A 389,289-nucleotide genomic window follows, 5' to 3' on the forward strand; every position below is an offset into this window, starting at 1 on the left:
TGAGGCGGTATGTTGAGGCTTTGATTGAGTTGGATGGTAAGAATGGTTGGCGTGTTGTTAGGCGTTTGTCTAGGAATATTGGTTTGCCTAGTGAGGCTATTGCGGATCTCCGCGAGTTCCCGGAGCCTTTGACTGTTGAGGATATATTGTATATTGTTAAGGGTGTTATTTTGACTGCCGCGGTTGATCCTCATAGGCAGGTTTTTGGTTATACTATTGTTGATAGTATAAGGGGTATTTTGACTTTGTCGGGTATGGAGTTTTATTATTTGCTTGGTATGACTAGTGAGCGTGTCGTGGTGTTTACTAATGTTACTATTGGTAGGAGCCCTATGATCGCGGTCCGTGTTTCCCCGGTTAAGCCTAGTGTTATTGTTATCCACGGGCCTAGGGGTAGGGTTGACCCGCTGGCTCTTAAGCTTGCTGAGTTGGAGAGGATTCCGCTTATTCTTAGTATGGCTAGGGATTTGGATGAGCTTAGGTGTAGGTTGGCTAGCGCGGCTGAGGACTAGTTTGTTTACCTGGTTTTCCGTTGTTCTATTTTCATTATTGCTTCCGCTAGGTCTCCTTTCGCTTCTATGAGTGCTTGCCTTGCTTCCTCGGGGGTTACGCCAGTTTGCTGTGCTACTAACTGGACGTCCTCCTCGGACACCATTGCCTCTTCCTCCTCCGCCTCCTCCTCGGGCTGTTCTACTCGGAGGAGCCCGGTGGCGGAGAGCATTACTTGGCCTGCACCTCCTGGTTTTATTAGTGTTGCCTGTGGTGACTCTAGTATGCTCCTCCTTCCATCGCTGTGTACTATGATGATTTCAGTGGCGTCTGAGAGGTCTTCTATTTCCGCTTTAACTCCCATTCGCTTGAACATTTTCTTGAGATCCCGCGGGTTTAGGCCCATCAATACTTGTTCAGCCCCCGTTTATCCTATCATTATATAACCTCCCCGTTAAAAGTGTATGAAGCTTGGTATATTGGGGTTGAATGGACTTTGACTAGTGTTGAGATAACGATACTGGGTAGCGGCCGGGAAGTAGGGCGTGCTGCTATACTAGTTAGTGGTAAGGGAGAGAAGCCTTTGCTCCTGGATTACGGTGTGAACTTCGACGAGGAGGACTTGCCGGTTTTCCCGGGTCATGTTAGGCCTAGGGATATTGAGGCTGTAGCTATTACTCATAGCCACTTAGACCATGTTGGCGCGGCGCCCAGCCTCTTCGTGTCGACTGTGCCTCAGTTGATTGCTACACCTGTTACCATTGAGGTTTCAAGGCTCTTATTATATGACTTCATTAAGCTGAATGGGGCGAACCTGCCTTTCGATAATTATGCCGTGGATACGTTGGTTAAGACTGGGACGAGGCTCGGGTTTAACGAGGAGGTGAAGGTCGGATCGTATGGTGTTAACCTTGTCGACTCTGGCCACATACCGGGTAGTAGTGCTATATACGTGGATGTAGGTGGACGCAAGGTGTTGTATACTGGTGACTTGAATAATATTGAGACTAGGCTTGTGGGGCCTCATAAGCTTGGTGGCTTGAAGGTTGACACATTGATTATAGAGTCCACGTATGGGGACTCTAATCACCCGCCGCGTAGTTTGACTGAGGATCGCTTCACAAGGGCTGTGAGGGAGGTTGTCGAGGCTGGGGGTACTGTGCTTGTGCCTGCGTTCAGTGTTAGTAGGGGTCAGGAGCTTATGATGTTGCTGGCTGAGAACGAGTGCGGCGGGCCTGTGTATATTGATGGTATGATTAGGGAGGTTGCGTTGATCTACCATAATTATAGCGAGTATATCCGGAGGCATGATTTGCTGGATAGTGCTGTTAGGGATTATGTTATTGTTAATGGATGGAGGGATAGGAGGAAGGCCTCGAAGAAGCCTGGTGTTATTATTGCTAGTGCGGGCATGCTGAAGGGCGGTCCGAGCCTGTATTATTTCAAGAAGATGGCTGATAATGAGGCTAACGGTGTGTTCCTAGTTAGCTATCAGGCTCCGGGTACTCCTGGTAGGGAGATATTGGAGACTGGTAGGTATGCTGAGGAGGATATTGAGGTTAAGGCTAGGTTGGAGTGGTTTGACTTTTCGAGCCATATTGATCAGAATGGGATTATTGAGGCTGTTAAGGGTTTGGAGGGTTTGAAGAGGGTTGTACTGGTCCACGGCGAGTATAAGGTTCAGAAGGCTTTGGAGGAGAGGCTTGTTGAGGAGGCCGGTGTTGAGGAAATAATTATTCCTGAGAATGGTGATACGTTAACTTTTGGTTAACGTTCACTTTATTTCCACTAGGTTCTCGCATCCCAGCTCGTTCACCAGCTCGTCAGCCTTGTCTAGTGGGACTTTCACTGTGTAGAGGTAGCGTTTTGTCCTGGCTTTGATTTTGGCTATGCCTTTCTTCTCTTTTTTTACTAGTCTGCACTCCAGGGCTTTCCCTGCTTTTTCCTTGAACTTATCCCATTGATCAGGGTATTTCAGCTCTACCGGCATGTTTGTTCACCCGATTATTGTCCCTGGGACTAATGTTTCTCGTTGTTCCCGGGTTTTAAGTCTAACCGTCCCTGGAGCGGGTCAGGTGCGTCGGGCATTCGACACTTGGTATTCCGTGTCGGTGGTTTTCTTCATCCCCATTACTATAGCTATTGATGGATTCTCTGGGGGCACTATTTTATTTTTGAGTAATCTGAATATGGTTTGATGTGCGATATGGGGTTTTAGAAGGGGGGCATTTGGTGTCTAGGGTTGGCTGCAGCTAAGTACCTTAACTATGTTGGCTTGATGCTGGTTGTTATTTCTTCTACTATGATAGTCCCTGGTATTTATGGTACGGCGTATTCCTGGGTGACTGGTGCTAATGAGGCTCTTATAAGCCTCTACCTTCTTATTTGGGGTGGCTTCACTTTCCTTCTCGGGGTGCTTCTGGGTAAGATTAAGAGTCACGAGGAGTTGAAGCCGTATGAGAGCCTTGTGTTAACCGTAATAGTATGGCTAGTCATCCCTATATACGAGAGTATACCGTTTAAGGAGATAGTTAACATACCCTTCATAGACGCGTTATTCGAAGTAACGAGCGGTTGGACGACCACGGGGCTGACCATCTTCTCAGGCCAACCCAGCAGCTGGGGAGGCACTTTTGTACCTACCGTTGAGATGCTGCCTAAAACCATACTGTTATGGAGGAGTATGATACAGTGGGTAGGTGGACTGGGTATAGTCGTGTTTACAATAGCGTTCCTAGCGCATCCGGGTGTGAGTGTTGCACAGCTCTACTTGGCTGAGGGGAAGTATGAGAAGCTTGAGCCCTCTTTTAAGAGGACAGCGTATAAGATGGGGTTAATATATATCCTGATAACCCTGATATCGACTCTGGGTTTTATTGAGGCAGGCATGCCTGTATTCGATAGTATTAACCACGCCATGACGGGTGTGGCTACAGCTGGTTTCTCAGTTAAGAATAATAGTATCGGCGAGTATCATTCCATCCCGATTTACGCTGCTGCAGTGCTCTCAATGGTTCTAGGAGCTGTTAGCTTCAGCGACCTCCGTTATCTTTTCGAGTTTAAACTGAGGAGGCTGGTGAAGAGCGTTGAGCTTAGAACTCAAATACTCATCTGGTCCCTAGCGATTCTCACAGGTATCTACATATTCAAAGTTATGGGGATAAGGCATATGAGTGTGAACGCTATCTTCCAAGTTTTCAGTGCTTCAACGACTTGTGGTTTCCAGACGATGAATATAGGGCATAGCCCGTCTAGCTTCGTTTTCCTATTGACAGTGCTAATGCTATTAGGAGGATCTGCTTTCTCTACTGCCGGTGGAATAAAAATCTACCGTATCGTTATTGCAGCTAAGGTTACTGCCAACGAGGTCAAGAACGTTTTCTCCCCGATTGGAAGGCTTGATGTAATAAAGGTTGGAGGGAGGATTATTTCTGACGATATGATTAAGAAGAGTCTCGCGGTGATATTCTCTTATATAGCTGCATGGATGGTTTCCTCCATATTTCTAGCAATGTATTATTATAACATGGATTTCTCCGCTTCCGCTTTCGAGGTCGCTAGTGCACTAGCCAACACCGGGTTGACCTCCGGTATATCGAGCGCTGCAGCGCCTATTGGTGCTAAGGTTATACTGATTCTAGATATGCTTCTAGGACGTCTCGAGGTCATGTCATACTTAGTTATATTCTATATGATAGCTGAGAAGCTCAAGTGAATAGATATTCTTTTATAACCGCATACGGATCCCTTGTTCCTCGGTGCTATATGTATGGCAGCTAAGTATAAGACACTCGTGGTTCGGGCTGAGAGAGGCTCCAGCGCGGAGTCCCGATTGGTTGACGAGAGATTCTCAGTGGTAGTTAAGGATACGGCTAGAAGGGCTTTAGAGGAGTGGAATCCTCTTAAGAGCGATTTCACTGCAATAAGGGATGACCGGGATGTTGAGATAGATTTACCCCTGAAGAACCCCAAGCTTTATGATATTCTGAAGAACCTCAACTTGGCTAAGATATCAGAGGATAAGGCTGTTTTCACGCTACCAGTATATGTTATCAGCTATGACAGCGAGTGGCTCTCTACAGAGGATTACGTTGATAACAGGGTTTACATTGTTTCAATATATGTTGACGATGAAATTAAGAGGCTTGTAGAGCAGGTGGCTTTGGACCTAGTATCAAAGGAGCCTGGTGAGGAGGAAGAGCTGGAGGGTATAGAGGAATAAGATGTTTATATAAAACTAGTCTATCCAGTCCCCTGTCTCTATTTTCGTTGGAATATACTCGAATGCAAGGAATTTCAGTCCTCTACTGGCCATGGCTTCTATTTCCAGTTTGGCCTGTGTTAAGAAGAATATTCCTATTTCCTTTATCCACTTCGACGTCTGGAACCACTCGTAACCCCCATGCTCCTTTGACCTCTCACCCCTACTCGTCTTAATCTTAACAGGCTTCCCTAGGAATTGTTTCGCCGTCTTCGTTCCAATTAGTTCAGCTGCTCTCGCTAAGTCCTGAGGTTTCGCTTTGATTATATAGTTCCTCCTCTCAGCCGGTGTTAGAAACGGCTTCTTCCCATCAAGTATGTACCTGTATTTTGAGCCGAAGACTTTTGATAAAACATCTTTCCTATTCAAGAGAGGTTCCTCACCAAAAACATCAGTCATACTAACACCAAGAAACTTAGCAGCAGGAGTAGCAAGCCTCTCACTCTCATAACTAAGCGTAATACTACCAATCTTAAACACACTATAAATATACCACCCATAAGGGTCCGAGTTGTGATAAATTACACCATAACCTCCCACGAAGTTATTTCCTTTGGGAACTGCAAAGTCGTAGACATAACCTTCATATGTAGTGATTTTTATGCTCTTTACTTTCACTAAGGCAACGTCGCTATCTACAAAATAGTTATAGTCAGAAGGTAGTTTGTCTGAGAGATTCTTTATCTTCTTTAACTTAGCCTTAGATATCGTTTTCTGAGATGGTTTGAAGGATACTTTCCCATTGTTCGCAAGATGAATCAAGATCTTCCTGAGTTCATTATCTATCGGCATTCCGTAAGTAGGTTCGGTCTTCAGTCCCGGAGTGGAAGATGAATTAATTATTCGTCCAGCTAGGTACTCATATATTTCTGAAGGGGTTCTCTGGGTAGATTTACCAATTCTTATTATTATGTCCTCTTTATTTTCTACAACAGAAGGCTGTATGCCTAACATCAACAAAATATTTACTAATTGCTTAGAAAGAATGGTGCTTCTTGTTGATACGATAATGTCACCATACTCATCTATGTGCCCGTCTCCATCAATAAGCCCTTTTATATAACTGAGCATTACTCTCTTAGATGAATTTATGATTTCCTCAGGGATCTGTTTCATTCTTGTTAGGGTTGCTAGCTTAAGGCTCTTAAAGAGATCGTAGACTATTGAAGAACCTATCCATACCCTAATTTCTGGTTTATCCTTACGATAAAATAGGTAGGGTTTAAGCCCAAACATATCCTTGAGTATTTTTTGTACTTTTTCTACATAGTTAATTTCTTCTTTATTGAAGCTTAGGTTAATATACCTGGAATAGGCCGTTGAGCCCTCTGCTGTGTAGATCCCAAGCAACCAAGATAGTTCTTCATCTAAAACTACTTTGCCGGGAATGTAATTCCTTCCTTTACTTAAAGCAACAAGCTCCGACTTGCCGTTCATTACGGTCTTAAATTCCTTGGCTCCTACAGATTCCTTCACCTGAATTACGATAGGAGATTTTCTCTCTTCTGGACTAGGAAGTTTACTGGCAACAAGTATGTGGTCTCCTGGTCTGATGTCTTTGGCCGGTATGACTTGTATTTTCCCGTCCCTGAAGACGAATAGGCTGTGTGCTTTCGTTACTTTTACTGTTCCTCTTCCTCTGGTTTCTATTTCGAGTATTTCCTCGTTTATTTTGTGTCTGTAAGCGTAGCCTATTGGGGTCCACTCTATCTTTCCTGTTTGAGGGTTCCATGAGGGTGCCCCGATGGGTGGCGTGACTCTCTCCTTCTTTTCCCCTGGAGTGAAGTAATTCCCTATTAGTTCCTCTACGGGGCCAATCATTACTTTGCCTGTGAGACTGTTCCTAACGATAACCACTTCGTCTGCTGGTATGCTGTCTGTTAGTATGTATACTGGGAGGTCTAGTTCTTCGTGTATTCTCCTTACGAATCTTCTCGTCGCTCTGTCGGGTTGTCCAGCGCTGGTGACTAGGAGGGCTTTGTGTTTTTTCCAGTAGCCGACTCTGTGGAGCTGCTGGAATACAGCGTCTTTTTCTACCACTAGCACGTATTCCGCATCTACGTCTTTGAATTCTATGAGGTCAGGTGTTGATTCTATAGCGTATGCTCCGTGCCCCATTTTGGAGAGGTCGATTACATCGTCTCCGCTTTTGATCTTCATGTTCCCTACGATTTTGCCTTTCTCCTTTGAGAGTATGAGCATGTTCTCCCTTAGGAGGCCTGTTATTACTTCTATGTCCCTTATCACGCTGTCACTTTCTTTCTGCTCGCTCCACGTCTCCTCTTCTCTTAACCGTCCCTTGTAGTCCACGTATTTTATAGTGTGTTTCCCCCTGTAGTATAGGTCTCTTATTGTGGGGTACTCGTTCTCTACGAGGGCTTTGTATATTATCGACGCCATTAGCATTGTCTGCATGAATTTCTTTGCTTCACCCATATTGGTTAGTTCTCTCCTCAGTTTTTCTTCTCCTAGGAGTAGTAGTCTCCTAACATTGTCGTATACGGTGTTAGATAGTGTTCTTTTAGGTATAATCATTGCAGGCGTTTTCCCCTTCTCGACTTCTTTCACTATTTTGAGGAAGGATTTTCTAATTTGGTTAGCTGCTTTCTTCCTTGCCTCTACATCGACTTTGCTTATTTCGAAAGACACTCAAGTCACCCCTCGGTTAATCCATTTTAACTTTCTTTATCATTTCCACTAACTCTTCCTCCTCCACTCCCAAGTGATGGCTTATGGATGCAACCAGCTTACCGAGGAAAACATCTTCCTCACCGTTACTAGGCGGCTGCCATTTCGCCGGCGGTTTCGAGAGCATTGCTAGGCTTAAAGCTATTTCCGGGAGGTACTTTGCTATGCTTGTTATCCTCCTCTTAACCTCGTATTCCCTATGCTTCTTTCCTAGGTAAACCCTAAGCCTCCTCGCTAGATCCTGTACAGCATTCCTTATCTCAGACTCTATCTCGGGTACATCACTTATGCTTTCCTTACCTACTCCCTTGTAAGGTATTTTCGTGCTGGCTATGTGGACTAATACTACCATGGGTGCTGGGAAGTCTACTTTGTATAGTTTCCAGTTTATATTATCGACTACTTTCCTCGATACGTCAGCCCCCTCATCGTATAGGAGGGGTATTTTGTTAGCATACCTTAACAGGGCTGGCTGGGATGAGGAGGGGATCTTCCCCCCGTAGGCTATTCCAGCTTCAACTATGAACGCGTGTCCAGCGTATGCGGATGGTTTCCTCGTTATAGCTGTCGCGAATTCAGGTACATACATTGATTCAAGCCCTATTTTTATAAGGTCCTCCCCTATGGGGGAGAGGTGTACTGCGCTTGGCGCCCTGAACTTGTACCTCTTCATTTCCCTGTATATTATCTCGAATTCCTTTCCAGTAAGTTTCTTCGGGTTCTTACCGGGATCTACGCCTCTCCCCTTGAGTATTTCAACGAAATCGTCTGCTGTCTTACCCCCGATTACCTGGAACTCCCTCATTAAGAATGTGCGGACACTATCGCTTCTAGTTGCTTTTGCCAGCATTTTTAACTGTTCTATATCGACTCCTTGAGGGTGAGGTTTAGCCTCGGTCGGCGGTTTAGGCATTTTCACAGTTTTCCTCGGGATGTAAAGGATGCTCCCGTCAGGGTCTTCGAACACTATCTCAGAGTAGGGTGAGATAACCGCTGTCCTCAGTATGTACTCGAGGATTCTTGATTTGGCCCTTCCCCAGTCTCCTTCGAGGCTTATAGAGACTCTGGTTCCATGCCACTTACCTTTTTTCTTCCACTGCGCCGCCTCCATTATTTGAGGCTGGTTTTTCTTAACGTCTATCATTATTTTCCTCATATAGACATATTTCGAGTTCTTCGTTGAACTGAATACTACTACAGGCTGTCCAACAGTTGTCTGACCGTAGAGAATTGCCATCTTAGCTCCTAGACCATACATTCCCCTCGTCTGCCTTATCACATACTTTGAACTGAAGAAGACCCTCCCGAAAGCTTCGGGTATGACGTGTGGGGGAACACCGATCCCATTATCTTCCACTGTAACCATGTATTTCCCAGTCTCCTCCTTCTCACCGGTTCTCCCGAGTAACGGGTCCTTCAGTTCTTGGATAGCTATTCTTATAGTGGGTAGAATAAGGTGTGTGTCAGTTGCATCGAAAGCGTTCTCGACGAATTCCCTTACTGTCTGGTATATTGCTCGTGTAGGGTTTTGGAAGCCTGCTATTTCCTTGTTTTTGAAGAAGAATTCTGATGGGCTAATGCTTTCATATCTCTCTGGCGTCAATTGCTGTACTGAACTCAATACTGCTCCCTAACTTAGATTCTGATAATTGCTGTTTTTATATTTGATAATTCCATTTAGTTCCGGCTCCCCCATCTCTTCAAGAGGACATATGATAGTATTGGGATTATTATGGTAGCATCCCCGTAGATCACAGTTTTACTGGCGGTAGGCTTCACCTTCCCCCATGATACGGCTTCCCTGGGGCGCGCCCCACTTAAGCTACCATCATACTCCGCCGCTGTTGTAACATAGATTACATTATCTAAACCTTCCATGAACTGCGACCACCATATTGTATGGTGTTTACTTATTCCTCCCCCGATTATGAGTGCAAAACTCGATTGTTCTTGGAAGAATATTGATGCCAGGTTCTTCATATCCTCGAAGTAGCTGATGTTTATTTTATACCCTTTCTGCCTAGCCATGAAGACGCTTGTTCCGAAAGCACCGTCAGGCCATCCTGGGACGAATATAGGCGTCCTCCCTTCACTAGCTGCCTTGAGAATAGAGTTCTCATCATCTATTAGGGAGCCAGCTTCCCATAGGAACTCGTATAGAGGCCAGCTTTCTTTTTTCGCTGAAGCTTTACCAGCTAGGTTCATGACGAATTCCTCTACTTTCGGCCCGTAATCCTCTAAGGGGATGAATAAGTTTCCAAGCCTATGGTATCCTTTTTCATACAGCTCAGCATCATTAGCTTGGAATGATCCCTTCAAATATCTGCCGCCCATACTTCTAGCTATATCGTGGTCTAGAGTGCCACAAGTAGTGAATACCGCGTTGAATACCTGCTCCCGGATAAGCTGGGCAAATATGCTTCTCAGACCTGTTGAAACCAAGTTTGCTGTGAAGGAGAGAATCCTCAATCTAGGGGGGTTCAGGTTTTTAATCATTTGTATAGCATCATAGAGATGCCCGCTCACGAACCCGTATACTTCCCCGTAGAGGTCTACTAGTTCGTCTAAACTCATTTCCCGTTTTAATTTAGGGTTGCCCACCTCCTCGAAGTCACTCCCTGTTAAATGCTTTTCCACTGTCAAACACCTCTAACTACGACCTGACAGTATATAGGAATAGAACCAGCATAATAAGGTGATTTCGAGTGAAGAAAAGCGGGAAAGGACTCTCACCCCTTGTTTCAACAATGATACTGATCTCAGCAGCCATTATCGGAGGAATGTTCGTCTACAACTATTTCCAGACATCAGTTAACAAGATAACAGCTACATCTCAATCTCTCACTGTTAACGTGAAAACGATCCCGACAGAGAACGGCAGCCTTGTCTACCTATCAATTACGAATGTGGGAAGAGATCCCGTTCAACTGGAGAAAGCCGTGTTCCTCTATCCTAATGGTACCGCTATACAAAACCAGGGAAAAGACTTGAATACACTATTGAGGCCTGGAGGGAAGAACACGTTCATTTTGAATGCACCAACAGACGCGTCATTCATATATATAGACTATAAGAACGGGAAAACAGAGTTGCAGACAGATCCGATCCAACTATCATAACCAATCCTTCATGGAGGGTATGCAGTTGAAAAACAGCCTCCTCAAACTTTTTTCCCAAGAGAAACAGGGGGATACAGGTAAAGAGGAAACCGTCGAGGAAACCCGGGGATACTGCGAGGAAACTGTTCCTGTTTACAGGTATGAAAAGACCAACATAGAGTTCCTAATAGTTAGAAGCGAGTCCAGTTTCATGTACTGTGTACATGAGCCGGGTAGTGAAGAATACCTGGAGGAGAGGAGGAAAAGCGGTTACGGGCAGCTCTATCCTATTATACAAGATGATAATATTGAGGAGATATCTGTAAACGGTCCTAGCAGACCTGTTTTTGTGTTGAATAAGCTCCTACCTGGAATATGGCTTGAATCAAATATTATGCTAGATGGGAAAGAGGCGGATTCCATAGCCTACAACCTAGCGGTAAGGGCTAGGAGGGCTGTCAGCCTCTTAACCCCCATAGCAGAGGGGCTTACAAACGAAGGTTATAGGGTGTCAGTAACTTACTCCAGAGAGGTCTCCAGGTGGGGGAGTTCATTCGTTATAAGGAAATACCCGTCTAATCCTCCGAGTATAGTCCAGCTTATAGAGCAGAATGTGATTTCTAGTTTGATGGCGGCATACCTGTGGTTTGTAATAGATCATAAGAAGTTTATCTTGATAACGGGGGGAATGGGTGCAGGTAAAACTACGTTCCTCAATGCGTTGATAGAAATGATATCACCGTATAGTAGGGTTTTAACGTTAGAAGACACTCCTGAAATTAGAGTGGTAAATAAGAATTGGGATTCACTCATTACTAGACCGGTTTACCCCGGCTCTGAATACGCTGAGATCTCCTTGTTTGACCTTGTTAAATTCAGTCTAAGGAGAAGAGCAGATTATCTTATCATAGGTGAAGTCCGTGGCAAAGAAGCCCAAGGCCTAGCACAGGCAGTCGCTACAGGCCAAGGATCTATAGCTACATTCCACGCTGATTCCCCCTCGAATGCTTTGGAAAGGCTGAAAATGGAGCCTATCAATCTGTCACCAGCCTTTATTTCACTAGTATCAGTCATCGTCCACCTGAAAAAGTCCATGAAACGTGGGGTTGTCGTTTCAAGGAGGGCAGAGGTTGTAATGGAGCAAAGTGGAGGGGAATTGATTCCCGTTTTTAAGTGGGATCCAAGGCTGGACTACTTCTCGCCTGAGAATATTGAAGAATTACTGCATAGTAGCCGTGTAATCGAAGCTATAGCCGATAGAGAAGGGTATTCTGTGTCTGAGATACTTGGAAATATGCTGTCAAGAGCTAGGCTACTAGAGATGAATACAGGGGCTAGTAGGTCGAGGTTTAGGGAGGAAGTGGAAAAGTTCTATATGTCCAGGTTGTCCGAGAGAGAGGCATAAAGTTGCTCCGGGAAATATTAGAGGATAACGGTGGGAAGGAGGTACCTGTTCTTTTAACATATCTAATTCCATTCACATTCAACCCCATATACCTGGTAAACGCACTGAGACACCTTGATCGAAAACTCTTCCCCCGAATGTCAAAATCCATATCGGAATACCTGAACGAACTATTAGCCAAAGGCTTAGACCCGCTCACAGCGCTACTAAACACTTCAGAGAAAATTAGAAACGACATAGTCTCAAGATTACTTGCAAACTATGTGTACGTCGCGAGAAACGTTGGATCCGCCACCATGTTAACAGTAACTTTCCTCGAGAAAGCCCTTGAATCCATACAAAAGTCCTGGGAGGACTTCAGGAACTTCATGAACGTTATAATAGAAGTAGAGGTAGTCCTGGTGATGACGTCGATCATAGGAATGCTTTTAGCAATATTCAACCCTCAAGGAATAATGTACCTCGCCATAATTCCATTGTCACTGTTTTTCTTAGCAATAGCGAGTCTAACCGGCTACGTGCTCTTTTCACCTAGCATAGGAAATCCATACAATGAATTCGGCTCGAGAAAGGGTTATGTTGTTCTCTACTACTCCATCATTACCGCAGCACTAGCAGGGTACATCGAGGCATCAGAATACTCCCTGCAAATAACAATCACTACAATTCTAATAGGACTGATCCTAGAGTATAAGGTCCACATGATCGTGAAAACTTTTACAGGCTTCATTGACGAGCTATCAGCTATTCTAAATAACATAGAAATAGGTTACCCCGGTACACCCTCGATAAACAGGTTACTCGGAAAATACAGGTTAAAAGGGAGAATAGGTAGGCTGCTGAAAGCATTGAATAAAGGGGTTTCAATAGCTGGCGAAACAGGGTTAAGGGGATCCTTTAATAGAATAGTTAATGTTCTCAACAGCAGCTATAGATCATTCATAAAGTATAAAGTAACGGCAAATACGTATATTCTCCTAATAATAACCGCTTATGCCATACTAGTCTATACAGCCCATAGCATCACCGGGTTCTATGGGAACAGCGCGCTGATCAGGGAAACTATAAAGCCCAACACCCTTGATATAGGCCGGTTGAATGATCTTACAGTAGTATCCGCTTTCCTGACACCGATATCTATAGGCTTGTCTTACAGGCCTCGTATGCCACCTATACTAACCGCGGGATTGAGCGCTTTAGCTATCTATATGATAACCCATTTTCTGTAGGAAAAGAATGTTTGACCTAACACATTTGGGAATACCCCCCTTTTCAATGTTCTCAGGGCATCTTTCCATTATAGGATTCTTACCATTAATTAGTTCAGCAAGCGTCATAGGCTCTTGCCTTATCGCGTTTTCATATAAAATACACCTAGGACCTGCATACCTAAAGAGCTTGGGGTGAATCGACTGAAGCTTCTTCCAAAGAAGCCACGCGACGATCCTAATCTCCCATTGAGCTTTCGTGCACATTCTTAAGGGGAGGAAACTCTGAATAAGCTCACGTGCATTCATAGTTATCACGAGTTTCGTCTGGACACCCATAGGTACAATGAACCTAGCATCCTCTGGAGGTATACCTTTTGAAATCATCTTCCTATACGAAAGGAATAATCTGGATGTTTCCCTGATAAAATCCGAGGCAATACTGCTCCTGCTAGCTATTGAAGGAGGGATGACGAAATCTATCATCCTACAATACCTCCTGTAAACGTTCTCCAACGGTACTTTCAAACGGCCTAGACTCCGGGGAATTTCATTATCTATCATATCAAGGAACCAAGATTCAAGCAGTGCATCATCAAGGCTATCCCCAGATTCCCTATACCCGTCGATAAACGCGAAACCTTGTTTAACATGTAACCTCAACTGAGAGTCATTGCTGGAAACAGTAATCATATCATCATTCCAGCAAGCCTTTAGGCTTCTATTATCCATCACAGGCAGGTCAACGCATTTTCCCCTATAAAGATTAGGGTCCAGGCACTTCCCGTCGAAACCTAGTTTAGCATAGCGAAGGCTTAGTTGTGTGAAACTAGCGATTCTATGCCTAACAAGCTGGTGGCTGCACACTCTACTACATCCTTCAACAGTCCAGGTGTAAACACTATGCTCCCACGGACTGAAATGCTGTCTTTTAAGAGTCTCTCTAACCCAAATATCTACCTCTTCATCACTCATCTTGGCAAGCTGTACATTCAAGTCTCTCCTACTCAGCGACCTCTTCGCTGCAGCGGCGATTATTCTGTCTCCACCGTTCGTAAACCTGACGACTTCTACCCTCACTCCCACCATTAGCCCCTCAACACGATGTCAAGTGGATTCATATAAATAGAAGTAATCTCAATCATATATGAAAACCCAACGCTTTATAACAGCTAAACCGTACATTTCCTAACCTGGTGTCGTAAAACTTGGAATACGATAAACCCTTCATATTGTGGCTTGAGAACGTGGACTCCACAAAGCACGACTTAGCTGGAGGAAAGGCCGTAGGATTAGGGGAGAACATTAAAGCGGGAATACCTGTTCCACCAGGCTTCGTTGTCACCAGTGAAGCTTACAGATCCTTTATCCTTGAAACCGAGCTTACCCAGAGAATACAGTCCATCCTAAAGGAAGAGATAAAGAGTGGCCTACCAGATGAATATGAGAGAGCATCAGCTAGAATCCGTAGCCTGATTATGAGGAGCACCATTCCCCCAAGTATTGTAGCCGCGGTAAAACAGGCATACAGGAAACTAGGTAAGATTATTGGAATAGATAACCCGAGAGTAGCAGTGAGGAGTAGTGCAACAGTGGAGGATCTACCTGAAGCTAGCTTCGCTGGCCAACAAGAGACATACCTTAACGTCCAGGGAGAAGAAGAAGTCATGGAGCATGTTAAAATGGCATGGGCAAGTTTATGGACAGCACGAGTACTAAGTTATAGGGATTCCTTAAATATCGAACACGAGTCAGCCTTAATGGCTGTAGTTGTTGAAAAAATGGTAAACAGTAGAACTAGCGGAGTAATGTTTACAATACACCCTGTCTCAGGCGATCCCTCTCAAATAGTTATCGAGTCGATATGGGGGCTTGGAGAGTATATTGTAGAAGGTAAAGTAACACCAGACGAATTCGTTTTAGATAAGGATACGCTGGAAACTATAGAAGAGAGAATTAGTACAGAGAAAAGAATAGGACTCTTCTACGACCCAGATTCTAGGTCAAATGTAGAAGTAAAAATACCGTCAACACCCGAAGAACTAGAAGCATTAAAAAAACGGTATCCCAAAATAGCCAAGACAATAGAGGAGCTCGACATAAAACCTGATGAGCCTAGCCTAAAAGAAGATGAGATAAAACAACTAGGTGAACTAGGACTACGTATAGAAGAAGTGTTCGGCAGGCATATGGATGTAGAATGGGCTATTGATTTTGAGATGAAAGAGAATAACTTATTCATACTACAAGCAAGGCCGGAAACCTATTGGAGTCGAAGGAGAAAAGAACCCGTAGAAGAAGAGGAAATAGAGCCTGGAGCAGCTGAAGTCCTTGTCAGAGGGATACCTGCAAGTCCAGGTATAGCTATAGGTAAAGTGAAGGTAGCTTTTAAAGCGGATGATGCATCCAAACTAATGGAGAAGGGGGATATATTAGTAACGAGAATGACTGATCCAGACTGGGTTCCGTATATGAAGATCGCTGGAGCAATAGTGACAGATGAAGGTGGAATGACAGCGCATGCAGCAATAGTGTCGCGAGAATTAGGGATACCCGCCATTGTTGGTAGTGGGAATGCGACGGAAGCCCTTAAAACAGGGATGCTAGTTACTGTGGATGGAACGCAAGGAGTAGTCTATAAGGGCAAGGTGAAAGCTAGGAAAGAGGTAAGGCCGGGAGTAGAACATGGTGTAGAGGTAACTGGAACACTCAGCCCAGAGGTAATGAGGGAAATCTACCCTATAACGGCGACTAAAATTTACATGAACCTAGGTCAGCCCCAGGAGATTGATAGATACCTGCATCTACCATTCGATGGAATAGGGCTCATGAGGATAGAGTTCATAATATCAGACTGGATAGGTTATCATCCAATTTATCTAATAGACCAAGGGAGAGGAGTATACTTCGTAGACAAGCTGGCGGAGGGAATAGCAAAAGTGGCTAGACCCTTATACCCTAGGCCTGTGGTTGTGAGATTCAGCGACTTCAAGAGCAATGAATACAGGAAACTGAAGGGAGGAGAAAAATACGAGCCGGAAGACGAGAGGAACCCCATGCTAGGATGGAGAGGAGTATCGAGATATGCGTCAAAGGAATACGAACCAGCTTTCCGCTTGGAAGTCCGTGCAATAAAGAAAGTGAGAGATGAATGGGGGTTGAAGAATGTTTGGGTAATGTTCCCCTTCGTGAGAAACACCTGGGAGCTAAGGAAAGCATTAAAGATCATGGAGGATGAAGGGCTTGAGAGAAGGCATGACTTTAAAGTATGGATCATGAGCGAGGTACCGAGCACTGTAATTCTAGCAGAAGACTTCTCGAGAATGGTAGACGGATTCAGTGTAGGAAGCAACGATCTGACTCAGCTAATACTAGGAGTAGACAGAGATTCGGGTAGGCTGTTTAAAATGGGGTACTTCGACGAGAGAGACCCGGCTGTAATGAAGGCCATCGAGGCTTTGACCAACATTGCACATAAATACGGTAGAACTGTAAGCATCTGCGGTCAGGCGCCAAGTGTTTACCCAGAAGTAGTAGAATACCTTGTAAGAATAGGTGTAGACAGTATCAGCGTCAATCCAGATGCGGTGGTAAGAGTCAGACGCCACGTAGCAAGCTTGGAGAAGAAGATGGTGCTCGACCTCCTTAGAGGGAAAGCCTAAGATTAAACCTCCTTCAAATCAACATAATCTTCTTCTCTCACAATATATTCGCCTTTAGATAATACGCTCTTGACGACGTCTAATACTTCATTCACCGAGCCATTAACGTATAATACACCCACCTCCTTATCCCTGATAACGTCACCTAGAAATAAGTAGCACAAGGGACCTAACCTGCCTTTCCTCGAGTAAACTATTAAAAGAGCCTTCAGACTCTTCTCTTCCTTATAATCAACCACCTCATCCACAATTGGAGTTATATCCTTGGCGAGAACAACGAGGCTGTCACTGTACACAGCTATAAAAATGACTGTACCCCCCTTCTCAACTTTCAGCAAACCGGGATTACCTGCAGACGGTTCCTTAACCGCTTCCGGCGAATAATCCTTTAACAAACTGGAAAGCATCCTCAACCTCTCAGCTGCTATGCTAGGATCCAACCGCTTTACATTTAAGCTATCCTTATACTCTTCCTTCAACCCCTTCCATCCTGCCACCCTAACTTCAGCCATAATCTAAACCCATTACAAATTGAGTATGCTAGACCAAATATTATAATGCGTAACTATGAACCCTTGGTAGAGGGGAAAATAATTGTACGAAGGTGAAAGACCTAAGGGGTTTAGAGACATCCCGCCGCGACTCATGATAGTCAGGAAGAAAGTGATCTCAATAATAGAGAAAGTTTTCCAGTCATTCGGATTCGACCCTATAGAAACGCCTGCAATAGAATATTGGGAGACGCTGGCCGGTAAATACGGTGACGAAGCTGAAAACAGGCTAATATGGAGATTCCAAGACCCTCTTAGCAATAGATGGTATGCTCTAAGATACGATTTAACAGTCCCTCTGGCAAGGTACATAAAATCGCATCAGGACATCCCCATGCCATTCAAAAGGTATCACATAGCACCAGTATGGAGACATGAAGAACCTCAAAGGGGAAGGTTCAGAGAATTCTACCAGTGTGACGCAGACATAGTAGGAAGCCAATACCCTGAGGCCGATGCAGAAGTCATAGATCTAGCGATAAAAGCAATAGATTCTATAGGATTCGCTGAATACACTTTCAGGGTCAATGACAGAAGACTTCTCTCAGGCATATTCGAGGAAGATATAGGTGTAGATAACCCCCTACCGGTTTACAGGGTAATAGATAAACTGGATAAAATTGGTGAAGAAGAGGTTCGGAAAGAGCTTCATAACATTATGAGTGAATCTGTGGTCGAAAAGATTATGACAGCCATAAGCCTAAGGGGGAATCCCTCTGAAGTACTCCAAGAAATGAGGGTGAAATACGGTAGAAACGAGAGCATAGTGGAAACGCTGGATTATCTAGAAGAAATGTTTAACCTCGTCAAGGATCCGAGAGTAACTCTAGACTTAAGCTTAGTCAGGGGATTAGACTATTACACTGGACCCATCTTCGAAGTTTTCCTGGAGAAACCTAGGATAGGTGCTGTAGCAGGAGGAGGGAGATATGATAATCTTATTGGAATGTTTATGAAGAGAAGCATTCCCGCTACTGGGATAAGCCTAGGACTAGAACGGCTTATCGATGCCGTAATGGACTTGGGGTTCATAAAAGACGATAAAGAATCATATACAGAAGCCTATGTTGTATACCTGAAGCCTGAGTTAATATGGAAAGCATGGGAGATAGCAAATGAATTGAGAAATGCAGGGATACCTACAAGAGTTGACTTGATAAGGGGTTCTCCGAAAAAGCAGGCCAAAAGAGCGAACAGGCTTGGTGTTAGATATATAGTTTACATAGGAGAGAAAGAAATTAAGGAGAATACTATAACGGTATATGATACGGTTACAGGAGAACGTAGCGAGCATGCTTTAGAAGAATTTATAGGAGGGCCCGCCGGAGGCAGGTAACAATATTTTCCCTATCCTCGCGTCAAACAACGCGTATTCGTTTTTCTCCAAAGAGCCCTTACTCCCCTCCCCAGGGGGTCTGGGCCGCCCGCCCAGCAGTCGGGTTGGATAATATTACTGGAGTCCCATCATCCCTGGGCAGGCATTAAGACTTCCGGTATTCGACGTCTAGTTTCTAATACTGATACCTCCGGCGGACCCTTTATTATATTGGTATTTAACCTTTAAATTTTTTGTTCGATCCCCGGGTAATCCAGCCATATTATTCCTAGCTGTTCCACTGCTTATAGCGGCATGGCCCTTGTAAGATCACTGTCTTCTACAAGGTCGTCCAGCTAGACTCTCTTTGCTTCTTAAAAGAAGGGTTCTATAAGTTTAGTTTAACCTTGCAATTTCCTCGAGGATGGGGATCGTGAAACCTAGTCCTAGACGTTCAAGCGTCTCTTTGGTCGGGACGCCTCTGCTGTCCCAGCCTCTTATTTCATAGTAGTAGTTGAGTAGTTGGTTGTATTTCTCATAGTCCAGGTGGCTTCCAGCTAGTGGTCCCTTGGTATAGGGTTTCTTGAACCATTTGGCTGGAGGCATATCCATTTCTCTACTCCAGGTCTTGTATTCCCTTATCCATAGCGCTCTTATTAGAGCGTAAACTCTGTCAGCTATAGTGTAGAGGTCATCCCATGTATAGGTTATACCTGTTGATGCCTTTAGGAATTTAGGGTAATAGTTGATGTTTAATCCTACCTCTACCCAGGGCAGACGACAGGCTACGAAGCTCTCAAATAAGCCGCCCCTTATTCTCTGTAACTCTATAACTTTCGCTGCTTTCTCCCTGTTATAGCTCCATCTGTTTGTTTGCACTTCCCAGCTTATAGCCCAAGCGTCCTTGTGGTGTGCTCCGATGGGACTCGTACCATAGGCTAATGCCATACCTGGAGCTGCATGGCAGTCGTATGCAGAGGTTTCAAGTCCTTTCACCTGTATGGCGAATTCAATGCTATCCTTTCCGAGAATTTCAGCCGCTCTCCTTGTTCCCAATGAGAGTAACGCTCCGATGCCTTTCCTATAGATTATGTCATGTACGATCTGCTTGTACTTCTCATAGTCCCCCCATTCCAGTTTTTCATCAAGTAATCCCTTTTGACTTGCTTCTGTGGCGAATGCTAGTACACTACCTAAGCTTATGGTATCAACTCCGAGCTTGTCAGCTGTTTTATTCAGTACTGCAACCTTACTCAGATCACCTAGCCCTATGTTACTACCTAGCATTGCAACGTTTTCATAGTCCAGTTCACTCCACTCCTTCTCTTCATCCTCGACAACATTTCCACAAGGCATGTTACAGTTAGGACATCCTCTCTGGTATACTTTCAGTTTTTCCAACATGAATCCATCAATCCCTTTGTAATCATCGAATACTCCTTCAGTGAAGTTATATGTAGGAAGAACGCTTACCTCTTGAGCCCATTGGACAGTCATCATTGTACCTTGCCGCATCCAGAATTCATAGGCTTTTGCTTTCCTTATATCATTGAAAGCCTGTGCACCTAGCTTCCTAAGCTCCATAGAGTCTACTGCCGGTATTTTACCCGTACCTTTAACAACTACAGCCTTCAGCTTCTTGGATCCCATGACGGCGCCTATTCCCGGCCTTCCACCACTCCTGCCTTCCTGGCTTAGCACAGTTGCGAATCGGACAAGGTGCTCTCCTCCAGGACCAATCTGTAACACACCAACGTTCCTTCCATGCCGTTCTTTCAGCTTCTTCTCTGATTCGAATGTATCTATACCCCAGAGATTATCTGCAGGGAAAAGCTCTGCTTTACCGTCTTCCAAATATAAATACACTGGCTTCTCTGATTTGCCTTCGAATACTATGGCATCCCAGCCTGCCTTCCTGAGCTCTACGGAAGCCTGTGTTCCCACGTTTCCGTCACCATAACCCCCTGTCAACGGGCTTTTAGTAGCTATCTGAAGTTTACCACTGCTCGGTAAGGGTTGTCCAGTGAGTGGTCCCACAGCCATTATAAGGAGGTTGTAAGGTCCTAGTGGATCAGCTCCCGGGGGAAGATACTCCCATAGAATCCTGGCTGCTAGGCCTCTGCCTCCGAAATAGTTACGGGCCCAAAGACCCGGGTATTCCCATTTTTTAATCTCGCGTTTAGTTAGATTTATCCATAAGATCTTCCCATGCCATCCTGACATATGGCAATACACCTCTTTTGAAGAATGTTTTGCTCTCCTCCGTATTGAAAGGTTCCATGTAAACTACTATATATTTCATATACCCTAAACGCATTCGGTGAACGTGATTGCCGTAAGAGAGTGCGGGTGTAGCTAATGGGTAGTAAGAAGATTAAGCTTGTTTTATTTGACGTTGATGGTGTGCTTGTTGACTGTAAGAGTAGTTGGCAAGTAATACATGAGCTTTTAGGAGTTAGAGATGAAGCTGATATTGGCAGTAGGCTCTATATGGAAGGAATTATTGACTACTTAGGATGGATGCGGCATGATACAGGTTTATGGGTCAGGGGGAAGCGTGTTCATATAAGTGATCTAAGGAGGGCTTTCGAGAAAATTGAGGTTAAACATGAGGCCGTAGAGGCTTCCCGTCTTCTACATAGAATGGGTTTCATCATAGGTTTGGTAAGTGCTGGTATAGATCTTTTGGTTGGTAGAGTTGCTGAAGAAATCGGTGCTGATATCTGGGTTGCCAACAAGTTATCATACGATAAGAGGGGTTATTTAGTTGAGGGTGGTGCACCCTTGGTTCCTGCTGAACGGAAGGATGTTACTGTGAGGAGGATTATGGGCGAGCTCGACGTTAAGTCCTCTGAGACCGCTTTCATAGGGGATTCAGTATGGGATATCCCCGCATTCCTTGTAGTAGGGCTACCTATTGGTTACGGTAATGATGCCAAGATTAGATCTTATGTGAAATATGTTATCAGGGATCTTAGGGAGCTCCCCGGTATTCTAGCAAGTTATGATATGTGATTTTTATAGGATGATACTAGTCTAAAATTATGTTCTTGATAGTCTAGATGTGAGGTTTATTATCACTCAAACAGGTATAGTTTAACGGCGTTAAAGGTGGAGTATTGTGCTTGGCATTGAAAACTTAACCGTAGAAGTGGAGGGGAAAACAATACTTGAAAACCTAGACTTAAACCTAAACAAAGGAGAGTTACATGCAGTCATGGGCCCCAACGGATCGGGGAAATCCACACTAGCCTACACAATAGCGGGGAAAGAAGGATACAAAGTGAAGGATGGTAGAATACTATTAGGCGGAGAAGATATAACAGGGCTTGAACCCGAAGAAAGGGCTCTCAAGGGAATATTTCTAGGATTCCAGGAACCCCCTGCTCTGCCAGGAATTAAACTATCGGCTCTTGTAATAGCAGCATTAAACAAGAGAAGGGGGGGAAGAGATCTAACTAAACTAACCAATATGAGAGACTATAAGGCTATCCTCGAAGGCCTCGAGAAAGTGGGTCTTTCGAAATCTTATGCGCTGAGAGAGGCCAATGTAGGTTTCAGTGGGGGAGAGAAAAAGAGGGCAGAAATATTTCAGGCAACACTTCTTGATCCCAAAATCATTATTCTAGATGAGCCGGATTCAGGGTTAGACGTAGAGGGTGTAGCTACTATAGCAGAAATAATAGGAGAGCTCCGTAACCAAGGGAAAGGCCTTTTAGTTATAACCCACTATGCAAGAATATTCAAACACATCAAACCAGACAGGGTATCAATACTATATAATGGTAGAATAGTTGCAACAGGCGGAGGAGATTTAGCTCACAAAATAGATGACGAGGGGTATAAGAGCTTTGCAAATCAACGGTGATAACGATTGACGACAGATGAAACTAGAGATCTTCTATCCGCCTACTCGCCAGAAGATGTGCTTGGATACGCTAAGCCTGTTAAAACCTCTCTAGTTATAAAGGGAAAACTATCGAGAAGTACTGTGGAAGAGATTTCAAAAGCGAAAAAAGAACCCGGCTGGATGACCAGGCTGAGGCTTAAAGCACTAGAATTATTCGAGAAACTCCCCACTCCAAACTGGGTTATAGGAGTAGAAGAAATAGATATAGAGGAACTAGCTTATTATGTGAAGCCGGATATCAAGAAGCCAGCAGCATCGTATGAGGATCTTCCCCCGGAGATTAGGGATTACTATGAGAGACTGGGTATACCTGAGATGGAGGCAAAGTTCCTTTCAGGTGTGACATTCCAGTTTGAAAGCGAGACCGTTTACCATAAAGCTAGGGAGATTCTTGAGAAGAAAGGAGTCATAATGCTTCCTATGGAAGAGGCGGTTCACAAGTATCCCGAACTCGTGAAACAATATTTCAGTAAGGTCTATCCTATGGCTGATCACAAGTTTGCCGCTCTCCACTATGCTTTATGGAGCGGTGGAGCCTTCGTATACATACCGTTGGGAGTTAAGGTAAGAGAGCCTATTGAAGCGTTTTTCCTCATAGGCCAAAGCTTGGAAGGACAATTCGAGCATACCGTAATAGTCGCAGAGGAAAACAGTTTCCTACACTTTATAGAGGGATGCAGTGCTCCAATGCTGAAGCATTACAGTTTCCACGACGGTGCTGTAGAATTATACGCGCATAGAGGAAGTACAATAAAGTTTACTACAATACAGAACTGGAGTAAGAACGTAGTAAACTTCAATAATAAGAGAGGAATAACAGAAGAGAACGCGAGGATAGACTGGATAGAAGGTGGGTTAGGGAGTAAGATAACGTACACTTATCCCAGCACGGTATTAAAAGGAGCTAACAGTTCTTCTTCAAGTATAGTTATACAAATGTCCAAAGGCCCTTATGTGAAGGATAGCGGGTCTAAAATGTACCACTTGGCCTCGAATACGAGGAGTAAGATAATTAACAAGAGTATAAGCGTCGACGGAGGAGTAAACATTTACAGAGGGCTCGTAAAAATTAATAAAGGAGCGGTAAACTCTAAAAGCCACGTTGAGTGTCAGAGCCTTATACTAGATGACCACAGCTATGCCTATACATACCCTCATAACCAAGTAGAAGAACCGTCTGCTACTGTAACACACGAAGCTACAACTGGGCGAATAGGGGAGGAACAACTCTTCTACCTTAGGCAGCGTGGCCTAACCGAGGAAGAGGCAACCAGTCTCCTCGCTATAGGGTTCATAGAGGATGTAATGAAAGACATGCCCTTCGAATATGTAAATATTCTACGTAAGGTGATAGAAATTGAGTTCAGTAAAGTCGGAGGCCTCGGATAAACCTCTCGTTAACCTAAGAATAAGCGAGCTAAAATCTCTCGCTGATTCCATACAGGTGCAAAAGTACGGTGACTCTCCAACCATAAAACACTACACTAATTGGAACAAGTTGCTTAAGATAAGAGATGCAGAGAAAGCAACTAGGAGTGTTCAAGGGGTTCTCAATAGAGTTCTTAAAGCATCCATTATCCTTAAACCCGGGGATGTATCTATAGATAACGATGCTAATGCATACACTTCCCTTTTATCGAATAGCGGTGATTATGAGTGGAAAATCCCTGTCGAGAACAAGCTGCAGGCTATACACTCGTATAAATGGTATCAAGGGGCTTCCATTAGACTGAGCGATGAAAAAGAGGTTTCTATGTATCTTTCGCCAGGAGACGGTTATGTAGGATATCATGTTGAAATCAATGTTGAGGATAATTCCAATGCGAATATATTATTGGGGATAGATAACTCGGTAAAGTCGAGCCTTCATTCCTCAAGCATTCTATTAAATATAGGTTCAAACTCGCAAGTCTTCATTACCACAATAGAGAAAAGCGGAGGACCGACTTATCATTACAAGTACGTTAGAATAGGTAGAGGTAGTAAAGTCAACTCCAGAATCCTTTCAAGCGGCGGGAATATGACGAGGCTTAGGGAAGACTACTTGCTTGAAGGCTGTAAGGGTGTTGCACTAATTAGAGGATCAAGTGTTTCAAAAGTAAATGAAAGGCTTGATCTCATAATTAATACTATACACAGAGCTCCCTCTACGTTGAGTGAAGTGAAAACTAGGGGGATAGTGTCTGGAGAATCTATTGTAGCCCACAGAGGAGTAGCTAAAGTGCATAAAACAGCAGAATGGTCTAGTGTTGATGTTGAGAGCTTCCTCTACATCACGTCTAATAAAGCTAGAGCGTACAGCGTCCCAGTATTAGAGGTGGATACAGGTATTGTTGACTCCGCTAGACACTCCACAGCTGTAACGAATATTCCAAGTGATATAGAATTCTACCTCAGGCAAAGGGGGTTCTCTAGAAGCGATATTATTAGACTAATATCTCTGGGATTACTTGAAATCGTTACGGAAAAGCCGGAGTTAAGTGGATTAGAAAAAGTTTACCTGTAGAACTCCGATAAATCTATCTCTACTTTCTTGCACCAAGGCATTGTTATATAAACAGGAATCTTCCCCCCCTTCTTGTAGGGTGCTTCAACTATAGCCCATCCTCTAGATTTAATGTGGTATTTAGATCCAATAGTTATCTCTAATGCGAGAGAATTATTAATACTGACAGGCTTTACCATTTTTGATGTAACATTGAGAACTAGCCATGACGGATAATAGTTTCCCGAACTGAACTTGATCGCTGGTATAGGATATTCCTTAGTCGGACTGCAGGGGATTAGACTTTTGAATGTTACATTAGTATTAGACGGATTGTAAAGGTCACCATCCCTAATCACAAGTATGTATCCATTGTATGCGAACTCTATTTTGAGCGTCAAACCGTTATCGAGGTCTATCTTATACTGTCCTGCAACCCATTTTCCCGGAGTAGTGTCAGGCCAGGGTTTAGTGGAATACTCTTTCTTATACCCCTGTGCCTGTACACCATTAGTATTGAAGGAGTTGAACACTTCTATCGTATATGGCTCCCCTCTTATTTGACCTGCTGAAACTCCGAGAACCAGCAAACCATTGAAACTAAAAGACTTCTCAAAATATATAGGAGACTCGAGTAATTGAATAAGCACACCACGGTTATCGTATATAGACGCCCTATATACTGTACCATCATCTCCGGTAATATTAATAGTTGCCTGCTCACCGTTCGATTCTATATATGATTCAAAAACAGTTAAACCTTCCAATAGTGTAACCCACCTTTCAACGAGCACTGCCCCATCTAAATTCTCGGCATTCGACCCGCAGACACCTCTCAACTCATTGAAATTCTTCATCCAAGCACTCAACCTAATAGAGGCTCTAGGTATAACCAACATCGAGTACACAGGGTCTGTCACTGAAAGGTGAAGTTTAAACACAATAATAGAGCTTAACCCTGAGGCTACAATTCTAGACTCCTGCCTCACAATAAGAGGTTTCTGATCTATGAAGCCATATTTGTCAAAGACAACTACAATCATATCGCCTTTACTATTCTGATATGACCCTAGAATAGTATCTAGATTAAAAGCGGCTCTTCCATTATTGTGGAATATGACCTTTAGAACAAAGTCACCAAGCTCACTTACCTTTGTTAGCGAATATGCCACTGTTATTTGCGGGTAACCCGGTACTACCGATTGGTTTAGACTAGGAGGAGTCCACTTCCCGCACTCTAGGCCTGTTTGACCCGTTAAACCTCCTGTACGCCCTCTTGACCCCATAAAGAAGAACACAGCTAATTCTCCAATAATTATAGCTAGAAGGAATGCTCCAAATACCAGTACAATGAACCTTCTCTTATCTACCCGCAACAAGAACCACCATACACTCCGCTAGAGTAAGAATACCTAGTAAATAGTTTATTAACGAAACCCCCGCTTCAAATACCCTTTTTTCTATGAAAACAATCTTAGTAGATTTAAATTACTCGACATTAACCGTTCAAAGTGGAAAGCGTCCGAATGGACGCTAACAATTAGCTAGAGGTGAATATAATGTCTAAGATACCGTGTACACCGGAAGAGATTAAGTTACCTGCTGAGGGTGAACTGATAAAATTTGAAAATGGACACTACGTAGTTCCCGACAAACCAATAATAGCCTACATTGAAGGAGACGGCATAGGACCTGAAATCGTTAATCACAGCATTAATGTGATCAATGCAGCTGTAGAGAAAGCTTACGGAGGCAAAAGAAAGATTATATGGTATGAATTAGCGGCTGGTGAAAAAGCTAAACAACTCTGCGGCGAGCTACTGCCAAAGGGAACCCTTGAAGGGATTAAGGTAACGAAACTAGCTGCAAAAGGACCGCTGACCACACCAATCGGCGGAGGATACAGAAGCCTTAACGTCGCGATTAGAATGGCCCTCGATCTATATGCTAACATTAGGCCTGTAAGATTCTACGGGCAGCCTGCTCCTAGCAAGTACGCTGACAAGGTTGACTTTATCATATTCAGAGAAAACACAGAGGACCTCTATAGGGGGATAGAGTGGGAAATGGGAACCACTGAGGCACTTAAGATCATCGAGTTCGTAAAGAAAGAGTTCGGGGTAGAAATTAGGAATGACTCTGGAGTAGGTATAAAACCTATATCCGAGTTCGCGACAAAGAGGCTTATGAGAAAGGCTTTACAATGGGCTATTAAGAACAAGATCCCGACTGTAACGATCATGCACAAAGGTAACATAATGAAATATACTGAAGGCGCCTTCATGAGATGGGCCTATGAAGTCGCCGTCAACGAGTTCAGGGATCACATTGTAACAGAAGATGAATTGCGGGATAAGTATAACTGGCAAATGCCGGAAGGGAAAATCGTAGTTAACGATAGAATAGCTGACAACATGCTCCAGCAGATAATAACAAGGCCTTGGGACTATAAGATGATTGTAGCGCCAAACATTAACGGAGACTATATAAGCGATGAGGCAAACGCTTTGGTTGGAGGAATTGGAATGGCCGCCGGTCTCAACGCAGGAGACGAGCAAGCAGTAGCAGAGCCGGTTCACGGAACAGCCCCCAAATACGCTGGTAAAGACGTAGCGAACCCCACAGCGGAACTCCTATCAATGAGCCATATGATAAGCCAACTCATGGACTGGAAGGAAGTAGGGCACCTAGTAGAGGAAGCACTCAGAAAAGCCATTAAAGACAAGAAAGTCACCCAGGATCTAACGAGACATATGCCCGGCGTCACACCGTTAAAAGCGAGCGAGTATACAGACGTGTTAACCGGATATATAGAGGAAATGGAACTCTAACCTCTCCTCCTTTTTCCATTTTTAAGATAGTACTTTTAATACCCTTTTTAATACCCCATTCAATTCCCACTAATTATTTATCTACACGAAATATACGCATTTTACACTAGTGGGAAACGAAACACATATAAATACAGGAAAAACCAACATTAACCAACGCACACATAAAAATAAACCCTTAAGAGGGTGATTTAATCGTGAGAAGAAAGGAAAGAGCAATGTCAACTACGGCTATAGCGGCCATTATAGTCATACTCATAATAATTGGTGTAGTTGCTGCTTACTTCGCGACTAAAAGCGGAGGACCAGCCACTACAACCCAGACAAGCACAACTTCACCTATTGGAACGCAGACAACGACGTCAACTGCTCAAGCAAAGTTTAAGGACACACTGGTTATAGGCGTCACGGATAAAGTTACTGATCTTGATCCATCAAACGCTTACGACTTCTACACATGGGAAGTACTCTACAACGTTATGAGTGGACTAGTTAAATACAAGCCTGGAACTTCTCAAATAATCCCAGACCTCGCGACAAACTGGACTGTATCACAAGGTGGTAAAGTATGGACATTCAACCTAAGACACGACGCTAAATTCGCCGATGGAACACCATGCACTGCCCAGGATGTTGTGAGAAGCATTAAGAGGGTAATGACTATACAGGGCGATCCTTCATGGCTTGTAACGTCCTTCGTTCAGGACGTTAAAGCCCTAAACGATTATACAGTGCAGTTTACATTGAAGAAGCCCGTTAGCTACTTCCTCGCACTCCTAGCAACACCGCCATACTACCCTGTAAGCCCGCAATACCCGAATGATAAGATAGTCAGCGACGCTACATGGGGTGGCTGTGGACCGTATATGATTCAGAGTTGGGAGAGGGACGTACAACTAGTCCTTAAAGCGAATCCATACTATTATGGGCCCAAGCCTAAGACTGAGACTATTGTCATAAAGTTCTATAGTGATGCAAACAGCCTCGAACTAGCTCTAAGAAACCATGAGATAGATATAGCTTGGAGAACGTTAAACCCTGAACAAATACAGAACTTTAAGAAAGACCAGAACTTTAAGGTTATAGAAGTTCCTGGAAGCTTCATTAGATATGTTGTGGTTAACACTAAGATGAACCCGACGGATAATGTGCTTGTAAGGGAGGCACTAGCCGCAGCGATAAATAGAACAGATATAGCAAATACAGTATTTCTAGGAATGGTAGATCCTCTCTACAGCATGGTGCCTATGGGATTATGGAGTCACATTGATATCTTCAAAGACAAGTATGGAGACAACAATATACAACTAGCCAAACAATTACTTACGAAGGCAGGATATAGTGAACAGAACAAGCTTGATATAACCCTCTGGTACACGCCGACACATTATGGCGACACTGAAGCAGACCTAGCACAGGTTCTGGCAAGCCAGTGGGAAGCAACTGGTATGATAAAGGTGAACATAAAGAGTGCAGAGTGGAGCCAGTATGTCAGCCAGCTCAGAAACGGCACTCAAATGGTTAGCCTCCTAGGATGGTACCCGGACTACATAGATCCAGACGACTATTTGACACCCTTCCTACATACAGTAGATAACAAGTGGACTGGAACAGGATATAGTAATCCTCAAGTCGACAAACTCCTTGACCAAGCTTCAGTTCTAACAGATCTGAACCAGAGAACACAGTTATACGATCAAGTGCAACAAATACTAGCTAATGATGCACCCTTCATCCCACTGATTCAAGGAAAACTGTTTATGGTAACAACTCCTAACGTTGGTGGCATAACTCTAGGACCTACTATGCTACTCCCATACTATCTATTATACGCTACAGCCGGCTAACCTCATATGTAACCCGCTTTTTTACCAGTTAAACCTTACTTTGTTTTTCAGAGGAAACCGTTTCTTTTAATAACTCCAGATCGACTTGTGGTTAATTAGTTAAAGGGCTTACGGTGGGATCTCATGGCAAGAGGTATTGGGCAATACATTCTAGTTAGATCACTAATGATTATACCAACAGTCCTTATACTGTACACCATAGTATTCTTCATCCTCAGAGTACTACCAGGAGACCCCATCACTGCAATACTTGGAACGAAGAACATTCCACCTGAACAGCTTGCCGCCCTACGGAAACAGCTTGGTTTAGATCAAAGCTATGTTGCACAGTACTTCAACTACTTGTATAATGTAGTCTTCCACTTAAACTTCGGTACTAGTATGGCTATAAGAGGGAGGCCTATATGGGAGGATATAAAAACAAGGTTCCCTAGAACATTAGAATTAACCCTATACGGCTTCACCATAAGCGTTATCCTAGGTGTTCTTACAGGACTCGTCGCGGCTAAGAAGGGAGGTAAAATAGACCTTTCCATGAGGCTCTACAGTATAATAGCTTACACCCTATTCATACCATGGTTCGGACTTATGCTACAGTTAGTATTCGGTATATGGCTTGGTTGGCTACCTACTAGCGGTATACTAGATGCTGGAGTGCATATAAAGCACATTACCGGCATGAACACTGTAGACGCGTTACTAACAGGTAATTGGGTAGGATTCGTAAGCGCTATACGTCACATAATACTGCCTAGCTTAACCTTAGGCATTGTTTTAAGCGGTGCATATACCCGTCTTGTCAGAGCCAATGTTGCTGAAGCTCTTTCCATGGATTACATAAGAGCCTATAGAGTACACGGTATACCTGAGTATAAAGTAACGTACTACGCGTTGAAAAATGCGTTTGTTCCCATAGTTACATTGATGGGCCTCCAGTTCGCCATACTTCTAGGCGGTGCTGTTCTAACAGAGACAACATTCAGTTGGCCTGGAATGGGTAGGTATTTAGTTGAAGCTATTGAGAACAGGGATTACACTGCTATACAAGGGACGGTTATATTCTTCGCCTTCCTAGTGGGATTGATAAGCTTGATCGTGGACGTGGTGTACGCGCTGATAGATCCTAGGATAAAGTATTAGAGGTGATATTAGTGTTCTACGAATACCTCTTGAGACCATTCCGCAAGGCTCCAGCCAGAGCGTTGTTACTCACAGGGCTAGTGATAGTCACTATAGTAATTATTATGGCGATATTCGCTCCGTGGATAGCTCCGTACAATCCTGTTCAGAGGACCCCGGAAAGATTTTCTCCCCCCAGCTGGAAACATCTCATGGGAACCAATAAGCTGGGATACGATGTGTTTTCTAGAATAGTATACGGCTCCCGCGTAATTCTGGAGGTGGTTTTCATCGCAGCAATAATCTCGAGTTCGATTGGTATTCCAGTAGGACTAGTATCCGGTTATTATGGCGGAAAAGCTGATAGAGCACTATCAATGATAATGGACTCTATCTACGCGTTTCCCAGCCTGATACTAGCTATAACAGTGGCAGCCATACTAGGACCAAGCCCTATGAATACCGCTCTATCAATTTCAGTAGTGTACATCCCAACGTACTTCAGAATGGTTAGAGGTAAGGTGATAGCACTAAAAGGAACTCCTCTTATAGAAGCCCTCCAGAGTCTTGGCTTGAAAACGAAAAACATATTACTGAAGCATGTCACGCCGAATATTGCACCCACAATACTCGTGGTATTCAGCTTAAGCGTTGCTGATGCGATTCTTACTGAGGCAGGACTGAGCTTTCTAGGGCTTTCAGTCGTACCACCCACCCCTGACTGGGGTTACGATCTAAGAGTAGGTAAATCATTCCTCACCGGAGGCTATTGGTGGCTCGTATTCTTCCCAGGCTTGATGATAATCTTGCTAGCTATAGGCTTCGCATTGATCGGCGAAGCACTCTCAGAGAGATTTAACATTTCTAGGGAGGTGTAAGGAATGGATACTATTCTAAGCGTCAAAGACCTTTCAGTATACTATTACACATTATCGGGAGTAGTGAGAGCTGTAGACAATGTTAGCTTTGAGCTTGGAAAAGGGGAATGGATGAGTCTAGTAGGAGAATCCGGTTCGGGTAAAAGTACACTAGGGTTCGCCTTACTGAGACTGGTTCCTCCGCCAGGAAGAATAGTATCAGGCAAAATAATACTTGGAGGAACAGGGGTTACTAATCTTCCAGAAGGAGATATGAGGAAGATTCGTGGAAGTAAAATTAGCATGGTTCTCCAAGATCCCCTGACCAGTCTTGATCCTCTAAGGAAGATCGGCGAACAATTGGAGGAGATTTTAGAGGTACACGACATAAAAGATGACGCTGAGAAGGAGCATAGGATCAAGGAGGCCATGAGAAACGTTGGACTCCCCTATGATTATATTGAATATTACCCCCATCAACTCAGCGGCGGTCAAAGGCAGAGAATAGCAATTGCTTCCAGTATAATACTTAATCCCAGCATACTGGTTGCAGATGAACCTACGACAGCTCTCGACGTTATCGTCCAGAGCAAGATAATGGATTTACTCGATGACCTTAGGAGAAACCTTGGCATATCAATTATCCTCATTACACATGACCTGGCTTTGGCTTTAGAGCGTAGTGACAAAATAGCAGTAATGTATGCGGGTGAAATAGTTGAGGAAGCCTCTGGCAAAAGTATTGCCAGTGATCCCTTACATCCGTATACGAAGGGGTTAATTAACAGTATTCCCCGGCTTTATGGACCAAAGAATATCGAGGAGATCCCTGGTTTTCCTCCTGATCTGAGAGATCCTCCTCCTGGATGCAGGTTTCATCCAAGATGTAAGTATGCGATGGATGTTTGTAAGGAGAAGTCTCCGGATTATAGGATGATTGACGGTAGAAAGGTTCGTTGCTGGCTATATTCTAAGAGGGAGGATGGGGAGAATTGAGCCTGCTTGAAGTTAATGATCTAAAGAAATACTTCCCCGTAGAAGGAGGCGTCTTTGATAGAGTACTTGGAAGAGTGAGAGGTTATGTTAAAGCAGTGGATGGAATATCCTTCACCGTTGAAAGAGGAGAGACCTTGGGACTTATAGGCGAAAGCGGCTGCGGAAAGACTACTACCGGGAAAGTTGTTCTACGTCTTCTAGAGCCTACTGCTGGTAAGATAGTTTTTGACGATATGGATATCACTAGATTGAAGGGTGAGGGACTCAGGAGGCTCAGGCGGAGAATGCAAATGATATTCCAAGATCCGTTTGCCAACCTGGATCCGAGAATGCCTGTGGGAGATCAGATTGCTGAACCGCTTATAGAACATGGACTGACGAGTGAAGAGGAGGCTAAGGAGTTCGCGTATAAGATGCTTAGCAGGGTTGGTTTGACCCCGGTGGAAGATTTCTATGAACGTCTTCCTCTTAACTTAAGCGGTGGTCAGAGGCAGAGGGTTGTCATCGCAAGGGCAATGTCGTTAAAACCTGATTTCGTAGTAGCAGATGAAGCCGTTAGTATGATAGATGTATCGATGAGGGCAAGCATAGTGAAACTCCTATTGGAATTCAAAAGAGAACTAAACCAAGCAATGATATTTATAACACATGACATTAGCATAGGCAGGCTAGTTGCCGATAGAATAGCAGTAATGTATCTCGGGAAAATAGTGGAAATAGGTAGAACAGAGGACATCATTAATAATCCAGCCCACCCGTATACTCAAGCATTACTTGCAGCTGTCCCAACAATAGAGGATAAGAAGTTAAAGGTTAACATTAAGATAAAAGGAGAAGTAGCTGACCCGAAGAACGTTCCGCCAGGATGCAGGTTCCACCCGAGATGCCCTTTAGCCTCAGATATATGCATGAAAGAAGAGCCGAGGATGATTGAGATCGGAAAAGATCACTTCGTAGCTTGTCATCATCATATTTAAGGTTCTTTTACTCTCTTCAAATTCTCTGGGTACGGCGGATAAACTACTCCTTTTTCAGTTATGAAAGCTGTTACCAGGTCGGGAGGGGTAATATCAAATGCAAAATTATAGACCGGAACATCCTCCACTGTTATAAAGAGTTTACCCATAACTTTCCTAATTTCAACAGGGTTCCTTTCCTCTATTACAATACTCTCAGGATCCATTGTTGCCTGAATAGTGCTCGTAGGGAGAGCTACATAGAAAGGTTTCCCCGCTCTCTTTGCAGATAGGGCTACCATATAGGTACCTATCTTGTTGGCAGTATGCCCTGTATATATAACTCTATCAGCCCCGACTATTACTACATCAGCCAAGCCTTTCGAGAGAACTAGCCCAGCTGTGTTATCGGTGATTAATCTAACGGGTATTCCTTCCTTCCACAGTTCCCAGACCGTCAGTCTGGCTCCTTGCAGTAATGGTCTTGTTTCATCTGCTATCACACTAATCTTCTTACCGTCATACCATGCATATCTAATTACACCAAGGGCTGTCCCGAAACCGCTTGTTGCAACAGCACCTGCATTACAGTGAGTTAGGACAGTCATGCCTTCTTCTAGGAGTTTTGATCCATGCCTCCCCATCTCGATGTTAGAGGTTATATCTTCAACCATAAGGTTGATAGCTTCGTTTTCAACTGCAAATCTTATCTCATCGATATCGCCTTCTTCCGAGGCTTTCCTTGCAGCATTCCATATCTTGTCAAGTGCATAGAACAAGTTGTAGGCAGTAGGCCTTGTGTTTCTAAGTACGTTATATACTTCCCTAAACTTCGAAATGAAATCATCTATGCCTGTAGTTTTTAACCGATACGCTGCTGCGGCCATTCCGAATCCTGCCGTAACGCCTATAGCTGGTGCTCCTCTGACTTCCATGTCTTTGATTGCTATAGCTATTCTCCGATAATCCCCTGACTTATTGTAAACCTCTTCGTGTGGTAGAAGCCTCGTATCAAGCCATTCCAATTCCTTCTTATCCGAATGCCATATTAATGGCTTTATTTTTAGGAGCTCACCGTATTTATTGAATAAGTCATCTAGTGCCGACATTTTTTCCACCTTTAATCTAGGTATTGTATTTTTTATATTTGGTTTAATGGATATTATAACTGTGAATCTCATATCCTATGTAGTTAACAGTTCATAACAAGAAATGTCTAGAACCACAAGGGGGGGGTTAATTAATGGAAAACCATGTGGAAACCGTTCAGATCAAAGCTGAAATAGAATCAGATAAACTAAAGGTTATTGAATGCTTATCTGAAAGGCTATGTAGCAAACTAGAAGAGTACGGGAAAATTCAGGATAATGGTCTAGACGTATATGAGGCAGGATTCCTTGCCTATAAAGGCCTATTAGAGGTTAACGGTAAAACGGGAGAGGATGCTTTTGAAAAGATTCTTCCTCTAATCGATGACTTCCTCGTATTCCAGGTTTACCTAGACCTTAGAAAGAGAGGCAAGAGAGTCATAAGAGGTCCCATCAGGAGATCCCTTCTATTAATTGAAGGATCCCGTATCTATGAGATCCATGTACTAGGGGAAGGAGAGTTTACTACGCCGAAGGATATTGTAAAATTAGCTGAATATAGTAGCGTTAATGCAAGACATCCTGTTGTCGCAATAGTGGACTCCACTGGTATAATAACCTATTATACGATGAGAAAGAGTGATTCGATAAGATAGGTGTAAAATAAACTTCGGGTGGTAGAAGCAAGATTAGAGTTGACTCCGGAGAGAATAGGAGAATATAGGTATGGGCCAAGTAGACTTCCATTGCTCGCGATAGTTGATGCCCACAAGGGTGATACTATAATTGCCTAGGGATTAGAGAAGTTAATTCGATTCAGCATCGTTAAAGGTGTTCTAGAAGGAGAAGGTTTTTTATATTGAGGTTTTAGAAGTGGCTCTCCTTTCTATTTTGTGAAAGCGGTTAAAGTGTAGTAGACGCCGCTTCTCCTAGCAGATTCACAACTCCGTTAACACCGTACTCTCTCAGGAGCCAAGGGGTAATGGCTAACCGTAAACCTTTACTTTGCAGGCACTTGTATATATTGTAACCTGATTTACGCAGATTCCTGAATACCTTATTGATTTCACTGTGCAATAAACATACTATAGGTGTCTCTACATTATGGGGAACTGAATAATCATATTCAGATAATTGTTCAACTATGCTCTTAGAGGCGTCCATCAATTTAGAAGCTAGTGACTCGATCCCGCCCTTATCCTCAATTCTTGCAAGACTTAAAGCTCCAGCGATAATGGTCCAGCCTGGTCTGGTTCCCAGTAACCCGAACTGCCTACCACTTGGAATATATTCAGCTTCAAAGAAAAGATTCTCTAATAAGTCTGGGGTTGAAACGAATAAAAACCCTGAGGGTGAGGGTGCCTCTGGAATCTTATGTAAATCTACAGTGTATGTCCTAACACAGTCATCTAATACTCTTGGAATCTTATGAGGAGTAAGACGTTTTTGTATTACGCCGGCAAAGGCACCGTCAACGTGGACTTTGGCGCCTAACCTACACGCAGTACTTGCAGCTTCTAACACGGGATCTATAAATCCTGTTTCAGTAGTGCCTATGGTTAACACGAGTAGGGATTTATCGTCCAAAGCATCCTCGAGTAAGTCGATCCTAGGAATATATCCTTTCTCTACAGTCAACCTAACGGGTTTCATTCCAAGGATCTCGGCAGTTTTCCAAATACTATAGTGTGCTGTTTCAAATGCAACAATCTTGCTAGCTCCCTTGATCTTAGCGAGGAAAGCTGCGAGAAAGTTACCTTCGGTCCCACCACTAGTTGCCATTCCAGGATATTTACTGGAAAACATCCATTCTGAGAGTTTCTTAGATATGTATTCTATGGCCTTTCCGGTTGCTGGAAAGTCATTCAAGTCCCCTAGATTTTCATCGATAAACCCTATAGAGTCTCTGATTATCTGGGGGTCCGGATGGGGTATCATTCCTCCCAGAACCGTTGGACCATTGAGTTTCTCTTCTAATAGTGTTTCCAGTAGTTTCTTGTATTCTCCCAAACCCGGATCCCCCTATATATCGCACACCTGGATATAATCGGGGTGTATATAGTGTTATTAATAATAATGACCCATTCTAGTAAGAACCAGGTGAACATTAGTTTGGTTTATATGATCAGGACTATAACTGTTCATGTGTCCCAGAAAATTCTAGATAATACTGGTAAACTGAAGGATACTGTGGAGAGTATTGCTTTGAAATTAATGGAGGCGGCTGATAGAGTTCTTAGCGAGACCGGTTTGAAGACTGGAATGGTTAGAGTCACGCTTCCGGATCCGCCTCAAGATCGGGCTCTCGAAATTGCTAAACATGCCAACGTAGAAGAGGGGGATAATAGTTTCCTCGTGTCCATGGGTAATGTGCCTGTTTATCATCCCCTCCTAGAAGACATAGTGTTCGAAGCTGTTTCCAAAGGTTTGTTTATATCAATATTGAACCGGCCGCCGTTAGAGGATTCTGTTATAAAATTCTCTAAACTGATCCATAAACTCTCACATACCGATATAAACCTCCCTACTCGGGTGGGCTTCAACGTGTATGGGAGACCGGTTTATACGCCTTATTATCCATTAAGCAGCAGTCCTGGTGATAGAGACTTATTCTCTATAGCTCTAACGTATCCCAACTATCTAAGAGGAGTGATTGAAAGGAGGAATACGAAAGAAGCCGAAAAGGAGTTGTCTAATATAGTTGCTAGAGTGGAAAATGCTGCTAGAATCGTTAGAGAAGTAACAGGAATAGAGTATTTAGGAGTAGACCTCAGTCTTTCCCCTTGGATGGATGAAAGTGTCGCCAGGCTAGTTGAAGCAATTTCAGGTAGAAAAATCCCTGAAGCAGGAAGTGCTTATGGAGTATTCGTGCTAAATACACTGCTCTCCAACACAGCTGATAAGATTTTGTCTACAGGTTTTAATGAAGTTCAATTGCCTTTAGCAGAGGATAATATATTGAAGGAGAGGGGGCGGGAAGGATTACTTACAGCGTCAAGTATGGCCCGCTTGACAGGTGTCTGTTTAGCTGGTCTTGATTTGGTAGTTGTTCCTTCAGATATTGAGAAAGTCAGGGATTTGACTCTTGAAGTATTCAGTTATTCTCTGACGAAAAACCGTCCCCTAGGTGTTAGGATAGTTCCCGTGGAGCAAGAGCCTGGGAGTATTGTCAGGTTTGAAAAGTTCGGTGAAACTCCTGTTATACCTTTCTAAATATAGATAGAGCTAATGAGCTCTCCGGGAAACCTCTTCACTTACTTTCTTCATCGTCTTTATAGTCTTCCACAGTGTTGGCTGTACCCATAATATCCATGCAGGTACATTTCTAATGAACTCGTATCCCTCCCTCCAGTCCGATAATCCTAGCTCTTTTGCTAGATCTTCAAGGCTCATTTCCCTATGGACATATTCTCTTAGTACATTAAGCACCTCCTCGTCTATGACTATCTCTTTCTCTCCTACTTTGACAGCGTATACCTTTTCTTCACTCACCTTGTCACACCGGTGAAGGATAGAGTATGATAGAGAATATAAATACCACTCTCGGAGCGAGTAAAAGAAATAAATCGCCCTATCCAAAGTGTTGGTATGGGTAAGGGGCCGTCGTCTAGCATGGCCAGGATGCGAGGCTTGGGCCCTCGTGGTCCGGGGTTCAAATCCCCGCGGCCCCACCAGTAACTCTCATAAATATATTCTGGGTGGTATTCAGTGGCTAAGGTCAGAATCTCAATACTGGTGGATAACTCTATTCCATTACCAACGAAGATGCTAGGTGAATACGGGTTTTCCGCATTAGTAGAAGATCTTGAGCATGATAAAAGAATACTGTTTGACACAGGTAGCACTGGGAAGCCTTTGCTCTATAATTTAGGTGTTATTGGAGTAGACCCGGATGATATAGACTACGTAGTACTGAGTCACCGTCATTATGACCATACAGGTGGATTAAAAGAGCTTCTCCAGAAAAGATCATCGAGTATAACTATAATATCACATCCAGATCTATTCGTCCCAGCATATACTAATATCTTGGATGGAGTTCTAAGGGATATAGGCATACCATTTACGAGAGATCAGTTGGAGTCGTTAGGAGCTAAGTTTCTCTTCTCCCGGGAGTCTGTACAGATAACACCAAATGTTAAAACAATGGGTGAAATACCTAGGGATGCCGGCCCCAGTCATACTAGTGGTATGGCTAGGGTTATAGATGGTAATGTAGTTGAGGACAGCTTACCTGATGATACTGGTGTGGGGATAATTACTGGAAAAGGCGTTGTCGTCATGACGGGATGCGGGCACTCTGGTGTCGAAAATATTATGAGCCATGCTGATAAGCTGTTCGGGAATGTCTACGGCTTAGTTGGCGGTCTTCACTTGTTGGGCGCTAGCGAGTCGAGGCTAAGGGAGGTTTCATCGTATCTAGCTGGTAGAAATCTTGGTCTCCTAGTCGCTGGGCATTGCACGGGACCCTTAGCTCAATGGCTGCTCCTTAATGCTGCACCGAATGCATATAGGATTGGCGGAGTTGGTTTTTCAATTGAAATCTAATTATTTATTTTTTTAACTTTCTTTATTTGTATATAAAATAATATCATAAAATTTTTAACACTTCAACTTCATTAACATAATCAAATATAGGAACACTGTAAGGTGGTTAAAATGCCTCTAACCACATTCGAGGAAGAAATCTATCTGAGAGTCCTTACAGGAAGAATAGTGGGGAAAGCTGCCAGCGACCTAGGAGTGAATAAGTTAGCAGTAATTGCTCCAGGAAACATTATTTGCAGTAGTATAGCAGCAGCCACAGAAGCCTCCTTCATAGACTGCAGCGGAGGAGTCACTTATCACTTCCTTGTAAAACCAGGTGAGAACGAGGCGGAGTTAGCGGAGAAACTAGTATCATTCAACCCTCAGACTACACTCCTACAGTTCGGAGGAGAAACCCCGATCGAAGATAATGTGAAAAGCTTTGTAAATTTAATGAAGCAAATTGCGAAAAGGAACCTGCCAGGCGATATAATAGTACATGTCAGAATATTTGCTGCAGGAGGATTAATTGAAGCTGTGAAAGACGCTGATGTCAAAAAGTACCTATCTTCGAGAAACGTTTTCATATACACTGTCGACTTCGATAAAGGGAAAGTTATATTGAACAAAATCAAGTTAAACGACGAGATTAAATTAGTTGCGATCAGCGAGTACCATTTGACTCTAGAACACGCAGACCTACTTAATAGAAGCTTGAAAAACCGGGGAATACGTTTCCAGTAAACCACGAATCACTCCTTTCTCCCCTCCTATAGCCAGTAAATTACATCCCGTACCTAAACGAGAGAATCGCTAGTCAAAATAGATTGGTCTTCTACCCTTCAAATGTACCTGTATTGACACATTGATAGCCTACTGTTCAGCTAATTATAATAGTCTTTAAAAGGAGGCTCAAACATCTTTGTTAATCATTGAATGAGGTGTAAAGTTTGAAATATAACGTTCAAACAAGCAATGGCGGGTTTGTTGAAATAGAAGAAAAGAACTCCGTATTAATAACTATTGGAGCAATTATTTCCGGGTTAACTGCACTTATATTAATCATAGAGGGACTCCTCGTTTTCAACCAGAATACTGGAACAGGACTCTCCTTCTTTATAGCCGGTATAGTAGCAGGAATATACACTGCCGTTTTGTCTCACCTAAAACATAAAGCTGACATGAAGCCGAGTGAAGCCCTCATATCAACAGTATCCGGCAGCTCAGTTAGAGTTTGGAAAGATTCTAGTATATGGATATCCATACTTCTAGCATTCATATATCTCGGTATACTAGCGTCACTAGGACTACTAGGATACGGTTTCTACGCGTACAAAGTTAATCCCGTAGCAAGTGAATCGTTCATTACAATGGGCATTCTAGGCCTTATAACAGGCGTTATCTTCGCTAGAATCTTCGGATTTCTAAGGACAAAACTAGAATTCAAGGGTGAAAAAGTTATAACAGTTGCCAGTAGCGGAGATAATATAGAATTATATAAAGACCGGTCAGTTTGGCTGACAATAGGGTTTATAGTCACGCTCCTAGGTGGAATAGCCTTTATAATTATACCTATCCTATCACTATTAGGGTTCATGTCGTTCTCACCGATACCACTATTAACTAAGCCAGGTCATATACATAGTGCAGCGCACGATTATCTCACCGGATTTAGGGAATGGACGGGAATTCTAGGGTTGTTTATATATGGTATAGTATTGCTAGTTAATGCAGCAGTATTGAACTTCCTAAGAGTTCGAACCCAGATAAGGCTTTACAATAAAGTTTGAACTCATTCCACTTAAACCCTATCTTATGTCATTATTTTATATTGTACCCTGGAAATGTAGACCCGGTGAACTCCTTGGAAATTGCCTTTGGACCAGTCCCTAGTAGGAGGCTGGGGCGTAGTTTGGGTGTTAATAATATTCCGCCAAAACACTGCAGTTACTCTTGCATCTATTGCCAGCTTGGCAGGACTCGTTGGCTTGAGGCTACTAGGAGGAGTTTTTACGACTGGAGATCCATCTTTGATGCTGTGAAGAGTAAAGTGGAGAAAGTCAGTTTAGAGAATATTGACTATGTAACATTCGTACCGGACGGAGAGCCTACACTTGATATTAATCTAGGAAAAGAAATTCAACAAATAAAGGAAAATATCAATGCTAATATAGCAGTCATCACTAATGGCTCACTCCTATGGATGGAAGATGTGAGAAACGATTTATTTAACGCTGACTGGGTTTCTGTTAAAATAGATGCAGTATCCAATGAGATCTACAAGAAAATAGATAGACCCCATCCTAGCCTAGACTTGAATAGTGTCTTAAACGGCGTACTAGAATTTGCCTCTTCATACTCTGGCACCCTAGTCACTGAGACAATGTTAGTAGCTGGTGTAAATGACAGTGTTGAAGAGTTAGATAGTATAGCAGGGTTCATTGGAAAAGTGGATCCGACAATAGCTTACATAGCTGTCCCAACAAGACCTCCAGCTGAGCCTTGGGTATCACCTCCCAGCGAGAAAACAATTCTAATAGCATATAATATATTCACTGACCATCTAGGCGATAAAGTTGAGTTATTGATTGGCTTCGAAGGAGGGGAATTCAACATTGACCCGGAAAAACCTGTCGAAAGTATTCTAGGAATAATTAGTGTTCATCCTATGAGAATAGATGTTTTAGAGAAACTCTTAGAAGAGAAAAGCTTGAATCCAAAAACTATACTAGAGGAAATAGAATCCTGTGGAGACGCGTTAATAGTAGAGTACAGAGGAAAAGCATTTCTGGTTAGAAGGCTAAACCGGTAAGAAACCTTTATGTCATAGATACATCACTAATTGAAATACGGGCTCAGGGTGTTGAAACAAGCAACCAGTATAGGAATCCTTGCATTGCTAATGATTTTGCTGGCATCAAATTCAATAGACACATATTCTCAATCATCATTAACTCCCAATGAACTAGAACGTCACGCACCTTTACTGGGAAATATTACTGTGAGTATCGAGGAATTACAGAAAATACTAGCAACACTAAACACAACATCCTCTAATCCCGAGTTAAACCAAATACTGGAAGACATGAATAATAGTCTACAAACCAGGAACTATGAGAATTACGAGAAAGCAAGAGAAGCACTCAACTTGTACCTCCAAAACTTAACCCAACAGGAAAATGTTCCATTTGACATAAATACCATTGAGAAACTCGCCCTTCTAGCTTCTACATTTCTTAATGAGACTAATGGATCAGTTGACATGGCTAAATTCGCTCAACTATTATCGGATCTCTCAGAAAACAAAGGCAGGAATTCCATTAGCTATGGAACAGACCTTAATCGAATGCTAAACAGGACTGGTAGTGAACAGCAAGGAAGCCAGCAGTCGAGTACACCTAAAATACCTCAAGTACCGAGTTTTACAGGTAAACCTTCGATAAACTTCTCATACGGGATTAGCTTGTTGGATATCCTTAAGTACTCGATTTTAATCGGCCTACTTGCAAGTGGAGTATACCTACTTTACAGGTACAAACATTACATAAATGCAAAACTATCATTCTTAACTGGGAAAATTGTGAACAGATTCAAATACAGGATATATAATCCTCAGAATCCTAAAGAGGCTATAATGCTCTGCTTCCAACAACTCGTAAAAATATTTAGCTGGCTCGGATACCCTATGAACTCCTGGGAGACGCCTCGAGAATATCTTAGTAAAATAAGATTACCACCCCTAGTTGAGACGCGGGATACCATTGTAGAGTTGATTGAGAAGGCAAAGTACTCGCCACGGGAACCGACAGGAAGTGACGCAGAGAAGTGCAGAAACATTCTTATGAGGGTGGAGGAAAGTGAACTTTAAGACATTTATCCTTGGCCTCTTACTGGTTGCATTAGTGGCCTCTATATATTCCGCTCCCAAATCATTATTCATCAATATAGCATTTGAGGGAACCCCTTCTCCATACAATACCAATTGGCTTGGCACCAGCGATCTCTACAATCTACTTACAAGAGAAAACTACACTGTATACTCCCCAACTACATGGGGTCAACTCCTAGAGTCCATTAACAAGTCAGAAACTAATAATGTTATCCTAGTTTTCATATCGCCAGACTATCCCATCTCCACCAATGAAGCAACCGAACTATTCGGCAGTATCAGAAATCGAAACGTTTCACTTCTAGTAGGAGACGAAAATATAACTAGCAACCAGTTACTAAGCCCACTAGGAATAAAAGTAACGGGTAATCTTTTAAAAGGGCCAGATGGCTCACCATACGATCCTGCTGTACTGAATGTTCCATCCATCTATACATTCTCCTGGAAGGAGAATAGTATACAAAAATTCACATTAATGCTTAGCATAGCATCAAACATATCTCTCAACAAGTATTATAAAAACGCTATTCTATCCGTGGACTATAAAGGACGCCTGATCGGGGTATTCATACCCTCTAATACTGGAAGCGAATATAGGAGTATAGCTGTTTTCGGTGACGGCACCATTTTCCTCAACACGGCATTGAGATCCTCCACCAGAGAAATGAACTACACTCGTTTTGCATTAATCGTTTTCAAGGCATTATCCCATGGAGATGATCCTAAGAATGTAACTGTTATAATTGATTCATCCCATTACCACAAGTATATTCCCCAAATCCCCCAAAACGCTAATACTACAGAAGCAACAGAATCGTACTTGAAAGTGCCTCTACCAATAATGCTTCATCCTGCAATGTTGACATACTTCTTCCTCGTGCTTGAGAAGGGGGCGGAACGGGAGTTTCTGTCATATCTAGCTAAGATGCCCTTGCTAAGCGTCCCCATAGTAGGATTAGCATCCTATCTAGCTTACAGGCTTTTGAAGATGGGCTTCCCATACGAGTCGGTTGATGACGATAAAGACTATACTATATCAGAGGTAACAGTACTAACCCAATCAAGATATAGGCAGACAATTGTTTCAGCAAAGAAATTGAGCAAGGATGAAATCAGGAAGGCATTATACAACCTTAATTTCATATTAGACGAGGTGTTTAAAGAACATTTTGGGATTACTCTCAAAGAAATTTCTCAAGATCCCCCCAAAGCTGAAGCTGTTGGGAGGATCCTCAACCTTAGCCCGGTATACCTCCTTGATTTTTCTAGGTGGATGGTTTCTTATAGGGATAAATATGAAGGTAAAAGAAGGTTTACCCCACTAGTGTTAAGGTGGAGTAAGACGTTGGAGAACCGGGCTCGTGAGGCCGAGTTTATACTTGAGAAACTCGGCTACACGCTTGAAAGCAGCAAAAAAGGTTTTAAGGGTGTAGAATATGGCGTCAGGAAATACTAGTATTCCAGACCCGACCATAGGTAAAGAATTCTCTACAAAGGTACTAGGAGAAGTGGAAAAGGTTGTAGTAGGAAAGCGGGAGGATATAATGATAATGCTTTCCTCTCTAATCGCCCGCGGGCATATCTTACTAGAAGGTGTCCCTGGCATAGCTAAAACCACCATGGCTAAGGCAGTCTCATCTGCTCTAGACTTGTCTTTCAAGAGAATTCAGTTTACACCAGACCTTCTTCCCTCTGATATAGTGGGGACAATGGTCTACGACCCTAGAAGCGGTGATTTCCGCCTCCGGAAAGGCCCTATATTTACAAACATAATCTTGGCAGATGAGATAAATAGAGCTAGCCCCAGAACTCAATCCGCCTTACTTGAAGCAATGCAGGAAAAGCAGGTTACAATAGAAGGAAACACATTGCCTCTGCCTGAACCCTTCATGGTGATTGCAACGGAGAACCCTATAGAGTTAGAAGGAACTTTCCCCTTACCAGAAGCGCAAACTGATAGATTCCTAGTCAAACTCGAAATAACTTATCCTACGAGAAACGAGCTGATGGATGTCCTGAAAAGGCTTAGAGAAATCGAAGAATGGCCCATTAAACCTGTTGCGGGAAAAGAAGAACTCTCATCTCTAATGAATAATTTATGGAATATTCACGTCTCAGAAGAACTTCTAGAATATATCGTTGACATAATCGAAGAGACTAAGAAGCATCCCTCTGTAAAGCTAGGCGGTTCTCCTAGAGCAGCTATATCATTGCTCCAAGTATCAAGAAGCCTTGCCTTTTTAAATGGAAGGGAATATATCATACCGGATGACATTAAAAAGGCAGCCAAACCAGTCCTTGTTCACAGAGTCATACTTAAACCTGAAGCAGAAATAGAAGGACAAACATCTAGTCAAGTTATCGATGAGGTATTGAAAAAGGTTCCCGTGCCATGATGGGAAGTATTGGTAAATGGGGTCTAACTAGGAGAGGAAAAGGAATCCTCATAGCATCCGCCCTATTATATGGTATGGTATTCATTGTCCCCGATAGTGCTGTCTGGTCGACAACAGCTATTGCATCATTCCTCGTTATATTCCTCCTTACCTCCAAGATAGTTTTTGAATTCAAAATTAGAGCAGCATCGGATCTAAAACCACTAAGAATATTCAGTAGACCAGCTATTGAAAATAAGCTATTGGACGTATCGGTTAGACTAGTCAATGACTCGGTAACTCCTTTAGAATCTATCGAAATACACGATTCGTACCCCCCTATGTTCAAGCTTATTGACGGTTCCAGCATAGGTGTCATACTTGTACCCTCAAAAGGTTATGTTGAATTATCGTATAAGGTTAACCCGGTTCTTGGAAGACATTGCTTTAAGGGTCCCATAATTAGAGTTCGGGATCCTGCAGGCCTTTTTTCGGAGGATATAGAATTAAATGCTGAGAATTGTATCATGGTGCAACCACTCTATGAGCCGATCGTGAAAAAGACTATCCTTCCAGGAGCAATTTACATGCCTGGTGGAAGATCCGTCTCTAGACGAAGGGGAATTGGAACCCAATTCATTGAGACTAGAGAATATGTACCCGGAGACGATTATAGGCTGATAGAATGGAAAGCCACCGCAAGGACGGGAAGGCTTATGGTTAAGGAATTCGAGCAGGAAACTAGTTTAGAAGTCATCCTAGTATTAGACACGAGGAGTTCCATGGGATACGGTACTATTGGAAAAACTAAGTTCGAGTACATGGTCAGGGGTGCAGCAGCTATTGCCGATCATCTTATTAGAAGGGGAGATCTCATTGGACTTGCATATTCCTCGAAAGAAAGGGCAGTTATAGTAAGACCTGCTAGAGGTAGAACTCACATATTTTCTATAATAAGAACTTTATCCGCTGTTGACTGGCCGCATAATGATTGGTCACCTGACTTCCCGCGTCTTGTTAAACAAGTATTCACAAGCATAGGAAGTAGGGGGAGGAGGCTATACATTATTTTCAGTGATTTAGAGATGGGTGAAGAAGAGTTCGATGAACTTATAGATATTCTAGTTAAAATTCGAAGCCTAAGAAATGATATCATAATCATATCTCCCTTTACCCCTTATTTCGAGTTAGAGGGGTTGCGCGGAATACAAGGATTAGTCTACCGGCTATATGCGTCACGTTCTGTTAAAGAGAGAGAAGCCCTTGTAATGAAACTGATGAAGCTAGGTATAACTGTAGTGAATGTCGGTCCTGAAGATTTTGTCTCAAAAACATTATTGCGTATTGAAGCTTTGAGAACGGGTGTAACTGGCCTTGGTTCTTAGAACAAGGAAAGTGATTCCACTGGTCAGCATCGGGAACTTGAAAAGAAAATATATTAACAGACAGGTATTAATTATAGGAATAGGAATATTATTCCTCCTAGCAATAGTGAGTTATACCTCATATATTCTCTATATCGATATCAAAATAGGGTATACTCCACATACTCCTCCCTTAGATATGCTCTCAAATCAAGTGATTTTCCATGCTCCTCTTCTCGGAAGCATTTCCACTGCAAAATTATTCATTTTGACGATAAGAGCCCTCTCCCTCCTAGTAATTTTACTTGAACTAGTAGTCATTCTTAAAGGAGAAAACACTGGGCGAATAATAGTATTGTTATATGGTCTCCTGCTTTTAGCTCTAGGATCGGGTAGGGTGGGATTCCGGGAAGTATACCTTATCCTATTGACCACACTAATACTACTGTACCTTCACCCATTCACACGTGGTTGGAGGCAGATACTAAGAAAACGTGTACCTAGAATCGGAATGAAAGGATCTCTCCTACTCACAAGTTTCACTATAATTCTATACTATGTTTTACCTATTGCACTTTCTATAGGAACTGCCGGTGTAATTGTTGGATTATCTGAAGCGGTTAAAGCTAAGCAACTGAGTGTTCCTCCTCCACTACCTGATATTTGGAGCGTTTTCACGGAGTCCCGGCTTGCAATTCTAATAGTATCTCTCGTGGTTATAGGTATATTCTCCTGGTTCATAAGGGAGTTTGGTGAGACGCTAATTAATCTCCTACTATTAACTCCTGAGGAAGCTTTTAGGAGAATTAAGGGCATTATTAGAAGAGATATCCTAGAGTTGGAGATGGATAAAGCCTGGCACCAATCAATTCCAATAGGATTATTCGTAGCAGTCGCATCAATTTTTGCATATGGATATATAGTTATAATTTCAGATAGAATCAACTATGTTTTCCAGCAATGGTTTGGCAGCGCTCCCAGGTATATCCCTGAAATCTTAGGTTTAGGATTTCTAATATTTGCATGGGGCCTCATACGAAGAGAGTTCAGAAGAATGTTCACTCTGAAAGGAAAAGGAGGGTTCAGTGTGAAATCAATGGTAACACTCCTTGGACTCTTAGCTTTGATATTTTACTACTGGTACAAAGGCCAAACTACCTTGGATCCCATCTATTACGCACTCGGTCTCAAAGAACCTTCGGTTAATGGGGACATCATACGTAATTTGGGGTTATGGCCTAGTAACTTTTACGATAAACTTGAAGGTATGTTTAAAAGTTTCGAGTCCACAGCTAGATTGGTGGTTAGGTTCCTATGGGGGTAAAAATTAGTAGTGACATGATCAAGGAAGGAATACTAGCCACTATATCGGTATTTCTACTTGGGAGTAGCATTTACTTTTTCCTGTTAAGCATAAACCTCGCTGTGAGCCAGCCACCTAATATAACTGCATCACTATTAGCAGCCTTGATAGGCTTTTCAGTACTATCCGCTGGTGTAACGATACTTAAATCCTGGACTGTAGCAAGGGCAGCTGAGAAAATACAGGTATAGAATTCTATCATATTACCTTGCAAGATATGTGTATTAGACTGCCTCTTATATCATGGTAACCTCGACCAAGTTTTATCTCATGGAACACCTTTTCATGGTCAAGAATTATACTCGTTTCCAAATGAGTTAAACCTGTTGAGGCTAGGTATTTTGGTGGTAGCGATAAGCTGGGGCCTATCTCTATCCTGTATTCAGCATTTTTTGATAGATTTAATATTAGATCTACGTCTGGTCTAGAAAAAGCGGCACCTGTAATGTATACCACTTTTGCCTTTGGAAGAACTTTATAGGCATAGAAATCAGGAAGTATATATCTTCCTGACTGCCACCTGTCGAGTATGTATACCTTGTATCCTTCTGACTCATACAAGTTTGGTATTTTCTTTAGTGCACCTATAAAAACTACAATATCATTTCTACTTAAAGAACCAAAAATCCTATCAACAAGTTCCTTCTTACCACAATCCGTTTTACCCAGATAATATTGCCCAATAGCATTGAAGGCCGCCTGTCCTAGAGTTCTCTCCGCAATACAATCGGATGAAAGAAGTGGAATGAAATTCCATATCCTTGCAAAATCTCTCGCCGATGGAGTGCATTTTTCCTCCATCACATAACTATAGGCAATACCCACTTTACCGCTCGAGAGCTTAACAGCAGAATACCTAGCGCCAATAACATAGTCGTCTACAAACATATCCAAGGCTTCAGGAGTAGTTGATTTAATGTTATCAATTACCTTTCGCCAAAATATAGTGTCTAAAAAACCTATTACCCGAGGATTTTTTTCTCCCATTTTTGAAGCCTCTTTTTGAAAGACCGTTTAGTTTTATCTCTATATGCATACTCTCCCAGTGAGGCAACAATAAAGCTAGCAATCATCGTGTAGAAACTGGAGGCATTAGCAGTATACAGGCTATACAAGTATACGGTAAGTATTGATAGAACTATTAGTAAGCTTAGAATTATTATAATACTTTGAGAAGCGTTGATCCGATCTGATAGTTTATAGTGATAGAGAATGACACCCATGTTTCCACCCAGACCTATCAATGAAAATACGCTTGAGCCTATAATTATCCTGACAGCCATTGAAGTAGCTTCAATTAAACCCATTCTATCCTCTTTCCCTCATCTCCTCCTTCACCAGGTTATGATAGAGGTTTATGAGATACTGAATTTATAGATCCCGTTAAATTCGTCCAGCGATATTCTCCCTTTTCCCACGAGATATTTCAAGTGGCTGAGAGCCTCTCCTATAGCAAAATATTTCTGCGCTATTGGGAATTCACTCCATTTTTTGAATGCTACATCCCAGGTCATTTGGGATGCTACCTCATAAGCTGTTAACGGTTCCTTCGACTTGTCTAGGATTCCTAGTACCTCTCCGAGCCTATGATTATGATGAACCATTAATTCACTGATTCTCTTTTTTGGATCCTCTATTACTTCACGATGCCCTGGATAAAGCCTAACCGGATTTAGCTCTGAGAGCTTTCTTAGGGATTTAAGGTAATCGTTAAGGGGATTTGTTGACCAGTCTATTAGAGCTATATTCGGTGTTATATTAGAGAGTACTGTATCACCGATAATGTACTGGCGATCTCCTATGTGGATAGCCATGCTTCCTGGCGTATGGCCCGGTGTATGGATCACTTGGAATGTACAGTCTCCTATTGTGAACTCTTCGGGTACTGGTTGTGGTTCTAACGCTCTTAGGCTTCGGAAAACGTCTATTCTACTCATTGCAGGATGCTTCTTATCAAGGAGATCAACCTCTTCTCTTGGCATTCCTCCTTTACTAAAAACGTTCTTCATAACGTCTAGTACATGAGGCCATTCATCTACCATTCTTAGGATATGATTTCTATCATCTCTATGCATGTACACCTCATCTGGGTTAAGGTGTGGTGTAGCAGCTACGTGGTCTACGTGGAAATGTGTTAGAATAACGATTAGATGACGTGGGAAATTATTCCTTTCTAAGTAGCTCATTATGTTTGATGCTCCTTCCATGGTCATGCCTGGATCGAAAAGAACAGTCCTTGACCCGCAGTTTATTATATACGTATTGATCGTTTTTAATGCCGGGATAGGGATTTCATTGACTAATCTGTGCAAACGTATGGTCATTGATTCCACCAATTACGTTAAAACATAATGCCATCCTAAACAATATATTGTTACTATATTATTCATAAGACAGGATGCAATCGCTTATTTGTATCTGCTAGATGCCGGATATACGCCTCTTCGCCCAGCTAGTTGGTGGTAAGGGTTATGATTAGGAAGTCGACTTGCTGGAAAAGCTGCCATTATATGGGACTTGTAGAGCACTTCTAAGCAGCCATCTTAAAGCTATGGTGAACATAACGACAATTCTAATTTCTTATAGAATGGCGTAGAACTTCTAAAACGAATTGGCGTATTTGGCAGTTGCCTCTAACTTGTTTGTTAGACTAACACAGGATTAGCGCACCCCCAGATATCAAGAATCATTAATGAATAAGTGTATATCTGGAGGAGAGCCTGTTTATAACAGGATGTGGATAAAACCTATTTTCTTGTCATCCTATATAAATCGTAGCAAAGCACGCCTCTTATCCTACGCATGAAATAGAAGACAAACCAGATATATAGTGTTAAGAAAACTAACCAGAGTTGTGGTGCTCTGATTTGATATCACTCTTCGAGACTAATGAGAAGGTGAAGTTCATTAAGGATTTCTCTAAGATGACGATGGGGAATGATCCTTGCCATGGATGGCCTCATGTTGAGAGAGTCGCCGCCTATGCGTTAAAATTAATAGGAAACGATGACTCTATAGATTACGAAGCACTCGCTATTGCCGTTCTACTACATGACATAGGAAGATTCTACCAGAGTGACCTTCACCACGCCATTACTAGTTCGAAGATATCGGAAATACTATTACGGGGACTTGAATACCCTGATGACTTCATTGAAAACGTCTCGCACGCCATTATAGCACATAGTTTTTCTCTAGGAGTAACAGCTAAAACCAAGGAAGCCATGATTTTGAGCGATGCTGACAAACTAGATGCTATAGGAGCTATTGGAATATACCGTGTCATTTATACCAGTGGGTTATATCACAGGAGTTTCTCTGACTCCATTAATCACTTTGGAGAGAAGATAACAAGGCTCAAGGAGAAATTGTATTTGCCAGAATCAAAGCGGATTGCAGAGGAACTCCATAGAAGAGTGGAACTCTACGTGAAGTGGCTGAAAGAGGAACTCATACAAGTAGGATATTTCTCCTAGTTCCTTCTTCTAACGTTTATTGCCTCTATAATCAATCTATATATAACAAATAGCTATAAACCGCTCATTCCATATAGAGCGGAGGTGGTATTTTTGAATATAGAGGAATCAATTAAAGAAAAACCCATCCTGAAAATAAAGAGCAAATCGCTAACTGATACATTTACACTGGAAAAAGACCTACCTGTATTCAAAGCTTATATAAATGAAAGATGGGTAGAGTCCCCCAAGAAAAGGAATATATACTCACCAATAGATGACTCCGTGATTGCAGGAATTTACGAGCTAGATTATGATGAATCCCTAAAGGCTCTGAGGAATTTATATGAGAAGGGCAGGTGGAATGCTAGGAACACTCCTGGATCCAAGAGACTCGGAATCTTACAACGACTAGCAGATCTTATGGAGAAGCATAAACAAGAACTTATAGACGCTTTAGTGCTGAACTCTGGTAAGCCGATAAAAGCTGCAAAAGGAGAAGTTGAGGCTTCAATCGATAGACTAAGAAGGGCCCCTCTCGACCTTAGAAAACTCCTAGGAGACTATATCCCCGGCGACTGGGACGAGCATACTCTCGAAAGCGAGGGCATTGTTAGAAGAGAGCCCTTCGGTGTAGTTTTCGCTATTATCCCCTTCAACTACCCGCTATTCGACTCAGTCAACAAGATGGTTTACAGCTTCCTTCCAGGAAACGCTATAGCTGTAAAACCACCTAGTGCAGATCCTATTCCAATAATACTCATGGTAAGGCTAGCATTAGAAGCTGGCTTCCCTAAGGATGCAATAACTCTATTAACTGTGCCCGGGAGAGTTGCCGGAGAGCTCTCTTCCTCTAAATATGTAAATGTAATCAGCCTAACGGGAAGCACTAAAACAGGATTGAAGCTAATTCAGAAAGCTGGTATCAAGCAATACGTAATGGAACTTGGAGGCGGGGATCCAGCTATTGTTTTAGAGGATGCTGACCTAGAATTATCTGCTTCAAAGATAGCAACTGGAATAGCAAGCTATACCGGGCAAAGATGCGATTCTATCAAGCTTATACTAGCGGAGGAGCCTATCTACGATGGATTGAAGAAGAAACTAGCCTCTAAACTAGCTGACTTCAAAATAGGTGACCCTAGAGATCCTAGTATTGAATTAGGTCCTGTAATAGATAATGCAACCGTTGACGAGTGGGAGGAGGCTGTCAGAGAAGCACTCGCGAATGGAGGTAGTCTATTGGCTGGAGGTAGGAGACTTGGTGTGAGATATATAGAACCAGCTCTCATTGAGGTGCTAGATCACGAGAAACTCTCTAGGCTGAAGCTCTATAAGGGTGAAGTATTCGCAAGTGTAGCTCTCATAACATCAGTTAAGAATGTTGACGAAGCTCTAAGGCTGGCTAACAAGAGGAGATACGGGTTAGATGCAGCTATATTTGGAAAGGACCTTAATAAAATCAGAAAACTTATCCGTCTCTTGGAGGTTGGAGCAATATATATCAACGAGTATCCAAGGCATGGAGTAGGGTACTATCCTTTCGGGGGCAGAAAAGATTCAGGTATAGGAAGAGAAGGAATAGGATATAGTGTTGAACAGGTCACTGCCTTAAAATCAATTGTCTATAACTATAAAGGATACGGTATATGGGAGTACATGTAACCTTATTTTTCTAATCATACAATCATATTAATTGCGGGTGATTTTTTTGAGCTTACTCGAAGAAATCCGTGAATGGCTTGAGAAAGGCGTAGAAGAAGCCCAAGATATCTCTGAGATATCATGGGATGTAGGAGAAATAAAGGATCCAAAGATAAAAGGCCTCATTGCTGTTAACCCGAAACTTCCTGTAAAGCTTTATATAACCGATAACGAGGAATTTAACACGATAAGAATCACTGTTCCGACAGGTGTATTAACAGCCGATCTCCCCCCAGGGGATAAACTCAAAATCTATAGAGCCCTGCTTGTACTTAACAAAACCCCCCTAGCCAAGATATACATTGATGGTATCAATGGAGAAGTAGTTGTTGCATCCGATCTAAGCACTAAGACACTAGGAGAGGATGAGTTCCATGACTCCATAAGCTTCACAATAAGTACAGTTATATCACTCTATAATAGATTCGGGCTTCCGAAGGACGTTAGAGTTGAGATGCTTGAGAATCTAGTATGGCTTATTCAGAGAAGGCTGCAGAAAGGATGGAGTAGGGAGAAACTCGAAGAATTCCTCGTTAATAAAGTTGGTATGGGTAAACCGGAAGCTGAGCATCTACTTGAGACAATATTTCCGACCAAGAAAAAAGAAAAGAAACCCGGTGTTTCCGAACAAATGTACATGTAATATTCATATTACATCCCATCTTTTTTAGAGATGATCTCCATAAATAGACTCTTAGGAGTTGTTAGTGATTGAAATCAAGGAAAATAGGGTTCCCAGAGGCCTTCGCTATAGGAGTCGGTGGAATGATAGGTGGTGGCATCTTTGCAGTTTTAGGATTAAGTATATCAATTAGCAAATATGGCGCGCCAATCGCATTTATGGTTGCGGGACTCGTGGCTATAGCAACAGGGTACAGCTACGCCAAACTGTCAGTTAGATATCCCAGCAGAGGAGGAACTATAGAATTCGTTGTGAAAGGCTTTGGATCTGGGGTTTTTTCCGGAGGCCTAAACATCCTATTATATCTAAGCTATACAGTCATGATAGCATTATACAGCTTCGCCTTCGGACACTACGCTGCTGCAGCTTTCAACGCTGGTTACCCGTGGCCTCAGATCTTTTCAGTAATTGTCATACTAGCATTCACATCAGTAAATGCACTCGGCGCATATGTCAGCGGAAAAGTTGAGGATTTACTCGTATATATAAAACTGAGTATACTCCTCATAGTAGCTGGAGTAGGATTCCTATACGTAAACTATTCAAAGCTCTCTCCAGGTAACTGGCCTTCTAACATTAATATAATAGCCGGCGGAATGTTAATCTTCGTTGCATACGAAGGCTTCGAACTCATCGCAAATGCCTCACAAGACGTTTATGACCATAGAATTATTCCTAAAGCACTGTATTCATCCATTATCGTTACAACACTAATTTACATTGGAATAGCGATAGTCTCAGTTGGCGTTCTTCCATTAAGCGAAGTTATAAAAGCAAAAGACTATGCTCTTGCAATAGTAGCCAAACCCGTCCTCGGATCTGCTGGATTCTGGTTAGTTATAATAGGTGCGCTTCTATCCACTGCAAGCGCTATAAACGCTACTTTATATGGCACAGCTGGCATAACATACCTTATCTCAAAAATAGGATACCTTCCATCCGAACTAGAGAAAACATTATGGAAAAATGCGTCGGAAGGGCTGTTCTTCATTGCCATTATGTCGATAATACTCGCCGTTTATGCGCCACTCCAAACAATATCAGTAATTGGAAGCCTAGGCTTCCTTACAGTATTCACGAGTGTAAATATAACTGCATATCGCCTTAGGAAGGAGGCGAAGGCCAACCCATATATTGGCTTAGTAGCGATATTATTATCATCATTCTCACTGGGCGTACTAATATATAACCAAGCCCGTAGTAGTCTAGGTTCACTTCTCCTATTCCTAGGAGTGTTAAGCGGTGGTTTCCTATACGAATATTTATATAGAAATGTGACCGGTCGCAGAATACATGAATACGTTGATGAAAACCTAGAAAAAAGAATTAAGCTAATTGATGAATGGAGAATATGGGTGCCCCCATTCATTTCCGAGCTCAAGAAACTAACCGGTGAAGCTAAATTTTACCTGATCGGTAGTATAGCCAGGGGGGAGAAAGCTATATCCCATGATATTGATATACTTGTTGTAATGGAGAAGAAGCCTAGTGAGAAGAAGCAAAGGATCCTAGTAAACAACGCAATAAACAACGCCGGTCTCACATCTCTTCATCCCATTCATATTCACTTCGCTTCAAAAGAAGAGGAAGAAGAATACAAGTCTCGAAGCAAGAAGTATCGTAAGCTAGATTAAGTCATATTTGACCCATCTAACCTTACACTCTTCGATCAGTTTCCTGACTTCTTTTTCTCTAGACGAGAGCTTAGCGTTTTTACCCGCTTTAACCTCTACAAATAAAATCTCTCTCGGTTTCCCGTCATATAATCCTTTGAAAATAATATAATCAATAGGGCTGCCAATGAACCTCGCATCCTTAGGGTTTATACCCGTTTTAACGGCAAATTCTAGTGGTGCGAGTTGCTCAGCCACTTTACCCAGAACAACAGCGCTACTTTTCTCTACTGCATCCTTTCTTATCTTATTCTCCTCCATCTTTTTCCAAGAATCAAAAGCCAATCTATACTTCTCCTCTAGGATAATTCCAAGCTTAGACGCTTCGCTTTTTAGCTCCTTAGTCTTCCATTCCTCCAGAAGCTTCCTGTACTTTTCCTCCAGCGACAATTCTCTCTTTCTGATTCTAATATTCATAGTCAGTCTGTCATAGACGAGCAAAGCTACTAATAAAACTGTAATCACGAGTAATAATTCACTAGAAGTTATAGTCTATCCCCTCCCTCGATCATTTAAAAACGAATCCCTTTTATAGGGTCGGAGAAAGTATGGAACATTCATTCCTCTCACTCAAAAATATTATCTTGAACCTACAATATAGTTATCCAGTAACATTATACCCCTGTCAATCAAACCGTATCTTAGAGGTGTCAATATTGAGTAGTGTGTTCACAATAGTCTCTATGAGTCCTCTACCAGAGTCATTCATGGAGGGACTCTTCGCACCCGTCAAAGACAAGATACCTGGAGATGTGAAAATAGTAGGCGTCTTCGGCAAACCTAAAGACGAAATCAAAGCTGTTCTAAAAAACGCGGATATCATAATAGGCGACTATAGCTTCCAAATGAAAATAGATGCAGAGCTATGTGAAGCAATGGAAAAAGTAAAACTTATTCAACAACCAAGCACCGGATTTGACCATATAGACGTCGAGGCTTGTAGGAAGAAAGGGATACCTGTAGCGAATGCTGGCAAATCGAATAGTATTAGCGTAGCAGAGTATACTGTTATGGCAGCTTTAGCATTACTAAAGAGGCTCGTCTACGCCCACGAGTATACAAGGAGCGGAGTATGGCCTCAATGGAAACTCATGGACATGGGTACCTTCGATTTATACGGTAAAACCTGGGGAGTAATTGGAATAGGTAGAATAGGTAGAGAAGTCGCTAAAAGAGCCAGAACCTTTGATGCTGAAGTAATCTACTATGATATCAGGAAACTTTCAACTGAAGATGAGGAGAAACTAGGTATTAAATACTCAAGATTCTCAAAACTGCTCAGGAACAGTGATGTAGTAAGTATCCATATACCATTAACACCCGAAACTGAAAAGTTCATAGGAGAACAGGAACTTAGAAGCATGAAACCAGGGGCCGTTCTAATAAATCCATCGAGAGGAAAACTTATTGATGAAGAAGCTCTAGCCAAAGCGATTAGAGAAGGATGGATAAGCGGTGCAGCTGTCGACGTGTATAATAAAGAACCTCCCAGCCCAGATCACCCGTTACTCAGACTAGCAAGGGAAGGAGACTATAACATTGTGTTAACTCCCCATATAGCTGGAGCGAACTCTGATGCCAGAACTAGGATCATAATGCATAGTATAGAGAATATTGTAAGAGTCCTAGCCGGCGGCAAGCCTATCGCCGTTGTAAACATGTAAAACCAGGGTGCACTAAATTGAAAATGAGTATAGGTGATCTACTTGCAAGAACGTTAATTGAGCTTGATGTACAACATGTCTACGGTATAATAGGTACAAGTGTAGTAGATTTCTATGATAAGCTATATAATTACCAAGACAAACTAAATATTCATACAACAAGACACGAACAAGCAGCTGTATCTGCAGCCGATTCTGTTTATAGAGTATCTAAAAAGCCTGCTGCAGCAATAGTACATGCTGGTCCCGGTTTTCTAAACTCCATGATAGCCCTAGGCATAGCCTCCAAGGATAGAGTACCATTAATTCTAATAAGCGGAGGAGTCAGGAGAAGACTTAGAGATACAGATTCTTGGTTAGAAGTCGATCAAACCACTATAGCAGATCGTCTAAGCCGATCCTACCAGGTAATAGTTAATCCCAGAAATGCACCAGATCAAATTATACATGCAGTTAAATCCATATATAACCCTCCTATGGGACCGATCATTATTGAAGTAGCTGAAGACCTCTGGAAAGCAGATACCGATGTTCCACAAGATTTCTTCAGTAACATTAGAAGCATAAGATATAACAGAGGGGAAGTTGAAGAAGCTGATATTAGAGACGTGATTGATCTTCTCGGTGAAGCCAGGAAACCGTTAATACTTGTAAGCGGAGAAGCTGTCTATCCTCCAGGGTTCAAACAAGAGAAGTTATCATTAATTGCGGAAAGGTTCAATGCCTATATCATTACGAGTGGGAATGGGAGAGGTTCCTGTAACGAGTCTGAAGATAGATATTGTTTAGGACGAGTAGGATTCGGAGGCGGAAGCCTTCCAGCTGACAAGGCGCTTGAGGAGACAGACGCTCTCCTCGTATTAGGCAACGAGTTCGATGATATTTCAACCTATGGATACACCCTTCTACCTAAGGGAGATATACTTGTTGTTAGCAGAGATCCATGGGTTAAGAAGAGGCCTAGATACTATGATATAATAGAAGCAGACCCTAATACGCTATTGAGCAAACTATTGGCCATCTCGGAAGGTGTCAATAACGATAGAAGCAAATGGATAGAGGGGATAGAAAGGTACAAGGGTGAATGGAGAAGCATTCTAAAGACCTCCATAGAGAAAGACACTGAGCTGGTAAATCCTAATCTATTCTTCCATTTAGCGGATCAAGTAATAGGTAAAAACAGGATAATTACAGCGGGTCAAGGCACACACATAGTGTACACATACAATCATATGACCATAACTAAACCCGGTACATATCTAGCTGCCACGAATCTGGGGGCAATGGGCTATGCTCTTCCCGCAGCATTAGGAGCCTGCCATGCGAGTCCCTCATCTGACATTGTGGCGGTTACAGGTGATGGTGAGATCCTTATGGTTGTACAAGAGCTTGAAACCATGGTTAGAACTGGATGTAAAACCAAAATAATAGTTGTAAATGATAATAGTTATAGAGTCCTTTACCTGAGACAGATTCTTCAAAAGCAGGGAAGAATAATTGAAACCATCCTCGGGAATCCTGATTTCAAGGCACTAGCGGAATCCTTTGGCTTAACAGCTTATTCTGCAGGTAACAACGATGAGGCCCGAAAGGCACTGAGGCTTCTCGAGGAAGAAGGGCCGGTTTTAATTGAAATAAAGGTTGACAGAAACGAAATTCCACCGCTTAACCTAGACTATACATTGAAAATGAACGCGGTATAAAACTTCAATTCTTTTTTTCATTCTTAACTAAATCATATTTCCATAAAGTCAGCGGAGAGAGCCCGTTCTCTTTCATAGGGCAGATCTTACCCTCCTTGACTCTCAACAAAGCAGTTGAATATCTCTCCGCGTCCAGGAGAACAGTTAAGAAAAAGACAGCTAAACCAGCATCGGAACCGAACCTTTTCAAAAACTCCTCTTCTACACTATCAGGTTTAGGCGGGACTCTATAAGCATAGGATGCCAATCTAATCGTCCATCTGTCAAGGGGGGGAAATCTAAATCTCCCATATGCAAGGAGGGTTGCTAATCTAGAAGAATACTGGCCAAAGCCTTTCACTTGTTTTAAGGTATAATAGAACTTATCTGGGCTCGAGGTATCCACTTGACCGGAAGCGAAACTATATGCAAGTACTAGGAGAGTATTGGCACGATAACCTAATCCCGTTATCCCCCTCAGCTCCTTGATTTGTTTCTCTATTTCTCTTTTCACTAAAGGAAGCCTGTTCATCATCTCATATCTTCTTATGCATTCATCTGGACCATGGAAAAGCCCCCTGTAACCAGTAAGTTTACAGAGCATTCGGGCGGGATCGTAAAGGATATATATATCCCTCCCGAGGAGCCTCTGAATATCGCTGTAGTGTGCTATTAGCTTAGCCAGAGATCTCCATGCTAGTGCAAAGCTATTGTTCTGTTGTGCTAAAGCTACAATCGCCGCGTTCCAGTGTGATAATCTCCTTATCCTGAGGCTCCCATATTCCTCAGCACATCCGAGGAGAGGATCACCTCTCGTTGCCTCAACAAATTTTTGTATATTATCAAAGTAACCTAGCGCTATCTTTATTCTCCGGACGACATTGTCACTGCATACGAATCTTTTAATTACAGCATTCCCCTTATTCGATATTCTGATTACAGTCGTATCTTCATGCATGGAGTCGGTTCGTTCTACTAGAAAAGCAGTATTCCCAGTATAATAGAAGTTAAAATTGTAAGTAGACAATATCCTTGGCGGACTATAATTCGCCGACGCCTTTATGGAGCCGCATGTCGTTAGTAGCAAAGACCAATCACAAGTTTGATGTATTGCCTTGCTGTAATATTATAATCTAATCTCATGGTAAAGTATAGGAGTAATGTTTTTAATCACTATATCGAATATCGATATAGTTTGGATAGAGATATAACAAGGTGACCAGCTTGGGTGCATCACACTTTATAGCAAGGAAACCCTTGCTAATTATCGCAATATGGTTCATAATAGCCGCCGCATCAGCACCATTATTCATGAAGCTGGACAATGTTCTAGTAACGCAGGAACAAGGGCTACTCCCACCTAATACAGAGAGCCAACAGGCAGAGAAGTTGCTTAAAAATATAACTGGAAGTACTGGGGAAAGCTCTGCTATTATCCTAGTAGATAACGTTAATGTATCGTCTCCCGATACAGCGTTGAAAATGGGCTTATGGTACATGAATGAAAAGCAGGAACTATCCAAGTATGCAGAGAAAACTATGGGTTATCCTGTAATAATTGCAGAAGTCTACAACAGTATTAGAAACCAATCACACAAGGGGCTCAACCAGTCCGTCTTTACGGTCACGAAAAGCATTGAGGCAGCAGAAATTGTGAATAAAACAATACAGAACGCCTGGCATTTAGATTATGCTCTATTCGATGGAACGAAAGATACTCAGAAACAATTATTACAAGCAGATAGAGCGTATGTTAATGTTTACGGAAACCTAACCCTTCTCAGGCAATCCTATCTAAATCTCAATAATACTGTATACGCGCTATCATACGCTTGGAATACTATACCCGACTTATACAGTAAAACGTGGTTTGATATTAGTAGAACTAATTACTTCCTTATGACGAATACCACTGCTTATCAAACGGGCAACTTGACACCTAGCGATATAGCTTTAGTAGCAAAGCTAACTAACACCACCGGAATAGGTTCCGTTAACCCTGAAGCAGTTGCATTATACTATAAGCTGATAATGAATATGACTCAAGGCAATCCGCTGAATGCTGATTATAAAATTATATCTCAAGCTACAATGCTAGTATGCCTTCAGAAAATGCAGCAGCAAGGGAATGCTCGAAACATTCAAATGATTGAGGGCGCATTAAAGGCCTATGATACTGTGTGGGAGAAATCTCTCGAGATAGCAAATCTTACTAATCTACCTTACCTATATCAATTCATAAGCCAGCAAAACATATACAATGTCATAAAGGACGTTGAATCTAAGTCGACACCATATGCGATTAAGGCGTTCTCAGCAGTCATGGCCGAGGGAATGGCCGTAAAAACAAGGATCAACTCTACTCTCCTAGTAAAATTCATAGAAAACGCCAGCAACCTCAAATACCCCCCAGACCCCTCAGATGCCGACAAACTGATTTCAGGTCTGCTTATCTCCAATGCTGGCACGGAGGAGGAAAAATCGTTCCTAGCACAAGCTCTTACACTGGTTTCTAAACGAGATCCTGCGCCTCAGGACGCACTCAAAATGATAATGTATACTATAGAAAAGGAAACCGAGAATCCAGGGATAGCTGCAAATATGGGTTCAATACTAGCACATTATGACCCACAAGCCAACGGGGCGATTTTAACTAACAATGAGACATTAGCCAATGGTGTAGCTGACTTGTTTACAGTGATGGCTCCCGCTAATCTGACGTCGATACTAAATACGACCATGATACACGAGATTGTTTACTCATTTGCCCGTATTATAGGTGGAAAGAATATTACAGAGAATGAGGCTTTATCAGCTATTAACCAGACATATAATATTATTATCAAAGAATTCAGCAAAGAAGTATTAAACAAAACACCGGAAAATTCTAGGCCTTTTATGTTATATTTATTCAATGCAGCTGGAAACTCCGGTATCTACAGTTACAATATAAGGCAAATACTAATGAGTTTTCTGGTAAAACAAGTTGGAAACTTGCCTGCTGAAGAAGTAAATGGTAATGTACCGGTAGAACTTATTAAAGCAAATCTATGGGAGGCGTTCAACGTCGCATACTATCATAATGAAACATTCGATGTAGCCGTTGAGAAGCTCAGTAAACAAACATTCTATAATACTTATGGAGAACTGCTCGATTCGTTGAAAGGAAATGCTATATCGAATGATGCCATGGCCTTTATAGTAACACTAAAGCCGTATGCTAAACCAAGCGAGGAGGATCCCACGTATTATTATCAGGCTGAGAACTTTACTCAAATAGTAAACAATTCCCTGAAGAATTATGTTAAGAATTATAAGGTATATCTGACTGGTTCTGGAATAATAGAATACGAAACACACCAGCTTACAGGTAAGGATATGAAACGGGTTGATATCCTTAGCAACACGATGGTTGTGATATTCCTGTTCCTAGTCTTAGAGAGTATTGCCGCGGTAATTATACCGTTTATAGGTATTTTAGTTGCTATTCTTATTGCAGGGGCATTGGCATATCTAATTGTGACAGGCGGAATCATTGACTTGTCTTCTTGGGCTAGAGTTGTGATGATAACTACAAGCCTGGGGTTGGGAGCAGACTATGCTGGATTCATATCGTATAGGTTTAGAGAGGAATTCCATAATATTAAGGACTCCAAGCTGGCTGCAGAGAAAGCGCTATCAAGAACATACACAGCAATATTAACCAGTGCTACAACAGCCATCATCGGCTTCGGTAGCCTATCCCTTGCCCATGACTTCCCATTCCTGTTAAGCTTCGGAGTAGCAATACCACTGGCAATATTCGTAACAATGCTAGCTGGAGTCACTCTTATCCCAGCCCTACTATCTCTGCTAGGAGGCCACAGTAAGTTCTGGTGGCCTAAAACTCCAGAGAAACTATCTGTGAGAGCTAGGAGTTGGCTAGGAGGAAAAGTAGTTAAATACGCTAAGATAGTAATCATAGTATGGATACTGGTTTCAATTCCATCGGCATACGCATATGCGACATTTAAGGGAAGCAATAACATGCAAATATTCCTACCTGAGAATAGTGAAGCTGTAAAAAACTTCAACATAGTATCCGAGAAATTCGGTGCTGGAATTATATACCAAACATACATTGTCGTTGAATTGAATGAACCATGGAATACTACTAATTCCATTAACTCTTTGAAGATTATGGATCATATACTGAAGTCTAAAGACTACGTAGCCGGTGTCTCAGGACCACTTGAGTATGTCAACTCAACGAAAATACTAGGCTCATGTGAAGCTAATCCGTATGTTAATAAGGATGGTACACTACTGTATATTTCGGTTTTCCAAAAAGATAATCCACTCAGTAACAAAGGAATTAACGAGGTTAAGGAACTGAGAGAAACGCTCCACGCCATCAATCTAGGAACTAGTGTAAAGAAGGTTCTCGTAGGAGGTACCGCTGCATCTATGCTAGAAATGGAAAGCCTGTTAAACGAAAGATTCTACCATAGGGTTCTACCAGTAGCAGTTATATTAATGATTATAGCTTTTGCAATAGCTTTCAACAGCATAGTAGCGGCATTAGCCGCCATAACGGTCATTGTGACATCCGCTATGATAGCTATAGCTAGTACCGAGATAATATTCCAAGACTGGATAGGTAAACCTGTCTTATGGTTCTTACCGATAATGGTTCTAACCGCAATTCTAGGAGTCGGTATGGACTACAACAGCTTCTATCTAAGTAGAGCAAAAGAAGAATGCCTTAAGAAATGCAGTGACAATAGTATAATACTAGCTACAGCCAGGGTGGGATTGCTCGTATTCGGGCTCTCCCTAATACTCGGTAGCGCATATTTATCAATGATATCATCCCATACATGGGGCATGAGGGAGCTGGGGTTCACACTGGGTATAGGGATCCTACTAGCGGGGGCTATGGCAAGTTACCTAGTTAATCCATCAATTATAGCTATTCTCAAGGATAGAATGTGGAGGAAGATAAGGTGAACTAAGCGTGAATACTAGTCCATCAGCTTCCAATCCTTTTTATCTTAGAACAAGGTTCACCGTGTTACTACTCCTTGCAAATGGAGAGATGCATGGCTATCAGATAATTAAGTTCCTCAAGACTATTAAGCTAGGGGAAAGGAACCCTGGTCCATCTACTATATATCCCATACTACACCGGTTAGAAAGAGACGGTTTAATTCAGTCCTTATATAAGGAAGGAGAAAAGAGGAAGGCTTATATGATAACAGATAAGGGAATGGCGTTCCTGAAATCTAGGATTAAGATCGCTAGAGAGTTCCTGTCTTATTTTCAGGGCATACTAGATTTAGTTGAAGCAAAAATTGACAGTTACAAACCCAGAAAAGCTAACTATGGGAAAATGCTGAGAGAAGCATATGATTCCATGTACGTGTTATGTGAAAGAATTAAGATTACCTTAGAAGAGATCAATAGGGAGATTCCTGAGGAGAAAGCCGGGGGGGAAATCAAGCCAGTATGTTAACGTCTCCTCTTCATAGTACTATACCTGTATTTTTTCTCTTCACCCTCATAGACTGGTTTTCTCATAATATACAATTTCTCGTGTTTAATCATGAGGAAATCTCTACTATACCTCTCCCAATACACTTGCGTATCCTTAATCTTATGCTGTATCTTTACAATTTCCTCCATAAGAATAAAGCCAGGCTCAAGTATCTTCTTAAGAGCATAGATTGAAACAGGAACATAGTGCCGTTTCCTCCTCGAGTCCCCGAGAAGAATGGCGAAAACTCCTCCAGGTACTAGTACCCTGTATATCTCATTTGAGATTATACCTAATGCATCGAGGTATCTTTTCAAGCTTTTTTCGTTCGATAAGTCTCCATTTATATTGGTTGAATATTTAAGTGACCTCCAATAAGGAGGGTGAGTGGCAACTAGTTTTACTTCATTCTCCTGGACTTTATCTAGGTCCCTAGCATCCCCAGCGTATAGTTCTATAGCTTCCAGAGGTTTCATAGGATTATCTGGGCTGAGTTTCTCAGAGAGTGCATAGAGGCGATGCCATGCAAGAACCAATGATTGCACATTTATATCTACACCTATACATCTACGTTTGAGGAGTAATGCCTCGATACACGTAGTCCCTGATCCCACCATGGGATCTAGAACTGAATCTCCTTGTTGAGTATATGATTCTATTAGAATCCTTGGTAGTTGAGGAGGCCAATTACCTCTATAATCGCTTCTATGGGAAGCCCATCTCCCCCTCTTAGGGAAACTCCAAACACTCCCATATACCAAGCCAAGCTCCTCTTTTCTAGGTTCAAGCCTGGAGACCTTAATTCGTTTGAGAGGAATTTCTCTGCCTCCTACTATCACCTTATTATTTTTCTTAATAAACTCAAAGTATCTGGTTACTTCAATCTTTTCCAACTAAACCTCCCTTAAACCTCTCGTTGTAATATTCAGTATATAATAGATTCAACCTAAAACAATCACTATTATCGGTGGAGGACAATGACAGGGAACTGTTTTGTTGAAAAAACAATTGAAACAACCTATGGGAATGTCTATGTGAAATTATCCCAAGATTCCAGCCTTAATATTCCAATTATTCTCCTACATGGATTTAGTTTCACAAGCGACGTTTGGAGTGAAATAGGATTACTTGAAGTCTTATGTAAAGAGGGCATCCCCTTTATCGCCCCGGATATGCCTTACGGCATGAAGGTTAATAGATCCTTTAAATCAAGAGACCCCGATAAGAATGTATACTTGATAGGGGAAATCATAAGTGCCTCTGGATTCGATAAAAACTATATGGTTGGCGCAAGTATAGGTGGATATATTTCTTTGAAGTATGCAGTGGAGAAGAACAACGTAGTAGGCATGACACTAGTTGCTCCAGTTAATCCCCTAGAACATAATATCATACTCTATCTTAGAGAGAATGCCTTACCTATCCTGCTCATTTATGGTGAAAACGATAACGTAGTCGATTTATCAGAAATGAAGAGGTTCGCAGATGAAACCATGAAAACCAGACTGCTCGTATATAAAGAAGCTCCCCATCCCGCGTACTTGAAGTCCCCGAATAGGTTCGCAGCAAACGTAGTAGGTCACTACAAGGAAGTAATAGGATTATTTTAGTGGAATACAAGATATATATGTAGGTGTGCAATACATTGTTTGACGTAGGAAGAGTGAGATCAGATTTTCCTGAGCTCCAAGAGGGCTTGGTTTATTTAGACAATGCTGCAAGTACTCTCAAACCCGTAAGTGTAATTGAGGCAATGAAATTATTTTCCCTACATGAATACGCTAATGTCCACAGAGGAGCATACAAGCTGAGTATAGAAGCATCAATCAAATATGATAAAGCTAGAGAAAAAGCTGCAGATTTTATAAAAGCTGAACCCAGCGAAGTAGTCCTTACATATAATTCAACTGATAGTCTGAGGAGAATAGCACTTATCCTACTAGGAAACAGAATAGTTTCAAAGGGAGATGAAATACTAATAACAGAGGCAGAACATCATAGTAATATACTACCTTGGAGAGGACTGGCTAATTTAACAGGTGCAACTCTAAGACTCCTACCCGTTAATAATGAAGGAGTCCCTCGATGGGATCTTCTAGATGATTATCTTACAGAAAAAACTAAGGTATTCTCATTCGGCCATGTCTCTAATGTGACTGGAAGCATAGCTCCTGTTCGAGAAGTTTCGAGGAAAGCCAAAGAAAAGGGTGTAATCGTAGTTCTTGATTCTGCACAGGGAGCTCCTCATCTCAGTATTAATGTGAGGGAAATGGGGATAGATTTCCTTGTTTTCAGCGGGCATAAAATGCTCGGTCCCACAGGTATAGGAGTTCTGTGGATGAAAAAAGAGTTCTCCGAAAAATTTGATCCTGTTTTCGGTGGAGGAGGAACCATCAGAGATGTAATCAAAGATAATGGTAACTTGAATGTAGAATGGGGTAGACCGCCACTGAAATGGGAAGCCGGTACTCCGCCTATTATTGAAGCGATAGGGCTAGGTAAGGCAATTGAATACTTAGAAAAACTTGGTATGCATGAGATTACCAAGTATGAGGAAGAATTAACTGGTTTTCTGTTCGATTCACTAGAGGATTCTATCGGTGATAAGATAAGGATACTAGGACCGTTGGATCCTAGGAAAAGGCTTGGTATTATTAGCTTCACAGTGAAAGGCTATACAGTGGATGCCGTAGCTCTCTATCTATCGAGAAAAGGAATTGCAGTGAGAATAGGGAAACATTGTGCACATCCACTACACTATGCGTTAGAAGCGAATGATGGTAGTGTTCGAGTGAGCCTTTACTTGTATAATACGAGAGAGGAAGTGGAGAAATTCATAGATACTCTTAAATCACTGATAAAATGATTCACGGTATTCTCATTACCTTGAATCTCCCGTTTTTGAAAGCCACGTGGAAACCATCCCCCTTAGGGGAAAGATCCTGGACTGTCCATTCATAGGACTCTAGCTTATCTGCAATTGTACTTGATACAACAGCCTGTAAATCTTCTTTCATGGCGTAGCTCATTCTATAATAATTTAAAACTTTAGTATCGCCTCTCTTATCATCTGCAAGGAAGGTGTAAGTATAAAGATCCGAATTTGATTCATCGTTTACTTCATTCAATATCAGTACAGAGATATTTAAAGCGGTTTTAGTATAGTCTTCCAAGTCTCTGATAGCCTGGACTATACCACCTTTATTTCTAGCTAGATAAACAGCTATAAGGTAACTATCTGGGTAGAGTTTACCGTAACCAGGGATTCCTCCCATCTCTTTGTTTAACTCGTCTCCACGGATAGAGCCGTTATGTCCTACTGCTAGTATACTACCGTCTTTGCATGTGGAGATGAATGGATGGACAGCCAATAGGCCTTTAGGCATGTTTTTGCTTGCATGCCTTGAGTGCATGAAACCGAAGGAATATTCGGAATCCATTATTAGTTTGGTCAGTCCTGTGAGTCGAGTATACTCTATTGTATTATAGATAGGGTTGAGTGTTTTTGAATGTATAAAGCTCCCTTTATCTCTGTGGGTGTATAAGGCATAACCCCATCCATCACTGTGGCTTACATTACCATATAGCTCCTCTAGGTACATATCCATTCGACTAGAGTCTATTAGCGCATCTACTAATTCAGGCATAGCCTGTGATCCTTCTCTCGTCCAGAAAGCAGCCATTCTACACATATCTTCTTCCACCGTCTTAGCTAAATTCTAGTTCTCTAATTTCAAGACAGTTATAATAGAAATATAAGATAGTTGCGTAATACATTTTATGCTTGAGTTTATAAAGTAAACGATGGGTATTATCGTTGATCACATGTAGTTTTCCTAGCGAAATACGGTTGATCAAAGTAATACTGGAAAATAAGAAATAGAAGGATTATTATAGACCTAGCTTCTTAACCGCATAATACACTGTCGAGACAGGACGGCCTAGTTTCTTGCTAATAGCATAAAGACTCGTTCCTTGTTTATACATTCTCTTTATCTTGTTTAATTCATCTTTAGAAAGGTAACCTCTGTGATTATAGTTCCTTCTTCTCCTCTTTATTCTACCTTGCTTTTCCAGCCTATTTATTGCTTTATATACCACGCTCATACTGTTATGGCAATGTTTCACTATTTCTTTAATAGGCTTGTCTTCCTTGTATAATTTCTCTACGATATCCACACATTCATCAACTAGCGACATAACTTACACCCTTCCATAAATCTTAGAAATGATAATTCAAGGTAATATAGGTTTTCCAATACAATTACTCCTAGAAAAGGACAAAACGATTGTTAACCTATTTATTTCCACACATTAAACAGTCACATATAATGTGAGGTGTTTAATTTATAAGTATAAATAATATAGCCCAAGATATACGTATGAGAAATGAAACTGATTATATAATGCCTCCCTGGCTGCCATTCCTACCAGTATTATTCTCCTTCCTAGTATTCGTCTCCATAATTATAACAGGAGAACGCGGAATCATAGGTATGGCTGGCGTTGGAGTCCTATATCTAGTTGGAGCAATAATAGGATTGTACGTTATGTATGAGTGGATTGACAGGCGGAATAAGCATTTTAAAAGAACTCGAATGTTATATCAGGATCAAGCTGGTCATTTTGAATTGAGAGGAACGAGTGAAGAAACTGACTCGATTAAAAGGACATTAAGATAAATGAATATTAACTTTCCTGAGAGAAGCCCTGTACTCTGGACGGTTCTATCAGTAATAACAGGAGGACTACTAGCATTATATGTTCTCCATTTCCTGAACAAGGACTTCTATCACCACGACCAAAGAGAGTTCTATATATGGGAGGACCTGGGCAAAGCTATGGAGAAACTCGGTCAGCCGCTATCGACGAGGACCTTCTTCAGAATACCAGATAGGAACACTGTAATTTACATAGTGCTAACTCTAGTCACTGCAGGGCTCTTTGGATTCTACTGGGTATACGTAACAACAGTTGATCCTAATGAACATTTTAAGCAACACAGGTTACTAGAGGGCGAACTATTAGATAAGATTGAGAAGCTTGAAACATAACCATCCTTTTTAATGAAACTTTAACCACTTTTTTATTCCACGAGAACATCAATATCCAGTGGGATTACTTGGTGTACCACCTATGAGTACAATCGAAAGATTAAAACAAGATATACGTATGAGAAATGAAACTGATTATATAATGCCTCCCTGGCTGCCATTCATTTCTATACTACTCTTACTAATCGGGGCTATGCTATTAATAGCAGCCTTAGCCCTTTCTGATATGAACAATATCTCATCGCTCCAAGAAACCACTATAACGATAACAAGAAACAAAAATATTGTAGGCCTAAACTTAGAGGCTGCTACCGGCTCAAGTATCCTCGGTGCAAGCACGGCATTAATGGTTCTAGGCGGTCTCATTCAGCTATATGTTATATATAAATGGGTTGACAGAATGAACAAACACTTCAAACGCACCACATTATTCTACAAAGATCTAGCAGAATATTTCAATGAGAAGGGGCTTACAAAGAGGGCGGAATCTTTGAGAAACATCATCAGGCAGATGGAATTAGATCAAACTGAGCACGGGCCATTCCTATGGGTTATACTCGTCTTGATAATTAACATTCTAATATACTATGTCTACCATTTTCTAACCAAGGATTTCTATATACATAACAGGAGAGAGCTATATCTATGGGAGGAAACGTCAAAAGCTATGGAAGAATTAGGGTATCCGCTAATCTTTAGATCAATATACAGTATACCAAATAGAAATACTGTTCTATACTTCATTCTCTCATTGATCACTATGGGACTATTCCAGTTATACTGGGTTTATACCTTAACAGTCGATCCAAATAACCACTTTAAAGAGCATATTAGATTAGAGGATGAACTTATTGATAAGATTGAGAAGTTTGAGGAAAACTTGGCTTAAATCTCAAACATACAAACCCCTCCCCCCCTATACATTTTCTTGGCCCTTCTCTGAACGGAGTATCTTCAGGATGAAAACTTAGTGTACCCATACATTTTTCTAACTCTAAATTCATCCGAGATGCAATTCGTATCAACTCGTTTATCGTGTAGAACCTAGCTACCCTGTAGAATAAATGACCTGCTTTTGAGAGTTTAGTATAGTATTTCCCCCAAGGGCTATCACGTGGAACTATGCAAAGGATAATTCTCCCATCTCCCTTTACGACCCTCACTGCTTCTTTAAGAACGAGGTTAGAGTTATCAACGAAGCATATAGTCACTATAATCAAAACCGTCTTAAATACCCTTGATCTTGATGGAAGGGATTCGCCTAATCCCTGTATAACCTCGATTCTCCTTTTCTTCGCTTTCAAAAGCATGTTATAACTAGGATCCAATCCTATGTCGCATACTACTTTACTGGCGAACCATCCTGAACCTACTCCCACCTCAAGGCAAGGATGGTATGGATAGTCCAGGGCTTGTTTAACTGTTTTTAATTCATTGAGGGCTATTATTGTGTTCTCTGAATACCAGTTATCATATTTTTCATGGTATTTGTCAAAAATACCTGCAGTCGACAACGATCGTCTACCTAGGAATCTATTTTAAACGGGGGGTTTATTTTACCTATACAAGTAAGCCTTTCGCTACCGTACTTAAATGAAGATTACCGCTTCTGTCTAGGTAGCTAAGCTCTGAGTCTAGGAGGACCTGTATTGCCCTGTCAATAATAGGGCTCCATGACCCGTCTACTGCGTAGAGATCACTGCATTCATTGAGTTTTCTAATTAGAATGTAATGCAGCTCCTCGGGTGGTACTCCTTCCGGCTCTTTCTCTGATATCTCCTTAACAGTCTCCACTATAATGTCCCTAGTAGGGTCCAACATGCAATTAGTCATCTCAGCATCCCTGCCATAATATTCTATCGTGATAACAATTCAATAGTTAAACCCTGATACTACTACGGTATGCCTAGAGTAATCCGCTAGTAATATTGTGGAATTACACGTTTGTTTAGTAAGGATAGGTTAAATAGGCTTTTATACGAGGCGATAATGCAAATTATATATGCAAATCCATTATGGGGTGAATCATGATATGGCACAACAACAATATATCCGTGCACCTAAAGGGTTAGCCGGAGTAATTGTAGACCAAACGCATCTAAGTGGGGTTGACCCATCTGGACAAGCAACTATCTATAGAGGATATACCATTGATGACATAGGAGAACACGCTAGCTTCTACGAAGCAGCCCACCTATTCCTCTACGGCCATCTGCCATGCGAGGATGAACTGAAGGAGATAAAGAAGAAAATAGACTATGAGAGGGGGAATATTCCGGAGAAACTCTTCGACGCATTGAAATTGTCTCCAGCAACACATCCAATGTACTATGGTTCCTATGGTGTGACGCTTCTCGGGCAGTACTTAGCACCTGAATGGGACTTCTCCGATGAAACATTATTTGATCATGCAATAAAACTAATAGCTAAACTGCCTGTAGTATTCACTGCAGGATGGAGTTTAGCTAGAAGTGGAACCCTAATCAGACCTGATTCAAGCCTCGACCACGCGACAGACGTACTGAGGATGATAACGGGAAGAATGCCAAATAAAGTAGAAGCAAGGGCATTCGAATCCAGCCTAGTCCTCTACATGGATCACGGTTTCAACGCTAGCACATTTACTGTAAGAGTCATAGCTAGTACACTAAGCGACATATATAGTGCAGTAGCTGGTGGCGTCGGAGCACTTAAAGGCCCATTACACGGGGGAGCAAACGAGAAGGCCATGACAATGTTCCTCGAAGCAGAGAAGGAGGCCAAAGCAAAGGGTGTACCGCTCAAGGAATACATTGCTGAGTACATTAAAGACAAGCTGGCTAAAAAAGAGAAAATCATGGGGTTCGGCCATAGAGTCTATAAAGTCCACGACCCGAGAACTGATGTACTAAGAAAATACATTGAACAACTAGAAGGTGGACACTACTGGATAGAAGTTCTAGAAGCCTCTGAGAAAGTTGTGAAGCAAGAGAAGAATCTACCGGCAAACGTTGACCTATACACTGCGCCACTATACTATCTACTTGGAATACCTATACCCATGTACACACCTATATTTGCTATGGGAAGAATAGTTGGATGGACAAGCCATTACATAGAGCAAGTCAAGAACAACAGGATAATAAGACCAACTGAAGAGTTCGTAGGTCCAACGGGATTAAAGTACAAGCCTATTGAAGAAAGGAAGTGCGGGCAGTAAAACCTCCATATTCTTTTTATTTTATAATTAAGCCACACAATTCCTTTATGGTGGATAGTCTTCGGAGAATGGCTTCTCTACACGCTCATCGTCTTCTTAGGATTCGGCATAGGCAACAGTACCGTAAAAGAAGCCACGATCAGAGGATTAAACGCCTCACTCTTCTTAGCTGCATCCTACATGCTTGCTACACTCCTACTCGTACCTTTCTCCCTAAAAGAAGGTATTACACTAATAGATATATCATATGGAGTTATCGGTGGATTACTGGTTGCACTAGGCAGTTACGGTGCATATAAGGCCGTAGAAGAGCTTGGCGGAGTAGCTGCATTTCCCTTAGTTAACCTTTCATATATCATTCCAATGACATACGGTACCTTAGTATTAGGTGAATCATTGTCAACCTATAACTCAATAGGCCTTATCCTTGCCGCAGTATCAATCCTTTTCTTTGCAGGTAAACCAGGCAGTCTCAACTGGAAAGGAGTCCTGTGGCTTATTATAGGTTTCGTGGGGTTCGGATTTACGGATGTTGCCTTAAAAATGTATGGATCCCATGGCGGGGCTCACATAGCTTCACTTAGCTTTATAGTAAATATGTTTGTAGCTATTTATCTAGCGGTGAGCCTAAGGAAAGAGAGTTTGCCTTTAGAGAGGAAATCGAACACTATTTTCCTATTTTTATCTCTACTAAACGGTATACTTCTGGGCATTTCAACATTTTCACTGATCAAAGCCTTTAGTATGGGGCCTGTCAATAAGATTTCGCCAATTGTGAAGCTCAATACCGTTATACCTGTATGTTATAGTATTGTTAGAGGAGAGCAGCCTAGCACTTCCATACTGACTGGCTCTGTTTTGGCTATCATCGCTGTTTTCCTACTATCATTATAGTCTGATTACATTCATTTTATAATCATATAGGCGATATATGTTCTAATTCAAGTAGTTAAAATAGGTGCCATCAGTTGGGGCCAGCAAACTTTCTGAGAGGAAAGTATGCGAAGGAAGCAATAAGAATAGGCTGGCCCCTTGTTATAGTAGAATCACTCGATAGTATAGTCTCAATAACCGACACCTTCTTTGTCTCCCGGTTAGGCGATGATGCGATAGCTGGGGTCGGATTAGCCTCGTATATAGGGTGGTTACTATCTGTTTTCGGATCACTCTACTACGTAGGAGTAATGGTACTTGTTGCCCAAGCAGTTGGGTCGAAACAGATTAAAAAAGCCAGTAAAATAGTTGGTGAATCACTATCGGCATCAGCGCTCATAGCTATACCTATAGTTCTCCTGGGTTATACATATGCAAGCCAGCTTATAGGCTTGATAGGTGGAACAGGAACCGTTCAATACTTAGGTTCTAGTTATATGAGTCTTAGAGTCGTAGGCTTAGAGTTTTGGTTCATACTCTTGGTGTTAGACGCGTCGTTCAGAGGTTCAGGTGTGACAAAACCGCTCATCTACTCGTCTGTAACAACAGCAACAGTAAACACTATACTAGACCCCCTTCTTATATACGGTTATCTGGGCTTCCCTCGCATGGGTGTTCGCGGCGCCGCTTTCGCATCTGTAATAAGCATAGCACTGGGAGCATTACTTGATTTCTTATTAACTACTAGATTTCTTGAATTCTCAGCTAAACCCCGAATACCTTCATTCTACGCGGTGCATGCGGCGAGAGTAGGATTCCCCGCATTTGTTGAAAGAGTAGTTTTCGCTGGTGGAAATAATCTCTATATGAAATCTATTAGTACCTGTGGGGCGATCACTATAGCAGCCCACACAATAGGTGTGCGAATAGAATCGATAGCATACATGCCAGCATTTGCTGTTAGCACCGCAGCATCAAGTATAATTGGACAACTAGTCGGAGCAGGAGAAGAGAGTGAAGCACGTAAAGCGGGATTCGAGATTGCAGGGATAACGGCACTACTTATGCTAGTGGTGGGTATGCTTCTAGTTGGAATATCACCGTTCGCCCCTGAAGCCTTTACCAGCAATCCTGAGACAAGGAGACTAGCAATGATCTACCTTATCCTAGCAGGTGTCTCAGAACCCGGACTAGGAGTGATAATGACCATAGGAGGATCCATTCGTGGAGCGGGAGAGACTAGAGTTCCGACTATTATAAATCTAGCAAGCCTATATGCTGCCCGCATACTACCAGCATACATTATTGCATCAAACCATATAGCACTCATGGGCATATGCCCACTAGGACAATGGCTTTCAATGGATCTTGACATAGGGGTCAGAACCGTAATTTTCATATATGTATACTATAGGTTTATACATAGATTGACCAAGAAACTTGTATAATGTTTATCAATAAGACAAAGTTAAAAAAATAATGTACTTGGTGACCATCTATGAACCTTTATGACCTCAAAGGAAAAACCGCTCTTGTAACAGGCTCATCCAGAGGTATTGGAGCTGCCACAGTTTTAGCATTTGCTAAACGAGGAGCCAACATTGTCATAAACTATAATACAAGCAAGGAAAAGGCTCTTGAAACTGCTGCCAAAGCCAAAGAGTATGGTGTTGAGGCAATAGTTGTAAAAGCTGATGTAGGTGACTGGGAGGAAGCTGGGAAGCTTGTAGATGAAGCTGTAAACGCGTTTGAAGGTATAGATTACCTAGTCAATAATGCCGGTATATTTGAATTGAAACCATTCATTGAAACTAGACCAGATGACTGGTATAGAATGCTTAAAACCCACGTTCTCGGAGCCATGAATGTTACAAGGAGAGCACTACCATATATGAGGAAAGGGGGTGGAATCGTCAATATTTCAAGTATTGTTGGTGTAAAACCCTCTCCTGGCCCAGGTAGAGTAAGCTATTCTACCGCAAAAGCTGCATTGGTAGGTTTTACGATTAGTCTAGCTGTAGAGCTAGCTGATAAAGGAATTAGAGTTAATGCCGTTGCACCGGGACTTACATTAACTGAAATGGTGGTTAAAGGAATACCTAATCTAGATGAAAGAGCAAAGAAGATACCTGTTAAACGTATAGGTACTCCTGGAGAGATAGCTGAGGCTATAGTCTTTATGGCAATTCACCCATATATAACTGGAGAGGTACTAGTAGTTTCGGGTGGAGAGTAAATCTACCTATTCACCAATTTTTATTCTAGAGACAAAAGAATAACACCTGTTAATGCTAACAGTATCCCTGCAATTTTCTTGGGATCCGCTTGTTCTCCGAGAAATATGTATGACAATATGAATGTGACTGCTGGATAAATACTTGTCATAGCAATAATTGTCCCTGCTGATGCTTTTTCAAGGGCTTTTATGACGAATAGATAACCCAGTGTTCCGAATACACCTGCAGTTAAAATAACTAACAATGATATACCTATTAGTATTTTTGGTTTGTATGCTAGGTATATCCATGGAATAACTAGGAAGGGAGCTAATGATGCAACAATGTAAACAGCTACTCCTGTCATACCTCTCATAGTTGCATATTTGATTAGGACCCCCCATAAACCCCAAGCAAGTATTGCCATTATGCCGTAGAATAGTGTTCTAGAGTCCAAAAGGCCCCCCTCTAATACTTTGGACTGATATGTTGTTTATACTTGATTTCTTACTATAAAGTTGTAATTATCTTTCTAGGTGCTTGAAATAGTATAGGTAGAGTTTAGCGGATGAAAATCTAGTTCATATTACTGCAATACATATAGTAAGGGAAGATTATTTAAAAAGTTGAAAAAGAATGATTTGGCTGATTAGGCTAGGCCTAGATCTTTAAGTGTCTTCTCGCTTACAAATTTGTAGGTTATGCCACAGTCACCGGGACATACGGCTTTTATGGCTTTCCTGCCGTTCTTGAGTGTAACAACCTCATAGTTGTTTGTCTTCATTTTCTTCCTGCACTTAACACAAAATACTTCTATTTCAGGCTTTTTCTTGGCCATGGGTTTTCACCCATTATTTTTAGTATATAATTTTTACATTAAAAGCGTTATGGTGAATATCACCATTATTAATAAAAAATTTTAACTCATTTACATCTTTACCTATCAAAAATTTTTCAAAAGGTAATACCCCCCGCAAAGAGCTCGCCGTTTCCGGCTCTCCTCACAGCCAAACAATCCTGTAAGGCTCTGGAGACCCTCTTCACTTCAACGCTCTCCGCGGGGGTTAGTTAAGAGATATAAACTTGGAGAAAGATAAAATTATGGAATAATAGGTAGGTTGATACTTAATATACGCTTAAATCTATGTCTGAAAGACTAACCACACCAACTAGTTGGCTATTCTCGTCTATTACAGGTAAATGCCGTGCCTTTATCTTAGCCATAACCTCTTTCGCTTCTTCCACCGACGCTTCAGGAGATACTGTCACAGGATCTTTGGTCATGACCTCCTTTATCTTAGTCTCATAGGAGAGTTCTCTTACCACAACTCGCTTAAGAAGGTCACGTTCAGAAAATATACCAACAACCCTGCCCTCCTTATTAACGACTGGTATAGCGCCTATATTCAATTCAGCCATCTTTTTAACAGCATCAAAAACAGTCTCATCTTCTCTTACTGTAACAGGGTTTTTCAACATTACATCTTTGACTTTGTACTCCTGACTCAACCTCTCTCACCCATATCTTTCTTATGAGCCTTTTCCACTTTCTATATTCTTTTAAACAGATAATTATATACATGCGTGGAGGCTTACCTAAATAAGGATGGATGTAATATGTATACTAGCGTGATAGAAAAGTTTTTGAGGTGTGTTTGAATGGAAGATAACCGAGAGGTTTCTAAGACAAAAGCAATCTTTGAGGGAGAAGCTAAGATAGGTGAGATTATGGGTGGATTCCAAGCTATTAACCTCTCGCCCGAGGATATAAGCTCTCCTCTATCCTTTCAGATGGCTCTAACTAGAATCTACGAAACTCTGATGAAGAACATAGAAGAAGGCCCTAAGAAGAAATACTTTGCAGAGGTAAGATTTAAGGATGATATGGGGAATCCCGTAGTGATTAGTATTGATCTGGGCAATAAACCTCCTCTGTTCTCGAATAATAAGGTTAAAGCTAGAGTTCTAGTGGAGATATACGAGGAAGATTGAACCAGCTTTCACTTCCTCTTCTTAGGAGGTAACGGTTCTTCTACCTTGACTCCCACACCTATCAACCTTCTTAATGAGTCTTCGAGAAATTTAGCATAGAATCCTTTCTGCCCTATGAAAGCTCCAATACCGTCCCTTGCAATGACAAACACTATATCAGACCCTACTAAATCAGCCTTCCTCACATGTTTATGAACCCAACCTACAGGATGTATAGCTCTTACCACTTCGGTAAAATCTAAAGTCAATTCTAAACCTCTTATTCTAGCGTTTAACTCCTCTTCAAGTCTACTTATTCTCTCACCACCTGATCCTATCAAGCGAGGTAAGTGCCCTTCCTTGACTATAAGGACTATATCAGGAGTATGCTCACTAGAAATTTTCCATTTCTCCTTCAAAGATTCAAGGTCTAATGCTGTGATGACAGCTGCATCCGGTGCGATTCTTGAAGCACCATTTAACGCGTCCTCCTCTGCTTTTGATAGCTTCCTTCCTCTCATCCTAGCCTCGAATAGTAACTTGATACCCAGCTTGGCTCCTGGCCTTACAATATCTCTTATTCCTAGGTCGACAACTTCAGTTCCATCCAGTTCTCCTAGAAGTAAGCTCCTAGCAATTTTCGCTGAATTAACCTTTCTAGCTTGAAGTATAGGATCACCTATAATTATTAACCTGGAATTCTCACCTAGCCGTAAAACTATTTCAGAAACTACATCCGGTGGAACATTCTGAATATCATCCATAATTATGAGGGAATCATCAAAACTCCTTCCTCTAAGTAGGTGCGGGTGAACATAGAGGATTTTACCTTTAGACTCCAAGTCTTCGAGAACCCTAGTATCAACAAACCTGTATACAAGATCTCGAAGATAGGCCCTTACGGACTCCTTCCATACCTCATGGTTCTTCAATAATGGGAGTTCGCTACTGGTTTCAATATCGATTAACGGTTTTGAAATTACAACTCTCTTGTATACACTATTTAATATTGAGTCAATCGCGTATAGTAAGCTTATCATGCTCTTACCCGTCCCGCTTGGACCGAATACGCCAACTATCTTGCTTTTGTTAGTCTTAAGTACTTTAAACAGCCTTTTCTGACCGGTCGTTTTAGGGGTTACTTTTCCCATCAAACTCACAATCATCACCATAATATTGAGTTTAAAAAGCAGATTTTAATAAAGACAAGGAAACTTTCAGGCATTCTCTTTTTAATATGCCAAGCTTTTCACTCCAAACATGGAGGGATATGGTTTGGTTAGAGTCAAAATAGGTGTTCTACAATTTCCTAGGGATGATGAAGTTCTAGAGAAAAATGTTGAGAAAGCTAGAGAACTAATTCAATCGTCAACTGCTGATCTAATATTCATGTCTGAGAACTGGTTATCGAAAAAACCTGTTGACATTGTTGAGTACATGAATATCGTTGAGAACCTCTCTATGACAAGGGAGGACGCGTATGTTTTCTCAGGATGCCAATACGTAAAGCTTGGTAATACTATTAGAAGCGTCGGATTAGCAGCAATAACCGGTGAGAGTAGGATTTCATGCGAAAAAATATATCCATCTAATGCTGTAGGGGAAAGAGGTAAGATTTCTCCGGGAGTTTACATAGATCCTGTTCCTACTAAAGCGGGGCTTGTTGGTTGTGTAGCATGTGTAGATATAATGTACCCTGAAATTGCCAGGCTCCACGCACTGAGTGGAGCGGTATTGATATATAATCCTGCCAGCATGCCGTATGATAGGCTAAATCTGTGGCACAGTATAGGTGTAGCTAGGGCCGCTGAGAACCAAGTCTTTTATGTAGGGGTAAACACTTTGGGCACTACTTACGTTGACGGGCGGCCTACGGTAGGCGGTAGCTTCGTAGTTGATCCCACAGGGAACATAGTCTTCAGTGTTACAGAAGAAGAGGGATTGTTCGAGGTCGATTTAGATCTATCAATGATAGATGAGATTAGGGAAAGAAGACGCTATATTGACGATGTGAAGGAGACTGTTTCATCTTTCTATGATAGATTTAGGTTTATGATGACTCATAGATGAAGGAGACTTCATTATAATATAATGTGTTGAGAAGAGAGTTTTTCAGAAAAACTGTTGCTGTTATTCAGTTCCTTCCATTAGAATGTTTTTTAGAACCTGTTTAGACCTTGGCAAGTACTATCTCTACTGTTGAGACCCTGCTGGTTCTTCCGTCGGGATTGGTTACTTGCTGGCTGCCGATGGTGACTGATTTAACGTCAAGGTTCTTGAGGAACCTGTTCCTTACTATCTCTGCTGTATCGACTGCCTTGCATATGCTCCTGCCGCGTGCCTTGATTATTACTTCATTGGCATCTGTGTTGCTGAGCAGGGTTAGTGTCGCTAATACATAGTTCATTACAGGTTTCTTACCTATTAGAATTACGTTTGCAGGTGTGGGTGTTTCTTCTTCCATGTTTTCTCACCTTTTCCCTTTATATATGTATTTATGCCTCTACGGCATGTTGTTTAGTTGCTATTTGTTTGTAGTCGTCCTTATATTCTATAAAAACCTTTCTTCATCTATTACGCTCTTCTGCTAGGATGCGTCTTATTCTACAGAAACTACATACCTTCCCTGAAGTAGGCATACCGCATATTTTGCACTCGTTAAGCTTTTTAGGCTTCGCTTTTATTGAAGGTATAAGTTTACTCCAAAGATTTGTAATGTACATTGATTTGAAGCCGGGTATAATACTTTCTATTTCCTCTATTTTACCAGCTAACATAGCTGCCAGTTTTTTCTCTGGAGGCTTATATGGACAGGGCTTTTTTACTATAGGTAATCTGTTGGCTACAATGTAATTACTGGCTTCCTTATTAGAGATCAAGCATAACGGCCGTATTTTCATCACGAGTTTAGGGTGAGTAGACTCTTCTCCTGGAAGTTGTTTAGCTAGTTCTAAAATTTGACCAGTAACTATATTTGTTGTTGCAAACCGTAAGATATCATCTAGATTATGTCCTGTTGCTATAGCATTGAATCCGTTCTCTAGTGCATACTTGTTCAGGATATATCTTTTAACTGTACCACACACGCTGCACGGTGGTCTATTAATCTTCTTGCTGAAGTAGTAGTCTGCTGCTTTCTTTATTGAAAAGCCATACTCCCTTCTTAGATCCACATATGTAACATTTATGCCTATGAGATAGCTTAGCTTATATACTATCTCCCTTGATTCTTTACTGTATTCAGGAATACCTAGGTCGATGTGTATGCCCTCCATCTCTATTTTGTCTCCATACAACTTGTGCAATACATAGGAAAGTGTAGTACTGTCTTTTCCACCAGATAATCCTATTAGAAGTCTCTTAACTCCCCCGAGTAGGGCATAGCGTTTAACGCATCTGTCTACTTTCGATTCTATAAACCTTGAATAATGCTCCTTACACAAATACCCCTTATACTCATCAACGTAAACGTATCCTGGTTTACCGCAGATCCTACATCTAGCCATATGATGACACCTGAATACTCTAGTGCTCGTTAATTCTCAGTACTTCCATTGAGGATACATCCATTAGAACTGAAACCCCTATATTACCTCTTCTGGATACCCATAATACCTTGATCTTATCCTTCACAGGGCTTTCAACAACTACTGCACTAGCTTTAGGTTCTTCCTCAAGGAATCTACGTACTTCTTCGAGGTTCAAAGTTTTCTCAATATGCTCTCTGTATTTATTAATCAATCTCTTCGTGGCTAATACAGATCTAGCCATTACAATTACTATTATTATTGTCAGTATCACTGCAAGCCAAAAGGCTAGGCCTATCTCTATTATCATTATCCATCATCCTAACCTTTCTGTCTGTATGCAAGTGTATTTATCTGGTTTCCTATGTAAAAGATGATAGGTGCAATATGTATGTGTGATTGCAAGGGCCTTGAAGGCTGGAGCCTAGTAAAGTGTTTAGCCCCTCCTAGAGGGGAGTATGAGGTTATTGTTAAGCTTAAAATTGGGAGTGTATTAGCGGTAAATAACGAAGGATTCTTTCTGCGAGTAAAGAGGCCCGAGGGCGGCCTCCCGTTTATATCAACGGATGACACTCCGGTTAATCCGAAGGAACTTGATGCAAAAGGACTTGTATCATGGGATGAAGTGCTATGTGATACAGTGAATATGCTCCTTAAAGCATCTACCTATGGATCGAGTTATGCTAAGAAGAAAATAGAGGATTGCAAATACATTGTTAAAATAATACTGGAGAACTGTGTTTAGAACTTCAAGCCCAGATCATCTGCCTTTACACCTACCTCATAGTTGATGTTTAATTTGTACCAATCTTCGCCTAACTTTCTCACAGCATCCTTAAGTTCTAGTGTTACTTTGTGCCTGAACACCTTGAGCTCAGATGACACATCCTCCCATTTTCTGCCTTGGAGAACTTTTCCAATGAGAATCTTCTCTTTTAACTCATCTAAAACCGGCTGAGGATTTGGTGTTGTATAGAAATAATGCTTGGTTAGTTCTAGTACTATATCTGTAGCCGCCTCATAAGTCATAGGTCCGTAACTATATACCCATAGTCTGTCAAGGTTCACGGGGGATAATGTAGGTGGGTGTTTATTGGTTTCAATCTGGGGGTTCATATAGAGCATCTGGTGTGCTATATCTATCTCAAGGTCCTTATATGTGTCATAAAGACTGTTTAACAGTTTAGACTTGTATAGTGCGGTACTATAAGTAACTAATTCGGATGATATCTTGGTTATAGGCTTCAAAACCAGTATAGTGTACTCGCCGCTAACCGGGTTTCTATCAGGACTTATGTGTAGAACGTAAAAGCCGTTTTTAATCCAAAACCTTAGTAATTTTTCGTTGACACCGAACCCTGAGCCAAGCCAATCCAAACCTGTATCTACGGATTCCATATATATTTTTGACAACATGAAACTTCCTATACCTCTATCTTGAACTTCCGGGTGAGTTGCTATTCTAACTATTCTTAGACCCTTCATAAATCCATATTCTTTAACTCTATGATGCTTTAGCATTCTATCTGGAATTATATTTCCAGGGATCTTATCGCCCCTGAGAAGACTGTTTATTACCTCATCGTCTAAATCCCCCTCATACGCAGCTTGAATAGCTCCTACTATTTTCCCTCCTCTTACTGTTTTGGTTATCCTAATAATGTGGTGCGGTGCATCGGCTAATATGGCGAGATCGTCTGGCTCGTTCCTATAATGTGCAAGTACATATATCGAGAAGAGCCTTCTAAGCGTTTCCTCACCCTCTAGAGAGAATAGCCAGTATGGGTCGATTTTTTCATATAACAGTCTCCCTAAAGTTATATCTTCCTGGTCGATATCATCCAGCATGTCAACTTCAGCGTCCAATATTAACGCGTCAAAAAGCCATTTCTCGACAGGGTCCTCTTTACCATACCTGATAGGCTCATTCATATCGACGTGTTTGACTACTGTAGACGGATCTTCTTTAATTGTTTTAAGGAACCTTATTGAGAACCCCCTGCCAGCACCTTCATATCCATGTATAGTAGAGGCAAAAACTATACGTCGATGACGTCTCCAGATCTTATGGAGCAGTGGAACGTGTATACCAGAAGCCTCATCAACCGCTACTATGTCGCCTGATAGCTTGGGTATCATTAAAGGCTCCCAATATTCTAGGCTAAACCCGTCTCCCTGAATTTCAATTATTTTTCCATTCTTCTCTTTCGGCTTGGGATTTAATCCGAGTAATTCTGAACCTTTTATCGCTAATTGAAACAGGCTTTGGATGCTATCCAGGCTTGGTGCTGTGACTAGTACTCTAACCCTGTGTTTATGCTTTCTGAGAGTATATGCAAACCCTATTAATCCCAAGCCTACGGCACAGCTTTTTCCCCTCCCTCTATCTGCTGTAACTACTAGAATCTTCTTTCTACTTTTATGGGGTTTTTCATAGAACCATTCCATTGTTTTTATAACATCAATTTGATCCTGAGTTAGAGATAACTTGTATATTCCCTTTGGATACATGGTCTCTTCTGGTATCCTTATAACTCTCTTGGTTATGCATGCCGTTAGTTCCGGTTTTCCGGAGAGTAGCCTTCCCTTATCTACGTTATATACGAATAAACCTGTATTATGCTCACGTAGTTTCCTCTTGAACCAGGAAATGAAAATATGCCGTGTATTACTGTACCCCGGTGCAAGGAGATTCTGCTTGAAAATAGTTAAGAAAGTATCCCATTCCTCCCATGGAGGGGTCTGAAGTATTATCATCCCTCCACCTTGGACTATACCTATTAGCCTTCCAACATCATTCGGCTTCAAATCATTTGAAAGGTCAAGGACTAGAGCTTGAAAAGTTGTTCCAAGATATTTCTCTGAGACCTCATATACCGCTGTTGTTTGCCTGATTATCTTAGAGCGGTTCTTGATTGTTTTTCTAACAATCTCCTTCCTAAGAAGCGCGTCCTTATACTCGTCATGGAAGACATATAACAGGTTTATTTCCTCTTTGAGCTTCTTCCTAGCAACCTTTTCATAGTATAGCAAGAGCCTCGCTGTTAACGATCCTATTGCTGATGGATTCCTACCTGAAAAAACAACTAGGACACGGTGATTGTTATCTATCGCAATGGACAATGCTTTCCCTATCTTTGTTTGTACTCTCGGGAACCCGCTAGGTATATGGCCAGCTAGGTTGCCAGAGATTTCAATAGCCTTCTCTTCGATTTCTCTTCTTACCAAACTGATTCCTCCCATAAGGATAATACTAGGTAGGATAAAGGCTTAAAACGTGAAGCAAAAAACTCGATCGAATGCTAATAGGAAATAGTTAAAGTTAGATATATTAACCTTAAAAATATTGGCAAAAATAATATAAAACTCGCTTTATACAACGTAAATACAGGTCAGGTGACCTAACCGGTGATATAATTGCCTAGAGCACCTTATAGAGATAGCTTGAAAATGCTAGTTCTCCGGCTCCTAGCGGAAGAGCCTATGCACGGCTACAAAATTTTGAAAAGAGTAAGTGCCCTGACAGGAGACAAATGGAAACCTGCTCCAGGTACGCTCTATCCACTACTTGACCATATGGAAAAAGAAGGACTGATTGAGACATACACCATAGAGAGGGGGAGAGTTAAGAGTGGTGAGAGAATTCTCTATAGACTAACTCATAAAGGCTGGGATGAGTTTATAAATAAATTGAGGATGAAAACTGACGCGTTAATCAATATGTACTCATTCATTCTATGTGGAGGATTAAAGACTCTATATAATAATGGTTTCAATGGAGAAGCAATCGAAATCTATAAGACAGTAAAAGACTCGCTGAGTAAATTAGTAGAATCCTGCAAATACTTAGATGAGTCCTAGACCTTGTAAAGATACGTATACAAGTATGGATATGCTTTGACCATATCCTCGATATCAACGTATTTATTGGTTTTTAGTAGACTAACAATATACCCTTTATCCATTAAGTAGAGTAGTCCCCTTCTAGCAAAACCTTTCCTCAAATTACTATACTTTAGAACTGTGGGTGGCTTTCTTAGCCCACTTTTTAGGAGTATACTTAACACCCTCTTAGCGTCATCCTCCCTTTCTATTACAAGTACTACTCGTCTAGTGTTGAATCCCGTGTTATATAGGAGTAATCCTAGTTCATTAGCAACAGGAAGTATGCATTCTTCTTTTCTATTGCAGGTTTTTATGAAACCATTCCTAAAGTTGAATTCTTCACCTATGCTTGCCGGGGCTTTGCTGAAATACGATTTTATGCCTTCCTTCACGATTCTGTCTACTAACTTACCTTGTATCTTCGCATCTACTGCTTTTGCTAACAACTCATCAAGGTATTCAATCCTCTCAAAATCTTCTTCCTCTCTTATAAATAGATAGTTCAGGATGGTGTGGGGCAATACATTAAGGAACTTATATTCGTATTCTGGGTTCAGGCGTATAACAACATAGCTTCGCTTGCCCCTATCTAGTGAGACTTTCTTATATGATTCTTCGAACGATGCCGTTCTGAATATCACATTACCGCAGCACTCTAAACTTAGGGGAATTACCGCAGTGTCTTCTTTTATTTTACCTAAGTAATATGTAATCTTGCCCGGACTTAATCCCCGGGGAAGTCTACCTGTCACTAAATAGAGTTTTGGTGCCACTGGATAAAGAGACTCAGCGAAAGGCTCAACCTCCTTGTAGTCCGCTTTGATGGGGATGAGGTTTGTTGTAAATGACTCGTAGGTCAACATTTCGTGTTCAGCTAGTATATCCAGTATCTTCTGGGCCGCCCTGAGTGGAGCTGTCCTATCTCTTCTGACCCTTACCGGTGTGACTGGAATAAAAGCTTCTGAAGGCAATATTAGTGTATATGGATCTACCTCTATATTCATTGAATGCTTCTTAAGCCAGTTATGCATTTCAACTAGTAAATTATATGTTCTTAGAAGACTTGAAGGCTGAATGGTCTCTAATTCCATAAGCCGTTTCCTAAGATTCTTGTCTCTGTTCGAGTATAGTGATATTATATGTGCTATCTTGCCGTCTCTCCCTGCTCTACCAGCTTCCTGGTAGTAATCTTCAATGCTTTCACTCAGCATATAGTGAATTACATACCTAATATTCGGTATATCCACGCCCATACCGAATGCCTTTGTGGCGACTACTATTCTTGGCTTACTACCAGTTTCACTGGAATTGTAAATTACTCTTTCAATACCTAGTCTCTCCTTGTCAGATAGCGATCCATGGTAACCTATGGAGTATCCATCACCGAATTTCTTATTTACCAGGTCAACAACGAAATCAACATTCGCCCATGGAGCTTCTTCACTTTCAACAAACCCGGTAAATACTATTCCCACATAAGGAGCTCTCTTCGAGTTAAGCCGTCGGGAAAGCTCGGACAAAGTATACAGGAGCTTCTCCTTACGTTGATTGGTAGAAGTTACTGGTTCAACATCGAACCTTAATTCTTTCCTAATAACAGGTCCTTTCAATATCAAAGGTCTTGATTGATGCCACCCGAATTCCTCACGTTTTCTGTGGGGATCATTCAAGTCTATGTTAATTACAACAGGATCAACGCGTCCTCCTACTAGTATTTGAACTACATCCTTGTCTATACCAGGTGGAAGGGTTGCTGTGAAACCCAGTATAGGTATCTTAGGGTTAACCTTGTTTCTTTCTACCAGGATTCTAGCCATATGCAGGTAGCTTGGCCTGAATGTTCTACCCCACTTTGAAAGTGTATGGACCTCATCTAGAGCTATGAATAGCGGTCTCCGTGGCGGATTAATTATGTCCTGTACAATTGGATCTTCGAATCTTTCAGGCGTAATGTATAGAAAATCCAGTAACCCGTTTTCATACAAGCTAAGTATTATTCTCCTTTTCTTAGGAGTGATTCCCGCATCTATATATTCAGCAATGAATCCTTTGTTGTTAAGGCTTCTTACCTGATCGTGTATAAGAGTCCGGAGAGGAGAGACTATTATTGCTGGGAGCCCCATCATCGATTCTCCTAGTACTCTACCCAAAACTTGGTAGATTGCACTCTTACCAGCACCAGTCGGTAAGACTGTTACAAGTACAGAAGGCGACCCTGTTGTATACATGGATAAGGCATATGCTATTCCTCTTTTCTGATAGCCCCGGATCGATAGCTCTCCTCCGTTCTTCGACCAGTATTCTTGGAATACTTCCACACCTCTCTTCAAGAGGTTCATATGCATCTCTTTTATTGTAGAAGAGGATACTACTGCTGGAAGGCCTTTTGATTCAACTACGTGGACATGAACTCTATCCTCAAGCAATTCAGGTCTTACTCTAGTTATCAGCGTTATTATACTACCGTGAGAAATCCTTGATACCTTAAGTGCAATATTCCTAATTAGTTCCTTGAAAGCTTCGGGAAGTTCATATGTGGAATAGTACGATAATGGCAATTGTCTAGCAAGTATTTTCTCGGGATTAACTATGATAACATGCTGTTTTTCTTCCAACACGGAAGGCGATACTAATAATTCACTCCAAGTTACCACAGTTAATTCAGGGTTAACGCTTTCAAGCATTTTCCTAATCGCATTGTTAGGCGCTATTACCAGAGTATCTCCTTCGATAAGAGATGAAATTGCTGTTGCCAATTCGTGAAAACTTGTTATATAATCGGTTAAGCCGAATACTCTGACTATAGGATTACCCGCATATTTCTTGTCATTCTTGAAGAATTCTCTTAATTTACCTGGCATAAGATTTACCGGGGAGACTATCTCAATCCTTGGGAAAATCTGTTCTAACCTTTCAAGAAATTCTTCATCTAGACAATAAGTTGTCCTGTTGTCAGTATAGGTTTCTATGCAATCTCTAAGCTTATAAGATAACTTTCTATCAGGGATTACTCTATTCTCGGTTACTATGACGCCTTTACCGCCTATAAGGGCAAATACAGGGTTGGATATAGTATCTATGACCAGCTTCCTGCCACGAATCTTGGAACCGCACAGGGATACTAGCCTGTTGAGGTTCCATGGTGCTACTTGAATTCTTGGAGGGAGAGACTTGCATGCCTTCCTATATATCAGTTTTTCCTTTACAAGTCTCTTTATCGCTTCCTCGAATTCCAAGTAATCTTCAAGTCCCTCTATAAGGTATAGTGGATCGTACCACCATCCCATAGTTCTAGCAGTCATATACATCAATAATTGAGCATAGTTCTCCCAGGGTGATTCTCTATTCTCTATAGGTGGAAGAATGAAAGCATATGGAGAGAAAACAGGTTCTAATGGATTAATGCTTTCAGTTACCAGAACGGTATTATTGACATAGGTTTTACTAGGTGTCTCCATTACTATTTTTCCAGGAGGAAAATTCTCATCTTCAAGACGAGGTGTATTAGGTACCTTTCTCAAGGGTTTATAGGGCGGCCTAACAAAACTTCTAATGCCTTTAGGTAGGAATAGATCCTTCGTTTCTGGAAGTTTGTCCATAACATACTCGATCATCCAGAGAGCTGAGTCAATTAAGAGTTCCAGTTTTTGTCTAACATCAAGTTTACCTACATTGTAAAGTTTGCTAAGAACTTGTTCTAGCCTAGTCGATGTCAATTGTGGTATCGCTAATTTAGCTAGGAGTCTATAATCGATTGAACTCTCGTACAGTTTTTCTTTACCATCAACTCCATATATTATTGTTAGTCTGGGTTTTAGAATTTGTATTAACGCATCGTAGCTTAGTCCCTCAGCATCCTTCTCTGGAGTTATCACTGCATACTTTCGTCCATTATAGAGGGCTATCTTAGTTTGTTTGTCTATAACAGCTATGCCCATAATGGATCCTTCGAATAACGAGTAAAAACTCTCCAAATCGAGTAGTTGAGATGTTTTCTTCTCCCATTTTATCCATCCTTTCGTGAAAAAAGATTCTCTTGCCCGTTTTAGGGTTCCTGTATCAACTAGCTCCGGGTTTCTCTCGGCTATTTTGATAAGTATTGGTAACTCCTCAACTTCAGACAGTATTCCATAGAGATCAGTGAAGGAGATTCGGCTGCTTTTTAGCATTACCTCTAATGATTTCTCAAGGTTTGCTTTGTCCTCCGTGAATCCGTAATCTAATCCTATTCTAGCAAGTTCACTCTTTAGCGTCTTCCTCTTTATCCTGTAGGTGAATTGACCTATTTTAGACGCCCGTAGAGAGGTCCCTAGCTTATAGTATTCGATAAAGTCGTTCGAATCCGTATCCATTAGGCATCATCGAAATGAGTTGTTATACCACTCTGTTTTATAACCAGTATTACGCACTATTTGAAGAGAGCTTACATTTATTCTCAAATAGCAGGCTCTCATATCCTTCCACATGCTCCCCCTTAGATACCTTTATTACGACTAGCCTGTCATCATCTGATACCCCCGTCTCACCTGAGGCTTCCACCTTTAATACATGCATACACATAGGGAGATACCAATATGCTTCGTAATTGTATTCGGCTTCTGCTTCCTCATAATATTCCTCGTATATGTTCCTTCCATCCTTTACGTTGAAGCTTATTGACACGTGGAAAATTATAACTGGACGATTGGGTTCTAATAGTACTATATCAGGTTGAAGCACATTCCAGGAAGCTTGTTGTCCATTGATAAGTATTCTTTCTCCTCGTAGAATGTTCTCCATTCCACGGTGTAGTAATCTTTTCTCCCTCGCCAAAAGTCCTTTATCCTCTAGAACTCTTTGATAATACCCTGTCTCCTCGTAGTATTTGTATTCGACTACCTGTAATATTTCGCCGTGAGGGTATACTGTGAAAAACCCAGTCGATTCTATAGGGGTTAATTCAGGTTCACTCCACGGCAAGATTATTAAATCCTCTCAGAGCCTAACTAGTTGTAGATCTTTGCTTATAAGGTATTAGTGGATGAGGGATATACTCGACTCCTGGCCTGTTCATGGGTGCTTGTGGGAAGAGCTCCATGAACTCGTATATCTCAACGGGTATCTCGTCTTTTACATCTAACCCTAGTTTCTTAGCTTCCTCAAAGGTTATCGGGTAATCATGCGTCCAATGTCCCTCTGTTAAAAGCTTGGCCAGTTCCCTAGCGCCCTCCTCCCCCATTCTATCCTTAACTAATTCTACAATAAACCCTTGAATCTCAGTTAACGCTTTTTCTGCAACATCTGCCATTAACAAAATTTTGTCTGACGTATCTTTCCCTTTCGTTTGAGCAACCTTAATTATGGACGGTGCGGGTGCATGGAATGTTTGATCTATAGCTAACTGGGGGTCTAAGGGTCCTAGAACAGCGTTAGGATCCATCCATATTTCATCCGCTGATAATGCTATTAGTGTTCCACCGCTCATAGCATAGTGAGGGATTACCACGACTTTTTTAGCAGGATGCCTTTTCAATGCCATAGCTATTTGTGCTGCTGCAAGCACTAGTCCTCCAGGCGTATGTAAGACTAGTGCTATAGGCTGGTCTTTCGGTGTTTGACGTATTGCTCTTATCACTGCTTCACTATCGTCTATGTCGATGAAACGGTAAATAGGGATTCCTAAAAGCCCTATTTTCTCCTGTCTATGTATAAGTGTGATGAACCTAAAACCATATCTCTTTTCTAGGACTTGTAAAAGCCTTATACGTGCTGATCGAAGCCTTTGGTAACTGTAGGTCGGTGAGAGGAGTGGTATTAGGAAGAGAAGCCAGAAAAGCATCCATATTATGGTGTTTATCGTATCAGAGCTCAGAGTTCTACACCTCCATATCCCATGATTTCTACATGCTGTACTTAGGTTAAAGTATAGTTATTTTATTTGAAACTGGGTGAACTCTAGTTAAAATAGTTTATAAGCAATAATTTCTTCATTGGTGGGTTAATAGTGAGCATTATGGGGTACAATAGGAAGCTGCTCAGAGTTAACGTTTCAACAGGGAAAACAAGTGTTGAAGAGATTGACGAAAAAATCTTGGAGATGTATCTAGGAGGAAAAAGCCTTGGAGTAGCTTACTTCTACCGGGAGGTTCCCCCTTGTACTGATCCATTGTCGCCATCAAACAAGATAATCTTCTCTCCTGGAAGTTTATCCGGCCTAGCTCCGGGGTCTAGTAAGGCTATAGCAGTCTCGAAGAGCCCCTTAACTAAACTCTTGACAGATAGCTCTTTTGGAGACTACTTCTCTCCTCTTCTAAGGAAAGCTGGGTTTGACTTATTAATCATTGAGGGAGCTAGCAAAGACCCTGTTTATGTCTACGTGAATAATGGTGAAGCCGAAGTAAGAAGCGCCGAGAAACTCTGGGGAAAGAGTAATTTAGAAGTGGTTAAGAGGCTGAGATCAGAAGTTAATGGGAAAGCTAGTATTGCTTCAATCGGTCCTGCGGGTGAGAAGTTGGTCAAGTATGCAAATATTATCGCTGACTCGCAGAGAGCGGCAGGTAGGGGGGGACTAGGAGCTGTCATGGGTTCTAAAAAACTGAAGGCTATAGTGGTATATGGTGAACAAGAGATACCGGTGGCTTCACCTGAAGAGTTTAAGAAATTATGGGATGAACTATATGTAAAGTACGAGACGTCGGAGCAAACTGCTGACTCAAGAACGCATGGAACAATGAACGGACTCATATATAGCTCTCAAATGGGAATGTCGCCGAGCTATAACTTCAGGAGGCCCTTTATTCCTTTAGAATTGGCTGAGAAACTCTCGCATAAAGGCATTTCCGGGTTTGAAGAAGAAGCTCCATGGTGGATACATGGTAAGTCATGTCCGATTAAATGCTCCAGATACACTAAACTATCCTATAATGGAGAGGAGTTCGAAGTCAAACCTGAGTACGAGAGTATAGCTATGCTTGGGGCTGCAACAGGAATATTTGATTCTAAAGCAGTGTTATACCTAAATTACCTCGCTAATAACTATGGACTGGACTCTATAAGCCTAGGAAACACGGTAGCTTGGTTCCTTGAACTAGTAGAGGAAAAACTAGTCGATCCGGAGGAATTCGGTGTCGATGTAAAAGGGTTTGGAGATGTAAGGGGCGTTATTACACTTGTTAAGCTGATAGGTGAAAAAAAAGGGGTAGGTATTATATTGTCTGAAGGAGTGAAGCGTGCTTCGGAATTACTCGGTGTCGGTGAAGACAGGGCTATTCATGTTAAAGGATTAGAGGTGCCAGCATGGGATCCTCGTGGTCTTAGAGGCTTTGCATTAAGTTATGCAACAGCAGATATAGGGGCTAGTCATCTTAGAGGATGGCCTAAGACTAGGGATAGACCTATTGACGGCCCTGCCGTGGAGGTAGTTGAGAGCCTTGCACATGATAGGGATAGAAAGACTGTATTTGACAGCCTTGGATTATGTATATTCATACCATATACCGAAAATGAAATATTGAAGCTTTACAATTATGCAACAGGCCTTGATGTAGATATCGAAGATCTCTATTTAGCAAGCCGCCGGGAAGAGTGTCTCGCTAGGATCCACAATGTTTTAGACTGGGTTACACCACCGTTACATGATACTATACCACTTAGATGGTGGGAGCCTGAAGAGGAGGGGCCTGCTAAGGGCTCAAAGGCTTTTCTCGACAAAGAAGACTTCAAGGCTGCATTAAGAAAGTACTATGAGATAAGGGGGTGGCATCCTGATTATGGTGTCCCCCTACCAGATACGTTAGAAGAGCTTGGAATTTCGTGGGCTGAGAACGAGGCTGTTATGGCAATTATGGGTGTGGAGCTGAGGATGAGTTGGATGGAAAAATGATGGCTGAAACGCATTGCCATACGACAAGTAGTGATGGAAAAGATTCACCTGAAATTGTAGTATTGGAGGCATACAAGAAAGGCCTTGATTTTCTCGCTGTCACGGATCATGATACGTTTAGGGGTTCTGTATTAGCGGGGAAAGCGGTAAAGCTACACGACCTTGATAGACCTGTTGTAATTTTTGGTAACGAGGTTAGAACCACGTATGGTGATATACTAGTCTTATGCGATAAGCCCCCCTCAAAAGTATCTAAAGATCCCTGGGAACTCAAAGAAGACGCCGAGGAGAATAACTGTATAACAATAGCTGCTCATCCCTATAGTCCTTATGAGCCAGCTGTAGGTGATCTTATACGGAAAAACCCGGAATTGTTTGACGCCATTGAGGTATGGAACGCTACTAATCTTCCTTACTTGAACAGGAAAGCTTGGAAAGTAGCTAAAGAGCTTGGTAAACCTGGAACTGCTGGAAGTGATGCGCATGTGAAGGAAGAGTTAGGTTCTGCTGTAACACTAGTCGAATCCTATGATTATAGTATTGAATCCTTTCTAGAAGCTGTTAGAAAAGGAAAAGTATTGCCGGTTAAAGGTATTCCCAGCTTTAAGGCTATTTTAGTTCATACCGCTTGGGGGATTAAAAGGCGGCTCTAGAACTTAGGTGGCTCTATATATCTTAGTACAATATCTTTCGCCTTTTCCAGTTTCTTTTGATGATCCTCGAGGAATTTCTCCAGTAGTTTCCATGCATTCGTCTTACAGTAACCGCACAATAGTTTACCAGTAATACAAGCATCGTATATTTCCTGCAACTGTTTATCGTCATCAAGTAACTGGAACATATAAAAATCATATATTGTGCATTTCCAAGGCTCTGCTCCCAGCTTCTTCTGTTCTTCTACGGTTGCACGTCCACCGGTTAATGCCCTCATGAGTTTAGATCTCGCTACCTCCGGCAGGTCTGTAAGGAATATCGTGGATTCTGGTTTGCTGCTGCTCATTTTGTTTCCATCAAGTCCCCTCTGTAACATATGATAAGTGGATGCAGGTCTTTCGAGGCCTAGTTCGTTATGGAATCTGTCTGCAATATCTCTAGCAAGCCTTAGATGGGGGTCCTGGTCTGCTCCTACCGGGACAATAACATTCTTGTATCCGCCATATTCCTCGAGTTGCACGTGGAGAATATCGGCTGCCTGCGTTAATGCTGACACTACCTTTGAGGGTTCCATTGTCCCATATATTGCTTCCATTTCAGCTAGACTTACTTTTCTAGAAAACATCTGGATAAGCCTGTAATACATTGGCTTCTGGTTTGTTTGGAAATAGAATACTGCCCTAGATGGATCAAGACCTAGTGCAATTAGATTCGCTATATACTCATAGAGTCCTATTTCTATAGTTTTTTCTCTATCCATCTTCCTGACAGCATAAGCTTCAGCGTCTGCTATTACTACGTATATCCTAACTCCCAGTCTTTGATAGTATATTATCTGATCTGCTGTTAGTTTATGGCCGAAATGGAATCGACCGCTCGGCATGAACCCTGTTAAAAGCGCTACAGATTCTCCCCTCGATAGAGGCTCAATTACTTTTTTATCGAAGTCTCTGTGACCAAATATTATGCCCCTTCTCATGTACCTGTTGGGTTCCGCTATTTCTTTGAATTTGCCCTGTACTTCGTTGAATGGCTTTATACCGAATGTTCTCATGAGCCATCCATAGTCTTTTACGCTGATATGACCCCATGGATCCAGTTTTACTTCACTAGTCATACATCATCTCCTCTGAAGACACCAGCTCTCTTACATATAGTACTTAACCTAGATTTTAGGGTTTCTCTGTGTATTCCTAGGACTCTTTCATTGCATTCATAGATTTTCCTCAGCAACTCTTCTTCCTCGAAATGCATTTTCCCAGGTATTACTATTGACTGTGGAATTATATGGAAATCTTTAGAGGCTATTTCTCTAAGCAGATCGATAGTTATCTTTTGCCGCGGAGTCCCTGAAGCTTCCATAACTATGGCTAGCATATCACCTAGAAGGCTCGATCCCCATTTCTTTACTTCCATTTCCATTAAAATGGATGCAGCTTCGTGAGCCTTCATCAACTTACTCTCATCTAGTTTCAGATCGAGAAGAAGCAAAGTGTGCAATCCTAGGCACATATTAGTATATAAGTACAAAAGTGTGCTATATGTGTATACTCCATTTAATGGGTAAACTAGCGTTATAATTCTACCGAATTTATATGCTTGCAAAAGACTCTCCAATATTGAAGTATAGACCCCGGACACGCCGTGGATGACCTTATATGGTACGCTCCTTGATGAAGCCTCTTCTAAGATTATGGAATGAGTAGTTGCAACTAGAGGATCACCTACAGTTGCAATGCTTACATTATCGGTTTCAGCTTCATGAATTACTTTCCTTACTCCTGGAAACTCTAACGTATCCCTGGAGACGGGTGTAACAGGTTTACCCAAAATCTTAGACAGGGTTTCTGGGTTTATATCACTAGAGAGATTAGTATATGAATCCAAGTATATGACATTCGATTCTTTCAGAGCGTCAATAGCCTCTATGGTTATCTGCCTAATCCATAGTCCTAACCCTACGAGATACAGCACTATAATTCACCATACTAGGGGGTCGGGTTCTGCCGGAGACCTCATATTGAAGTACAGTCCATAGGAGTATTCCTCATCCCCCACTTCTGAAATCCTGTTTGATGGAAGGTAAAAATAGAATCGTTCACCCGTGATTAATACATTATTTATGTGCAGGTGAATCTTACATTGCAAATATCATCATGGACTATGACCAATTTTACTACAATGCAAATAACAGTGCCAGGAAATAGAGAACCGTCAAGCCTTTCATCAAACTATACGAGCGTTAGAATTTTCAGTCATACTATCAAGCCTATAACCGCTGTAGTTTCAGGCGAATCCGGGCATAATTATATGATCTACATTATGGTCTTCACCGCCCTTTTAGTAGCGGTACTAACCAGTACCGACATCGATTTCAGCTTTATGAGAAATACTATAAAGAAGCTTGGTTATTGGCTTAGAAAAATTTATCTTATCGTTTCAAGGTAGGTGTTATGGGTATATTTTTTCTCCAAGTTTCTGATAGCTATTGTCATATATTTCTTGTACAGTGAATACTATTGCTGGGTACCATGGATGCGCTCTTTCGCCTTCAGGAATGGCGTGCATTAGATCATGTACTAGATTTACATATTCATAAATTAGTCCTGATTCAAGTATTTCTACGGTTGCTCTAATCTCATAGGCTCCCTTGTCAGGCGGGATTAATATTGCCAGAGTTGCCTGTTCATTTGCCGATATGTTAGTCCATGTGTGTCCTTTTGACATTATATGCGTAACCATTTTGCTCGGATCGCTGCATTCCTCGTTATAAACATAGTCAAGGATGAACTGCATTCCTTTCATTAGAGCTTGCTTTCCTTTCCCCCAATAGTCTTCAGCTATCATTTTAAGCTCGTTCAACGCTTTATCCAAGCATTCATCTTTTACAAGGTATGAAACCATGAATGGAGCAGCGTTTATACCTGCTGGCCCGTAGGTGGCAACGATAGGTGAGAGAAGATAGCTTGATTTAATAAGCTCGCATTCTATCTCGGGTACCATTCCTTTCTCCACTAAAAATTCAACTAGACGTCTCCTAGCTTTCAAAGTGTCATCTAGAAATTTCCTTGGAAGCTGGTTCATATGGCTCACCACTAATTAATTGATTTCATTATGCAAACTTTTAACTTGTCTAGGCTGAGCTTTCTATAAATCGAGTTAACCTTCCTACCATTCACTAGTTTCCCATGCGGCCTTAGTCCACCGGAGAAGGTATAAGGAATATGGAGTAATTCATGGATAATAGTTTTCACTTGCTCTTCAAACGATAAATTATAGAACCTTTCACCTATAACCTCGATGACATAACCAGGTTGTAACCCTGCTGCTATCCATGCACTGGAAAGGCCATGTATCCTTGCAATTGCCCTCGTCCTAGCTCCCCAGCTTGACAGACATTTTAATCTGTCTATTTGAACGTGAAGGAAATGCCGCTGGCTAATAATTTCTTTAATTAGACAACAAATATCAGGTGCTTCTCTGTATGTTATCCGGGACAATTAACTCACACCCAAGATGATATTATATATGAAATGATGGGGAATCCTATCGAAAGTATTAGTTGGACGATCGTTTCAATATTTAAGCTGGTAGATCTCCTTATAACACCTCTCTTTGACTTCAAACCATATCCCCTCATATACAGAGACTCAGCTAGTTCGTCTCCTCTTCTCAACATACTCAATGTTAATGGGAACAGAACCTTATATACTGGCCTACCTAGACTTCTCTGTATACCAATCACCTGGCCTAGATCCCTAAGGGTTAAAGGTATAAGTCTGGCTAAAATTACATTATAGTCATGTATTCTTGGAAGCTTTCGGAACATGCTGGAGACCGTGACTGGATTAGTTGTAGTCATAAATGCCATCGATGAGACTGACATTATGTAGACTTTGTAGCCTAGGAGGAAACCTCTTACAATCCCGGTCAGAGATGTAATAGGATATGGAGAGATTATTACTACTATGAAGAATATGATTATTGCGGGAATACTTGATAGTACAAGAATGTACTTTGCAAGGCTTTTGCTTGTTAAAGCCAAGTAAATGAATACAGGGAGTGTTGATAGTATAATTGTATAAACCGACTTGAAATAGAAGACAGATAACCATGCAGAGATAACCATGAGGATCTTAACTCTATAATCAATCCTCCAAGCTAGTCCTCGGGAATCTCTATATGCCGTAACATATGAAAATAGAAAGAATAGCTCTTCAATCAGCATCTTTTAACTCACCATTTTCCAATAAGAGTTCCCTTGTCGCGACCATCCCCCCAAATTCCCTGTCGTGAGTAGTGATAATTATCGAGACTCCTAAACTAGCTAGTCCAGTGATTAACTTGGCCAGGAAACACCTTGATGTGGGGTCTAAACCTGCTTCTGGCTCATCCATTAGTAGAATACGTGACCCACTCGCAAAAAGTACTATCAATGCAGATTTCTTCAGCTCTCCTGTGCTAAGATAGGTTAAAGGTCTATCTATTAATTCCTCTATTCCAAATTTCTTTACAAAATCTTGTGTGACACCATAGTCTGAGAGTTCTTTTCTTAGTGTGGGCATAGTAAATATTTTAACGGGATCAGAGGGTAGCACTGCTGGTTTGGAGGTATAATTTATTTTACCTTGGGATGGTTTGAGTATTCCGGCAAGCGTATACAGTAGAGTAGATTTTCCTGAACCATTTCTCCCATATATGATAATGATCTCGCCTTTCAATAATTCTACATTCACATTCTTTAATGCAGGATACCCGTTTGGGTAATTGTATGATATATTAGATGCTCTTAACACTATTGGTGTGCTGTTATATTCTTTTCCCCCAGATTCAACATCGCATTTATCGGGGAGATATTCGCCTAATATTACTACACGGTCACTTATTTCCCGGAAATATTCTGGATAGTGTGTAGCGATAAGTGAACAGAAACCGTTGTCCTTAAGCTCCATCATGAGTTTAAGGAAATTCTCCTTCTCAACCCAATCAAGATGCGATATTGGCTCGTCGAGTAGGAGGCATTTTACGCCTGGCGCTATTGTGCTGGCTATGGCTGTTTTCTGTTGTTGTCCGCTACTTAATTCGAGTATTGGACTGTACATAATGCCAGTAAGATCCAGTTTTGATGTAATTTCTCTGACTCTCTCTTCAATATTACTCATTCCGAGTATGCTTAATGATAATCCAATATCATCGTAAGGTGTGGGAGCTAGAAGGAATTGTTGAGGGTCTGGTGGTAGCATTCTAACTTTATATGCTAGCGGATCAGGGTTTTCCAGAGGATTTATATTGTCAACATAGAGTTGTCCTTTTATTTTTCCTGGTTTTATCCATGGTATTATACCTGAGACTAGTTTTAGTAGACTAGTTTTACCACTTCCATTTCTACCTGTTAAAAGAAGAGTTTCGCCTTCTCTGATAGTGAATGAAATGTTGGAGAAGACTGTTAAACCGTTGTATTCCAGGGTCAGATTCTCAGCTTTTACTGTCACTTCAGCTACAACACCTTTACGCCTGCTTCTCTTATGGCTTTCGCTAGGTATAATGCGACAAATAAGCCTATAATCATTTGCCCGAAATTAAAAGGTACCTCTGTTCCCGCCTGTGCTGGAGTTAGACCTATTATTATTATCTCATATAAATAGTATCCTAGGATCATTTCCAAGCCACCTGGTATTATACTATAGGTTATAATAAGCCCTTCTATGTCGTCTTTTGCGTAAAAGTATATTGCGGGGAGAGCGAGGAGTAATGATACTAAAGCCCAAAACCATACTCCGACATGGAGGGATACGGTTTTGCTGAATACGTAGAATGTTGCTTCTCCTGTTAGATACTGAACTCCAAGCCAATAAAGTCCTGCGTCTACTAGCCCTATGATCGGTAGGATGTATGTTCCTGTCCACTTAGATCCTTTGTGAGATAAATATAGGAATATGTAGCCTACTATGAATCCTTCCAAACCTTTGATAAGGAGTGTTCCTGGTGCATAGTTCCCATAACCACTGTATATATCCGCAAGAGAACTGCCTATCCCTCCTGCTACAGCACCTACTAGTGGTCCTCCTATTATTGCAGAGGTATACACCATCGTCTCTCCAAGATTGAAGTAGCCTCCTGTAGCAGGTATTTCCATAGCTACCATTGTCGCTCCGAAGACTAGGGCTGTTAGGATTGCACTATAGACTATTATCTTAGCCTCCAACCCCCTAGATGACAATTCCTTCACCGATTTGTTAAAATTGAAAACAATATGTTATTAAATATTAATCTTTAATAACTAATATAGATATATTACACATGGCCTAGAATAACGAGTGCTTTCTCACCCTCAGCGGTAATCTGATAAAAACGTCTACGGCCTACAACCAGGGAGGAAACCAAACCCTTCTCCTCTAGCCATTTCAAACTAGAATAAACCGCTTGAGGGGAAACACGGCGGCTACCTAAGAGTTTCCATATCATATAACCATGAAGACGCTTATGTTTTTTAAGAATCTGTAGAATACCAATCTTAGTCTCACCCATCAAGGAACGAGTGCGGGGAGAAACAGTTTTCAAGCCAGTGCTCGTTATTAACACAAGAACCTTCCATTTTCTCTCTCTAACAAGTTTCCTTCCAACAATATAGCCTGCCACGGCCGCAGGCTCAGCAAATATCCCTTCTCTCCCGGATAACCTTATAGATTCCTCATAAACCTGTGGTAACGGAACGTATGTTCCCCATCCCTTAGTAGCGAGCGTTGCCTTATAGGAAGCCTTGAGTAAAGGGGGACGCATATACCTAATACTATAGTGTACATCTGACTCTGTGGGTTTATCTCCTGAGAAAAGTGACGCATAAGAACCTTCTCCTGCTTGAACGCCTATAATCCTAACATTCCTAACACCTTCTCTATTGAAAGCAGTGTATATCGAGGCTAACGTGGCACCAGAACCGACTGGAACTACAATAGCATCAAACGAATACTCTTTGATGTGATCATAGATTTCTAGACCTAGACCAACGAGTCCTAAAAGAGCATAGGGTTCACTATCCACTCTAATGTGTTTTACACCCTGTTTTGAACCTATTTTCTCTGCTATAGTATGCGTCTCATCCATAGTAGTACCCTTAAGAAGGGCCTTACATCCATATACTCTTACCTGCTCAACCTTAACAACATCACTGTCTTCAGGCAATACTGAAGTGCACGATATTCCTGCTCTAGTTGCATACGCAGCATAGGATGCACAGGTGTTCCCGTCACCTGATACAATTATGCTATCAACATGCGAATAAGCTAAGAATGAGATGCTGGGCAATGCAGATCTATCCCTAAAGCTACCTGTAGGGTTCCTCGTTTCATCTTTAAAGTAAAGACCTGCATATTCTATAGAATTGAATATAGGTGTTAATCCTTCTGACATAGAGATTCTTTTCATTATATCCTCGATAAAAGAGTAATCCTTTGGTATAGCTATACTCGCTTCGTCACTGCAAATCAGACCATTAACAGGTTCATCGCCACCAGGGCAAACCAAATGCAACAGTATCCCTCAAGTAAACCGGATAATTGCCGGGAGAGACCCTTTCATCCCAAGCCGGATAAAGCCGGCTGTCGGGGCCTACCCTAATTTCATTATTTAAGAAAGAAGGGATATAATGATTATTCTTACAGGTAGATTCCAGTGAGACTATACAGATGCCAGACTAATAGCAGGGAATATCGGTTTACTTGAAGCAAAAAGGTTGCAAAAACCCTATATACAGGTTTACAGCGGTAAATAACTTGTAACAGTTAGTAAGCTTTTGAGTAGGTTTCTCAGATTAGAACACGATAGATATTAAGGTAAATATGGATAAGCTTGGTTGAGTTAAATTAGATGAACTCCTTCAAAATCTGAGGAATATACCTGGAAACACTGTAAAAATGACAGGGAGATTGTACTTGGAATAATCAAATCGATCTAAAAATTCCGCTTTGAATATAGATCAGGGGAAATAAGAGCAAGGTACTGTCATAGCATAGAAGTTAGCGTGGAATACGAGGAAGTGGAACCTCAGGCATCATTTCATGGAACAAGAATGAATAAACTAATGAGTATGCGTGCTAAGGGTTTAATGCCTGGAAAACGCGTTTATGCCCATTTATCTCCTACACCTGAAGATGGCTGCGCTGTTGCTAAACGTGGAAAAGGATCAACTGTTTACTTGATCATTAATTGTTTAAACTCCGTAAACTCAGGTATGGAGTATATAAAGCCACGACTAAAGTTTTCCCCGTAAAGAAGGTGCACCACTCAGCCATGCAGGAATACCATAAGTGTATTTGACTCCTTCTATGATTTACGGGGAAGACTAAATGTGACTCTCTAATAAGTTTTAATGCCCAAACGTATCCATGATTATAGCCTAGGTGGTTGATTATTGTGCAAATAAGGATTTTCAATACCCTTGGAAGGAGGAAAGAGGAATTTGAACCGAACAACCCTCCCCTAGTTAAAATGTACACTTGCGGTCCAACAGTATATGACCACAACCACGTAGGACATGGCCGAATGTATGTTTCCTTCGACGGAATCAAAAGATACCTTGAGCTCAGAGGATACAAAGTTATACATGTGCAAAACATTACAGATATAGATGACAAGATAATCAACAAAAGCAAAGAAACAGGGGAATCATGGGAATCTATAGTAGACAAGTATGCGAGAGAATACCTCGAGTTACTGGAGGAATTAAGGGTTAAACCACACTATAATCCGCGCGTCACTTTACACATCAACGAGATAATATCATTCATAGAGAAATTACTTGAGAAAGGATACGCTTATGAGTCTAACGGAAGCGTCTATTTCGACGTTGATAAATACAAGTATTATGGCGAGCTCAGTGGGAGATTGAATAAGGAACTATGGGGGCAGGAAGAAGAGTTCTTGTCAGAGAAGAAACATCCTTATGACTTTGTTTTATGGAAGAAGAGGAAGCAGGGAGAACCGTGCTGGGAAAGCCCTTGGGAGCCAGGTAGGCCTGGTTGGCATATTGAGTGTTCTGTTATGTCTACAAGGTATCTTGGAGAGAGAATAGATATACATGGAGGAGGAGAAGATCTAATCTTCCCCCACCATGAGAATGAAAAAGCGCAAAGCGAAGCAGCTCTGGGTGTCAGGCCTTGGGTAAAATACTGGCTCCATACCGGTTATCTCACTATAAAAGGAGAAAAAATGAGTAAAAGCTTGAAGAATATCATCCCGTTAAGAGATGCTATAAAAGACTTAGGCATTCCTGTTATTAGATTATGGATACTATCTGTCCATTATCGTAGTCATCTTGAGTACAATGAGACTATTATAAACCAGTCTAAGAGGCTATATGAGAGACTAGTTAGTGCAGAATCGATAATAGAGAGAAGAATAATAGAGGCCTCGAAGAGTCATTATGACACTGACGAAGACATTGATCGCTTCAAAAGACTTTCATCTACTATACTGGGCTTCCATAAAGCACTTAGTGATGACTTCAACTTTGGTGAAGCTATCAAGTATGTCTGGGATTTTACTAGATTTATTCACGGAGAACTCCAATACTCAGAAAGTGGGGGCCTCACTATACTGTCTAAGGATTTCATTGATCAGTTAAATCAAATTTACGCCTATAGGGAGCCTGGAACTAGAGGAACAGACTATGAGTTATTCAAAAGCCTAGTAGACCTTGTTCTAGAAATTAGAAGTGAGCTTAGGAGAAATAAGATGTTTGATTTGAGTGACACTATAAGGAATAAACTTAGTGATTTAGGAATAACTGTTATGGATTACAAAGACCGTAGTGAATGGATCCTCAAGAAGTGAACAAAGGATAATAAAATAGGCCAGGGGGGTCCAAACCCCCTATTACTCTATAGAGCCTTTGTCTCACTGCGCCTCGAAGTGGATTATACTTACTGGACAGCTCTCTGCAGCGCTCTCAACACAGTCTTTTAGGTCGTCAGGAACAACGCCCTGGCTAACGTCATCGTTCACCCTGAACTGGGCTATTATTTGGCTCTTGCCGTCCTCTTCGCTCATTTCAAAGACTTCTCCACAAAGGCTGACACATACCATGTCAGATATGCATTCGTCTCTATCTATCCAGACTTTTATAGGCATATTCTTTCACCTCACGGTGTTTGCATATGAGATTTCCAGCTATATGAACCCAAGTATTTTACCTATTTAAACATTATCTACTTCATTAGGGTAGAGCAGGTTAACTTAGGTATTTGTCAAGGTATTCCGAGAGGCCGTTTAGCGTTTCATATACTTCTTCAGCTACTCCCCTAGTTAGAACTGTTCTCCCGGAGAATAATCCTTTCACTCTAACCCATCTAGGTATAACATGCACGTGGAAATGGAATATTTCCTGTCCCGCTGGAGAACCATCGTTTGCTATGACGTTGACTCCCGGCACTCCGAGTTCTTTCCTGTAGAACTTTGCTATACCGCCCGCTAGCTTGAATGCTTCAGCCACTACATACGGAGGAGTTTCCGATATAGCATTATAGTGATCTTTGGTTATTATGAGAAGATGCCCTTTGCTTACAGGATATTTGTCCATGATAACTATGAAATCCTTGTTTTCGTACACCTTGAACGAATCGATTTTCCCCTCTACTATACTACAGAATACACACACTTCCATTCTCCCTAGGAGATTCAAATATAGTCTCAAATACATATTTAAAATGAATACTAGGGGTTTAATTGGCTGACAGTGGAATGGAAAGGTTAGCTAGCAAGGTTAAGGCTCTCATGAAAAGCGATGTCTCCACTTTAACAGAACAGAGAGTTAGAGAATTCATGGAGATTAATAGACAGAACTCGAGAAGATGGTTCAGCGAACTAGCTTTTTGCATTCTTACGGCAAACTACACCGCCGAAGGAGGTATTAGAATCCAACAAGAGCTGGAAGAATGTTTCTTTACATGTAGCAAGGATGAGCTTGCCGTAAATCTTAGAAGACTCGGCCATAGGTTCCCCGAGGCAAGAGGCAATTATATAGTTATGGCCAGGAGATATATGAATACCTTAAAAGAAACCCTGTTAAGGAAAGATAATCCATTCCTTATGAGAGAATGGCTGGTTTCCCATGTAAAGGGGATTGGTTATAAGGAAGCAAGCCATTTCCTTAGAAATGTAGGTTACTTTGATCTTGCAATACTAGATTACCATATCTTAGACATTCTCGACGGGTATGATATTATAAAGCGTCCTAAAACGCTTACCAGACGGCGATATCTTGAAATTGAGAGTGTTGTTAGAAAGTTAGCTTCCATAGTGAAGTTAGAGCCTGGAGTACTAGACCTGTATTTATGGTACATGGAGACTGGTAAAATCCTCAAATGATGAGTGTAGATAATAGTCTTCTCATTAGCTTGAGTCCTATAAGAGGGTGTTTAGCTAGGTATGTAATACCTGCCTTCATTGTTTTCACTTTGTTTGAGAGAAGTAATGCAATCAATTCTTCATGTCTATCGTAGTCTAGTTTCTCTGAGAGCATCTTGCTAATGCTGTATTTTTGAGCAATTTTGAGTAAATCTGCTATATTATCTGGCATTAGATCTTCTTGGAAAATTCTTGCAATATGTAACTGTGACCTTAGTTCCTTCACCGAATCATCCAGACATCTACTCCAATATTCCATTGCATTAGACTGGAAACAATTGATAACTCTTACGTTAGGATATAATCCTCCTCCCGTGAAAGGCTTGGTTAATCCTGCTGCATCACCTATAATGTACACTTGCCCCCTATATGGTTTTCCAGCAGGAGGTCCTGTAAGTATTGTTCCACCGTATCGGGCTTGTATTACACCGTCAATTTTTAGTGTTGAAAGAATATTGGTTAATCTCAGGAGCTCAGTGCTTCCTCCTCCTACTACTATTTTATTCTTAGTAATAGGAATCATCCACCCGAAAAATCCTCTAAATTCCTTCGAGAATACTATGTTGAATTCGTCTAAGTCTAGGCCGTGATCTATTTTTACATCAATATTTACTCCTAGAACTTTCCTGTATTTACTCTTATCTAGCCCTAGATTAGTTGACACTGTACCCGATAGTCCGTCGGCGATTATTACTGCATCGAATCTATCTTTACGAGAATTAACTGTTAGTATCTCGCCTCTAGGAGTAACGGTCTTTACCTTTGAAGGCATCCTGGTAATGACACCATTCTTCCTAGCCTCGATTAGAAGTTTTTGCTCTAGTTTTACTCTATCCAGTTTTACAGCTATAGTATCTCTTTGGAACTTGACTAATGTTGATATTGCTTTGAATGTTATTTTATTAAAAGAATTCTCCAGTGAATCAATAGCAGGAGATCCTATTTTCTCCATAGTCCACTTTGAAATCAGCCCGGTACAGTGTTTAGGACGACCTACTTTTTCATCTTCTTCGTATAGAGTGACTTCATGCTTCTCTGAGAGCCTATATGCTGCGTAGAGTCCAGCGAATCCTCCTCCTATTACCGATATTTTTAATGTCTCCATTTCAGCTCTTACCTAACTTTCCTATAGCATATCCTATGATGAATACAAGAATTACAGCAGCGAAGACTATAGCTGCTCCGAGAGTCTGGGAACCACCAGGTGTTTGGGTCATAGTTTTGATGCTCGTTACGGTTGTGCCTTGAGTCCTTGTAATTGTTATTGTAATAATCCCTGTTGATGTCTCATTTTGCTTTAACTTTGTTGACGTGGTAGATGTTGTAGTGTTTTGCAAGGTTTCTCCCCTGGAGAGTAGTGTGTAGAGGCTTGCATAGAGCATTGATTTTTCCATTAACATGTAACCAGTTTCTGTCTGACCATTATCTATCAAGCTCTTGGAGATAGTGTAAAGCATATATGAGGCAATTGGTAGTGTATAGTTACTCAAACACCAGGAGAGCTCGTTTTGAATCATTTTATCGAGTGATGGAATGTATAGCTGGCCCTTTAATCCGAACATTTCTATGAATGATATTGTTGAATATTCTATGGCTAGCATTGAGTATGATAGTGAGCTGAAATATTTTCCGCTATTTAAGTCTGTTGTAGCGTTCGAGAAGAATTGTAGCGCTTTTACAAGGGAACTTGGTTGTACACCTAGTTCATTGGCTAAGCTAACAGCGTAGCCTTGCATACTTCTAGCTATTTCTATCTCTTCAATTGCTACCCTCCTAACATCATTGCTTGTAACGAGTCTTCCCGTACTAGGAGGGTTCTCCTCATAGCTGGATAGGGCTGTGTATAACATATCAGCCAGAACTATTTTCCAGTGGGCATCCACTAATGTATAGAGTGGAGTAATTGCCACAGTCCCGAAAATGGACACTGGAAGGTATAGTTTTCCCGATCTATTAGATAGCTGTGATACGGCTGATTTGAACATGTTAAATGAATCCTCTGCCAAGGAAGCTAGATACGTCTTGAATTCTACGGTAAACGGTGTACAAGGTTGATTGCATTTATTTACTATGCTCATAGTTTGGTTAATGGAGTTGTAAACATATTGGACTAACCCTGTTACAGCCCAGTCATTCAATGAGGCATTAATAAGAGCGTTTGCCTTCTCCAAACTAGCACCAGCCTCGACTAGGAGGTATAATCCATAGGTTACTGGAGCTGTAACAGATTCATTGTAAAGTTCTTGTGATTGTGCATAAAGCTTCTCGGCGTATTTTCTAACATTTGAGGAAGCCTTAGTAACAATCCCACTGTAAGTCGCGTTTAATTGCTCATATCTCTTCTCCAGCAGATTACTAATCTGTTTGAACTCACCTTCATAGTATTGACTTGGAGGTAGCTCACTGGAAGCTAGATGTTTCCCAGTTAAGTAATAATAAACCTGCTCAATGTCAGAAGCCTCTATGACTGTTACACCAAGCTTCTCACCCAGTCTCACGAGATCAACTGTTTTCCTAACAGGTCTATATACGACGAAGCCGAAAGGCAGTTTCTCCTCCTCGTAGATAATATAGGTATAATTTCTCTGTCCTACGGGTATAACAAATACTTTGTCTCTAGTAGCAACAGCATGTAATTTGCCTTCTAAACCTCCTACAGGCCCAACTGTACCGTCAGGATTAATCATTCCTGTAACCACAGTGTCATTCCTAACAGGAGTATCTAATATGCATGCCAATGTTAAAGCAGTCATGGCAGCTGAGGCACTGGGACCTCCAACTATTATGCTATCCGATTTCATCTCATAGAAGTAGTCGTACTTCCAGAAATCGACTCCTGCCATTCTAGCGGCAACCATGGCAGCTATCCTAGCTGCAGCTTGCGTATCAAGCATAGTGAGAGGGTTCGTCGATACATATACATTCCCGGATCCAGGGTAAGCCACAGTTACAACAAGTCTGCTTAGAACACCTACCTCCTCTCCCCCCTGTTCTCCTTCAGCAAGAACTGCTGCTACATCAATGCTTCTTGTAACTACTCTTTTGTAACCTGTAACTGAATAAACAGGTATAATGTTAGATGTAACTGTTAGAAGAACTAGTATAATCGCTAGTAGACCCCAGACCTTCCTCACAGGACTTCACCGTGTTTATGAGCTTTGAATCGAATAGTATATACAATTTAACCGCTTGTTACGGGGAACATTAGTATTATAATCCATGTAAAAACATAGATTCGGGGCGATGAAGTGAGTTATGCCAACTAGAATAAATGATAGCACCCCTGGGGTAGCTGAGCCCCCATAATTCTGCTAAGGTAAGAACCCTGTATTACCGTGCCAAATACCCTATTGGTAGATTGTACTGTAATTATTGTCTTGGAAGGAAGAGGAGACGGTGGTATATTATGATAAAGAGTATAGCTAAAATATTCGGTTTTAGAACAGATCCATCTGGGAGTGCAGGGATAAACATGGAATATGAGCATGTCCTAATAGGTCTAGAAGAAGCTAAAGACAATATAAATCAAGCTTACTTTACTACGTTAAATCAGATAACCGACCTTAAGAGGGAAATGGAGAGGGCTCTTAGGAACAAGGAGAAAGATAATGCTGTCAACATTGCCGTTCACATTCATAACCAGAAAAAAATAGCTGTAACATATAAGACTATAGCAAATCTAGTTGAGAATGCTATATATAGGATCAGAGAAGCCAAGAGCGTTGAACCAATATTAAAGACTCTAAGCTTCATACTTCCCCAGTTACAAGGAGCCTCAACAACAGCAAATGAGAAGCTCAGACTGGCTAGCGCATCCCTCGCAAGGGCGATACAGGGGTATCATACTCTTGAGTCCAATGTAGAAGTTGGTATAGGAAGCATGCACGGTATCGCAGAGACTGAATCTAAGAATAGTGGAGCCAGGTACGACGGAATAGCAAGAGACTTACTATTTGAGGCCTCAAGAGCAGCAGCTGAAGAGGTAAACAAGGTGGTTGGAGACCTGTATTTCCCAGAGCCGCCTGAATCAAAATTAGAGGACAAAGTGTATATGTACCTAATTGAAAACAAGGGTAAGCCTGTTAGAGTCTCTGACATAGCAAGATATTTCAATATATCAAGTGATAACACCAAGAAAATACTAAGCAAGCTAGCAAAAGAAGGAAAAGTAAAGTTTTTACAAAAAGAACAAGCCTAACAACCCCTACCTCTTTTATTAACATAGTGTAAAACCACCTTCACAGGTACCTATGCAGGATAGCTTAGTGAGTTTTATGGCAAGTGAGGTGTAGAGAATTGAGTGAAGCATATATCGTGGAGCATGCCAAAAGATATGCATTAGCAGCAGTTGAAAATGACTCGAAGAAGAATTATGATGCTGCAATCAGGAACTATGAGGCGGCTGCAACTTTACTTGAGAGGGCTGTAAGGCTTTATCCTGATCATCCTCTGAGAGACACATTTATTCTCTACATCAGGAAATATAGAAATCGCGTTACAATTCTACGTAAAATGATGATTCCACAAGGTGCACTTAGAGATAGAGATGATGAAATATACATAGAAGATGATGAAAACCAAGAAGATGATGATAAAACGCGTGAAACTGCAAATACAGATACCTTGAAGCCACCGGGTTTCGTGCAAACAGAGAAGCCAAACTTAACCTTCGATGAGATAGCCGGCCTGGATGATGCTAAGCAAGCGATCAGAGAAGCTATAATATTTCCCATAGAACGCCCTGACCTGTTTCCCCTCGGCTGGCCACGAGGCATTCTACTATTCGGTCCTCCGGGGAACGGTAAAACAATGCTTGCAGCTGGTATCGCAAATGAAGTTGACGGAGAATTTCTCTATGTTGATGCGGCTAGCATTATGAGCAAATGGCTCGGCGAAGGCGAAAAGAACGTTAAGAGGCTGTTCAAGTACGCAAGAGCCAAAGCCGAAACCGGAATTCCCATAATCATATTTATAGACGAGATAGATGCCTTAATAGGTGTAAATATCAGTGAAGTTGGAGGAGAAGTTAGAGTTAGAAACCAGTTCCTAAAAGAAATGGACGGATTACAGGACAAGGACAAGAACTATCACGTATATGTTATAGGAGCTACAAACAAGCCATGGAAGCTCGACGAACCTTTCATAAGAAGATTTCAGAAAAGAATATTCATACCCTTGCCAGACAAGGAGACTAGGGAAAAGATACTAGAATTATATACCCATAGACTAGATTTAGATAGTGATGTAAATTTAGACGTTCTCGCTGAAAAAATGGAGGGTTACAGTGGTAGTGACATTAAAGATGTGGTACAAGCTGCATACATGGTAACGGTAAGAGAATTCTTTGAAAACAGAGGAGAGGGGATGAAACCAAGGCCAGTATCCATGAAAGACTTCGATCTAGTACTCTCAAAGAGGAAGCCCAGTGTCAACAAGAAGATGCTTGAAATGTACGATAAGTGGTTTGACGAGTACAAAGCTCTTTAAATGCTACACCAACCATTTTTCACATCGGGGGTATCCTTGAACTCCCAGGAAATGGGGATGATACTAGTTTTCGTAGGCATGGTCGTCATTCTGATAGGCATGCTGTACCTAACATTGGGTAGTGGAGGAAAGGTTGAGGGAGGAGCTGTAGTTATAGTTGGGCCTATCCCCATTGTTTTCGGTTCAAATAAAAGGATCGCATGGGGACTCCTCGTTATGGCACTTGCTTTAATGCTAGTGTTGTTCACATTCTATTACTACGCTACAAGAAAAATAACTCCAACTTGAATAGGTTTACTCTGATAGTTTAGACTTGAAGTTTGAGGCAGCAGTATCTAGTTTTTCTTTTAGCTTCATGATATTCTCTTCCTTTCTTTTCTCGAGCTTATCCACGGCAGACTTATAAGCTAAGTCTATTTTATCTTTCATCTCCGTTGTTAACTCATCCTTACTTGGAATCGGCATCCTGACCCACCCTCATTATTCGCTTACTAATTAGAATGGAAATAATGTAATAATAAATATGCCCTGAAAACAAATCAAACCTTAGACTACGGTGTGAAGTAATTGTTAGACGCGTTAGTAATTAACAACAAATGCCAGAATGCAGTTGTCTGTAACAGTAATGAAAGGACTTGTTATCTCCCAAACGGTAATAAATTAGGGTTCAAAGTGATTTCGAGTGTTAGTGAGATTGAAAACATCAGCTTGAAGGAACCTGCTGTCCTCTATTTCCCTGATAGTAAAATAGCCTATGATACGAAAAAGAAAACGGGATACATGACCCTGGAATTATTGAACGATAGATTAGGAGGATATAAGGATATTATTATAGCAGGCCTACATGTAATGGCAAGCTGGGAATTCAATATACTAGCTGGAAATGATTGGGGTTACATTTATCTACCCATAGATGCTTCTATATCTGGTGACTTCGTTCCTCTTTACGAGTTAGACAACTTGGGTGTAAGAGTAGCCTTGGGAAGCGGCTTCTTTGACAGTAGATTCGGTGTTTGCGATTTTCCTATAGTGGTCTGGTCAGCCTTTCTAAACCAATACAATTTGCTGAGAGAAGAGAAGGCAATTACTGGTGTTTGGAGAGCTACTCTTGGAGGATGGAAGGTTTACCATTTAGATGAGCCGGAAGGGATAACTGGCAGTCTAATCGAACTGGGGCCTGAGGAGGCACTAGATCATATATACCTGTTCGCGAGAAAGAAATCCCGATTCGGGCAACGAGGACGATACTCAAAGGAAAAAGAAATATTTTAATTCAAGCAGAGGATTAGACTCTCATACCCATAGCTTGCCTCAGAAGTGTCCTGACTATTGTGAGTCTCTGTATCTCGTTGGTGCCTTCATATATTGTTGTTATGACAGCATCCCTGAGATATCTCTCTACACCCATCTCCCAGTCTGCTCCGTAACCACCGTGTACCTGTATTGCTTGTCTCGCTATCCATTCGGCTGCTTCCGTAGAGAATGCTTTTGCTAGACTACTAGCTATTATGAACTCGCTTCTGCCCTGGTCTGCTAGTGTTGCTGCCCAGAGCGTGAGCAACCTGCTTGCTTCAACCTTCATGTACATATCAGCTAGCTTGAATTGAATCGCTTGACTGTTTATAAGTGGCTGGCCGAATGTTTCTCTCTGCAGAGCATAATTCAATGCTTTCTCAAAGGCCGCCTGGCCTATTCCCACTGCTTGTGCTGCAATGCCTATACGGGTATGATCATATGTTGTGACAACTATCTTGAATCCTATGCCTTCCTGCCCAACCAAGTTCTCTGCCGGTACCTTAACGTCTTCCAGAATAACCTCATTAGGTTGCTCGCCCCTCATGCCTATAACATTAAACTTCTGTCCAACCTTTACTCCAGGCCAGTCCTTCTCTACAATAAATACACTTATACCTTTCCATCTTTTTTCTCCCGGGGGACTTGTCCTAGCAGACACAACGAGATAGTCAGCTTCCTCTGCTCCACTTATGAAAATCTTTCTACCGTTCAATATATAGTGATCATTCTCTTTTTTCGCTTTAGACTGTATACCTGCTACATCGCTCCCAGCTGCAGGTTCCGTATTTGCATGCGCTCCCTTCTTTTCCCCTCGAGCTACCGGTGTAACATATTTCTTCTTCTGCTCCTCAGTTCCAAATTTGAGTATCGGTATGGCAAACAGAGGATTCACTCCGAGATAGACTGCTAGGCTAGGTATGCCTCTTGCAAGCTCCTCTGTAAGGATTGCTGTAAGTACTTGTCCCCCACCTTGGCCTCCATATTCTTCCGGTACACCTACACCGAAAAGACCTAAGTCTTTCATTCCTTGGTTAATCTCTTCAGGTATCCTATTCTCTTTCTCTACCTGTTGCCATCTAGGGATAACAGTATTCTCTACGAATTCTCTGACGGCTTTTCTAAAAAGCTCGTGCTCGTCTGTTATCTCTATCTTGAAGTCTTCTATGCTTTGGAATGGAAATACCATTTAATCTTCGCACCTCCATACTTATTCGAGACGAAAAAGTTGATGTAAGCAGTTTAAAAAGAGATTATAATCTTATTCTTCTTTTACAGGTACAAATTCGTATGTATAGTATCCCTCAGGTTCTCTCTTAACGACCTCAAGTTTGACTGGCATTCCTACATGGAGCTTCTTGGGATCCGTTTCTCTTATCCATGCTGTTATTTGTACTCCATTCTTTAGTTTGACTATTCCAACAGTATAATCTGGATAGTGGCCGAAACTATATGGTCTCGTCGTGATTATAGTATAAGTGATTAGCTCTCCTTCCTTTGGCAGCTCAACCCATTCCATTTCACTTTCCTTACAGTAAGAGCAGTCTACTTGTGGAGGGAAGTATATTCTACCACACTTCTTACACCTGGTTGCAAGTAGCTTGCCCTTAGCTAAGCCTTCATGGAAGAATTCCTTTGTCTTCTCAACACTTATCAAGAACTTTAGCGTTAATTCCCTTTGATCATACCATAGTTGTGCTCCACTCTTGGGCTCAGGTATTATAGGCTCCCCCACTGCTTTCTTCATTTCATTCGCAAAACCTTCCATTTGCTTTAGGAACATATCCGCTTGCTCTTTTTGATTGGACATCACGATCACCTCCTAGGTTTGGATAGACTGTAGAGTGTAACATACGCATAGTGTCCGGTTCCACCTATGTTATGAGCCAATGCACGGCCTGCTTTGATATCGGCTTGCCTTTCCTTCTCTACGCGGCCTAGTAGCTGTCTGGATAAATCTACCGCCATGCTTATACCTGTAGCTCCTAATGGGTGTCCCTTGGCTTTCAATCCTCCTGAAAGGTTCACTGGTATCTTTCCCTCTCTATAAGTCTCCTTGTCCCTGATTAACTTATATCCTTCCCCTCTCTTAGCAAATCCTAAGTCTTCATATGCTAATATCTCAGCTATACTAAAACAGTCGTGTACTTCAGCAACATCTATATGTTTAACTATGTCATCCCTAGATAATCCAGCCTTCTTATAGGCCCTGTTAGCTGCTATGGTTCCAGCTTCTAAGTGCAGGAAATCATCTCTCCTAGAAAGATTGCTTGTACCACTACTCACCCCTATGCTTTCTATCCAGACGGGGCTATCTGTAAGTTTCTTAGCCACTTCCTCGCTAGCCAGAACCACCGCAGCCGCTCCATCTGTTATTGGGCTGCAATCATATAGCTTTAGAGGCCATGCGATATATCTGCTTTTCATGCATTTCTCTACTGTTATAGGCATCGGGAAATGAGCCTTTGGATTTAGACTTGCATAATAATGGTTCTTAACTGCGATCTTGCATAAGTCTTCTTCTGTAGCACCATATTTTGACATATATGCTGTGGCGTAGAGTGCATAGTATCCTGGGAATGTCAGTCCGAAGTTCTGGAACTCCCAGAAGAAATTACCTGCTCTTCCTATAAACTCGATTACTGTTGGAGTTGGGCTTTCATTCATTTTTTCAAGTCCTATGGCCATTGCTATATCAGCTTCTCCGCTTGCTATTGCATCATGTGCTGCTTTTATAGCAGCACTACCAGAGGAACATGCTGCCTCAACTCTATAGAGGCCTGCTCCTGTTAATCCTGCATATTCTAGTGCTACAACAGATGCCAGTCCTTCGCTGCTCCATCCGCCCACATTCGAGAAACTCACGAACTCAACGTCTTTCTGCTCTATTCCAGCTTCATTTATTGCTTCCTTTATGGCTTCCCATGCAAGCTCAGGCATATTGACATCGTGTCTAAAACCGAATTTCGAGTGTCCTGTTCCAACTATTGCAACATTTCTCGTCAAGACTATTATAGCACCTCCCAACGGGTTTGATCTTGCTTAATGCTCGATTGGATATAGTTACGCTTGGATATAGTGTAGGAAGAGGTTTTAAAAGGATGAGTAATTCTTTTAGCATAATTTTAGTATAGAACAGGAAATGAGTTATTTCTTGACATCATAGACTACGTGTATTTCGTTTCCACATTTGCACCTCTCTATACTCTTTAATTCAAGCTCTACCCTTTCAACATATCCATCGAATCCGTCCCCCGAAACAAAGCAAACACTCCTGCCGCCGAAAACATATGGAGAAATAGTAACCCTGAGCTCATCCACAAGGCGGAGCTTGAATAATGTCCAATTAAGATATCCACCACCTTCGACCAGTACCGTTCTTATATTTTTCTCGTAAATTCTTTCGAGTGCATCCCCTAAGTCCAAGATATCATCAAACCTATATGGAACCCCTATTACTTCCACGCCCGAATACTTTTCTGAAGCCGATTTAACATTTCCGTTAAATGTGATGATAATCGTTTTTGGAGGCTGATTATATACCCTAGCTGTAGCAGGAGTTTTCAATAGGGCATCAACTACTATCCTTACCGGCTGACTCCCTGATACATATCTAACGGTTAATTGTGGATCATCTACTAGTATCGTGTTGGCTCCAACCATTACCGCATCATGCATTGAGCGGAGACTATGAAGTCTTTCTAGATCGTATTTACATGAGAGTTTTGAGTATCCTGTTTTGCTAGCTATTTTGCCATCAACAGTCATAGTCGAGAATATTGTGACCCGTGGAAGCTTCCTTTTATCTTTAGCCATTACGGACATCCATTGATAGTGTTCTTAGTTAGACATAGATATATATGAGGATTTAATCGACCTTTCTATTTGGTATAAAGGGGTAGTAAAAGGTTGCCAGAAGCATTCAACTTGGTAATAACACACCTGCCGACATATCGTAACTATATCGTGGCCCGGCGGCAGGTTCTGGACATCCTGAATAAACCAATTATCGTCGATGTACAGCCAAATATAATGTTTCTTAGAGTAGAGGAGCCGGATAAGGCTGTTGAGAGTTTTAGGAGGACTTTAGGTGATAAGGATACCCCCATACTCAGAGTTATTCCTGTGGATAAAGTGGTAGAGCCGTATGTGGAGGAAGTCAGTGAGTGGGTTAAGAGGCTTTTTTATGAGAAGTGTAATGAGAAGAACAGTTTTGCTATAAGAATGGACGGGCATCTCTACAGTAGAGACCCGGAAAAAGAGAAAGGCTGGTTAACTAGGGATGAGGCCATAAAGATAATTGCTTCCGAGATCGATAACCCAGTAAATCTATCTGACCCTCAGTGCCTCGTATACATCAAAATAGTTCAGTTATATGGTTACACGGAGTTAGCAAGCCTAACGCTAGGATCTCCTAGTAGGATACTCTCTATAGCTAAAATGAAGGGATATTAAAATGGGGAGACTGTTTGGGACAGCCGGTATCCGTGGAAGGTATCTTGAGAAGGTTCATCCAGAGTTAGCCTATAGACTTGGTTTAGCGGTTGCTTTCTACATTGGAGGCATGGGTACTGTAACAGTAGGCCACGATGTCCGAACTACAAGCCCCCTACTATCTCAGCTTGCAGCTGCTGGACTAATGGCTGGCGGAGTTGATGCAATATATCTTGAAATGGTTCCTACACCTGTCCTAGCGTATAGTGTACCCCATACTAATAGTAAATCAGGCATAATGGTAACAGCAAGCCATAACCCGCCTCCTGACAACGGCCTCAAAGTCTTCGATGAAAAAGGGATGGAATACACTGAGGGTATGGAGAGAGATTTGGAGGCATTGATAGGTGTACCTGAATCATCCCGTCTTCATGCTAGTTGGGATAGAGTTGGCAGAATGGTTCTCGGCACAGAAATACAGTCTAGGTATATGAGGAATATTGTTGAAAGATTGGAAGTAGGAGATATTAAAAGGAAACCTAGGATAGCTATCGATTGCGCTAATGGGGCAGCTAGTAATGTTACACCAAAAATACTCCGCGACTTGAACGCGGATGTAATATCAATTAACTGCCACCCAGATGGAACGTTCCCGGGTAGAACACCCGAGCCGAGAGACGATGTACTCAAACCTTATTCAGATAGCGTTAAAAACCTAAATGTTGAAGCACTACTAGCTCATGACGGTGATGCTGATAGGCTGGCAGTCGTCATTCCTAGCTACGGGTTCGTCAAGCAGGATCTTCTGATAGCTTTGTTTGCAAAGGAGAAGCTGAAGGATAGAAACGGTACTATAGTCATATCAGTCGATGTAGGTATGGAGGTTGAAGAGATAGCTGAGTCTATGGGTGGTAGAATAGTAAGGGCTAAGCTTGGTAAAGTACATGAAAAACTGAGAGACATTCCTGGAGCCCTTCTAGGTGCTGAGCCATGGAAGCTTATAGATCCAGAGTGGGGGCTTTGGGTCGACGGTATATACGAGGCTGCCTTGATTGCCAGAATATTATCATCTACAAATAAGTCTCTTAAAGAGCTCTTCAAGGAACTCCCCTTCTATCCCAGTATAAGAGCCTCGTTCTCTTTACCTGGAGATGAGGAAAAAGAAAGACTTTACGGTGTGTTAAGGGAACATATAATTGATGTTCTGGGAAAGGGTAACGTGAGCATATCAGAACTTGACGGTGTAAGACTTAGATGGGACAATGGGAAATGGATACTGTTAAGGAGGAGTGGGACAGAGAGTAAGATAAGACTTTACATGCAAGCAAAGAACCGCGAGAATCTTATGACCCTATTTAAGACATCTAAGGACCTCGTGATCTCTACTGCACGGGATTTGAGTATAACTATAACTGCTTTGCAAGAGCATTTTGGATTAGAAAGAATATAGCAACCTATTTTTTGCTGGAAGCCTGCTTCAAGCTTTCTTCCTTACCTCTCATACCATACCTAGTCAATATGTCATAAAGCCTCTTCGGTTGCTTCGCATACAAACGTATTTTGATGACGTTCTTATCTTTGATCTGTACTATCTCAACGAACTTTCTCTTCTCATTTAAATTGACTTCAACATTATCCTCAAAAGGAAACGGTATAGGCTGCTGACCTAGAAGTCCACCGACAAGTATCCCCTTTTCCGTTATTGTATAAGACGTAGGCATATTATATGATACCATATGTCCTGTTTTCCCCATCATATACGATCGTGAACCCCACGTTATAGCAAAGCTTCCTTCGAAGTATACCAGGAATGCAATAAAATATGCTATTGAATGCGAGCTTACATAAGGTGTTAAATCGTTTCCCATTGCTGGAACATACTTCCATAGAAGAAAGAAGTAGACCATAACTATTAAGCTTGGTATCATCATGACTTTCATGGCATTCATTTGCTCAGCCATATCCTTAGATATTTCTTTGTCTTCCATCATTATGTCACGTGCATTCTTCTCTTCAATAAACTTCCTGGACGTCTGCATTTCCTCGGTAGAGACCTTACCTTTTCCCGCACGAGATTTATTCAGCTTTGCCATAGCAACGAAATATACCACGAAGAATAATGCGATAATATAACCGTAATAATGCCTAAAGAACGCCGCAGCCAGACTAAACACTATTATTGATACTTGTGAAAGCAGAGCTTGCTTCCAGCCGTATTGCACCATTGACATCTATTCTGCACCCTCTATTCATAGACGGGGGTATTGGTAGCCTATAAATAATGTTCACAAAGATGGTTACGGCATCCTAGCGACAATAGATTTTCTATCAACCCTTTTGATTATTCCAGCGTATTTGTTTTCTGCTTTTAACAACCCTGACGATTCTCCCTCTACTAAAATACCATTAACACGCATTCCCTCCTTTATTAAGGGAGGAGTTATTCCGAGAACGAAATAAGGGTTTATAAACAGACCTCTTAGTATCCAGAGATCGAACTCCATAGATTTAACTCCTTGACTTCTTCCTATATAGTATAAGAGAGAAGCATCCCTCCAAGGGTCGGGAGTAAACCATGCAGCATTATCTGAACCGATCATTATGCTGAGATTATTATCGAAAAACAATTTTATAGGAGGTATTCCAGTAGAGTGGAATAAAACGCTTCTCGGACAGACAGATACTGGAATATTTCTCTCTTTAAGAACGGCTATATCGTTTTCCTCCAAATAAGTACCGTGAACTATGAATGTAGGATCCAGATGTTCTAGTAATAATTCAAGATCCTCTTGTTGCCTTATTTCCCTTGTTTCAGCTACATGTGCTGATAATGGAATGTTCTTTTCACCAGACAATTTCGCCATTTCTCTTAGTGTTTCCTCTGAATAATAAAGAGGAGAAGGTAACCCAAAACCATCACATTCTTCCACTAGCAAAGAAAGATAATGATGATCTGGTTTTGCATGATCAGGCCTACCTAGGAGTTTTAATATACCCTTGAACATTGAGGCTGAGAGAGCTTTCTTCGCTATTTTGCATCCATCTATTCCCCCTTCCCTGTAATCCACGACTAACTGGGTGCCAGTAGTATCAGTGTAGTTTAAGGCTTCCGCATATCCTTTCACTTTCCCATCAATTTCGGCTTCCTTGAGATGTTTATGTTTAAGTCCATTTGGGGGAGCAACTAGCTCATCGAGGCTTAGATCAGTCCCATATTCTGGTATTATCCAGTCGGCTAAGTGGGTATGGGAGTTTGCTGGGAGTGGTAATAGTATATAATACGAGCTACCGCTAGTTTCTAGAGGGCAGGATGAAAAATTTTCAATGCTTTCTAATATAATGCTCTCATTTAGAAACAAGCATACGTTACTTCTGAATTCCAGTTGTTCTCCATATAGAATTCCACCTAGCTTTAAAGACTTCACCAAGATTCACTCCAGAAGAGTATTGCGAGATAAGTGAGGTAAAAAGGAATGAGTTTTGATTACTCTTTTCCTAGGCCAGCGTTAATCATCTTCCTCAAGTTTGCTGTGTCAAATACATTTCCTGTTATCTTCATTTTTCCCGTCATAAAAGCTTTCATAGCATCGAGTTCTCCTTTCAAGACCTGCTCTAGGACTTGCCTGGGCATCTTGAGGGTTGCTATAGGGCTGGAGTGTTTTCCTTCAATTACCTTTAATTCTCCTCCACTTATTTCAATATAGAACTGATCACCTTCATCAGTCTCGAATTGATAAACTTTGTTCCAGCTAGCTATATCTGGAACCTTCGCCTTAGCTTTCTCAAATACCTCGGCTATCAGGCTTTGATATTCTTCCAATCCCATAAGGATTCACCTCTTTTTCGTTAATTAGTATATAGGAATTGTTTGATTATAAACTAATTATATTTGAACTTGCTGAATCTAGGGATAAAAATTAGAAGATTATACCTTTATATGCTTCCTTGTAAACCGGGCTATTCTTTATGATCTTCCAATATTTCGACCTGTTGTATTTTACACCAGGGCCTATTCCACCTTGTTCTAGTTGTTCCTGATATTCTTTACCTGATATCTTAAACTGCTCTTGGACATAGTCCCTGTAAAGTTCTGGAACAACATTGAATGCGCAGAATGGTACTATTCTCCCGTCTGGCATGAGATAATGTATATTGCACCGTCTAACTCTAGTCACATCATAGTTGTATGGATCCATGAAGTGCATCATTCCCAAGAACATCATATTGTAATGCAACTCTCCGAGAGCATCATAGTTTCTTTTTACAAATATATTGTAAAGCAGTTTGGTAAAGCTTAATCCTCTAGGTAGTTTTTCAGAATCAACAAACTTCCTGAGATCCACCATCATTCTCACAGCCTTGATCTTCTTGAAGCTGGCTTTCTCCATTTCAATTCTCTTTTCATCTAGGTACTTGATAAAAGCTTCAACGTCGAAAAAGGTTGTAATGGGAATATACTTTATTGGTATACCGTCATTGTCTCTTTCCACAAATATATAGGTTCCTGCCCCACACATAGGGTGATTAGCCATACAGAACTGTTCTGTACCAGTCATAGCCTCAACAAACTTGGAGAATTTCGCCGCTACAGGTATTGGGAACCACGCCTCTCTCGGAACCTGGCCCTCGGTTTGCTTTTCTATATTTATTATAGCATCTGCTATAGTTATCCTCAGTTTCTCTCTCTCATGCTTTTTCATTTGCCCAGTTAATGAGACAGGCTGGAAGTTGACACTTCTCACTATATCCATATGCTTCCCTGCGAACTTTATAATATCACCCATCTCGTGGTCATTTACCCCTTTAATAAGAGTCGGGACAAGAACAACACTAGTCATACCTGCCTTTCTAAATACCTCGAATACGAATGGGACTTCCCAGTGGTTTTTCCAATTAGTCTTCGGTGTTACACCGTCAAAGCTCATATAAACAGTATTTACACCTGCCAATCTCAACTGTCTTGCATACTCTACTGCTTTTACAGGATTCTGGAAATATGCTTCCGCGAACTTAATAACATTAGTGTTTAACTGTATGTGCCGAACACCTTCCTCTTTTAATAGATTGACTATATTAACTAGATCATCTCTCATAGTAGGCTCTCCGCCTGTTATTTGGACAGCCATAGTAACTCCTTGTCTCTTGTAACGCTTAATCATGTAACGTATCTGTTCTAAACTCGGCTCATAAATATAACCAGCTTTCTCAGCGTAGAAGAAGCAATACCAACAGCTTAGATTACACTTATTCGTTACTACTAAATTAGCAAGAGCTGTATGGTTCTCATGCATAGCACATAAGCCGCATGAGAAGGGGCATGGTGCACCTACCCCCACATATGGTTTCTTGACACCTTTACCCGTTTCTTCATATTTCATAAACCGTCTGTATAGTTCAGCATCACCGAAGTAGAGTTCTTCCGTCTCACCATGCTCGGGACATATTTTCCTTATATACACCTTCCCGTTCCTCTCGAACACACGGGCAGGTAGAAGTCTATAGCATATAGGACATATACTAGTGGTTATGTTCAAATGCTTCTCCCCTTCTCTAAGAGGAGGCAGCGGCCCTCCTAACTTTATCTTCTTACCAGCTATCTCGACATAAGCCTGCCCGTTCTCTATTTTCACACTACTAGGAGGTGGCAATGTTTTCTCAGTATTAACTGTGTTAGCTGTCATTATCGTTTCACCCGTCCATGGATCTATCTTCATCGCTATATATAGGTGTTTACCCTTTTACCAGGATAAAGGGTAAAAAAGAATACAACAAATTATATTCTCTCCAACATTATCAGAAACTCTGGGTGAAAGAAATGGATAAAGAATTACTCACACTCTCGGAAAAACTTCGTGAACGAGCGAATTTTCTCGAACTCAAACTAAAGGATCCAATTATAGAAGTAAACAGATATAACATAGATAATATCGTAGAAAAAAACACTGCAATATTCCTGTTCTTTACAGCCGACTGGTGTGGACCATGCATATCCTATCTATCTACATATAGAGATTTGGCTGTAGAATTAGCCAAGCCAAAAGTAATTTTCGCAAAGGTTGACGTCGACAAAAGTGCCGATATAGCCGATAAATACCTTATAGATCACATCCCAAGTATAGCTGTGATTGTTAACTCCAAACATGTGGATACATTAATAGGAAGCATGTCCAAGGAAAAACTAAAGGAAAAACTCTCATCATACATTGACCTTGTAGGTCATTAGGCTAGGTGTTCTATATAATGGAACACCTATACGATCTCTTCTGGTCAGCTATTAGAGGAAAGTCTCTGGATGAGTTTGAGAGATTTATCGAAGAAATAAAGGGCGACTTCCATATATATGAGAGATTGGATCTATTTCCATTTAAAATAAAATCTGGTTTAACAAGCATACCTATACAAAACAGGTTTCTTCTTTTCCTAGAGGAATTAGCATCTGCTTTAATAATAGAACTAGTATCGCTCGAAAATTCCATACCGGATGAGTGTATTAACTTAGAATCTTTTATTCGTAATAGAGTAGAACTTGCTAACAATCTGCTACGAGACCTTAACCAAGAGATCATAGAATATAAGCTAAGCCCCGAAGAAACCGAGAAAGCTAGGCTATTACTTGATTCCTATCGTTTATTGGGTAATGGTATACTTAGGGTATGTCATTTTTATGTAAAAGATTGAAATAAATCCGTATTTCCCTATATAGAAATGAAATTATATAGTATTATCTAGGGGTTACCCTGAAGACTCCTTTATAAAGCTATTAAACTTAACATACCTTTAGGGTTAGCTCTCCGATATACCATTAGATCCTAATAGATACTAGCTGGGGAGGAATAATGGTCTACTTAAAAGCAATAGCGATTGTAACGATTTTAATAGCAGCAGTAGCGCTAGGAGCTGTAACTAAAAGTGATCAGCATAACTCACTCCTAGGAATATCACTACCATTTGGTGACGGTAATTCAAATAGGAAAATCGAGAACGTCTATGTGCTCTCGAACGACCCAGAGATAGCAACACAAATACAATCACTTATTAAAAATCGAATGATAAACATTGTCATCCTGAAGGACAATAAGATAGATAATGTAAAGGCTGGAGATGTACTAATTATTAACATAGATAACTCCCACTTTAAGGTAGACACTAAACTATTCAATGATCTTGAAAAACGCTTCCTAGAGAAAAAAGGAATAGTAATATTATACACTGAAAAAGGAATGCCACCTTCAAAGTTATCTGAATTAACATATAATATGTTACCGCTTTCATTTACTGGAAGACAAAACGTTGTTATAAACCGTACTTCAGGGAACCTATATTACGTCTTCGCTCTTAGATTACTGGGAGGGGATGATAACCAAGTTCCAGTTTACTATAGCCTATATTCCCATGCAACGACAAAAATAGAACCCGCCGATATATGCAAGTTTATAAGCTCAATAGTATCAAATACCTCCTAGTTTCTTCCAGCAAACTCTTTCGACATAAACTCCTAAACTACAGGCTACACAATATATTTTAGTTCTAAATTCACGCAACCAATATACTATACTAGGTAAAGTATGAGGGGATAATATTGGATTTAGCATCATGGCGATTACTAGCAAGGACTATCAATAAAACCGATATTGTTATTGAAGTACTTGATATCAGAGATCCATTATCGACCTATAGTAAAAGAGTTGAAGAAATGATTGATGCTTTAGGTAAGAAACTAGTCATAGTCTTAAACAAAAGCGATCTGGTTCCAAGAGATGTAGCTGAAGAATGGGTATACCAGTTTAGAAAAGCAGGATACGATGCTTTCTATATGTCGGCAACCAAGAGGCTTGGAACCCGAAGGCTGAGGGGTTTCATCAAATCATTAGCTGAGGCAAGTCCGTTCACAGTAGCAGTAGTCGGTTATCCTAAAACTGGAAAGTCTAGCATTATTAACGCATTAAAAGCTAAGCATAGTGCCATGACAAGCCCCATTCCGGGAAGCCATGGATATACAAGACACGTGCAGTTATACAAGATTGAGCCAGGCTTCTATGTTCTTGACACTCCAGGAGTTATACCCATAGAAGGCGGCTGGCCGGACTCGATAATTAGGGGTAAAAGCCCTGAAGAGCTGGAGGATCCCGTTCCCCCAGCAGTAGCTTTAATCGAGAAAATCTTAAGTTGCAACCCAGACGCTTTTATCGACGCATACGGTATAACAATCAAAGATCCCCTAAAGATCATGGAGAAACTAGCGATTATACGGGGATGGAAGTATAAACTAAGCGGTGAGCCTTTGGTTGAAGAGGCTGCCAGAACTATCTTAAGAGATTACCATAAAGCAAAGATAATGTTTTACATATCACCGTCTCCACTCAATTTCAAGTATAAATCGAGAAGAAGGGAGTAAGCTTGCAGTGTGAGTTGTATGGGAATAATCTTCTCGTGCCAATTCTAATGCTATTTGCTGTACTAGACCCAATAGGAAACAGTCTATATTTCTATATACTAACCAAAAACTACTCAAGTGAGACATGTAATAGAATTACGTCTATGACCATATCTGTAGCAATGTTTATTACACTCTTTTTCGCCGTTCTCTGTGATATAACATTCAACATCCTGGATGTTACTGTAGATGATTTCAGAATAGCTATAGGAATCATCCTCTTAATTTACTTTATCGCTATTCTACTCGAAATTAATCTTGGCCTTAAACAACCTTCTGACGAGAACATAGCTGTAGTCCCTCTAGCAATGCCACTGCTATCAGGTCCCACAGCAATATTCACTGTCGTTTATATTAAGCACGCATGGGGGATAAAGTTCTCTCATAAGTGTGATTGTAAATATTATCATAATATAACCGGTACTATTGGCAAGAGACATCCTATCCAAGTATATGGGCAAGAATGGCAGTTTAGCATTCGAAAAGTTGATGGCAATGATAATGGAAGCTTTCGCCGTATCCTTGATGAGAGAAGTATTACACCTAAAATTCTTAGTGGGTGGTAAATATGGGCAGTTTCTTCGATATAAGCAGAGGAAAAAGCGTTGATCCTGTAGAGATAAGTATGAAGATACGAGCCCCCTCAATAATTTTCTATGGAGAGCAACATGAAAACAACGAGGTAGTAAAAGGAGAACTATCGATTCTGAAGGAAGTTTATAAATTATCTGTAAGGAAGAAACTTAGACTAATCATTGGAATGGAGCATTTTAATATCCAGCAACAAAAAATTCTTGAGGAGTTTTTGGAGGATAGAATTACTTGGAAATCACTTGTAGACCGATACTCGGAGGGGCCAGAAGGGTTTGATCTGGAATATTATAAACCCATTCTTTTTTATGCTAAAAAACAGAAGCTCCGTATTATAGGATTAATGCCTCCTAGAAATGAGGCCAAGGTTGTTGTACGGAAAGGATTGACAAGTGATATACTAGACAAATACAAGCTGGACGAGAATGATATCAAATCATATCCTAGGGATTATTTTGATAGGTTCTCTCAACTCGTTCCACGAGATGGGCCTATGGCGATTTTTGGTGTTGAACAGCTTGTTCTAGCTCAGAGCTTTAAGGATGAAGTTATGGCTCTTTCAATAGCAAGAGCACTCAACAAGGGAGCTGATTTATTTTATGGTATAATGGGAACAGGGCACTGCGAGCATAAGGGTACTGTTCCAAGTAGAATAGGAAAATACGTAAAGAATATCGTCAATCGAACAATTATAACCACCCGGAAATTATCCGGGGAAGAATCCCCGGCTGATATAGCTAAGAGACTCAGAAAAGACGGGCTTATAATTGCAAGTTACGTATACATTACCTAAAAAACCATTATTCACAATACATTAACTATAATAGAGAACTTGGTAAGGGGTGTAAATTAATTGAAGAATCCTATATACCAAGAAGAAATAGGTGGATTTATTTTCCAGGAATACAAGGAGTTTAAGCCTGCGACGCCAAGCTATTTAATACTCGGATTTCCTGATGCTGGGCTTGTAGGTTCTATAACCGTCTCGTATATGGTAAAATCTCTAGGAATGAAGGAAGTTGCTGGAATAGATAGTAAACGATTCTTTCCCCCGGCTACGATTGTCATAGACGGTAACCCAAGGCCACCTGTAAGGGTTTTCAAGAAAGATAATGTATATACACTTATGTCGGAAATACCCCTCCCTCCTCAGGCATATTTCAGCCTGGCAGAAATGCTAACATATTGGGTAAGATTAAGAGGGTTCACATTCGTTGTAAGCGTAACTGGCATAGGAGTTCCTAATAGGCTACAAATAGATAAACCCAAACTATACTGGCTGGCTACTGATGAGCAAGGCGAAGAACTAGCCGCTAAGACAGAAGCAGGTAAATTTGTTAACGGCATAATAGCAGGTCCTTATAGTTTAATATTAAAGGAGAGCATAGCCAGAAGAGTCTCGAATCTACTATTGCTGGCTGAGTCGTTCCTAGATTTCCCTGATCCAGAAGCAGCGTCTGTGGTTATAGAAGGCTTGAATAGGATGATAGGTCTAAACATGAGTGTAGGCGATCTATTGAAAGAGGCGGAAATGATAAAGCTTAGAATGAAAGAACTTATGCGCTCTACAAAAGAATCGATGATGAAAATGGGTAAGGGATTGGAGTATCAGAGCCCGGTAATCTACAGTTGATGATAGTTCTATGGAGGTGTATGCGCTTGTCTAGCTACTGGGACTGGTTTGAAGAGTTCCGCAGATACGTGAGAGAGAGAATAAAGAATATTGAAGACTTGTTCAACGAAATACACAGTGAAATAGACTCCTCACTCTTCACAGGATACAAACCTGGCAACCTGGAAGAGCCTCTATACAGAATAGAGGACCATGGGGATCACTATAGAATTCTAATAGACCTACCTGCAGCTGATCCTGACAGTGTTGTAGTGGACGTATTTGAAGACCACGTATTAATCAAAGCCAATATAAGGGAGGAAGCTATGTATGAATACGAGAACGCTCTTGGAAGGAGAGTCTGGATGAGAAATTATAGTACAAGTATAACATTTCCCAGTCCCATAGATACCTCAACGGTAAAAGCAGAGAGGAAGGCTAATATTCTCATAATAACAGTCAAAAAGAAATAGATCACACTAGAATTCAGCCAGATAGGTGGAGTAAGTTTTATTCAAAAACGACAAAACTACTAATACTAATAACTGCTGTAACTGCAGTTTCATCTGCCTCAGTTATAGCTGTTTTATCAGGAGTTCCCGGGTCGACTGCTAGTTTTTGGAGAATGCTCTTCTCCAGTATTCTCCTGGCTCCATTCATCCTCGAGAGAAACAGTCAGAGTAATTACCAGAAGAATAGATCGTCAGGGATAATTCTAGGCGTAGCCGCTGGAACAATGCTTGGAATTCATATGTCTTCATGGCTTGAATCTCTTGCATACGCTTCCGTAGCAGTAAGCACAACAATTGTTTGCACACATGCTCTTTTCTCCTCCTTATTCTCCTCAGTAATAGGAGAGCCGCCTAAGAAAACTCAAATCATTGGTATATTGATTTCTATACTAGGAGTATTTTTCATAACAGGAGCAGACCCCAGTTCCACAGTATTGGGTGGATTACTTGCCTTAATTGGGGCAATTTCAGGTGGAGCTTATTTCACACTTGGCAGAATATCCAGGCATGAAATGAGCCTTAGCAAATATTTGCTTACCACTTATTCTACTGCTGGACTTGTTTCTTTACTCTTTGCAATAGCTACTGGAGAGAAGCTTATGGGATTCCAATCTTCTTCTTGGATTTATTTATTCCTACTTGCTCTGATCCCTAACGTGATAGGCCACAGTCTCCTCAATCTTTCATTAAGATTTTCTACTGCAACAACGGTTACAGGAAGCGTTCTCGGAGAGCCTATTGGTGCAACTATTCTCGCGTATTTCATACTAAGCCAGCATCCCCCCTTAATGGTTTATATATTCATGCTAGTGGTACTGTTTGGAGTTGGGATAACAATAAAAACAGGGTTAGAACTATAAAGTCGCTATTATATTGATAGTAAAGTAGAGGCGCTACCAAATGAACAAGTTTGATCCTTGTGGAGCTAAAGTTCTACATTACACTGAGGTCGAAGAAGAAAGGGTTCCTGATAAAATGGGGAGTAAAACAACGATTCGATGGCTAATATCAGAGAAAGATGGTGCACCTACTTATGCAATGCGCTACTTTAGAATAGGCCCTGGAGGACACATTAACGCTCACAGCCATCCCTGGGAGCATGAGATATTCGTCGTTAAAGGACAAGGGGTAGTTAGGATAGGTGAAAAACACTATCAAGTTGGGGAGGGATATTCCATCTATGTACCCCCAAACATAATACATGAATACTGGAATACCAGTTTAGAGCCATGGGAAATAATCTGTACAATACCAAACAAGCCAAGTGTCAATGAGGATAAACCCGTAGAGAAATGTTGAGGTGTGAGTTTTAGAAGCCAAAAATAAGAGGATCATCATCTATCTTCCATTTCACTGGTTTCTCCTTCCCTTCTACTTGTTCCTAGCTCTACCAATAGCGTATATAATGGCTATAACTCCAGCTTATCTATTCCATTGGCTATCTAGTAACATAAACCTATTTGTAAAAATGCTCATATGGATATCTATGCTTCTTCTCAGCCTTAGTCCTGTACTTAGCTTCGTCAATATAAAAATAGGGAGTTTTAAGACAAAAACACAGACATCTGCAATTGATTACGTTATTTATTGGGGTATACCCATACCGATCCCTCGAATAGGTGTAACTGAACAGGAAACCATTATTGCAATAAATGCTGGCGGAGCTATTGTGCCGATAACGGTTGGGATTGTGTTCGTATATTCAACTCTTCTAATAGGGAACCCGCTAGTATTATATGCAACTATAGCATCAATCACAGTAACAACCATCTATACATACGTGTCATCACGAGTTATTCCCAGCATAGGGATTGTCGCCCCAGGATTGGGGATAGCACTAGTTTCTCTAGCAACTTCTATACCTGTTCTAGGTAGAGGACCGGTTTTTATCCCAGCATATGTTGGAGCTAGCTTTGGAAGTCTATTAGGAGCAGACATTCTTAGATTAATGAAGGATAGAGACCGTATTAATGCACCTTTAATAAGCATCGGAGGAGCAGGAGTCTTCGATGGAATATATCTATCAGGAGCCCTCGCAGTTACACTTGGTATGCTTTTCTCCTGATGTAAGTTGACGAGGTTATTGAAATGGAGGAGGAAATGAAAAGTCTTCTTAAGTACCTATTGAAACGCCGTTACATAAGCCCCAGCATCATAGCCAGAGAAACTAGAATAAAAGAGTCCAGAGTGTATGTACTACTAGCGAGGCTTGAGGCAGAGGGGTATATTAGAAGAATGACGTTCGAGCAAGGAAAGTCTTGTGAGTATTGCCCCTTGAAAGGAATCTGCGGGGGATCCTGCCCTTCTGGAACCGGTAAAATCACAATCTACACAATAACCGATAAAGGTAAGCAATTAACTACACAAGAAAACGAGTAGAGCCGGGAGTGACCCGCCCCGTACACACTTATCCCCGAGGACGCGGGGTTAATTCGTACGGGACCAGGGTCCACTCACTTATAGTTATTTTGTACTGAGAAGGTAAAATAGGTTAACGTGAATAGTTCTCTACTCTGCTACTACTTGTCCATGTACATCTGTGTACTCTAAAATATTGCAGACTAGGCATTTAATGTCCAGAACGCCTATTGGATTATCGTATTCATCTAATACTATCATTATCCAACACCTATTATAGCCATTGCCTCTAATCCTCTTGTAAGAGTCTACATTATCCTACGGTTAGAGGTCTCTTAATCGATACATTTTCCTTTACTTTTGCGCTCTAAGGCTATCACTAATAGTTTGTTAAGCGGTATTGCCACGAGGATCGGTCTTGGAACATATTAGTTTTAGCGTCTGAGTTCCACGTTTTATGAATGTATTCAAGAATATATTTTATAGAGTTTTTTACTATTGAAAATTAAAACAGATTCCTTGTTTAGTGTGTCCAGATAGGAATAGATACTAAGTATTGTATAATAAGAGACATTAATGTGTATGGAATAGTATATTTTAGTATCTGGAATCCTTTATATTTCCTTCCAGATACCCTAGCAGCGATCGTTACGCCAACATAGATGGCTGGAGCACCCGCTATCGTCGCGTTACTACCTAAGGTACCTGCCCATGCCACACTCCAATAAAGCGGCCACGGATTTAATCCTACATTCATAGAGAGATCTTTTATTATATTAAATAAAGACAGAATCAACGCATCATGCTCTATTATTGTAGCAGATAACCCAGTGAACCAATATAAAATTGAATACGAGTAGAGGAGTCCGTGACCTGCTGTAAGGGATATCATTCTCCTAGCAGCTTCATCGATGAAACCAGTTTTAACCAGACCGCCAACAAGTATGAATAAGCTGATGTAGAAGAGGAGTGCGCTCCATTCTATTCTACCTAAAATCTCGTTGAAGCTTTCGAAATCCCTTTCCAGAATCCTGCCTAATTCAGCTATAGCTGCTATTGCCAATCCGCCGGCTAAGGCTATTTCTCCCAGTTTAACGTCGAAACCAAGCATAACGGATAGTTCTCGCCTGAAGGCCATTCCAACTATAGTTATAGAGAAGACGATTACAGAAGCCCATAATTGCCCCTTTCTTATGTTCAGTTCTTCAACAGCAGAAGATATATCAAGTTGATCTTTTAGATTAACCCTGTTTTTGAGCCAGAGGAAAATAAGGTAATTCAATAACAAATAGGTAATAGTTAATAATGGGAAGCTCGATGGCCTACTGTTCATCCATATGAAATCATTGAATTCCGCCCCCGCAACGCTATGCAACAACTGTGGAGGTAAGTCGCCTAGCAACAATGCTGTACCCATGAAGTTAGCGTTAAGGGAAACTAGGGTGACTGGAAGTAAGGGGTCTACACCTGCTTTCTTCGATGTTCTAGCAACTATTCCACCGAATAACACGACGATCAATACATTATCGACAAATATACTCAAGAACCCAGCTATTATAGCCACTACTAGTAGAAAGCCAAGGAATCCTTTAGATTTTCTGGAAGCCCATGAAATGATGAGATTTGAAACTCCTGCACCGGATAAATATTCTGCGAGGATCCACATACCTAGAAGAATTGATATTACATCCCAGTCTACATAGTGTACTGCATCTTCCAGAGAGAGAATGCCCATTAATCCTAGTGTTAATGCTCCTAGAAGAGCTATTAGGCTTCTATCTATAATTCCCCATATTATGAAACCTATTGTGACGATGAAGATCACTAGCGCGATATTAACCACTACAAGGCACCTATCCGGGTATCATCGGTTAATGCAACTAGTGAGTGTTTACTATGACAAGATAAAAAGGTGACTGGAAGGGATAAGAAAGGTTAACGAATCTAGGAGTTACCATTACTTGATTGCTGTTTCAGTTTCCTAAACTCATCAATCAATAATGGAATTATCTCCTTTGCATCACCTACTACACCGTAGTCAGATGCCTTGAATATCGGCGCCTCCGGGTCTTTATTAATAGCAACTACGGTTCCAGCCTCTCTTATACCGAATGTGTGCTGTGCAGCTCCACTTATACCCACTGCAACATACAGTTTTGGTTTTACTGTTTTACCCGTCTGACCTACCTGTTTTTCATGAGGTATAAACCCCATATCCACAGCTTTTCTAGAGCCCGCTACTACTGCACCCATCTCTTTAGCCAGTTCCTCAAGGAGACTCCACAATTCTTTTGTAGCTACTCCTCTCCCACCAGAGACGAGATAATCAGCCTTCTCTATCGGTAACTCTGTCTGAGGTATAATAGTGACTTCTTCTAGGAATGCCCTTCTTTTCGGTATGCTGTCTAGTTCTATCCATGTGATTTCCCCAGCTCTACTTTCATCTCTCTCTGGCACTGGAAACACGTTAGGCCTAGCTGTTCCCATCTGAGGTCTGCGTGTAGGCGTCTTAATATGTGCAAGCATTATTGCTCCAAAAGGAGGTCGTATCATTACAACGTCTCCTGTCTTCATATCAACGTCGAAGTTCGTACAATCAGCTGTTATACCGGCTCTGAGGGTATTAGCAATATATGGGCCGAATTCTCTTCCTCTCAGAGTTGCCGAGACAAATATTACTTCAGGTTTAACCTGTTTAGCTAGGTCAGAGAGAACTAAAGCATACTGGTCTGCACTGTAAACTTTTAGATCTGGGTGATAAATTATACGTATTTTGTCAGCGCCGTGATATATCATTTCTTTAGCTGCCTTTTCTAGAGCCTCTTTGTCCCCGCCAATGAGAACTCCTTCTATCCAAGTCTCCAGTTTTTCAGCAATGCTCTTAGCAGGGGTTAGCATCTGTAGACTTGCTTCATGAATTTGGCCATCCTCTATTTCACCTATAACCCATATACCTTCGAATTCCCCAGGCTGTCTGCACTCCCAATCCGGACAAAGCTTTTCACAATCAACCTTCTTCTTTTTCCTTGCTGAAGGATCGAAACTCACAATTCATCACCTCTAAAATGAGAGAACACCCTCCTCTTTAAGCTTCTCAATTAACCATCTGACTCCTTCTTTAGGATCACCCTGAAATACTTCCTTCTTTCTTGGAACCTCAGGAGTCCAAGTTATTCCTCCTACTATAGTTGGACTTCCCTTTAAACCGATGCATCTTGTGTCAAGCCCCATTTCCTTATTCGTCCAAACCTGTATAGGGTTCTCAAGTTTCGCCCTTATTTTGTAGGACATTCTTACAGGACGTGGTTTCTGACTATGCATAGCTACGGATATAACTGCTGGGAGTCTGACTCTATAGATTTCTTCTCTATCCTCTAGTTTTCTTAAGAAAACTATTTCCTTCTTTTTCTCATCGTAATCAATTAGCTTCTCAACGTAATACACATATGGAAGTTTAAGCCAGCTTGCCACCTGTGCTCCTATGTGAGCAGTGCTTGAGTCTATTGTTTCCTGCCCAAATACAACTAGGTCTACTCCACCTATTTTCTCTATAACCTTGGCTAAAACATAGCTGGTAGCTAATGTGTCTGCACCGGCGAATGCTCTGTCACTAGCTAAAACACCGTCATCTACACCCATACCTATTACGTGCTGTAAACCCATTATAGCTGCTGGAGGTGCCATGGAAACCGCTGTTATCTTACCTCCATATTTATCTTTTAACTGTAGAGCGAATTCAGTAGCATCCAGGTCGTGAGGGTTTACTATGCTGGGAACCCCTTCTCTTATTAGAGTACCTGTTTTTGGATCGAATCTAACTGCTTGTGTGTTAGGCACCCATTTTATTCCGAGAACCATTCTCATCTAACTCACCTCTTACATAAACCTGTACATTATTCCCCTACCACTCTTAGGATAATGCCATGTAATTGCGTTCATAGGGCATATCACTCTGCATGTTCCGCATTCCACGCATCCTTCATAGCTGAATACCACTTTTTCTCCTGCTAGAATATAGCATCCCGCCGGACAAAGATAGAGGCATGGTTTCGTTGGACATTTTTCACATTTCGAAGAGTCTACAGTAATATGTGGTTCAAGGCCTACATCCCATACGTCTCTTTGAAGTATATCATCTATTTTCATGGGTTTTGCTTCTGGTTTACCCTGATCTTGAGACATACCAATTCACCTCCTACATCTTTTTGATAAGCCTGTAACCTTTCCAGGCTAGTGAGAGTAATCCTAAACCAGCTTGTTTCCTCGCTTTGTTAAACCCTTTCCATATTCCTGGGGTTTCCAACCCTATTTCAAAAACATTGCTTGCTGTGCCGACAGCTAGTTTCGGTAGTGCACTGAACATTCTAGCATCACTATACAGATCCTGCATTCCAGTTAGCCTGGTTAGGTCTTTATACGTGAAGCTTTCCTTCAGCATTCTTTCATACGTTTTTAGATTTTGCTCTGTGAAGCCTCCTTTATCATGAGCCTCTATCGCCGCTTTTGCAGCTAAGTAACCTGTATAAGCCGCGAAATCCACTCCTCGTATAGTATATCCTACGTTGAGTAAAAGTCCTCCAGCATCCCCTGTTATAAGGAAACCGTTCAATGCCAGTTTCTTAGGCATCATAGCAGGGCCTGCTTCAGGTGTAAGATGCCCTCCATACTCCATAATGTCCCCATCTATCCATAGATTTCTAAGCTGAGGATGAAGCCTTAGTCTTTCTACCATCTGGCTTATATGGTCTTTCACGTCCTTTACGGCGTGCCCCAGATGTAGGACTAGACCTATACTCACGCTATCCTTATTGGTGTAAACGAACGCTCCGCCGGGTATATATTCTGTTATGCCTCCCATTAGGAGCCAAGCCATCCCTTCGCCTTTGTTAAGCCCAAATCTCTCATTAACCTTATCTTCACCTAGCTTGATAGTCTCCTTTGCTCCAACAGCTACTTGCTCCGGCTTCAGTTTATCAACTAAACCTAAACCTTCTAGGAGTAATCTATTTACTCCCTCTGCATCTATCACAAGGTTGGCATATACCTCGTCTGGCCCGCTTCCAACACCAATAACCTTTCCATCCTTGTAGAGTATCTTATCTACTGTGATTTCTTCAACTAGTAGTGCACCAGTTTCTCCAGCTTTATCTGCCATCCATTTGGCCAGTTGAGGCAAGTATGTTGTGAAGCTTGTGGAAGTATCTGATTGATACTCTATTGACACTAGTTTATTGCCGTCCACAAAGCTTAGTTTCTCTTTTTTAACCCATCTATGAATAGGAGCCTTATCCAGATCGTTGCCATATATCTCTCGTAGAGGTTCTGCATATACCCTTCCACCGAAGAGTTCTTTATATCCCGGTTGTCGTCCTCGTTCCAGTACAAGGACATCAAAACCTTTCTTAGCTAGTATATAACCTGCGGCAGAGCCAGCGGGGCCAGCTCCAACTATGATTATATCCCATTTCTTCTTTACATCCAAAACGTACACCCCGCAGGGAGGGATTAACTTTTTGTATATATAAATTGATTTTTCAACTCAATGTAGCTAATTTAGGTACAAAAACCTGTGATTTCTTTTTATGTTTGCCAGACAAATATTACTATTGAGAGGTGTCTAAAGTGCCCATTCTTTCGAAGCCCCCTAGGATAAAGGTATTCGAAGCTCTTGGCAGTATTGCAGATGGTAGAGTAGAAATTGTCGACGAGAACGAGTCTAGAATTATAGCTAAAATCAAAAGTTCAACAGGAGAAAAAACATATACAGTTATTGTCGATCTAGGATCAAAGAAGGCGTATAGTAATGATAACGGAACAATACATAGGGGGTATATTGGTTACCCTATTATAGCTGTATTAATGGCCAAAGGAATCTTGCCCTTCGAGGAAAAATATGCTGAAGCTCTTAAAGGTATTCCCTGGAAGACACTCAACGAGACTTATAAGAAGTATAGCATAGTAGAGGAGATAGTTTTCAAGCAAGCAAGAAGTAATGGTGTTTACAGAAGACATTTAGAGGCTTTTGCTAGAAGAGTCCTTGGAGAACTTGGAAGACTAGAGCTTATATTCGATGAGTCACTAGGACAGCAAGCCTAATCGACGTTTATTGTCGCTGCCTTATAGAGTTTGGCTATCTCACCTACTATCCTCCCCTCCAACCCTTCTATTATATTTCTAGTAATCCTAGTCTGAGGCATGTTTTTAGGGTATGTATTCGAATTGATATAGACCTCCATTATAGAATTGAGGATAGGTCTAATTTCGTTTAATAATCCAGCTCCCGGTATTGTAGAGGCTATAAGGAATGTTTCAGTCTCACCTGAGGGAATATTCTCCCTCCTAACAAGCTCAGATTTACCAAGACATCTTAGAGTAGCCAGCACTGTTAACGATAATCTTGTAACAGGAATATTTTTGAGTATCGCATTAATCCCCTCACTTCTGACTCCTCTCTCGAGATACTCTAGTATTTCACCATTTCCGCTAAACAGTTTTTCTTTGACAACCTTGAAACCTAGTTGTAAGGCGTGATCTTTCATTAATTCGTATTTCCTGTAACTCGCCATGCTATTTCTTTTTACAAGGAAGCTAATGAAGGGAATGGAGGTTTTCGGTAAATAAAATACAAGATCGCGTTTGACAGTCATGCTTAACAATGGATATATGGGTATTCCCTCGTTTTCGGCCAGTCCTACAAGAACAGTACCCATAAGCTTGGGGATAATTATTAGTGTAGGTGTTTTCTTTGCAGCCAAGTGTTTTACTATGGACTTAAGCTCCTCTGCCCGGTCAATGCTTCTATTTATAGGTTCGTACTCATAAAAAGATACAGTGAAACCATGTGAGGATAAACTGTCAGCAAGTAAACCTATAGCATGGACCAAAGGCACCTCATCAGGGCTAGGTAATGAGAGGTTCTTGAGTACTATTCCAAGAAGCCTCGTTCTATTATTTGGACCTTCTTCCTGGGATTTATGGTAATCTACGCTTATACTTCTTATCTTAATGAATCTATACTCGTCACTATAATATCTTGAGCAATGACCGATGAAGGAGTCCTCCACTTTTCTGTGCACCTACGGAACCTTGTCCTCGCATATATATTGAACAAGCGAACAGGGTTATATATCTGAGAAATTTAATCGGGAGATCAGAGTACATTTCCGTGGGAATGTGTTATGGTAAATGTAAGCAATACAACTACTAATATCGGAGGAGAGGTTCTGCCTCATAGATTAACGTTGACAGGAGCTATCATCCAGTTAATACTTGTAGCGGTCTTTATAATAGGGCCTACTCCATTCTTTGTGTATATAAGTAAACTTGCATGGAAGGAATCCGTAAAAGCATCTATATATGCTGGGTTTCTGGGTTTTCTAATTCTAATCTTTCTCAACCCGATGGGGCCTGTTGCCGTTTTAGCTGACTTCCTTATTTACATGTGGGCGTTGAAAATAAGGCTGAATAATGAGTGGAAAGAAGCTTTCAGACTAAGCTTAGTTATCTGGGGACTACTACTTTTACCACTACTATTTATTGGAACCGAGATCCTAAAGCATTTCATTGCATCCTAACAATCCTGGGAAATCCCGTATCTTCTTTTCATTTCACCTGCCATTATCTTATTTTGCTCATATATTTCCCCTACATTAGGATGATCCCCCCTCTCCAGTTCTTCCGCTATTTCTACTAAAGCCTTCTCCAAATACAATTGATCTGTCAAGAGAGATATGATTCTGAGTAACCTCAACCCAGCATTGGGTGACATAGATACTATATCTTCGTGGTCTAAACTTGTAGGAATATTATGAATAGTCCTGGGACCAGAGTCCGCTCTGACTTCAGCGGCTAATGAAGCTATAGTGTAATGAATTATCATTCCTCCAACACTGCTTTTTGAGTGGGCTAGAAACTTGGGTAAGTTTACATAGCTATCGTCCAATAGTTTATTCGCTCTTCTCTCGATTAAATTAGCCATCCATGCCAATAGTATTGCAGTATAATCACTTGCTATAGCAGGGTAAACCGCGTGGAATCCGCACTGGTGGAAAACTCCTTCAGGAGTAGCAATAGGATTACTAGATGCGCTGCAAATTTCGTTTGCTACCACATGCTCCACATAGTTTAGGCCGTCTAGGATAGCTCCAAGTATATTAGGAGTGCACCGTAGAGAATATGGGTCTTGTAACCTTCTCTGTTCACCTTTACATGCAGTGGATAGTCGTTCAAGTACTTCTCTCATACCTGGATGTCTCTTAGCTGATGCAATGATCGGAGACCAGTGCTCACAGTTAGCACCTATAATCCTACCAATATGCAGCGTATTATTGAGTAACTCATCGAATAGTATTCTGGTTAATCCTAAGGAATACCCGAGTAACGCTGTGCTGTATGCTGTCGTATTTATAAGGAGGAGAGCTTCACCTCTATCGAGAACCCATTTATCTAATCCGCAGGCTTCAAACATACTGTTAGCATCTATCAATTCACCGTTAATCCAAACTTTTCCTTTACCGAGGAGAAACTGGCTTACCAGATGTGCCGTTGGAGCTAGATCACCTGATGCACCAACACTACCTCTCACAGGGATAGCTGGAGCTGCATTACATTCCAGGGGTTTCACCAGTCTCTCTATTGTTTCAGGCCGTATGCCTGTAAATCCTCTTGTAGCTTGGATAACTCTGATAGCTAGAAAGAGGCGCCCTACCTCCGGTGATGATAGCGGCCCCGTACCTACTGCATGCTCATTTATGACTATTTCCTCGTATTGAGGATCTGAGAGGCGCCCTGAGTCATATAGTTTCCCAAGTCTAGTATGTATGCCATAGATTGTTCGTCTCTTAGCCTCTTCTAAAAGTATCTTTCTAGCTCTAGCTAGCGTGTCCAGCGAGTTCTTTGTTAAAATAATACCATCATTACTTTTAGACCATTCAAACAATTCATGAGGTGAGGGGCAGTTATTGCTATCGATCCTAAGTACTTTCAATAAACGTCACCTGATTGATCCGTTTTTGTAAAAGGGGATTTAGAATATTAAGGTCTCTAACTTCCTGTTTTCTATGAAAAATAATCACGGGTGATGAACTTGGAAAACAATCTTCCAGTAGTACAAAAGAGGAATGGCTGCATAGAAGAGTACATCCCCGAGAAATTCATTGTTAGCCTAATAAAGAACGGTATAACCCCTTCCGCAGCCCGTGCTATTGAGGCTGACCTAAGGAAAGAGGTAACAGGTAAAAGAAGCATATCTACTATAGAACTAGCTTATTATGCATTGACAAGACTCAGAAACAAAGGCAAGCCGTATTATCAGTCCTGGATTTACTACGACATTAATCACAAGCGTAGGAGAATAGACTACGATATTAAGCATATCCTAGGTAAAAGCATTGATGCCTAGGTAGGAATCTGAATTGCTCTGGATAGTTCACACCACTGGCAAATGTAATCTTAGATGCAAGTATTGCGGGGGTTCTATACCGGAAGAATTGATGCCGTGGAAACCAAAGTATTCGGCGAAGGACCTCAAGAAAATTATAGATAACGACCCTGACCCCACAATAATCTTTTACGGGGGAGAACCTCTTCTGAACCCTGAGTTCATAATGGAAATTATGGATACATTAGAGGCTAGATACGGGGTTCAAACCAATGGGACGTTACCTCATCTTCTACCAGATAGCTATTGGCAACGAATGGAAACCGTCCTCTTAAGTATTGATGGTGTTGAATGGCTAACAGATAAGTATAGGGGTAAGGGGATATATCGTAGAGTTCTAAATACAGCGATGTGGCTATCAAAATTTTGTAAATGCCGTAGAATAGCTAGGATGACTGTGACCAAAGATGCCTGCATATACAGAGATGTTGTTCATCTACTAGAACTCGGCTCGTTTACACACGTCCATTGGCAGTTGAATGTAGTATGGGGTGATAGGTGGAGATTTCTTGACTGGGCTAGAAACAGGTATCTTAGAGGAATAACTAATCTAGTACGTTATACGGCTGAAAAATTAGTTAACGGCCAGGTACCAAAGATAATCCCATTCCTAGGGATCTTGACTGCAGAGAAAAACGGGGGATGGGGGCATATTCCTTGCGGAGCTGGGTTCAAAAGCTTCTCTATAACCACTGATGGCAGAATTCTCGCTTGTCCTATAGCTGTTAGAGAGAAATGGGCTATTCTTGGCGATATTTGGTCAGGCGTTGAGAAGGTTATGAGGATTAATGACGTCTCCCCCGAATGTGTAAAGTGCGAGTATTTCAAGTGGTGCGGAGGGCGTTGCCTTTATTCTTTATATGAGAAATATTGGGGAGATGCAGGCCAGAAAGAAATATGCTGGGTTACCAAGAGGACTATAGATCATGTTCTTAAACTTGTCCCCATTATTGATCGCCTCGACAAAAATGGTGTTGCTTCCTGGAATGATGTTCTCTATGATCCTCTACATGATTCAACCGAAATAATCCCATAGGGAAGTGAAGGAACACCGGTTAGAAGATGTATATAGCTGGCTTCATTGGTAACGTATCTTTTCTTTTGATGCCTATAGGATGTTCTCTCGATACAATTACTTCAGCCCCTGTCAGTTTCTCGATAACGTACCTTAAACTCTCTATAACCTTCTCCTCATCGAGGCTCCTTTCCATGATATAATCCTTAATTAGAGGAGGTATATTCTTTGCTACATCATAGAGTTTCATCGCTCTATTTGCCGCTTTTTTCCTATCCTTGGCGGTTGACGTTATTATTTTAATGAGTGCTTTAACCGGCTTTCCTTCATCTATAATATGAACAGCGAGTCTAAGCTCGTTAATCATATCCGGGTTTGATGGGAGAAGTACTATTCTTTCAGGTGACTTCTTGGCTACTTTCACTATGCTTTTAATGTCATCTATAAGGCGTGAAATGTACTCCATGTAAACCTCAGCTTCAATGTCCCTTCCAGCTGGTTTAGGCCATGAGGCCAAACTTACATATCCCTTTCCTCCTATAACACTCCATAATTCCTCTGCAATATGTGGCACAGTAGGTTGAAGCATTCTTATCCAACTATCTACTACTTGTTTAACAACGTATCTTCTAACCAGATCATCCTTACGGTGTTCTGTTAGTCTTAGGTAGAAGGTTAGATCGTTTTCCATCACGTAGAACACAGTATTATACGCATCTCGCAGTTTGACGTTATCCATGGCTACTGTAGTTTTTTCGATATTATACGATAATCTGCTAAGCATCCATCTATCAACAATGTCTAGTTCAACTGGATCTATCTTCCCCGGTGAATTCTTGACGTATGATTCTAACTGTGATATTGTACTATATATTTTCTTCAATTGATCAGTTACACTAATCATCAGCTCCTCTGTGAAATTAGCGTCTTGGCCTATTTCACTAGTCATAGCTACTGCTGCTCTAGCAGCATCTACACCGTATACTTGTAGGATTACCCTCATAGGAATCACATTCCTGAGGCTTTTGCTCATTTTCAATCCTCTGATCAGCACAAAACCGTTTACTGTTATCTGATTAGGCCACTTTTCTTCTGGGAATATCCCAGCATGATTGTATATGAAGAATGTCAGGTGGTTTGGTATGAGGTCTTTTCCACTGTTCCTAGAGTCTAGAGGGTACCAATAGTCGAATTCATCCCTTAATGCTTCTATTAAATGAATAGAAATACTCGTGGATTTTGAAACAGTTTCAGGATCACCTTTTCCTAGGAAAATGTAATCCCACAGCTCTGGTTTTAGTTGACTAGGCTGAACCCCTCCTTTTCTCAGTTTATAGTTTATGGTATAGAATGCCATATATATTGTTGAGTCACTAAGGCTCTCGATTATCCAGCCTGGAGCCCAGGGAAGCTCCGTTCCTAATCCACGGGTTCTTGCACAGGCTCTCTTATCAACCCATTCTATAGTATAGTTGAATTGGTTTCTATAGATCTCAGGTACTATAACCATCCTAGAAAAAAGTTTCCTCGCAAGCTCCTTCCATTCAGGGTTGCTATAGTCAAGGAACCACTGATTATCTAGTACCTTTACAACTATTTCGTTACCACAACGACAATAGACTGGTTTGTTTAGGATTTCATAGATTGATCCACCATATGGTGTTGACTTGAGAAGTTCAACTATATTCTCTCTCGCCTCGCTAACTGGTTTACTTGAAACGAAAGCATCTATGAACCCCTTATATAATTCTCCTTGAAGGCCATGGAGAAGTTCACCAGAGATTAATTCGGCAATATCCCTTCTCATTTTACCCTTAGAGAATTCCGCTGAATATACTTGTTTAGTTGCTTGATCCAGTTTCTCTTTTTCTGTCTGAGTTTCCACTCCCAGTTTCTCGACAACATCGCGTGCCGGAACCTCACTAAATCCTTCAATTTCGATTAGAGGTATAGGTTTTAGGGACTCTTTATTAACCCCTAGCTTATCGAGCAGCTTGTCAGATATTTCCTCTAGTGCTACGAAATCAAAGGGAGCATGTGCTGGGACACTCATAACGACTCCTGTAGCCGTGTCAGAGTCCACGAATTCTGCTGGCAGTATTGGAACTTTTTTACCCGTTACCGGGTTCACTACTAATTTTCCAATGAATTTTTCTCCTTTTACTTTCTCAATGAGCTCTACTTTGTGGAGCTGGAATCCGAGCTTAAAGGCTGCTCTCTCACTTATTATCCACTTTTCACCGTCTACGAGTGCTATCACATAGTTCTCCTTAGGATTTATCCATATGTTTGTTACTCCGAAAACTGTTTCCGGCCTCAGAGTAGCGGCGGGATAGTAGTAAGATTCATCGTAGAACTTAATCAGTACGAATTCCCCTATTTCCGGTTCAACATCCCCTTTAGTGTCATGCATTCCAACAGGCATGTTGTGAACCGGACACCATCCCACTGGATGAGTGCCCTGTACGAGGAATCCTTTTTCCCTTAGTTTCATGAACTGCCATCTTACGAATGAACTAAATTCAGGATCTATGGTTGTGAATTCTCTCCTCCAATCAATACTGTATCCTGCTTCTTTCATTGTCATTTTACTAATTCCATGAAAGTATCTAGCCATGAATAAGGGATCACCGAGTTTTGGTAGTATATCATCTGGAACCCCATAGTCTTCCTTGAATAATCTAATTAAGCCTTTGTCTCCTTTGGATACGCTCTCAGCCATAGTAAGTACCGGAGTACCCGTGTAATGGAATGCCATTGGGAAAAGGACGTTGTATCCGCGCATTCTCTTGTAGCGTGCCATAACATCAGTGATCGTATAGACTCTGAGGTGACCAATGTGTATCGGACCATTAGGATACGGGAAAGCCGCTGTTATGAAATACTTGGGTTTCAGAGGATCAGGCGCTGACTGGAATATTCTATCTTTATCCCATTTCTCCTGCCATTTACTAGCAATTTCGTTTAGAAATCGGCTAAACGGTGATGAGGGCTCCTCTCTTATAATCATTCTAGGCTCAACAATAGGCGTTCCCTCTGCCATTTCCATATACCCTATTAGGCTTTGCCTAATAAGGATTACTGAATATAATAATTATTAGCAGTTGAAAAAGGGAGTATTCGGCAATTTGCAGTCTATATACGTAATCTGTAAAAGAATATACTGATTTAACCACCTGGAGCATAGAGGCGGTTCATGGGTTGGCGATAAAGAAGTTAAGCAGGATTCCTAGAGACGAAGAGGTTTATAGATTATTGATAGAACCTATAGCCTTATGGTTTAGAGATAAGTACAGAAGCTTTACCCTGCCTCAGAGAGGTGCAATCCCCCTCATTAAAAAAGATAGGAATGTCCTAGTCTCCAGTCCCACTGGGACTGGTAAAACACTAGCCTCATTCCTCGGTGTTATAGACAAGTTATATAGGATCGGGTTAAGTGAGGGTTTACAAGACAGGGTTTACACTATTTACATTTCTCCATTAAGAGCACTGAACAACGATATGAAAAGGAACCTACTTGAGCCTTTAGACGCGATCAGTAAGACCGCTAAGGAACTCGGAGTTAACCTCCCTGAGATCAGGGTTGCAGTTAGAACTAGTGATACAAGCCCATATGAGAAACAGAAGATGACTAAGAATCCTCCTCATATTCTTATAACAACACCGGAGAGCTTCTCTATTAGTATATTAGCACCAAAATTCAGGGAGAACTTAAGGCATGCTAGATGGGTTATCATTGATGAGATCCATGAGCTTGCTGCTTCAAAACGCGGTAGTCATTTAATGGTATCTATCGAGAGGTTGGAAAAATTCATCGGTAAACCTTTACAAAGGATAGGGATGAGTGCAACTATAGCCCCCTTGGAAGAGGTTGCAGAGTTCCTTATCGGATATAACGATAACGGTAAGCCTCGTGACGGGTGGATAATCGATGCTAGATTCGCTAAGCCTATAGATATAAGAGTATTGAGCCCAGTAAAAGACCTGATACGCACTCCTACTGATGAGGTCAATGAGAGCATCTATAGAACTCTAGCAAGGATAACAAGAAAATACAGAACTACACTCGTGTTCACCAATACTAGGAGTGCCACTGAAAGAGTAGTCTATAAGTTAAGGAGACTCTTGGCAGACATGGGTATAACAGATATAGACAAGATAGAAGCCCACCACTCAAGCCTTGGTCGTGGTCTTCGATTAGAGGTGGAGGAGAAACTAAAGAGAGGCGAATTAAAGGTCGTAGTCAGCTCTACCAGCCTAGAGTTAGGAATAGATATAGGATATATCGATATTGTAGTACTATTGAGTAGCCCTAAGAGCGTGAGCAGGCTGCTACAACGAATAGGACGAGCGGGACACCATATTAGGCAAATCAGCAGAGGAAGGCTTATTGTCGTAGATAGAGATGACTTAGTTGAATGTACAGTGCTAGCTAAGGCTGCTATGGAGAAGAAGATAGATAAAGTGAAAATACCTAGGAATCCTCTCGATGTTCTAGCTCAGCAGATAGTTGCTATGAGTATTGAAGACAGATGGAGAATCGATGACGCGTATAAGCTTGTCAGGAGGTCTTACCCGTTTAAGGATTTAGATTTCGATAAGTTCATGAGCGTTGTTAGGTACCTTGCAGGTATGTATGGAGAGGAGGTTGAGAAGCACCGGGTATATAGGAAAATTTGGTTTGACGAAGATGAAGGCATTTTTGGTAGGAAAAGAGGTAGTAGAATGATATTCTACTTAAACAGTGGAACTATACCTGATGAATCACATGTTAAGGTATTCACACTTGACGGTAGATATGTTGGAAACTTGGAAGAAGCGTTTGTACAAATACTGAATCCGAGAGATATATTTGTACTAGGAGGCAGAACCTACGAGTTCATTAAAACTGAAGGCATGAGAGCCTATGTGAGAAAAGTGGAAGGTAGGCGGCCAACTGTACCTAGCTGGTTCTCCGAGATGCTTCCCCTAGCTTTCGACTCTGCTCTCGAAGTAGGGAAATTCAGGCGATTTGCAGCCGATCTGATATCTAGTAAACCGCGGGATGAGGTAATTGACTGGTTGAGGAGAAAATACAGGCTAAGTAGGTCTGCTGCAATAAATATATACAAGTATATTTGGGAGCAGTTTAAATATACTGGCGGCCTAGTCCCGGGTAACGATCTTGTCCTAATAGAGGATTGGGTGGATTCTGGTGAGGAGAATATTATTTTCCACACCTTATTCGGTAGAAGAACCAATGATGCTCTTAGTAGAGCGTATGCTTACATAATAGCTGAAGAGACCTCTTACCCTGTAAGAATAACCGTAAGCGATAATGGATTTATGCTTACAACTCCCGTGACCGGTATTGTTGATTTATACAACCTCCCTTACCGTGTCACACCTGATAGTATTGAGGGAATACTGAGGAAGGCCGTCAAGAGTACAGAAATGATGAGGAGGATATTCAGACACGTAGCACAGAGGAGTTTCATGATATTAAAGAGGTATAAAGGTAGGGAGAAGAGCCCTCATAGGATGCAGCTGAATGCACAAACACTTCTAAGAGTGGTGGGAGAAATGGATGGGTTCCCCGTACTTGAGGAAACTTATAGGGAAGTATTCCAGGATCATATGGATTTAGACTCAGCAAGAAAGGTTCTTGAATGTATTCACAACGGTGAAATCGAGATAAAATTCTTTGAAGCTCAATATGCTCCTTCGCCATTTGCCCACCACTTAGTAGTCCAAGGCTATAGTGATGTGGTATTGATGGAAGATAGAAGAAAACTATTGATGAAACTACATGAACTGGTGATTAGAAGTTTAGAAAGATCAACCGCCTAACAGATAAAACCTCCTATTACCCTCATATTTTAACATAGTATATCTCCTGTAGGTGTATTCGTATTGCCTGAAGCAGTTTTACCTAGAAGAATAATTTTCGATGAAAACGTCGGTGATTCACTTACTAGCCTCTTATCCGTAATCGGGTCATCAAAAGCTTTAGTGATAACCGATAAAACTCTCAGAGAATTAGGCTTAGTTGACAAGATTTTGTCAACACTTGAAAACTCGGAAGTTCCCTTCAAATTATTTGATAAGGTACCTCCTGAACCTCCGATATCTATAGCTGGTGAAATAGCTGATGCAGCAAGAGAATTTAATCCTGACACCTTCATCGCGGTGGGCGGAGGCAGCGTTATTGACGCTGCTAAAGCAGGATTAGTTAAGTATGTAAGGCCGGATTACGATGTACGTGATATTAGCCCCTTCGAAGTAATAGGGCTGGAAGCAAGGAAACCTGTTTTAATAACTATTCCAACAACGAGTGGGACGGGAAGCGATGCTACACTTGGAGTAGTTCTTACAGATAATGTTGAAGGAGATAGGATAAAGATAGCACTAGGATCCCCAGAGGTGGTTCCATTTGCAACTATCCTTGACCCGGATATGGTGAAGGCTTTACCGAGTAAGCTAAGAATAGCAACAGGGATTGACGCCCTTTCACATGCCATGGAAGCCTACATTTCGAATCAAGCAAACCCGCTCTCTGACGCATTAGCGGAGAAAGCGGTTACATTAATCTTCCAGTACCTCTCGAATGCAGTAAGTGGGGATGAGGAGGCAATCAGTAAGATGCATATAGCCGCTACGTTAGCTGGTGCAGCTTTTTCGAACAGCGGGTTAGGAATGGCACATGCTATTGCACACCCGCTTGGTAGCATATTAGGAACACATCACGGCTTGACTGTAGGAGTAGTTCTACCCTATGTTATGGAGTATAATATAAAGCATAGCGAAGAAGTAGCTTCCAAATATAAGAAGCTAGCTAGAATCATTGGTGAACATACGGATAGGGAGATCAAGGATATCGTCTCAGCTGTCATAGAATTCTATGAAACCCTGCGCTTCCCCTTAAAGTTCAGGGATGTAGGTATTAGTAAAGAGAAATATTCAGAGGCAATAGAGAAACTTCCATTTCTAGCATTACAAGATGCGGATATAGCCTTCGCACCCGTAGTCCCTTCGCCTGAAGAAATAAAGTCTCTTGTAGAGAACATGTATTAAACAACAATTCTAAATACAATGGAAGTGATCGAGTGTGGAGGAAAAATTCATTCCAACACCAGAATGGGCTGAACTCTTCTGCAAAGCACTAAACGAGCTTGACGGATACAAGAAAAGCGGGAAGGGTTGGGTATGGCCTATACTTTTCAAAGCCAAAGACCTACCCGAGGATATTAGGGAAATCTATAATAGCGAGACTATAGGCTGGAAACTAGACCTCTATAATGGAACCTGCCGTGGAATGGAATGGTATAATGATGCCAGCCAAGCTGAGGCGGAATACGTAATAACAGCCGCATACAAGGATTGGGTTAGCATTCTAGAGGGCAAGTTGAACCCAACTACTGCATTGATGAGGAGGAAACTAAAGATAGAGAAAGGCAGTTATGCAACTGTTTTAAGGTACCCGATAGCTGCTCTCTACCTAGTTAAAGCGGCTAAAATTGCATGGGAGAAAACTAGGGAAAAGTAGCAAGCCTAATAATAATATCTGCTATTAGGGGAGAAGCTGTAAAACCAGGGCTATCTATTCCCGCAGTCACGATTATTCTTCCTTTTTTATCTATGTAAAAATCATCTTTTGAGAGGTTCTTAGATCTCGTACCGGCATCAGCACTAAGTATTTTTGGTGTATCAGGTAACAGTTTGCTGTACAAGTCGATCGTACTGAATACCTCTTCAGTGGAGACTTTAGTATCCCACGGGTCTTGAGTCTCTATAAATGATGGGCCTAGTAGGACACGGCCGTCAGGCAAGGGTATTATACCTCCTCCCTTTGTTTCCTTTGACCTTGCCCTGGAAACCAACGGAGCTATAATAGAGTTACAATCGAATTTAACGTAAACCATGACTCCTTTATAGTAACCTATCTTAGGTATTTTCCCTTGAACAAGATTAACAACACCAGGGCCAGCTGCTATTACTACCTTATCATAGCACTCACTTCCATTAATATGGTTAATACACACCTTCTGGTTATGCTCCCTTATAGATTCAACCTTTGCGGAATAAATTATACTCCCACCTTTCTCCAATATACCTTTAGCTAACGCCTTTAGAACTTCTTTAGGTATAACAGTTCCATAGCCTTCCACTTTCACTCCACCAATAACGTCAGAAGAGATTTCAGGGCAACTACTTACCACTTCGTCTCTATTCGCCAATGACGCTTTGTAACCCACAAGCTTTAGGAGTGAGGCTGCAAAAACTCCTAGAAATCTTTCCTTTCTACTCGTATATACAAGGTATAAAGGCATTCTAAGGATCCTGAATCCTAACTCTGCTGCTAATCCATCATACAGAGGATTCGCCTTCTTTGCTAGCCTAGCTTTCCTATTTATGAAAGGTGGTTGCAGAACATGTAAAACCCCAGCAGTGTGTCCGCTTGCACCAAAACCCAGTTCAGCTGCCTGCTCGTAAACAGTGACTTCAATTCCTTCTGATACAGCTCTGTATGCTGCCTGAAGACCAACTACTCCAGCTCCTATGATTGCTATTCTCAATTCATTCATGCCTCAACAAGTCATTCCTTAGAATATTCGAAGGATCAACAGCTTTCTTGATTTCATTCAAGAATCGAATACCACGTTCACCATATTCTAGTTTTAAATATTTTACTCTCATCCTACCCACTCCATGATGATGTGAGATACTACCATTATGCCTAGATGTTTCATTCATCAACGTGTCCCATATCCTCATATAGACATCATCGAGTCTTTCAAGAGAATAGGCTACCGTGTAATATAGGGCTACTCCGCTTTGATAGAAATGGCTCGCGTGAACACCTATGAAATATAATCCATCTATAGATTCTAGCTTTTGGATGCTATCGGAATACAGAAAATATACCCATCCCCATGGGACTGAGACCTCTATAGTTTCGAACCCCATTCCTAACTCATAGATCTTCCATAGATCTTCTATTACATTAAATCTTTTATCAAGCCATTTTTCAGCATAATAGCCACCTGAGTGTACATCTTTTCCTACCAGCTTCTCAAGCTCCTCGATCCTAGCTCTCACAAGTCTACAAGAACCCTCAACCACACCGATGGAAACGCTTCCCTCCTCCCCGAAATGTAATAAGGACTCGCGCCTATCATATATTCTAAAAAGATCCGGAGAGAGCCTCTTGCCAACAATTATTCTAGCTTTCTCTAAAGCGTCTCCAAACGATTTATCTTGCCATCCGACCTTCTCAGAGCATTCCGGTAACTCGTAGGTGGATAAATACACCCGGGTCACTATCCCGTAGAGCCCCTCATTTCCTATGAATAAGTGGTCTAGCGGGAGGAGGAGGCTCCTACGCGGTGCAGGTTTAATCTCTAGCTTTCCGATCCTTGGAACAATAATGTTTAAACCTAAAACCATATTTTCTATTCCACCGTAACCTGTTGAGTACTGACCTATACTCCTAGTGGAGACAAGGCCTCCCAGCATAGCCTCCGGATAAGACTGTGGGAAATGCCTTAGCGTTCTACCTCGCCTTTGAAGCCACTCTTCTAGTAATCTGAGATAAACTCCCGCTCCAACATCAACTATTCCTGCTTTTTCATCATACCATTTAATCCAGTTTAACCGTGAAAGATCGATTACAACCCATCCACTATCAGGTACTGCTCCTCCCAGAACACCGGATCCTCCACTATATGGTACTACCACTATATGGTTTTCATTTGCAAATCTAAGTATTTCGACGACTTCTTCCTCTGACCCCGGGAGAACGACTGCTACAGGAGCACTATGATCCGAACCCTTCAATTCTCTATAAACTAGTAAAGGCCAATAATCCCTTGAATACGGGTAAATTTCCCAGCTACCTGTTAAAACCCAGCGATCTCCTAGCAATCTTCGAGACTGAGTTATAAACCTCTCCACACTCATTACATTTCACCTCTGATGAAGTCAAAAGGTGCCCTAGCAAAGTACCCGGATTTCAATAAATGAGATCTACCACGAGAGCAAAGCGTAATTATAGGTATATCCTTTCCATAACCCTTTAGTGATAAGTCAATTACTTCAACCGCAATCTCGGGGTGCTTTTCCGGTAGTCCACCTCCGCCTCCTATACACTTATCAACTATATTGATAGGCTCTCCTAGAACTCTGGTTGAGACGTCGGCAAGCAATTGCCTGTTTTTAATTGGAACCTTACATGGAATATGGAGTAAGTATTCTCTATTCCCTACTATATTCCTATAACCTAACATATCAAGCAATTGAATAGAGTAGATCACTTTATCTCCCCAATCACTTCCTATAACAGAGGCTATGTCTAAATCCTCCAGAACAACAAAATCAAATTTATCAATGTTTAACTGGATATCAAAGCCGTTCCAATAAGCTGTATATAATGGATTGGAGTCTAACCAGTAAACTTTGTAGAGCTTCTTTAAGGACTCGATGGTATCTCTTCTCAGAGTATTTGATGAGACTAATAGTAAACTAGAACCACTTCCCCCTAGAAATTTTTCTTCAAGATTAATTGTTTCTTTTTGTACCCTCTGCCCCCTAGTTATCCTGAGAGCTTCCCATAAAGAATTACTTATAGGGCAATTGTATTCACACTCTCTACAGCCAGTACATAACCATAGAGCAGGATAATAGTCTCCATAGCCATTTAAATACTTCAAACCTATTCTCGCCAAATTATTCGGTGACGATGCTCTAATGTGAGTATTCATATATACGGGACAATGTGTGACGCATATACCTGGGCATAGAGCACATTGCGTAAACGTTTTCATAGGATCAGGCAATCATTAACACCTCCTCATTTTAGGGCACTAGTTTTAGATTGAATCGTTCTGGCCCAATCCGCTATGGTTTGTGTATCAATTAAAACTAAATCGGAATTAGGCTCCACTTCTGAGAATTCCATCTCAGGTGTTAAATTCCATCCTTTCGATTCTGCTGCCTGTAATGCCGCTCCTAAAGCAGTAGCATCAAGTCTTTTCGACACAAGTATTTTTGCATTGAGATACGATGCAACAAGTTCGTTAAACCTGTTGAGCCTCGATAAACCACCTGTCACAAGTATTTTGCTCGGCCTCCCATATCTAGCTATTATTTTATTATAAACATATACTAATGCAGCTGTTACACCATGTGCAAGCCCGTTTGCAATGCTTTCAATGTTATATCCGGGTTCGAGTCCAATTATACCTGAAACTCCCTTGTGAAGCCGGGGAGTTCTACCTCCCCAGATATATGGAATTACTATAGGAGGTTTTCTTTCACTAATACAGTTATCCATCTCATCATAGCTTCCTCTAAATAAGTTTTCCACGAACCATTCAACCGATTTGCCCATGCCTGTAAGGTATCCTTCGACTCCCATAATTTTTCTATTTCTACTTACATATAATGTAATGGGTAAAAGACCTTCAGGCAGTATAGTACCGGTAGAATAATCCCCTAGAGAGTAGTCTATAAAGAATCCTGTTCCTAGGCTTATTTTCATGCAGCCTTTTTCTAGACACTGTAAACCAATGCTTGTTGCTTGCTGGTCTCCTAGAAGGCTTCTTATCTCAAGTCCCATGGTTTCCATTACTAGTTCATCATAACTAAGTGTTAAAGGAAACTCCATCTGCGGTAGATCTAGGAGTTTTAGAACAATATCCAATGGCTTCAATGTTTTTGGATTAATCAGGCCGGTTAACGCAGATGTGGAGGGGTCTGCAATAAACCTACCGGAGAGAGAATACGCTATATAAGCATCGACATTCCATGCTAAAGCTGTCTTCTTATCTAGTAAATCATTAAGCTCCGGTCTCTCCATTAGATAGGTTTTTAGTTTTACAGCCGTTGATTCTGGTGAAAACGCTGATCCTATTATAGGTAGTTTACTAGCCAACCTGGCTTTCAATGGAAGTTTACTGTAATTTATAGCTGACCTATAATCCATCCAAGTAATTATTGGCGAGAGCTTTCGACCATTCCTATCCCAAACGACGAGTGATCCTCTATATGTGGCTATACCTACTGTTTCTGCACCTTCCACGGCTGCTTTTTCCAATAGGTCTTTAACAGTCGCCAGAAGAGTATCCGGGTTTTGCTCAGCTACTGGTCCTATTAGAGTGGTATGATTCGGTATAGTTATACTCTTTAATGCCTTTAGGCCATCATCATAGATGACTAGGCTGATTTTACTGGTTCCTATATCGAGTCCGGCTATTTTCTGCTCCTTCAATTCTAGGTCCTCATATAATCAATCGGCTATCCATACTATTAAATCAGGTTATATGAACAGTTTTACTTACCCTGACCGGCTAGGCAATAGATATGTGTCGGGTGGAACCCCGCTGATCCTATCTGATTCTATTACTTTAAGAATACCCCAGCCAGATTGCTCGAGAGCTGATTTGATTTCTTTTCCAGCAATACTACCCCAGCCATATGAAGCAATTATTATAGCATTCTTATCTACCGGAGATATCTTCTCTTTAATTTCCTCCACAATAAATCTCATTAATGGTTGAACTCTTGCTTCATATGTTCCAGTGGCTAGAACCAGCAGTTCCGTTCTATTAATAACAGCAAGTATATCTGATAAATTAGGCCTTTTCTGATCGTTTAATACAAATTTATGCACGCGATAACCTTTCGAGCGGAGTTCAGATTCGACTGCAGTAACAAGCATGTCTGTTTGACCATACATTGTTACCTGAACTATTGTTGCTCTTTTTTCAACAGGTTCACCTTCTGCCCATGCCTGGTATTTATCTACGATGGTTCTCGGATTCCCAAGCCATAGGAGACCGTGGCCTGGGAGTATACCCTTTATTCTACTTTCAAGCGTTCTAATCTTAGATATACCTGATAAGAGGTTCTTCCTGTAATGACCTACTACTGTCACCATGTATTTTTCAGCCGAATACATATAGTTTTCTGGGACACAGTCTAAATCGGTTATACAGTCAGGTATACTGTAGCCTCCAAATGCATCGCAAGTTAATAATAAACCGTCTTCTTCTATCAGCGTAAACATTGTTTCGGGCCAGTGTATCCAAGGCGCATAAAGGAATCGTAGATGTTTATCTCCGATTTTTATGACTTGATCGTTTTTAACGACCTCGATCCGACTAGAAGGAATCCCGTAGAATTTCTCTAACATCTTCTTGCCTATAGGGTGAATAAGCATCTTTGTATCACTATACATTTTAGAAAGTATTTTAATAGAGCCAGTGTGATCAGGCTCCATATGATGGACTACAACGTATTTTAGTTCAGAGGGACTAGTCAAAGTAGAAAGTGTCTCTATTAGTTCATTTGCAAAAACTGATTTCCAACCATCGAATAAAACGTCTCCTTCACTTGTTTTTAGCAAATATGCATTATAGGTTATGCCTTCAGGTATTTCCCATAGGGATTCAAAGTAACGGGTTTTCTCATCGTCCACACGCAACAGGTATAGACTGCCTGTTAATTGCCTAGTAGAAATTTTAGCCAAATCTCATCCCCTAGTGATTACTGTTAGAAGTATAAGGTTGCTGTGTTAATAATGTATTATAAATGAATTAGAATAGGACTAGGTTAAAAACACTGGTTCTGCTAGGTTAGGGTTTGTATGGACGGATTTTCCCTGTTAATGCTCTAACTATCACAAGCTTCTGAATTTCATTAGTTCCATCTCCTATTTCAATCATCTTTATGTCCCTATATAGTCTCTCGACCCTGGATTCCCTACTATAGCCGAATCCTCCGTGAACCTGTAAAGCCATTCTAACTATATCGGTCCCCCATTTAGCAGCCGAGTATTTAGCCATACTGGCTAACCTGATATAGTCAGGATCTCCCTGATCAGCTTTCCATGCAGCTGAATATATCATGCTTCGGACTGCTTCAAGTTTAAGTGACATATCTGCTACATGAGAAGCTACCATTTGATGATCTATTAGTGGGACACCCATACTGGTCCTAGTTTTAGTATATTTTAAGGCATCCTCGAAAGCAGCTTGAGCTACACCTAACCCGGTAGACGCTGTCACGATTCTGCCTTCATTTAAAGCCATCATAGCTATCTTGAATCCGTCTCCTTCCCTCCCAATCATATTCTCTTTAGGAACCCTACACTCGTTGAAGAGAATTTCACTAGTTCCAGAACCTCGGTAGCCCATCATATCTAGCTTCGAGACTTCGACGCAGTCTGAACGATCAACCGCAAATAGTGATATACCCCTATATCTTTCCTCAGGTTTTCCTGTTCTTGCTGCTACCAGGAAGAAATCAGCATAAACACCGTTTGTTATGAATGTTTTTCTCCCCGTAATAACATATTCATCTCCTTCTCTAACTGCTTTTGTCGTAAGGGATGCTGCATCACTACCGCAGCATGGTTCAGTGAGCCCAAATGCACCAACTCCTCCTTTTGCCAGTCGTGCCAGATATTTCTCTTTGATATCAGGTGATGCATATTCTACTATAGGATAAGCTACCATGTCTCCGGATACTGTTGCCAGTATCCCTACACCACTACTTACCCGACTCAATTCCTCTGCAGCTACTGCTGCCTGAAGCAATGTAAACCCTGGGCCACCATATTCCTCTGGAACTCTCATTGATGTAAAACCCATTTCACCTAAACTTCTTAGGATATCTTGTGGGATAATATTTTCCTCATCAATCTTCCTTGCAACAGGGTCAATGTATTTCTCAGCAAATTCCCTGACCATATTTCTTATAACCGGTAACTGAGGATCTAGATGATCGAATACCAAGCAAAGCACACCTCCAAAATGATCTGAGGACTGTAACCGTTTTCATATAAGAAAGGTGTATTTACATGTTAAAAATAAAATTTTGGGTAATAAAAACGAGGCCTCAGAAAAGGCCAATGAATTCATTTGATCATAAATAGCTGGCTCATCACCGGCCTTTTCGATAACATAATATTTTCAAAGTCTTCTAATTATCTTCCACCCCTTCAGGCCTATTATAACACCGTTACTCCTTAGTTCAACGATTCTCCTACTGATCTCTTTCTGTTTTAACCAATCACCAAACAGCTTACCCCTACCTACCAGCTTCATTAATCTTTTCATAAACCACTGAGGCGGATCCCTAGGATTATACCCTTCGAGTGGAGTTCCCGGAAGGGGCAAGAAATAGTGAGCATGTATTCTAGCATTGAAATCCAAGGCAAGTCTCTCCGTTAAATGGAGCGTGTCTTGTAGGTCATCTTCCTCTTCGAAAGGCAGTGCGTATATAAAGTCTACATCAACACTGAAGCCTTGTTTATTCAACTTCTCGACAGCTCCAACGATTGCATCAACATCGTGTCCTCTGTTAAGTATTTTTAGAACCCTCAATGATCCAGATTGTGCCCCTATTATCACGTTTTTATTGGACACAGTATTTCGAAGGCATTTGACAGCGTCTCCTATAATAGCATGCTCCGGCCTGATTTCGCTGGGAAATGAACCCATAAATATTCGTCCTGAATACAACCTACTTTCCTCCTTTAATCTGTAAAGTAGACTGCATAACTTACCTATGTCCACATCCTTGCCCTGGGAACCATATGAGAACGCGTTGGGGGTTATAAACCGTAAATCTTTCCGTCCACTTGACCAGAATATTTTAGCGTAGTGCAATATGTTACCAGGCATCCTGTGCCTGATTACTGCTCCATGCATATAGGGGACTTCACAGTACCTGCAACCCCAAATGCATCCTCTTGTTATTTCTATGGGAGCAAATATTCCCTCCCAATAGGGGAATGGTGGATTACTATTTAGATCAACTTTACCTTGTTTACCAGTGTAGATTGGACTATTGCCAACCCTTGTTACTATACCTCTAACCTTCAAGTAATCTTCTTTTTGTGCAAAACTGACCAGATACTCCGGTAGGCTTTCCTCGGCCTCGCCATGGAAAATCGTTTCAAAACCGAGTTTAAGGGTACCTAGAGGATCGCCTGTCGGGTGAGATCCTCCTGCTATAAGATGTATATTCTTATTTCTAACTGATTCAACTACCCATTTAATTTCATCTAATAATTCTGGAAGGATTGTTGTCAAGAGGCTATAGGCTATGAACACTATGTAACCTTTCTCAACAAACCGCAAAGCGTCCGAAACCATTAAACCCGGATTTCTATAGGATTTAGTGACTAATGGAATCCCTCTTTCTAGTAATTTCTTTTCTAAAACTGCTCGTAATTGTGCAAGGCTATACCTCGACTCTTCGAGGAACCTGTATAGAAAAGCTATCTTCAAATTCTAGGGCACCCTTATCAACGCTAACCTGCTTTCTCTAGAAGTAACATTCCCAGCCATAAGCTGGAACTACGCCTAATGTAAGTCCACATAATTTAATCCCTTTCATTAGCTTTCTGTCATTGCCACCGAGTTATATGTAATTTTTGAATGATACCTTCTTCTCTGTAACATGGTAACTATCTATTATGAACGCGTCCCATTCCCTAATAATATTAGCTCCTAAAAGTTTGTCCAGAATATCGAGAAGGCCTCTAATATACATTGCTGGGACTGATATTCTTACGAGTCCTCTATCACCTTCATTGCTTACTAGCCCATACCTTGTATACGGATGCTCAGAAAATGCGGATGTTACCTTGTGCGCTATTCCATCCTCAGTCGAGTACATGGCTATCAATTCCATGTTATTATGCGGATGCTTTAGTTTTATGTGGACACCGGTTACCATACCTTTTCCAACTATATGGTTAACAAAGTGCCTCCTAACTCGGCTGTAGGTTACATTAGAGTATATAGGCTGTATGGCCCATTTCTTTGATGCAACCGCCTCCTGGAGCTTCTTAGCTATCTCTCTCATAGAAATGAATGGGTTACCCTGGAGTTGTTCAAGTATAAATAAATCTATTTCATCATATTTGACATTTCTTTTAGGTAAAGGAACTCTATGAAATTCTGCTGCCCTTATCGAGTCGAGCAGATAATCCCATCTAGGTTTTACCTTCCTTTCCATAATATCATAGAATGCTCTTAAGTTAGGCTTTGAGTGATAATAGTAATCAAAGATATACACCTCAGAATCTCGTGGAACTTTAAATGATAGATTATTCAGAAGGTAATTTATCTTATCCTGGGTAACCTCAAACTGAAGTATAGTACCCCTGGGGATCAAAGGTATCAAGTATTCTAAATACGGTAGCTCGTTGAATCCTCCCTTTAGAGTGCGCTTGGAATATACGACTAATCTCTTAATACCCAATCCAGTGTAGTTGATGTCAGCGGTAAACGCAACATCATAGTCGTGCAACGTCTTTATTCTTCTCCACAGTGTGGATACGTGAAGTCCCATATCCTCTGCTAACCCTGTAATTGTGGGTAGTCCTTGTGTTTCCTGGATTTTTTCAATAATCTCAATGAAACTATAAGATAGTCTATCATAGATCTCTCTTGTTTTCCTCCCTCCCATGACCCGCTACCTCTTTTACTAATACACTAGTGATCCCATAAAATTATTATTAATAATTTTTAGGTGATTGTACATGTTTTATATTAACTTTTTTACAGGGAGAGTGTTAAAATAATTCACCTAATGATTCGCCTTTGAGAGACCTTGAAGAAGCCACCCCTGTAATAACTACATCGACCATAGAATAGAAAGGCAAATTTCCCTTGATTTTTACTGTCGGAGGGTAACTTCCAGGAGGCCTTGCCAAACTATAACCAGACTTATGTTCCTCAACGTACACATTTCGAATTATTACACTCGGGGGGAAAGCTCTCCCAAGCATTTCTCTATCAAAATAACCTCTAATCCACCTAATGAAAGCCGAGTGTCTATCACTCCATTTCCCTTGGATCCTAGGTTTGAGTTTGGATACTCTTGTACCTGGAATGACCATCAAACGCCTCACATTTATCCTCCTAACCAGATAGCCTTCCTCTAAGATTCTCATAAGAAATTCCTTGTTTACTCTCATAGTAGTCCTGCTCTCACCGGGAAGTCCTAGTACGAAATTTATACCTGGAAGTAAATGAGGGACACCATTTGTATCTCTAGTCGATCCATACTTGCTTAGAATCTCAATAGCACGAATAGCCTCCTCAGATGTTATATTCAAGTTATTGATCCTAGCTACCTTGGGATCCGCAGTCTCTATTCCAAGTGCAGCGACATCTCCTGACGTATGATACCTAATTATTGTCTTGGTAATCTCGATAGATTCTTTGGGGTACCTTACTATTGTACCGGGATTCACGTTATCAATATGTAAAGTCCGCAACTCAGGCGTATTAATTCGTATACTCCTTAATAGAGTATGAATAGCTGTAGGATTAGGTTTAGGCCATTCAGTATTACCCAAGTCTCGAGAGCCTATAACATAGAAGTCTGCCTGTCTCCCTATTCTGAAGTCTATAACCCCATATTGGTATAATGCTTCAATTTCCTTAACTATACTATACGTGTTTCTTTGCAACGGCTTCCCATATAGAGGCTCAATACAAAAGCTACAACCACCTGCTATCCATCTCGGACATCCGCGATATGATTCTATCTCAGCTATAAGTCCGTGACCCAGCCTCCTGTGCATTCTCACAATCCTAGCTCCCTTAACAGCATATATATCCACATAGTCATAGTCCTTCCTAGTTCTCCAGGGAGCAGCTTTCTCTACCCCGTGCTCTATAAGTTCTCGGACATACTCATCTAAGTCTCCAGTTACAAAAATATCTATTCCAGCTTTCTCAAGGTCTCTAGTTAGCCGTGCTACCTCTCCACCCTTTAGCCCCATACCGAACTTTGATGCAGGACCTCCTAGGATCTTCAGTGGTTTCTTTAACAGCCTAACCCACCTTGTGATCTCTCTAAGAGACGGGGGATTACCATCTAGATAGCGTCCCGGGACTGTTATCCCTCCTACTAAGAATACTATGTCATAGTTATTGGCCCGACTTAGCCAGTTAGGGTTTCTAAACTCATCCGCAGTTACATAGTGAATTGCTGTATTAGCACCATTATGATGCCATATGGCCCCAGCTAGATATCTAGGATATGTGTCTATATAAGGCGATACGCCTAATCCAGAGGGTTCATCTGTGTATAGATCTACTATTAGAACCTTGTCCATTTTCACTTGATTTTATACCTCATAAAGGTATCTGATTCAGCATTGAATAAGCTTTCTTAGCTTCTTTCAACGCTTGTTCATAGAGTTCTCTGTTTACAAGGAGTTCCTGATACGCTTTATCAAGCTGGTCTTGATCTATTATTTCAGGATCCCTTCCAGGCTTCAATACTACATCCACATACAAATCAACGTACTTAATACTGTTCTCTTCAATCTCAGGGGGAGTATTAATATTTACGTACATCCCTAGAGGATCCCCTGATGAAGTATAATATTCATGTATAATCCTCCAAGCCGACATATCTATCCTCATGATATCATAGTCTCCTGGCCTCTTCTCGACATTTAAGCCGTCCAGTGTCCCACGAGTCTTAAAAAATCTCTTCAAAACTACTACTGGAGGCTTATTCGGCTTTAATTCCACTGATTCTACTCTACCGGGTGGAAGATTGTAGAGATCACCATCCGGTTTAAGATGCTTGATGCCGATAATTCTGCCTCTAATTGTTTGCACAGCATAGTTAAGCGTTGAGTATCCTAGTTTAATAGAATCTAAATTCATGTCTATGAGTAGATGCTCGGCATAATCCACTAAATCGCTAAATAATCGACCGCCCGCTTTGAGGGTATGATGAAAAGTTATTGTGGGTGTTGTTTCAGCTCTTAATGTATCCGCCGACCTTTTATCTGGTTGAGAAAGGGTTATGATCGAGATGTACTCTCCTCTTCTTATGATCCCCGTTCCAATAGAAACACTTTGGCTTTGAAGATCTTCCTTCTCTTGTACAAGATTCCTTAACTCTTGTTCAATATTATTTGTTGACGCAATATGAGAGCTACTGCGGAACCTTATATGAAAACTAGAAATATCAACTACATGGGACGCGAGCTCGGCTAACTCTAGTTTCTTGTCCTCATCTCGGATATGTTCGCTAAAAGAGATGCCCTGACCTGGATAAATCAGGATAGCATACATACCTATTATTCTTATATCACTCGAGAGAATGATAGTATCCTGGGGAGAGAGTTTCTCTTTAATTATACTAACTATAAGCTCTTCACCCCGATTCGGGCACTCACTAATTCTTTTTAAGATACCTACATCCCCACCTGGCAATAATGCTTTACAATCACCTAGACTTTTCGCTGCGACTACAGTGTTTATACCGTAACGCCCCCTTCTAACCGTTGAAAACCGGAAGTTTCCTGCGATAGTCTCTTCTACTGCCTTACCTGACTCCCAAGGATATCCTACTACAAGGATCTCATCACGTTTTTCTAAATCGGTTTTCAGAGTTACATGAGGCGGTAATTCCGTGTAGGGTCTGGATATTCTTGATTTTAGAACTTCGCTTAGATCAGACATTGTATATCCGTTCTTTAATAATAGTGACGCGATTGCAGTAGCATAGATGCCTCGGACCCTCACTCTAAATGGAGGGTTTAAATTTGTTTCCAGGATTCCCACCTCTGATTCTATTAGTGGAGCTGTGAATTATAACCCGGTTCATATAAATGACAGCCGTTTAAAATGTTGGTAAAACCAACTTAATCCTTTATTGTTTCAAGTACAGTAATGGCATTCCAAATTCTAGTTCTAGCATGAATAGGCATGTTAGGATCTTGGCTTACCTCCTCGAGCGCGCTTACCGCGTTTGCCGCTCTAACACCAGGGGAAAGCGAGGAATCCCTTAGATATTTTATGGCTTCAGAAGCCGCTCTCCTAATATTCCTGGGAATATTAGCGTCATTTACTATTCCCATGAGTATGCCTAGCACATACCTTATTTTCGCCTCATTATCGGTAGGTGCAACTGCTGCCATTTTACTCCACCTCCAGAGGGACATCAGTGTTATAGTTTGATTCCATAGAGATATAATAATATAGTTAATAGAGGTGGAAAATTTGCCTACTAGCAGTGATGAACTAGTCCGAAAAATGGCCAGATTAGTGCAAAGCGGTGCTGTTATGCTGGAGGAAACCTGTCCTTTATGTGGTTCTCCCCTCTTCAAGCTTCCGAACGGTGATATTGTTTGCCCAATACATGGTAAGATAAAAATAGTTAGCGACGAGGGAGAAGCATCTATAGTTGAAGCTGAGTCTGTCCTGAAAGAATTAGTAGGGTATTCAGCTGGCAAAATTAAGAGACTTATATCAAGTGGAGCGGATCCTGAGGATATTGGGAGATGGCTTGCTTTAATGGAAAAAGCTGTGGAGATAGAGGGGAAGATAGGATGGTCTTTTAACCCTCCTTCTCAGAGCGAACGAGATCAGCGTAGGCCTCGGGAGAAAGGAGATTCTTAGTCTCATCGGAACTTGATAGTTTTATCTTAAATATCCATCCTTCTCTATAGGGATCTTTGTTTATTATGTCAGGCTCATCCTCTAATCGTTCGTTTACCTCGATGATCTCCCCCGAGGCAGGAGAATATATTGGTGATGTATGTTTTACACTTTCAACTGTTGATATTTCTTCTCCCTGACTAACTTGAATTCCTACATCGGGGAGTTCTACATATGTGATGTCTTGTAGTTCTTTCTGGGCATAGTCAGTTATTCCGGTTATACCAGTGTCTCCTTCTATTTTGATCCATTCATGAGTTTTCGAATATAATCTATCCCTGAGAATTTCATAGCCTTCAACAACAATAGAGTCCGTCATAGGTTTTCGACCCTACTTTCTTATGAACGGGAAATCAACTATTTTAGCTTTAACTCGCTTGCCACGTATTTCTACTTCAACTTTCATCCTAAACAAGGCGTGAGAGGGATCAACATATGCTTGTCCTATTCCTCTATCAAGTATAGGACTGTATGATCCGCTAGTCACGGTGCCTATGATTTTATTACTACCTGGAATATATATCTTGTAGCCGTTACGAGGAATTCGCCTATCTTTCTTCTTGAATCGTATACCGACCCTAACTTTTCTAGCACCATTCATTAAAGCTTCTTGGAGAGCATTACATCCAATGCAGCTTGTTTTGTCATAGTCAAATACCAGCCAATATCTAGCATCTATGGGTGTTATATTTTTATCAATATCTTCACCTGCCAACACGAAACCCACTTCCATTCTCAAACTATCCCTGGCACCTAAACCACATGGTTTTGCACCTGCTTCAACTAATGTTCTAAACAGGCCTTCCGTGTTCTTGGGGTCTGCTATAAACTCGAAACCGTCTTCACCAGTCCATCCGCTTCTACTTGCAATCCACACATTCCTGCCTGCAATAGTCAGATTTTGCATAAATGTAAGTGGTTTTATCCGAGTTAGCTGGATTCCCCCTAGCTTCTCGAGTATTTTACCTGCTTCAGGTCCTTGGAGAGCAATTAGAGAATACTTGAATGTATAGTCTTCTATAACTAGGTCGCTATAATTCAACTCGTCCTTCCATCTTTTAAGCCAGGAAATGTCTTCCTCGCGGTTAGGCGCGTTTACGGCAAGTAACCATTTGCTCTCACTTATTTTGTAAGGCATAATATCATCAATAATTCCTGCACTTTCATTTAGAAGTGCTGTAGGACCTGGCATTGTTCCCGTAGCAGCTTTCCCTATTTTCTTGGGAACCATCTTGGATAGGAATTCTGAAGCTTTCTCTCCCTCAACAAGTATTCTTCCCATATGGGTTAAATCGAAAACACCTGCTTTCGCTCTAACAGCCATATGCTCGTCTTTCACACTAGAATAGGAGATAGGTGCTTCCCAACCACCGAATTCTCCCATTTTAGCTCTAAGAGAGATGTGAAGGCCTCTATGCGGATGTTGGATTACCAATGTGATCATCCTCGTAATTGCTTTAGTTATATTATCCTAGTATTTAACAGCTAGAGTTTCTTAACAACCCAAGGAAACCTGTCTTTTTTGATTGATATTATATTCATTTCTTCAAGGCTTGTTAGGTATCCAATCAAACTCCTTGCCGCCACATATCTCAGCGCACCATCCATTTCGGGTCCATATACCTTTTCAATTATATTGCCAAGATCGGAGTGTGCTTCTAGCGAGGAAAGAGTTTTACACATTCTCCTTACCTTAGAACGGATTGTAGATACTATATAGTCAACAGCCTCCTTTCTCTTCAAAGGATCTCCGTGACCAGGGTATGCAATACTCCAGTTCACTAGAAGTAGCCTATACATTGATTCAATGTATTTTAAAGGATCATTTAATGTTACATTCCATCCTGGAGCCATATTATCTCCTACAAAAACCTTATCACCTATGATAAAACATACGTGATCATCACTATGACCCGGGCATTTAAAATAGGATACCAACCCTTCAACTATAGGAGGGCACTCATTGAGCCATATTATGTTATGATCTTCTCTCAAAGACCGGTATATGTCAACGTATTTTCTAGTATAGATCTCTGCACCTTCTCTAGCAAACTCCCAAGCTTGCAGTCCTTCGACACTAGCTACTATTTCTTTCATTCTCTCAAGCGATTTCTCGGGATTAATTTTGTCAAATGATTCCTTAGATATACATATGTTAAGGCTTTTTTTGCCAACAATGCCATACGTGTGATCCCAATGCCAGTGAGTAATGAGCAAATAATCAGGATTAACTGAATGATCTTCGACTTGTTTTGCTCCTGCATCTATCTGTAGGAATCCTTTATCTGTTTCAACTAGGTAATGGTTTGCCGGGTAAGTTAATGGGAAGTCTATTGTTTTCACAATTTTAATCAAAACGCTACACCCTAACAATCTGAATGATAGCTAGTATTGGTAATTTATGTTCACCAGTTTAAATATTAAGTTAACCTGAATTATCATTTAATGCGTATAAAGTCATATCTGGCTTTTTTATTATTTCTCTTGCCACTAAAGGACTCGAAATCTTCGCCACATAATGGAAGAACGTTAACTGTACTTACCGTTTAATGAGGGAATCATCATTAATACACTCCCGATCCCTAGGAGTACCCTATTATTCCGATCAGTCCTACTATTCGTAGGACCGGAAGATGAACCTATTATATTCTGGAGGGACACTTTTTGACTGGTGGAATCTTAGTAGTATGCCGGAATTGCGGTTACATATTCGATTATCAATATCTAGATGGAAGAAGCGCTGGCAAAAGGTACAACGGACCTCCACACGTTTCAAGAATAATTGACATAAATAAAACCTGTCCTGTATGCGGAGCACCTCTCGCTCCTCCTGATCCTAATGACCCGAAATCTGTTGTTATAATCCCGACTAAGATCTTTCGAAATCACTTTAAAATCCTAGGCAAAAAAGAGGAATCCTCTGATGGTTTTTACAACGTAAAACCATTTATTCTATGCAGGAAGAAGGGGGAAAACTGCCTGCATAACATTCTAAAAAGATTCTCCGCTGGATTAGGGGAAAACGGCGTTTTGAGCAGCCAATTATCAAGTCCGCAAGAAAATACCGCTGGGAACACTGAATCCGTGACTGTCTAATTTTTAAGTTGAACGGAATCCTCTTTATTACTCTAACTTCTAAAATGCTTTGAATCAGAGTGGATTATGGAGTATATAATATCGAAAATCGGTGAAATCTGTAAGAACCGCCAATACAATTCTTGTAAGGAATTTACTGAATTACTAGACTCGAGGTTATCTTATAATTTGTTCATAATAAAAATAGCTGGCATAATTAGAGAAATGATAGGAGAAACCAAAATGCTAATTACCCTGATGACTATGAAATCCTTGAAGGGATTATCGGAGACTTTGAATCATCTATAGAGTACTATATATAGGGGTAGAATGCCGTTGGAATGTATCAATGAGATTATAGACGCGCACTCACACATATATCGGTATAGCAAAGGTGAATTAGAAGAACTTACAAAAACGGAGTCCCCGTATAGGATTATAGGAGTAGGGGAAGATCTAGAGACTAGTCGAATAATAATAGAACTATCCGACAGGTACAAGGATAAATTAATCCCGTGCATCGGTCTCCATCCCTGGAATATTAACGGGTTTCATGAACTTGATGATATTCTGTCACTTGCTATTTCAGAGCAAATAGACTGCATTGGAGAGATTGGATTAGATAAGAAGTTTGTAGAAGAAACATTTACCAGGCAAACACAGGTTTTCAAAAGATTCCTCGAATACGCCAAGGAGAATAATAATGTGCTAAACATACACGCGGCTGGTGCTTGGAAGGATGTTTTCGAATTACTAATAAAAAATGATATAGGGAGAGCCATGTTCCACTGGTATACCGGACCAATAAATCTCATTAAGGACATAGAATATGCTGGATATTACGTATCTATAAACGCAGCAATTATCGTACAAGAGAAGAGTAGAATAATCGCTTCAAGCGTCCCGGAGAACATAATGCTTTTGGAAAGCGATGGCCCCTATAATTATAGGGGACTAAGACTTAATTCTAAGCACATACTGGAAGCAGCTGAAATTGTTGGGAAATTAAAAGAAATGAGTGCAGAAGAAGTGATCAAACGATCAAATGAAAACGCGAGGCGTCTTTTTAAAATACCTTAATTTGGGGTTAAAATCCTTAACTTTATTGTATTCTTTCATATATAGAAAAGTTTATAATAAAACCCACACAAATAATATTTAACGGTGAAAACAATGCCCGGAAACATGCCCCTGATTGGAGAAAAGTTCCCAGAACTAGAAGTACACACTACCCACGGACCTATAAAACTACCAGACGATTTTAAAGGCAAGTGGTTCGTGTTATTCAGCCACCCAGCAGACTTTACTCCAGTTTGTACAACAGAGTTCATAGCCTTCGCGAAGAGATATGAAGATTTCAAGAAAATAAACACCGAACTAATAGGACTCAGTGTAGACGCCACATTCAGCCATTTAAAATGGGTTGAATGGATAAAAGAGAAGCTGAATGTAGAAATACCATTCCCAATAATTAGCGACTCTAGAGGAACAGTGTCAGAGAAACTTGGAATGATACACGCACAGTCAGCTTCATCAACTGTAAGAGCAGTCTTCATTATAGACGATAAAGAAATAATTAGAGCAATACTATACTACCCGCAGGAACTTGGAAGAAACCTAGACGAGATACTTAGAATGGTTAAAACACTGCAAATCACAGACAAATATGGCAGAGCAGCCCCCGCAAACTGGCCAAACAACGAGATAGTTGGAGATCACTTAATAGTACCGCCAGCATCCACGGTCAAGGATGCGGAAGAAAGACTGAAGACTTATGAATGCTTCGACTGGTGGCTCTGTCACGAAGCAAAGGCGACGCCGGAAGAAATAGAAGAAATAAGAAAATACCTTAAGAGGGTAGCAACTCCTCCTCTCAGGTAAAAACCTTTTTTCTTTCGTATTTCGGAATCTATACAATTAAGTTTAAAACTCTTAATCCATGGTTTCGTTCTATAGTGACCGATAATGCCGGACGAAAAAGATAAAATTATCATTAACATGCTTAGAGAGAATTCTAGAATATCTTACTCAGAGATAGCTAGAAAGCTTGGTATAAGTGAAGTAGCCGTTATGAAACGAGTTAAAAAACTAGAATCGAATGGCATAATCAAGAAATACACGATATTAGTTGATTATAAAAAACTAGGATACAACATGGTTTCTGTAACAGGATTAGACACAGAGCCCGAGCACCTGTTTTCTACGATCGAAAAACTAAAGTCAAAAAACTATGTTGAGTTCCTAGCAATTACCTCGGGAGATCACTCTATAATCGTGAAGATAATAGCTCGCGATAACGACGAGTTAACAAAGATTCACAGAGAAATAGAAAGCATGTTAGGAGTCCATCATGTAAGGCCTGCCATAGTGTTAAATATTGTGAAGGAGTAATCAATGTCTAAGCCGCGGCTTCACCTTCCTCTTCGTTTATACCAGATGGTACTTCCTCATCCTCCAAAAATCCTTGGCCTTTCTCGGTGAGTACATAGAGCTTATAGCTTCCTCTACTATATAAGGTTTCGATAAGTCCTAGCTCCTCTAGGCACCTAAAACTAGCTAACACTAAGTACCTGGGTAGCCTAGTTTCCGAGACAACGTCACCCGGTGCTTTAGGCGAGTTCTGAAGAGACATTAGGATAGTCCTTACTGTTCCATTCATCTGACAGTACACCCTATTGTATAGTTAAACAACATCAAACTCCATATAAGGGTGAGGACACCGTGATATTATAGTAGTGATAGATAATGAAAAGAAAAAACCGTATAAAGGGAATAGAAGTAGGATCTAGGTGCCTCGTACAACGTGATAACAGAATGCTTTTCCAATACGATGCGAAGTACAATTACTATCGTTTTCCCGGAGGTCACACCGAGTTTTTTGAAAGCATTACTCATTGTGCGATAAGAGAAATGAGGGAGGAATTAGGAGTGGATGCTGTTCCAAGAAGAATAGTTTATATTAATGAAAACATGTATATGATCAAGAATAGGCTTAGGCATGAGATAGTATTCTACTTTGACTGCAGTATTATGGGAGAACCTATTCCACTAGAAGAGAAGGTAAAAGTTGTATGGGCAGATCCCCAGGAAGTTCTGGAAAAGTTCAGACCCAGAATTCTATTAGAGAGAATAGTTAAGGATATGCTTGAAGGATTCCCACAAGTATACTACATACTTACCTATGGCAATAAAGTAAAACTAATGGAGAAACTATCCGACAGCGGGTTGCCAGTACTATTGTACAGTATGCCGCCTAGCGAAGAGTTCATGTATAAAACAGAGGAAAGAGAAGATAGAATTAACCAATAACCAATCCCTCATTTATAAGTCTCCCTGTCTTGAACCTCATTGGTAAGAAGGGTTTCATGTGCTCATGGAGTTTACCGCTAACCAGGTATTCAGCCATTATTTCACCAGCATACGGAGCCATCATAAACCCATGACCACTATAACCAGTATTAACATATAAGCCCTCTGGCCAATCGTCATCCCTCCCTAGTATATGTGCACTATCAGGAGTCATATTATAGAACCCACTCCAAGTCCTGAGAACTCGTATATGCTCGCTTCCATTGAGAATGGAGGCCATAGTTCTTGCAAAAGATGTAAGCCACCTAATACTATTTTCCAAGGGAACAAGGCCTTTTAACTCGTCTTTTAAACCCGTGGAGCCTAATATTTCGCCTTTCAAGGTTTGAGTGAAATAGAATTCTTTGTAAATGAACAGCTCCTTGAACATATACTTGTAGGGCTCTGTTACAAGTATCTCTTTAAGAACAGGATTAGTCGGCAACTCCACTCCCACAGTCAGTAACAGAGGCTGGCTCCAAGCTCCAGCAGCTACAATTATTTTATCAGATTCAAATACCTTTGAACTCTCTGCCTCAACACCTTTAACCTTACCAGAACCTTCGATGATTCTAATAGCTGCAGTTTTATCATATATCTTCACACCAAGTTTCCTAGCTTTCGAATAGTAACCATATACTACTGAATCGTGATGAAAACTCCCGTCTTGCGGCCCAATTGCAGCACTATACAACATATCAGACCGGATAAACGGGTATTTCTCCTGCAACTCTCGTTTATCCATAAACCTAATCGGAATTCCGAGAGGCTCCCATAATTTTTTATTATATTCTCTGTAGGCCTTCTCCATCCCTTCATCATGGAAAAGCCATAAATAGCCACCTTGAACCACCAGAGGATTATAGCCTGTTAGCTTAGATAAACCCAGCAATCTTCTCCTTGACTCTATAGCGAATACAGTGTTTTCCTTGCTGAAAAAGTGAACTCTAAAGTGAGAAGCATTCCTCGTACTAGCTCCATATCCTATATAACCTCGCTCCAGGACACCTATGCGTTCCGGTTGACTCGTTTTTAATGCTAAGTGAAGTGCTGTTGAAAGACCAGCTATTCCCCCGCCTATAATAAGATAGTCAAAACTCAAATCACTCCACCTCTGCTGATAATTCACCAATCGTTGGAAGCATATGCGGAGGCCTTATACGGAACCATCCGATCTTACTGAGAGGTATACGTTTCAGAGCTGAGAGAACCATTATTGTTGTAGGAATAGTGAGTCTACCTTGTTCCGCTCCTGTACCAACTCCCGTATACCGCTTAATTAATTCCATTACATTGTAGCCTTTATCATAGGTTTTTACTATATCTTCTATTGTAATGTCTATATCCCAGTCAACGAACTGTAATCCCTTAGTGTTTTTAGTCTCCCAGAAATCTATGTGAGCTGGAGTAAGTGTATAATCAAGGCCATTGCTATTTTTTATGGCCCTTATCGATCTACTGCACTCATCATCCAAAATATCCATGCTTTCTCCAGGAATATTTCCTCTTTTAGATGCAGCTGACAACAAGCCTGCTATCTCTGACTGATGCAAAGCACATTTTTCATCAAAAAATCCTGCAGTTAATCCTGCAACATACACATTTTCACTAACCAACCCGTATCCGTCATGTTGAACTGTAAACCTACTAAACTCGGAGAGATAGAGAGGCTTAGCACCTTCTTGCATCACTGGATTTATATCCGGGAAGGGTGTATATCCTGATACTACAAATGATATTTTTATTTTTATTCCATCATCAAAAACAATGTTTTCTATCCTATTTTTCCCCCGAGCCTTCAATAATCGTCCATAATGATTTGTTTGAAGCCTGGTTTCTAAGTTCTCGAAATGTTTTGTGCCTGTGTCACAAACAATTGTTAGCTTATTCTTCCCTAACTCATTCGCTATTCTCGGCAATACCTGAGGACACCCGAGTATTAGTGTTTTCTTAAATAAATCCGGTTTACGGTTTGAAAGCTTGAACATCATTTCCAAGTCTATCGTCCCAGGAAGATCGTTGTTTTCGTAGAGTGGTATAGGATTTATCCCACCCGTAGAATAGACTACAGATTTTGGTTTCACTATATAAAAGGTACCCGGCGAAGCTATAGCATATCCGTTCCTGAACCTGCCCAAGAATTTCGAGCTCGATAATATGAGAGAGTCCCTCTTTTGTATTGAATGAATTATTTTATTGATATCATCCCTCATTATAGTTAGGTGTCTATAGAAGCCTCCTAGACTTTTATGGTCATCTACAAGCACTATTTTTGCTCCTTTCTCTGAAGCCTTACTAGCTACTATGAGTCCGGATAGGCCTCCTCCAACTACTAATACATCCGGAGATAGTGTCGATACCTTAGGTTTTGTAGAACTTCTACCGTGCTTATATGCCATGAATTCTGGGAGACCGCTGCTTTTCGCTATAATCTTCCACATCATCGGCCATAATCTTCTAAACAGCCATTTATGGTAAAACCCCGCACCTATGAATTCATGAAAAGTTGAAAGGATTTTCGTTAAAATAGAGGATTTGTACATTGCAATGTCTGTTCGAGTTTCAACCAAATAATGGGTTGGCTCCACGGTGTATCCTTCACGGACTAGATATGCCTTATTGCCAGGACTCCAGATCCTGTCAGTGAATGGAAATCGGGGTCTCTTCATCTTTAAGCTTAAGTTGAGGCCTATAGGCGAGCCGAGGATCTCAGTGATGTCAGCGTCTATGGTTCCAGGTGGAATATTCGGTGGAATTGTGAGGATATTCAACTATTCACACCACCATACAGTGGAATTTCCATAGTAAAGAAAGTCACGTATCGCAAAATAATAAAGAATAATCAACTATTTTCTATATTCGATGTAAAGAGGAGTCAGTATTATAATTCCGTCCTCCTTGATTTCTAGGTCGAAAATAATGTTTTCATTTTCACCTATACCGAATGTTTTAACCATATTTTTTGGTAAAACTATCTTTATAACGGGGCGTGTATATGTTTTCCCCCTACTCTTATTTTTAACCCAGTAGAGCTTGACGGTCCTCTTATATGTTCCAGACAAAATTTCCACCATTCCATAGTTCAACTGGAATTAAACGTGTACCCCGCCCCTGACACCCGACTTCATTATCCCCCATACTCCCCGCAGGGGTTTTCAGCCGGGCCCTCGTAGCGGGGCAATTTGGATATATGGTTAATAAAGCAATTAGATTTTTACCTAGGCATCGAATTTAAGAGCCCTAGACTCTGACATAGACTTCATTGCAGTAGCCGCTCTGACATAGCGAACTTCCTCACCGGCGCATATAGATTATGACTACCTCTATTCTTCTAAGCGGTTCCTTATCTCTCTCAAGTATTCATATGTAGGATTTCTCCATATTTTCCTAACGATCCTTGGGGATATAATGCTTGAATCCACTAATGCTCTGTTTAGCCTTCTCAGTATCCTCATACCATCACTATTTAGTCTGTTAAACCTATCGAAATACCTGTCTCTATGATCTAGAAGCTTGTCAAGTAAATTATATGCATACCTCTGTGTGTGAATTCTATGCTTTTCTTTAGTATCCATGATGTATGTTCAACCATTACTAATCTATTAATCTATTGAAATATATAACCCTAGCAGTATCACCATTATAACTGGTGCTTATACAGTGGTGGATACACGTAAAATTATAGAAGAATTCATTAATAGCCTGACCGGTAGACTCATTGAGGATCCAAGTACAGTGAAGCTTAGGGAGAAAGCGAAGAGTTATAGTATCCCGAACAAGGACGGCATACTCTTGTTTCACACGAAAATTAAGGCAAGACAGCCTAAAGCTAATATTATAGAAGGTATAGATCCCGAAGATAGAGTTCTAGAAGGCGTTACCCGGGTAGAAAAGTCATTAAGTAAGTATAAATCAAGAGACTTCTATGTTATTAACCGGAAGATTGGTACTGGCGGGATTTCCTTCAATATAAGAGCATACATACCAGTCGAATATCCCCACCTTGCCCTTATGACTCAACTAAACTTCTTCCATCCTGAAGAGGATACCGAACCCGATTTCATAACACTAACTCTTCCAGATGCTGACGATCTTCTAGTATTTGTGGATTACGATGATGGCGCCAATGTTCTCTTGGGAACTGACTACTATGGAGAACATAAGATGAGTTTCCTAAGACTAGCCATGAACTATTCTCGAGACTTCTTCAATTCTATAGGCCTGCATGCTAGCTCAAAATACTATAGGCTTAAAACAAGAGACGGGTTTGTGGAGAAAGGCGTCCTAATATTTGGGCTATCTGGGACAGGTAAATCCACTTTGACAATGAGTGATCATGAGTTAAAAGAGCCTGAGGAGGCGACCGTCAGGCAAGATGATATTGTAATATTGAGGTCAGATGGACACGCGTATGGTAGTGAGAGAAACTTTTACCCGAAGACAGATAGCTTACCTCATATTCACAGCTTAATTCCAGCTGTTATGAATCCCTTATCTGTTTTAGAGAACGTTACAGTAAAAGATGGGCATATTGACTTTGTGGATCTAAGCGTGAGCACGAATGCCAGAGCTATAGCTATAAGGGAATATGTTAGGAATGCCGAAAATAAGATAGATTTAGATAAGGTTGATATACTATTCTTCCTAACTAGGAACCCGCTAATGCCTGCAGCCCTAAAGACTGCCTCGCCCGAACAAGCAGTGGCATATTTTATGCTTGGAGAAAGTGTAAGAACAAGTGCTGAAGCTGGTAAACACGAATCTGTTAGAGTTCCAGGATTCGATCCATTCATGTTGGAGCCTAAATGGAAGACTGCTATGAGGCTTTACGAGTTCCTTGAAAGACACAAAGACGTAGATGTAATATTACTCAATACCGGTTACGTTGGGGATGTAAAAGTTACTCCTGAAGAGACCTCTCAGATAATACTTGAAGTCGTTAGAGAAGGAGTGAAATGGAAATACGATGAGCATTTGAGGGCGTATATTCCAGTGAATATTCCAGGCATTGACGCTGCAAGACTGAATCCGTATAGGGTGATGGGAGATAATTATGGTAGCAGGTTGGAGGATTTGAGAAAAGATAGGGTAATGTTCTTGGAATCCACCCTTCCGCAGTTGAAGTTTTTAGCAGACTATATATAGGCTTCATTTACTTTTTGCTATAGGCTTTGTACCCTACTAGAAGGATTAGCAATCCCATTCCTATAGCATATCCCCACGCTATCCTTGCTAGAACCAACACTACTCCTTGGGAATTGGTAAACACAGCAGCTAAACCTACTAGTATGAAGATGGTATATAGGAATATTTTCACTAATATATAAACGTCACGCATATCCCCAGATGTATCTATGCTTGAGAATATGCTGTCTGTTAAGAAGATTCCTAGTACCATGATGAAGAAACCTAGAACGATCCAGTAAATCACGTCAAATTGGTTTAGCTCCATAACATCTAGCCCTATTACAGTGACAGCAACTATAAGAGCAATTTTTATTATCTCCGGGAATAATTTTATAGCATTATTTTCCGTTTGCAACGAATTAAATATAAGGCCCAAGTATCCAGCGAATAGCTCCGAGAAAACCAGGCCTAATGTAAGTATAATTATTCCAGCAACGAGGCGAGGAAGGTAATCTGCTATTAAACCAATATAATAGTCAGCAGCTCCCCCGATATTAAGGTACTCTAGTCCTATGGCTATTGCTATAACAGCAATGAAAGCATATACTAGTCCCCCGATAAGGCTGGCTATCCCGATCCCTGATTCTTCAAGAACCCTTCCTGTCCTCGTTTCACTGAATTTTTTCATTAGCCCCTGGGATGAGAAAATTTTCGTGATAATCGAGCCTACAATCTTCCCTACCCATATACCTATAACTATAATTACTAATGCTGCTATGATGCTGGGTAAAGCAGCTATCATGCTTTGAACTGCATCGCTCAGGCTTTGCTTAGTTGCATCCAGCAAAGACGAGTAAAGTATAAAGAACAATTCAGCCCACCTAAAAGCCTGAAAGTGATGGTCATTATATTAAATAATGCACCCTTAGAAATGAGTTGTTGATCCCTCTTCTCCGCTTTTACCCGATTGGGAAAGCAATGGACCTGGGAGAACCCTGTTTATCTCGGAGATTATAATGTTAAAGCAGTTCATCATCAATGTGAACACTTCAATGACGGTCTTCGAATCAAGTTCTTCAACCATAACTACTTTGGAGACAGCAATATTCCTTAGCTCTAAAGGTCCAGGCTGAAGTACTATCTGACAAGTTGGACAGGTATAAATCAGTTTTTGGAGCATGAATGAATATAGTTCTATTTTGCTTTTAGAGCTAAGTTTATCATACTCAGCCATATGTTGAGGGCTAATGGTGACAGGTAAGGTTATAATCACTCTATCCTCCTTTCCAGGAATAGATATTAAGTGTAGTTTTATTCTCAAAGGAGGAGGCGTTATAATTTCCAATCCCCAGTTAATATTCACTTGAGGAGGCTGGGGAAGTTTTTTTACTTCAAATCCTTCCTCTAGAAATAAGTTAATTATTCTTTCTCTAAACTCGTTCTTATCTTCCAAGCTAAGCACCATGTATTTCGTGTTAAGCATATAAGACAAATAACATTATCCATAAACCACTATGATAGAGGGTTAAGATACAAGTTAACATTTAATTCTATGTCAAAATATATGTCTAGAGGGTTGATAAAATTGGACAACCCTTTCACTGTAGAAGATATAGACGCATTAATTGCTCTTGACAGCCGGGGGAATCCTACTGTCAAAGCTATTGTAAAGACAAAAAATGGAATAGGAGTAGCTCTCGCTCCAAGTGGAGCTAGTACCGGTAAAAGAGAAGCAGTAGACCTAAGAGATGGAGGAAAGCGGTGGTTAGGAAAAGGTGTAGAACAAGCGATAGCCAATGTAAGGAGTGTAATCGGGAAAGCACTTCTTGGAGTTGATTCTAGAAGGCAGGCTTACATTGACAGTATTCTCATAACCCTGGACGGTACTGATAATAAGTCCAAGTTAGGTGGTAATTCAACTACCGCTATTAGTATTGCGATGGCGAAAGCCGCGTCAGCGACAGCCAGGTTTCCATTATACCATTATCTTGGAGGGCCTCAAGCTAGACTTCTACCGGCTCCGCTTATGAACATTTTGAACGGCGGAGTACACGCTGGAAATGAATTAGATATACAGGAGTTCATGATAGTTCCAATAGGCGCCGACAAATTTGTTGAAGCATTACGCATCGCCGTCGAGGTCTACGGCAATTTGAAGAATCTTCTAAAGGAGAAATATAGTAAAAACTCTATTAATGTGGGAGACGAAGGCGGGTTCGCTCCTCCTCTGAAACAGTCAAGAGAAGCTTTGTCACTTCTAGTAGAATCAATCTCAAGGGCAGGATACGAACCAGGTGCTGATGTTTTATTAGCTGTAGATGCTGCTGCAAGCCAGTTCTACGATTCCGACAATAAGGTATATCATATAGATGGGTTAACCCTGACTAGTGGGGAATTGTCTGAGTATTATAAGGGTCTTGTAGACGAGTTCGATATAGCAATCATCGAGGATCCATTTGATGAGGATGATTGGAATGGGTTCAAAGAGTTTACATCCTTGATGAGCAACCGGACTATAGTTGTAGGAGATGATGTGTACACTACTAACGTAAAGATGCTGGAGAAAGGGATAGAGGGAAAATGGAGCAATGCTGTTTTGGTTAAAGTTAACCAGGTTGGGACACTAACAGAAGCAGTCGACTTTACTTACATGGCAATGAGAAATGGGTTAAGAGCTGTTATAAGCCATAGGAGCGGAGAGACTGAGGACGCCTTCATAGCTGACTTAGCTGTTGCTCTTGGAACAGGATTCATTAAAACAGGAGCCCCTGCAAGAGGCGAACGTGTGGCCAAGTATAATAGGCTGATTGAAATAGAAGAGGAACTTGAACCCATTTCCTTGTTTAATAATAAACGCCCAATCTAATTTTTTTACTATAGATTGTTTGAAACTGGCTAAATATTATATATAAATATTTTTATATAATATAGTGATTTATATAGATAAGATTAAAACAGGAATACCCGGAACGGATGGATTAATTTACAGTGGTATACCTAAGAGAAATGTTGCACTATTGTCAGGCGATCCAAGTACCGGTAAAACAATACTCAGTCAACGTAAAAACGAAACTCCCAGGAGTGATAATCTATGTCCACAGTAATACCTCTAAAACCTCTGGGAAAAGAAGACATTAGAAAACTAGAACTCGCTCTTATATTCAGCACATTATTCAGAAGAGACTTTGTTGAGAAAATAAAAGACGCGCATGTTAGACTGGCATGGTCAGACTCTCTTGTTGTAGCTACCGGAGCATTAGCCGGAGAAAGAGCCGGATATACTACTACAAAATAGCTAAGGGACTAGGTAGAACGGATCCACGGTGAGAAATCGCGTACAAGGAAAGCTAGTTAGAGAAAAATACGGAATTATTATAAGAAACAAAGTAGTGTTCGAAATGACGCCCACAGAAGAACTTGGAATACTCCAGTCTAGTAAGGTAGGGGAATTAGAGGAGAAACTGAAAGAGTACGAGAGTCATTTAACTATTCTGAACCAGAAGCTTACCAAGGTTAAAGAGACGTTATCGAAACTTCTTGAAGAACTGTAAACACTTTTTAATAATCTCTGAGTTAGCTATATACAGCAATATCCTTTGAGGAGTTCGATCTATATTATTTCCATAAACCAATAGTTTAACTTGGGGGTCTATAGTGCTTATAGAAGCTCCAGAGCGATTTGAACAATACGGTTCCGTAAGAATTTATGATGTAAGCAAAGTACTAGAGCTAGATTCGCTGGCGAGCCATAATCCTTCTGGTACGTACAAGCTTGATTATAATGAACTAGAAGATATAGGATCCAGGACAGCTATAGTGGTTCCTGTAAAGGATGAGGAACTCTTTACGCTAGAGGGAGTACTAGCAGGTATACCTCACCTATCTCCAATAATACTTATTTCAGCATCATCCAGACTCCCGATAGACAGGTATAGACACGAGTTAGCCCTCTCCAAGAACTTCTATTACAGAACCAGTCGTCCTATTATTGTTATTCATCAACGGGATCCTGTTTGGAGTGAATTTCTAGCCGGAACTCCTCTTGAGGAATTATTGGATGAGAATGGTATAGTAAGGAAAGGTAAAGGCGAGGGCATGATTCTAGGTGTTATGGTGGCGAAATATCTGGGCTACGAGTATGTGGGTTTTATTGACAGCGATAACTATGTTCCTGGATCAGTCCACGAGTACGCGTGGACTTATTATGCTGGCTTCGCTATAGCTGAAAGCAAGGGCTCGATGATTAGAATACAATGGCCTTACAAAGCGAAACTGCAAGAGTCAGAGGTTTACCTCAGGAGGAGAGGTAGGGTTTCGAGAGTAACGAACACTGTTATAAATCACGTCCTTACAATGATTAGGAGGATTGAAACAGATGTCATTAAAACCGCTAACAGCGGTGAACACGCCCTAAGCATGGACCTCGCGGTGGACCTAAGATGGGCTGGCGGATTCGCTGTAGAACCATTTGAGTATGTATACCTCCTAGAAAAATGCTGGATAGAAAAAGATGAAAACGAATGTCCCATGATAAAGGAAGGCGTCAAAATTATCCAACTAGAATCAAGGAATCCGCATATCCATGCAAGTAGAGACGATGGGCATCTAATTGAAATGCTCGCACTCAGCCTCGGCACTATATATCACTCGAAACTGGTAAACGGGGGTCTTAAGGAATATGTAATCAATACACTGAGAAACTACGGTTATACTGGAAAAGAGCCGCCGAAACCTAGAGTGTATCCCCCCATTAAAAGCGTGGATATAGATAAAATTGTTTCACACGTTCTATCTGAAAGCATTGACGCGAGGATCTATGGCTTGAAAACATAATAGGAGGCGCCTATTCTTGGAAATCGTACTAAAACATAGCAGGTTAACTCCACCCATAGCTGTTGTCCATGGCGGGGCCGGTGCAAGAAAAGTAGTGCCTGGAGAAGTATGGGATATTCTAAGTAAGTCAGCGGAGGAGGGAGTGAGAAACTCTAAGAAATCGGCTCTCGAAAGAGTTGTATTGAGCGTGGAAGTCCTAGAGGATACTTGTCTCCTTAACGCAGGACGAGGTAGTGTGCTTGATTACTATGGCAATATAAGTATGGATGCAGGGCTTATGGACGGCAAATCAAGGAAATATGGTGCAGTAGCAAATGTTCACCACCCTCTCCATCCAATAAGGTTGGCACACATCATTATGACTAATACGGCACATAACTTCCTAGCCGGTATAGAAGCAGATCTCTTCGCTTCTAAACTTGGTTTAACGAGGCATCCTGGACCTTGTGAGAACAGAATGAAACAATGGCTAGACTTAAAATCTAAGCCTCTTCGCCCATATCTCGAAGCTAACAAGAAATGGTTGGAATCCGATACAGTAGGCGGCATAGCGTCCCACAATAATATAGTAGCCGTAGGAGTTAGCACAGGAGGACTCTCCCTGAAGATGCCGGGACGAGTTGGAGATTCTCCTGTCATAGGAGGGGGCTTCTATTCTACAGGTAAGGTAGGGGTAGTCGCTACAGGTATCGGCGAGCTAATATCGAGGTATCTTCTATCATACCGTTTAGCTTCAGCTTTTGAGGATGGAGGCTATAATGCTACGGTCAAGGTTTTCAGAGATTTCACGGATAAATATGGTGTTGGAACTGCTGGATTCATTCTGAGCTCTATTGACGGAGACATTGTAGCGGGTTATAATACCGAGTTTATGCCTTGGTCAGCTTGTAATTTAGAGGGATGCATAGATAACAATGTTAAAGGTTAGCAACCATTATCCTATAGTGAAATAGGTGTGTTAATTGATTATTGATATGATACGCCGCAGGAAAGTTGTACCTGCCCGAGAATCTTTATCTAAAGTGAAAGACGGGGATGTTATAGCTGTTTCAGGGTTTAACATGGCTTTAACTCCTACTTATCTTTTAAAAGAGCTTTACAACCTTTACCTTGAAACAGGCCATCCAAACAAGTTATTCTTCACATCTGATACTCTACCAGGCAGTCCTGGTGAAGGCTTGGACGATATAGCTAGAGATATGATGAAAAAAGAGGATTACGGTTTTATTAGAGGAGTTCTTTTACCATTTATTGGATGGACCCCAAATGTTCAAGAGCTTATAGAGAAAAATGTCATTGAAGGGTATACGTGGAGCATAGGAGTAATGGCCTATTGGTTCCGTGAGGTTGGTTCCGGAAGACCGGGGGTTATTAGTAGAGTCGGAATGGCTACAGTTCTAGATCCTGAACATGATGCCGGGGCAGTCAATGATTTAGCTAGGAAAAAGAGAACAGCGAAAATAGATTACGTCAGGCTTGGAGGTAAGACGTATCTATTTTACCGTGCTCCTAAACCGAATGTAGCTCTCATTCGAGGAACGACTTCAGATGAAATAGGCAACCTTACACTAGAAGGAGAAGCAATGACGGGAACTGTTCTAAACATAGCACAAGCAACTAAAGCACAGCCTAATCCAGGTATAGTTATAGCCCAAGTAATGAGATTAGCAAAGTTCGGCACTTTGAATCCAAAATGCGTCCAAGTCCCAGGACCCATAATTGATTACATTGTAACGGTAAAGGATCCAGAGCATCATAAGCAAACAGCAAACATTACATACGACCCCAGGATCTCAGGTGAAATTATACCCCCTATGGATCCTTCTTTATTTGAGAAGGCTCCCTTGAACGCTAGGAAGATAATTGCAAGGAGGGTTCTATTACAGCTGGTTAGTATAATAAAGAATGAGCACAGACCTATAATAGTCAATTTAGGAATAGGAATTCCATCAATGGTTACATCCGTTGCTATCGAAGAGGAAATAGGAGATCTTTTGGCTACAACCATAGAATCAGGCCCTTGGGGAGGTAAAGCATTAGCAGGAGAGGATTTCGGTGCTTCAATAGGTCCATATGCCATAATACCTATGCCCGATCAATTTAGTGTATACGAGGGAGGTATATTAGATGCAGCTAGTTTAGGATTTCTACAAATCGATAGACACGGGAATGTTAATCCGAGCGTCCTGCCTGGTAGGATGACGGGACCTGGCGGATTCCCAGTGATAGCAACCGGTAGCCCTAGACTATATTTCGCAGGTCTATTCACTGCCGGCAAACAAAATATCAGAGTAACTAATGGAGAACTAGAGATTCTCAGGGATGGGAGAATAATGAAGTTCGTAGATCACGTATATAAGATAATGTGTTCTGGGATAAATTTGCTGAGAAAAAAAGAAGTTCTATACATTACGGAGAGAGCAGTATTTAGATTAAGCGGAGAAGGACCTCTCTTGGAGGAAGTTGCACCTGGAGTAGATATCGACAAGGATATAATTAGGAAAATGGAATTCAAACCAGTTATCCACGGCGAGCCGAAAATTATGGATAAGAGGTTGTTCAGAGAGAGGAGAATGAATTTACTGCGTGAAATTATAGAAATAATAGAGAAATGAGTTCCACGTATGCTTACTCTCCAGAGCTGATAGATGGTTTATACAAGCATGCAAAACCGAGAGACTATGGAGGTAGGAGAATGATCCTGCGCTCTTTTTGTGGTGCCGCGGCCGGGATTTGAACCCGGGTCACGGGCTCGAGAGGCCCGCATACTTGGCCGGGCTATACTACCGCGGCTTCCGGTGTATTATTTGATTCATCGAAGCCGGGTTTAAAATTGTTAACTGTTTTAGTTTCTCTACATCTTACATAGATTCTTACAGCTTCTATTAGTAGGAATATCTGGCTTATGTCAGGGTATGAGACTTTGTATACTCCTTCAACCGGGGGATGTTCAAGCGGATGCTGTTCCACTATGAGAAAAGGGTATACCGCTTTCTTCGTTGGTATATGAGATATTACTATGAGGTTCGTCGCTAACAATGTGAATGCTATTGTCAATGTTGCCCAGATCGGGGGTTTATCTTTTAGTAAGAGAATTGAGAGGTAAAGGAAGCTTAAGTAGAGAACAGCCCACCCTGCTCTTACGGGATCAGTTATCACAGCATAAGATACCCCCGGCACCAGCAGGGTTATCAGCACTATTATTTTTAGAGGATTAATTGTTGCAGCGTCAAAGCAAGCCTTGAAACGATCTTTCATCCAGTTCCCCCTGTTTGCTGGGTTAGGGGTTGATAGATTAATTTATAATTATGGTAGTTTCACACTGGTGAAACACGGGCTATCAGTTCATGAATGCTGGAGACGCTGCCAATAGGGATTGGAGGCTATCTGACAGGACACTATTCTACGGAGTAGCATATGGAGTTACTATTATAGTAGGATTCCTCTATATTTATGGGCTGGTTCCCTATGGGATAACCCTGATTATAGCATTCCTGTCAGGTCTATTCCTATCATTGTATAGGTGTAATAAGACTAAAACAAGACCTGCTGATTTCTATAGGTTTGATGCCAACAAACAGGTATACTTAATTGCTCTGTTAATTATAGTAATAGGGCTTCCTCTCAAAATATATGGGAGAGGAACATTTTACCTCTTAGAAATAATCTCCCTTACATATGCAACCGATGTTACTATAGGATTAGTTGACCATACTTTTGTATCAATTAAAAACTATCATGTAAAAAGGAGGGAAGAGAAGAGAATATGGGAGGAATATGGATTACGCTCAGTTCCATGGATAAAGAGAATAGACAAACTAATTGCTGTCTTTGCAACTTACCCTCTGATAATGATGACAGTATTCCTTTTAGTGCCTGTAACAATAGTAATTGTGAAAGCTTTCACACCTCCCACTGTAGGTCCAAGTGCTGGAGACCATTTGTATTGGTTGAAAATGGTTTTCACTGACCCTATTTATGTAAGAGAGAAACCCATAGGACAGTTTATTGCAACGAAAATAGTGGACGGAATGCCTGTACTTTATCTAGGGGGGGCTAGAGTTACATATAATCATGGCATATTGATTAACTCGCTACTTGTGGCTGTAACCGTAACTATATCAGCTACTTTACTAGGTCTTCTCATGGCATTCATAATGGCTAGATATAAGTTTCCAGGAAAATCGCTCTTCAGAATACTAGTCCTAGTACCGATGTTTATCATCCCATTCGCGAACGCCTTAGCAGTCAAAGCAATCTTTAGTTATGATGGGATAGGCTCGGTTATCCTACATGACTACCTTAAAATTCTGCCATGGAGAATTAACCTAGCAGGCCTGGCTGGAGTTATATTTCTCCAAATAATGGCTTACATGCCAATAGCTTATCTAAACATTTTCTCCTCGCTTGCTAATATAGATCCTAACTTAGAGGAACAAGCGGAAAACCTTGGAGCCAAAGGGTTTAAGTTATTTAGAACAGTCACACTCCCCCTAGCACTACCTGGAATAGCAGCTGGGGCAATACTAGTCTTCATATTCAGCTTAGAGGATCTAGCAGGTCCTATTGTTTTTAACGAAAGAAACCTCATCAGCTATCAAATATACGATAAACTCCTAGTATCGGCTGGTAAACCAACTATTCTACCTGAGATATCCACGCTGGCTCTAGTGATGTTAATGTTCGCGATACTGGGATATGCTATAATCAGGAGCTATGTTAGTTTGAAGCAATATGCAATGCTGTCTAAAGGAGGAAGAAGGCATCCGAGGGAAAGAAAACCAGGAATAGCGGGGCTCTTCTCGATTTATGTAGTACTTTTATCTATTCTAGCGTTCGCTTCAGTACCTCAGGTTGGAACTATTCTCATAACTTTTGGTTTGCTTCAACCAGATGGAAAACCAACATTGAGTCAGTTTACATTACAACATCTTGAACGGGTTTTGACAGCTCCTGACGTAAATATTTACATTAGAAACTCGATAGTCTATGCGTCGCTAGCGCTTGCTTTAATGCTAACTATAGCAATACCAGCTGCCTACGCTGTTTCACGTAGCAGGTCTAAGTTGATGAATATACTTGACGCTCTCGTAACATTACCCATAGCAATACCCGGACTAGTTGTAGCTGTAGGTTTATTCTTCTTCTACTCAACAGGCATATTCAGAGGAACACCTTTTGATCCTACAAGCCCTGAAACCTATAACCCGATGTATGTACTAGTCCTAGCATATGGTATAAGGAAGATACCGTTCGTAGCGAGAAGCTTATTTGCCGGCCTCCAGCAAACCCATGTAAGCCTAGAAGAGGCAGCGATGAATCTTGGAGCTTCTAGATCAAAAGTCCTCATAAGCATAGTGATTCCACTAATATTACTTAATATCCTAAGCGGAGTTCTACTCGGATTTATCTACGCTTCAACAGAGGTTAGCGTAAGCATAACACTCGGAGGAATGTCTGCTGATAATACGAAAGCACCACTTACATGGTTCATGAAGCAAACTAGTCTAGCCTCTGTTCAAGCGTCGTTCGACCTTGTATCACTTGGATTCGTCCTCATAATCATTCAGTTAATAGCTGTGGTGATTATCGTGCTTGGCTTACGTCAGAGTTACGCGTTTATATCGCTTTGAGGTGTTAGAAATTGACACTTGTTAGGATAGAAGGAATAACTAAAGTGTATGGACCGGTTATAGCTGTAGACAATATGACGCTTGAAATAGAAGACGGTGAATTCTTTACCTTCCTAGGACCTAGTGGATGTGGGAAAACAACTACTCTTAGACTTATTGCTGGATTCGAGTTTCCAGATAAGGGTAAAATATTCTTCGATAATAAGGAAGTTACATATCTCAGACCGTATGAGAGAAACACGGCTATGGTGTTCCAGAACTATGCACTCTGGCCTCATATGACGGTATTCGATAATATAGCCTACGGTCTTAAGTTAAGAAAAGTGTCCCGTGAAGAAATAAACAGGAAGGTTAAACGGGTATTAGAACTGATAAGGCTCGAAGGTATGGAGAATAGGTACCCCACTCAGTTGAGTGGAGGGCAGCAACAGAGAGTTGCCCTAGCTAGGGCACTCGTGGTTGAGCCCAGTATTCTACTTCTAGACGAGCCTCTTAGCAACCTAGACGCGAAACTCAGGCTTGGTATGAGGGAAGAGATAAAGAGAATCCAGAGGGAACTTGGCATTACAACTATATATGTTACCCACGACCAGGAAGAAGCCTTAACAATGAGTGACCGTATAGCAGTTATGAATAAGGGTAAGGTCCACCAAGTTGGAACCCCATATGAGATATATGCATGGCCTAGGGATTTATTCGTGGCCACTTTTCTCGGTAGAAGCAACCTTCTAAAAGGGACTGCAGTAAATGTTAAGGATGGCACTATTGAAGTTGACACTAGTCTCGGAAAAATCATCGGTGTCACCCATAGAGATTATGTCGATATGAGGATAAAGGAAGGAAGCACTGTTGGTGTAATAATTAGGCCTGAGTCGTTTACAATGGATCAGAAAAGAGGTAAGCAATACAATAAATTCACTCTAAATATTATACTTTCAATGTTCGCAGGCAGTAGAATAGAATTAAAGGGAACAGATGAAGACATCGAGCTCCTCGTATATCTACCTTCCAACACTGATATTTCAGGCAGGAAGTCCCTGGATGTTTATGTGGAAAGGAGTGAAACGTTAATACTTCCATGGGAGAAGGGCTTATTAAAGCAAAGCTAATCCTTTGCTTCCTTTTTAACTATCATTTTAATATTCCCCCAATTCACCATTAGCCACACGGAAACAGAGGTGCATCTCTGTGAAAAAAACAGCATTATCGTTCCTAGTAGTTGCTCTAGCAGTACTGTTCACATTACAAGCATATACGTTCACTCCCACAGTAGCATCTAGCACTATGCCCTTAGGATGGGAGCATCCGAGCCTTTTCAAGGATCTATTAACTGCATACACAGCTCATGTCAAACCCGGCGGCGAAATAGAGGTTCATTTAGCTGGAAACTATAATATACTGAGCGGCTATCTGTTCGCAGTACTGCTAAAGCAAACTGATCTGGTGACGATAAATAAAACAGTAGACATACATGTGGAAAACAATACTGTATACATGCATGTCCCGCAGGACACTCCTACAGGAGTTTATGACCTATTCATTAGAACAAGCACTGGGTTATATAGAATACCGCAATCGGTATGGGTTTCAAATGACTGTTCTATTCCTATCAGAATAGCCCACTTTACAGACGAGCATTTTGACTTACATCCTGACTACTATACGTCAGCAGCCATTCTAGCTAAGCTTTTAGGCGTGCAATTAGTTATAGGCACAGGTGACGCTACGGATACAGCATCAGAACTTCAGGCAAAACATTATGTAATGCACAGAAGCTCTTTCCTCTACGGCCTTCCAGTGGTCGAAACCCCCGGAAACCACGACTATGAATCCGATAACACTGGAACACCTTATTTCAAGAAATACATTGCTCCAGAATACTGGTATAAGAATTACTGTAACAAAATACTCATTATAGGACTTACAACAGGAAAAGAAAGGGACGTCATTACGAATCAGGAGCTGTATTTTACGAGAGAAGTCCTAGCAAACAATACGAATGTGCCTATAAAGATAATCGGATATCACCATCCATTCTTCTGGCACCATGGTAACGTTACATCAACATACAATAATCCAAACCTTGTAAACTACTTAAGCACCGGATTCTGGTACGGTAAGAACGCCAATATATCACTCGAATTCCTTAAACTCGTTGAGGAATATAAGGTAGAGCTAACACTACAAGGACACGTTCACAGTGATAGCATGGTTAACTTCACCAGCACAATGACAGGATACAAGACGTGGTTCGTTACAACCACGACTATAGGAGGTCCACACGCTCCTGAAATATACAATGGTTTCCAAGTAATAGACGTATACCCGAATGACACGGTAAAATTCCCGTTTGCTCCTCCAACCTTCAATGTACCGGTAACCCACAAGACTAATAGAGGAGTATACCCGAAGCTCTCAATACCAGTACAGGACAACTATCCGGAGCACTTCTATGCAAAATATTATTCCTACAGCTCTACTTTTGCAATAGAAATTGAGAATACCCTAGGCTACCTAAGCATATCTAGGCCAATACTGATAAGAGTTCCATGGACTCAGAACACGGTACCGAATTTCTACTTAACGAAGTACTCGACAACTGGGTCGATAAAAGTTTTGAATGCCACACTACCTGGTGATGGGTATCTATACTTGCTATTATCCACACACATCCCAACAGGTACTCATCTAATACTAGTAGGAACAACACAGGGTCCTGACAATACACCGCCAACAGCATCGATAAAGATGACGATACCTAGAACCCCTCAAGTAGGATCTACTCTAACAATGTATATTCAAGCATCCGACAGCGGGTGGGGAATAAAATCCCTATCAGCGACGTTAAATGATAAATCATTAGGTGTAGTGAAAAGCGGGAAATACTACCTGTTATCAACCAAGCTGAAACAAGACAGCAACCGTATAGTCCTAACAGTAGAAGACCTAGCTGGCCATAAATCTTTATACACAATAACTATAGCTAATGGCAAGGTAACAATGTCACCATTCACTCCCACCCAAACAACAAGTACGACAACAAGTACGACCAGTACGACTACAACTCAAACCAGCCAAACTCAGACTTCAACAACCACCACTAGAACGACAAGTACAACAAGCATGACAACCAGTGAAACAAGCTCCTCCAGCACAACGGCTAGTAAGACAAGTACAGTAACAGGAAGCTCATACACTATCTTATGGGTCTCGATAATAGTTGCGATATTAATTATTGCAGCAGCACTAGTCCTCAAGCATTAAAGAACCTGATATTCATATATACACCCCTTTTTTCTCTATAATCCTCTAGAACTGGAAGCCTCCTCCTCGCTTTTTGAATTTCCTGCATATCAATTTCCCCGAGAATAATGCTCTCTTTCTCCCCGGCTTCAATAATAGCGTCCCCCCAAGGATCTACAACGAGCGAATGGCCTGCGAATGGCTCCTGACAAACGCCGCTACCAGTCCTGTTGACAGCCACTAAGTATACTTGATTTATAGATGCCTGTGATCCTGTTACCATCCTCCATTGATGTAGTCTAGGCTTCCCCCAAGCAGCTGGAGATACGATAAGGTCTGCACCGCTTAATGCATATTGCCTAATTAGCTCTGAGAACCGGAGATCGTAACATATCGCTAGTCCTATTGTAAATCCCTTGTACTTAAATATAGACAGGTTACTTCCCGGAGTAAACACCTTGTCCTCATTGAATGGTTCGAATAAGTGGATTTTGTCATAGTATGCTATTATTCGGCCCATGTAAACAGCCAATGCTCTATTATACGATTTCCCCTCCACTTGCCATGGTATACTCCCTATTACTAAGCTTTTCGTCATAATAGAGAATCGTGACATTGCTTCAAACGCCATTTTCCGTTTGATTCCAGAATAGTCTTCTAGGTATCCACAACACCAAAGTTCCGGTAGAACAATTATATCTGGTGTAGCTGAGTATAGCATTCTAATAAACTTATAGGCCTTCTGTACATTAAATGCCATATCTCCGTCTTTAACTTCTATCTGTATACCAGCTACTATCATCCTAGTCACCTTACAACTCTATATATAATCTCTATTATTCAATCTTTTATGTTAACCGTTCCAGATTTACTGTAGTTAGGGTGCCTAATAGGGATGCATGGAAAAATCGTTGTGGTTACTGGTAAGCTTGCTATGGAGGAAGCAGAGAGACAGGTTGAATTACTAAATAAAGCTGGTTACAATGTGAAGTTAAAGGTATTCAATATTGACGTTGCAGTATTTATCAATGAAAAAAACCTGGCTAGCTGGATTAACAAGTTCTGCAGCGACTTGAAGGGCTCGGTAATAGTGATCCCAGGCGGATCTCACGTTAGATCAGATATCTTTTACACCCTACTCAGATGCAAGGACGTAAGAGTAGTTAAAGGCCCTATACATATCTCTGATTTGTATCATTACAGCACTGCAATACCCCTAGGTGATTGGATGCTAGATCATCCGGTTGACCGTCTTCACGAGTGTGAGAAAAGATCCTCTACCATGGGTGCTTACAGGAAAATGCTTTCAGAAAGCAAAGGGTTAAGGAGTGTTCATTCCAATATTGTCATACCAATAAAACCTCCTCCATTCATACCCATAGGAGAGTTGTACATTGATAGTTATTTTGGAAAGTACTTTGAAGACAAACTAGGCTGGCTTATTAACTCCGAGTTTCCAATTATAGTTGTAGGTTCACTTAGAAATGATTCAAGTGCCGTTGAAAAGGCAGTTAGAACTGTTGAAAAAGAAGGATTTAATGGAATATTAGGGATAGATTTGCCCCCATCCTGTAAGAGCATTAGATTAATAACAAATACTTCAGCCGAGCTGTTCCTTTCATTAAACTCTCATGCCTTTGGGAAGCTGGAAGAATGCATTAAAGCTGTTAGGAATAGTATTATGCCTGTTATAATTCCTAGCAACATCCGTGGAAGTAGAAGATCTAAACTATATTCCCTAGGACGTGGAGTGAAAAAAGCAGGCAACATAGGGTTAAGTAGAATAATATTAGACCCCATTATTTCCCCACCCTATTCAAACGCGAATACCAGTGTTTTAGATGCCTTACTAGTCTCTAGAACAGTAAATGAAAAATACGGGAAACCCGTTCTCCTAGGCTTATCTAATTATATAGAGCTTGTTGACTCTGATTCACCAGGCCTTGTTTTTAGTTTAGTTCAACTCGCCGTTGAAGCAAAAGCTTCTCTAGGCCTCTTCTCGGAGGAAAGCTATAAAACCCAGGGCGTTCTGCAAGAGGCGTTTCTCGCCGCTGCAATGAACTCTTATTCAGCTATGCATAAGATTCCGCCTAAAGATATTGGTGTGAATTTACTAGTTCTGAAAAGTAAAAAGAGAATTGAAAATAATATAACGGGTAGAGTGAAAGTCTTGGAAAGAGAAGGTGGGGAACAGCCTATAGGAGAATGGGATCCCACAGGGTATGTGAACATCATAGTCGATTACAAACGACGGCTCATCCTTACAAAAAAGAAAAAATGGAAGCACTGGATAGGAAGCACTGAGTGGAGACCTATAATCGATTATTTAATTGAAAACAACGAGATCTCGAGGATAGGGCACGCCTTTTATTTAGGCCGAGAACTATACAAGGCTACACTTGCATTAAAACTTAACAAAAACTACATCCAAGATGAGAGACTGTTCACAAAGAACTATCTAAAAGGACTAGAAAAAGAAGAAAAAGACTTTGAAATTTAAGGCCTCATCTTAGCGACTAGGTATAATGCTACTATTAATGTTATTATTATCAATATCATATTGATCAGACCATAGGTCTTTATTCCACTACCGGTCTTGCTACCTACAACACCCACTTTATTGGATACATCCTGTATCTCCTTAGATAAGTTATCACCAACAGTTGTTACCTTCTGAGCCGTATCGCTTGCACTCTTCTGTGCTCCGCTTGCCGCTGTAGCAGCATTCTGCGCTGCACTAGCTGCCTGCTGAGCCGCACTAGCGGCATTGCTAGCAGCTGTCTTAGCATCGCTCGCTGCACTAGCTGCCTGCTGAGCAGCTGTCTTAGCATCGCTCGCTGCACTAGCTGCCTGCTGAGCAGCTGTCTTAGCATCGCTCGCTGCACTAGCTGCCTGCTGAGCAACTGTAGTAGCATTCTGCGCTGCACTAGCTGCATTGTCTGCAGATGTCTTTGCTTCACCTGCCAGTGTAGCTACATTATTAATCATATTGCTGAGTGCTGAGTCAACGCTGACAACTGCATGATCTGTTGCTACACTATTGAAGTAGCCTCCAAATATGCTGGCTCCAGCTAGAGCGTCAACTACTAGTACATCATTAGCGGGATGGTGGTCGATTATATAGGATATTACTATTTCGCTAGTGGTCGGGTTCACATAAACTACTGGCCCAGCTGATAGATCAGTTATGTTTATTACCTTAACATCTCCGGGTCCATATATGAACCATAGTGTTAGATATTGGAACTGAGCAACACTCGCTGGCTGTGATAGCATAGGCACTTCTTCAGTCTTATACTCTAATAACAGCTTCACTGAAACATATATAGTGTCTCCAACAAAAGCATTAGGATCAGCTTTCACTGATATCTTGAACAGAGGCTTCTCACTTACTATCAAGCTGAAGGTTTGTGAACACGGTGATGAATATAGTTCTAACTGGAATACACCACCATCCCTTCCAGTTAACTGTAATAGATATGACGTGCTAATAGTCGTATTGAACGTACCATAGTCATCTGTAGTAGTAGATGCCAAGGAAGGACTTAGAGCAGGTACTAAACTATCTATCTCTACCGGTGAATTAGCGTCAAACCCGTATCCTATAAATGTTACATTTGCACCCGGTCTAGCTGTAACTGTTCCCGTTAACATCTGGTATGCACTGCTTCCTGACACTTTGTATCCTATTATACATGATATGTTGAGCGCGTAGCTTGAGTATTGATCATAATAGTAACTAGTGCTATTTGATTCATTAACGTATGCATAATAGTAGTCACTAGGGAGTGTTGGTACTTTTATAGCTAACTCTTTGTACCCTTGTACCAGATCTGTTGCGTTGAATGATGTAACCTTATAAAACATTCCGTCCTCTAAGTTTACATCAACCGTACCATTATCATACATGGGGAACCCTACGATCTCTACGTATGCCATTACATCACTCTTCTCTACGCCCTGTATGTACTCATAAGCCTCGTATGGATATACTGTCAAATCGTTTAGATAGGAGAATATTTCGAGGCTCGTTGTATTACCGAAGAACCTGGCTACATTGTCACCGTATGGCCATAGGAAGACTTTATCATTGCCTACACCGTATGCCACTGAATCTGCAGTAACGTTGCTAAAGCCTACATTATCTCCGGAGCCCTTAAGGCCGAATACGAATCCGCTTGCTAGTTTTGTCATGTTGATATCAGCTGGTAGCTTGACTACTAATGCTATCTCACCAGTTGTATCGTTCTTTACTTTGTATGCGTCAATCATGCCGTCTCCATTTGTATCAAGTCCCTGTACGTTGGTTAGAGTTATGAGAGCGTGTAAAGCGTTTGTTATGTTGCTCGTGTCATATGATACGAAGGGTGTTAGGTCTTCTGTTGTTATGAATCCGTATCCCTTGATTAGTATATAGTCTCCTGGTGCTAATTGCTGGCCATCAACCGTGTTCCCCATGAAGTAGCCATCGTTGTCCAGGTATTCCGCTGTTACGTATGGATATATCTTCATTCCCTGTGCGTCATCTACCCATGTCCTATATAATGTTCCTGTCACATTTACTCTGAGAATCGGGTAGAACATATTGCCTCCATATGGATGGTTAGCAACATATACCGTTGCAGTTAAAGTACCATCGCTGCCGACTTGTGATTCTGTTCCCGGTGTGTAGACTTCTGTACTAAATATTGTGAAGTTTTCTCCGTTCCATCCTGCTAGACATACTGTTGAGAAGTTAGCCGGATACGGTAAGTTGTGACCTGTTATTACGAAGAAGTCTCCGGGATTCATTTGGTTGCCAAGTATGGTGTCTGTACCTTCTACTATATGTGTCTCGTTATATTCTAGTGTAACTGATGGATATACTTTTAGAGGTGGTGCTTCATTCCAGTTTACTAGGTATACTACATAGGCTTGGTCAGACGTTTGGTTGAATACATAGTCAACTGAATAGCTTGCTGGGGTAGCAGCTGGATTCTCGAATTCGTCTGCTGTTGAATTATATGTGTAGTATGTTAACGTGCCAGTTATACCGTTTGATAGTTCACCCATTGCAAATACTGTGTTTGTATTGACTAGAGTGAGATTTAGGTAGCTTGTGGTTGTTAAATTCACTATTACAATATCGTTTGTTGAGTTAAATGAATTGTTGTAGTGTTCATCTTCTATTGGTGATATTTGGACTGTGTACAGGAGTTCCTGGAATTCACTATATGGGAATTCTACTCCTCCCTTAGTTTCGGTACCCGTTGCGTTCACAGGAAAGTCTTGTAATGTTTGTAGTGAGAACTTGACTTGTGATGTGCTTGTATTTACATATGTTGCATTGGTGTTGTAAAACATATCTGATTCATTATTGATGACACCTGATGGTGTTATTGTTATGTTAAATAGGTAGCGTGGGATGTTGTTTGGATTGTAAGCTTCTACTTGGTACTTTATCCAGCTAGCATCACCGGCAGTTAGGTTCAGGGGAGTGCCATCAGCGTGGAATAGCTGTATTGAGCCTGTTGTTTCATTTGTTGTTGCTGGTCCACCGTACCATGTTGCATTGAAGCCGGTGTATGAGAATTTTGTGTCTGATATCTGGTACTTACCGACTATAGTTTTGTTTGATAATGAGAAGTGGCCGTCCATAACTGCTACTGTGTTCTGATCGATTTGTATTTTAAGGTATACTGCTGAGGCGCTAGCATAGTTAACTCCAGTCATTTCTGAGACTTTGGCCCACCAGGAGTTGTCGGCTGGCAGTGGTAGAGAAACGATTAAGAGGTTTTCGCCGACTCCGCTAGTATCTAGTTTTAAATGCTCTGCATATGGTACCGTTAGATTAACACCATTTTCCGCATAATACTGGCTGTCATATATTAGTGGGACACTTGTACTACCTATTGAAGCGAATGCATTTGTATCCATGAATAAGTTTACTGCAACTGCTTGTGGATAGCTTTGCCTTAGTTTCTGAACATCTATTACGAAGAATAATTTACCGCCTACACTTGTTTTCTGCGTCAGCACTATTGCTTGTGAGCTCACTTGGGTCGCGGCTTCTGTATGGTATGCTCCTGCAGCCATACTTAAAGCTATAAGTAGCACGGCCGCGAGCATTAAGTGTTTTCTCCATTGCATGGCTTATACTCACCTTTACTTTAGTTTGTATTTGGTCGAATATGTAGTGGTGAAGCTGGCGGCTATTAAAGGGTTTTGATTGTGGAAACATTCACTTGGAATCCCCTATAGAAATCCAAGTCTGGAGAAAATAATTTAATTCTATGATGGGGATAATATAAATTAAGACCCTGTGATCGTTAGAGTCTAACCCGTCCATACTATATATCGGTTAATAAGGTAAGAGGATTAGGGCGGTATTAATGGTAGTGACTGTTGAGATTACCGGCATGTTAGAGGAGATCCTGGAAGCACTTGTAGCTGCTGGGCTTTATAATAATAAGAGTGAAGTTGTTAGAGATGCTATTAGACGTCTTGGAGAAAACATGGATCTAACCAATATTGCATTTAAGGTATATATGAATAATAAGGAAATGACTTTCACCAGAGCATTGAACGTTTCACATTTAGGTTTCAAGGAAACTATAGTTTACTTTATTAGACAAGGTTATGCACCCGAGTTAGGTGTTTTGCCTGAAGAAGAGGTTACGCGCTTGCATATATTGAAAGAAGAGGTTGTTATTGATTACTCTGTGCTAGAAGTATTTCTAGAAACAGGTTTTATCGAGCATCTCCCAAAGCTTTCAAGCACGATCAAGTTCATTGTACCAAAGTCCTTGGAAGATCGCGTAAGACAGCTTCCGTTGAGGTATGGGATGATGTATAAGAGGCTCCTGAGTCTTCCTGGTTTTCACGTAATCAAAGAGTCTGTATCGACTTCCGGGAAGGGTTGGTTGTCGGAGAGTGAGGCGGAAGCATTAAAGATCGCGGTGATTTATAGAATACCGGTGGTGTCTTGTGACATTAGGTTTAGAAAGGCTTTGAAGCTGAAAGGTGTAGATGTAATTCCAGGCCTTACTCTTGCTTACTTAAGTATTAAGAAGAACATTGTCCCTCAAAGTTTCTGGCCTATATTTATAGCTAGAGCAGCTTCTATACCCATACATGTACCTTCAGCGGTGGAAAGAATTGTATAATGTCGGGGAAAGTATTGTTATAATAATAGATGAAAGCTTAAGCATGATGAAAACTGATTTCAAGCCTAGGAGAATAGATGTTCTCCGCGAGTCGTTGAAGCCTTTTGTTAAAAGCCTTCTTGAACGGGAAGTACACACGCTGGTAGGTCTAGTAGGGTTCTACAAAATAGCTTATCCTATTACATATCTAGTAGATGACATCGAACTCCTTATGGATGCTTTGGAAACTGTTAAGATAAATGGTGAAGCTTCCGCGTCGGGAGATGCAGTAAATCTCTCTTCTCTAATACTCCTTTCAACTTCTCCTCCTGGATACAGTAAAAGAATAATCCTGATAACTGATGACACTTCTAATGCTGGTATTCCATTGTCTTTAATGGCAATGCCTCTGAGGACTAGTGGTATCAAAGTCGACGTCGTTGGCTTAGGTAAGCTTACTAAAAATGCTAGCGAAGATCTTGAGTCTCTTGCTTTATCAACAAGCGGCGTCTTTATTAGAGTAGAGAATAAAGAGAGCCTTCTTCCATCGCTGTTTAAACTTCTCTGAATTATATACAGCCAGTTGATAGATGCATTCCTCGTTTCATCATATTGTTATTAAACATCCATACAATCGTAGATGCCTTGGTGCTATTGGTGGGGAGAGGAAACTATTGGCCGGTGAAGAATAGAGTCTACTGGTGCCCTCACAGCAATGTACCTCTGATTGACGACCGCTGTAGAAATGGGAGCCGAGGCCCGCAACTTAAACTAACTGACCCGGGTGACGTTAGACCCGGATTTGAACATGATATAGGAAGAGTCAAAAAAGCATACAAGAATGAGTTTGACACACTGAAAGGTGTAGACAGACTCCTCGGTTATGGCGTCGTCCTCCTCAACAAGGTTCCATTTATGGATGAAATGAAGGAAGTGATCTCTCAGGGAGCGGTGATTGCTAGGGTATATTATGAGCCGTTCAAAGGTGAATGGAGGCTAAGGCTTAGTAGGCCTGGAATACTTAGGATAATGGATGCAGGTGTATTTAGTGTGTTTAAACTAGAGGGTGGCTTGAGAATATTAAAATGGAGGAGGAGGCTGAGAGTTGACGGGGAAAACTATAGGGAAGGCGAGCAGATAGTTTTGGTGGATAGCCGCGGAGAACCTGTAGGTATAGGTTATTATAGTAAGGGGCAAATTGCTGTTCATAATGTTTTCTATACTTTCCACCCGCCAAAATTCGCGGAAGACCGGGATTCCACTTGGCAAGACGCTGTTAGGGAGAACGAGGGATATCTAGCTGTTTTGGAGGAGAGGTCTATAAAATTCATTAGAAGCTTATATGAGAAGCGTGGAGGCCCAGTAATAGTCTCCTTCTCCAGTGGTAAAGATAGCTTAGTTGCATTGCATCTAACGCTAAAAGCTGGCTTAGAGCCTGTTATCTTATTTAACAATACCGGAATTGAACTGCCTGAAACTATCGAACATGTCTACAAAATCGCTGATAAATGGGGGTTAAAGGTTATTGAATCCTCGGCAGGCAATGCTTTCTGGAAATCCGTCGAGAGAATAGGGCCGCCTGGCAAAGATTACCGGTGGTGCTGTAAAATTACCAAACTGGCACCGCTAGCCCAAACGGTCAACAAGCACTTCCCTGATGGAGCACTGAACATTGTAGGACAAAGAGCTTACGAGAGCCTTGACAGGGCTAAAAGCGGGAGGGTATGGAGAAATAAATGGCTACCTAAACTATTGAACATAAGCCCCATACAATACTGGGGTCAACTAGCAATATACCTCTATATCTTCAAGTATAACCTACCCCTTAACCCGTTATACTTCAGGGGGTTTGATAGACTCGGGTGTTTTATGTGCCCTGCTGCTACAGTTGCTGAATACCAGCAAGTAAATGAGATCCACCCAGAACTATGGGAAAAGTGGATCTCAACCCTATACAAATGGGCAGAAAGAATAGGGCTCAACGGGAGAGATGCTGAATTATGGGTGGAAAAAGGAATATGGAGGTGGTTAACACCTGCCAGTCAAAAGAAGAGGCTAGAGAAGAGGCTGAAGATAAATATGCCTGACTGGAAGGAGTACTACACCAAATGGTTAGAACCCCTCTCAGCTATAGAAGAGGAGAAAGACGGGGTAGTTATCCGATTTAACGGTGAAATAGATCCTCAGTTCTTAAAGGAGCAATACACTGTTATAGGGCCTTTTACAATGGATGACAAGAACAAATATAGCATTAAGAATACTAGTGTGAGCATGACTCTGGATCGAAATAATGTATATATATACGGCTTGAAGGGTAGAGCTGGAAAAGAATTCGCTTACGATGTAGTTAAACTCTACTACCGCTGGAAGGATTGCGGTGAATGTAAGCTATGTGAAACTAGCTGTACTACCGGTGCTATTAAAATAATAGATGGAAGACCGGTAGTCGATGCTTCAACCTGTATACACTGTAAACTATGTATAGATAATTGCCCCATCTCTGATGTTACGGTTGAGAAAGTCATTATACCATTGAATGAGGGTGAGATCACTGCTTGGAGACGTAAGTGGAAACGTAGTAGGGAAAGCATAATCAAACGATATTATAAATTGAAGAAGGAAGCAAAAGGACCGGACACCGAGGAGGATGAGGCAGAAGGATTCTTCCTTGGAGGCTAGGTTTTCCAGTACTTTCTATTCTCTACGAACTTCCTTTCCTCCTCTATTATAGCTCTATAGAATTCTCGCTCTCCGTAATCCACTAGTTTAGATACAACTCTAGGAAGTATTGTTGGCCCTATACCTCTAGCTAGCAATGCTTCGATAACGTATTTGCCTAATCCTTCTGCCGAATAGGACAGCAGTAGAGTAGCGACTTTCTGTAGATCTTTTAGTCTTTTCCCCTCTTCTCTAGTGAGTTTCTCCTTATCAAGGTGTTTTCTGATTATGTGGACTGCTTCTTCATCTCCCTTCCATGTAATAGCTACAAGCCTACTGCTGCACCGAGGGCACTTAACATATTCTGAAGGATTCATATCACTTGGTTTGATAGTCCACGAATAACCACAGCTCAAGCATATCATTCTGGCCTCACTGTTTTCCAGCCTTTTCTTAACAGCTTCTATCATTAGGCTTTTCAGCATTGTTTGCCTTCCGGAGCCAGTTTCAGGCCTTCTCATGTACGGGTTTTCGAGAGTTTGTTGCGCTAGGAAAGTAGGTTTTCCCTGGTGGTTATCTATAATCTTGATGCTATCTGTCTTGAGGTTTTCTAGGAAGTCTAGGACAGCGTTCATATCGTTATTCTCGATGAGCATCTCGTTAATCACCTCTCGCTCCAGAACGCTACCTTTATATATTTGAGTTAGTTTTCGAAGTGTTTCCGAGGATAACCTTGTGTCACGGCTTATTACGCCCATTCGCTTCGCTATCCATGAAAGCCTAATCTTATAGGCGTAAGTGTTTCTGACGTGGTCTATGAAGAGGCCTATTAGTTCTGGTAAATCCGTTTTTGATAACTCTCTGAGTGAGTCAGCGATCATTTTAGCTAGAGCTTTTGCTGACATATTGGAGGTGAATAGTATTGAGTATGGTATTCTACTGTATTCAACATGTTCAATTCTAGATATTATGCTTGAAATTAAAAGTCCCAGCGTATAATTACCCTTACTACCAAGGCATGTATAAAGCAGAACACCGCCATCTATTATTTCTAGGACGGGTTTATAGTAACCTAAATCTGACAGACTGTTCGAACCACGACATAATTTCTCAACGAGTGAATATAGTTTAACCCTAGTGTTTTCCGATAGAAACTCACCGTATCTCTTACTGATTAAATTTAAGGCATATTTTTTGTCGTATAGAATCAATTGAAGAATACCGCATACTTCTCTAGCAACCTTGTATTCAACTGGAATCAGTTCTCCTTCCCATGAAGGTATTCTAGCTTCAGATACTCCTTGTAACATCACATATATTTTCCCCTTCTCAGTATCGATATCCAAGACACGCCAAATTTTACCTGCTAGAACAAAGTAAGGTGCTTCTCTGCTAATATTGGAGACCACGAAACGTTCTGATACCTTTCCTATCATTTCTCTTGACGAGATATCTATTACAGTGTAATCTGGTTCGCTGGGAATCATTGAGACGCTATAGAAATAGCTTCTGGTCCTTCTACCCCAGGTAAGTTCCCTTTCTCTTTTTCTCAGGGTTCTAAGGTTCTCCATGAAATCAGTGATTTCTACTATTTCATCCAACCCGAGATTCCGATAGAATGGTAAATGTGAAACATAATGATATAATTCATCTATTCTAATTGGCCTAGAGTCTAGGACGAACCCTGCAATACCATGGGCCAAGGTGTCAAGAGGTTTATCGTACATTGGAAGGTCTTCCAGGTCACCGTTTTTCGTTCTTCTCGCTATAACAACTGATTCTATTATCTCATATATGTTAGGTATTGTTATGACGTATCCCTTGCTTAAACGGCCCAGCAGATGTCCTGATCTGCCAATTCTCTGAGATAGATTAGTCGCTCTTCTGGGGGACGTTACTTGCACTACTCTATTAACTGAGCCTATATCGATACCGAGTTCCATGCTTGATGTAGAAACAAGTATCTGAATTTCCCCTTCCTTGAATTCTTTCTCTACTCTTTCCCTTATACCTCTATGTAAACTTCCATGATGAACGCCCACACTGGACTTATTTCTTCTACCTAATTCTACTCCGAGCCTTTCAGCCACTTGGCGCGTGTTTACGAATACTAGAGTACTGCCTTCCCGCGATGCTATTCCAGTAATTATCGAGGCAAGATCGGGCCAGAAACCGTTCTTGGATCCTGTTACCTCTACCTTTATATTATATTTTTTGTATGATGGGTCTATAGCTAATAATGGATAGCCGCCTAAGGCTTCACTGACCCTTCTTATGCTTTTCTCCGACAATGTTGCTGATAATGCTATTAGCTGGGGGTTTCTCCCAATTAACCTTTCTAAACGCTTTATAGTGATGAAGAACTCTACTCCGCGCTTGCTGTCAAGGAGTTCATGGATTTCATCAATTATTATCCATCGTATGTTTTTTAGGTGCTTCTGAATCTTGCTTACAGTTATTAGTAGGCCGAAGGACTCAGGTGTTGACACCATTATTGTAGGAGGTGTTGCCATGAATTTCCGCCTGCCCTGTTGTGTTGTGTCGCCGTGTCTTACCATAAGGGTATAGCCATTCATTTCTATAAGTCGCTTCATTCTATAATGAATATCCCTATTCAAAGCCCTGAGAGGGGTAATGTATACTACTCTTATACCCTTGGGATTCATTTCTAATTCTCGAAGCTTGGATAATACAGGTATAAGGGCGGCTTCAGTCTTTCCCGTTCCCGTAGGAGCTACAACCAGTACATTTCTACCGGAAAGAATCAATGGTATAGCCTTTTCCTGTATAGGAGTAGGTTCAACATAACCTAAAGAGCATAATATGCTAATTAAACGTGGATTTAATCCCAGATTATTCCACAAACAAGCATCATTCCTTATCATAACATTAATATCATTCATTCCTTACAGCCGCCACTCATTTTTACTACAACCAGGCTTTTTATGATATAATGGCAAAAAGCAGGGGGTATCATGAGCTCAATGAAATACACTACAATAACCGCGAAGAGAATTGCCATATTTCTCGCACTCTATTCAATATATCTTGTTCTACTGATGATAACCTTGTTGAAGATCTACGTTCCCTACAACGCCTTAAACATAAGCATGGTAATCTATCCAAGCGTTCAACCCTTGATACTGCTCATAATACTGTTAACTCTAGGATTAGGATTCTCCTATTTAGGAACTGGGAGTCTTTTAGAGTATATCTCAGTACTACTGGTGAGCATATATATTCTATGGCTAACCCACCCTGAGATAGGTTTAGCAGGTGTTATGCTAGTCCTCTCATTACCACTAGTCATAACACTAGCACCAATCGTTCTTCATACGATTAGGAAAAATAAGAGTATAGAACCATTGTTTTCAAAGTCCTCAGTTTGCATAAGTACTGGTGTGAAACCGCTTTTCATCATAGGATATATATCAGGTATCGGAATAGGATACTCTATTCAGGGACTATTCGGTTGGTTAACTATATACAACAGCTGGCTTTACTGGTTATCTGGAGTTTTGGCATCCTCATTACTGGGTTTATGCTTCTTTTACTACAACCCCGTTTTACTCGGATTATCGTCTTCTTTTTCCGTTTTCTCCCTTCCATTATCCGTAGTCCTAGGTCTTACTTCACCGTTACGAATATCTTTCAAAGGTAAAGACCTGGATGTTGGGGGTGTAGTTGGAGGCCTTTACTTCTGGTGTAAACTAGACTCACTGGAGCCACCGTTCAACTACAATAAGGGAACGGTTAGCTGGCACTGGGCCATGATCTCAAGTAGTAAATTGTATTTGGACTTCGCCATTGAATCTCCTGGGAAACCTAATTTGAATACTATTGTGATAGGTAGGAGTGGTTCTGGGAAATCGATGTTGACTAAACGTCTGGTAACTTATTTCTCCGCGAAGGGTCATAAGGTGTTAGTCTTAGATTTCCACGGAGAATATGATGAGGGTTTTTTAGAAAATAGTGTTACAGTTGATTTTTGGAACAAGGACTACTACCTAGATTTCAAAGCAATCAATGGAAACGAAGAGTTTAAAGCGCAAGTAATTGCTGATGCCTTCAAAAGCATATACAACCTAGGAGATCGCCAGTATACAATGCTCTATGACGTTTTGATTGATTATTTTTCCATTGAAAACGCTGAAAACCTCTCTAAGTATATTCCAAGGAGCCTGCTAAGTTTAGCAGGCTCCTCAGGTATAAGTGATAAATCAAGCATTATCGGGTTAACACAATATGTTCGCCAGTTGGAATACTTGTTTGAAGGTAAAACCCCTGTCAACTTATTGTTGGAAGGGGAAAAGAATATGATAATAGATCTATCAGGAATACCTGGAATGCATCTGAGAATAGCAACAGCTGAATTAGTTCTAAGAATACTGTATAACACCATGGCAAAGATGCCTCAAACAAATCGCCGGCTACTTGTAGTAGAGGAAGCTCATCATTTTAGCAATAATAGCATATTAAGTAAGCTATATACAGAGTCGAGGAAGTTTGGCTTAGCTATAATTAGTATAACCCAAAACCCGAAGGTTTTACCAAGGGATATTGTTATAAACTCTACTTCAAAGTTTATGTTCGGAATGGATGAACCTGAGAACCTGGATTACATGTTGAAAATTCTGACTCCATTAGACAGGGATCAAAGTATGATCCTACGAAAAACTCTTTCATCTCTACCTCCAGGATATACAATGTTTGATAACAAATTAATAAGTAAAGATATATGGCTTATTAAGGTTTTTTAGCAGACCCAGCTATCTGTTTAAATGCAGTTAATGGGTGAATAGCTGTTGAGTGCTGATGAAATCACAGCAACTGAAGAGCAAGAGGAGGAGGTTACAGGTACTGAAGAGAGAGCTGAAGAGGAAGATATAGGCTTTATCGTTTTGAGTTCTACTCTTGTTGAATCCATGCTTACATATATTGATATCCTTGAGAGCTTGGCGAGAGGCGAAATAACTGTAACAAAAGCGAAAACCTATATCACAGAAATAAAGCCTCCTGAAGTCAAAAAGAAGAGATCAAAAACTAAGAAAAAGGCTATAGTGAAAAAGAAGACCAAGAGTACTAAGACTGCAAAACCAAAAACAGTGAAGAAAGCAAGAACCAAAAAGAAAACCAAAAGGAAGGCTTCAAAATGATTTCTCAATATTTACCTCGTTATACCCTACCTCTTTTAATAATTGCGATAACTTTTCCACTGGAAACCTTTTATCGAATATTAATATGACAAAGCCTGCATTATCCCGTTTTTCTAGCCTAATCTTGTCTATTGAGACGTCGCCTCTCAATAAATCACTGTAATCATGTGGTAATGGAATATAATCCCGCTGTTTTCTACGCATCATTTCATAGAAGACATCGAAGTTCTCTGCTATCCTTAATGCTTCTCTAACTTCATCTTTATCTCTCTCTCCTTGAAGAATGCTTAGGAGTTCCAAGGCCTTCTCTTTTGGAAGTTCTATTCTACTGTATCTAGCTAAATCCAGTTTTATCTTAATAGACTCCATCAGTCCACCCATTTGGGGGTTTAATTAGTATGATAAAATAGTTTTTAGCCGGATATAACACTTATACTGATTGATGTAAACGAATTGTCCTTAGGGTGTTAAGCTTTGTTGAAGGCATCTTATGCTAATGTGTCTAAGCTCAAATATGTGACTCAAGCACTTGCAAAGGTGGGGGATGAGGCTCTAGTTTTAGCGGGAGCAGATGGGCTGCTTTTCAAAGTTTTGAGTCCTGACAAGCTTATACTAGCGATATTCCGTATGCCGCTTTCATCGTTCGAAGAATATCAATTAGAGGAAGAGTATAAGTTTACAGTCAGAACTGATAGGATTAGTGCAGCAATGAAGCGTGGTACAAGGAATGACGCACTAGAGCTCGAATACTATCCTGATACAAACAACCTACGCATGATATTCCGTGACAAGAAAACAGGTGTTCCGAGGATCTTCGAGATACAGACAATGCCAGGGCTTAATGATATCCCTGAACCGAAGGTCAATCTAACAACGAAAATACTGATGGGAGCCGACGACTTTAAACACATTCTTTCAGATGCAAAAGCCATAGGGGCAAACATCATAACGTTAATAACAGAAGCCGACGATCTAACGGTTACTGCCTCCGAGGAACCCTTTGAATATAAGGGAGTATTCAAACAAGACGCGCCTCTCATAGACATAGATACACCGGGAAATGAAAAAGCAAGCTACTTGCTAGCAGCACTACAGGCAGCAGCTAAACCAGCAGGAGCCGCAGAACAACTTGCAGTAGAATTCTCCACAAATATGCCTATGAAGCTTGTTTATAAGCTCCCAGGAGGAGAAGATCTTTATCTATGGGTAGCTCCAGCAGTTGGCTAAACTATTTCTCTTTGCTATCAGTTATATACGACAAGATCTTTCTAGAACGGCTTCCTTCTGTAACTTTTCTTTTAGCCATTTTCAACCCCGGAAACCACGCGGGATTAGGACAATTATCTCTTTCGGGGCACATGAGGCAGCACCATGGGCATACCATTAGCCCTGGCTTTAGACCGCATTCTCTGACAGGACCATGTCGACCGCATATATCGCATCTTTCCCATGAAAGGGTATTTCTATTCACTTCCTTTTACCTCGTTCTACATAATAGGCCCTCCTAGCGGAGGTCTACCCGGAGGGACATTGGTATTGTACCCCTCCCCGGATCCCCCCGCTCATCGGTAGGCCTCCTATAATTATTATTTCCCAAGGTTTAATTGCTCAAGGATGCTCTTAAAACTGACTGCATCACCGAACATATATATGTTGTTAAACATTACATAGGAAGTGGTCTTATCTTTGCTTTCCATGTAACCTACTATACGGTTGAGCAGTTCCCTTAAGTCGTCCTTCGTGTATTTATACCTGTAATTCACCTGGCGTCCACCCAAACCATGTAGCCTTATGTAAACCAGTTCACTTCTATATTCTACGGGTAGGAGACTTCTAAGCATGTCTGTCGACAAGACCAACCCCGTAGTTTTCTCAGTTATCCTAGCAAGCTCTTCTTCATAGTCTAATGTGGCTCCTCTAACCTCCCATATAGGAGTGAACCCTTTGTCTACTACGGTTGTTAGAAAATGCGATATTCCATTAACATCTACAGGTTTAAATGAACCGGGCGTCTGGAATACTAGTAACTTTGCATTAACTCCTCTTGCCGCCTTGATTACTTCTTCAAGTAACATAAAATTCTCTTCAGTAGGCTTTAGGCCACCTATCCTATCCTTATTTATCTTCATGGTTGTTTCCAGTAGTTTTGCCTTTCGAACTAGGAGCTTGTTCCAGCCATGGGTTATTAGAAACCATACTTTGACCGTAAACTCAAGGTTCGAGGCTCTTTCCTTCCATTTGAGATATTTACTAGGTTTAGGCTTATAGAACGTTTCTTGTATTTCGATGACATCTAGTTTTTCTGATATAACCTCGATTTTTCTTGGGAGACCGCATACTCCTACTCTGATATCCATAAGGGTCCCTCTTCCACTATTTGGCTAAGATATCTTCTAAACTCCTGTTTATTATAGCATTTAATGCTGGTACAATAAGTGTCCGCTTCTAAATCCTTTAGTTTATCCACCGTTTTCATCCATTCTTCTTCATTGGAAGCCCATTTTTCATTTAACGATCCTAGCGCATCCCCTACAGTCGCAATCGTCCTTAACGGATCATATATTATATAAGTAGTGGACCCCGGAGTATGTCCTGGAGTGTGGGAATATTCTAGTTTGACCATATCCTCTTCTAGTAAACCTTTCTCCTCCCTTAACAAGTACCCTACAGGTGTAGGATGGAATCGAGTATTATACCTATAGGAATCAGTTAACAAGGGATCGCCTTCCTTTATGGCTTTAGAGTCTTCTTCATGGCTAACGATTACTGCTGAATGGCTCCGGTGAAACATGTAATCCCCGCCTGCATTATTGAAGTGACAATGCGTATTGTAAACCCTATATATCCGCTTCCCAGTTAACCCCAAGAATATAATGCTATGAATAATCTGCTCATATACCCCTCTGAGACCGGTTCCTGAATCTATTAGGGATAAATGGTCTCCTTGATCAATGAGTAACGAAATCGCGTCAAATGGATAGACCATGCTAGGTTCAAGTACTCGATACACATATTTGCCTATTCTAATCATAATGACCGCCTGTTTCCTGAGGCTTTAAGAGTTGCCGAAGGAAGTAATACCATCAAATGATGATATAGGAAAAATTGCTAGTAATAAACACTATCACATAACTCTTATAGGACGTATGAAGACCATCCGAACTTCCGGGAGACCATTGAGTATTTCTTTGAGTTCCTCCACACTAACTTTTGCATTGGATAAGTCAACAACCATGGTACACTCAGCGATATCGCCCCTTCGTATAGTAGAGCATCGGGTTGTAATCTGATCAGTTCCTTGCCTAGCTAGTTCATCAGAAACCGATGCGAAAGCTCCTGGAACATCTTGGAACTCAACCGCTATCTCATAAACATTTTGACCTGAACTAATTATGGGCGTCAGAATTATCTCTTTGCTATCAGAATCTCCTATTATAACAAGATACATTCCTTCATTGATACCTAGGGTTTCACGTATCAATGCAGGAATTGTAACTCTTCCCTTAGCGTCCATTCTGACTATATCTGTTATTCTCATAGGAACACACCTCCCTTTCCCACGTTTATTCCACGCGATTATATTAAACCGCTTCAATCCGCAATATATAGTTTCCCATCATACATTACTCAAAGCAGCTAGCTAAAATTATAATTGTCAAGCTCTTGCAGAGAACTACTTAGGAACGGTAATGCGGAAAGGTGCTTGGTTTTGAGCAGAGTCAGAGGGCAACTAGAAGGGGCATATAACCCGCATAAAGTAGAAGATCACGTTCACAAGTTCTGGGAGGAAAATGGGATATACCATAAAGTAAAGGAAAAATCCTCTAAAAGCAAGAAGAAATACTACTTCCTAGACGGGCCGCCGTATCCTTCATCAAGCACATTTCACATAGGAACCGCATGGAATAAAACAATTAAAGACTCTATGATTAGATTCTTCCGGATGAAAGGATATAACGTCTGGGACCAGCCTGGTTATGACACACATGGACTTCCCATTGAAGTGAAAATAGAGAAGGAGCTGGGTCTGAAAACGAAAAAGGATATCATGAAAATAGGAATAGACAAATTTGTTACCAAGTGTATGGAGTTCGCAAAGAAGAACGTTAATGGTTTAACAAGCGGATTCAAGGATCTCGGCGTTTTCATGGACTGGGAGAATCCCTATCTCACTTTCAAAAATGATTACATAGAATCAGGTTGGTGGATGATTAAGAGAGCAAACGAGGAAGGTTTACTGGAGAAAGATTTGCTCGTACACCACTGGTGTCCTCGCTGTGAGACTACTCTTGCAGATTACGAGGTATCCGAGTATAAGGAAATAGAGGATCCCTCAATTTATGTCAAATTCAAAGTTAAGGGAAGAGATAAGACATACATAGTTATCTGGACAACAACTCCCTGGACTTTGCCTGCAAACGCTTTTGTAATGGCACATCCTGAAATTGAGTATGCCGAAATCAAAGTAGAAGATGAGACTCTCATTCTATCGAAGGCAAGAGCACCTATAATCTTGAAGCAAGCTGGGGTTACGGAGTATAGGATTGCCCGAACATTTAAAGGAGTGGAATTGGAAGGTGTTGAGTATAAACATCCCCTTGAAGATGAGGTTACAGCTCAGAGGATTTTAAGAAACTATCATAAGGTAATTCTTGCACCTGAAGCAGTAACCGAACACGAGGGAACCGGGTTAGTACACTCCGCACCAGGCCACGGTGACGTTGATTTTGAGGTGGCTAGGGAGAATGATGTACCTATAATATCACTAGTGGGGGATCAAGGCAATCTAACAGAGGGTGGAGGTAAATACGCTGGCTTGTACTTCAGAGATGCAAATAAGTACATCATAGATGACTTGAAGAAAAAGGGGGCCATCCTATACGAGACTAGAATAACCCATAAATATCCAGTATGCTGGAGATGCAAAACCCCCCTACTACTGAGAGCGACTGAACAATGGGTTATCAGAGTTTCCAGGTTAAAGGATAAGCTGATCGAGGAGGCTGAATCTATCACCTGGCAACCTGAATGGGCTAAGACCAGGTTCATCAACCTCCTGAAAAATGTTAGAGACTGGGTTATAAGCAGGCAAAGGTTCTGGGGCATACCATTACCATTATGGGTATGTAAGAAATGCGGCCACATTGAAGTCATAGGTAGTATAGATGACGTAAAACGTCTAGGTGGTAAAGTACCCGAAAACCTTCATAGGCCTTGGATAGATAAAGTAAAACTGAAATGCCCTAAGTGTGGAGGAGAAATGGAAAGAATAAAAGACGTTACGGATGTTTGGTTCGACAGCGGCATATCATTCTATGCAAGCCTTGGGTATCCAAGGAGCAAAAAGTTATGGGAGTCACTAAAACCTGTTGACTTCATAACTGAAGGCCACGATCAGATACGGGGCTGGTTCTTTAGCTTACTTAGAAGCGGGGTTATAACATTTGGGTCAAAACCGTACAACAGAGTGCTTGTACACGGATTCACTCTAGACGAACACGGGTTCGAGATGCATAAGTCACTCGGCAACTATGTCGAACTAACAGAGGTAATCAATAGAATGGGAAGGGACGTCTTCAGATGGTGGGCCATGATGACTACTACATGGGAAGACATGAAATTCTCGTGGAATGGTATGGAGAAAGTGAAACGAGACCTCTCAATAGTCTGGAACGTCTACAATTTCGCACTGACATACATGTCCCTAGACTCTTTCGACCCTACCGAGAACACCGTTGACAATTACTATGAATACATGAAACCAGAAGACAAGTGGATCCTATCAAGGCTCCATAAACTAATCCGTGAATACGAGGCAGCGATGTATGATATGAAACCGCATGAAGCAGCCCGAGCTATTAGAGAGTTCATAGTAGAAGACGTTAGTAGGTGGTACCTTAGACTTATCAGGAGAAGAGTATGGATCGAGGAAGATACTGTAGATAAGAGAACTGCTTACACGGTACTCTACAGTATCTTAAACAACTGGCTTGTGCTTGCCGCCCCGTTTATACCGTTTATAACAGAGAAATTATACCGGGAACTCGTGTATAAGTCAGGGGATGGCTTCGAATCAGTTCACTTAGAAAACATTCCCTCATATGAGAGGAGGTTCATTAACGAAGAAATTGAGGAAGCTATGAACCTCGCCAAAGAAATAATTGAGGCAGCCCTGGCAGCTAGAATGAAGGCTGGAATAAAGATTAGAAGACCTGTTAAAAAAATATTGCTCTCACCCATAGATAACAGCATTATAACAAAGTTAGAGCCGGTGAGGCAGATAGTTCTAGAGGTGGTTAATGCTAAGCGTTTTGAAGTTGTTGGCGAAGGATTTATCGAGTCGCAGATTGTGAAAAGCGTAGAGCCTAACTACAGTGCCATAGGCCCCGAGTTCAAGAAGAAGAGTAAGAAAATTGCTGCTATAATTAAAGAGAAGAGCCGTGAAATAGCTGATAGCATAGTAAACAATGGTTATTATACTGTCGAGCTGGGCGGAGGGGAAACGCGTTTAGAGCCTAGACATGTTAAAATAAAAGCTGAATATCCCACCTGGCTTAGCGTGGAGGCTTCCAAAGTAGGCCTGGTAGCAATAGACTCCAGATTAGATGAAACCGAAATACTTGAAGGGCTAGCCAGGGAGATTGTAAGAAGAGTTCAGTTTATGAGGAAAGAAATGGGGTTAGGCGTAGAGGATAGCATCAAGGTTTCAGTTACAACTGATGACCCCCTAATCTCCAAGGCAATCAACGAATACCGTAACTATTTAATGAGGGAGGTTAGAGCAATAGAAATCGCAGATAACCCTCTCAATGGGCATAGGAAGGAATGGGATATTGACGGTGTAAAGGTTACTATAGCCATAGAACAGTCATAGTGAAGGATGCTACCTATGGAGAAAGAGAAAATAGCATTCACTCCCACGGAGATTAAAACATACTTTTACTGCCCTCGACTGTACTTTTTCGAGTTATATATCAAGGAGAAACCTTCTATTAAACGCAGGATTAGAATAGCTTTAGGTTCTCTCTATCACATTCTGAAGAAATATATCAGTATTCTCAGAGGTAGGGAAGCTGAAAAGACTATCTCCGTAGAGCTAGGGAACTACGTTTTAACAGGGCGAATGGATGCTTTAGAGATTCGTGAACAGGAAGTAATCATCCATGAATATAAGAGTGGAAAAGGCCCCCGCGAAGGAGCTTGGCTATCCGACTATATGCAAGCCTTAACATATGCTTTTATCAATATAAGAAAAGGCAGTAACAATGTTAGAATAGAACTACATTACAGAGCTAAAACCGTTAACTTCACCGTTGACTCTGAGTCGGTAGAATTATTGCTGAAAGCCCTTAGTGATATGTACTTAGTGAAGAAATATGGCGTTTTTCCCGATCCCAATCCTACTCCTCGCAAATGCTCAAAGTGCCCTTATAGGAAGACATGTGAAAAGTTGTCAGAAGACGATGCCTTGGGTTCCTGGGTCAAGGAGATTAGCCCTGTTCATAAACTCAAGTAAAGTAGTTTAATATTATAGCCTCCGGTTTTTAGATAAACTCTGATAATATAATTAAAGACATAGGAGATGAACGCTGTATGGAAGATATTCTTGAAAGGAAGGTTGCCGAACTTTATGGAAGCATAATAAAACAGAGGACTCCTATTAGAAATCCTCATCTAGCATTGGAGGTCTTGGAGAAGGAATATAAGCTTGTGGTAGATGAGAGAATAGTTACACTTACATTTGCCGCTTTCTATAATGGGCGGCCTGTGCTTTTTGAGGGCCCCCCAGGTACTGGTAAAACTGAAATAGGGTATGCATTACTTGAACTGTGGTCTGGAAAGCAGCCCTTCATTCTCCCATGTAGCGAAAACTATGATGAATATAGGGTTATAGGCGATTTCCATCCATTAATGGCTATGAAACTAGGCTTTAACGAGGAATCCTTCACACCCCGTCCTTTATTATCAGCATTACTGCTTGATACTGGAATCCTTATTGACGAGGTTAGACGGAGTAGCGAGGAGTTCCAAAATATGGTTTTAGATATTATTGATAAAAGAAGGATAATAATACCGGAATTGAAAAGATATTATAAAGCAAATGAATTAGGGTTCCAAGTAATTTTTACAAGCAACCCTGAGGATATTGGCCAGAACGAGCTAAGTGATGCTTTTCTAAGAAGGGTTATTAGATTGGAGTTCGATTACCCTCCATCCAACATTGAGGAAAGGATCATGGAGTTGCGGGCACTAAGTAAGCCTATTCTAGGAGGAGATGTCCTATCGTTCATGTCTGAAGTGATAGAGATGCTTAGAAAGTCCCCAGCACTATATAAACCTGGGACTTCAGATCTTGTCGAATGGGGGAGGCTCTCACAGATAATTGCCCAGCTTTACGAGAGAGAGAAAGTTACAATAGAGGATGCTATTGAGGCTGCCTATGCTGTTTTACTCAAAAGATTAGAGGATAATGAACTTGTTGAAAAGACTCTGAGAGATGCGGGGAGCCATATTGACCTCTGATACCTGGAAATATATAGATACTAGTAGAGTAAGTCCTAGAGAAGCTATAATTTTCTCTAGATTAATAGAGACATATGCTGTTTTGCAGGATTTAGAAGGGAAAGTTAGGGAGAGAGATTTAAATCTAATATGCGAATCTATTGGCATATGTACTGGAACGCCTAGAGAACCCGAGAAGCTTAATGATCCTGAAGCACTGATTGAACAAGGCCTCTCGATACTGGGACTACGTTATGGTGATTGCTTCAGGAGGAGAGATGTCTATAGATCTCCTGATCCTAGGAAATCTGTTTCACTTTTCGTGCTTCTAAAACGTCTTGGTGTAATCCGAGAAACTAGGTCTGGATTGCACAGAGTTTTAGATAAAAGAGAAATCCAAAGGTTGGTTAAACAATTCCGAAGAAATAATCGGTCTTTGAATAAGATAGTTGGAGAATCACAAGTTGGATGGAGTAGAGATGATCTTTTAATGGAGGCAGAAATTAAGAGTGATCTTAGTACCTATTTATCATACATGGATAATAAGAAGCTCCTAGATGTTTTGTCTGCAAGAATTAGGAAGAGAGACTGGAAGACAACTAGTAAAATAATTAAGGAATTAAATTCGAGAATAAATAAATTGAGCAGTAGAGAAATTTCGAGACTAGCACATGAAGTAGAAAACAATCCTAGAATAGCTGATAATAAACTGCTTGAAAACTTGCTGAAAAGAAAACCATCACTTACAAACAAATTAATAAGAAACCGTGAAAAAGCCAAGGCTATTGGGAATCAAATGCAAGGAACAGAGTTGGCAGCCGGTTATACAAGAAACATGGGGGGATCACCATCCTTTTCGACGTATCTTCGAAGATATCTTGAAACTGGCAACCTAGGATATTTAGATATGGCCTTATCGTCTGTTCGAGAAGATAATAACTATCCACTATATGACAGACTAGTCAAGTATATTGAGACGGGGGAAGACAGTGAACCTATAAAAGTACTTAGCCTAGCATACAGCTTGCTCTACCCAGAGACAGATGTTATTGCAAGTATTATTTCTAGTAAAAGCGTTAAGCGGAGGCTACTTCATTTTCTGCAGGATAGAATACTTGTAGAGGCAAAGGCTGGTAGAAAGAAAACGTCAAAGAAAACCTATACAGACTCGGGTAATAGCGGGCGCCTTGATGTGAGGAGAAGCTCATTCCGTTTAGCTAGATTCCATAATAAGCCACTCCTCTACAGAAGAAATGTTAGAAAGCATGGTGCTATTCTTGTCGTAGATACTAGTGGGAGTCTTTCACAGTTTTCAGGAGAGGTTATACTTTACTCATCACTATTTTCAAAATTAATTGAAACCCTCGTAGTATTCTCCGATAAATCCCAGGTATTCAAGTGTAGGAAGAAATGCAGAATTGACTCTATACTAGATAAACTGGCCTTTGGTGGCAATACAAACCTGGTCAACGCCCTGGAAACAGCGTTCGGTTTATCCAGGTACTATAGAAAAATCATAGTCATTAGTGACCTCAAACACAACGTTAGTGATAAAGGGTTACTTGTGAAGAGAGTAGGAGAAATACTGGCAAGGCAAAGGAAAATTGTTTTTCTTCTAGTAGGGGATTACGATAAGAGAACTTCAGCGATTTTAGCAGATACCGGTGCTAAATTAATCTTTCCAGGAGACGTTAGGAGGCTTAAGAGAATTCTTTATAGAGAGCTCCTATCCCATTGATCTAAGGGATTAACAATTTTAAAGGGATCTACTTATATTTGGTGTTAGAGCAGTGGTTGGATATAAGGGTGTGGAATAATTGAGCATGCAGGAAATACCGGCTGAATGGAAGAAATTCGCCTACAGGGGGAAGTCGCTAGAAGAACTCTTTAACATGTCTATGGACGAGTTCGTTAAGATGCTGCCCTCGAGGCAACGCAGAAGCCTCCGCAGAGGTTTCACTCAGGCTCAGATCAAGCTTCTTCTAAAGGTCAGGAAAGCTAGGCAAAAAATTGCTCAAGGCAAGAAGGTTGTGGTAAAAACCCATGTAAGGGATATGATCATTCTACCGGAAATGATTGGAGTAACAATCGCCGTATATAATGGCAAGGAGTATGTGCCCATTAGAATTATACCCGAAATGGTTGGCCATTATCTAGGAGAGTTTAGCCCGTCAACTAAGATCGTCCAGCACGGAGAACCAGGGTTGAAAGCTACGAGGTCAAGTCTACACATAGCCCAAAAGTGAGGTGGATATAGGTGCCTGTATGGGAGTATTCTTTTAAAGCAAGAGACGAGTCTAACCTGGCCAGGGCTGTGCTTAAAGATGTACCAGTACACCCGAAAGTTATGTATGAAGTCTTGAACACCGTAAGAGGTAAGCCTCTAGATGAAGCTATGGACTTCTTGGAACGAGTAATAGAGAAAAAAGAAGCAGTTCCATTTAGGAGGTACCGTGGAAAGCAAGCCCATAAAAAAGGTCTAGGTGCAAAATGGGGCTGGTCTGCCGGTAGATACCCTGTTAAAGCAGCTACATATATTTTGAAGCTATTAAGGAACGTTGAGAATAATGCTGACGTCAAGGGTCTAGATATAGAGAGGCTAAGGATCAAACATATTGCAGCTCATAAAGGAATGGTGATAAAAAGATGGATGCCCCGGGCTTACGGTAGGTCAAGCCCGAAATACAAGATTAGTAGCCACGTGGAGGTTGTTGTAGAAGAGGTGCGATGATTTGGTGTTGATTAAGAGGTACTTTATAAAGCAAGCCATGCAGAAAACAATGATAGATGAGTATCTTGCAAAGCAGTTTGCAAGAGCCCGGTACAGTGGAGTTGACATAGTTCAAACACCTATAGGTACTAGGGTCACTATTTTTGCTGAGAGACCGGCTCTCATAATAGGAGCTAGAGGAGCTACTGTCAGAAAGATAACACAAGTCCTTGAGAGGATCTTTCACCTACCTAATCCGCAGATATCTGTTATGAACGTAGAAAACCCTGATCTTGACGCTAGAGTCAATGCCTTCAGAATAGCTAGCAATATAGAAAAAGGATATCATTTCCGCCGTGTGGCTTTCATATCTCTTAGAAGAATAATGCAAGCAGGAGCATATGGAGCAGAGATAGTAATTAGCGGTAAACTAACTAGTGAAAGAGCACGCTTTGAAAAATACAAGGCAGGCAAGATCTATAAAACAGGTGAACACACTGACTATGTAGTGGATAGAGCAATTGCACATGCTCTACTCAAGAAAGGCATTATAGGTGTACAGGTAACCATAGTTAAACCAGGCACGCTTGGAGATTATGTAAGGATAAAAGATGAAAGTGAAGTTGCCGACTTCATAAACGCGATAAGAGAGCAGAGAAAAGCTGAAGAAGAAATAGAGGAAATATTAGAGGAAGCTGAAGAAGAAATCGTGGGTGAATCGCCCGAAGAAACTGTTGAGGGAGGAGAGCGGGCATGAAGATAAGTGAGATCAGAAATATGACAAGAGAGGAAAGGATGAAAAGACTAGAGGAACTTCGCAATGAACTAATCAGCCTTAACGGTAAAGTCAAAGGAGGAGTTGTTGAGAGTCCTGGTAAGATAAAGGTTGTCAAGAGAGACATCGCTCGCATACTGACCATTAACAGAGAAGAAGAACTAAAGAAAGCCTAGTAAATCCGTTTGACATCACTTAACATCCTCATTACATTATAATCCTAGTACAAAATTCTTTTCCCTTAATCTTATTCATTCTCATAGCAATTAATTTACTCACAGTTACGTCGTGCTCATATTATATAATCCTGGAGGAGAACTAAAGCAATTTCGGTGTGAACAGCCTTGAGGATAACCAGTAAAAACATTGTAAAACAAGAACTGATAGGACTACCTGTAAAGATAGTTAGACATAGTAACAGGCAACTGGAAAACATTGAAGGAATAGTATTGTGGGAAACAAAGAATATGTTGTGGATCAAGCGCCAGGACGATCGCGTTGTTAAAGTATTTAAATCCAGTGGTGTATTTATGTTTAGACTACCAGATAATACCTGGGTTAAAGTAACCGGAGAACTAATAAACCACAGACCAGAAGATAGGGTGAAAGAGGCGTTTAGACGCGGGTAAGATGGGAGGTGTATGTGTTGCCTGTAAAGAAACTGGTTAAAAATGTGGGGATACCTGGAATAGAACCGCCGAAAAGGACTTGTGATAGCCCGTATTGTCCATGGCATGGTAAGATTAAAGTTAGAGGAGTCATTCTCACCGGGGAAGTTGTGAAGTCAAAGACTCCTAGTATGGTAGTTGTCTCACATAGCTATCTCTACTATTCCAAGAAGTATAAGAGATATGAGAAGAGGACTAAGAAAATTCATGCTTACCGTCCTCCTTGCATTGACGTTAAGGAAGGAGATATAGTTGTAGTGAGCGAAACTCGTCCGATTTCGAAGACCATTAAATTTGTTGTAATAGGGCATAAGAAGAGGGTGGATTAAGATGCCGTCTAAGGTAAAGGTCAGTGTTTCGGCTTCTAGGAGAAAGATAAATGCTGGGCTTCAAGTGGGAAGTACTGTTCATACAGCGGATAATAGTGGTGCCAAGGAGGTTCTCATTATAGGAGTTCCCGGCTACAAAGGAAGGCTTAGGAGACTGGCTTTTGCAGGCGTAGGAGATATAGTAGTTGTCTCAGTCCAGAAAGGAACCCCAAACATGAGAAGACAGATAGTTCATGCAGTTATTGTACGTCAAAAACGACCCTTTAGAAGGCCGGATGGAACATGGGTAGCATTCGAGGATAATGCTGTTGTTATAGTGAACCCTGACGGAACGCCTAGAGGATCGGAAATAAGGGGGCCTATCGCCAAAGAAGCTGCTGAAAGGTTCCCTAGAATAGCCAACCTGGCTACACTCATAATTTAGAGGGATATGGAATGGCTAGAATGACTAAGAGTAAGCAACCGAGGAAACAGAGAAAGGCATTGTATAATGCTCCTTTGCATCTAAGGCAGAAGCAAATGACTGCTATCCTTTCCAGGGAACTGAGGGAGAAATTCGGTGTTAGAGATCTCCCAGTACATAAGGGTGATAGAGTAAGAATATTAAGAGGCGGATTTGGGGGAGTTGAAGGGAATGTCGTAAAAGTCAATCTCTCATCATACACTATCAACATAGATGGTGTGACCCGGAAGAAAGCTAGTGGAGACCAAGTATTCGCTCCTATACACCCGTCTAATGTGATGATCATCAAGTTAAACTTGGATGATGAAAAGAGAAGAGCTGTACTGGAAAGGAGAAGGCATACAGAAGAGTAACTATATAATACCAAATGAATTAGGTTGTATGGAGAGGTGTAGATAGAATGGCTAGAATGGGCGGACAAAGAAGGCTGAAGGCATTAAATACGCCTGCATTTTGGCCGATACTTAGGAAAAAGTATAAATGGTCTGTTAAGCCGATGCCAGGTCCTCATCCTTCTCAAATGAGTATTCCACTCCTCATAGTTATTAGAAACATTCTCAGCTTAGCTGATAATTCTAGAGAAGCTAGGAAAATAATTTCCGAAGGCCATATAGAAGTGGATGGAAAAATTAAGAAAGACTATAAGTACCCTATCGGATTTATGGATGTAATAAGAATTGTTGATACTGACGAATCTTATAGGTTCATCCCTTATCCTGTTAAGTTCTTTGCCCTTCAACCCGTAGATAAGGAGGAGAGTAAGTACAAACTATCCCTCATAAGGAATAAGAGTACAGTCAATGGAGGGCATATACAGTTAAACCTCCATGACGGGAGGAATCTTATCATAAAGGTGCAAGATTCTAGGAACCCGGCCGAGGATAATTATAAGACCCTGGGGACTCTTAAGATAAGTCTTCCCGGGCAGGAGGTCCTCGACTATTACCCGTTCGAGACGAACTCTATAGCAATAGTAATAGGTGGAAGGAACATAGGGAGAGTAGGCAGAATAGTAGAATATAAGAAAGGTATGAGGCTTTACCGTGGCGTAGTTACAATTCAAGATCTATATGGAAAGAGGTTCCAGACGAGCATGGATTACATATTCGTCATCGGGAAAGAGAAGCCTGAAATAAGCTTGCCGGAGGGTGCATGGAAGTGAGTGAAGCCTTATCGACAGAGACATATAATCGAATACTTGAAACATGGAGAAAGAGCCCTATGAGTAAACCTAAAATAACAAAAGTAACTGTGAATGTTAGTCTAGGTTATAGCGGAGAGCGACTTCAAAAAGTGGCTGAATTCTTAGAATCATATACGGGTCAAAAACCTGTTTACAGGAAGGCTAAGAGGACGATAAGAGCATTCGGAGTTAGGAAAGGCGAGAGTATAGCTGTCATGGTTACATTAAGGAAAGGTAAAGCTATAGAGTTCCTAGACAAGGCCCTTGAAGCGGTGACCAGGAAACTTAAAGCTTCAAGCATTGATATGCATGGGAATATATCATTCGGTATAGAAGAACACATATCCTTGCCAGGGGTCAAATACGACCCGGAGCTTGGTATAATAGGCATGGATGTTATAATAACGATAGAAAAACCCGGATACCGGATTACTAGGAGAAGAGAGAACAGGAAAACGCACATTCCTTTCCGCCATAGAGTAAAGCCGGAGGAAACCATGGTTCTTCTATCTGAGATGCTTAATGTACAATGGGTTTGAAGGGTGTTGGTGTATGGGTAAGTATAGACCTCCTAAGCCGAAAATTATGGGCCGTGGAGCTCAGAAATGCATGAGATGCGGAACTAGAGATGCTGTTATACAGAAATATGGCATTTACCTTTGTAGACAATGCTTCAGGGAGCTAGCACCCTCTTTAGGATTTAAGAAGTATAGCTGAGGTGACTGGATATGGTGATGCTTGACACATTAGCGAATACTTTGACATCCATATACAACGCGTCTGTTAGAAACAAGAAGGAAGTTGTAATAATGCCTTCGTCAAAGCTGATAGCGGCAGTACTGAAAGTTATGCAGAAAGAAGGCTACATAGGCGAATTCGAATACATAGATGATGGCAGGTGGGGTAAATTCAAAGTTCAATTACTAGGTAGAATAAACAAAACAGGTGTAATTAAACCCAGAATATCTGTAAGCTACAAAGATTTACAGAAGATGCCTGTTGACCTCCAGAAGTTCCTTCCAAGTAGGGATGTAGGTGTTCTCATAGTGTCTACTCCTCATGGAGTTGTAAGCCATAAGGAAGCTATAGAAAAGAGGACGGGTGGAGTTCTTCTAGCATACGTGTATTAAGGGGTGTCAATTCGATGGTAAGGGATGTTCATGTACTGAGAGAGGCTGAAATTCCAGAGAGAGTCAATGTTACAATTGAAGGATTAAAAATCATTGTAGAAGGACCTAAAGGTAAGCTAGAGCGAGATTTTAGCCATATGAAGCCTTTGATCCTAAAGAAAGAAAGTGACAAAGTAGTAGCAGAAGCATACTTTGCAAACGCTAAGAATAGAGCTAAGGTTGGAACAGTAATATCTCACGTCAAAAACATGTTCATTGGAGTAACCAAGGGATATAAGTATTACTTGAAGATAATCTTCTCTCACTTTCCAATAACAGTAAAGGTTGAAGGAGACAAGATACTGATCAACAACTTCCTAGGTGAAAGATCTCCCAGAATTGCCAGGGTAATGCCGGGTGTTAAAGTGTCGGTTAAGGGAGAGGATGTTATTGTAGAAGGGGTAGATATCGAGGCAGTCGGCCAGACAGCTGCGAACATTGAACTAGCCACTAAAGTTAGAAGGTTTGATAGGAGAAAATTCATGGACGGCGTTTACATTTACAAGAAGAAGGTGGTTGAAGAATGAGCGGTAAAGGCTTAAATAAAATACGGAATAGAATCTATGGGTTTAGAAAAAGGAAAATAAAGTTTGTCCGATACCTGTCATGGAGATTCTGGGGACTGGGAAGAGAAGAATCGTGGAGAAAGCCTAAAGGAATAGACAATAAAATGAGGCTCCAACTTAAAGGCTATCCACCCGTTGTAAAGATAGGCTATGGCAGTCCTAAGGATATACGGGGACTGCATCCTTCAGGGTTAAAGCCTATAATAATTAAATCCTTAAAGGATTTAGAAAATGTCGATCCTGAACAGGACATTGTTTATATAGCGTCTTCAGTCGGATTAAGATTAAAAAGTAAAATTATTGAAGCCGCGCGTAAACGAGGTATTAGACTAGCGAACGGAGGGATGATGCAATGAATTATCGGTTGCAGAAGAGGCTTGCTGCTGGGGTTCTAGGTGTAGGGGAATCCAGAGTTTGGATAAACCCTGATCCCGACGTATCTGATGATATCGCAGATGCTATAACTAGAGAGGATATACGGGGTCTAGTAAGACAGGGTCTCGTAAATGTAAAACCAAAGAAAGGGAATAGCCATAGTGGATGGCTAGAAAGAAGAGAAAAGAGGAGAAAAGGGCATAGAAGAGGCTATGGTAAGAGAAAAGGTACAAAAGGTGCTCGCTTAGACTCCAAGGAAGACTGGATTAACAGGATCAGGAAAATGAGAAGGTATCTGAGATATCTTAGAGATAAGGAAGTAATCGACAGGAAGGCCTATAGAAGGCTCTATAGATTAGCGAAGGGAGGCATGTTCAGCAATCTGAGCAGTCTTAAGAGGTATATGAGGGATCATGGCATAATAAGAGAGGAGTAAGGGGTGTACTTGAATGGGTAGAGGACCTAGATATAAAGTTCCTAGGAGAAGGAGAAGGGGAGGAAAAACTAACTATAAGAAGAGATATGTAATCATTATGTCGAGGAAAATACGGTTCGTTGTCAGGCCTTCTTTGAAGCATGTTAATATACAAATTATACAGGCTAAACCGGTAGGTGATGAGACTATAGCTGCAGCCCATAGTATGGAGCTAGCTAAGAAGTACGGGTGGAAAGGCGGTACATCTAATACGTCAGCTGCTTATCTCACAGGCTTCTTAGCCGGGCTTAAAGCTTTGAAGGCAGGAGTGAAGGAGGCCATTCTAGATATAGGTTTCATAACTCCTGTTCCTGGTGGGAAAGTTTTCGCAGCTCTTAAAGGGGCACTTGATGCGGGCCTCATTATTTCACATGGTGACAAAATGATACCTAGTGAAGATAGAATAAAGGGCGAGCATATAGCTAGTTATGCTTCAACTCTTAAAGAGGAGAACCCAGAGAAATATGAACGATTATTCTCTCATTATCTCAAAAATAATCTACCTCCAGAGAATCTATCTTCCCATTTCGAGGAGGTATTGTCTAAGATAAAAGAGGACTATGAAGACGTTATATCTACCCTAAACAAGGAAGAGGTGGTTAAGGCTTGAGTATTCAATTAGAAGGTTCCTGGGAGCCTAGGACTAGAGTTGGAAAAATGGTCAAGGAAGGCATGATAACTAGCATAGAAGAAATATTTGCTAGAAACATGCCTATTTTAGAGCCGGAAATAGTAGATGTACTGCTTCCTAGTTTAAAGCATGAGGTTTTGGACGTTAGAATAGTCCAAAAAATGACGGACGCTGGGAGAGTAACTAAGTTTAGGGCAACCGTAGTTGTAGGAAACGAGGATGGATTCGTAGGTATAGGGAAAGGAAAAGCCAGACAGCTACGTCAGGCTATAGAGAAGGCCATAGTTAATGCGAAGCTAAATATAACACCTGTTAGGAGGGGGTGTGGAAGCTGGGAGTGTACTTGCGGAGAAGCACATTCAGTACCTTATACTGTTAGAGGAAAGAGTGGCAGTGTGGAAGCTGTACTAAAACCTGCTCCGAAAGGTACAGGATTAGTTATTGGTGATGCCGCCAAGGTGGTTCTAAGACTAGCGGGTATAAAGGATGTTTGGAGTCAGACTAAAGGAGAAACTAGAACAACCTATAACTTTGCCCGTGCAACGTACAATGCATTGAGGAACACTTACTACTTTGTGACTCCAGTAGATTGGCTGAAAGCTTCGAAGATGTAGTATAGGTGAATAATTATGAGTAGCGGCCAAAAACTTTTCCTAGTTATCAGGATTAGAGGGACAGTGGGTTTACGTCCAGGAGTTAGGTATACACTCGATCTTCTTAGACTGAGAAGAAAATTCACTGCAACACTATATCATTCGAGTCTTAACGGGCTTAGAGACATGTTGAGAAAAGTCGAGTACTGGACGACTTACGGGGAAATTGACAAGGAAACACTAGTTCAGCTTCTAGAAGAGAGAGGTAGAGTAGCTGGAGACAAGCCGCTTACAAGCGAATGGGTAAAGGAGAATCTAGGTTTAAACGGCATAGAAGAACTAGCTGATAAACTGTTAAGCGGAGAACTTCATTACCACAAACTTGAGAAGAATGGAGTGAAACCCTTCTTTAAACTGCATCCTCCCCGTAAAGGATTCGAAAAAACTATAAAGCGACACTATCATGATGAAGGAGAACTAGGTTATAGAGCTTCCGATATAAATGGCCTACTGAAAAGGATGATCTAGGGGTGAAGCATTATGGTCGTACGTAGAAGAAGGAAGGTAAGGAAACTAAGGGGGAGGACGAGGTCAATGAGTTGGGGTAGAGTAGGACAACATAGAGGTCCAGGATCCCATGGAGGACATGGTGCCGCTGGAATGCACAAACATCGTTGGATGTGGACCATAAAACACGCACCGACATGGTTCGGGAAACACGGGTTCAACAAACCCTTCATACGAGATTATAATGTCAAAATAGTTAACGTAGGGGAACTAGACGAGAGTATAGACTTCCTAGTAAAACGAGGGCTAGCTAAAAAAGAAGAGAATTCCTATAAAATAGACTTAGAAAACCTTGGTGCACAGAAACTCGGGGGCAGAGGTAAAGTCACCAAAAAAATAGTAATCACAGTTAAAAATGCAACAGAACTCGCTGTCAAGAAAATTGAATCCTTAGGCGGTAAAGTCATAACGCGAGAAAGCGATTAGTCCTAATTCTACCTTGTCTAATCCTTCGAACTTTTATCATTAAATTCTATCAGCAGCATGCTTCTCTAATATTTTCTTATCGAATACGCCTACTGAACCTCCCTAATGTTAATTTTCAATGGGAATAATCGGTTGGTGCGGCGGCCGGGATTTGAACCCGGGACCCCCGGCGTGGCAGGCCGGTGTCCTAGTCCAGGCTAGACGACCGCCGCATCCATTGTTTGGTATCGGATTTAACTGATTAAAAGAATTTTATCTTAGATAAGTTGACTAGAGACGACGGGTGATTTGCTTGGTAGGTGTTTCCTGTTCTGTACTAGGTGGTTATCCTAGAAATAAGAGGGTGAGGCATTTAGTTAGAGATTATGAAGAGGGTAGGCTTAGTAGCGATGAGTTTCATCGTGTCCTGACCAATGAATCAGTGTTCCTTACTGGTGTTCAGAGGGCACTGGATTGTGGGTGTGTAGTTGATGGGATGCTTGAATGGCATGATATACTAAGATCTTTCGTTAATTCTTGGAGAGGAGTTTATCCTTCCGGGCTTCTAAGATATTTTGACAACAACTTTTTTTATCGAATACCTGTATTTCGCGAGGCACCCGAACCCATGAATTATGTTCTACCAGCAAGGTTTAACTTCATCAAGGATTACACTAGAAACTTCCCAGTTAAAGTAGTAGTTCCAGGTCCAGCAACATTTGTTGCTTTATCAAAAAATGAGACAGGTAAGAATGATATCTGGTTGGCTACAAAGATAGCTGAGGCACTTAACAAGGAGCTTAGTAGAATCGATGGAGAAAACATTGTAATTCAAATAGATGAGCCTGCCTTGACGGATAACGAACTTTATGCAAAGACTAAAGGATATCTAGGAAACCTGTATAGGCCACTACTATCTGGCTTAAACACCCCGGCAAGAGTGTCAGTTTACTTTGGGTGCGTTCTAGAAGATGCTTATACAGAGCTTCTCGATATCAAGGAGATAGATTTCATTACCCTCGATTATGTTGACTGCAAAAAAAGCGATTCTATAATTGAACAATATAGCGTGAAAAACAAGAAGCTTGGACTTGGAGTTATTGAAGCCAGGGATATCTACAAAGATAACTACGATAAGGTCAAAGCGAACGTTAATAAAATATTTGACAAACTAGGAGGTAGTTTGGGTTTACTACATTTAACTACAAGTACATGGCTAGACTTAATTCCCTTCAATTACGCTATCGAAAAGACTAGAATACTATCTGATTACTCCAAGAGGATAAAGATGGAGGTGGCCTAGAAATGTATGAAGTCCCCAAATATTTTCCCACAACTATTGTAGGTAGCTACCCCAAGATCCCTCCAGCGGAGGATCTGATAAGAAAAAGGAAGAAATGCTCGATCACTGAAGAAGAGTTCCATGAACTAGTGAAACCGTCTATTAAAGCTGTCATGGACGATTACCTACATGCTGGTGTGGATATTCTGAGCGATGGAGAGCAAGCTAGAGAAGATATGGTTGCATACTTTGCAGAACGGCTCAATGGTTATAAGGGTGGTGAATGGGTTAGAATATTTGATAGTGTATACTTTAGAAAACCGGTCATTGTTGGAGAAATAGAGTATATCAAACCGATGGCTGTTATGGACTGGGTATACGCTTCATCGGTATCTATGAGGAGGCCTGTTAAAGCAATACTGACAGGCCCTTATACTATGGCAGATTGGAGTTTTGATTTATTCTACGGAGACCGGAGAGAATTAGTCATTGCATTAGCTAAGGTTATTCGCAGGGAAGTAGAGGAATTCCTGAAGAAAGGTGCTAAATATGTTCAAATCGACGAACCTGCACTCTCTACAAGACCACTCAAAGAAGAAGTTGATGTAGTGAACGAAGCTTTACACATAATATTCGATGGGATCAAGGCAAAGAAAATAGTCCATATATGCTTCGGTAAAATAGAGAGAATTCTCGAGTATTTATTAGACTTCCCGATAGACCAGTTCGACTTCGAGTTCAAAAACAGTAATTTCAGGCTTCTACCATACCTAGTAGAGTATGAAATTGATAAAGAGTTAGGATACGGAGTCATTGATGTTCACTCAACAAGAGTAGAGGAGGTACAAGAAATCTTCAATGACATTGAAAAATTAGTTAAAACCGGAATAATTGGACCAGAAAAAATCTATGTTGATCCTGACTGTGGATTAAAGAGACTGCCCCGGGGAATAGCCGTTGCAAAACTGGAGAATATGGTTAAGGCTGCTAAGCTAGCTAGAGAAAAACTTGTTTAGATAAGGGCTCTAGCTATTAGAACTATTATAGTAAAACCTATTGACAGCAATACCAAAGATGTTGGGCTCATTTTCACTTGCCCCTCATACTCTTCATAGAAAGATATAAGGCCAGCTCCTGTCATGGGCCCAGACATTTTCTTAGACTTCGACTTACCCCTCTTCTTAGCCGGCACTTTTAGCCACCATTATTTAGTACTTTATTATCCAAGGTTTTAAACAATTATAGTCTACGAACATATGTATCTAGGGGGTAAATCATGCAGATTAGAGAAGCACAAGATTTTATCAAAGAGAAATATTTTGGCAAAGACTCGCTGAGAGGCCTTTTCAAATCTTTTACCTGGCTTGTAGAAGAAGTGGGGAAACTTGGTGAGGCTTTGCTTAAAGGGTCTTATAAGGATATACAGGGAGAAATCGCTGATGTTATGGCATGGACTCTTTCTCTTGCAAACTTAGTAGGGCTAGATGCTGAGAAAGCTTTTAAAGAAAAATATGGTTTAAACTGATAGATATCTTGTTTTATTTAAGGAATATGACTCGATTAGATATGGAATATTATTATTCTTTGTCTCGGTTACTATTTTCCCGTTAACCCTTCTTATTGTTACAACGGAATCAGTTATCTTATATCTACATACTGGGCAACGATAGTATCTGTAGACAACCCTAGTCCCATCATGCTTGAGCTCTACTTCTATTTGATAGTTCATTAACGAACCACATCTCGGACAAATAAGCCCTGTTTTCTTCTTATCTGACATTTTCTTCACCCCTCCAACAATTTTTTTACTGCAGATTCCCCGTTTCTACAGTATTTCTAGACGCTTCTGCCACACTCTGCTGTAATAAAATTCTCCATATAGGAGTCTATATTTTTATTTAGCAGTATTCTATACTTGTTATATTATTATAGCGTTTGAAAATTGATAGTATTAGATGCGGAGGTGTAGTAAATTGATGATTTCAGGGTATATTAGAGAACCATTAGCCATTATTGGTAAAGACGAGTCTATGATGAAGGCTAGGGCGTTGATGAGAAAGTATGGTGAGAGACTTGTTGTTATATTGAATGAGGAAGGGAAATTCAAAGGTTTTCTAACGAGAAGGGAAACCGCTATAGTAACAAGCGCTAAATCTGGGTTACGGGCTATTGAACTTGCTAGAGACCATCCTATAATTACCCCAGAGACTCCGCTCGAGAAAGCGTTTAATGAAATGGTTTCTCAGAGAGTTTGGGAAGCTGTTGTCATCGACGATCCTGCTTCCAATAATGTGATCGGAGTAGTTACACTCAGAGATATTATAGAGAAGTTTATAGAGAAAGGGTATAAACCTAAGGCTGTTTCCGTATCAGAAATAATGACGAAAGACAAAGTTGGAGAAATGATTGTTGAACCAGGTACTAGAGTTACTAAAGTCTGGAGTAAACTAGTGCTGAAGAGCTATCCTGCAGTAATAGTTGTCAGATCCACGGATAATCCTGTTCCTATTGGTATAATAACTGCTAAAGATTTAGTGGATTCTAGTAGATGGAGGTTTCACAGAGAAGGAGAAATCAAAATAGCCATCCCAGCAAAAGCTAAAACCATAATGACGAGAGGAGTAGTAGTAGCAACATTAGATACGCCCATAGAGTATATAGCTAAAACTATGGTCGAGAACGACTTCTCAATTATACCAGTAATAGACGATGAAGGTAAGGTTATTGGAGCAGTTACACAAGAAGATATCATAAGAGCATATCTAGAAGGAGCGAAACCCGGAGCTGTTAAGGTCAAGCCTAGGGTTGTTGTCAAACCTGTTCCAGAAATTGAAAGGATCACTTTTGTCAAAGCAGAATCTATGCTACAGCAAGTTCTAGTGAAAAAAGAAGCCGTGGAGATACCGCCAAAGATTACTGCTAGGGAATTGATTATTCCAGAACTTCCAGCAATGTCTATCAACGATACCGTGGAACACGCTAGAAAACTTATGCTTAGACACCGTGCGAATTACATAGCAGTATTAGACGATTCAGGGAAGGTTATAGGAATAGTTTCTAAGTGGAATATGCTTAAAGCTATTTCTCTAAAAGGACCGATCTGGAAAAGGAGGATTCATGATAAATTCTTCATAGACAGTATCATAATTAAAAACCCTCCTAAAGTTAAACCAGATGAACATATAGAGAATATTGCGTTAAAACTTCTGGCCGGCAATTCGGATGTAGCACTGGTCGAAGATGAAAACGGTAGTCTTCTAGGTTTCGTGACCAAGGATAGTATAGTAGAGAAATTCGTTGAACAGAGAGGCCATAAGATACTGGTTGAAAACCTGATAACTCCAGCTAGAATAGGTATCGTACACCCTCATCATTCCTTAGCCTATGTCGTCAACAAGATGAGAACCTTCCAATTAGATGCTGTTACAGTCGCAGATAAAGATGGAATATATGGAGTAGTCAGTGCAAATAGATTGCCTTTCGTTGCATATGAAGACCATATAAATGCTAGGAAAAGTAGGAGGCTAATATGGGTAAGGAAATTAGTAAAGGGAGCAGCAAAGCTGGGGAGATATGTTAAGGTTCTTCCTTTGACCGCTATAGACGCCGCTGCCAAAGTAGAGGATTACTTGACTTCTAACCAAACACTGGTTGAAGCGTTGAAGAAACTGAGAGAACTAAGCCTTGACGGAATTCCAGTGAAAGGCAGTGATGGCAGAGTGATCGGTGTGGTATGCAAATACGACATACTCAGAGAACTTGTTAGAGAAGCAGAAGCCTTTAGGGGAGAGAAGGCAGAGGAGAGAAGTTACAGCTACAAGGTAATTTCTAATGGATAGCTATATCATTCCTTTATGCTTCTAACTATTTCCTTTAGTTTTTCAGGGTCCTCCTCTGCTAGTGTACCAGTTACGACAGCGTCAGCCCCAAAATTAATCAGTTTACGTGCACTCGATCCGTCTCTAATGCCTCCACCTACTATTAGCAGAGGATCTAATCCTGCTTCACTTAAAAGTATTCGTGAAGATTTAACTCCTTCAGGGTTTACTGTAAAGGGCGCACCTGATCCGGCTTCTAAGTAGATAGCTTTAGCCCCCATATATCCTCCCGCAAGAGCATAGCCCGCTATCAGTTCAGGTTTATCATTAGGAACCGGTAGAGCTTTCCCGACATGGCTTACTGTACCACCATATCCTATGATAATATATGGAGTAGGTATGACTTCTAGATTCATTCTAAGAAGTATCGGAGCGGCTTGCACCTGAACTCCTGCTATATAATAAGGATCTATTGAATTCATTAAGATAAGATATAGGACAGCATCTGCATGTGGTGTTAACCCATTTATGTTCCCTGGGAAGAGAACTACGGGTTTACCTGTGTTTTCTTTTATCCCTTCAGCTATAGCGTCTAGAGAACGGTAATCTATATTTGTTGAGCCGCCTAGGAGGAAGGCATCGGTTCCCGCTTCATACGCTGTTTGAGCTATATTTAATGCGTCGCTTACCGGAGCGGATCCAGGGTCGATTAAAGTTAGGTGAACAGGTTTACTCCTCTTCAGAATCGAGAGTATGTCCACCTATCATCTCCTCAAGTCTTCCTTCATTTGCTAGGTCGATGACTTTTCCATATACATCTATTTCTGTGAATACCTGTGGAACAGTTAACTCTAAGTATAGTTTGCAGGTACCACACCTTACTATTGCTAACTTGTGGAATGGTTCACCTTTGATTTTCTTGAACTGTACAGATAACGTCTCAGCTCCGCATCTAGGGCATTGGTACACTTTCGGCATGCTTAGAGGCTTCGGTTTTATCACCTTCCTCCGTTTTCTTCGAGCCACTCAGACCACCTATCTAGGGATGTAATAGATTATATGACGATTTTAACTTTGTGAATATTAAGGAAGGTTTTTACTGAAGTATTTTATAGTTAATAAATCAGTGTCTATGAATAGCTAGTAGAGGTGTAATGCTTTGAAAATAAGGATTAAGAATTTGGAGTTGGCTGGTAAGGGTAAGCTCACCTTAGAATGGGCTGAGAAATTTATGCCTGTAACAGTTGGTCTTAGAAAAGAATACGGGGCGACTATGCCTCTGAAGGGAGTGAAGATTGGAGCGGTTCTTCACGTGACAAAGGAAACGGGGGTTCTAGTTAGGACGCTAAAAGCTTTGGGTGCTGACGTCTATCTAGCTGGAAGCAACCCGTTATCAACGCAGGATGACATTGCTGCAGCCTTATATTCGGAAGGAGTGAGTATCTGTGCTTGGAGGGGTCAATCTTCCGAGGAGTACTTCGGTTGTATTGAAGAAGTAGTTTTATCGGAACCTGATATTGCTATAGATGATGGAGCTGATCTTCACGCTATGCTTCACGGCAAACATAATGAAATAGCTGTTAAAGTGATCGGAGGTACCGAAGAGACCACTACCGGGGTTATTAGGTTAAAAGCTCTTGAGAAGGAGGACAGATTATTATACCCTGTTATAGCTGTAAACAATGCCTATACTAAACACTTGTTTGACAACCGCTATGGTACTGGTCAGAGTACTGTAGATGGCGTCCTTCGTGCTACGAACGTATTAATAGCAGGTAAAAAAGTGGTTGTAGCAGGCTATGGGTGGGTAGGCCGTGGCATTGCAATGAGGATGCGCGGGATGGGAGGTAACGTTATTGTCACAGAGATTGATCCCATAAGAGCTTTAGAAGCTGTAATGGATGGCTACACCGTTATGAGTATACGTAAAGCTGCGGAGATCGGTGATATATTTGTTACAGCCACAGGTGACAAGAATGTTATCAGCTATGAAGATATTCTGAAAATGAAAAATGGGGTAATTCTAGCTAATTCTGGGCATTTCAACGTGGAAATAGACGTTGAAAACCTTGAAGCAAAAAATGTCTCCAAGAGGGTTATAAGGGAAAATCTAACCGAGTACACCCTCGAGAACGGTAGAAAAGTATATCTTCTAGGAGAAGGCCGTTTAGTTAACCTTGTAGCTGCAGAAGGCCATCCTAGCGAAGTAATGGATATGAGCTTTGCTAACCAAGCACTTGCTGCTATGTATCTAGTTGAAAACCGTGGGAAACTAGGAAGAAAAGTCTATAACCCTCCTCTCGAGATAGACAGGGAGATAGCTTCTAGGAAACTAAGAAGTATGGACATTGAAATAGACAAGCTAACAGAAGAACAGATGAAATATCTGTCGTCTTGGAAGTAACTCTTAAAAACTTCGTACTCTATTAATCTGAAACCGGCTAGGGCCCGTAGCTCAGCTAGGTAGAGCGCCCGGCAGAAGTGTGGTGGAATGCCCTCTTCCGGGAATCATAACCGGGTGGTCCGGGGTTCAAATCCCCGCGGGCCCACCATTATTTGCGAATTAACAAATGGTGTATGATAAAATTGAAGGAAATCATATATACAAAGGAAGCACCCGAACCAGTCGGACCTTACAGTCAAGCTGTCGTTTTTAAAGATACCATATTCGTCTCAGGGCAGATCCCCATTGATCCTAAAACAGGGAAACTGGTAGAAGGGGATTTCTCTGTGAAATCTAAGCAAACACTAACAAATCTAATGAGTATAATAAGAGCTGCTGGCGGTGATGTTAGTACACTTTTAAAAGTTAGAGTCTATCTTAAGGATATATCGAAGTTCGGTGAGTTCAATAATATATACTCAGAGATTATAGGTAAGACTCCTCCTCCCTCTAGAGTGGTGGTTGAAGTCTCTAATCTGCCCTTAGGTGCTGATCTAGAGGTTGAGGCTATAGCATATAGGATAAATAGTGACCTAGAATAGAAATAATAACGCTGAAAACTCCCCATATATGCTCTGATAGCGGTGGGTTGTAAATAGGATGGAGTTCATCGAAGTAGTTAGAGCTGTTGATAAAAACGGTGAGGTATCATCAATAGCTCGTAGAATGTTTATCACAAATGCGTTTGATTCTCTTCTAACCTCACTAGGAGTAGCGTCGGGAGGGTACTCTTCTAAAACCGATCCTAAAATCCTAGCACTAGGAATAATCGGTGCCGCTATTGCAATGGGCTTATTCAGTGCTACACTAGGAGTTTACCTATCGGAGAAAGCTGAGAGAGAAAGAGAATTGAAGAAAATACAGACACATGTAGCCCGTCAGTTGTATAAGGATAGCATATACTACAAGGCAGCAAAATACATACCTATATACGTCGCCTTATGGAGTGGATTTGGTGCAACACTATTTCCCATCCTTGTCTCTCTTCCCTTTGTTTTAGCAGACGCCTTAGACCTATCAGTAGGAACAGCATTCATTATGTCATTGGGTGTAGGATTAGTCATTATCGGCTTCCTAGGGACATATCTAAGCAAAATCAGTGGAGAACGCCTAATTTCCGGGTTAGCTAGATTTACCGGAATAGGCTTGGCAGCCGTAGTAGCTATTTTGTTAATAAAAAGGTTTTTTGGTTTGATATAAATGAAATTAGTTGAAATGGGCGTGGAGGGGTGTTTCCCCTCCTGAACCTATTCCAGCGACCTAGAAGCTTTCCCTATTTCAACTCTTCTAGGCTTCAATGCCGAAATGATGTACTCGAAAGCTTTCTGTGAATCTGTATGGCGTCCACAAGAGTAAACATCAACTGTAGCGTACCTATACTCAGGCCATGTGTGAACAGTTATATGGCTTTCCAGAATTATCGCTACAACAGATACTCCCAAGCCTATTTCCCAAGCTTTCACATCTAGCAAAGTCATATTGCCGGTTTCCGCAGCCTCTATAACAATCCTCTTAAGCTCTTCAGCATCCGAAAGGAGGTCTTCGTTAATGCACTCAATAAGATTACCATAAACGTGTTTCCCTACAACCCTGAAGCCCACTACTTCTTCGTGTAACAGTTCTTGTGTATTCATATTGACCCCCCTTTATATAGGGGAGTTTCAATTAAAATATAAGGTTTGACCCCTTCTCAGTTTATTATACTAGAAATAATGTAATAAACAGAAAACATGGAACACTTAAATTAGTAGATGGGGTTGTAAGAGGATGAGTAGGTTTTACTCGACGTTCAAAGAGACAGGCATTCCTAGAAGTATGCCTGGGATTGCGTTTCTCATAGATTCTAAGGAAGCTTTTGACCAGATTAATAGCTTAGAATCTAAAAATCTGTTGGATTCATTTAGTGGAGAGTATGGCATAACAGGTATTATAGTCAGAATGGGAGAAAATGTCGAGACAGCCATGATTTATTATCCTTCTATACCGAGTCTTTCATTAAGCTTGCTAAGTGATCTTACTACAGCAGGCGTTAGAGTGGCTTTCAAGCTAGGTACCGCTTATAGTATAACAAAAGAATTATCCCCGGGTGATATAGTTATAGCTAGAGCGGCTGTTCGAGAGGATTTCATTTCCGATAATATCATTGATTTGAAGCTACCGGCTATACCTGATTTTGACCTCTACTTTAAAGCAAAGAGAAGCTTAATGAGTAGAATACTACAGCCAAGTGAGGAGAAGAAAGGGAGCAAAGCTGTTGGATGTATAGTTCTTTCACTGGGTTACATAGGAAAGCACCTTAACATCAAGGAGGGACGAATATCCTCTCTAATTAAAGCCCCTAGGCTTTGCGCTATTGATAGAGATACCAGTATCCTATATTCATATGGGTACCTGAGAAGCTTGAGGAGCATATCTATTCTAGTTGTACGAGAAAGCTTTTCCTCTTATAGCACTTTCGACCTAGAAGACAAAGAGGAACAAGAGGGAATTAAGAAACGGGTCTCCGAGAGTATTGTAAACATCTACACTGCTTTAAAGGATTCAATGGACTATATTGTGGGGTCTGAGATCATTGAAAAATAAGGTAAACGAAGAGCCTCTTCTCATTGTTGATAAAATATTCTCTGAAATAGAGTCTTTAGAATCAGATTTATACACTATATTCAAGTCAAGTGAATGTGGAAAACACAAAGGTATACATTTAAAGATACAAGAAGCGATTGACGATTTATACGATGAATTAAGAGAGTTGAGGAGAACTTTATTTGAAAAAGAGTGTTAGTAGAACCTACTCTGTACTTTCTTTTCTACGAACTATAAGCACCAAGCCTTTACGTCCGATAACAACAACTTCCTCTCCCTTCCGTATCGATTCAGAACTGGTAGCTTTCCAATACTCGCCCTCGATAAGAACGAACCCCTCTTTCCCAGGCTCCAAATCTGTAACAGCTTTTCCTATTCCTCCCTCTAGCTTCCATTCAAACGAAGGTTTACGCCTTATCCTTACTATTTTATATATTATGAAGGCAAAGAATGCTCCGATGCCTATTCCAAGTGCATATATACCATATAAAAGCTGGTTAGCATACGATTTTGATATGCTTATATTCCCTGAGGTCGGAACCAGTATTAACCCTAGTGTCAACATCACTATTCCAGTACCTCCTATTAGTCCAAATCCCGGCGTGTATAATTCTATGACTAGTAATACAGCTCCTATAACCATTAGTAGCAACACAGTAGTGTTTACACTATAGCCCGACCCTACAAGTCCTAGAAGAACAAGTAATGCCCCCAGACCTAGGAAGGCTGCATGTCCTGATAGCACAGAGAAAACTACAATCATGACTCCGAGAGAAAGTAGTAAACCTGAGATTATAGGATCAGATAAAGCGTGAACAACAGCCTGCCTAGGCGACGGCTCATATCTTTCTACGTTTAAACTGTGTAAATCTATCCGTACAACATAGCCTGAAGTCAAGTTTACATTAGTACCGTTTATCTTTTCTAGTAAATCTGTTAAATCACTGGCTATGAGATTAATTACACCATATTTTAACGCTTCTTCCGCTCCTAAATTCAAATTTTCCGTTACAAACCTATGTAGAATTGTTGTATTTCTTCCTTTGGTACCTGCATGATCATCAAGGAACTTCAAGATAGGATTAATTATCTTTGACTCATTAACAGGTTTATAGCTACCTGTTGTCGGGTCATACTCTATCGGTTGCATAGAGCCTATCTGGGTATAAGGCTGCATCGCTGCTATATGGCAAGATACAAGTATGAGAGTACCAGCACTTTCAGCCCACTTATCCACGACATACCCAACAACCGGTACAGATGCTTTGTCTATATCTATAACTATATTCATCGCGGGATCTAGGAATCCTCCAGGGGTATTCAACTCTATTATTAGAATAGAGTTAGTTTCCTCTGCATATTTAATAGCGTTTTCAACATACTCTTGTGTTGAAGAGTCTATCATACCGTCAATAGATATGACAACAGCTCCACTAACTACTTTGTAAGTAGGAGTATTCTCTGCTTGAACCTGTATAATTGAAGCAGTAACTGGAATTGTTGATAAAAACAAAGCTAAAAGTAAAAAGAGGAAAATAAAGCCGGAGGGTTTCATTTAAAGAAAGTCACCCCTCAGTTTTATAGGATGACATGGCTTTGTTAGCCGAAGATATAGCCGCGGCTAGTTCAACGGCACCTGAATGCTGGGGTGATATAATTATCATATTCTTTTCCTTAGCTATCTCTATTAATGTTTGCAACTCTCTTAGTCTAAGCGCTACAGGGTGCTCCTCATAGAAATGAGCTGCTTCAGCCATTATACTTGCTGCCTGCTTCTCACCTTCCGCTTCAATTATCTTCGCACGCCTCCATCTCTCAGCTTCAGCCTGCTTAGCCATAGCTCTAAGCATGGATTCTGGCAACTTTACTTGCTTTATTGTTACCTGAGTCACCTTTATTCCCCAGGGATCCGTAAGCTCATCGAGAATTTTCTGTAGCTCTATATTTAGCTTCTCCCTATTGGTAAGTAAATCATCGAGATCAACCTGCCCTATGATATCTCTGAGAGTAGTTTGTGCAAGCATCATAACCGCGTAAGGATAATTCTCGATCTTCATCACTGCAAGAACAGGATCTATGACTTTATAATATACCACCGCATCTACACCTACAGTCACGTTATCCCTTGTAATTATCTCTTGTTGAGGAACATCAACTACAGTAATTCTAAGGTCTACTCTGATCATCTTGTCAATACCTGGTATAATGAAGAATAAACCCGGTCCTTTTGCACTTATTATTCTACCCAAACGGAAAATTACTGCTCTCTCATATTCTTTAACTATCTTTATAGCACTAGCCAATACTATTAAGAGTATAATTATCAGTAGACTACCTGTTTCTAATAAAACACTAGAAGCCATAGTGGAACCACCTATTAATACCTAGTTTTATTCTAGAGCGTCCTAGGCTTTATATATTCATTAATACTCACCTTCCCAATACAAATGTGGTTGAAGGGTATGAGTAGACGAACGAGTAGACAAAAAGGTTTTTACTATGAAAGATCGCTTGCCAGGAAGCTCTGGTCAAAAGGTTTTGCTGTAATTAGAGGGCCTGGCAGTGGAGGAGGCTCAAGGGACATTATCCAACCGGATCTAGTTGCTATAAAAAATGGTAAAATCCTAGTATTTGAGATAAAGGTAAGGTGGAAAAGAACAACAATATACCTAGACCGGGAGAAGGTAGAGAGGTTAAAAGAGTTTGCTAGAAGATCAGGGGGAGAAGCGTTTATAGCTATTAAGATAATCGATAACATTGACTGGAAATTCATACCCATAGAATGCCTCGAGAAAACGGGTAAGGGTAACTATAAGGTAAGCATAGGCTCCTTGGGGGAAGCACTGACCTTCAATAATCTGTTAGGATTGATTGATAAATCAAGAAAAATAACTGAGTACGTTAAAGAAGACTAGAATATAGCAACATTAACATCATAACCGTATTTCTCAGCCATACGCTTTATCCTTTTTATCCTCTTAGCTAATGCCTTAGTGCTTGTTCTAGGTATTTTTAGCAAGATTCTACTACCTCTAAATTCAACTTCAGCATCTGGAAGAATAGTTGAAATTCTATGTAGCATCTTCTTTTCTGTTCCATCAGTTCTCACCTGCTTTCTAACAGGAACCACCATCGTCTGTTCTCCAAAGGTGTAGATTTCATATTCCAAGTCTCCCGTTAGAAAATCTCTAACTTCAACTACAGGCCTTGACAGCTCAGCTTCCCTTAAACCTGTTGGCAGTTTAACAGTCATCTTTAGCTCATAGGCTTTATCGACTTCCCCATTGTTCAAATAGACTACTGTGTCAATGATGCTCGGTATCATACCTAGTTCGATTCTTTTCATAAATCTCTGAATCGCATCTATGGGTGATGTAGCATGTATGACCCCTATCATACCAATACCTGCCAATCTCAAATCAATATATAGCTTGAAGTCCTCGTCATTCCTAAGCTCATCGAAAACCGTGTAGTCTGGTCTAGACAGCAATAAAATGTCATGAAGCTCTCCTAGACTTGCATAGTTTTTGGAGTATTGAGTTATTTCTGGAGGTAATCTCATGTCTCTGGGCGATTCGATTGTTTTCACTATTCTACCCATTCTCATATAGAACTCTGCCAGTGCCTGTGCAAAAGTTGTCTTACCCATACCAGGCGCTCCAGCAATGAGAATTCCTTCTGCACGTTCTGTAAGCCTAGACATTAGCTTCTCAGGGAGATTATAATCCTCTAATCTTAGCTTGACCAAAGGTCTAACAGCAGTTATCTCCCAGCCCTCACTTAGAGGAGGCCGGGTTATTACGATTCTATAATCTCTCAGCTGTATAATAGAGGATCCTTCTCTATCAATCTCTATGAACCCTTTGGGAGAAGCAACTGCAGCCTCAATAAGTTCTCTGGAAACATCTTCAAGCTCCTCTCTTTTCAGCTTCCTCCTTTCTAGGACAACGAAAATCCATTTCCCGGGTCTACCCTTTTTTGCTATAGGGTAAGCGTCTTCTTTTAAGTGAACACTCATTGTTTTATCATCAAAGTACTTGGATATACGTAACTCGACTCTTTCAGTCGCCCCTAAATATAGGACTTTTACACCCATAGCCCTCGAAGCAGATGCCTCCATCATATCAGACGTTACTAGGATGGAGTCCATTTCCTTAGCTAAATTTCTCGTAAGGCTTCTAGTCACTTCTTCGGATATCATAGATCCTGGCCTGTAACCTTCAGTATAATAGATTATTCCCCCATTATTATTCCTGACAACAATGTCATATACTTTTTCAAGCTCGCCTATACCAGTTATAGCTCTTGTTATACCTTTCTTAGCTTCGTGGAACAGGTAATCTAGAATGGAACGATGTATGTATACTGTAGGTTCTTTTATCCTTTCAAGGAGCCTCCTAGCCGAACCGTCCATTATACTGTCTATGCTAAGTACATAAGTGTCTCCTTGATCAGCAAACTCTTTCACATTCCTATCCCTCTCAACTGCTCTAGAAACAGGGTTCTATATGAGAGGGTTTAAAGTTTCATTAAAGAAATGAAGGAAGATGAAGATGGTGAAGAGGTTTGCTAGACATACTAGTAAGAGGAGATAGTATATTCCTAGATGAATATAACTTGATAAGCAACGGCTATGTTTATATTAAAGACGGTATTATTGAGAAAGTGGGTTCCCAGCCTGTTCCAGAGGAATTCGAGTACGCTACCTTGGTAATAGGAGGCTCTAATAGAGTTATAATCCCAGCATTGGGTATTGCATATAGTGATATCGGATTATACGATATGCACCCTTACAATAGAGGTTCCCTAGAGAATCGGCTCCATTCGTTACGCAGGAGAGATGATGCAGCTATTATATCTTCTATAAACAGGGGGTTATTTGATTTAAACATACATGGAGTCGCGATTATCGGAATAGAAATGCCCTCTTACTGGATAGCTGTAGATTTAGAGGAGAAAACGGGTGTAAAGGTGAATGCTATAATGGAGAAATGCCCTGAAGATAGCAATCACTGCTTAGTGCCCAAACACTTACGGGAAGGAGGTAATGAGTCTAATATTATTTATCTAAATTCAAGTGAGCAAACAGTATTTTATAGGGGGAGAACGGCTCCAGCTTTAGTGAATAGGTTCTCTTATAATCCCTGCTACATGGGAGCTGATAACTTACTTTCAAACACGAAAATAGCGTTTGAATCGAGAGGATTGAACTGGGGCATATATGAAAGGAACCCGGCCTATATAGCTGTCTTTAATTTCAATGAGCCACCTCATTACTTAGCCAATTTAACGGCGGCTGATATAATGGATGTTCTATCAACTTGCAAAAGAATCGAATCTCTTATCATAGAAAATGATCTAGTCATAGATGCTGGAGAGCATCTAACTATAGGAAGGAAGAATATGGGTCAGTGATCGAGGGCTTCTACATTACTAAAAGTTCAGGCCCTCCAAACTCTTCATCCCCCATAAAAATCAAGGAATCCTGTAAACATCTATTTTGGGGGGCCATATACTCTCTAGTATCATTGTGATCTTCAAAAATTCCTCGTTAAAAATAGGTGGCTCGGGGCGAGGTGAAGCACGTGCACCTTTATAGGAACAGAACTCTGTTTGTCTAGATGCTATGTCATAAAAACCTAGTTTCATCGTTTCCTTTACAATATCGTCTTTATCGAATCCCACAACCGGTCTCAGAATAGGAACCTGTAGGTGTGAAGATGTAACATACATACTTTCCACGGTTTGGCTTGAGACCTGCCCTAATGACTCTCCTGTTACTAATGCTAAGTAATGCTTAGATAGTGCCAGCTTAGCTGCGTGCTGGAACATTAAACGACGTAATACAAGGATTCTATAGTTCTTTCTAATCATTCGGGATATGACTTCTGCAGTCTCATGAAAATGAACTCTGTATATTTTCATAGGGTGCTGATCCATAATATGATCCGAATATAGTGCTGTAGCTAATTCAAGGGCAACCTTCCAATTATCTTCTGTAGCAAAGTCATAATATATTAGATCCGTGGGTGAACCCCTCTTCATCACCATCCAAGCCGATAAAGCAGAGTCAAAACCGCCACTGAATAATGTGAGAACCTTAGACTCGCTTCCTAAGGGCAAACCACCCGGGCCATCTACAATCTTATCATATAGATAAGAAGTATTATCCCTAATTTCTATGTGAATAGCGTATTCAGGGTTCGTAAGATTCACCTTTCTGGGATTACAGTTATCATACAAAAAACCGCCTATTTCTCTTTCCGCATCCTTACTCGTAAACGGATGCTTTCCCGTTCTCCTAACCCTAACCATAAACTCTTTCCCTCTGATTTTATTGCAAAATAATTCAAGGGCTACTTCACTTATTCTACGTAGATCAGCTGTATCCGTAAAACACGCTGGAGAAAAGCTCTTGACACCGAAAACATTGGAAAGGATTTTATCTATTAAGAGATCATACTGGTCGACTTCCACTATTATTCTTGCATGTTCATGGTAAACCCTATTAACATTGACTCTATTGAAGCCTAAGGCTTTACGTATGTTTAAGATCATCCTTGAAATCATTTTCGACCTAGTATAACTACCCTTGACAGCTGGTTCCGAATACCTAATTAAGTAAACTTTTTTCAACCCACAAGAACACCCTACTTAACTATTTATGGGTTAAACCTTGAGCCTAAAATAATCTGGTGAAAGATGAAGGAGAAAATCGAGGTAAAATGGATCTCTGGGGTTATTAGTATTTGGGGTGTAAGCGAGCTAACCATCAGAGGAGATGAATGGCATATAACTCTCTCGCAGAGAGATATTAAATTAGAGGGAATAATTGGAACAGAAGAACAGTTCCTTGCTCAAGGCTCAAACTTAAAGCACCTTTATATCCGATTTAATGAACAACTTAGAGGATCCAACAGGAAGTCCTCAAAACAAGTTATCTCAAGCAACTCTAGACTTGAAATAGGGTTCTTTGAAGTCAGATACACGGTATTGAGAGGAAAACTGTTCTATATAACTACAGTTCCTATATATGGTGCATTGTATGATTACGCTATTCTAACACCAAGCGAACTTTACGTTAGAACACTTGGTCGAAGGAAGGTTTTCATACAAGGCGGGCAAAACAATATGAATGTATACCTGCTCTAGTGAGATAAAAAAGAGGGTGTTATGCTTTGTATATGCTTTCCATTAATTATGAGCAGATTGATAAAATAGCCGAGGTTTTAGGTAAAATTCTAAAAGACCATCCGGTAGATCCATTCGTGAATCCAAACTATTATCCCCCAGAAGGAACAGATTTTGAAGCCCTCACGATGTACTTCCTAGTTATGGTATCTATGGATCATCGGTTAAGTAGGCCAAATAGACCATATGAACTGGTAATGCGTGGAGAGAAGTATCATGGAGCCGATTTACTATATAAATTAGGTATGGAAATGTTCAGGACGAAACCCCAGTTTTTTACAGCAGAATATCTCTCTCACATAACAGAGGACGATGTTAAAGAATGGCTTGCCCCCAGGGGAGTTGTAAGACCAGTTGATATCAACTTGAGAACACTGCTCCTAAGAGATATTGGGAGAAAATTAACTGCCTTGTTCGATGAGAAGGCCTACAACATAATTGAATACAGCAAAGGATACCTCAAGAATAAAGGAAAGGGTTTCATTGAATTACTGAAAGCATTTACCGCGTACCAAGACCCTGTAGAGAAGAAAGCTTTTCTCCTAGCCAAATTCCTAGAGAGGCGGAGAGTATTGCAGATAGTTGACAGCTGGAACAAAGAGGTTCCTGTTGACAATCATTTAACGAGAATAGCGATTAGGTGGGGATTAATACACCTAGAGCGGGAGTTACTTGAGAAAATAGCATATGGAACGCCTTTTACCGGCAAGGAAGATACTCTCATCCGTTATTACGTGCAAATAGCATTTAAACTGGTTTCTCAGAAAGCCGGTGTTGATCCCTTTATACTAGACGATTTCCTCTGGAGTTTCGGGAGAACAGTATGTAAGAGAGAAAATCCTAAATGTATACAGAACGGAGATTGCCCCATTATGGAGTTCTGTAGAGCTCAATCAAACAGGCTCTATATGGTTGGGGAGCATAACTATTATGAAACATGGTATTACTAGTTTATTCAGGGATGAATTTTGATTAAAACCTATAGTAATCGAGTAAAAGACAGTATAGACGTTCAGTTCAACAACATAATAATTGACACTGAGCCGAATAGTTTCGGCTTAAACAAGATAGCAAGACCTATAAGTATAAAGGGATTCAATAGTAGTGCAAAAGAAATTTTAACCGAAGTGGTCTTAGCAGCAGTTAATCCTGCGGACAAGATAAAACTGTCTATTTCAATCAATGGTATAATAATAACAAGAGAGGTAAGGCCTACACATATCACAGACTACGGTGGGTTATATTGGATGTCAACAGTATATGATGCGACTGAGCTATTGAGAAATAGACTGAATCCTCTATATCAGACATTGAAAATATACTATCAGGGTAGTGATGTCAGGAGATTTGGATATGTATCCATGTTAGCTGCATATAACGCTGAGGATATGGAAACAACCTATACATATGCTTCGGGTTTAGAAAAAATCTCATACAATCAAGTTTACAGGTTAGCTCAAAACCTGGATTTCAATAGGAATAAAATAACCGATCTTCAAGGATCCCATCTAATGACTTATTCCCGTATTCCATTGGAAGCTCTAGAGATTTGCAAAACAAGTAAAGGCTGTATCAATACTCCAGTAAAACATGGTTTTAGCGAGTTGAAATTCAGGGATGCATTCGTAAAGGAAGTCTCCTTAAGAAGCAATCCAGACCCTATTAAACATAGTGTACTTTTAACTAATCACTTCAACTTCTATAGTTCTACAAGCATACCTGTATTCAAAGCTGGAAGATACAGTAAGACAAAGAGTCCTAATGATGGCTCAACAATTGTTAACATAGAATTTTCAGTAAAAGAAGGGACTGGAGAAGGCAGGGCACAATTTATACTAATAGATGAAGGAATCCCTGTGGGAAGACTTAGGAGAAAAGTAAAGCCAGGGTCTAACATAGTTTTGTCTTTCAACTCAAGAAATGCCCTGAAAAAACCCATTATCAGGGTCCTGTTTTTTAAATACTCAAAGAACTGGATATTCGATTACCGCCTTGAATAGGCTCGTAAAGAAATTATACTTATAGGTTAATGCGAGCTCTTTTCCTACCAACATATCTCCTTAGAGGTGAAGGCAGGTTTATGCATCCCTCTCCCTTCTCAAGCAACCTCATGTTCATCAAATCGAGAATAACATCCTCGGCCTCATTGATTCCATATTTCTCTTTCAACTCTTTTATAGCTAAGAGATCGCCAACGCTCCTATATGTTAGGAAGTACTTCATGGCCAGCCTATGATCCCCCTTCAAAGACAAGATTTCATCAACCATTTTATGGGCAGTTATTTCCCACTCTTCAACCATCCTTATATACACCAGAATAATTAACAGTGCGATAAGGTGTAAAATCTTTATGAGGTGTTTAAACGAGATAGAACGTGCCTAGTGAACTAACATGACGCCAGGAAGAAGGCTAATAGAAGAGGTAATTGACGAGTTAGGGGTTGACAGGGAGGTTATCTGGCCACGCCTAGAAATAGTTGGCGATATCGCTGTTTTACGTAAACCAATAACAATAGAGTTGAACCCAAAAATAACTGAGACTTACAAGAAAATAGCTCGCCGTATACAAGATCGAATACCAAGTATTAACAGTATATGGCTAGCATGTACTCCTGTGTCAGAAGTAAGTAAAACACGCAAGTATATTTTGTTGGCTGGAGCCAATAAAAGCGAAACCGTGCATAGAGAGTTTGGGTGTAAATTCAAACTAGATCTAAGGAAAGTGTATTTTTCTCCGAGACTCAACTTCGAACACGGCTGGTTTGCTAATTTTGTAGAAAAAGACGATTACATACTAAATATGTTCGCTGGAATAGGGTTCTTCTCTATAATACCAGCTTGCAGGAAAGGGGCACTAAGCGTTGCAATAGACTTGAACCCATATGCCTACAAATATTTACTCGAGAACATTGCACTAAATAATGTAGAAAATAAAGTATATGCATGGCACGGCGATTCTGGTATTATTACAACGATCTTATCACAATACGAGAAATTCACCCATGTAATAATGCCCTACCCGGAAAAAGCTTTGTCATATCTGCCGGTAGCCATTAACGCTGTGGAGAAATGCGGCTATCTACATATATACCTTCATACTGATATACCGAGAGAAAACCACCTGCAGATCGTTGGCAAGCTAGTTTCAGACAAGTTAAATAAATACAGTAAAAGAACCCATGAAGTCATTAGAATACGGCAAGTCAGAACGGTAGGACCAAGATATGGGCAATATGTCGTTACGGTGAAACTATGTTGACAGACTCTTGGCATAAAAGGAAAAAACGTTTCTATGAGAGAATGCTTGAAGATAAAGAGATAGGTTATCTAGATCCAGGAATAGAAAGCCTTCTAGAAGCCTTCTTCGAAAAAGAAGGACTATATACTACTAGTAGCTGTATTGGTAGAATAACTATACTACACGGACTATATCCCTGGGATAGGGACTCGACGTCTATTATCTTCAAAAAACATGGTAAAATAGGTAAAGAAACTGTTTTGAACTATCTAAGAGGAGCATCCTATGAAAATATATGGTTGAGAGTTACAGGGCCAATAATACACGTCATTTGCAAAGACGAGAAATGGGCTCAATGGATCATCGATCTTGCCCGCAAATCCGGGTTCAAACACAGCTGTATATTCAGTCTAAAGGATGGGATAGTAGTTGAAATAATGAGTTCAATTCAAGTTACAATGCCTTTAAAAATAGAGGGCACCCCTGTAGTATGTGAAGATAAGTTACCTATTATAGTAGCTTTAGTAAACTCATTATGGGAAAGAGGAGTTACTAGCGCTGAGTCTCTGAGGAAGCTGATTGAGTCTTCCCCTGAACCTTCTTCAACTTCTTAAGCTCGTTGAAATAGTAGGTCAATGGATGCCTAACTCCGCACTCCGCTACGCACAACCCTCTACTCCGCATATTCTCACAGTTATAAGGACTATATCTCCTCCCGCTACCTCGTTTACCCGCCAAATACTCTATCTGATAACGTGTTATTTTCTCATTAAAGTCAGGTAACGTTCTAAATAAGTTTATAAGATACTCTATATCAGTATTAAGAGCTAACAAGAATGTTGCTATGGCAAATCGTTCATGGTGACTCAGGTTCTCACCTTTCAACATAGCGTTATAAATCCTCTTTATGCAAGGAGGAAAGGCTTCAACAACTATTTTTCCTTTCATACCCGTAGGTAATACTCTAGCTAGAGAACTGGCATCACTATATTTCTCTGGGATTAGAGCCTTGACCTTCTCCACTAAGCCTTCAAGAGCCTCAATGGGAATCAGGTGAGTTCTATCAAACGTCTCCATTACCTTACTATAGAATACCTCTTTTCCCAAACGCACTAATTCATCCCGCTTCACATAAACGAATCCCCTGGAAACCAATCGATTTACAAGCTTCCATTTACCTTCACCCCAAAACCTCCTCGTATATCTCAAGTAATCCTGGAATCCGACGACAAAGTCGTAGATATCATACACTTCTCTACCACCTCTCGTACGCCCAATGAGTACCTTCAACTCCTCCAACGGTTTGCCAACGTTAATCCCGGATACCCTCATAATACTTATAAGGGACTGTGAGTCTTCCCCTTGTAAGAAGCGGTATGACCTCTCTGCTTCGAAATTGGCAAACCTAGACTGAAGCCATCTAGAGTTTATCTTTTTAATCAAGAGTACAGCTATGTGAAAGGATATGACAAGATCGTCTGTAGATAAACCCCTTCTCTCGAATACTTTTCCTTTAATTGCTGATTCTATCCTCTTAACCGCCAAGTCTGTAATATTCCTGTTGCCTAAGAGACTATCCAAGTCTACAACGTATTTATGCACTGCAATCATATAATCGTTGAGACTAACCAATAACGGATACTTAGAGAAATCTGCTTTCATTTAATCATGAGACCTCCAAGAACGGTGTTTTTTACAGATTCCTAGCTATATGTCTAATCATTAAAAATGTGTTAAGCAAAATAAATGTAACCTGAATCCTAGGAGTGAGAGGTGAATGCGGTGAAAGTAGCTATTATAGGTGGTGGAGCAGCTGGAATGGCGGCTGCTTCAAGGGCTAAAAGACTCTTAAAGGACTCAACCGTCACGGTCTTCGAGAAGACTCAATGGGTCAGTTTTGCACTATGCGGTATACCGTACTATGTGGGGTGTATTACTCCTCGCTTAGAGGACTTGATGTATTACCCACTAGAAGTATTCATAAACAAGAGAGGGATAGATGTAAGAATAAAACATGAAGTCCTAGACATAGATGTGAACAGGAAAACACTAACATACAAAGACCCGGAAGGAAATGTTAATGATTATGAGTGGGATTATCTAGTCATAGCGCCCGGGGCCAAATCATTAGCGCCAAAAATATTCCCTGAAATAAATGATCTTTCAAATGTCTCGTATATCACGCATCTAAATGACGCTTATAGAATAAGAAACCATGTGACAGCTCTTCGTAAAGGAGACATTATTAACATTGTAGGAAGCGGGTATGTTGGCTTGGAACTTGCTCACACGCTTACAGAAGCCGGCTTCAAAATCAGGATCATAGAAATGATGAAGCAAGTTCTACCTAAAAGCATTGATTCCGAAATGGCTGAATTGGTGAGTAGCACACTTGCATCTAAAGGTGTAGAGGTTGTCTTAGGGGAAAAAACAGTAGGATTTGGGGAATCAAACGGTTATGTTACTGTTATAACAGAGAAAGGCGAATATAAAGGTAAGTATGCTATTGTAGGTGTAGGAATAAGGCCTAACACAGCATTAGCTGAGAAGATAGGGGTAAAAATAGGCGAAACCGGTGCTGTCTGGACTGATAACCATATGATGACCAGTATTAAAAACGTTTACGCTATAGGTGACGCGGTGGAGGCAATCAACCTAGTAACAGGGAAGCCGGACTGGTTCCCGTTTGCACAAGTAGCTAACAAGATGGGGTATATTGCAGGGTCAAATATAGGTGGAAAAGACGCTGTTTTCCTAGGAGCCACCGGTACAAGTACGTTGAAAACATTTGATCTTACTATAGCTAGAACAGGCCTGACAGAGTCGATGGCAAGACAACTAGGCTTTAATGCAGTCTCAGCAAAACTAGATGCTAGGTCTAAAGCCCACTACATCCCTGGAGGAAAGAAGTTCTCGTTAAAAGTAATAGCCGACGGGAACACTGGTAAGTTACTAGGTGCCCAAGCAGTCGGGTTCGACGAGTCCGTCTTCTGGCGTATAAATATAATAGCAACTCTCCTTGAGAGAGGAGGTACGGTATGGGACTTATTCCACACGGATATAGGATACGCTCCTGTACTCAATCCGACGTGGGATGCACTTATTATTGCAGCTAGATTACTAATGAGGGAACTGGGTGAAAGCCCCAAGAAAGCTTAGATTACTATGTCAACTACATCTCCATCCTTTAACCCATATTTTCTTCTCAAATGTTCTTGTGAAATTATCTCAATTACATCTCCTTTATACACCGTATACTCTGGTCTAACTATATAGACCTCTATATCGAATAAAGAAGCCTTAAACAAGTACACTTTACCTAATCTTAGACCTGAAATGGACGGGGGAAGAATTACTACAGGATCAACCTTCTTTAGATGATTATTCAATCTCTCGACATCTTCGTCGATTACTCTAATATTAAGCGTTCCAGGGAAGGGAATAACCCCTAAAGCCCTTCTAAAACTCCTAGCATACAGATTCACATAAAATTCTCCCTCACCTAAACCGCTGAATATTATCCCTTTAACTACAACAGGTCTGACCACTTTCCTAGTAGAATCCCCCAAGTCACAACACCTACAGGCAAATCTCAAACGCTTACATATTTAACACAAACTGTGACACTAGAAGATTTAAACCAATAAGCCCGATTATCCCCTTGTTTGGATAAACAGTTGACGGTGAAAGAAAATGAGAAAGATAGCTTTACTGCTGGCAATAATAGTCGTTTTATCGACTGCTATTTCGTTTGGAACAAATCAAGCTACAGCACAATCCACTAACGAATTAAAACTGTATGTTACCGGTGATAATGTTACAGTTGAGAACTCATACTATAGAATAACTTTCAATCTATCTATGGGTGCCCAGGTATATTCGTGGCAAGTCAAGGAAGGGAGCAATCTAGTTAACTTAGTGGAAAGCAGTCCTATAGCACCAACATTATCATTAGACTTCTATACTGTAAAATCTCCTAAGAGCACTGGGATATCATACGGGAATAAAACCGTAAATATAACATCAAGTTCTCTTATGCTAGGAAAATGGAAAGCAGATGTTATGGAGAACAGGTCAAAACTATTGGTCTTAAAGTTCTACCCAGTATCACAAGATGCCCTAGGCCAAATTGAACCACTTAACCTGAACATGCTTGTCTACTTTTATGCAGACCAACCCTATATAGATGTGTATTATCTAATTGAAAACCCTACCCACACACCAGTATATCCCGAGAAGATAGTTGGAGATGCAACGTTTTTTCTGAGCTTCTTCGTATACAACCATAATGAAACAATGTCTCAATGGAATGGAACGCTTCTCTATAATTCTCTAAAGGAAGACAAGCTAGTGTTTAAACATGATATCCGCTCAGAATACCTACTAACAGTAAGGGACGGTAATCTCCAAGCTTTGGGAGCTTTCAGCAATTCAACAAAGGAGATTAGCCTGATATCCCCTATAGCGATAAACCCGGAATATATCTTAGTGTCAACTACAGTACATAAAGCATCTCCCAATATAAAAGGAATTGAATATAAAGTTGGGTATGCCATTGAAAAAATAGACCCACTATCATCTGAACATATAGGTCTAAGAGTCACTTATGGACTATCGTATCCTTGCACACTTCAGGCACTACACATTATAGAATTATATAATGTAACGAATCCCAGTGCTGTAGGAGCGTTTAATGTGTATAAAGATACTTTTCCTAGTAAAATAGTCCAATTAAACAATACTATTAAGGGATTAAAAGAGGCAAAAGACAATCTCTTGAAGAAAATAGACGAACTCAACTACCAAATACAATACTGGAAAGGAAATTCAACCTACTGGAAGGCGAATTATGCGGTAGCAAAAGAAAGCATAGCATCTTGTAGAGCAGATGTTGACAGGGCTTCCACTATAAGCGTCGTTGGTGCATTGTTAGGAATAATCATTGGATTTATCGGTGGAGCAGTCTTCTATAAAAAGAGGTATTGAATTTAAAAAAAATCATTTCTCTACAGATAGATACCTCAACAATAATGACATATCTTCTATATTCTCTAAATCCCATACTCGATAGATCACCTTTTCTGCATCTATAGGATCTAGTTTATCTTTAACGAGCTTCGAGAACTTCTCTTCAACACCTTTTCTATCAAGCTTATTCATAAAGTGTCCTGGAGGATAGGTACTTGATTCCTCATATATTGAACCGTCATCCGTTTCTATAATTACCGTGTTTTTGATACCTCTAGGGTAAATCTTGTCATGCTCTTCGTCTACTTCTACAGTCATTTTTGAGAGTAATTCTCTTACATCCTGTGCTAGAATTCTTTCATTACTGAACGTGTCCAACCATACATGACCGTCTATTAGTGCAGCAGCTATAATATAAGGCATACTGTGATCTGCAGTTTCACGAGTCTTTGGATCCCATTTCTCTGGATCTTTTACTATTATCTTATATGCAACATCAAATGTTTTCACAAGGATCTTCTTTATTTTAGACGGATCAAAACCAGGTATCTTCCTTCTTAGCTTGAGAGCAGCATCTACCGCACTCATTGCATGGTATTCAACAGGCCAATACTTTATACTGGTCTCTAACATTTTGAAAGAAGCTCCGTTTTCTCCTCCCATTACTGGTAGGTCAAACTTGTCATCATTCAATGCAACATTGAAGAACCCGAATTCTCCTTCAAACACCGGGCTTGGTCCAGTCATTCCTTTCCATGCAAGTATGGCTGCAAAAACCCCATTTCTAGCTGAGTTTGCTGCAGCACAGCCTTTCCACATACTGAGTTCTCCCGCTCTCGTTTGCCTTAACGCGTTATTCGTAGTTAAAGCTATGTTTATAGCATTAGTTAACTGTTTAACATTCAAACCTAAGACTTTGCCTGCTCCAACCGCACTACTAACTGCTATATATGTCACATGATCCCATCCTTTGCCCCTGATACTATAGGCATCCGCAAGTCTTCCTGCCACCTCGTAAGCAGCCACGATTCCTTCAATTACTTTTCTTCCCGAGGCTCCCACAATCTCTGCTGCTGCCATGATTGCCGGTATATTGTCACTAGGATGTAATGCCTCCTTACTAAGATAGGTATCGTTGAAATCGAAGTATCGAATAGCACAACCATTTGCAAATACCGCATGATCAGGCGTAGATTTCAGAAGAGTACCCCAGATCGACACTGGATACTTTGAACTAGTTGTATATGCAGCATAGCTTCTCGCTATACTTGGCGGTGTCTCATAAAATGCTCCTAATGAGACTGCAAAACCATCGAGAACCCTCTTTTTGGCTTCTTCAACTACATCTGCAGGCAATTGGTCATAGTTTAACTCATATGCCCATCTAGCTATTCTTTCCGCCAAATTCAAGGACATAACACCTCTGCTACTGAAATTTATCAAGTGTTTCATGTATTGTTAATGTTGACAAACAGAAATATAAACTAGCAATACCTCATACTAGTCACAAAAACAGAGTGGGATACTATATTGATTGAAGCTGAAACTGCCATAATACATGGCAAAATAATCTATGATGCAAAACTGCCTATCGAATGGACTGATGGATCTTATAAGACGATAATCATTCCAGGTTTTAGCGACGGGCACATTCATCCTCAAGTCATTGACCCAGGATTCTCACAACCATATTTATATTCAAACTCGTATGAATGGATAGAACAAAGGGTCATGGCAGTCGACGAGGCAGCCGTAAGGAAAGATGAACCCCTCTCAGCTAGACTGGCTTTCCTCACGTATTTAAGAAGCGTCCTAGAAGGATCAACATTAATCTCAGTAACCGGTGCATTTGTTCCTAATGTTAAAGCCTGGAATCACACTTTGGATAAACCTAGGACAGTTTTCTTGCCAACAACCATGAGAAAATGTGGTTGGTTGCCTCCCCAAGAGATTTTCAATATTAGTGAAAAACTAAGAAACAGTATTAATGATTCACTTGCCAGACTAGGCATCTTCGTCCATAGCCTAAAATACAGTTCACCGAGGGATATAGAATATTCCTATACAATGGTCGAAACGAGAAAAGGAGTAATGGGGTTACATCTCAGCGAAGGTATAAGCGAATTAAATAATCTTAAGAAGATTATGAAACGCGACAGATTTAATAGAATTATCGCTGTTCACTGCTTAAATGATAAAGTTAAACCGCAAGGTCTCTCCTGCATCTCATGCCCGGGAACTAATATTATTCTATATAATAAGTTGAAGAGAGACATCTATGATATAGATTCATTCGGATCAGACTGGCCGCATATCCTTGGCACTGTTGCTAGTCACGTCCATATAGTCAATCGCCTATTCAATATTCCCATTGAAACACTATTATTCCGTTTAACTACAGGTGGATATATAATCCACGGCATATCGTCACAAGGAGACCTTATAGGGTTTGACAAACCGCTAGACAAAATACTAACAAGTGGAGAACAGCCTGTTGATGTATATGTAGCTGGCAGAAAAATCGTAGAAGATAAGCAAACAGTGTTCACTGGGTATAAACTAACGGATGTTAATAGAGAAACGAGCAATACTATAAATGCTGCATTAGATCTGCATGGAACAGGTTATGTTAGTAAGAGTGAACTACACCTGCGGTTGAGGAAGGCTAAAGAAGCCTTCTTAAATTTCAGTTAGTAGTAATGATACATCCAGCGTAACAGCCAATGCTTATACAGGTTCAGTCTTTGTTTATCAACAAACAGTGGGAATAGAGCTATACCTGTTACAAATCCTCCTATGTGAGCCCAGAAAGCCACGCCATAAAGTGTTCCGGTTAACAAGGTTGATACCCCTAAAAGTAGCTGATAAACAAACCATATCCCTATATAGACAATGGCGGGGAAGTCTAGTGGAATCGGTATAAACCCTATGAATGTCAAGGCCCTTATCCTTGCAAAAGGCATTGTTAAAGCATAGACTCCTAGAACTCCGGATATAGCCCCTGAAGCTCCTATAGCAGGGATCATCCACGGATTAGTTCCCGATGCCAACTGCGTGTTTAGGAGTGCTTCTGTGGGAATAAATAATAGACTAAAAATATGGAAAAGCGTAGCTCCAAGACCGGCTACAAGATAGAATACTAGATACCTTACCGAACCCATCAAGCTTTCAACATTATCGCCGAATATATATAGATATAGCATATTTCCCAGCAGGTGAACCCATCCAGCGTGAAGAAACATTGATGTAAAAATGGTCCAAAGAGCGACTCCAGCAACTATATTCGCTGGTTTCAAACCCAGCGACTCTATTACATCATTGTAGCTATTAGCACCTGGTACAAGAAGATAAGGGGCAAGCATTCCTATTAAGAATATGAGAATGTTCAGTAATATGATTACTATATTAACTATTGCCCTCCGCTGGAAAGGCAGGTTTTCATCTGATACTGGCATCATTTTTCATGAAGCCTCCCAAAGGGTTTATGATTGCCTAACTCATTATCCAACGATTTAGATAGTGCTCTTCATATATCCGTTTAATATAAATTAACTAAAACGTTAATTCAGTATTCTGGATATCAATAGGAGAGCTAGGTGAAGAAACAGCCGGTGAACAGATGTGGTGATAATTGGTAGGATTAAGAGCATCATAGAAATGACTAAACCCTTGCAGACAATGTTACTTATGATAACAATGATAGGAGGATACTTAGCTGCTGGTGGAAACAGCATCTGGACTGTTATCATTCTTCTATTAGCTGGATATACAAGTATAGGAGGCACTACAGTGCTCAACATGTACCTTGAACGAGATATTGATTCTGTTATGAATAGAACAATGAAAAGGCCTTTGCCCTCCGGTAGAGTAGGTGGGATAGAAACCGTTGCATCCTCTTTAATTCTGCTATCCATTAGCGTTTACTTGTCCCAATTGATAAATTCGTATGTTCTTTTGGCTGTTTTAGCTGGAGTATACTTTGACATTCTAATATATACAAACCTAGTTAAGAGAAAAACACCTTACAATATTATACTAGGAGGCATTGCTGGGGCTATGCCCTCTCTTGGAGGATGGGCTGCTGCAACAGGAGTTATAAGTCTTGGAGGTCTTCTACTATCCTTTGCAGTTATGTTATGGATACCTCTCCATATATGGATATTAGCTTATTACCTGAAGGATGAATATGCAAGAGCACAGGTCCCTATGTTCCCCGTGATTTCCTCTCCCATTAAAACTGCAACCTATATTAAAGCGGCCCTATATACTTTGATAGTTAACATAGCTTTGTTCATGTTCACACAAGGCTATGGAATAATAGCATTCGCGTTTACAACAATCCTTATCATTAGAGCCCTTAAAATGCTTGACAATTTCAAGGCAGACCCTAATAAAGCAACTGCATTTAAATTATACAAGTTTGCTAGCCCAATAGTTGGAACTTTGTTTATACTGCTACCGATAGATTATTGGCTTAAGAGCTATGAGCTTCTTCTTTTCAAAGTGTTTTGAGAGTGATAACACGATGACTGTGAGAGAGAAGCAGGCTGGTAGACTAAATATTAGCTATATAAGCGCTTTAATACTCATATTCACCACCGGGCTTCTTATGATATCAATTATTCTCCTAGGAATACTGGATAACCTATTACTAATAGCTCTTGCTCTGTCAACGAGTGTCGTATACTTGCAGTGGAGAACTCCCAATATATCGCTTATTGAAATATTATGTATCATATTATTCGACCTGACATACATTGTTGAAATATTTGTAATGGAAAACCTTACGGTACTAACAGCCCTAATATTCTTGTCCCTGATAACAGCATTTATAGCTCTAGTAAGGAGAGATCTAGTAGCTTTAGCGTCCATAACTACGTTAGCCATTGAGGGTGTATCCTATCCTCTCCACACCACCGATTATTTAGCTATACTTTCCTTGTTATCCTTAATGCCTTTGGCTTCTTCAAAAAAAATTCATTCCCTTCTACCATTAACTGCTTTATTTCCTATACTACTAATCTCATCAAATGCTCTAGTTCCGATTCTAACAACATTAACATATATACTATTCATATCAAGCATTATTGAAACCGGTGATAAATGCCTGTTTCGAAGGGAGGTATCCCTGGTTATAGGAGGCTTCCTCATTCAAGCATCAATAATAGTTTTAGTCCTACTTTCCTACGAACCTTACCGCCTCCTTTCGTATTGGGTTCTAGGATACATGATTAATGCCATAGGACTTACATCTCCTCCATTTTATAGGCCTCCTCCTGATAATGAGGTGGTTTATAAAACGGACGTCTAAGTTTATTCACTTTCTTTACAGCATTCACAACAGCTTGAATTTTATCTTCCCTTTCTCCCAAGCCTCTAATATAGCTTCTAATATTAGGCCTCGGACCAAACCAGTTTATACAAGGGAATAGTTCTCCGATAGGGGAGATTCGTATTCTCGTGCAACCCATACAGAATCTCCAGTTGTTGTACGGCCTGACTACTTCTACTTTCACACCATTATCCAGAATATAGATAGGCCTATTGTGTAACTCTTTTCTAATCATCATCGTTTCAGCTCTTTCGTGTAGATAACTTTCAACTCCACTTAAAGGTACATAGTATTTGCCGAAATTCTCTTTCCCAAGCCCCACAGGATGAAGTTCTATTAACTGTAGAACTAGGCCCTTTCCGTATGCAAATTCTATCATACTAGGTATCTCAGAATCATTTATCCCTCTCATAACGACCATGTTTATCTTTATTTGCCGGTAACCGGTTTGTATAGCCTTATCAATCCCTTGCAGCACTCTTTGATGCGCATCAACACCTGTTATGAACTTATACGTCTCTGGCCTAAGAGTATGCAAACTCACATTTAATCTATCCAGGCCAGCCTCCCTCAACAGGCTACTAAGGTTTTTTAAGAGATAACCATTCGTGGTTAAAGATAAGTCATTAAAGGAGCCATACTCTCTGAAAACATTTATGATTTTAGGTAGTTCCCCCCTTAGAAGGGGCTCCCCGCCGGTGAATTTTATTTTATTAATCCCCACCCGGGATGCTGCTTCAGCTACTAAACTATATTCTTCCAGTGAAAGGTAACCTAAACTCTTAGCCATTCCTGGAGGAATTGGAGAGTCTAAAGGTTCTCCTTCTATATGGCAAAAGAGACAACGGTAATTACATTCATCCGTTACTATTACCCTGAGATTCAGTAGCGGTCGCCCGAAATTGTCAATCAATACCATCATCCGAACACCGTACATCAGCATTCCAAAGCCAAGCCGCCGGATCTAATGTGGTATTATTAGAGATTAAATGTGAATAGTTCGTGTTCCATAGAATGTGATTGAAAAGTTTGGTGGACCGGCCGGGATTTGAACCCGGGGCCTCTCGGGTGCAAGCCGAGCGCTCTTCCAAGCTGAGCTACCGGCCCACTCTTCCATATTATACGTATCCATTCAATTATGGTTTTATAACGCTTTCCCTGCCGCCCAAACTTCTTATAAACCTATTTATGGTAGTGTTCTAATGGAACTTGTGGAGGATGCTCAGTAATGGATGATATACTTGACGAAGTCTTCGATAGAACCCTCAAGAAATCTGTTTTCAGGCACAGAAGAGTACTACTACCGGACTATATACCAACAATGCTTCTCCATAGAGATGAGGAAATTAAGAGACTTGGGTTAGTTCTTGCTCCCAGTTTAAAAGGAGAAAAGCCTAGTAACATATTCATATACGGCCTAACAGGCACTGGGAAAACAGCTGTAGCGAAATACGTTCTAGACAAACTAGTGAGAAAAGCTGGTGAGCTAGGTGTTAGAACTCGATACGTATACGTTAATCTGAGACAGCGGGATACGCCTTATAGGGTTTTAGCTGATATCGCAGAGTCCTTATCCGTGCAAATACCGTTTACTGGTCTGTCAACAGGAGAAGTTCTTACCAGGATAGTTAAGAGGCTTAATAGCGAAGAAGATATCATTCTAATTGCTGTTCTAGACGAAATAGACTTCCTTGTAAAGAAACATGGTGATGATCTGCTTTACAAGCTTGTTCGAATGAATAGCGAGCTAAAGAGTTCAAGTATTTCCCTCGTAGGTATAACTAACAACATATACTTTGTAGAACATTTGGATGCTAGGATTAAAAGTAGTCTAGGGGAAGAGGAACTGGTATTTTCTCCATATAAGACTGAACAACTGATAGATATTTTGAAAAACAGAGCGGACGAGGCTTTTGCTTCAAGCGTCCTAGAGAACGGTGTAATAGAATTATGCGCCTCATATGCAGCTAAAGAGCATGGAGATGCAAGAAGAGCCCTTGACTTACTGCGAATAGCTGGAGAACTCGCTGACAGGTTAGGAGAAAACAGAGTTAGACTGGAACATGTGAAAATGGCAAGAGTAGAATTAGAGAAAAATAGGTTAACTGAGATAACGAGGACTCTCCCTCTTCACGGTAAACTTGTTCTCTTATCCGTAATTCAATCCACACTAGGCGGTAGACGCTACGGAACCACTGGAGAGATATACGATATTTACAAGAAAACGGCATTAGATATAGGACTAGATCCTGTGACGCTAAGGAGGGTTAGTGATATAATTTCTGATCTAGACATGTTGGGCCTCATTTCTGCTAGGCTCGTCAGTAAAGGTAGATACGGGAAAACAAGAGTAGTGTCACTAGAATCCGACGTAGGAACAATTATAGATGTTATAAGCGAAGAACCATTCCTGGGAGAATCTCCTGTGCTTGATAAAATAAGAAAAAGTTTAGGTATATAGAAAATTGCCCTGTATAATAGCATGCGATGATGGATTCGTTCACAAAGTAGGGAATGCAAAAAAAGGTTTCACTCTAGTAGGATGCATACTCTACAAGGACATGTTCCCTTTAGACATAGACTTTTCTCATATAAGGATCGACGGGTTAGATTCTTCTTCTATAATATCAGGCCTTGCAATCAAGCTAATAGAAGGTAAAAAAGGTTGTTCGCTTGTAAAACCAACTATTCTATTGGATACTATAATTTTTGCAGGATTTAATATTGCCTCTGTAAACCTGATTAAACAGCAAACGGGAATGGATGTTATAGCGTTCTATCCGTATAAACCAAATGCTGATCTTCTAGTTGATACCGTATTTAAACACCTAGATTTTCCCCATTTAAGAGTACGGTTGATCAAGTCCCAGCTGGCTAAACTAACGAAAATAACTACTAACAAAGGAACTTCTTATGTAGTATCTACAGTCGAAGACAAATACTTTTTGAATAGCATAGTAGAATTCTACCAAGTATACACCAATCTCCTAGAACCGCTTAGGACAGCTCATATGACAACTTCGAGTCTATCTAGGCTATTCCGTTGAAACAGGTATAATAAACATATAAATGTACGTGTGAAAACAATTGAACCGATACCAAATATTCTGGATAGGTGGAAAACATGATCACAATAATAGGAGCTGGAAAGGTAGGATCCTCTGCAGCATTATTTATGGCTTTAGAGAAACTCGATGATTTAATGTTACTCGATGTTATTGATGGAGTTCCGCAAGGCCAAGCACTCGACTTGTCACATGCACTATCGATCTTAGGTATAAACGTGAGAATAGAAGGATCAACAGATTTCAGTGCGATGAAAGGGAGCAAACTAGTAATAGTTACAGCGGGATTCCCCAGGAAACCTGGTATGACGAGGGAAGAACTCGCGGCTAAAAACGCCGGTGTTATAGCAGATATTGCCGGGAAAATAAAGAAATATGCTCCAGACGCCATTGTAATGCTGACAACCAATCCACTAGACGCTATGGCATATCTAATGTATAAGAGGCTGGGTTGGGACAGATCCCGCGTTATTGGATTTAGTGGAGTATTGGATTCCGGCAGACTAGCATATTATGCTAGTAGAAAAATAGGTGCTTCACCTTCATCAATAGTACCTATAGTCCTAGGTATGCACGGTCAGGCAATGTTCCCTGTTCCTAGACTATCAACAGTTGGAGGAGCACCATTAACCACTCTGCTCGATGAACAATCTATAAACGAAATTGTGGATGAAACCGTAAAGGCAGGTGCTACTATCACCAACCTAAGAGGTTACAGTAGCAATTATGGTCCAGGAGCAGGACTTGCTGTTATGGCGGAGTCTATTCTAAAGAATCAGAAGAGGGTATTCCTTGCAAGCGTTTATCTAGATGGGGAATACGGAGTAAAGGATGTAACAGCAGGAGTCCCCGTTATACTAGGAAGGAATGGTGTTGAAAAGATAATCGAGCTACCCTTGACAGAAGAAGAGAAGAAAGGTTTCCTAGAGAGCGTAGAAGCTATAAGAGCAAACCTAGGTCAAGTGCCAAAGGAGTATCTAAGCTAAACTTATTCTTTTTTATTCTTCAAATCCCTCTTCCTCAACTATCTCGGCACCTAGGTACTTTCTAGCCAGTTCATCTATTTCTATATCTACAGCTTCCTTGAAGTGTTTTGACTTCAGTTCAACGATTAAATTGTAGGCACGTTCAACTTTACTTGTAGGTATATAAAGAACCGTTCCCTCAGAGTCCTCCAAGAACACAGCATATCTTTTCCTCCGAACATCAAAGATCACGTGAATACAAGGTGGATCGTCGCATTCTTTTACACTGTTCATCAGAGCATACACCCAACTAGAGTCATTTGTCGAATAATCCTGATATCTCGTCTCTGATATAGCCGTTATAGAATTTATCTTCTTTTTCCAGAAAGACGTCAAATCCGGAATATCTTAAAACCTTTCCTATAATAGAAAACTCGAAGCCCGTTTTCTCAGCAATATTCGACGCCTCGTCAACGTATTCAGGCTTTAACGTCCCAATTATAGCTCCACTACTAACTAGTTTCATCCAATTAATGTTTAATGCCTCAGAGATAATCATAGTCTCTTTTCTGACAATGATTTTACTATCTTCGATATTAAGTGAAACATTTGAAGCTCTAGCAAGTTCTATTAAACCACCAATCAGGCCTCCCTCTGTTGGATCATGCATAGACTCAACAAGTCTTTTTTCAGCTAGAGCAACAGCCGGCTCCACAATACTTATTTCATTAATGAATCCCCTAGCATTGACTATTATATGCTCAGGTACTCCTCGAGAAATTAATTTATCATAAAAATCATGACCTATTATTGCAGTTCCCTCTAGTGCAGCAGGCTTTACTTGGAAAACAAAGCTTCCTGGTTTAGCCCCCCCAGTCCTTATGAACGTGTTTGTATTAGTTACTCCTATAGCTGTAGTTATTAGTATGGGTTTGCTTATTCCAGGAGAAACCTCTGTATGCCCTCCCACTACTACACCTCCCAAACTACGGGCTGCCGAGGAGATTTCACTAGCCAAGTTAATAATATCCTTACCGATGGAACCCGGCGGCATTAAGATGGTTACAGTAAACCAGGATGGCCGGGCTCCAGTAACAGCAATATCGTTTGCAGCAACGTTAATCGATAGCCAACCTAACTTCGAGAAGGCTTCTGTTATGGGGTCTGTGTGAACCACTATGACATAATCAGTATCATCTATACGAATAACAGCTGCATCCTCACCTAAACTAGGACCGACGATAACTTCCTTTCTCTCACTAACAGAATTTAGATCAAGTATTTTTTGAAGAATAGAATAGGGTACCTTCCCTACACTAATGAACTCATCCTCCATTCCTCAACACTAATTACCTTAGGTCTATTAAACCCGAATAATTCAATTTATCCTTGAAGGAGGAGGCGGGTATAAATGAAATGCAGTTATGCGGATCCACATTTACACCCAAATCCTATAAAGGGACTAGGGGGGGAGAAAATAGCTTTTAAATCGAAAAAGGCGGGTATATGGTTTCTAGGTTTTCTGAGTCTTCCTCCATGGGACTATGGTTTAGAACCTAGCCTACATAATTATGAGAAAGTTATGGAAATGATAACCAAGGAATGTAGAAAAGCCTTAAATATAGGTATCCAAGTAAAATGCTTCTCTGGTTTTCATCCCGCTGAAATTGATAGGCTTATAGATCACTACAGGCTCAAACCGCTTGAAGTACTCGAAATGGGGGTGAAAATTCTTAGTATAATAAAAAACAAGTGTGTTAATGGAGAACTAGACGGTATTGGTGAAGTCGGCCATCAGCACTACAAGACTTTTCCAGATAGAGCATTAATATCCCACCAAATACTAGAGAAAGCTCTTGAGATTTCGGGTGACTATGAATGTCCTATTCAGATGCACTTAGAAAACAACGAGCATTCTACTGTTGCTATAATTCACGAAACAATTATGAAAACTGTGGGGAAGCCTAGTAGAAGGATAATATTCCATCACAGTAAACCCTCAATGGCAATCCAAGCATACGAAAAAGGATACATGTCTACAGTGCCGGGAGTAAAGAAGCCTCTTCTAGAGTATTTATTCAGCCGGATTCCTCCAGTATACATGCTGGAAAGCGACTTCGTTGATGATAATAGAGGGTTCAGTACTGTTTATCCATGGATTGCCGTTGAAATGCAGGAATCCTTATTACATGAGGGTAAGGTTGACGAGGAATACTTATGTAAGATAAACTTGGATATTCCCCGTGAAGTGTTTAGTATTTAGTGCTCTCTTTTATAGTAGACTACCTTCAAGGCTTCCTTATCACTAAGTTTATAGGCTTTCATATAGTAGTCAGAGGCTTGTCTTAGACTTTCGTTATCTCCACTAATCATTACCGCTACAAGATTCAGGTTAGCTTTACCTAAGGTTTTCTTTATATCAACAGTATTAATTCTATCCTCACCATCAGTTATCAAGACTATATCGCCAGGCTTGAGTCTTTTCTGCTTAGTCTCCACGACATCTTGCACAGCTGTCCTTATGGCTCTTGATATATCAGTACCACCCTGTGGTTTCACTCTCATCATATAATCTATGAGTTTAACAACTTCTCTCCCCTTAGCTCTAGGACTAATTTTATATAACGGATATGGGACGCTGTCAAAGAATCTTATCATAAACCATCTACTCTCGGATATGGCTCTCTTAAATAACGTTAGTGTCACAGTTTTAGCCCATATCATTTTCTTCCCAGTCATGCTCCCACTTTTATCGAGCAATACGTATACAGGGCCTTGCCTGGCTGGTAATCCCTTCTCATACAATAACATGTTCTGATTAGCGAAATTAGCTAAGAACATGATTTCAGGTAACGCTAGTTGTGAAGGATGAAGCCTCTCTAGATCTGTTCCGGATTCAAGACCTATTATTTCACCCTTAGTTGACCTATCAATTATCCTTGAAAATCTAACCTTTCCCATATCAAACCCTGAAAGATTATCTAGTAATTGCTTTACATCACTTTTCTCCGCCATTCTGACTAGTTCTGGTACAGCATCCTCTAACGTCATTATAGACGATAATCCCGAAGTGAAGCTCTTAACGAATGCTGCCAGTTCTTTAGTAGCTTTAACAGACTTCACTGTCTTATTTAACGAGGATTCAACTGCTTTTTTCAGCTTCTGATCTTCTATATTCTTCGGCTCACCTTCATCCTTAGAACTAGACATTGAGGATTGTTCTCCCTTTCTAGAGTAGCCTCCTTCACCGGGGAAGCCGGCTTGTTTCTGTAGTTCAAGGACTAGATTATGGAGGAAGATGGAGGCTGCTACAGTAGAGGCTACTGGATCTGCTATTGTATATACCTTAGCTTTTTGAAAGGATTCACTACCTAGCAAAGTGCTTAAGATAACATACCGGTAATAGAAATCTTTCTCATCAAAGCTTAGGTTGCTTCTGAAAATGGGGTAAGGTATGAAGAAAGCATAGTACACTTCTTCTGCTAGTTCTAGTGAAATCTTCACGCTAGGATAGCCTGTTTTTGATTCACTTATTTTCCTCGCGATTCTAACGATGCGTGATCCCCTGTATTTTTTCAGGGGATCACTTATATCTAGGCCTTCAAGAAGGCTTCTTTCCCTTTCTTTCTTGACTCCAATTACATTCATGACTACATTCCTAGTTTATTCGTTACTTCATCAAGCAAATCGTCAACCTTATTGATTAAAGAATCAACTTTATCGACAACCCTGGGATCATCGCTTGTTCTGGAGATCATTGCAACTCTCCTTCTCGCAGCTTTGAGGCTCCTGTATATCTCTACAAGCTTAGGATCGAAACTCTTGAGCTTCTCAACCTCTCTTCTTATGATCCCTACATTCCGCTCAATCTCTTCTAGTTCAGCCAATATTTTCTCAGGGGTTCTCAACTCTTCTAACAATATGTTCGTTATTTTATCAAAGTCCTCTGCATCCCTCGGAGCGATATATTTCAGAACAAAGAGGTCCTCTATCTTGGCTTTCAATCTTCCTTCAAATATTGCGTGTGCAGCAATGGCTTTCAATGCTTTGCCCTTACGTCTGTCTGTTAGGTGCATACCGTTGTCTTCTAGTATAGCGAATAGCCTAAGCAAGCTTTGTTTGATACCCCCTAAATTAATCTGAAAAACTAGTTTATACAGCTCTAGTAGATCACTAGAAGTCATGACCGGTTTTACATCTTCGAACTCTCCTTTTTCAATACCCCAAGATCTATCTAAGAGTTTCTCCCAAAGTTCTTCTGGCACCGGTTTCACTATATGACGGTATAGGAGCCTATCATATAATGCGTCCAACTCAGGTTCATCAGGTATTCTGTTACTGGCACTTACAAGAGACCAGAGCGGAACCTTTATTTCACTATAACCGTCATATAACACTCTCTCCTGTAGAATGCTTAGCAAACTGTTCAATACAGCACTATTAGCATTAAATATTTCATCGAGAAAAGCTATTTCCGCGTCTGGTAATTTATTTGCAGTAATCCTCTTGTAAAAGCCTTTTCTTAATGCGTTTATGTCAAGTGGGCCAAAGAGTTCTGAGGGTTCAGTGAACCGAGTAAGCAGATACTTGAAGAACTTGACGTTTAGAAGCCTAGCAGCTCTTCTAGCTAGTGCACTTTTCGCAGTACCTGGTTCCCCGATAATAATCACATGTTCGCCAGATAACAAAGCTAGAACTACTGTGAGAGCCTCTTCATCTCTCCCTACAAAAGGCTCCCTAAGTTTATCATAAAACAGCCGAGGCTTTCTCAGCAAATCATTATCTACTGTCGTCACACTCAACTTGTTTTATCCCTTCACCCTAAATATATCCCACGACTAAAAAGAGTTACTAGGAGAGATAATATTGGTGAGTGAAGAGGAATTATTTGGGCTTGCAAGAAAACTAATATCATACGCATATGCACCTTACTCTAACTTCAAAGTTGTCGCTTTTGCTGAAACAAGATTGGGGGAACTTTTCCAAGGCGTGAACATAGAAAATGCTAGTTATAGTTTAACCATATGTGCCGAAAGAACGGCAGTATTCAATGCCATATCAAATGGCCATAGAGACATAGAGAGAATTCACATATTCACTGAAACAGACGAACCTGTAAGTCCTTGTGGGGCATGTAGACAGGTCATAGCGGAGTTTAACCCGACAGCTACTATTATATCATACAGTCTCTCTACAGGCAGAAAGAAACAGTGGACTCTAAAAGAACTTCTTCCCGACCACTTTAATCTAAAAATCTAAACTAGTTACTAACCATAAGTTTCCATGAAGAATAGAAGTGTGATGGCGGGGCCCCGCATAAGTATGGTAGCGGGGGGTGGACTTTCCCGGAGCAACCTATTAGAGTAGCCGCTCCGTTTTGAACCACCGACCTCGGGGTTATGAGCCCCGCGGGCTTCCAGGCTACCCTACCCCGCTTTTTTCCCCGCCAGACTCATTAAATTGGAAAGGCCTGATTTTTATTTTTAACCTAGTAGAAGATGGCCTTTCAACATTTAATGCTATCTGCTTCTAAATTATATCTTTTAAAGAATTTACATAAACTGGATTTCGGAATCACCGCATCCATTCCTCCTGGGACTGAAACCCTAACAGTGTTGCCCTTATCAATGACTTTTGCCTTAGCTTTGTTATACCCCATAATCATCCCTCAATCATACTATCTGATATAGCTGGATATCAAAAAAACTACTGTGCTGAAAAATTTAGAAAAAGATTTGAAATAGATTAGAGGTTTATTGTCTTCTTTGGCAAGGAGATGCTTGATAGTATAATTACAGCGAGTTGAATAGTAGATACTCGGATCACTAGTTATATAAAGAATACTATGCTATACTCTCTAGTCCTGTATGTGTAACCGCGGCAGGGTTTTTGATCTTGGAGTAATCTATATGTTCCAAGTATTTGGGGAGAATAAACCTAGTTCCAGTTAGTTCTACTACATCCCCCCTAACTTTTAGCCTATATATGGTCTTCCGGAGCCTGTCTTCACCAGCAATTCCACTAAACATTCTCTTAAGCTCTCTCCATGAAACTGGCCTCTTTGCTTTGTCCAACATCTCAATTACCAACCTCTCTAATTCATCGTCTCTAGGTGCTTCCGTCACTATAACGTCCCTATCCTCATATACTATTTCATTATCCATCGTTTTACACCGTATAATATCTATTACAGAAACAATTATTTAAAGTTAACCGGGTGAAAACAGTTTTACATCATTCTATTCTTGAAGGCTAGGATTAAGATAAAAACACGCAACAGTAAATCCATAGAATTGGTGCGTATTAATGGTTAGTAAAGGAGAACTTCTATCTCCCCCAGGAAGTACGCGTTTATTCCTAGGAAACGAGGCAATAGCTCGAGGTGCTTTAGAGGCTGGTGTGGGTTTTGTAGCAGGATATCCAGGCACACCATCAACCGAGATAATTGAAACACTAGCGAAAGTAGCTAAGGATGTTGGAATACATGTTGAGTGGAGCACTAATGAGAAAGTAGCATTGGAAGCAGTTTTCGGTGCTCAACTCACTGGAGTAAGATCCATGGCTGTTATGAAGCACGTTGGGTTAAATGTTGCTGCTGACCCATTTATGACTCTTTCTTATACTGGTGTTGTAGGAGGGACTGTTATAGTCACAGCTGATGATCCGAACATGTGGAGCAGTCAGAACGAACAGGACAATAGGTTTTTCGGGTTAAAAAGCTATATTCCAGTCTTTGAACCTAGTGAACCTAAAGAAGCTAAGGAATTAGTTAAAACTCTCTTCGATTTCAGTGAAACCCAAGAACACCCCGTACTCTTCCGGACAACTACTAGAATATCCCATGTAAGAGGGCCGGTTAAAATCGGTGAACTATCTCAACCTAAGGTGAAAGGCTTCTTCAAAAAAGATCGACCCAGGTTCACAATGATACCTGCACATGCTAGGAATAGAAGAAAGATACTTATAGAGAAATGGCCTAGCATTGTCAAAGCTTTAGAAGGGTTTAAACCGTTCAATAGAATAGAGAATCCTGGGAGTAAAAAAACCATAATTGCATCAGGATTATCCTACTCTTATACGAGGGAAGCACTTGAATCCCTAGGCTTGTATGAAAAGACCACTTTAATTAAACTTTCAACTCCATTTCCTATACCATATGATATGTTAGAACCCTTAAAAGACTCTACGGATGTTTTAGTGATCGAAGAATTAGAGCCTGTAGTTGAAATGCAGGTCAAAAGTAAAGCATATGACATGGGGTTAAACGTACCAGTAAAAGGCAAGGATCTTGTTCCAATTATAGGAGAATTAAGCCTTGATAAAGTAGCTAGAGCGATAGCTAAATTCCATGGAATAGAAACTGTACCATTAAATATTTCCGGGGATAATCCTTTGACTGCACAAATAGAGTTACCTCCTAGGCCACCAGCAATGTGCCCTGGATGCCCGCATAGAGGCACTTACTATGCATTGCGAAAAGCTGTTAATAAAGCTAAAGTAAAACCAGTCTTTAGTGGAGATATAGGATGCTATAGCCTCGGAGTACTTCCCCCATTCCAAGAGCAAGATACAATAATAGAAATGGGGGGAAGCATTGGTTTAGGAAATGGTTTCGCTCACACACTCGACCAACAATTTCCTATTGCTATAATAGGTGACTCCACATTCTTCCACTCAGGAATAACAGGACTAGTAAATGCTGTATACAACCGAGCTCCACAGCTTATTATAGTACTTGATAACAGAGTAACTGGAATGACAGGTGAACAGCCTCATCCAGGTACAGGTCTCACAGCCACTTATGAAGAAACCAACCCCATCAGTATTAAGGAGATGGCTAAAGGCGTGGGGCTGAAGTATGTAGATGAGTTTGATCCTTTCAACATCGACGAATCGTTCAAAACAATATATAAAGCGATAGAATATGTAAAAACGAATAGGAAACCAGCATTTCTAGTTGCTAGGAGAGCTTGCGCTCTTGAAATAGATAGAAGAGCTGCGAGAAAGGGTGTTAGCAACCCAATATACCAGGTTATACTCGATAAATGTACTGGCTGCGGAGTATGTTACAATGCATTTACATGCCCTGCAATAATGGTTAGAGGCGATAAAAAAGCATACATTGATGAAACCCTATGCACAGGTTGCGGGGTTTGCGCAGAGGTATGTCCATTTGATGCTATAGTAAAGACCAAGGAAGGAGATCCTGAGTGGTATGATCTATGGAACATTTAGAGGTGGAGTGGAGTGGAGAAAGTTAACATATTAACTGCAGGAGTTGGGGGACAGGGTCTCATTACACTTTCAAACGTTCTTGCGAAAGCCGCAGTGGCTAGTGGAACTAAAGTACTGGTTGCTGAAACACACGGTCTTAGCCAGAGGGGAGGTAGCGTTGAAGTTCACGTTAGAATGGGAAACGTTTATGCGCCTCTAATACCTGTTGGAGGAGCTGACATACTCGTAGGTATGGAACTTATTGAAGCCGCTAGATTCCTTTACTATCTGAGAAAAGGCGGTGTAGCTGTCCTTAACGATAGGATTATTAAACCAGCTGTTCCTGGTGTAAAGGAACCTGCAAGAAACGATTTAATTGAATATGTTTCTAGCCATGCGGATAAAATTTACCTAGTTGACGCGCTAACAATAGCCAAAGAAGCAGGTAGCTCTCTTGCCCAGAACATGGTGTTGCTAGGATCTCTTCTATCAACAGGTCTCCTAGAAGATTTCTTGTCAAAGGAATCAGTTATCAGGGTTATCAGAACACTTAGAACTCCTAAAATCAATGAGAGAGCTTTCGAACTAGGTTTCAGTAAAACCAACAGACTCTGAAGATTCAGAGACCTTTAACATCCCAATAGTTAATCCATATTTCTTTAACTCCCCATATTCTGTTCTAAGATGCGATAGAACCGCGCTATAGACTATTCTCTTTACCTCATCTATTTCTCTATCTTCAGTAGGATTCCTGAGGTTACGTTTGAATATTTCCATTCGTTTCTCTACGACATTTAGTTCTTCCTCTATTATTTCATTGAAAACAGTCGAGAAAACGCCTTTACCTTGATGCCCTAAATACATATGCCCACCCAATGTTTAATTATGTGAAACTGTTTATCTGGGTGTATCCTGGTAAAACACAAGTAATACTTCCGGGCGGGGAAGATGTACAGAAACCAGAGAATAAAATGCGAAATTTGTGGTAAACCAGCAATTGCCACTTGCAGAATTTGCGGTCGCCCAGTGTGTGAAGATCACTTTGATAATGAGAAACAAGTTTGTACTATATGCTCTAAAACTCTCTGCGAGTTTTGCGGTAAACGGCTAGCGATAAATACTTGTTCCATCTGTGGAAGACTTGGTTGTGATCAATGTCTTATACAGATAGATCCGTCAAGATGGGTTTGCAAAGATTGCCTGCAACGAATATCTGCTACTAAAAATATAGAGGAACTCCTTTGCCGTCCATCAACCCATTTAGCTAGATCGATATGGGGATAGTAGTACACCTCATTCACCATCATTTCCTGGCTTTGCTTATGGTTATCATTTTAATACCATAGAACCTTCATTCTATGGTTCCGGTGTGTATGAAATGGCAATAGAAGTCAATGAAATATTGAAGGGAACCGGGGAGAAGTACGAGGATGTTCTTTCATCAATCTCAACCGAGGGACTGAAAAACACGATGACGAGAAGCGTATACTCACGAGTACTTGATATTTTATCTAAAACCGCTACTGTCTACGGGAAAACAACTTGTCTTTCAAAGTCTGCGGATAAATGTGTAAAAGAAGGAGAAGATGAATATTGCTCAACAAATTGCGGCAATATAGGATTTATAGCCAAGGAACACCTATTTGCTATATATAAATATAGCAGTAATAGTTTTGCATTATCTATAATCGATACCGGCGTCACAGTAAAAGAGAAAGAATCCTCGCTTGAAATCGGCAAAGATTTAGTTCTAAGAATTAATCTTCCCAGCAGAGAAAAATCCGAGTTAATAGAAATTGATATGACAAATCCAGATGAAGTATATGAGAACCTTACAATAATCAAATATATCCTCAGGAATGTGGAATCAATGTTTTTGAAGATCTTGGATACCTTAAGTTACTGCGCAAAAATACGCATGATCTCTTGCTGAAATGCCATAGATTCTTACTTAATTCATTTCACCGCTTCAAACCCGAGTTTCCCCTAATGGTAGAGGCCTTGAAAATTTATTAAACATTATATATAAAATAATTCTTTATGGAAAGAAACTTACAATAAAGGTGACGGGTATGACAATAGAAGAAAAAAACTTAAGTAAACTGTCCCCAGTAAATGTATTCAACCCTTATACCGGTAAAGAAGAGAGTCTTGTACCCAAGAAAGTGTGGAAAATTAGGGAGAACCTTAAGATGGGCCAATTTCAGTGTCCACACACAGGAAGATTCTTCAAAGCAAAAGTACCTATTGACTACCCTGAAGTCAACTAAAATGAAAGGGCTCAGCTGAAATCTCTCTGTCTTCACTAAACATCTGATTCCGGCGCAGTCGTCACAGCCCTATATTTATCATAATAGTTGTTTACAGGCAAGAAATAATTATGCAATTATTATTCAGTATGAGGCTTTGAAGACAGAAATACGTTTTCCTTAGCAATTATATCAGTAGTATAACCTAGAAGATCCTTGTTTTCTTCCAGCAAATCCGAGGGCACAATAGCACAGTCCATATATCCTTTTCTAAATAATATCAAGAGGCCCTGAAACCTTGGATGGTAAAGTACAGCACCATCGACCTGTTTGGCTAGAAACCCGTATCCCGACCGTATTCCAGTATATTCGCATCTACTGCTTCTCTCTATCCTTACTAAATGCCTTGAGTATAGGCGTCTATATAATCTACTGCCAGTGTTGTTTCCAGTATCCATTACAAGATTAGTTGCAATCAAATGTTCAAGGTTTCCTATAATCTTCTCATCTATCTGATCCCTTGGAACAGGGATAACCTTGTATGGTTCAGAAGCAATATAGCCTTCTATGATACTAGAGTATTTACTTAAGTCACCTATATCCGTGAGAGAGTATATTGTTCCCACTGGATTCTTATGTAACACAGCACTTACTTTCTCCCCCTTAGTCAGAGGGGCATACGCGTCAGCCGATATTTCTATATACCCGTCAGCCCATGCATATGAGGCTATCATATAACTATCTCTCGCAACAGGCCACAAGTATGTGTTGTCTACTGAAATAGGAATATAGGTTCTCCTACCTCTAGTTCCAAAAATGTTAACAGGTAACTCGTAAGTATTAATAATAAAACCCGGCTTTACCATTAACCCCATTTTATACAGGTACCTTTCCACTACCTCCTCGAAAACGTTTAAGGCGCTCCTAGGGTTGCCTGGAAGCCCGAAAAACGGTTTATCTCCTAGTAAACCTATAATAGTAGGTTTACCTGGCTTTATTTTGAGGCCATGTACCAAAATTTTCCCTACTCTCTCAACTGCCTTATAGAGAACGTCTTCAGGTCCAGCCGACGTTCCTCCAGTAAATATTACTATATCAGACTTCTTCATAGCATCAGATAGGTGAGCCTCTAGTTCATTTAGATTATCGGGAATTATACCGTAATCAATTACATTCATTCCAAGTTGCCTGATACGGCTTACTAGATACGATCTATTAGAATTGTATATTTTCCCTTCTTCCAAAGGTTTTCCAGGTTCAATTAGTTCATCGCCTGTACTACCTATCGATACATACAATGGACGCGACGTCTTCACGACGTCCAGACCGACTGAAGCTATAGATGATACAAGCTCTGGTGTTACAAGTGTTCCTTTAGAAGCGATCATGTCTCCTTTACCTATATCTGTGGAGGGCAGTGCAATGTTCATTCCAATACCGCTACTTTTAGATAATATCGCAGTGTCTCCTCTAAGCTCCACGTATTCTATTGGTACCACAGAATCGGCTCCTACCGGTATCCAAGCACCAGTATCTACTTCTATACATGAACCCTCTGTGACTTTGTCTTTTGGGTTATCCCCGACATGAACTAGGCCTTTATATTTCAGTTCTATAGGTGTAGATTCACCGGCGTGTGCAGTGTCAGATGATTTGACCGCGCAGCCGTCGACAAGTGATCTCGGGTAGTACGGAAGATCCGCTGGGGAATACACGTTTTCAGCTAACAATCTACCTACAGCTTCTTCTATTTTCATCTCTATACTCTCACTTAATACCTCATTGAGAAACGTTTTCTTTGTCATTTTCAGCAAAACGTTCATTACTTCAGATGGTTCGATTAATTTTTTGAATATCTTACGTCCCTTCACTATGCTTCACCCTTGTTTTCCATACAACTTAAAGAATCTGTGTCGTATATTATCACATCGACTATATCTCCTTCGTTGTATCCTGTTATGTCAGGAGGAACGATCACTATTCCCGGCCCGTCTCTTAGTGTGGAAAGGATTCCGCTACCAGTAAGTCTTAGGGGTTCAACATGTAATCTTCCATCGGAACCGCATGATAATTTAGAACGGACATAATTCAACATCCCGGGATGAGTCACTAATTTCTTCCTCAACACTCCTTTAATGATAGGGAGTATTCTATTTGTTCTACCAATAGCCTTCGACAGTGCAGGTTCTACTATAGCTATTAGTTCCGTAAGCGACGCAACCGGCATCCCGCTTAGAGAAAGTATTAATTTGCCTGTTCCAGTTTTCGTGACACCAAGAGGTCTTCCCGGAGTTAGAGCAAATCCGTGAAGATGCGTTAACGGATTCATTTCCTCTATGACCCTTATAGTAGTATCCTTCTTACCAACACTAGTACCCCCTATAGTTATGATCACATCAGACTTACCCGTTGCTTTTTCTAAAACACTCTTGATGGTATCCTTGTCATCTGGAACTATACCATAATCTAATAGATCAATAAAGCCTAGTCTTCGTAGAAATCCTTTTACCAGTCTTCTCGTGGAATCATATATTTTTCCAGGACTATAGCCCTGTCCAGGCTCTATTACCTCACTCCCTGTAGAAACAACAGATATCCTTGGAAGCTTCCAGATTTCAATCTTGGGAATGCCTAATGCTGAAATCATGGCGATATGGTATTCTAGTATAACATCGCCTGTTCTGACAAGAATTTCACCCGTTTTCAAGTCCTCACCTTTTAGGCTAACACCGTATCCAGAGTTGAATTCTTTAATAACTCCAATATTATTTTGACCAGCACCCATCAAATATTCTGCAGGGATAACGACATCAGCATTCGATGGTAAAACAGCACCTGTAGCTACTTCCACACATTCTCCCCTATTCAAGATAAATCTTTCGGCCTCTCCTGCATAAACTGACCCGATCTTTCTAAGAATTACTGGTGCCTCTGGTGAGGTACCCCCTAAATCAATGGATAATGCTGCGCATCCATCTACTACAGCTCTATTTGTAGGAGGAATATCTTTATGAGCTCGAATTTCCTCAGCTGAATAAGAGCCTATTACATTACTATCAATATGCCTAGATTCTATAGTTAATTTATCCTTCAAATACCTATATACCAACTCTATAGCTTTGTCTACATTATTGAGCCTCCTCATAAACCTATACGACGACAACAACTCCACCGAAATGTAAACCAGGTGATAATAAAAAAAGAAAACAGTTTTGTATGACTAGGTTGTCTTAAAACAATAAAAACTGGTCTGAGAATAATTATGGTGTATGCTTAGTAGCTCCTACTACCGTATCCTCTTCTATAGCCTCTTGACTGGCTGTATCTCCTTGAACTACCATATCTTCTTCTCTGTGACTCTCCCTTGGGCACTTCTTCAGGTATATCTTCAGTTTGAGGTACTTCTTCATCGCTTATCTCGTTAACTTCTCCTCGGAAACCAACATTTAATTGAACTTCTCCTCGGAAACTGGTGGTCCACCCACCTTTGATTTCGACGGCTTGACCTTCTTTGATAGTATCTGCATGCTCCCCCCACAGGGTTAGCTTGACTCTTCCAGTATCGTCTCCTACGATTGCTTCACTTATTGTTCTTTCTCCTTTTCGGGTCTGAACTGTTTTAGGTTCGAATGTTTCGATAACGCGTGCTTTTACAGACACGTTATCCATATCAGGTTTGAGTTCGGATATTTTCTTATTCTCTCCTTCCAAGACTCATCTTCCACGCTTTTAGGTTTGTGCGGATTATCTTGTCTCATACAGAGTATATAAACATGTCCCTCAGGATGTTTCATAAGTATCAATTCTATAAAAGACTACTCATAATACGGAATTTCCACATAATCTTTTCCGAGGATAAGCAGCCCTTCTTTGGCCATTTCATACATTATATGACGTGCATGGCTTTTACTCACATTATAAAAGGACGAAACGATTCGTAAGATAGCGTCCTGGTCGATATATCCATACTCGTCTATTGTCTTACGGATCAAGTTAAGAAGTGTTCTCTTCTCGTCTTCTAGGGCTGGTTGCCCAATCGAGCATTTAGATAGTTTAACCAAGAATTTTACGTTATTCACCTCCATAACATATTGGCTAGGCTTCACTGTCTGAGTGAAAAGCACTATATCAATTCCGCTATATCCTTGAAAACCTCTAGTCCATTCCACGATAATCAGTCGAGGATTCCCAGGTATTTTTCCCTTAGACAATTGTTTTAGAATAATAATATCAGCCTCGCAGGGATCGCTAGCTTCTTCATAGTCACATCCACATTCTCTTAAGAACAAGTTTATACCCAGATATTTGTCATAAAACATCAACTTCCTATCATATCTCGATTTAATGTTTCTGCAAACAATGCTTGATAGGACTAAAGCTACCCGTTTACTGGGTTTCTTTAATATGACAGTTCTATCAACTACTCCCAAGCCATCCATCCATTTATTCAGTGAGTTGATCGTCATGCCGTCCACCTAACCAATAGAGAACTAATCCTATCATTATCACATGAAATACGCATCCAATGATATTATGAAGAGCAAACGGGTCTAGCCCGTTAGATGGTGTATATTTGAATAGGATCTTTGAAATCTCATTGGTATATGGAATAATATATACAGATGAAATCCCTGCTAGACTTGCTAGTGCAGAGTAAAATCCTAATCCTTTTTTACAGTATACATCGTATAATGCCAGCATTATCATGAGTGGTGCTATTCTTTCCGGGCTAAACATGTTTGTCATTGAGTAAACTAGGATGGAAACAGTGGAAAATGCTAAGACAAAATGGTCTGTAGCTATAGGCTTGCCTTTAACTTCTACTCGTATAATCGGTTTCCTATCATGTAAAAGTATCAATGATATAATTATTGATGAAAGAAGCATAACTGCCTGCTCACTAGGGCTTAATCCTCCTATCAGGTTGAATATATTCAGACTACTTCTATAGTTAAATAAATACAGGAAACTACTAAGTGTAAGGGAGCTGCCACAATATCCTATTGCTAGGAGAATGCCTGTTAAAACCCCTAGCCCCAGTAACAAAAATTCTAGTGGGGTAGCTAAGAAAACCCCTGCTATAACTAGACCTATGAGAACCGGTAAGGAGTATGCTGACAAACCCATCATGTACATGCCTAGCAATCGGTTTCTGTACAGGTAGAGAACAGCTATTAGTATAAGCGGTGATACAAGGCTGTTAGCATTGAATGAGGATAGAATTATTCCAGTTGATAGCAGTAGTAAGCTAGGCGATAGTCTTCTCAGATTACTATGTTTCGGTTTATAGAACTGCAGTATCACCGGGAATAATATTGTGGCGAATATAATATTGTATAACCCAGTTTTCGTAGGGTCTGATGGGTAACCTTTGTTTATAATGCAACCTATTCCAATGTAGTCGTTTAAGAAGGCTGGTTTCTGTAAGAAGAATATGCCGCCGAGGAAGGCTATAGTTGAGATGAAGAATGCTGGCACTGCATAATCCTTAGTAAACCATGGGAGTATTGAGAATTCCTCTGGAAGTTCATCAAACTTAGCATTCAAGATAACATTTCTATATGGTTGTAAATACTTTCTATATGATTTGCCGAGCTTCCCCTCCATTAACAGATATAATGCTATAAACACCTCCGAGAAAGCCATGGCAGCGAATGGTGACAACTGTATGGTATAGAAACTATATAGTGTGTGGTTTCCAGCCACGAATGTTAGAACATAGCCTAACCATATGGATAATAATGCACCTATACCATAGAGAGTTTTACCTGGCATAAACATTGGTAGTAGAATGAAAGATGAGAGTAACGCGATTATATAAACTACACTATTTACCGTCGCTAGGTACCTGAAGGGTTCGAATGACATGATGAAGTAGTTAGAGTTCAACAACCAGCCCCAGGGAGAGGAAGCCGGAGGCCCGGGTCCTCTTGATGTTGTATGCCATTCTATAGCCCCTATAACGCTTTGACTAATCCATGTCGATACACCGAAATGTATAATTAAAGGGGCATTCAGAACTAGAAGCACTGCAACTGGAAGCACTAGTACATAGTAAAGCGTTTTCCCCGGTTTCTCCCCTTTCATCCTAAACAGCACATAGAGAAATGGTGCAAGAAAATAGCCACTGTATTTAATACTGAGAGTTAATCCTAGGGATATTCCCGCCAAACTCCTCTTTTCATATACTGCTAGTATAAATGTTAAAACTGAGAAGAAGGCGAGATAAGGGTCAAGCATAGCTAAACTTCCCATAGTATGAATTACGGGATCAAACAACAGAGTAATTGAAGCTAGAATCCCGGCTAAAACACCGATTGCGCCTCTAAAATACCGTATAACTGCAACATATACCAGTAGCGGAAGAGTAGATGTTAACACTATACTTGGAATTCGCCATGAAACAGGTTTATCTCCCAGCAATAGCATTGCAAGCCCTATAAAGTACTTAGCAAGCGGAGGGTGTTCGAGGTTATAGTAGGCCGGCTTAATAGAGTTACTACTCGGCCACCATTCTCTATTATGAACGTGGAAAATGTTGATTAGGAGTTTTCTCGCAACATTTACATAGTATACTTCATCACTAACATAGCATGATGCCCCCGAACAGTTCTCCGCTAGAAGCTCAGCATTATAGTAAAGTATAACTAGGAGTATAAGGCTGATTGAGAGGGATACTATTAACCCTCCTATTACCAGTTTACTGAACCGCAAAGTTGAACGTTCTTTCACTCGGAGAACACCTATAGCCGTCAGAGTAGCTCAGCCCAATCACTATTCAGCCGGCGCCATATACTCATCATGCGGCGCGTTATAATGGATTTCCCCCTCATAAACATATATAATCTTCCCCGGGCGCTCTACTTAATGGAACCAACGTAGGGATATGATCCATGGTAAAGGATAGATATAAGAAAGGAAGCAACATCTCCACCCGTGATATCAGGCGTTTAAGCATATACCCTAACATGCCACGGCCAAGAGACAACACAACGAAAAACCGTCCTAGATCTGGCCAAACGATTAAGATAGAAATAGCAGATGTAGATGATAAAGAACGGGGTATAGGCAAGTACAGAGGGTACAATGTAATCATACTAGGCAACGCTACTGTAGGAGAAGTTATTGAAGCACGTATAAAAACCGTCAGAGGAGATACGATAATAGCGGAAGCCGTATCCTATGGAGACCGAGATCTAGAACCTTTCTAATTTATTGACTCGTTGCAACCATTAAAAACTGTTCCCAAGTTTTATATCAATAGATTCAAACTATTGTCTTAGGTGATTAGAATGGCGAGAAAAGATTTCCTCAGAAATATAGCTAACCACGTTCTTGCAGAGAACTCTGATAAACTACCGCCAAGCTTTGTAGAGGATCTTAGAGAGACATTGGGGAGAATGGAAATCAAATACGGGTTTTCAAGCATAGACGGTGACCTCAATAAGCTAGCGGATTTTATATTGAGCAATGATTTCGATGACTTAATAATACTTGCCCGGAACCAAAAAGCAGTATGGATCATGAAAGAAATCCTTGAAATGGCTAAAGAAGAGTACAAGGATGTTCCCGAGGTCGCTTCTGCGATAGAGGCAAGATTATCAAACCTTGAGAAAGGATTCGAGGAGAACAAGGCTGATTTAGATAGCTTGATCAAGCTTTTGAAGAATAATGGATATAGAATAGAGAAAAACGATGGAGGCATAGAATTGAAGCTTCATAACGCTAGTGTCTCAATAAAAATTGAGAAAAATATGTTCGTATATGAAATAGTAGTTAAAGGAAGAACATCCGATCCCGATGTTATACTCAAGAAACTGAATGGAATTAGAACAATCTGAAGAGGTAGGGTAGTAATCTCAAACCTCTCGACGGCTCCTTTAGTGCTGAAAGAACTATACCGGGAAGCGTAAGCTTCGCCTTGAAATAATCCCTCCAGAATCCTTTAGGCACGTTAGAAAGAATCCTCCCCCTCTCGTTAATATTTGCCTTCTCTACAGTCTCAAAAAGCCTAGCAGACAATTCTGTTTCCTTCACTAAACCTGCTGCTTTTTCCTCGTAAGCCTCCTTTATACCATTAAAATCACCTAAATTCTCTAGAATAGCCATAGCCAAGTAATCAGCGCTTAGAAGCCCTGGTCTGATACCTTCACCAGTAATAGACACTAGAAAACCAGCTGCTTCACCTACATTTAAGGACTTACTGTAATCATCCCATAATTTGATTTTGGGTTTTATCCTAACAAGAGATGCGGCTTTAGAGTGAATTTCTTTGATACCGGTCTTTTTATTTATATATTTGTCAACTGTCTTTAACAGCAAATACTGTTTAGGTAGCTCATAGAACCCTCCTCCAGCATTAACAGTATTTTCCCAGGGATTACTGGGAAATATCCAGTAGAAACCTAGCTTCCTCGTATCAAACTCAACTAGAATCCCGTCTTCAGGCCATTGTTTCTGGGGACGATAAATAATCCTATATACTGTGACAGCTCCCTCCGATCCTCTGGAAAAGGGTCCTCTAGCATCTACAGTTAACGTTTTCTCCCCGTTAAGTGTCCGCTTGAATGGAGTATACGACAATTCTACTCCATGATCCTCCGCTTCTCTCCTCAACGACAAAACCAGTCTTGTTTTATCTATAATATACCATAAAGGATTGCTGAACTCTTCTTCATAGATTGTTCGCTCATCTACAACAACTTTGAACCTTCTAATTAATGCTCTATAACCAGTATATTTGCTCACTATATACTTTGTATATTCATTTATTGGAACTGCTTCTCCGCATGGTTTCCTATAGCTAATATCCGGGTCGAATGCCTTAACCTTAAGGCCTGCTTTACTCAATAAACCTGCCAGGCGAGCACCAGCTATTCCTAGTCCTGCTATAACAGTATCCACAGTCATAATCATCACTTCAACTCAGATCTCATACCAAGATGTCATTGTTGATAGAGGCAGAGACTATTAACTACATCGTATAAAATCAATCCCGGTGTTTCTATTGGATGTGGTGATAGAGCTTACTAAATCTAGGACTAGTAAACATGCAGCTAGGAAAATGGCTTTCATAGTAAACGAGAAGGGAGAGATCATAGAGCTAACCTCGGGAGATGCTTGTAAAGAATGCAAAACTTACACTAAAGGTGAAGCTAAGAAGATCATAGTTGAAGAACTCTCGCGAGATGAGTATTTGGTTGTCGTCAAACTAGTGAGAAACCTGCGAGGCCATGTGTTTGGGGAGATCATTGTCTACGACTGGAAACAAGATCTCCTATTCCGAGCAGTATATAGGAAACTTAAACTGCATAAAACTTTTGGTGAATCAAGGTTTGCATGGATCCCTCGTATTATTGCAGACAAAATAAAACTATACGTTAAAAGGTATAATCTAGAATAGAATAGTTAGGTGGTTGATATGGTTAGAAAACTTGCTTATATAGTCTTGGATGGTGCACCTGATGGAATAAACGCTCCTAGAAGAGTTTTATCAGAGGCATATAAACCCAATATAGACCATCTTGTTTCCCGATCCTATTGTGGGATTGTATATACTGTAGAGAAGGGAGTGGCTCCGGAAAGCGATGCTGCAACAATGTCTCTGCTAGGCTACGATCCCCATAAATACTATACAGGTAGAGGTCCTTTAGAGGCGCTGGGAGCAGGTTTAACATTGGAGAATAAGTATGAGGTAGCCCTAAGAGCAAACTTTGCTACCATAAACCCTAGGACACTTGAAATAACAGATCGACGTGTGGGTAGAAATTTATCTAGCAAAGAAGCTCACGAGTTAGCTAAATCTGTAGATGGACTCAAGCTAGTAGATGGAGCAGGTTATGCTAGGTTTAAAGCAACCATAGGTCATAGAGGAGTCCTTATCGTAGGCCATAAAAAGAGTAAGCTAAGTGCGATGATTACCAATACAGACCCAGCTTATGGTAGAAAAGGACTGATTTCTATAGCATTAAAGAAATTTGAGGCTAAACTCAAATTAGCCGAGCCTATGGACGATTCTAGCGAAGCAGTTTTGGCTGCAAAACTAGTCAATGAATTCACTCTAAAGGCGATAGAACTACTGGACAATCATCCTGTTAACAAGGCACGTGTATCACGAGGACTACTTCCTGCTAATGCTATACTTTCCAGGGACGCTGGAGACCAGGTCCCGCCGATGCCTCCTATAGGCGAGTTAACCCGTTTAAAATGGGGGGCAATCGTGGAAATGCCTGTTGAAAGGGGTATTGCCAGGGCGGCTAGTATAGGGGTTATTCCAGTCGAAGTCGAGGGCAAAAATAAGAAAGATCTACTTAAAGAAGAAGCTGAGCTTCTTACTAGCAATTTAGAAGAATATGATGCTATCTACGTTCATTTAAAAGGTCCTGACGAACCTGGGCATGACGGAGATTTCTATGCTAAAAAGAAGGCAGTTGAAATGATCGATCAGTACTTCTTCGCAGAGGTGAAGGATTACCTGCTTGAAAGAAATGTGAGTGTGATTATAACGTCAGACCATTCTACTCCATGGTATCTTAAGGCACACAGTGATGATCCCGTCCCGCTAAGCATATTAGTTCCAGGCAAAACTGGAGATGGCCTTCGGAAACTCGACGAAATAGAATGCAGTAAAGGATCCATAGGAATATTGGAGGGCGGCTATAATATAATTCCAACAGCTTTAGAGTTGCTGTAACACTAATAGTAAAGAAAGTCTAGAATAACAGACTCCAATTTCCTATTCAGTTCATAAACTCTAGTCTGGACAAGCCTGTAATCTAGTTTTTTCCTCCTAAGGAAGCTAGCTAGTTTCTTTAGTTCTATGAAATCTTCCTCTGTAACCAAGTTCTTTCTCCGTAAAACAACAGCACATTTAGACGTTACCGCACCAGCCATAACGGCTCCATTAACCAGAGAGTCAAGCGCGCTTTCTACATCTGCGTGAGAAAGCATACAAGAATGCTCCGGGTGAGTATGTAGTGATGTTATAGATGATTGTATAGATGGAATGGAAACGTGGAACCGTTCTCCCTCAAGGTAAACCAATCTGGAGTCGGATAGATATAGCAATACATATTCTACACCGGTTTGATTGGTGTTCAAAGAGTATTTCCTTAGCAAAGAGGAGTCGTAGAGAAACGGTATCTTGTATACAGCTTCCATTAATTCCCTGTAACTTCTACCATCACCTTCTAATCTCCGGAAGATAATCGAAGTTTTCTCGTTTATTTCCACTTTCTCCTCACCTCCTCGCCCTGGAAAAGGGGATATGTATACTATGAAGTTATCAGGAGGCAAGCGACCGAATCCTTCTAGGAAATTATAGAGTTCCGGACTATAGAATATGTAGAAGGACGGATCTCTGCCAGATTCCATAGCGTCTTTTTCCATCTTATCTATAATTGCCCAAGCAACGCTTAACACTATACTTCCCGTCGTTACAGTTACTCCCTGTTCCTTCAATAAACTCCCCTCTAAAGAGAATTATAGTATATCTGTTATTAATGCCGTATTATATGAGAATGGTTCTTTGAAGGTTGGCTGGGCAGTGACGGAGAAAGGCTTAGGAGAGTTATGGGAGACCGTTAAGGAGGATTTAGAGAAGCTAGTCGAATGCTATGAGAAAGTGAATAAGGTAACTAGTCTAGGGCAGATATCGAGACTTAGACGTATAGCTGTTGGAAAAGCTGAAGTAAAAAGGAAAACTGTACTTGATGCAGGAGCCGGCCCTGGGTACATAACAGCTGAGGCTCTCAAACAAGGCGCAGTAATAGTATTCACTTTGGATCCTTTAGAGAGGATGATAGAGGAAGAATTAAGAACTCTATCTGATTATTCCCGCGTTAAATACGAGCCTATACAAGGCGTGTTCGAAGAGATGCCGTTGAAAGATAATAGTGTAGATGCTGTTGTATCAAGCTTCGCTTTAAGAGACGCCTATGATCTAGAGCGGGCTGTAGGTGAAATAGCTAGAGTATTGAAACCTAAGGGAAAAGTCGTTATACTAGACTTCTATAAACCTGAATCCCGTACTAAGGCTAAACTCATAGAACTCTATCTAAGAGTTGGCTTTCCTATTCTTTCAATACTTGCCGGATGTGCAAAACCTAGCTTATACACCAACCTATACAAGACTTATAGGAAACACTTAAGCGGAGAAGAATATGTGAAATTGTTTAGAAAGCATTTCAGAAAAGTCCATATCGAAACCAGAATGTTCGGTGTAATGATTCTTGAAGCCTCCAATAAATATTAGATGGAATTATCTTTTGCTATTGTTGCATACATATTTAATGTAGTCATAAATTTGGGGGCAGCAAGAAGATGCCTTCATCTCGGCTGCATCCTTCATACTAGAATATATAGTATTAACACCGTAGCCTATAGAGAAATACCTCCTCGCTTGAATACACGTTGAGACATAGTCAGAGACCTTTGCAATACTTGCTTCCAGTGAACTCTCGTTATTATACTCCTCAAATAATTCCTTGATACTTGCATGCAGGTTTGCCCCTTCAACCGCACTAGCCTCCAACTCCTCCTTCAAACCACTCATCCTAGAACTACTCCACTTAGGGATGTCTCCCACAACAGATTCAGCAAGATCATGGATCAACGCTAATACGCTAGCCTTCAATGGGTCAACAGTTATTCCATAATCATTTAACCTGTAAGCTAAATCTAAGGCAATAACAGCAGTTTCAAACGAGTGCTGAGAAACGTTTTCAGCTATAGCAGAAGGAACCCCTCTTTGCATCCACCCGGTTCTTGCTAACCACTTCAACGAACCAGCAATCTCTACAATATCCATAATAACACACCAAAAAGAACTCTAGTCTAGGACGCCCTAAAAATATAGGGTTAAAAATACAAGAATATAGGGGGAGACCGGGCTGGCGGCCTACGGGCTCTAAAGGCCTGAGGAAACTTCACCCTCCCCACGGTAATGGGACCCCGCGAGGGGTACGGGGAGACCTGTGGCAATGCCACAGAAACGGCACGCCCCCCAGGAGATGCCTGTGAAGCAGAGAGGCGGGCTTGGCAACAGGCCTGTAGTAACCTGCAGAGCACCCTGGGGGAAGCGATGAAACGGGCAGTCCCCCACGGAGCAAGGCTCCCAGCTAATGAATAACCGTGAAAGGCTGGGGAGACCGCAGAGTCGAATGCCGCCGCAGTACAGAAGGTGAGTTATAGCCCGGACTCCCCCCAGGGAAAACATAGACTATCCCAGCTAAAGAGGCGACAACTACATATAGACGAGGTGGTAGGCCGGTAGCTCAGCTTGGAAGAGCGCCCGGTTGGCATCCGGGAGGCTCGCTACAGGTTTATCAAGGGATTTTTAGTGAACTTTTGATAACGCTAATATGTAATAGCCCTATAACGATATTAGAGATTGGTGACGTATGCCAAATACAGTGTAAAACAATATTATGATATCCTAGCTTGGATGCTGAAAGGGTGTATGAAAACGTATAAAGTTTAATCTTCAATGATTATAAATAAAATCTTAATATCCATAAAAATATCAGGTGTAGAATTTTGAGCACAGGAGAAAATGTGAATTGGGCGTCAGTTTCTGCAATAGGTAACACTGGATTCGCATTCGCACTCTTCATAACTGGGTTTACATACACCGGCCTTGTACCCTTCACTGACTCACTTGGTATCCTGATATTCACACTGCTCTGTTTGATAGGCCTTGGATATTTCCTAGCATCAATAATAGAGTTGAGAAACAATATGGGGTCTACAGGGTTTGTGATACTTGTTTGGAGTCTTTTCGGTTTTATAGCAGGTTTCGTATATCTTTTCACATATGCCATACCAATTCTATCACAGCCGTCTCCAACAACTTTCTTGATGTTTTGGCTCTTTTGGATATTTATGGCCTTGGTTTCCGCAGTTGTCCTTAAGCCTTTAGGAAAAATGATATCTGCTAACCTCTACTGGCTTGCTATAACATTCGCGTTCCTCGCTGCTGCTGCTTATGGGAACACTATAGTTATATTCACAGCAGGCATAATTTCTCTCGCTCAATCATTATATAACTGGTATCTGACTGCTGCTATTATCATTAATAACACATACAGAAAGAATGTCATACCCTTAAAATAACATTCTTTTTTTAACAAAATCCGAAAACATGCCTATATACGAGCTTACCAGCTTATTAGGTAATTCAAATGGTGATCGATATTTAAGTACATTTTAATATTAGCTAAATTCAAGTACCTTTTGAATAACAAGATTCTAATGGTTATACCTAAACAAAACATTTCAACTGGTGAATCTAAATCGAGAGGCTTTAGACTTGATAGAAAATGCTGTAAATCTTTAAAGCCTTCCAGCCTTTCAGATAGAAGAAAATGGAAGAGTGGGCCGGTAGCTCAGCTTGGAAGAGCGCCCGGTTGGCATCCGGGAGGCCCCGGGTTCAAATCCCGGCCGGTCCACCAAACTCTAGTGCTTCTCAAATTCCATATTTGTTCTCAGGTATGAACATCTTATTATTCCAGCAAATAACGGTTAACGTGACGGTTAATCAAGACTTTAACCTTGAAAAATATAAGCTTTAAACTCGATACTATTAATAAGATGATAAAAATGCCTACTTTTGTAGTCTTTTCAAAGCTAACAGATAAAGGAGCAGAGACAGTTTTCCAGAAACCTGTGAGAGTGAAAGAGGTAAATAAAGAGCTTGAGAACATGGGTGTCAAAGTTATCCAGCAATATGTTATGCTGGGCGAATGGGATTTCCTTAACATAGTAGAGTCTCCTGACGAGAAAACCCTCCTATCAGCCCTGACGAATTTAAATATGCGGGGTACCATAAGAACAGCTACTTTGAGGATAATCCCTGTAGATGAGTATATAGAGGCTATATCGAGGAAAAAAGTGTAACAGAAGTTGTTCTTTGTAATCCATATATTTTTTATATCTTTAACAATATGTTCCTGTAACGATCCCTGGAATTAACCTTATATTCCACGGGTTACATATATCTAATTGACCCCTTCCACAGAATTCAACTATTTGTGAGGTGAATAATTGTGGCATCCGCGATTGTACTTATAAATGTAGAAATAGGAGAGGAAGAGAATGCCTTCAACAAACTAAAGGAGATCCCAGAGGTAGATGAAGTCTATATGGTTTATGGAGTCTACGACCTGATAGCGAAGGTCGAAGCTCCAGATATGACTAAACTAAAGGAAATAATAGCTGACAAGATTAGGAGAATGCCAGCTATTAGAAGTACACTTACAATGATGGTTGTTGAGGGATACAAGAAAGGCTAATCTCATAAGTCTTTTTCCTCAAAAGATAAAAGGATCTCTCTTCTAACAACATATCCGACTTTTAGTAATTTTATAGTAGCAATACGGGGATTTATGATTGCCTGATAAGGTATCTTTTTTGAATATAGGTCTAGATGACATAGATACTCCTGGTGGAGGCTGTACAACTCATCTAGGAGCACTTCTAGCAGCATATATTATAGAGTATAAGAAATGCAAGCTACTCGATTATCCTAACCTAGTTAGATTAAACCCCGGTATACCATGGAAAACCCGTGGTAATGCTTCGGTAGTCCTTCGAATTGATGGATCCTGCGATTCATCAATCAATGACCTCATGGAACTAGCATCCAGTTTTGTAGACTTTTACCAGGGTAATTGCAGGCATAGAAATAGCAGCCCTGGAATAGTTGTCTACGAAGGATACCCGTGGACTGGTGATATTAGAGATTTTTATTTTAGAACCCTCACTGATGTTGTTTTATTAGATGATGCTAGGAACTTCATGGAGAACCATGGAATCTTATATAACAAAGGAAGAGGTGTAATAGGAGCCCTAGCAGGTCTAGCAGCTTTAGGTCCAGGTGATCCTTATACTTTTGAGTTGTTAGCCTATAGAGATCCGGAGTTTTGGGGGAAGAAGAGAGTTATTGGGTATCGTAATGTGCTCGAATATGACGTGTTAACCGGGGAGTTAACATTCTCTAATATCGATCCTACAAAAAAGACTCAAATAATAACGCCACACGGCCCTGACCCTACTTATTTCGGTGTAAGAGGAACGGATCCTGAGAAACTTGTCCTAGCACTAGAAAAAATAAAGAGAAATGAGCCTATCCACGGGTGGTGTGTATACCGGACAAACCAGGCAACCTCTATACATGAAAAAAACATAAGTAAGCCAAGATATTATAGAAGCGGTAAATACGATTGCAAAATCACAGATCATCCGAAGAAAATACCTGGAGGACATATAGTTATAGAAGCGACCTGTAATAATACACCTGTAAACCTAGCATTCTATAGAGAATCATATCCCCTCAACAAACTAGCAGCAATGCTATATCCAGGTGACCATGTAACAGTTACAGGATCTGTAAAACAGAGATCAACAAGTAATTATCCAACCATTACCGTAGAAGTCCTATACATCGAGAAACTAGCTGTAAAAACTATAGAAATTACACCCAGATGTCCCAAATGCGGAGCCAGAATGAAATCAAAAGGATCCAACAAAGGTTATGCATGCCCTAAGTGCGGATATTACGATAGAAAAGCTGTTAAAATAAAAATCTACATTCCCAGAAGCGTTTTACCAGGCCGTTATACACCTATACATATGGCTCATCTAGTTTCACCTAACTGGCTGAATGTTCCTACTCTCAGAAAATTCCCAGTTGAGATTATTAGCGGTTTCTGCAAAAAACTCGTTAACTCCCCAGTTAATCACCCCTCTGTTTCTAATGGATCCCACTTGTAAATAGGACTCGGAGCCCCCTGTATTTCTAATGGAATTGCTTTAGCCTATCTTATTTTATAGAGGATGTATTATGTTTGTTTTTGTATAATGATCATATTAACATTAAGTATTCAATAATAATGTGTGTAAGCCAATGATTCACATACTTATCTATTCATATTTATATTCCATATGAAGGTAATGGGTGCCAGGCTAGATCCTCTTTAATTCATATCAGTATATTGGCACAATCATAGTAATACTGTTATTCTATGCCAGGCCCCTCTGTTTCTAATGGATCCCACTAAATAATCATTCTTTGTTGGGAGATAAGCTTCATAAATTACTTGATAACAATATTCTAACAGGCGGTTTAATTTTGTATGTTGAGATAGTGTTTCATGGTAGAGGAGGACAGGGCGGTGTAACTGCTGCAAATATCCTTGCTGGGGCAGCTGTTAGAGAAGGCAAATGGTCACAGTCGTTTCCTCATTTTGGAGCGGAAAGGCGTGGTGCTCCTGTGAGGGCTTATGCTAGGATAAGCGATCAACCTATATTGAGGCATAGTCAAGTAACTAAAGCGGATATATCAGTGGTTCTCGACAGTGAACTTTTTAGTCTCGCAGATATAGTCAGTACTGTAAATAATAATGGTATCATAGTAGCGAACGCCCCTATAGATTTCAAAGCAGAAGTTAAAGGATCTCAATCTTTGTACTGCGTAGATGCTATGGGGATTGCAAAGGAACTGAAGTTAATTGTGGCAGGATGGCCGGTGGTCAATACAAGTATGTTGGGAGCATTGGTAAAAGCTACATCTGTAGTTTCTCTGTATAGCATTTTAAGTGAAATCGAATCTTATTGGCCTGGAAAGCCCGGTGAGCTTAACGCTGAAGCTGCTAGAAGGGCATTTGAGCGTACTATTAAATGTATATGAGTAGTGGTTTTATCCTCTTTTTATGATACGATAATTGATTTAGATGTGAGGGGGTTAGTTTTGAGTTATAAGATAGAAGAGCCTCAAACTCTATTTATCGCACCTTTATCCAAGCCTGCTCCAGGCGCTGTTGGAGAGACGGGTACATGGCGTAATGAAAAACCTGTGATAAATGAGGAGAAGTGCGTGAAATGTCTTTTATGCTGGCTTTACTGCCCTGAAGATGCAATTCTACGGAGAGAAGACGACATGGTATACATAGTATATGATTACTGCAAGGGATGCGGTATATGCTCTAAAGTCTGTCCCGTAGATGCTATAGAAATGGTACCTGAGAGGTGACAATATTGGTTGTTAAGACTATAACAGGAAATAAAGCAGTTGCATACGCCGCTAAGGCTGCTAGAGTGAAGGTTGTAGCAGCCTACCCGATAACTCCTCAGACAACTATCGTCGAGACTTTAGCAGATATAATTGAGCATGGAGAACTTGATGCTAAGATGATTAGAGTGGAAAGTGAACATTCAGCTCTTGCCGCTACATTAGGAGCCGCTACAACGGGATCCCGAAGCTTCACGGCAACATCAAGCCATGGACTGCTTCTTATGCATGAAGTTGTATGGTGGACTGCGGGAGCGAGAATCCCAGTAGTTATGTCCGTGGTAACTAGAGCTATAGGGCCGCCTTGGAATATACATGTAGACCATAATGACATATGGGATCAGAGAGATGCCGGGTGGATTGTAAGTATAGCTGAGGACAATCAAGAGGTTTTCGACCTTACATTACAGGCCTTCAAAATTTCCGAGGATCCTAGGGTGTATCTACCAATGATAGTGGGTCTTGATGGGTTCATTCTATCACACACAGTAGCACCGGTAGATATCCCAGATCAGGATAAGATAGATGAATGGTTGCCGGAAAGGAGGCAACCTTATGTCATAACGCCAGAGTCTGGAGTTGTCATGGGGAACCTAGCTACAGATGAGGATTACTATATGATGAGATACTCTATTCAAGCAGCTATGGTGGAGGCTAAGAAGGTGATAAGGGAGATTGACAAAGAGTTCGGTGATTTTTTCAGTAGAAGCTATGGTGGGTTGGTAGAATGTTTCCATTGTGAGAATGCAGACTATAATATTGTGATATCAGGCTCGTGGTCCGGAGATGCTAAGGAGGCGGTGCTTAGATTAAGGGACGGGGGCTATAGTGTAGGGGTTATGAGAGTTAGATATTTCCGGCCTTGGCCTGATGAGGAAATACGGGATCTGTTATCCAAATCTAAGGGAGTATTGTTCGTAGATAGGAGCATTAGCTTCGGCGGAAAAGGACATTTGTTTACAGAGTCTGTAACAAATCTACCTGCATTAGCTAACTTACCAGCTATTAGAGGAGTTATAGCTGGTCTAGGAGGAGTGGATATGGGATCTGAAGAGTTCTATGATCTCACTAAGAATTTCATTGAAGAAGTAGAAGAGAAGGGGCGGTTCTATGATCCATTGTACTGGTATATTCCTAGTGTTTACAGGGAGAAGTATAAGCCTAGGCTCCCAGGTTACGAGCTAGCTCATTATAGGAGGTGAATGACATGCCGGTTAAACTGCGTGATTTTCCTCGGATACATTTTAACATGCCGGGCAACGCTGCTTGCCCCGGGTGTCCTGAAAGTATGGGTTTAAGATACGTGAAGATGGCCCTCGGTGATAAGGCGGTATTGGTGATACCTGCAGGTTGCAGTAGTGTTATACAAGGCATATCACCTAAGTCCGGAATAAACTTCCCGATACTAAATATAGTGTTTGCAGCTGCAGCTGCAGCTGCTTCTGGTATGAAAGCGGGATTTGAAATGCTAGGCAGGGATGATGTACAGGTAGTAGTATGGGCAGGGGATGGTGGGACAGCTGATATAGGTTTACAGGCTATGAGTGGAGCAGCAGAGCGTGGAGATAACATTATCTATATTTGTGTTGACAATGAGGCTTATATGAATACTGGCATACAGAGAAGTGGAGCAACACCCTACGGAGCGTGGACAACTACTACATGGACTGGTAAAAAGGAACACAAGAAGAATGTTCCTTTCATAATGATAGCACATGACGCACCATATGTTGCAACAGCCAGTGTTGGATATCCCCAAGACTTTATAGAGAAATTGCGGAGGGCTGCGAGTGTTAAGGGATTCAAATACGTGCATTTACATGCTCCATGCCCCGTAGGGTGGAGGTTTGATCCAGCTTTAACACCGGATATAGCGCAATTAGCCGTTAAAACAGGGTTATGGCCGCTGTTCGAGTACTATAATGGTTCATTAAAGATAAGCAGTTTCAGTAGAATGTATAGGAACAAGCAGAAAAGAACTCCTCTAAAAGAGTACCTGAAGCTTCAAGGCAGGTTTAGGCATCTAAAGGAGGATGACATCAAAGTTTTGGAAGCATATATTGACAGGCTTTGGGCTTGGCTTGATCTTCTTGAAAAAGCGCCACACCCTAGTGATGAAATGAAACAGTTTGTAAAAGAAGGCAGGTAAAAGTATCTATAGGGATCCTTCTTTTTATGATCGATTCCATTACTAGTGTTTGGTAGACTGGGAATATCATGGTGTTTTCCTTGGGAGATAAAGGCAAGGTTGCGGCTGCAAAATTAGTTGCTGAAGAGTTTAAGGACGCAATACTAAATGCAAATGTCATAGGAATAGGGACAGGATCAACTATTTCTCAAATTATAAATGTGTTTATCAATGAGGGTTTACTTGAGGGCAAGACTATTGTTCCAAGCAGTATTGATACTACTATGAAGTTGTCATCTAAAGGTGTTCGTATAATTCATCCATCTTCTGTTACTATGATAGATATATATTTTGATGGAGCAGATGAGATTGATCCCTTCGGTAATATGGTGAAAGGGAGGGGTGCAGCTCTGTACGGAGAGAAGATGCTTGCATATAAATCCAAGGTAAATGTGTTTGTTGTCGATGAATCAAAACTGGTAACTAAGCTGGGGTCTAGTAAGCCTGTTCCACTGGAGGTTAATTGTTGGATGCTTGGTACGGTTGAATTATTGTTGAGTAGGATGGGTTACTGTTACGAGTATAGGAAAGGCGGGAAGGATGGACCTGTAATAAGTGATTTCGGCGGAGTAATAATTGATGTTTATACAGGCCCAATGGAAGATCCATATGATGTCGAGGAGAAGCTTCTTTATATTCCAGGTATAGTAGAAACCGGCTTATTTCTAGGTTATACTGACTATGTTGTTGTGGGTTGGGATAAAGGTGGAGGAGAAGTTAGAAGATACTCAAGGTCTAGAGGAGTTAATTACAATTAATGATATGAGAGGGTCTCTAAGCGATTTAGACGAGGTAGACAAAGCTAAGATCGGTGAAGCATTGGCGGGTAGACGTTTTGCAAAGATACATGCTGATCCTGATATTTTCGTTTATCTAGGCCTGGACGAGGATTATGTTTTATTGAGGGATACATATTGTTCCTGTAATGGTTTCTTCATTCAGGTGCTAGGTGAGGGCAAGAAGAAGCATTGTAGTCATCTTGCAGCTCTTTATAGTATTGGTAATGATTATGTTGACTTATCCCAAATGTTTAGCGTTAGTGAGCTCTTCACAGTAATCCTCGAAGTATTGTATAACAAGAGATCCAAAGCTCTAAGACGATTAGTTTATGGTGTAGAAGAGCTTGCAGAATAATGAGTCAGCTATGTATAAAGGTGCCTTTGGCCCTGTTAACAGCATCCTCAAGGTGTTCTAATGATCCTATAACAGCCCAATTACCTGTTTTCTCAACGAACTTGATGCACGCCAATATTTTAGGACCCATGCTTCCAGGAGGGAATTCCCCGTTCTCATATAATTCTCTTAGCTTAGAAACGGTTGTTTTTCTAAGTAACTCTGCATTAGGAGATCCGTAGTTTAAGTATACCCCCTCTACATCCGTGGCTATCACTAGCCCGCCGGCTCTTATGCTTACGGCTAAGACCATAGATGCTAGATCTTTGTCTATTACAGCTTCAACACCTTTTAGTAAGCCGTTCTCTTCTACTACAGGAATTCCCCCTCCACCACTTGCAACCACTATATACCCCTTGTTCAGAAGTGTTTGTATTACAGTATGTTCAATATTGAGTCTAGGCATAGGGCTAGACACTACACGCCTATATCCTCCTCGTGGATCTCTCTTCATTACCCAGCCTTTTTCTTTAGATAATTTTCTAGTTTCCTCATCAGTATAATACGAACCTATGAATTTTGTGGGATTAGAAAAAGCAGGATCATTATTGTCTACAAGTACTTGGTTAACCAGTGAAACAATTTTTCTTTTAAAACCATGTGAAACCAATTCGTTGCCTATTGTTTGTGTTAACATATAGCCGAGCCATCCCTGAGTCATCGCTGTGGCAACATCCATCGTTAATGGGGGGCGTTTATTTCTCATAGCCTCCGTCCATTCAAGTATGATTCCTACTTGTGGGCCGTTTCCATGTGTTACAACAATGTTATAGCCATTAGAGTAGAGGTTTGCTATTTGTTTTGCGGCTATTCTAACGTTCCTCCACTGGTATTCCGGCGTGTTAGGCTCTCCCTTCTTAATGAAAGCATTTCCTCCTAGTGCTATAACCAGTGTTTTACTCAAATAATCTCGCCACCAATATTACTGTGTTTGATACTATGACTAATAATCCCTAGAGTGTTCATTGCTTCTAGTTAAATGGAAAAAAGAGTGTTATTCTAGTGGGATTGTTTGTACAGTAATTTGAACAAAACCATTTGGTAGGCGAGCCCAGAGAACACTCCTATATACCAGCTTAACGGGTTGGGGAATACTAGGAACCCCAAGCTTTGCAGTTCTCCCCTGATCCAACTGTATATGTATGACGTAAGGATTGCTAGTATAAGGGAAGTTACACCTGCCCAGTTAACATTATCTAACCATTTCTCACCCGTTCTCATGTAGAGTTCTTTTTCACTATACTTCATTCTCTGAAGTATGTAGTAATCCGCAAGCATGATGCCTGCTATAGGCCCTAGTATAACTCCATAGTTTGATGAGAAGCTTGTAACATAGTTAACATAATCTTGTCCCTTATCTACAGCCCACCATGGTGCTATTAAGAATCCTATTATGCCTGCTACTAAAGCTGCCTTCTTAAGTGACAGCTTGAAAGATGCTGTCAAGATATCTATTATTGGTGGAATGTTGGCGGTAACATCTGTTGAGAATGGGGCCAGAAAGGCGAATAGTTCTCCTAGTATCAATGCAATGGTTCCAGGTGCAGCTACCATTACAATATCCTGAGGAGTGACTATTCCTTTTCCATACAACGTTTGCGTGTATAATATTAGGTAGTATCCGAGAAGAGTACCGAAAACCTGCGCTGCAACAATGCCGACTAAAGGCCCTCCTACAAGGCCTTCCCAAAGGGTTTTAGAATTCTTTTTCAGTCCTCTGGATAAGTCTGAGATGTTGAGAGCTACTGTTGCCCACCAGTTAGTTTGTACTGCTATATATGTCATGAAAGCTGTGCTGCCTACCCCAACTCCGGTAGGGATAATGACGTTGATGTTTTTGCCATGTAAAAACACAAGTAGCCATAAGAAGTATAGCAGTAGAAGTGGACCCCCATAATTTGCAACATATCCTATTCCCTTTAACCCTCTTGAGGTTACTATTACAGCTAGAGCTATATATGCAACTAGTGCTATTATAACATATTTATAAGCCATACCAACAACTTGTGTTCTTTCAACGCCTAACGCCCAAAGTGCTATCATAGTTATTGCCAGCGAACCACCATATGCCTCCACTCCGAGCCAGCCTGCACCTACTATTCCTCTTAGAAGCACAGGTAAATGTATTCCCTTTCTTCCGAAGGAAGGCCTTAACTGTACTGGAAAAGGTATTCCATATTTCCACCCCGGGTACCCGTTTAGAATCATTACGATTGTCGCTGCAAAGTTCCCTATAAAAGCACCTATAGCCGCTTCTATGGGTGTTAAATTTAGGCCTTCCGCTATTGGTCCTAGGAAGAACATTGCTAGGCAAGTATTCATTGAGAACATCATGAACCAGAAAGTCAGGGTTCCATACACCCTTTCGTTATCAGGAATAGGTTTGAGCTCAGGGTGTTCCTCTCCCGCCCAATTCGAACAGGACTCCATAATACCCTTCGCAAGATGGTGATAGGTACATTATTTAAATTTTTTGTTTATTGGTTTATACATGCAAACATCTTTTATAATCACATATATTTATACATGAGAATTATTCATTGAAAGCATTGTTATATTATCTATCTATAAGGTTTTGAATATTAATAGATGGGAGGGAGTTAGAGTTAATGGGAGCATTGAATTTCCCTGAAATAACTTCGCTTGCTGCACTATTGTTGTTACTCATGATTATAGTATATGTATTGTTGAACTATAGGGAATCCTCCCGGATCTTAAGAAAATATAGTGAAGCTATAAAAATGACGATGAATATCGAAGAAGTAAAGCAGTTTATTTCCTCTCATAAAGGGATAAGGGTACAAGTGGAAGAAATCAATAACATTGTAGAAATCTATTGGGTAGCACATTCCAAATATCCATACATGTTTATAGAGTTTGATAGATCTCGAAACAAGATTACGGGTGTGTTTCTAATCGAAACAAAAGAAGATGAAATGAAAGCCAGAAGCGACGGAACATGAGAAGACCTCTAACTTTTAGGTGGTGGGCCCGCGGGGACTTGAACCCCGGACCTCCGCCTGTCTTAGGTTCCAGGGCAGTCTTCTATTGTCACCCTAGACCCCATGTAAGGGCGGCGTCCTAACCAGGCTAGACGACGGGCCCTCATCCAAAGGTTTGGTGCGGGGGGTGGGGTTCGAACCCACGCAGGCCTACGCCATCGGGTCCTCAGCCCGACCCCTTTGACCAGGCTCGGGCACCCCCGCTTATCCTTGAATTCCCATTATTATTCCTTAGGTTTTTATTGATTGCCTATAGCTTCTCGTATTTTACCACACCTTCTCTTTTACCGGCTAAAACTCTATATGTAGGTATAATGTTCCGCGGCTTGTTTGCTTCTGCAGCTTTTATTTTTCTAACAACTGTATTTTTGGGGGGCACCCCGATTCTTTCAGGATCTTTTTCAGCTACTTCTTTAATCTCTTTAAGTATATCTACATATCTTTCTATGTTTTCCTTTGTCTCGCTTTCCGTGAACTCTATCATAAGTGCTTCTCTAACAATTAAGGGGAAGTATATGGTTGGTGCGTAGAATCCATTATCCAGTAAATATTTTGCGACGTCGTCAGCAGTTATCCCATATTTTTCTTTGAGAGGATAGGCGCTTATGACTATCTCGTGCTTCCTGGGTCTTATAGGATCATAGGGTATGGTATATCCGTCTATTCCCTCGATTAGTTTCTTAAAATAGTTGGTATTCAGAGTACTTATAAGTGCGACTTGTCGGAGTCCTTTGCCTCCGAGAGATTTGATATATGCATATGCTTTGATATCCACTGGTATATTGCCGTAGAATGAATGCATATAACCTATACATTTCTCACAAAATTGATCTAAGTAGTATCGTTTGCCTCGTTTTTTAACTATCGGTTTCGGCAGATATTTTACCATTTCTCCTTTAGCACAAACAGCTCCTCCTCCTGGCCCTCCCCCACCATGAGGAGTTGAGAAGGTTTTATGGAGGTTAATATGTACAGTATCGAACCCCATATCACCTGGTCTTGCAATTCCCAGTATACCATTAAGGTTAGCTCCATCGTAATATAATTTGCCTCCTACGCCATGTATTAACCTTGATATTTCAAGGATATCCTTCTCAAAGACTCCAAGAGTATTCGGGTTAGTAAGCATTATTCCAGCAGTATGAGCTCCTGTTATAGACTTAAGCGCCTTCAAGTCAACGGTTCCCTCAGTATTAGAGGGAATCGTTATTACTTTAAACCCAGCCATCCTAGCACTAGCAGGATTTGTGCCATGAGCCGAATCCGGAACAATCATCTCATCACGGTTGAATTGCTCAGTATCAATAAGGTATTTCTTAATCATTAAAGCTCCAGCAAGTTCTCCTGAAGCTCCTGCTGGAACTACAAGAGAACATTCATCCATTCCTGTTAATAGAGCAAGCATTGACTGCAGTTCATAAAGTATTTCGAGAATACCTTGAACATCTTCATCTGGCTGCAACGGATGTAGCCAGGTTGTTTCATCTCTATTAGCCAAGTCTTCACTGATTTTTGGATTGTATTTCATGGTACAGCTACCTAGTGGAACAGGGCCTAAGTCAACGCCATAGGACATTTGGCTCAATCTGGTATAATGCCTGGCTACCTCCACTTCACTAATCTCAGGAAGCTTTAGCACATTATGCCTCTTAGCATTTTCAGGCAGTTCCACGGGGAGATCTTCCAGGTCATCCTCTATTAATATCCCTGTCTTCCCAGGTGACGAATATTCATAGACTATTCTCTCATTCCAAAGTGCTTGCCTCCAAGGTTTATCGTCTAGGTTGTTCATCTCAGGTCACCTCCTTAATACTCTCTGTTAACATTTTCAAATCCTCTCTACTGTGGATTTCACTAGCACAAAATAGTGCGTGACGCCGGTATTCACTCCAATATTGACCCAGGTATAATCCTGGAAGAATTCCTTTACTTCTAATATTATCTTCTATCAAACGGTAATTCATATTGAACAGTATCGGGATTCTCTCAAAATAATATCCGCTATTAGGTATCATACCAGGGTCTATGCCTGCGAAAAGATCAGACATGTACTTAGTTTTCTTAAGTATAATCTCTCCTATTTTAGTGAATCCGTTCTTCCCCAGTAGAGCCATGAAGACGGCAGCACCTATAGTAATCAGTGCTTGATTAGTAGTAATGTTGCTTGTAGCTCTCTCCCGCCGGATATGCTGTTCTCTGGTTTGGAGGATCATTAAGTAAGCACGATTACCCTCTAAATCCTCTCCCAACCCTATTATTCTTCCAGGCATCTGTCTAACAAGCTTGGAATCCCATTTAACAGCTATTATACCTAGCCCATACCCCCCGTAATTCAATCCTAACCCTAGACTTCTCCCCTCTCCTACAGCTATATCCGCACCGTATTCTCCTGGAGGTTTTATAACACCTAAAGATAAAGGGTCAGTTAAACTTATTACCAGAGCTCCCTGTTCATGCGCGATTTCCGCTAGTTCATTTGCGTTCTCACGTATTTTACCAGTAAATGTAGGGTTATCTATGACTATCGATGCAATATCACCGGTTTCTAATGATCTCTTAAGCTCCTCTGATTCAAGCCCTTCTACATAGATTATTCTACCATTTATACCTGACAAGTATGTTTCGATTACTCGCTTGTAAAACGGGTTAATATATGAGTCTAGGATAACGCTATATTTTCTTTTTACACGAAAACTCATCAGTATAGCTTCTGCTAAGGCAGTAGCTCCATCATAATGGGAAGCATTTACAACATCTAATTCGAATAGATCCGCTATCATACTTTGATACTCAAAGAAGGCTTGCAATAAACCCTGAGATATTTCCGGTTGGTAGGGAGTATATGATGTATAAAATTCTGCTCTTTCCATTACATGCCGAACAAGAGCAGGGGTTATATGAGGGCAGGGAGGCCGAAATATCTTGTTCAGCGGGTATACTCGATTGAATGACATTTTTTCTCTAACAAGAAGACTAACCCGGTATTCATCTATAGGATTGCCTATAGAATCAAGTTCATCCTCTGGTAAAATTATCTCTCCTGGAAGATCTCTGAATAAATCCATCACACTGTTTACTCCTATTTTTATAAGCATTTCACTAATAGTATGAGGAGAAGAGTTAGGCATCCACGGATGAGGCTTCAAGACAAGTACACCCCCTCCAATAATAGATAAGCGTTCGGCGGAATATTATAGAAGTATACCTTCATGTAAATACATTATACTCCTTGGAGTAAAACCCGGTTTATATCACTCTTTAACATTTATATTACCTACCTAACTAACTGTCTAGTCGGATCCAACTAATTTGCATAGGTGAATCGTTTTGGTAGATTTCGAGTTCTCAGAGGACGAGATTAGATTCCGTGACAGCGTAAGAGAATTTGCCAAGCGCTATATAGAGCCTAAATGGATCGAAATAGATGAACAAGGGAAAATCCCAATGGATCTCATAAGGAAGATAGCTGACCAAGGATTATACGCTATACCAGTTCCAGAGGAATATGGTGGAATGGGCGGTACAATGGTTATGGCTGCTCTAGCTGTGGAAGAAATAGCCTACCATGATCCTGCGGTTGCTATAGCTGTATACACGCTTCTCCAAAACGGCTGGCCCCTTGCACTAGCACTGTTTGGTCAGGAAGAGGCTAAAATGGAGATACTCCCCAAGGTAGCTTCCGGGGACGCGTTCTTTGGAATAGCGTCAACAGAACCTCAGGGAGGTAGTGATGTAGCCGGGAATAAGGTGGTTGCTAGGAAAGTAGGTGGCAAATGGGTTATAAACGGTGAGAAAGCATTCATAAGCGGTGTAAGGGAGCTACAAGAACTCCCAGAAGGGGGAGGATTCTTCCTAGTAGCTAAAACAGAGAAACCAGGATGGAGTCATACGAGAATAACTGATTTCGCAGTCTTACCCAAATGGAATGGTAAAATAAGAGAAGAATGGAAGCCTACGGTTTATGAGGAAATAGGTAGGCACGGGCTTTCCACAGGAGGATTCACTCTTGAGAACTTTGAAGTGGATGATAAATACAGGATAGGCGATGTCAATAAAGGATTCTACCTAGTTCTACAAGGCTTTAACATTGCCAGAATATTAGTCTCTGCAGCGACGATTGGAAGCGCTAGATGGGCTCTTGACAAAGCTAAGGAATGGCTCACTACTAGAAAACTATTCCAAGGCAGGCCTATAGCTAGTTTTGAAGGAGTAAGCTTCCGTTATGCAGAGCTTTATACAAAATTAGAGGCAGCAAAGTACTTCACATACAAAGCAGCTTGGATGGCAGACAACACTTACCTAACAAAGAGCCCTAAGTTCAAACCGCAGGACGTTAACCTGCCTGTAGCTATGGCAAAGATGATGGGTCCTACAACGGCAACAGAAGTCTATACTGAAGTGCTCAAGTGGTTTGGTGCATACGGTTTTACTAAAGATTGTACAGCTTATAGAGGATGGCTTGGAACGTTCTCATATACTATAGGAGCAGAAGGAGCCCAGAATATAATGAAGTATATCATAGCTAGAGATACGCTAGGTAGTGACGCAGTCAGAAACGTTTGGGTCAAAGAAGAAGACTAAACTCATTAATTCTCTCCTCTTTTTATTTTCTCAATGGTTCTTAAACATATGGGGGTTTAGGTGTGAAAGTACTAGTAGCTATCAAACTAACATATGATATTAACCAATTGAAATTCGAGAAAGATGGGACACCACTCCTTGATGCTTGTCCTAAAGTAATGGGAGAGGCTGATAAGTGTGCTATGGAGGAAGCTGCAAGGCTAAAGGAATCCGGTAAGGCTGGAGAAGTAGTTGCTCTAACTATAGGATCATCTAAGGAACACCAAAGAATGCTTAAAGACGCATACGCCATGGGGGCTACAAAGGCTGCTTTGTTCAAGGTGGATGACCCGGATACCCTCTCAGCGCTATCAGTTGCCAACATTATAGCAGCATTCGCCGAGAAAACAGGTCCCTATGACTTGATATTACTTGGATCAGGAGCAGGCGACACTCACTCCTCGATTGTAGGCCCTATTGTTGCATCACTGCTTAACACTCCTCTTCTAGCTAATGCAGACAGGGTAAGTGTGGAAGGCAACAATGTTACTATAGTTTCAACTTTAGAAGACGGACAGTATAAGTTCACAAGTAAAACACCGGTAGTAGTAACTGTTACGAGCGAGGCTAATGAGCCTAGGATTCCTACAATACGTGATATATTAAGATCTAAGAAGAAGCCTATAGATGAGGTTTCACCCGAGGACATAGGAGTGAAACTTGCGATGATAGATCTGGTTGAGATTAAGAAGTACGAGGTGCCTCGTAAGCGTGTGAAAATAGAAGCTACGGACAACGTGGAAGAAGCTATAGATCAACTCATTAAGACTCTGGAGCAAGAGGGGGTTATCTAGGGTGCCTAACGTTCTAGTTTATGTGGAGGAATCCTCTTGGGGTAAGCAACTTTCAACTGCTGCTAGGGGAATAGGTACAGCCGTTCTTTACACTCCTAGCAAAGAGGTTGTAGGAGAATTAACAGGTTACTACGAGAGGCTTTACTATAGCACCTTACAACACTTTGACCCCATGGTTGTATCCAAAGCTATACAAGAAGTGCTGTCAAAAGAGTCTCCTAACGCAGTATTGTTTCCATGTACCAATAAGGGAAGAATGATAGCAGGATTACTTGCAGGAAGTACTGGGTATGATATTGTAACGGACACGGTTTCACTTAAATCATCAGCAGACAGATTCGAAGCCATTAAGCTAACCTTTGGTGGAAATGCATCTGCAACACTGAAGGTGAATAAACCTATAATAGCGTGCATAGTAAGCGGTTCCTACAAGGAGTCAGAGCCTAGTGATTCGAAAGGAGAAGTGATAGAAGTAAGTACCGGAGAATATTTACTGTCTGTAGAGTTTAGCCCGAGGAAACTAGAAGGCGTTGATCCTTCTAAAGCAGATATAGTTGTAGGTGCAGGTAGAGGTGTTAAAAAGAAAGAAGACTTGGAAATGATAAAAAAGCTTGCTGATATTCTCGGAGGCGCTTGGAGCGTAACCCGCCCCCTCGCCGCTGACTACGGTTGGGCAGACACTTGGATAGGCATCTCCGGATTGGTTATAAACCCTAAGCTCTATGTAGCGATAGGCGTTTCCGGTCAGCCTCACCATACTATGGGAGTTAGAGGGGCCAGGATCATAGTGTCTATAAACAATGATGAATCAGCACCTATATTTGAAGAGTCAGACTACGGTGTTGTCGGTGACTTATATACTGTTGTACCGATTCTCATCGGGAAACTGAAGGAAAAGAAATAATTTCTCTACAACTCAATAATTCCAACTCCACTACAAGGGTAGGCTAACATTGTCCGAGAAATTCGATGTTGTGGTGATAGGAGGAGGCCCTGCTGGGCTTAGTACAGCTTGTTTCCTAGCTAAAGCTGGATTTGAGCCTGTCGTAGTAGAGAGAGGCCAGGAACCTGGAGCAAAAAACGTGTTTGGCGGCCGAATATACTCCTATGTACTTGACAAATATTTTCCGGGGTGGAGAAAAGAAGCACCTATAGAGCGCTGGGTTAGAAGAGAAAAGCTCAGTTTGTCATGTAGAGAAGATACTGTAACTATAGATTTCACGAGGAAGAAACCGTTAGTAGATGAGGAATATGATAGTTTCACTGCTTTTCTAAGTAAGTTTGTAGGCTGGATGGCAGAGAAAACTGAAGAAGAGGGTGCTATGGTTCTAAGTGGTAGTAAGGTGGATGATATTGTATTTGATGAAAACGGCCTAGCTACTGGAGTTATCGCTGATGGAGAGAGGATTGACGCTGACTATATAGTGATCGCTGAAGGTGTTAACACTCTTCTCAGTGAGAAACTTGGTATTAGGGAGAAACCAGCGCTTGAGACCACGGCTTTAGGTGTCAAAGAAGTGATTAGATTAGGGAGAGAGGAAATAAACAAGCGGTTCGGAACAGAAGACTGGGAAGGTATAGCACAATTCTTTGTAGGCGATCCTCTCAAAGGGGTTGCAGGCGGGGGCTTCTTATATACCATGAGTGAATATGTGACTATAGGCGCCGTTGTTAGACTCTCAGAGGTTAACAAGAGAGAATTAACGATGAAGGACGTAGCTGAGCAACTAAGACTGCATCCGGCAATATATGACTATGTTAAAGGGGGTGTTCTAATGGAATACTCTGCTCATCTAACAAGAGAAGGAGGTTTAATGGATATTTTAGAGAAACCATATGGACCGGGGTATCTCGTGGTCGGAGATGCAGCAGGTTACATACTGAATACTGGTTTCACTATTAGAGGTGTAGACATGGCTATAGAGTCAGGAAGATTGGCAGCTGAAACGATAATCAACGCTCATAATGAAGGTAGGAGAGACGAGGAAGCATTATCCTATTATAAGAAATTGGTTGATGAAAGCGTGATTGGAAAAAACTTGAGGGAATATAAGAATCTACCTAAGTTCCTAGAAAATGATCTTCTCTATAAGGATCTGCCAGAGATTATGTGTGAAGTTTTCAACACAGCATATACTACGAATGAACAAGTTAAGAGAATCTACCCTGTTCTAATGGACTCTCTAAAATCCCATGGTCTCAGCTGGTTCACTCTGTTAAAAATGTTATTAGAGGTGAGGCGGGCAATATGAGCGTCAAAGAACTACCGGAGAAACCCTTAACTGTGGAGAAAAGACTCACTCTAACGAAGTTTGAGATATATGAGAAACCTCACATTATCGTTGATACGGAAAAATGTGAGAGATGCGAAGACAAGCCATGCCTAAACTCTTGTCCCGCCGGGCTATATAGCCTCGATGAGAACGGGAAGCTACTGTTTATATATGAAGGATGCCTGGAATGCGGTACTTGTAGAATTATATGTCCGCATGAAGCTGTATCATGGAGCTATCCACCCGGAGGATACGGTGTCTGGTATAAATTTGGTTGAAATCAATGGCAGGTAGTTTTTTGGGACCCGATACATCTAGCCTTGCTGAAGAAACTTATCTTGAGCTAATGGGTTTTTCCTTTGAATCCGCACATTTAACTCATACTAAGGAAAAGGGAAGCTATGGACTTCATGGGCATACATTTAATGTAAAACTAAGAATATGGGGGGAACCTGACCCTGATACATATATCATAGTTGATGTATCTCTGGTTAGAGAAATACTAGAGGAAATTATACAAGAATTCGATCATAAAGTCATAATTGGAAGCAGTCAGACTGAACTGCAATCTATGCTTGAAAGACTTAGCTTACAATATGCAGTTCTCCCCTATCCGCAGGCTTCTATGGAGGCGTTATCTAGACATATCGGCAGGCTTCTATGGGAGAAGCTTGGTAGTAACTATAATGTAAAAGCAGTTGAAACATGTGTATCCCAGGGATTAGAGGAGTATGCTTGTTATAAGATAGGTATTTGAAGGTTTTACCGTCTACCCAGTTTCCTCGCTTCTCTTTCCGTTTCTCTTAGCATTAAGATGTCTCCTATCCTCACTGGGCCGAGAACGTTTCTGGTTATTATCCTACCCTTATCCCTCCCTTCTAGTACTCTAACATGTACCTGTGTAACCTCTCCTGAGACACCTGTCCTCCCGATGAGTTGAATTACTTCAGCCGGGTATCCAAGCTCCTCTATTATGCTATCTTCTTTCTTACTCAATTCTAACACCTGTCCATCCACTGCTATACAATCAATGAATAATACCTGGGGATAAAAACTTATTTAAACTATGTCTATTGAACCGTTCACTCCAATTGTGCTTTCAAGTATCAATTATTATTGAAGATTATCAGGCGCGGTTGAATTCATCAAGGAGTATTCGAAATTGAAGCATAACACTCAAGGGAGAACTTCGAGTTTCACATAACAGCCATAGGCTATAGTGGAAGGAAGGATAGAGTTATTATTAACTAACCATTTCCATGAAATACAAACTATTACTTGACAAGATTCTTGGAGAAAAGCAGAGGCATGCAGCTAGAGCGGTTATTAAGGATTATGATGCTAGGAAAGGCAGAAATGGGTTCACGGGGAGATATAGATAGTATACAGTATCCATAGGCTTCTACCGCAAACACATGATTTCTTGAGAACCCAGATAGTCTAGGTGGACTCAAGCTCTTGTGGATTAAGAATGGTAGAAGGCTTCACAGAAACTACAACTGGAAGGCAGCATCGTTATATGCTATTAATGTAAGATATGTAGACCCTAGAGGAGAACAAAGCACTCCAAGAAACATAATACAACGAGGAAATACGGACTTGACAAGCCTACAGCTTCAGCATATCTCATTACCCTTAGGTGTATAGAAAGACATAATTTAACACAAAAAGTTATAATCTAAAGTTTCTGCTTCCCATTATAGTAGTTGTTAAGGTGATAGGAATTGCCCAAGGAGCAGGTATGTGCGTTCTGCGGTAAACCAATCGAGCCTGGGACCGGAATAAAATATGTCACCCGCCGAGGGAATATCTTATGGTTCTGTTCAAGCAAGTGTATGAAGAACTATCTCGTATTGAGGAGAAACCCGAGGAAACTAAAGTGGACTAAGAGCTATGGTATAAGGTGATATTCCATGGCTCTCCAGAAAACCTTTGTTATGATTAAACCTGATGCTGTCGAAAGAGGATTGGTTGGGGAGATTATTTCTAGGTTTGAGCGTAAGGGTTTTACTATAAAAGCATTGAAAATGGTCAAACTAACTAGGGAGAAGGCGGAAGAATTGTATAGCGTGCACAGAGACAAGCCATTTTTTAATGACTTAGTAGAATTTGTGACAGGCGGTCCTGTGGTGGCAATGATATTGGAAGGTGATTCTGCTATTGATGTTGTACGAATACTCGTAGGCTCTACTGATGGAAGGAAGGCTGTTCCGGGAACTATAAGAGGCGATTTCGCATTATCTATACAGGAGAATGTTGTTCATGCATCAGACTCGTATGAAAGTTTCAAAAGAGAATATAGAGTGTTCTTCTCTCCCGGGGAGATAGAATAGTCACTTTTCTATTAACCGAGTAAGTTTTTTCTGTAAGAGCCTATATACGGGTCTTTCACTCTTCTTGATTTCAAGTATATCATTTAGAATCATCAACTCATCTTTAGATAGATCTTCCATATGTTTCTCTATCATTTCCCTTATATGATCTAGTGGAACATCCGTATACAGTACATCTCCTTCAAGCAAGTGTCTACCAACCATAGATTTACCCTTAATTGAGATAGCTACAGCCATTCCTATGGTAGCTTCGTCTAGGGAAGATTCTCTATCCCGTATACCTGAAATTTCTCCGATGACTCTACTGTCTTGTCTAATCAGTTTGTATCCAGACCTTATTCTGCCTCCTATAACCTCTATTCCCACTATTATAGGGCCGCTTCTCCTGAAAACATGTCCTGGTAAGACTCTAATTTTCCCTGGCAAAACCAATCTGTTGAGTTTTTCCAGTTTTTCTATTTCCTTCTCTCGTTTAACCCAATCTTCATATGATTCCAGTAATCTATAGATAACAGTATCAACAAAAATAGGGATACCTCGAAGTTTAGCTTCCTCTTCGGCTTCGGATGTGGCCTTTACATTAAAGGCTAAAATAACACCTAGATAACGGTCATGTTTCTTTGTTATGGATGCATCTATAACGTCGTTTCTTGTAACGTTCCCTATATCAGCTGCCCTGACATTTATTCCCTGCTTCTTTAAGGCAAAAGTAAGTGCCTCCAGCGTCCCTAGAGTATCTGCTTTGACGATTACTCCTTCTTTATCTGTTTTTATTAGAACAGATCCAACGTCTTTCATCACGATTTCACTCAATTTCCCCGCATCGTCATAGTCGTTTGCTACATAGAGTGGTGCGCCAGCTAGAACATTGTCTAGTTCGGGAGCAGCTATCTTAACTCCGGCAGCAGCGGTAGCTTCGTCTACATAGATGAATTTACCCTCATGGCTCCGTATCTCTTGAAGCGGTCTTGGCATAAGTAATGCTTTGACTCTAGTTATAACCGGCCCATTTAGTCCTCCTATAACTATTATGTCTCCCTTCCTAAGGATTCCATCGTATATTATAACATCTAACGTGGTACCTAGACCGGGTTCTTCTTTGATCTCTAAAACTACACCCTTAGCAGGTCCTTCAACATATACTAGTTTCTTTGCTAAGTACTGTTGTACCAGTCCTGCTAGGACAGTTAGTAACTCAGGAATTCCTTCTCCAGTTCGGGCGGAAACAGGGACTATAGCAAACGTTTTAGTGAAGTCTTTGATTTTTAAGAAGAGGTCTGCAGGTAAACCTAAGTCGTACATTTGACCGATCAGTTCATATATCCTGGTTTCGAATAGAGATTTAACATCTTCTGTCTGCATTTTATATGACTGGATGAATGGTGAGTTCGGATAGGACTTCCATCCAGGCACCCTATCAACTTTGTTTGCAGCTATTATAAAAGGAACACGCCTTTGTCTAAGTATATCTATAGCTTCATATGTCTGGTTTTTGAATCCCTCCATTACATCAACTACTAGAATAGCAAAATCTGCAACGCTACCGCCTCTTTTCCTCAAGTTGCTGAATAACTCGTGGCCAGGGGTATCAATGAAAAGAAGGCCAGGTATCCTTAGTTTTATTGGAATAATGTCCTTCAGAGGCTCAGCGATCTGTTCGATAACATCAGCTGGTACAATACTAGCTCCGACATGCTGCGTTATTCCACCAGCTTCTTTTACTGCAACAGCAGTACCCCTGATTTTATCTAAGAGCGTTGTTTTCCCGTGATCCACATGCCCTAGAACAGTTACTATCGGCTGTCTGAGCCTTTTCTCTATATTACCCTCCATCTTAATCACCCTGCATGAAGTGTTTTATGGAAAGGATTTATATTGACTGCATCAAGGAGATAATTCATGCTGGCCCCCGCGGCCCGTATACTAGTGGGGACCGGTGGTGTAGAGTAATGAGTTACATGGAAAGACCGCCTCTGAGAGTGGTAATATCTGATCCCAAGGCAGGGGATCGTGTGATAAAGGTAAAGGTTAAGGGATCCGATGATCCTGCACTGGAATTGAAGCCCGAAATGACTAAGAAAAAAGACCAAGAAAGGACTCAGCTTCCAGTAGCGTTCGTCAGCAAGAAAATTTATAGAGAGCTCAACTTAGATGAAGTAGGCATAATGAACCTTAGGTTCATTAAAGATGATAAGAAAATCAATGTACCATTCAAGGTTATCCAAAAAGAAGAACTCTTGGAGAACGAGGTTCACATAAACATTGAGCTAATAGGAGAAGCAACAGGTGAGATGGAAGTCGAAGCTGATGCTTTCCGGGCTAAAGCTTGGCAGATTGCAGTTCCAGAAAATGTTTCTATCACGCTTTCCGGGCTAAGAATAAAAGACGAGTTCGATGGAGGCCTAGTAGGTCTACCTGGAAAAAGGCTGAAAATAACTGGAGGAACAGATGCGACTGGTATACCGATGCGACCAGATATCCCAGGAGCTGCTAGGAAGAGGATACTTCTATCATCGCCGCCGGGATTTCATCCTAAAGAGGAGGGTGAAAGAAGAAGAAAACTTGTAAGAGGAAGCACTGTACCTGATCCTAGAGGTGAACGCCGGAAAACAGCACTAGCCCAGCTAAACGCTGTAATAGTTTACTGAAAACAAATTCCCTCCTCTTATAACGCTTAATATCTCAATGTCTTCCTATAATCTGTAAATAGGTGTGGGTTGTGGTAGAGAAAGCCAAGACGCAACCAGAAGTAAATATAGGAGTAGTCGGGCATGTGGATCACGGGAAAACAACGTTAGTGCAGGCACTTACAGGCGTATGGACTTCAAAACATAGTGAGGAATTGAAAAGAGGGATGACTATAAAACTGGGCTATGCCGATGGGGACATCTGGGTTTGCAGTAAATGCGGCGAACCCGAAGGATACTCTCCTGAACCCGTATGCCCTTGCAGTAAAGGTGAACCTAAACTTTTGAGGAGAGTTTCATATGTAGACGCCCCTGGTCACGAGATACTAATGGCTACAATGTTATCCGGAGCTGCACTCATGGACGGTGCAATACTTGTTATAGCAGTCAACGAAAGATGTCCGCAACCACAGACTTACGAGCATTTTATGGCTTTGGATATAATAGGTGTCCGCAACCTTATTGTAGTTCAAAACAAAGTTGACGCAGTTAGTCCGGAGCGGGCAAAAGATAACTATTTGGAGATAAAAGAATTCTTGAAAGGAACATGGGCAGAAAATGCTCCTATAATTCCAGTCAGCGCCCTTCACAAGATAAACATTGATGCCCTATTGATGGCCATGCAGAAATATCTCCCAACAAAACCTAAGGATCTTGGTAAAGATCCATTAATGTTCATAGCGAGGAGCTTTGACGTCAACAAGCCAGGAACAACACCGAATAAACTTGTGGGAGGAGTCATAGGTGGGAGTATTATGCAAGGAGTATTTAGAACAGGAGATGAAATAGAGATTAAACCGGGTGTGAGACTCGTCAAACCGGGTGGAAGGACTGTATATGAACCCTTGACAACTACTATTGAGAGCCTAAAATTTGGGAATATTACTGTAAAGGAAGCAAAACCCGGAGGTCTTGTAGCAATAGGAACAAGACTTGACCCGTCAGTGACGAAAGCAGATAACCTGGTAGGAAACGCTATTGGCAAGCCAGGAACGCTTCCCCCAGTGTATAACTCGCTCAGAATAGAATATCATCTACTCGAGAGAGTAGTGGGATTGAAGGAACTAGTGCGTATTGACAAACTCAATGTTAGAGAACCTCTAATGCTAACAGTGGGAACCGCTATAACTCTAGGTATAATAGCAAAAGTCGGAAAAGACGAGCTTGAGGTGGTATTGAAACGTCCAGTAGTAGGTTGGCCAGGAGCTAGGGTTGCTATAAGTAAACAAGTTCATGGTAGATGGAGACTAGTGGGCTGGGGTATAATAAAGGAGTAGAAATAATGATTAGAGAAATAAGGTTAGATGAATTTGAAACTCTTTTGGTAACAGGTAATGAATTGCTAGTTATATTGGATACAAGTTTTCTGATGGCAATAGGATCGGGGAGGCCCTCCCTAGAAAAACTACTGGATATTATTGAAGGAAACCCTGTCCTAATAATTCCCCGAACTGTTTTGAGCGAACTGGAAAAGCATTCTGGTAACAAACGTTTTTCAATATCGTCTAAAGCCTCCTTAGCACTTGTAATACTAAGGAAAACTCAAATACCTGTCTATGTTCTAGGCTCTTCTCTCTCTAGCCATGCCGATGACGATATTTACCTCACAGTATCTATGTTAAAGAATACGAGATTCAGACTAGTTGTAGCTACAGTAGATAAGGAGTTACGTCGGAGAATTAAAACTCTAGGTGTACCCGTGGTCTATCTAAGGAGAACAGAGAACAGGTTTGAACTTGGTTGAACTAACATTATAGTTTAATGGGATATTTGTTTTAAATACCTTAGAGAAGCAGGTTTAGAACAATGGGGATGGACTAGAAATGTATTACCTATCAAGAGTCAGGAAGGTATTAAAGATACCCCCTAATATGATGTATGAAGGCCGTAGTGTCAAAGAAGTAGCACTGGAACTTCTCAGAAAAGATTTCGTCGAGGGACTTGAAGGAAGAAACGATGAAGATCTAGGTATAATTCTCTCTATAGGCAATATTGAAGTTTTATCTCAAGGTATAATTGTCCCCGGAGACCCCCGAATATATGTGGAAGTAGAGTTTGACGTATTAAGCTATAAGCCCATCCTGAACGAAGTTGTTAGAGGAAAAGTTATTGATGTAAAAAACTTCGGTTTATTCATTAACATAGGCCCTGTCGAAGGCTTAGTTCATAAGACTCAGATAATGGATGAGCCGGTAAAATATGATCCTTCCAGAGGTGCTTTCATCGGCGTAAAATCCAATAGAGTAATAGAGCTAGGTGATATCGTTAGAGCAAGAGTAGTCCAAATATCAACTAAAAGCGGCTGGGTGAAAGTCGGTTTAACTATGAGACAACCATTCTTAGGTAAGGAAGAATGGATTGATGCTGAAAAAGAGAAGGTGAGCACTTAATGAGTTATAGACGTACTCGCAAACCGATTTTCAAAGCTTGTAAGAAATGCGGAGGTTTAGTTCCATTAGATGCTAAAAGCTGTCCTTACTGCAGTTCCACTAGCTTCACTGAGGACTGGGAGGGCATGATCATTGTAATTGACCCAGAAAAATCACTAGTTGCCAAAATGATTAACCGAGGTGGCAAGCTAGGCTTATACGCAATCAAAGTAGGAGGGAAGGTGGTATTAAAATAAGCAACAGGTGCCTAAGAATTCCGAGAAATCTAAGAATAGATTTTGCGATTCCTAGAGGCAAGATAATCTCCGAGAATATAGATGAATGGATAAAGGCAAACTTAAAAGATAAAACAATAATTTCTGTAGGTGATGTCGTTACAGCTTCTATGGTATCCATCGGCTTAAAACCTCACTTATCTATAGTCGACATGAAGACCAGACGTAATGATATATCACCAAAACTAGTTAGTGCTCTCATAGAGGAATGTAATATTTACAGAGTAACCAGTCCTCCAGGGAAGATATCATTGGAGGCCATTAATCTGATATGCAGATTACTAGAAAAAACTGAACTCTCTAAATGTTATATAATAATTGTTGATGGCGAAGAAGATATGCTTGCTTTACCTACACTATCTTGCGCACCTGAAGGATCTGCTGTTATATACGGTGTTCCTGGGATAGGTATAGCCGTGTTCTTGACCGATAATGCTATAAGATACTTGGCGTCTAATAGATTATTATATCTAGAACCTGTTGAATGCATGTAAGAAATATAAGTCTATTAAGAAAAGCGTAGATAATACCGATGATGTGTTGAGGCGCAGGGTGTTAGAAAATTGAGTGGTAATGAAGGAAAACAAATACGGATAGGAGAAGGAGTGGTAGCCACTGTTCTCAAAGAGTTTTATAACCCACTGGTAGGCAAGAGGAAACTTTACCTCGTCATAAATCATCCCAATCAAAGCACACCGATGAGATTCTCTGTAAGAATGGCAATAGCTAACGCTTATGGGGTCGATATGAAAAGGGTTTATGTGAAATCTATACAATCCGAATACGGTAAAGCTGAGTCAAAGACTATAGCTAATATCTACGATACTGTTGATAGAGCTTTGAAGTTCGAGTCGAAATATATAATAGACAGAAATGGTGGAGTAGAAGGCTTCGAAGAGTAAGTTCGGGTGAATAGTAATGGCATGGGTTCATAAACTTTATGAATACGACTATAATAGTGGTACTATAAGGCTCAAGAACAAAAAATGTCCTAGATGTGGTAGCATAATGGGTTATTACAAGAAACCCGTGGAGAGGTGGCACTGTGGAAAGTGTGGTTATACAGAATTTATACAATCTCCCTCAAAAAAGAGAAAATAGCATTGTAATAGGAATAGAATCTACTGCCCACACTCTAGGCATTGGAATAGTTTCCCATCCTCCATTCAAAGTTCTAGCAGACGTCAGATTCGAATATAATCCCCAAATTGGAGGTCTTCATCCTAGATTTGTAACGGAATACATGGTTGGTAACATAGGTGATGCATTAGAGAAGGCTGTTAAAGAGGCTGGTATAAAAGCGAGTGATATAAGTGGGATTGCTGTAGCTTTAGGCCCAGGCATTGGGCCCCAGTTAAGGGTGGGTGCTACATTAGCTAGGGCACTAGCCCTTTCTCTTAGAAAACCTATTATTCCCGTTAACCATGCTGTAGCGCATATAGAGATAGGTAGATTGTTATGTGGTAAAAAGGATCCTTTAGTGGTATACATTTCAGGAGGCAATACTCAGTTAATCGTCTATAAAGAGAAACGATATCGTGTTATCGGTGAAACACTCGATATTGCTTTGGGTAATCTGTTAGATGCTTTTTCTAGAGAGATCGGAATAGCTCCACCTTACATAGTCAATGGCAAGCACGCCATTGACATTTGCGCCAAAGCGGGATCCTACATTAGAGGGTTCCCGTATACAGTTAAGGGGCAGGATATTTCTTATTCAGGGCTTTTGACTGCAGCATTAAGATACGCTGAGAAAAATTCGAAGGAACTGAACAGTATATGTTATACGGTTAGGGAAATAGCATTCGCTCAGCTCATAGAGGCTTCTGAACGTGCATTAAGCAGTACTAATAAAAAGGAAATACTAATGGTGGGAGGAGTTGCGGCAAATGATTATTTGCATGGGAAGTATATTGAAATGGCTAGAGAGAGGAGTGTCAATTATTGTAGAGTCAGTAAGAAATATGCTGGGGATAATGGGGTAATGATAGCTTGGACCGGGCTTCTAAGCTACCTGTACGGCTCGGATGTTCCTATCATAAATGCTGTGGCGAGACAGAGATGGAGAATAGATGAGGTAGATATACTTTGGATGCCTTAGAAGAGCTAACAGAACTATTCATCACAGGTAAAGAGCTTTCCATGGGAGCAGAGGCATCCATCTATTTGACTAGTTTTGGAGGGATAGAATTTATAGTGAAATATAGGTTTCCTAAGAAATATATTCATCATCTGCTAACAGAAGAATTGATTTTGAAGAGAACTAAAAGAGAGGCGAGAATTCTAGTAAATACTAAGTTAAACGGTTTGTGTGTTCCACGTGTTTATTTTACTATTATATCCAAGGGGATTCTTGTTATGGAAAAGATCAAGGGGTCAAGGCTAGATGAGTTAATAGAGGAAATATATCCTAGAAAGGAGTTGAACGAAAGACTCCATAATTTATATTTCAACATAGGAGTGATTCTAGGAAAACTTCATTCTATGAACATAGTACACGGCGATTTTTCCATATCTAATATAATAGTCAGAGAAAACCAGCCTAATGAGCCTTGCATTATAGATTTCGGTTTAAGCGACTTCTCTAATGATCCCGAAGATCGTGCTATGGATCTGCATATACTCTTTAAGTCTATGGAAGCAAGGTTCCCTAGATATTTAGCTTCTTTCAGGGAAAGTGCTATTCGAGGCTATAAGACAGGGAGCCCCTACTTTAATATTATAATCCAACGCTTACATGAGATGGAGCTGAGAGGAAGGTATGTTGAGAAAAGAAGACGGAAACATAAAACTGGCATTCATAACGTCTAACAAACACAAATATATTGAAGTCAAGCAAGTTTTATCAGGCTGGAACATTGAGCTATACTTTACTAGTATAGCTAAAATCGAAATTCAGAATGAAGACATTGAGACCATATCTAAAACAGCAGCAATATATGCCTATAATATTCTTAAAAAGCCTCTAGTGGTAGAGGATTCCGGGTTATTCATAGAGGCCTTAAACGGTTTTCCAGGACCTTTCTCTAACTATGTTTATAAAACGATAGGAAACAAGGGGATCCTTTATTTAATGAGAAACAAATCAAATAGACGAGCATATTTTAAAGCGTCTGTTACATGCGTATATAACCAATATATTATGACGTTTAATGGATTAGTTAATGGTAAAATATCTACTGAACCTAGAGGAGAAAAAGGGTTTGGTTTCGATCCAATATTTATTCCCGAGGGATTCAATAAAACAGTTGCAGAATTAGGTGAGGATGTGAAGAATAAAATAAGTCATAGGTCAAAAGCGTTTACAAAGCTGGCTATGTGGATATCTAAGCAGAAACTATAAAACCTTAAAAACAAGGAGACATGTATTACAGTGCTGATAGTGAGGAGGTGCATTAGAGTTTGAACAAGAAACGGGATAAAGGTAAATCACACTCAACCAGACCGGCAACACTCATGCCACCCAGCTGGGTTCCATATAGGCCTGAGGAAATTGAAATAATAATTGAGAACCTTGCAAAGAAAGGCTATGGACCGTCTATGATAGGTATTATTCTTAGAGACCAGTTTGGTATTCCACTCGTTAAACCCTATCTAGGGAAAAAACTGTCTAAAATACTTGAAGAAAAGAATTTGACTCCTCCTCTACCTGAAGACCTGTTCCACCTGATAAGAAGAGCAGTTAATCTGAGAAGACATCTAGGAGAACACCCTAAGGACTATCATAGTAAAACGGGTTTAATTGGGATAGAAGGTAAGATTCACAGGCTGTCTAAATATTATAAGAGAACAGGTAAACTGCCAGTGGATTGGAAGTACAATCCTGAGGAAGCCAAATATTTGGTAGCATCCTATGCGGGTATGTAGAATAATTTTATGTACTCATATAGATATCTATATCGAACATTTTCTTTTCTCTCGTTTAATGTGATTCTAAAACCTATAATCCAGCAATGCCATTACTAAATGTTGGTTAGACCGATCGGGGGTCTTTTCATGCTTGCCCTGAGGATTCACGAACGTAATGATTTAGAGTCAAAACGTGATGTATTAGATAGTATTGCTAGAGACCTGCTTAATAATGGAGTTGAGAGCGGAGTAATTAGGATATATTCGTATCCATCCATTGACGCTATATTTTCTTCAAGCCTTCTTTTCTTTAACCTACAAAGACTAGGTATTCATGCTACTATGACTATATCAGTCGATCCACCGAAATATGTTAAGGAACCCCACATCATTATAGGTTACTCTTCTCCCAAGATATCCGATAATAAGTCTAGTTCGATGAGGGTATGTATAACAAAGAAATTAACCGAGCCACCTTCACCAAACACGTTTTGCCTAGAATACAATTCCAGTTTAGGTGTAGCTGTAGCAACTTTCCTGGAAGGAGCTGGTGTTTTGTCCAAAGAATCCTCTCAGCTTTCTCTATTCTCAGTCTATTTATCTTCCAAAACACTCAGGCCGATAACTACCGATATAGACAGGGCATATATCAACGATTGGGTTTCCAGAAGAGAGTTTGAGGACACAAGTCTCAGGGAGGATCTCCTTATACAGGGAATAGATTCCTATAGCATTCTGGACTCTCTTTACTATACAATAGAACCTCTGATACCTGGTTTAACCGGAGATAGGCAATCAATAGTTGAGGAATTCAAGTCCAGGGGAATAGAATCACTATTAACAGAGAAAGCTGGCAACGTGGAAGATAAAGATATGGCTGAAATACTAAAGCTAATAGTTTCAAAAATAAATGAACATTCTAAAAAGAAGATAGATCCGAGAGATCTTATAGGGGAGGTTATAATATCCAGGAAGATAGGGTTGGATTTTGTTTCCCTCAAAAGAATATTATATTATGCTATAGCTAGGGAAGGAACATTCAATCCTGTAACAAGGTTGGTATATGATCCCTCGTCATTTGTAGCTGTTTATTTAAAACAATACGAGAGACTAATAGATGAGTTAAAGATACAGGACAATATAAGAAGATCTTTTGTCCGGTTCGAAAGAATAAGGCGGCATCCCTGGCTAAACTTATATCTAGTACAAGGAGTACCAGTGGAATATATCCACATTATAGGATTCAACTTAAGGCTTAACGGGTTCATAGAGGAAGAATCTATAGTAGCTGTTAAGGGTGATAATGAACGACTGTCTACTACACTATCTGAAATAGAATATGGTCAAGATCAAGATATTATCAAAAAGCTAGAGGCTCAGATGACTGCGAAACTAGTAAATGCCAGGGTGTTCTTCGACTTTGCCTAAAATATGTGTGCGGATAATAGTAAAGGGTTCCTCCGATGAAGTTAACATAGTTTCAAAGTCAGTTTCCCCTGATAATGATCTAGGCCTTCCCAGCGGAGTGACTCTAGATCTAGTTCCTAGAGATAATATTGTTGAGTATAACATTTGTATGAATGCCACGGAGGGGCGTGATCTACTATCTTTAAAGAACACTGTCATCGATCTAATAGAACACCTGAAGATAGCTGACTGTGTCTATCATACCGTTGTACCACAGTCTGTAAATACAGATAATACTTAAAAACTAAGAAGTATCCAGACCCTATTATAGGAGTTGAGGACGGTGTACAGGTATGCCTAGGCCAAGGAGAACAGCTGTGAGAGACAAATGGAAAACTAAGAAATGGTATAAAATAATTGCACCTCCCCTGTTTGGTAATGCTATGCTTGGAACTACACCTGCAGATGATCCTGATAAACTGATTGGTAGAGTACTAGAGGCTACATTATACGATTTAACAGGAGAGTTTACCCATGTTCACATAAAGCTTTACTTCCAGGTAGAGAAAGTAGAAGGTGACACAGCATATACCAGATTCAAGGGTCACGAGCTTCTCAGAGATTATATTAAGAGTTTAACTAGGAGAAAGAGTAGTAAGATACAGGGAATATTTGATGTATGGACTAAAGAAGGATATGGTCTAAGAATAACTGTGATAACATTTACGTCATTCAGATGTAAAACTAGCCAGAGGAATGCTATAAGAAAGATTATGGAACAGATCGTGAGGAAAAGAGCCGGTGAATCTACTCTGGATGAGTTAATACAATCAATGATATTCTCTGAAAATGAGAATAGCCTAGTAAGGGAAATAGAGTCGGAGGCAAGGAAAGTTTACTCTATAAGGAAGGTTGAAGTGTATAAGTCCAAGCTATTATATATCAAGGCAGAGGAAGGGATAAGGAAGGCTATTATAGTACCTCCTTTCCAGCAGAGGCGCTAGGCTTCTCTCGAGCCGTATTCTAAACCTTTAATTGAGAATGAGTAATGCTCTTTTGATAGCTCTTTGCATCATTATAAAAACGCCATTAAGTATGGAGAAAACAATTGCTTCACTAGTCAAAGAAACCCGGCCGTATCTGGAAGCTAAACCATCACCAAGAGGTTATCAAGGACTAGTATTAGTTTATGGCTGCAAGAAAGAGAGCTTGGAAGTAGAAGTACTCTCCATGAAAGTCCTTAAGATAGAAAGAGCGTTCATTATCCAGACTGTTGCTCTAGCGGATCCTGGAAGAATAGCTGAAATCATAGTTAAAACGGTTGAAGGCAAAATACATATGAACCACTGTTTCGCGGTTAAAACTGTTAGAAGAGGAGCATACAGTTTTACTAGTATAAATAATGCAGTGGGAATAACAATAAAGGGAAAGACAGATGCCCGTGTAAATCTAACTAAATCAAATGTTGTAATAAGGGTAGAGATTATAGAAGAAAGCCTACATGACAATATACCCGGGATCTCTTCTCCTGTAGAAATACCGGGATAAGAAGATGTTATATAATTATGCCAAGAAAATACACCAATCGTACTCGAACCGGGAGGAAATTATGTTACCCATGAAAAAGAGTATCTGGGTAAAATGTTTTCAAATGGTAAGAGTAAACATCCTAGCAGGCTCTAGAGAAGGAATATCCGTAGGCGTTTATCGTATAGCTAACAAAGTCATAGAGTTGTGCCTAGAATAATCTTCTCAACAGAGTATGTAGTGGTATCTGGTTTAATAGCTATAATGACAATGATATACGATTGGGTAGAAGACGTTGAGTAAGAAAGCGATTATACTAGCAGCAGGTAAAGGCGAACGCCTACGTCCTCTTACATCAACAAGGCCAAAGCCGTCAATACCTATAGGAGGAGAACCGATTATATGCAAGCATATCAGAGCCTTATCCTCGATTGCTGATTCTATAGTAATTGTAGTAAGTTACATGAAAGAAAAGCTTGTTGAAACTGTAGAATTATGTAAGGAATACTCGCTTAATCCCTCAAGTATTCTTATAAAATTTGTAGATCAACCGCAAGAACTTGGAACAGGTCATGCAGTAAAGGTAGGATTGCAAGAGGTAATAAAGGACAGTAAAACCGAGGAGATAATAATTGCCTATGGTGATGTATACTTACCTCACGACATGTATATAGATTTCCTAGAGGAGGAAGGAGAGATTCTAACGTCTGTGGTTGATGACCCTTGGAATTATGGGGTTCTATTGATAGAGGATGGTTTGGTTAAAAAAGTAATAGAAAAACCGCCTAGAGGAGAGGAGCCTAGTAACATGGTTTTCTCGGGTTTACTGAAGATGAGCATGAAAGACACATACATACTCGACAGATTAAAATTATCTCCTAGAGGAGAATACGAGTTAACAGACGCGATAGAAGGTATAGGGCTGGAAAGAGGGTTAAAGCCGTTTACACTTGACAAAGGGTTATGGATGGATATAGGGAGACCTTGGGATTTACTTGAAGCGAACTCGAGAGCAGTTACTGAGTGCGTGGAGCACAATTGCTGGAACTCGGCGAATCACAAACTGAGAGAATCAGACAATGGTGAAGTATTCATTTCACATAAAAAATCAGTTATAGAAAGGAATTCAACAGTTTATGGGCCGGCTATAGTGGAGGCATACGCTCGTCTAAAACCATATGCGTTTATCAGGGATTTCACCTTCCTTTATAGGAAGGCTGTTGCGGGAGCCCATACTGAAATAAAAAACTCTATGCTTCTGGAAAACGCCAAGGTTCCTCATCAAAGCTATATTGGAGACTCCATAATAGGTGAATACTCTAATCTAGGTGCATCTACTCAAACTGCTAATCTAAGATTTGACGACAAGCCTGTCAAAATGACTGTAAAAGATAGAAGAATTTCAACTGGAAGGAGGAAAATGGGTGCTGTTATAGGAGGTTACGTGAAAACGGGAATAGGAGTTCTTATATATCCAGGAGTAAAAATAGGTGCATACAGTCGGATATATCCAGGATGCATAGTCTCGCGCGATATACCTGATAAAACCGTTATGAAATGTAATAGTGGATGGTAAATTGAGTGGTACTATAGGGCTCATATATCTTTCAGAGCTAAGAGTCGCTCTCTCTAGTTTGGCTTTTCATCTACTATCTGAGATGATAGAAGAATATGGTGCTAACGTACATAAAGTGTCTATGGAGAAGGGAGAAATAAAGAACTGGAATAGCAAAACATTCTACCCTGGTAAATATACTGCTCTTTTCATAAGTGTTCCTTATGAGCTCATGTATAAGGATTTCTCATACTTCCTTTATAGAACAGGAATTCCATTCTTCTCTAAAGCTCGGAATAATGAACCCATCCTCGTATTAGGGGGGCCTGCAGTCACAGGCAATCCCTTACCTATAGCTCCTATTGCAGATGCTATAATAATAGGAGAAGCCGAAGAGGTTATGGAGAAAATCCTAGATGTCGTCAATTCAGACTATGATAGATCATCAAAGCTCAAGAAATTATCTGAAATAAAAGGAATACTTGTCTGGGAGGCTAATGATAAAGTAGAGAGAGTTTTCACGAAAAATATTAACAATTCATTCTATCCTATTGAGCAAGATATACCTAAAGACATAGAACCAATATGGGGAAGGGCGTTTCTAATGGAGGTTTCAAGAGGATGCAGTAGGAGCTGCCTGTTTTGTATGGAAGGAAGAATATTCAAACCAGTCAGATACAAATACTTGGACTCTATATCCCAGATATTGTCAAAAGTTATAGTTGACAAGGAGTTATATAGAAAAATAACATTATACAGCCTCTCCTTTTTCGATCACCCTCAATCGGATTCTATTTTAGAGTACCTTACAAGCAATGGATTAACAGCCTCTATTCCAAGCGTTAGGGTTGACACACTAAACGATAAGAGGTTGGAGTTGATTAAAGAACTGGGCCAAAAAACCCTTACACTGGCCCCAGAAACAGGCAGCACAAGATTATCAAAAGCGTTGAGAAAAGAGATATATGCCAGTCAAGTCGAACAGGTAGTGGAATCGGCTTTGAATATAGGTTTGCGGCAGTTTAAACTCTATCTTATGACAGGCTTTTACAATGAGTCTCAAGCCAATATAAGGGATACTTTGAAAATGGTCAGTAAAATAGGGGAGATGATAAAAGCGAAGGGAGGAAGGCTAAAGATCTCCCTTAATCCCTTAATCCCTAAACCTTTTACACCGTTTCAATGGCATGGATTCCCTGATGTAGGTAAGCTACGAAGAAATATTCAATTAATGAGAAGAATGTTTGGAGCAAAGGTTTCTAGTTTTTCTTTTCTCGATCCTAGAATTGCTAGGCTTCAAACAATACTTTCAAGAGGAGGACCGGAGTTATCGAAAGCTATAGCTCTGTGGGGCCAAACAGAGGGGTTCTTATCATCTTGGAGGAGCATTTCACAGAGGCAGGATTTAAGAGAAAACCAGTATCTCTCTTTCTGGGATCCAGACTACACTCCATTATGGCATGAATACATTATTGATCCTTTCAATAGACCGACTCTTCTTAGAGATCTATACGTGGCTTTCTTGGAGTTTCAAAACAAACTTCCCGAGAACTCTTAGAGGAAATGATGTTATAGGCATTAAACTATAAGGTTCTGGTATACCGAGAAGTTCTAGTAAACCCTTCATCATCTTGGGATGCCATAATTCATGCTTGTTTTTGGCATCAGAAACTAGTGTATAAGGTATATCATATGCATGCATTCTCCTTATCGCTATGGCGAATCTATACAAATTGTTTTTTGAAGACGTGAATGCTGGGAGTGGTAATTCTAATAGCTTCACCGTTCTAGACAATAGTCTCGCTTGTGACTTATCGATATATTTAGCCATCTCTGGGTTTATCCTTATTACATCTATATTCTTTATTGATGGAACATGCCTTAGGCTGGTTAACTTATCTACAATAACCACAACTAAACCATTGAGATCGCGTGACTTGTTACGAAGGTCTTTTACACCGGTATCTTCTAGGACTATTCTCGGTATAAGAGTTAGATCATTACCTATTATATCGCATTTTTTCAAAAGACTAGCGTTAATGCCTATTAACTTAAATCCGAGGGATCTAGCTTTTGTACATATAGATGTTAGGGATTCGCAATGCTCTGGGGTTACCGATAGATCTACGTAGAAATTCAATTATTACACCGAATGATTATATGGTTTGATATGATATCAGTCCAAAAATCTTTACCATGATATTGTGGTTTGAAAATTATCCTAATAGTATCATCTCCTTCACAGAGCTCAATCCTTCCTTTAAATGCATCTTGTTTCCCAAGCCTCAAATACAGGTTCCCAGAACGATCCGTTCTCTCATCTAACGTGTCTAAAAGCATTCCTATGAATGACTTCTTGAGGTTGCAGAGAATATTCTCTAAAAGTAATATAGCATCCTTACCATTAACAACTACTTGTAGAAGCCTAATTTCGTTTCCATGGAATCCTTTGAATGTACGCAAGGTAAATTTCCCCAGGTATTCATCCCTTATATCCCTAGGAAAAAGGCCAACTATCGATGCTTTCACTTTCTCTAAATCCTCGGTTGAGTGAGATATCGTTGACATAACTGCTTCTTTAAGCATAGACCGTTTAATCTTCCCCCTTTCCTTAGCCATTTCTACCACTTTATGTTAGTTTTAATTGATTAATAGTAGTGTTCTAACCTATATCTGCAATATGAGAAAAGTTTTGTAATAGAATTAAACGGATTACAATCTTGACTGGAAAATTAGTTTATTGCAGATCTCCCTTGTGATACTTATAACGGATTTCATCTGATACTATCAGTCTTGCTCTTCTACTGGCTTCATGCCTCTTCTTTAGCTTTCTTTCTTTAGCTTTCTTCTTCCACTTCTGTTTGGTAGTATTCTTTAAACCTCTACTTTTATTAAGTCCCCGCATCTTCTTGCCAGTACTTGTTAATCCTCTGAAGGGTCTACCCCCGTGTTTACCTATTGCAACCCACTTTAACTCAGCGTCCCGTTTTATGGCTGGGTGATGGGGATCAACAAGTATAACTTCATACCATTTATACCTACCATCTTCTGCTGCATAATAGCTGTTCAATACTACTAAGTTAGGGTACTTCCTCTGAGCTCGTTCCTCTGCTATAAGCCTAATGCTTTTTGCCGGTGCAAAGCCGTAAACACCCATTCTCTTAGGTCTCCTTCCCTTGTTGGGCCTCTGTTTCCTAAGCCCTCCTTTTCTCACTCTAACCCGGACAACAATAATTCCTTGCTTAGCCTTATAGCCTAGCTGACGAGCTCTATCAATTCTTAACGGTTTTTCTGCCCTAATTATACTCGGCTGTCTCCTCCACCTGATTAAGAGCTGCTTAATATATTCTCCGTGGAGTCCCTCATAGGGCCTCTTCCAATTTGTCGCAATGTAATGATATACTGACTTTGACATTACTCTTCTCCCACCATGGACTACGCTGAATCCAAAGTAATACTAACAGGAGGATATAATAGTTTTCTCCCAGAGGATAGCAATCCCTATCCACGGTCTCCAAGTTATGAAATATTCTTCGTAAACTATTTTTAAAGCTCATTTTTGATGTGTCATACAGAACTGTGGTGATGTACATGCCTCTCAGAGACGTTTTACTTGGTGTTGTGGGAAAGACTAATGTTGGTAAGTCAACATTCTTTGCTGCTACTACGGAAACTGTTGTAGAGATAGAGAATAGACCATTCACCACCATAAATCCTAATATAGGAATAAGTTATGTTAGAAAGAAATGCATCCATATAGAACTAGGATTACAGCAATGTAATCCCAGAAACTCGATGTGCATAGAAGGTAACAGGTTTATCCCAGTAAAACTAATGGATGTAGCTGGATTGGTTCCTGGCGCCCATATGGGTCGTGGTTTGGGTAACAAGTTTTTGGATGACATTCGGCAAGCTGACGCTATTCTCCTTGTAGTCGATGCAAGTGGTTCTACATCCGAGGATGGTGTACCAGTGAAGCCGGGTAGCTTTGACCCTATTAAGGAAGTCAACTTTATAATAAACGAGATAGACATGTGGATATTTAATAATATTAAGCGAGACTGGGAGAAATTTTCTAGAACGCTAGACACAGGATCCTATACCGATAAATATAGTGTTCTAGCACAACGCTTCTCAGGGTTTAGCATTAGAAAAGAACATATTCATAGAGCCTTCGAAAGACTTGGAAAAACGCCGTCCAAACTAACTACATGGAGCGACGAAGATCTATTGGAGTTTGTCAAAGTTTTGAGAGAAGAGTCAAAACCGCTATTAATTATCGCAAATAAAGCAGACCATCGGATATCGGCGGAAAATATTAAACGTTTACAAGAGCGATTCCCAGAAACCCCTGTTATACCTGTTAGTAGTATAGCAGAGCTAGCTTTAAGGCATGCTTCCAAAAAGGGATTAGTAAAATATATCCCAGGGGATCCTTCATTTAAGATAACTTGGGGTGTTAATGAACGTCAACGGGAAGCATTGGAGTCTATAAAAAACAACGTGTTGTTAAAATGGGGTTCAACCGGGGTTCAAAAGGCGATTAACACTGCTGTGTTTGATGTGCTTGATATGATTACAGTCTATCCTGTAGAAGACGCAACGCATTATACGGACAAGGAGGGAAGAGTACTTCCAGATGCATTTTTAGTTCCAAGAGGAACCACGGCAAGAGAGTTTGCCTACCTGATTCATACGGATCTAGGGGAAGGGTTTCTCTATGCTGTGAATGCAAAAACAAAGCAGAGGATTGGAGAGAACTACGTCCTTAAGGATAATGATGTTGTAAAAATTGTTTCAACTCTTTGAGGTAAATTCTGGTCTATTTCCCACGAGCACCCTTTGCTTTTCTAACGCTACCAGTTACTGTAATTACAGTGAGTTTCACAGGATTTTGGTTATTATGTATTCCTATAACACCTAGTATTTGATCGAGTTTATGATGATAGACTCTCACAATGAATCTTCGATTACTAGGGTTATAGTCTATGATTGTAAACCCAGAATTTACTAACCCTGCTTCCCCTATTATTTGCTTGAAACTCTCTTCAAGCCATTTAACTGCATGCCTATAATTCTTATAGAGCTCGTTAGAACCGTTCACCGTTTCTATTATAAGGTATCTTTTTCTGGGTTTTTCTTTGAGTGTTTTAATCTGAGAAAAGGGATCAGCACCAAATATTGATGAGCAACTTTTTTGTTTTCGATACATGTCTAAATAGAGGATTAATAGTACTATAAGAATCACCGCCTCTCCATAGCATATTGTTGCTAGGTAATTCATATTATGTCAGCTCGTCGTGAGTCAGTTATTGTATTGCTCATACTAGAGCGACATCCTCATCCGATAAACCATAACATTCTACTTGTATTAAATTTAATCTTACATTGAGGCCTATGTACAATATATGCATATCTATTACTCTCTGTTAAAGTGATTTCAAAAATGTGAGGGAGGACCTAAGCGAGAGAAGACTAGTCGTCATCCATTTGCCGCATTGATCATAGGCTCACTCTATTTCCTTAGATATATATAATAGGTGGTTGCTTTAGATCAAAACAATACGTTTAATAAAACATTATTTCTAAGGCTAATTATGGGATTATAGAGGCGGTGATTTATGGCAGGATTGCCTGGACAGGCAATGGGATATGATAGGGCGATAACTATATTCTCACCTGAGGGTAAGCTTTACCAAGTTGAATATGCTTTCGAAGCGGTTAGAAAGGGATGGACTAGTTTAGGGGTAAAATCCAGTAGTGCCGTAGTTCTATTGTCTGAGAAAAAGTATGTGACAAAGCTCATGGAACTCGATAGTATAGAGAAAGTGTTTATCATAGATGACCATATAGGCGTCACATTTGCAGGATTTGGTTCAGACGGGAGAGTACTTATAGATTATGCTAGGCTTGTCAGTATAAGACACAAGCTTCTATACGGTGATCCCATAAGCATTGAGTATTTAACTAAACATGTAGCAGACATTAAACACCAGTATACACAATATGGAGGGGTTAGACCCTTTGGTGTTTCCATGATTTTCGGAGGGATAGACCCTGATAGTACTCCAAGACTGCTGAGAACAGAGCCAGGAGGACAGTATATAGGTTACTATGCTATAGCAATAGGAATGGGTGCCCAGGGAGCTAATGAGTATTTGGAAGCTCATTATAAGCCAGATATGACGCCTGAAGAGACTTTAGAGTTGTCTTTTAAGGCAATGATTTATTCGATGCAGCAAAGAAATGAAAACGTAAAAGAGTTAACGGAAGAAAACTTTGATGCTGGTATGGCTCTCGTGGAGACGGGCAAGTTTAAGAAATTATCTAGAGAGGAGGTAAGGAACATTCTTTCTAATGTCTTATCCTAAACAATTAACCTATCTATTTTCGCTGATAGATAATAATTTGGTGGAAGATAGTGATTTTAATTACATAAGCATACATGTTTTTAATGAGACTTATCGAAGTGATCAGGTGATTATATATTGAGTGGACACGAATACGTTATAGCCAAAATTGACATCGGAAGTAATAGATTTGAAATCTTGGTTAACCCGGATTTAGCCTTTAAGTATAAATCAGGTGAGCAAGTCGACTTTGATGATTTATTGATGAGTGATATCGTTTATAAGGATGCAAGAAAGGGTTTTAAGGCTAGCTCCGAGTCAGTTAGAAAGGTTTTCGGTACGGAGGATATGAAGAAAATAGCAGATACAATATTACGTCAAGGAGAGCTTCAGTTAACTTCTGCCCAGAGAAAACAATTGCTTGAGGCTAGGAAAAGGCAAATCATTAATTATATTGTTAAGAACGCAGTTGACCCTAAAACAAAGCTTCCTATACCTACGAAAAGGATAGAAAATCTTTTTGAAGAATTACGTATAAGTATCGATCTAAACAAATCAGCTGAAGCACAAGCTATTGATGCAGTTAAAAGAATTGCACGTGTAATCCCCATAAAACTTGCTAGAGCACTGGTCAGAGCAGTAATTCCACCAGAGTTCTCTGGAAGAGCCTATAATGAGTTAAGCAGACTCGGTGAACTAAAGAAAACCGAGTGGAAATCGGATGGAAGCTTAGTTGCAGAAATAGAAATCCCTGCAGGTGCACAGAACGACATTATAAATGCAATTAATAAACTCACAAAGGGAAGAGGACAGATTCAGATAAAAGTGGTGGACTAAGAAAATGGCTGAAGAAAAAATAATTATTTTACCTGGAGACAAACTTAACGGCCCTGACCTTGAAGTAAGAGGTCTTGGCAGAAACTACGCTACATATAAAATAGGCGATAATATTTTTGCAGCTCTTCCTGGAGTACTTGAAGTTACACAGGAGAAGAAGATTTTCATCCCGTTAGAAAATGTATACATACCTAAGCCTGGAGACATTATTATAGGTATAGTAGTGAATGTAGGATTATCTTATTGGACAATAGATATACGGGCACCGTATTCTGCTGTTTTAACTGGTCAGGAGTTCTTAAACAGACCATTTAATCCGGCTACAGAAACACTTTCACTCTATCTAGTGGAAGGCGATTACATCATCGGTAAAATAAGTTCCTTCGACAGATTTAGAAGTCCATTCATAACATTGAAGGGAAGTGATAAGTTTGGGAAGATTGTGAAGGGCAAAGTGATAGAAATAAAGCCTAGCCGAATCCCCAGGGTTATTGGAAAGAAGAGGAGCATGATTAACATGTTAATGGAAGAATCGGGATGCGATATTACAGTAGGTGTTAACGGGCTTATACATATAGACTGTAAAAACCCACATCTAGAGGGTGTAGTTACACTTGCAGTAAAGAAGATCGAAGCCGAGGCTCATACATCTGGCCTCACTGATAGAGTGAGGAGTTTCCTGAAAGAGCAACTTTCAAGTTCTTAGGAGGGGTGGATTCCAGTTGAAATATGGTGAAAAACCTCAGTTAATTAAAGAGAATGGAACAAGGCTTGATGGGAGGAGACCAGAAGACCCCCGCCCAATTTATATGGAAGTAGGTGTTCTGGAAAACGCGGATGGATCGGCTTTCGTTTCATTTGGAAAAACGAGAGTGTTAGCAGCAGTTTATGGACCCAGAGAACCCATACAGAAATATATGGTTCTACCGGATAGAGCGGTTTTACGTGTCAGATACCATATGGCTCCATTTTCGACGGGGGAGAGAAAAAGCCCTGCTCCCTCTAGAAGGGAAATAGAGCTCTCAAAAGTAATAAGAGAAGCTCTCGAACCTGTTGTCATAACGGAGCTTTACCCTAGAACAATGATTGATCTATTCATAGAGGTGTTACAAGCAGACGGAGGAACAAGAACGACGGGAGCGACTGCAGCCTCCCTGGCTCTTGCAGACGCTGGTATAGCTCTGAAGGATCTCGTAGCGGGTGTAGCGATAGGTAAGATTAATGGAGTACTTGTCGTTGATATAGATGAGGCTGAGGACATGTACGGAGAAGCCGATATGCCTGTTGCTATGGCTATGAGACTGGGTTTGATTACACTGCTTCAGCTAAATGGTGTCCTTACGAAGGAAGAGTTTGCTCAAGCTATGGAAATGGCGAAAACTACTCTTGAGAGAGTAAGTGAAATGCAGAGGAAGACCTTGCTTGAGAAATATTCAAGTGTACTTCAGGTTTGAGGTGAAAAGTAGTGTCATTCACACCTTTTAGAATTCCCATAGTTCCCCAGCTCAAGAAGAATATGATACTTTCCATAATTGAAAAGGGGTTGAGAATTGATGAGAGAAAGCTAGAGGACATTAGGCCTATAAAAATTATCACAGGTTATTTAGATAAAGCCGAGGGTTCTGCATACGTGGAACTAGGGAAAACAAAAGTTATTGCAGGCGTCAAAGTAGAGGTAGGAGAGCCTTTCCGAGACATGCCTGATTTAGGTGTTTTAACCGTTCACGCCGAGTTTGTCCCTCTAGCGTCACCCTCGTTTGAGCCCGGTCCTCCCGATGAAAATGCCATAGAACTGTCTAGAGTAATTGATAGAAGCTTTAGGGAACTAGGAGCAGTTGAGCTAGAAAAACTAGCTATTATACCTGGTAAGAAGGTATGGATAGTATGGGTTGATCTATATATTATAGACCATGACGGGAACCTTCTAGATGCTTCCATGTTGGCAGCTCTAACTGCACTGAAAATGGCTATGATACCGGGTTATACTATAGAAGGAGATAATGTGGTTATCGACAGAGAATCATCTAGTGGCGTGTTGCCCTTAAAAGAAGAGGCCGTGTATGTACACATCGCGAAGATAGGTAACTACCTTGTAGTAGATCCTAGTTTGGATGAAGAAGTTGTAGCGGATTCACGTATAGCTTTTTCAATTAGCCGTAATGGAAGAATAGCTGGCATTCAAAAAATGGGCCAGGGTGGGATGAGTATAGAAGAAATCACCAAAGCTATGGAATTAGCTATTAGTGTTGCCCCGAAATATTTTAATGCAGTTGACTCAGTCCTAAACAAAGAGGAGAATAAAGGATAACAAGGTAGATGAGATATGGCAAGGAGGACGAAGCTTGTAGGGGTAGTAGGCAGATACGGCCCCCGTTACGGATCAACATTAAGGAAGAGAGTTAGGAAAATAATGGAGAGACGCTATGCACCTCACAAATGTCCCGTTTGCGGGTCTATAGGGACAGTCTATAGGGTTTCCACGGGAATATGGAAATGTAGAAAATGCGGTGCAACTTGGGCTGGAGGAGCATATGTTCCAAATACAGGTCTTAACACAAATTATCCGCAAGTAATGGTAATGGATAGAGACGAATTCCTATCCAAGTAGGAAGTGTTGAAGTTTTCATCAATTATTATTTTTCCACAAAATTTTTTGATTTTGGTAAAATAGTTTTTATAGGTGAGTTATTTTACTTACACTAATAACTACCTCTAGAGATCCTGGGAATAGAACTAGGAGTTTTGTTAATGAACTTATATCTATAGTACCAGTTTTCATAAAATATAATCGCGGGAAAACCACGCTTAGGGAATTATATGACATAGCGTTATCACGGAGGGCTTCTCATATTTTGGCGGTATATGGAAAAAAAGGGAATCCAAGCTTGTTGAAGATATTCCATGTAAATGCAATAGAACAAGTATTAAACGAAGTCTCCGATATAGTTCTGAAAGGCGTGACTCTATATAGGGAAAGAACTGGAAGAAAGCCCAAACCATTTAATGGAAAATATTGCATAGCATATGCTGATGGAACAGAATTGCTGGCAGATTTAATTAATTGTTTAACTGGTTATAGTTTTTGCCTGAAGGAAGGTGAGTATAGATATATAAAAATTGATTCTATTAACGAGTTAGCTGTTATTAGTTTTTACGATCAGACTGGATCAATTGTTGGCCCTATTATTAGGGTGAGAAAGATTGTTAATAGAAGCGGAAGTAAAAATAGATGAATCTAACAGGGATTTCAATAGAATTGTATGCAACTCGCTTGCTCCTGAGATAAAGGAGGAAGAGAAAATGGCTCGAGGCAAAATTATGTTGAAATGCGACCAACCAATTATAGTAGGTATAAAAACTTCTAAGATAGGGGAGTTGCAGGCTCTACTAAGCTCTTACCTTGGGTTGCTAAAGATAATATTAGATGTATACAGGGCTAATCTTTAATACTATCTTAAAACAGCGTTTTCTCTGGGTGTGATTTAATGGCAGAACAAGTTCCACCAGAGGTTCAATCTCTAGCAGTACGATATAACCAGTTAAGAGATTTTATATCCAGCCTTTTACAACAGAAAATGGCTACTGAGGCGGAGTTGGAGGAATTGAAACGCTTAATAGAAGTTTTAGAACAGAAGGTTGAAGACGATTATGTATATGAAGCTATAGGAGGAGTGCTTGCTAAAAGAAAGAAGGAAGAAGTACTGGATGAAGCAAAGGAGAAACTCGAAATCTTGGAGGTGAGGTTGGAGAAATTTAAGAGTCAGGAGGAAAAGTATACTGTTGAACTAAAAGAAACAGAAGAAAAGCTAAAGGCGCTACTTGCAAAGCAGTATCAGTCACTGAGCAGACAAGCCTAAACCTTTCCTTTCGATTCAAAAGTAGCTTTTTACTAGGATCACTCCAATATCTGTCTTTAACTCTGGATACATTAATCTTAACCTGGGGGATACTGTTTGGATACGGATACAAACAAAATCTCTTGCATAGTCCGGGAATTGCAAAACTATTTGCAACATCTGCTTCGCTTGTATCCTTGGAGGGCATTGGACTCCTTGGACTTGATGGTAGGTGTTGACTTTGATGAAGACGATACTCTGAGGCTAAGAATAGATGTAGACGCTAGAGGGAGTAAGCCAGTTACACCAAGTTATGATGAAGCTCTTGCACAGCTTATTGATAAGCTTAGAAAGAAGTTCGAGGAGGTAGTTAATGAGGGGTATTGTTGATTTTTTATCAAGCGAATTAAAAGATAATGAGCAGCCTAAAGTTTGCATTATAACACATAAAAACGCTGATCCAGATGCAGTAGCCTCCTCTCTAGGCATGTATTATATAGTAAAGAATCTTTGCGGAGAATGCAAGGCAACAATCTGTTTTCCTGAAGGAACAGCAGTTAGTTCTAGGGGGATAATTGAAAAGTATGTAAAATGCAGTGGGTCTGATGTCCGAAAAATTTTTACAACAGAATGTAAGAGTATCGATCAGAATCAAGGTATTGTCATAACAGTCGATGCTGCTAATCTTGAGCAACTAGGGTGTTTTTCTGAATATATAGAGTATTCGCGCCATGTGATTGTAATAGACCATCATAGGACCGGTGAATTGAAATTCAGGTCTGATTTATATGTGGGTAGCGAAGATTATTCATCGACTTCAGAGATAATTGCTTTAATCTTGAATACATTTTTAGATAGAAGAAGCCAGGACTATCTTATTCAATGTCTTGCCACTATATTGATGGCAGGTATAGTGTATGACTCCAGGAGATTTCTAACGGTGGGCTCAAATACGTTTAGAGTAATGGATATGCTAGAGAGTTTTGGGGGAAATTATTTTGAGGCATTGGACTTGCTGGAAAAAGAGGAAGACAGAAGCCAGCGTATTGCAGTCTTAAAAGCTTACCAAAGGATTATTCTAAAAGAAATATGTAGTTTTATTGTAGTAGGAACACACGTTGGATCCTTTGAGTCCTATATAGCTAGAACCTTGGTTAATGTTGGAGCAGACGTTGCTATTGTTCTTTCAGATAAAAAAGATGTCACACGAATAGCATTAAGATCAAGAAGTAACACTATAGACGTGTCTGCTTTTGCCTCTTGGCTTGTAAGAAAACTAGGAACAGGTAGCGGTGGAGGCCATTTTAATAGTGCGTTATTTGAAGGTGTTTTAAGGGAATTCGAGAGAAGTAGGGATAAAAAAGTGAAGAAACTGTTAGATCTTTTCGGTGAGTTCTGCGATGGATGAGAAGTCTGATGCCAAGTTGAGAGTATATGTTGATGTTAGAGAGAAAGGTAGCATTGTCTCTTCTCTTCTAGAGAAAAAGCTTTTGGTTGTTTATAAAAGACTAGATGTTGGTGACTACCTCGTTTCTGATAACATTGTTGTAGAGCGGAAAACTATAAGTGACTATATTAAAAGCCTGTATGATGGACGTTTATTTGACCAAGCCTCTAGGATGGCCTCGACTTACAATTATCCTGTAATGGTGATTGAGGGGAAATTTATTCCGTTTAAAGACAAGGTTAAGTTTTATTCATCTTTAGCATCTCTTGCTGTAACTTATGGTTTTCGGGTTCTAATGGCAAATAATGCCCAGGATACTGTAGAGATTATATATTATATTGCAAAAAGGGCATCTTCTAGTAAGGGTCAGTTCATAGTAGTTCATAAAAAACCCAGACTATCCTGTCTAAAGGACTGGCAACTCTACATTATACAATCACTACCGTATGTCGGCCCTAAACTAGCCACTCGTCTTTTGGAACACTTCGGAAGTATAGATAGAATAGTAAATGCACGATTATCTGAGCTGGCAAAGGTTCCAGGAGTAGGTGAGAAGAGGGCAGTAGAACTTTACAAAGTCTTCCATACGCCCTATTCTACAATTACAGGGAAGAGCTATCATCTAGACGATTTTACATAGGAGACCCTCTTCTGCTCGGGTCATTATTTAAAACCCCCGATAGAGAATCCACCCAAAACGATATGATATAGTGGGTGTATAATGATGGCCCGTTTCAAGATGGTATCTGAAATAGAGAAAATTATGAGCGATCTAGAGCATGTGAGGAATATAGGTATAATAGCGCACGTTGATCATGGAAAGACGACAACCAGTGACTCACTACTAGCTGCTGCTGGTATGATCTCGGATAGAATTGCTGGAGAAGCTTTGGCTCTAGACTATCTTAACGTTGAGAAACAGAGAGGTATAACAGTAAAATCTGCTAACGTTAGCCTTTACCACGAGTATAAGGGTCGGCCGTATATTATCAACCTTATAGACACTCCTGGCCATGTGGATTTCAGTGGTAAAGTAACCCGAAGTCTTAGAGTGCTTGACGGTGCTATAGTAGTAGTGGACGCAGTTGAAGGCGTTATGACCCAGACAGAGACTGTTATAAGGCAATCACTGGAAGAGAGAGTTAGACCACTCCTTTTCATAAACAAAGTTGACAGACTGATAAAAGAGTTAAGATACACACCGCAGCAAATACAACAAAGATTCGTTGAAGTTATCCAGGAAGTGAATAATTTAATAGACCTCTATGCTGAACCTCGGTTTAAGAGCATATGGAAACTCAATCCTGCAGACGGTATTGTGGCATTCGGTTCTGCCAAGGATAAATGGGGCTTTACTATACCAATGGCCCAGGAAAAGAAGATTACATTTGCAGATGTTATTGATGCATATAACAAGGGCAAGGAAGGCGTTGCCGAGTTGTCCAAGAAGGTGCCTTTACATGAGACGTTGCTGGATATGGTTGTAAGGTTTGTTCCTAACCCTAGGGAGGCTCAGAGATATAGGATAGAGAAATTATGGAAAGGAGACATGAATAACTCCCTGGCTAAAGCCATGGTTGAGGTTGATCCTGAAGGGCCGGTAGTGTTTTTCATAAATGATATTAGAATAGATCCTCATGCAGGACTGGTAGCAACAGGTAGAGTCTTCTCGGGGGCGCTGAAACCTGGTAAAGAGTTATGGCTTGTGAATAGTAGGGTGCAACAGAAAGTATTGCAAGTTAGCCTCTTCATGGGTCCGTACAGAGAGGTTACAAAGGAGATAACAGCTGGAAATATAGCTGCAGTGCTAGGGCTGGATAAAGCTAGGGCAGGAGAAACTGCGGTGGATATAGAAGCAAAAAATATGGCTGCACCTTTCGAGAGAATGCATTATGTAAGTGAGCCTGTAGTTACTATAGCAATAGAGCCGAAGAAGCCTCAAGAGCTCTCTAAGATGATTGAAGCACTAAGAAGGTTGAGTATTGAAGATCCGAACCTTGTGGTTAAGATAAATGAAGAAACAGGTGAATACCTACTCTCAGGTATGGGCCCGCTGCATCTTGAAATAACGTTACAATTACTGAAAGAAAATTATGGAATAGAAGTAGAAGCAAGCCCGCCTATAGTAGTATATCGAGAGAGTATCCGTAAGGCTAGTCAGGTCTTCGAAGGTAAAAGCCCTAACAAGCATAACAGGTTCTACATATCAGTCGAGCCTTTGAATAAGGAAACGATAAAGCTAATGCAGAGTGGTGACATTGGAGAGGACCAGGATGTTAAGGAAAGAGCAAAAATTCTCCGTGACAAAGCTGGGTGGGACTATGATGAGGCTAGAAGAATATGGGCATTCGATGAGAATCTCGATATATTTGTTAACAAAACCTCAGGTATACAACATCTCAGAGAAGTTCAAGATACTATAATTCAGGCATATAGATTGGCAATGAAAGAAGGGCCTTTAGCAACAGAACCTGTAAGGGGGGTTAAAGTACTATTGCATGATGCAATGGTTCACGAGGATCCTGCGCATAGAGGGCCTGCTCAGATATATCCAGCAGTCAGAAATGCTATTTATGCTGGGATATTGACTTCTAAACCGACACTACTAGAGCCTATACAAAAGCTTGACATTCGCACGCCGATGGACTATGTGAGCACTATAGCGTCTGTTCTAGCTAGGAGAAGAGGAAAGATGTTGGATGTCATAAGTATGGGCCATGTTGCAAGGATTATAGCAGAGATACCTGTGGCTGAAACATTTGATTTGGCAGCAGAACTTAGGAGCGTCACGGCGGGAAGAGCTTTCTGGGGAACAGAGTTTAGTAGATGGAGCCCTGTCCCAGATTCAATGCTTGACGAATTAATCAAGAAGATAAGAGAGAGAAAGGGATTACCTCCTCACCCACCAAAGCTGGACGACCTTATAGGTTTTTAAACCTTTCATTAATTGCCCTACCACTGTTTTTCCTCTTTTCTCTACGGATAGAGTTAATTAAAGTTTATATATACAAATATGGGCAAGCTAATCCCTCGGCTAGAGGGGATGTTTATGAGCATAGCGTCATTATTGTCAGATCCGACGGTAGATGCAATTACAGGGCTTGTAGTGCTTCCAGTTATTTTAATACTTATTTTATGGCTGGTTGTCCTATTTATAAGGAAAACTGTCAGGGAACACTCGGTAATCGAGGAAACCGAGCCGTTCAAATATCAGAGATTTGAAGCTTCTAACCCTCCTTCAGGTGAAGCTAAGACAAAGGTTTCCATGCAGTATTTGGGTTATTTGGTCTCCTTCTTGGCGTTGGAGCCTATAGTTGTTTTATCTTTCATAGTGTTTAACACATCTAAGTTGAGTTTGGCCCTTCAGTTCTATGGGATATTTCTGATAGTATACGTTCCATTTCTTGCTTATGCAGTGTATGAATCTAAGAAGATAAAGGAATGGATGTGGAGGTGAGTGTTCTTGGGCGAAGAGAAAGGGAAGGCTTATGTTGGAGACATCGACGTTTCAGCTAATAAGGCGGCAGAATTATTAATGAACAAGGCTAAACTGGGAAAAATGATTGATTGGGCGACAGCATTTAGCCTGTGGCCTGTTCACTTAACGACAAGTTGTTGTGGTTGTGAATTTGCGGCGACATGGAGTCCAAGATTTGACGCAGAGCGATACGGAGCGCTTCCTTGGATAGGTTCTAGACAAACTAATTTCATGATAATCGAAGGAACTGTTACTAAGAAAATGGCTAAGGCTGTTAGGATAACATGGGAGCAAATGCCGTTCCCTAAGTTTGCGATTGCGATGGGTGCCTGTGCTCTTGACGGTGGAATCTTCCATAACAGCTATAATATAATTAGGCCATGGCAGATAGTTCCTATCGATGTTTATATACCGGGTTGTCCGCCAAGACCTGAAGCTGTTGCTAGAGCTATTATTGAGCTTCAAAAGATTATCCGTAGCAAAGGAGTCGCGAGTTCTTGGATAACTAAGGGAGTGAGAGAGGATAAGATAGGGCATTTTATAAAGAAAGGAGGCGAGTAAACCATGACTATTATTGAAGAACTTGAAGAGAAACTGGGAGATTTAAATCCCGAAATTACTGAAGGAAAGGGGTTCATTTCTGTAAGCGTTGAAACTACAAAACTACGTGAAACCGCGAAACGCCTTTTAGACTTAGGGTTTGATCATGTAAAAACCGTAACAGCCGTTGATTATAAGAAAGATAATCAGTTCGAGGTAATATATCATGCATCAAGCTACTTGAACACCGAGCTAGCAAAATACATTATTGAACTCAAGACTAGAATACCGAGAGATAACCCAGTAGTAGAATCGCTAAGCGATATATGGATAAGTGCAGAGTTCTTGGAGAGGGAAACGTTTGAATACTTCGGCATAAACTTCACAGGCCACCCTGATCTCAGGCCTATCCTTCTATTACAGGAGATAGCCGATCAACATCCTCTAAGGAAGGATTTCATTGTTAAGGAGGAGGGGATATTCAAATGAGTACCGCAACAACTATGCCAAGCAAACTTCCTGGAATGGATCTAAAGAAAATAGGAAAGAATCTATATGAAGTGTTCATAGGCCCACAACATCCTGGAAGTGGGCACATGAGAATTATAATTAGAGTAGATGGAGATGTTATCGTGGAAGCCGATCCTGATCTAGGATATGTACATAGAACAATGGAAAAACTAGCAGAAGGCCGAGAGTTTATTAAGATAGTTCCGTTGATGGAAAGAATGGCTATTCTCGATGCTTGTAACATTTCACTACCCTATGTAGAGGCAGTAGAAAAACTTATGGGCATAGAACCCCCGCCTAGAGCTAAATATCTTAGAGTCCTCCTATGCGAGATAAATAGAGTTGCCAGCCACTTATATGGTATAGGAATTTTCGGCGTATTCTTAGGGCACTCAACTATGTATATGTGGCCGTTTGGTGATAGAGAAGTATTTGTCGAACTAGCTGAGAAACTAACCGGAGCCCGTCTCACACATACATATGCGATTCCAGGAGGAGTTAGAAGAGATCTACCGCAGGGATTCAAAGAGAACGCCGAGAAAGCGGTTAGGTATATGTCTAAGAGGCTTATGGAGTATAAGCAGATCTTTCTTGATAATCCAGTTATTCAGAAGAGGCTAATAGATGTAGGGATTATAAGCAAGAATCTTGCAGCTAGGCTTGGAATAGTCGGACCGAATGTTAGAGCATCTGGTATAAAGTATGATGTTCGTATAATAGAACCCTATGAGGCATATGATGAAGTAGACTTCCAGGTTCCTGTTTACGATGAAGGAGACTCGTTTGCCCGTGCATGGATACGTATAGTTGAAATTCAGCAGAGCCTCAATATTATAAAGCAAGTTCTCGAAAAGATGCCTGATGGAGATCCTATGCATGAAAGATTCTGGGCTAAAGTTCCACCACTTTATAAGAAAGTATTCCAGGAGACTAAGAGGGTTAAGCTCATACCTCTGTTTGCCAATCTAAAGGTTCCAGCTGGCAGAGCATTTGCTAGGGCAGAAGCAGGAAGAGGAGAGATAGTGTATATGGTTGAAAGCGAGAATGCTATGAAGCCTTACAGAGTAAGAGTAGTATCTCCTTCGTTCAGGAATGCTGTTGTTTTCAAGTATATCGTACCTGGTCACAGGATAGCCGATCTTCCCGCTATTTACGGTAGCATAGACTATTTCCCACCTGAAGCAGACAGGTGATGCATTATGGTGGATTGGATTAGACTGATTATAGACATAATATTCTGGCCTCCATTCTTCCAACTGGTAATAGCACCAGGCCTTGTAGCTGCCTTAATAATAGTTATCTTCATAATATGGTTTGAAAGGAAAACTGCTGCCAGAGTTCAGATGAGAATAGGGCCTTATCACATTAGTCCCAGGATAGGTGGATTCCTCCAGTTAATAGCTGATCTGACAAGATACGCATTCCAGGAAATAATAGTTCCTACCGCTGTAGATAAACCTATATTCATAGGAGCACCATTAACTGCACTTGTATTCTCTCTACTTCCAGTTGTTTCAATGCCTTTCACAAGCACATCATATTATTACCCACTACCCATAAATTACAGTCTACTATTAACTCTAGCTCTTAGCACGCTCTCACCCATATTTATCGTAGCTGCTGGATGGGCAAGCGACAATAAATTCGCAGTAATAGGCAGCCTCAGAGAGTCATTTGTTATAACAGCATATGAGTTACTAATAGTTATTACAGCGCTATCTGGTGGAGTGGCAGTCCTATCATATAATCTTGTCGATATAGTCAATGCTCAGACACCGTTCTATAAATGGATGCTTTTCACTAATCCTCTAGCAGCCATTACAATGTTCGCTGCAATTCTGATGGCGACAAGCGGTTTCCCCTTCGAGATTCCTGAAGCGGAAAACGAGATAGTCGCTGGAGCATTCACAGAATACTCAGGATTAATGTATGGTATAAATATGGGTTCTGCATATATCAAGAGGTTTGTCTACACCTTACTTTTCACATTAATATTCTTGGGCGGATGGTTGCCATATAAACCAGGGGTACACCTTATAGGCGGCTATATAATTCCTCTCATAATAGTTCTCGTTAAGGCAACTATAGTCATGGCTATAATAAGCTTTCTAAGAGCAGTGTATGGCAGGTTTAGAATAGACCAAGCTCTAGATGGAGCGTGGAGGGTCTTTATGCCTCTAGCCCTAATAGGGTTTGGCCTTGCATTACTTGAAGCATACATGGGGGTGTATGGATAATGCCAGGCAAGGTAGTTCAAAAACAGACACCGAAACCACGCTTTATAAATGCGATAACAGGTAATGTAGGAGCTATAGTGATTGGCCTGAAATACTTCGCCAACCCTAATAGGTTCACATTAAAATATCCCTATGAATATATAGAGCTGGGAAACACGTATAGAGGATTCATAGTACTGGATATGAAGAAATGTATAGGGTGTATGTCATGTGCTAGAATATGCCCAGCTTCAGCAATGAAAATGGTCAAGGTAACCGTTGAGGAGGGCAAGAAACCCAAACCTTATCCAGTCATTAACTATAATAGATGTATTTTCTGCGGATTATGTGTGGATGTATGTCCTACAGAAGCCCTATATCACTTGCCGGTGCACGATGTTGTCTATTTAAACATGGATGAAATGGATCTCGATCTTGAAAGGATTCAGCAGACAGTAGAATCACCTAGTGTTAAAGAAGGAACTCCAGTCAAATACGTTTTCGACCCTGAGAAAGGATTAGTTAAGATACCTGCAAAAGAGGGGGGTGAGTCTTAAATGGAGCTAGTTTATACTTATCTAGGAATAACTATTCTTTCCGCGTTCGCTTTATATTTTGCTTACCTAACGGTAAGAGGAAAGGATCTAGTATATTCAAGTGTAGCTCTAGCATTAACAGCATCAATGGTTAGCCTAATAGTTGCTTTCATGGGATTCCACTTAGTAGCAATTGTCCAGTTATTAGTATATGTCGGGGCAGCTGTTATGTTCATAATTGTGAGCGTTGCACTCTTAGGTGCTAAAGAGACGACTGTTAGAAACGAGTACCTAGGTTTAACTGCCGGTATATTCACATTAGCAGTTCTAGCACTATATTTAAACAGATTCTATACGGCATTCACATTCGCAAAAGTGCCTCCTACGTCAGTTATAAGCGACCTTCTATTATCGCGGTATATGGGCGTTTTAGTTTTGATTATAGTCGCACTTGCAGCTACGATAATTGAAGCTATATCCTTAGCAAAGAGGTGAAGGCCATGACAGCTATAACAGTGGAATCAGTAGGATACACAATAACCCTAACGGGGCTGTTACTTATAAGCATAGGTGTATATGGGTTCGCTTCAACTAGGAATCTCATTAGGATGCTACTTTCCCTAGAGATAGTTTTCAATGGGGTTTTCCTGGTTATTCTAGCGGTTATAACTTCAGCTCCCATGTATGCAACTGCTCTAGGAGTCATACTTATAAGCGTGGTATCGGGTGAGGTAGCTGTAGTAGTCGCTATAATAGCCGCATATTATAGGAAGACAGGGGTCTTGGATTCTGAATCAGCTGAAAACGTTGAAGGAGGGGTGTGATCATGGAGGCATCTATACCTATACTGTGGATAAGTGTTATCCTCCCGTTACTCGTTGCCTTGGTTGGAGTCAAAGTTAAGGATGAAAACATAGATAGTATAGCGTATACGTTGGCAGCAACCTTACTATTACCTGTAATTGTAGTTATAATCGCTGCATTTAAGGGGCTGCTCGGAGAAGGACTGGTTGACCCTTGGATGGCTCACATCGGTAGTGTGGGAACATTTGCACTAACATTAGATGGTCTTTCAAGTTTGGTAATTGCAGGTGTAAGTCTAGTAACGGCCTTTGTCTCAATTTATTCAATTCCTTATATGAAAACAAGAGTTACTGAAATGAAAGAGGCCGGTGAGACGCCGCCATCACTAGGCGTCTACTTCTTCCTTTACTCTCTATTCTCTGTTGCTATGCTAGGCCTAGTATATGCAACAAATATGGTGCTTTTCTATATATTCCTTGAACTAACACTATTGCCGTCATTCCTTCTAATAGCGTATTATGGATATGGAGATCGAAAGAGGATAGCTATACTTTATCTTGTTTGGACTCATATAGGTGCAGTAATGTTCCTATCAGGCGTGCTTTATTACGGGTTCCATGTAGGCAACTTTGACTACCTAGACGTTAATACTATGACGCCAATAACTGGTACTGCGAACATGTTAGGAACTGCAGCTAAATATGTAGCATTACTAATGGTATTAGGCTTGTTCGTTAAGATGGCGGTATTCGGCTTTCATATGTGGCTGCCATATGCTCATGCGGAGGCTCCAACGCCTATTTCTGCGCTCTTATCACCGAATCTTATCGGCTTGGCTGGCTATGCGCTGGCTAGAATTACAGTACCCATATTCCCCACTTTCTTTGCTCAGTACAAGTGGATTCTGATTTACTTAGCATTTACTACTATAATATATGGTGGCCTTGTTGCACTCAAGCAAACAGACTTTAAGAGATTTCTAGCTTACTCTAGTATCAGTCAAATGGGATATATGCTTCTTGGAATAGCTACCTTGACGCCTATAGGGATAACAGGAGCTATGATACAGTACCTTTCTCACGCTCTTGGAAAGGCTCTCCTCTTCATGACGGCTGGTGTGTTCATAACAGAGCTACATGGCCTTCGAGATATTAGACTTATGGGAGGCCTTGCTAGAAAATACCCATTAACTGCAGCATTAGCTTTACTGGGCTTTATGCACCTAGTCGGAATGCCTCCAACTATAGGTATGTGGAGCGAGTTATTCATCGTATTCGGGTTATTTAAGGATGTTGCATTGACGACGGAATTCATACCCATCGTTATGTTAGTGATAGTAGCTTTGATGGTATCAGCATCATATTCGTTTGTCACCATGAGAAGGATATTCTATAACAAGCCGAGGAGTGAGAAGGCTGAGATGAAGACAGAAACTCCTGGAGCATTACAATATTCTATGCTCTTCATAGGGGTAATGGGTGTTGTTTTCTTCCTCTGGATAAACCCCTATTATCACGGGCTACTCGAAGTGATCCATAAAACATTCTTGTTTGCTGGAATAGGAGGGTGATGACAGTGATAGATCCTATCTGGATATGGTTGACTCCATACTTAGGTGCATCGGCACTTGCAATACTATGGATTTTTGGTGTAAGAGATGAAAGGGTTTATGACTGGATTTCAGTGGGTAGTATACTAGTATCGGCAATTATAGCTACCATATTAACACCTATAGTATACAATGGCCATTTAATTTACACGAAATATGCTTGGTTGCCAAGTTTAGGTATCAACTTTGGAACATATATGGATGGATTAGGAGCCTTCATGGCCCTTATAGTTTCATGGCTATCATTTCTAATAGCAGTCTACAGTACAGAGTACATGAAAAGAGACTGGGGCGTTCAGAGATATTTCTTCTTCTTCACATTCTTCGTTGGAAGCATGTTATTGCTAGTGCTAGCTGACAATCTTGTGCTAATGTTCGTGGGTTGGGAAGGAACAGGACTAGCTAGCTATGCATTAATTGGCCATTGGTATACTGATGAAGAGGAGACATGGGTAGGTGATCCAGGTAGAAAAGCCTTCGGAACACCAATGTACTTCGAGCCTAGTCATAGTGGTGTTCGAGCTATTCTATTCACCAGAGCTGGAGATATAGGGATGATAATAGGGATGGCACTATTCTATATGGTAGCTGGAACATTTAGTATACCTGAAATATCGCAAAACGCAACGGGATGGATGGGATTCCTTGCATCTAAAGGCGTATTGTCAGCTGCATTACTGGTATTCAGCCTGGGAGCACTAGCGAAAAGCGCTCAGTTCCCATTCCACGAGTGGCTTGTAACAGCAATGACTGGTCCTACACCAGTTTCAGCATTAATACACGCAGCCACAATGGTGAAAGCAGGAGTATACTTCATGTTAAGGTTCTCACCTATCTTCTATAACGGTGCTGTTGCACTAGGAGGCGTGGCTCTTACTGCAACTGAACAATACTTCAATATAATTGCACTGCTAGGCGGTATAACGGCATTTATAATGGCAACCATGGCGCTTGTGTCAAGGGAACTGAAACTAATATGGGCTTTCTCGACAGCATCGCAATTAGGATATATGTTCTTGGGTGTTGGTGCTGCAGGTCTTCTCTCTCAAAAAGAAATGGCTTATGAAGGCATAGCTGCAAGTGCAGCCCACTTAATGAGCCACGCCGTATTTAAGGCAGCTCTATTTCTTATAGCAGGATGGGCTATACACGCTGTTCACAGCAGATTTATCGATAATATGGGTAATTTCAGTAAATACATGAAAATAACAACCGTCTCAATATGGTTTGCAGGCCTGAGTCTTGCAGGTTTACCTCCATTCTCTGGCTTCTGGAGTAAAGAAGGGGTAATACATGCAGCTGAAGCTGCTCACCTCGAAAACTTATGGTTACTGGCCGTTTTTACGGCAGGGTTAACAGGGTTCTATACTGTTAGAGCTATTATAAGAGCCTTTCATATGCCACCATACGAACCACCCCATCACGAAGCCGAGCTCCATGAGGCACCCCCACGGATACTATGGCCATATACAATACTAGCCTTTACTGCTCTTGCAATAGGATTGGCATGGCCTTTTGGTTTTGGCGCAGACTTCTCTAACCTTATCTCTAAGACCTTAGGTTTCGAAAAACCTGTGCAACTAGCGGTTTCATTCAATCTTACAACTTATAGCATAATAATATGGGTATTAGCGATGGTTCTATTAGTACCGGCACTTTATCTGGTACTTAAGGTTGATTTTGTTTCAATGCTAAAGACTAGTAAAACTGCAAGAATATTCCACGACTTCCTGTATGATAGGTGGTACATAAACGCATTGATTTATATCTTCATAGTAGGAGGGTTCCTCGGGATAATAGACATACTAGGATACGTAGACGGGTTTATAGACGCATTCTACCATATTGGTATTCCAATAGCATTCATATTGATCTCCAAAGGATTCAGAGCGACCCACAGGGGGAGACCCGATCTATACCTAGCATATTATGCATATGGAATAGGCCTACTACTACTTCTACTCTATATGATTTGGGGGTGAATAGGTAATGGTTCAAGATGTTGCGGAAGAGGTCACGATTCTTACCTATATAATTTTGGTATTAGGCATACTTATACCGTTAACTAAACCACTCAAACTAGAGAAATCAAGGATACCGTATGCCTTCGGGTGGCTATCAACTCTGCTGTTTGCATTTATATCCTATATAATATTTAATGCACTCAGAAATACTGATGCAGTAACCTTATTCAACGGACTGGTAACATACAATAGTTTCTCGGCATTCATGCTGCTATTATCAGCACTGTCAAGCGCTCTAGTACTCATGGCTATAAAAGGAAGAGCTGAAGAATGGCCAACTGCCCCAGCAGTTTACGGGTTGCTACCACTAATACAGTTTGGCCTAGTTTTCGCGATGGGTATAAATGATGCCTTACTCTTACTTGCCATATGGTTACTAGTATCAGTAGCAAGCTATGTAGTAATAGCTTTACCTAAAAACACTGAAAGTGTGAAGGGAGCAATTAAATATGCTTTCATGGGTTCACTAGCAACATTATTCCTAACTGTTTGGGTCGCGTTAAACATAGTGATAACAGGGTCTTTTACAATACTGGCTTATCCGACAGGTCTAGCTGCATTACTAGCTTTCGGGGCATTCATTTTAAGCGTAGGGTTCAAAATGGGGATTGTCCCGTTCCACTGGTGGTTACCAGACGTCTATGGTAAAGCTAATGGATACGGTGTATCCATAGTGGCTGGCATTGTTAAGATAGGGTTCATAGCGGTAACAGCTAGAGTAATATATTTTATATCATCAACAGGGTTCTCTACTATAGTTACTGTAACTCTAGCATCATTAGCTGTTGTAACGATGTTCTGGGGTAATCTCGCAGCTCTAACTACTAGAAACCTACAACGTATACTAGCATACAGTAGTATTGCACATATAGGATACATCTTGGTTGGACTAACAGCCATATCTTATGCCGCTGGAACTCAGAATATTCAACTAGCTATGTATTCATTTGCAGCAGTAGCCATACATGTAGCGGCTTACGCGATAAGCAAAGCACCATTATTTGCTGTTATGGGAGAAGGATATACAGAACTAAATGATATAAAGGGATTGTTCCATAGGGATCCAGTGTCATCTGTTTCGATGGCTATACTCCTACTAAGCCTTCTAGGACTACCGCCACTACTAGGCTTCTGGGGTAAGCTTTACATGTTCACAGCAATAGCAAGCTACTCCCTTCCGTTGCTAGTAATAGCACTGCTTAACAGCGGTATAAGTGCGGTTTATTATGGTATAGCCATTAGAGACATGCTGTCAACTGAGCAGGGATCTGCTGCATACGATGCACCTAGAAAAGCTTCGCTTGCTACCGCAGCAACGATAATAATAGTAGCGGGACTTTTAGCGTCAACCTTTTTCCATATAATTTATTAAGTCAATCTTTAAATCGACATAAACATCCAATCTTTTAACCATTAAATCCTATCAGGGAGCCTGGGGTCTAGTATTGGATTATAAACAGGGATTTGCTGATACTCTTCTGAAAATAGCAAAGCGGTATAATATAGATGTCAATCATTCTTTTGCCGTGGAAATAGAATCCTTACAGGATGTGATTAGAAGAAAAACAATAGATCATATAACAGCTAATAACATTGAAGTCACCCTTGAAAATGTATTATCTACTCTAGAGAAGATCTTGAGTGAACTTGACTTAACTACTGAGAGAAATAGTATTAAAAATCTGCTGGATTCTCAGGGCATAAAGGATAACTCCTATGTTGAACTTCTAACAGGCCAAGCTGTATTGCAGGCTTTATCAGACATAATAATGAAAAAAGAGGAATCCGTTGAAAGCAAAACAGCTATTTGCCCGGTATGCGGTACAGAAACCGATCAAGGATTTATTTCTCCTGACGGGTCAATATGGCTATATTGCCCTTTATGCGGCTACACATGGAGGCAATCCAGTGTTTCCCATCCAGTCTGTCCATATTGTGGGATGGATCATAAAGAAATGATAGGTATATTAAAGGATAAAACAAACCCGTCAGTAGTCGTCATGTTATGTTCAAACTGCAAGAGATACTGGATATTAGTGGATGAGAGATATGCAAAAAGAGTTCCTAGAAGCCTGTATCCACTATTCAGGAGTAAGGCTGAAAAAATAATTAAATATCTTCCGAAGGAGTTTCTAGAGAACTTAAAGTAATATTATCGAACTCGTTTCTCAACTCAGAAAGAGCTTCCTCTAGGCTCGTTTTACATCCTGTTAATAGACTAGTATAGCAGGTTAACTTATTCAACCTCTTATCAACGCCAAGTTTTCCCAGAGATCTATTAATTTTAGATATTCCTATAGGGATACTTACCCATAGTAAAAATGTTATAGAAGTCATTAGGATTCCTTCCATCAAGTTTCTTGTATTGATACGTTCTGCTTTGTTTAAAAAAGCATTAAAATTTCCGTCAATTCCCTGTGAATATTTGTATAGAGATAGTTCAAACGCCAAGTCATTGATCCAGGAAATATAAACATATACCCTCAGGAGATCCAGGCCTGCTAGCATACCGAGAAAGAGAGAACTGCCGACAAATATATTGTTAAGCGTCTCATTTACAATTAACCCTGTGTACCATAGGGTTTTCCTCGAGGCCTCGACAATTATGGTGAAAAGAACAAGCATGTTCCCTCTAGCCCACAGCCTAGGAATACTTTCAATAGCACTCTCTAAATCTTCTTTTGCCAAGTATAACACCTCATTATATAGGCATTGCTATAGCATTGATGCCTAGTTTCCTCCTAAGTATATACGCAAAGAATCCAGCATATTCAGACCTCGAAGAGTCTACGATCACCGTTTTCGGCTTAGATTCTTCTACGTACCGGAGTGTACCAATATAATCGGAGTGATCACTATAGGAAGCGATATAGGATCTCTGATCCACCTGCATTATAGGTTTCCTGAACTCCCAACCGTTCAGTAAGACATGCATACCTACCCTAGAACTCTTATAGCGATAAAAACTCGTAGCATGATCCATCACTATTACTTTATCTCTAAGCAGATCCCTAGCTTCCTTTGTACCGAGAAGAGAAAACTCTCCGAATCTACCTGAGATAATTTTAGAAAGGTTCCTTGTTATCTTATACATCTTTGAAGTCATAATAACAGGTTCATCGAACCCTAAATCTCTAAGTTTTAGCAGTACTCCTTGGATTTTCCCATAATAACCGTACAACCATAGTCTTCCTTTAGATTGCTTATACAATGATATGATCTCATCTAATACATCATTATTATTCCAAGACCTTATATGGTTCGGCGAGCCATATGTAGCATCAACAACAAGTATATCTGGTTTAGAAATAATCTCAGTACCTTCTAATTTGAAATCACCAGTATACCCTATTACAAGATCATCTGTCGTTACAACAGGTGAGACACTCCCTGGAATATGCTCCGATTTCAGGAACTCCACATTGGTAGAGTCATCAAGCATAATCTTTCCGTCGATGTTGAGCTCATACCTCTTATTGCGAGGAACTATAATATTAAGCCCATCTAGTATTGCGAAGGTTTCGGGAGTTGCTATAACTTTCAAGGCTTTTTTGGAGCTAGTTATAACATGCTTATAATGGTCTGCATGTGCATGTGTCACTATTCTATACTTCTTGTCTCCACATCCGTCCATACTTAGGTTTCTAAAAATAATTGCCCCGTTCTTCAATATCTTCAGCGGCAAATTCCCTGTTCCTTGGAGCATTGTTAAAACCCTCGATCACTCATATGATTCTATATTTTCCTGCCTTTGAAATGACGAGAAGAGATATCGTTGTAATCACGGCAGCTGAGGTTAGAATAAAAAGTCTTATTGGCCCAGAGTTCAAAGAATTGCTTTCTGGCAGTATATTGCTGGATGACAATATTGTATAGCTCAACTCGTTTACCAGAACATTATTTCGATATATTTCTATTCTACCGAAGAGTGGAATGCAATATTCTCCAGGATAATAATTATATGATTGTAGAGATGCTCCATCCGTTGTTTCTCCTAGTTTAACGACTCTACTTGCTTTTACTACATACATTTCTTTGAATGATTCAACATAATATGTCAAAGCCTGCTCCGCATGATAGGTATGCCCTGTGGAACAATAGTTTTCGGAAATTTTCAATAGATAGAAAACAGCCTGCTCTAATTGATTGTACTGCGGGGCTGAGGGATGATATTTAATAAGACTTAGCTCCCTGTTATATGGATTCACTTTTACATCCATCGATCCTATTGGAATATAATTTATTGTAATAAAATAGCTTACTTGGTAGAGTTGAGCTCCTTCTCCTAGGACGAGATTATGTATTCCTTGTAGTATAATAGTCGTTAAAAACAAACATAAGAGGAATTTCTCTAGTTCCCCAGCTAGTTTCCTCAAAATACGCACCGATCAAGTTTTGACCGTTTAATGTGTCGAACCGTATCTTTCAACCGTTTTGACAATTTCTTCTTTAGCATTCTTAGCTGAGAGCCAGTCTTTCAGCTTTACCCATTTACCAGGTTCTAGCTCTTTGTAATGCTCGAAGAAGTGCTTAATCTTATCTTTTGTAATGTCCGGCACATCATCTATATCATTTATGCTCCCATACAGCGGATCTAACTTTTGTTTAGGCACTGCTATAATCTTAGTATCAACTCCGGCCTCGTCTTCCATTATGAGCATTCCGACAGGTTTAACCTCAATTATACTGCCTGGATAAATAGGCTCCCTGCTTAGGACGATGATATCAATGGGATCACCGTCCTCGGCTAAGGTTCCAGGAACAAATCCATAGTTGAACGGGTAAACCATGCTGGTATACAAGAATCTGTCTACCTTGATTAGACAGTGTTCCTTGTCTAGTTCGTATTTTACACTACCGCCCATTGGAATCTCTATTAAAGCGTTGACTATTTCAGGGGCTTTATCACCCGGACCTAACTTCAAGCAGGACATCGGAGTCACCTCCTAGTCATACATCATGCTTACCATAAGTTTAAAAATAAATCACACCCACTTTTCTAGTATCCGCAAGGACGACCCGTACGGGGAGGAGGATGAAATATGTCTAAACCGTTTTACGTGAGATTCGATGTATCATCAGATCTAGCTGAAAAGGTATATGAGGCAGTGAAGAAGGCTAAGGAAACAGGGAAACTCAAGAAGGGAACAAATGAAGCTACCAAGGCAGTTGAAAGGGGAGTAGCTAAGCTTGTAGTGATAGCCGAAGATGTGGATCCGCCAGAGATAGTAGCACATCTACCTCTTTTAGCTGAGGAGAAGAAAATACCATATGTATATGTACCGAGTAAAAAGAAACTAGGAGAAGCGGCTGGAATAGAAGTTCAGGCAGCTAGTATAGCTATAATAGATTCCGGAGAAGCTGCAGGCTTGGTGAGTGAGATAGCTGAGAAGGTTAAGGAATTAAAGAAATAATCTGTTCTCTACCTCTAACAATATTTTTGACAAACATTTTACTCAACTTTAATATCTACACTGAATTCCCATAGTCCATGCAGATTACAATAGCCTAAAGCATACAGTGTTCCTGATCTTTTAACTCTAATAGTAAAAACTATCTTAGGATCGGCATATTCTGGTTCTAATATCGCTGTAGCCAAGTGAATAGGGTTAAAGGCTCTATTATCCTCTTTGAAGAATAATTGTATGTACCTTATTGAGTGAACTGCTTGATTGGGATGAGGCCCAACCTCTATCTCCACAGTGAATGGCTCTCCAGCTTTAACTGTTTTAGGTACTTTAATTTTCGGGGAATGCGTTTCTTTCTTACCAGCTGCTTCTCCTTCGATTTTTCCAGGCTTGTATATAAGATCTCCCAGATATGACATGAGTTTCACCGTTGAATATCCTTGTGCATAGATGTTTAATATAGTAATCGTATAAATAGCCTTAACAAAAGGAGGTAGCATTTATAATGCCTGAAGGTTTACAGCTATTACACCAGCGTTTAGGTAGGTATAATGGATGGTGTAAAACTTGGCTGGAGAAGTAGAGAATTTCAGGTATATAATACGTATCGCTGGGACAGACATCGAGGGAACTTGGAAGGTGATTTACGGGTTATCTAAGATTAAAGGAATAGGTATTGCAACTGCAAATGCCATTTGTAGAATATTGGGGATTGATGAAAGCAAGAGAATAGGCTTTTTAACTGAAGCAGAGTTGAAGAAAATCGAGCAAGCGATTTCTGATATAAGACAACTCGGCCTTCCATCATGGATGTATAATAGAAGAAAGGACTATGAAACAGGTGAGGATCTCCATTTATATGGTGCTAATCTGCTATGGGTTGCAAGGAGAGATATTGAAAGAGAGAAGAAAATTAGAAGCTGGAAAGGCCTCCGCCATGCTGTTGGCTTGAAAGTCAGAGGACAGAGAACACATACTACTGGTCGTTTAGGAGTCACTGTGGGTGTTTCAAAGAAAAAGAAGTGAGGTAATGGTTTATGGGCGACCCTCGAAAGCCTCGGAAAAAATGGATAGGCCCCAAGCATCCCTGGGTAAAAGAACGTTTAGCTAGCGAGCTAGAAATAATGGGTAGATACGGTCTTAGAAACAAAAGAGAACTCTGGATAGCTCAGACTATGGCTAGGAAGTTCAGACATGAAGCTAGAGGTTTACTTGCCCTACCTGATGCTGTTAGGGCTGAAGAGGAAAAATCTCTGCTAGCTAGGCTGGTGAATTTGGGTCTAATAAGTGAAAACACAAAACTAGACGATGTTCTTGGACTTACAGCCGAACATGTTCTAGAACGCAGACTTCAAACAATTGTGTATAAAAAAGGTCTTGCGAAGACGATTCAACAGGCACGTCAATTCATAGTTCATGGTCATGTAGCCATAAACGGGAGAAGGATCACCTCTCCAGGATACCTTGTGAATAGAGAAGAGGAAAAACTCATAGACTATGCTCCCGGGAGCTCCATTATAGTTCAGTTAAAAGAGGAGGTTGAAGAGTAATGTCATTCCAATCGAGAGAGTTAAAATGGGGAGTTGCTCACATTTTCAGTAGTTTTAATAACACTATAGTCCATATAACTGATTTAACAGGTGCTGAAACGGTTGCAAGAGTTTCAGGCGGAATGGTTGTGAAAGCTGATAGAGAGAAACCGTCTCCATATGCGGCTATGATAGCTGCCGGTAAAGCTGCTCAACAAGCTATTGAGAAGGGCGTAACTGCTATACATATAAAGGTTAGAGGAGTAGGAGGCCATGGTCCTAAGACACCTGGTCCAGGTGCACATGCAGCTATAAGAGCCCTTGCTAGATCTGGCTTTATTATTGGTAGGATAGAAGATGTTACACCGATACCCCATGACACTACTAGGCGCCCAGGTGGGCGGAGAGGAAGAAGAGTTTAACCTTCCTTTAAATCCTTCTTTTCGGGGTGGCTATGTTTTTGAAAAATATCAAGATTTTAGAGTTGTCCTCCAATCGAATAGCTATAGCGGTTGAGGGTTTTCCACTGGAACTCATTAACTCTATTAGGAGGATTATCCTTGCAGAAGTACCTGTTATGGCTATTGATTGGGTATATGTAACTAGGAACGATTCTGCATTATTCAACGAAATGCTTTCTCATAAACTAGGGCTTCTCGTTATTAAGTCAGATAAAGCTATTGAAAAATATCTTGTTCCCGAGGAATGTAAAGCTGATCTTGAATGTGGTGAGGATCCTTCTTGTGTTGATGCCTTTATAACCAAGAAGCCTGAATGTTTTGTCAGAATGGTTTTGAAAAAAGAGAATCCAGCTAACGCCCAGGAGGCTCTTCTTACAGTAAAAGCCTCTGATATTGAAAGCGAGGATCCTGACGTTTATCCTGTACATGGTGAAACCGAACTTACAATGCTTGCATCCGGTCAGAGCTTAGATGTTGAAATGTATGCTAGGCTGGGAAGGGGGAAGGAGCACGCGAAGTTTATGCCGGCAGTTGTGGTGCTCAAATACGTTCCTATAGTTAGGTATGACTCTAAGAGCGTAACGGATGAATGTTTAGAGTGCATAAGAAAGTATAGTGCAAAACTTGCTGAGACGATTTCTAAGGGATCCAAGAGCAGGATTATCTGGTATGATACTGGCAATACTAGCCTTTTAAGACACTGTGCCGAGAGGGTTTGTAAGACAGGTTTAAAAGTAGAATACGATAAGAATAGGCTTATACTTATGGTTGAATCTCACGGGGCACTAGATCCCAGAAAAATAATTAGTCTAGCGATTAAGGAGCTAGATAAAAAGGTTAAGGTATTACAAGATGAGATAGGAGGTGCGGATTGATGGGTAAGAGGACTGGTCCAACTAATATAGTACTAAGAAAAACAGCTGACAAACTCATGAAAGCATACGAGCAGACAGGCTCGAAAGTATGGAGAGATATAGCAGAACATTTACTAAAACCGGCTAGACAGAAAGTCTATGTTAACTTATCTAAGATTAATAGATACACCAGAGAAGGAGATATCGTCGTAGTACCTGGAAAAGTTTTGGGTAGCGGTGCCTTAGAGAAGAAAGTTACTGTAGCAGCCTTTTCATTCTCTGAAAAGGCTGTTGAAAAGATTGAGAATAGTGGAAGCTCTGTAGTCACGATCAATGAATTACTCGAAAAAGGTGTGTCTTCGTCTGATGTGAAGATAATAGTATGAAGGGAGGTTGAAGAATTATGGTTAAAATAGTTATAAATGGAGAGGGTCATATTCTGGGGAGGCTTTCAAGCATAATCGCAAAGAAGCTTCTTGAAGGAGATGAGGTTATAGTAGTAAATGTTGAGAAGATAGTAGTGAGTGGAGAGAAGAGGATGGTTGTTAATTCCTATAAGAAGATCCTCGGTATTAGGGTGCATCTCTCGCATAAATGGAGGCCTAAAAGGACAAAGAGCCCTATTAGATTATTTAAAGCATCTGTTAAGGGAATGTTGCCTAAGAATAATAAGAAAGGGAGGGAAGCGTTGAGTAGATTAAAAGCTTTTATCGGGGTTCCAGACGAGTATAAGGATGCTGAGATGATCATCTACAGGAATGCCTATAAAGATAGGCTCAAAACCAACAAGTATGTTGAACTTTCAGTTATAGCTAAGGAAATGGGCTGGAAAGGTGTTGGGCAGTGAAGATGGTCTTAGTGACTGGAAAGAGGAAGAGAGCAATCGCTACAGCCATAATAAAACCTGGTAAGGGGAGAATATGGGTAAACGATATCCCTGCCGATATATATCCCATAGAGATGGCCAGATTGAAAATGCTTGAACCCCTGCTTGTAGCTGGGAGAAAGTTAAGGAGGCTCATAGATATAAATATAAAGGTACACGGTGGAGGGTACATGAGCCAGGCAGAGGCAGTGAGGATGGCTATAGCTAAGGGGCTAATCGAGTACTTGAAAGGAGCTGAAGGAGAGAGTGAAGCTGAAAAAATAAAAGAACAGATTAAGCTTCTAGAGAGATTCTTCGATGAGTATGATAAACACATGCTAGTAGGAGACCCCCGTAGAACGGAACCAAAGAAACCAATGAAATATGGTGCTAGAAGAAGATGGCAGAAGAGCTATAGGTGACTCAACATGCTTGCTCCAGTCAGATGTTTTACTTGCGGAGCTCCACTCGCCCATCTATGGCCGGAGTTCAAGAAAAGGGTTGAAGCAGGAGAAGATCCGGGCAAGGTTCTAGACGATCTTGGCGTAAAGAGGTATTGTTGCAGGAGAACATTACTATCAACAGTTGCTTATATTGAAGAGTTAGTCGTTTACACACATATAGGTTTTAAGAAAAAGGTGAAACCGTACTAGAAAGGTGATGTGATATGAGTGATCAAGAGCAGGTAAAAACACAGGAAGAATTCCTGGTTCCCTTAGAGACTTATAGAAAAGCTGGTGTTTTCCTTGGAACACACATATGCACTAAATACATGGAGCAATTCGTTTACAAGATAAGACCAGATGGGCTCTATATACTAGATATTAGAAAAATAGATGAAAGACTCCGTGTAGCCTCGAAATTCCTCTCGAATTACGAGCCGGAAAAAATTGCAGTTGTAGCTGTTAGACAGTATGGGCAAAAACCTGTTAAAATGATGTGTGAAAGAGTAGGCTGTAAACCTATCACGGGGAGAGTGATTCCAGGTATTTTCACTAATCCCAAACTAGAATGGTATATAGAACCAGATGTTGTTCTAGTAACCGATCCGAGAGCAGAAGCGCAGGCTATTAAAGAGGCCTTCAAGGTGGGTATACCAATTGTAGCTTTAACAGATACCGATAATAGAATTGAGAATATTGACCTTATAATACCGGTTAACAATAAAGGCAGGAAAAGTTTAGCCCTAGTCTACTGGATACTGTCCAGGGAGATCCTCAGGAACAGAGGTATTATAGGACCAGATCAAGATCTCGATCTAACTTGGGAAGACTACATAGTAAGACCTGTCAGGAAGTAATCTGCATAACTATTTTTACCTCATACTCTAAGCATTCTGCTTTTATGGCCGACTCGTAAACTGAGGGTAAAATAGGTATGGGTATGTAGAATGAAAATATCCCTGAGTATTCCATTACTAGGATTGAATTGGAAGAGAACAACAAATCCCTATTTAGTTATCCCAGTTAACCAGGTTTTACTTGTCGACTATTCTGTCTGCGAAGGGAAGAGCAAAACTAAGCTAGAACTCAACAAGCACATTCCAGTTCTAAAAGAACTTCTCCAAAAAACGGTAAACAAACTTACACAGGTATACACCTATTTATCCATTAAAAATGATAAAGGTTTATGTTTGAACATAAACCTCTCTGAAAGTAGCTATACACCTTTGGTTTCCTTATATACTGCTTCTACACTATCTGCTATCTACGTTATGCTAAGAGAGGTACTAAACGGAAAACCCGGAGTAAACGATATCATTGATATTGCAAGTTATATATGGTCACGGGAAAAACCAGGTGTTAGAATGCTCTATGAAGCATTGATGATTTCCGCAATAAAACGTAAGCCAATACTTTATAGGGGAAGCGAGGAGCATATAGTTCTAGATGAGTTCTTGTTGGACAAGATTGCAGAAGGGAGATATATTCCGTTACTAGATGCTAATGAAAGGGATTTTGATCCGCAATTAGAATCAGCATTGGTAAAGCTGGAAGGAATCTCTATTATAAGTGCAGTAAATACTCTAGCCTCAAAGGTGAATAGTCCTAGTTTTGAAATAAGTGTGCTTCGAGACTTCTTTAAAGTAGATAATGCTATAAGCTACATACTATATAATCTCCCAGTACCGCAGGAAAACTGTAAGTATATCCAGTCAATTGAAGGTTATTTAGAGGAGATATGTGTTGATAAAGCCTGAGAGATTCATTATCAAATTAGGAGGGAGTGTCATAACTAAAAAAGATAGAAGATACAAGGCAGACAAGGAATCGTTATGCCAGATAGTAGATCATCTAAAGGTTTCAAAGCCTCTGGTTATAGTTCATGGCGGAGGCAGTTTTGGCCACTATATGGTGTATAATATACTGCAAAGGAAAGCAAGATTAGAACACACAGACCTACCTCAAATAAGTTACATTATGGATAAACTCAACCAAGAGGTAATACAATGCCTTCTGGATAAGGGAATTCCCGCCGTTAGCTTTCCACCGCATTCACTATGCCGTATTATTGACAGCGCGGTATCGTGTAATATGGAGACGATGAAAGAGGCAGTCAGTAGAAGATTAGTACCTGTACTGTATGGTGATAGTGTACTAGCAGGTAATGGGATCGAAATACTCTCTGGCGATACGCTAACGGTTCTTGCGGCTAGAGAAATTAACGTTAAGAGACTATACTTCCTAACAGATGTTGATGGCTTATACGAAGACTTAGAAACCAAGGAAATCGTGAGACACTTAGTAATTAAAAAAGGAGAACCATTGCCCTTCAATGTAAAGGGCTCCTCAACTATAGACGTTACCGGTGGTATGAGAGCTAAAATAAATTCCTTGAAAAACCTTCTATCCGGCTCCAAAGTATATATTCTGAATGGTAGAAACCAAGAACACTTGTATAGGGCTTTAATTAAAGGCGAAAATCCTAGTACACTTATAGAAGTATATGATTAAGAGCCTTATAGTAGGGAGGGAATAAGTTGAAGTTTGAGTTAACTACCAAGAATAGAAAGCTTGATCATATAAAAGTAACTGTTGATAGAAATGTCGAGTCCAAAGCCTCAACCCTCCTAGAAAGCATTTTCATTGATCATAACTCCTTACCTGAAGTTAACATTGATGAGATTGATATTTCTACTCGATTTCTAGGAAAAAAGATCAGTGCCCCCCTAATTATAACTGGTATGACTGGTGGGCATCCAGAGACTGCTGAAATAAATAAGTATCTAGCTGTTGAGGCAGAAAAGTATGGTATTGCTTTAGGTGTTGGAAGTCAAAGAGCTGCTATTGAGCACAAGGAGCTTGAATGGACATTTAGCATAGCTCGGGAACATGCGCCTGATATACCTTTAGTTGCTAATATTGGAGCCCCACAGTTAGTTAAGGGTTATGGTATCAGGGAGATACTAGATGCAGTTCAGATGATTGAAGCTGACGGAATAGCAATACACTTGAATCCTCTACAAGAAATATTTCAAATGGAAGGAGACACCGACTTTAAGGGAATATTATCTAAAATAGTTGAAATACTAGATGAGAGTCCAGTACCAATTATAATAAAGGAGACAGGTGCAGGGCTTTCACCGGCAGTTATTAATGTTCTGTACAATCTAGGTGTTAGATACTTTGACGTTTCCGGTTTGGGAGGAACTAACTGGGCTAAGGTTGAGGTACTGAGAGCAGAATACCGGGGGGACAAGGAGTTTGTTGCAAGGCTTGATGGTTATGGAGATGTATGGGGAAACCCCACGGCATATTCTGTGATAATGGCTAGGAGGCATGCACCTGAGTCCACTATTATTTCTAGCGGAGGCATCAGAACGGGTTTGGATGTGGTTAAATCAATAGTAATTGGAGGAGATTTAGGAGGATTTGCACTTCCAGTTTTAAGAGCACTTATTAAGGAAGGAATAGATGGATTGGATAGTTTCCTAGAGAACATCATATTTCAGATCAAGGCGGGAACTCTGCTAACTGGCTCGATGAATATAGTAGAGCTGAGATGTAAGAGATTTACAATAAAATCAAATGAACTAAGATCGATGTTAGCCGATAAAGGATTCGACCCTCATTATTATAATCATATCAAATGCCATAATAAGTTGAAGGTGCCGTCGGGATGGATGTAATGAGGGGGTTGATCGAGAAGTATGTGCCTATAATAAAATCTGAACTCGATAAAATTGCAAGAGGGTTTCCTGAAAACGTATACATTGCAGCTCGTCACCTATTGCTTGCTGGAGGTAAACGTGTTAGACCGGCACTGACTTTAACATACGCTAGAATGCTTGGAGGAGAAGATGGTGAGGTCAAGGCCCTTCCATTCGCGGTTTCAGTTGAACTGGTTCACAACTTCACACTTATACATGATGATATTATGGATAAAGACGAGTATAGGAGAGGAGTAAAAACTGTTCATACCGTTTTCGGTGAGAACATGGCTATACTTGCAGGGGATCTATTATTCGCTATTTCCTTTGAAAATGCTCTTGGAAATGAAAATGTCCAACCCGAAAACAAGGTAAAAGCCGTTCACCTCCTCTCCCAAGCTTCTAGAATCGTGGCTGAAGGACAGGCATTAGATGTAAGTTTTGAAGATAGATGGGATGTGACACTAGAGGATTACCTGGATATGATTCACAGGAAAACTGGGGCCTTAATAGAAGCGGCAACAGGCATGGGTGCACTTGCAGTCACACAGGATGATTATATTGTAATGGACGCAAGAACATACGGGAAAAATGTAGGTATAGCATTCCAGTTGAGAGATGATATTCTAGGAATCTTTGGAGATCTGTCAATAACGGGTAAACCTGTATATAACGATATATCTAGAGCTAAGAAGACCGTGCTGGTACTATATGCTTTGTCACACCTTAATTTTGACGAGTCTAAAAGATTGAAAGAAATACTTGAAAGTAAGACTAGTAACATAGAACTACTCAAAGAAGCCGCCAGCCTAATCGAAAAATCCGGTGCAAAGGAGTATGCTTTGAACTTAGCTTACAGGTTTTCAAAGGAAGCCGTAGAAATAGTCGAGAAATCTAATGCTATAGACGAAGATGCCAGAAAGGCTCTAATAGAGTTCGCTAAGTTCGTTGTTGAGAGGGAAAAATAGTGGGTGTCGTATATGAATACCCTTCTCTTTTCGTTAAGGGATCAAGGAATCCTCCATTTTGTACTGTCAAAAACGGATACTATGAAACTAGCCAGGAAAAAACCAGTGAATTCGGATATGCGATAATTGAGGACTCACTAGAAAAAGTAATCGACATTAATGGCTCAAGTGTTAAAGAAGACTATTGCCTAGAAATACCCTGGTTGGGTAAAGTATTGAAAGTTGCAAAAGGAGCACCTCTGATTCTAATAGAGATTTCGGCTGTACAGGTTTTCCTTGTCAAGAGAGAAGGTGACAGTATTAAGAAAGGAGAGATACTAGCTCATATAATAACCAGTAAATCTGGGTCAAGAAGTATAAGAGCATACTCGGATGGAGTCATTGTCTTTATAGGTTCAATAAGTCTTTCTAATCCAGAGGTATATGTAGTGGCGGTGGCAGAATGTGACAGAGTTAAATGGTTTAGAAGAAATTGAAAGGATCATTTGGGCATATGCATTGAAAAATGCATTGGACTATGAAGGAAAGGCTGTCACAAAGAGTGTTATATCTAAGGTATTTAAGGAAAAACCAGGATTGAAAAACAAAGCTAGGAATGTAATAGAAATAGTTAACGGTATAGTAGAGAAAGTTAACAGTATGACGTATGAAGAGCAGACAAAATTGTTTGAGCAGTACAAAGACTTGGTCACTACTCCTGAGAGAAGGAAAAAAGAGGTACTGCCACCACTTCCAAACGCTGTCGAGGGCAAGGTTGTTACTCGCTTTGCTCCTAACCCTGACTTTGTCATCCATCTAGGTAATGCGAGGCCTGCGATCTTAAGCCATGAGTATGCGAGAAAGTATAAGGGGAGATTCATACTTAGATTTGAAGATACGGATCCTAGAACTAAGACGCCTATAAAAGCAGTTTATGGCCTAATTAAAGAAGACCTGAAATGGCTGGGCATGAAATGGGACGAAGAGCATATTCAATCTCTGAGAATGAGCATATTTTATAAGACAGCAAAAGAGTTGATAGAGAAAGGTGGTGCTTATGTTGATATATGTAAACTTGAGGAGTCTAAGAAGCTTATAAAAGGAGGTATAGGATGTTCGACTAGAAAAAACCCTTTATCCTGGCAATTTGAGCAATTTGAAAAAATGATTAAAGGCTATTATGGAGAAGGAGAAGCGGTTCTAAGAGTTAAGACTGATTTAAACCATCCTGATATCAGTGTTAGGGATTGGGTTGCTTTCAGAATAATAGATACAGGCAAATTCCCCCATCCACTTGTCGGAGACAAATATGTTGCATGGCCAACGTATAACTTCGCTGTATCCGTAGATGACCATCTGATGGGGGTTACACACATACTAAGAGGAAAAGAACACATGCAGAACGTTACTAAACAAAAGTTTCTATTTAAACATATGGGTTGGGAGTATCCCACAGCCATTCATTTCGGAAGAGTTCATTTCGAAGGGTTCATAATGAGTAAATCAAAGATAAGAGAATTGATAGGGAAAGAACCTGACAGGTTCTGGGGATATGATGACCCAAGATTTGGAACATTAAGAGGCCTAAGAAGGAGGGGGATTCTCTCAGATGCAATAAAACAATTAATACTTGAAGTCGGTATAAAAGGCATTGATACTAGAATAACATATACTAACCTAGCTGCTATAAACAGGAAAATGCTAGATGAAAAAGCCCATAGAATAATGTTCGTTTATGAGCCCATAGAATTTACTGTAGAATCTAACACTCCATTAAAATCGAGAGTTCCTGTGCATCCGTCATTAAAAGACGTTAGAATGTACACTGTTCAACCTGGTGATAAGGTTTGTATTAACAGGAGTGATGTGGGCTCAGAGGCGATTAGACTTCTAGGACTAGGGAATTTTGCTATCGGTAAAGATGAACTGAAGTATATTGGTTCCGACATGTCTGTAGCTAGAGAACATAAAATACCTATAATTCAATGGGTGCCATGTAGCCAAAAAGTAAATGTCTCTGTCTACAAACCTTCTGGCCTAGAATTTCTTGTACAGAAGGGATATTCTGAACCAGGAATTTTAGAGTATAAAGTTGATGATAAACTCCAATTCATTAGATACGGGTTTGTGAGAGTCGATAAAATTACCGATGAGCTTGTTAGGGTGATTTTTTCACATGAATAATCAAGGAACACAGGAGAGATCATTTTTAGACAAAATTTTAAGAGGTATTGTTGCATCTATAGAATTAATCATTGCAGGATTGCTTATAATCACTTTACTCATAGCTGGCATTAAAACTCTTGATTATCTTTCTATTTTCTTTTACTATAAGGGATTCGATAAACAAATGTTCCTTGAGATACTTGATGTAATTCTACTTTCTATCCTAGCTTTGGACTTATTGAGGACACTAGTGGTTGCCGTGATTAAGAGAACTCTTCCTATTTCAATAGTAATTGAAGTTGCGCTATTGGCTGTTCTTAGAGAAATTATAGCTATTGAAATAAGAAATCCTACTAATGCTAGAATACTGGTTTATGGAGTAATTATAATTATACTAGTATTCTCGTGGATTTCAATTCAATGGTTCCGCGTTAAAATAGAGGGGGTTCGGGTTAATGCTTGAAAAACCTATTTTAGTGTGGGATGATGCGATGGCGCCGGGGGCGGGATTTGAACCCGCGCGGGCTTCCGCCCACTGGCTCTCCAGGCCAGCCCCTTGGGCCGCTCGGGCACCCCGGCATACAGTATACTTCCATTAATCCCGTATTAGGTAGGAGATCTTATTATTTGTTTAATGTGTCACTCTTTTTCCAAACACTAGGATAAACTTTTGGCTTCATCACTACACGCTTAGATTTTACGACTAAACCTTTATCCATTCCCTTAAGGTTTTCAGAGTCAATAAGAGCCTTACCAATGCTTACCAGTTCCCCCTTACGAGTGAGGAGAGCTGTGGTTTCTCCCTTCTTAAAGGGTTGAAAGGCAACTATACCTGGTGCAGCTAGATCTGCTCCATGCGCTATGCTATCCACCGCGGAATCTCTTGTAACAATTTTAGGTATGTGACAGACAGCATATTCGACTGGGAGAATAATCTCTTTCAACATATCGTCCTTTCCTTCCTCTTTATACCTATAAAGAGCTTCAGAGACTTCTTGAAGCCTATACATTTTTTTATCCTCTGTAAATGGCCCTGTCCTAATCCTCCGTAGCTCTCTCATATGTGCTCCTACACCAAGCAGAAGGCCGGCATCATGGCAAATCTTCCTCATATAAGTTCCTGCTTCACTATCGATTACAAGGAGAGCATACTTCCCCGTATATTCTAGGAGCTCAATTTTGCTTACACGTTTAATTCTGACAGTTCTTTTTACTGAACTCCTAAGAGGAGGCCTTTGATATATATTACCTTCAAGCGTTTTTAGAACTCTAGTTAAATCGGACTCAGCGATAGGAGAATGAAGTTGCATGACGCAAACGTATGTTTTAGAGGAATGAATTATATTCCCAAGTACCTTAGTAGCACTAGCTAGAGCTACTGGGAGTACACCGGTCACTTTGGGGTTTCCCCGGAATCGTCCTCAGACTATTTCCTCTAGGGTACCGCCATGACCGGCTTTCTTAAGCCCGAACATTCTCTTTATCCATGCAACTACCTCATGGCTTGTTGGGCCTGGCGGTTTATCGAGGTTTATAATCCCTAGATCAAACCGTTCTTCGAGGCTACGCTCAGATGGAATCTTCCCATAAGAATAATCGGTTTCTTCTTCTCTTACAATGATCCATTCTCTTTTGTTATTGCAAAACGATGATATGCTTTCGATAAACTCCCACCCGTTATCCTTCAACTCTGATCCCTCATAATTCATTTTATTATGTTTAATATCTTAGTTATTATAAAGACAAGTCTAGGACAAGAAAACCTATGGGAAATAGGACATATTGCTCGCTTACTATGTAAGATCTTTCATTAAACTAATTTAACCTCAATTTTCACAGGTTCTCTCATGAACTCTGTTAACCCCGAGTTTTCTAAAGCCTTAGCGATCTCCTCATCACTAGCTCCTCTTTCTATTTCCACTTTTTTGCCAGTAGGTTCAATATGGTTCACGTTTGCTTTTCTCCGCCTTACACCAGATATGCTCTTAGGGCCTGAGATTAGAATGAAATTTTCGTCTATTATATCTATGATAACGCATTTTCTCCCGGCTTCTCTACCTTTAACTTTTATACATATTCTCCCTATTTCTATTGCAGGCATCTTTATCACCCATAGCCATATAGCGTTAATGGGTTTGTCATTGTTGTCCCATTTTAAATTTTCCAAGTATGTTTTCCACAGTCTTCTCTATTATGGAGTATACTGCATCTATACTTAGTTTCTCGGTGTTTATAATAAGGTCGAACTTGTCTAGAATATTGATGTCAATACCGTATAACGCCATAAACCTCATGTATTGGCTTTCCTCTCTGCCCAGTGTTTCTCTTATTATATCAAGAGATTCACAGGTTTCCCTCTCGGTTATTCTCATTATTCTAGTATCTAGTGGGGCGTTTATATATATGGAAAGATCAGCTAAGTCTGCTAGGACAAACGCTGATAGATGGCCTTCAATAACTCCTCCCTCGCTAACTGCTTTTTCCAAGGTTGTTTTATCAATCATCAAGTCTATTGAAGAATTCTTTTCGGCTACTCGGCTGAGTTCCATTAGGCTGATCCCTTTGGATTTTGCTATTTCACGGAAAATTTGGCCTGCAGAATGATATGGTAGAGAAAGATCAGAAGAGAGTCTTTTGGCGTATGTCGTTTTCCCACTTCCAGGCGGCCCGCTTATGACTATGATAGGATTTCTGTTCCCTTCCTTATTTTCCTTCTCAGTAATTCGGCTAGGCATTCGTGGCAAATATACCCACCATATATTCTTCCCGGTCTTTTCTTAGTTTTCGAAAGCCTCCTTAAATCTGGTACTCTAAGTTTCGGGATGCCCTGTAGTGGTCTGCCGCAGAGAGCACAATGAGCAAGCTTTGGCTTCTTTTTCTCATAGTGTGTTACATTATTTCCTCCTGGAATTCTGATCGTAATCCTTCTGCTTCTATACGCCAGTCTAGGCATGGTTTTTCACCTTTGCCTATTCTGGCATACCACAGTGAAAATAGAGTTAGGTATTTCTAGGTATATTAAATTATTAGGTCTTTTCTGAAAAGAACAAAGGCATATATATAGCCTAGGAAGTGTACAAAAACGCTTGGAACGTAATATAATCCATTACTTATTATTGTAATGCCTGGAACGTAAATAGGACTCATTATTGTCGTCCCAATCGTCACCATAATTACCATTGAAGATATAGAGTATGCTATTATTAGAAGAACCATTTTCTTGAGGCTGGAAAACAGTAGAAAATTCCTTGCCTTCTTGTACTCCTTGTACAATATGCGAAGCTTCTTTTTGACCCTAGGTCTTGACGCAGCTTCCTCTACTGTTTTCCTGTATTCGCTTATGGTATTCAAGGCTTGCTCTATATCAGCTTCTCTAATAAATGACCTAGAGAATAGAATTGCAATCCAAGCAAAGATAAGAGCAGTCAAAAACACTATAAAAGAAATCATATTGAAGACACCGGAAAACAATTGTCTATATATTCCGTAGAAGTTCCATTATCTTAGAAGCAGCTGTTTCTGGATGTCCTTCAGGGTTCTCTACTATTGCTACAGCAGAGCCGTAGAATACTGCACTAGCTATAGCTGAGTATCGGGCGAAGTCCCTTAGTTCTCTAATCGCTTCAGGTCCTCCGAAGTCGCTTCTTTTTCTAGTGATGTCCTTAACTTGCCTCTGATGTATAACCTTAGGGTTTGCTTCAATTAGAACTATAAGATCAGGTTTGAATACATCAGTGACATGCTTTGGGAGTCCAGGCCAGTAACCTACTATTGTTTTGATTATGCTGTGAGTATCAATAAGTAGATAACCCTTCGATTTTGATTCTAGTTTTTCTGCAGCATCTTCAATCATGTTTTCTGCAGCCAACTTCTGCAGCTCTAATTGATCTCTTAGCCTCAGTTTTCTCAGTTCGTCTCTATCCTTCGCTATACCTTCTTTTGTGGCGGTTTTAATCATGTATGTTCCATAGTTTGCTATGAAGATATTCATTTCCTCATCTCTAGCTTTTTCCTCTACGAGTTGTAGAACAGTAGTTTTACCCACTCCAGGTATCCCAGTTATTATCGCAACTCTAAACGGGTTCCTCATCACTCTTCACCCAGGATACGGCGGAGCAATGGGTATGTTTCTAATGCTCTTTCATATGAGATCATAGTATAGTACTGGTATATTATACCTACTGCAAGCAGTATTCCAGTACCACTTCCATATGCACCGAATATATCCGCTGTAACGGCTATGACACCGACTAGGATAGAACTAAGTAGAGTCAATGGATATATATATTTAGCTAAAACCCTTTCAATTATCTTGGGATTCCTACGCATACCCGGTATCTCCATACCCGACTTTACAAGGTTTTCGGCCTGCTGCGAAGGATTTAACCCAGCTATTTCAACCCACATGAAACCGAATAGAATTGAGATTAATATCCAGGATACGGAGAATACAACTGTTTTCAGCGGATCAGCTAAAGACATAAGGACTCCTCTGGGCGGACTTAGATAGTAGACAGTATCTCTAAGCATTTTACTCCATATAGACTCTGGATTAAGTAGATTAATTGAAAGGTTTCCAAGTAACTGTAGGTCTGCAACAGTAATTCCAAGTAATAGGACAGGTATGTTAGTAACATACATGAATTGCAGTGGGATTTTACTCCTTATACCTCTCATTCTCTGGGATGTGATTGGGATCTCAACACGTGTAGATTGTGTATACACAAGGAGTAATATTATACCCAATGTAAATATAAGCCCCGTCAAATCTGGGAATCCTCTAGGCCTTACTATTAAGTCCATAACAGGTGTTTTCAGCAAAGCCGGGATGAACCCATAATAGTTTGATGTTCCTGGTACAAAGCCGAGTAAGCTCCACATCATAGTCTCAGCCACACCAGCCAGAATGAACAAGCTTATAGCGCTACCTATACCCCAGCCTTTTTGCAACATTTCATCCATAAGTATAACTATAAACGTTGCTAAGCTGAGTTCAATTATTACAATAGTCCTATCCAGCCATGAAGCCGTACAACCAGTAAGCGGGTTCCCAGCTCCAGGAGCTAAAGTCCAGTATCTGCATCCTAAAACATACATACTAGCTTCGAATATCCCGAAAAGAACTGCAAGTGTTTTCTGCGCTGCTGTGAAAGTTCTCTTATCATCGGGGTCTGTAAGGTCCATGTCGATTATTTTAGCACCTATCAATACTTGTAGGATAAGTCCTGCAGTTACGATCGGACCTATGCCTAGTTCCATTAATGTGCCAGCTTTTGATGCGAATATTATTCTCTGTAAATCTATCTGCGTCTGCCCTTGTTTTGCTATACCGAATAGAGGCGTGTTGGCCATGATCAAGTAGATAACAAGGACTATGCCAGTCCAAGCTAGTCTTCTATATAGAGAGGGTTTCTGAACCGGTTTCGATATTGTTGGTATGTAATTGGCCATCTTAGCTAGAGCAGCTACGATTCCCATTAAGCATCCACCTTATGTGATCCGTTTCCGCCTATTCATTGAACGCTATCTAACCGGAAATAAAAAGGATATTCTAGCATATCCCCCTAGCAGATTTTTTCTCCGGGTTTTACGTCCTCCTCTACGGTTAAAAGAATAGGTTTAGACTCCTCTGAACAACCAGCAGCTAAAACCATTCCCTGACTAACTAGCCCTGCCATTCTTTTCGGCTTCAAGTTAGCGGTAACTATTACTTCCTTTCCAAGGAAATCCTCAGGCTTATACCATCTTGCAAGCCCTGCAAGGATCTGCCTCTTCTCTTCGCCTAGATCGACAATGAGTCTTATGAGTTTACGTGAGTTCGGTACCGGTTCTGCTTCAACGACTTTGCCTACTCTTAAGTCTATTTTTGCAAAATCAGAATATTCTATAACATCTTGCATATTAACCACCACCAAGGTTCTTCAGAAGGTTCTTCTTGTGAAGCTCTTCAATAAAATGTTTGATAGTGCATAGCACTTCCTTATCAGAGATTCCGTAATAGCCTTTTAGATATCTTTCTATACTATTGGTATCCCAGCCATTTCCAAGTAGCCGATAGAACTCTATGAGTAACGTCCTAGTTAGGGGGTCATAGTATTTTTCCGCAGATTCATAATTCAAGTTCAGTACAAAGTTTTCTGGTATATATTTCAAAACTGCGTTATAATGTTCTCCTTCAAAACAAGTGGTTTCCTCATAGTAGGTAAATATGTTTATGAGAGAAGTTAAGAGTGTACTTATTCTATCAAACTGTTCCTCGACGAGTTTTCTTAGGTAGGGATCACCGAGTGTTTTCATTTTGATAAGATCGAACCTCTGTTTAATGGATTCTATTCCATTTCTTATGGAATTATTTTCCCATCCTAGTACATTGTCTAGAGAATGGAGTAGATATTTCCATACCATCCTAGACAAACTGTCTCCTTTTTCACTGGTAAGCCTTGAAATATAGTGTAGTGATCGTAATGAAGCTTGACCTACAATTTGTAGTATCTGAGGAGATATTTTCTCAGGGGCATCCTCATTTGTGTGGTAGTATTTGTCTGGCCACTGGTTAATCATGATAGCGGGAATTCCATAGGATGCCAGTACATCATGATCACTGCCGAACTCGAATAGCACTCTGGGCTTAAATGGAACGTAGGGCAGGTCAGTAGAACCCCCCCAACTCTTATTACTATTAGCCTCTTTCTCTAAGAAGTAACTTACAACTGCTTCCTCAATACCTGGAGAGGAGGGGCTGGATTCTACGAGATTCAGTGATCCACCATTTAATCGCGGATCGCCACCTACCATATCTAAGTTTAATGCAAAAACAAATTTTTCAGAGGGGATAAACCCTGTTTCAAGTGCATAAATTGTACCTAAATATTCTGGTGTCCATACCAGTACTATGTTATGAAACGGTTGCCAAGTTTCTTTCATTTTTTCACTAAATTTTTGTGCAAGCCATAGGAGAGTTGCTGCTCCACTAGCGTTATCATTTGCACCAGGCTTAGGATGGCATAAATGAGCTATAAGAAGTATAGACGATTCGGTCTTACCGGGAATTAATGTTTTTATTACCGGTATTTTATACTCATCATTTTTCAAATCTATAAATAATTCAATTCCAGGTTCCTTCTTGATGAGTCTTTCGGTCAGAATTCTGGAAGAGGTTATTACTGGGACTGATAGTTGATTCACTAGAATCGGTGGGATCCTAATATACGGGAATCCGCTCCCTGTTCTTGCTTTATCATTGACATAATAAATTATGCCAGAGAGATTGTTTAACTGGTCTCCACATCGTTTATACAGAATTAACGGGTGTTTGTGGGTAACTAGAATAGCATTTTCCCCGCCGCATCTTTTCTTCTCTTCAAATACTATAGGGCCTTCCAGGATTTCCCCGCCTGTTGATTCAGAGTACGCTGCCACCAAAGTAGGAATATCATTATAACTCCACTTCGATGCATTCCATTTCATCCAAGCACTTTTAACAGTCCATGAAGGCGGTTTCTTGAAGTAAGATGTGTCTTTTAGGTATATCATTTCTACATCTAAGTTCAATTGGAGAATGTAGTCTCTGACAAAATCAGACGCTTCCAAATATCCTTGCGAACCAGGTATCCTATGGTAATTGCTAATACTCTTGACAAGGTTATGGATCCGGATTCCGTCTAACATTATTCACCGTAAAAAAGTATGTTATAATGAAGTATTTGTGTATTCAATGATTCAACTAGGATTTACTTTCTGATAAAATAGATTATAATATTCTTACAGTTTAGCTTATAATCGGGATGAGGAGCCCAGACGGACTGAAGCCTGTAATGATGTCACCTGTCTCATCTGACCATTCAGACTAGATTAATGTTCTATTCTAGCAGTCAATTATCTCTCCGGGATTTATCTTGGCCAAGGGCCCTATCGTGCATCCGGGAGAGATAATTGATCCAAGCTTGGGTTTCTTATGACGGTAATATACTTTATCTCTAATCCTAGGCGGTAGATCCGTAATGTGTGAGCTTTGGAAGATACTGTATTCTCTTATGTCACATTGTTCTCCGATTATCGTGTCTGCTATTATGACTCCTGTGGCTGTCCTTGTTTTTTGCATGGTTATTGATCTTTTCACTTCATTTCTAGATCCTACAATTGTATCTCTTTCTATAATACTGTAAGGCCTTATGTACGTTGAAAAACCGATGAATGCTCCTTTCCCTATGTATGCTGGTCCTTGTATGTAAACTTCTTCATCGATAAATACGTCTTCTTCTATAAGTACAGGACCCTTAATCACTGAGGTGGGTGATATTTTAGCATTCTTAGAGATTTTAATTGAATCTTTTAGCTCATGTTTTAATAGAACGGTTCCCGCTTCTAGGAGATCCCATGGATAGCCTATCTCTATCCACTCGCCGCTCCATATGTATGCTCCTAGCTTGCCGTTTTTAGCTAAATGGTTTAAACCGACGGTAAAGCCTTTATCAATTATGGATTCCAGCCCTTGTTCGTTCAATATTAGTATACCGGCGAATACGTATCCGGGTTTCCCTGGTTCCTTTTTGAATCCCTCAGCTCTATCTCCGCTTATTATTACTTCACCATAAGTTTCTAATCCGGACACTATCGGTGTTACCACAATGGTATTAGGGTAGTTAGACTCGTAGTAGTACTGTAGAGCGTATCTAACAATGTCCGGTGGAGTTGATACGAACCCTGTGAATGCTATGACATAGGGACCTGTGAGCTTCTCTTCTCTTATAAATGAATGAGCTCTTTTAATAGCATCGTCTTCCCCGGATCCTTCCTGTGTAATTGTTTTTATCCTCAAGTCGTAAGGAGCATGGAATTGATCACCCGATCTTCCAATTGTTAGTAAATTAGTTATTCCAGCTTTGTGAAGGTAATCTAAGGTATATTGGAACAGAGGTTTTCCTAGAAGTTCTATGAATGGTTTTCTTTTACTTTTTGTTAGAGGCATAAGCCTTTTACCATATCCACCTGCAAGTATGATTCCGTACATTTTCCTCACCTATTCTACAGTAACTGTTTTAGCTAAATTCCGGGGTTTATCAGGATCGTATCCTTTTTCCACGGAGATATAATAGGAGAGTAATTGATAGGCAGGAGTGTGAGCATAGGGTTCAAGTATTTCGTTTTCATATGATGGTATATTCAAAATTCTGGCTTCTGGCATATTGGTTCTAATTATATCAGCCGTGGGGGTTGAAACGTAGATTACGCCTTTCCTTGCATGCATTTCCTTGATATTGCCTATCAATTCTTTCCAATGGTTTATTGTAAAGACGAAGAGTATGGGAAATCCAGGTTCGACTAGGGCAATCGGTCCGTGCTTGCTTTCGCCTGCAGGATAGGCTTCAGCGTGAATATAATCAATCTCCTTCACTTTTAATGCTGCTTCTAAAGCTAATATAGCCCCCAATCCTCTTCCGAGTATATACATACTCCGACTATTCGCCAGGTCTTTTGCGTACATCTTTACTAATGGTTCGCTTATTCTGATAGATGACTCGGCTATTTCCGAGGCCTTTGAAAGAATGCTCAGATATTCACTGGACTCGCTATCTGTTAGTCTTCCTACTATATGGGCATACTGTACGGCTATGTAGGTTAGTGATAGGACTTGCGTTAGATAGGTTTTCGTTGCAGCTACACCTATCTCAGGCCCGGCTCTCATGTAAATAGCATAATCGCTTTCTCTAGGAATGGCACTTTCAAGCACGTTTGATACTGATATTATTTTTCCACCGCTTATTCTAAATGATCTGACAGCTGTTAATGTGTCAATCGTTTCTCCGCTTTGGCTAATAGCTACAAGTATATCCTTGTCCCCTACCTCTTCTGAAATCTGAGTATACTCAGACGATATGAAGGGAATCGAAGCTCTCCCACCTAGTTTTGAGAGAAAGTATTTGAAAACCAGACCAGCATGGAAACTTGTTCCAGCCCCGGTAATGTAGATTTTCTCTGAGTTAACTAGATGTTCGATGACTCTTTCTATACTTGGATCAGATTGTAATCCGAAGAATGTTTCTCTCAATGCTAGTGGTTGCTCGTAAATCTCTTTAAGCATAAAATGAGGATACCCAGCCTTAGAGATGTTTTCAATATTCCAATCTATTGTTTTTATTCTGGTTGTATAATCTATGAATCCATTTGCACGCTTTATCATTATTTCACTAGGTGATATCCATCCATATTCTCCATCTCTAAGTGGAATGATGTGATTTGTATAGCTTAGAACTGCAGGAATATCACTAGCAACTAAATTGACTCCTGATCCTACGCCAATAATCAATGGACTTAATTTTTTAGCAAAGTATATCCTAACAGGTTCCTCTTTATAGATAATAGCGAAGGCATAGCTTCCCTCAATTTCTCCTAGAGTTTCTCCCAAGATATCAATGAATCGCTTACCATCAGCTTCCCTTATCTTTTCTTCAATAAGGTGTGCTATAACCTCAGTATCTGTTTCACTCTTGAATAAATGGCCTTTCTCTTGTAGGCCTTTCTTGATAACATAGAAATTCTTTATGATCCCATTATGAACTATGGCAATAATGCCTTTGCAATCAGTATGGGGATGAGCATTCTCGTCGCTAGGAGGTCCATGTGTCGCCCATCTTGTATGGCCTATCCCGGTTAGACCGTCGATTTCACTAAAATTTAGCTTGTTGGAAACTTCATCAATTTTGCCTCGTGCCTTTCTAATAATAATGTCCCCATTAGATATCACGGCGATGCCTACGCTATCATAGCCACGATATTCAAGCATTTTCAGAAGTTTAGTCAGGGTCTTACCTATTGTTTTATCCCTCAGCATATTCTTTTGCTTTGCCGCTATCCCTACAATACCACACATATTAATATACCCCCGCTTGGTAATGATGTATGATTTTTCAACGCTATTATGGATTGGTGTTTTGCGATATTTATTTAGTTGTACTAGTTTTTATGGGGGCTCTTAGCTTTGGCCCTAACTCATCTGGGATCGTCAGAACCCTAGTTAAACAGATAACTAGGGTAAACGCGTCATTGCCCCCTAATTCTTCATTACATAATTTATCTTTAAAATATAATGAAATCTGTTTCTTAAACATAATTCTATTAATCAAAAATATATCGAAGGAAATCAGAATAGTTCTTCGCGTTGTATGCAAGAAACTTAAAAACCGGGGAATCCTCTAGGAAACACGGTGAGTTGCATTGACTAGCTGGATATTAAGATGCACAGAATGTGGAAGGGAATGGAAACTTGATGTTAGTTTTAATTTAAATGAGATGGGCAAGATCTACCATTATTGCACGTTTTGTAAGAAAAATACATTTCACCTTGTTGTAAAACGGATCGATTAGCTGGTTATCTTTTTAATGTAACCAATCCCAGGTCTGCAAGGTTTTATTAACTTGTTTAGCACGGTTTCTAGCTCGGATAAACCTATCGAAAATTGGATGCCTTCTCTTCTATCCCGGATAGCTAATGTTTCTCTACCAATGTCACTTTTGCCGATTATTATTGTGTAGTTGCTCCATAGCTGGCCGGCATCTCTTAACTTTCTACCTAATCTTACCCTTCTTTCATCTAGGTATATCCGCAAATTGCTGTATGTGTCTAGGAAGGCTGCTATTTTCCCCGCGTAATCTACTTCTTCAATACCTCCTGTCGCTGTTGCTATGTATATGTTTACAGGGGAAAGCCAGCATTCCAGTGAAGGCGGGTTTTCTGAAAATTCAGATTCTTTTATTGCTATGTATACCCTTTTCGCTAAAACTATTTCCACCGGATATGTTATACAAAGAGAATTCGTGCAAACACCTATTTCCTCACTCTCTACGTATAGTTTATTCCCTGATATAAAGACTGGTTTTTCGAATAAACCCGTAGAAACAATGTCTAAATCGCTTTTAGAAAAGAATAACAGTAGGTTTCCGTTTGCATTTGTTATCAAACCCGGAGGTTCCATTTTCTCTTGCAGGATTTCATTAATATTACATAGATGAGTTGAATATATTCTAAGAGATGCGTTGAACAGTGATTGAATTCTAGCAACCAACGCGTTTAATTGAACGGGAAATATCCCAGTCTTATCGAAGTACCCCCATCTTTTATAGACCTCTTTGAATACTGGTTTCAGATTCAGCGATTCAATTATCTTCCTTAGCGGATAACATTCTCTTTCAGGTATGTTTCTCATATCCGAACGCTCATATCGCCTTGATAGCTCACTTACTGGATGGCCGTAACAGTATATGTAAAATTCTTTATACCATCCAAAAGGTGCTCTAATAATTTTTACGTTAATATCTCCTGGAAAGCTTTTCATAGAACTTTCCAGCTCCTTCATTATTGAAATAGCTATCGAGGGCGGAGCTAGTTTATCTGATAGATGTGCATAAGGATATAATACGATTGTACCGGGTTTAAGCGAATCTATAAGTTTAATGACATCACTAGTAAACGCTTTTTTTATCTCATCAAGTAAGGCCTTGTCATTTTCCTCTATACTCACAAATATGACCAAGGCATTCCTAATAGGTTCCTCTAGTGATACAGGCAGCTCTCTGATCTTCGTTGCGGGCTCGTTTGATTTAAACCAGAACTCTTTGGCATGAATGATCTGAACCTTCATTTTTAACACCTATCGGAATATTTTTTTACTTCGCTTTATAGTTTCAGTTACCGGACCCTCTATATGACAACAGATAGAATTCATGTTTAATACCTTTCTCAGCCAAATCATAGTTTTTAGGATGAAGACCAAGGTGGTTCTTGTTTTGGTAAAGGAAGAAAAGATAAATGAGGAAGCAGCAGAGGAGCATAGTTTAGACAGTATAAGTAAACTACCCGGAGTAGGATCCACCACTCTTTCCAAACTAAAGGATGCTGGGTATACTACGCTTCAGGCAATAGCCGTAGTTACACCGGAAGAATTAAGCGTCGATACGGGTATCCCTATAGCTACCGCTCAAAAAATAATATCAGCTGCACGCCAAGCTTTGAACATAACTTTCAAGACAGCTCTCGAATTGAAGCGGGAGAGAATAAATACCCGTAAAATAACTACCTCAAGTAAGAACCTTGACGAATTACTTGGCGGAGGAATAGAGACTAGGATGCTTACAGAAGTTTTCGGCGAATACGGTAGCGGTAAAACCCAGATATGCCATCAGCTATCTGTAAACGTACAATTACCCGAAGATAAGGGAGGATTGAGGGGTAAAGCAGTTTACATAGATACAGAAGGCACATTTAGATGGGAGAGAATAGAAGCTATGGCAAAGGGATTAGGCCTCGACCCTGATGAGATTATGGGTGATATCTACTGGATAAGAGCCATAAACAGTAATCACCAGATAGAAGTTGTCGGCAAGCTCTTCGAGTTTGTAAATGAGGAAGATATAAAGCTTGTGGTATTAGACTCTGTTACAAGCCACTTCAGAGCCGAGTATCCTGGCAGGGAGAACCTTGCTGCTAGACAGCAGAAGCTTAATAAACATCTCCATCAGCTAGTAAGACTTGCGGAAGTATACAATATCGCTGTTGTCATAACTAACCAAGTAATGTCAAGGCCGGACGTCTTCTATGGAGATCCAACACAAGCTGTTGGAGGCCACGTATTATATCATGCCCCAGGAGTTAGAGTTCAACTTAAACGGAGCAGAGGCAATAAACGAATAGCAAGAATAGTAGATGCACCACACCTTCCCGAGGGGGAGACTGTGTTCTCGATAACTGAATGGGGCATCAGAGACCCTGATTAACCTAAACTATTGCAAGTAGTCCAGCAATAATCTCTTGATTTAAATGAATACCAGGTTCTCATCCATACGCTTTCCCATATTATCCTCCCGTCAACAACTCCGTGAGCCTTTTTCAACGTGAGCCTTTTTCAATAGGATATTCATACCACTAATGTAATCAAAAACGTGTCATCTTTTCCCCAATATTGTATTCATTATCAGCCTACACAGTATGCAAGCTGTATCCATTTATCCTCGACAACCCAGTAAAATACCAGGCTATCATCTATTGTAACAGTACTAGGTGAGAGCTTCTTCTCTAAGACTCTTATGTTTCTTGTATGATATTCTTGCTGAATACTATTTTTATGAGAAATCGCCCTACATATATATTGGCATATCTCCTTACACTTGTCCGGATTACGGGCTAACGGGCTGGATCACCTATGATGCGTTACGGATTATTGATAAGGGATCTTTATGTATTGCTGGTTTTATTAATTGCTTCCTACTGGGATTACCGTAAAAGAGAGATCGAGCCCAGTTATTGGGTTTATACAAGTATCACTGGCATAATCTTGTCCGTGTTAATGTACAGGCTAGGGTTTATTGGAGTTAACTTAGAAACCTACCTAGTATTTTCATTATTCGCCATAGGACTTGTTGGTTTATTTTACCTGCTCGGTTATATGGGTGGAGCGGATCTTTATGCAATAATCTTTATAACAGTTTCGACTCCCAGGTCACTTAATTCATTTGAGTTAATCCCGTCAACCTTTATGACAGTAGTATATGCTGCTGTAGCCTCTGCACTCATCCCGGTATACTTCTGTCTTTATAATGTCGTGTCAGCGAATAGAAGAAAAATTATCCATAAACAGGAAAAGGGGTTCATCCTTTGCTTCCTAGGCATACCTAAAAGAGCGAAAGAGTATATAAGGGATAACGGGTACTGGTTTCCATTGACCACGTATACGAATGGAAAGCTAGTCACTAGATATTCATTCCACGTAGAAGAGGAACCTGATGATCATAGGCAAAGTATCAATAGTCTTTTAAATGAAAACGTTATAGATGAAAATAGCATTATTTGGGTTACACCTGGCATTCCATTTATAATATTCATCTTGATAGGGTACTTGCTAAGCATAATAATTAGCGATATACCACTGCAAATCTTATTTGGTGGTCTCGGTGGCTGAAAAAAGGGAAATACTTTGGGCTCCTTGGAGGATGAAGTATATTAAAGAAACAGTTGAGAATGAAGAAGGGAAGCTAAGTGAGTGTATACTCTGCAGAGTCGTTAAGGAGTCCGATGACAAGAAAAATTTAATCCTATATAGAGGTGCTAGAGTCTATATAATACTAAACAAGTACCCCTATAATACAGGCCATCTCATGATTGTTCCCTATAGACATGTTCCAAGCATAGAGGATTTGGATCGTTGTGAACTCCTTGAATTGTCGTTGACGATAAAACATGCGGTCAAAGCGTTACGAGATGCATTTAATCCAGACGGATTTAATATCGGTGTCAATATAGGACGAGCCGCTGGTGCAGGGATACAAGAACACGTCCACGTACATGTTGTTCCTAGATGGATTGGAGATTCCAATTTCATACCAGTCATAGGAGGAGTAAAGGTTATACCTCAAGGCCTAGATGAAACATATAGTCAAATAAAACCCTTTGTTGAAGAGGAAATGAAGAAAGTTAAGAAAGAAATGAGAGGATGCTAGCTCAAATGATGTATTTATTTACTCATACAGACTTAGATGGGGTTGGAAGCGCTGCGGTTTACTTGATTCTCAAAGGCAAAAGACTAGGAGACTCAGGTATCTCGGTAACATACAGTGAACCATATAATATTCACCAAAGAATGATGGATTATATACCATATATTGAAAAACAGGACAGGGTAGTAGTTTCCGATATAGGTATAAATCCCAAAATATATGTGGAACTAAGGGACGTTCTAAGAAAGGTGCTTGAGAGAAACGCTACAATAGAATGGTACGATCATCATAAATGGTCTGATAAATGGATTAATGAATTCACAAAGCTAAGAATAGATTTACATGTAGATACTTCAACATGCGCGACTGGTGTCGTCGCTAGATACGCAAAACCGGAAATATGGATTAACGGGGAAATAAAGAAAACAGTAGAAGAGCTAGTGTATTCTGTTTGTGCTGCTGACCTATGGAAATGGGATCACTATTTAGCACCGAGGTTATTCAGAATAGTCACATTAAATGGCAGTCAAGGTGAAATTCGTAGGAACATGGTTCTCCGGAAATTTACAGATCAAAAGATATGGGATAACGAACTTGAAGAACTCTTAGAAGACTACGTTAACGTGGAACTAAAGAACTACTCTAAGCTTGATAAAGGATTAGTTAGAATGTGTAGCAAAAATTGTTGCCTTGGTTTAACAGTAAAGAACAGGGGGCCGCCTACAAATAGTTTTGTCGGGGCGTATGTTCTCTCACGCTTTAACGTTGACATGGCATGTATAGCGAAAAGCAATGGATCACTATCTTTAAGAAGTAGGAAGGTTGATGTGCAAAAGGTAGCTCTAGCCTTAGGTGGAGGAGGCCACTCTCGTGCGGCTGGAGCAAAAATAGATCTCTCTACGATTGACGTTTTACTCTTCAATTTCTATCCCAGATTGTTCCTGAGGAGAATTGGACGTAAAATCCTGAAAATAGCTGAGAGCAGCCAAGCCTGCGACGTCCAATAGAATAGTTTTTAACCTTAATAAAGACTGTATGGTTTTTGAGGAGTATAAAGAGTGTGTATTAGGATTAGAGGAGGCTGCTGACAATGGGTGCACGTAAACATCACGCTCCGAGAAGAGGGAGTTTGGGAGTAAGACCGCGTAAACGAGCTTCAGGTATAATTCCTAGAATAAAGAGTTGGCCTATGGTAGAACTAGAGAAACCTACTATATTAGGTTTCCTCGGATACAAGGCTGGAATGACGCATGCTTTTATTGTTGACCAAAGAAAAGGTTCACCTACACATGGTATGGAAGTATTCACCCCCGTTTCAATCGTAGAGACCCCGCCTATGATCCCCTTAGCTATTAGAGCATACGTCTTTGATCCTAATGTAGGCCTGAAAGTTGTTGGTGAAGCTTGGACTCCTCCTCCTGAGGAATTAAATCTTCATAGAAAAATTAAAACTCTAGGAACCTTTGATCTCGATAAGAAAATGAAAGAGATAGAAGACAAAATCTCTGGTAAAAACGAGGCTGAGATACGAGTCATAATAGCGTCGCAACCCAAACTGGTTGGTGGCCTTGAAAAAAAGAAACCAGATTTAATTGAATTTAAAGTAGGTGGAAGTGATATCTCAAGCGTTCTTGACTATACAAAGAGTATCGTAGGCAAGGAAATAAGGGTATTTGAAGTGTTTAGCGCCGGTAGCTTCATAGACGTTATCTCTATTACTAAAGGAAAGGGGTTTCAAGGTATGATAAAGCGGTTTGGTGTAAAAGAGCTGCCAAGATGGCATAAACATAGGAAAGGAAGTAGAAAATCAGGTTCTAGAAGCCATGGAAGAGGGACGTGGAGCGAGACACCGCAAGCGGGTCAATTAGGCTTCCACAGAAGAACAGAGTATAACAAGAGAATCCTATTGTTAGGTGAAAATGGTTTTGAAATAACTCCAAGCGGTGGGTTCGTTAACTATGGGCTGGTGAAGACGGATTTCATCGCATTGCAAGGTACAATACCTGGAAGCGTTAAGAGACCTGTAGTGCTAAGATACCCTGTAAGACCACCTGCTTGGATAGGCAAGCTTGACGATATAAAGCCTGTTGTAACATATTTCAGTCTTTCATCCAAACAAGGTAACTGAATTAATGGAGGTGTAAGGCAATGAAATTTAAAACAGGGTTAACTTCATATGCATCCACCGGTCTTAACGGCGTTTCATATAGTGCTGAAAGCAGCGAATTGAAAAAATATCATCTACCAACTATTTTTAGTTTTCCTGTAAGAAAAGACTTGATAAAAAGAGTATATTACGCTGAGTTCACCGCTAGACTCCAACCGCAGGGCAGGGATCTCTTAGCTGGTAAAAGAACCACAGCAGAGAGTTGGGGGATTAATCGTGGTGTTTCGAGAGTTCCAAGGCTTAAGGGGACTTCGAGGGCTGCTTTTGTAAATATGACAGTCGGTGGTCACTTAGCTCATCCTCCTAGGGTTGAGAAAATAATTCGAGAGAGGGTCAATAAGAAGGAGCGCGTTCTTGGTACAATAAGCGCATTATCTGCTACAGCTGTACCATCTATGGTTCGGGAGAGAGGACATATATTCGAGCTAGATAATCTTCCGATAATTATTCCGGCTTCTCTAGAAGATGAAGTCATTAAAATGAAAGATGCAATAGAGTTATTCCAGAAAATAGGGGTGTATGAGGATATTGTAAAGTCATCTAATAGTATTAGGATCAGAGCTGGAAAGGGTAAGAGGCGTGGGAGGAAATACAAGGAAAGGAAAAGCATTCTATTATTGCTGTCTAGCACGAGTAAGCCCTTAGCAAAAGCTGCTAGAAACTTCCCTGGAATAGATATTTCGACAGGATGGACTGTGAATGTTCTGCAACTAGCTCCAGGAGCTGTACCAGGCCGATTAACAGTAATATCTAAGGCAGCTCTAAAACAGTTAACTCATAGATTTGGGGGTGTAATATGATGAAGGATCCGCTTAAGATAATAATTGCACCGGTAAGTACTGAGAAGGCCTCGAATCTAATAGAAAAAGAGAACACAATTACATTGATAGTCTCTAGAAATGCTACCAGAAACGAGGTTAAATATGCTGTCGAGAAACTTTACCAGGTAAATGTGGCAAATGTTAGAATTCTTATAACGGCAAAGGGAGAAAAGAAAGCGTATGTAAGAATTTCCCCCGAATTCGATGCATCAGAACTAGCTTCGAGGCTAGGCATAGTCTAATTCTCATTTTAATTCGATGGTGTCTCTAATTTTCTTGGCAACCTCTAAGAATGCTATAGTCGCTGGGGAGTCTGGATATTCTAGGAAGAACACTTTCCCCCTGTCGTTGCTTTCTCTAATTTTTGAATCTATAGGTATTCCACCTAGGTATCTAATATTGAACTCCTTTGCAAGTGAATCGGCTGCACCTTTTCCAAAGATGTAATGCTTCGTACCATCTGGGCACTCGAAGTATGTCATGTTCTCTATTATTCCAATTACTGAAATGTTTAATCTGTTAGTGAATGAAATAGCTTTCTTTACAACTACTCTGGAAACTTCTGAGGGGATAGTGACAATAACTGTTCCTGTAAGGCTGGGTATCAACTGTGCAATAGTTAATTGCTCATCTCCTGTTCCTGGGGGGAGATCTATTAGTAAATAGTCAAGATCACCCCAGTTGACTTCAGCCAGTAACTGCCTTATTGCACCCGTCTTCAGTGGACCTCTCCAGATAACTGGTGTGCTATCGCTTGGTATAAGTAAACCTACCGAAACTACCTTAATACCCAGTGCACCAACAGCTGGATGTATTCCTTGTTCATCTGCAGTCAACCCTATACCTTCCTTTAACCCTAGCATTGTGGGGATTGACGGGCCGTGGACATCCGCGTCGAAAACACCTACTTTAACGCCCTGCGAAGCAAGTGCCGAGGCTAAGCTAGCTGTAACGAAAGATTTTCCAACTCCTCCTTTTCCACTAAGAACTGCAATCTTGTACTTGATCTGCTTCATTTTCTCAACTACTTTCTTCTGTTGCTCCTGAATTTGCTTCATTCTTTGAGCCATTTCCTTATAGCTTTGAGCCACCATTCTAGCATCCCCTGTTCAACGGGGTTTACAATTAGACTATATAATAATGTAATATTGATTATATCAGAATCGTGGAATACCGTAAATGGGGCGATGACGATTTTGCCGAGTACTGATTTTTAACTTTTTGATGAGTATTAATATGATCTGACGCCCCCGATGACTTAGGGTGCAAGCTATGAGGTATTTGATGATCATTTTACATAAGATGAGCGCTGAGGGGGTCCTTGTTCTAACCTTCAATTTCAGCTAACACTTCTAGCTGTGGAAACTTGGTCCTCCACCGTTTACCTATACCATATACACTATACATACAACAAACTTCTCGGTTAGCATTAGATACTAAGTCAACCAAGGACTCCATAGTGTCTCCTTCAACTACAATATCATCTATCAACAAAATTTTAGCATTATCATTATCGAGATCTGATCCATCTACATAGTAAACTTTTACATGCTCAGCAGATCCTCCAAGACCAGCAACAACTTTCTTCCAGGTTAGATACCTCTTTCGCCTCGCTATAATTAACCTTGTTTGCCTAAGCTGTGAAAGAGATACAGCGATAGGTATACCACCGACTTCCGGTGTTAGTATTATATTAAAATCAAATCCACGCTGCTCTAATCTGTACGAAATAGTTTTAGCAGCAATCCATAGGGTCAAAGGCTCTGACGCTAATCGGTGACCTATAGCCAGCTTCCCCCTTACATCTATATAGCTGTAGAGAAGATTGCTTATAATGGCCTCGTCAAGCAAGAGTTTCTCGATAGCCTCTACATGCCGTTCTCCAGGTAGAATATCGCCAGTGGAGTATCTTGATATTAAGCTTAGAGGGATTCCAGTTTTCTCCTCCAGTTCTTTGAGTTTCATGCGTTTTCTTAATGCGAAGAGGATTAGACCAGCTTCCAACCGCCTCTTGTATTTCATTCTTTTGTTGGTATGAGTAGAGTACATAGTATTTTACCCTTCAAACTTAAGTGATATAACTTTAAACGTTTATTTAAAAACTTACCTTAAGGGGGATGAGCGAGGTTTTAAGATCCGACCTGTGAGGAGGCGAACCCACGCTGCGACCCCAATGTATAAACAGTGAATTCAAATATAACTGGGAAGCACTAGAGAGTGAAGTAAGGATAGTAAATCCATCATATATAGATTTCCTAGTGGAAATTATATATGATTTTAATATAATAATAGAAACGCGCTATGAAAATGGATGTTATATGCCTAGAAAATTGTTTCTTGTTAACTGCTCAGAAAAAACAAAAGTGACCGACGAGATATTGTTTATTATATCTAAAGCCGACGAGCTAGAGTACCACAGAGGGTGTGTATACATAATATTCAATGTAACATATGTAAATGAGGTAAGGAGTATTATTAGGCTAATTACAGATAAACTAGGCTTTAAGGCTGGTCAGCTTATTAGCTTAAAAGATCATGCATTTGTAGAAGTAGATGAAGAGTAATGGATACATTTAAAATAAGGAAATGGCTTTCTGATAATGAGTTCAAGGAATTGCTAGAATTCAGTGACTATTTAGGGTATAGAGAAGGGTACAAGGTATTCCGCATTAACTATGAAAGATTGAAGGATAACGGATATACTTATAGGGATGTATTGGCAAAACTGAAGGAATACGATGCTGAATTAGACCCATTACTTGAAAGGAAAATTGAGGAACTTAGTGAATATCAGAATACTGTTATAATAGAATATAATCATATTACTAATACGTTTATAATAGCATCAAAAGAATACTTGAAACCCTATCTCTACAGGTTTTCTCAGCAAATTACATACCAAAAGGGAAGCGGCTACAAAGTTAAACCATACATGATATATGGGGTTGTCTCGGAGCTTGAGCATTACGGGTTTAAAATAATAGACAAGGATAACGTGTTGTCGCAAAAAAAGCTTCCCAAACTTGTGAGGTTAAAGGGGGAACTCAGGAATTATCAGAAAGAGGCTTTGGATAAATGGCTGGAAAATGATAAGAGAGGCATAATAGCCCTCCCAACCGGATCAGGTAAAACTGTTATAGCAATAGCAGCTATGGCGATAGCCGGGGTCTATTCTTTTATTGTCGTGTTTACAAAAGATCAGCTTATACAATGGATTGATAAAATAAAAGAGTTCACAGATGCGGGTGATCTTGTTGGAGCTTATTATGGGGATGAGAAGAACCTGCGACCTATAACTGTAACTACATACCAGACTGCCTTTAAGAAGATAAATATTTTCTCAACTAAGTTTGATTTACTCGTTGTAGATGAGGCACATCATTTGCCTGCGGATAAGTTCAGAGCCATTGCTATGGGGTCTTCGGCTATTTACAGGATGGGATTGTCAGCTACAGTCGCTAGAGAGGATGGGAAACACGAAGAGATCTTCCCTCTAATGGGAGGTGTTGTGTATTCCAAGAGAGCCTCAGAACTCGTCCAAGAAGGATATCTTGCTCCCTTCATTGTTAGAACGGTTTATGTGCAATTAACACCCGAGGAGAAAAAGAAGTACGAAGTGCTTAGGAGAGAGTATAGACGTCATAGTCTAGGAAGGAGATTCGAGGAAGTTTTAAGGCTGGCTCAAAAAGGGGATCCCCACGCCATACAGGCTGTCCGTATAAATGCAAAAATCAAGAATCTACTAGCCTTATCAGAAGGTAAAATGAGAGCTATAGAAAGAGTTGTAAAGGATGAGCTGAAAAAGGACTCTAAAATCCTAGTGTTTACCCAATACAAAACTCAGGCAGAAAAAATAGCTGAAAATCTTAACGCTTTAATTCTTCATGGAGATCTAGATACAAAAACAAGGAAGGCATTACTAAATAAGTTCAAGTCTATAGATAGTGGAGTACTGGTAGTTACTACATTGGGAGACGAGGGATTAGATCTTCCTGATGTTAACGTAGGTATTTTAGCAAGCGGCACCTCATCGTCAAGACAGTTTATACAGAGGCTTGGTAGACTTGTTAGACCTAAACCTGGTAAAAACGCTGTTTTCTATGATATAATATTAAAAGGTACCAGCGAGGAGTACCAGGCTAGAAGGAGGAGAAGATCAATATAAAAATTCACTTCTTTAGGACTTGTTTTAATAGCTTGGGGATTTCCATAGGTGTTTTAGCCACTTTTACTCCAACACTCTCTAATGCCTTTATCTTACCTTCAGCAGTTCCTGTTCCCATCATTATAATTGCTCCGGCGTGACCCATTCTTTTCCCTGGAGGAGCAGTTCTACCAGCGATGAATGCTACTGCAGGCTTTGTTATTATCCCTTCTTCAATCATTTTCGCAGCTCTCTCCTCCATATCTCCTCCTATTTCACCGACCATTACTATGGCATCCGTCTCAGGATCCTTCTCAAACATTAATAATGCTTCAATGAACGATGTTCCAATTACAGGGTCTCCTCCTATACCCACTGCAGTAGTTTGCCCCATTCCAGCTTTTGTAATCGCATACGCTATTTCGTAGGTGAGGGTACCACTTCTCGAGGCTAGGCCAACATTTCCTGGAGCGAATATGTGGCCTGGCATTATACCCACTTTTGCTTTTCCAGGCGTTATCACACCTGGACAGTTTGGTCCTATGATAGTTATGCCCCTCCTTTTACCGTAATCAACAAATTTCATTGCATCATGGACCGGTATGTGCTCTGTTATCACAACTATCGTCTTTATTCCAGCATCAATTGCTTCATATACAGCGTCTGCAGCAAACCTAGCTGGGACAAAGATTATGGACGCGTTTGCTTCAGGGTGAGCATTTCTCGCTTCCTCCGCGCTGTCATATACAGGTATTCCATAAACGTCGGTTCCACCTTTACCGGGAGTTACTCCTGCAACAATCCTTGTACCATAGTCAAGCATTAGTTTTGTATGGAATCTTCCTTCTTTTCCGGTTATACCTTGAACTACGAGTTTGGTTTTTTCATCTACTATTATAGCCATTCTTTTCACACCTCCTTAAAGGGAAACTACTTTTTGAACAGCCTCAATAGGATCTGTGAAAGCGTCGACCCCATTTTCTTGTAAAATCTTCCTGCCCTCCTCTTCATTCGTACCAGATAATCTTATAACCAGGGGCTTTGAAGAGCTTCCTAGCTCTTCAAGAGCTCCTATAATTCCCTTAGCCACTTCGTCACAGCGGGTGATTCCTCCAAAGATGTTCATAAATATCTTCTTTGTCTTAGGAATATCTATTAGGAATTTGACAGCAGTCTTTACTAATTCTTTACTCGCTCCTCCCCCGATGTCCAGGAAGTTAGCTGGCTTTCCTCCATATAGGTATACAAGATCCATTGTGGTCATAGTTAGACCTGCACCATTTCCGATTATCCCAATATCACCGTCTAGTTCCACGAAAGCAAGACCCATACTTCTGGCTTTTATCTCCCACTCCGTGTATTCACCAGTATCCTCGAGGTTTCTTTCACTTATATCGGAGTGCTTATATATGCTATTGTCATCTATTATCAGCCTTGCATCTAATGGAATAACACTGTCTCCTGTAACAGCTAAGGGGTTGGATTCCGCTAAGTCAGCATCATAGTCCATGAACACATTGTATAGCCCTATTAAGAATGATGCGAATGAGTTAAGGGCTTTACCAGTTAACCCTATCATTTTACCAATTTTCCTTGCTTGATACGATTTTAGACCAAGGAAGGGATCAACGTATAGCCTCACTATACTCTCTGGTTTTTCCTTTGCTATTTGCTCAATATCCATCCCCCCATACTGAGACGCTAAGATAACAGGTTTCCTTTCGCTTCTATCGATTATTATAGAAGCGTACAATTCTTTTTCATGGGGTATTGCTTCTTCAATTAAAAGGTATCTAGGCTTTAAACCTTTAATGGGTTTCTCGAACAGTACTTTGATTAGACCCCCAGCGTCATCCCAGGTTTTAGCAATTTTTATTCCCCCTGCTTTCCCTCTTCCAGCTACAAGAACTTGCGACTTCACAACAACGGGAGGTTCTAGGCCGCCTTGCTTTATTTTCCTTAAAGGGTCAGGCTCACCTTTTTCTAATAGAACTGATTGAGGCACTTTCACCTCGTGTTTTCTTAAGATCTCCTTTGCTTCGAATTCGAAGAGCTTCAAAATTCATCCCCGTGAACCAACGAATGCTTATATGTTGTTAAAAGTGTTTTCTAATTACTTTTTAATAATATGCATGATGCAGCCTCAAGGAGCCCGGTTGGCAGTCATCTTATCTACGGGTTCCTCCTTCCTTACAGGCGTCTTCATCGGTCTGATAACTAATCTTTTGCGGTTGAAATTTAAAATGCTTATTATATAATCGAACAGTAGCTGGGGAGTCGCTTCAGAGAAAGGTGCAAACTCTATTGATGATAAGACCAGGTAACCACGTTATTCCAGTAGAAATTCTACTAAAGTTAAAGGTTAAACAGATTCAACGTGTCACTAACGAATTGACAGAATGTGACGATGTACATATTGCAACGGAGCCGGGGATAATCCTAGTCAAAAACGGTATTAGAATTAACCTGGTGGCAGGGACAGGATCCATAATAATACCTGATATTAATTGCCTCTCTAGTGTGGATGAAATTCCAAGCATCGAACCAGTCAAGAATGAATGGATAAACACTTGTCCTGTAACTCGGAAACAACTACTAGAAGTAAAGGAAAACGGCCAAAACAAAACATCATATATCAATGATATCACAATAGTGTCATTGACTAGAAAGATGATTTATCCAAGGGTATTCAATGGGTTGAAAGTGGATGAAATATTGATCCAAAAACCTGGTGAGGAAGGTATTGAGTGGATTATGAGTGACAGTAGACTAAGGTATCCCGTGGTTTACTTGGATCAGGACAATGTCATCCATGTATCAAAAGGATCAGAGGAAATGGGTAAACTGATGATTCTCCTATCCTATGAGACTAGATGCCGTCAGTACAGGCTTATAGCTTCATCAAGATAAGATCAATTTAGGGGGTGGATGAGGAGGCTACCCTACGTATACTTTACTGGATGGTAAGAACCGACCAATCCGACACCCCTCTACTTTAAAGGTGAAAACGGGCATGCGATATCTTAGAAAGAGAGAAATGCTTGCATATTATTTACTAGCTACCTCTGGGGAAACAGTTGAATACGGAGAAGCCCTAGATCTCCTCAGACAGGAATTATGTCTTACTCCTAAAGTAGGGAGGAGTGTATTAAAGAAGCTTAAGAACACTGGTTATATCACAATAAGTAAGAGTAAAGATAAAATTATTATCAAAACTCAACCGTTAAATCAGATTTTCATTTCTATGATATCCGATTATAGAACTCAGCGTTGCAGAAGGGTTGGTCTCACTTAGATAGATAACATATGGAGAGCTCCCAGGATCAAGGTTATTGTTTTGACATCAGCTATTTCACCTGTATCTATCAGGCCAAAGGCTTCTCTGAGAGAGTACTCTTTAACCTCTATAATCTCGTGTTTCTCCAGTCTTTGCTGACCTTTACTTGGATTTATAGCTAGAAATAAATGCATAAATTCAGTAGAGTATCCTGGTGACACGTAACCGGAGCCTAACTCGACTAATTCTCCAGCCAATAAACCTGCTTCCTCCTCCAATTCTCTACGAGCAGTTTCTTCTGGAGTTTCCCCTCTATCAACTACTCCGGCCGGCGCTTCAAGAATCCATTTTTCTATTGAAGGTCTATACTGTTTCAATAGAACTACTCTTCCGTCACTGAATACTGGGAGAACGGCAGCACTTTCAGGAAAAACTACTCTGTCTACAAGTACAGTATTTCCGTTGGGAAGCAATTTTGTTTCTGCAATAAACTTGACTCTTCTTCCTTTACATTCTACCTTCATATAATTCTCCCAAGATTACGTATATTCTATATACAAGAAGATAATAATAGTATATTTCAAAAATAGTTTAAGAGGAATGATGAAGGCTGTACTCCATGAGGCGACGATGATTAAACTTTTAAGTACTGACTGTTCAAGGCGTTGAGGTGAGTGATATTGACTAGAATGAGTTGGCTGTCTCCAAAGCAATTGAAAGGGAAGACTTTTGACGTACTTATTTTAGGAGGCGGACCAGCGGGATACTCTGCAGCAATTTATGCAAAGAGATTCCTATTAAACACAATAGTATTAGCTAAGCTTATTGGAGGTCAATTAACTCTTACAGATTACGTCGATGATTATCCAGCCTGCCGTAAAATAAAAGCCTCAGACCTCGTTAACAGGTTTAAGAAGCATTCAGAGGATTTTGGCGCGTTAACTTACTGGGGTGACTTAGTTGAAAGCTTCACAAGAACAAGCGACGGTAGGATGTATAGGATAATGACACAACGAGGCGTAGAGTTGTTTGCTAAATCCATTGTAATAGCTATAGGAACCAAAAGGAGGAAGCTAGGTATACCTGGAGAAAAGGAATTCTCAGGGAGAGGAGTAAGCTACTGTAGTGTCTGTGATGCCCCATTCTATGCCGGGAAAGATAGTGTTGTTGTGGTGGGGGGAGGAGATGCTGCTTTCGAAGGAGCTTTAATCTTATCTGGATATACTAAAAAGGTATATCTAGTGCATAGAAGGAAGCATTTCAGAGCTAAGCCCTATTTCGTTGAGAGAGTTATGACTAAGGAGAACATCGAGATACTAGTGGACTCTGTTCTAACAGAGATAGGAGGAGATAGGACAGTTAACTATGTCAAGGTGAAAAATAAGGTTACAGGAGAAGAGAAAATACTGAACGTTAATGGGGTTTTCATAGAGATAGGATTTGAACCAGACAAAGACTGGGCTATCAAAAACGGATTAAGTATAGATCAGATAGGGTACATAATAGTTGATGACTGGATGAGAACCAATCTCTCTGGCGTATTTGCAGCTGGTGATTGTACCAATAAATGGCCTAGCTTTAGGCAAGTAGTGACGGCTGCTGCAATGGGTGCAATAGCAGCTTACTCAGCGTATAATTATCTGCAAGAGAATGATCTCATATGATTTCATCATAAGACTAGAGCATTACTAGAGTATTATCAAGCCGGATCACTTTACAATATTTCTGGTCAAATAATTTTACGGGGATTATGTTGAGTAGATTAGAAGGTAAAGCCATTACTAGCGATGATCTTAAGGTGTGGCTGAAAAGGAGAATTGTCGAAATAGAAGAGGAGCTACATTATTATAAGGCGATGCTTTCAATTTTGGAGGGAACTATACCTATTTCACCGCCTATGCCGGGTGAAAAATCAGAAGATCTGAAGGTAGGTAAGAAGAGAATAGCTATTATATTCAGGGGAGACGGTTATGTTAGAAGTTCCCCTAGTTTCAAAGCATTTCTAAATGCTGAACTGAAGGATTACGTAAACAACGTTGTTAATGAGATAAAGACTATGCAGGGAGAGGAATCTACAATCACCTTTGAAGTAAAAGAAAATCCTGACGGGTCTCTCAGAGAAGTTCGTGTTGAAGGTTTACAGTCAACAGTAGAGGAACTCCGTATAATAGGGGCCATGAAGTATATCCTCCAGACTCTTTACTACCAGTACAAGGCTTCTCTAAAAGCTAACCAGAGAGGCTCAGTGTAACTCTGATCAGGCATTAATACCTTCTTGCCGGTTATCGTCATTGCCGTATTAATTATTTACCCGAGGACGAAAATAAGGATAAATGTTTCCACTATAATATTCAAACATTGATATATGTTTACGTGAACATTAAAATGGTAGTTAAACGGTGTTTAGGTTGCCTGAGCGTGACATGCCTTTTAGATATCTCGTAGAAACTCTTGATAGGCTTGAGAGGATAAGTGCTAGAACACAGATGACCGTTATACTTGTTAACTTATTCAAAGAAACTCCGCCTGAGATTATTGATAAAGTCATATATCTCATGCAGGGTAAGCTGGGACCTGATTGGAAGGACATACCTAACTTCGGAGTCTCAGAGAAATTCCTAGTTAAAGCGGTGTCTCTAGCCTATAAAAGGCCTGAAAAGGAAATAGATTCCATCTACAAACAACTAGGAGATTTAGGTCACGTAGCTGAGAACTTGGTCAGCAAGGCTGGTGGACCACAAGCAGCTGGATTAATGTCGTGGATCGGCCAACAGAAGAAGGAACTTACTGTTACAGAAGTTTATACCACACTCTATCGAGTAGCATTAGCGCAAGGAGAAGGTAGTAGAGATATAAAGATAAGGTTAATATCTGGTTTGCTTTCGGAGGCAGAGCCATTAGAGGCTAGGTACATTGTCAGGATTATAGAAGGGAGGCTTAGATTAGGTGTTGGTGATGCTACAGTATTAGACGCGTTGGCCATAGCTTTCGGTGAAGGAGTTCAAGATAGGCCTGTTGTGGAACGAGCGTATAATCTTAGAGCAGATTTGGGGGATATAGCAAGGATATGCGCGTCGCAAGGCGTAAAGATTCTCAGTAATGTTAAACCGCAAGTAGGTATTCCAATACGACCTATGTTAGCTGAAAGACTTAGCGATCCTATTGAAATATTAAAGAAAATTGGTGGGGAAGGACTTATAGAATATAAGTATGACGGAGAAAGAGGTCAGATCCATAAGAAAGGAGACGAGGTTTTCGTCTTCTCTAGGAGGCTTGAGAACATAACTCATATGTATCCTGACGTTAGAGAGCTTGCCCAAAAGTTCATCAAGGCGGATGAAGCTATAGTGGAAGGGGAAATAGTCGCAATAGACCCGGAAACTATGGAACTACGCCCGTTCCAAGAACTCATGAGGAGGAAAAGAAAGCATGATATCCATATCGCTATGAAGGATGTGCCTATAGCAGTGTTCCTCTTTGATGTTCTATATGTTAACAGTGAAGACTTAACTGTTAAGAACCTTCTTGAACGTAGGAAGGTTTTAGAGTCTATCGTAGAAGAAGACCAGAGTTGGACTATTGCAACATATATTAAAACAGGAGATCCTGATGAGTTTATGAATTTCTTTATGAAGGCAGTTTCAGAAGGGGCGGAAGGCGTTATGGCTAAAGCTATACATAGGGAATCCATATATAGGGCTGGTGCAAGAGGCTGGCTTTGGATCAAGTTTAAGAGAGACTATAAGAGTGAAATGACTGATACTGTTGACTTGGTGGCTGTAGGAGGATTTTACGGTAGGGGTAGGAGAGGAGGGAAAATAGGTACACTCCTAATGGCGGCTTACGATCCTGAGACCGATACTTTCAAAACCGTCTGTAAAGTTGGTAGCGGATTCACTGATGAGAATCTCGACAAAATGTACAGCATCTTTAAACCCTATATAATTCCCCATAAGCATCCGAGAGTGGATTCCATAGTAAAACCCGATTTATGGTTTGTACCAGCAAAGGTGGCTGAAATCATTGGTGCAGAACTTACTTTATCACCCTTACACACATGTTGTTGGAATAAAATTAGGTCAGGAGCGGGGATTTCAATAAGGTTCCCGAGGTACATTAGGTGGAGGGATGATAAAGGCCCGGAGGATGCTACCACTATAGCAGAATTAATGGAAATGTATACAAGGCAGTTGAAGAAAATTGAGGAGGCTAGGTAGAAGAAGAGGCTATAATAGAGACATGGTTCTCCAGAGAATGAGAGTTCTCTACAGGTTAGCTGTCGAAGACGCTAGAGAAGGAGACCTAGACCACGCGAGAATGCTTACAAGCCTCATCAAAAAGCTATCGACTAGGAATAGAGTTAGGATACCTGTCGACATCAAACGAGGCATATGCAAGAATTGCGGGGTACCACTAATCCCTGGTTTAACCAGTAGAGTCAGACTTATACAAGATGGTCGTTCATCGAAAATTGTTGTAACATGCCTTATTTGCGGGTGGATGCATAGGTATCCCTATAAACCCTTGAAGACAACAAGCTGAGGAGGGTGTCTAATATGGATAAAGAAAAACTGCATCAAATGGAAGTGGATGTAATAATAGGGAAAAGAGGTTTAGATGAGGCGGTTATCGGGGAAGTGAAGAGACGATTAAAAAGGAAGCGGTTCATTAAAGTTAAGATGCTCCGATCTACATTAATGGCAGAGGACTCTGATAGGAGAACAATAGCAGGAGAACTAGCATCTAAGGCTGATGCTGGCCTTATAAGTATAAAGGGTAGAACAGTTATTCTGAAAAGGAAAGCTAACTTTAATAAGGGGTAACTATGGTATTGGGAAACCATAGAAGATGAATGGTGGTACAGGTATGGTTAACGCTTTAGAGGCGCCAGCGGAGGAATTGATAAAAAGGGTTGCCTTGAAACTGAAGAGAATGGAAGAGATAAAACCGCCAGAATGGGCTTACTTCGTGAAAACAGGAATACACGAGGAGGCTCCTCCTATTGATTCAGACTGGTGGTATATAAGGGCAGCATCTATAATGAGGAGGCTGTATAAAACTAAAACTCCTGTTGGAACTGAGAGGTTAAGGACGGTGTACGGTGGAAGATCTAATCTAGGTTCAATGCCAGAGCACTTCAGGAAGTCAGGAGGAGCTATAATCAGAAGCATTCTTCAGCAGCTACAGAAAGCTGGCCTAGTACAGATAATTCCTAGAAGAGGGCGTGTATTAACATCAACAGGTGTAAGCTTGCTTGATAATGTAGCGCATGAAATACTGAAAGAACTAGCGGAAAATAAACCTGCACTTAAGCATTATTTAGAGTAATTCTCCATCTTACTATGAGCTATAATTCATTGTTATATTTAACTAGCTTCAATTAACAATTTAGTAAGACGAAGAATGGGGTGGGATCATTGTCTGCAAATGATTATGAGGATGACGAGTTAGCAGAAATTAGGAGGAGAAGACTAGAGCAATATAAGGAAGAGGCTAAGAAAAGAGAGCTTCAGAAGCAATTAGAGGCTCAGAAGCAGGCATTGCTCAGAAAAATTCTGACAGAAAAAGCCAGAGAGAGGCTTAATAATGTTAAACTCGTCAGGCCAGACTTAGCGTCTCTAGTCGAGGAACAACTTATAGCGTTAGCACAGACGGGTAGGATCTCTGTACCTATAGGGGAGGATGTTGTAAAGACTATTCTTTCAGAACTCTATACAAGAACTCATAGAGAGCCTAAGATTAGGTTCAAGAGAAAATAGTTTTTATTACCTATCGAGGTTAAACAGCCTTAGTATGGTGTCCCGGATGGCGAGGAATAAGCATATTGCAAGGAAACTAAGACTAGCACACGCAAATAGGTCAAGTAATCCTATACCTGTTTGGGTTGTAGTTAAATCACTACGTAAAGTGAGATTTAACTACAAGATGAGGAATTGGAGAAGGCAGAAGCTAAAAGTCTAAGGTGAATATTGATGACTGATGAAAAATCAACAGCTGTATTAGAGAGGGAATATACCATTTCTCTGGGCCCCCTATACTATGGTAGGAGAACAAACCGTGCTGCAAGAGCAGCCAGAAGGATAAAGGTGTTCGTAAAAAGGCATATCAAAGCTGATAGAGTTGTACTCTCCAACAATGTAAATAATTACATATGGAGTAGAGGGATAGAGAAACCCCCGAGGCGTATAAATGTTCTGGTACGTGTTTTCGAGGAAGGGGAGGAAGAAGAGAAGGAGAAAGTAGCAGTTGTGTTCCTATCTCGTTCAAAATGACCTGGTTTCTATCATTTTTTGTATATAAGATATTATTACTATTTATAGCTATAACACATTAAACAATTCTGAAGGGTTGACAAAACGATGGGTGATGGTTTTAGAGTTGAGTATTTCGACTATAAAGGAAATCCTAACATCGGGGTTTATATGGCTGCTAACAATAAATTGGCATTAATCCCTATGGATATTGATGCTAAGGACATAGAGACTATTCAAGAGATTCTAGGTATAGAGGTTTTCTATGTTAAGGTATCAGACACCAGTCTTCTAGGTGTACTCGTAGCATTAAATGATAATGGTATACTTATCCCAAGGACTTCGGGAGATTCGGAGATTCGTAAGTTCAAGAGTTTAGCTAAAAGTATGGGTTTAGAACTAGGTATTCTCCCTTCTAGGAATAACGCAGTAGGAAACATGGTATTAGCTAACAATAAGGCAGCTTTGGTTTACCCAGAGCTTGACGATGACTCATTAAAAGTAGTAAGAGATGTTCTTGACGTTGAAGTCGACAAGAAATCGATAATAGGAATTCCTACAATCGGTTCTCTGGGAGTTATAACGGATAAAGGAGGGATTGTTCATAGAGATGTGACAGAAGACGAGTTGGATTGGCTGTCAGATTATTTCAAGGTGAATATAATGACCGGAACGGTTAACTTTGGGGTTTCATTTATAAAGACGGGCTTAGTAGCTAATAGCAAAGGAGGACTAGTAGGCTCTGAAACCATGGGCCCAGAGTTGGTAAGAATTCAGATGGCTTTGGGTGGTTGATATGAGTGATGTGAAAGTGTTTAAAATTAGAGGAAGAATGCTCTTATCTCATGATAAATTCCCTGAGTGGAGAAATTTCACAGTGGAAGTTAGAGCTTTAAGCTTAACGGATGCCGTCGAAAAAGTTTACTCTAATCTAGGAAGTAGGCATAAGCTTAAGAGGTATCATATCAACATAGATGAAGCAAAGGAGATTCCATTAGATGAAGCAGAGTCTACTTATGTTCTCAGTGTAGCAAACCTCGAAGGATGGGATGAATCTTGAGTGAACAGGAAAGCAGACTTGGGGAGCTATATCAGAGCATTCAGTATTTAGATCAGCTTATAACACAGCTACAGACAAATTTGGAAACAATTTCTAGAGAGATACTGATAATCAAGCAGTCTAAGGACAGTATAAATGCTATAGCTAAGAATACGGAAAATATACTTATACCTATAGACGCTAAATCATACTCCTTGGTTAAAGCCGAGAAAGTGGATAACGCTAAAGTTCTTGTTAGGGTTTCATCAAAGCATTATGCGCCTTTACCGCCTTCAGAAGCTATCATTGTTCTAGACGAAGAGGAGAAGAGGTTGCTGAAAGCATCTGACGAAGTTAAGCGAAGAATTAGTGAACTTGTCTCGGAGAGAAACAGGCTTCAATCTAACCTATCGGGCATGCTACAGCAAGCTCAGAACACACCGGCTCAGTCTGAACCTGAGAAAAGCCAAAAATAGAGTACACTACTTCAATATATACCA

The 389,289-nt window shown here is 40.7% G+C and carries 422 protein-coding genes, 10 tRNA genes, 1 other RNA gene and 3 pseudogenes; 272 read left to right on the forward strand and 164 right to left on the reverse strand.

Going from position 1 to position 389,289, the window contains the following annotated elements:
* Positions 1-512: transcriptional regulator (locus F7B60_03340; GenBank protein ID MCE4614545.1), on the forward strand; the 512-nt coding region annotated here is incomplete at its 5' end.
* Between the two features lie 5 nt (positions 513-517).
* Here F7B60_03340 and F7B60_03345 read toward each other — a convergent pair.
* Positions 518-898, reverse strand: coding sequence for a NagC family transcriptional regulator (locus F7B60_03345; protein MCE4614546.1), 381 nt, complete (start codon positions 896-898; stop codon positions 518-520).
* A gap of 87 nt (positions 899-985) precedes the next feature.
* Between F7B60_03345 and F7B60_03350 the strand changes: the two genes are divergently transcribed.
* On the forward strand, positions 986-2,260 hold the full coding sequence (locus F7B60_03350; GenBank protein ID MCE4614547.1) for an MBL fold metallo-hydrolase: 1,275 nt from the start codon (positions 986-988) through the stop codon (positions 2,258-2,260).
* A 3-nt stretch (positions 2,261-2,263) separates the two neighbouring features.
* On the opposite strand, the gene F7B60_03355 is transcribed toward F7B60_03350, so the two are convergent.
* Positions 2,264-2,479 (reverse strand): 5'-nucleotidase, encoded by a 216-nt coding sequence (locus tag F7B60_03355; GenBank protein MCE4614548.1) that lies wholly within the window; start codon positions 2,477-2,479, stop codon positions 2,264-2,266.
* A gap of 252 nt (positions 2,480-2,731) precedes the next feature.
* On the opposite strand from F7B60_03355, the gene F7B60_03360 reads away from it, so the two are divergent.
* Both F7B60_03360 and F7B60_03365 read left to right on the forward strand, forming a co-directional pair.
* Complete coding sequence (locus tag F7B60_03360) at positions 2,732-4,204, forward strand: TrkH family potassium uptake protein (protein ID MCE4614549.1); 1,473 nt, start codon at positions 2,732-2,734, stop codon at positions 4,202-4,204.
* Positions 4,205-4,258: 54 nt separating this feature from the next.
* A complete protein-coding gene (locus F7B60_03365) occupies positions 4,259-4,711 on the forward strand; it encodes a DUF2286 domain-containing protein (GenBank protein MCE4614550.1) in 453 nt (150 codons plus the stop codon).
* Between the two features lie 15 nt (positions 4,712-4,726).
* On the opposite strand, the pseudogene F7B60_03370 reads toward F7B60_03365, so the two are convergent.
* The 5 genes and pseudogenes from F7B60_03370 to F7B60_03390 form a co-directional block, all read right to left on the reverse strand.
* A pseudogene (locus F7B60_03370) lies at positions 4,727-5,263 on the reverse strand (DNA topoisomerase VI).
* Positions 5,264-5,290: 27 nt separating this feature from the next.
* Positions 5,291-6,571, reverse strand: a pseudogene (locus F7B60_03375) (hypothetical protein).
* A 51-nt stretch (positions 6,572-6,622) separates the two neighbouring features.
* Positions 6,623-7,399, reverse strand: a pseudogene (locus tag F7B60_03380) (DNA topoisomerase VI).
* Between the two features lie 16 nt (positions 7,400-7,415).
* Positions 7,416-9,059: a DNA topoisomerase VI subunit B gene (locus F7B60_03385; GenBank protein MCE4614551.1), complete on the reverse strand. Its 1,644-nt coding sequence runs from the start codon at positions 9,057-9,059 to the stop codon at positions 7,416-7,418.
* A gap of 56 nt (positions 9,060-9,115) precedes the next feature.
* Entirely contained in the window at positions 9,116-10,075 is a 960-nt protein-coding gene (locus tag F7B60_03390; protein ID MCE4614552.1) for a deoxyhypusine synthase, read from the reverse strand.
* A 68-nt stretch (positions 10,076-10,143) separates the two neighbouring features.
* Between F7B60_03390 and F7B60_03395 the strand changes: the two genes are divergently transcribed.
* The 3 genes from F7B60_03395 to F7B60_03405 are packed head-to-tail and all read left to right on the forward strand — an operon-like array spanning position 10,144 to position 13,170.
* Positions 10,144-10,557 (forward strand): hypothetical protein, encoded by a 414-nt coding sequence (locus tag F7B60_03395; GenBank protein ID MCE4614553.1) that lies wholly within the window; start codon positions 10,144-10,146, stop codon positions 10,555-10,557.
* Between the two features lie 25 nt (positions 10,558-10,582).
* The gene (locus F7B60_03400; GenBank protein ID MCE4614554.1) at positions 10,583-11,941 is read left to right on the forward strand and encodes a type II/IV secretion system ATPase subunit; all 1,359 of its coding nucleotides are present in this window, start codon (positions 10,583-10,585) and stop codon (positions 11,939-11,941) included.
* Positions 11,942-11,943: 2 nt separating this feature from the next.
* Positions 11,944-13,170, forward strand: a complete 1,227-nt coding sequence (locus F7B60_03405; protein ID MCE4614555.1) for a hypothetical protein — start codon at positions 11,944-11,946, stop codon at positions 13,168-13,170.
* Here the strand turns inward: F7B60_03405 and F7B60_03410 are convergent.
* On the reverse strand, positions 13,138-14,235 hold the full coding sequence (locus F7B60_03410; GenBank protein ID MCE4614556.1) for an FAD-dependent thymidylate synthase: 1,098 nt from the start codon (positions 14,233-14,235) through the stop codon (positions 13,138-13,140). The genes F7B60_03405 and F7B60_03410 overlap by 33 nt on opposite strands.
* 122 nt (positions 14,236-14,357) lie before the next feature.
* Between F7B60_03410 and ppsA the strand changes: the two genes are divergently transcribed.
* Complete coding sequence (gene ppsA, locus F7B60_03415; GenBank protein MCE4614557.1) at positions 14,358-16,811, forward strand: pyruvate, water dikinase; 2,454 nt, start codon at positions 14,358-14,360, stop codon at positions 16,809-16,811.
* Positions 16,812-16,813: 2 nt separating this feature from the next.
* On the opposite strand, the gene F7B60_03420 is transcribed toward ppsA, so the two are convergent.
* Positions 16,814-17,323 (reverse strand): hypothetical protein, encoded by a 510-nt coding sequence (locus F7B60_03420; protein MCE4614558.1) that lies wholly within the window; start codon positions 17,321-17,323, stop codon positions 16,814-16,816.
* An 82-nt stretch (positions 17,324-17,405) separates the two neighbouring features.
* On the opposite strand from F7B60_03420, the gene hisS reads away from it, so the two are divergent.
* Complete coding sequence (gene hisS, locus F7B60_03425; protein MCE4614559.1) at positions 17,406-18,698, forward strand: histidine--tRNA ligase; 1,293 nt, start codon at positions 17,406-17,408, stop codon at positions 18,696-18,698.
* Between the two features lie 375 nt (positions 18,699-19,073).
* On the opposite strand, the gene F7B60_03430 is transcribed toward hisS, so the two are convergent.
* A complete protein-coding gene (locus tag F7B60_03430) occupies positions 19,074-20,900 on the reverse strand; it encodes an aldehyde ferredoxin oxidoreductase family protein (protein ID MCE4614560.1) in 1,827 nt (608 codons plus the stop codon).
* A gap of 135 nt (positions 20,901-21,035) precedes the next feature.
* Here F7B60_03430 and F7B60_03435 point away from each other — a divergent pair, with 135 nt between their 5' ends.
* The 4 genes from F7B60_03435 to F7B60_03450 all read left to right on the forward strand — a co-directional run bounded on the left by F7B60_03435 (position 21,036) and on the right by F7B60_03450 (position 25,093).
* Positions 21,036-21,692 carry an HAD-IB family phosphatase gene (locus tag F7B60_03435; protein MCE4614561.1) on the forward strand — a complete coding sequence of 219 codons (657 nt, stop codon included), beginning with the start codon at positions 21,036-21,038 and terminating at the stop codon, positions 21,690-21,692.
* 106 nt (positions 21,693-21,798) lie between these two features.
* Entirely contained in the window at positions 21,799-22,545 is a 747-nt protein-coding gene (gene sufC / locus F7B60_03440; protein MCE4614562.1) for a Fe-S cluster assembly ATPase SufC, read from the forward strand.
* 6 nt (positions 22,546-22,551) lie between these two features.
* Positions 22,552-23,976: a Fe-S cluster assembly protein SufB gene (gene sufB, locus F7B60_03445; protein ID MCE4614563.1), complete on the forward strand. Its 1,425-nt coding sequence runs from the start codon at positions 22,552-22,554 to the stop codon at positions 23,974-23,976.
* Positions 23,945-25,093, forward strand: coding sequence for a SufD family Fe-S cluster assembly protein (locus F7B60_03450; GenBank protein ID MCE4614564.1), 1,149 nt, complete (start codon positions 23,945-23,947; stop codon positions 25,091-25,093). The genes sufB and F7B60_03450 overlap by 32 nt, the downstream gene beginning before the upstream one ends.
* Here the strand turns inward: F7B60_03450 and F7B60_03455 are convergent.
* Positions 25,084-26,448 carry a hypothetical protein gene (locus F7B60_03455; protein MCE4614565.1) on the reverse strand — a complete coding sequence of 455 codons (1,365 nt, stop codon included), beginning with the start codon at positions 26,446-26,448 and terminating at the stop codon, positions 25,084-25,086. The genes F7B60_03450 and F7B60_03455 overlap by 10 nt on opposite strands.
* Positions 26,449-26,631: 183 nt before the next feature.
* Between F7B60_03455 and F7B60_03460 the strand changes: the two genes are divergently transcribed.
* From F7B60_03460 to F7B60_03485, 6 genes are all read left to right on the forward strand, one after another.
* Complete coding sequence (locus tag F7B60_03460; protein ID MCE4614566.1) at positions 26,632-27,903, forward strand: NADP-dependent isocitrate dehydrogenase; 1,272 nt, start codon at positions 26,632-26,634, stop codon at positions 27,901-27,903.
* Positions 27,904-28,100: 197 nt separating this feature from the next.
* Positions 28,101-29,750, forward strand: coding sequence for an ABC transporter substrate-binding protein (locus F7B60_03465; GenBank protein ID MCE4614567.1), 1,650 nt, complete (start codon positions 28,101-28,103; stop codon positions 29,748-29,750).
* 123 nt (positions 29,751-29,873) lie between these two features.
* A complete protein-coding gene (locus F7B60_03470) occupies positions 29,874-30,890 on the forward strand; it encodes an ABC transporter permease (GenBank protein MCE4614568.1) in 1,017 nt (338 codons plus the stop codon).
* Positions 30,891-30,901: 11 nt separating this feature from the next.
* A complete protein-coding gene (locus F7B60_03475) occupies positions 30,902-31,747 on the forward strand; it encodes an ABC transporter permease (GenBank protein ID MCE4614569.1) in 846 nt (281 codons plus the stop codon).
* A 3-nt stretch (positions 31,748-31,750) separates the two neighbouring features.
* The gene (locus tag F7B60_03480; GenBank protein ID MCE4614570.1) at positions 31,751-32,722 is read left to right on the forward strand and encodes an ABC transporter ATP-binding protein; all 972 of its coding nucleotides are present in this window, start codon (positions 31,751-31,753) and stop codon (positions 32,720-32,722) included.
* Positions 32,719-33,699, forward strand: a complete 981-nt coding sequence (locus F7B60_03485) for an ABC transporter ATP-binding protein (protein ID MCE4614571.1) — start codon at positions 32,719-32,721, stop codon at positions 33,697-33,699. Before F7B60_03480 ends, F7B60_03485 begins: the two co-directional genes overlap by 4 nt.
* Here F7B60_03485 and mtnA read toward each other — a convergent pair.
* Positions 33,696-34,787: an S-methyl-5-thioribose-1-phosphate isomerase gene (mtnA, locus tag F7B60_03490; protein ID MCE4614572.1), complete on the reverse strand. Its 1,092-nt coding sequence runs from the start codon at positions 34,785-34,787 to the stop codon at positions 33,696-33,698. The two genes, F7B60_03485 and mtnA, sit on opposite strands and share 4 nt — an antisense overlap.
* Before the next feature lie 134 nt (positions 34,788-34,921).
* On the opposite strand from mtnA, the gene F7B60_03495 reads away from it, so the two are divergent.
* Positions 34,922-35,422, forward strand: coding sequence for a hypothetical protein (locus F7B60_03495; GenBank protein ID MCE4614573.1), 501 nt, complete (start codon positions 34,922-34,924; stop codon positions 35,420-35,422).
* Between the two features lie 247 nt (positions 35,423-35,669).
* Here the strand turns inward: F7B60_03495 and F7B60_03500 are convergent, their stop codons facing one another.
* Positions 35,670-36,776, reverse strand: a complete 1,107-nt coding sequence (locus tag F7B60_03500) for an aminotransferase class V-fold PLP-dependent enzyme (GenBank protein MCE4614574.1) — start codon at positions 36,774-36,776, stop codon at positions 35,670-35,672.
* Positions 36,777-36,887: 111 nt separating this feature from the next.
* On the opposite strand from F7B60_03500, the gene F7B60_03505 reads away from it, so the two are divergent.
* Positions 36,888-37,979 carry a DUF711 family protein gene (locus F7B60_03505; protein ID MCE4614575.1) on the forward strand — a complete coding sequence of 364 codons (1,092 nt, stop codon included), beginning with the start codon at positions 36,888-36,890 and terminating at the stop codon, positions 37,977-37,979.
* A gap of 12 nt (positions 37,980-37,991) precedes the next feature.
* On the opposite strand, the gene F7B60_03510 is transcribed toward F7B60_03505, so the two are convergent.
* Positions 37,992-38,258 carry a hypothetical protein gene (locus F7B60_03510; GenBank protein MCE4614576.1) on the reverse strand — a complete coding sequence of 89 codons (267 nt, stop codon included), beginning with the start codon at positions 38,256-38,258 and terminating at the stop codon, positions 37,992-37,994.
* A gap of 104 nt (positions 38,259-38,362) precedes the next feature.
* Between F7B60_03510 and F7B60_03515 the strand changes: the two genes are divergently transcribed.
* The 11 genes from F7B60_03515 (at position 38,363) to F7B60_03565 (ending at position 48,475) form a co-directional block, all read left to right on the forward strand.
* Positions 38,363-38,440, forward strand: a tRNA-Pro gene (locus F7B60_03515).
* 34 nt (positions 38,441-38,474) lie between these two features.
* The gene (locus tag F7B60_03520; GenBank protein ID MCE4614577.1) at positions 38,475-39,314 is read left to right on the forward strand and encodes an MBL fold metallo-hydrolase; all 840 of its coding nucleotides are present in this window, start codon (positions 38,475-38,477) and stop codon (positions 39,312-39,314) included.
* Positions 39,315-39,425: 111 nt separating this feature from the next.
* Positions 39,426-40,037 carry a hypothetical protein gene (locus F7B60_03525; GenBank protein MCE4614578.1) on the forward strand — a complete coding sequence of 204 codons (612 nt, stop codon included), beginning with the start codon at positions 39,426-39,428 and terminating at the stop codon, positions 40,035-40,037.
* A gap of 206 nt (positions 40,038-40,243) precedes the next feature.
* Positions 40,244-41,083, forward strand: coding sequence for a hypothetical protein (locus F7B60_03530; GenBank protein ID MCE4614579.1), 840 nt, complete (start codon positions 40,244-40,246; stop codon positions 41,081-41,083).
* Positions 41,084-41,157: 74 nt separating this feature from the next.
* On the forward strand, positions 41,158-42,105 hold the full coding sequence (locus F7B60_03535; GenBank protein ID MCE4614580.1) for a radical SAM protein: 948 nt from the start codon (positions 41,158-41,160) through the stop codon (positions 42,103-42,105).
* A gap of 51 nt (positions 42,106-42,156) precedes the next feature.
* The gene (locus tag F7B60_03540; GenBank protein ID MCE4614581.1) at positions 42,157-43,161 is read left to right on the forward strand and encodes a DUF4129 domain-containing protein; all 1,005 of its coding nucleotides are present in this window, start codon (positions 42,157-42,159) and stop codon (positions 43,159-43,161) included.
* Positions 43,151-44,638 carry a hypothetical protein gene (locus F7B60_03545; GenBank protein MCE4614582.1) on the forward strand — a complete coding sequence of 496 codons (1,488 nt, stop codon included), beginning with the start codon at positions 43,151-43,153 and terminating at the stop codon, positions 44,636-44,638. Before F7B60_03540 ends, F7B60_03545 begins: the two co-directional genes overlap by 11 nt.
* A complete protein-coding gene (locus tag F7B60_03550) occupies positions 44,619-45,578 on the forward strand; it encodes a MoxR family ATPase (protein MCE4614583.1) in 960 nt (319 codons plus the stop codon). Before F7B60_03545 ends, F7B60_03550 begins: the two co-directional genes overlap by 20 nt.
* A complete protein-coding gene (locus F7B60_03555) occupies positions 45,575-46,942 on the forward strand; it encodes a DUF58 domain-containing protein (GenBank protein ID MCE4614584.1) in 1,368 nt (455 codons plus the stop codon). Before F7B60_03550 ends, F7B60_03555 begins: the two co-directional genes overlap by 4 nt.
* Positions 46,932-48,245, forward strand: a complete 1,314-nt coding sequence (locus F7B60_03560; GenBank protein MCE4614585.1) for a hypothetical protein — start codon at positions 46,932-46,934, stop codon at positions 48,243-48,245. The genes F7B60_03555 and F7B60_03560 overlap by 11 nt, the downstream gene beginning before the upstream one ends.
* Positions 48,236-48,475 (forward strand): hypothetical protein, encoded by a 240-nt coding sequence (locus F7B60_03565; GenBank protein MCE4614586.1) that lies wholly within the window; start codon positions 48,236-48,238, stop codon positions 48,473-48,475. The genes F7B60_03560 and F7B60_03565 overlap by 10 nt, the downstream gene beginning before the upstream one ends.
* A 7-nt stretch (positions 48,476-48,482) precedes the next feature.
* Here the strand turns inward: F7B60_03565 and F7B60_03570 are convergent, their stop codons facing one another.
* Genes F7B60_03570 through F7B60_03580 form a run of 3 tightly spaced genes read right to left on the reverse strand, consistent with a single transcriptional unit; the run spans position 48,483 to position 50,608 of the window.
* Positions 48,483-49,271, reverse strand: coding sequence for a hypothetical protein (locus F7B60_03570; GenBank protein ID MCE4614587.1), 789 nt, complete (start codon positions 49,269-49,271; stop codon positions 48,483-48,485).
* Positions 49,247-49,591 carry a hypothetical protein gene (locus F7B60_03575; GenBank protein MCE4614588.1) on the reverse strand — a complete coding sequence of 115 codons (345 nt, stop codon included), beginning with the start codon at positions 49,589-49,591 and terminating at the stop codon, positions 49,247-49,249. The genes F7B60_03570 and F7B60_03575 overlap by 25 nt, the downstream gene beginning before the upstream one ends.
* Positions 49,592-49,639: 48 nt before the next feature.
* Complete coding sequence (locus F7B60_03580; GenBank protein ID MCE4614589.1) at positions 49,640-50,608, reverse strand: MBL fold metallo-hydrolase; 969 nt, start codon at positions 50,606-50,608, stop codon at positions 49,640-49,642.
* Between the two features lie 543 nt (positions 50,609-51,151).
* Between F7B60_03580 and F7B60_03585 the strand changes: the two genes are divergently transcribed.
* The 4 genes from F7B60_03585 (at position 51,152) to F7B60_03600 (ending at position 55,759) form a co-directional block, all read left to right on the forward strand.
* Positions 51,152-51,760, forward strand: coding sequence for an HD domain-containing protein (locus tag F7B60_03585; protein ID MCE4614590.1), 609 nt, complete (start codon positions 51,152-51,154; stop codon positions 51,758-51,760).
* A gap of 99 nt (positions 51,761-51,859) precedes the next feature.
* A complete protein-coding gene (locus tag F7B60_03590) occupies positions 51,860-53,404 on the forward strand; it encodes an aldehyde dehydrogenase family protein (GenBank protein MCE4614591.1) in 1,545 nt (514 codons plus the stop codon).
* Positions 53,405-53,450: 46 nt separating this feature from the next.
* Complete coding sequence (locus F7B60_03595; protein MCE4614592.1) at positions 53,451-54,086, forward strand: hypothetical protein; 636 nt, start codon at positions 53,451-53,453, stop codon at positions 54,084-54,086.
* 68 nt (positions 54,087-54,154) lie between these two features.
* Entirely contained in the window at positions 54,155-55,759 is a 1,605-nt protein-coding gene (locus tag F7B60_03600; GenBank protein MCE4614593.1) for an amino acid permease, read from the forward strand.
* Here the strand turns inward: F7B60_03600 and F7B60_03605 are convergent.
* A complete protein-coding gene (locus tag F7B60_03605) occupies positions 55,751-56,263 on the reverse strand; it encodes a hypothetical protein (protein ID MCE4614594.1) in 513 nt (170 codons plus the stop codon). The genes F7B60_03600 and F7B60_03605 overlap by 9 nt on opposite strands.
* A 200-nt stretch (positions 56,264-56,463) precedes the next feature.
* Between F7B60_03605 and F7B60_03610 the strand changes: the two genes are divergently transcribed.
* Positions 56,464-57,462 (forward strand): 2-hydroxyacid dehydrogenase, encoded by a 999-nt coding sequence (locus tag F7B60_03610; protein MCE4614595.1) that lies wholly within the window; start codon positions 56,464-56,466, stop codon positions 57,460-57,462.
* 23 nt (positions 57,463-57,485) lie between these two features.
* Positions 57,486-59,165 (forward strand): thiamine pyrophosphate-binding protein, encoded by a 1,680-nt coding sequence (locus F7B60_03615; GenBank protein MCE4614596.1) that lies wholly within the window; start codon positions 57,486-57,488, stop codon positions 59,163-59,165.
* A gap of 4 nt (positions 59,166-59,169) precedes the next feature.
* On the opposite strand, the gene F7B60_03620 is transcribed toward F7B60_03615, so the two are convergent.
* Positions 59,170-60,231 carry a hypothetical protein gene (locus F7B60_03620; protein ID MCE4614597.1) on the reverse strand — a complete coding sequence of 354 codons (1,062 nt, stop codon included), beginning with the start codon at positions 60,229-60,231 and terminating at the stop codon, positions 59,170-59,172.
* A 137-nt stretch (positions 60,232-60,368) separates the two neighbouring features.
* On the opposite strand from F7B60_03620, the gene F7B60_03625 reads away from it, so the two are divergent.
* Positions 60,369-64,133: an MMPL family transporter gene (locus tag F7B60_03625; GenBank protein ID MCE4614598.1), complete on the forward strand. Its 3,765-nt coding sequence runs from the start codon at positions 60,369-60,371 to the stop codon at positions 64,131-64,133.
* Between the two features lie 7 nt (positions 64,134-64,140).
* Positions 64,141-64,638, forward strand: a complete 498-nt coding sequence (locus F7B60_03630; GenBank protein MCE4614599.1) for a PadR family transcriptional regulator — start codon at positions 64,141-64,143, stop codon at positions 64,636-64,638.
* On the opposite strand, the gene F7B60_03635 is transcribed toward F7B60_03630, so the two are convergent.
* Entirely contained in the window at positions 64,635-65,552 is a 918-nt protein-coding gene (locus F7B60_03635) for a DNA methylase (GenBank protein ID MCE4614600.1), read from the reverse strand. The genes F7B60_03630 and F7B60_03635 overlap by 4 nt on opposite strands.
* An 84-nt stretch (positions 65,553-65,636) precedes the next feature.
* Here F7B60_03635 and F7B60_03640 point away from each other — a divergent pair, with 84 nt between their 5' ends.
* Together F7B60_03640 and F7B60_03645 are read left to right on the forward strand one after the other, a co-directional pair.
* Positions 65,637-66,269 (forward strand): alpha/beta hydrolase, encoded by a 633-nt coding sequence (locus tag F7B60_03640; GenBank protein ID MCE4614601.1) that lies wholly within the window; start codon positions 65,637-65,639, stop codon positions 66,267-66,269.
* A 35-nt stretch (positions 66,270-66,304) separates the two neighbouring features.
* Entirely contained in the window at positions 66,305-67,525 is a 1,221-nt protein-coding gene (locus F7B60_03645; protein MCE4614602.1) for a cysteine desulfurase, read from the forward strand.
* A 1-nt stretch (position 67,526) separates the two neighbouring features.
* Here the strand turns inward: F7B60_03645 and F7B60_03650 are convergent, their stop codons facing one another.
* A complete protein-coding gene (locus F7B60_03650; protein MCE4614603.1) occupies positions 67,527-68,351 on the reverse strand; it encodes a hypothetical protein in 825 nt (274 codons plus the stop codon).
* 199 nt (positions 68,352-68,550) lie between these two features.
* On the reverse strand, positions 68,551-68,859 hold the full coding sequence (locus tag F7B60_03655; protein MCE4614604.1) for a helix-turn-helix domain-containing protein: 309 nt from the start codon (positions 68,857-68,859) through the stop codon (positions 68,551-68,553).
* A gap of 206 nt (positions 68,860-69,065) precedes the next feature.
* On the opposite strand from F7B60_03655, the gene F7B60_03660 reads away from it, so the two are divergent.
* From F7B60_03660 to F7B60_03670, 3 genes are all read left to right on the forward strand, one after another.
* Entirely contained in the window at positions 69,066-69,341 is a 276-nt protein-coding gene (locus F7B60_03660) for a hypothetical protein (protein MCE4614605.1), read from the forward strand.
* The gene (locus tag F7B60_03665) at positions 69,342-69,713 is read left to right on the forward strand and encodes a DUF4234 domain-containing protein (protein ID MCE4614606.1); all 372 of its coding nucleotides are present in this window, start codon (positions 69,342-69,344) and stop codon (positions 69,711-69,713) included.
* Positions 69,714-69,795: 82 nt separating this feature from the next.
* Positions 69,796-70,602 carry a DUF4234 domain-containing protein gene (locus F7B60_03670; GenBank protein MCE4614607.1) on the forward strand — a complete coding sequence of 269 codons (807 nt, stop codon included), beginning with the start codon at positions 69,796-69,798 and terminating at the stop codon, positions 70,600-70,602.
* On the opposite strand, the gene F7B60_03675 is transcribed toward F7B60_03670, so the two are convergent.
* Positions 70,562-71,227, reverse strand: a complete 666-nt coding sequence (locus tag F7B60_03675) for a methyltransferase domain-containing protein (GenBank protein ID MCE4614608.1) — start codon at positions 71,225-71,227, stop codon at positions 70,562-70,564. The two genes, F7B60_03670 and F7B60_03675, sit on opposite strands and share 41 nt — an antisense overlap.
* Positions 71,228-71,273: 46 nt before the next feature.
* A complete protein-coding gene (locus F7B60_03680; GenBank protein MCE4614609.1) occupies positions 71,274-71,546 on the reverse strand; it encodes a hypothetical protein in 273 nt (90 codons plus the stop codon).
* A 199-nt stretch (positions 71,547-71,745) separates the two neighbouring features.
* On the opposite strand from F7B60_03680, the gene F7B60_03685 reads away from it, so the two are divergent.
* The 4 genes from F7B60_03685 to F7B60_03700 all read left to right on the forward strand — a co-directional run bounded on the left by F7B60_03685 (position 71,746) and on the right by F7B60_03700 (position 76,021).
* Entirely contained in the window at positions 71,746-72,912 is a 1,167-nt protein-coding gene (locus F7B60_03685; protein ID MCE4614610.1) for a citrate/2-methylcitrate synthase, read from the forward strand.
* Between the two features lie 180 nt (positions 72,913-73,092).
* A complete protein-coding gene (locus tag F7B60_03690) occupies positions 73,093-73,806 on the forward strand; it encodes a hypothetical protein (protein MCE4614611.1) in 714 nt (237 codons plus the stop codon).
* A 74-nt stretch (positions 73,807-73,880) separates the two neighbouring features.
* Positions 73,881-75,233 carry an MATE family efflux transporter gene (locus F7B60_03695; GenBank protein MCE4614612.1) on the forward strand — a complete coding sequence of 451 codons (1,353 nt, stop codon included), beginning with the start codon at positions 73,881-73,883 and terminating at the stop codon, positions 75,231-75,233.
* A 50-nt stretch (positions 75,234-75,283) separates the two neighbouring features.
* Entirely contained in the window at positions 75,284-76,021 is a 738-nt protein-coding gene (locus F7B60_03700) for a 3-oxoacyl-ACP reductase FabG (protein ID MCE4614613.1), read from the forward strand.
* Positions 76,022-76,041: 20 nt separating this feature from the next.
* On the opposite strand, the gene F7B60_03705 is transcribed toward F7B60_03700, so the two are convergent.
* The 3 genes from F7B60_03705 to F7B60_03715 form a co-directional block, all read right to left on the reverse strand.
* Complete coding sequence (locus F7B60_03705) at positions 76,042-76,458, reverse strand: DMT family transporter (protein MCE4614614.1); 417 nt, start codon at positions 76,456-76,458, stop codon at positions 76,042-76,044.
* 192 nt (positions 76,459-76,650) lie between these two features.
* A complete protein-coding gene (locus F7B60_03710) occupies positions 76,651-76,839 on the reverse strand; it encodes a DUF5679 domain-containing protein (GenBank protein MCE4614615.1) in 189 nt (62 codons plus the stop codon).
* A 287-nt stretch (positions 76,840-77,126) separates the two neighbouring features.
* Positions 77,127-77,510: a CBS domain-containing protein gene (locus F7B60_03715; GenBank protein ID MCE4614616.1), complete on the reverse strand. Its 384-nt coding sequence runs from the start codon at positions 77,508-77,510 to the stop codon at positions 77,127-77,129.
* A gap of 150 nt (positions 77,511-77,660) precedes the next feature.
* Here F7B60_03715 and F7B60_03720 point away from each other — a divergent pair, with 150 nt between their 5' ends.
* Positions 77,661-77,993, forward strand: coding sequence for a hypothetical protein (locus F7B60_03720; GenBank protein ID MCE4614617.1), 333 nt, complete (start codon positions 77,661-77,663; stop codon positions 77,991-77,993).
* 8 nt (positions 77,994-78,001) lie between these two features.
* Here the strand turns inward: F7B60_03720 and F7B60_03725 are convergent, their stop codons facing one another.
* Positions 78,002-79,123 carry a PhoH family protein gene (locus F7B60_03725; protein ID MCE4614618.1) on the reverse strand — a complete coding sequence of 374 codons (1,122 nt, stop codon included), beginning with the start codon at positions 79,121-79,123 and terminating at the stop codon, positions 78,002-78,004.
* Positions 79,124-79,247: 124 nt separating this feature from the next.
* Between F7B60_03725 and F7B60_03730 the strand changes: the two genes are divergently transcribed.
* Complete coding sequence (locus F7B60_03730) at positions 79,248-80,042, forward strand: carbon-nitrogen hydrolase family protein (protein MCE4614619.1); 795 nt, start codon at positions 79,248-79,250, stop codon at positions 80,040-80,042.
* Between the two features lie 100 nt (positions 80,043-80,142).
* On the opposite strand, the gene albA is transcribed toward F7B60_03730, so the two are convergent.
* The 3 genes from albA to F7B60_03745 all read right to left on the reverse strand — a co-directional run bounded on the left by albA (position 80,143) and on the right by F7B60_03745 (position 81,809).
* A complete protein-coding gene (gene albA / locus F7B60_03735; GenBank protein MCE4614620.1) occupies positions 80,143-80,436 on the reverse strand; it encodes a DNA-binding protein Alba in 294 nt (97 codons plus the stop codon).
* Between the two features lie 103 nt (positions 80,437-80,539).
* Positions 80,540-81,478 (reverse strand): tRNA 2-thiocytidine biosynthesis TtcA family protein, encoded by a 939-nt coding sequence (locus F7B60_03740; GenBank protein ID MCE4614621.1) that lies wholly within the window; start codon positions 81,476-81,478, stop codon positions 80,540-80,542.
* Positions 81,479-81,497: 19 nt separating this feature from the next.
* Positions 81,498-81,809, reverse strand: coding sequence for a hypothetical protein (locus tag F7B60_03745; protein MCE4614622.1), 312 nt, complete (start codon positions 81,807-81,809; stop codon positions 81,498-81,500).
* An 81-nt stretch (positions 81,810-81,890) separates the two neighbouring features.
* Here F7B60_03745 and F7B60_03750 point away from each other — a divergent pair, with 81 nt between their 5' ends.
* The gene (locus F7B60_03750; protein MCE4614623.1) at positions 81,891-82,244 is read left to right on the forward strand and encodes a hypothetical protein; all 354 of its coding nucleotides are present in this window, start codon (positions 81,891-81,893) and stop codon (positions 82,242-82,244) included.
* On the opposite strand, the gene F7B60_03755 is transcribed toward F7B60_03750, so the two are convergent.
* A complete protein-coding gene (locus tag F7B60_03755) occupies positions 82,241-84,727 on the reverse strand; it encodes a tRNA(Met) cytidine acetyltransferase TmcA (GenBank protein ID MCE4614624.1) in 2,487 nt (828 codons plus the stop codon). The two genes, F7B60_03750 and F7B60_03755, sit on opposite strands and share 4 nt — an antisense overlap.
* Before the next feature lie 189 nt (positions 84,728-84,916).
* Here F7B60_03755 and F7B60_03760 point away from each other — a divergent pair, with 189 nt between their 5' ends.
* Positions 84,917-85,360 carry a PadR family transcriptional regulator gene (locus tag F7B60_03760; protein ID MCE4614625.1) on the forward strand — a complete coding sequence of 148 codons (444 nt, stop codon included), beginning with the start codon at positions 84,917-84,919 and terminating at the stop codon, positions 85,358-85,360.
* Here F7B60_03760 and F7B60_03765 read toward each other — a convergent pair.
* The 3 genes from F7B60_03765 to F7B60_03775 are packed head-to-tail and all read right to left on the reverse strand — an operon-like array spanning position 85,357 to position 91,202.
* Positions 85,357-89,736 (reverse strand): DEAD/DEAH box helicase, encoded by a 4,380-nt coding sequence (locus F7B60_03765; GenBank protein MCE4614626.1) that lies wholly within the window; start codon positions 89,734-89,736, stop codon positions 85,357-85,359. The genes F7B60_03760 and F7B60_03765 overlap by 4 nt on opposite strands.
* A gap of 49 nt (positions 89,737-89,785) precedes the next feature.
* Positions 89,786-90,343 carry a hypothetical protein gene (locus F7B60_03770; protein MCE4614627.1) on the reverse strand — a complete coding sequence of 186 codons (558 nt, stop codon included), beginning with the start codon at positions 90,341-90,343 and terminating at the stop codon, positions 89,786-89,788.
* Positions 90,344-90,365: 22 nt separating this feature from the next.
* Positions 90,366-91,202, reverse strand: a complete 837-nt coding sequence (locus F7B60_03775) for an ATP-dependent Clp protease proteolytic subunit (GenBank protein MCE4614628.1) — start codon at positions 91,200-91,202, stop codon at positions 90,366-90,368.
* 174 nt (positions 91,203-91,376) lie between these two features.
* Here F7B60_03775 and F7B60_03780 point away from each other — a divergent pair, with 174 nt between their 5' ends.
* Together F7B60_03780 and F7B60_03785 are read left to right on the forward strand one after the other, a co-directional pair.
* On the forward strand, positions 91,377-93,245 hold the full coding sequence (locus F7B60_03780) for an aldehyde ferredoxin oxidoreductase family protein (protein ID MCE4614629.1): 1,869 nt from the start codon (positions 91,377-91,379) through the stop codon (positions 93,243-93,245).
* Complete coding sequence (locus tag F7B60_03785) at positions 93,230-93,898, forward strand: PHP domain-containing protein (GenBank protein MCE4614630.1); 669 nt, start codon at positions 93,230-93,232, stop codon at positions 93,896-93,898. Before F7B60_03780 ends, F7B60_03785 begins: the two co-directional genes overlap by 16 nt.
* Here the strand turns inward: F7B60_03785 and F7B60_03790 are convergent.
* Both F7B60_03790 and dph5 read right to left on the reverse strand, forming a co-directional pair.
* The gene (locus F7B60_03790) at positions 93,895-95,016 is read right to left on the reverse strand and encodes a tryptophan--tRNA ligase (protein ID MCE4614631.1); all 1,122 of its coding nucleotides are present in this window, start codon (positions 95,014-95,016) and stop codon (positions 93,895-93,897) included. The genes F7B60_03785 and F7B60_03790 overlap by 4 nt on opposite strands.
* Positions 95,013-95,873 (reverse strand): diphthine synthase, encoded by an 861-nt coding sequence (gene dph5 / locus F7B60_03795; protein MCE4614632.1) that lies wholly within the window; start codon positions 95,871-95,873, stop codon positions 95,013-95,015. The genes F7B60_03790 and dph5 overlap by 4 nt, the downstream gene beginning before the upstream one ends.
* Before the next feature lie 168 nt (positions 95,874-96,041).
* Between dph5 and F7B60_03800 the strand changes: the two genes are divergently transcribed.
* On the forward strand, positions 96,042-96,347 hold the full coding sequence (locus F7B60_03800) for a hypothetical protein (protein ID MCE4614633.1): 306 nt from the start codon (positions 96,042-96,044) through the stop codon (positions 96,345-96,347).
* A gap of 3 nt (positions 96,348-96,350) precedes the next feature.
* Here F7B60_03800 and F7B60_03805 read toward each other — a convergent pair whose 3' ends face one another.
* The 6 genes from F7B60_03805 to F7B60_03830 all read right to left on the reverse strand — a co-directional run bounded on the left by F7B60_03805 (position 96,351) and on the right by F7B60_03830 (position 101,429).
* Entirely contained in the window at positions 96,351-96,983 is a 633-nt protein-coding gene (locus F7B60_03805; protein MCE4614634.1) for a hypothetical protein, read from the reverse strand.
* Positions 96,984-96,994: 11 nt separating this feature from the next.
* Positions 96,995-97,399 carry a metallopeptidase gene (locus tag F7B60_03810; protein MCE4614635.1) on the reverse strand — a complete coding sequence of 135 codons (405 nt, stop codon included), beginning with the start codon at positions 97,397-97,399 and terminating at the stop codon, positions 96,995-96,997.
* 5 nt (positions 97,400-97,404) lie between these two features.
* Positions 97,405-98,127, reverse strand: coding sequence for an energy-coupling factor transporter transmembrane protein EcfT (locus tag F7B60_03815; GenBank protein MCE4614636.1), 723 nt, complete (start codon positions 98,125-98,127; stop codon positions 97,405-97,407).
* On the reverse strand, positions 98,117-99,391 hold the full coding sequence (locus F7B60_03820) for an energy-coupling factor ABC transporter ATP-binding protein (GenBank protein MCE4614637.1): 1,275 nt from the start codon (positions 99,389-99,391) through the stop codon (positions 98,117-98,119). Before F7B60_03820 ends, F7B60_03815 begins: the two co-directional genes overlap by 11 nt.
* 5 nt (positions 99,392-99,396) lie before the next feature.
* Entirely contained in the window at positions 99,397-100,119 is a 723-nt protein-coding gene (locus tag F7B60_03825) for an ECF transporter S component (GenBank protein MCE4614638.1), read from the reverse strand.
* Positions 100,120-100,193: 74 nt separating this feature from the next.
* The gene (locus F7B60_03830; GenBank protein ID MCE4614639.1) at positions 100,194-101,429 is read right to left on the reverse strand and encodes a pyridoxal-phosphate dependent enzyme; all 1,236 of its coding nucleotides are present in this window, start codon (positions 101,427-101,429) and stop codon (positions 100,194-100,196) included.
* Between the two features lie 879 nt (positions 101,430-102,308).
* Between F7B60_03830 and cysS the strand changes: the two genes are divergently transcribed.
* Positions 102,309-103,730 (forward strand): cysteine--tRNA ligase, encoded by a 1,422-nt coding sequence (cysS, locus tag F7B60_03835; GenBank protein ID MCE4614640.1) that lies wholly within the window; start codon positions 102,309-102,311, stop codon positions 103,728-103,730.
* Positions 103,731-103,793: 63 nt separating this feature from the next.
* On the opposite strand, the gene F7B60_03840 is transcribed toward cysS, so the two are convergent.
* A complete protein-coding gene (locus F7B60_03840; GenBank protein MCE4614641.1) occupies positions 103,794-104,027 on the reverse strand; it encodes a ferredoxin in 234 nt (77 codons plus the stop codon).
* A gap of 100 nt (positions 104,028-104,127) precedes the next feature.
* Positions 104,128-104,553 carry an HIT family protein gene (locus F7B60_03845; protein ID MCE4614642.1) on the reverse strand — a complete coding sequence of 142 codons (426 nt, stop codon included), beginning with the start codon at positions 104,551-104,553 and terminating at the stop codon, positions 104,128-104,130.
* A gap of 68 nt (positions 104,554-104,621) precedes the next feature.
* Between F7B60_03845 and F7B60_03850 the strand changes: the two genes are divergently transcribed.
* On the forward strand, positions 104,622-105,263 hold the full coding sequence (locus tag F7B60_03850; protein MCE4614643.1) for an N-glycosylase/DNA lyase: 642 nt from the start codon (positions 104,622-104,624) through the stop codon (positions 105,261-105,263).
* Here F7B60_03850 and F7B60_03855 read toward each other — a convergent pair.
* Both F7B60_03855 and F7B60_03860 read right to left on the reverse strand, forming a co-directional pair.
* Positions 105,256-106,407 carry an NAD(P)/FAD-dependent oxidoreductase gene (locus tag F7B60_03855; protein ID MCE4614644.1) on the reverse strand — a complete coding sequence of 384 codons (1,152 nt, stop codon included), beginning with the start codon at positions 106,405-106,407 and terminating at the stop codon, positions 105,256-105,258. The two genes, F7B60_03850 and F7B60_03855, sit on opposite strands and share 8 nt — an antisense overlap.
* Before the next feature lies 1 nt (position 106,408).
* Positions 106,409-108,436 carry a hypothetical protein gene (locus tag F7B60_03860; protein ID MCE4614645.1) on the reverse strand — a complete coding sequence of 676 codons (2,028 nt, stop codon included), beginning with the start codon at positions 108,434-108,436 and terminating at the stop codon, positions 106,409-106,411.
* 272 nt (positions 108,437-108,708) lie between these two features.
* Between F7B60_03860 and F7B60_03865 the strand changes: the two genes are divergently transcribed.
* From F7B60_03865 to F7B60_03875, 3 genes are all read left to right on the forward strand, one after another.
* Positions 108,709-109,500 (forward strand): hypothetical protein, encoded by a 792-nt coding sequence (locus F7B60_03865; GenBank protein ID MCE4614646.1) that lies wholly within the window; start codon positions 108,709-108,711, stop codon positions 109,498-109,500.
* Between the two features lie 98 nt (positions 109,501-109,598).
* Entirely contained in the window at positions 109,599-110,789 is a 1,191-nt protein-coding gene (locus F7B60_03870) for an AAA family ATPase (GenBank protein MCE4614647.1), read from the forward strand.
* Positions 110,790-110,825: 36 nt separating this feature from the next.
* Positions 110,826-111,077, forward strand: coding sequence for a DUF131 domain-containing protein (locus F7B60_03875; GenBank protein MCE4614648.1), 252 nt, complete (start codon positions 110,826-110,828; stop codon positions 111,075-111,077).
* A gap of 6 nt (positions 111,078-111,083) precedes the next feature.
* Here F7B60_03875 and F7B60_03880 read toward each other — a convergent pair whose 3' ends face one another.
* Positions 111,084-111,254 carry a hypothetical protein gene (locus tag F7B60_03880; protein MCE4614649.1) on the reverse strand — a complete coding sequence of 57 codons (171 nt, stop codon included), beginning with the start codon at positions 111,252-111,254 and terminating at the stop codon, positions 111,084-111,086.
* A 102-nt stretch (positions 111,255-111,356) separates the two neighbouring features.
* Between F7B60_03880 and F7B60_03885 the strand changes: the two genes are divergently transcribed.
* The gene (locus F7B60_03885) at positions 111,357-112,061 is read left to right on the forward strand and encodes a hypothetical protein (protein ID MCE4614650.1); all 705 of its coding nucleotides are present in this window, start codon (positions 111,357-111,359) and stop codon (positions 112,059-112,061) included.
* Positions 112,062-112,074: 13 nt separating this feature from the next.
* On the opposite strand, the gene F7B60_03890 is transcribed toward F7B60_03885, so the two are convergent.
* The 4 genes from F7B60_03890 to F7B60_03905 all read right to left on the reverse strand — a co-directional run bounded on the left by F7B60_03890 (position 112,075) and on the right by F7B60_03905 (position 115,898).
* Positions 112,075-113,271 (reverse strand): acyl-CoA dehydrogenase family protein, encoded by a 1,197-nt coding sequence (locus tag F7B60_03890; protein ID MCE4614651.1) that lies wholly within the window; start codon positions 113,269-113,271, stop codon positions 112,075-112,077.
* 72 nt (positions 113,272-113,343) lie between these two features.
* Positions 113,344-113,892, reverse strand: a complete 549-nt coding sequence (locus F7B60_03895) for a Zn-ribbon domain-containing OB-fold protein (GenBank protein MCE4614652.1) — start codon at positions 113,890-113,892, stop codon at positions 113,344-113,346.
* Between the two features lie 5 nt (positions 113,893-113,897).
* Positions 113,898-115,088, reverse strand: a complete 1,191-nt coding sequence (locus tag F7B60_03900; protein ID MCE4614653.1) for a thiolase domain-containing protein — start codon at positions 115,086-115,088, stop codon at positions 113,898-113,900.
* A gap of 141 nt (positions 115,089-115,229) precedes the next feature.
* Positions 115,230-115,898 (reverse strand): 2,5-diamino-6-(ribosylamino)-4(3H)-pyrimidinone 5'-phosphate reductase, encoded by a 669-nt coding sequence (locus F7B60_03905; protein ID MCE4614654.1) that lies wholly within the window; start codon positions 115,896-115,898, stop codon positions 115,230-115,232.
* Positions 115,899-115,991: 93 nt separating this feature from the next.
* On the opposite strand from F7B60_03905, the gene F7B60_03910 reads away from it, so the two are divergent.
* Together F7B60_03910 and F7B60_03915 are read left to right on the forward strand one after the other, a co-directional pair.
* Positions 115,992-116,537, forward strand: a complete 546-nt coding sequence (locus F7B60_03910) for a hypothetical protein (protein MCE4614655.1) — start codon at positions 115,992-115,994, stop codon at positions 116,535-116,537.
* A gap of 1 nt (position 116,538) precedes the next feature.
* The gene (locus F7B60_03915; GenBank protein MCE4614656.1) at positions 116,539-117,966 is read left to right on the forward strand and encodes a phosphopentomutase/phosphoglucosamine mutase; all 1,428 of its coding nucleotides are present in this window, start codon (positions 116,539-116,541) and stop codon (positions 117,964-117,966) included.
* Between the two features lie 4 nt (positions 117,967-117,970).
* Here the strand turns inward: F7B60_03915 and F7B60_03920 are convergent, their stop codons facing one another.
* The 4 genes from F7B60_03920 to F7B60_03935 form a co-directional block, all read right to left on the reverse strand.
* Positions 117,971-118,747, reverse strand: a complete 777-nt coding sequence (locus F7B60_03920; protein MCE4614657.1) for a DUF2208 domain-containing protein — start codon at positions 118,745-118,747, stop codon at positions 117,971-117,973.
* A gap of 66 nt (positions 118,748-118,813) precedes the next feature.
* Positions 118,814-119,941 (reverse strand): amidohydrolase family protein, encoded by a 1,128-nt coding sequence (locus F7B60_03925; protein ID MCE4614658.1) that lies wholly within the window; start codon positions 119,939-119,941, stop codon positions 118,814-118,816.
* Positions 119,942-120,000: 59 nt separating this feature from the next.
* On the reverse strand, positions 120,001-120,342 hold the full coding sequence (locus tag F7B60_03930; GenBank protein MCE4614659.1) for an SCP2 sterol-binding domain-containing protein: 342 nt from the start codon (positions 120,340-120,342) through the stop codon (positions 120,001-120,003).
* 91 nt (positions 120,343-120,433) lie between these two features.
* Complete coding sequence (locus F7B60_03935; GenBank protein MCE4614660.1) at positions 120,434-122,197, reverse strand: radical SAM protein; 1,764 nt, start codon at positions 122,195-122,197, stop codon at positions 120,434-120,436.
* A gap of 134 nt (positions 122,198-122,331) precedes the next feature.
* Here F7B60_03935 and F7B60_03940 point away from each other — a divergent pair, with 134 nt between their 5' ends.
* From F7B60_03940 to F7B60_03995, 12 genes are all read left to right on the forward strand, one after another.
* Complete coding sequence (locus tag F7B60_03940) at positions 122,332-122,739, forward strand: thioredoxin family protein (protein MCE4614661.1); 408 nt, start codon at positions 122,332-122,334, stop codon at positions 122,737-122,739.
* Positions 122,740-122,756: 17 nt separating this feature from the next.
* Positions 122,757-123,194, forward strand: a complete 438-nt coding sequence (locus tag F7B60_03945; GenBank protein ID MCE4614662.1) for a hypothetical protein — start codon at positions 122,757-122,759, stop codon at positions 123,192-123,194.
* 158 nt (positions 123,195-123,352) lie between these two features.
* A complete protein-coding gene (locus tag F7B60_03950; protein ID MCE4614663.1) occupies positions 123,353-123,979 on the forward strand; it encodes a hypothetical protein in 627 nt (208 codons plus the stop codon).
* Positions 123,980-124,095: 116 nt separating this feature from the next.
* Positions 124,096-124,911 (forward strand): GTPase RsgA, encoded by an 816-nt coding sequence (gene rsgA / locus F7B60_03955; GenBank protein MCE4614664.1) that lies wholly within the window; start codon positions 124,096-124,098, stop codon positions 124,909-124,911.
* A gap of 2 nt (positions 124,912-124,913) precedes the next feature.
* A complete protein-coding gene (locus tag F7B60_03960; protein MCE4614665.1) occupies positions 124,914-125,516 on the forward strand; it encodes a hypothetical protein in 603 nt (200 codons plus the stop codon).
* Between the two features lie 2 nt (positions 125,517-125,518).
* Complete coding sequence (locus F7B60_03965; protein MCE4614666.1) at positions 125,519-126,334, forward strand: ChaN family lipoprotein; 816 nt, start codon at positions 125,519-125,521, stop codon at positions 126,332-126,334.
* 60 nt (positions 126,335-126,394) lie between these two features.
* The gene (locus F7B60_03970; protein ID MCE4614667.1) at positions 126,395-127,174 is read left to right on the forward strand and encodes a proteasome assembly chaperone family protein; all 780 of its coding nucleotides are present in this window, start codon (positions 126,395-126,397) and stop codon (positions 127,172-127,174) included.
* Between the two features lie 26 nt (positions 127,175-127,200).
* Positions 127,201-127,626, forward strand: a complete 426-nt coding sequence (locus F7B60_03975) for an Hsp20/alpha crystallin family protein (GenBank protein ID MCE4614668.1) — start codon at positions 127,201-127,203, stop codon at positions 127,624-127,626.
* A 104-nt stretch (positions 127,627-127,730) separates the two neighbouring features.
* On the forward strand, positions 127,731-128,525 hold the full coding sequence (locus tag F7B60_03980) for a DMT family transporter (protein MCE4614669.1): 795 nt from the start codon (positions 127,731-127,733) through the stop codon (positions 128,523-128,525).
* Between the two features lie 40 nt (positions 128,526-128,565).
* Positions 128,566-128,964, forward strand: coding sequence for a cupin domain-containing protein (locus tag F7B60_03985; protein ID MCE4614670.1), 399 nt, complete (start codon positions 128,566-128,568; stop codon positions 128,962-128,964).
* A gap of 106 nt (positions 128,965-129,070) precedes the next feature.
* On the forward strand, positions 129,071-129,730 hold the full coding sequence (locus tag F7B60_03990; protein MCE4614671.1) for a DUF1614 domain-containing protein: 660 nt from the start codon (positions 129,071-129,073) through the stop codon (positions 129,728-129,730).
* Between the two features lie 23 nt (positions 129,731-129,753).
* On the forward strand, positions 129,754-130,044 hold the full coding sequence (locus tag F7B60_03995) for a winged helix-turn-helix transcriptional regulator (GenBank protein ID MCE4614672.1): 291 nt from the start codon (positions 129,754-129,756) through the stop codon (positions 130,042-130,044).
* 502 nt (positions 130,045-130,546) lie between these two features.
* Here the strand turns inward: F7B60_03995 and F7B60_04000 are convergent.
* The 5 genes from F7B60_04000 to F7B60_04020 all read right to left on the reverse strand — a co-directional run bounded on the left by F7B60_04000 (position 130,547) and on the right by F7B60_04020 (position 135,505).
* Positions 130,547-131,866 carry a permease gene (locus F7B60_04000; GenBank protein ID MCE4614673.1) on the reverse strand — a complete coding sequence of 440 codons (1,320 nt, stop codon included), beginning with the start codon at positions 131,864-131,866 and terminating at the stop codon, positions 130,547-130,549.
* A 101-nt stretch (positions 131,867-131,967) separates the two neighbouring features.
* A complete protein-coding gene (locus F7B60_04005; protein ID MCE4614674.1) occupies positions 131,968-133,071 on the reverse strand; it encodes an electron transfer flavoprotein subunit alpha/FixB family protein in 1,104 nt (367 codons plus the stop codon).
* A gap of 12 nt (positions 133,072-133,083) precedes the next feature.
* Positions 133,084-133,887, reverse strand: a complete 804-nt coding sequence (locus F7B60_04010; protein ID MCE4614675.1) for an electron transfer flavoprotein subunit beta/FixA family protein — start codon at positions 133,885-133,887, stop codon at positions 133,084-133,086.
* Positions 133,888-133,899: 12 nt separating this feature from the next.
* Positions 133,900-134,205 (reverse strand): 4Fe-4S dicluster domain-containing protein, encoded by a 306-nt coding sequence (locus F7B60_04015; GenBank protein ID MCE4614676.1) that lies wholly within the window; start codon positions 134,203-134,205, stop codon positions 133,900-133,902.
* A gap of 13 nt (positions 134,206-134,218) precedes the next feature.
* On the reverse strand, positions 134,219-135,505 hold the full coding sequence (locus F7B60_04020; protein ID MCE4614677.1) for an NAD(P)-binding protein: 1,287 nt from the start codon (positions 135,503-135,505) through the stop codon (positions 134,219-134,221).
* Positions 135,506-135,645: 140 nt separating this feature from the next.
* Here F7B60_04020 and F7B60_04025 point away from each other — a divergent pair, with 140 nt between their 5' ends.
* The gene (locus tag F7B60_04025; GenBank protein MCE4614678.1) at positions 135,646-136,119 is read left to right on the forward strand and encodes a hypothetical protein; all 474 of its coding nucleotides are present in this window, start codon (positions 135,646-135,648) and stop codon (positions 136,117-136,119) included.
* On the opposite strand, the gene F7B60_04030 is transcribed toward F7B60_04025, so the two are convergent.
* The gene (locus F7B60_04030) at positions 136,116-137,099 is read right to left on the reverse strand and encodes a hypothetical protein (GenBank protein MCE4614679.1); all 984 of its coding nucleotides are present in this window, start codon (positions 137,097-137,099) and stop codon (positions 136,116-136,118) included. The genes F7B60_04025 and F7B60_04030 overlap by 4 nt on opposite strands.
* A gap of 102 nt (positions 137,100-137,201) precedes the next feature.
* Between F7B60_04030 and F7B60_04035 the strand changes: the two genes are divergently transcribed.
* Positions 137,202-137,597, forward strand: coding sequence for a hypothetical protein (locus tag F7B60_04035; protein MCE4614680.1), 396 nt, complete (start codon positions 137,202-137,204; stop codon positions 137,595-137,597).
* Here F7B60_04035 and F7B60_04040 read toward each other — a convergent pair.
* The gene (locus F7B60_04040; protein ID MCE4614681.1) at positions 137,594-139,009 is read right to left on the reverse strand and encodes an aromatic amino acid ammonia-lyase; all 1,416 of its coding nucleotides are present in this window, start codon (positions 139,007-139,009) and stop codon (positions 137,594-137,596) included. The genes F7B60_04035 and F7B60_04040 overlap by 4 nt on opposite strands.
* A gap of 99 nt (positions 139,010-139,108) precedes the next feature.
* On the opposite strand from F7B60_04040, the gene F7B60_04045 reads away from it, so the two are divergent.
* Both F7B60_04045 and F7B60_04050 read left to right on the forward strand, forming a co-directional pair.
* Positions 139,109-139,423 carry a hypothetical protein gene (locus tag F7B60_04045; protein ID MCE4614682.1) on the forward strand — a complete coding sequence of 105 codons (315 nt, stop codon included), beginning with the start codon at positions 139,109-139,111 and terminating at the stop codon, positions 139,421-139,423.
* Between the two features lie 13 nt (positions 139,424-139,436).
* On the forward strand, positions 139,437-140,498 hold the full coding sequence (locus F7B60_04050; protein MCE4614683.1) for a TIGR04084 family radical SAM/SPASM domain-containing protein: 1,062 nt from the start codon (positions 139,437-139,439) through the stop codon (positions 140,496-140,498).
* 19 nt (positions 140,499-140,517) lie between these two features.
* On the opposite strand, the gene leuS is transcribed toward F7B60_04050, so the two are convergent.
* Positions 140,518-143,520, reverse strand: coding sequence for a leucine--tRNA ligase (leuS, locus tag F7B60_04055; protein MCE4614684.1), 3,003 nt, complete (start codon positions 143,518-143,520; stop codon positions 140,518-140,520).
* A 164-nt stretch (positions 143,521-143,684) separates the two neighbouring features.
* Between leuS and F7B60_04060 the strand changes: the two genes are divergently transcribed.
* From F7B60_04060 to F7B60_04070, 3 genes are all read left to right on the forward strand, one after another.
* Entirely contained in the window at positions 143,685-146,306 is a 2,622-nt protein-coding gene (locus F7B60_04060; protein MCE4614685.1) for an ATP-dependent helicase, read from the forward strand.
* Positions 146,307-146,369: 63 nt separating this feature from the next.
* Positions 146,370-147,530 (forward strand): iron-containing alcohol dehydrogenase, encoded by a 1,161-nt coding sequence (locus tag F7B60_04065; protein ID MCE4614686.1) that lies wholly within the window; start codon positions 146,370-146,372, stop codon positions 147,528-147,530.
* A 34-nt stretch (positions 147,531-147,564) separates the two neighbouring features.
* A complete protein-coding gene (locus tag F7B60_04070) occupies positions 147,565-148,002 on the forward strand; it encodes an SCP2 sterol-binding domain-containing protein (GenBank protein MCE4614687.1) in 438 nt (145 codons plus the stop codon).
* On the opposite strand, the gene F7B60_04075 is transcribed toward F7B60_04070, so the two are convergent.
* The 11 genes from F7B60_04075 to F7B60_04125 all read right to left on the reverse strand — a co-directional run bounded on the left by F7B60_04075 (position 147,989) and on the right by F7B60_04125 (position 161,421).
* Positions 147,989-149,032: an FAD-binding oxidoreductase gene (locus tag F7B60_04075; GenBank protein MCE4614688.1), complete on the reverse strand. Its 1,044-nt coding sequence runs from the start codon at positions 149,030-149,032 to the stop codon at positions 147,989-147,991. The genes F7B60_04070 and F7B60_04075 overlap by 14 nt on opposite strands.
* Before the next feature lies 1 nt (position 149,033).
* On the reverse strand, positions 149,034-150,416 hold the full coding sequence (locus F7B60_04080) for an FAD-binding oxidoreductase (protein MCE4614689.1): 1,383 nt from the start codon (positions 150,414-150,416) through the stop codon (positions 149,034-149,036).
* Complete coding sequence (locus tag F7B60_04085) at positions 150,416-151,291, reverse strand: (Fe-S)-binding protein (protein MCE4614690.1); 876 nt, start codon at positions 151,289-151,291, stop codon at positions 150,416-150,418. Before F7B60_04085 ends, F7B60_04080 begins: the two co-directional genes overlap by 1 nt.
* Before the next feature lie 14 nt (positions 151,292-151,305).
* Positions 151,306-152,724: a hypothetical protein gene (locus F7B60_04090; GenBank protein MCE4614691.1), complete on the reverse strand. Its 1,419-nt coding sequence runs from the start codon at positions 152,722-152,724 to the stop codon at positions 151,306-151,308.
* Positions 152,725-152,790: 66 nt separating this feature from the next.
* Complete coding sequence (locus tag F7B60_04095) at positions 152,791-153,984, reverse strand: FprA family A-type flavoprotein (GenBank protein ID MCE4614692.1); 1,194 nt, start codon at positions 153,982-153,984, stop codon at positions 152,791-152,793.
* Between the two features lie 106 nt (positions 153,985-154,090).
* Positions 154,091-155,251 carry an acyl-CoA dehydrogenase family protein gene (locus F7B60_04100; protein ID MCE4614693.1) on the reverse strand — a complete coding sequence of 387 codons (1,161 nt, stop codon included), beginning with the start codon at positions 155,249-155,251 and terminating at the stop codon, positions 154,091-154,093.
* Between the two features lie 177 nt (positions 155,252-155,428).
* Positions 155,429-156,751, reverse strand: coding sequence for a TIGR04013 family B12-binding domain/radical SAM domain-containing protein (locus F7B60_04105; GenBank protein MCE4614694.1), 1,323 nt, complete (start codon positions 156,749-156,751; stop codon positions 155,429-155,431).
* 133 nt (positions 156,752-156,884) lie between these two features.
* Positions 156,885-157,937, reverse strand: a complete 1,053-nt coding sequence (locus F7B60_04110; protein MCE4614695.1) for an AsnC family transcriptional regulator — start codon at positions 157,935-157,937, stop codon at positions 156,885-156,887.
* Positions 157,938-158,043: 106 nt separating this feature from the next.
* A complete protein-coding gene (locus tag F7B60_04115; protein MCE4614696.1) occupies positions 158,044-159,597 on the reverse strand; it encodes a radical SAM protein in 1,554 nt (517 codons plus the stop codon).
* A 19-nt stretch (positions 159,598-159,616) separates the two neighbouring features.
* The gene (locus tag F7B60_04120; protein ID MCE4614697.1) at positions 159,617-160,963 is read right to left on the reverse strand and encodes a DUF402 domain-containing protein; all 1,347 of its coding nucleotides are present in this window, start codon (positions 160,961-160,963) and stop codon (positions 159,617-159,619) included.
* A 182-nt stretch (positions 160,964-161,145) separates the two neighbouring features.
* The gene (locus F7B60_04125; GenBank protein MCE4614698.1) at positions 161,146-161,421 is read right to left on the reverse strand and encodes a UPF0147 family protein; all 276 of its coding nucleotides are present in this window, start codon (positions 161,419-161,421) and stop codon (positions 161,146-161,148) included.
* A gap of 82 nt (positions 161,422-161,503) precedes the next feature.
* Between F7B60_04125 and F7B60_04130 the strand changes: the two genes are divergently transcribed.
* A complete protein-coding gene (locus F7B60_04130) occupies positions 161,504-161,902 on the forward strand; it encodes a hypothetical protein (protein MCE4614699.1) in 399 nt (132 codons plus the stop codon).
* Here F7B60_04130 and gcvH read toward each other — a convergent pair.
* The 3 genes from gcvH to F7B60_04145 are packed head-to-tail and all read right to left on the reverse strand — an operon-like array spanning position 161,841 to position 164,296.
* Complete coding sequence (gene gcvH, locus F7B60_04135) at positions 161,841-162,260, reverse strand: glycine cleavage system protein GcvH (GenBank protein MCE4614700.1); 420 nt, start codon at positions 162,258-162,260, stop codon at positions 161,841-161,843. The genes F7B60_04130 and gcvH overlap by 62 nt on opposite strands.
* A gap of 12 nt (positions 162,261-162,272) precedes the next feature.
* Positions 162,273-163,376, reverse strand: coding sequence for a glycine cleavage system aminomethyltransferase GcvT (gene gcvT / locus F7B60_04140; GenBank protein ID MCE4614701.1), 1,104 nt, complete (start codon positions 163,374-163,376; stop codon positions 162,273-162,275).
* A 50-nt stretch (positions 163,377-163,426) separates the two neighbouring features.
* A complete protein-coding gene (locus tag F7B60_04145) occupies positions 163,427-164,296 on the reverse strand; it encodes a hypothetical protein (GenBank protein MCE4614702.1) in 870 nt (289 codons plus the stop codon).
* 309 nt (positions 164,297-164,605) lie between these two features.
* On the opposite strand from F7B60_04145, the gene F7B60_04150 reads away from it, so the two are divergent.
* From F7B60_04150 to F7B60_04165, 4 genes are all read left to right on the forward strand, one after another.
* Positions 164,606-165,037, forward strand: a complete 432-nt coding sequence (locus tag F7B60_04150) for a hypothetical protein (protein ID MCE4614703.1) — start codon at positions 164,606-164,608, stop codon at positions 165,035-165,037.
* Between the two features lie 309 nt (positions 165,038-165,346).
* Entirely contained in the window at positions 165,347-166,096 is a 750-nt protein-coding gene (locus F7B60_04155) for a TatD family hydrolase (GenBank protein ID MCE4614704.1), read from the forward strand.
* Positions 166,097-166,189: 93 nt separating this feature from the next.
* A complete protein-coding gene (locus tag F7B60_04160) occupies positions 166,190-166,897 on the forward strand; it encodes a peroxiredoxin (protein MCE4614705.1) in 708 nt (235 codons plus the stop codon).
* An 84-nt stretch (positions 166,898-166,981) separates the two neighbouring features.
* On the forward strand, positions 166,982-167,407 hold the full coding sequence (locus F7B60_04165) for an Lrp/AsnC family transcriptional regulator (protein ID MCE4614706.1): 426 nt from the start codon (positions 166,982-166,984) through the stop codon (positions 167,405-167,407).
* 7 nt (positions 167,408-167,414) lie between these two features.
* Here F7B60_04165 and F7B60_04170 read toward each other — a convergent pair whose 3' ends face one another.
* Entirely contained in the window at positions 167,415-167,675 is a 261-nt protein-coding gene (locus F7B60_04170; protein MCE4614707.1) for an ArsR family transcriptional regulator, read from the reverse strand.
* 86 nt (positions 167,676-167,761) lie between these two features.
* On the opposite strand from F7B60_04170, the gene F7B60_04175 reads away from it, so the two are divergent.
* On the forward strand, positions 167,762-168,325 hold the full coding sequence (locus tag F7B60_04175; protein ID MCE4614708.1) for an NUDIX domain-containing protein: 564 nt from the start codon (positions 167,762-167,764) through the stop codon (positions 168,323-168,325).
* On the opposite strand, the gene F7B60_04180 is transcribed toward F7B60_04175, so the two are convergent.
* The 4 genes from F7B60_04180 to F7B60_04195 all read right to left on the reverse strand — a co-directional run bounded on the left by F7B60_04180 (position 168,315) and on the right by F7B60_04195 (position 171,939).
* Positions 168,315-169,466 carry an FAD-binding oxidoreductase gene (locus tag F7B60_04180; protein MCE4614709.1) on the reverse strand — a complete coding sequence of 384 codons (1,152 nt, stop codon included), beginning with the start codon at positions 169,464-169,466 and terminating at the stop codon, positions 168,315-168,317. The genes F7B60_04175 and F7B60_04180 overlap by 11 nt on opposite strands.
* A gap of 1 nt (position 169,467) precedes the next feature.
* Positions 169,468-171,135, reverse strand: coding sequence for an FAD-dependent oxidoreductase (locus tag F7B60_04185; GenBank protein ID MCE4614710.1), 1,668 nt, complete (start codon positions 171,133-171,135; stop codon positions 169,468-169,470).
* A gap of 75 nt (positions 171,136-171,210) precedes the next feature.
* Positions 171,211-171,426, reverse strand: a complete 216-nt coding sequence (locus F7B60_04190) for a hypothetical protein (GenBank protein ID MCE4614711.1) — start codon at positions 171,424-171,426, stop codon at positions 171,211-171,213.
* 261 nt (positions 171,427-171,687) lie between these two features.
* Positions 171,688-171,939 (reverse strand): hypothetical protein, encoded by a 252-nt coding sequence (locus F7B60_04195; protein ID MCE4614712.1) that lies wholly within the window; start codon positions 171,937-171,939, stop codon positions 171,688-171,690.
* 88 nt (positions 171,940-172,027) lie between these two features.
* Between F7B60_04195 and F7B60_04200 the strand changes: the two genes are divergently transcribed.
* On the forward strand, positions 172,028-173,509 hold the full coding sequence (locus tag F7B60_04200) for a phosphoenolpyruvate carboxykinase (GenBank protein ID MCE4614713.1): 1,482 nt from the start codon (positions 172,028-172,030) through the stop codon (positions 173,507-173,509).
* A 7-nt stretch (positions 173,510-173,516) separates the two neighbouring features.
* Here the strand turns inward: F7B60_04200 and F7B60_04205 are convergent, their stop codons facing one another.
* Both F7B60_04205 and F7B60_04210 read right to left on the reverse strand, forming a co-directional pair.
* Positions 173,517-174,362: a hypothetical protein gene (locus F7B60_04205; protein ID MCE4614714.1), complete on the reverse strand. Its 846-nt coding sequence runs from the start codon at positions 174,360-174,362 to the stop codon at positions 173,517-173,519.
* A 54-nt stretch (positions 174,363-174,416) separates the two neighbouring features.
* Entirely contained in the window at positions 174,417-174,944 is a 528-nt protein-coding gene (locus F7B60_04210) for a DUF2299 domain-containing protein (protein MCE4614715.1), read from the reverse strand.
* 132 nt (positions 174,945-175,076) lie between these two features.
* On the opposite strand from F7B60_04210, the gene eno reads away from it, so the two are divergent.
* From eno to F7B60_04245, 7 genes are all read left to right on the forward strand, one after another.
* Complete coding sequence (gene eno, locus F7B60_04215) at positions 175,077-176,357, forward strand: phosphopyruvate hydratase (GenBank protein ID MCE4614716.1); 1,281 nt, start codon at positions 175,077-175,079, stop codon at positions 176,355-176,357.
* A gap of 64 nt (positions 176,358-176,421) precedes the next feature.
* Entirely contained in the window at positions 176,422-176,595 is a 174-nt protein-coding gene (locus F7B60_04220; GenBank protein ID MCE4614717.1) for a hypothetical protein, read from the forward strand.
* Entirely contained in the window at positions 176,583-176,786 is a 204-nt protein-coding gene (locus F7B60_04225) for a hypothetical protein (protein MCE4614718.1), read from the forward strand. Before F7B60_04220 ends, F7B60_04225 begins: the two co-directional genes overlap by 13 nt.
* Before the next feature lie 28 nt (positions 176,787-176,814).
* Positions 176,815-177,042, forward strand: a complete 228-nt coding sequence (locus F7B60_04230) for a hypothetical protein (GenBank protein ID MCE4614719.1) — start codon at positions 176,815-176,817, stop codon at positions 177,040-177,042.
* 103 nt (positions 177,043-177,145) lie between these two features.
* Positions 177,146-178,324: a mannosyl-3-phosphoglycerate synthase gene (gene mpgS / locus F7B60_04235; protein MCE4614720.1), complete on the forward strand. Its 1,179-nt coding sequence runs from the start codon at positions 177,146-177,148 to the stop codon at positions 178,322-178,324.
* A gap of 16 nt (positions 178,325-178,340) precedes the next feature.
* The gene (locus tag F7B60_04240; protein ID MCE4614721.1) at positions 178,341-179,252 is read left to right on the forward strand and encodes an isoaspartyl peptidase/L-asparaginase; all 912 of its coding nucleotides are present in this window, start codon (positions 178,341-178,343) and stop codon (positions 179,250-179,252) included.
* Between the two features lie 34 nt (positions 179,253-179,286).
* Complete coding sequence (locus F7B60_04245) at positions 179,287-180,939, forward strand: acyl CoA:acetate/3-ketoacid CoA transferase (protein ID MCE4614722.1); 1,653 nt, start codon at positions 179,287-179,289, stop codon at positions 180,937-180,939.
* 100 nt (positions 180,940-181,039) lie between these two features.
* On the opposite strand, the gene F7B60_04250 is transcribed toward F7B60_04245, so the two are convergent.
* Positions 181,040-181,117, reverse strand: a tRNA-Glu gene (locus F7B60_04250).
* The gene (locus tag F7B60_04255) at positions 181,103-181,582 is read right to left on the reverse strand and encodes a hypothetical protein (protein ID MCE4614723.1); all 480 of its coding nucleotides are present in this window, start codon (positions 181,580-181,582) and stop codon (positions 181,103-181,105) included. The genes F7B60_04250 and F7B60_04255 overlap by 15 nt, the downstream gene beginning before the upstream one ends.
* Before the next feature lie 89 nt (positions 181,583-181,671).
* Between F7B60_04255 and F7B60_04260 the strand changes: the two genes are divergently transcribed.
* The 3 genes from F7B60_04260 (at position 181,672) to F7B60_04270 (ending at position 187,221) form a co-directional block, all read left to right on the forward strand.
* Positions 181,672-183,957, forward strand: coding sequence for an iron ABC transporter permease (locus F7B60_04260; GenBank protein ID MCE4614724.1), 2,286 nt, complete (start codon positions 181,672-181,674; stop codon positions 183,955-183,957).
* A gap of 11 nt (positions 183,958-183,968) precedes the next feature.
* Positions 183,969-185,066, forward strand: coding sequence for an ABC transporter ATP-binding protein (locus F7B60_04265; protein MCE4614725.1), 1,098 nt, complete (start codon positions 183,969-183,971; stop codon positions 185,064-185,066).
* A gap of 79 nt (positions 185,067-185,145) precedes the next feature.
* Entirely contained in the window at positions 185,146-187,221 is a 2,076-nt protein-coding gene (locus F7B60_04270) for a metallophosphoesterase (protein ID MCE4614726.1), read from the forward strand.
* Here F7B60_04270 and F7B60_04275 read toward each other — a convergent pair.
* Positions 187,211-188,002 carry a hypothetical protein gene (locus F7B60_04275; protein ID MCE4614727.1) on the reverse strand — a complete coding sequence of 264 codons (792 nt, stop codon included), beginning with the start codon at positions 188,000-188,002 and terminating at the stop codon, positions 187,211-187,213. The genes F7B60_04270 and F7B60_04275 overlap by 11 nt on opposite strands.
* A 93-nt stretch (positions 188,003-188,095) precedes the next feature.
* Between F7B60_04275 and F7B60_04280 the strand changes: the two genes are divergently transcribed.
* Positions 188,096-189,700 carry a hypothetical protein gene (locus tag F7B60_04280; protein MCE4614728.1) on the forward strand — a complete coding sequence of 535 codons (1,605 nt, stop codon included), beginning with the start codon at positions 188,096-188,098 and terminating at the stop codon, positions 189,698-189,700.
* Here F7B60_04280 and F7B60_04285 read toward each other — a convergent pair.
* Positions 189,697-193,329: a hypothetical protein gene (locus F7B60_04285; GenBank protein ID MCE4614729.1), complete on the reverse strand. Its 3,633-nt coding sequence runs from the start codon at positions 193,327-193,329 to the stop codon at positions 189,697-189,699. The two genes, F7B60_04280 and F7B60_04285, sit on opposite strands and share 4 nt — an antisense overlap.
* Before the next feature lie 242 nt (positions 193,330-193,571).
* Between F7B60_04285 and F7B60_04290 the strand changes: the two genes are divergently transcribed.
* From F7B60_04290 to F7B60_04300, 3 genes are all read left to right on the forward strand, one after another.
* Positions 193,572-194,345, forward strand: a complete 774-nt coding sequence (locus tag F7B60_04290; protein ID MCE4614730.1) for a hypothetical protein — start codon at positions 193,572-193,574, stop codon at positions 194,343-194,345.
* Entirely contained in the window at positions 194,338-194,892 is a 555-nt protein-coding gene (locus F7B60_04295; GenBank protein ID MCE4614731.1) for a VWA domain-containing protein, read from the forward strand. The genes F7B60_04290 and F7B60_04295 overlap by 8 nt, the downstream gene beginning before the upstream one ends.
* A gap of 89 nt (positions 194,893-194,981) precedes the next feature.
* Positions 194,982-197,003, forward strand: a complete 2,022-nt coding sequence (locus F7B60_04300; GenBank protein MCE4614732.1) for a phosphoadenosine phosphosulfate reductase family protein — start codon at positions 194,982-194,984, stop codon at positions 197,001-197,003.
* Here the strand turns inward: F7B60_04300 and F7B60_04305 are convergent.
* Positions 197,000-199,885, reverse strand: coding sequence for a DEAD/DEAH box helicase (locus F7B60_04305; protein MCE4614733.1), 2,886 nt, complete (start codon positions 199,883-199,885; stop codon positions 197,000-197,002). The two genes, F7B60_04300 and F7B60_04305, sit on opposite strands and share 4 nt — an antisense overlap.
* A gap of 72 nt (positions 199,886-199,957) precedes the next feature.
* Here F7B60_04305 and F7B60_04310 point away from each other — a divergent pair, with 72 nt between their 5' ends.
* Positions 199,958-201,742, forward strand: a complete 1,785-nt coding sequence (locus tag F7B60_04310) for a DUF87 domain-containing protein (protein ID MCE4614734.1) — start codon at positions 199,958-199,960, stop codon at positions 201,740-201,742.
* A 45-nt stretch (positions 201,743-201,787) separates the two neighbouring features.
* The gene (locus F7B60_04315; protein MCE4614735.1) at positions 201,788-202,138 is read left to right on the forward strand and encodes a hypothetical protein; all 351 of its coding nucleotides are present in this window, start codon (positions 201,788-201,790) and stop codon (positions 202,136-202,138) included.
* On the opposite strand, the gene F7B60_04320 is transcribed toward F7B60_04315, so the two are convergent.
* Positions 202,130-202,507 (reverse strand): hypothetical protein, encoded by a 378-nt coding sequence (locus F7B60_04320; protein ID MCE4614736.1) that lies wholly within the window; start codon positions 202,505-202,507, stop codon positions 202,130-202,132. The two genes, F7B60_04315 and F7B60_04320, sit on opposite strands and share 9 nt — an antisense overlap.
* Before the next feature lie 105 nt (positions 202,508-202,612).
* On the opposite strand from F7B60_04320, the gene F7B60_04325 reads away from it, so the two are divergent.
* Positions 202,613-203,365: a DNA polymerase sliding clamp gene (locus tag F7B60_04325; protein ID MCE4614737.1), complete on the forward strand. Its 753-nt coding sequence runs from the start codon at positions 202,613-202,615 to the stop codon at positions 203,363-203,365.
* A gap of 1 nt (position 203,366) precedes the next feature.
* Here F7B60_04325 and F7B60_04330 read toward each other — a convergent pair whose 3' ends face one another.
* From F7B60_04330 to F7B60_04345, 4 genes are all read right to left on the reverse strand, one after another.
* On the reverse strand, positions 203,367-203,609 hold the full coding sequence (locus F7B60_04330) for a hypothetical protein (GenBank protein MCE4614738.1): 243 nt from the start codon (positions 203,607-203,609) through the stop codon (positions 203,367-203,369).
* Positions 203,610-203,724: 115 nt separating this feature from the next.
* Positions 203,725-204,495 carry a DUF72 domain-containing protein gene (locus F7B60_04335; protein MCE4614739.1) on the reverse strand — a complete coding sequence of 257 codons (771 nt, stop codon included), beginning with the start codon at positions 204,493-204,495 and terminating at the stop codon, positions 203,725-203,727.
* Positions 204,480-205,169, reverse strand: coding sequence for an MBL fold metallo-hydrolase (locus F7B60_04340; protein MCE4614740.1), 690 nt, complete (start codon positions 205,167-205,169; stop codon positions 204,480-204,482). Before F7B60_04340 ends, F7B60_04335 begins: the two co-directional genes overlap by 16 nt.
* A 93-nt stretch (positions 205,170-205,262) precedes the next feature.
* On the reverse strand, positions 205,263-205,676 hold the full coding sequence (locus F7B60_04345; GenBank protein MCE4614741.1) for an AbrB family transcriptional regulator: 414 nt from the start codon (positions 205,674-205,676) through the stop codon (positions 205,263-205,265).
* 171 nt (positions 205,677-205,847) lie between these two features.
* Here F7B60_04345 and ileS point away from each other — a divergent pair, with 171 nt between their 5' ends.
* The 23 genes from ileS to F7B60_04460 all read left to right on the forward strand — a co-directional run bounded on the left by ileS (position 205,848) and on the right by F7B60_04460 (position 221,570).
* Positions 205,848-209,012: an isoleucine--tRNA ligase gene (ileS, locus tag F7B60_04350; protein ID MCE4614742.1), complete on the forward strand. Its 3,165-nt coding sequence runs from the start codon at positions 205,848-205,850 to the stop codon at positions 209,010-209,012.
* Positions 209,013-209,027: 15 nt separating this feature from the next.
* Positions 209,028-209,654, forward strand: a complete 627-nt coding sequence (gene cas4 / locus F7B60_04355) for a CRISPR-associated protein Cas4 (protein ID MCE4614743.1) — start codon at positions 209,028-209,030, stop codon at positions 209,652-209,654.
* 77 nt (positions 209,655-209,731) lie between these two features.
* A complete protein-coding gene (locus F7B60_04360; GenBank protein MCE4614744.1) occupies positions 209,732-210,661 on the forward strand; it encodes a MoxR family ATPase in 930 nt (309 codons plus the stop codon).
* Positions 210,651-212,378, forward strand: coding sequence for a hypothetical protein (locus F7B60_04365; GenBank protein MCE4614745.1), 1,728 nt, complete (start codon positions 210,651-210,653; stop codon positions 212,376-212,378). The genes F7B60_04360 and F7B60_04365 overlap by 11 nt, the downstream gene beginning before the upstream one ends.
* 85 nt (positions 212,379-212,463) lie before the next feature.
* Entirely contained in the window at positions 212,464-212,886 is a 423-nt protein-coding gene (locus tag F7B60_04370) for a 30S ribosomal protein S19 (GenBank protein MCE4614746.1), read from the forward strand.
* Between the two features lie 11 nt (positions 212,887-212,897).
* The gene (locus F7B60_04375) at positions 212,898-213,371 is read left to right on the forward strand and encodes a 50S ribosomal protein L22 (protein MCE4614747.1); all 474 of its coding nucleotides are present in this window, start codon (positions 212,898-212,900) and stop codon (positions 213,369-213,371) included.
* Positions 213,372-213,375: 4 nt separating this feature from the next.
* Positions 213,376-214,107, forward strand: coding sequence for a 30S ribosomal protein S3 (locus tag F7B60_04380; GenBank protein MCE4614748.1), 732 nt, complete (start codon positions 213,376-213,378; stop codon positions 214,105-214,107).
* Positions 214,104-214,301: a 50S ribosomal protein L29 gene (gene rpmC, locus F7B60_04385; protein MCE4614749.1), complete on the forward strand. Its 198-nt coding sequence runs from the start codon at positions 214,104-214,106 to the stop codon at positions 214,299-214,301. Before F7B60_04380 ends, rpmC begins: the two co-directional genes overlap by 4 nt.
* A 168-nt stretch (positions 214,302-214,469) precedes the next feature.
* Entirely contained in the window at positions 214,470-214,754 is a 285-nt protein-coding gene (locus tag F7B60_04390; protein MCE4614750.1) for a ribonuclease P protein subunit, read from the forward strand.
* A 17-nt stretch (positions 214,755-214,771) separates the two neighbouring features.
* Entirely contained in the window at positions 214,772-215,122 is a 351-nt protein-coding gene (locus F7B60_04395; protein ID MCE4614751.1) for a 30S ribosomal protein S17, read from the forward strand.
* 1 nt (position 215,123) lies between these two features.
* Positions 215,124-215,546 (forward strand): 50S ribosomal protein L14, encoded by a 423-nt coding sequence (locus F7B60_04400; protein MCE4614752.1) that lies wholly within the window; start codon positions 215,124-215,126, stop codon positions 215,544-215,546.
* 11 nt (positions 215,547-215,557) lie between these two features.
* On the forward strand, positions 215,558-215,938 hold the full coding sequence (gene rplX / locus F7B60_04405) for a 50S ribosomal protein L24 (GenBank protein ID MCE4614753.1): 381 nt from the start codon (positions 215,558-215,560) through the stop codon (positions 215,936-215,938).
* 47 nt (positions 215,939-215,985) lie between these two features.
* On the forward strand, positions 215,986-216,747 hold the full coding sequence (locus F7B60_04410) for a 30S ribosomal protein S4e (protein MCE4614754.1): 762 nt from the start codon (positions 215,986-215,988) through the stop codon (positions 216,745-216,747).
* A gap of 59 nt (positions 216,748-216,806) precedes the next feature.
* Entirely contained in the window at positions 216,807-217,307 is a 501-nt protein-coding gene (locus F7B60_04415) for a 50S ribosomal protein L5 (GenBank protein ID MCE4614755.1), read from the forward strand.
* Positions 217,308-217,320: 13 nt separating this feature from the next.
* Complete coding sequence (locus F7B60_04420) at positions 217,321-217,485, forward strand: 30S ribosomal protein S14 (GenBank protein ID MCE4614756.1); 165 nt, start codon at positions 217,321-217,323, stop codon at positions 217,483-217,485.
* An 11-nt stretch (positions 217,486-217,496) separates the two neighbouring features.
* Positions 217,497-217,898 carry a 30S ribosomal protein S8 gene (locus F7B60_04425; GenBank protein ID MCE4614757.1) on the forward strand — a complete coding sequence of 134 codons (402 nt, stop codon included), beginning with the start codon at positions 217,497-217,499 and terminating at the stop codon, positions 217,896-217,898.
* Between the two features lie 14 nt (positions 217,899-217,912).
* Complete coding sequence (locus tag F7B60_04430; protein MCE4614758.1) at positions 217,913-218,464, forward strand: 50S ribosomal protein L6; 552 nt, start codon at positions 217,913-217,915, stop codon at positions 218,462-218,464.
* Complete coding sequence (locus F7B60_04435) at positions 218,461-218,859, forward strand: 50S ribosomal protein L32e (protein MCE4614759.1); 399 nt, start codon at positions 218,461-218,463, stop codon at positions 218,857-218,859. The genes F7B60_04430 and F7B60_04435 overlap by 4 nt, the downstream gene beginning before the upstream one ends.
* The gene (locus tag F7B60_04440; protein ID MCE4614760.1) at positions 218,856-219,314 is read left to right on the forward strand and encodes a 50S ribosomal protein L19e; all 459 of its coding nucleotides are present in this window, start codon (positions 218,856-218,858) and stop codon (positions 219,312-219,314) included. Before F7B60_04435 ends, F7B60_04440 begins: the two co-directional genes overlap by 4 nt.
* A 13-nt stretch (positions 219,315-219,327) precedes the next feature.
* Positions 219,328-219,963 (forward strand): 50S ribosomal protein L18, encoded by a 636-nt coding sequence (locus tag F7B60_04445; protein ID MCE4614761.1) that lies wholly within the window; start codon positions 219,328-219,330, stop codon positions 219,961-219,963.
* Positions 219,964-220,010: 47 nt separating this feature from the next.
* Positions 220,011-220,598 carry a 30S ribosomal protein S5 gene (locus F7B60_04450; protein ID MCE4614762.1) on the forward strand — a complete coding sequence of 196 codons (588 nt, stop codon included), beginning with the start codon at positions 220,011-220,013 and terminating at the stop codon, positions 220,596-220,598.
* Between the two features lie 15 nt (positions 220,599-220,613).
* The gene (locus tag F7B60_04455; GenBank protein ID MCE4614763.1) at positions 220,614-221,105 is read left to right on the forward strand and encodes a 50S ribosomal protein L30; all 492 of its coding nucleotides are present in this window, start codon (positions 220,614-220,616) and stop codon (positions 221,103-221,105) included.
* A gap of 12 nt (positions 221,106-221,117) precedes the next feature.
* Positions 221,118-221,570, forward strand: a complete 453-nt coding sequence (locus F7B60_04460; protein ID MCE4614764.1) for a 50S ribosomal protein L15 — start codon at positions 221,118-221,120, stop codon at positions 221,568-221,570.
* 133 nt (positions 221,571-221,703) lie between these two features.
* Here F7B60_04460 and F7B60_04465 read toward each other — a convergent pair.
* Positions 221,704-221,782, reverse strand: a tRNA-Gly gene (locus tag F7B60_04465).
* An 80-nt stretch (positions 221,783-221,862) separates the two neighbouring features.
* Between F7B60_04465 and F7B60_04470 the strand changes: the two genes are divergently transcribed.
* Positions 221,863-222,852: a hypothetical protein gene (locus F7B60_04470; GenBank protein ID MCE4614765.1), complete on the forward strand. Its 990-nt coding sequence runs from the start codon at positions 221,863-221,865 to the stop codon at positions 222,850-222,852.
* Between the two features lie 2 nt (positions 222,853-222,854).
* Positions 222,855-223,847 carry a methionine synthase gene (locus F7B60_04475; protein MCE4614766.1) on the forward strand — a complete coding sequence of 331 codons (993 nt, stop codon included), beginning with the start codon at positions 222,855-222,857 and terminating at the stop codon, positions 223,845-223,847.
* Here F7B60_04475 and F7B60_04480 read toward each other — a convergent pair.
* Positions 223,844-224,023 carry a preprotein translocase subunit Sec61beta gene (locus F7B60_04480; protein ID MCE4614767.1) on the reverse strand — a complete coding sequence of 60 codons (180 nt, stop codon included), beginning with the start codon at positions 224,021-224,023 and terminating at the stop codon, positions 223,844-223,846. The two genes, F7B60_04475 and F7B60_04480, sit on opposite strands and share 4 nt — an antisense overlap.
* Before the next feature lie 84 nt (positions 224,024-224,107).
* Between F7B60_04480 and F7B60_04485 the strand changes: the two genes are divergently transcribed.
* Positions 224,108-224,356, forward strand: a complete 249-nt coding sequence (locus F7B60_04485) for a nucleotide pyrophosphohydrolase (protein MCE4614768.1) — start codon at positions 224,108-224,110, stop codon at positions 224,354-224,356.
* Here the strand turns inward: F7B60_04485 and F7B60_04490 are convergent.
* A complete protein-coding gene (locus F7B60_04490) occupies positions 224,348-224,611 on the reverse strand; it encodes a hypothetical protein (GenBank protein ID MCE4614769.1) in 264 nt (87 codons plus the stop codon). The genes F7B60_04485 and F7B60_04490 overlap by 9 nt on opposite strands.
* A 196-nt stretch (positions 224,612-224,807) precedes the next feature.
* On the opposite strand from F7B60_04490, the gene F7B60_04495 reads away from it, so the two are divergent.
* Positions 224,808-226,670 (forward strand): CBS domain-containing protein, encoded by a 1,863-nt coding sequence (locus F7B60_04495; GenBank protein ID MCE4614770.1) that lies wholly within the window; start codon positions 224,808-224,810, stop codon positions 226,668-226,670.
* A gap of 5 nt (positions 226,671-226,675) precedes the next feature.
* Here F7B60_04495 and F7B60_04500 read toward each other — a convergent pair whose 3' ends face one another.
* Positions 226,676-227,410 carry a geranylgeranylglyceryl/heptaprenylglyceryl phosphate synthase gene (locus F7B60_04500; GenBank protein ID MCE4614771.1) on the reverse strand — a complete coding sequence of 245 codons (735 nt, stop codon included), beginning with the start codon at positions 227,408-227,410 and terminating at the stop codon, positions 226,676-226,678.
* Positions 227,379-227,675, reverse strand: coding sequence for a hypothetical protein (locus tag F7B60_04505; GenBank protein ID MCE4614772.1), 297 nt, complete (start codon positions 227,673-227,675; stop codon positions 227,379-227,381). Before F7B60_04505 ends, F7B60_04500 begins: the two co-directional genes overlap by 32 nt.
* 133 nt (positions 227,676-227,808) lie before the next feature.
* On the opposite strand from F7B60_04505, the gene F7B60_04510 reads away from it, so the two are divergent.
* The 4 genes from F7B60_04510 to F7B60_04525 all read left to right on the forward strand — a co-directional run bounded on the left by F7B60_04510 (position 227,809) and on the right by F7B60_04525 (position 230,292).
* The gene (locus F7B60_04510; protein ID MCE4614773.1) at positions 227,809-229,053 is read left to right on the forward strand and encodes an adenosylhomocysteinase; all 1,245 of its coding nucleotides are present in this window, start codon (positions 227,809-227,811) and stop codon (positions 229,051-229,053) included.
* Between the two features lie 40 nt (positions 229,054-229,093).
* A tRNA-Ile gene (locus F7B60_04515) sits at positions 229,094-229,201 on the forward strand.
* Positions 229,202-229,226: 25 nt separating this feature from the next.
* Entirely contained in the window at positions 229,227-229,634 is a 408-nt protein-coding gene (locus tag F7B60_04520) for a Rid family detoxifying hydrolase (GenBank protein ID MCE4614774.1), read from the forward strand.
* A 58-nt stretch (positions 229,635-229,692) separates the two neighbouring features.
* Positions 229,693-230,292, forward strand: a complete 600-nt coding sequence (locus tag F7B60_04525; GenBank protein MCE4614775.1) for a hypothetical protein — start codon at positions 229,693-229,695, stop codon at positions 230,290-230,292.
* A gap of 47 nt (positions 230,293-230,339) precedes the next feature.
* On the opposite strand, the gene speD is transcribed toward F7B60_04525, so the two are convergent.
* Positions 230,340-230,726 carry an adenosylmethionine decarboxylase gene (gene speD / locus F7B60_04530; GenBank protein ID MCE4614776.1) on the reverse strand — a complete coding sequence of 129 codons (387 nt, stop codon included), beginning with the start codon at positions 230,724-230,726 and terminating at the stop codon, positions 230,340-230,342.
* Between the two features lie 133 nt (positions 230,727-230,859).
* Here speD and F7B60_04535 point away from each other — a divergent pair, with 133 nt between their 5' ends.
* Entirely contained in the window at positions 230,860-231,675 is an 816-nt protein-coding gene (locus F7B60_04535; GenBank protein MCE4614777.1) for a hypothetical protein, read from the forward strand.
* Entirely contained in the window at positions 231,665-231,874 is a 210-nt protein-coding gene (locus tag F7B60_04540) for a hypothetical protein (GenBank protein MCE4614778.1), read from the forward strand. Before F7B60_04535 ends, F7B60_04540 begins: the two co-directional genes overlap by 11 nt.
* Positions 231,875-231,880: 6 nt before the next feature.
* Here F7B60_04540 and F7B60_04545 read toward each other — a convergent pair whose 3' ends face one another.
* Together F7B60_04545 and F7B60_04550 are read right to left on the reverse strand one after the other, a co-directional pair.
* Complete coding sequence (locus F7B60_04545) at positions 231,881-233,230, reverse strand: nodulation protein NfeD (GenBank protein MCE4614779.1); 1,350 nt, start codon at positions 233,228-233,230, stop codon at positions 231,881-231,883.
* A 10-nt stretch (positions 233,231-233,240) separates the two neighbouring features.
* Positions 233,241-234,038, reverse strand: coding sequence for a slipin family protein (locus F7B60_04550; protein MCE4614780.1), 798 nt, complete (start codon positions 234,036-234,038; stop codon positions 233,241-233,243).
* Positions 234,039-234,137: 99 nt separating this feature from the next.
* Between F7B60_04550 and F7B60_04555 the strand changes: the two genes are divergently transcribed.
* Positions 234,138-234,590, forward strand: a complete 453-nt coding sequence (locus F7B60_04555) for a Holliday junction resolvase (protein MCE4614781.1) — start codon at positions 234,138-234,140, stop codon at positions 234,588-234,590.
* On the opposite strand, the gene tadA is transcribed toward F7B60_04555, so the two are convergent.
* On the reverse strand, positions 234,587-236,089 hold the full coding sequence (gene tadA, locus F7B60_04560) for a Flp pilus assembly complex ATPase component TadA (protein ID MCE4614782.1): 1,503 nt from the start codon (positions 236,087-236,089) through the stop codon (positions 234,587-234,589). The two genes, F7B60_04555 and tadA, sit on opposite strands and share 4 nt — an antisense overlap.
* A gap of 152 nt (positions 236,090-236,241) precedes the next feature.
* Here tadA and F7B60_04565 point away from each other — a divergent pair, with 152 nt between their 5' ends.
* Positions 236,242-237,090: a hypothetical protein gene (locus F7B60_04565; protein MCE4614783.1), complete on the forward strand. Its 849-nt coding sequence runs from the start codon at positions 236,242-236,244 to the stop codon at positions 237,088-237,090.
* Between the two features lie 60 nt (positions 237,091-237,150).
* On the opposite strand, the gene thiI is transcribed toward F7B60_04565, so the two are convergent.
* The gene (gene thiI, locus F7B60_04570; protein MCE4614784.1) at positions 237,151-238,311 is read right to left on the reverse strand and encodes a tRNA 4-thiouridine(8) synthase ThiI; all 1,161 of its coding nucleotides are present in this window, start codon (positions 238,309-238,311) and stop codon (positions 237,151-237,153) included.
* Positions 238,312-238,377: 66 nt separating this feature from the next.
* Here thiI and F7B60_04575 point away from each other — a divergent pair, with 66 nt between their 5' ends.
* Genes F7B60_04575 through F7B60_04585 form a run of 3 tightly spaced genes read left to right on the forward strand, consistent with a single transcriptional unit; the run spans position 238,378 to position 240,866 of the window.
* Positions 238,378-238,827, forward strand: coding sequence for a hypothetical protein (locus F7B60_04575; GenBank protein ID MCE4614785.1), 450 nt, complete (start codon positions 238,378-238,380; stop codon positions 238,825-238,827).
* A 32-nt stretch (positions 238,828-238,859) separates the two neighbouring features.
* Positions 238,860-239,816 (forward strand): hypothetical protein, encoded by a 957-nt coding sequence (locus F7B60_04580; GenBank protein ID MCE4614786.1) that lies wholly within the window; start codon positions 238,860-238,862, stop codon positions 239,814-239,816.
* Between the two features lie 18 nt (positions 239,817-239,834).
* Complete coding sequence (locus F7B60_04585) at positions 239,835-240,866, forward strand: hypothetical protein (GenBank protein ID MCE4614787.1); 1,032 nt, start codon at positions 239,835-239,837, stop codon at positions 240,864-240,866.
* A 19-nt stretch (positions 240,867-240,885) separates the two neighbouring features.
* Here F7B60_04585 and F7B60_04590 read toward each other — a convergent pair whose 3' ends face one another.
* The gene (locus F7B60_04590) at positions 240,886-241,167 is read right to left on the reverse strand and encodes a hypothetical protein (GenBank protein ID MCE4614788.1); all 282 of its coding nucleotides are present in this window, start codon (positions 241,165-241,167) and stop codon (positions 240,886-240,888) included.
* 91 nt (positions 241,168-241,258) lie between these two features.
* Here F7B60_04590 and F7B60_04595 point away from each other — a divergent pair, with 91 nt between their 5' ends.
* The gene (locus tag F7B60_04595; protein MCE4614789.1) at positions 241,259-242,125 is read left to right on the forward strand and encodes a class I SAM-dependent methyltransferase family protein; all 867 of its coding nucleotides are present in this window, start codon (positions 241,259-241,261) and stop codon (positions 242,123-242,125) included.
* Positions 242,122-242,718, forward strand: a complete 597-nt coding sequence (locus F7B60_04600) for a hypothetical protein (protein MCE4614790.1) — start codon at positions 242,122-242,124, stop codon at positions 242,716-242,718. Before F7B60_04595 ends, F7B60_04600 begins: the two co-directional genes overlap by 4 nt.
* Here F7B60_04600 and F7B60_04605 read toward each other — a convergent pair.
* Positions 242,657-243,766: a hypothetical protein gene (locus F7B60_04605; protein ID MCE4614791.1), complete on the reverse strand. Its 1,110-nt coding sequence runs from the start codon at positions 243,764-243,766 to the stop codon at positions 242,657-242,659. The genes F7B60_04600 and F7B60_04605 overlap by 62 nt on opposite strands.
* A gap of 120 nt (positions 243,767-243,886) precedes the next feature.
* On the opposite strand from F7B60_04605, the gene F7B60_04610 reads away from it, so the two are divergent.
* On the forward strand, positions 243,887-245,263 hold the full coding sequence (locus F7B60_04610) for an FAD-dependent oxidoreductase (protein MCE4614792.1): 1,377 nt from the start codon (positions 243,887-243,889) through the stop codon (positions 245,261-245,263).
* Here F7B60_04610 and F7B60_04615 read toward each other — a convergent pair.
* Positions 245,260-245,673: a CTP-dependent riboflavin kinase gene (locus tag F7B60_04615; protein ID MCE4614793.1), complete on the reverse strand. Its 414-nt coding sequence runs from the start codon at positions 245,671-245,673 to the stop codon at positions 245,260-245,262. The genes F7B60_04610 and F7B60_04615 overlap by 4 nt on opposite strands.
* Positions 245,674-245,797: 124 nt before the next feature.
* Here F7B60_04615 and F7B60_04620 point away from each other — a divergent pair, with 124 nt between their 5' ends.
* A complete protein-coding gene (locus F7B60_04620; protein MCE4614794.1) occupies positions 245,798-247,090 on the forward strand; it encodes a hypothetical protein in 1,293 nt (430 codons plus the stop codon).
* A gap of 12 nt (positions 247,091-247,102) precedes the next feature.
* Here F7B60_04620 and F7B60_04625 read toward each other — a convergent pair whose 3' ends face one another.
* The gene (locus F7B60_04625) at positions 247,103-248,488 is read right to left on the reverse strand and encodes an MmgE/PrpD family protein (GenBank protein MCE4614795.1); all 1,386 of its coding nucleotides are present in this window, start codon (positions 248,486-248,488) and stop codon (positions 247,103-247,105) included.
* 114 nt (positions 248,489-248,602) lie between these two features.
* Here F7B60_04625 and F7B60_04630 point away from each other — a divergent pair, with 114 nt between their 5' ends.
* Positions 248,603-249,766, forward strand: coding sequence for a hypothetical protein (locus F7B60_04630; GenBank protein MCE4614796.1), 1,164 nt, complete (start codon positions 248,603-248,605; stop codon positions 249,764-249,766).
* On the opposite strand, the gene F7B60_04635 is transcribed toward F7B60_04630, so the two are convergent.
* A complete protein-coding gene (locus tag F7B60_04635) occupies positions 249,763-250,530 on the reverse strand; it encodes a rhomboid family intramembrane serine protease (protein ID MCE4614797.1) in 768 nt (255 codons plus the stop codon). The two genes, F7B60_04630 and F7B60_04635, sit on opposite strands and share 4 nt — an antisense overlap.
* 163 nt (positions 250,531-250,693) lie before the next feature.
* Here F7B60_04635 and cyoE point away from each other — a divergent pair, with 163 nt between their 5' ends.
* Together cyoE and F7B60_04645 are read left to right on the forward strand one after the other, a co-directional pair.
* Positions 250,694-251,584 carry a heme o synthase gene (gene cyoE / locus F7B60_04640; protein ID MCE4614798.1) on the forward strand — a complete coding sequence of 297 codons (891 nt, stop codon included), beginning with the start codon at positions 250,694-250,696 and terminating at the stop codon, positions 251,582-251,584.
* A 13-nt stretch (positions 251,585-251,597) separates the two neighbouring features.
* Positions 251,598-252,383: a hypothetical protein gene (locus F7B60_04645; protein MCE4614799.1), complete on the forward strand. Its 786-nt coding sequence runs from the start codon at positions 251,598-251,600 to the stop codon at positions 252,381-252,383.
* On the opposite strand, the gene moaA is transcribed toward F7B60_04645, so the two are convergent.
* Both moaA and F7B60_04655 read right to left on the reverse strand, forming a co-directional pair.
* A complete protein-coding gene (gene moaA / locus F7B60_04650; protein ID MCE4614800.1) occupies positions 252,319-253,317 on the reverse strand; it encodes a GTP 3',8-cyclase MoaA in 999 nt (332 codons plus the stop codon). The genes F7B60_04645 and moaA overlap by 65 nt on opposite strands.
* A gap of 117 nt (positions 253,318-253,434) precedes the next feature.
* Positions 253,435-253,511: transfer RNA gene (locus tag F7B60_04655), tRNA-Ala, on the reverse strand.
* 121 nt (positions 253,512-253,632) lie between these two features.
* On the opposite strand from F7B60_04655, the gene F7B60_04660 reads away from it, so the two are divergent.
* From F7B60_04660 to F7B60_04670, 3 genes are all read left to right on the forward strand, one after another.
* Positions 253,633-254,865 (forward strand): orc1/cdc6 family replication initiation protein, encoded by a 1,233-nt coding sequence (locus F7B60_04660; protein MCE4614801.1) that lies wholly within the window; start codon positions 253,633-253,635, stop codon positions 254,863-254,865.
* Between the two features lie 4 nt (positions 254,866-254,869).
* Positions 254,870-255,451, forward strand: coding sequence for a DUF99 family protein (locus F7B60_04665; protein ID MCE4614802.1), 582 nt, complete (start codon positions 254,870-254,872; stop codon positions 255,449-255,451).
* A gap of 77 nt (positions 255,452-255,528) precedes the next feature.
* The gene (locus F7B60_04670; protein ID MCE4614803.1) at positions 255,529-256,455 is read left to right on the forward strand and encodes a malate dehydrogenase; all 927 of its coding nucleotides are present in this window, start codon (positions 255,529-255,531) and stop codon (positions 256,453-256,455) included.
* Between the two features lie 12 nt (positions 256,456-256,467).
* Here the strand turns inward: F7B60_04670 and F7B60_04675 are convergent, their stop codons facing one another.
* Both F7B60_04675 and F7B60_04680 read right to left on the reverse strand, forming a co-directional pair.
* Positions 256,468-256,728, reverse strand: a complete 261-nt coding sequence (locus F7B60_04675) for a hypothetical protein (protein ID MCE4614804.1) — start codon at positions 256,726-256,728, stop codon at positions 256,468-256,470.
* A 22-nt stretch (positions 256,729-256,750) separates the two neighbouring features.
* On the reverse strand, positions 256,751-257,770 hold the full coding sequence (locus F7B60_04680; GenBank protein ID MCE4614805.1) for an AIR synthase family protein: 1,020 nt from the start codon (positions 257,768-257,770) through the stop codon (positions 256,751-256,753).
* A gap of 75 nt (positions 257,771-257,845) precedes the next feature.
* Between F7B60_04680 and F7B60_04685 the strand changes: the two genes are divergently transcribed.
* Positions 257,846-258,697: a TatD family hydrolase gene (locus tag F7B60_04685; GenBank protein ID MCE4614806.1), complete on the forward strand. Its 852-nt coding sequence runs from the start codon at positions 257,846-257,848 to the stop codon at positions 258,695-258,697.
* Here the strand turns inward: F7B60_04685 and F7B60_04690 are convergent.
* On the reverse strand, positions 258,694-260,082 hold the full coding sequence (locus tag F7B60_04690; GenBank protein ID MCE4614807.1) for a VWA domain-containing protein: 1,389 nt from the start codon (positions 260,080-260,082) through the stop codon (positions 258,694-258,696). The two genes, F7B60_04685 and F7B60_04690, sit on opposite strands and share 4 nt — an antisense overlap.
* Positions 260,083-260,084: 2 nt before the next feature.
* Positions 260,085-261,236 (reverse strand): MoxR family ATPase, encoded by a 1,152-nt coding sequence (locus tag F7B60_04695; GenBank protein MCE4614808.1) that lies wholly within the window; start codon positions 261,234-261,236, stop codon positions 260,085-260,087.
* A 67-nt stretch (positions 261,237-261,303) separates the two neighbouring features.
* Between F7B60_04695 and cdd the strand changes: the two genes are divergently transcribed.
* Positions 261,304-261,693, forward strand: a complete 390-nt coding sequence (gene cdd, locus F7B60_04700; GenBank protein MCE4614809.1) for a cytidine deaminase — start codon at positions 261,304-261,306, stop codon at positions 261,691-261,693.
* Between the two features lie 64 nt (positions 261,694-261,757).
* Here the strand turns inward: cdd and F7B60_04705 are convergent.
* The 3 genes from F7B60_04705 to F7B60_04715 all read right to left on the reverse strand — a co-directional run bounded on the left by F7B60_04705 (position 261,758) and on the right by F7B60_04715 (position 262,598).
* Positions 261,758-261,870, reverse strand: a tRNA-Met gene (locus F7B60_04705).
* A 70-nt stretch (positions 261,871-261,940) separates the two neighbouring features.
* Positions 261,941-262,093 (reverse strand): hypothetical protein, encoded by a 153-nt coding sequence (locus F7B60_04710; GenBank protein MCE4614810.1) that lies wholly within the window; start codon positions 262,091-262,093, stop codon positions 261,941-261,943.
* 184 nt (positions 262,094-262,277) lie between these two features.
* Positions 262,278-262,598 carry a hypothetical protein gene (locus F7B60_04715; GenBank protein MCE4614811.1) on the reverse strand — a complete coding sequence of 107 codons (321 nt, stop codon included), beginning with the start codon at positions 262,596-262,598 and terminating at the stop codon, positions 262,278-262,280.
* A gap of 142 nt (positions 262,599-262,740) precedes the next feature.
* On the opposite strand from F7B60_04715, the gene iorA reads away from it, so the two are divergent.
* Together iorA and F7B60_04725 are read left to right on the forward strand one after the other, a co-directional pair.
* Positions 262,741-264,669: an indolepyruvate ferredoxin oxidoreductase subunit alpha gene (iorA, locus tag F7B60_04720; protein ID MCE4614812.1), complete on the forward strand. Its 1,929-nt coding sequence runs from the start codon at positions 262,741-262,743 to the stop codon at positions 264,667-264,669.
* Positions 264,670-264,681: 12 nt separating this feature from the next.
* On the forward strand, positions 264,682-265,263 hold the full coding sequence (locus F7B60_04725; GenBank protein ID MCE4614813.1) for an indolepyruvate oxidoreductase subunit beta: 582 nt from the start codon (positions 264,682-264,684) through the stop codon (positions 265,261-265,263).
* On the opposite strand, the gene F7B60_04730 is transcribed toward F7B60_04725, so the two are convergent.
* On the reverse strand, positions 265,234-265,512 hold the full coding sequence (locus F7B60_04730) for a hypothetical protein (protein MCE4614814.1): 279 nt from the start codon (positions 265,510-265,512) through the stop codon (positions 265,234-265,236). The genes F7B60_04725 and F7B60_04730 overlap by 30 nt on opposite strands.
* Positions 265,513-266,026: 514 nt before the next feature.
* On the opposite strand from F7B60_04730, the gene F7B60_04735 reads away from it, so the two are divergent.
* Both F7B60_04735 and F7B60_04740 read left to right on the forward strand, forming a co-directional pair.
* A complete protein-coding gene (locus F7B60_04735; protein ID MCE4614815.1) occupies positions 266,027-266,581 on the forward strand; it encodes a hypothetical protein in 555 nt (184 codons plus the stop codon).
* Between the two features lie 139 nt (positions 266,582-266,720).
* On the forward strand, positions 266,721-266,918 hold the full coding sequence (locus F7B60_04740) for a chromatin protein Cren7 (GenBank protein MCE4614816.1): 198 nt from the start codon (positions 266,721-266,723) through the stop codon (positions 266,916-266,918).
* Positions 266,919-267,037: 119 nt separating this feature from the next.
* Here F7B60_04740 and F7B60_04745 read toward each other — a convergent pair whose 3' ends face one another.
* The 5 genes from F7B60_04745 to F7B60_04765 all read right to left on the reverse strand — a co-directional run bounded on the left by F7B60_04745 (position 267,038) and on the right by F7B60_04765 (position 273,629).
* Positions 267,038-268,768: a molybdopterin molybdotransferase MoeA gene (locus tag F7B60_04745; GenBank protein MCE4614817.1), complete on the reverse strand. Its 1,731-nt coding sequence runs from the start codon at positions 268,766-268,768 to the stop codon at positions 267,038-267,040.
* Complete coding sequence (locus F7B60_04750; protein ID MCE4614818.1) at positions 268,768-270,060, reverse strand: molybdopterin molybdotransferase MoeA; 1,293 nt, start codon at positions 270,058-270,060, stop codon at positions 268,768-268,770. The genes F7B60_04745 and F7B60_04750 overlap by 1 nt, the downstream gene beginning before the upstream one ends.
* A gap of 110 nt (positions 270,061-270,170) precedes the next feature.
* Positions 270,171-270,608 carry an OB-fold nucleic acid binding domain-containing protein gene (locus tag F7B60_04755; protein MCE4614819.1) on the reverse strand — a complete coding sequence of 146 codons (438 nt, stop codon included), beginning with the start codon at positions 270,606-270,608 and terminating at the stop codon, positions 270,171-270,173.
* Between the two features lie 104 nt (positions 270,609-270,712).
* A complete protein-coding gene (locus F7B60_04760; GenBank protein ID MCE4614820.1) occupies positions 270,713-271,363 on the reverse strand; it encodes a hypothetical protein in 651 nt (216 codons plus the stop codon).
* Positions 271,341-273,629, reverse strand: coding sequence for a glycosyltransferase family 39 protein (locus tag F7B60_04765; GenBank protein MCE4614821.1), 2,289 nt, complete (start codon positions 273,627-273,629; stop codon positions 271,341-271,343). Before F7B60_04765 ends, F7B60_04760 begins: the two co-directional genes overlap by 23 nt.
* Positions 273,630-273,790: 161 nt before the next feature.
* Here F7B60_04765 and F7B60_04770 point away from each other — a divergent pair, with 161 nt between their 5' ends.
* Both F7B60_04770 and F7B60_04775 read left to right on the forward strand, forming a co-directional pair.
* Positions 273,791-274,108 (forward strand): TRAM domain-containing protein, encoded by a 318-nt coding sequence (locus F7B60_04770; GenBank protein ID MCE4614822.1) that lies wholly within the window; start codon positions 273,791-273,793, stop codon positions 274,106-274,108.
* An 81-nt stretch (positions 274,109-274,189) separates the two neighbouring features.
* Positions 274,190-274,738, forward strand: coding sequence for a hypothetical protein (locus F7B60_04775; GenBank protein MCE4614823.1), 549 nt, complete (start codon positions 274,190-274,192; stop codon positions 274,736-274,738).
* Here F7B60_04775 and F7B60_04780 read toward each other — a convergent pair.
* Positions 274,725-275,807 carry an NAD(P)/FAD-dependent oxidoreductase gene (locus F7B60_04780; GenBank protein ID MCE4614824.1) on the reverse strand — a complete coding sequence of 361 codons (1,083 nt, stop codon included), beginning with the start codon at positions 275,805-275,807 and terminating at the stop codon, positions 274,725-274,727. The genes F7B60_04775 and F7B60_04780 overlap by 14 nt on opposite strands.
* Before the next feature lie 97 nt (positions 275,808-275,904).
* On the opposite strand from F7B60_04780, the gene F7B60_04785 reads away from it, so the two are divergent.
* Positions 275,905-276,300 carry a hypothetical protein gene (locus F7B60_04785; protein ID MCE4614825.1) on the forward strand — a complete coding sequence of 132 codons (396 nt, stop codon included), beginning with the start codon at positions 275,905-275,907 and terminating at the stop codon, positions 276,298-276,300.
* An 18-nt stretch (positions 276,301-276,318) separates the two neighbouring features.
* A complete protein-coding gene (gene apgM, locus F7B60_04790; GenBank protein MCE4614826.1) occupies positions 276,319-277,590 on the forward strand; it encodes a 2,3-bisphosphoglycerate-independent phosphoglycerate mutase in 1,272 nt (423 codons plus the stop codon).
* 2 nt (positions 277,591-277,592) lie between these two features.
* Here the strand turns inward: apgM and F7B60_04795 are convergent, their stop codons facing one another.
* Positions 277,593-278,357 carry a hypothetical protein gene (locus tag F7B60_04795; protein MCE4614827.1) on the reverse strand — a complete coding sequence of 255 codons (765 nt, stop codon included), beginning with the start codon at positions 278,355-278,357 and terminating at the stop codon, positions 277,593-277,595.
* Positions 278,358-278,424: 67 nt separating this feature from the next.
* On the opposite strand from F7B60_04795, the gene F7B60_04800 reads away from it, so the two are divergent.
* Positions 278,425-279,150 (forward strand): class I SAM-dependent methyltransferase, encoded by a 726-nt coding sequence (locus F7B60_04800; protein ID MCE4614828.1) that lies wholly within the window; start codon positions 278,425-278,427, stop codon positions 279,148-279,150.
* 6 nt (positions 279,151-279,156) lie between these two features.
* Here the strand turns inward: F7B60_04800 and F7B60_04805 are convergent, their stop codons facing one another.
* Positions 279,157-279,705, reverse strand: coding sequence for an HD family hydrolase (locus tag F7B60_04805; GenBank protein MCE4614829.1), 549 nt, complete (start codon positions 279,703-279,705; stop codon positions 279,157-279,159).
* Positions 279,706-279,778: 73 nt separating this feature from the next.
* Here F7B60_04805 and rnpB point away from each other — a divergent pair.
* From rnpB to F7B60_04865, 12 genes are all read left to right on the forward strand, one after another.
* Positions 279,779-280,097, forward strand: an RNA gene (gene rnpB / locus F7B60_04810) — RNase P RNA component.
* A gap of 336 nt (positions 280,098-280,433) precedes the next feature.
* Positions 280,434-281,009: a hypothetical protein gene (locus F7B60_04815; protein ID MCE4614830.1), complete on the forward strand. Its 576-nt coding sequence runs from the start codon at positions 280,434-280,436 to the stop codon at positions 281,007-281,009.
* A gap of 261 nt (positions 281,010-281,270) precedes the next feature.
* Positions 281,271-281,347 (forward strand) — tRNA-Ala (locus F7B60_04820).
* Positions 281,348-281,495: 148 nt separating this feature from the next.
* Positions 281,496-281,792, forward strand: coding sequence for a GYD domain-containing protein (locus tag F7B60_04825; GenBank protein MCE4614831.1), 297 nt, complete (start codon positions 281,496-281,498; stop codon positions 281,790-281,792).
* A gap of 149 nt (positions 281,793-281,941) precedes the next feature.
* On the forward strand, positions 281,942-282,187 hold the full coding sequence (locus F7B60_04830; protein ID MCE4614832.1) for an Lrp/AsnC ligand binding domain-containing protein: 246 nt from the start codon (positions 281,942-281,944) through the stop codon (positions 282,185-282,187).
* A gap of 97 nt (positions 282,188-282,284) precedes the next feature.
* Positions 282,285-283,667 (forward strand): tRNA(Ile)(2)-agmatinylcytidine synthase, encoded by a 1,383-nt coding sequence (locus F7B60_04835; protein ID MCE4614833.1) that lies wholly within the window; start codon positions 282,285-282,287, stop codon positions 283,665-283,667.
* A gap of 355 nt (positions 283,668-284,022) precedes the next feature.
* Positions 284,023-284,583 (forward strand): 2-oxoacid:acceptor oxidoreductase family protein, encoded by a 561-nt coding sequence (locus F7B60_04840; protein ID MCE4614834.1) that lies wholly within the window; start codon positions 284,023-284,025, stop codon positions 284,581-284,583.
* 60 nt (positions 284,584-284,643) lie between these two features.
* The gene (locus tag F7B60_04845) at positions 284,644-284,925 is read left to right on the forward strand and encodes a 4Fe-4S binding protein (protein ID MCE4614835.1); all 282 of its coding nucleotides are present in this window, start codon (positions 284,644-284,646) and stop codon (positions 284,923-284,925) included.
* Positions 284,922-286,166 carry a pyruvate ferredoxin oxidoreductase gene (locus F7B60_04850; protein ID MCE4614836.1) on the forward strand — a complete coding sequence of 415 codons (1,245 nt, stop codon included), beginning with the start codon at positions 284,922-284,924 and terminating at the stop codon, positions 286,164-286,166. Before F7B60_04845 ends, F7B60_04850 begins: the two co-directional genes overlap by 4 nt.
* 5 nt (positions 286,167-286,171) lie before the next feature.
* Positions 286,172-287,113: a pyruvate synthase subunit beta gene (locus F7B60_04855; GenBank protein MCE4614837.1), complete on the forward strand. Its 942-nt coding sequence runs from the start codon at positions 286,172-286,174 to the stop codon at positions 287,111-287,113.
* Between the two features lie 80 nt (positions 287,114-287,193).
* The gene (gene rpiA, locus F7B60_04860) at positions 287,194-287,910 is read left to right on the forward strand and encodes a ribose 5-phosphate isomerase A (protein ID MCE4614838.1); all 717 of its coding nucleotides are present in this window, start codon (positions 287,194-287,196) and stop codon (positions 287,908-287,910) included.
* Positions 287,858-288,286 (forward strand): hypothetical protein, encoded by a 429-nt coding sequence (locus F7B60_04865; protein ID MCE4614839.1) that lies wholly within the window; start codon positions 287,858-287,860, stop codon positions 288,284-288,286. Before rpiA ends, F7B60_04865 begins: the two co-directional genes overlap by 53 nt.
* A gap of 4 nt (positions 288,287-288,290) precedes the next feature.
* Here F7B60_04865 and arcC read toward each other — a convergent pair whose 3' ends face one another.
* Both arcC and F7B60_04875 read right to left on the reverse strand, forming a co-directional pair.
* Positions 288,291-289,229, reverse strand: a complete 939-nt coding sequence (gene arcC / locus F7B60_04870; protein ID MCE4614840.1) for a carbamate kinase — start codon at positions 289,227-289,229, stop codon at positions 288,291-288,293.
* 95 nt (positions 289,230-289,324) lie between these two features.
* Entirely contained in the window at positions 289,325-290,755 is a 1,431-nt protein-coding gene (locus F7B60_04875; protein MCE4614841.1) for a cytosine permease, read from the reverse strand.
* Between the two features lie 179 nt (positions 290,756-290,934).
* Between F7B60_04875 and F7B60_04880 the strand changes: the two genes are divergently transcribed.
* Positions 290,935-291,288 carry a hypothetical protein gene (locus F7B60_04880; GenBank protein ID MCE4614842.1) on the forward strand — a complete coding sequence of 118 codons (354 nt, stop codon included), beginning with the start codon at positions 290,935-290,937 and terminating at the stop codon, positions 291,286-291,288.
* Positions 291,289-291,308: 20 nt separating this feature from the next.
* On the opposite strand, the gene F7B60_04885 is transcribed toward F7B60_04880, so the two are convergent.
* The 4 genes from F7B60_04885 to gcvPA form a co-directional block, all read right to left on the reverse strand.
* Positions 291,309-291,430, reverse strand: a tRNA-Val gene (locus F7B60_04885).
* Between the two features lie 13 nt (positions 291,431-291,443).
* A tRNA-Leu gene (locus F7B60_04890) sits at positions 291,444-291,531 on the reverse strand.
* Between the two features lie 46 nt (positions 291,532-291,577).
* On the reverse strand, positions 291,578-293,119 hold the full coding sequence (gene gcvPB, locus F7B60_04895; protein MCE4614843.1) for an aminomethyl-transferring glycine dehydrogenase subunit GcvPB: 1,542 nt from the start codon (positions 293,117-293,119) through the stop codon (positions 291,578-291,580).
* Position 293,120: 1 nt separating this feature from the next.
* On the reverse strand, positions 293,121-294,473 hold the full coding sequence (gene gcvPA / locus F7B60_04900) for an aminomethyl-transferring glycine dehydrogenase subunit GcvPA (GenBank protein ID MCE4614844.1): 1,353 nt from the start codon (positions 294,471-294,473) through the stop codon (positions 293,121-293,123).
* Positions 294,474-294,654: 181 nt separating this feature from the next.
* Between gcvPA and F7B60_04905 the strand changes: the two genes are divergently transcribed.
* The 6 genes from F7B60_04905 (at position 294,655) to F7B60_04930 (ending at position 299,771) form a co-directional block, all read left to right on the forward strand.
* Positions 294,655-295,908, forward strand: a complete 1,254-nt coding sequence (locus F7B60_04905; GenBank protein MCE4614845.1) for an acyl-CoA/acyl-ACP dehydrogenase — start codon at positions 294,655-294,657, stop codon at positions 295,906-295,908.
* A gap of 62 nt (positions 295,909-295,970) precedes the next feature.
* Complete coding sequence (locus tag F7B60_04910) at positions 295,971-296,741, forward strand: electron transfer flavoprotein subunit beta/FixA family protein (GenBank protein MCE4614846.1); 771 nt, start codon at positions 295,971-295,973, stop codon at positions 296,739-296,741.
* A gap of 1 nt (position 296,742) precedes the next feature.
* Entirely contained in the window at positions 296,743-297,645 is a 903-nt protein-coding gene (locus tag F7B60_04915; protein ID MCE4614847.1) for an electron transfer flavoprotein subunit alpha/FixB family protein, read from the forward strand.
* 49 nt (positions 297,646-297,694) lie between these two features.
* Positions 297,695-298,993, forward strand: a complete 1,299-nt coding sequence (locus tag F7B60_04920; GenBank protein MCE4614848.1) for an FAD-dependent oxidoreductase — start codon at positions 297,695-297,697, stop codon at positions 298,991-298,993.
* Positions 298,990-299,292 (forward strand): ferredoxin family protein, encoded by a 303-nt coding sequence (locus F7B60_04925; GenBank protein MCE4614849.1) that lies wholly within the window; start codon positions 298,990-298,992, stop codon positions 299,290-299,292. Before F7B60_04920 ends, F7B60_04925 begins: the two co-directional genes overlap by 4 nt.
* A gap of 5 nt (positions 299,293-299,297) precedes the next feature.
* Positions 299,298-299,771: a 6-carboxytetrahydropterin synthase gene (locus F7B60_04930; protein ID MCE4614850.1), complete on the forward strand. Its 474-nt coding sequence runs from the start codon at positions 299,298-299,300 to the stop codon at positions 299,769-299,771.
* 5 nt (positions 299,772-299,776) lie between these two features.
* Here the strand turns inward: F7B60_04930 and F7B60_04935 are convergent, their stop codons facing one another.
* On the reverse strand, positions 299,777-300,019 hold the full coding sequence (locus F7B60_04935; protein MCE4614851.1) for a 30S ribosomal protein S28e: 243 nt from the start codon (positions 300,017-300,019) through the stop codon (positions 299,777-299,779).
* 453 nt (positions 300,020-300,472) lie between these two features.
* Between F7B60_04935 and F7B60_04940 the strand changes: the two genes are divergently transcribed.
* The 3 genes from F7B60_04940 to ndk all read left to right on the forward strand — a co-directional run bounded on the left by F7B60_04940 (position 300,473) and on the right by ndk (position 301,347).
* Entirely contained in the window at positions 300,473-300,661 is a 189-nt protein-coding gene (locus F7B60_04940) for a hypothetical protein (protein ID MCE4614852.1), read from the forward strand.
* 77 nt (positions 300,662-300,738) lie between these two features.
* Positions 300,739-300,921: a 50S ribosomal protein L24 gene (locus F7B60_04945; protein MCE4614853.1), complete on the forward strand. Its 183-nt coding sequence runs from the start codon at positions 300,739-300,741 to the stop codon at positions 300,919-300,921.
* Positions 300,922-300,927: 6 nt separating this feature from the next.
* Positions 300,928-301,347 carry a nucleoside-diphosphate kinase gene (gene ndk, locus F7B60_04950; protein MCE4614854.1) on the forward strand — a complete coding sequence of 140 codons (420 nt, stop codon included), beginning with the start codon at positions 300,928-300,930 and terminating at the stop codon, positions 301,345-301,347.
* Here the strand turns inward: ndk and infB are convergent, their stop codons facing one another.
* Entirely contained in the window at positions 301,348-303,180 is a 1,833-nt protein-coding gene (gene infB / locus F7B60_04955; GenBank protein ID MCE4614855.1) for a translation initiation factor IF-2, read from the reverse strand.
* Positions 303,181-303,296: 116 nt separating this feature from the next.
* Here infB and F7B60_04960 point away from each other — a divergent pair, with 116 nt between their 5' ends.
* The 18 genes from F7B60_04960 to F7B60_05045 all read left to right on the forward strand — a co-directional run bounded on the left by F7B60_04960 (position 303,297) and on the right by F7B60_05045 (position 316,595).
* Positions 303,297-303,995 (forward strand): 30S ribosomal protein S6e, encoded by a 699-nt coding sequence (locus F7B60_04960; protein MCE4614856.1) that lies wholly within the window; start codon positions 303,297-303,299, stop codon positions 303,993-303,995.
* Between the two features lie 71 nt (positions 303,996-304,066).
* Complete coding sequence (locus F7B60_04965; protein ID MCE4614857.1) at positions 304,067-305,311, forward strand: translation initiation factor IF-2 subunit gamma; 1,245 nt, start codon at positions 304,067-304,069, stop codon at positions 305,309-305,311.
* Between the two features lie 5 nt (positions 305,312-305,316).
* Positions 305,317-305,778 (forward strand): PIN domain-containing protein, encoded by a 462-nt coding sequence (locus F7B60_04970; GenBank protein MCE4614858.1) that lies wholly within the window; start codon positions 305,317-305,319, stop codon positions 305,776-305,778.
* A 79-nt stretch (positions 305,779-305,857) separates the two neighbouring features.
* Positions 305,858-306,424 (forward strand): DNA-directed RNA polymerase, encoded by a 567-nt coding sequence (locus tag F7B60_04975; protein ID MCE4614859.1) that lies wholly within the window; start codon positions 305,858-305,860, stop codon positions 306,422-306,424.
* Positions 306,424-306,660 (forward strand): DNA-directed RNA polymerase, subunit E'', encoded by a 237-nt coding sequence (locus F7B60_04980; protein MCE4614860.1) that lies wholly within the window; start codon positions 306,424-306,426, stop codon positions 306,658-306,660. The genes F7B60_04975 and F7B60_04980 overlap by 1 nt, the downstream gene beginning before the upstream one ends.
* Before the next feature lie 149 nt (positions 306,661-306,809).
* Positions 306,810-307,193, forward strand: coding sequence for a GTP-dependent dephospho-CoA kinase family protein (locus F7B60_04985; GenBank protein ID MCE4614861.1), 384 nt, complete (start codon positions 306,810-306,812; stop codon positions 307,191-307,193).
* A gap of 69 nt (positions 307,194-307,262) precedes the next feature.
* On the forward strand, positions 307,263-307,601 hold the full coding sequence (locus tag F7B60_04990; protein MCE4614862.1) for a 30S ribosomal protein S24e: 339 nt from the start codon (positions 307,263-307,265) through the stop codon (positions 307,599-307,601).
* Between the two features lie 16 nt (positions 307,602-307,617).
* Positions 307,618-307,800, forward strand: coding sequence for a 30S ribosomal protein S27ae (locus F7B60_04995; GenBank protein ID MCE4614863.1), 183 nt, complete (start codon positions 307,618-307,620; stop codon positions 307,798-307,800).
* Positions 307,754-308,800, forward strand: a complete 1,047-nt coding sequence (gene tsaD / locus F7B60_05000) for a tRNA (adenosine(37)-N6)-threonylcarbamoyltransferase complex transferase subunit TsaD (protein MCE4614864.1) — start codon at positions 307,754-307,756, stop codon at positions 308,798-308,800. Before F7B60_04995 ends, tsaD begins: the two co-directional genes overlap by 47 nt.
* The gene (locus F7B60_05005) at positions 308,788-309,510 is read left to right on the forward strand and encodes a Kae1-associated kinase Bud32 (GenBank protein ID MCE4614865.1); all 723 of its coding nucleotides are present in this window, start codon (positions 308,788-308,790) and stop codon (positions 309,508-309,510) included. Before tsaD ends, F7B60_05005 begins: the two co-directional genes overlap by 13 nt.
* Entirely contained in the window at positions 309,461-310,042 is a 582-nt protein-coding gene (locus F7B60_05010; GenBank protein ID MCE4614866.1) for an XTP/dITP diphosphatase, read from the forward strand. The genes F7B60_05005 and F7B60_05010 overlap by 50 nt, the downstream gene beginning before the upstream one ends.
* Before the next feature lie 59 nt (positions 310,043-310,101).
* Entirely contained in the window at positions 310,102-310,566 is a 465-nt protein-coding gene (locus F7B60_05015) for a 30S ribosomal protein S15 (GenBank protein ID MCE4614867.1), read from the forward strand.
* Positions 310,567-310,695: 129 nt separating this feature from the next.
* Positions 310,696-311,976 carry a hypothetical protein gene (locus F7B60_05020; protein MCE4614868.1) on the forward strand — a complete coding sequence of 427 codons (1,281 nt, stop codon included), beginning with the start codon at positions 310,696-310,698 and terminating at the stop codon, positions 311,974-311,976.
* A complete protein-coding gene (locus F7B60_05025) occupies positions 311,969-312,256 on the forward strand; it encodes a hypothetical protein (GenBank protein ID MCE4614869.1) in 288 nt (95 codons plus the stop codon). The genes F7B60_05020 and F7B60_05025 overlap by 8 nt, the downstream gene beginning before the upstream one ends.
* Before the next feature lie 52 nt (positions 312,257-312,308).
* Positions 312,309-312,959 carry a 30S ribosomal protein S3ae gene (locus F7B60_05030; protein ID MCE4614870.1) on the forward strand — a complete coding sequence of 217 codons (651 nt, stop codon included), beginning with the start codon at positions 312,309-312,311 and terminating at the stop codon, positions 312,957-312,959.
* 52 nt (positions 312,960-313,011) lie between these two features.
* On the forward strand, positions 313,012-313,503 hold the full coding sequence (locus F7B60_05035) for a THUMP domain-containing protein (protein ID MCE4614871.1): 492 nt from the start codon (positions 313,012-313,014) through the stop codon (positions 313,501-313,503).
* 274 nt (positions 313,504-313,777) lie between these two features.
* Positions 313,778-315,058, forward strand: a complete 1,281-nt coding sequence (locus F7B60_05040; protein ID MCE4614872.1) for an NTP transferase domain-containing protein — start codon at positions 313,778-313,780, stop codon at positions 315,056-315,058.
* 1 nt (position 315,059) lies between these two features.
* The gene (locus F7B60_05045; protein ID MCE4614873.1) at positions 315,060-316,595 is read left to right on the forward strand and encodes a B12-binding domain-containing radical SAM protein; all 1,536 of its coding nucleotides are present in this window, start codon (positions 315,060-315,062) and stop codon (positions 316,593-316,595) included.
* On the opposite strand, the gene F7B60_05050 is transcribed toward F7B60_05045, so the two are convergent.
* From F7B60_05050 to F7B60_05060, 3 genes are all read right to left on the reverse strand, one after another.
* Entirely contained in the window at positions 316,545-317,177 is a 633-nt protein-coding gene (locus tag F7B60_05050) for a hypothetical protein (protein ID MCE4614874.1), read from the reverse strand. The two genes, F7B60_05045 and F7B60_05050, sit on opposite strands and share 51 nt — an antisense overlap.
* A complete protein-coding gene (locus tag F7B60_05055) occupies positions 317,174-317,656 on the reverse strand; it encodes a hypothetical protein (protein MCE4614875.1) in 483 nt (160 codons plus the stop codon). Before F7B60_05055 ends, F7B60_05050 begins: the two co-directional genes overlap by 4 nt.
* Before the next feature lie 118 nt (positions 317,657-317,774).
* Entirely contained in the window at positions 317,775-318,452 is a 678-nt protein-coding gene (locus tag F7B60_05060) for a 50S ribosomal protein L15e (GenBank protein MCE4614876.1), read from the reverse strand.
* A gap of 176 nt (positions 318,453-318,628) precedes the next feature.
* Here F7B60_05060 and F7B60_05065 point away from each other — a divergent pair, with 176 nt between their 5' ends.
* Positions 318,629-319,846: a redox-regulated ATPase YchF gene (locus tag F7B60_05065; protein ID MCE4614877.1), complete on the forward strand. Its 1,218-nt coding sequence runs from the start codon at positions 318,629-318,631 to the stop codon at positions 319,844-319,846.
* A gap of 13 nt (positions 319,847-319,859) precedes the next feature.
* Here the strand turns inward: F7B60_05065 and F7B60_05070 are convergent, their stop codons facing one another.
* The gene (locus tag F7B60_05070) at positions 319,860-320,321 is read right to left on the reverse strand and encodes an Rpp14/Pop5 family protein (GenBank protein MCE4614878.1); all 462 of its coding nucleotides are present in this window, start codon (positions 320,319-320,321) and stop codon (positions 319,860-319,862) included.
* A 337-nt stretch (positions 320,322-320,658) separates the two neighbouring features.
* Between F7B60_05070 and psmA the strand changes: the two genes are divergently transcribed.
* The 25 genes from psmA (at position 320,659) to fdhE (ending at position 341,374) form a co-directional block, all read left to right on the forward strand.
* Entirely contained in the window at positions 320,659-321,408 is a 750-nt protein-coding gene (gene psmA / locus F7B60_05075) for an archaeal proteasome endopeptidase complex subunit alpha (GenBank protein MCE4614879.1), read from the forward strand.
* 117 nt (positions 321,409-321,525) lie between these two features.
* A complete protein-coding gene (locus F7B60_05080) occupies positions 321,526-322,224 on the forward strand; it encodes a ribosome assembly factor SBDS (protein ID MCE4614880.1) in 699 nt (232 codons plus the stop codon).
* A gap of 4 nt (positions 322,225-322,228) precedes the next feature.
* Entirely contained in the window at positions 322,229-322,930 is a 702-nt protein-coding gene (locus F7B60_05085; protein ID MCE4614881.1) for an exosome complex protein Rrp4, read from the forward strand.
* 16 nt (positions 322,931-322,946) lie between these two features.
* The gene (gene rrp41, locus F7B60_05090; GenBank protein MCE4614882.1) at positions 322,947-323,678 is read left to right on the forward strand and encodes an exosome complex exonuclease Rrp41; all 732 of its coding nucleotides are present in this window, start codon (positions 322,947-322,949) and stop codon (positions 323,676-323,678) included.
* An 11-nt stretch (positions 323,679-323,689) separates the two neighbouring features.
* The gene (locus F7B60_05095; protein ID MCE4614883.1) at positions 323,690-324,532 is read left to right on the forward strand and encodes an exosome complex protein Rrp42; all 843 of its coding nucleotides are present in this window, start codon (positions 323,690-323,692) and stop codon (positions 324,530-324,532) included.
* Positions 324,533-324,547: 15 nt separating this feature from the next.
* Complete coding sequence (locus F7B60_05100; protein ID MCE4614884.1) at positions 324,548-324,832, forward strand: 50S ribosomal protein L37ae; 285 nt, start codon at positions 324,548-324,550, stop codon at positions 324,830-324,832.
* 244 nt (positions 324,833-325,076) lie between these two features.
* Positions 325,077-325,457, forward strand: a complete 381-nt coding sequence (locus tag F7B60_05105) for a hypothetical protein (protein MCE4614885.1) — start codon at positions 325,077-325,079, stop codon at positions 325,455-325,457.
* Positions 325,426-325,671 (forward strand): hypothetical protein, encoded by a 246-nt coding sequence (locus F7B60_05110; protein MCE4614886.1) that lies wholly within the window; start codon positions 325,426-325,428, stop codon positions 325,669-325,671. Before F7B60_05105 ends, F7B60_05110 begins: the two co-directional genes overlap by 32 nt.
* A 38-nt stretch (positions 325,672-325,709) precedes the next feature.
* The gene (locus F7B60_05115) at positions 325,710-326,081 is read left to right on the forward strand and encodes a prefoldin subunit (GenBank protein MCE4614887.1); all 372 of its coding nucleotides are present in this window, start codon (positions 325,710-325,712) and stop codon (positions 326,079-326,081) included.
* Between the two features lie 96 nt (positions 326,082-326,177).
* Positions 326,178-326,450: a hypothetical protein gene (locus tag F7B60_05120; protein ID MCE4614888.1), complete on the forward strand. Its 273-nt coding sequence runs from the start codon at positions 326,178-326,180 to the stop codon at positions 326,448-326,450.
* A complete protein-coding gene (locus tag F7B60_05125; GenBank protein MCE4614889.1) occupies positions 326,434-327,468 on the forward strand; it encodes a DHH family phosphoesterase in 1,035 nt (344 codons plus the stop codon). Before F7B60_05120 ends, F7B60_05125 begins: the two co-directional genes overlap by 17 nt.
* Entirely contained in the window at positions 327,461-328,147 is a 687-nt protein-coding gene (locus F7B60_05130; GenBank protein ID MCE4614890.1) for a helix-hairpin-helix domain-containing protein, read from the forward strand. The genes F7B60_05125 and F7B60_05130 overlap by 8 nt, the downstream gene beginning before the upstream one ends.
* 84 nt (positions 328,148-328,231) lie before the next feature.
* A complete protein-coding gene (locus F7B60_05135) occupies positions 328,232-330,442 on the forward strand; it encodes an elongation factor EF-2 (protein ID MCE4614891.1) in 2,211 nt (736 codons plus the stop codon).
* A 114-nt stretch (positions 330,443-330,556) separates the two neighbouring features.
* The gene (locus F7B60_05140; protein MCE4614892.1) at positions 330,557-330,964 is read left to right on the forward strand and encodes a hypothetical protein; all 408 of its coding nucleotides are present in this window, start codon (positions 330,557-330,559) and stop codon (positions 330,962-330,964) included.
* 6 nt (positions 330,965-330,970) lie between these two features.
* Complete coding sequence (gene nuoB / locus F7B60_05145) at positions 330,971-331,546, forward strand: NADH-quinone oxidoreductase subunit NuoB (protein ID MCE4614893.1); 576 nt, start codon at positions 330,971-330,973, stop codon at positions 331,544-331,546.
* A 3-nt stretch (positions 331,547-331,549) separates the two neighbouring features.
* Positions 331,550-332,014: an NADH-quinone oxidoreductase subunit C gene (locus F7B60_05150; GenBank protein MCE4614894.1), complete on the forward strand. Its 465-nt coding sequence runs from the start codon at positions 331,550-331,552 to the stop codon at positions 332,012-332,014.
* Positions 332,011-333,228 (forward strand): NADH-quinone oxidoreductase subunit D, encoded by a 1,218-nt coding sequence (locus F7B60_05155; protein ID MCE4614895.1) that lies wholly within the window; start codon positions 332,011-332,013, stop codon positions 333,226-333,228. The genes F7B60_05150 and F7B60_05155 overlap by 4 nt, the downstream gene beginning before the upstream one ends.
* Before the next feature lie 6 nt (positions 333,229-333,234).
* A complete protein-coding gene (gene nuoH, locus F7B60_05160; protein MCE4614896.1) occupies positions 333,235-334,272 on the forward strand; it encodes an NADH-quinone oxidoreductase subunit NuoH in 1,038 nt (345 codons plus the stop codon).
* Positions 334,272-334,808, forward strand: a complete 537-nt coding sequence (locus F7B60_05165) for an NADH-quinone oxidoreductase subunit I (protein MCE4614897.1) — start codon at positions 334,272-334,274, stop codon at positions 334,806-334,808. Before nuoH ends, F7B60_05165 begins: the two co-directional genes overlap by 1 nt.
* Positions 334,809-335,282, forward strand: a complete 474-nt coding sequence (locus F7B60_05170) for an NADH-quinone oxidoreductase subunit J (GenBank protein ID MCE4614898.1) — start codon at positions 334,809-334,811, stop codon at positions 335,280-335,282.
* A gap of 5 nt (positions 335,283-335,287) precedes the next feature.
* Positions 335,288-335,611, forward strand: a complete 324-nt coding sequence (locus F7B60_05175) for an NADH-quinone oxidoreductase subunit K (GenBank protein ID MCE4614899.1) — start codon at positions 335,288-335,290, stop codon at positions 335,609-335,611.
* Positions 335,612-335,613: 2 nt separating this feature from the next.
* Positions 335,614-337,161 carry an NADH-quinone oxidoreductase subunit M gene (locus F7B60_05180; protein MCE4614900.1) on the forward strand — a complete coding sequence of 516 codons (1,548 nt, stop codon included), beginning with the start codon at positions 335,614-335,616 and terminating at the stop codon, positions 337,159-337,161.
* A 5-nt stretch (positions 337,162-337,166) separates the two neighbouring features.
* Positions 337,167-339,182 (forward strand): NADH-quinone oxidoreductase subunit L, encoded by a 2,016-nt coding sequence (locus F7B60_05185; protein MCE4614901.1) that lies wholly within the window; start codon positions 337,167-337,169, stop codon positions 339,180-339,182.
* Positions 339,183-339,189: 7 nt separating this feature from the next.
* Complete coding sequence (locus F7B60_05190) at positions 339,190-340,596, forward strand: hypothetical protein (protein MCE4614902.1); 1,407 nt, start codon at positions 339,190-339,192, stop codon at positions 340,594-340,596.
* Between the two features lie 73 nt (positions 340,597-340,669).
* Positions 340,670-341,374: a formate dehydrogenase accessory protein FdhE gene (gene fdhE, locus F7B60_05195; GenBank protein ID MCE4614903.1), complete on the forward strand. Its 705-nt coding sequence runs from the start codon at positions 340,670-340,672 to the stop codon at positions 341,372-341,374.
* Here fdhE and F7B60_05200 read toward each other — a convergent pair.
* Genes F7B60_05200 through ppa form a run of 4 tightly spaced genes read right to left on the reverse strand, consistent with a single transcriptional unit; the run spans position 341,334 to position 344,158 of the window.
* A complete protein-coding gene (locus tag F7B60_05200; protein MCE4614904.1) occupies positions 341,334-341,912 on the reverse strand; it encodes a hypothetical protein in 579 nt (192 codons plus the stop codon). The two genes, fdhE and F7B60_05200, sit on opposite strands and share 41 nt — an antisense overlap.
* 13 nt (positions 341,913-341,925) lie before the next feature.
* On the reverse strand, positions 341,926-342,930 hold the full coding sequence (locus tag F7B60_05205; GenBank protein ID MCE4614905.1) for an MBL fold metallo-hydrolase: 1,005 nt from the start codon (positions 342,928-342,930) through the stop codon (positions 341,926-341,928).
* 19 nt (positions 342,931-342,949) lie between these two features.
* On the reverse strand, positions 342,950-343,600 hold the full coding sequence (locus F7B60_05210) for a hypothetical protein (GenBank protein MCE4614906.1): 651 nt from the start codon (positions 343,598-343,600) through the stop codon (positions 342,950-342,952).
* A gap of 27 nt (positions 343,601-343,627) precedes the next feature.
* A complete protein-coding gene (gene ppa / locus F7B60_05215) occupies positions 343,628-344,158 on the reverse strand; it encodes an inorganic diphosphatase (protein MCE4614907.1) in 531 nt (176 codons plus the stop codon).
* Between the two features lie 108 nt (positions 344,159-344,266).
* Here ppa and rpl7ae point away from each other — a divergent pair, with 108 nt between their 5' ends.
* Complete coding sequence (gene rpl7ae, locus F7B60_05220) at positions 344,267-344,638, forward strand: 50S ribosomal protein L7Ae (GenBank protein ID MCE4614908.1); 372 nt, start codon at positions 344,267-344,269, stop codon at positions 344,636-344,638.
* Positions 344,639-344,676: 38 nt separating this feature from the next.
* Here rpl7ae and F7B60_05225 read toward each other — a convergent pair whose 3' ends face one another.
* On the reverse strand, positions 344,677-345,051 hold the full coding sequence (locus tag F7B60_05225) for a class II SORL domain-containing protein (GenBank protein MCE4614909.1): 375 nt from the start codon (positions 345,049-345,051) through the stop codon (positions 344,677-344,679).
* A 148-nt stretch (positions 345,052-345,199) separates the two neighbouring features.
* Between F7B60_05225 and F7B60_05230 the strand changes: the two genes are divergently transcribed.
* From F7B60_05230 to F7B60_05305, 16 genes are all read left to right on the forward strand, one after another.
* Complete coding sequence (locus F7B60_05230; protein ID MCE4614910.1) at positions 345,200-345,658, forward strand: 30S ribosomal protein S13; 459 nt, start codon at positions 345,200-345,202, stop codon at positions 345,656-345,658.
* An 11-nt stretch (positions 345,659-345,669) separates the two neighbouring features.
* Complete coding sequence (locus tag F7B60_05235; GenBank protein MCE4614911.1) at positions 345,670-346,182, forward strand: 30S ribosomal protein S4; 513 nt, start codon at positions 345,670-345,672, stop codon at positions 346,180-346,182.
* On the forward strand, positions 346,182-346,583 hold the full coding sequence (locus F7B60_05240) for a 30S ribosomal protein S11 (GenBank protein MCE4614912.1): 402 nt from the start codon (positions 346,182-346,184) through the stop codon (positions 346,581-346,583). Before F7B60_05235 ends, F7B60_05240 begins: the two co-directional genes overlap by 1 nt.
* A gap of 38 nt (positions 346,584-346,621) precedes the next feature.
* A complete protein-coding gene (locus F7B60_05245) occupies positions 346,622-347,497 on the forward strand; it encodes a DNA-directed RNA polymerase subunit D (GenBank protein ID MCE4614913.1) in 876 nt (291 codons plus the stop codon).
* The gene (locus tag F7B60_05250) at positions 347,497-347,862 is read left to right on the forward strand and encodes a 50S ribosomal protein L18e (protein MCE4614914.1); all 366 of its coding nucleotides are present in this window, start codon (positions 347,497-347,499) and stop codon (positions 347,860-347,862) included. Before F7B60_05245 ends, F7B60_05250 begins: the two co-directional genes overlap by 1 nt.
* A gap of 17 nt (positions 347,863-347,879) precedes the next feature.
* A complete protein-coding gene (rplM, locus tag F7B60_05255; GenBank protein MCE4614915.1) occupies positions 347,880-348,323 on the forward strand; it encodes a 50S ribosomal protein L13 in 444 nt (147 codons plus the stop codon).
* Positions 348,324-348,325: 2 nt separating this feature from the next.
* Positions 348,326-348,763 (forward strand): 30S ribosomal protein S9, encoded by a 438-nt coding sequence (locus tag F7B60_05260; GenBank protein MCE4614916.1) that lies wholly within the window; start codon positions 348,326-348,328, stop codon positions 348,761-348,763.
* Between the two features lie 6 nt (positions 348,764-348,769).
* Positions 348,770-348,994: a DNA-directed RNA polymerase subunit N gene (locus tag F7B60_05265; GenBank protein MCE4614917.1), complete on the forward strand. Its 225-nt coding sequence runs from the start codon at positions 348,770-348,772 to the stop codon at positions 348,992-348,994.
* Between the two features lie 14 nt (positions 348,995-349,008).
* Positions 349,009-349,641: a 30S ribosomal protein S2 gene (rpsB, locus tag F7B60_05270; GenBank protein MCE4614918.1), complete on the forward strand. Its 633-nt coding sequence runs from the start codon at positions 349,009-349,011 to the stop codon at positions 349,639-349,641.
* Between the two features lie 90 nt (positions 349,642-349,731).
* Positions 349,732-350,541, forward strand: a complete 810-nt coding sequence (locus F7B60_05275; protein MCE4614919.1) for a hypothetical protein — start codon at positions 349,732-349,734, stop codon at positions 350,539-350,541.
* Complete coding sequence (locus tag F7B60_05280) at positions 350,528-351,295, forward strand: hypothetical protein (protein MCE4614920.1); 768 nt, start codon at positions 350,528-350,530, stop codon at positions 351,293-351,295. Before F7B60_05275 ends, F7B60_05280 begins: the two co-directional genes overlap by 14 nt.
* A 26-nt stretch (positions 351,296-351,321) precedes the next feature.
* Positions 351,322-352,470, forward strand: coding sequence for a type 2 isopentenyl-diphosphate Delta-isomerase (gene fni / locus F7B60_05285; protein MCE4614921.1), 1,149 nt, complete (start codon positions 351,322-351,324; stop codon positions 352,468-352,470).
* Complete coding sequence (locus F7B60_05290) at positions 352,461-353,459, forward strand: polyprenyl synthetase family protein (protein ID MCE4614922.1); 999 nt, start codon at positions 352,461-352,463, stop codon at positions 353,457-353,459. The genes fni and F7B60_05290 overlap by 10 nt, the downstream gene beginning before the upstream one ends.
* Entirely contained in the window at positions 353,459-353,935 is a 477-nt protein-coding gene (locus tag F7B60_05295) for a DUF2118 domain-containing protein (protein MCE4614923.1), read from the forward strand. The genes F7B60_05290 and F7B60_05295 overlap by 1 nt, the downstream gene beginning before the upstream one ends.
* A complete protein-coding gene (locus F7B60_05300) occupies positions 353,904-355,622 on the forward strand; it encodes a glutamate--tRNA ligase (GenBank protein ID MCE4614924.1) in 1,719 nt (572 codons plus the stop codon). The genes F7B60_05295 and F7B60_05300 overlap by 32 nt, the downstream gene beginning before the upstream one ends.
* A complete protein-coding gene (locus F7B60_05305; protein MCE4614925.1) occupies positions 355,615-356,067 on the forward strand; it encodes a phosphate-starvation-inducible PsiE family protein in 453 nt (150 codons plus the stop codon). The genes F7B60_05300 and F7B60_05305 overlap by 8 nt, the downstream gene beginning before the upstream one ends.
* A gap of 29 nt (positions 356,068-356,096) precedes the next feature.
* On the opposite strand, the gene F7B60_05310 is transcribed toward F7B60_05305, so the two are convergent.
* The 14 genes from F7B60_05310 to F7B60_05375 all read right to left on the reverse strand — a co-directional run bounded on the left by F7B60_05310 (position 356,097) and on the right by F7B60_05375 (position 368,242).
* A tRNA-Ser gene (locus F7B60_05310) sits at positions 356,097-356,183 on the reverse strand.
* A 44-nt stretch (positions 356,184-356,227) separates the two neighbouring features.
* Entirely contained in the window at positions 356,228-357,001 is a 774-nt protein-coding gene (locus F7B60_05315; protein MCE4614926.1) for an RNA-guided pseudouridylation complex pseudouridine synthase subunit Cbf5, read from the reverse strand.
* Positions 357,002-357,025: 24 nt separating this feature from the next.
* On the reverse strand, positions 357,026-357,292 hold the full coding sequence (locus tag F7B60_05320) for a tRNA pseudouridine synthase A (GenBank protein MCE4614927.1): 267 nt from the start codon (positions 357,290-357,292) through the stop codon (positions 357,026-357,028).
* Between the two features lie 122 nt (positions 357,293-357,414).
* Positions 357,415-357,705, reverse strand: coding sequence for a 50S ribosomal protein L14e (locus tag F7B60_05325; protein ID MCE4614928.1), 291 nt, complete (start codon positions 357,703-357,705; stop codon positions 357,415-357,417).
* Positions 357,706-357,742: 37 nt separating this feature from the next.
* Complete coding sequence (locus tag F7B60_05330) at positions 357,743-358,339, reverse strand: AAA family ATPase (protein MCE4614929.1); 597 nt, start codon at positions 358,337-358,339, stop codon at positions 357,743-357,745.
* On the reverse strand, positions 358,282-358,557 hold the full coding sequence (locus F7B60_05335) for a 50S ribosomal protein L34e (GenBank protein ID MCE4614930.1): 276 nt from the start codon (positions 358,555-358,557) through the stop codon (positions 358,282-358,284). Before F7B60_05335 ends, F7B60_05330 begins: the two co-directional genes overlap by 58 nt.
* A 65-nt stretch (positions 358,558-358,622) precedes the next feature.
* Positions 358,623-359,054 (reverse strand): hypothetical protein, encoded by a 432-nt coding sequence (locus F7B60_05340; protein ID MCE4614931.1) that lies wholly within the window; start codon positions 359,052-359,054, stop codon positions 358,623-358,625.
* Positions 359,055-359,079: 25 nt separating this feature from the next.
* A complete protein-coding gene (locus F7B60_05345) occupies positions 359,080-359,694 on the reverse strand; it encodes an adenylate kinase (GenBank protein MCE4614932.1) in 615 nt (204 codons plus the stop codon).
* A complete protein-coding gene (gene secY / locus F7B60_05350; GenBank protein ID MCE4614933.1) occupies positions 359,694-361,082 on the reverse strand; it encodes a preprotein translocase subunit SecY in 1,389 nt (462 codons plus the stop codon). Before secY ends, F7B60_05345 begins: the two co-directional genes overlap by 1 nt.
* An 86-nt stretch (positions 361,083-361,168) precedes the next feature.
* Positions 361,169-361,504, reverse strand: coding sequence for a methionine--tRNA ligase subunit beta (gene metG, locus F7B60_05355; protein MCE4614934.1), 336 nt, complete (start codon positions 361,502-361,504; stop codon positions 361,169-361,171).
* Position 361,505: 1 nt separating this feature from the next.
* Positions 361,506-363,272 carry a DUF4910 domain-containing protein gene (locus F7B60_05360; GenBank protein MCE4614935.1) on the reverse strand — a complete coding sequence of 589 codons (1,767 nt, stop codon included), beginning with the start codon at positions 363,270-363,272 and terminating at the stop codon, positions 361,506-361,508.
* A gap of 196 nt (positions 363,273-363,468) precedes the next feature.
* Entirely contained in the window at positions 363,469-364,614 is a 1,146-nt protein-coding gene (locus F7B60_05365) for an NDP-sugar synthase (GenBank protein ID MCE4614936.1), read from the reverse strand.
* A gap of 9 nt (positions 364,615-364,623) precedes the next feature.
* On the reverse strand, positions 364,624-366,474 hold the full coding sequence (gene glmS, locus F7B60_05370) for a glutamine--fructose-6-phosphate transaminase (isomerizing) (protein ID MCE4614937.1): 1,851 nt from the start codon (positions 366,472-366,474) through the stop codon (positions 364,624-364,626).
* A 490-nt stretch (positions 366,475-366,964) separates the two neighbouring features.
* Positions 366,965-368,242 (reverse strand): hypothetical protein, encoded by a 1,278-nt coding sequence (locus tag F7B60_05375; protein MCE4614938.1) that lies wholly within the window; start codon positions 368,240-368,242, stop codon positions 366,965-366,967.
* Between the two features lie 145 nt (positions 368,243-368,387).
* Here F7B60_05375 and radA point away from each other — a divergent pair, with 145 nt between their 5' ends.
* The 7 genes from radA (at position 368,388) to F7B60_05410 (ending at position 374,320) form a co-directional block, all read left to right on the forward strand.
* A complete protein-coding gene (gene radA, locus F7B60_05380; GenBank protein MCE4614939.1) occupies positions 368,388-369,374 on the forward strand; it encodes a DNA repair and recombination protein RadA in 987 nt (328 codons plus the stop codon).
* Positions 369,375-369,799: 425 nt separating this feature from the next.
* Positions 369,800-370,555 (forward strand): prepilin peptidase, encoded by a 756-nt coding sequence (locus tag F7B60_05385; GenBank protein MCE4614940.1) that lies wholly within the window; start codon positions 369,800-369,802, stop codon positions 370,553-370,555.
* Positions 370,548-371,093, forward strand: coding sequence for an HIT domain-containing protein (locus tag F7B60_05390; GenBank protein MCE4614941.1), 546 nt, complete (start codon positions 370,548-370,550; stop codon positions 371,091-371,093). Before F7B60_05385 ends, F7B60_05390 begins: the two co-directional genes overlap by 8 nt.
* 5 nt (positions 371,094-371,098) lie before the next feature.
* Complete coding sequence (locus F7B60_05395) at positions 371,099-372,097, forward strand: DHHA1 domain-containing protein (GenBank protein ID MCE4614942.1); 999 nt, start codon at positions 371,099-371,101, stop codon at positions 372,095-372,097.
* A gap of 83 nt (positions 372,098-372,180) precedes the next feature.
* Positions 372,181-373,218: a 50S ribosomal protein L3 gene (locus tag F7B60_05400; GenBank protein MCE4614943.1), complete on the forward strand. Its 1,038-nt coding sequence runs from the start codon at positions 372,181-372,183 to the stop codon at positions 373,216-373,218.
* Between the two features lie 20 nt (positions 373,219-373,238).
* Entirely contained in the window at positions 373,239-374,057 is an 819-nt protein-coding gene (gene rpl4p / locus F7B60_05405) for a 50S ribosomal protein L4 (protein ID MCE4614944.1), read from the forward strand.
* Complete coding sequence (locus F7B60_05410) at positions 374,057-374,320, forward strand: 50S ribosomal protein L23 (GenBank protein MCE4614945.1); 264 nt, start codon at positions 374,057-374,059, stop codon at positions 374,318-374,320. The genes rpl4p and F7B60_05410 overlap by 1 nt, the downstream gene beginning before the upstream one ends.
* A gap of 3 nt (positions 374,321-374,323) precedes the next feature.
* Here F7B60_05410 and F7B60_05415 read toward each other — a convergent pair whose 3' ends face one another.
* Both F7B60_05415 and F7B60_05420 read right to left on the reverse strand, forming a co-directional pair.
* Positions 374,324-375,172 (reverse strand): Mrp/NBP35 family ATP-binding protein, encoded by an 849-nt coding sequence (locus F7B60_05415; GenBank protein ID MCE4614946.1) that lies wholly within the window; start codon positions 375,170-375,172, stop codon positions 374,324-374,326.
* 232 nt (positions 375,173-375,404) lie between these two features.
* Positions 375,405-376,127 (reverse strand): hypothetical protein, encoded by a 723-nt coding sequence (locus tag F7B60_05420; GenBank protein ID MCE4614947.1) that lies wholly within the window; start codon positions 376,125-376,127, stop codon positions 375,405-375,407.
* Between the two features lie 269 nt (positions 376,128-376,396).
* Between F7B60_05420 and F7B60_05425 the strand changes: the two genes are divergently transcribed.
* Positions 376,397-376,642 (forward strand): hypothetical protein, encoded by a 246-nt coding sequence (locus F7B60_05425; protein ID MCE4614948.1) that lies wholly within the window; start codon positions 376,397-376,399, stop codon positions 376,640-376,642.
* Entirely contained in the window at positions 376,642-378,243 is a 1,602-nt protein-coding gene (locus F7B60_05430) for a DEAD/DEAH box helicase (GenBank protein ID MCE4614949.1), read from the forward strand. Before F7B60_05425 ends, F7B60_05430 begins: the two co-directional genes overlap by 1 nt.
* A gap of 4 nt (positions 378,244-378,247) precedes the next feature.
* Here F7B60_05430 and sucD read toward each other — a convergent pair whose 3' ends face one another.
* The gene (gene sucD / locus F7B60_05435) at positions 378,248-379,126 is read right to left on the reverse strand and encodes a succinate--CoA ligase subunit alpha (GenBank protein MCE4614950.1); all 879 of its coding nucleotides are present in this window, start codon (positions 379,124-379,126) and stop codon (positions 378,248-378,250) included.
* Positions 379,127-379,141: 15 nt separating this feature from the next.
* On the reverse strand, positions 379,142-380,281 hold the full coding sequence (gene sucC, locus F7B60_05440) for an ADP-forming succinate--CoA ligase subunit beta (protein ID MCE4614951.1): 1,140 nt from the start codon (positions 380,279-380,281) through the stop codon (positions 379,142-379,144).
* Positions 380,282-380,526: 245 nt separating this feature from the next.
* On the opposite strand from sucC, the gene F7B60_05445 reads away from it, so the two are divergent.
* Together F7B60_05445 and F7B60_05450 are read left to right on the forward strand one after the other, a co-directional pair.
* Entirely contained in the window at positions 380,527-381,132 is a 606-nt protein-coding gene (locus F7B60_05445) for a hypothetical protein (GenBank protein MCE4614952.1), read from the forward strand.
* A gap of 103 nt (positions 381,133-381,235) precedes the next feature.
* A complete protein-coding gene (locus tag F7B60_05450) occupies positions 381,236-381,517 on the forward strand; it encodes a hypothetical protein (protein MCE4614953.1) in 282 nt (93 codons plus the stop codon).
* On the opposite strand, the gene F7B60_05455 is transcribed toward F7B60_05450, so the two are convergent.
* Positions 381,514-382,023 (reverse strand): NUDIX hydrolase, encoded by a 510-nt coding sequence (locus tag F7B60_05455; protein MCE4614954.1) that lies wholly within the window; start codon positions 382,021-382,023, stop codon positions 381,514-381,516. The two genes, F7B60_05450 and F7B60_05455, sit on opposite strands and share 4 nt — an antisense overlap.
* A gap of 165 nt (positions 382,024-382,188) precedes the next feature.
* Here F7B60_05455 and F7B60_05460 point away from each other — a divergent pair, with 165 nt between their 5' ends.
* From F7B60_05460 to pfdA, 12 genes are all read left to right on the forward strand, one after another.
* A complete protein-coding gene (locus tag F7B60_05460) occupies positions 382,189-383,163 on the forward strand; it encodes an FAD-dependent oxidoreductase (protein MCE4614955.1) in 975 nt (324 codons plus the stop codon).
* A gap of 89 nt (positions 383,164-383,252) precedes the next feature.
* Positions 383,253-383,750 (forward strand): hypothetical protein, encoded by a 498-nt coding sequence (locus F7B60_05465; GenBank protein ID MCE4614956.1) that lies wholly within the window; start codon positions 383,253-383,255, stop codon positions 383,748-383,750.
* A gap of 172 nt (positions 383,751-383,922) precedes the next feature.
* Positions 383,923-385,716 carry an ATP-dependent DNA ligase gene (locus F7B60_05470; protein ID MCE4614957.1) on the forward strand — a complete coding sequence of 598 codons (1,794 nt, stop codon included), beginning with the start codon at positions 383,923-383,925 and terminating at the stop codon, positions 385,714-385,716.
* The gene (locus F7B60_05475; protein ID MCE4614958.1) at positions 385,700-386,041 is read left to right on the forward strand and encodes a ribonuclease P; all 342 of its coding nucleotides are present in this window, start codon (positions 385,700-385,702) and stop codon (positions 386,039-386,041) included. The genes F7B60_05470 and F7B60_05475 overlap by 17 nt, the downstream gene beginning before the upstream one ends.
* Before the next feature lie 14 nt (positions 386,042-386,055).
* Positions 386,056-386,322: a YhbY family RNA-binding protein gene (locus tag F7B60_05480; protein MCE4614959.1), complete on the forward strand. Its 267-nt coding sequence runs from the start codon at positions 386,056-386,058 to the stop codon at positions 386,320-386,322.
* A gap of 43 nt (positions 386,323-386,365) precedes the next feature.
* Positions 386,366-386,827 (forward strand): 30S ribosomal protein S19e, encoded by a 462-nt coding sequence (locus tag F7B60_05485; GenBank protein ID MCE4614960.1) that lies wholly within the window; start codon positions 386,366-386,368, stop codon positions 386,825-386,827.
* A gap of 89 nt (positions 386,828-386,916) precedes the next feature.
* Positions 386,917-387,258, forward strand: coding sequence for a DNA-binding protein (locus F7B60_05490; GenBank protein ID MCE4614961.1), 342 nt, complete (start codon positions 386,917-386,919; stop codon positions 387,256-387,258).
* Between the two features lie 46 nt (positions 387,259-387,304).
* Complete coding sequence (locus F7B60_05495) at positions 387,305-387,460, forward strand: 50S ribosomal protein L39e (GenBank protein ID MCE4614962.1); 156 nt, start codon at positions 387,305-387,307, stop codon at positions 387,458-387,460.
* A gap of 11 nt (positions 387,461-387,471) precedes the next feature.
* On the forward strand, positions 387,472-387,771 hold the full coding sequence (locus F7B60_05500; GenBank protein ID MCE4614963.1) for a 60S ribosomal protein L31: 300 nt from the start codon (positions 387,472-387,474) through the stop codon (positions 387,769-387,771).
* 87 nt (positions 387,772-387,858) lie between these two features.
* Positions 387,859-388,545, forward strand: a complete 687-nt coding sequence (locus F7B60_05505) for a translation initiation factor IF-6 (protein MCE4614964.1) — start codon at positions 387,859-387,861, stop codon at positions 388,543-388,545.
* Position 388,546: 1 nt separating this feature from the next.
* Positions 388,547-388,810 carry an eL20 family ribosomal protein gene (locus F7B60_05510; protein ID MCE4614965.1) on the forward strand — a complete coding sequence of 88 codons (264 nt, stop codon included), beginning with the start codon at positions 388,547-388,549 and terminating at the stop codon, positions 388,808-388,810.
* Positions 388,807-389,265, forward strand: a complete 459-nt coding sequence (gene pfdA / locus F7B60_05515) for a prefoldin subunit alpha (GenBank protein ID MCE4614966.1) — start codon at positions 388,807-388,809, stop codon at positions 389,263-389,265. Before F7B60_05510 ends, pfdA begins: the two co-directional genes overlap by 4 nt.
* Positions 389,266-389,289: the final 24 nt, after the last annotated feature.

It is taken from the genome of Candidatus Tiamatella incendiivivens (assembly GCA_015522635.1).
Taxonomy (GTDB): Archaea; Thermoproteota; Thermoprotei_A; order Sulfolobales; family Acidilobaceae; genus Tiamatella; species Tiamatella incendiivivens.

Bases quoted from the DNA above. Each gene is read 5' to 3' on its own strand.
- F7B60_03355 (MCE4614548.1), bottom strand. From the start codon at position 2,479: ATGCCGGTAGAGCTGAAATACCCTGATCAATGGGATAAGTTCAAGGAA.
- F7B60_03365 (MCE4614550.1), top strand. From the start codon at position 4,259: ATGGCAGCTAAGTATAAGACACTCGTGGTTCGGGCTGAGAGAGGCTCC.
- F7B60_03420 (MCE4614558.1), bottom strand. From the start codon at position 17,323: ATGGCTGAAGTTAGGGTGGCAGGATGGAAGGGGTTGAAGGAAGAGTAT.
- F7B60_03430 (MCE4614560.1), bottom strand. From the start codon at position 20,900: ATGTCAGGATGGCATGGGAAGATCTTATGGATAAATCTAACTAAACGC.
- F7B60_03435 (MCE4614561.1), top strand. From the start codon at position 21,036: ATGGGTAGTAAGAAGATTAAGCTTGTTTTATTTGACGTTGATGGTGTG.
- F7B60_03460 (MCE4614566.1), top strand. From the start codon at position 26,632: ATGTCTAAGATACCGTGTACACCGGAAGAGATTAAGTTACCTGCTGAG.
- F7B60_03470 (MCE4614568.1), top strand. From the start codon at position 29,874: ATGGCAAGAGGTATTGGGCAATACATTCTAGTTAGATCACTAATGATT.
- F7B60_03480 (MCE4614570.1), top strand. From the start codon at position 31,751: ATGGATACTATTCTAAGCGTCAAAGACCTTTCAGTATACTATTACACA.
- mtnA (MCE4614572.1), bottom strand. From the start codon at position 34,787: ATGTCGGCACTAGATGACTTATTCAATAAATACGGTGAGCTCCTAAAA.
- F7B60_03495 (MCE4614573.1), top strand. From the start codon at position 34,922: ATGGAAAACCATGTGGAAACCGTTCAGATCAAAGCTGAAATAGAATCA.
- F7B60_03505 (MCE4614575.1), top strand. From the start codon at position 36,888: ATGATCAGGACTATAACTGTTCATGTGTCCCAGAAAATTCTAGATAAT.
- F7B60_03525 (MCE4614578.1), top strand. From the start codon at position 39,426: ATGCCTCTAACCACATTCGAGGAAGAAATCTATCTGAGAGTCCTTACA.
- F7B60_03550 (MCE4614583.1), top strand. From the start codon at position 44,619: ATGGCGTCAGGAAATACTAGTATTCCAGACCCGACCATAGGTAAAGAA.
- F7B60_03555 (MCE4614584.1), top strand. From the start codon at position 45,575: ATGATGGGAAGTATTGGTAAATGGGGTCTAACTAGGAGAGGAAAAGGA.
- F7B60_03565 (MCE4614586.1), top strand. From the start codon at position 48,236: ATGGGGGTAAAAATTAGTAGTGACATGATCAAGGAAGGAATACTAGCC.
- F7B60_03570 (MCE4614587.1), bottom strand. From the start codon at position 49,271: ATGGGAGAAAAAAATCCTCGGGTAATAGGTTTTTTAGACACTATATTT.
- F7B60_03575 (MCE4614588.1), bottom strand. From the start codon at position 49,591: ATGGGTTTAATTGAAGCTACTTCAATGGCTGTCAGGATAATTATAGGC.
- F7B60_03580 (MCE4614589.1), bottom strand. From the start codon at position 50,608: ATGACCATACGTTTGCACAGATTAGTCAATGAAATCCCTATCCCGGCA.
- F7B60_03615 (MCE4614596.1), top strand. From the start codon at position 57,486: ATGAGTATAGGTGATCTACTTGCAAGAACGTTAATTGAGCTTGATGTA.
- F7B60_03640 (MCE4614601.1), top strand. From the start codon at position 65,637: ATGACAGGGAACTGTTTTGTTGAAAAAACAATTGAAACAACCTATGGG.
- F7B60_03650 (MCE4614603.1), bottom strand. From the start codon at position 68,351: ATGTGTAGAATGGCTGCTTTCTGGACGAGAGAAGGATCACAGGCTATG.
- F7B60_03655 (MCE4614604.1), bottom strand. From the start codon at position 68,859: ATGTCGCTAGTTGATGAATGTGTGGATATCGTAGAGAAATTATACAAG.
- F7B60_03660 (MCE4614605.1), top strand. From the start codon at position 69,066: ATGCCTCCCTGGCTGCCATTCCTACCAGTATTATTCTCCTTCCTAGTA.
- F7B60_03665 (MCE4614606.1), top strand. From the start codon at position 69,342: ATGAATATTAACTTTCCTGAGAGAAGCCCTGTACTCTGGACGGTTCTA.
- F7B60_03670 (MCE4614607.1), top strand. From the start codon at position 69,796: ATGAGTACAATCGAAAGATTAAAACAAGATATACGTATGAGAAATGAA.
- F7B60_03680 (MCE4614609.1), bottom strand. From the start codon at position 71,546: ATGACTAATTGCATGTTGGACCCTACTAGGGACATTATAGTGGAGACT.
- F7B60_03685 (MCE4614610.1), top strand. From the start codon at position 71,746: ATGGCACAACAACAATATATCCGTGCACCTAAAGGGTTAGCCGGAGTA.
- F7B60_03690 (MCE4614611.1), top strand. From the start codon at position 73,093: ATGCTTGCTACACTCCTACTCGTACCTTTCTCCCTAAAAGAAGGTATT.
- F7B60_03700 (MCE4614613.1), top strand. From the start codon at position 75,284: ATGAACCTTTATGACCTCAAAGGAAAAACCGCTCTTGTAACAGGCTCA.
- F7B60_03710 (MCE4614615.1), bottom strand. From the start codon at position 76,839: ATGGCCAAGAAAAAGCCTGAAATAGAAGTATTTTGTGTTAAGTGCAGG.
- F7B60_03720 (MCE4614617.1), top strand. From the start codon at position 77,661: ATGGAAGATAACCGAGAGGTTTCTAAGACAAAAGCAATCTTTGAGGGA.
- F7B60_03725 (MCE4614618.1), bottom strand. From the start codon at position 79,123: ATGGGAAAAGTAACCCCTAAAACGACCGGTCAGAAAAGGCTGTTTAAA.
- albA (MCE4614620.1), bottom strand. From the start codon at position 80,436: ATGGAAGAAGAAACACCCACACCTGCAAACGTAATTCTAATAGGTAAG.
- F7B60_03740 (MCE4614621.1), bottom strand. From the start codon at position 81,478: ATGGCTAGATGTAGGATCTGCGGTAAACCAGGATACGTTTACGTTGAT.
- F7B60_03745 (MCE4614622.1), bottom strand. From the start codon at position 81,809: ATGATAATAGAGATAGGCCTAGCCTTTTGGCTTGCAGTGATACTGACA.
- F7B60_03750 (MCE4614623.1), top strand. From the start codon at position 81,891: ATGTGTGATTGCAAGGGCCTTGAAGGCTGGAGCCTAGTAAAGTGTTTA.
- F7B60_03765 (MCE4614626.1), bottom strand. From the start codon at position 89,736: ATGGATACGGATTCGAACGACTTTATCGAATACTATAAGCTAGGGACC.
- F7B60_03775 (MCE4614628.1), bottom strand. From the start codon at position 91,202: ATGCTTTTCTGGCTTCTCTTCCTAATACCACTCCTCTCACCGACCTAC.
- F7B60_03780 (MCE4614629.1), top strand. From the start codon at position 91,377: ATGGGGTACAATAGGAAGCTGCTCAGAGTTAACGTTTCAACAGGGAAA.
- F7B60_03790 (MCE4614631.1), bottom strand. From the start codon at position 95,016: ATGACTAGTGAAGTAAAACTGGATCCATGGGGTCATATCAGCGTAAAA.
- F7B60_03805 (MCE4614634.1), bottom strand. From the start codon at position 96,983: ATGAACCAGCTTCCAAGGAAATTTCTAGATGACACTTTGAAAGCTAGG.
- F7B60_03815 (MCE4614636.1), bottom strand. From the start codon at position 98,127: ATGCTGATTGAAGAGCTATTCTTTCTATTTTCATATGTTACGGCATAT.
- F7B60_03840 (MCE4614641.1), bottom strand. From the start codon at position 104,027: ATGCCTATAAAAGTCTGGATAGATAGAGACGAATGCATATCTGACATG.
- F7B60_03855 (MCE4614644.1), bottom strand. From the start codon at position 106,407: ATGGAGACATTAAAAATATCGGTAATAGGAGGAGGATTCGCTGGACTC.
- F7B60_03865 (MCE4614646.1), top strand. From the start codon at position 108,709: ATGATAAAGAGTATAGCTAAAATATTCGGTTTTAGAACAGATCCATCT.
- F7B60_03880 (MCE4614649.1), bottom strand. From the start codon at position 111,254: ATGCCGATTCCAAGTAAGGATGAGTTAACAACGGAGATGAAAGATAAA.
- F7B60_03890 (MCE4614651.1), bottom strand. From the start codon at position 113,271: ATGGTATTTCCATTCCAAAGCATAGAAGACTTCAAGATAGAGATAACA.
- F7B60_03895 (MCE4614652.1), bottom strand. From the start codon at position 113,892: ATGTCCAATCAAAAAGAGCAAGCGGATATGTTCCTAAAGCAAATGGAA.
- F7B60_03905 (MCE4614654.1), bottom strand. From the start codon at position 115,898: ATGGCTAAAGATAAAAGGAAGCTTCCACGGGTCACAATATTCTCGACT.
- F7B60_03915 (MCE4614656.1), top strand. From the start codon at position 116,539: ATGGGGAGACTGTTTGGGACAGCCGGTATCCGTGGAAGGTATCTTGAG.
- F7B60_03920 (MCE4614657.1), bottom strand. From the start codon at position 118,747: ATGTCAATGGTGCAATACGGCTGGAAGCAAGCTCTGCTTTCACAAGTA.
- F7B60_03930 (MCE4614659.1), bottom strand. From the start codon at position 120,342: ATGGGATTGGAAGAATATCAAAGCCTGATAGCCGAGGTATTTGAGAAA.
- F7B60_03935 (MCE4614660.1), bottom strand. From the start codon at position 122,197: ATGACAGCTAACACAGTTAATACTGAGAAAACATTGCCACCTCCTAGT.
- F7B60_03940 (MCE4614661.1), top strand. From the start codon at position 122,332: ATGGATAAAGAATTACTCACACTCTCGGAAAAACTTCGTGAACGAGCG.
- F7B60_03945 (MCE4614662.1), top strand. From the start codon at position 122,757: ATGGAACACCTATACGATCTCTTCTGGTCAGCTATTAGAGGAAAGTCT.
- F7B60_03950 (MCE4614663.1), top strand. From the start codon at position 123,353: ATGGTCTACTTAAAAGCAATAGCGATTGTAACGATTTTAATAGCAGCA.
- F7B60_03965 (MCE4614666.1), top strand. From the start codon at position 125,519: ATGGGCAGTTTCTTCGATATAAGCAGAGGAAAAAGCGTTGATCCTGTA.
- F7B60_03985 (MCE4614670.1), top strand. From the start codon at position 128,566: ATGAACAAGTTTGATCCTTGTGGAGCTAAAGTTCTACATTACACTGAG.
- F7B60_03990 (MCE4614671.1), top strand. From the start codon at position 129,071: ATGGCTATAACTCCAGCTTATCTATTCCATTGGCTATCTAGTAACATA.
- F7B60_03995 (MCE4614672.1), top strand. From the start codon at position 129,754: ATGGAGGAGGAAATGAAAAGTCTTCTTAAGTACCTATTGAAACGCCGT.
- F7B60_04010 (MCE4614675.1), bottom strand. From the start codon at position 133,887: ATGAGAATGGTTCTCGGAATAAAATGGGTGCCTAACACACAAGCAGTT.
- F7B60_04015 (MCE4614676.1), bottom strand. From the start codon at position 134,205: ATGTCTCAAGATCAGGGTAAACCAGAAGCAAAACCCATGAAAATAGAT.
- F7B60_04035 (MCE4614680.1), top strand. From the start codon at position 137,202: ATGGTAAATGTAAGCAATACAACTACTAATATCGGAGGAGAGGTTCTG.
- leuS (MCE4614684.1), bottom strand. From the start codon at position 143,520: ATGGCAGAGGGAACGCCTATTGTTGAGCCTAGAATGATTATAAGAGAG.
- F7B60_04080 (MCE4614689.1), bottom strand. From the start codon at position 150,416: ATGAGTGTGGAGAGGTTTATAACTCAGTCTCGAAGATTGCTAGGAGAT.
- F7B60_04110 (MCE4614695.1), bottom strand. From the start codon at position 157,937: ATGGGAGGGAGGAAAACAAGAGAGATCTATGATAGACTATCTTATAGT.
- F7B60_04115 (MCE4614696.1), bottom strand. From the start codon at position 159,597: ATGGACAAGGTTCTAATAGTAGATCTATACACAGATGAACCCTCTGGA.
- F7B60_04120 (MCE4614697.1), bottom strand. From the start codon at position 160,963: ATGTCTGATCTAAGCGAAGTTCTAAAATCAAGAATATCCAGACCCTAC.
- F7B60_04125 (MCE4614698.1), bottom strand. From the start codon at position 161,421: ATGGCAGCAGTTGCACCTACCGATAATGAGGCGAAAATAAGGTATGTG.
- gcvH (MCE4614700.1), bottom strand. From the start codon at position 162,260: ATGACGGACTCTATTGTTGTTGAAGGCTATGAAATTCTCAGGGATAGA.
- F7B60_04155 (MCE4614704.1), top strand. From the start codon at position 165,347: ATGCCGTTGGAATGTATCAATGAGATTATAGACGCGCACTCACACATA.
- F7B60_04160 (MCE4614705.1), top strand. From the start codon at position 166,190: ATGCCCGGAAACATGCCCCTGATTGGAGAAAAGTTCCCAGAACTAGAA.
- F7B60_04165 (MCE4614706.1), top strand. From the start codon at position 166,982: ATGCCGGACGAAAAAGATAAAATTATCATTAACATGCTTAGAGAGAAT.
- F7B60_04170 (MCE4614707.1), bottom strand. From the start codon at position 167,675: ATGAATGGAACAGTAAGGACTATCCTAATGTCTCTTCAGAACTCGCCT.
- F7B60_04175 (MCE4614708.1), top strand. From the start codon at position 167,762: ATGAAAAGAAAAAACCGTATAAAGGGAATAGAAGTAGGATCTAGGTGC.
- F7B60_04195 (MCE4614712.1), bottom strand. From the start codon at position 171,939: ATGGATACTAAAGAAAAGCATAGAATTCACACACAGAGGTATGCATAT.
- F7B60_04225 (MCE4614718.1), top strand. From the start codon at position 176,583: ATGTCCACAGTAATACCTCTAAAACCTCTGGGAAAAGAAGACATTAGA.
- F7B60_04255 (MCE4614723.1), bottom strand. From the start codon at position 181,582: ATGAAAGATCGTTTCAAGGCTTGCTTTGACGCTGCAACAATTAATCCT.
- F7B60_04260 (MCE4614724.1), top strand. From the start codon at position 181,672: ATGAATGCTGGAGACGCTGCCAATAGGGATTGGAGGCTATCTGACAGG.
- F7B60_04275 (MCE4614727.1), bottom strand. From the start codon at position 188,002: ATGATAGTAGCTGGTATACAGATAGAAGTTAAAGACGGAGATATGGCA.
- F7B60_04280 (MCE4614728.1), top strand. From the start codon at position 188,096: ATGCATGGAAAAATCGTTGTGGTTACTGGTAAGCTTGCTATGGAGGAA.
- F7B60_04285 (MCE4614729.1), bottom strand. From the start codon at position 193,329: ATGCAATGGAGAAAACACTTAATGCTCGCGGCCGTGCTACTTATAGCT.
- F7B60_04290 (MCE4614730.1), top strand. From the start codon at position 193,572: ATGGTAGTGACTGTTGAGATTACCGGCATGTTAGAGGAGATCCTGGAA.
- F7B60_04305 (MCE4614733.1), bottom strand. From the start codon at position 199,885: ATGAATGATATTAATGTTATGATAAGGAATGATGCTTGTTTGTGGAAT.
- F7B60_04310 (MCE4614734.1), top strand. From the start codon at position 199,958: ATGAGCTCAATGAAATACACTACAATAACCGCGAAGAGAATTGCCATA.
- F7B60_04320 (MCE4614736.1), bottom strand. From the start codon at position 202,507: ATGGAGTCTATTAAGATAAAACTGGATTTAGCTAGATACAGTAGAATA.
- F7B60_04335 (MCE4614739.1), bottom strand. From the start codon at position 204,495: ATGGATATCAGAGTAGGAGTATGCGGTCTCCCAAGAAAAATCGAGGTT.
- F7B60_04340 (MCE4614740.1), bottom strand. From the start codon at position 205,169: ATGATTAGAATAGGCAAATATGTGTATCGAGTACTTGAACCTAGCATG.
- F7B60_04345 (MCE4614741.1), bottom strand. From the start codon at position 205,676: ATGAGAATAACAGATATAGTCAGAATGGACGCTAAGGGAAGAGTTACA.
- cas4 (MCE4614743.1), top strand. From the start codon at position 209,028: ATGGAGAAAGAGAAAATAGCATTCACTCCCACGGAGATTAAAACATAC.
- F7B60_04360 (MCE4614744.1), top strand. From the start codon at position 209,732: ATGGAAGATATTCTTGAAAGGAAGGTTGCCGAACTTTATGGAAGCATA.
- F7B60_04370 (MCE4614746.1), top strand. From the start codon at position 212,464: ATGCAGGAAATACCGGCTGAATGGAAGAAATTCGCCTACAGGGGGAAG.
- rpmC (MCE4614749.1), top strand. From the start codon at position 214,104: ATGAAGATAAGTGAGATCAGAAATATGACAAGAGAGGAAAGGATGAAA.
- F7B60_04400 (MCE4614752.1), top strand. From the start codon at position 215,124: ATGCCGTCTAAGGTAAAGGTCAGTGTTTCGGCTTCTAGGAGAAAGATA.
- rplX (MCE4614753.1), top strand. From the start codon at position 215,558: ATGGCTAGAATGACTAAGAGTAAGCAACCGAGGAAACAGAGAAAGGCA.
- F7B60_04410 (MCE4614754.1), top strand. From the start codon at position 215,986: ATGGCTAGAATGGGCGGACAAAGAAGGCTGAAGGCATTAAATACGCCT.
- F7B60_04415 (MCE4614755.1), top strand. From the start codon at position 216,807: ATGAGTAAACCTAAAATAACAAAAGTAACTGTGAATGTTAGTCTAGGT.
- F7B60_04420 (MCE4614756.1), top strand. From the start codon at position 217,321: ATGGGTAAGTATAGACCTCCTAAGCCGAAAATTATGGGCCGTGGAGCT.
- F7B60_04425 (MCE4614757.1), top strand. From the start codon at position 217,497: ATGGTGATGCTTGACACATTAGCGAATACTTTGACATCCATATACAAC.
- F7B60_04430 (MCE4614758.1), top strand. From the start codon at position 217,913: ATGGTAAGGGATGTTCATGTACTGAGAGAGGCTGAAATTCCAGAGAGA.
- F7B60_04435 (MCE4614759.1), top strand. From the start codon at position 218,461: ATGAGCGGTAAAGGCTTAAATAAAATACGGAATAGAATCTATGGGTTT.
- F7B60_04440 (MCE4614760.1), top strand. From the start codon at position 218,856: ATGAATTATCGGTTGCAGAAGAGGCTTGCTGCTGGGGTTCTAGGTGTA.
- F7B60_04445 (MCE4614761.1), top strand. From the start codon at position 219,328: ATGGGTAGAGGACCTAGATATAAAGTTCCTAGGAGAAGGAGAAGGGGA.
- F7B60_04450 (MCE4614762.1), top strand. From the start codon at position 220,011: ATGGTCAAGGAAGGCATGATAACTAGCATAGAAGAAATATTTGCTAGA.
- F7B60_04455 (MCE4614763.1), top strand. From the start codon at position 220,614: ATGAGTAGCGGCCAAAAACTTTTCCTAGTTATCAGGATTAGAGGGACA.
- F7B60_04460 (MCE4614764.1), top strand. From the start codon at position 221,118: ATGGTCGTACGTAGAAGAAGGAAGGTAAGGAAACTAAGGGGGAGGACG.
- F7B60_04475 (MCE4614766.1), top strand. From the start codon at position 222,855: ATGTATGAAGTCCCCAAATATTTTCCCACAACTATTGTAGGTAGCTAC.
- F7B60_04485 (MCE4614768.1), top strand. From the start codon at position 224,108: ATGCAGATTAGAGAAGCACAAGATTTTATCAAAGAGAAATATTTTGGC.
- F7B60_04490 (MCE4614769.1), bottom strand. From the start codon at position 224,611: ATGTCAGATAAGAAGAAAACAGGGCTTATTTGTCCGAGATGTGGTTCG.
- F7B60_04495 (MCE4614770.1), top strand. From the start codon at position 224,808: ATGATTTCAGGGTATATTAGAGAACCATTAGCCATTATTGGTAAAGAC.
- F7B60_04520 (MCE4614774.1), top strand. From the start codon at position 229,227: ATGATAAAATTGAAGGAAATCATATATACAAAGGAAGCACCCGAACCA.
- F7B60_04525 (MCE4614775.1), top strand. From the start codon at position 229,693: ATGGAGTTCATCGAAGTAGTTAGAGCTGTTGATAAAAACGGTGAGGTA.
- speD (MCE4614776.1), bottom strand. From the start codon at position 230,726: ATGAATACACAAGAACTGTTACACGAAGAAGTAGTGGGCTTCAGGGTT.
- F7B60_04535 (MCE4614777.1), top strand. From the start codon at position 230,860: ATGAGTAGGTTTTACTCGACGTTCAAAGAGACAGGCATTCCTAGAAGT.
- F7B60_04545 (MCE4614779.1), bottom strand. From the start codon at position 233,230: ATGAAACCCTCCGGCTTTATTTTCCTCTTTTTACTTTTAGCTTTGTTT.
- F7B60_04550 (MCE4614780.1), bottom strand. From the start codon at position 234,038: ATGGCTTCTAGTGTTTTATTAGAAACAGGTAGTCTACTGATAATTATA.
- F7B60_04555 (MCE4614781.1), top strand. From the start codon at position 234,138: ATGAGTAGACGAACGAGTAGACAAAAAGGTTTTTACTATGAAAGATCG.
- tadA (MCE4614782.1), bottom strand. From the start codon at position 236,089: ATGGACGGTTCGGCTAGGAGGCTCCTTGAAAGGATAAAAGAACCTACA.
- F7B60_04575 (MCE4614785.1), top strand. From the start codon at position 238,378: ATGAAGGAGAAAATCGAGGTAAAATGGATCTCTGGGGTTATTAGTATT.
- F7B60_04580 (MCE4614786.1), top strand. From the start codon at position 238,860: ATGCTTTCCATTAATTATGAGCAGATTGATAAAATAGCCGAGGTTTTA.
- F7B60_04590 (MCE4614788.1), bottom strand. From the start codon at position 241,167: ATGGTTGAAGAGTGGGAAATAACTGCCCATAAAATGGTTGATGAAATC.
- F7B60_04595 (MCE4614789.1), top strand. From the start codon at position 241,259: ATGACGCCAGGAAGAAGGCTAATAGAAGAGGTAATTGACGAGTTAGGG.
- F7B60_04605 (MCE4614791.1), bottom strand. From the start codon at position 243,766: ATGAAAGCAGATTTCTCTAAGTATCCGTTATTGGTTAGTCTCAACGAT.
- F7B60_04620 (MCE4614794.1), top strand. From the start codon at position 245,798: ATGAGAAAGATAGCTTTACTGCTGGCAATAATAGTCGTTTTATCGACT.
- F7B60_04625 (MCE4614795.1), bottom strand. From the start codon at position 248,488: ATGTCCTTGAATTTGGCGGAAAGAATAGCTAGATGGGCATATGAGTTA.
- F7B60_04635 (MCE4614797.1), bottom strand. From the start codon at position 250,530: ATGATGCCAGTATCAGATGAAAACCTGCCTTTCCAGCGGAGGGCAATA.
- F7B60_04645 (MCE4614799.1), top strand. From the start codon at position 251,598: ATGACTGTGAGAGAGAAGCAGGCTGGTAGACTAAATATTAGCTATATA.
- F7B60_04660 (MCE4614801.1), top strand. From the start codon at position 253,633: ATGGATGATATACTTGACGAAGTCTTCGATAGAACCCTCAAGAAATCT.
- F7B60_04670 (MCE4614803.1), top strand. From the start codon at position 255,529: ATGATCACAATAATAGGAGCTGGAAAGGTAGGATCCTCTGCAGCATTA.
- F7B60_04675 (MCE4614804.1), bottom strand. From the start codon at position 256,728: ATGAACAGTGTAAAAGAATGCGACGATCCACCTTGTATTCACGTGATC.
- F7B60_04680 (MCE4614805.1), bottom strand. From the start codon at position 257,770: ATGGAGGATGAGTTCATTAGTGTAGGGAAGGTACCCTATTCTATTCTT.
- F7B60_04685 (MCE4614806.1), top strand. From the start codon at position 257,846: ATGAAATGCAGTTATGCGGATCCACATTTACACCCAAATCCTATAAAG.
- F7B60_04690 (MCE4614807.1), bottom strand. From the start codon at position 260,082: ATGAATGTAATTGGAGTCAAGAAAGAAAGGGAAAGAAGCCTTCTTGAA.
- F7B60_04710 (MCE4614810.1), bottom strand. From the start codon at position 262,093: ATGGGGTATAACAAAGCTAAGGCAAAAGTCATTGATAAGGGCAACACT.
- F7B60_04715 (MCE4614811.1), bottom strand. From the start codon at position 262,598: ATGGATAATGAAATAGTATATGAGGATAGGGACGTTATAGTGACGGAA.
- iorA (MCE4614812.1), top strand. From the start codon at position 262,741: ATGGTTAGTAAAGGAGAACTTCTATCTCCCCCAGGAAGTACGCGTTTA.
- F7B60_04730 (MCE4614814.1), bottom strand. From the start codon at position 265,512: ATGTATTTAGGGCATCAAGGTAAAGGCGTTTTCTCGACTGTTTTCAAT.
- F7B60_04735 (MCE4614815.1), top strand. From the start codon at position 266,027: ATGGCAATAGAAGTCAATGAAATATTGAAGGGAACCGGGGAGAAGTAC.
- F7B60_04740 (MCE4614816.1), top strand. From the start codon at position 266,721: ATGACAATAGAAGAAAAAAACTTAAGTAAACTGTCCCCAGTAAATGTA.
- F7B60_04760 (MCE4614820.1), bottom strand. From the start codon at position 271,363: ATGACGATCAACTCACTGAATAAATGGATGGATGGCTTGGGAGTAGTT.
- F7B60_04770 (MCE4614822.1), top strand. From the start codon at position 273,791: ATGGTAAAGGATAGATATAAGAAAGGAAGCAACATCTCCACCCGTGAT.
- F7B60_04775 (MCE4614823.1), top strand. From the start codon at position 274,190: ATGGCGAGAAAAGATTTCCTCAGAAATATAGCTAACCACGTTCTTGCA.
- F7B60_04780 (MCE4614824.1), bottom strand. From the start codon at position 275,807: ATGACTGTGGATACTGTTATAGCAGGACTAGGAATAGCTGGTGCTCGC.
- apgM (MCE4614826.1), top strand. From the start codon at position 276,319: ATGGTTAGAAAACTTGCTTATATAGTCTTGGATGGTGCACCTGATGGA.
- F7B60_04805 (MCE4614829.1), bottom strand. From the start codon at position 279,705: ATGGATATTGTAGAGATTGCTGGTTCGTTGAAGTGGTTAGCAAGAACC.
- F7B60_04825 (MCE4614831.1), top strand. From the start codon at position 281,496: ATGCCTACTTTTGTAGTCTTTTCAAAGCTAACAGATAAAGGAGCAGAG.
- F7B60_04855 (MCE4614837.1), top strand. From the start codon at position 286,172: ATGCCGGTTAAACTGCGTGATTTTCCTCGGATACATTTTAACATGCCG.
- F7B60_04875 (MCE4614841.1), bottom strand. From the start codon at position 290,755: ATGGAGTCCTGTTCGAATTGGGCGGGAGAGGAACACCCTGAGCTCAAA.
- F7B60_04880 (MCE4614842.1), top strand. From the start codon at position 290,935: ATGGGAGCATTGAATTTCCCTGAAATAACTTCGCTTGCTGCACTATTG.
- gcvPB (MCE4614843.1), bottom strand. From the start codon at position 293,119: ATGAACAACCTAGACGATAAACCTTGGAGGCAAGCACTTTGGAATGAG.
- F7B60_04925 (MCE4614849.1), top strand. From the start codon at position 298,990: ATGAGCGTCAAAGAACTACCGGAGAAACCCTTAACTGTGGAGAAAAGA.
- F7B60_04930 (MCE4614850.1), top strand. From the start codon at position 299,298: ATGGCAGGTAGTTTTTTGGGACCCGATACATCTAGCCTTGCTGAAGAA.
- ndk (MCE4614854.1), top strand. From the start codon at position 300,928: ATGGCTCTCCAGAAAACCTTTGTTATGATTAAACCTGATGCTGTCGAA.
- infB (MCE4614855.1), bottom strand. From the start codon at position 303,180: ATGGAGGGTAATATAGAGAAAAGGCTCAGACAGCCGATAGTAACTGTT.
- F7B60_04960 (MCE4614856.1), top strand. From the start codon at position 303,297: ATGAGTTACATGGAAAGACCGCCTCTGAGAGTGGTAATATCTGATCCC.
- F7B60_04970 (MCE4614858.1), top strand. From the start codon at position 305,317: ATGATTAGAGAAATAAGGTTAGATGAATTTGAAACTCTTTTGGTAACA.
- F7B60_04975 (MCE4614859.1), top strand. From the start codon at position 305,858: ATGTATTACCTATCAAGAGTCAGGAAGGTATTAAAGATACCCCCTAAT.
- F7B60_04980 (MCE4614860.1), top strand. From the start codon at position 306,424: ATGAGTTATAGACGTACTCGCAAACCGATTTTCAAAGCTTGTAAGAAA.
- F7B60_04985 (MCE4614861.1), top strand. From the start codon at position 306,810: ATGGTATCCATCGGCTTAAAACCTCACTTATCTATAGTCGACATGAAG.
- F7B60_04995 (MCE4614863.1), top strand. From the start codon at position 307,618: ATGGCATGGGTTCATAAACTTTATGAATACGACTATAATAGTGGTACT.
- F7B60_05010 (MCE4614866.1), top strand. From the start codon at position 309,461: ATGTTGAGAAAAGAAGACGGAAACATAAAACTGGCATTCATAACGTCT.
- F7B60_05020 (MCE4614868.1), top strand. From the start codon at position 310,696: ATGCTTGCCCTGAGGATTCACGAACGTAATGATTTAGAGTCAAAACGT.
- F7B60_05030 (MCE4614870.1), top strand. From the start codon at position 312,309: ATGCCTAGGCCAAGGAGAACAGCTGTGAGAGACAAATGGAAAACTAAG.
- F7B60_05055 (MCE4614875.1), bottom strand. From the start codon at position 317,656: ATGGCTAAGGAAAGGGGGAAGATTAAACGGTCTATGCTTAAAGAAGCA.
- F7B60_05060 (MCE4614876.1), bottom strand. From the start codon at position 318,452: ATGTCAAAGTCAGTATATCATTACATTGCGACAAATTGGAAGAGGCCC.
- F7B60_05065 (MCE4614877.1), top strand. From the start codon at position 318,629: ATGCCTCTCAGAGACGTTTTACTTGGTGTTGTGGGAAAGACTAATGTT.
- F7B60_05070 (MCE4614878.1), bottom strand. From the start codon at position 320,321: ATGAATTACCTAGCAACAATATGCTATGGAGAGGCGGTGATTCTTATA.
- psmA (MCE4614879.1), top strand. From the start codon at position 320,659: ATGGCAGGATTGCCTGGACAGGCAATGGGATATGATAGGGCGATAACT.
- F7B60_05085 (MCE4614881.1), top strand. From the start codon at position 322,229: ATGGCTGAAGAAAAAATAATTATTTTACCTGGAGACAAACTTAACGGC.
- F7B60_05100 (MCE4614884.1), top strand. From the start codon at position 324,548: ATGGCAAGGAGGACGAAGCTTGTAGGGGTAGTAGGCAGATACGGCCCC.
- F7B60_05115 (MCE4614887.1), top strand. From the start codon at position 325,710: ATGGCAGAACAAGTTCCACCAGAGGTTCAATCTCTAGCAGTACGATAT.
- F7B60_05125 (MCE4614889.1), top strand. From the start codon at position 326,434: ATGAGGGGTATTGTTGATTTTTTATCAAGCGAATTAAAAGATAATGAG.
- F7B60_05130 (MCE4614890.1), top strand. From the start codon at position 327,461: ATGGATGAGAAGTCTGATGCCAAGTTGAGAGTATATGTTGATGTTAGA.
- F7B60_05135 (MCE4614891.1), top strand. From the start codon at position 328,232: ATGGCCCGTTTCAAGATGGTATCTGAAATAGAGAAAATTATGAGCGAT.
- F7B60_05140 (MCE4614892.1), top strand. From the start codon at position 330,557: ATGAGCATAGCGTCATTATTGTCAGATCCGACGGTAGATGCAATTACA.
- F7B60_05150 (MCE4614894.1), top strand. From the start codon at position 331,550: ATGACTATTATTGAAGAACTTGAAGAGAAACTGGGAGATTTAAATCCC.
- F7B60_05155 (MCE4614895.1), top strand. From the start codon at position 332,011: ATGAGTACCGCAACAACTATGCCAAGCAAACTTCCTGGAATGGATCTA.
- nuoH (MCE4614896.1), top strand. From the start codon at position 333,235: ATGGTGGATTGGATTAGACTGATTATAGACATAATATTCTGGCCTCCA.
- F7B60_05165 (MCE4614897.1), top strand. From the start codon at position 334,272: ATGCCAGGCAAGGTAGTTCAAAAACAGACACCGAAACCACGCTTTATA.
- F7B60_05170 (MCE4614898.1), top strand. From the start codon at position 334,809: ATGGAGCTAGTTTATACTTATCTAGGAATAACTATTCTTTCCGCGTTC.
- F7B60_05175 (MCE4614899.1), top strand. From the start codon at position 335,288: ATGACAGCTATAACAGTGGAATCAGTAGGATACACAATAACCCTAACG.
- F7B60_05180 (MCE4614900.1), top strand. From the start codon at position 335,614: ATGGAGGCATCTATACCTATACTGTGGATAAGTGTTATCCTCCCGTTA.
- F7B60_05190 (MCE4614902.1), top strand. From the start codon at position 339,190: ATGGTTCAAGATGTTGCGGAAGAGGTCACGATTCTTACCTATATAATT.
- F7B60_05205 (MCE4614905.1), bottom strand. From the start codon at position 342,930: ATGCTCCAAGGAACAGGGAATTTGCCGCTGAAGATATTGAAGAACGGG.
- ppa (MCE4614907.1), bottom strand. From the start codon at position 344,158: ATGTCCTGCTTGAAGTTAGGTCCGGGTGATAAAGCCCCTGAAATAGTC.
- rpl7ae (MCE4614908.1), top strand. From the start codon at position 344,267: ATGTCTAAACCGTTTTACGTGAGATTCGATGTATCATCAGATCTAGCT.
- F7B60_05225 (MCE4614909.1), bottom strand. From the start codon at position 345,051: ATGTCATATCTGGGAGATCTTATATACAAGCCTGGAAAAATCGAAGGA.
- F7B60_05235 (MCE4614911.1), top strand. From the start codon at position 345,670: ATGGGCGACCCTCGAAAGCCTCGGAAAAAATGGATAGGCCCCAAGCAT.
- F7B60_05240 (MCE4614912.1), top strand. From the start codon at position 346,182: ATGTCATTCCAATCGAGAGAGTTAAAATGGGGAGTTGCTCACATTTTC.
- F7B60_05250 (MCE4614914.1), top strand. From the start codon at position 347,497: ATGGGTAAGAGGACTGGTCCAACTAATATAGTACTAAGAAAAACAGCT.
- rplM (MCE4614915.1), top strand. From the start codon at position 347,880: ATGGTTAAAATAGTTATAAATGGAGAGGGTCATATTCTGGGGAGGCTT.
- F7B60_05260 (MCE4614916.1), top strand. From the start codon at position 348,326: ATGGTCTTAGTGACTGGAAAGAGGAAGAGAGCAATCGCTACAGCCATA.
- F7B60_05265 (MCE4614917.1), top strand. From the start codon at position 348,770: ATGCTTGCTCCAGTCAGATGTTTTACTTGCGGAGCTCCACTCGCCCAT.
- rpsB (MCE4614918.1), top strand. From the start codon at position 349,009: ATGAGTGATCAAGAGCAGGTAAAAACACAGGAAGAATTCCTGGTTCCC.
- F7B60_05275 (MCE4614919.1), top strand. From the start codon at position 349,732: ATGAAAATATCCCTGAGTATTCCATTACTAGGATTGAATTGGAAGAGA.
- F7B60_05290 (MCE4614922.1), top strand. From the start codon at position 352,461: ATGGATGTAATGAGGGGGTTGATCGAGAAGTATGTGCCTATAATAAAA.
- F7B60_05305 (MCE4614925.1), top strand. From the start codon at position 355,615: ATGAATAATCAAGGAACACAGGAGAGATCATTTTTAGACAAAATTTTA.
- F7B60_05325 (MCE4614928.1), bottom strand. From the start codon at position 357,705: ATGCCTGCAATAGAAATAGGGAGAATATGTATAAAAGTTAAAGGTAGA.
- F7B60_05330 (MCE4614929.1), bottom strand. From the start codon at position 358,339: ATGCCTAGCCGAATTACTGAGAAGGAAAATAAGGAAGGGAACAGAAAT.
- F7B60_05335 (MCE4614930.1), bottom strand. From the start codon at position 358,557: ATGCCTAGACTGGCGTATAGAAGCAGAAGGATTACGATCAGAATTCCA.
- F7B60_05340 (MCE4614931.1), bottom strand. From the start codon at position 359,054: ATGATTTCTTTTATAGTGTTTTTGACTGCTCTTATCTTTGCTTGGATT.
- F7B60_05345 (MCE4614932.1), bottom strand. From the start codon at position 359,694: ATGAGGAACCCGTTTAGAGTTGCGATAATAACTGGGATACCTGGAGTG.
- secY (MCE4614933.1), bottom strand. From the start codon at position 361,082: ATGGGAATCGTAGCTGCTCTAGCTAAGATGGCCAATTACATACCAACA.
- metG (MCE4614934.1), bottom strand. From the start codon at position 361,504: ATGCAAGATGTTATAGAATATTCTGATTTTGCAAAAATAGACTTAAGA.
- F7B60_05360 (MCE4614935.1), bottom strand. From the start codon at position 363,272: ATGTTAGACGGAATCCGGATCCATAACCTTGTCAAGAGTATTAGCAAT.
- F7B60_05365 (MCE4614936.1), bottom strand. From the start codon at position 364,614: ATGTACGGAATCATACTTGCAGGTGGATATGGTAAAAGGCTTATGCCT.
- glmS (MCE4614937.1), bottom strand. From the start codon at position 366,474: ATGTGTGGTATTGTAGGGATAGCGGCAAAGCAAAAGAATATGCTGAGG.
- F7B60_05375 (MCE4614938.1), bottom strand. From the start codon at position 368,242: ATGAAGGTTCAGATCATTCATGCCAAAGAGTTCTGGTTTAAATCAAAC.
- F7B60_05385 (MCE4614940.1), top strand. From the start codon at position 369,800: ATGATGCGTTACGGATTATTGATAAGGGATCTTTATGTATTGCTGGTT.
- F7B60_05395 (MCE4614942.1), top strand. From the start codon at position 371,099: ATGATGTATTTATTTACTCATACAGACTTAGATGGGGTTGGAAGCGCT.
- F7B60_05400 (MCE4614943.1), top strand. From the start codon at position 372,181: ATGGGTGCACGTAAACATCACGCTCCGAGAAGAGGGAGTTTGGGAGTA.
- rpl4p (MCE4614944.1), top strand. From the start codon at position 373,239: ATGAAATTTAAAACAGGGTTAACTTCATATGCATCCACCGGTCTTAAC.
- F7B60_05410 (MCE4614945.1), top strand. From the start codon at position 374,057: ATGAAGGATCCGCTTAAGATAATAATTGCACCGGTAAGTACTGAGAAG.
- F7B60_05415 (MCE4614946.1), bottom strand. From the start codon at position 375,172: ATGGTGGCTCAAAGCTATAAGGAAATGGCTCAAAGAATGAAGCAAATT.
- F7B60_05420 (MCE4614947.1), bottom strand. From the start codon at position 376,127: ATGTACTCTACTCATACCAACAAAAGAATGAAATACAAGAGGCGGTTG.
- F7B60_05425 (MCE4614948.1), top strand. From the start codon at position 376,397: ATGCCTAGAAAATTGTTTCTTGTTAACTGCTCAGAAAAAACAAAAGTG.
- F7B60_05430 (MCE4614949.1), top strand. From the start codon at position 376,642: ATGGATACATTTAAAATAAGGAAATGGCTTTCTGATAATGAGTTCAAG.
- sucD (MCE4614950.1), bottom strand. From the start codon at position 379,126: ATGGCTATAATAGTAGATGAAAAAACCAAACTCGTAGTTCAAGGTATA.
- F7B60_05450 (MCE4614953.1), top strand. From the start codon at position 381,236: ATGCGATATCTTAGAAAGAGAGAAATGCTTGCATATTATTTACTAGCT.
- F7B60_05455 (MCE4614954.1), bottom strand. From the start codon at position 382,023: ATGAAGGTAGAATGTAAAGGAAGAAGAGTCAAGTTTATTGCAGAAACA.
- F7B60_05460 (MCE4614955.1), top strand. From the start codon at position 382,189: ATGAGTTGGCTGTCTCCAAAGCAATTGAAAGGGAAGACTTTTGACGTA.
- F7B60_05470 (MCE4614957.1), top strand. From the start codon at position 383,923: ATGCCTTTTAGATATCTCGTAGAAACTCTTGATAGGCTTGAGAGGATA.
- F7B60_05480 (MCE4614959.1), top strand. From the start codon at position 386,056: ATGGATAAAGAAAAACTGCATCAAATGGAAGTGGATGTAATAATAGGG.
- F7B60_05485 (MCE4614960.1), top strand. From the start codon at position 386,366: ATGGTTAACGCTTTAGAGGCGCCAGCGGAGGAATTGATAAAAAGGGTT.
- F7B60_05495 (MCE4614962.1), top strand. From the start codon at position 387,305: ATGGCGAGGAATAAGCATATTGCAAGGAAACTAAGACTAGCACACGCA.
- F7B60_05500 (MCE4614963.1), top strand. From the start codon at position 387,472: ATGACTGATGAAAAATCAACAGCTGTATTAGAGAGGGAATATACCATT.
- F7B60_05505 (MCE4614964.1), top strand. From the start codon at position 387,859: ATGGGTGATGGTTTTAGAGTTGAGTATTTCGACTATAAAGGAAATCCT.
- F7B60_05510 (MCE4614965.1), top strand. From the start codon at position 388,547: ATGAGTGATGTGAAAGTGTTTAAAATTAGAGGAAGAATGCTCTTATCT.